The sequence below is a fragment of the Planococcus sp. YIM B11945 genome (assembly GCF_050864155.1).
Classification (GTDB): Bacteria; Bacillota; Bacilli; order Bacillales_A; family Planococcaceae; genus Planococcus.
On sequence record NZ_JBOZWR010000004.1, the window covers coordinates 1 to 461,373 of the forward strand.

The 461,373-nt window shown below is 45.6% G+C and carries 441 protein-coding genes, 1 tRNA gene, 2 pseudogenes, 6 riboswitches and 1 other annotated feature; of the genes and pseudogenes, 133 read left to right on the forward strand and 311 right to left on the reverse strand.

Annotation, left to right across the window (positions count from 1 at the left end):
- Positions 1–158: 158 nt before the first annotated feature.
- Entirely contained in the window at positions 159–1,400 is a 1,242-nt protein-coding gene (locus ACRRQV_RS07985) for a CNNM domain-containing protein (RefSeq protein ID WP_432529513.1), read from the reverse strand.
- A gap of 151 nt (positions 1,401–1,551) precedes the next feature.
- On the opposite strand from ACRRQV_RS07985, the gene ACRRQV_RS07990 reads away from it, so the two are divergent.
- From ACRRQV_RS07990 to ACRRQV_RS08005, 4 genes are all read left to right on the forward strand, one after another.
- Positions 1,552–2,922, forward strand: coding sequence for a dipeptidase (locus tag ACRRQV_RS07990; protein WP_432529515.1), 1,371 nt, complete (start codon positions 1,552–1,554; stop codon positions 2,920–2,922).
- 143 nt (positions 2,923–3,065) lie between these two features.
- Positions 3,066–3,632, forward strand: a complete 567-nt coding sequence (locus tag ACRRQV_RS07995; RefSeq protein ID WP_432529517.1) for a glycerol-3-phosphate acyltransferase — start codon at positions 3,066–3,068, stop codon at positions 3,630–3,632.
- A 133-nt stretch (positions 3,633–3,765) separates the two neighbouring features.
- Positions 3,766–4,620, forward strand: coding sequence for a DegV family protein (locus ACRRQV_RS08000; RefSeq protein ID WP_432529519.1), 855 nt, complete (start codon positions 3,766–3,768; stop codon positions 4,618–4,620).
- A 127-nt stretch (positions 4,621–4,747) separates the two neighbouring features.
- The gene (locus tag ACRRQV_RS08005) at positions 4,748–5,767 is read left to right on the forward strand and encodes a DUF2804 domain-containing protein (RefSeq protein WP_432530761.1); all 1,020 of its coding nucleotides are present in this window, start codon (positions 4,748–4,750) and stop codon (positions 5,765–5,767) included.
- 68 nt (positions 5,768–5,835) lie between these two features.
- Here ACRRQV_RS08005 and ACRRQV_RS08010 read toward each other — a convergent pair whose 3' ends face one another.
- Positions 5,836–6,552, reverse strand: coding sequence for a glycerophosphodiester phosphodiesterase family protein (locus ACRRQV_RS08010; RefSeq protein WP_432529521.1), 717 nt, complete (start codon positions 6,550–6,552; stop codon positions 5,836–5,838).
- Positions 6,553–6,562: 10 nt separating this feature from the next.
- A complete protein-coding gene (gene kynA, locus ACRRQV_RS08015) occupies positions 6,563–7,417 on the reverse strand; it encodes a tryptophan 2,3-dioxygenase (RefSeq protein WP_432529523.1) in 855 nt (284 codons plus the stop codon).
- Positions 7,418–7,561: 144 nt separating this feature from the next.
- Here kynA and ACRRQV_RS08020 point away from each other — a divergent pair, with 144 nt between their 5' ends.
- A complete protein-coding gene (locus ACRRQV_RS08020; RefSeq protein ID WP_432529525.1) occupies positions 7,562–8,071 on the forward strand; it encodes a YusW family protein in 510 nt (169 codons plus the stop codon).
- A gap of 38 nt (positions 8,072–8,109) precedes the next feature.
- Here ACRRQV_RS08020 and ACRRQV_RS08025 read toward each other — a convergent pair whose 3' ends face one another.
- From ACRRQV_RS08025 to ACRRQV_RS08050, 6 genes are all read right to left on the reverse strand, one after another.
- Complete coding sequence (locus tag ACRRQV_RS08025) at positions 8,110–8,961, reverse strand: GNAT family N-acetyltransferase (protein WP_432529527.1); 852 nt, start codon at positions 8,959–8,961, stop codon at positions 8,110–8,112.
- Positions 8,962–9,054: 93 nt separating this feature from the next.
- A complete protein-coding gene (locus tag ACRRQV_RS08030) occupies positions 9,055–10,878 on the reverse strand; it encodes an ABC transporter ATP-binding protein (RefSeq protein WP_432529529.1) in 1,824 nt (607 codons plus the stop codon).
- A complete protein-coding gene (locus tag ACRRQV_RS08035; RefSeq protein ID WP_432529531.1) occupies positions 10,871–12,598 on the reverse strand; it encodes an ABC transporter ATP-binding protein in 1,728 nt (575 codons plus the stop codon). Before ACRRQV_RS08035 ends, ACRRQV_RS08030 begins: the two co-directional genes overlap by 8 nt.
- 876 nt (positions 12,599–13,474) lie before the next feature.
- The gene (locus ACRRQV_RS08040; RefSeq protein WP_432529533.1) at positions 13,475–14,389 is read right to left on the reverse strand and encodes a DMT family transporter; all 915 of its coding nucleotides are present in this window, start codon (positions 14,387–14,389) and stop codon (positions 13,475–13,477) included.
- A 24-nt stretch (positions 14,390–14,413) separates the two neighbouring features.
- On the reverse strand, positions 14,414–15,475 hold the full coding sequence (locus ACRRQV_RS08045) for a copper resistance D family protein (RefSeq protein WP_432529535.1): 1,062 nt from the start codon (positions 15,473–15,475) through the stop codon (positions 14,414–14,416).
- Positions 15,472–16,023, reverse strand: coding sequence for a copper resistance CopC family protein (locus ACRRQV_RS08050; RefSeq protein WP_432529537.1), 552 nt, complete (start codon positions 16,021–16,023; stop codon positions 15,472–15,474). The genes ACRRQV_RS08045 and ACRRQV_RS08050 overlap by 4 nt, the downstream gene beginning before the upstream one ends.
- 167 nt (positions 16,024–16,190) lie before the next feature.
- Between ACRRQV_RS08050 and ACRRQV_RS08055 the strand changes: the two genes are divergently transcribed.
- Entirely contained in the window at positions 16,191–18,197 is a 2,007-nt protein-coding gene (locus tag ACRRQV_RS08055; protein WP_432529539.1) for an EAL domain-containing protein, read from the forward strand.
- Between the two features lie 442 nt (positions 18,198–18,639).
- Here the strand turns inward: ACRRQV_RS08055 and ACRRQV_RS08060 are convergent, their stop codons facing one another.
- From ACRRQV_RS08060 to ACRRQV_RS08080, 5 genes are all read right to left on the reverse strand, one after another.
- Entirely contained in the window at positions 18,640–19,107 is a 468-nt protein-coding gene (locus ACRRQV_RS08060) for a threonine/serine exporter family protein (RefSeq protein WP_432529541.1), read from the reverse strand.
- A gap of 12 nt (positions 19,108–19,119) precedes the next feature.
- The gene (locus ACRRQV_RS08065; protein ID WP_432529543.1) at positions 19,120–19,908 is read right to left on the reverse strand and encodes a threonine/serine exporter family protein; all 789 of its coding nucleotides are present in this window, start codon (positions 19,906–19,908) and stop codon (positions 19,120–19,122) included.
- Positions 19,909–19,973: 65 nt separating this feature from the next.
- Positions 19,974–21,113, reverse strand: coding sequence for a zinc-dependent alcohol dehydrogenase (locus ACRRQV_RS08070; RefSeq protein ID WP_432529545.1), 1,140 nt, complete (start codon positions 21,111–21,113; stop codon positions 19,974–19,976).
- Positions 21,114–21,212: 99 nt separating this feature from the next.
- Complete coding sequence (locus ACRRQV_RS08075; protein ID WP_432529547.1) at positions 21,213–23,363, reverse strand: beta-propeller domain-containing protein; 2,151 nt, start codon at positions 23,361–23,363, stop codon at positions 21,213–21,215.
- Between the two features lie 65 nt (positions 23,364–23,428).
- Positions 23,429–24,616 (reverse strand): alanyl-tRNA editing protein, encoded by a 1,188-nt coding sequence (locus tag ACRRQV_RS08080; protein WP_432529549.1) that lies wholly within the window; start codon positions 24,614–24,616, stop codon positions 23,429–23,431.
- Positions 24,617–24,722: 106 nt separating this feature from the next.
- Between ACRRQV_RS08080 and ACRRQV_RS08085 the strand changes: the two genes are divergently transcribed.
- Positions 24,723–25,637 (forward strand): diacylglycerol/lipid kinase family protein, encoded by a 915-nt coding sequence (locus ACRRQV_RS08085; RefSeq protein ID WP_432529551.1) that lies wholly within the window; start codon positions 24,723–24,725, stop codon positions 25,635–25,637.
- A 60-nt stretch (positions 25,638–25,697) separates the two neighbouring features.
- On the opposite strand, the gene ACRRQV_RS08090 is transcribed toward ACRRQV_RS08085, so the two are convergent.
- From ACRRQV_RS08090 to ACRRQV_RS08100, 3 genes are read right to left on the reverse strand one after another with little or no spacing between them, the layout of a single operon-like run.
- On the reverse strand, positions 25,698–26,888 hold the full coding sequence (locus tag ACRRQV_RS08090) for an acyl-CoA dehydrogenase family protein (protein WP_432529553.1): 1,191 nt from the start codon (positions 26,886–26,888) through the stop codon (positions 25,698–25,700).
- A gap of 24 nt (positions 26,889–26,912) precedes the next feature.
- Positions 26,913–28,079 carry a saccharopine dehydrogenase C-terminal domain-containing protein gene (locus tag ACRRQV_RS08095; RefSeq protein ID WP_432529555.1) on the reverse strand — a complete coding sequence of 389 codons (1,167 nt, stop codon included), beginning with the start codon at positions 28,077–28,079 and terminating at the stop codon, positions 26,913–26,915.
- 21 nt (positions 28,080–28,100) lie between these two features.
- Positions 28,101–29,582: an aldehyde dehydrogenase family protein gene (locus ACRRQV_RS08100; RefSeq protein ID WP_432529557.1), complete on the reverse strand. Its 1,482-nt coding sequence runs from the start codon at positions 29,580–29,582 to the stop codon at positions 28,101–28,103.
- A 241-nt stretch (positions 29,583–29,823) separates the two neighbouring features.
- Here ACRRQV_RS08100 and ACRRQV_RS08105 point away from each other — a divergent pair, with 241 nt between their 5' ends.
- The 3 genes from ACRRQV_RS08105 to ACRRQV_RS08115 all read left to right on the forward strand — a co-directional run bounded on the left by ACRRQV_RS08105 (position 29,824) and on the right by ACRRQV_RS08115 (position 31,560).
- Positions 29,824–30,786, forward strand: a complete 963-nt coding sequence (locus ACRRQV_RS08105; protein ID WP_432529559.1) for a MerR family transcriptional regulator — start codon at positions 29,824–29,826, stop codon at positions 30,784–30,786.
- Positions 30,779–30,913, forward strand: a complete 135-nt coding sequence (locus tag ACRRQV_RS08110) for a hypothetical protein (RefSeq protein ID WP_432529561.1) — start codon at positions 30,779–30,781, stop codon at positions 30,911–30,913. The genes ACRRQV_RS08105 and ACRRQV_RS08110 overlap by 8 nt, the downstream gene beginning before the upstream one ends.
- A gap of 170 nt (positions 30,914–31,083) precedes the next feature.
- Positions 31,084–31,560, forward strand: a complete 477-nt coding sequence (locus ACRRQV_RS08115; RefSeq protein ID WP_432529563.1) for a DUF948 domain-containing protein — start codon at positions 31,084–31,086, stop codon at positions 31,558–31,560.
- A 201-nt stretch (positions 31,561–31,761) separates the two neighbouring features.
- On the opposite strand, the gene ACRRQV_RS08120 is transcribed toward ACRRQV_RS08115, so the two are convergent.
- The 8 genes from ACRRQV_RS08120 to ACRRQV_RS08155 form a co-directional block, all read right to left on the reverse strand.
- Positions 31,762–32,199 (reverse strand): MarR family winged helix-turn-helix transcriptional regulator, encoded by a 438-nt coding sequence (locus tag ACRRQV_RS08120; RefSeq protein ID WP_432529565.1) that lies wholly within the window; start codon positions 32,197–32,199, stop codon positions 31,762–31,764.
- A gap of 18 nt (positions 32,200–32,217) precedes the next feature.
- Positions 32,218–32,970 carry an SDR family NAD(P)-dependent oxidoreductase gene (locus ACRRQV_RS08125; protein ID WP_432529567.1) on the reverse strand — a complete coding sequence of 251 codons (753 nt, stop codon included), beginning with the start codon at positions 32,968–32,970 and terminating at the stop codon, positions 32,218–32,220.
- 190 nt (positions 32,971–33,160) lie between these two features.
- A complete protein-coding gene (locus tag ACRRQV_RS08130) occupies positions 33,161–33,961 on the reverse strand; it encodes a class D sortase (protein ID WP_432529570.1) in 801 nt (266 codons plus the stop codon).
- Complete coding sequence (locus ACRRQV_RS08135) at positions 33,954–35,315, reverse strand: ice-binding family protein (RefSeq protein ID WP_432529572.1); 1,362 nt, start codon at positions 35,313–35,315, stop codon at positions 33,954–33,956. The genes ACRRQV_RS08130 and ACRRQV_RS08135 overlap by 8 nt, the downstream gene beginning before the upstream one ends.
- 558 nt (positions 35,316–35,873) lie before the next feature.
- Positions 35,874–36,836, reverse strand: coding sequence for a rhodanese-related sulfurtransferase (locus ACRRQV_RS08140; RefSeq protein WP_432529574.1), 963 nt, complete (start codon positions 36,834–36,836; stop codon positions 35,874–35,876).
- A gap of 458 nt (positions 36,837–37,294) precedes the next feature.
- Positions 37,295–38,245 (reverse strand): 2-hydroxyacid dehydrogenase, encoded by a 951-nt coding sequence (locus ACRRQV_RS08145; protein ID WP_432529576.1) that lies wholly within the window; start codon positions 38,243–38,245, stop codon positions 37,295–37,297.
- Between the two features lie 81 nt (positions 38,246–38,326).
- On the reverse strand, positions 38,327–38,941 hold the full coding sequence (locus ACRRQV_RS08150; RefSeq protein ID WP_432529578.1) for a DedA family protein: 615 nt from the start codon (positions 38,939–38,941) through the stop codon (positions 38,327–38,329).
- Positions 38,942–38,954: 13 nt separating this feature from the next.
- Entirely contained in the window at positions 38,955–40,037 is a 1,083-nt protein-coding gene (locus ACRRQV_RS08155; protein ID WP_432529580.1) for a metallophosphoesterase, read from the reverse strand.
- A gap of 170 nt (positions 40,038–40,207) precedes the next feature.
- On the opposite strand from ACRRQV_RS08155, the gene ACRRQV_RS08160 reads away from it, so the two are divergent.
- The 5 genes from ACRRQV_RS08160 to ACRRQV_RS08180 all read left to right on the forward strand — a co-directional run bounded on the left by ACRRQV_RS08160 (position 40,208) and on the right by ACRRQV_RS08180 (position 43,629).
- On the forward strand, positions 40,208–40,561 hold the full coding sequence (locus tag ACRRQV_RS08160) for an ABC transporter permease (RefSeq protein WP_432529582.1): 354 nt from the start codon (positions 40,208–40,210) through the stop codon (positions 40,559–40,561).
- Between the two features lie 11 nt (positions 40,562–40,572).
- Positions 40,573–41,211 carry a PspA/IM30 family protein gene (locus ACRRQV_RS08165; RefSeq protein ID WP_432529584.1) on the forward strand — a complete coding sequence of 213 codons (639 nt, stop codon included), beginning with the start codon at positions 40,573–40,575 and terminating at the stop codon, positions 41,209–41,211.
- 66 nt (positions 41,212–41,277) lie between these two features.
- Entirely contained in the window at positions 41,278–41,976 is a 699-nt protein-coding gene (gene liaF / locus ACRRQV_RS08170; RefSeq protein WP_432529586.1) for a cell wall-active antibiotics response protein LiaF, read from the forward strand.
- Complete coding sequence (locus ACRRQV_RS08175; protein ID WP_432529588.1) at positions 41,973–43,019, forward strand: sensor histidine kinase; 1,047 nt, start codon at positions 41,973–41,975, stop codon at positions 43,017–43,019. Before liaF ends, ACRRQV_RS08175 begins: the two co-directional genes overlap by 4 nt.
- On the forward strand, positions 42,994–43,629 hold the full coding sequence (locus tag ACRRQV_RS08180; RefSeq protein ID WP_432529590.1) for a response regulator transcription factor: 636 nt from the start codon (positions 42,994–42,996) through the stop codon (positions 43,627–43,629). The genes ACRRQV_RS08175 and ACRRQV_RS08180 overlap by 26 nt, the downstream gene beginning before the upstream one ends.
- A 789-nt stretch (positions 43,630–44,418) precedes the next feature.
- On the opposite strand, the gene ACRRQV_RS08185 is transcribed toward ACRRQV_RS08180, so the two are convergent.
- The 4 genes from ACRRQV_RS08185 to ACRRQV_RS08200 form a co-directional block, all read right to left on the reverse strand.
- A complete protein-coding gene (locus ACRRQV_RS08185) occupies positions 44,419–46,569 on the reverse strand; it encodes a histidine kinase dimerization/phospho-acceptor domain-containing protein (RefSeq protein ID WP_432529592.1) in 2,151 nt (716 codons plus the stop codon).
- Position 46,570: 1 nt separating this feature from the next.
- Positions 46,571–46,732, reverse strand: a complete 162-nt coding sequence (locus ACRRQV_RS08190; RefSeq protein WP_432529594.1) for a hypothetical protein — start codon at positions 46,730–46,732, stop codon at positions 46,571–46,573.
- A complete protein-coding gene (locus tag ACRRQV_RS08195) occupies positions 46,710–47,402 on the reverse strand; it encodes a response regulator transcription factor (RefSeq protein ID WP_432529596.1) in 693 nt (230 codons plus the stop codon). Before ACRRQV_RS08195 ends, ACRRQV_RS08190 begins: the two co-directional genes overlap by 23 nt.
- A gap of 79 nt (positions 47,403–47,481) precedes the next feature.
- Positions 47,482–48,348 carry an EamA family transporter gene (locus ACRRQV_RS08200; RefSeq protein WP_432529598.1) on the reverse strand — a complete coding sequence of 289 codons (867 nt, stop codon included), beginning with the start codon at positions 48,346–48,348 and terminating at the stop codon, positions 47,482–47,484.
- Between the two features lie 114 nt (positions 48,349–48,462).
- Here ACRRQV_RS08200 and ACRRQV_RS08205 point away from each other — a divergent pair, with 114 nt between their 5' ends.
- Positions 48,463–48,693 (forward strand): helix-turn-helix domain-containing protein, encoded by a 231-nt coding sequence (locus tag ACRRQV_RS08205; protein WP_432529600.1) that lies wholly within the window; start codon positions 48,463–48,465, stop codon positions 48,691–48,693.
- Positions 48,694–48,735: 42 nt separating this feature from the next.
- On the opposite strand, the gene ACRRQV_RS08210 is transcribed toward ACRRQV_RS08205, so the two are convergent.
- From ACRRQV_RS08210 to ACRRQV_RS08225, 4 genes are all read right to left on the reverse strand, one after another.
- Entirely contained in the window at positions 48,736–49,428 is a 693-nt protein-coding gene (locus ACRRQV_RS08210) for a DUF4309 domain-containing protein (protein ID WP_432529602.1), read from the reverse strand.
- Between the two features lie 138 nt (positions 49,429–49,566).
- Complete coding sequence (locus ACRRQV_RS08215; protein WP_432529604.1) at positions 49,567–49,794, reverse strand: hypothetical protein; 228 nt, start codon at positions 49,792–49,794, stop codon at positions 49,567–49,569.
- Between the two features lie 214 nt (positions 49,795–50,008).
- Positions 50,009–51,022 (reverse strand): homoserine O-acetyltransferase MetX, encoded by a 1,014-nt coding sequence (gene metX / locus ACRRQV_RS08220; RefSeq protein WP_432529606.1) that lies wholly within the window; start codon positions 51,020–51,022, stop codon positions 50,009–50,011.
- 11 nt (positions 51,023–51,033) lie between these two features.
- On the reverse strand, positions 51,034–52,323 hold the full coding sequence (locus tag ACRRQV_RS08225) for an O-acetylhomoserine aminocarboxypropyltransferase/cysteine synthase family protein (RefSeq protein WP_432529608.1): 1,290 nt from the start codon (positions 52,321–52,323) through the stop codon (positions 51,034–51,036).
- 102 nt (positions 52,324–52,425) lie between these two features.
- Positions 52,426–52,538, reverse strand: a riboswitch (SAM riboswitch).
- A gap of 138 nt (positions 52,539–52,676) precedes the next feature.
- Here ACRRQV_RS08225 and ACRRQV_RS08230 point away from each other — a divergent pair.
- The 6 genes from ACRRQV_RS08230 (at position 52,677) to pepT (ending at position 58,885) form a co-directional block, all read left to right on the forward strand.
- The gene (locus tag ACRRQV_RS08230) at positions 52,677–53,318 is read left to right on the forward strand and encodes a glycerol-3-phosphate acyltransferase (protein ID WP_432529610.1); all 642 of its coding nucleotides are present in this window, start codon (positions 52,677–52,679) and stop codon (positions 53,316–53,318) included.
- Between the two features lie 136 nt (positions 53,319–53,454).
- Positions 53,455–53,568: riboswitch (SAM riboswitch) on the forward strand.
- A 141-nt stretch (positions 53,569–53,709) separates the two neighbouring features.
- Positions 53,710–54,741 carry a methionine ABC transporter ATP-binding protein gene (locus ACRRQV_RS08235; protein ID WP_432529612.1) on the forward strand — a complete coding sequence of 344 codons (1,032 nt, stop codon included), beginning with the start codon at positions 53,710–53,712 and terminating at the stop codon, positions 54,739–54,741.
- Positions 54,731–55,381: a methionine ABC transporter permease gene (locus ACRRQV_RS08240; RefSeq protein ID WP_432529615.1), complete on the forward strand. Its 651-nt coding sequence runs from the start codon at positions 54,731–54,733 to the stop codon at positions 55,379–55,381. Before ACRRQV_RS08235 ends, ACRRQV_RS08240 begins: the two co-directional genes overlap by 11 nt.
- Positions 55,382–55,424: 43 nt before the next feature.
- Positions 55,425–56,264, forward strand: a complete 840-nt coding sequence (locus ACRRQV_RS08245) for a MetQ/NlpA family ABC transporter substrate-binding protein (protein ID WP_432529617.1) — start codon at positions 55,425–55,427, stop codon at positions 56,262–56,264.
- A 49-nt stretch (positions 56,265–56,313) separates the two neighbouring features.
- Positions 56,314–57,516 (forward strand): M20 family metallopeptidase, encoded by a 1,203-nt coding sequence (locus tag ACRRQV_RS08250; protein WP_432529619.1) that lies wholly within the window; start codon positions 56,314–56,316, stop codon positions 57,514–57,516.
- 145 nt (positions 57,517–57,661) lie between these two features.
- The gene (gene pepT, locus ACRRQV_RS08255) at positions 57,662–58,885 is read left to right on the forward strand and encodes a peptidase T (protein WP_432529621.1); all 1,224 of its coding nucleotides are present in this window, start codon (positions 57,662–57,664) and stop codon (positions 58,883–58,885) included.
- A 27-nt stretch (positions 58,886–58,912) separates the two neighbouring features.
- On the opposite strand, the gene ACRRQV_RS08260 is transcribed toward pepT, so the two are convergent.
- A complete protein-coding gene (locus ACRRQV_RS08260) occupies positions 58,913–59,932 on the reverse strand; it encodes an STAS domain-containing protein (protein WP_432529623.1) in 1,020 nt (339 codons plus the stop codon).
- A gap of 147 nt (positions 59,933–60,079) precedes the next feature.
- Here ACRRQV_RS08260 and ACRRQV_RS08265 point away from each other — a divergent pair, with 147 nt between their 5' ends.
- Complete coding sequence (locus ACRRQV_RS08265; RefSeq protein ID WP_432529625.1) at positions 60,080–60,313, forward strand: hypothetical protein; 234 nt, start codon at positions 60,080–60,082, stop codon at positions 60,311–60,313.
- A 100-nt stretch (positions 60,314–60,413) separates the two neighbouring features.
- Positions 60,414–60,836, forward strand: coding sequence for a pyridoxamine 5'-phosphate oxidase family protein (locus ACRRQV_RS08270; protein WP_432529627.1), 423 nt, complete (start codon positions 60,414–60,416; stop codon positions 60,834–60,836).
- 86 nt (positions 60,837–60,922) lie between these two features.
- On the opposite strand, the gene ACRRQV_RS08275 is transcribed toward ACRRQV_RS08270, so the two are convergent.
- Complete coding sequence (locus ACRRQV_RS08275; protein WP_432529629.1) at positions 60,923–61,357, reverse strand: RrF2 family transcriptional regulator; 435 nt, start codon at positions 61,355–61,357, stop codon at positions 60,923–60,925.
- Between the two features lie 241 nt (positions 61,358–61,598).
- Here ACRRQV_RS08275 and hmpA point away from each other — a divergent pair, with 241 nt between their 5' ends.
- A complete protein-coding gene (hmpA, locus tag ACRRQV_RS08280) occupies positions 61,599–62,780 on the forward strand; it encodes an NO-inducible flavohemoprotein (RefSeq protein ID WP_432529631.1) in 1,182 nt (393 codons plus the stop codon).
- 199 nt (positions 62,781–62,979) lie between these two features.
- Here the strand turns inward: hmpA and ACRRQV_RS08285 are convergent, their stop codons facing one another.
- Both ACRRQV_RS08285 and ACRRQV_RS08290 read right to left on the reverse strand, forming a co-directional pair.
- The gene (locus tag ACRRQV_RS08285) at positions 62,980–64,941 is read right to left on the reverse strand and encodes an iron ABC transporter permease (RefSeq protein ID WP_432529633.1); all 1,962 of its coding nucleotides are present in this window, start codon (positions 64,939–64,941) and stop codon (positions 62,980–62,982) included.
- On the reverse strand, positions 64,941–65,915 hold the full coding sequence (locus ACRRQV_RS08290; protein WP_432529635.1) for an ABC transporter substrate-binding protein: 975 nt from the start codon (positions 65,913–65,915) through the stop codon (positions 64,941–64,943). Before ACRRQV_RS08290 ends, ACRRQV_RS08285 begins: the two co-directional genes overlap by 1 nt.
- A 196-nt stretch (positions 65,916–66,111) precedes the next feature.
- On the opposite strand from ACRRQV_RS08290, the gene ACRRQV_RS08295 reads away from it, so the two are divergent.
- Together ACRRQV_RS08295 and ACRRQV_RS08300 are read left to right on the forward strand one after the other, a co-directional pair.
- Positions 66,112–66,939, forward strand: a complete 828-nt coding sequence (locus tag ACRRQV_RS08295) for an ABC transporter ATP-binding protein (protein WP_432529637.1) — start codon at positions 66,112–66,114, stop codon at positions 66,937–66,939.
- A gap of 2 nt (positions 66,940–66,941) precedes the next feature.
- The gene (locus ACRRQV_RS08300; protein WP_432529639.1) at positions 66,942–67,586 is read left to right on the forward strand and encodes a hypothetical protein; all 645 of its coding nucleotides are present in this window, start codon (positions 66,942–66,944) and stop codon (positions 67,584–67,586) included.
- 39 nt (positions 67,587–67,625) lie between these two features.
- Here the strand turns inward: ACRRQV_RS08300 and ACRRQV_RS08305 are convergent, their stop codons facing one another.
- Positions 67,626–67,997, reverse strand: coding sequence for a VOC family protein (locus ACRRQV_RS08305; RefSeq protein ID WP_432529641.1), 372 nt, complete (start codon positions 67,995–67,997; stop codon positions 67,626–67,628).
- 144 nt (positions 67,998–68,141) lie between these two features.
- On the opposite strand from ACRRQV_RS08305, the gene ACRRQV_RS08310 reads away from it, so the two are divergent.
- Positions 68,142–68,819, forward strand: a complete 678-nt coding sequence (locus tag ACRRQV_RS08310; RefSeq protein WP_432529643.1) for a hypothetical protein — start codon at positions 68,142–68,144, stop codon at positions 68,817–68,819.
- 47 nt (positions 68,820–68,866) lie between these two features.
- On the opposite strand, the gene ACRRQV_RS08315 is transcribed toward ACRRQV_RS08310, so the two are convergent.
- Positions 68,867–69,706 (reverse strand): VLRF1 family aeRF1-type release factor, encoded by an 840-nt coding sequence (locus tag ACRRQV_RS08315; RefSeq protein WP_432529645.1) that lies wholly within the window; start codon positions 69,704–69,706, stop codon positions 68,867–68,869.
- A 162-nt stretch (positions 69,707–69,868) separates the two neighbouring features.
- On the opposite strand from ACRRQV_RS08315, the gene ACRRQV_RS08320 reads away from it, so the two are divergent.
- A complete protein-coding gene (locus ACRRQV_RS08320; protein ID WP_432529647.1) occupies positions 69,869–70,177 on the forward strand; it encodes a DUF3243 domain-containing protein in 309 nt (102 codons plus the stop codon).
- An 18-nt stretch (positions 70,178–70,195) separates the two neighbouring features.
- Here the strand turns inward: ACRRQV_RS08320 and ACRRQV_RS08325 are convergent, their stop codons facing one another.
- The 18 genes from ACRRQV_RS08325 to ACRRQV_RS08410 form a co-directional block, all read right to left on the reverse strand.
- The gene (locus ACRRQV_RS08325; protein ID WP_432529649.1) at positions 70,196–71,464 is read right to left on the reverse strand and encodes an MDR family MFS transporter; all 1,269 of its coding nucleotides are present in this window, start codon (positions 71,462–71,464) and stop codon (positions 70,196–70,198) included.
- Positions 71,465–71,517: 53 nt separating this feature from the next.
- Positions 71,518–73,644, reverse strand: a complete 2,127-nt coding sequence (locus ACRRQV_RS08330) for an ATP-dependent helicase (RefSeq protein ID WP_432529651.1) — start codon at positions 73,642–73,644, stop codon at positions 71,518–71,520.
- A 220-nt stretch (positions 73,645–73,864) separates the two neighbouring features.
- Complete coding sequence (locus ACRRQV_RS08335) at positions 73,865–74,065, reverse strand: YwbE family protein (protein WP_432529653.1); 201 nt, start codon at positions 74,063–74,065, stop codon at positions 73,865–73,867.
- Positions 74,066–74,161: 96 nt separating this feature from the next.
- Positions 74,162–75,598 (reverse strand): DUF2382 domain-containing protein, encoded by a 1,437-nt coding sequence (locus tag ACRRQV_RS08340; protein ID WP_432529655.1) that lies wholly within the window; start codon positions 75,596–75,598, stop codon positions 74,162–74,164.
- Positions 75,599–75,678: 80 nt separating this feature from the next.
- Entirely contained in the window at positions 75,679–76,644 is a 966-nt protein-coding gene (locus ACRRQV_RS08345) for a glutaminase (RefSeq protein WP_432529657.1), read from the reverse strand.
- A gap of 62 nt (positions 76,645–76,706) precedes the next feature.
- On the reverse strand, positions 76,707–77,309 hold the full coding sequence (locus ACRRQV_RS08350; RefSeq protein WP_432529659.1) for an alpha/beta hydrolase: 603 nt from the start codon (positions 77,307–77,309) through the stop codon (positions 76,707–76,709).
- Positions 77,310–77,478: 169 nt separating this feature from the next.
- Positions 77,479–78,357 carry an Hsp33 family molecular chaperone HslO gene (gene hslO / locus ACRRQV_RS08355; RefSeq protein ID WP_432529661.1) on the reverse strand — a complete coding sequence of 293 codons (879 nt, stop codon included), beginning with the start codon at positions 78,355–78,357 and terminating at the stop codon, positions 77,479–77,481.
- A gap of 31 nt (positions 78,358–78,388) precedes the next feature.
- On the reverse strand, positions 78,389–78,871 hold the full coding sequence (locus ACRRQV_RS08360) for an RrF2 family transcriptional regulator (protein WP_432529663.1): 483 nt from the start codon (positions 78,869–78,871) through the stop codon (positions 78,389–78,391).
- A 149-nt stretch (positions 78,872–79,020) separates the two neighbouring features.
- Entirely contained in the window at positions 79,021–79,554 is a 534-nt protein-coding gene (locus ACRRQV_RS08365) for a chromate transporter (RefSeq protein WP_432529665.1), read from the reverse strand.
- Complete coding sequence (locus ACRRQV_RS08370) at positions 79,551–80,144, reverse strand: chromate transporter (RefSeq protein ID WP_432529667.1); 594 nt, start codon at positions 80,142–80,144, stop codon at positions 79,551–79,553. Before ACRRQV_RS08370 ends, ACRRQV_RS08365 begins: the two co-directional genes overlap by 4 nt.
- Positions 80,138–81,742, reverse strand: coding sequence for a gamma-glutamyltransferase family protein (locus ACRRQV_RS08375; protein ID WP_432529669.1), 1,605 nt, complete (start codon positions 81,740–81,742; stop codon positions 80,138–80,140). The genes ACRRQV_RS08370 and ACRRQV_RS08375 overlap by 7 nt, the downstream gene beginning before the upstream one ends.
- Before the next feature lie 61 nt (positions 81,743–81,803).
- Positions 81,804–82,808 (reverse strand): ABC transporter ATP-binding protein, encoded by a 1,005-nt coding sequence (locus ACRRQV_RS08380; RefSeq protein ID WP_432529671.1) that lies wholly within the window; start codon positions 82,806–82,808, stop codon positions 81,804–81,806.
- Positions 82,774–83,787, reverse strand: a complete 1,014-nt coding sequence (locus tag ACRRQV_RS08385; RefSeq protein ID WP_432529673.1) for an ABC transporter ATP-binding protein — start codon at positions 83,785–83,787, stop codon at positions 82,774–82,776. Before ACRRQV_RS08385 ends, ACRRQV_RS08380 begins: the two co-directional genes overlap by 35 nt.
- 8 nt (positions 83,788–83,795) lie before the next feature.
- Positions 83,796–85,358 carry an ABC transporter substrate-binding protein gene (locus tag ACRRQV_RS08390; RefSeq protein ID WP_432529675.1) on the reverse strand — a complete coding sequence of 521 codons (1,563 nt, stop codon included), beginning with the start codon at positions 85,356–85,358 and terminating at the stop codon, positions 83,796–83,798.
- A 19-nt stretch (positions 85,359–85,377) separates the two neighbouring features.
- Positions 85,378–86,265, reverse strand: a complete 888-nt coding sequence (locus tag ACRRQV_RS08395) for an ABC transporter permease (RefSeq protein WP_432529677.1) — start codon at positions 86,263–86,265, stop codon at positions 85,378–85,380.
- A gap of 15 nt (positions 86,266–86,280) precedes the next feature.
- Complete coding sequence (gene nikB / locus ACRRQV_RS08400; protein WP_432529679.1) at positions 86,281–87,222, reverse strand: nickel ABC transporter permease; 942 nt, start codon at positions 87,220–87,222, stop codon at positions 86,281–86,283.
- Positions 87,223–87,571: 349 nt separating this feature from the next.
- On the reverse strand, positions 87,572–88,021 hold the full coding sequence (locus ACRRQV_RS08405; RefSeq protein WP_432529681.1) for an Lrp/AsnC family transcriptional regulator: 450 nt from the start codon (positions 88,019–88,021) through the stop codon (positions 87,572–87,574).
- Positions 88,022–88,137: 116 nt separating this feature from the next.
- The gene (locus ACRRQV_RS08410; protein ID WP_432529683.1) at positions 88,138–88,584 is read right to left on the reverse strand and encodes a GNAT family N-acetyltransferase; all 447 of its coding nucleotides are present in this window, start codon (positions 88,582–88,584) and stop codon (positions 88,138–88,140) included.
- A 193-nt stretch (positions 88,585–88,777) separates the two neighbouring features.
- Between ACRRQV_RS08410 and ACRRQV_RS08415 the strand changes: the two genes are divergently transcribed.
- Positions 88,778–89,101 carry a PadR family transcriptional regulator gene (locus ACRRQV_RS08415; RefSeq protein WP_432529685.1) on the forward strand — a complete coding sequence of 108 codons (324 nt, stop codon included), beginning with the start codon at positions 88,778–88,780 and terminating at the stop codon, positions 89,099–89,101.
- A complete protein-coding gene (locus ACRRQV_RS08420; RefSeq protein ID WP_432529687.1) occupies positions 89,094–90,113 on the forward strand; it encodes a DUF4097 family beta strand repeat-containing protein in 1,020 nt (339 codons plus the stop codon). Before ACRRQV_RS08415 ends, ACRRQV_RS08420 begins: the two co-directional genes overlap by 8 nt.
- A 2-nt stretch (positions 90,114–90,115) precedes the next feature.
- Here ACRRQV_RS08420 and ACRRQV_RS08425 read toward each other — a convergent pair whose 3' ends face one another.
- From ACRRQV_RS08425 to ACRRQV_RS08435, 3 genes are all read right to left on the reverse strand, one after another.
- Positions 90,116–90,994: a patatin-like phospholipase family protein gene (locus ACRRQV_RS08425; RefSeq protein ID WP_432529689.1), complete on the reverse strand. Its 879-nt coding sequence runs from the start codon at positions 90,992–90,994 to the stop codon at positions 90,116–90,118.
- Between the two features lie 126 nt (positions 90,995–91,120).
- Positions 91,121–91,798, reverse strand: coding sequence for an SOS response-associated peptidase (locus ACRRQV_RS08430; RefSeq protein ID WP_432529691.1), 678 nt, complete (start codon positions 91,796–91,798; stop codon positions 91,121–91,123).
- Positions 91,799–91,831: 33 nt separating this feature from the next.
- On the reverse strand, positions 91,832–92,533 hold the full coding sequence (locus tag ACRRQV_RS08435) for an aspartate/glutamate racemase family protein (protein ID WP_432529693.1): 702 nt from the start codon (positions 92,531–92,533) through the stop codon (positions 91,832–91,834).
- A 308-nt stretch (positions 92,534–92,841) separates the two neighbouring features.
- Between ACRRQV_RS08435 and ACRRQV_RS08440 the strand changes: the two genes are divergently transcribed.
- On the forward strand, positions 92,842–93,273 hold the full coding sequence (locus ACRRQV_RS08440) for a hypothetical protein (RefSeq protein WP_432529695.1): 432 nt from the start codon (positions 92,842–92,844) through the stop codon (positions 93,271–93,273).
- Between the two features lie 148 nt (positions 93,274–93,421).
- Entirely contained in the window at positions 93,422–94,621 is a 1,200-nt protein-coding gene (locus ACRRQV_RS08445; RefSeq protein WP_432529697.1) for an MFS transporter, read from the forward strand.
- Positions 94,622–95,043: 422 nt separating this feature from the next.
- On the opposite strand, the gene ACRRQV_RS08450 is transcribed toward ACRRQV_RS08445, so the two are convergent.
- Positions 95,044–95,523, reverse strand: coding sequence for a metal-dependent hydrolase (locus ACRRQV_RS08450; protein ID WP_432529699.1), 480 nt, complete (start codon positions 95,521–95,523; stop codon positions 95,044–95,046).
- Positions 95,524–95,649: 126 nt separating this feature from the next.
- Here ACRRQV_RS08450 and ACRRQV_RS08455 point away from each other — a divergent pair, with 126 nt between their 5' ends.
- The 4 genes from ACRRQV_RS08455 to ACRRQV_RS08470 all read left to right on the forward strand — a co-directional run bounded on the left by ACRRQV_RS08455 (position 95,650) and on the right by ACRRQV_RS08470 (position 99,097).
- The gene (locus tag ACRRQV_RS08455) at positions 95,650–96,279 is read left to right on the forward strand and encodes a YfbR-like 5'-deoxynucleotidase (protein ID WP_432529701.1); all 630 of its coding nucleotides are present in this window, start codon (positions 95,650–95,652) and stop codon (positions 96,277–96,279) included.
- Positions 96,280–96,397: 118 nt separating this feature from the next.
- Positions 96,398–97,669 (forward strand): hemolysin family protein, encoded by a 1,272-nt coding sequence (locus ACRRQV_RS08460; RefSeq protein WP_432529703.1) that lies wholly within the window; start codon positions 96,398–96,400, stop codon positions 97,667–97,669.
- 110 nt (positions 97,670–97,779) lie between these two features.
- Positions 97,780–98,142, forward strand: a complete 363-nt coding sequence (locus ACRRQV_RS08465; protein ID WP_432529705.1) for a YolD-like family protein — start codon at positions 97,780–97,782, stop codon at positions 98,140–98,142.
- Between the two features lie 109 nt (positions 98,143–98,251).
- Positions 98,252–99,097 carry a YihY/virulence factor BrkB family protein gene (locus ACRRQV_RS08470; RefSeq protein WP_432529707.1) on the forward strand — a complete coding sequence of 282 codons (846 nt, stop codon included), beginning with the start codon at positions 98,252–98,254 and terminating at the stop codon, positions 99,095–99,097.
- 71 nt (positions 99,098–99,168) lie between these two features.
- Here the strand turns inward: ACRRQV_RS08470 and ACRRQV_RS08475 are convergent, their stop codons facing one another.
- The 22 genes from ACRRQV_RS08475 to ACRRQV_RS08580 all read right to left on the reverse strand — a co-directional run bounded on the left by ACRRQV_RS08475 (position 99,169) and on the right by ACRRQV_RS08580 (position 121,011).
- Positions 99,169–99,948, reverse strand: coding sequence for a class I SAM-dependent methyltransferase (locus tag ACRRQV_RS08475; RefSeq protein ID WP_432529709.1), 780 nt, complete (start codon positions 99,946–99,948; stop codon positions 99,169–99,171).
- A gap of 24 nt (positions 99,949–99,972) precedes the next feature.
- The gene (locus ACRRQV_RS08480; RefSeq protein WP_432529712.1) at positions 99,973–100,935 is read right to left on the reverse strand and encodes a dipeptidase; all 963 of its coding nucleotides are present in this window, start codon (positions 100,933–100,935) and stop codon (positions 99,973–99,975) included.
- A 258-nt stretch (positions 100,936–101,193) separates the two neighbouring features.
- A complete protein-coding gene (locus ACRRQV_RS08485; RefSeq protein ID WP_432529714.1) occupies positions 101,194–101,463 on the reverse strand; it encodes a hypothetical protein in 270 nt (89 codons plus the stop codon).
- Positions 101,464–101,640: 177 nt separating this feature from the next.
- Positions 101,641–102,564, reverse strand: coding sequence for a ribose ABC transporter substrate-binding protein RbsB (rbsB, locus tag ACRRQV_RS08490; protein ID WP_432529716.1), 924 nt, complete (start codon positions 102,562–102,564; stop codon positions 101,641–101,643).
- Between the two features lie 14 nt (positions 102,565–102,578).
- A complete protein-coding gene (gene rbsC, locus ACRRQV_RS08495; RefSeq protein ID WP_432529718.1) occupies positions 102,579–103,523 on the reverse strand; it encodes a ribose ABC transporter permease in 945 nt (314 codons plus the stop codon).
- Positions 103,504–105,006 carry a sugar ABC transporter ATP-binding protein gene (locus ACRRQV_RS08500; protein WP_432529720.1) on the reverse strand — a complete coding sequence of 501 codons (1,503 nt, stop codon included), beginning with the start codon at positions 105,004–105,006 and terminating at the stop codon, positions 103,504–103,506. Before ACRRQV_RS08500 ends, rbsC begins: the two co-directional genes overlap by 20 nt.
- A 17-nt stretch (positions 105,007–105,023) precedes the next feature.
- Positions 105,024–105,410 (reverse strand): D-ribose pyranase, encoded by a 387-nt coding sequence (gene rbsD / locus ACRRQV_RS08505; protein ID WP_432530763.1) that lies wholly within the window; start codon positions 105,408–105,410, stop codon positions 105,024–105,026.
- The gene (gene rbsK / locus ACRRQV_RS08510; RefSeq protein WP_432529722.1) at positions 105,410–106,288 is read right to left on the reverse strand and encodes a ribokinase; all 879 of its coding nucleotides are present in this window, start codon (positions 106,286–106,288) and stop codon (positions 105,410–105,412) included. Before rbsK ends, rbsD begins: the two co-directional genes overlap by 1 nt.
- The gene (locus ACRRQV_RS08515) at positions 106,285–107,268 is read right to left on the reverse strand and encodes a LacI family DNA-binding transcriptional regulator (RefSeq protein WP_432529724.1); all 984 of its coding nucleotides are present in this window, start codon (positions 107,266–107,268) and stop codon (positions 106,285–106,287) included. The genes rbsK and ACRRQV_RS08515 overlap by 4 nt, the downstream gene beginning before the upstream one ends.
- 136 nt (positions 107,269–107,404) lie before the next feature.
- On the reverse strand, positions 107,405–108,652 hold the full coding sequence (locus ACRRQV_RS08520; protein ID WP_432529727.1) for a dicarboxylate/amino acid:cation symporter: 1,248 nt from the start codon (positions 108,650–108,652) through the stop codon (positions 107,405–107,407).
- Between the two features lie 163 nt (positions 108,653–108,815).
- Positions 108,816–109,853: a TRAP transporter substrate-binding protein gene (locus ACRRQV_RS08525; protein ID WP_432529729.1), complete on the reverse strand. Its 1,038-nt coding sequence runs from the start codon at positions 109,851–109,853 to the stop codon at positions 108,816–108,818.
- A 124-nt stretch (positions 109,854–109,977) separates the two neighbouring features.
- Positions 109,978–110,142, reverse strand: coding sequence for a hypothetical protein (locus tag ACRRQV_RS08530; RefSeq protein ID WP_432529731.1), 165 nt, complete (start codon positions 110,140–110,142; stop codon positions 109,978–109,980).
- Positions 110,143–110,395: 253 nt separating this feature from the next.
- On the reverse strand, positions 110,396–111,601 hold the full coding sequence (locus tag ACRRQV_RS08535) for a hydroxyacid-oxoacid transhydrogenase (protein ID WP_432529733.1): 1,206 nt from the start codon (positions 111,599–111,601) through the stop codon (positions 110,396–110,398).
- A 17-nt stretch (positions 111,602–111,618) separates the two neighbouring features.
- Positions 111,619–113,061: an aldehyde dehydrogenase family protein gene (locus ACRRQV_RS08540; RefSeq protein WP_432529735.1), complete on the reverse strand. Its 1,443-nt coding sequence runs from the start codon at positions 113,059–113,061 to the stop codon at positions 111,619–111,621.
- Between the two features lie 64 nt (positions 113,062–113,125).
- A complete protein-coding gene (locus ACRRQV_RS08545; protein ID WP_432529737.1) occupies positions 113,126–113,809 on the reverse strand; it encodes a GntR family transcriptional regulator in 684 nt (227 codons plus the stop codon).
- Positions 113,810–113,876: 67 nt separating this feature from the next.
- On the reverse strand, positions 113,877–115,019 hold the full coding sequence (locus ACRRQV_RS08550) for a CaiB/BaiF CoA transferase family protein (RefSeq protein ID WP_432529739.1): 1,143 nt from the start codon (positions 115,017–115,019) through the stop codon (positions 113,877–113,879).
- Positions 115,020–115,117: 98 nt separating this feature from the next.
- Positions 115,118–116,395, reverse strand: a complete 1,278-nt coding sequence (locus ACRRQV_RS08555) for a TRAP transporter large permease (protein ID WP_432529741.1) — start codon at positions 116,393–116,395, stop codon at positions 115,118–115,120.
- Position 116,396: 1 nt separating this feature from the next.
- Complete coding sequence (locus tag ACRRQV_RS08560; protein ID WP_432529743.1) at positions 116,397–116,906, reverse strand: TRAP transporter small permease; 510 nt, start codon at positions 116,904–116,906, stop codon at positions 116,397–116,399.
- A gap of 88 nt (positions 116,907–116,994) precedes the next feature.
- Complete coding sequence (locus ACRRQV_RS08565) at positions 116,995–118,470, reverse strand: aldehyde dehydrogenase (protein WP_432529745.1); 1,476 nt, start codon at positions 118,468–118,470, stop codon at positions 116,995–116,997.
- Positions 118,471–118,829: 359 nt separating this feature from the next.
- On the reverse strand, positions 118,830–119,549 hold the full coding sequence (locus tag ACRRQV_RS08570) for a YebC/PmpR family DNA-binding transcriptional regulator (protein WP_432530765.1): 720 nt from the start codon (positions 119,547–119,549) through the stop codon (positions 118,830–118,832).
- 123 nt (positions 119,550–119,672) lie between these two features.
- Positions 119,673–119,903, reverse strand: coding sequence for a hypothetical protein (locus ACRRQV_RS08575; protein WP_432529747.1), 231 nt, complete (start codon positions 119,901–119,903; stop codon positions 119,673–119,675).
- 4 nt (positions 119,904–119,907) lie between these two features.
- The gene (locus ACRRQV_RS08580) at positions 119,908–121,011 is read right to left on the reverse strand and encodes a nitric oxide synthase oxygenase (RefSeq protein ID WP_432529749.1); all 1,104 of its coding nucleotides are present in this window, start codon (positions 121,009–121,011) and stop codon (positions 119,908–119,910) included.
- Positions 121,012–121,329: 318 nt separating this feature from the next.
- Here ACRRQV_RS08580 and ACRRQV_RS08585 point away from each other — a divergent pair, with 318 nt between their 5' ends.
- On the forward strand, positions 121,330–122,121 hold the full coding sequence (locus tag ACRRQV_RS08585) for an HAD family hydrolase (protein ID WP_432529752.1): 792 nt from the start codon (positions 121,330–121,332) through the stop codon (positions 122,119–122,121).
- Between the two features lie 178 nt (positions 122,122–122,299).
- Here the strand turns inward: ACRRQV_RS08585 and serA are convergent, their stop codons facing one another.
- Positions 122,300–123,886: a phosphoglycerate dehydrogenase gene (gene serA / locus ACRRQV_RS08590; RefSeq protein WP_432529754.1), complete on the reverse strand. Its 1,587-nt coding sequence runs from the start codon at positions 123,884–123,886 to the stop codon at positions 122,300–122,302.
- The gene (locus tag ACRRQV_RS08595) at positions 123,883–125,046 is read right to left on the reverse strand and encodes a pyridoxal-phosphate-dependent aminotransferase family protein (protein ID WP_432530767.1); all 1,164 of its coding nucleotides are present in this window, start codon (positions 125,044–125,046) and stop codon (positions 123,883–123,885) included. The genes serA and ACRRQV_RS08595 overlap by 4 nt, the downstream gene beginning before the upstream one ends.
- Before the next feature lie 57 nt (positions 125,047–125,103).
- Positions 125,104–125,328 (reverse strand) — a binding site (T-box leader).
- Positions 125,329–125,702: 374 nt separating this feature from the next.
- Here ACRRQV_RS08595 and ACRRQV_RS08600 point away from each other — a divergent pair.
- Positions 125,703–125,888, forward strand: coding sequence for a hypothetical protein (locus tag ACRRQV_RS08600; RefSeq protein WP_432529756.1), 186 nt, complete (start codon positions 125,703–125,705; stop codon positions 125,886–125,888).
- Positions 125,889–126,365: 477 nt separating this feature from the next.
- On the opposite strand, the gene ACRRQV_RS08605 is transcribed toward ACRRQV_RS08600, so the two are convergent.
- From ACRRQV_RS08605 to ACRRQV_RS08640, 8 genes are all read right to left on the reverse strand, one after another.
- Positions 126,366–127,448: a toxic anion resistance protein gene (locus tag ACRRQV_RS08605; protein WP_432529759.1), complete on the reverse strand. Its 1,083-nt coding sequence runs from the start codon at positions 127,446–127,448 to the stop codon at positions 126,366–126,368.
- A gap of 20 nt (positions 127,449–127,468) precedes the next feature.
- On the reverse strand, positions 127,469–129,082 hold the full coding sequence (locus tag ACRRQV_RS08610) for a YceG family protein (RefSeq protein WP_432529761.1): 1,614 nt from the start codon (positions 129,080–129,082) through the stop codon (positions 127,469–127,471).
- Positions 129,015–129,914, reverse strand: a complete 900-nt coding sequence (locus ACRRQV_RS08615; protein ID WP_432529762.1) for a hypothetical protein — start codon at positions 129,912–129,914, stop codon at positions 129,015–129,017. Before ACRRQV_RS08615 ends, ACRRQV_RS08610 begins: the two co-directional genes overlap by 68 nt.
- Positions 129,911–131,020: a cysteine protease StiP family protein gene (locus ACRRQV_RS08620; RefSeq protein WP_432529764.1), complete on the reverse strand. Its 1,110-nt coding sequence runs from the start codon at positions 131,018–131,020 to the stop codon at positions 129,911–129,913. Before ACRRQV_RS08620 ends, ACRRQV_RS08615 begins: the two co-directional genes overlap by 4 nt.
- The gene (locus ACRRQV_RS08625; RefSeq protein ID WP_432529766.1) at positions 131,017–132,243 is read right to left on the reverse strand and encodes a phosphoribosyltransferase domain-containing protein; all 1,227 of its coding nucleotides are present in this window, start codon (positions 132,241–132,243) and stop codon (positions 131,017–131,019) included. Before ACRRQV_RS08625 ends, ACRRQV_RS08620 begins: the two co-directional genes overlap by 4 nt.
- 76 nt (positions 132,244–132,319) lie before the next feature.
- A complete protein-coding gene (locus ACRRQV_RS08630) occupies positions 132,320–133,465 on the reverse strand; it encodes an HpcH/HpaI aldolase/citrate lyase family protein (RefSeq protein WP_432529768.1) in 1,146 nt (381 codons plus the stop codon).
- Between the two features lie 106 nt (positions 133,466–133,571).
- Positions 133,572–134,150 carry a TerD family protein gene (locus ACRRQV_RS08635; protein WP_432529770.1) on the reverse strand — a complete coding sequence of 193 codons (579 nt, stop codon included), beginning with the start codon at positions 134,148–134,150 and terminating at the stop codon, positions 133,572–133,574.
- 14 nt (positions 134,151–134,164) lie between these two features.
- Entirely contained in the window at positions 134,165–134,782 is a 618-nt protein-coding gene (locus tag ACRRQV_RS08640) for a TerD family protein (protein WP_432529772.1), read from the reverse strand.
- Between the two features lie 427 nt (positions 134,783–135,209).
- Here ACRRQV_RS08640 and ACRRQV_RS08645 point away from each other — a divergent pair, with 427 nt between their 5' ends.
- The 7 genes from ACRRQV_RS08645 to ACRRQV_RS08675 all read left to right on the forward strand — a co-directional run bounded on the left by ACRRQV_RS08645 (position 135,210) and on the right by ACRRQV_RS08675 (position 142,159).
- Positions 135,210–136,148 (forward strand): glycosyltransferase family 2 protein, encoded by a 939-nt coding sequence (locus ACRRQV_RS08645; protein ID WP_432529774.1) that lies wholly within the window; start codon positions 135,210–135,212, stop codon positions 136,146–136,148.
- Positions 136,138–136,548, forward strand: a complete 411-nt coding sequence (locus ACRRQV_RS08650; RefSeq protein ID WP_432530769.1) for a GtrA family protein — start codon at positions 136,138–136,140, stop codon at positions 136,546–136,548. Before ACRRQV_RS08645 ends, ACRRQV_RS08650 begins: the two co-directional genes overlap by 11 nt.
- A 4-nt stretch (positions 136,549–136,552) precedes the next feature.
- Positions 136,553–139,168, forward strand: a complete 2,616-nt coding sequence (locus ACRRQV_RS08655) for a YfhO family protein (protein ID WP_432529776.1) — start codon at positions 136,553–136,555, stop codon at positions 139,166–139,168.
- A 125-nt stretch (positions 139,169–139,293) separates the two neighbouring features.
- Entirely contained in the window at positions 139,294–139,884 is a 591-nt protein-coding gene (locus ACRRQV_RS08660) for a superoxide dismutase family protein (RefSeq protein WP_432529778.1), read from the forward strand.
- A 139-nt stretch (positions 139,885–140,023) separates the two neighbouring features.
- Positions 140,024–140,899 (forward strand): SDR family oxidoreductase, encoded by an 876-nt coding sequence (locus tag ACRRQV_RS08665; RefSeq protein WP_432529780.1) that lies wholly within the window; start codon positions 140,024–140,026, stop codon positions 140,897–140,899.
- 136 nt (positions 140,900–141,035) lie between these two features.
- Positions 141,036–141,428, forward strand: a complete 393-nt coding sequence (locus tag ACRRQV_RS08670; protein ID WP_432529782.1) for a YndM family protein — start codon at positions 141,036–141,038, stop codon at positions 141,426–141,428.
- A 176-nt stretch (positions 141,429–141,604) separates the two neighbouring features.
- Entirely contained in the window at positions 141,605–142,159 is a 555-nt protein-coding gene (locus tag ACRRQV_RS08675; protein WP_432529784.1) for a putative glycolipid-binding domain-containing protein, read from the forward strand.
- Between the two features lie 42 nt (positions 142,160–142,201).
- Here ACRRQV_RS08675 and ACRRQV_RS08680 read toward each other — a convergent pair whose 3' ends face one another.
- The 4 genes from ACRRQV_RS08680 to ACRRQV_RS08695 form a co-directional block, all read right to left on the reverse strand.
- Positions 142,202–142,894 (reverse strand): YqjF family protein, encoded by a 693-nt coding sequence (locus tag ACRRQV_RS08680; RefSeq protein ID WP_432529786.1) that lies wholly within the window; start codon positions 142,892–142,894, stop codon positions 142,202–142,204.
- Positions 142,895–142,954: 60 nt separating this feature from the next.
- On the reverse strand, positions 142,955–143,776 hold the full coding sequence (locus ACRRQV_RS08685; protein ID WP_432529788.1) for a manganese catalase family protein: 822 nt from the start codon (positions 143,774–143,776) through the stop codon (positions 142,955–142,957).
- Positions 143,777–143,809: 33 nt separating this feature from the next.
- The gene (locus ACRRQV_RS08690) at positions 143,810–144,136 is read right to left on the reverse strand and encodes a hypothetical protein (RefSeq protein ID WP_432529791.1); all 327 of its coding nucleotides are present in this window, start codon (positions 144,134–144,136) and stop codon (positions 143,810–143,812) included.
- A 192-nt stretch (positions 144,137–144,328) separates the two neighbouring features.
- Complete coding sequence (locus ACRRQV_RS08695) at positions 144,329–144,748, reverse strand: organic hydroperoxide resistance protein (RefSeq protein WP_432529793.1); 420 nt, start codon at positions 144,746–144,748, stop codon at positions 144,329–144,331.
- 208 nt (positions 144,749–144,956) lie between these two features.
- Between ACRRQV_RS08695 and ACRRQV_RS08700 the strand changes: the two genes are divergently transcribed.
- Together ACRRQV_RS08700 and ACRRQV_RS08705 are read left to right on the forward strand one after the other, a co-directional pair.
- On the forward strand, positions 144,957–145,661 hold the full coding sequence (locus tag ACRRQV_RS08700; RefSeq protein ID WP_432529795.1) for a type 1 glutamine amidotransferase domain-containing protein: 705 nt from the start codon (positions 144,957–144,959) through the stop codon (positions 145,659–145,661).
- A gap of 51 nt (positions 145,662–145,712) precedes the next feature.
- Positions 145,713–145,913 (forward strand): hypothetical protein, encoded by a 201-nt coding sequence (locus ACRRQV_RS08705; RefSeq protein ID WP_432529797.1) that lies wholly within the window; start codon positions 145,713–145,715, stop codon positions 145,911–145,913.
- Positions 145,914–146,038: 125 nt separating this feature from the next.
- Here ACRRQV_RS08705 and ACRRQV_RS08710 read toward each other — a convergent pair whose 3' ends face one another.
- The 11 genes from ACRRQV_RS08710 to ribE all read right to left on the reverse strand — a co-directional run bounded on the left by ACRRQV_RS08710 (position 146,039) and on the right by ribE (position 156,615).
- On the reverse strand, positions 146,039–147,232 hold the full coding sequence (locus ACRRQV_RS08710; RefSeq protein WP_432529799.1) for a S1C family serine protease: 1,194 nt from the start codon (positions 147,230–147,232) through the stop codon (positions 146,039–146,041).
- A gap of 12 nt (positions 147,233–147,244) precedes the next feature.
- Complete coding sequence (locus ACRRQV_RS08715) at positions 147,245–148,108, reverse strand: peptidylprolyl isomerase (RefSeq protein WP_432529801.1); 864 nt, start codon at positions 148,106–148,108, stop codon at positions 147,245–147,247.
- A gap of 114 nt (positions 148,109–148,222) precedes the next feature.
- Positions 148,223–149,638, reverse strand: coding sequence for an ATP-binding protein (locus ACRRQV_RS08720; protein ID WP_432529803.1), 1,416 nt, complete (start codon positions 149,636–149,638; stop codon positions 148,223–148,225).
- On the reverse strand, positions 149,619–150,299 hold the full coding sequence (locus tag ACRRQV_RS08725; protein WP_432529805.1) for a response regulator transcription factor: 681 nt from the start codon (positions 150,297–150,299) through the stop codon (positions 149,619–149,621). Before ACRRQV_RS08725 ends, ACRRQV_RS08720 begins: the two co-directional genes overlap by 20 nt.
- A gap of 98 nt (positions 150,300–150,397) precedes the next feature.
- Positions 150,398–151,411 carry a GTPase gene (locus ACRRQV_RS08730; RefSeq protein ID WP_432529807.1) on the reverse strand — a complete coding sequence of 338 codons (1,014 nt, stop codon included), beginning with the start codon at positions 151,409–151,411 and terminating at the stop codon, positions 150,398–150,400.
- A 68-nt stretch (positions 151,412–151,479) separates the two neighbouring features.
- Positions 151,480–153,300, reverse strand: a complete 1,821-nt coding sequence (locus ACRRQV_RS08735) for an LTA synthase family protein (protein ID WP_432529809.1) — start codon at positions 153,298–153,300, stop codon at positions 151,480–151,482.
- 81 nt (positions 153,301–153,381) lie between these two features.
- Complete coding sequence (locus tag ACRRQV_RS08740; RefSeq protein ID WP_432529811.1) at positions 153,382–153,912, reverse strand: histidine phosphatase family protein; 531 nt, start codon at positions 153,910–153,912, stop codon at positions 153,382–153,384.
- An 11-nt stretch (positions 153,913–153,923) separates the two neighbouring features.
- Positions 153,924–154,109: a hypothetical protein gene (locus tag ACRRQV_RS08745; RefSeq protein ID WP_432529813.1), complete on the reverse strand. Its 186-nt coding sequence runs from the start codon at positions 154,107–154,109 to the stop codon at positions 153,924–153,926.
- 190 nt (positions 154,110–154,299) lie between these two features.
- The gene (ribH, locus tag ACRRQV_RS08750; RefSeq protein WP_432529815.1) at positions 154,300–154,764 is read right to left on the reverse strand and encodes a 6,7-dimethyl-8-ribityllumazine synthase; all 465 of its coding nucleotides are present in this window, start codon (positions 154,762–154,764) and stop codon (positions 154,300–154,302) included.
- Between the two features lie 12 nt (positions 154,765–154,776).
- Positions 154,777–155,970, reverse strand: a complete 1,194-nt coding sequence (locus tag ACRRQV_RS08755) for a bifunctional 3,4-dihydroxy-2-butanone-4-phosphate synthase/GTP cyclohydrolase II (RefSeq protein ID WP_432529817.1) — start codon at positions 155,968–155,970, stop codon at positions 154,777–154,779.
- Between the two features lie 15 nt (positions 155,971–155,985).
- Positions 155,986–156,615 (reverse strand): riboflavin synthase, encoded by a 630-nt coding sequence (gene ribE / locus ACRRQV_RS08760; RefSeq protein ID WP_432529819.1) that lies wholly within the window; start codon positions 156,613–156,615, stop codon positions 155,986–155,988.
- Positions 156,616–157,580: 965 nt separating this feature from the next.
- On the opposite strand from ribE, the gene ACRRQV_RS08765 reads away from it, so the two are divergent.
- Positions 157,581–157,904 (forward strand): CHY zinc finger protein, encoded by a 324-nt coding sequence (locus ACRRQV_RS08765; RefSeq protein WP_432529821.1) that lies wholly within the window; start codon positions 157,581–157,583, stop codon positions 157,902–157,904.
- A 182-nt stretch (positions 157,905–158,086) separates the two neighbouring features.
- On the opposite strand, the gene ACRRQV_RS08770 is transcribed toward ACRRQV_RS08765, so the two are convergent.
- The 4 genes from ACRRQV_RS08770 to ACRRQV_RS08785 form a co-directional block, all read right to left on the reverse strand.
- Positions 158,087–158,992, reverse strand: a complete 906-nt coding sequence (locus ACRRQV_RS08770; protein WP_432529823.1) for an HD-GYP domain-containing protein — start codon at positions 158,990–158,992, stop codon at positions 158,087–158,089.
- A 92-nt stretch (positions 158,993–159,084) separates the two neighbouring features.
- Positions 159,085–159,780, reverse strand: coding sequence for a hypothetical protein (locus ACRRQV_RS08775; RefSeq protein WP_432529825.1), 696 nt, complete (start codon positions 159,778–159,780; stop codon positions 159,085–159,087).
- Positions 159,781–159,795: 15 nt separating this feature from the next.
- The gene (locus ACRRQV_RS08780; protein ID WP_432529827.1) at positions 159,796–161,025 is read right to left on the reverse strand and encodes a GGDEF domain-containing protein; all 1,230 of its coding nucleotides are present in this window, start codon (positions 161,023–161,025) and stop codon (positions 159,796–159,798) included.
- A 119-nt stretch (positions 161,026–161,144) separates the two neighbouring features.
- Complete coding sequence (locus tag ACRRQV_RS08785; protein ID WP_432529829.1) at positions 161,145–161,312, reverse strand: hypothetical protein; 168 nt, start codon at positions 161,310–161,312, stop codon at positions 161,145–161,147.
- Between the two features lie 135 nt (positions 161,313–161,447).
- Positions 161,448–161,538, reverse strand: a riboswitch (cyclic di-GMP riboswitch).
- Between the two features lie 621 nt (positions 161,539–162,159).
- Here ACRRQV_RS08785 and ACRRQV_RS08790 point away from each other — a divergent pair.
- Positions 162,160–162,621 (forward strand): YndM family protein, encoded by a 462-nt coding sequence (locus ACRRQV_RS08790; RefSeq protein WP_432529831.1) that lies wholly within the window; start codon positions 162,160–162,162, stop codon positions 162,619–162,621.
- 346 nt (positions 162,622–162,967) lie between these two features.
- On the opposite strand, the gene ACRRQV_RS08795 is transcribed toward ACRRQV_RS08790, so the two are convergent.
- The 3 genes from ACRRQV_RS08795 to ACRRQV_RS08805 all read right to left on the reverse strand — a co-directional run bounded on the left by ACRRQV_RS08795 (position 162,968) and on the right by ACRRQV_RS08805 (position 167,704).
- Entirely contained in the window at positions 162,968–165,049 is a 2,082-nt protein-coding gene (locus ACRRQV_RS08795) for a sensor domain-containing protein (protein ID WP_432529833.1), read from the reverse strand.
- A gap of 553 nt (positions 165,050–165,602) precedes the next feature.
- The gene (locus ACRRQV_RS08800; protein WP_432529835.1) at positions 165,603–166,931 is read right to left on the reverse strand and encodes a TrkH family potassium uptake protein; all 1,329 of its coding nucleotides are present in this window, start codon (positions 166,929–166,931) and stop codon (positions 165,603–165,605) included.
- Between the two features lie 116 nt (positions 166,932–167,047).
- On the reverse strand, positions 167,048–167,704 hold the full coding sequence (locus ACRRQV_RS08805) for a potassium channel family protein (protein ID WP_432529837.1): 657 nt from the start codon (positions 167,702–167,704) through the stop codon (positions 167,048–167,050).
- Positions 167,705–167,792: 88 nt separating this feature from the next.
- Positions 167,793–167,939, reverse strand: a riboswitch (cyclic di-AMP (ydaO/yuaA leader).
- Positions 167,940–168,011: 72 nt separating this feature from the next.
- Here ACRRQV_RS08805 and ACRRQV_RS08810 point away from each other — a divergent pair.
- Positions 168,012–168,355, forward strand: a pseudogene (locus ACRRQV_RS08810) (linear amide C-N hydrolase); the annotation flags it as partial.
- A gap of 266 nt (positions 168,356–168,621) precedes the next feature.
- Here ACRRQV_RS08810 and ACRRQV_RS08815 read toward each other — a convergent pair.
- The 10 genes from ACRRQV_RS08815 to msrA form a co-directional block, all read right to left on the reverse strand.
- Positions 168,622–169,119 carry a GNAT family N-acetyltransferase gene (locus tag ACRRQV_RS08815; RefSeq protein ID WP_432529839.1) on the reverse strand — a complete coding sequence of 166 codons (498 nt, stop codon included), beginning with the start codon at positions 169,117–169,119 and terminating at the stop codon, positions 168,622–168,624.
- Between the two features lie 29 nt (positions 169,120–169,148).
- Positions 169,149–169,616, reverse strand: coding sequence for an NUDIX hydrolase (locus tag ACRRQV_RS08820; RefSeq protein WP_432529841.1), 468 nt, complete (start codon positions 169,614–169,616; stop codon positions 169,149–169,151).
- 13 nt (positions 169,617–169,629) lie between these two features.
- Positions 169,630–170,454 (reverse strand): metallophosphoesterase, encoded by an 825-nt coding sequence (locus ACRRQV_RS08825; RefSeq protein WP_432529843.1) that lies wholly within the window; start codon positions 170,452–170,454, stop codon positions 169,630–169,632.
- 226 nt (positions 170,455–170,680) lie between these two features.
- The gene (locus tag ACRRQV_RS08830) at positions 170,681–171,466 is read right to left on the reverse strand and encodes an ABC transporter permease (RefSeq protein WP_432529845.1); all 786 of its coding nucleotides are present in this window, start codon (positions 171,464–171,466) and stop codon (positions 170,681–170,683) included.
- Positions 171,463–172,344: an ATP-binding cassette domain-containing protein gene (locus ACRRQV_RS08835; RefSeq protein ID WP_432529847.1), complete on the reverse strand. Its 882-nt coding sequence runs from the start codon at positions 172,342–172,344 to the stop codon at positions 171,463–171,465. The genes ACRRQV_RS08830 and ACRRQV_RS08835 overlap by 4 nt, the downstream gene beginning before the upstream one ends.
- The gene (locus ACRRQV_RS08840) at positions 172,341–172,535 is read right to left on the reverse strand and encodes a PLD nuclease N-terminal domain-containing protein (protein ID WP_432529849.1); all 195 of its coding nucleotides are present in this window, start codon (positions 172,533–172,535) and stop codon (positions 172,341–172,343) included. Before ACRRQV_RS08840 ends, ACRRQV_RS08835 begins: the two co-directional genes overlap by 4 nt.
- A gap of 13 nt (positions 172,536–172,548) precedes the next feature.
- Positions 172,549–173,649: a DUF1648 domain-containing protein gene (locus ACRRQV_RS08845; RefSeq protein WP_432529851.1), complete on the reverse strand. Its 1,101-nt coding sequence runs from the start codon at positions 173,647–173,649 to the stop codon at positions 172,549–172,551.
- Positions 173,646–174,035, reverse strand: a complete 390-nt coding sequence (locus ACRRQV_RS08850; RefSeq protein ID WP_432529853.1) for a GntR family transcriptional regulator — start codon at positions 174,033–174,035, stop codon at positions 173,646–173,648. Before ACRRQV_RS08850 ends, ACRRQV_RS08845 begins: the two co-directional genes overlap by 4 nt.
- Positions 174,036–174,198: 163 nt before the next feature.
- The gene (locus tag ACRRQV_RS08855) at positions 174,199–174,894 is read right to left on the reverse strand and encodes an MgtC/SapB family protein (RefSeq protein WP_432529855.1); all 696 of its coding nucleotides are present in this window, start codon (positions 174,892–174,894) and stop codon (positions 174,199–174,201) included.
- 97 nt (positions 174,895–174,991) lie between these two features.
- Entirely contained in the window at positions 174,992–175,672 is a 681-nt protein-coding gene (gene msrA, locus ACRRQV_RS08860; RefSeq protein ID WP_432529857.1) for a peptide-methionine (S)-S-oxide reductase MsrA, read from the reverse strand.
- A 216-nt stretch (positions 175,673–175,888) separates the two neighbouring features.
- Here msrA and ACRRQV_RS08865 point away from each other — a divergent pair, with 216 nt between their 5' ends.
- Positions 175,889–176,470 (forward strand): protein-L-isoaspartate(D-aspartate) O-methyltransferase, encoded by a 582-nt coding sequence (locus tag ACRRQV_RS08865; RefSeq protein ID WP_432529860.1) that lies wholly within the window; start codon positions 175,889–175,891, stop codon positions 176,468–176,470.
- 19 nt (positions 176,471–176,489) lie between these two features.
- Here the strand turns inward: ACRRQV_RS08865 and ACRRQV_RS08870 are convergent, their stop codons facing one another.
- Positions 176,490–177,293: a cytochrome c oxidase assembly protein gene (locus ACRRQV_RS08870; RefSeq protein ID WP_432529862.1), complete on the reverse strand. Its 804-nt coding sequence runs from the start codon at positions 177,291–177,293 to the stop codon at positions 176,490–176,492.
- 7 nt (positions 177,294–177,300) lie between these two features.
- Positions 177,301–177,813 (reverse strand): DUF2243 domain-containing protein, encoded by a 513-nt coding sequence (locus tag ACRRQV_RS08875; protein ID WP_432529864.1) that lies wholly within the window; start codon positions 177,811–177,813, stop codon positions 177,301–177,303.
- A gap of 209 nt (positions 177,814–178,022) precedes the next feature.
- On the opposite strand from ACRRQV_RS08875, the gene ACRRQV_RS08880 reads away from it, so the two are divergent.
- Complete coding sequence (locus ACRRQV_RS08880) at positions 178,023–178,619, forward strand: DUF2294 domain-containing protein (RefSeq protein ID WP_432529866.1); 597 nt, start codon at positions 178,023–178,025, stop codon at positions 178,617–178,619.
- Between the two features lie 255 nt (positions 178,620–178,874).
- Complete coding sequence (locus tag ACRRQV_RS08885; RefSeq protein ID WP_432529868.1) at positions 178,875–179,570, forward strand: Na-translocating system protein MpsC family protein; 696 nt, start codon at positions 178,875–178,877, stop codon at positions 179,568–179,570.
- Positions 179,571–179,601: 31 nt separating this feature from the next.
- Here ACRRQV_RS08885 and ACRRQV_RS08890 read toward each other — a convergent pair whose 3' ends face one another.
- The 5 genes from ACRRQV_RS08890 to ACRRQV_RS08910 all read right to left on the reverse strand — a co-directional run bounded on the left by ACRRQV_RS08890 (position 179,602) and on the right by ACRRQV_RS08910 (position 183,626).
- Entirely contained in the window at positions 179,602–179,976 is a 375-nt protein-coding gene (locus ACRRQV_RS08890; RefSeq protein WP_432529870.1) for a DUF1259 domain-containing protein, read from the reverse strand.
- Between the two features lie 40 nt (positions 179,977–180,016).
- Positions 180,017–180,223, reverse strand: a complete 207-nt coding sequence (locus ACRRQV_RS08895) for a hypothetical protein (protein WP_432529872.1) — start codon at positions 180,221–180,223, stop codon at positions 180,017–180,019.
- Between the two features lie 243 nt (positions 180,224–180,466).
- Positions 180,467–180,673 carry a heavy-metal-associated domain-containing protein gene (locus ACRRQV_RS08900; RefSeq protein WP_432529874.1) on the reverse strand — a complete coding sequence of 69 codons (207 nt, stop codon included), beginning with the start codon at positions 180,671–180,673 and terminating at the stop codon, positions 180,467–180,469.
- 90 nt (positions 180,674–180,763) lie between these two features.
- Positions 180,764–182,872 carry a DNA topoisomerase 3 gene (locus ACRRQV_RS08905; protein ID WP_432529876.1) on the reverse strand — a complete coding sequence of 703 codons (2,109 nt, stop codon included), beginning with the start codon at positions 182,870–182,872 and terminating at the stop codon, positions 180,764–180,766.
- A gap of 73 nt (positions 182,873–182,945) precedes the next feature.
- Positions 182,946–183,626, reverse strand: a complete 681-nt coding sequence (locus tag ACRRQV_RS08910; RefSeq protein WP_432529878.1) for a TrkA C-terminal domain-containing protein — start codon at positions 183,624–183,626, stop codon at positions 182,946–182,948.
- Between the two features lie 132 nt (positions 183,627–183,758).
- On the opposite strand from ACRRQV_RS08910, the gene ACRRQV_RS08915 reads away from it, so the two are divergent.
- Positions 183,759–184,436 (forward strand): oxidoreductase, encoded by a 678-nt coding sequence (locus tag ACRRQV_RS08915; RefSeq protein WP_432529880.1) that lies wholly within the window; start codon positions 183,759–183,761, stop codon positions 184,434–184,436.
- 91 nt (positions 184,437–184,527) lie between these two features.
- On the opposite strand, the gene ACRRQV_RS08920 is transcribed toward ACRRQV_RS08915, so the two are convergent.
- The 3 genes from ACRRQV_RS08920 to ACRRQV_RS08930 form a co-directional block, all read right to left on the reverse strand.
- Positions 184,528–184,989, reverse strand: a complete 462-nt coding sequence (locus tag ACRRQV_RS08920; RefSeq protein ID WP_432529882.1) for an OsmC family protein — start codon at positions 184,987–184,989, stop codon at positions 184,528–184,530.
- Between the two features lie 211 nt (positions 184,990–185,200).
- Positions 185,201–186,142: a carbohydrate kinase family protein gene (locus ACRRQV_RS08925; protein WP_432529884.1), complete on the reverse strand. Its 942-nt coding sequence runs from the start codon at positions 186,140–186,142 to the stop codon at positions 185,201–185,203.
- Between the two features lie 148 nt (positions 186,143–186,290).
- A complete protein-coding gene (locus ACRRQV_RS08930) occupies positions 186,291–187,085 on the reverse strand; it encodes a carbon-nitrogen family hydrolase (RefSeq protein WP_432529886.1) in 795 nt (264 codons plus the stop codon).
- A gap of 87 nt (positions 187,086–187,172) precedes the next feature.
- On the opposite strand from ACRRQV_RS08930, the gene ACRRQV_RS08935 reads away from it, so the two are divergent.
- Positions 187,173–188,336 carry a pyridoxal phosphate-dependent aminotransferase gene (locus ACRRQV_RS08935; RefSeq protein ID WP_432529888.1) on the forward strand — a complete coding sequence of 388 codons (1,164 nt, stop codon included), beginning with the start codon at positions 187,173–187,175 and terminating at the stop codon, positions 188,334–188,336.
- Positions 188,337–188,379: 43 nt separating this feature from the next.
- Here the strand turns inward: ACRRQV_RS08935 and hutH are convergent, their stop codons facing one another.
- The 7 genes from hutH to lepB all read right to left on the reverse strand — a co-directional run bounded on the left by hutH (position 188,380) and on the right by lepB (position 197,597).
- Positions 188,380–189,894 carry a histidine ammonia-lyase gene (gene hutH, locus ACRRQV_RS08940; RefSeq protein WP_432529890.1) on the reverse strand — a complete coding sequence of 505 codons (1,515 nt, stop codon included), beginning with the start codon at positions 189,892–189,894 and terminating at the stop codon, positions 188,380–188,382.
- A 140-nt stretch (positions 189,895–190,034) separates the two neighbouring features.
- Positions 190,035–191,366, reverse strand: coding sequence for a YjiH family protein (locus ACRRQV_RS08945; protein WP_432529892.1), 1,332 nt, complete (start codon positions 191,364–191,366; stop codon positions 190,035–190,037).
- A gap of 19 nt (positions 191,367–191,385) precedes the next feature.
- Complete coding sequence (locus ACRRQV_RS08950) at positions 191,386–192,321, reverse strand: agmatinase family protein (protein WP_432529894.1); 936 nt, start codon at positions 192,319–192,321, stop codon at positions 191,386–191,388.
- Positions 192,318–193,565 (reverse strand): imidazolonepropionase, encoded by a 1,248-nt coding sequence (gene hutI, locus ACRRQV_RS08955; protein ID WP_432529896.1) that lies wholly within the window; start codon positions 193,563–193,565, stop codon positions 192,318–192,320. The genes ACRRQV_RS08950 and hutI overlap by 4 nt, the downstream gene beginning before the upstream one ends.
- Positions 193,558–195,240, reverse strand: coding sequence for a urocanate hydratase (gene hutU / locus ACRRQV_RS08960; RefSeq protein WP_432529898.1), 1,683 nt, complete (start codon positions 195,238–195,240; stop codon positions 193,558–193,560). Before hutU ends, hutI begins: the two co-directional genes overlap by 8 nt.
- A gap of 373 nt (positions 195,241–195,613) precedes the next feature.
- Entirely contained in the window at positions 195,614–197,038 is a 1,425-nt protein-coding gene (locus ACRRQV_RS08965) for a helix-turn-helix transcriptional regulator (RefSeq protein ID WP_432529900.1), read from the reverse strand.
- 25 nt (positions 197,039–197,063) lie between these two features.
- A complete protein-coding gene (gene lepB / locus ACRRQV_RS08970) occupies positions 197,064–197,597 on the reverse strand; it encodes a signal peptidase I (protein WP_432529902.1) in 534 nt (177 codons plus the stop codon).
- A 140-nt stretch (positions 197,598–197,737) separates the two neighbouring features.
- On the opposite strand from lepB, the gene ACRRQV_RS08975 reads away from it, so the two are divergent.
- From ACRRQV_RS08975 to ACRRQV_RS08985, 3 genes are read left to right on the forward strand one after another with little or no spacing between them, the layout of a single operon-like run.
- Positions 197,738–198,640 carry an acetamidase/formamidase family protein gene (locus ACRRQV_RS08975; RefSeq protein WP_432530771.1) on the forward strand — a complete coding sequence of 301 codons (903 nt, stop codon included), beginning with the start codon at positions 197,738–197,740 and terminating at the stop codon, positions 198,638–198,640.
- Between the two features lie 11 nt (positions 198,641–198,651).
- A complete protein-coding gene (locus tag ACRRQV_RS08980) occupies positions 198,652–199,176 on the forward strand; it encodes a GNAT family N-acetyltransferase (RefSeq protein WP_432529904.1) in 525 nt (174 codons plus the stop codon).
- A 51-nt stretch (positions 199,177–199,227) separates the two neighbouring features.
- Positions 199,228–200,250 carry an SEC-C metal-binding domain-containing protein gene (locus tag ACRRQV_RS08985; RefSeq protein ID WP_432529906.1) on the forward strand — a complete coding sequence of 341 codons (1,023 nt, stop codon included), beginning with the start codon at positions 199,228–199,230 and terminating at the stop codon, positions 200,248–200,250.
- Between the two features lie 558 nt (positions 200,251–200,808).
- Here ACRRQV_RS08985 and ACRRQV_RS08990 read toward each other — a convergent pair.
- Together ACRRQV_RS08990 and ACRRQV_RS08995 are read right to left on the reverse strand one after the other, a co-directional pair.
- A complete protein-coding gene (locus ACRRQV_RS08990; protein WP_432529908.1) occupies positions 200,809–200,964 on the reverse strand; it encodes a hypothetical protein in 156 nt (51 codons plus the stop codon).
- Positions 200,965–201,037: 73 nt separating this feature from the next.
- Positions 201,038–201,517: an acyl-CoA thioesterase gene (locus ACRRQV_RS08995; RefSeq protein ID WP_432529910.1), complete on the reverse strand. Its 480-nt coding sequence runs from the start codon at positions 201,515–201,517 to the stop codon at positions 201,038–201,040.
- Positions 201,518–201,605: 88 nt separating this feature from the next.
- Here ACRRQV_RS08995 and ACRRQV_RS09000 point away from each other — a divergent pair, with 88 nt between their 5' ends.
- Positions 201,606–202,412: an aminoglycoside N(3)-acetyltransferase gene (locus ACRRQV_RS09000; RefSeq protein WP_432529913.1), complete on the forward strand. Its 807-nt coding sequence runs from the start codon at positions 201,606–201,608 to the stop codon at positions 202,410–202,412.
- A 15-nt stretch (positions 202,413–202,427) separates the two neighbouring features.
- Here ACRRQV_RS09000 and ACRRQV_RS09005 read toward each other — a convergent pair whose 3' ends face one another.
- The 4 genes from ACRRQV_RS09005 to adh form a co-directional block, all read right to left on the reverse strand.
- Positions 202,428–203,036, reverse strand: a complete 609-nt coding sequence (locus ACRRQV_RS09005; protein WP_432529915.1) for a Fic/DOC family protein — start codon at positions 203,034–203,036, stop codon at positions 202,428–202,430.
- On the reverse strand, positions 203,029–203,214 hold the full coding sequence (locus tag ACRRQV_RS09010) for a hypothetical protein (protein WP_432530773.1): 186 nt from the start codon (positions 203,212–203,214) through the stop codon (positions 203,029–203,031). Before ACRRQV_RS09010 ends, ACRRQV_RS09005 begins: the two co-directional genes overlap by 8 nt.
- Before the next feature lie 545 nt (positions 203,215–203,759).
- A complete protein-coding gene (locus tag ACRRQV_RS09015; RefSeq protein WP_432529917.1) occupies positions 203,760–204,122 on the reverse strand; it encodes a DUF779 domain-containing protein in 363 nt (120 codons plus the stop codon).
- Between the two features lie 21 nt (positions 204,123–204,143).
- The gene (gene adh / locus ACRRQV_RS09020; RefSeq protein WP_432530775.1) at positions 204,144–205,664 is read right to left on the reverse strand and encodes an aldehyde dehydrogenase; all 1,521 of its coding nucleotides are present in this window, start codon (positions 205,662–205,664) and stop codon (positions 204,144–204,146) included.
- A gap of 225 nt (positions 205,665–205,889) precedes the next feature.
- On the opposite strand from adh, the gene rluF reads away from it, so the two are divergent.
- Together rluF and ACRRQV_RS09030 are read left to right on the forward strand one after the other, a co-directional pair.
- Entirely contained in the window at positions 205,890–206,597 is a 708-nt protein-coding gene (rluF, locus tag ACRRQV_RS09025) for a 23S rRNA pseudouridine(2604) synthase RluF (RefSeq protein WP_432529919.1), read from the forward strand.
- A gap of 12 nt (positions 206,598–206,609) precedes the next feature.
- Positions 206,610–207,326, forward strand: coding sequence for a DUF6904 family protein (locus ACRRQV_RS09030; protein ID WP_432529921.1), 717 nt, complete (start codon positions 206,610–206,612; stop codon positions 207,324–207,326).
- 44 nt (positions 207,327–207,370) lie between these two features.
- Here the strand turns inward: ACRRQV_RS09030 and ACRRQV_RS09035 are convergent, their stop codons facing one another.
- Positions 207,371–207,670 carry an AraC family ligand binding domain-containing protein gene (locus ACRRQV_RS09035; protein WP_432529923.1) on the reverse strand — a complete coding sequence of 100 codons (300 nt, stop codon included), beginning with the start codon at positions 207,668–207,670 and terminating at the stop codon, positions 207,371–207,373.
- A 191-nt stretch (positions 207,671–207,861) separates the two neighbouring features.
- Between ACRRQV_RS09035 and ACRRQV_RS09040 the strand changes: the two genes are divergently transcribed.
- Positions 207,862–208,278, forward strand: coding sequence for a hypothetical protein (locus ACRRQV_RS09040; RefSeq protein ID WP_432529925.1), 417 nt, complete (start codon positions 207,862–207,864; stop codon positions 208,276–208,278).
- A 42-nt stretch (positions 208,279–208,320) separates the two neighbouring features.
- On the opposite strand, the gene ACRRQV_RS09045 is transcribed toward ACRRQV_RS09040, so the two are convergent.
- The 5 genes from ACRRQV_RS09045 to ACRRQV_RS09065 form a co-directional block, all read right to left on the reverse strand.
- Complete coding sequence (locus ACRRQV_RS09045; protein ID WP_432529927.1) at positions 208,321–208,749, reverse strand: CBS domain-containing protein; 429 nt, start codon at positions 208,747–208,749, stop codon at positions 208,321–208,323.
- A 219-nt stretch (positions 208,750–208,968) separates the two neighbouring features.
- The gene (locus ACRRQV_RS09050) at positions 208,969–209,691 is read right to left on the reverse strand and encodes an amino acid ABC transporter ATP-binding protein (protein ID WP_432529930.1); all 723 of its coding nucleotides are present in this window, start codon (positions 209,689–209,691) and stop codon (positions 208,969–208,971) included.
- Between the two features lie 11 nt (positions 209,692–209,702).
- Positions 209,703–210,371 (reverse strand): amino acid ABC transporter permease, encoded by a 669-nt coding sequence (locus tag ACRRQV_RS09055; protein ID WP_432529932.1) that lies wholly within the window; start codon positions 210,369–210,371, stop codon positions 209,703–209,705.
- 30 nt (positions 210,372–210,401) lie between these two features.
- Complete coding sequence (locus ACRRQV_RS09060) at positions 210,402–211,214, reverse strand: transporter substrate-binding domain-containing protein (RefSeq protein ID WP_432529934.1); 813 nt, start codon at positions 211,212–211,214, stop codon at positions 210,402–210,404.
- A gap of 73 nt (positions 211,215–211,287) precedes the next feature.
- On the reverse strand, positions 211,288–212,115 hold the full coding sequence (locus ACRRQV_RS09065) for a MurR/RpiR family transcriptional regulator (RefSeq protein ID WP_432530777.1): 828 nt from the start codon (positions 212,113–212,115) through the stop codon (positions 211,288–211,290).
- 560 nt (positions 212,116–212,675) lie between these two features.
- On the opposite strand from ACRRQV_RS09065, the gene ACRRQV_RS09070 reads away from it, so the two are divergent.
- Together ACRRQV_RS09070 and ACRRQV_RS09075 are read left to right on the forward strand one after the other, a co-directional pair.
- Complete coding sequence (locus tag ACRRQV_RS09070; protein WP_432529936.1) at positions 212,676–212,909, forward strand: DUF378 domain-containing protein; 234 nt, start codon at positions 212,676–212,678, stop codon at positions 212,907–212,909.
- Positions 212,910–213,139: 230 nt separating this feature from the next.
- Positions 213,140–215,482, forward strand: a complete 2,343-nt coding sequence (locus ACRRQV_RS09075; RefSeq protein ID WP_432530779.1) for an immune inhibitor A domain-containing protein — start codon at positions 213,140–213,142, stop codon at positions 215,480–215,482.
- Between the two features lie 84 nt (positions 215,483–215,566).
- Here ACRRQV_RS09075 and ACRRQV_RS09080 read toward each other — a convergent pair whose 3' ends face one another.
- The 13 genes from ACRRQV_RS09080 to ACRRQV_RS09140 all read right to left on the reverse strand — a co-directional run bounded on the left by ACRRQV_RS09080 (position 215,567) and on the right by ACRRQV_RS09140 (position 233,810).
- A complete protein-coding gene (locus ACRRQV_RS09080) occupies positions 215,567–216,121 on the reverse strand; it encodes a 3D domain-containing protein (RefSeq protein WP_432529939.1) in 555 nt (184 codons plus the stop codon).
- A 266-nt stretch (positions 216,122–216,387) separates the two neighbouring features.
- Entirely contained in the window at positions 216,388–217,833 is a 1,446-nt protein-coding gene (locus ACRRQV_RS09085; protein WP_432529941.1) for a DEAD/DEAH box helicase, read from the reverse strand.
- Between the two features lie 144 nt (positions 217,834–217,977).
- Entirely contained in the window at positions 217,978–219,861 is a 1,884-nt protein-coding gene (locus tag ACRRQV_RS09090; protein ID WP_432529943.1) for an alpha-E domain-containing protein, read from the reverse strand.
- Positions 219,861–221,312, reverse strand: coding sequence for a circularly permuted type 2 ATP-grasp protein (locus ACRRQV_RS09095; protein ID WP_432529945.1), 1,452 nt, complete (start codon positions 221,310–221,312; stop codon positions 219,861–219,863). Before ACRRQV_RS09095 ends, ACRRQV_RS09090 begins: the two co-directional genes overlap by 1 nt.
- A 111-nt stretch (positions 221,313–221,423) precedes the next feature.
- Positions 221,424–221,942, reverse strand: a complete 519-nt coding sequence (locus ACRRQV_RS09100) for a hypothetical protein (RefSeq protein WP_432529947.1) — start codon at positions 221,940–221,942, stop codon at positions 221,424–221,426.
- Between the two features lie 129 nt (positions 221,943–222,071).
- Positions 222,072–222,977 (reverse strand): HD domain-containing phosphohydrolase, encoded by a 906-nt coding sequence (locus tag ACRRQV_RS09105; RefSeq protein WP_432529949.1) that lies wholly within the window; start codon positions 222,975–222,977, stop codon positions 222,072–222,074.
- An 86-nt stretch (positions 222,978–223,063) separates the two neighbouring features.
- Entirely contained in the window at positions 223,064–223,495 is a 432-nt protein-coding gene (locus tag ACRRQV_RS09110; protein WP_432529951.1) for a hypothetical protein, read from the reverse strand.
- 253 nt (positions 223,496–223,748) lie between these two features.
- Complete coding sequence (locus ACRRQV_RS09115) at positions 223,749–225,236, reverse strand: glutamate synthase subunit beta (RefSeq protein ID WP_432529952.1); 1,488 nt, start codon at positions 225,234–225,236, stop codon at positions 223,749–223,751.
- A gap of 55 nt (positions 225,237–225,291) precedes the next feature.
- Positions 225,292–229,878: a glutamate synthase large subunit gene (gltB, locus tag ACRRQV_RS09120; RefSeq protein ID WP_432529954.1), complete on the reverse strand. Its 4,587-nt coding sequence runs from the start codon at positions 229,876–229,878 to the stop codon at positions 225,292–225,294.
- 205 nt (positions 229,879–230,083) lie between these two features.
- Positions 230,084–231,850, reverse strand: a complete 1,767-nt coding sequence (recQ, locus tag ACRRQV_RS09125) for a DNA helicase RecQ (RefSeq protein WP_432529956.1) — start codon at positions 231,848–231,850, stop codon at positions 230,084–230,086.
- A 278-nt stretch (positions 231,851–232,128) separates the two neighbouring features.
- The gene (locus ACRRQV_RS09130; protein ID WP_432529958.1) at positions 232,129–232,617 is read right to left on the reverse strand and encodes a DUF4334 domain-containing protein; all 489 of its coding nucleotides are present in this window, start codon (positions 232,615–232,617) and stop codon (positions 232,129–232,131) included.
- A 73-nt stretch (positions 232,618–232,690) separates the two neighbouring features.
- Positions 232,691–233,206: a hypothetical protein gene (locus ACRRQV_RS09135; RefSeq protein ID WP_432529960.1), complete on the reverse strand. Its 516-nt coding sequence runs from the start codon at positions 233,204–233,206 to the stop codon at positions 232,691–232,693.
- Positions 233,207–233,453: 247 nt separating this feature from the next.
- Complete coding sequence (locus tag ACRRQV_RS09140; RefSeq protein ID WP_432529962.1) at positions 233,454–233,810, reverse strand: helix-turn-helix domain-containing protein; 357 nt, start codon at positions 233,808–233,810, stop codon at positions 233,454–233,456.
- Between the two features lie 393 nt (positions 233,811–234,203).
- On the opposite strand from ACRRQV_RS09140, the gene ACRRQV_RS09145 reads away from it, so the two are divergent.
- Positions 234,204–235,700: a peptide MFS transporter gene (locus tag ACRRQV_RS09145; protein ID WP_432529964.1), complete on the forward strand. Its 1,497-nt coding sequence runs from the start codon at positions 234,204–234,206 to the stop codon at positions 235,698–235,700.
- A 530-nt stretch (positions 235,701–236,230) separates the two neighbouring features.
- On the opposite strand, the gene ACRRQV_RS09150 is transcribed toward ACRRQV_RS09145, so the two are convergent.
- On the reverse strand, positions 236,231–236,869 hold the full coding sequence (locus ACRRQV_RS09150) for a pentapeptide repeat-containing protein (RefSeq protein WP_432529967.1): 639 nt from the start codon (positions 236,867–236,869) through the stop codon (positions 236,231–236,233).
- A gap of 72 nt (positions 236,870–236,941) precedes the next feature.
- A complete protein-coding gene (locus ACRRQV_RS09155) occupies positions 236,942–237,631 on the reverse strand; it encodes a universal stress protein (RefSeq protein WP_432529969.1) in 690 nt (229 codons plus the stop codon).
- Between the two features lie 290 nt (positions 237,632–237,921).
- Between ACRRQV_RS09155 and ACRRQV_RS09160 the strand changes: the two genes are divergently transcribed.
- From ACRRQV_RS09160 to ACRRQV_RS09190, 7 genes are read left to right on the forward strand one after another with little or no spacing between them, the layout of a single operon-like run.
- Positions 237,922–240,324, forward strand: a complete 2,403-nt coding sequence (locus tag ACRRQV_RS09160) for a Na+/H+ antiporter subunit A (RefSeq protein WP_432529971.1) — start codon at positions 237,922–237,924, stop codon at positions 240,322–240,324.
- Complete coding sequence (locus ACRRQV_RS09165) at positions 240,311–240,733, forward strand: Na(+)/H(+) antiporter subunit B (RefSeq protein WP_432529973.1); 423 nt, start codon at positions 240,311–240,313, stop codon at positions 240,731–240,733. The genes ACRRQV_RS09160 and ACRRQV_RS09165 overlap by 14 nt, the downstream gene beginning before the upstream one ends.
- Before the next feature lie 3 nt (positions 240,734–240,736).
- Entirely contained in the window at positions 240,737–241,075 is a 339-nt protein-coding gene (locus ACRRQV_RS09170) for a Na(+)/H(+) antiporter subunit C (protein ID WP_432529975.1), read from the forward strand.
- On the forward strand, positions 241,068–242,555 hold the full coding sequence (locus tag ACRRQV_RS09175; protein ID WP_432529977.1) for a Na+/H+ antiporter subunit D: 1,488 nt from the start codon (positions 241,068–241,070) through the stop codon (positions 242,553–242,555). Before ACRRQV_RS09170 ends, ACRRQV_RS09175 begins: the two co-directional genes overlap by 8 nt.
- Before the next feature lie 28 nt (positions 242,556–242,583).
- A complete protein-coding gene (locus ACRRQV_RS09180; protein WP_432529979.1) occupies positions 242,584–243,069 on the forward strand; it encodes a Na+/H+ antiporter subunit E in 486 nt (161 codons plus the stop codon).
- Positions 243,066–243,350 carry a Na(+)/H(+) antiporter subunit F1 gene (locus ACRRQV_RS09185; protein WP_432529981.1) on the forward strand — a complete coding sequence of 95 codons (285 nt, stop codon included), beginning with the start codon at positions 243,066–243,068 and terminating at the stop codon, positions 243,348–243,350. The genes ACRRQV_RS09180 and ACRRQV_RS09185 overlap by 4 nt, the downstream gene beginning before the upstream one ends.
- Complete coding sequence (locus ACRRQV_RS09190; RefSeq protein ID WP_432529983.1) at positions 243,328–243,693, forward strand: Na+/H+ antiporter subunit G; 366 nt, start codon at positions 243,328–243,330, stop codon at positions 243,691–243,693. Before ACRRQV_RS09185 ends, ACRRQV_RS09190 begins: the two co-directional genes overlap by 23 nt.
- Positions 243,694–243,814: 121 nt before the next feature.
- Here the strand turns inward: ACRRQV_RS09190 and ACRRQV_RS09195 are convergent, their stop codons facing one another.
- From ACRRQV_RS09195 to ACRRQV_RS09215, 5 genes are all read right to left on the reverse strand, one after another.
- The gene (locus ACRRQV_RS09195) at positions 243,815–243,970 is read right to left on the reverse strand and encodes a hypothetical protein (protein ID WP_432529985.1); all 156 of its coding nucleotides are present in this window, start codon (positions 243,968–243,970) and stop codon (positions 243,815–243,817) included.
- A 17-nt stretch (positions 243,971–243,987) separates the two neighbouring features.
- A complete protein-coding gene (locus tag ACRRQV_RS09200) occupies positions 243,988–245,199 on the reverse strand; it encodes a hypothetical protein (RefSeq protein WP_432529987.1) in 1,212 nt (403 codons plus the stop codon).
- Positions 245,196–245,672 carry an RNA polymerase sigma factor gene (locus ACRRQV_RS09205; RefSeq protein ID WP_432529989.1) on the reverse strand — a complete coding sequence of 159 codons (477 nt, stop codon included), beginning with the start codon at positions 245,670–245,672 and terminating at the stop codon, positions 245,196–245,198. The genes ACRRQV_RS09200 and ACRRQV_RS09205 overlap by 4 nt, the downstream gene beginning before the upstream one ends.
- Positions 245,673–245,859: 187 nt before the next feature.
- Positions 245,860–247,473 (reverse strand): catalase, encoded by a 1,614-nt coding sequence (locus ACRRQV_RS09210; RefSeq protein ID WP_432529991.1) that lies wholly within the window; start codon positions 247,471–247,473, stop codon positions 245,860–245,862.
- Between the two features lie 107 nt (positions 247,474–247,580).
- Positions 247,581–248,336, reverse strand: coding sequence for an exodeoxyribonuclease III (locus ACRRQV_RS09215; RefSeq protein ID WP_432529993.1), 756 nt, complete (start codon positions 248,334–248,336; stop codon positions 247,581–247,583).
- Between the two features lie 366 nt (positions 248,337–248,702).
- On the opposite strand from ACRRQV_RS09215, the gene ACRRQV_RS09220 reads away from it, so the two are divergent.
- Positions 248,703–249,983: an MFS transporter gene (locus ACRRQV_RS09220; RefSeq protein WP_432529995.1), complete on the forward strand. Its 1,281-nt coding sequence runs from the start codon at positions 248,703–248,705 to the stop codon at positions 249,981–249,983.
- A gap of 71 nt (positions 249,984–250,054) precedes the next feature.
- On the opposite strand, the gene ACRRQV_RS09225 is transcribed toward ACRRQV_RS09220, so the two are convergent.
- Both ACRRQV_RS09225 and ACRRQV_RS09230 read right to left on the reverse strand, forming a co-directional pair.
- Positions 250,055–250,906: a YkuS family protein gene (locus ACRRQV_RS09225; RefSeq protein ID WP_432529998.1), complete on the reverse strand. Its 852-nt coding sequence runs from the start codon at positions 250,904–250,906 to the stop codon at positions 250,055–250,057.
- A 266-nt stretch (positions 250,907–251,172) separates the two neighbouring features.
- Positions 251,173–252,312, reverse strand: a complete 1,140-nt coding sequence (locus ACRRQV_RS09230) for an ABC transporter ATP-binding protein (protein ID WP_432530000.1) — start codon at positions 252,310–252,312, stop codon at positions 251,173–251,175.
- Positions 252,313–252,608: 296 nt separating this feature from the next.
- Between ACRRQV_RS09230 and ACRRQV_RS09235 the strand changes: the two genes are divergently transcribed.
- Genes ACRRQV_RS09235 through ACRRQV_RS09245 form a run of 3 tightly spaced genes read left to right on the forward strand, consistent with a single transcriptional unit; the run spans position 252,609 to position 255,778 of the window.
- Complete coding sequence (locus tag ACRRQV_RS09235) at positions 252,609–253,925, forward strand: ABC transporter substrate-binding protein (RefSeq protein WP_432530002.1); 1,317 nt, start codon at positions 252,609–252,611, stop codon at positions 253,923–253,925.
- 16 nt (positions 253,926–253,941) lie between these two features.
- Positions 253,942–254,853, forward strand: coding sequence for a carbohydrate ABC transporter permease (locus ACRRQV_RS09240; RefSeq protein ID WP_432530004.1), 912 nt, complete (start codon positions 253,942–253,944; stop codon positions 254,851–254,853).
- Between the two features lies 1 nt (position 254,854).
- Positions 254,855–255,778 carry a carbohydrate ABC transporter permease gene (locus tag ACRRQV_RS09245; RefSeq protein WP_432530006.1) on the forward strand — a complete coding sequence of 308 codons (924 nt, stop codon included), beginning with the start codon at positions 254,855–254,857 and terminating at the stop codon, positions 255,776–255,778.
- Positions 255,779–256,093: 315 nt separating this feature from the next.
- On the opposite strand, the gene rlmN is transcribed toward ACRRQV_RS09245, so the two are convergent.
- Positions 256,094–257,161 (reverse strand): 23S rRNA (adenine(2503)-C(2))-methyltransferase RlmN, encoded by a 1,068-nt coding sequence (gene rlmN, locus ACRRQV_RS09250; RefSeq protein ID WP_432530008.1) that lies wholly within the window; start codon positions 257,159–257,161, stop codon positions 256,094–256,096.
- A 159-nt stretch (positions 257,162–257,320) separates the two neighbouring features.
- On the opposite strand from rlmN, the gene ACRRQV_RS09255 reads away from it, so the two are divergent.
- Positions 257,321–257,791, forward strand: a complete 471-nt coding sequence (locus ACRRQV_RS09255) for a VOC family protein (protein ID WP_432530010.1) — start codon at positions 257,321–257,323, stop codon at positions 257,789–257,791.
- Between the two features lie 84 nt (positions 257,792–257,875).
- Here ACRRQV_RS09255 and ACRRQV_RS09260 read toward each other — a convergent pair whose 3' ends face one another.
- Both ACRRQV_RS09260 and ACRRQV_RS09265 read right to left on the reverse strand, forming a co-directional pair.
- A complete protein-coding gene (locus ACRRQV_RS09260) occupies positions 257,876–259,390 on the reverse strand; it encodes an acetyl-CoA hydrolase/transferase family protein (protein WP_432530012.1) in 1,515 nt (504 codons plus the stop codon).
- A gap of 232 nt (positions 259,391–259,622) precedes the next feature.
- On the reverse strand, positions 259,623–260,267 hold the full coding sequence (locus ACRRQV_RS09265) for a LytTR family DNA-binding domain-containing protein (protein WP_432530014.1): 645 nt from the start codon (positions 260,265–260,267) through the stop codon (positions 259,623–259,625).
- Between the two features lie 398 nt (positions 260,268–260,665).
- Here ACRRQV_RS09265 and ACRRQV_RS09270 point away from each other — a divergent pair, with 398 nt between their 5' ends.
- The 3 genes from ACRRQV_RS09270 (at position 260,666) to ACRRQV_RS09280 (ending at position 264,290) form a co-directional block, all read left to right on the forward strand.
- A complete protein-coding gene (locus ACRRQV_RS09270; protein WP_432530016.1) occupies positions 260,666–261,904 on the forward strand; it encodes an MFS transporter in 1,239 nt (412 codons plus the stop codon).
- A gap of 159 nt (positions 261,905–262,063) precedes the next feature.
- The gene (locus tag ACRRQV_RS09275; protein ID WP_432530019.1) at positions 262,064–263,269 is read left to right on the forward strand and encodes an MFS transporter; all 1,206 of its coding nucleotides are present in this window, start codon (positions 262,064–262,066) and stop codon (positions 263,267–263,269) included.
- Positions 263,270–263,408: 139 nt separating this feature from the next.
- Entirely contained in the window at positions 263,409–264,290 is an 882-nt protein-coding gene (locus tag ACRRQV_RS09280) for a MerR family transcriptional regulator (protein ID WP_432530021.1), read from the forward strand.
- A 69-nt stretch (positions 264,291–264,359) separates the two neighbouring features.
- Here ACRRQV_RS09280 and ACRRQV_RS09285 read toward each other — a convergent pair whose 3' ends face one another.
- Positions 264,360–264,545 carry a hypothetical protein gene (locus tag ACRRQV_RS09285; protein ID WP_432530023.1) on the reverse strand — a complete coding sequence of 62 codons (186 nt, stop codon included), beginning with the start codon at positions 264,543–264,545 and terminating at the stop codon, positions 264,360–264,362.
- A gap of 111 nt (positions 264,546–264,656) precedes the next feature.
- Positions 264,657–265,955 carry an NCS2 family permease gene (locus ACRRQV_RS09290; RefSeq protein ID WP_432530025.1) on the reverse strand — a complete coding sequence of 433 codons (1,299 nt, stop codon included), beginning with the start codon at positions 265,953–265,955 and terminating at the stop codon, positions 264,657–264,659.
- A 322-nt stretch (positions 265,956–266,277) separates the two neighbouring features.
- Between ACRRQV_RS09290 and ACRRQV_RS09295 the strand changes: the two genes are divergently transcribed.
- On the forward strand, positions 266,278–267,171 hold the full coding sequence (locus tag ACRRQV_RS09295; RefSeq protein WP_432530027.1) for a nuclease-related domain-containing protein: 894 nt from the start codon (positions 266,278–266,280) through the stop codon (positions 267,169–267,171).
- 270 nt (positions 267,172–267,441) lie between these two features.
- Here ACRRQV_RS09295 and ACRRQV_RS09300 read toward each other — a convergent pair whose 3' ends face one another.
- The 5 genes from ACRRQV_RS09300 to ACRRQV_RS09320 form a co-directional block, all read right to left on the reverse strand.
- On the reverse strand, positions 267,442–268,860 hold the full coding sequence (locus tag ACRRQV_RS09300) for an MDR family MFS transporter (protein WP_432530029.1): 1,419 nt from the start codon (positions 268,858–268,860) through the stop codon (positions 267,442–267,444).
- Positions 268,861–269,036: 176 nt separating this feature from the next.
- Positions 269,037–269,282 (reverse strand): hypothetical protein, encoded by a 246-nt coding sequence (locus tag ACRRQV_RS09305; protein WP_432530031.1) that lies wholly within the window; start codon positions 269,280–269,282, stop codon positions 269,037–269,039.
- A gap of 111 nt (positions 269,283–269,393) precedes the next feature.
- Entirely contained in the window at positions 269,394–270,560 is a 1,167-nt protein-coding gene (locus tag ACRRQV_RS09310) for a TraB/GumN family protein (RefSeq protein WP_432530034.1), read from the reverse strand.
- 234 nt (positions 270,561–270,794) lie between these two features.
- Positions 270,795–271,643, reverse strand: coding sequence for a KPN_02809 family neutral zinc metallopeptidase (gene ypfJ / locus ACRRQV_RS09315; RefSeq protein WP_432530036.1), 849 nt, complete (start codon positions 271,641–271,643; stop codon positions 270,795–270,797).
- A 71-nt stretch (positions 271,644–271,714) separates the two neighbouring features.
- Positions 271,715–272,317 (reverse strand): SAM-dependent methyltransferase, encoded by a 603-nt coding sequence (locus tag ACRRQV_RS09320; protein ID WP_432530038.1) that lies wholly within the window; start codon positions 272,315–272,317, stop codon positions 271,715–271,717.
- Between the two features lie 109 nt (positions 272,318–272,426).
- A riboswitch (Lysine riboswitch) is annotated at positions 272,427–272,606 on the forward strand.
- A 126-nt stretch (positions 272,607–272,732) separates the two neighbouring features.
- On the opposite strand from ACRRQV_RS09320, the gene dapA reads away from it, so the two are divergent.
- A complete protein-coding gene (gene dapA / locus ACRRQV_RS09325; protein WP_432530040.1) occupies positions 272,733–273,623 on the forward strand; it encodes a 4-hydroxy-tetrahydrodipicolinate synthase in 891 nt (296 codons plus the stop codon).
- Between the two features lie 51 nt (positions 273,624–273,674).
- Here dapA and ACRRQV_RS09330 read toward each other — a convergent pair whose 3' ends face one another.
- From ACRRQV_RS09330 to ACRRQV_RS09355, 6 genes are all read right to left on the reverse strand, one after another.
- The gene (locus ACRRQV_RS09330; RefSeq protein WP_432530042.1) at positions 273,675–274,517 is read right to left on the reverse strand and encodes an STAS domain-containing protein; all 843 of its coding nucleotides are present in this window, start codon (positions 274,515–274,517) and stop codon (positions 273,675–273,677) included.
- A 92-nt stretch (positions 274,518–274,609) separates the two neighbouring features.
- The gene (locus ACRRQV_RS09335; RefSeq protein ID WP_432530044.1) at positions 274,610–275,557 is read right to left on the reverse strand and encodes a GGDEF domain-containing protein; all 948 of its coding nucleotides are present in this window, start codon (positions 275,555–275,557) and stop codon (positions 274,610–274,612) included.
- 12 nt (positions 275,558–275,569) lie between these two features.
- Positions 275,570–276,370 (reverse strand): alpha/beta fold hydrolase, encoded by an 801-nt coding sequence (locus ACRRQV_RS09340; protein WP_432530046.1) that lies wholly within the window; start codon positions 276,368–276,370, stop codon positions 275,570–275,572.
- Positions 276,371–276,638: 268 nt separating this feature from the next.
- Positions 276,639–277,556 carry an SDR family NAD(P)-dependent oxidoreductase gene (locus ACRRQV_RS09345; protein WP_432530048.1) on the reverse strand — a complete coding sequence of 306 codons (918 nt, stop codon included), beginning with the start codon at positions 277,554–277,556 and terminating at the stop codon, positions 276,639–276,641.
- Positions 277,557–277,593: 37 nt separating this feature from the next.
- Entirely contained in the window at positions 277,594–278,505 is a 912-nt protein-coding gene (locus ACRRQV_RS09350; protein ID WP_432530050.1) for an SDR family NAD(P)-dependent oxidoreductase, read from the reverse strand.
- Positions 278,506–278,531: 26 nt separating this feature from the next.
- Entirely contained in the window at positions 278,532–279,437 is a 906-nt protein-coding gene (locus ACRRQV_RS09355; RefSeq protein ID WP_432530052.1) for an SDR family oxidoreductase, read from the reverse strand.
- A gap of 426 nt (positions 279,438–279,863) precedes the next feature.
- Here ACRRQV_RS09355 and ACRRQV_RS09360 point away from each other — a divergent pair, with 426 nt between their 5' ends.
- Together ACRRQV_RS09360 and ACRRQV_RS09365 are read left to right on the forward strand one after the other, a co-directional pair.
- Positions 279,864–280,832 (forward strand): YsnF/AvaK domain-containing protein, encoded by a 969-nt coding sequence (locus tag ACRRQV_RS09360; RefSeq protein ID WP_432530054.1) that lies wholly within the window; start codon positions 279,864–279,866, stop codon positions 280,830–280,832.
- A 162-nt stretch (positions 280,833–280,994) separates the two neighbouring features.
- Positions 280,995–281,822, forward strand: coding sequence for an alpha/beta fold hydrolase (locus ACRRQV_RS09365; protein WP_432530056.1), 828 nt, complete (start codon positions 280,995–280,997; stop codon positions 281,820–281,822).
- Positions 281,823–282,011: 189 nt separating this feature from the next.
- Here ACRRQV_RS09365 and ACRRQV_RS09370 read toward each other — a convergent pair whose 3' ends face one another.
- Entirely contained in the window at positions 282,012–283,379 is a 1,368-nt protein-coding gene (locus tag ACRRQV_RS09370) for a copper amine oxidase (RefSeq protein ID WP_432530058.1), read from the reverse strand.
- Between the two features lie 153 nt (positions 283,380–283,532).
- Between ACRRQV_RS09370 and ACRRQV_RS09375 the strand changes: the two genes are divergently transcribed.
- Together ACRRQV_RS09375 and ACRRQV_RS09380 are read left to right on the forward strand one after the other, a co-directional pair.
- Positions 283,533–284,396: an alpha/beta fold hydrolase gene (locus tag ACRRQV_RS09375; RefSeq protein ID WP_432530060.1), complete on the forward strand. Its 864-nt coding sequence runs from the start codon at positions 283,533–283,535 to the stop codon at positions 284,394–284,396.
- Positions 284,397–284,482: 86 nt separating this feature from the next.
- Positions 284,483–284,932, forward strand: coding sequence for a hypothetical protein (locus ACRRQV_RS09380; protein WP_432530062.1), 450 nt, complete (start codon positions 284,483–284,485; stop codon positions 284,930–284,932).
- A 77-nt stretch (positions 284,933–285,009) separates the two neighbouring features.
- On the opposite strand, the gene ACRRQV_RS09385 is transcribed toward ACRRQV_RS09380, so the two are convergent.
- Both ACRRQV_RS09385 and ACRRQV_RS09390 read right to left on the reverse strand, forming a co-directional pair.
- Complete coding sequence (locus tag ACRRQV_RS09385) at positions 285,010–285,741, reverse strand: class I SAM-dependent methyltransferase (protein ID WP_432530064.1); 732 nt, start codon at positions 285,739–285,741, stop codon at positions 285,010–285,012.
- 120 nt (positions 285,742–285,861) lie between these two features.
- On the reverse strand, positions 285,862–286,251 hold the full coding sequence (locus ACRRQV_RS09390; protein WP_432530066.1) for an RDD family protein: 390 nt from the start codon (positions 286,249–286,251) through the stop codon (positions 285,862–285,864).
- A 182-nt stretch (positions 286,252–286,433) separates the two neighbouring features.
- On the opposite strand from ACRRQV_RS09390, the gene ACRRQV_RS09395 reads away from it, so the two are divergent.
- Together ACRRQV_RS09395 and ACRRQV_RS09400 are read left to right on the forward strand one after the other, a co-directional pair.
- Positions 286,434–287,315 carry a PucR family transcriptional regulator gene (locus tag ACRRQV_RS09395; protein WP_432530068.1) on the forward strand — a complete coding sequence of 294 codons (882 nt, stop codon included), beginning with the start codon at positions 286,434–286,436 and terminating at the stop codon, positions 287,313–287,315.
- A gap of 136 nt (positions 287,316–287,451) precedes the next feature.
- Positions 287,452–288,549: an ABC transporter ATP-binding protein gene (locus ACRRQV_RS09400; protein WP_432530070.1), complete on the forward strand. Its 1,098-nt coding sequence runs from the start codon at positions 287,452–287,454 to the stop codon at positions 288,547–288,549.
- 46 nt (positions 288,550–288,595) lie between these two features.
- Here ACRRQV_RS09400 and ACRRQV_RS09405 read toward each other — a convergent pair whose 3' ends face one another.
- The 10 genes from ACRRQV_RS09405 to ACRRQV_RS09450 form a co-directional block, all read right to left on the reverse strand.
- Positions 288,596–289,741, reverse strand: a complete 1,146-nt coding sequence (locus ACRRQV_RS09405; protein WP_432530073.1) for a glycerate kinase — start codon at positions 289,739–289,741, stop codon at positions 288,596–288,598.
- Between the two features lie 125 nt (positions 289,742–289,866).
- On the reverse strand, positions 289,867–290,532 hold the full coding sequence (gene pgmB, locus ACRRQV_RS09410; protein WP_432530075.1) for a beta-phosphoglucomutase: 666 nt from the start codon (positions 290,530–290,532) through the stop codon (positions 289,867–289,869).
- 21 nt (positions 290,533–290,553) lie between these two features.
- A complete protein-coding gene (locus ACRRQV_RS09415) occupies positions 290,554–292,785 on the reverse strand; it encodes a glycoside hydrolase family 65 protein (protein ID WP_432530077.1) in 2,232 nt (743 codons plus the stop codon).
- On the reverse strand, positions 292,782–293,819 hold the full coding sequence (locus ACRRQV_RS09420; RefSeq protein ID WP_432530079.1) for a Gfo/Idh/MocA family protein: 1,038 nt from the start codon (positions 293,817–293,819) through the stop codon (positions 292,782–292,784). Before ACRRQV_RS09420 ends, ACRRQV_RS09415 begins: the two co-directional genes overlap by 4 nt.
- An 18-nt stretch (positions 293,820–293,837) precedes the next feature.
- Positions 293,838–294,632 (reverse strand): sugar phosphate isomerase/epimerase family protein, encoded by a 795-nt coding sequence (locus ACRRQV_RS09425; protein ID WP_432530081.1) that lies wholly within the window; start codon positions 294,630–294,632, stop codon positions 293,838–293,840.
- 97 nt (positions 294,633–294,729) lie between these two features.
- Positions 294,730–295,821 (reverse strand): zinc-dependent alcohol dehydrogenase, encoded by a 1,092-nt coding sequence (locus ACRRQV_RS09430; RefSeq protein WP_432530083.1) that lies wholly within the window; start codon positions 295,819–295,821, stop codon positions 294,730–294,732.
- A gap of 23 nt (positions 295,822–295,844) precedes the next feature.
- Positions 295,845–296,693 (reverse strand): carbohydrate ABC transporter permease, encoded by an 849-nt coding sequence (locus ACRRQV_RS09435; RefSeq protein ID WP_432530085.1) that lies wholly within the window; start codon positions 296,691–296,693, stop codon positions 295,845–295,847.
- Positions 296,686–297,567, reverse strand: coding sequence for a carbohydrate ABC transporter permease (locus ACRRQV_RS09440; RefSeq protein ID WP_432530087.1), 882 nt, complete (start codon positions 297,565–297,567; stop codon positions 296,686–296,688). Before ACRRQV_RS09440 ends, ACRRQV_RS09435 begins: the two co-directional genes overlap by 8 nt.
- A gap of 95 nt (positions 297,568–297,662) precedes the next feature.
- Positions 297,663–298,961, reverse strand: coding sequence for an ABC transporter substrate-binding protein (locus tag ACRRQV_RS09445; protein ID WP_432530089.1), 1,299 nt, complete (start codon positions 298,959–298,961; stop codon positions 297,663–297,665).
- Positions 298,958–300,658, reverse strand: coding sequence for an alpha-amylase family glycosyl hydrolase (locus tag ACRRQV_RS09450; protein ID WP_432530091.1), 1,701 nt, complete (start codon positions 300,656–300,658; stop codon positions 298,958–298,960). The genes ACRRQV_RS09445 and ACRRQV_RS09450 overlap by 4 nt, the downstream gene beginning before the upstream one ends.
- Positions 300,659–301,012: 354 nt before the next feature.
- Here ACRRQV_RS09450 and ACRRQV_RS09455 point away from each other — a divergent pair, with 354 nt between their 5' ends.
- A complete protein-coding gene (locus ACRRQV_RS09455; RefSeq protein ID WP_432530093.1) occupies positions 301,013–302,041 on the forward strand; it encodes a LacI family DNA-binding transcriptional regulator in 1,029 nt (342 codons plus the stop codon).
- A 78-nt stretch (positions 302,042–302,119) separates the two neighbouring features.
- On the opposite strand, the gene ACRRQV_RS09460 is transcribed toward ACRRQV_RS09455, so the two are convergent.
- The 10 genes from ACRRQV_RS09460 to ACRRQV_RS09505 all read right to left on the reverse strand — a co-directional run bounded on the left by ACRRQV_RS09460 (position 302,120) and on the right by ACRRQV_RS09505 (position 313,951).
- Positions 302,120–303,070, reverse strand: coding sequence for a ribose-phosphate diphosphokinase (locus ACRRQV_RS09460; protein ID WP_432530095.1), 951 nt, complete (start codon positions 303,068–303,070; stop codon positions 302,120–302,122).
- A gap of 150 nt (positions 303,071–303,220) precedes the next feature.
- Positions 303,221–304,099, reverse strand: coding sequence for a neutral zinc metallopeptidase (locus ACRRQV_RS09465; protein ID WP_432530097.1), 879 nt, complete (start codon positions 304,097–304,099; stop codon positions 303,221–303,223).
- A 348-nt stretch (positions 304,100–304,447) separates the two neighbouring features.
- Positions 304,448–305,356, reverse strand: coding sequence for an AEC family transporter (locus tag ACRRQV_RS09470; protein WP_432530099.1), 909 nt, complete (start codon positions 305,354–305,356; stop codon positions 304,448–304,450).
- Between the two features lie 127 nt (positions 305,357–305,483).
- Positions 305,484–306,863, reverse strand: a complete 1,380-nt coding sequence (locus ACRRQV_RS09475; protein ID WP_432530101.1) for a M20/M25/M40 family metallo-hydrolase — start codon at positions 306,861–306,863, stop codon at positions 305,484–305,486.
- Positions 306,853–308,247 carry a M20/M25/M40 family metallo-hydrolase gene (locus tag ACRRQV_RS09480; protein ID WP_432530103.1) on the reverse strand — a complete coding sequence of 465 codons (1,395 nt, stop codon included), beginning with the start codon at positions 308,245–308,247 and terminating at the stop codon, positions 306,853–306,855. The genes ACRRQV_RS09475 and ACRRQV_RS09480 overlap by 11 nt, the downstream gene beginning before the upstream one ends.
- Positions 308,244–309,317 (reverse strand): ABC transporter ATP-binding protein, encoded by a 1,074-nt coding sequence (locus tag ACRRQV_RS09485; RefSeq protein ID WP_432530105.1) that lies wholly within the window; start codon positions 309,315–309,317, stop codon positions 308,244–308,246. The genes ACRRQV_RS09480 and ACRRQV_RS09485 overlap by 4 nt, the downstream gene beginning before the upstream one ends.
- A complete protein-coding gene (locus ACRRQV_RS09490; RefSeq protein ID WP_432530107.1) occupies positions 309,318–310,343 on the reverse strand; it encodes an ABC transporter ATP-binding protein in 1,026 nt (341 codons plus the stop codon).
- Entirely contained in the window at positions 310,340–311,194 is an 855-nt protein-coding gene (locus ACRRQV_RS09495) for an ABC transporter permease (RefSeq protein ID WP_432530109.1), read from the reverse strand. Before ACRRQV_RS09495 ends, ACRRQV_RS09490 begins: the two co-directional genes overlap by 4 nt.
- A 20-nt stretch (positions 311,195–311,214) precedes the next feature.
- Entirely contained in the window at positions 311,215–312,195 is a 981-nt protein-coding gene (locus ACRRQV_RS09500) for an ABC transporter permease (RefSeq protein ID WP_432530111.1), read from the reverse strand.
- A 73-nt stretch (positions 312,196–312,268) separates the two neighbouring features.
- Positions 312,269–313,951: an ABC transporter substrate-binding protein gene (locus ACRRQV_RS09505; protein ID WP_432530113.1), complete on the reverse strand. Its 1,683-nt coding sequence runs from the start codon at positions 313,949–313,951 to the stop codon at positions 312,269–312,271.
- Between the two features lie 334 nt (positions 313,952–314,285).
- On the opposite strand from ACRRQV_RS09505, the gene ACRRQV_RS09510 reads away from it, so the two are divergent.
- Positions 314,286–314,927, forward strand: a complete 642-nt coding sequence (locus tag ACRRQV_RS09510) for a GntR family transcriptional regulator (RefSeq protein ID WP_432530115.1) — start codon at positions 314,286–314,288, stop codon at positions 314,925–314,927.
- An 88-nt stretch (positions 314,928–315,015) separates the two neighbouring features.
- On the opposite strand, the gene ACRRQV_RS09515 is transcribed toward ACRRQV_RS09510, so the two are convergent.
- The 12 genes from ACRRQV_RS09515 to ACRRQV_RS09570 all read right to left on the reverse strand — a co-directional run bounded on the left by ACRRQV_RS09515 (position 315,016) and on the right by ACRRQV_RS09570 (position 329,279).
- Complete coding sequence (locus ACRRQV_RS09515) at positions 315,016–315,453, reverse strand: DUF4357 domain-containing protein (protein ID WP_432530117.1); 438 nt, start codon at positions 315,451–315,453, stop codon at positions 315,016–315,018.
- Between the two features lie 132 nt (positions 315,454–315,585).
- Positions 315,586–318,003 (reverse strand): DEAD/DEAH box helicase family protein, encoded by a 2,418-nt coding sequence (locus ACRRQV_RS09520; RefSeq protein WP_432530119.1) that lies wholly within the window; start codon positions 318,001–318,003, stop codon positions 315,586–315,588.
- Complete coding sequence (locus ACRRQV_RS09525; protein WP_432530781.1) at positions 317,996–318,322, reverse strand: nucleoside triphosphate pyrophosphohydrolase; 327 nt, start codon at positions 318,320–318,322, stop codon at positions 317,996–317,998. The genes ACRRQV_RS09520 and ACRRQV_RS09525 overlap by 8 nt, the downstream gene beginning before the upstream one ends.
- A gap of 329 nt (positions 318,323–318,651) precedes the next feature.
- Positions 318,652–319,695: an ATP-grasp domain-containing protein gene (locus ACRRQV_RS09530; RefSeq protein ID WP_432530121.1), complete on the reverse strand. Its 1,044-nt coding sequence runs from the start codon at positions 319,693–319,695 to the stop codon at positions 318,652–318,654.
- A 183-nt stretch (positions 319,696–319,878) separates the two neighbouring features.
- Complete coding sequence (locus tag ACRRQV_RS09535; RefSeq protein WP_432530123.1) at positions 319,879–321,198, reverse strand: hypothetical protein; 1,320 nt, start codon at positions 321,196–321,198, stop codon at positions 319,879–319,881.
- Positions 321,199–321,213: 15 nt separating this feature from the next.
- The gene (locus ACRRQV_RS09540) at positions 321,214–322,239 is read right to left on the reverse strand and encodes an ABC transporter ATP-binding protein (RefSeq protein WP_432530125.1); all 1,026 of its coding nucleotides are present in this window, start codon (positions 322,237–322,239) and stop codon (positions 321,214–321,216) included.
- Complete coding sequence (locus tag ACRRQV_RS09545) at positions 322,226–323,218, reverse strand: ABC transporter ATP-binding protein (RefSeq protein ID WP_432530127.1); 993 nt, start codon at positions 323,216–323,218, stop codon at positions 322,226–322,228. Before ACRRQV_RS09545 ends, ACRRQV_RS09540 begins: the two co-directional genes overlap by 14 nt.
- Positions 323,219–323,235: 17 nt before the next feature.
- Positions 323,236–324,102 carry an ABC transporter permease gene (locus ACRRQV_RS09550; RefSeq protein WP_432530783.1) on the reverse strand — a complete coding sequence of 289 codons (867 nt, stop codon included), beginning with the start codon at positions 324,100–324,102 and terminating at the stop codon, positions 323,236–323,238.
- A 53-nt stretch (positions 324,103–324,155) separates the two neighbouring features.
- On the reverse strand, positions 324,156–325,070 hold the full coding sequence (locus tag ACRRQV_RS09555) for an ABC transporter permease (RefSeq protein ID WP_432530129.1): 915 nt from the start codon (positions 325,068–325,070) through the stop codon (positions 324,156–324,158).
- Positions 325,071–325,113: 43 nt separating this feature from the next.
- Positions 325,114–326,664 carry an ABC transporter substrate-binding protein gene (locus ACRRQV_RS09560; protein ID WP_432530131.1) on the reverse strand — a complete coding sequence of 517 codons (1,551 nt, stop codon included), beginning with the start codon at positions 326,662–326,664 and terminating at the stop codon, positions 325,114–325,116.
- Positions 326,661–327,902 (reverse strand): M20 metallopeptidase family protein, encoded by a 1,242-nt coding sequence (locus ACRRQV_RS09565; RefSeq protein ID WP_432530133.1) that lies wholly within the window; start codon positions 327,900–327,902, stop codon positions 326,661–326,663. The genes ACRRQV_RS09560 and ACRRQV_RS09565 overlap by 4 nt, the downstream gene beginning before the upstream one ends.
- Entirely contained in the window at positions 327,903–329,279 is a 1,377-nt protein-coding gene (locus tag ACRRQV_RS09570; protein ID WP_432530135.1) for a M20/M25/M40 family metallo-hydrolase, read from the reverse strand.
- A gap of 168 nt (positions 329,280–329,447) precedes the next feature.
- Here ACRRQV_RS09570 and ACRRQV_RS09575 point away from each other — a divergent pair, with 168 nt between their 5' ends.
- The 4 genes from ACRRQV_RS09575 (at position 329,448) to ACRRQV_RS09590 (ending at position 334,101) form a co-directional block, all read left to right on the forward strand.
- The gene (locus ACRRQV_RS09575; RefSeq protein ID WP_432530137.1) at positions 329,448–330,593 is read left to right on the forward strand and encodes a M20 family metallopeptidase; all 1,146 of its coding nucleotides are present in this window, start codon (positions 329,448–329,450) and stop codon (positions 330,591–330,593) included.
- Between the two features lie 29 nt (positions 330,594–330,622).
- Positions 330,623–332,059, forward strand: a complete 1,437-nt coding sequence (locus tag ACRRQV_RS09580) for a M20 family metallopeptidase (RefSeq protein ID WP_432530139.1) — start codon at positions 330,623–330,625, stop codon at positions 332,057–332,059.
- 93 nt (positions 332,060–332,152) lie between these two features.
- The gene (locus ACRRQV_RS09585) at positions 332,153–333,439 is read left to right on the forward strand and encodes an amidohydrolase (RefSeq protein ID WP_432530141.1); all 1,287 of its coding nucleotides are present in this window, start codon (positions 332,153–332,155) and stop codon (positions 333,437–333,439) included.
- A gap of 227 nt (positions 333,440–333,666) precedes the next feature.
- The gene (locus ACRRQV_RS09590) at positions 333,667–334,101 is read left to right on the forward strand and encodes a very short patch repair endonuclease (protein ID WP_432530143.1); all 435 of its coding nucleotides are present in this window, start codon (positions 333,667–333,669) and stop codon (positions 334,099–334,101) included.
- A 49-nt stretch (positions 334,102–334,150) separates the two neighbouring features.
- Here ACRRQV_RS09590 and ACRRQV_RS09595 read toward each other — a convergent pair whose 3' ends face one another.
- Positions 334,151–335,872, reverse strand: a complete 1,722-nt coding sequence (locus ACRRQV_RS09595; RefSeq protein WP_432530145.1) for a hypothetical protein — start codon at positions 335,870–335,872, stop codon at positions 334,151–334,153.
- A gap of 130 nt (positions 335,873–336,002) precedes the next feature.
- On the opposite strand from ACRRQV_RS09595, the gene ACRRQV_RS09600 reads away from it, so the two are divergent.
- Positions 336,003–337,253, forward strand: coding sequence for a DNA cytosine methyltransferase (locus ACRRQV_RS09600; RefSeq protein ID WP_432530147.1), 1,251 nt, complete (start codon positions 336,003–336,005; stop codon positions 337,251–337,253).
- An 82-nt stretch (positions 337,254–337,335) separates the two neighbouring features.
- On the opposite strand, the gene drmB is transcribed toward ACRRQV_RS09600, so the two are convergent.
- The 10 genes from drmB to ACRRQV_RS09650 all read right to left on the reverse strand — a co-directional run bounded on the left by drmB (position 337,336) and on the right by ACRRQV_RS09650 (position 352,003).
- Positions 337,336–339,207: a DrmB family protein gene (drmB, locus tag ACRRQV_RS09605; RefSeq protein WP_432530149.1), complete on the reverse strand. Its 1,872-nt coding sequence runs from the start codon at positions 339,205–339,207 to the stop codon at positions 337,336–337,338.
- A 27-nt stretch (positions 339,208–339,234) separates the two neighbouring features.
- On the reverse strand, positions 339,235–342,765 hold the full coding sequence (locus ACRRQV_RS09610) for a helicase-related protein (protein ID WP_432530151.1): 3,531 nt from the start codon (positions 342,763–342,765) through the stop codon (positions 339,235–339,237).
- Between the two features lie 9 nt (positions 342,766–342,774).
- On the reverse strand, positions 342,775–344,289 hold the full coding sequence (locus tag ACRRQV_RS09615; RefSeq protein WP_432530153.1) for a hypothetical protein: 1,515 nt from the start codon (positions 344,287–344,289) through the stop codon (positions 342,775–342,777).
- On the reverse strand, positions 344,267–345,223 hold the full coding sequence (locus ACRRQV_RS09620; protein ID WP_432530155.1) for a hypothetical protein: 957 nt from the start codon (positions 345,221–345,223) through the stop codon (positions 344,267–344,269). The genes ACRRQV_RS09615 and ACRRQV_RS09620 overlap by 23 nt, the downstream gene beginning before the upstream one ends.
- A gap of 161 nt (positions 345,224–345,384) precedes the next feature.
- The gene (locus tag ACRRQV_RS09625; protein WP_432530158.1) at positions 345,385–346,212 is read right to left on the reverse strand and encodes a hypothetical protein; all 828 of its coding nucleotides are present in this window, start codon (positions 346,210–346,212) and stop codon (positions 345,385–345,387) included.
- A 235-nt stretch (positions 346,213–346,447) separates the two neighbouring features.
- Positions 346,448–347,242, reverse strand: a complete 795-nt coding sequence (locus ACRRQV_RS09630; protein ID WP_432530160.1) for a hypothetical protein — start codon at positions 347,240–347,242, stop codon at positions 346,448–346,450.
- Positions 347,239–347,517, reverse strand: coding sequence for a hypothetical protein (locus ACRRQV_RS09635; RefSeq protein ID WP_432530162.1), 279 nt, complete (start codon positions 347,515–347,517; stop codon positions 347,239–347,241). The genes ACRRQV_RS09630 and ACRRQV_RS09635 overlap by 4 nt, the downstream gene beginning before the upstream one ends.
- Positions 347,518–347,590: 73 nt before the next feature.
- Positions 347,591–347,965 (reverse strand): MazG nucleotide pyrophosphohydrolase domain-containing protein, encoded by a 375-nt coding sequence (locus tag ACRRQV_RS09640; protein ID WP_432530164.1) that lies wholly within the window; start codon positions 347,963–347,965, stop codon positions 347,591–347,593.
- 23 nt (positions 347,966–347,988) lie between these two features.
- Entirely contained in the window at positions 347,989–349,035 is a 1,047-nt protein-coding gene (locus tag ACRRQV_RS09645; protein ID WP_432530166.1) for an McrC family protein, read from the reverse strand.
- A gap of 1 nt (position 349,036) precedes the next feature.
- Positions 349,037–352,003 carry an AAA family ATPase gene (locus tag ACRRQV_RS09650; protein ID WP_432530168.1) on the reverse strand — a complete coding sequence of 989 codons (2,967 nt, stop codon included), beginning with the start codon at positions 352,001–352,003 and terminating at the stop codon, positions 349,037–349,039.
- 366 nt (positions 352,004–352,369) lie between these two features.
- Between ACRRQV_RS09650 and ACRRQV_RS09655 the strand changes: the two genes are divergently transcribed.
- Entirely contained in the window at positions 352,370–353,269 is a 900-nt protein-coding gene (locus tag ACRRQV_RS09655) for an acetamidase/formamidase family protein (protein WP_432530170.1), read from the forward strand.
- Positions 353,270–353,599: 330 nt separating this feature from the next.
- On the opposite strand, the gene ACRRQV_RS09660 is transcribed toward ACRRQV_RS09655, so the two are convergent.
- Positions 353,600–355,339 carry a putative bifunctional diguanylate cyclase/phosphodiesterase gene (locus ACRRQV_RS09660; protein ID WP_432530172.1) on the reverse strand — a complete coding sequence of 580 codons (1,740 nt, stop codon included), beginning with the start codon at positions 355,337–355,339 and terminating at the stop codon, positions 353,600–353,602.
- A 575-nt stretch (positions 355,340–355,914) separates the two neighbouring features.
- Positions 355,915–357,198 (reverse strand): aminotransferase class I/II-fold pyridoxal phosphate-dependent enzyme, encoded by a 1,284-nt coding sequence (locus ACRRQV_RS09665; RefSeq protein WP_432530174.1) that lies wholly within the window; start codon positions 357,196–357,198, stop codon positions 355,915–355,917.
- A gap of 582 nt (positions 357,199–357,780) precedes the next feature.
- Between ACRRQV_RS09665 and ACRRQV_RS09670 the strand changes: the two genes are divergently transcribed.
- The 6 genes from ACRRQV_RS09670 (at position 357,781) to ACRRQV_RS09695 (ending at position 361,873) form a co-directional block, all read left to right on the forward strand.
- Complete coding sequence (locus ACRRQV_RS09670) at positions 357,781–358,290, forward strand: DUF4178 domain-containing protein (RefSeq protein ID WP_432530176.1); 510 nt, start codon at positions 357,781–357,783, stop codon at positions 358,288–358,290.
- 18 nt (positions 358,291–358,308) lie between these two features.
- Entirely contained in the window at positions 358,309–358,980 is a 672-nt protein-coding gene (locus ACRRQV_RS09675; RefSeq protein WP_432530178.1) for a PspA/IM30 family protein, read from the forward strand.
- 60 nt (positions 358,981–359,040) lie between these two features.
- A complete protein-coding gene (locus tag ACRRQV_RS09680) occupies positions 359,041–359,589 on the forward strand; it encodes a DUF4247 domain-containing protein (RefSeq protein ID WP_432530180.1) in 549 nt (182 codons plus the stop codon).
- Positions 359,590–359,612: 23 nt separating this feature from the next.
- The gene (locus tag ACRRQV_RS09685) at positions 359,613–360,008 is read left to right on the forward strand and encodes a DUF350 domain-containing protein (protein ID WP_432530182.1); all 396 of its coding nucleotides are present in this window, start codon (positions 359,613–359,615) and stop codon (positions 360,006–360,008) included.
- A 12-nt stretch (positions 360,009–360,020) separates the two neighbouring features.
- Positions 360,021–361,574, forward strand: a complete 1,554-nt coding sequence (locus tag ACRRQV_RS09690) for a polyamine aminopropyltransferase (RefSeq protein WP_432530184.1) — start codon at positions 360,021–360,023, stop codon at positions 361,572–361,574.
- A gap of 143 nt (positions 361,575–361,717) precedes the next feature.
- Entirely contained in the window at positions 361,718–361,873 is a 156-nt protein-coding gene (locus ACRRQV_RS09695; protein ID WP_432530186.1) for a hypothetical protein, read from the forward strand.
- Positions 361,874–361,955: 82 nt separating this feature from the next.
- Here ACRRQV_RS09695 and ACRRQV_RS09700 read toward each other — a convergent pair whose 3' ends face one another.
- Positions 361,956–362,510 carry an HU family DNA-binding protein gene (locus ACRRQV_RS09700; protein WP_432530188.1) on the reverse strand — a complete coding sequence of 185 codons (555 nt, stop codon included), beginning with the start codon at positions 362,508–362,510 and terminating at the stop codon, positions 361,956–361,958.
- Positions 362,511–362,615: 105 nt separating this feature from the next.
- Between ACRRQV_RS09700 and ACRRQV_RS09705 the strand changes: the two genes are divergently transcribed.
- On the forward strand, positions 362,616–363,077 hold the full coding sequence (locus tag ACRRQV_RS09705; protein ID WP_432530190.1) for a hypothetical protein: 462 nt from the start codon (positions 362,616–362,618) through the stop codon (positions 363,075–363,077).
- 62 nt (positions 363,078–363,139) lie between these two features.
- A complete protein-coding gene (locus ACRRQV_RS09710) occupies positions 363,140–363,565 on the forward strand; it encodes a hypothetical protein (RefSeq protein WP_432530192.1) in 426 nt (141 codons plus the stop codon).
- Between the two features lie 59 nt (positions 363,566–363,624).
- Here ACRRQV_RS09710 and ACRRQV_RS09715 read toward each other — a convergent pair whose 3' ends face one another.
- The 3 genes from ACRRQV_RS09715 to ACRRQV_RS09725 all read right to left on the reverse strand — a co-directional run bounded on the left by ACRRQV_RS09715 (position 363,625) and on the right by ACRRQV_RS09725 (position 367,647).
- Positions 363,625–364,971 carry a GntP family permease gene (locus tag ACRRQV_RS09715; RefSeq protein WP_432530194.1) on the reverse strand — a complete coding sequence of 449 codons (1,347 nt, stop codon included), beginning with the start codon at positions 364,969–364,971 and terminating at the stop codon, positions 363,625–363,627.
- A gap of 414 nt (positions 364,972–365,385) precedes the next feature.
- A complete protein-coding gene (gene gntK, locus ACRRQV_RS09720; RefSeq protein WP_432530785.1) occupies positions 365,386–366,915 on the reverse strand; it encodes a gluconokinase in 1,530 nt (509 codons plus the stop codon).
- 12 nt (positions 366,916–366,927) lie between these two features.
- Positions 366,928–367,647: a GntR family transcriptional regulator gene (locus tag ACRRQV_RS09725; protein WP_432530196.1), complete on the reverse strand. Its 720-nt coding sequence runs from the start codon at positions 367,645–367,647 to the stop codon at positions 366,928–366,930.
- Positions 367,648–367,937: 290 nt separating this feature from the next.
- Between ACRRQV_RS09725 and ACRRQV_RS09730 the strand changes: the two genes are divergently transcribed.
- On the forward strand, positions 367,938–368,438 hold the full coding sequence (locus ACRRQV_RS09730) for a hypothetical protein (protein WP_432530197.1): 501 nt from the start codon (positions 367,938–367,940) through the stop codon (positions 368,436–368,438).
- Positions 368,439–368,643: 205 nt separating this feature from the next.
- Here the strand turns inward: ACRRQV_RS09730 and ACRRQV_RS09735 are convergent, their stop codons facing one another.
- Both ACRRQV_RS09735 and ACRRQV_RS09740 read right to left on the reverse strand, forming a co-directional pair.
- A complete protein-coding gene (locus ACRRQV_RS09735; RefSeq protein WP_432530198.1) occupies positions 368,644–370,914 on the reverse strand; it encodes a putative bifunctional diguanylate cyclase/phosphodiesterase in 2,271 nt (756 codons plus the stop codon).
- Between the two features lie 334 nt (positions 370,915–371,248).
- Complete coding sequence (locus ACRRQV_RS09740) at positions 371,249–371,935, reverse strand: FusB/FusC family EF-G-binding protein (RefSeq protein ID WP_432530200.1); 687 nt, start codon at positions 371,933–371,935, stop codon at positions 371,249–371,251.
- Positions 371,936–372,489: 554 nt separating this feature from the next.
- On the opposite strand from ACRRQV_RS09740, the gene ACRRQV_RS09745 reads away from it, so the two are divergent.
- Positions 372,490–372,843: a hypothetical protein gene (locus tag ACRRQV_RS09745; RefSeq protein WP_432530202.1), complete on the forward strand. Its 354-nt coding sequence runs from the start codon at positions 372,490–372,492 to the stop codon at positions 372,841–372,843.
- Between the two features lie 72 nt (positions 372,844–372,915).
- On the opposite strand, the gene ACRRQV_RS09750 is transcribed toward ACRRQV_RS09745, so the two are convergent.
- Together ACRRQV_RS09750 and fdhD are read right to left on the reverse strand one after the other, a co-directional pair.
- Positions 372,916–373,455 (reverse strand): flavodoxin family protein, encoded by a 540-nt coding sequence (locus ACRRQV_RS09750; RefSeq protein ID WP_432530204.1) that lies wholly within the window; start codon positions 373,453–373,455, stop codon positions 372,916–372,918.
- 142 nt (positions 373,456–373,597) lie between these two features.
- Entirely contained in the window at positions 373,598–374,422 is an 825-nt protein-coding gene (fdhD, locus tag ACRRQV_RS09755) for a formate dehydrogenase accessory sulfurtransferase FdhD (RefSeq protein ID WP_432530787.1), read from the reverse strand.
- A 180-nt stretch (positions 374,423–374,602) separates the two neighbouring features.
- Here fdhD and fdhF point away from each other — a divergent pair, with 180 nt between their 5' ends.
- From fdhF to ACRRQV_RS09800, 9 genes are all read left to right on the forward strand, one after another.
- Positions 374,603–377,527: a formate dehydrogenase subunit alpha gene (gene fdhF / locus ACRRQV_RS09760; RefSeq protein WP_432530206.1), complete on the forward strand. Its 2,925-nt coding sequence runs from the start codon at positions 374,603–374,605 to the stop codon at positions 377,525–377,527.
- A gap of 20 nt (positions 377,528–377,547) precedes the next feature.
- Entirely contained in the window at positions 377,548–378,030 is a 483-nt protein-coding gene (locus ACRRQV_RS09765; RefSeq protein WP_432530208.1) for a DUF1641 domain-containing protein, read from the forward strand.
- Between the two features lie 167 nt (positions 378,031–378,197).
- Entirely contained in the window at positions 378,198–378,851 is a 654-nt protein-coding gene (locus ACRRQV_RS09770) for a Bax inhibitor-1/YccA family protein (protein WP_432530210.1), read from the forward strand.
- Positions 378,852–379,624: 773 nt separating this feature from the next.
- Positions 379,625–379,834, forward strand: a complete 210-nt coding sequence (locus tag ACRRQV_RS09775) for a hypothetical protein (protein ID WP_432530212.1) — start codon at positions 379,625–379,627, stop codon at positions 379,832–379,834.
- Between the two features lie 410 nt (positions 379,835–380,244).
- Positions 380,245–380,487: a hypothetical protein gene (locus tag ACRRQV_RS09780; RefSeq protein WP_432530214.1), complete on the forward strand. Its 243-nt coding sequence runs from the start codon at positions 380,245–380,247 to the stop codon at positions 380,485–380,487.
- Between the two features lie 130 nt (positions 380,488–380,617).
- The gene (locus ACRRQV_RS09785) at positions 380,618–380,884 is read left to right on the forward strand and encodes a hypothetical protein (RefSeq protein WP_432530216.1); all 267 of its coding nucleotides are present in this window, start codon (positions 380,618–380,620) and stop codon (positions 380,882–380,884) included.
- A 1,121-nt stretch (positions 380,885–382,005) separates the two neighbouring features.
- Positions 382,006–384,123 carry a sensor domain-containing protein gene (locus ACRRQV_RS09790; protein ID WP_432530218.1) on the forward strand — a complete coding sequence of 706 codons (2,118 nt, stop codon included), beginning with the start codon at positions 382,006–382,008 and terminating at the stop codon, positions 384,121–384,123.
- Between the two features lie 486 nt (positions 384,124–384,609).
- Positions 384,610–384,852 carry a hypothetical protein gene (locus ACRRQV_RS09795; protein ID WP_432530220.1) on the forward strand — a complete coding sequence of 81 codons (243 nt, stop codon included), beginning with the start codon at positions 384,610–384,612 and terminating at the stop codon, positions 384,850–384,852.
- Positions 384,853–384,971: 119 nt separating this feature from the next.
- Positions 384,972–385,205 (forward strand): hypothetical protein, encoded by a 234-nt coding sequence (locus ACRRQV_RS09800; protein ID WP_432530222.1) that lies wholly within the window; start codon positions 384,972–384,974, stop codon positions 385,203–385,205.
- Positions 385,206–385,443: 238 nt separating this feature from the next.
- Here the strand turns inward: ACRRQV_RS09800 and ACRRQV_RS09805 are convergent, their stop codons facing one another.
- Positions 385,444–385,638, reverse strand: a complete 195-nt coding sequence (locus tag ACRRQV_RS09805; RefSeq protein WP_432530224.1) for a hypothetical protein — start codon at positions 385,636–385,638, stop codon at positions 385,444–385,446.
- Between the two features lie 799 nt (positions 385,639–386,437).
- Here ACRRQV_RS09805 and ACRRQV_RS09810 point away from each other — a divergent pair.
- A complete protein-coding gene (locus ACRRQV_RS09810; protein WP_036810671.1) occupies positions 386,438–386,638 on the forward strand; it encodes a cold-shock protein in 201 nt (66 codons plus the stop codon).
- Positions 386,639–387,041: 403 nt separating this feature from the next.
- Here ACRRQV_RS09810 and ACRRQV_RS09815 read toward each other — a convergent pair whose 3' ends face one another.
- Positions 387,042–387,815 (reverse strand): SDR family NAD(P)-dependent oxidoreductase, encoded by a 774-nt coding sequence (locus ACRRQV_RS09815; protein WP_432530226.1) that lies wholly within the window; start codon positions 387,813–387,815, stop codon positions 387,042–387,044.
- Positions 387,816–387,975: 160 nt separating this feature from the next.
- On the opposite strand from ACRRQV_RS09815, the gene ACRRQV_RS09820 reads away from it, so the two are divergent.
- Positions 387,976–388,566: a TetR/AcrR family transcriptional regulator gene (locus tag ACRRQV_RS09820; RefSeq protein ID WP_432530228.1), complete on the forward strand. Its 591-nt coding sequence runs from the start codon at positions 387,976–387,978 to the stop codon at positions 388,564–388,566.
- A 952-nt stretch (positions 388,567–389,518) separates the two neighbouring features.
- Here ACRRQV_RS09820 and ACRRQV_RS09825 read toward each other — a convergent pair.
- The gene (locus tag ACRRQV_RS09825) at positions 389,519–389,965 is read right to left on the reverse strand and encodes a PaaI family thioesterase (protein WP_432530230.1); all 447 of its coding nucleotides are present in this window, start codon (positions 389,963–389,965) and stop codon (positions 389,519–389,521) included.
- Between the two features lie 209 nt (positions 389,966–390,174).
- The gene (locus tag ACRRQV_RS09830) at positions 390,175–390,627 is read right to left on the reverse strand and encodes a hypothetical protein (RefSeq protein ID WP_432530232.1); all 453 of its coding nucleotides are present in this window, start codon (positions 390,625–390,627) and stop codon (positions 390,175–390,177) included.
- 442 nt (positions 390,628–391,069) lie between these two features.
- On the opposite strand from ACRRQV_RS09830, the gene ACRRQV_RS09835 reads away from it, so the two are divergent.
- The gene (locus ACRRQV_RS09835; protein WP_432530234.1) at positions 391,070–391,354 is read left to right on the forward strand and encodes a hypothetical protein; all 285 of its coding nucleotides are present in this window, start codon (positions 391,070–391,072) and stop codon (positions 391,352–391,354) included.
- A gap of 69 nt (positions 391,355–391,423) precedes the next feature.
- On the opposite strand, the gene ACRRQV_RS09840 is transcribed toward ACRRQV_RS09835, so the two are convergent.
- The 6 genes and pseudogenes from ACRRQV_RS09840 to ACRRQV_RS09865 form a co-directional block, all read right to left on the reverse strand.
- The gene (locus tag ACRRQV_RS09840; protein WP_432530236.1) at positions 391,424–391,603 is read right to left on the reverse strand and encodes a hypothetical protein; all 180 of its coding nucleotides are present in this window, start codon (positions 391,601–391,603) and stop codon (positions 391,424–391,426) included.
- Positions 391,604–391,785: 182 nt separating this feature from the next.
- A complete protein-coding gene (locus ACRRQV_RS09845; protein WP_432530238.1) occupies positions 391,786–392,043 on the reverse strand; it encodes a VanZ family protein in 258 nt (85 codons plus the stop codon).
- Positions 392,044–392,529: 486 nt separating this feature from the next.
- Entirely contained in the window at positions 392,530–392,823 is a 294-nt protein-coding gene (locus ACRRQV_RS09850) for a hypothetical protein (RefSeq protein WP_432530240.1), read from the reverse strand.
- Between the two features lie 109 nt (positions 392,824–392,932).
- Positions 392,933–393,560: pseudogene (locus ACRRQV_RS09855) on the reverse strand (pyridoxamine 5'-phosphate oxidase family protein).
- Between the two features lie 129 nt (positions 393,561–393,689).
- Positions 393,690–394,358, reverse strand: a complete 669-nt coding sequence (locus ACRRQV_RS09860; protein WP_432530242.1) for a Type 1 glutamine amidotransferase-like domain-containing protein — start codon at positions 394,356–394,358, stop codon at positions 393,690–393,692.
- 282 nt (positions 394,359–394,640) lie between these two features.
- Complete coding sequence (locus ACRRQV_RS09865) at positions 394,641–395,087, reverse strand: SRPBCC family protein (RefSeq protein ID WP_432530245.1); 447 nt, start codon at positions 395,085–395,087, stop codon at positions 394,641–394,643.
- A gap of 752 nt (positions 395,088–395,839) precedes the next feature.
- On the opposite strand from ACRRQV_RS09865, the gene ACRRQV_RS09870 reads away from it, so the two are divergent.
- Positions 395,840–396,343, forward strand: a complete 504-nt coding sequence (locus ACRRQV_RS09870) for a spore germination protein GerW family protein (RefSeq protein ID WP_432530247.1) — start codon at positions 395,840–395,842, stop codon at positions 396,341–396,343.
- Between the two features lie 271 nt (positions 396,344–396,614).
- Here the strand turns inward: ACRRQV_RS09870 and ACRRQV_RS09875 are convergent, their stop codons facing one another.
- Both ACRRQV_RS09875 and ACRRQV_RS09880 read right to left on the reverse strand, forming a co-directional pair.
- On the reverse strand, positions 396,615–397,001 hold the full coding sequence (locus ACRRQV_RS09875) for a hypothetical protein (protein ID WP_432530249.1): 387 nt from the start codon (positions 396,999–397,001) through the stop codon (positions 396,615–396,617).
- 51 nt (positions 397,002–397,052) lie between these two features.
- Positions 397,053–397,811 (reverse strand): PAS domain-containing protein, encoded by a 759-nt coding sequence (locus ACRRQV_RS09880; RefSeq protein WP_432530251.1) that lies wholly within the window; start codon positions 397,809–397,811, stop codon positions 397,053–397,055.
- Between the two features lie 1,009 nt (positions 397,812–398,820).
- Here ACRRQV_RS09880 and ACRRQV_RS09885 point away from each other — a divergent pair.
- On the forward strand, positions 398,821–400,443 hold the full coding sequence (locus ACRRQV_RS09885) for a sensor domain-containing diguanylate cyclase (protein ID WP_432530253.1): 1,623 nt from the start codon (positions 398,821–398,823) through the stop codon (positions 400,441–400,443).
- 416 nt (positions 400,444–400,859) lie between these two features.
- The gene (locus ACRRQV_RS09890; protein WP_432530255.1) at positions 400,860–402,929 is read left to right on the forward strand and encodes a sensor domain-containing protein; all 2,070 of its coding nucleotides are present in this window, start codon (positions 400,860–400,862) and stop codon (positions 402,927–402,929) included.
- A 356-nt stretch (positions 402,930–403,285) separates the two neighbouring features.
- Here the strand turns inward: ACRRQV_RS09890 and moaA are convergent, their stop codons facing one another.
- From moaA to ACRRQV_RS09920, 6 genes are read right to left on the reverse strand one after another with little or no spacing between them, the layout of a single operon-like run.
- The gene (gene moaA / locus ACRRQV_RS09895; RefSeq protein WP_432530258.1) at positions 403,286–404,302 is read right to left on the reverse strand and encodes a GTP 3',8-cyclase MoaA; all 1,017 of its coding nucleotides are present in this window, start codon (positions 404,300–404,302) and stop codon (positions 403,286–403,288) included.
- Between the two features lie 20 nt (positions 404,303–404,322).
- Complete coding sequence (locus tag ACRRQV_RS09900) at positions 404,323–404,880, reverse strand: molybdenum cofactor guanylyltransferase (RefSeq protein ID WP_432530260.1); 558 nt, start codon at positions 404,878–404,880, stop codon at positions 404,323–404,325.
- Positions 404,877–405,110: a molybdopterin converting factor subunit 1 gene (gene moaD / locus ACRRQV_RS09905; RefSeq protein WP_432530262.1), complete on the reverse strand. Its 234-nt coding sequence runs from the start codon at positions 405,108–405,110 to the stop codon at positions 404,877–404,879. Before moaD ends, ACRRQV_RS09900 begins: the two co-directional genes overlap by 4 nt.
- Positions 405,107–405,547 carry a molybdenum cofactor biosynthesis protein MoaE gene (locus tag ACRRQV_RS09910; protein ID WP_432530264.1) on the reverse strand — a complete coding sequence of 147 codons (441 nt, stop codon included), beginning with the start codon at positions 405,545–405,547 and terminating at the stop codon, positions 405,107–405,109. The genes moaD and ACRRQV_RS09910 overlap by 4 nt, the downstream gene beginning before the upstream one ends.
- Positions 405,534–406,055, reverse strand: a complete 522-nt coding sequence (gene mobB, locus ACRRQV_RS09915) for a molybdopterin-guanine dinucleotide biosynthesis protein B (RefSeq protein ID WP_432530266.1) — start codon at positions 406,053–406,055, stop codon at positions 405,534–405,536. Before mobB ends, ACRRQV_RS09910 begins: the two co-directional genes overlap by 14 nt.
- Entirely contained in the window at positions 406,043–407,287 is a 1,245-nt protein-coding gene (locus ACRRQV_RS09920) for a molybdopterin molybdotransferase MoeA (RefSeq protein WP_432530268.1), read from the reverse strand. Before ACRRQV_RS09920 ends, mobB begins: the two co-directional genes overlap by 13 nt.
- A gap of 65 nt (positions 407,288–407,352) precedes the next feature.
- Between ACRRQV_RS09920 and moaC the strand changes: the two genes are divergently transcribed.
- Positions 407,353–407,841, forward strand: coding sequence for a cyclic pyranopterin monophosphate synthase MoaC (moaC, locus tag ACRRQV_RS09925; RefSeq protein ID WP_432530270.1), 489 nt, complete (start codon positions 407,353–407,355; stop codon positions 407,839–407,841).
- On the opposite strand, the gene ACRRQV_RS09930 is transcribed toward moaC, so the two are convergent.
- From ACRRQV_RS09930 to ACRRQV_RS09960, 7 genes are all read right to left on the reverse strand, one after another.
- Positions 407,826–408,341 carry a MogA/MoaB family molybdenum cofactor biosynthesis protein gene (locus ACRRQV_RS09930; RefSeq protein ID WP_432530272.1) on the reverse strand — a complete coding sequence of 172 codons (516 nt, stop codon included), beginning with the start codon at positions 408,339–408,341 and terminating at the stop codon, positions 407,826–407,828. The genes moaC and ACRRQV_RS09930 overlap by 16 nt on opposite strands.
- A 19-nt stretch (positions 408,342–408,360) precedes the next feature.
- Positions 408,361–409,380 carry a ThiF family adenylyltransferase gene (locus ACRRQV_RS09935; protein ID WP_432530274.1) on the reverse strand — a complete coding sequence of 340 codons (1,020 nt, stop codon included), beginning with the start codon at positions 409,378–409,380 and terminating at the stop codon, positions 408,361–408,363.
- Between the two features lie 119 nt (positions 409,381–409,499).
- On the reverse strand, positions 409,500–410,138 hold the full coding sequence (locus tag ACRRQV_RS09940) for an ATP-binding cassette domain-containing protein (RefSeq protein ID WP_432530276.1): 639 nt from the start codon (positions 410,136–410,138) through the stop codon (positions 409,500–409,502).
- A 5-nt stretch (positions 410,139–410,143) separates the two neighbouring features.
- The gene (modB, locus tag ACRRQV_RS09945; RefSeq protein WP_432530789.1) at positions 410,144–410,824 is read right to left on the reverse strand and encodes a molybdate ABC transporter permease subunit; all 681 of its coding nucleotides are present in this window, start codon (positions 410,822–410,824) and stop codon (positions 410,144–410,146) included.
- Entirely contained in the window at positions 410,824–411,597 is a 774-nt protein-coding gene (gene modA, locus ACRRQV_RS09950; protein WP_432530278.1) for a molybdate ABC transporter substrate-binding protein, read from the reverse strand. Before modA ends, modB begins: the two co-directional genes overlap by 1 nt.
- A gap of 120 nt (positions 411,598–411,717) precedes the next feature.
- Complete coding sequence (locus ACRRQV_RS09955) at positions 411,718–412,689, reverse strand: aldo/keto reductase (RefSeq protein WP_432530280.1); 972 nt, start codon at positions 412,687–412,689, stop codon at positions 411,718–411,720.
- Positions 412,690–412,843: 154 nt separating this feature from the next.
- A complete protein-coding gene (locus ACRRQV_RS09960) occupies positions 412,844–413,917 on the reverse strand; it encodes a M42 family metallopeptidase (RefSeq protein WP_432530282.1) in 1,074 nt (357 codons plus the stop codon).
- A 209-nt stretch (positions 413,918–414,126) separates the two neighbouring features.
- On the opposite strand from ACRRQV_RS09960, the gene ACRRQV_RS09965 reads away from it, so the two are divergent.
- Positions 414,127–414,522, forward strand: a complete 396-nt coding sequence (locus tag ACRRQV_RS09965) for an SRPBCC family protein (protein WP_432530284.1) — start codon at positions 414,127–414,129, stop codon at positions 414,520–414,522.
- Positions 414,523–414,597: 75 nt separating this feature from the next.
- Here the strand turns inward: ACRRQV_RS09965 and ACRRQV_RS09970 are convergent, their stop codons facing one another.
- From ACRRQV_RS09970 to ACRRQV_RS10015, 10 genes are all read right to left on the reverse strand, one after another.
- Positions 414,598–415,218: a helix-turn-helix domain-containing protein gene (locus tag ACRRQV_RS09970; RefSeq protein ID WP_432530286.1), complete on the reverse strand. Its 621-nt coding sequence runs from the start codon at positions 415,216–415,218 to the stop codon at positions 414,598–414,600.
- Positions 415,219–415,255: 37 nt separating this feature from the next.
- Positions 415,256–416,233, reverse strand: a complete 978-nt coding sequence (locus tag ACRRQV_RS09975) for an ABC transporter ATP-binding protein (protein ID WP_432530791.1) — start codon at positions 416,231–416,233, stop codon at positions 415,256–415,258.
- A gap of 69 nt (positions 416,234–416,302) precedes the next feature.
- Entirely contained in the window at positions 416,303–417,295 is a 993-nt protein-coding gene (locus ACRRQV_RS09980; protein WP_432530288.1) for an ABC transporter ATP-binding protein, read from the reverse strand.
- Positions 417,288–418,295, reverse strand: a complete 1,008-nt coding sequence (locus ACRRQV_RS09985) for a succinylglutamate desuccinylase/aspartoacylase family protein (RefSeq protein WP_432530290.1) — start codon at positions 418,293–418,295, stop codon at positions 417,288–417,290. Before ACRRQV_RS09985 ends, ACRRQV_RS09980 begins: the two co-directional genes overlap by 8 nt.
- A gap of 115 nt (positions 418,296–418,410) precedes the next feature.
- Positions 418,411–419,373: a succinylglutamate desuccinylase/aspartoacylase family protein gene (locus tag ACRRQV_RS09990; RefSeq protein ID WP_432530293.1), complete on the reverse strand. Its 963-nt coding sequence runs from the start codon at positions 419,371–419,373 to the stop codon at positions 418,411–418,413.
- Between the two features lie 20 nt (positions 419,374–419,393).
- The gene (locus tag ACRRQV_RS09995) at positions 419,394–420,941 is read right to left on the reverse strand and encodes an ABC transporter substrate-binding protein (RefSeq protein ID WP_432530295.1); all 1,548 of its coding nucleotides are present in this window, start codon (positions 420,939–420,941) and stop codon (positions 419,394–419,396) included.
- A gap of 67 nt (positions 420,942–421,008) precedes the next feature.
- Positions 421,009–421,989 (reverse strand): succinylglutamate desuccinylase/aspartoacylase family protein, encoded by a 981-nt coding sequence (locus ACRRQV_RS10000; protein WP_432530297.1) that lies wholly within the window; start codon positions 421,987–421,989, stop codon positions 421,009–421,011.
- Between the two features lie 46 nt (positions 421,990–422,035).
- Positions 422,036–422,875, reverse strand: a complete 840-nt coding sequence (locus ACRRQV_RS10005) for an ABC transporter permease (RefSeq protein WP_432530299.1) — start codon at positions 422,873–422,875, stop codon at positions 422,036–422,038.
- A gap of 14 nt (positions 422,876–422,889) precedes the next feature.
- The gene (locus ACRRQV_RS10010; RefSeq protein ID WP_432530301.1) at positions 422,890–423,813 is read right to left on the reverse strand and encodes an ABC transporter permease; all 924 of its coding nucleotides are present in this window, start codon (positions 423,811–423,813) and stop codon (positions 422,890–422,892) included.
- Positions 423,814–424,525: 712 nt separating this feature from the next.
- Complete coding sequence (locus tag ACRRQV_RS10015) at positions 424,526–425,149, reverse strand: helix-turn-helix domain-containing protein (protein ID WP_432530303.1); 624 nt, start codon at positions 425,147–425,149, stop codon at positions 424,526–424,528.
- A gap of 601 nt (positions 425,150–425,750) precedes the next feature.
- Between ACRRQV_RS10015 and ACRRQV_RS10020 the strand changes: the two genes are divergently transcribed.
- Positions 425,751–426,749 (forward strand): succinylglutamate desuccinylase/aspartoacylase family protein, encoded by a 999-nt coding sequence (locus ACRRQV_RS10020; protein WP_432530306.1) that lies wholly within the window; start codon positions 425,751–425,753, stop codon positions 426,747–426,749.
- 90 nt (positions 426,750–426,839) lie between these two features.
- Here ACRRQV_RS10020 and ACRRQV_RS10025 read toward each other — a convergent pair whose 3' ends face one another.
- Positions 426,840–427,856, reverse strand: a complete 1,017-nt coding sequence (locus ACRRQV_RS10025) for an aldose epimerase family protein (RefSeq protein ID WP_432530308.1) — start codon at positions 427,854–427,856, stop codon at positions 426,840–426,842.
- A gap of 134 nt (positions 427,857–427,990) precedes the next feature.
- Between ACRRQV_RS10025 and ACRRQV_RS10030 the strand changes: the two genes are divergently transcribed.
- A complete protein-coding gene (locus tag ACRRQV_RS10030; RefSeq protein ID WP_432530310.1) occupies positions 427,991–428,866 on the forward strand; it encodes a metallophosphoesterase family protein in 876 nt (291 codons plus the stop codon).
- Positions 428,867–428,918: 52 nt separating this feature from the next.
- On the opposite strand, the gene ACRRQV_RS10035 is transcribed toward ACRRQV_RS10030, so the two are convergent.
- From ACRRQV_RS10035 to selB, 14 genes are all read right to left on the reverse strand, one after another.
- Positions 428,919–429,896, reverse strand: a complete 978-nt coding sequence (locus ACRRQV_RS10035) for a 2-hydroxyacid dehydrogenase (protein WP_432530312.1) — start codon at positions 429,894–429,896, stop codon at positions 428,919–428,921.
- Between the two features lie 32 nt (positions 429,897–429,928).
- Complete coding sequence (locus ACRRQV_RS10040; protein ID WP_432530314.1) at positions 429,929–431,062, reverse strand: glycerate kinase; 1,134 nt, start codon at positions 431,060–431,062, stop codon at positions 429,929–429,931.
- Positions 431,063–431,083: 21 nt separating this feature from the next.
- Positions 431,084–432,136, reverse strand: coding sequence for a LacI family DNA-binding transcriptional regulator (locus tag ACRRQV_RS10045; protein ID WP_432530316.1), 1,053 nt, complete (start codon positions 432,134–432,136; stop codon positions 431,084–431,086).
- Positions 432,137–432,308: 172 nt separating this feature from the next.
- Positions 432,309–433,154: an HpcH/HpaI aldolase/citrate lyase family protein gene (locus tag ACRRQV_RS10050; RefSeq protein ID WP_432530318.1), complete on the reverse strand. Its 846-nt coding sequence runs from the start codon at positions 433,152–433,154 to the stop codon at positions 432,309–432,311.
- A gap of 57 nt (positions 433,155–433,211) precedes the next feature.
- A complete protein-coding gene (locus ACRRQV_RS10055) occupies positions 433,212–434,414 on the reverse strand; it encodes a CaiB/BaiF CoA transferase family protein (RefSeq protein ID WP_432530320.1) in 1,203 nt (400 codons plus the stop codon).
- A gap of 27 nt (positions 434,415–434,441) precedes the next feature.
- Positions 434,442–435,554 (reverse strand): zinc-binding dehydrogenase, encoded by a 1,113-nt coding sequence (locus ACRRQV_RS10060; protein ID WP_432530322.1) that lies wholly within the window; start codon positions 435,552–435,554, stop codon positions 434,442–434,444.
- 220 nt (positions 435,555–435,774) lie between these two features.
- The gene (locus ACRRQV_RS10065) at positions 435,775–436,431 is read right to left on the reverse strand and encodes a class II aldolase/adducin family protein (protein WP_432530324.1); all 657 of its coding nucleotides are present in this window, start codon (positions 436,429–436,431) and stop codon (positions 435,775–435,777) included.
- 21 nt (positions 436,432–436,452) lie between these two features.
- A complete protein-coding gene (locus ACRRQV_RS10070; RefSeq protein ID WP_432530326.1) occupies positions 436,453–437,478 on the reverse strand; it encodes a zinc-dependent alcohol dehydrogenase in 1,026 nt (341 codons plus the stop codon).
- Positions 437,479–437,493: 15 nt separating this feature from the next.
- Positions 437,494–438,147 carry a GntR family transcriptional regulator gene (locus ACRRQV_RS10075; protein ID WP_432530328.1) on the reverse strand — a complete coding sequence of 218 codons (654 nt, stop codon included), beginning with the start codon at positions 438,145–438,147 and terminating at the stop codon, positions 437,494–437,496.
- A 27-nt stretch (positions 438,148–438,174) separates the two neighbouring features.
- Entirely contained in the window at positions 438,175–439,539 is a 1,365-nt protein-coding gene (locus tag ACRRQV_RS10080; RefSeq protein WP_432530330.1) for a four-carbon acid sugar kinase family protein, read from the reverse strand.
- A gap of 20 nt (positions 439,540–439,559) precedes the next feature.
- Positions 439,560–440,822 carry a ribulose-bisphosphate carboxylase large subunit family protein gene (locus ACRRQV_RS10085; RefSeq protein ID WP_432530332.1) on the reverse strand — a complete coding sequence of 421 codons (1,263 nt, stop codon included), beginning with the start codon at positions 440,820–440,822 and terminating at the stop codon, positions 439,560–439,562.
- 197 nt (positions 440,823–441,019) lie between these two features.
- Complete coding sequence (locus ACRRQV_RS10090) at positions 441,020–442,003, reverse strand: 2-hydroxyacid dehydrogenase (protein ID WP_432530334.1); 984 nt, start codon at positions 442,001–442,003, stop codon at positions 441,020–441,022.
- Positions 442,004–442,042: 39 nt separating this feature from the next.
- A complete protein-coding gene (gene selA / locus ACRRQV_RS10095) occupies positions 442,043–443,449 on the reverse strand; it encodes an L-seryl-tRNA(Sec) selenium transferase (RefSeq protein WP_432530336.1) in 1,407 nt (468 codons plus the stop codon).
- 33 nt (positions 443,450–443,482) lie between these two features.
- On the reverse strand, positions 443,483–445,384 hold the full coding sequence (gene selB, locus ACRRQV_RS10100; protein ID WP_432530338.1) for a selenocysteine-specific translation elongation factor: 1,902 nt from the start codon (positions 445,382–445,384) through the stop codon (positions 443,483–443,485).
- Positions 445,385–445,529: 145 nt separating this feature from the next.
- Between selB and ACRRQV_RS10105 the strand changes: the two genes are divergently transcribed.
- The 7 genes from ACRRQV_RS10105 (at position 445,530) to ACRRQV_RS10135 (ending at position 451,199) form a co-directional block, all read left to right on the forward strand.
- Positions 445,530–445,626 (forward strand) — tRNA-Sec (locus ACRRQV_RS10105).
- A gap of 269 nt (positions 445,627–445,895) precedes the next feature.
- Positions 445,896–446,891 carry a glycosyltransferase gene (locus ACRRQV_RS10110; protein ID WP_432530340.1) on the forward strand — a complete coding sequence of 332 codons (996 nt, stop codon included), beginning with the start codon at positions 445,896–445,898 and terminating at the stop codon, positions 446,889–446,891.
- A 48-nt stretch (positions 446,892–446,939) separates the two neighbouring features.
- Positions 446,940–447,989 (forward strand): selenide, water dikinase SelD, encoded by a 1,050-nt coding sequence (gene selD / locus ACRRQV_RS10115; protein ID WP_432530342.1) that lies wholly within the window; start codon positions 446,940–446,942, stop codon positions 447,987–447,989.
- A gap of 82 nt (positions 447,990–448,071) precedes the next feature.
- The gene (phnD, locus tag ACRRQV_RS10120) at positions 448,072–448,977 is read left to right on the forward strand and encodes a phosphate/phosphite/phosphonate ABC transporter substrate-binding protein (RefSeq protein ID WP_432530345.1); all 906 of its coding nucleotides are present in this window, start codon (positions 448,072–448,074) and stop codon (positions 448,975–448,977) included.
- Positions 448,978–448,989: 12 nt separating this feature from the next.
- A complete protein-coding gene (gene phnE, locus ACRRQV_RS10125) occupies positions 448,990–449,745 on the forward strand; it encodes a phosphonate ABC transporter, permease protein PhnE (RefSeq protein ID WP_432530793.1) in 756 nt (251 codons plus the stop codon).
- Positions 449,746–449,759: 14 nt separating this feature from the next.
- Positions 449,760–450,548 carry a phosphonate ABC transporter ATP-binding protein gene (gene phnC, locus ACRRQV_RS10130; RefSeq protein ID WP_432530347.1) on the forward strand — a complete coding sequence of 263 codons (789 nt, stop codon included), beginning with the start codon at positions 449,760–449,762 and terminating at the stop codon, positions 450,546–450,548.
- 60 nt (positions 450,549–450,608) lie between these two features.
- Entirely contained in the window at positions 450,609–451,199 is a 591-nt protein-coding gene (locus tag ACRRQV_RS10135) for a polysaccharide deacetylase family protein (protein ID WP_432530349.1), read from the forward strand.
- A 106-nt stretch (positions 451,200–451,305) separates the two neighbouring features.
- Here the strand turns inward: ACRRQV_RS10135 and ACRRQV_RS10140 are convergent, their stop codons facing one another.
- The 13 genes from ACRRQV_RS10140 to ACRRQV_RS10200 form a co-directional block, all read right to left on the reverse strand.
- Positions 451,306–451,509: a thioredoxin family protein gene (locus ACRRQV_RS10140; protein ID WP_432530351.1), complete on the reverse strand. Its 204-nt coding sequence runs from the start codon at positions 451,507–451,509 to the stop codon at positions 451,306–451,308.
- Positions 451,510–451,714: 205 nt separating this feature from the next.
- Positions 451,715–451,957 (reverse strand): hypothetical protein, encoded by a 243-nt coding sequence (locus tag ACRRQV_RS10145; RefSeq protein ID WP_432530353.1) that lies wholly within the window; start codon positions 451,955–451,957, stop codon positions 451,715–451,717.
- Positions 451,958–452,158: 201 nt separating this feature from the next.
- Entirely contained in the window at positions 452,159–452,896 is a 738-nt protein-coding gene (locus ACRRQV_RS10150) for an SDR family NAD(P)-dependent oxidoreductase (protein ID WP_432530355.1), read from the reverse strand.
- 235 nt (positions 452,897–453,131) lie between these two features.
- Positions 453,132–453,491 carry a GNAT family N-acetyltransferase gene (locus tag ACRRQV_RS10155; RefSeq protein WP_432530357.1) on the reverse strand — a complete coding sequence of 120 codons (360 nt, stop codon included), beginning with the start codon at positions 453,489–453,491 and terminating at the stop codon, positions 453,132–453,134.
- 43 nt (positions 453,492–453,534) lie between these two features.
- Positions 453,535–453,960 (reverse strand): DUF1259 domain-containing protein, encoded by a 426-nt coding sequence (locus ACRRQV_RS10160; protein WP_432530359.1) that lies wholly within the window; start codon positions 453,958–453,960, stop codon positions 453,535–453,537.
- 13 nt (positions 453,961–453,973) lie between these two features.
- Positions 453,974–454,171 (reverse strand): hypothetical protein, encoded by a 198-nt coding sequence (locus ACRRQV_RS10165; protein WP_432530361.1) that lies wholly within the window; start codon positions 454,169–454,171, stop codon positions 453,974–453,976.
- A gap of 435 nt (positions 454,172–454,606) precedes the next feature.
- Positions 454,607–454,813, reverse strand: a complete 207-nt coding sequence (locus ACRRQV_RS10170) for a zinc ribbon domain-containing protein (protein WP_432530363.1) — start codon at positions 454,811–454,813, stop codon at positions 454,607–454,609.
- A gap of 125 nt (positions 454,814–454,938) precedes the next feature.
- On the reverse strand, positions 454,939–455,124 hold the full coding sequence (locus ACRRQV_RS10175; RefSeq protein ID WP_432530366.1) for a hypothetical protein: 186 nt from the start codon (positions 455,122–455,124) through the stop codon (positions 454,939–454,941).
- Positions 455,125–455,184: 60 nt separating this feature from the next.
- On the reverse strand, positions 455,185–455,640 hold the full coding sequence (locus ACRRQV_RS10180; RefSeq protein WP_432530368.1) for a flavodoxin domain-containing protein: 456 nt from the start codon (positions 455,638–455,640) through the stop codon (positions 455,185–455,187).
- The gene (locus ACRRQV_RS10185) at positions 455,621–456,667 is read right to left on the reverse strand and encodes a ribonucleotide-diphosphate reductase subunit beta (RefSeq protein ID WP_432530370.1); all 1,047 of its coding nucleotides are present in this window, start codon (positions 456,665–456,667) and stop codon (positions 455,621–455,623) included. The genes ACRRQV_RS10180 and ACRRQV_RS10185 overlap by 20 nt, the downstream gene beginning before the upstream one ends.
- Positions 456,668–456,679: 12 nt before the next feature.
- Complete coding sequence (locus ACRRQV_RS10190) at positions 456,680–458,956, reverse strand: ribonucleoside-diphosphate reductase subunit alpha (RefSeq protein WP_432530372.1); 2,277 nt, start codon at positions 458,954–458,956, stop codon at positions 456,680–456,682.
- 1 nt (position 458,957) lies between these two features.
- The gene (locus ACRRQV_RS10195) at positions 458,958–459,443 is read right to left on the reverse strand and encodes an acyl-CoA thioesterase (RefSeq protein ID WP_432530374.1); all 486 of its coding nucleotides are present in this window, start codon (positions 459,441–459,443) and stop codon (positions 458,958–458,960) included.
- Between the two features lie 157 nt (positions 459,444–459,600).
- Positions 459,601–459,780: riboswitch (cobalamin riboswitch) on the reverse strand.
- Positions 459,781–459,956: 176 nt separating this feature from the next.
- The gene (locus ACRRQV_RS10200; protein WP_432530376.1) at positions 459,957–461,228 is read right to left on the reverse strand and encodes an Nramp family divalent metal transporter; all 1,272 of its coding nucleotides are present in this window, start codon (positions 461,226–461,228) and stop codon (positions 459,957–459,959) included.
- Positions 461,229–461,373: the final 145 nt, after the last annotated feature.

A 461,373-nucleotide genomic window follows, 5' to 3' on the forward strand; every position in this document is an offset into this window, starting at 1 on the left:
TAGACAAATAGAAAAGCGCAAGCGCCCGTTAAGGTTCGACAAGCATAAGACAAACCGCCGAAGCGGCGCTTTTTGCCGCACAGCCGGACCGCATTATGACCTGAGAATTGATCACCAAAGCTAAGCCAAAGAAAAAAACCTTGTATTTCAACAAGGTTTTACGCAAATACTTCTTCATCTGTTTTGGTGATAGTCAAGCGGACAATTCGGTTGCGGTCCATTTCGTTGATTTCGACGTGGAGGTTTTCGTATGTGAATTGCTCACCTTCATTCGGCACATGACCTAGCTGCTGCATAACAAAGCCGGCAATGGTGTCGTGGTCATTCGGCACATTGACGTTGAACATGTCGTTAACATCTTCGATTTCCAATCGTCCGTGGCATGACAATTTGACATCGGTCATTTCAAACACCATTTCATCGTCTTCCACATCCGTTTCATCTTCAATATCCTGTCCGATCATTTCTTCAATAATGTCTTCGTGGGTAACGATACCGAGCGTGCCGCCGTATTCATCCAAAATGACGGCCATGTGTTTTTTCTTCGACATCATCATTTTAAAGACTGTTTCAACGCTCACGGATTGGACGACGAACAACGGGTTATCATCCATCAATTCTTCGAGCGTCAAATTCGGATTCATCGACCATTCAATTAGCTTCTTCGAATAAAACAAGCCGATTACGTTATCCAGACTTTCTTCATATACCGGGTAACGGGTATATGAGGAATCCAAGATCAAATCGCGCACTTCTTCATAATTCGAACCGATTTCAATGCCGACGGTGTCCGTCCGGTGAGTCGACATGACATCCGATACGTCTTTATTCGGGAAATCCAGAATCCCTTTGATCCGTTCGGATTCTTCTTCTTCAAACGTCCCTTCAGTCGATGCAATATCGACCATGGTCCGCAGTTCTTCTTTCGAAATCGTCGCTTCTTTTACCGCACCCTTTGAAATGATGCGAATAAAAATATTGGTGAACTGAGACAACAGCCACGTCAGCGGTTTTAAAATAACCACTAAAATTGAAATAACAGGAAACACCAAATACGCAACCCGCTCTGAGAAAGTCGCCGCAATCGTTTTTGGCAGCACTTCCCCGAAAATAATCAAAACCACCGTTAAGATCGCCGTAGCCAAGCCCACTTCCCAGCCTTCCGTTAAGGCGATGGTCGTCACGAGTGTTGGCAACATGATATTGGCGATATTGTTTCCGATTAAAAGAGTGGTAATCATTCGGTCCGGCTTCGCGATCAATTTCTGCAGCCGCTGTGATTTCACATCGCCCTGCTCTGCGCGAAGATGGACCTTCATCCTGTTAACCGCAGTCAATGCCGTTTCGCTTCCTGAGAAGAAAAACGACAAGAATAAAAAAAATCCTAACGCTATAAACAATTATGGTTCCCCCAGTGTTTTAACACACGTGATTTTACGAACTCTTTCCGTACTAAGCATTATATCACAGGAAATTTCCCAATGTCGAAAACCAAAACTCGGTGTGCTATAATTTTTTCATAATTAAAAATTATAGAAGCGAGGTATTTGAATGAATGCACAAGTAGACCAGTATTTTAAAGATCATCGTGAAGAACAGCTTGAAGAGCTGAAAGCATTTTTGCGAATCCCTTCCATCAGCTCATTATCTGAACATAAAGAGGATGTCCGAAGCGCAGCCGAATGGTTGAAAACCGCCATGGAAAAGGCGGGACTCGAGAATGTCAAAGTGGATGAAACCGCAGGGCACCCCGTCGTCTATGCAGATTGGCTGCATGCAGAAGGAAAACCGACAGTCCTTGTTTACGGCCATTACGACGTACAACCGGTCGACCCACTTCATTTATGGGAAACGGCTCCTTTTGATCCGCACGTCCGCGACAACAAACTTTTCGCGCGAGGCGCCAGCGACGACAAAGGCCAAACGTTTATGCACGTAAAAGCGGTCGAAGCTTTGCTTCAATTGAACGGCGAACTGCCAGTGAATATCAAATTCATCGTTGAAGGCGAAGAGGAAATCGGCAGCCCGAATCTTCCTGTATATGTAGAAGACAACAAAGACTTGCTGAAAGCTGACTTGATCGTCATTTCGGATACTGGCATGCAAGGTCCGGGACGCCCTGCCGTGTGCTACGGCCTGCGGGGCTTAGCGGGCATCCAAATTGACTTGAAAGGGCCAAAAGGCGATTTGCATTCCGGATTGTACGGCGGCGCGGTGCAAAACCCGTTGCATGCGATTTCTGAACTGCTTGCTTCTTTCCACGACAAAGACGGCGTCATCACGGTAGACGGCTTCTACGACGGCGTGATTGAAGTGTCGGATCAGGAACGCGCTGAATTTGCCGCTCTCGAATTTGACCTTGAAAATGAGAAAAAAGCTATCGGCATCACAGAAGATTTCGGCGAAAAAGGCTTTTCATTCGTGGAACGCACGTGGATTCGCCCGACGCTTGAAATCAATGGCATTACCGGCGGTTTTTCCGGCGAAGGCATCAAAACGGTTCTGCCGTCAGAAGCAAGTGCGAAAATCACGTGCCGCCTAGTCCCTGGACAAGATCCCGATGACATCGTCGAGAAGTTGAAAGCGCATGTGGAAAACCATAAACCGGTCGGTGTAACGGCTACGGTATCTGAATTTGATAAAGGGAAACCATTCCTTACTCCATTCGATCACCCAGCCATTCAAGCTGCCGGCCGTTCGTACGAAAAAGTCTACAACGTGCCTACCGCTTTCACACGTATGGGCGGATCCATTCCGATCGTTGCAGCATTTGACGAAATTCTTGGCCTGCCCGTTGTTTTGATGGGCTTCGGTTTGGCTTCGGAAAACTTCCATGCACCGAACGAACATTTTCATCTGGAAAACTTCGACAAAGGCCTTCGTGTCATCAGCGACTACCTATTCGAAGCATCGCAATTATAAAACCAAACGAAAGCCTTCCTGAAAAAATCAGAAAGGCTTTTTCTTTTGGGATTTTGTTTCTCTCCTACTTTTAAACTTAAGCCCTTTCATTCTCTCTGCCAAACTGGTTAAATTAAGGCAACAACCCCTTTAGGAGGCATGAAATGATCATTTATTGGCTAGCATCCTATCTTATCGGAAACTTCCTGACGGCTTGGTGGGTCGGCAAGTGGAAAGGCGTCGATTTGAGGAAAGAGTTGAGCGGAAATCTTGGAGCCCGAAACGCTGGAGCGGTTATTGGCAAATCAGCATTCTTGCTGACATTCCTTGGTGATGCCGGAAAATCGGCTGCAGTGGTGGGACTCGGATTTTATTTCCAATTTGATCTTTGGGTCATTGCGCTTGGCGGCTTTTTTGTGATAAGCGGCCACTTGTTCCCTCTCTGGTTGAAAGGTCGCGGCGGGAAAGGCATCGCTTCGTTTATCGGCGTCACGTTGTTTTTGACGCCTTCGCTATTTTTAGTCATGTTCGTTGTCTTCTTTTTGTTTCTTCCATTTGTGAAAAGCGCAACTTTAACGATGATTTTTAGTTACATCGCCTTTTTAACTGCTGCCGTTATTAGCCAAGAAATCTTAATCGTCTGGCCATTGGGGATTGCTATTGTTTTCATTATGGCAAAACACCAAAAAGACGTGAAAGAATCTTTTGAAAACCGCTTTTCTAAAATATAATTATTATTCATTTTTCTATTTAATTTAGAAGCCATGTTAGATAGTCTCTCCATTACTGGATTTCTCTATCGAGAAAATATTATTCATGATATAGTTTTATTATTCAAAATTCTGAACAGATAGGATGTTTTTTATGAAAAAGCCAATAGCTTGGATTTTAGATTCGACCGCTTATGTAACAGAAGCCTTTAAAGCTCATCCCGATGTTTACGTTGTTCCATTGAACTTGCATTTTGGCATGGAGGAATTTGTCGACGGCGTGGATTTGTCAAACGAGCAATTGTATCAGCGCATTAAAGCTGCTCCTGAGTTTCCAAAAACTTCTCAGCCTTCTGCAGGAAAATTTTCCGAACTGTACGACAAGCTGAAGGAAGAATACGAATGCGGGATTGCGGTCCATGCATCGGCAAAATTGAGCGGGACGATCGCTTCTTCCGTGTCCGGAGCGGAAATGAGCGAGTTCAAATTATATGCCATTGATTCAATGGCCTTGTCGTATGGGTTATCCGGTTTGATTGAAAGAGGCATGGAACTTCAGCAGCAAGGTTTGAATGCAGCTGACATTGCTTCCCGATTAGAAACGGAAACGAATAATTTCCGCAATTACATACTAATCGGCAACTTGACCCAGTTGTACAAAGGCGGACGCATGAGCGGCGCTCAGTATTACATTGGCAGCTTGCTGCAAGTCAAACCCATTGTTCAATTGACTCCTGCAGGTGAACTGGCTCCAATTGACAAGGTTCGTTCCCATAAAAAAGCCGTTCAATATTTGTTGAACCACGCAAAAAAAGACTACGAGGAGTTTGGCACTGATTATTTCCAAGTAATCCATGCAAACATTCCAAATGAAGCAGAAATCGTGAAACAAGAAGTGTTGAAATTTGCTCCTGGCGCCAACGTGCTAATTGGAAATATCAGTTCGTCTCTGGCTGTTCATGCAGGAGAAGGCACGCTTGCACTCATGTGGAGAAAGCCGCCTCAATAAAATCGTTTAGGATTGGAAAAAAACTTGAATTCTCCCGAAAAAACCCAATTGCAAATAACTTTTTTTCCTTATTCTGCTACAATAGAAAGTAGTTAAGGTGTGTAGAAAAAGGTGCGAGGTGGATTTAATGCAGCATGTGGAACGAGAACTTACAGATCCTGTTATGCTTTGCGATGCAAAAGGCCAATTAAATCCAAATGCCATTGGGTATGCACGGCAGCCTCTTATTGAATGCAATTTGCGAGGAAATTTTTTGCGGAAGAAAAAGTGGAATTATTGGTGCGTTTTTGGAGAAGAAATCATGTTTTCTGCTACCATCAGCCATCTGGATTACGCCGCTGTTTGTTTTGTTTATTTTTTAAATTACGAAACCCAGCGCTTTTATGAAAAAACAGTGGTCCTTCCTTTTACACGCCACATCAAGCTTTCTAATCACGTGCTGGATAACAGTTTCTTTTACCACGATGAAATGTCGATTCAATTTGATTACAGCGAAAACAAGACGCACATTAAAGTATTAGTAGATGATTTTGAAGGGGAATCGCTTCAGGCGGATTTGGGTATTGTTTATCCTTCCGCCCACGAGACATTGAATGTTGTCATCCCCCGAAATCGCCAAACCTTTCAATTCACTGCCAAATACCATTCGCTTCCTGTGTCCGGTTCAGTGAAAATTGGCAGTCAGCGCTATGAATTTGAGCAAGACGACAGCTACGCTATTTTGGATTACGGCCGAGGCATTTGGCCAAGGGAGTCTTCCTGGAATTGGGCGATGGCATCCCAACGCTGTTTAGGAAAAATTATCGGCCTCAATTTCGGCGGGAAATGGACGGATGGCACCGGGATGACTGAAAATGCCTTTTTCGTCAACGGCAAAATGACCAAAATTCATGAAGATGTACTTTTTCGTTATAATCGGGAAAATTTCAAAGAACCGTGGCTCATCCACACGAAATTTTCGGATGACGTGAAGCTGACCTTCACGCCGTTTTTTGAACGTGTTTCCAAAATGGACGCCAAACTAGTGAAATCGGAAGTTCACCAGTTGTTCGGCTACTACAACGGCTATGTCCGTGACCCGGATGGAAAAAAGGTGAAGATTTTGCAGCTGCTCGGCGCCATTGAAGAGCATGATGCGAAATGGTGAGCGATTTTCAAAATTAAATCAAAATCAAAAGGATGCAGCGGGATTTCCCCGCTGCATCCTTTTTAATTTTATTTCGAAAACTTTTCAACCATCAATTCGGGGTAGTTGGTAATAATGCCGTGGATGCCAATGTGCTGAAGTTCTTCGGCGTATTGCAGATCGTTTACCGTGTAGGCGTAAACGATGGCGCCTTTCCTGAGTGCATCGGTCGCCATTCTTCGAAAAGCGGATGGCAGAGACAAGTGAATGCGGTTGGTGCCGACAATGCGAGCGTAGTCGTAAACGTCCACCAAAACGTTCATTGTAATGATTGCCGATTCAACGGACGTGTTGTGCGCCGCTTTTTGGATATCTTCGTGGTTAAACGATGACAAAAGGAGGCGATCCGCCATTTCTTTTTTATCCGCCAGCGCAATCACTTTATCCAGTAAGCGGTCTTCAGGAAATACATCGGTTTTTAATTCGATGTTCAACCGGTGGGTTGTTTCTTTAAATACGTCCAACACTTCATCAAGTGTAGGAATCGTTTCTCCGGCCCATTCGGCGGAAAACCAAGACCCGCAGTCCAATTCCTTTAACTCGTCCAGCGTAAAATCTCTTACATAGCCTTGGCCATTCGTGGTGCGTTCAAGTTTCTCATCATTGATCACCACAATTTCGCCGTCTTTTGATAATTGGACGCTGATGACTACGCCATCAACCTGCAATTCGGCAGCGGCCTGAAAAGCAGGCAATGTATTTTCAGGATGTGTGCCTGAACTTCCTCTATTTGCATAAATTTTCATGAAGCTCCTCCTAAATTTCGGTCCGGATTTCCCAAAGTTCCGGGAAGAAATACTGATCCAATACTTTTTTTAAATAATTGACTCCAGAAGAGCCACCAGTTCCTTGTTTAAATCCAATAATCCGTTCAACCGTTTTCATGTGGCGGAACCGCCATTGCTGCATCCAATCTTCCACGTCCACCAATTTTTCCGCCAACTGGTACAGCTCCCAATAGGATTCAACGTCGCGGTAAACCACTTTCCATGCTTCTTTGACGCTTTCATTTGACTCGTAAACCGTCGTGACATCCCGGTTCAACACTTCCGAATCAATCGCAAAACCGTTTCGGTGAAGCTTTTGGATCGTGGCATCGTATAAACTGTTTTTTTCAAAAGCCGCAGAAAGTTCGCGAAGAAGCACCGGGTCTTTTTCGTAAATTGTTAGCACATGTTTTGTTTTATAGCCCAGCGCAAATTCAATCATGCGGTATTGGTAGGATTGAAAACCGCTTGCATTCCCCAGGTCGTCTCGAAATTCCATGTATTCAGCCGGCGTCATTGTTGCCAATACGTCCCAGCCTTGAATGATTTGGGATTGAATTTTTGACACACGCGCCAACTGCTTGAAGGCGGGCTGCAAATCATCTCTTTCAATGGAAGCAATGGCCGCATTCAATTCGTGCAAAATCAGTTTCATCCATAGCTCCGATACTTGGTGGATAATGATGAACAACGTCTCGTCATGATGGCCGCTGATTTCTTCCTGCGCTGCTAGCAATTTGTCCAAATGCAAGTAATCTCCGTAGGTCATGCTTTCCTTGAAGTCTGTTCGAATGTTTTTTTCAGAGGCAGCAGCTATGTTTTGGCCGTTGGTGTAGTTGTTCATGGGTAAAAGCTCCGTTCTTGCTCTTCTTCGTCTATTCTCAGCTTTGGTTCCTAGTCTATCTGCGGCGCGAACATCCGCGCGGCGATTAAAACAACGAAAAATCGGGAATACCTATTTCAAATACACCATGAAAGGATGGTCACGATGGCTTTTAAAAAATCTCCTATACTTTCCACTATACTTTTTTCTTCTATCTTGGTGCTTTCTGCATGCGGCAGCAGCGACGATGTGACTGAACCTGTTCAGAACGAGGAACAAACCGATCCAGGCGGCGGGCCTGCCGATGCATCTCCAGGCGGAGGCTTAGAAGAAGCAGATATTGGCGGCGGTGCTTTCGGATTTACGGATTTCGAATTGAATGTCGATTATCCGGACCAAAATGACGCCTTCGATGTAAGCTACGAAGAAGACCGTGAAAAAGTTGAAGCCGAGTACAAAAACACGCTCAAAAAACAAGATCTCACCGGCAATGACGCCATGGATGAACTAGAAATTGCCTTCGGCAACATGGAATTGCGCGAGGACATGTCAGAAGACGACGTCATTCCGCAAGTAGTGGAAGCCTTTGGCATTGAAGATGGCTATGACAACATTGAAATCGACGTCACGTACCAAGGCGGCTCAGAAAAAGAATATCGAGGATCCGGCAACTAAGGAAACTTTTTAACCCATATGCAGATGCATGTGGGTTTTTATTCGCCTTCCGCTTCTTGCCGCTTCCAATATTCCACTGTATTCACTGGCTGAAAGCCCGCTTTTTCATAAACGCGCAGTGCAGCGTTGTCTGTTTCAACATCGAGCAGAACTTGGTGCTTTCCTAAAACAAAAGCTTCAGTGCGGCACCACTTTAAAAACGCTTGGCCATATCCCTTTCCCTGCTCAGCCGGGTCAACGGCAAACGCCGTTACCCACAGCGCATCCTCTTCAGCAATCAGTGTTGCGGTTGCCACAAGTTTTCCCTCGCTGCGCATCAACCAAACTTCCCGTCCTGCTTCTTCAATATTGTGGGCAAGCACCGGCAGCACCTCTTCATTAAAAGCTGCCGAGAGCAGCGTTTCCAATTCCGCCCGTTCTCCTGCAAACGGTGCGGCCTTTAAATGCTCCGGAAGGGCTGCTGATTCGAGCGCTTCCGCTCCAAGCATGATTTCTTTAAAATCAGCCACGTAGCCTAAACTCTCCAGAAACGCCGCCGCTTCTTTGGATTCAATAAAAGCGGCCAGCTCGCCTTCTGCTTGGCGCTGCGCGAGCCCGTAAGCGATGCCTTCTGCGAGCGCCGTTCCGATTCCTTGTCTGCGGAAATCCGCATGGACCAACAAGGACCATTCGTATTGGTGAAGGCCGACGATGTCCAGACAAACCGCGAACCCGGCCAAGCCCCCATCTTCTGCATAGGCAAGAACCGCGAATCCTCTCGCGCTTGTCTGCCATGCCGGTTCTTGCAGCACCGTGCTGTATTCCAGCTGAAATTGGTTCATGAGTTTACGCATATCCGCCGCTGTTTGTTCATCGAGCGGAAACGAATCAATCGATAAGGAAACATTCATATGGCGCTCCCCCTTGCTTTTCTTTTTAATTTCATCCTATCACAATAACAGCCCATTAAAAAAGCTTGTCCCCAAGTTTTAGGGACAAGCGATTTATAATTTAGCATCCGCCAGCATGTTCGCGTACAATCCACCGCTTTTCAACAACTGTTCCTGTGTTCCTGCTTCGACCAGTTCCCCCATCTCCATTACCATGACGAGGTCCGCTTTTCGAACCGTATTCAATCGGTGGGCAATGACAAAACTGGTGCGCCCGGCCATAAGCCGCTCGAGCGCTTCCTGGATTTTCAGTTCCGTAACGGTGTCGATGCTGCTGGTCGCTTCATCAAGCAGGAGAATGACCGGATCCGCGATCAATGCCCGGGCAATCGACAGCAATTGCTTTTGCCCTTGGCTGATCATGGAACCGTCTCCCGACAACACCGTGTCGTAGCCGTTCGGCAGCTTTTCGATAAACTCGTGGGCATTGGCTTTTTTCGCCGCTTCCACCACTTCATAATCGGCCGCATCCAAGCGCCCGTATCGGATATTTTCCATCACCGTCGCTTCAAACAAAAACGGATCCTGCAAGACGAACGCAATTTGGCGCCTTAACGTTTCCCGCGGCATTGAAGCAATCGGCGTGCCGTCCAACCGGATTTCCCCTTCGTTGGCGTCATAAAACCGCGCGAGCAATTGCATGATCGTCGTTTTTCCTGCACCGGTTGCTCCGACCAAAGCTGCCGTTTGGCCGATGCCGACCGCAAAACTGACGTCTCGGATCGTCCACTCTTCTTCAGCGCCTTCGTATTTGAAAGATACATTGTCAAACACGACATTGCCGTGAAGTTCTTTTTCCGCGTTCGCTGCTTTATCGTCTTTTTCTTCGGTTTCGTCCATAATCGAAAATACGCGCTCCGCCCCCGCAATTGCAGAAAGCACCGTATTGAACTGGTTCGCCAAATCGTTCAACGGCCGCGTAAACTGACGGGCGTATTCCGTAAAAATCACGATGACACCGATCGATATGGAGCCATTGAGCGCGAGCACGCCGCCAACTCCGGCGACGATGGCAAAACTGGCATTGTTCAGAAAGTTCATCACTTTTGGAATAAAACCCGCATACGTCCACGCCCAAAAACCGGTATTCCGAAGGCGTTCGCTTTTCACTAAGAATTCTTCCATGACACGAGGCTCTTGGGAAAAAGCTTTGACGATTTTCTGGCCGGAAATCGTTTCTTCAATAAAGCCGTTCAAATCGCCGATCGCCCGCTGCTGCTCTTTATAAAGGCGCCCTGTCCGTGTCGTGATCCATTGCATTGCAATGTACATTAACGGAATAATGACCAGTGTCAGCACTGTCAAAAGCGGGCTGAGCCACAACATGACGACAGCTGTCCCGATTAGCGTCAATACGCTGGAAAACACTTGGATAAACGAACTGTTTAAGGTGGATGACACGTTTTCGATATCATTGGTCATCCGGCTCATCAATTCGCCGTGCTGCCGTTTGTCAAAAAACGTGACAGGCAAACGCTGCAAATGATTGAACAGCCCTGTGCGCATGCGGTAAATCACTTGCTGCGCGATGCCGACCATCCAATAGTTCTGCAAATACAGCGACACGGAATAGCCAATGTAGACCGCGATCAGCCATAAAATAACGGCTCCCATGCCGCCGAACTGCTGCGGCACGATATAGTGGTCAATAATATAGCCGATCAAGAAAGGACCAAGCAGCGCAAAGGCCGAAGAAACAAACACCAGCGCCAAGACGATGATCAATAAAACCCTGTGCTCATCGACGAGTTTCCAGATGCGCAAAAGCGTGGATTTCCAGTTCTCGGCGCGTTCGTTTTTTTTCTCTGTATCTTTTTTCAAATCTTCTTTTTTGATGATGGGTTCGTGGCCGAAAGGTCGGCGTATTGCCTCAAACATATTCGTCCACCTCCTCTTCTTGTTGGGAAAGTGCAATCTGCCGGTAAAGAGCCGAAGTCTCGACTAGCTGTTCATGCGTGCCGTAGGCCGAAATCTGCCCTTCTTCCAGCAGCAAAATGCGGTCTGTTTTTTTAGCCGTCCGAATTTTTTGGGTCACGACGAGCATTGTCGCTTTTTCTGTATCCAGCGCTTCCCACAGCTTCGCTTCTGTTTTAACGTCCAACGCGCTGGTGCTGTCATCCAATAGAAGAATTGACGGTTTTCGCACTAGCGCACGGGCGATGGACAGGCGTTGTTTCTGGCCGCCTGATAAGTTGACGCCTTTTTGGCCAACCCGTGTGTCGTAGCCTTTTGGAAAGCGCTCGACGGTTTTATGGATTTGTGCTTTTGCCGCAGCATCCGCCAATTCCGTTTGAACCGCCTGTTCTTTGCCCCACGACAAATTGTCTGAAATCGTGCCGGTAAACAATAAAGACTGCTGAGGCACTACGCCTACTGTTTTTCGCAGCGTCCGCAGCGACCAGTTTTTCGCATTCTGGCCGTGAACGTAAACATTTCCTTCGGTCGGGTCGTAAAAACGCGGAATGAGATTTAATAAGGAAGACTTTCCGGAGCCCGTGGCGCCCATGATCGCCAATTTTTCATTCGGCTTTAAACGGAACGACACATTGTTCAATACGCTCCGTTCGGTTCCCGGATACGTAAACGATACCTTGTCAAAAATGATTTCTCCGCGGCGGAGCGCCTTGACTTCGCCTTTCGTTTCTTTTTCGCGGGCACCTTCGGCAATTAGCACTTCTTCAATCCGCTCCGAAGAAGCCTTCGCCCGGGCGAACGCCATTATGATAAAGGAAAACATGGAAAAAGCGCCGGTCATGCGCATAGCGTAATTGACAATAGCCACCAATTCCCCGATTTGCGCACCGTTATTTTGAATGTAAGAAGCGCCGAACCACAGGACGGCTAGTAAGGATAAGTTCATGCCGAACAATAAAACCGGCAAAATCAATTCCATGATGCGCAGCGCCTTCACGGTATCCAGTTTTAACGAGCCGGCCACTTCTGAAAAGCGGTTCGCCTCGTACTTGCCGCGCAAATACGCTTTAATCAGCCGGACCGCTTGCAGATTTTCCTGGACAAGCCGGTTGACCCGGTCAAGCCGCTCTTGCACAAAACCAAAATACGTGACGCCTTTTAACACCATGACATACAAAAAGATGAGCAGCACCGGGAAGACGATCACCAAATAAACCGCCAGCTTCGCGTTGACGACAAATGCCATGATGATGCTTCCAAGAACCAACAGCGGCGCCCGCAGCATGATGCGCAAACCCATAAACAAAATTTGCTGGACAATGGTGACATCGCTCGTCAAACGGGTGATCAAACCCGATGCTGGGAATTTATTGAACGTCGCAAGCGAAAACGACTGGATCCGCCCGTATACTGCTTCCCGCAAATCATGCGAGAAGTTTTGGGAAACGTGCGCTGCGTAATACGAGTTGAGAATCCCCGACGCCAGCGCAATAATCGACAACACCATCAGCGCCACGCCGTATTGAATGATCCTCGTTTGGTCGCCAGCCACGATGCCGTCATCCACAATTTTTGCGATGACAAGCGGCTGCATCAACTCAACAGTCAGTTCGAGCAGCATTAAAAACAACGCAAAAATAATGAACCCTTTATATGGCTTTGCATAAACAAAAACCGTTTTCAAAAAACCACCCCTTGAACATTTCGTCACTCGAACTTTTATGTTGACTATTATGCCACATTTTTCTGATAACACATAGCGATTACATAGAAAAAAGCAGCATCTAGAAAGATGCTGCTCAGACTGTAGACAAAGTCTATGCATTAGGAACAAGATTGTATAAACCCCAACCGATCCGGCCACTTCGCTTTCCGTGGGCTCAGCCTCAGCCTCCTCGTCACTTCGTTCCTGCGGGGTCTTCCGCTTTCGCTGTCCCACAGGAGTCTCGTGACCAGATCGGTTGGAGGTGTCGCTTCACTTAACTATATAAGTTGAACTTAAGAATCGTCATTTCATACACCGCTTTGGGAAAGGCAAAGAATAGTGCTCCTGCCCAAGCTCGTCGCAAAAGAGGTCCCCAAATCCTTTGGGTCCCTCTTTGGCTCCCGCAATAAGCCGAGAAGACCACTCGTCTTATGCTTCGCCTAGCCCTTGGACGCGCCGAAACTAAGTGATTTCTTACTACTAGAAGGTATTACAGGAGAATCGTTCTAGTATTGCCAGCAGGCTAGAAGATATGGAGCAAAGCAGCGGAGACTCCCGCGGGAGCAGCGTAGCGATGAAGTGCCCGACACTCGGGCGAAAAGCCCGAGTTAGTTCGGCGCAAGCCCGCAGGAAAGCGGAGCTGTTTTGCGGAATATCAGCAAGTCAAATACTTAGTTCAACTTATATCGATTCTTGTTTAATTCAACTTCCCTTATAAAAAATAGCCAGCGGAACGCGTCCGCCTGGAACGCTGAATCTGATATATGTGCTAGAAAATGAATAATTATTCTTTAAACAACCTAACTATTCTTTTGTCTACACGTTCAATAGCATCTCGAAAGATGCTATTCCCCATTAAGTCGTTTCCAATTTTTCTTGTTTTTCTTTTCCTGCAAGCGATAGCCACGTGACGAAAACGAGCATAGCCAATGCACCGGTCAATTGAATCGGAGCAAGCAGCTTGCCGAACCAGAAAATCGAGATGATCATGGCCGTCAATGGCTCGAATGCAGATAAAATGCTCGTCTCCACAGCGGAAATAAACCGCATGCTGCTTAGAAATAGCACAAAAGCCACCGTTCCAATGACGATGATTCCAAAAATGGCCAAGATTGCTTGAACACTCATGATTTTATTCCATTCGGTCGACAGGAAGATGGGATTGATGAGACCAATAAAAATTCCGCCGATCAGCATGGACCAAGCGACGACAAGCAGCACGCCCCACTCCTGCATAAGGCGGGCCGGGTAAATGGTGTAAAACGCAAAAGCCAAACCGAGCAAAAGTCCCCATACTAAAGCCGAGCCGCCAATCGCCAATTCATCCAGCCGGCCGTTCGTCAACAGCAAAAACAGTCCGGCGAGTGTGCCGAGCATGCCGACCACTTGATAAGAAGGCGGCCATTCGCGCTGCCGCATCGAAACGAAAAAAATAATATAAACAGGCGCTAAAAATTGAAGCAGCGTTGCGACGACTGCGTTGCTGACATCAATTGCCGCCACAAAGGCATATTGGCAGCCGAGCATGCCGAGAATGGAAAAAATCACTAATTGGCGCAACCAAATGCCTTGCTTGAAAATCGCCGTGACTTGAACGTTCTTCCCTTTTAAAAAAGCAAGCAGCAGCAAACCGGCGATGGACATCCGAAGCGTCAGCAAAAACGGCACAGATAAATTGAAAAAAGCGAGCGTCCACTCAATGAGCGGACCGGTTGCTCCCCACAGCATCGCGCCGCTCAAAATCATAGCGATTCCTTTCATGCGATTCACACAACCGCCCCCTTCTCCCTTTTCCTAAAACGAAACGTTCATCATCAAGCCGATATAAACCACAACGATAAATGCGAGACCGAATAAAAACAATAGCCACGAAGAAACGCGGCGGTAGTTGCCAAGCAGCATCATGCCTAAAAAGACTAAGCCCATGGCAAGCAGCATCATGCCATTGCTTGACCATTCCAACACCGCTTCAATTGGGATGAACTGGTCGCCTTTCAGTAGTTTGACTAATGGTGCGGCTCCTTCTGTCAAAAACGTGTTGTTAATGTTGTGCGGAGGTGCTTGTTTGCTCATAAACGCGGTAAACAAAAACACGCAAAGCACGAGCAAGCTTTCCACTTTCAGCCACATTTTTTCAAATGCACGGCGTTTGTTTAAAAACCCGTTGATGAACGCTGCCATAAGCAGCGGCACAATGCTTAAATGCTTCAACAGCAGCATTTGTCCGTAAGGCAGCGCCCACGAACTCGCGTAATCGGACGGGTCGACAAAAACAACCATGATCAAGACGCCGCTTGCTATCAAACCAATAAAGCAAACAATCGCAAATGGTGTAAACCACGCTAAAAAACGCGGCCAATTGGTTCCGTCTTTCGAAAACCAGGCAACATGCAGCAAAACCCCTGACCACATAGCCATAAATAAGAAGTGAATGGAATGATAAACAAAGCCAGGCCATAAATCAATGGTCGATACGTGGCTGAAAAAGCCCACGACGAGAATCAGCAACAGCAAATAATACGCTTGGTTGAACTTGGAACTTTTAAAAAATACGGCAATGGCCAACACTAAACTTAAAAATACGGTAATCAGCCAACCGTGGCCAACTCTTGACTCAATCGCGACTGTAAAAAACGTAGTGATCCAGCCTTCTCCTTTTCCGAGAAAAACAACCAGCTCAATAAGCGGCGCCGCCGAAAAAAGCGCGATGCCTGCCACACAGGCCAAAAGCAGCTTTTTGGAATAGCGAATTTCCGGCTTGCGGTCTTCTGGAACAAAAGCCAAAACGACCGATCCCGCAAGATAAGCAAACGCCACATAAAGCAAAAAATCCGCTAACGACGTGAAAATTGTCATGATTTCTTCTTCAATAGCCCATACAACCCAACAATCAATAACACAGCTGCTGCTGCAATCAATACCGTCACAAACAGATTGCTGCCACTTTCGCTGCTAGTCGTTGTTTGGGCCGTTTCGTCCGCTGCTGGTTGATTTTCTTCAACAGGCGGCTCTTCTGCTACTGATTCTTCTTCGGCAGGAGGCACTTCCTCCGCGGTTTCAACGTTCACACCGAATGAATATTCCCCTTCGATCGGATGTCCATCTTCCCCAATGATGTTCCATTTGACCGTATAAGCGCCGTTTGGCAATTCTTCGCTTATCGTTCCTTTCATGGTATTATCGGTTATTTCAATCGATTCGAATTCATATGATGCGGATTCTCCTTGAAGTTCCATTTTGCTGCCTTGCTCAACAGCGGTTCCAAAAACGAGTTGGATTTCTTCAAGCGGTTCGGTGATCATTTCTCCTTCCGCTGGAGTTGAAGATGTAAGTGTCGTATGGGCTTCAACTGAAAACGGAAGTGCTAAAACAAGCATTGCTAATAAAACAACTAATTTTTTCATCTAATTCGCCTTACCTTTCTTGATGCTATAGCTTATTCTCTCACGATTTTTTGCTAATTCCTAGTAAACTAAATGCACAAAAACAGCACAGTTTTATAGCAAAAGGATGACGATAGCCATTTTCTTCTTTATAATGGAAATAGACTACATTTAAGGAGCGTCATGGAATGAGTGAAATGCAAGAACTGTTATCCGATAACCTCGTTTTCAACCATATTCCTTTCCCAATCATTATCATGGATAAAAACGGGCTCTCTGTATGGTGCAACCGCCATGCTGAACGTGTTTTTCAAATCGACTCGGACACGATCAAAGGCCGAGTTAATTCATATATGAATCCAGATAAAGCTGCCTTATATAAACAACCGTGGGATGCCATTCTTCACAGCAAAGAACCGATACGTTTTGAAGATGTGGAAATTGAGCTGAGTGACGGGATCCGAAGCTATACGACTGTTGTTGCAAAAGCTTTCACTTCTGAACATGACCAATTTGTCATGGCGATTTTTGAACTGGATGAATCCCAGACAGAAGATTCGGCAAGCCGTGAGTTGAACAGCCTGCGGGAAGGATTAGACGAATCCTTCATGCTTTTGTATTTTGATGAAGAATTTTTGATTACATATGCCAATCCGCTGTTTTTGAAGTTGAGCAAATGGACACCAAAACGGATTCTTGGCAAACCGATCTGGCAAATGTTTGATGTTGAAGAAGCTGACGTTCAATTGGTGGAGACCATTATGGCGACATTGAAAAGCGGCAACGTCTGGAACGGCGAAGTCAAAAAGCTGAAAAAAGACGGCGAAATCTACTGGGTCGACTTGACTGCGATTCCAATGCACCTTTTAGGGGAAGACACGTATTATATTTTCCTTGAAAAAGACATTACCGCAACCAAAAACTCTCAGCACCATTTAGAATCCATTGCCTTTATCGATCCGGTAACAGGTCTTGAAAACCGCCACCGCCTCGAGCAAGTGGTGAATGAATACATTGAAGAAAAAAGACATTTTTCGTTTGTCTTTTTAGATATTGACCACTTTTACACTTTGCGGGACGTCTCGGAAACCGATACGGAAAATCAGCTGCTGATTGAATTCACGAAGCGCTTGCGCACGTATTTCTCGGATTCGCTTATTATGCGGGCGGGGCTTCATGAGTTCGCACTGATTACACCGCTCAGCAATTGGTTTATCGAAGGATTTTTGCATTATTTGCAGCAGAATCCGGTATACCTTCACGGTGCAGCAATCCCGATGACGGTCAGCGGTGCTATTACACGCTATCCGGAAGACCAGCAATCGTTTGTCCATTTGATCAAAGCGTCTCATGCGACTGTCAAAAAAGTAAAAGACCGCGGAGGCAGCGCCATTTCCATGTTGACTGCCGAAGACCACGAACAATTGAACCGAAAAGCGCATATCGAAAGACGGCTTATCCATGCGCTAGACCGCCGCAATTTGCAATTGCTTTATCAGCCGCAAGTCAACTTGCAAACCGGCGAAGTCGAACGCGTTGAAGCGCTCGTGCGTTGGCAAGATGATGAAGTCGGCATCGTGCCGCCGGATGAATTGATTCCGATCGCGGAAGAAAGCGGCATGATCCATGAAATCGGATTGTTCGTCCTCGAAACCGTCTGCGCCCAAATGCAAGATTGGAAATCTCGCGGATTGGATTTGCACGTCAGCATCAACTCATCCATTCGTGAGTTCCGGGACAAAGACATGGCTGCTGCGTTAATGAAACAAGTCGAGCTTCATGGCTGCGACCCTTCTTCACTGACGATAGAAATCACCGAGAAATTTGCTTTGGAGGCGGAAGCAGAACGTTCGATCATCCGTCAAATGCAGCAAATGAATCAAAAAGGCATCAGCTTTACCTTGGATGATTTCGGAACCGGCTATGCTTCATTCCGTTACATGTTGTTGTTGCCAATTTCTTCGTTAAAAATTGACCGGAGCATTATTCAATCAATTACACGCCAAGAAAAAATGCAGAAAATGATCAACGGAATGATCCAGTTCGGAAAATCGTTGGATTTCCAAGTAACAGCTGAAGGCGTCGAAACAAATGAACAACTTGAATTGCTGCGCGCCATGGATTGTGACAGCATCCAAGGTTACATCACCGGCCACCCGATGGAAGCACAAGAACTTGAAAAGTGGTTAAAATAAAAAAAAGCGATTTGCAGACATGCAAATCGCTTTTTTCAGCTTGTTAAATAACTCTTTTCAAACGGTAGAAAATATTCTTTTGTAGTGGCTATTCCGCAAGCCAGCTGCGCTTGCCGCGGGCTCGCGCCGAACTAACTCGGACTCTCGTCCGAGTGGATTTCGGCACTTCGCTTTCCCGCAGGAAAGAATCGACCGAAGGGAGTTCGGTCGATTCTTTGCGACGAAGCAGCGAAGCGATGCAGGAGCAGATGCAGGAGCAGATGGTTTTCGCCGCTTCCATTCCCGTCAGCTAATTATAAAAAAGGCTCAGAAAAGCAACACTTTTCTTAGCCTTTTTTATATTTTGTAGTTATGGAACAGCCGCTTTTTTCTTTTTAAAAGCCTTCCTCTGGATTTATTTGTGCTGCTCAAATTTCTCCACAAAAAATCGGCCTGCACAAAATCAATTTCGTGTCATGCCGATTTTTCGTTGTGTGCGTTTTGCTTGGCGCCTGAAAAACAATTGCATCAACACTTCTGCAAAAACCAGGCCCATAGCGACGGCTCCGGAAATCATCAAGGCTTCTGAGGCAAACGCGATCGCTTCCAAGTATTGATTTTCGACGATATTGCGCATGGCGTTATACGCTTTGCTTCCCGGTACTAGGGGAATAATGCCCGCAATACTGAAAATGATCATGGGCATCTTAAATTTTCTTGCCAAAATATGGGCGGCTAATGCGACCGCAAAAGCTCCAGCAAAAGACGCTTGAACCGAATCGTCAAATGCCAAAAAATACGTCCGGTAAATGAGCCAACCGCACATTCCTACCAATCCACAGCTTACAAGTGTATTGCGAGGGGCATTGAAAATGATTCCGAAAGCTGCCGCTGCGGTAAAACTAAGTAATGCTTCCACGAGCCAGTTCATTCGATCCCCTCCTTAAAAAGATAAAACAAGTGCGACGCCGGCTCCAATGGCAAAAGCCGTCAAGAACGCTTCGGCACCATTTGATAGGCCGGAAACAAAATGCCCTGCCATCAAATCACGGACTGCGTTTGTTATCAACAGTCCAGGCACAAGCGGGATAACCGATCCGATGATGATTGTGTCAAGATTTATTCCCCATCCTGATTTGACGGCAAGAAGTGCCAGCACCGCGATGACAAAAGAACCAATAAATTCCGAGAAAATTTTAACACGCGTCTGCGCCAAAATCATTTCCACGATATAAAATCCAACTCCGCCAAACAGGGACGCAAAAGGAAAATCACGCCATTCTCCTCCAATTAAAATCATGAAACAGCCGCTTGCGACGGCCGCAGCCAACACTTGGAGGCCCATGCTGAATGAATAATCGGTTTTATCGATAATCTGCATTTTCTCATATGCTTCTTGCAGTGTGTATTCTCCGGATACCAGTTTTCGTGAAACTGCATTGACCAGTGCCACTTGTTTCAAATCAGTTCGGCGGCTGCTGATGCGGACAAATCGGGTAGCCAGTTCATCACTGGGTGAAAACATAATGCCGGTCGGTGTCACAAAACAATGGGAGTTGACCATTTTTTGCGAGACAGCCATGCGGATCATGGTATCTTCTACGCGGTACGTCTCTGCACCGCTTTCCATCATGATCTTGCCAGCCAGCAAACAACAGTCCAGGGCAAGTTCACGCCTTGTCTCTTTTAATTCAACCAACGTGCTTTCCCCCTCGCATTTTCTCTTTATCATAACGCATCTCACAAAAAAACTAAACGCTCCGAAAGTACGGAGCGTTTAGCATTGAATTGGCAACCTTATGGCTTCAATATCACTTTTGTACATTCATCTAAATGGTCGTTAAAGATTTGATAAGCCTCAGTGGCATTGCTCATCGGCACAATATGCGAAATAATTTCACGAGGGTCGAATTCGCCGTTTTGAATTTTTTCAAACAGCATCGGCATCAAATGAATAACAGGAGCTTGGCCCATTTTCATTGTTACGTTTCGCTCGAAAATATTCCCAAGCGGGAATTGATTGTATTTCAAACCGTAAACGCCTGTCAATTGGATCGTACCGAATTTGCTGACCGCATCTTTCGCGATATCAATTGCGCTAAGCGTTCCACCTTGCAGCATCAATTTTTGCTGAACGGCTTCTGCTGGAGATTTTTTGCCGTCCATCCCAACACAATCAATCACTACTTGAGCACCGCCTGCTGTGATCTCATGGATAAACGCGCCCAAGTTATCGTGCTTCGTGAAATCGAACACTTCTACATTATTCATTTTTTTAGCAAGTTCCATGCGGTAAGGCAGTTCATCTACGGCAATAACGCGTTTAGCGCCTTTCATCCAGGCAAACTTCTGCGTCATCAATCCGACTGGCCCGCATCCCAATACCACTACTGTGTCACCCGATTTTACGCCCGCGTTTTCGACGCTCCACCAAGCAGTCGGCAAGACGTCAGACAAGAACAGCACCTGCTCATCTTCCAATTCGGCCGACTCTGGAATGACAAACGGCATAAAGTTCCCGTACGGCACTCTTAAGTATTCAGCTTGGCCGCCTTGGTAATCGCCGTAGCGTTCTGTAAACCCGAAATAACCGCCTGTATCGAAATGTGGATTGCCGTTTGAATTGTCGCACTGGCTCTCCATTTCATGGTTGCAATAAAAACAATGTCCGCAGCTTACGTTAAACGGCAAGACGATGCGATCGCCTTTTTTTACTTTTGTTACTTCTGGCCCAACTTCTTCTACTATTCCCATTGGTTCATGGCCAATCACATAATCTTTTCGTGCCGGCAAAGCGCCTTGATAAATATGCAAATCTGAACCGCATATTGCTGTTGAAGTGATTTTGACGATAATGTCATCTTTTTTCTGGATTTTTGGATCTTCAACTTCTTTCACTTGAACATTCTTTACTCCTTGAAAAGTAACTGCCTTCATCCATATCCCTCCGTTTAATTCAGAATACTTTCCTCTTCCCTCTTTCCTTTAATAAAAAACGTTAAAAAGGAAGCAAAGTCATTCTTTGCTTCCTTGATGTCAGTTATATTTCAATGTATTTTTTAATTCGAACGTTTCCAAATCATAGCTTTTGAGTTCTTCAGAGGCAATGGTATAAAGCGTATCTTCAATATAGATGATGCGCTGTATACTGGTTTCCCAGTTTTCGAACTCTGCGTTTGCCTCGTTCAGCAAATTCCCTGCTTCTTCAATGCCTTCCGAGGTGATGGAATAAATCATGGCTCCTTCTGCTTCAAACTCGACATAATCGCCTCCTGTTTCTCTAAAAAGGGAAACAGGGAACCCGTACAAATTTTTCTCGGTATGGGTGAATAAGGCTTTATGGTCGTATTGAAGCGCCGAATACGTTCCCGGTCCGCCAATGATTTCAGTGTCTTTTTCTACCGGCTTGGCAAAGTCGCTGACATCAAACAACGAAATCTTCATGCCTCCCGTTACAACACGGGGCTCTTGCCCTTTGACCGGCTCTAGTTTGGTATCATAGCCAAATCCAATCAAATGATCTTCCCCAAGTGGGTGCAGGTAGTTTGAGAAACCGGGTATTTTTAATTCGCCGAGCACTTTTGGTGCAGATGGCGCAGAAACATCAATGACAAAAAGCGGGTCGGTTTCTTTAAACGTGACGAGATACGCTTTGTCTCCCATAAACCGGGCCGAATAGATCCGTTCTCCCGGCGCCAGGTCTTCAACAGATCCCACTTGCTTTAACCCGCCATCGAGCACGAACAAGTGGTTTTTGGATGGCGCCGCTTCGTCCCATGCAAAGCCTTCCGTGGTGACGACTCGGAAATAGCCATTGTGTTCATCCATCGAAAATTGGTTGAGCAGTGTTCCTGTCACTTCACTCGAAGCCGCGAATTCCACTGCAATGCCATCCAGCGCAAACTTGAAAATTTTTGTATTGGCTTGCTGCGGCAGCCAAACCGACATGTCCAGATCATCATCGGTTTCTTCTTCGCTAATTGGCATATAGGCAGATGCCGTTAAATACAAGTTTTCCTCTGTCATATACAATTGTTCGCTGCTTCCTAAAAACCCTTCCGTTACGATATCGTTCTTTTCAGCCTCGCTTAAATCGATGGCTGAAATGATGCTGTAGCTGGCAGACATCGTACCTGGCAGAATGGTGATGCTGTCATAAGCAAGAGGCTGCAAGGCGCCGGTTTTTTTCGAATCGAATGCATGCGGGCGAAGCTCTCCGCCAGTTCCTTGTTCCATCGCACGGAAGTCTGGAAAGGCATTGGTGACAAAGTACAAGATCCCGTTTGCCAATCTGGCGCCGTTCAACGTTCCTTCGGTGCCGAATTCACGGATTAATTCCGGCGATTCCGGATTGCTGACATTGTACAAATAAGCAGAAGTCAGGCCTGTCTGCGGATGGAATTCCATGATATCCTCGTACATCGGCCGGTCGGAATACTGGCTGCCAAGGACAGCCAATACGTCGCCCGATAAAAACAATTGCTGCGGATACATTTCCTGCGTGAATGTCAGTTCTTCCGCTACAGCCATCTCATCTGGGTTTCGCACATCGGAAATCACCACTCGCGGACCACTAATCGAATAAATAAAGGAACCGTCTGTTTTGACCATATCCGCTTCATCGACGCCTTCTACTTGATTGTTGGTCGTTGAAAAGTCCCCGCCGGATCCGCTTTCGGCAGAAGCACTGCTGTCAGCCGACTCTTCGCTGGCCGCAGATTCTTCTGAAAAAATCGCCCCGGGTTCGCCGTTTTTCTTTTGAAGATCGAGCAATTGAGCAAAATATGCTTTTAATTCATCTTCATTGGCCAGCTTATTGAGTTTTTCCTGGACCACAAATGCCACTTTCTTTGTATCGAGCGACTTGAGAAGCTTGCCTTTTACTGCGGCTTCTTTTATATGCAATTGGTAGGCGCCAGGAGTAATGCTTGGCACCTCAATGGTTTTGCCATTTTTGTGCAAGACCATCTCCACTTCTACCGGCTTGCCTTCGGAATCGGTAAGATACAAATCGCCCTTTTCAATTGCGTCCCGGTTGAGTGCTGAAGAAAAGTTTGCTCTCCAGCCTTGTTCTGCTAACGCCAAGGAAGATGCACTGACAGACACTTTATCGACCGCAAAAAATAGACCTAATCCGATTAATGCGATAGCCGATATGATAAACAACCAGATACCCCTTTTCTTCATTGCTCCTCACCCTTTCAGCTCTTCTTTCCCCATTAGACAGAAGAGAACAGAAAAAGTTACACCATTCACTTATTAATTTGTACAGAAGAGCGAAAAACCTGGAAGAAGGTTTCAGGCAGCTTGTCTGTTTTGCCGCCCCCTTGCCCCAACTGTTCGTTTCCACCGCCTTTTCCGGCAGTCAAAGCGAGCAATTCTTTTAACGCTTCTCGCATATCCCCCGGAGCGTCTGTTCCTTTTGCGCAAACAAAGCGCATGTCTTCTCCGTCCATCCCCAAAAACAAAAGATGAGCGGAAGGATGCCGGCTAATCGCCAGTCTGGCCAATTGCTGAATTTCTTTTATCGGCCGGTTGCGGAATAGTTTTTCCACCGTTCCGTGCGCTGGATCCGGCATAAAACTTGCTGCTTCCACTTCCAAGAGTTCTGCACGCAGGTCCTTAATGGTTTTTTCGTTGGCTGCTTTTTCCTGAAGCAAAGCATCTGCCGCAGCGACGAGTTCAGGCAATGGAGCATTTAGTTGGCGTACGAGTTCATCGGTTGTGCGGATTAACTGCTGGAAATAATGCATGGCGCGAGTGCCGCATAAGAAATACACCCGGGTTCCGCCTTTTGATTTTTCTGTGCTGATGATTTTAATTGTCTCGATATCTGCCGTGTTCAATGGATGGGTGCCTCCGCAAGCATTAGTGTCGACGCCGTCCATGATCACCAATCGAATCGGTCCGTCGACTGCCGGCGGTTTTCTCAAGTTCATTTCGGCTGCCTGTTCTTGCGTTACCCATTGCGTTTGAATCGGTAGATGTCGACGGATTACAGCGTTTGCCCGCTTTTCGACATCCTCCAGCTGGCTGCCAGTGATTTCCGGCGCATTCAAATCGATTGAAACACGTTCCTTCCCTAAATGAAAGCTGCTCGTTTTCATCTGGTAGACGTCATCAAATACAGCACTCAATACATGCTGACCCGCATGCTGCTGCATATGGTCCCAACGGCGAGCCCAATCAAGTTCCGTTTGATAAGTTCCAAGAGGCAGCGGAGTTTCTATGTAATGGCGAATTTCCCCCCTTACCGTTTGTACGTCGTACACGTTCACACCATTGATCGTTCCCAAATCATTCGGCTGGCCGCCGCCTTCGGGATAAAAAATGGTTTGATCTAAAACCACGTAATCTCCGTGGCTGTCTTTTTCATTTTGAAGAACGGCTACTGTGTGTGCGCGAAGCTCTGGATTTTCATAGTACAATTTATTGGTCATAATTAAGTTCCCTCTTTCAAATTAGAAATTCGTTGTGCTGTGTGTTTATGAAAATTTAATTAGTGGGAAACAAAGAATAAAGGATATTTTTTAAGGAGGTGCTAGTGTGCCACGATTTGACCGTACCGTTTTATTGTATAACGCTCAGGCAGGGCAGTCCATGAGCGACGCCATGATTTCCCTTTCGACCCCCGCATTAGCAGAAGAATCCCAAACACTGGAGCTGATTCAGACAAATTCACCTGAAGAATTTGCAGAAGCTTGCATAAAGGCGGCGAAGTCAGCAGATGTACTGTTTGTCGTTGGAGGAGACGGAACGATCCATTTGGCGGTTCAGGCACTGGCCACTATAGACAATCCTCCAATTCTCGGCATTTTGCCTGGAGGAACTTGCAATGATTTTGCCCGGACGTTGGAAATCCCTTTGGCACTGGATGAAGCAGCAGCAGCTTTGGTCCAAGGGGATGTTAAAGAGATAGATACCGCTACCATTAACGGCCATTCGTTTCTGAATTTCGCCGGCATTGGGTTGATTACGGATGCTTCGACAAATATCGATCCGCATTTAAAAGAACGCTATGGCAAGTTAAGTTATTTTATGAGCGGTCTGCAATCGATGAGGCAAGCCGTCCCTTTTACGATTTTAATTGAAGTGGATGATGAGGCATACGAGGAAGAAGGGGTTTTGGTGCTGGTGATGAACGGCAAATCGATCGGTACGCATACAGTTCCTCTGCCATCGATTGATCCTTCGGACGGGCTGCTTGATGTTTTTGTGGTCCAAACCACATCCATTGCCGCAGTACGTGAATGGTTCTCGCTGTCTCAGCCGGATCTTCGCGTTGATGACTTGGAGCACGTAACGCACTTCCAAGGGCGCCGCATCGTCATTCGTACTGAACATGAAATGGATGTTGACACCGATGGAGAAATCTATTTGAAAACGCCTTTAGAAATTGAAATCCAGCCAAAAAAACTGCAAATGCTGGTACCGAAAGTAGCGGCGGAAAGCTTGATTTGATATTTTATGTAAAAAAGAGCCTTGGATACAGTCCCAGGCTCTTTTATTATTTTTTATTAATTACTCAAACGGCCACGGAGGCAGCATGCGGTTCAGCGTTTTGTCTTCGCGTTTGCCGAGAACATATTCCGCTTGCATGATCGTATGGATTTCACGCGTGCCTTCGTAAATCACCGGCGCTTTCGAATTGCGGAGAAAGCGCGCTACCGGATATTCATCCGAGTATCCATAGGCACCATGAATCTGCACCGCATCGTCTGCGGCTTTATTGGCGAAATCACAAGCTTGCCATTTGGCGAGCGACGTTTCCCGCGTATTGCGGATGCCTTTGTTTTTCATTTCACCTGCCCGGTAGACGAGGAGCCGGCTCATTTGATAGCCCGCTTCCATATTGGCGATCATTTGCTGGACCAATTGGTGTTCGCCGATCGGCTTGCCGAACGTGGAGCGGCTATGGCAATACTTTACGCTTTCTTCCAGACAAGCCATCAGCAAACCGCAGGCGCCGGCAGCTACGGTAAAACGGCCGTTGTCGAGTGAGGCCATGGCGATTTTAAACCCTTCCCCTTCTTCCCCGAGGCGGTTTTCCGCTGGAATCCGCACGTCATCAAAAAACAGTTCGCCCGTGTTCCCGGAACGAATGCCGTATTTGCCTTTGATCGCTTTTGACGAAAACCCAACCCGCGTCCGCTCGATAATAAACGCACTGATGCCTTGATGCTTTTTCGATTTGTCGGTGTAAGCAAAAACGATAAAGTGATCCGCCACATCGCAAAGGGAAATCCACGTCTTTTGGCCGTTTAACACATACTCCTCGCCATCGCGCACAGCGGTGGTGGAAAGTGCCGCTACGTCCGACCCGGCGCCCGGCTCCGTTAAACCGAAAGCTCCGATTTTTTCACCTTTTGCCTGCGGAACCAGGAATTTCTCTTTTTGCGCTTCTGTTCCCCATTGCAAAAGCGTCATTGAATTCAAGCCCGTGTGGACCGAAACTGCCGTACGGAACGCAGTATCCCCGCGCTCCAATTCTTCACAGACGATAGCCAGCGAATTATAATCCATGCCGCTGCCTCCGTATTTTTCAGGAATGCAGACACCCATCAAACCGAGGTCCGCAAGCCGGTTCCAAATCACCGGATCAAAATGGCCATCTGCGTCCCATTTTGCGATGAATGGAATGATTTCATTGTCGGTAAATTGCCTGACTGTTTTTCTGAGAAGTTGCTGTTCTTGTGTAAACTCAAAATCCATTTCCCGCTCCCCCTTCAAGCCGCTTCAGCTTTGGTAAGCTGTGTACTGGACCGTTTCAACGATTTCAACGCCCCGGCGCGCCATTTCCTCAATATACTCTTCTCCGGGAACAATCAGTTCCGGCGGATAGGATCCGCGTTTGTCGATAAGACCGTTCCCGATCATTTGAGCCACAACGGAAATTGTATACGCAGTTGCCCGCGCCATCGCCGTAACCCCGGCAGCCATGTCTTTGACAGTGATCATATCGTAGACATAAGCCATTTCTTCGTCTGCTTTCTTTCCGGAAACGATCACGCGCAGCACCACCGCATCTTGCTTGTCGCCCAGCGCTGTAATGGGCTTTAACACTTCCCGCAAAACATCCCGCACCCGGATGTTGCGCCCGTCAACTGTGACCGTTTTGTCCCGGTCTGTAAAGCCGAGATCCACAAGCAAGCGAAATTTATCGGCATGCCCTTTGTAGCGTACGGTTTTGTATTCGAGCGCCTCGACATCGCTGAATGTTTCCGTCAATGTCGATGTCCCGCCTGAGGTATGGAACGCTTCCAATTCGCCGAAGCCTTCAAACTCGACAAACTCGATTTCTGACAAAGAAGGCACTTCCAATAATTCGCCGTCACGGATGACATGGGATGGATCGGTATAATGGTCGAAGACGCCTTCGAGTGAAAACACGTGATTGTATTCGAGCGGCGGTTCCGGATGTACTGGGATGCCGCCGACAAACAGCTTGATGTCGCTGACATAGTCGAGCTTGCTGGCGCCGTAGCCTGTTAAAATATTGATCATTCCTGGCGCCACTCCTAAATCCGGAATCAGGGTTACGCCTTTTTCTTCCGCTTGTTCGTGAAGCGCCAAAACAGCTGCCGTCGCTCCTCCAATATGTCCGCCTAGATCCACCAAGTGGACGCCGCAAGCAACGGCAGCTTTCGCCACTTTTTCATTGAACGTATAAAACAGCGCATTAATGGCAACATCCGCTTTTGTCAGCACATTCGCCAAACTGGCTTCATCATTTGCATCCAATGGCAGAACCACCAACTTATCGCTTTGCAGCAACTTTTTAAAAGCCGCAGTTTGCTCTTGGTCTAAATCCGCTAAATAAACCTTTTCCACTTCGCTGCTTACAATCAAATCTTTTGCCGCTTGCTTCCCCATCAATCCTGCTCCCAATACTGCCACTTTCATCTCAAGCATCCCCCTCTCGGATTAAAGCTCATTGTCGATCTGTGCCCGCTGAAGCTTGCCGCTAAAGTCAACGTACACGCTTTTCCATTCCGTAAATACATCGAGTGCTGCTATTCCTGAATCCCGGTGCCCGTTTCCGGTTCCTTTCGTCCCTCCGAACGGCAAGTGAATTTCCGCGCCGGTCGTTCCGGCATTAATGTAGACAATTCCGGTATCCAAATCGCGCTGCGCTTTGAATACCTGGTTGACATCCCGCGTGTAAATGGAACTTGATAACCCGTAAATGACGCCGTTATTCACTTCGATCGCTTCTTCAAAACTGCCGACTTCGATAATGGATACGACAGGGCCAAAAATTTCCTCTTGGGCAATGCGCATATCGGGCGCAACATCGGTAAACAGCGTCGGTGCGTAATAGTTTCCTTTGTCATAGGGTTCGCCAGTCAAAATCTCTCCGCCCACAAGCAGCGTCGCCCCTTCTTTTTGGCCGATGCCGATATACGAATGAATTTTTTCAATCGCTTTTCGGTTTATGACCGGTCCAACTTTCACCGATTCATCCAATCCATCTCCAATGGTCAGGGTTTTTATTTTTTCCAGCAAACGGTTTTGAAGTTCTTCTTTTACCGCCTGGTGCACGATAACACGGCTGCAGGCGGTGCAGCGCTGGCCAGCAGTGCCAAAAGCGCTCCAGAGAATGCCTTCAACAGCCAAGTCGAGGTCGGCATCGTCCATGACGATGACTGCGTTTTTCCCGCCCATTTCAAGCGAGACTTTCTTTAAATGATGGCCTCCTGTTTCTGCCACTTTCCGTCCCGTTTCCGTTGAACCTGTAAAGGATATGACGCGGATATCCGGATGCTCGATCATTGCGGTTCCTACTTCAGAGCCTGAACCGAATACGATATTCGCTACGCCAGCCGGCAAGCCCACTTCTTCAAAAATATGTGCCATTTCATAAGCCATCATCGGTGTTTCGGTAGCCGGCTTCCATAAAAACGTATTTCCGGCCACAATTGCGGGAAACGATTTCCACGTGGCGATGGCAACCGGAAAATTCCATGGCGTGATCAAGCCGACTACTCCAATTGGCGAACGGACGCTCATCGCAAATTTATCGGCAAGTTCTGAAGGCGTCGTTTCTCCGAACAAGCGGCGCCCTTCGCCCGCCATGTAATACGCCATATCGATGCCTTCTTGCACCTCACCGCGTGCTTCTTCAATCACTTTGCCCATTTCTTTAGTCAGCACTTGCGCCAATTGTTCTTTCTTTTGTTTCATGAGCCGGCCAATTTCATACAAATAATCCGCTCGCTTAGGAGCCGGAACTTTCGCCCATTTTTTCTGGGCCGCTTTTGCTGCCTGCGCTGCTGCGTCGACATCTGCTTGTGTCGACAAGGGCACTTGCGCCAACTCTTTTCCGTTTGCCGGATTGATGACCGCGGCATAGTTGGCTGCCGGGGCATCTTGCCAGGAGCCGTTGACATAATTCTGTAAGTACATCCCCATTTCCCCTTTCATGCATTCATAAGAAAGCGCTCTCATTCCTATTCTTTCATATCTAATCAAAAATTCCTACAAAATATTTGAATTTTCTTTTAATTACTGTTTATTGCTTGTATTGCCCTCATACAAAAGTCTTTAGCTTTGCTGTGCTGAATGAATCAATTCCATCTGTTTTGCGAAAAAGAATTGACAGTAACGGAGCGTAATAGTTTAAACTAAGCAGTAGAGGTGATCAATTATGTACAAAGTACAGGAAGTGGCAAAAATTGCTGGAGTTAGTGTGCGGACTCTCCACCATTACGATAGCGTTGGGCTGTTAAAGCCTTCCAATATAGGCTCTAACCGATACCGCTACTACAACGACGAAGATTTGAAATTGCTTCAGCATATTTTGTTTTTTAAAGAACTCGGGTTCTCATTGAAAAAAATCCAGGAAATTGTGGCGGAAGGATTTGACCCTGAGCTTGCTTTGGCTCAGCATGCTTCTTCACTGCGCCAGAAACAAGAACGCTTGGATAAGCTGATTGCCAATGCCGAAATGACGCTGTTTGAATTACGCGGTGAAGAAACATTGACGAATGAACAGCGTTTTGCGGCATTTGCGAATGAAAAAGCAACCGACGATTTGTCAAAATACCGAAATACAGCGCATAAGGAAGCGCTTGTCGCAGAAACCATTGAAGCGCCAGCTGCTCGCCATGCGGCTGATGATGAAGAACTTTCGCTTGCTGCTGGGGCGACTGCGGTTGAAGTGCTCTCCCCTGTTGATGATATGGCTTTTGATGAAGAGTCTGATGCAGAACATTCTGCCAGTACAGAGGGCGTTTCGCTTGCTGAAAATTCTACTGCGCTTGAAAAAGCAGAGGCGATCGAAGACAACGAATCGTATGAAGAAGATGCGTTTGAAAAAGAAGAAGAAGACTTGGAAGAAATTAACCGTGAAGGAAACCGCATTTATCGCACGGTTGCTTCCTTAATGCATCTTCCCGCCGCTTCTCTTGAAGTCCAACGAGAAATGGCCGCTTATTATCATTTGTTGAACCGTTTCTACGAATGCAATCCAAAAATGTTCCGAGGGTTGGGCGACTTATACGCAACAGACCGGCGCTTCTCCACAAATATCGACCAGCATGGCCAAGGTTTGTCCACGTATTTAAAGGATGCCATGTATATCTATGCCGATGGTTTAGCGAATGCGTGAACTGATTGGGCCGTGCAGCAATTGCGGCAAAGAAGTCTTTTGTCGGGATGGATTTTTGGAAGGCGTGTACATAGACGGGAACCTGTACTGCAATGCATGCGCAGAAGAAACCGATGAAGAACAATAGAGGATGCTAAACCCGCAAAAGAGAGTGGACCAAGTCCGATCTCCTTTTGCGGGTTTTTTTGGAGAAAGCGTTCGAGGGTTCTGTGAGTTTGTAGCTTGCAGCATGTTAATTAGAAAGGAATAACGGGTATAAGATATCCAACACATCAATAAAACAAAGGAGGAAACAGCATGGACTCGGCAATATGGCTCTACATAGCATTGGCAATCGTTGTCATTGCCCTGATCGTAGCAGGAATTGGAGTTGGTCTTTTCATAAAAGGAATGAAAGAACCAATGAAAAAAATCAAAGGTTCGGCAGACAATTTGAAGGGGCGCATGGATAGCCTGAAACTCGAAACAACAAGTTTACAGCATCATGCAAACGAATTGAAAGAAGATATGCAAGTAAAATCCGAAAAAGTCACCGTTTTGATCGATGCCGCAAAAGGCACAAAAAATTCGGTTCTCGACTTAAATTCGTCGGTCAAGCTGATTACGTCTGGCATTGCCAAGAACGCGAGCCAAGACAAAGAAAACGTCGAACAAGTCAACCAAGCGATTGGGACTACCTCCACTGTCCTTGAGTTATGGGGATTCTGGAAAAATCGCGGCAATGCTACTTCTGCCGATTCTCAACAACTATTGATTGAGAATAAACAACAGTAATCAAAAAGGCAGCCGCATCGGCTGCCTTTTTTGATTGGATGGCTGCGACTTTCGACAAGACGCCACATGTTGATTGATTGCGGATTTTATCTTTAGTTCAACGCATACAGTTTTTTATTCGGGCTCGAATTAAAAAATCCTTGATAGAAGAATGACCTGCAGCAAACTGGATTGCTAGAAATCTTCTATCAAGGATTTTGGTTATAGCAGCTTTTTCGTTAAGCTGGCTTCGAGCAATTTGTTTTGAAGACGCCAATATTCATTTAGTTCGTCTTCAGAAAACGAATCGAACAAGTCGAGGTAAATTGCATTGCCTGCTTTATGAGCTTCCTGCAAAGCCTCTAATCCTTTATCGGTAATCCTTAAGCGGATGATGCGACGATCTTCTTCATCATAAAGACGCTCAACAAGCGCTAACTTCACAAGTTTAGTTGAAATATTCGTCAAGGCCCCTTTAGTCAAGCCGACCATTTCGGCCAGCTCCATTTGTTTCCGAGGACCTTTATCTTTTAACTCAGCCAACACCAAGATGGGTGAAATTCCTAAAGGATAGGAAAACTTCTTGGTGAAGAGAACGATATTGGCGTTGTTCAATTGTTCGATTACGTTGATGAGTTGAAATATGTCTGTTTTTTCCATCTCAAAGCCTCCTGTAGATTAGCGAAGTTGAATAGATCCGCCATCGACCATAATCGTTTGGCCTGTAATGTATTTGGAATCTTCACTTGCGAGAAAGACAGCGACGCGGCCAATATCTTCTTCCACATGCCCAAAACGGCCCATTGGAATTTTGGAGACGACTTCCTGATAATATTCCGGCTGCGCTTCAGCCCAGGCGCGAACGCCCGGCGAGTCAGCTAGCGGACTGATGATGTTAACGTTGATGCCGTCTCTTCCCCATTCGTTTGCAGCTACCCGTGAAACGCCGCGGATTGCTTCTTTTGCAGCAGCATAAGAAGCTTGAGTTTCATGGCCGTTCAATCCGGCACCCGATGCAAAATTAATGACATTGCCCTTTGTTTCTTTTAGATACGGATAAGCCGCCTGCATCAAATACCATGTTGGAAAAAAGCCCGTGTTCATTGACAGCTCCAGTTCTTCTGTCGGCACATCCGCAAACATCGTCTGGCGGGAAACGTGCGCATTATTCACTAAAATATCCAGCTTGCCGTATTTCTTCACGACATTTTCCACGATAGTTTTTAAATTTGCGTGATTGGTCAAGTCCGCTTTGATGAAAAGAGACTCCGAAGAGTTGGCTTGTAGTTCCTGCTCCATCACATTTCCTAATTCTTCATTCACATCAATGATTACAACTTTCGCGCCTTCTTTAGCCATTGCCAAAGCCATGCCGCTGCCGATACCGCCAGCACCGCCTGTAATGATTGCTACTTTGTCTTGTAATTTCAATAGAATCTCCTCTTATCTTTTTAAGATTGTTTTTAGTTTAACACTAAATAGTATAACATTAAACTATATTGCTTGATTCATTTTAAGTTTCCAAGGAAATTTAGAGCATTATTCTCATTTCAAACAAAACACCGCCTCTTCGATATCCTATCGAAAAATGCGGTGTTTTCATTTTCTATATGAGTTTAGCTTATTCGCTGCTTACAAGATCTGCAATTAGGATATAGCGGTCTGGTGCACTGCCAACGAAACTGAATGGATAGCAGGTAGTGACGGTTAGAACGGCAGAAGCAGTAGGGGTAATGATGGACTTGTCTTCTTTTGGGACAATTTTGATTTCCCTGATTTCGTAAGTGAATGTGCCTGCTGAAGTCTCGACAATAAGTTGATCGGTAATTTTCAGCTGACCGAGTTCTCGGAATACCGTATCGCGATGGCCAGCTAAAACAGAATTATCCTTTTCTCCAGGCAATACGCTGCCAGCAAAGTGGCCAATTCCACTGCTTAATTCATCTTCATCTGTTCCATGTACGATGGGCAGTTTTTGATTGAGAGCAGGAATGGTTAAATTCCCTATATTTTCACCAACTACTGGTCTTATTGGATAGAGAATTTCATTGGCATTTTGATTTTCTGTTTCTTCTGCTAGAGCTGCTGATTCAGTCGGTCTTATTGGAACTGTAATTTCATCCTTATCCGAACTTTCTCTTTCCTCTGTTATAGCAACTGCTTCAGACGTTCTTAATAAATCTATAATTTCATCCTGATCTGCCGGTTCTTCCTTTGCCTTTTCTATATCTACTGCTTCAGATGATGCAACAACTTGTTCGAATTGTTCTTGCGGCTGTTCAATCACGACAGGTGCAGGAAAAGACTGAGAATAAATTTGATAGGATGCCCACCCAATTAAACATATCCCCAAGATTAAAAATCCTGGGGAAAGCTTATGTGCAACTTTTAGTATGCGAGTTGGAAAAGAAGGTTTATTCATACACTTTTCTTCTCTTTAAGAATACTAATCCAATCAATAAAAGAATAGTTCCGCCAAGCAGAAGGCTATACCAAGGAGTAGCTGTTTTGGGAAGTTGCCCTCCATCGACTGTTGGAATCGAAACTGTAACCGATCCAATATCGATTTTTTCGCTATTATCGTCTCCAACGAATTGCACTTTTACTTTATAAGTGCCTGCTGGGACGTTTTCTGCGGTATAAGTAATTTCTTCTGAACCTTTAACTTTGTAGATTTTTCCTCCTATATCAAAAATCCAAGTACCTTTGCCTTTTGTACCGTCAGGCAAGGCTGCATGAATCGTTATGCTGCCATCCGGGTTAACTTCTACATCAACTGATGACGTCTCTCCACTCTTGATGGGTGTAGTTGGTTGATCGACTGATGGTGTTGGTGTTTCACTTGGTCCTGGCGTTGGTTCTTCAACCGGTGCCGGCGTCGGTGTTTCACCCGGTCCTGGTGTCGGCGTCTCACCTGGTCCTGGTGTTGGTGTTGGTTCTTCAATCGGTGCAGGTGTCGGTGTTTCAATTGGCCCAGGTGTCGGTGTCTCATCAATCGGTCCTGGTGTTGGTTCCGGTGTTGGTTCTGGTGTTGGATCAGGCTCTGGCGTCGGCTCTGGTTCCGGTGTTGGATCAGGCTCTGGCGTCGGTTCTGGTGTTGGCTCCGGTGTCGTACATGCTGGCGGCACAAGAATTTGTGTATTGGCTGCATCCGCGGTAACAGCCGTCTGTGCTAACATTCTGCCGTTAATCGTTGAGTTTGCCCCAATTGTAATGGCAGATTTACTCATTAATGTTCCTGCAAAATTGCTATTTGCCCCAATATTAGCAACATCAGCTACCCAATAAACATTACAAGCTTGGGCTCCGTCTAATAATTGAATCTGTGTACTGGCAGCAGTTGTAAGTGCTCCACCAATCTGGAATATGTATATTCCATTTCCTTGAAGTTTTATGCTTGATCCGATGGTTACGGCATTATTAAAATTGTAAACTCCTGGAGTTAATGTGTCTCCTCCTAAGGTAGACCTTGTAAATTCAGCAAGTTGTGAGTCGGCATTGTTCATAGCGCCTTGAAAATCTTTAAAAGCTGCAGTATATGATGCATTGGCAACATCTATGGAACCCGTGACAGTGGGTGTTCCTGTTGAACCTCCGCTTCCTAAACTTCCGACAATTCGAGTAGATTCTGTAACTGTTGTGGTGGCGCCCAAAATTCCATATGGATTCGCTGATCCAAGTCCCGGATCAACGCCTGCGGCATGGACAGGTAATGTGAAGAGGGTAGATGAGAGGAGCATGGTGAGGATTATTGCTTTTGCCTTATAATTTTTCATTTTTATGATTCACCCTTTCAACGGTATATTTCTAATTCTATTATACTATTTTTATAAAGTTATTAGCAAAGTGAAAAAGTCCTATTTAATTCATTTTTTAACCAAAACTGTGTAGATTGTTTACTTTATTGTATAAATTTTGATATTTTTATTTTTTATGGAGAATAATTGAATATTCTATTTGTCATACCTTTTTCATGACTCACTGGTTTTATTCACCTTTAAGGCCTGTACAACTACTTACAACCCCCTGGTAGTTACTCTTTTGAAAATTAATTATAGTGTAGTTCATCATCAAGAAATGTCCTGATTTAACAAGTTTTCGTTATTAAGGGTGCGAGGGTAAGAATATACTCAGGATATTCAATTAAGAAGTTTATTTATCGAAAAAATGCTAAAACCAATAATTTTATAACCATCTTTATGGAAATGGATGCTCGCTTCCTTAAATTCCATTTATCTAGAAATATAGCACTCGGCAGTTCTTCAAATTACTATAACTCCCATAGAAAAAAGGCGTATCGGATATAAATCCCATACGCCTTTTAGCATTTCTTATTAAACTTCAGTTGTTTCTTTTAACGCGTCCAAGCGTGCTTGCACTTCTACACCAGTCAAGCCGTGTTCAAACGCATAGCGATTGCGTGGATGTTCGCGGCACTCGTCTGAGCATGAACGCATGTATTTGTGTTCGTTTTCTTCGGAAGCCAAAATTTTCTTATTGCATTCCGGGTTCGCACAGTTTACGTAGCGCTCACATGGTTCGCCTGTAAAATGGTCTTTTCCGACAACTACATGTTCCACTTGGTTTACTGGAACTGCAATGCGTTCATCGAAGACATATAGTTGGCCGTCCCAAAGTTTACCTTGCACTTCTGGGTCTTTGCCGTAAGTGACGATGCCTCCGTGCAATTGCGCAACATCTTCAAAGCCTTCTTTCTTCAACCAGCCAGAGAATTTTTCACAGCGGATGCCGCCTGTGCAATACGTTAAAATTTGCTTGCCTTCAAACATTTCTTTGTTTTCACGGACCCAATCCGGAAGATCGCGGAAGTTTTCAATATCCGGACGCACAGCGCCGCGGAAATGGCCCAAATCAAATTCATAGTCATTCCGTGCATCAAGCACGATTGTATCTTGATCTTGCATGCGTTTGTAGAATTCTTCAGGTTCTAAGTAAGTTCCAGTCAATTCGTTCGGATTTACGTCATCTTCTAAGCCAAGATGAACGATTTCTTTTTTAGCACGAACATGCATCTTTTTAAATGCATGGCCGTCTGCCGCATCAATTTTAAAAACGATGTCTGAGAAACGCTCGTCGTTTTTCATCATTTCCATGTACGCTTCCGTTTGTTCGACAGTACCTGAGCAAGTACCGTTAATGCCTTCATGAGAAACTAAGATGCGTCCTTTTAGTTCCAGCTCTTTGCACGCTTTTAAATGATCAGCTGCGAAAGTTTCTGGCTCTTCAATTTCTACGTATTTGTAATAAAGTAAGACATTGTGTGTATGATTTTGCATGAATCATACCCCCTATTCATTCATTTTGTTCTTTAGCCATTTCGACTTCAAAAACCTTTACAATTCTACAATAGTTTGAAACAAATTTCAACTTCTCTTCACTAAAAAAGCAACTGCCGAAGCAGCTGCTTAATAAATTCCAGTTCGAACAGACCACCCTCGAGGTCGCGGTCTGCCTTGCTGCCAATGGCAAAGAACGCCATTGCTTTCATGCCCTTCAGCGCTTGTCGGGGCTTTCTCGGAGGCATAAGTCATCTCGGCTGTGTGGCAAAGAACGCCACTTCGCCAGTCTGTCTTACGCCCGTCGAATCTATACCGGCGCTTTTGCTTTTCCTATTGTCCAGCTCCAGCGCCCAGATTCTCTGGGTCAAAACCCAACCCGGCTATGCGGCAAAGAACGCCACTTCGCCAGTCTGTCTTACGCCCGTCGAATCTATACGGGCGCTTTTGCTTTTCCATTAACACACCCGATTTTTTACAGAACGTCCTTCCAAGCAAGATGAAATCGCTTCTGCGTTCATGGCCATCATCGCTTGGCGCGTCTGGATTGTGGCGCTTCCGATATGCGGAAGGGCTGTGACATTCGGCAAAGTCAATAATGGATGGTCTGTCGGCAGTGGTTCCTGTTCATATACATCAAGGCCGGCCGCCCAAATTTTCTTGGATACTAATGCTTCGTATAAAGCTGCCTCATCTACGATACCGCCGCGTGCGACGTTGATGAGGCACGCCGATTCTTTCATGAGTGATAGTTCACGTTCGCCAATCATCCCTCTTGTTTCAGGAGTAAGCGGCGTTAAAATGACGACGAAATCCGATTGCTGCAAAAGCTCATCAAATTCCGCATATTTTACATCTTCCAAACTGCGCCGCGTGCGGTTGTGGTAAAGCACATTCATGTTAAATCCTTGTGCCCGTCTCGCTACAGCTTCTCCTATGCGGCCCATGCCGATAATACCAAGTGTGGCGCCAAAGACGTTTTGCCCGGTCATGCCCATCGGCGTCCACGATTTCCATTCGCCGCTTCGGACGGTCTGTTCTGCTTCATTTAAACGCCGTGCAGTAGCGAGCATCAATGCAAAGGTTAAATCTGCCGTCGCTTCGGTCAATACTTCCGGAGTATTCACCACGGTTATTTTCCGTTCGCGCGCTGCATCCAAATCGATGTTGTTGTATCCCACTGCCAAGTTCGCGATGATTTTTAAATTTGGCGCGGCTTCAATCACTTCGCGGTCTATTTTGTCCGACAGCGTCGCCCATAAAGCCGTCGCTTCTTTTATTTCTTCCACCAATTTGTCATGCGGCACGTTTGTGTCTTCTTCCGGCCACATCCGGACTTCATAGGAGGCTTGCAATTCTTTTACTGCCTCTTCCGGGAATTTTTGTGTTATGTAAATCATCGGTTTCATCAAACACCCTCCAGTCTTGTTGTCAAACAATTATATCAATTAAAAAAACTGCCGGCAATTGCCAGCAGTCTTCCATTGGTTTTATTCTGTCCGAGTCCGGATTTTCTTTACGTAATACCAAATTGCTGCGATGCCTGCTAAAGCAATCAAGGCATAGACAACATTTGAGTAGATATCTAATTGTTCCAAGATCTTCTCCCGGTTGTCGCCAACCGCTTCCCCGACGTACACAAGCACCGTGTTCCACAAAAGTGTCCCGATTGTCGTAAAGAGCAGAAATTGCCAAAACTTCATATTCGACATACCGGCCGGAATGGAAATCAAGCTGCGCACCAGCGGAATCAAACGTCCAAAGAAGACCGTCCAAACGCCAAACCGGTCAAACCAAGAATCGGCCCGCCGCACATCTGCCTTTTTCACTTTCAGCCAATGGCCGTGCTTGTCAATCCACTTTTCCAAGTTCTCCACATCTAGCAATAAACCGACGCCATACAAAATGACAGCCCCGATGAGCGACCCCGCAGTAGCTGCAGCAATAACCCCTGGAATTGTCATGGTTGACGTGGTCGTCATAAATCCGCCAACCGTTAAAATCAGCTCCGATGGAATCGGAGGAAAAATATTTTCTAGCATAATCAGAAAAAAGATACCTAAATAACCATAATCAGACATTACCGATGTAATCCAAGCTTCCATTAATACGCTCCCTTTAACTCTTCATTTTAAAATTGATTTTGACCGACCACAATTCAGAGCGGCTGCCGATACGGATCGGCGGCCCCCAAAAACCAAACCCCGAAGACACGAGAAAATGCGTCTTCTCAATTTGGCGGTAGCCATAATCCAAATCAAACACTTTTTTGGTGATCAACCCGTTTGGCCACATTTGGCCTCTGTGGGTATGGCCAGACATATGAAAATCCGCACCCAATTCAACCGGCGTTACTAAATCGGACGGCGTGTGGTCCATGACAATCCATGGCAAGTCGCTGTCCGGCTTTAATTTTTCAAGAAACGGCCGCTCTCGATTGGTCCGGTCTTCTCTTCCTGTAAGATAGAAACGATTTGCAACCAAAATAGTTTCATCTTTCAACACATGAACACCCGATTTCTCCATTAGTTGCGTAAGGAGCGGAATTTTCTTGCCGTAATAATCATGGTTCCCCAATACGCCGTAAATCCCGATTTTCGCAGTCAATTGGTCCATCACTTCAGACATTCCGTAACGGGCATACCAAATCGGATCATCGTCCACCAAGTCGCCTGCTAAAAAGACAACATCCGGATTCAAGCTATTGCTTTTTTTCACAAAGCGCTTCAAATGATTTTTGCCGGACAACACGCCTAAGTGGAAATCTGAAGCTACCACCGCGTGCAGCGGCTCCGCTTCCGGACCTTCCACAGTGATTTCAAGTTTTCTAACAACAGGATTATAAGCCAAGAACGAACCGGCTGCAAAAATAAGCAATAAAATGGCCGCTTCAACCGAGCCGACGATCAATGCAGGATTTTCCGCCGTCACAAACAAACTGGCAATATTGGCTAGCGGCGTCAAAAGCACCGAGTACTCAAAAAACGCAAACCAATACGAGCCCATAATTGTAAACGCCAGCCACTGGTGGCCAAGCCTTCCGACCAGAAAACTGAAAGCCCAAAGAAACCAAAGTCCGCCAAACAAATAAGCATTCAGCGGGATTAAACTGCCCAGCCAAAGGTAGACGTTCCAGCCGATGTAGGCAGTGAGGCTGCAATAAATAAGTAAAGTGCCAATGCTGGCCGTAATGATTCTCATCCTCTATCTCCTCTTTCTATATTGAACCCATTATAACATTTCAGTTCCCCAATCATTGATTCCTAATCTTTTCTACGCCTCAAGACTTAGTAAAAGATGCAGTCAGGGACCGTGTTGCGAAAACCGTGCCGTTGTTAAGATTAACTTATAAATCGAGAGGAGGAAATACCTTGAACAAATTTTGGTTGATCACATTCGGCATCATTGCCGGCATCGTCGCACTGTCCAACGTTGGGCCAATGATTGGACTCGCAGTTTCAGGTTTGATTATCTACATGGGTGTCCACTTTTACTTAAAAAGCTTTACTACAGCGAAGAAAGTATGGTGGGCTTTTGTCGGAATCGTCGGAGCCATCTCCGCTATTTCCAACGTCCCGGCACTTTTCGGAGTCGCAGCACTCGTTGTGCTTTGGATGATTTACCGCCAGTGGAACAATAAACCCACAAACATCTTTTCTGAAAAAGCAGCATCAAACGACCCATTCACGAACTTTGAAAACCAATGGAACAAACTGACCAAATAGGAGGAATTCACATGACAACATTATGGGACCGCTTTAAATTCGCAGTAGCAACCGACGTGGACAAAGTCCTCGTAAAACGGGAGGAAAAAAACCCGATTGCTTTATTGAACCAGTATATTACAGAAGCTGAAAAACAAACAGAAGCAACCGGCAAGTGGGTCGAACGCCAAGCCCAATTGACCACCAAGCTGGAAAAAGAATTGGCGGAAGCGACAAAAATGCTGGAAAAGCGCTCGAACCAGTTTGACCTTGCCAACACTGCCGGAGAATCAGATTTGACCGCATTTGCTGAAATGGAAGTCGCCGCTTACTCGAACCGAGTTGCTGAATTAAAAATGAGCATTAGCGAAAACCAAACCGAACTGATTGACTTGGAGCACCGCTACGAAGAAATGAAGCACAAAGTAAAAGACATGAAAGTGAAGCAGCTTCAATTAATGGGCAAAGAAAATGCGACGCGCGCCCATTACCAAATGGATAAAGTGCTCAGCCCGGAACTGGTTGCAGAACGCATCGGTTCATATGACGACATGGCGTCTTACATCAAATCGCTCGGGTCAAAAGTAGAAGAAGACTATGAACGTTCAGCCATGGAACGCCGCTTGGAAGCATTAGAAAAAAACAGCGCAAACAAATCCGAAATTGGTTAAACTGAAGTGAGGAGAAGAAATCTTCTTCTCTCTTTTTCTGCTACAAAGAAGGAGGCGAAAACAGCCATGCAGAAGTTTACAACAAACAAACAAGCGTTTTTTATTTTGAGCGCTTTATTATTGATATTTATCGAAGCGGCGTTTTTCCAAAATGGCAGCGTGTTTTTGGTTCTTCTTGGTATCGGACTGATTTATTACGGGCAACGAAACGCGAAAAAAACACGAAAATCGTATTTTTGGACCGGGTTTATTTTAATCGGCATCTCCGTTTTATCGATGTGGAGTTTGCGGATGCTCATTCTCGTGTTTGCGGTTTACTTATTGGTCCGCCTTTGGAAAGGCGAAGAGTGGCAGCAAGAAGTGCCGATCTACAAACCTGTTGATAAAGGATTGATCCAGAACAAGTTTTTGTCTGCCCAAAGCACACCGATCGAAGCATTTGAATGGAAAGACATTCACGTGCAAGGCTTTATCGGCGATTTGCTGGTGGATGTGACGCAGACGGTTTTGCCTCGAAAAACGTCGTTGGTTTCCATTCGCCAAGGGTTTGGAAAAGTGCGCATTGTCGTTCCTTATGAAGTGCCCGTCCGCATTTACTACTCGACCATTCTTGGAGACGCGCGGTTTTTCACCGGCGCCAAGCAGCGCCTCTGGTATGGCACCCTCCATACCGAAGATGGCTACACCGACACTGAAGACAATAAAACCGAAATGATCATATCCATTGCAACGTGGATGGGAGATGTCGAGGTGATTCGCCGATGAGACAGATCCTGCCGCGCAGTTTCTTTTTCATGGCTTTGTTTGCCGCTGTTATTTTCGGAATCTTGCTGGTGCTTCTCGGAATGCCTAACGTTCAGCGCTGGTCGATTCTTTGGGAAAACTTTGTCGCCGGCCTCCCTTTTGGCGTTTGGCTATTGGTTATTATGATCGTCTTATCCAGCGGCATCTCCTGGTGGACTGAATCGCTGTCCCGCTCCAAAGTGCAAGACATCGACCGTATCTTTCAAGCACTTTTGCGAAACGAAGATCAAACGGTCATTGAAGTGGCGCATATGAAAACCTTGCCGAATAATTTATCGGCTTCTATTTTGAAACTGCAAAAATTGCTTGAATTCCAGCGCAAAAGTTTGGCGCGCATCTCGAATGAACGCGCGGAGACGCAAGACAAAATCATTCAAGAACGGCTTGTTATGGAGCGGCAGCGTTTGGCTCGCGAGCTGCACGATTCGGTGTCTCAGCAATTGTTTGCCGCTTCGATGCTGCTTTCTTCCATGACCGAAGGCAAAGACGCGGCGCCAGGACTGTTGCAGACTGAAAAAATGGTGCAGCAAGCCCAGCTCGAAATGCGCGCTCTTCTTTTGCATTTGCGGCCAGCCGCTTTGCACAATAAAAGCTTGCGACAAGGCTTGTTTGAATTGGTGTCGGAACTGAAAGAAAAAGTCTATTTCACAATTGAACATAAGCTCGAAGAAGTCCCGCTTCAAAAAGGAGCGGAAGACCATCTATTCCGCATTGCCCAAGAAACCTTGTCGAATACATTGCGCCATTCAAAAGCGACCGAAGTCCATATTTTATTTGTTGAACGCGATGATTTTGCCATTTTACGCATCCAGGACAACGGCGTCGGCTTTGAAAGCGAGCAATCCAAATCGACTTCTTACGGCTTAAAGCACATCGAAGAACGAGCCATAGAAATCGGCGCAACGAGCAAAATTGTTTCCGTTCCATCTGAAGGCACCATTGTCGAAGTGAAAGTTCCAATTGAAAGGAAGGTTATCGATGATCCGAATATTATTAGTGGATGACCACGAGATGGTCCGTATCGGCGTTTCCGCTTATTTGCAGGCCCAAGCCGACATGGAGGTGGTCGGCGAGGCTTCTAACGGCAAGGAAGCCGTTGAAATGGCACTCGAGCTGCGGCCCGATGTCATTTTGATGGACATGGTCATGCCCGTCATGAACGGCGCTGAAGCGACCGAAGCCATCATTCAGCAATGGCCGGAAGCGAAAATCATGATCGTCACAAGTTTTTTGGATGACGATAAAGTTTACCCGGCGCTAAAAGCGGGAGCTGTCAGCTACATATTGAAAACTTCCAAAGCTTCCCGCATTGCCGACTCGATTCGTGAAACGATGAACGGCACGCCCGTCCTCGAACCCGAAGTGATGAGTAAAATGATGAAGCAAATGCGCCACAGCCATGTGCTGCACGAAGATTTGACGGAACGCGAAATGGAGATTTTGCTGCTGTTGGCAACAGGCTACACAAACCAGGAAATTGCCGATGAACTCGTCATCGCCTTGAAAACCGTCAAGACGCACGTCAGCAACCTGCTTTCTAAACTTGAAGTCCACGACCGGACGCAAGCGGTCATTTATGCCTTTCAACACAAACTGGTTTCTCCACCTAAATGATAAAAGGGCGACTCGTTGAGAGTCGCCCTTTTTCAGCTTGTTGAAAAACTCTTTTCAACTGGTAAAGAGTATTCTTTTAGAGTAGCTATTCCGCAAACCAGCTGCGAAGCTATTGGCCAAAGGAAGTTTGGTCAATAGCTTTGCGACGAGCTTGCGCAGGAGCACGAGGGTTTATTGCCGCAGGCGTCTCCGCTGGTTTGCTCCATAGCTTAAGTGAATCACTTCTCAATAAAAAATCCGCTACAAGTAAGGAAACTAAGGTGTGTGAACTCTTCTTTATTTTCTATTTCCGGAACTACTTCGAGTAACCCACTCTCTTCGAATGAAGCGGAAGGCGGCGAGCAAGTTGGGCGAAAGGAGTTCGACCAATTTGTTTGCGACGAAGCAGCGAAGCGATGCAACGCTCTTTCATGTCTCGAAGCTAGCGAAGCGGTGCAGAGACAGGAGCAACGGTTTTTCCAGCGGGAATGCGAGACAGACGAGACCCTGCAACGCTCTTTCATGTCTCGAAGCTAGCGTAGCGATGCAGAGACATGAGCGCAGCGACGAAGCGGCTGGGCGCTCGCCCGTGGAACGCGTCCGCCTGAAGCGGAATGAGAAGCTTCTCCACCTTTCTCGACAGCCTGAAAAAGGGCAGCTCATTGCGAGCCGTCCTTTTTTTCCAGTTAAATGGATTTACTTTCTGAAATGGACAAAATACTTTCCAAATAGCGAAAAATACTTTCCAAAATAACTTAAATACTTTCCAAATTCGTTAATTTACTTTCCAAACCAATCATATGGCTCTTTTCATCCAATTTTATTGATCGACACTGTCACCTTAAACAAATCCCCGTCGATTTCAAGCTTCATAGCGCCGCCGTGCAAGTCGACAATGGATTGTGCAATCGCAAGGCCAAGGCCGGAGCCTTCGGTTTGCCGTGATGCATCTCCGCGCTTAAAGCGCTCGAACAGTTCATCCGTGTTTTCCCCGAGCTCATAGCGCGTCACATTTTTAATGACAAATTCGGCTTGCCCGCCCACTTCTCTCAAGGTGATGTACACACGTGTCCCTGGAAGCGCGTATTTAATGGCATTCAAGATCAAATTATCCAATACGCGCCACCATTTTTGGCCGTCGGCTTGGATGTATAACGAATCCTCTGGTGCTGCCACACGGAAATCCAGACCCGATGCTTCAATGTCTTCGGCGTGTTCCGCCAGCGCCTGTGCCATTAATTGCGTGAAATCGAGGCGTGTGCGCTGAAGTTCCATATTGCCGCTTGCCATTTTCGACACTTCAAACAAATCTTCAATAAGCGTTTTCAAGCGCTGCGATTTGCGGTCAAGAATCGCTGCGTACGATAAGCGTTCTTCTTCTGATAAGTCCGGTGTTTTCATCAAATCCGTATAGGTGATGATCGATGTCAGCGGAGTGCGAAGATCGTGGCTGACGTTCGTAATCAATTCGGTTTTCAGCCGTTCGCTTTTCGCTTGTTCAGACATTGATTGGCGGACGCCTTCTTTTAATAAATTCAACTGGCGCGCATGATTGGCCAGCGGCGATCTGCCGCGTATCGGAAGCTCTTCATTTAACCGGCCGCTTGCGAGGTTTTCAGTAGCCTGCATTAGCACATTTAAATAGCCAAAACGATTCAACATGAAAAACAGCACGGGCAAACCGATAAACAATGTAGCAGGAATCCATAAAATCAGAACATGCGGGTAAACAATTATCCAGAACGTCCCGAATCCCCAGAAAAAGATGACGGCCAGCAGGATAAGGGTTTGCATGCCTATCGATTTATTGAAAAACACTTGGCGCGCCCCAAGAAAGCTTTTTAAGGCAAAACTTCCTCGAATATCTTCCATGATTCTCCGTTCCTTGCGATAATAAAGAACGAGCCAAATGATCTGCAAAACACTGATTGCCGTAAGGGCAAAAGCTTGGACAAAGGTAAATATAAGCTGGAATGGCATCTGCGAAATTTCAATGAAATTCATAAACTGAATGGTAATGAAAAAAGCGTTGCTGCCGGCCAAAGCGAAGATCGAACTCGCAAAAGCAAACACAAACTTGAATTCAATCGACCACCTTTGCCATTTCGAATAAAGCGGCAAGAATTCAAACCATTTCAAGTTCGGCTTTAAACTCGTAAACAATAAAACGAGTCCAGCAATCGTTGCTGCCCACAAAATGTATAAAATAGTTTTTGCGGTATGGAACTGATCGATGCTTTGGCCAAGAGGAGTGCCTGCAAAGCCAGCCTTATTCACTTGAATCGTACCCGCAAACCTGCCATCAGAAATTGAGTAATTCTCCAGAACCTCAGAATCAATATTTAAATAATAATTCTCTGAATACGTCAAGGGATTGCTGGAGCTGTACTTTTCTTCAAAATAGGGTTTTTTTTGGAGAGTTCCTTTTTTATACGTTTTCCCTGTTTCAAGATCAGTCAGTGCATAGGCAAAATATTGTTCGCTGTTCAAAAATACCGGTTTTTCATTATCCAATTGAACCAGCAAACGAGAAAGAGAGTCTTTTCGTTCGGCCTCAATCTTTTCGCGCACAACATCGTCATCTGAAAAATTGGTTCTAATCGCCGCTATTTTTTTATTGCGCTCTTCAATGAGCGCATTCTGCAGTTCTTCATTATCCGTACTTGCAGCTTCTTCAATGTCCCCATTGTACTGGTCTTGAATGCTTCTGATTTGTTCTGCTAATGAGCCAAAGCGATTGCGGTATTCTTCGATATTTGCTGACGTGATAGGAGCTGCCGCCTCTTCACCTGGCGGATCAAGTTCCAATATTAGTAAATAATTTTTAAATTGATGAAATTGTTCTTGAAACTCCTGTGTGTTCGCATAAGACTTTCCTAAATAAGCTGATCCCAGCTCCAACATGCTAAAAAATCCGATCAACACCAATGCAATTACTGAAAGGCTAAGCCATTTCCTCATCTCAACTATCCCCTTGCGTCATTGTCCGAAGTGAAGCCAGCAAATCCGTTGCAGGCGAATAAAGCATAAATTCCCAAATGAACGAACTGCAATAAAGCAAGCAGAACAGCGCAATGATCACCGCCGCTACTGACCAAATGTCATTTTTCAATTTTGTAGCCAATGCCCCACACCACCTTTACATACCGCGGATTTTTCGGATCTGCTTCGATTTTTTCCCGGATTTTCCGAATGTGGACAGCGACGATGTTTTCAGCGTTATACGCCGGTTCGTTCCAAACCCGCTCGTAAATATCTTGAATTGAGAAAACGCGTCCGGCGTTTACCATCAACAATTCGGTAATTTTAAATTCAATCGGCGTCAGCTTGATCGTTTCTCCGTGCAAAGACACTTCTTTTGAATCCGCATCGAGCACAAGGCCGTCGATTTCCAGCCGCTGCGCTTTTTCTTGATAGGTGCCGAGCGTCACGTAACGTCTAAGTTGGGATTTCACTCTCGCTATTAATTCCATCGGATGAAACGGTTTTGTAACGTAGTCGTCCGCGCCGACCGACAAGCCGTGGATTTTATCGGAATCCTCCGCTTTCGCGCTGAGCATGATAATCGGAATGTTGCGCTGTTCCCGGATTTTAAAGGTTGCCGAAATGCCATCCATTTTAGGCATCATGATATCCAGAATGATGACGTGGACTTCGTTCGCTTCCAGCATTTCGATGGCTTCTAGCCCGTTTGCCGCTTTCAGCACCCGGTAGCCTTCGTTTTTCAAGTAAATTTCGATGCCGTCGCGAATGTCTTGATCGTCATCAGTCACCAGAACCGTAAATTGGCTCATTTCTTTCACCTCTTTCGACTATGTATTGATTGTAAAAGATAATTCTTAAGCCAAGCTTAGGAAAAGTATGAAGAATTTCTTAAGAAACGGCTTTTCTTTTGCCGAGTGTCAACACAATGATTCCGCCGAGCAATAAGGCCACGCCCACCCAAGCAATGCCGCTCAACACTTCCCCGACGATAAATACACCAAGAAGCGAAGCGGTCAACGGCTCAGCTAACGACAATGTAACGGCTGATGAAGACGGAATTTGCTTGAGCCCCGTTGAAAATAAAATATACGAAAGCCCTGTAGCAGCTAATCCTAAATAGGCAATGACGGTGATATTTGCTGGGTCCACCAAGAAGGATACGTTCAAAAACAGCAAAGTCGGCAAGAGGAAAAGTGCGCTCAGCGAAAAAATCACTGCCACTGCCGGGACAGCTTCCATGGCTTCTAGCACCGTTTTGCTGACAGTTGCATACGCAGCAAACGATAAGCCGGCGCCAAGCGCCAAAAGAATGCCCAACGAGTCGACTGTTGCCGATTCTTTATTTGCAAACAGCAAAATGCAGCCAATGACAGCGCACAATGTGGCAATCGTCCAGACGCGGTTCGGCTTTCGCTTCATGACCGCCCATTCCAGCAGACCGGAAAAAACAGGCGCGCTGCCAATTGCAACTACTGTACCGACAGCAATTCCGGTCAATTGAACCGATGAGAAAAAGAGCGGCTGAAACAGCGCCATTGTAGCAGCTGAAGCCCAGGCGGCTTTCCACGGGATGGTCCGGACATCCAATGCTTTTGTCCATAATACAAACGCCAAAAGCGAAAATCCGCCGATGCTTAAGCGGAGCGCGCCTATCGCCAACGAATGCGCTGTTCCGTCAATAAATGTTTGGGCTGTACCTGTCGTTCCCCACAGCATCGCTGCAAGCAAAACCAATATGTAAGGCAAAAAATTCACACGAATGCACCTCTACGTTTTTTAATCTATGTATGACCACTCTACCATGAAATGAATTGTTTGAGGCAGGGCTTTCCATCTATTATAATAAAGGAAAAAGAGGAGGCGATCATCATGTATATGACAGTCCCGGAAACTGCCGCTTTTTTGTCGATGCCTGAAGAACAAGTGACCCGTTACGTGCTCGAAGGCCGGATTCGTGCAGTTCATGACGGTGAACAGTACTTGATCAACACCTCTCAATTTGAAACGCATTTTCTGCAAATGGAACAAGTGAAGCAAGAACTTGAAGAATGGCGCAACACGCCGATTCCGGACGATGTGGACATTAAAGACGAAGATTGAATGAAAAGCAGCAAGGCCATTGCGGCCTGGCTGCTTTTTTCGTCATTCTTTTTCCAGAAGATTAACATGATTGGTTGTTCCATCTTTCGCTAAAACAAACTGCACTTCGTAATCTCCGATAAAATAAATCATATTGGTTTCTCCGGTCTTAGATATTTCCCGCTCTTCCGCTGGCTTTCCAACATGTTCCACTATATCTTCCCGAGCAATGCCGCCTAAATTCGTTTGTCTTTCTACATTGGTTCCGAAGTAGCGTGCTTCTTTCATGATGTCTTGATCGTCATAAGCGATTTGATAAGATGCTTGACCCATCGAACCGTGGTAAAAATCATAATCTCCTAAGCGCTCTTCCGGTTCGGAAATGGCAGCATATACTTCTTTGCGGCTGCTTTCCCCTACTTTAAAGCCATCGGAAAAGCGGTAGACAATGCCGTTTTCTGCATCTTTTACAATGCCTTTCAGCGTTTCGATCGCCATTTCTTTTTGTTCAGCTGAAATTTCATCTCCGCTATCCGCTGCTTCAGTATTTTCATTGCTGTTTGTTTCGCTTTCTTGTGCCGGATCTGCTTCAGCTTCTTCTGTTGCAAATTCCTCTTCCTCTTCTTTAGGTTGTTCTTGTGTTGTTTCGACAGTTTTATGGGAAGGCTCAGCTTCTTTGCCGCGCGTATCATTGCATGCCGCCAGACCAAAAATCAACAAAGAAACCGTACTTATTGCAAAAATTTTATTAATCAAGAGAACCACTTCCTTTTGGTGTTATCTTGCTTTATGACCCCATTAGACGGTTTAACTGTATTTAAGTTACAAAAAAAACAATCAACATCCTTTATTTAGGAAGATGATTGTTCTTTTAATAACCCCAGCTTTTCTTAATTAGGCAGGATAGCGAAAATGATTTTTTTGGCTTTCCATCGAACGGCCAATCTCTTTCATCATACGTTCATAATTCAATTCAAACATTTTGTCCGGGTTTTCATGCTCAATAATATTGAGAGCATTCAACTCTTGTTTTGCTTCACCCATCCTGCTTAACATGCCTTTAATGAATGAAGTGTGTTTTTTCGCTTTTTCAAGAATGAACTCACCTGTTTGTTTATCCATAACGTGCTCCTCGCCTCAATCATTCAATAAGTCCACTTTGAGCAACAGTAACCATTTCCGCTTAATTATTCCCTCATCACTTTTTATATCCTACCCCTCCTTAAACAAAACCTTTTCTTTATTGCTTGTTTCTCTTTCTTATCCAGCTTATTACCATTTCTTTAATTTTTGCGTCTTACACCTTTTAAAGTTCCACCACTAAAAACAGCCTATGCTAATGCATAGGCTGCGTAATCGACAACTGATTGAGTTTCTCCACAATTAACCTTCCCCATTTTTCAAATTCCACTAAAAATCCGTCATGGCCGAACTCGGTTTCAACAATTTCCCAAGAAGCATTTGGCTGCTGCTGCAGCCAAGGAATCATCCCTTCGCTTGGGTAAAGCAGATCGTGCGTAAATGATAACGAATAGATGGGAACTTTTATTTTTTCGCTTCTGACATCGTGCGTATTCATCGCTTTCAGCAAAGTGACGTAACTGTTTGCATCAAAGCGTTTAGCCAACTTTTCCCCTTGATAAGTCAAATACGATTCGACATCAAACTGCGTCGAATCTCTTCTTCGCTTAAACCGCCCGTTGAACATGCCGCCGCTTCGATAAGTGACCATCCCGGTCATTCGTGCAAGCTGCAATCCCTTCAACTCTGCCGATTCGGCATAGTTCCCTTCGTTAAACCCATCGTCATACTCAATCGCTTTGATGCCGATATGGTTGAATGCGATGCCGAAATCGCTATAGGCCGGCGTCACTGCCAGCGGAAATATCCCATCAACGAAGTCCGGATACAAATGGCCCCATTCCAAGGTTTTCATGCCGCCGAGCGAACCGCCAAGCACCGCTGTCAAATGAGGAATGCCTAACTTTTGAAGAGCTTTAAATTCCGCCCTCACCATATCGCGGATCGTCAAATCGGGAAAAGCCGCCCGGTAAGGCGTTCCCGTTTCCGGATTCACAGATATCGGGCCGGTCGAGCCGTTGCATCCTCCCAGAATATTAAACGTGATTACCTGAAAAATGTCCGTATCTATTGCTTTCCCGGGACCGATCAATCCGCTCCACCATCCCGGATTTTCTATAGTCCCCACTGCATATTGATCTCCAGTCAACGCATGGCAAACGAGAATGGCCGGCGCATCCTTTTTGCCGACTCGTTCATAAGCGAGCGTGACGTCGTGCAAGGTTTTATTCGAATCGAGAATCAGTGATCCGATCGATACTTCGGCCATTCCAATCCCTCCTATGCGTTTTCCAATACAGCTGCTTTGATCGCCTGCTCAAGGTCCGCAATCAAATCATCCGGATTTTCCAAGCCGACCGATAAACGGATCAATTCTTCTGTCACGCCGGACAACTCCAATTCTTCTTTTTGCAATTGCTGGTGCGTCGTGGAGGCCGGATGGATAATTAACGATTTGGCGTCGCCGACATTTGCAACATGCGACCATAGCGCAACGCTGTCAATAACTTTCCGCCCTGCTTCCCGTCCGCCTTTCACGCCGAAATTGACGATTGAACCGAAGGTATCTTTCAAGTACTTTTGTGCCAACCCGTGAGACGGATGGTCTTCAAAGCCGATGTAGTTGACCCATTCCACTTGCGGATGTTCTTTTAAAAATCCGGCTACTTTTAGGGCGTTGCTGCTGTGCTTCGGCAAGCGGAGGTGCAGTGTTTCAAGTCCCTGCAAAAATGCATGGGCGCTTTCCGGGCTTAACGACGGTCCAAAATCCCGAAGCAATTGGACGCGCAGTTTGGTAGCGAACGCTGCTTCTGGCACATCAATTCCATACCGGATGCCGTGGTAGCTTTCGTCGGGCTCTGTGTAGTTCGGGAAACGCGAACTATTCCAATCAAATTTGCCTGCGTCTACCGCAATTCCACCGATTGTTGTGCCATGCCCCCCGATCCATTTTGTCGCCGAATGAATGATCACGTCTGCTCCAAACTCAATCGGATTGCTGCCGAATGGCGAGGCAAACGTATTGTCGATCAATAATGGAATGCCATTTTCATGGGCAATCACCGCCACTTTTTCCACATCAAACACATTCAAGCTCGGGTTGCCGATGATTTCTCCAAAGACCGCTTTTGTTTTATCGGTGATTGCCGCCCGGAAGTTCTCCGGGTCCGTCGCATCCACAAACTTCACGGTAATGCCGTAGCGCGGCAATGTATTAGCGAATAAATTATACGTTCCGCCGTATAAATTGCTGTCCGCGACTACTTCGTCACCCGCTTCGGCAATATTCAAAATCGAAAACGCGATCGCCGCCATCCCTGAAGCCAGTGCAACTGCAGCCGTTCCGCCTTCTAAAAGCGCCACCCGCTGTTCAAACACATCTACCGTCGGGTTCATGATGCGCGAGTAGATATTTCCCGTTTCTTTCAAGCCAAACAGGTTTTGTGCGTGCTCCGTGTTTTTGAAGACATAAGAAGTCGTTTTGTGAATCGGCACACCCCTTGCTCCTGTTACCGGATCCGGCTGCTGTCCCCCATGCAATAAAAGCGTTTCTGGCTGGAAATTCGTCATTGGCAATTCCTCCTAAAGTTTGTTTGATGGATGATAATGGCGAGGAGGAACAAAAAAAGCCCTCTTCGCAAAGAAGAGGGCCGTTATATACGGATTTGCCTCCTCTTATCTGCCAGACCTTTTGGGATCTGTAGGATTTAGCACCTTCTCAAGCTGATCGCTTGCCGGTTGCCGGGCATCGCAGGGCCTATTCCCTCCGCCGCTCTTGATAAGAGTATTCAGATTTAGTTTTCCATCATGTGAAGAAGTATAAAAACTATTTTTTAAAATGTCAAGTTAAATAATTAAAAATTCCGAAACTTTCTTTATTGTGGAACGTTTATACTTATGTAGAGAGAAAAGGGGGATGAAGCGTGGTTTTATGGATTGCAATTGCACTTATAGCAGGTTATTTTATTGGTTGTTTTCATGGCTCATTGGCTGCTCAGCTTTTCTCCGGCATCAACATCAAAAAAGAAGGCGTCAAAAATTCCGGCGCCTCCAATGCGGCGATCGTTCTCGGATGGAAATACGGCGCGCTTGTCGCGTTCATCGATATCCTCAAGGGCTTTGCCGCTGTAGCAGGATTGCGTCTCATCCTCGGCAGCACCGCCATGCCGGATGAAACACTTTGGACGTTATTGTTCATTGTCGGCGCTGGCGTGGTCTTTGGCCATAACTTCCCGTTCTACATGAACTTTGATGGCGGAAAAGGAACGGCGGCCGTCATCGGCGTGATGTTGGCCCTGGACTGGAAATTGGGCCTTGCCGGCGGGTTGCTGTTGGTGGCAGCCGCTTTGTCGACCGGCTATTTGGTCGTCGGCGTCCTGCTTCTTTACAGCGTCTTTATGGTCATCGCCTTTTGGCCCGCTGAAAGCATTTGGCCAATACTGACGTCTTTTGCCTTGTTTGCTATGGCCGTCTGGAAACACATTGAAAACATTATTCGGATCAAAAACGGCACTGAAACAAAAGTCTCTTCCGTCTTCAAGAAAAAACCGGCAGGCTCGAGTTGAGCACTGCCGGTTTTCTGTATCAAACACTTCTTTTTGGGCATCAATTTCCCTAAATAAAAAACTTTTTCAAAAACTCGCTTGACATATTCTCTATTTCACAATAAAGTAAAAGCACAAATCAAATACGTACATCACTTTCTTATCAAGAGAAACCGAGGGACAGGCCCTATGACGTTTCAGCAGCGGGTTCGCTTATTGCGAACACTGTGCTAACTCCTGCAAATGTGTTTTCACATTTGGAAGATGAGAATTGAGATGGTTTCATTGCGAAGCCTTCTTTTTTCTTGTGGATAAGAAAAAAGAAGGCTTTTTTTCGTTCTTTTTTTTGAAAAGAAGGATGTGCTGTAAAAAAGATTTGAAATGATTTGCATTGCTTTGAGGAGGCAGACAGATGATTCAATTTGAAGGAGTCACCAAAACCTATCAGTCAGGAAAACAGGAAATCCATGCACTTAACGGCATCGACCTGACAGTGGAAACGGGCGAAATTTTTGGTGTCATTGGTTTTAGCGGAGCTGGGAAAAGCTCGCTCATCCGTACCGTCAATTTATTGGAGCGGCCGACAAATGGCCGCGTTAAAATACACGGAAAAGATATTTCCACTTTGTCCAGCAAGGAAATCCGGAAAGTCCGAAAAGACATCGGCATGATTTTCCAGCATTTTAATTTGCTGAATTCGAAAACAGTATTCCATAATGTGGCGATGCCGCTCCTATTGGCAGGAACACCTAAAGCGGAAATCGAGAAGCAAGTAAAGAACTTGCTTGAATTTGTCGGCTTGGCCGATCAAGCTCAAAAATACCCGGACCAATTGTCAGGCGGGCAAAAGCAACGAATCGGCATTGCACGTGCTCTTGCCACCAACCCTTCTGTTCTCTTATGCGATGAAGCAACCTCGGCATTGGATCCCCAAACGACCCAATCGATTTTGGATCTTCTCCGAAAAATCAACCGAGAGTATAACATCACTATTTTGCTGATTACCCATGAAATGGGCGTGATTCGTGAAATTTGCGATAAAGTTGCTGTGCTTGAAGCTGGAAAAGTCATTGAGCAAGGCACGGTTTTTGATATTTTCACCAATCCGCAGCAGCCGACAACTCAGCGCTTTGTCCGCTCAGTGATGAACGATGAATTGCCGGAATCGCTATTAAATCAAATTCAAAGCGCAGGAAGCAACCACACCATTTACCGAATCCAGTTTAACGGCACATCGGTTGGCCGTCCGCTTATTTCTCAAGTGTCACGGGAATTTAACTTGGATCTTAATGTCTTGTTCGGGAACATTACCGAACTGCAAGGAACACCATACGGAAATTTGATTGTTGAGTTTATTGGAGAACGCACGGAAATTGATCGTGCATTGGCATCCATTCGGACAAGCGATGCCACCGTCGAGGAGGTCAAACATTATGCTAGTTGATAACGAACAAATTTTAGAAGCGTTATGGGAAACCATTTACATGACAGGCGTCTCTTTCGCTTTCTCACTCATCATCGGATTCCCGCTCGGCATTTTGCTGGTCGTGACGCGAAGAGGGCATTTGCTGCAAAACGAAGCGGTTTTCAAAGTATTGAACTTTCTCATTAATATCTTCCGTTCAATTCCATTTATCATTTTGATGGTCGCCATCATTCCCCTTACCCGGTTTATTGTCAGCACGTCAATCGGTACAACAGCCGCAATCGTCCCGCTCGTATTTTACGCCGGGCCGTATATTGCACGGCTGATCGAAAACTCGCTGCTCGAAGTGGATAAAGGCGTCATCGAAGCGGCGCAAGCAATGGGTGCTTCTCCCGGCCAAATCATTTTCCGCTTCCTCATCCCGGAAGCCCTCAGCTCGCTTGTGTTGGCGTTGACGATTGCCATCGTTGGACTTATTGGTGCCTCGGCAATGGCCGGCGCAATCGGCGGAGGCGGCCTTGGGGACTTGGCCATCACGTATGGCTATCAACGCTTCGATACGATGGTCATGGTTCTTACCGTTGCCATACTCGTTGTGCTGGTCCAAGGCGTTCAATCGCTCGGAAATATCTTATCGAAACGGGTACGACGCAGTTAAATTTTTACCTAGAACAAACTAACTTTATTGGAGGAAATAAATCATGAAAAAAATTACAGCATTTTTACTACTGGCACTAACAGCTTTGCTCTTGGCGGCATGCGGAGGCGGCGAAGAAACCGGCGCTGACGGCAATCGAAAAGTAACCCTTGGCATCAGCGGTTCAGATACAACAATATGGGATTATGTGGCGGATAAAGCCAAAAAAGAAGGCATTGACTTGGAAATTGTGACATTTTCTGATTACGTAGCACCGAACATGGCACTTGCAGAAGGCGAATTGGATTTAAACGCTTTCCAAACCATTTCTTATTTTGACGAGTTTGTTGGCGAACACAAATTGGATATCGTTCCCATCGGTTCGACGGTGATTGCACCAATGGGGCTTTATTCCGAAAAATACAAATCAATTGATGAATTGCCGAACGGCGCTCAAATCGCTTTGCCAAACGAAGCAACGAATATGGGCCGCGGCTTGCTTCTTCTCCAAGAAGCTGGATTGATCAAATTGTCTGATGACGCTGGACTTACTGGAACTGCTGATGACATCATTGAAAACCCGAAAAACATCGAACTTGTGCCAATGATTTCTGGCCAAACACCGCGTGCAATGGCTGACGTTGCCGCATCCATCATCAACAACGGCATCGCGGTTGATGCAGGATTAAACCCGACAAAAGATCCGATTGCCCGTGAAAACGCAACTGCGAAACCATACATCAACTTGATCGCAGCCAGCAAAGAAAATGCGGAGGATTCCGATTTCTTGAAAATCGTTGAACTTTACCAACAAGACGATACAAAAGATTTTATTATTGAACACACAAAAGGCGCACAAATTCCGACATTCGTTCCTGTAGAAGAACTGGTGGACTACCAATAAAAAGAGATACTGCCCGTTAAAACCGGATGAAACTTGAGGAGGAAAACCAATGACTCTAATCAAAGAAGCAACTTTAACTATTTCCCAATCAATCGAAGCTAAACGCGAAGAATACATTGCTACGAGCCAAGCCATTCATGCGAAACCGGAAATCGGCAACCAAGAAGTGTTTGCCAGCGCGACGTTAGTTGAATTATTGGAAGACGCAGGATTTACCGTAGAAACAGCAGTTGCCGGACACGAAACGTCCTTCTTCGCAAGCAAAGAAAGCAGCTTGCCGGGACCAACCATCGCTTATTTGGCGGAATACGATGCTTTGCCTGGCATTGGGCATGCATGCGGCCACAACATTATCGGGACGACGAGTGTAGCAGCTGCCATCGCTTTATCTGAAACGTTTGCCACAACCGGCGGACGCGTCATTGTTCTCGGCACGCCCGCTGAAGAAGGCGGCCCGAACGGCAGTGCCAAAGGAAGCTTTGCCAAACACGGCTTGCTTGAAGGAATCGATGCTGCATTGATGATTCATCCATCCGGAAAATCAGCCATTACCGGCCCATCGCTTGCCGTCGATCCACTCGATTTTCATTTTTACGGCAAGCCGGCGCACGCCGCTGCTTCTCCCGAAGAAGGCATCAATGCACTTGATGCAGTCATTCAATTGTTCAACGGTGTCAACGCGCTTCGCCAGCAGCTGCCATCAGACGCCCGCGTCCACGGCATCATCACGCACGGCGGCGATGCACCAAACATCATTCCGGAATATGCTTCTGCCCGCTTCTTTATTCGCGGGGATTCATGGAAGAAAACATCCGACACGTCCAAAAAAATCCAAGCCATCGCAGAAGGCGCAGCCCTTGCGACAGGAGCGACCGTTAAAATTGAACGCTTCCAAAACGAAGTAAAAGATTTGGTGCTGACTGACGCGTTGGACGCCATTGTCCGCGAAGAACTGCTAGCCGTTGGCGAAGAAGTTGCTTCTTCCCGCTCTACCGGGCTCGGCTCAACCGACGCTGGCAACATTAGCTACGAGGTGCCGACTGCCCATCCGTACATCAAAATCGGACCTGACGATCTTGTTGCCCACACCGTGGATTTCCGTGAAGCTGCAAAATCCCTTGCCGGCAATGAAGCCTTAATCAAAGGGGCCAAAGCACTCGCCAACACTGGCTACCGCCTTTTGACCGACGCTGCCTTATTAGAAGAAGTGAAAAGATCACATGCGAAAGCATTGGAAGCCAAAGCAAACTAAATAAATAGAAAGCAGTGTTCCTTTTTGGGAGCACTGCTTTTTTCAGTTTTAGCAGAGCCACTCCTTCTATGTACTGTACGAATTTCCTCTCCTTCTCCTTTTCGTGATAATATAGATTTATTACATATATGAGGAGGATTTGCCCTTGCTTGAACCATTAATTGAGCGCCTTGTTCGCTATGCAAAAATCGATACACAATCGGATTACGAAAGTGCAGAAACGCCTTCTACACCGGGACAATGGAATTTATTGCGTGAATTGGAGCAAGAAATGAAATCAATTGGCCTTGAAGACGTAGAAATGGACGCACACGGCTATTTGTTTGGCACCCTTCCTTCCAATACCGACAAAGAACTACCAGTTATCGGATTTCTCGCGCATGTTGACACAGCAACTGATTTTACGGGGAAAAACGTCAATCCACAGCGCATCGACCAATATGATGGTGCCGATATTTCGTTAAACGAAACGACCGTGATGTCTATTGCCGATTTTCCAGATCTTAAAAATTATGTTGGCCATACGCTAATTACAACCGACGGCACAACACTTTTGGGTGCTGACAATAAAGCCGGCGTAGCCGAAATCATGACAGCTATGGAATACCTGGTCCAGCACCCGGAAGTGAAACATGGAAAAATTCGCGTCGCGTTTACTCCCGATGAAGAAATCGGAAAAGGGCCGCATAAGTTCGACGTTGAACGATTCGGCGCCGAATTCGCCTATACGATGGACGGCGGCCCTCTTGGCGAATTGCAATATGAAAGTTTTAATGCTGCTGCCGCGAAACTGACGATCCAAGGGAAAAGCGTCCATCCCGGATCGGCTAAAAATAAACTGGTCAACGCTTCTACTGTGGCGATTCAATTCCAACAAGAACTGCCACAAAACGAAGTGCCCGAACTGACCGAAGGATATGAAGGGTTTATTCATTTAAACAGCTTTAAAGGCGATGTGGAACAAGCTGTTCTTTCCTATATTATCCGTTATTTTGATCGCGACGAATTTGAAGCGAAAAAAGCGCATATGCAGCAAGTCGCTGAAAAACTCCAGCAGGAATACGGAACCGACGCGATTTCTCTTGAATTGTCTGACCAGTACTACAACATGCGCGAAAAAATCGAACCGGTCATGGAAATCGTTGATACGGTTGAACAGGCGATGAACACACTTGGCATCAAACCGAATATCGTTCCGGTGCGCGGCGGAACAGATGGCTCCCAGCTTTCATATATGGGCATGCCAACGCCGAACATCTTTACCGGCGGCGAAAACTATCACGGCAAATACGAATTCATTTCAGCCGAAAACATGGAAAAAGCCACGCAGTTAATCGTAGAAATTGTCCGTTCGATGGAACAAAAATAAGCGCCCGCGGGCGCTTATTTTTTTGCCTTATACGATGCTTCGGCCGTTTTGCGCAAGGGCGTAATGAATTCCGTGCTGCAGCGTTTGGAAGCAATTAAATTTTGATAGGTTGATGCCGGACTCTCCAATAACCATGCTCATTTGCGGCGAAATGCCGACTAAAATGGTGGACGTGCCGATCAGTGAGGCGGTCGAACCCAATTTGTCGATCAGATTGGCAGCTTGTTCCGTGAAATTATTATTTAAGCCGGTCAAATCGAGCACCAAGTATTTTGCTTTATGGGTCGGCAAGTTTTGCAATGTTTTCACAAGCAATTCTTCTGCCCGCTCCTCATCGTATGTGCCAAGCAGCGGTACCACTACAATGTCTTGCAGCACCGGAATGATCGGCGATGAAATTTCTTTGATCAGTTCATTCAACTCGATCGTTTTTTCGGCTACTAAGTTTTCCAGCTGTTGAATTTGTTCCGCTTCTTTCAAGCGGGCAAGACGGTGGATGTTCTTATCCACCGTCTCTTCTGAAGGAAAATAATTAATAACAGTTTCGTTAAATCCTTCAATCTGGCTATGGACTACTTTATACCATATATTGCGGCCAAAAAGCTTGGTAAAAATCCCGGCATAATGAGCGGGCAAAAAGCGGCCGCCAAAAGTTTTTCCTTGCGCAACGTTGATCTTATGTTCCCAACTGTTTCTCAAATGCACTTCCAGTGTTTGTTCTTCCATATTTAAATTGTGAATTTCTGCGACTCCCCAGCCTGCCGAGGAATATGTATAGGTAATCAAATCTGCCGCTTTTGCGACATCTACATCATCCATTTCGGCAAAATAATCGCCTACTATAAGGCCTTGGCGGAAGCCTGTGGACTCCATCACAACTCCTGTTGCTTCTTCTCCTGAGATTTCTTCTATTGAATCGAAAAACATTTTCATCGCTGTCGATGTCCAAAACAGCACAGAATCTTGTCCCTCGAATAAAAATTTCCCTTCATCTAAATCCCATTCAAATTGTAAGCCGCCTACACTTATCGAAGGTTTTCTATCCATATGGCAACTCCTCTCTTACTCCGGTTCTATTTTATCATATACGTTCCCTTGGAATCTAATTCCAGTCCCGCTCCTCGTCTGTTCATGTTTTAATTCCTCCGAATAAAGGAATACAACACATAACACGAAAAGAAAGAGGTGCTTTAATTGACGAACAATCATTCAGGTTCAGGCGATGGCAAGCGTGAAAAAAAAGCAGTCCCTTCCATGGATAATCCGGAGCAATTCACAACCGACAACCAAAGCATTCAAGATATGTTTGAAGAAGAACAAAACGTAGATTCGATTTCGTTAGAAGATTTAAAACAGAATATGCAAGATGAAGAAAATCCAAGAGCTACGAAAAGCAATTCATCAAGCGAGGAAAAATATCCCGATTGATCCACAGAAATAGGGCTTTCACATAAAGGACCGCATGAATAGCTCCATTCGGTTCTTTTTTGTTTGTATTCTATATAAAAAATGTATAGGAGTGGTGAAAATGAATCAAGAAGATTTAAAGAAAACGGCATTAAAAATTTTGGAAGAAAGCTATGTCGGGACATTAGCGACGGTGAAAGACAACAAACCGCATTCCCGCTACATGACGTTTTTCAATGACGAATTCACGTTGTATACCGCAACCAGCAAAAAAACACAAAAAGTTGATGAACTGGAAGCCAATCCGAACGCGCATATTTTATTGGGCTACGAAGGCCAAGGTGTAGGTGATGCTTTTCTTGAAATCGAAGGAGAAATGGGTCTTCATGACGACCGGAGCATGATCGATAAAATCTGGAACGATGCATTAAAAGGATGGTTTACAGGTCCAGATGATCCCGATTTGATTATTTTGGCCATCAAGCCAAAACACCTGCGCTTAATCAACAAAAAAGGCGAAGCACCGCAAAACATTGAACTTTAATTAGGAAAACGCAAGCACTCGGCGAATTATACCGTTGGAGCTTGGACAACAAGAAAAGCGGCTCGCGTCAATCGCGCCGCTTTTTTTCATGTCTGCAAAATCGCACGCAGCCCTTCCCGGTTGATCAGCAAGTCTTCCAGGGTGTATTGCTCCAGCACCGCCAAATAAGCGTGCAGCGCTTTTCCTAATACGCCGCGAAGTCCGCATACGGGAGCAATCGGGCAGCGGTTGTGTTCCATATCAAAGCATTCGACTAAATGAAAATCGTCTTCCATTTGCCGGATGACTGTTCCGATATTGATGTTTTGTGGGAGGTCTGCCAAACGGATGCCGCCGCCTCTGCCACGGACCGTTTGAATAAATCCGGCTTTTCCCAATTCAAATGTTACTTTCGTCAAATGATTTTTGGAGATATTGTAGGCGTCTGAGATTTCTTGGATGGTTGTTAATTTGTCTGGATCTTTTGACCCCAAGTAAATGAGCACACGCAATGAAAAATCGGTATACATGGTTAATCTCATATTTTTCACCTTCCCTGCTGGTTTTATTATAGCCATTGCAGGATGTTCTCGAAAGCATTTGAACCTGGCCATCGTGAAGCGATACTAATAAAGACAAAGAGACCGTTTAAAGGCAAGCCTTTGGTTGTGTGTCGGTTATGTGAAGCAAAATGTGTCTAAAAATTAAACATGTATTTTAAATATATCTTTTAACGACCAACAGGACTATAGTCAATTTATAAACCAAAAGGAGCGATTGACTATGTTATCCCAACAAACAAAAGACATCATCAAATCTACTGTACCTGTTCTAGAAGTGCATGGAACAGCAATCACGACTGTATTTTACCGCAACCTTTTTGAAGCGCATCCGGAACTCTTGAATATTTTCAACCACGCCAACCAAGCAAAAGGCCGCCAGCAAGCAGCCCTTGCCAATACGGTTTACGCAGCGGCTTTGCATATTGATAATTTGGAAGCCATTCTTCCAGCAGTAGTTCAAATTGCCAACAAACACGTCAGCCTCGGCATCAAACCGGAACATTACCCAATCGTCGGCGAATATTTGCTTGGCGCCATCAAAGAAGTATTGGGCGATGCAGCAACGGACGAAATCATCAACGCATGGGCTGAAGCCTATGGAATGATAGCTGATGCCTTTATCGGCGTCGAAAAAGACATGTACGAGAAAATGGAAAGCCAGGAAAACGGCTGGACGTTCTTCAAAGATTTTGTCATAGCCCGCAAAGAACATGAAAGCGAAAATATCACTTCGTTTTACTTAAAACCGGCCGATGGATCGAACGTTCCGACTTACCAGCCTGGCCAATACATTTCCATCCGCTTGGCAATTCCAGGCGAACCCTACTTATTCAACCGCCAGTACAGCTTGTCGCAAGCCGCACGTCCGGATGAATTCCGCATTTCTGTGAAGCGCGACGCTGACAACGATCCAAACGGCCGCGTGTCCATTTACCTGCACGATCAGGTGAATGTGGGCGATGTCATTGAAGCGAGTGCACCTGCCGGCGAATTTGTCTTGGATGTGGCGAAAACAACGCCTGTTGCATTCGTCAGCGGCGGTGTCGGCATCACTCCAATGATGAGCATGTTCGAAACCGTCGCTACGATGACGCCTGAACGCCCGACCGCTTTCCTTCATGCAGCACGCAACGAAAGCTTGCATGCATTTGACAAAGATATTCAAAAATACACAGCCTCTATGCCAAACGCGGCGTATAAAACGCTTTACTCCGACCAGCCAGAAGGCTATATCACACGCAATGTGTTAAAAGAAATGGTTGATGTAACCGGCGAAGTATATGTCTGCGGACCGGTTCCTTTCATGGAAAGCATGATTCAAGAACTGCGCGGACTTGGCATGAACGACGAACAAATCCATTTCGAATTTTTCGGACCTGCTATTGCGCTGCAAACTGTATAATTTTGAGGAAAGGGCTGTCCGCGAATTGCGGGCAGCCTTTTGTATGCGGAATTTCGGAGTTTATTTGCGGAAAACGGCGATTTGTTTGCAGAATTCATGGGTTTATTTGCAGAATCCCTTACATTATTTGCAGAATCTGCACCTTTACTTGCAGAAAACGCCAAAACAAAAAAGGCCTGCCGAATTGGCAGGCCTTTCCTCATTTCATTTTCCGCAATAAATACAGCAAATACGGCGTTCCGATCAATGCGACGACGAGGCCGCTCGGGATGTCTTTCGGCGCGATTAAAATTCGGCCGATAAAGTCCGCCGTGACAAGCAGCAGCCCGCCAAGCAAGCCAGACGCCAGCATCAGCGGCAAGTGGCGGAACCCGACAAGGCGGCGCGCGATATGCGGTGCCACCAAACCGATAAATCCGATCGTCCCGACAATGGAAACGGCAGCCGTTGAAATGGCCACTCCGATGATCAATGCCCAGACGCGAGTTGATCGGATATTCAACCCTAGCCCTGCCGCTACATCATCGCCGAACGTCAATGTGTCGAGGCTTCGAGTGATGTAAACTGCTGGCCAGATGAACAACGCGAATAAGATAAGCGCAAACTGGACATCGTCCCAGCCTTTTCCGTACGTGCTGCCTGAGAGCCAAACGAGTGCGCTGGCAACTGCCAGTTTTGCTTTAACAACGAACACTTGCGTAGCAGCTGAACCGAAAGCGGAAATCGCAACGCCCATCAAGGCCACCAGCATCGGCTGGAAATTGTTTTTCCACGCCGTAATCAAGATGACGCCGAGTGCAATGGCTGCTCCAAATGTTGCGCCGAGCGGTAAATACTCTGATGGAATCGACGGGAAAACAACGAGCAGCAGCATCGCCCCTGCTCCCCCCATCGACGTGACGCCGAGCACACCGGCATCTGCCAATGGATTGCGGAGCACGCCTTGCAAGATGACACCGGTAATTGCGAGCATCACCCCGACAATGAACGACGTCAACACACGCGGCACCCGGAAGTTCCACACAACCGGTTTCAGCCATTCAAAGGACCAAGCCGTCCCGTTATAGCTTAGTGCGAGTGTTGTAATCAGCAAAATTAACCCTAATAAAATTGGCACGAGAAAAACCAAACGGACCGGCTTTGTGGTGCCGCCCATTTGGCGGTCGCCGCGTTTTAGCGATTTGGCTGTCTTCCACGCTAAATATAGCAGCCACGGCCCGCCGATCAATGCCGTCATGGCCCCAACCGGAACTTCTTGTCCTGGCTGGATGAGCCGGCCAAGAACATCCGCTCCGATCATCATGACACTGCCCCACACAAAAGAATTCAGGAAAATGTTTAGATGCCCTCGAATCCCCATCATGCGGACAATGTGCGGCGCCATCAAGCCAATAAATCCAATCGGCCCGACCACGCTGACTGTTGCAGCTGCTAACACGATGGCGACTCCCCAAGCTGCCAGCTTCACAAGCCGGACGTTTTGCCCGAGCGACGAAGCAATGTCTTCCCCAAGCGACAATACATCCATTGATTTTGCAATGATTAAAGAAGCAAGCAACATGATGATGATAACAGGGGCCGCAAACTGGACGCCTTCCCAATTCAATTGCACGAGCGTTCCAGATCCCCATAAAAAGAGGCCGTTTGTTTCATTTTCAAATAATAATTGCATAGCTCCGGTTATTGAGGAAAACAAGAGCGAAACGATCATCCCGGTAAGAGCGACGCGTACCGGATCCATCTGTTTCCCTGACAAGCCGACGACTAAAACAGAAGAAAGGATCGCTCCTAAAAGTGCGGTAACAAACGGAAATTCCCCTAAAAACGTCGGAAAAAATATCGTCGAGGCAATAACAAAGAAAAAAGCTCCGGCATTGATACCGAGTGTTCCGGGTGAAGCAAGCGGGTTGTTGGTTAAAGTTTGAAGCACGGCTCCCGATACAGCAAGAGCACCGCCCGCCACAATTCCGATTACGAGACGCGGCAGCCGCAGACTGGTGACGATATCCTGAATGCGCCCTTCTGTCCAAACGCCTCGGACGAGTTCAGAAATCGTGTAATCTGCCTGCCCTTGCGTCAAGTGGATCAAAGACAAGGCAATAAGCAGGAAAAAGCCCCCTGCCAAAGAGGCAAAGGACTTGCGGTTCAGTTTTCCGGACATTATTTATTCACCATAACTTCAGTAATTTGGTTCATCAAAGTTTCTGCAGACAACGGGCCTCCGTACAGCCATGTATCAGCGCCTAAATCAAACGTGCGGCCTTCTTTAACGAACGCCAAGTTTTCCCACACGGCGTTGCCTTTTAATTGGTTTTCGTAAATATTATCTTCATCCGGCACCGTGTACAAGTAGTTGGCGTTTTCGTATTTAACCAATCCTTCTACGTTAAATGTGCTGGAACCGAACACTTCAAATTGATCCGGTTTGTGGATATTATTCAAGCCAATGCGATCCAAAATGATCGAAGCCATGGAGTTCGGCGTAAACACGCGAATTTCCGGAGCTTGCGGTCCTGTATAAGCAAGCGTTAAAATAACGTCTTTTGTTTTCAAGTTTGCAGCTTCAATTTCGGCTGCTTTTTCTTCGTATTTGCCTTCAAGATCGGCAAGTACTTTGTCAGCTTCATCGGTTTTGCCGACTGCTTTTGCGATTTCTTTAAACGTTGTTTCCATTTCTTCATAAAGATCAATGCTTTCATCTTCTGGATAAGGATTAAAGATAACCGTTGGAGCAATAGTTTCCAATTCTTTGATCATTGCATCGTGGCGGAAACTTACGCCGATAATCAAATCGGGTTCGATAGCAGCAATGGCTTCCAAATTCGGTTCTTGGCGTCCACCAACATCAACAACGGTTTCATCCAACTGAGGTTCGATGTTTACGTAATCCCCATAATCAGCAATATCTGCCATTCCAGCTGGCTGCACGCCGACCGCTAATAAATCTTCTGCATAAGTCCATTCAAGAACGACCACTTTCTTAGCCGGTGCATCCAATTTTACTTCACCGTTCGTTCCGGTAATTGTCACCGGTTCTGCTGCTTCTTCCGTCTTTTTTGGTTCTTCGCTGCCTGATGAACAAGCTGCCAATACCAGCGTGACAATAGCCAGCAATAATAAAATCCGTTGCTTCATGATAGGAAACCTCCAAGGTTATTTGATAACGATTCTCAATACGTATTTATTTTAGGGGTATCTGTCACAATTGTAAAGGTTTTTTTCAAAATTAAATTGAAAATCGTTCTCACTTATCATAAAAATATGATATAGTATGCTTATTGAGAAATCGTATCATTTATACTAATGGCGAGAGATGTGGAGGAATTACACAATGACAATGGCTGTCCAAACAAAAGAGCTGTCTATTGGGTATAACGAAGATCTACTATTTAAAAACTTAAACTTATCCATTCCACGCGGCGAAATTTCTGTCTTTGTCGGCAGCAACGGCTGCGGCAAGTCGACGCTTCTTCGTTCAATTGCACGTTTACTGAAACCTCAAGAAGGTTCCATTCTTTTAGAAGGCAAAGAAGTGCACCGCATGTCTTCGCGCGAAGTTGCGAAGAAAATGGGCATCTTGCCGCAATCACCCGTTTCGCCCGAAGGCTTGACTGTCCATGATCTTGTTAAACAAGGCCGTTATCCGCACCAGTCTTGGTTAAAACGCTGGACAGAAGAAGACACAGAAAAAGTCGAAGCTGCGATGAAAGCTACGCGCGTCGATGAATTCCGCGACAAACCGGTTGATGAATTATCAGGCGGCCAGCGCCAACGTGCTTGGATTGCCATGACATTGGCACAAGATACCGACGTTATCCTGTTGGACGAACCGACAACTTACTTGGACATGACCCATCAAATTGAAATTCTTGACCTGTTATTCGAATTGAATGAAGTGCATGGCCGCACAATCATCATGGTGCTTCACGATTTGAACTTGGCTTCACGCTATGCCCACAACATCATTGCCATTAAAGACGGCGAAGTGTTCGGCCAAGGCACTCCGGAAAACGTCATCAATTGCGATTTAGTCCGTTCTGTATTCGGCATGGAATGCCAAGTTTCCAAAGATCCGCTGTTCGGCACTCCCCACTGCGTGCCATTCGGCAGAGGGCGCTGCATCGTTCCCGAACTGATGGAAGCGAAAAGCGGAGCGTAAGAATGAAAGAACTGGAATTGTTTCAAGTAGCAGTCCGGGAACAGGCTTCCGGCTTTATGACCATCCACGAAAGCCTGGAAAGCCGAACCGCTGAACTGTTCGCTGAACTAACACAGACAACCGATGCACCAAATGAAGCAGTAGCCTCGTCTATCTTCATGAGGCGTTTCGGTTTTTTTATTACTGCACAGCTTTATTTATTAGCCAAAGGGAAAATGTGGGACGGTTCCCTTGCAGCTATCCATTTGGTAAAAACCGCAGGCGGCATTTCGTTTGAAGTGGATAACCGCTTTATTCGCGAACGACGAGCGGGCGATTTGGAGAGCGTCTTGAAAAATTACGCGATGCCGGTCGTCGAAGCTTTCCAAAAATCCGGCCATGTGTCCAAAATCATTTTGTGGGAAAACATATGGGGCTATGTGATTTGGATGTACGGCATGCAGGAAACGGAACAAGCGGAACGCGATGTGGAAGCGCTGCTCGATGCTGAACTTTGGCAGCCGGAAATGCGCAAATCGTTTTTCCGGCAGGTTCTGGGCGGCCGTACATTTGCGGAATCCAAAAGCGACTACAAGCGCATCACGTGCTGCTTGCTAAAAGAAGTGCCTGGCACTGACAAATGCCCGTATTGCCCTTTAAACAAATAAAAAAACGCTCCGCAGTCGCGGAGCGTTTTTTCTTGTGCCTTATAAATTGATTTTCAAAAACTCCAATCGATTGCCGAATGGGTCGAAAACAAAAAAGCGTGCCACGCCAGGAATGCTGTCGTCGTTTTTTACGTCGATGCCGTTTGCTGCTAAATGCGCCTGCAACTGTTCGAAACCGTTCACTTGGAATGCCGGATGCGCTTTTTTAGCTGGCGAAAATGGCGCTTCCACCCCTACATGCAATTGATAAGAACCAAATTCAAACCACGCACCCCCTCTTCCTTTTAGCGATTCAGGTTTTTCCACTTGTTTCATACCAAGAATCCCCGCATAGAATTCAATAGCCGCTTGTTCGTTTCCTGCTGGCGCTGCCACTTGTACGTGATCAATTTTTTCAATTGTAAATTCCATATGTTCACCCCTCTTAGTTTTAGAATAGCTAAACCGGCATGAAAAGAAAATATGAACGTCTTTATCAAGCTTCATAAGAATCACTTATCACTTTGCAAATCTCCACTGTATCCCGTAGCATAAAAAATAAAGGGGTGAAGACGCATGGAGTTTCCTGCTAAATTGCATTATGCACTTGCCAGCCATTCGGTTTCCGTCGACCGCGTGCCTGCGAATCCGTTATCATCCAATACCGAAACACGGATTGAAGAAATTAAATCCTGGTGCAGCACTAACAACAACGGAGTTGCGGTTTCTTATTTTTTCCGCCAATACGCGCTTTTCGTCTCCGCCCAGTTTGATTTGATGACCCAGCACAACGGCTATTTCGCCTGTTCTTGGAAAGACCTGCAATTTGACCGGACTTTTAATTACGGCTACAAGTTGCTGCAAACGCATGCCGATTCCCGTTTTTTCAAAGCCGTTTCTCCTGAAAACCGTTTTGAAGCTATGCATGATGTATTAAAACAAACAGATGAGTTGATCACGGAATTCCGTAAATACGCAAAAATTTCACCGATTACATTATGGGAAAATGCACTTGGTTCAATGATTTGGTTTTATGCGAATTTAGAGCAGCGTGATATCCGCAGAGCCGCCGAAGACATGGAATGGCTGCTCGATTCCAGCAACTGGCAGCCCGTCAAAACGTCTTATCTGCTTAAACTGCTTGGCAGTACTTCATTGGAACGCGCCGTTTCAGGCCCGCTCCGAAAAACCTGCTGCCTGTATAAAGAATTGCCCGATTTTGATACTTGCACATATTGCCCGCAACCGAAATAAGAACGTAAAAAGCCCCAGCACCGAGCTGAGGCTTTTGCTTTTCGCTTTTATTTTTCAAAAACTTCATGAATGATTTGGCCAGGTGCACTATTGCTTAAATTTTTATACAAGCAGCTGGCCGGTTTTTTCTGCAAGACTTTTGAAAATGCTTTCGCCGGTTCGGCTTCACCGACTACATGGATTTCATCCCAATGGCGGTCTTTTTTCAATCGTTCAATTTCAGAAGCTTTTTCTTTAAAGAAACGCTCCAAATTTTCTTTTATTCGCCAGTTAAAGTCATCTGCCGGGCTTCCGGAGTTTCCGCCTACATGGCTTCCCGCTGTAAAGGCACCTGTACTGCTTCCCGCTGTATGGGTAGCAGAATGTACGCCTTGTTGTTCGTTCCAGAAATCAAGCCCGGAATCGAATTCATGGAAAATTTCTTCATTGACAATCCCCATGGACGTATCAATGATGCGCAGCCCTTTCATGCTTGGCAAAACAATTCCGGCATATGGATAGGCTTTATACATGTATCTTAATTCATCAAGGACCGGTGTCGTTTCCCAGTGGAAGCTCGTTTTTACCGGCACTTGGACATAGTGGACAAACCAAAGATCTTGGTGCGGCGACGCAAAAATGACGACTCCTTTGTGCAGGTCGTTTTGATGGTCCATAATTTCTCTTTCCACTTTTTTTCTTAATTCTTTGTATGCTTTTATTTCTTTTTCATCTTGTGAAGCAGTTAAGTACTCATCCAATCGCTTAAGGCCGTTTTTCAAGTGGATTCTCCAAGCGCCGCTTTGGGCATTCAAATCAGCAGGATTGGTGTTCAAGTAAACACTTAATACACATCGATCCTCGCAGTGAAAATTCTTTAGTTCTTGGATTTCGTCATATAATGTCATGCATCCATCATCCTCCTTGTATTCCATCCTTGTTATACTGAATACCCCAACACTCCCACTCTAAACGAAATTAACACTTCTTTTTAAACATTCTGACGTTTAAAAAAGTTTTTCCGTGGTAAACAAAGAATGCAATAAAACTTAAAGGAGTGTGTTAAAGAAATGGAAAACGTTGATAAAAAAGTAGACGAGAAACTGAAAAGTTTTGACGACGAAAAAAAAGAAGACATTTTAGCCAATTTTAATCACTTCAAAGATTACTTGAGCGGAAAAGTCGAAATGGGCGAAAAAATGGGGTTGAGTGAAGAACGCCTCGCACAAATTACTGAAAAAGTCGCCAACTATTTAGCGAAAAACGAAGAACCGAGAAATCGGGAAGAGTATCTTTTGCAGCAGCTTTGGAAAACCGGAGACAAAGAAGAACAGCATATGCTTGCTCACATGCTTTTAAAACTAGTTAAACAAGAATAACAAAACGGCCTTCCTTTTTTAAAAGGAAGGCCGTTTTTCAAATAGCTGAAACATCAAGAGATAGACGAATCCGCTTGCGATGGCAAGCAGCCCCAATACCGCAAAAGTCCAGCCAAAACCGAACCAGGCAGTCATCGGGATGGAAATAGGAGCGATCATCCTTCCGATCGTGTAGCGCATACTTGCTGCCGCAAAATACTGGCCCCGCATTTCTTCCGGTGCCAGTTTTGAAATAAAGCTTTGCTGCAGGCCGACTACCATTAGTTCAGCGAATGTGAAAATCCCCATAGCGGCTACCATGATCCAAAATACAGTCGTCAGCGGGAAGATAAACATCGCGACGCCGTAAAGAGCCGCTGACATAAAGAACACCCACTTTTCTCGGAACTTCACCATCCATCTAGTTATGATAACGGTGAAAAGTGCCACGAGCAAGCCGTTTTCAGCCAATAAAAAGCCAAAAGAAGTTTCTCCTGTTACGGTCCATTCCTTATTGAACAAAGAGGCAATTGTTTGAGTTCCGATCATTTCTTTTAAGTAAACCGGAATCAGCAAATCCAGCTGCATAAAGGTTTGGGCACCGAGAATCCCTGCAATAATAAACAATAAAAACAAGCGGTCATTAAAAATTAATCCGTATTCCCGGAACTGCTTGCCTACGGCCCCTACCCATCCAACTGAAGTTTCGGTTTTCCATTTATTCACCATAGCCTCTGATAGGGTTTCATGGGTGTACAACCGCAGTATCACGCCAAGCACTGCCGAAATAACCGCTACAACCAAGAGCAATTCAAAGCGGTATGAGAAGAATAAAACCGCTCCCGCTATCGGGCCAACCACGACTGCCATGTTCAATGTGGTGTAAAAAATAGCAAACACATCACTCCGGTATTTTTCAGGCACCACATCTGCTACCATGGCCTGGCTCGCTGGCCAATAAAGAGATCCGCACATTCCCGCAATGGTGAATGCGGCAAATCCAAGCATTGGCGACTCCAGCCAAGGCGAGTTCGCAAATGCAAAGAGAAGAAATGCTGCTCCTTGTGCAATTGATGCTATCACCAACATCTGCCTGCGCCCGAAACGGTCCGCACAGTACCCGCCAACTAAATTGGCTGCTACTGAAAATACTTGTGAGACAATGAGCAGTAGCCCTGCTGTGTTTCTCCCGAATTCTTCTGCAAAATAAATCGCTAAAAATGGAAACACCATCCAATAGCTTGTGTTCATAAAAAATTCGCCTACGAGGCGAACTTTTAAACTTCGATCCCAATCCCTAATTTTCATGTTTTTTCCCCACGTTCTTAAACTTCTCCAAGCCCCTCAGCTCGTTTTCGTTTTTACTCAATCACTTCTAACAGTTTATAGCTTAAACAAATATCAATCATCAAGTCTTTCCGTTCTTTTGCAAACTGAATGGAAATCCGTTCATGGTCGCGCTCGATTATTTTCCCGGCTCCAAATACACGATGGCGGACACGGACTCCTTTTTTTAGAATGTCCTCGCTTTTTACCGCATTCGGGTTATCTGGAACCTTCACTTTTACAGGCGTTTTTGGAGCCGCTTGTTGTTTTCTCACCGGCGGCATCACCGGAACGACAATATCCCGCACTTCATCCATAAAGCGTGATTCATTGCCATAGCTGATCAATTCCAAATGGTTTTTGGCACGCGTCATCCCTACGTAAAACAGGCGGCGTGCTTCTTCCAGCAAATCCGGCTGCTCGGCGTCTTCTTCTGTTGGAATGACTCCTTCGACCAAGTCGATCATGTAAACTCGGTCGAATTCCAGTCCTTTGGAGCTATGGAACGTCGACAAGGTCAGCATTTCATCGGTTTTTTCTGCTTTTGCCTGCTGAGTGACTTGTTCCAATTCTTTCAATCGTTTGGCGAACTCGGTCATGGAAGCAAGCGGCTCCGCAATTTGTTCGAGCGTCACTAAAATTTGCGCCAAGTAGTTCATACGCATGCCAAACTTTTCCGCGCGGCTCGAAAGCATTTGGTCATACCCCAAATCGCCTCGGATTGTCCGAATCACCTTCAGTGGTTTCATTCCCTTTAGTGCCTCGAACCATTTTTTCTGTTCGTTCAAAATTTTGATTTGGTAATCTTTCATCGTAACGTTCAAATTGATTTCATCAAATGCGTTTTTTGTTGTCGGCTTCATGCGGCTCAGCAATTTCAACTGGCTGCCTGACCAATACGCATTTGTCTTTGAAGCGATTTTCGCGTAAATATCGATGCGCTCCGGCTTTAAGCTGAACCGCATAAAGTTCAGCATGTCTTCAACAATCCAGTGGGAGAAAAAGCGGTTGTCCGCGTCTTTCATATAAAACGGGATGCCAAGCCGGTCGAGCTCGCTCATCAACAACGTTGACGACGAGTTGTTGCGGTATAAAATGGCCACATCGCCAAAGTTTGAAAGCTTCTGCAGTTCTTTTCTTATGTATTTGAGCTGGTCTTCTTCTGATGCCAGTTTTCTCAATACAATCGGGCTGCCTTCTTCTTGCTTCGTAAACATGTTTTTGTCATGCCGTTTTTTATTCGACTTGATAAAGACATTTGCCGCATCGACAATGTTTTTCGATGACCGGTAATTGCGTTCCATTTTCATGACATACGCAGTTGGATAAACTTCTTTGAATTTCAATAAATACGTCGGCTCTGCTGCACGCCATGTGTAAATCGACTGATCGTCATCCGCAACCACGCAAAGGTTTTGATGGCGCGCCACCAGCTTTTCCACAATGGCATGCTGAATCAGCGACGTGTCCTGGCTTTCGTCCGTCATCACATAATCCCAGCGGCTTTGGTATTTTTTCAACAAGTCCGAGTCTTTCTCCAGCGCTTCGTTGGCCAGCGTCAGCATATCATCAAAATCCACTAACCTAACGTCATAGTTTTCTTTGAACGCTTCGTACGTCTTGAGAATTTCCACAGCACCGGGAAAAGGCGCATCCAGCTTCGCCCATTTCTCTCTCGCCGTCATTTTGTTTTTGACATAGCTAATAAAAGACGTCAGTTCTTCAAGCTGGTCTTCCGTAATCGGTTCGTCGTTTTCGGTTTGATACATTTCTCGAAGCAAGCGTTTTTTATGAAGGCCGTTTGTTTCGCTGCCTTCGATCATCACGTAGCGTGAGCCGGCGAAATATTCACGAGTAATTTCAAAAGCCAAACTGTGGATCGTTGAAAAATCCACCGGCGCCTGCTTTGGGAAAAACCGCTTGTAGCGATCCAGCATGTCGACCGCGGACGCTTTGCTGAACGTAATCGCTTTGATCCGCTGCGGCGACACACGTTTTTCTTCGATCAAATAACCAATCCGCATGATCATCGTTGTCGTTTTTCCTGATCCGGGACATGCCAAAAGAAGCAATGGGCCGTCTGTCCGTTCCACCGCTTTTCGCTGAATCTTATTCAATTGGACTCCGAGTTCCTGCTGCTTGCGTTCAAAAAAAAGGCTCATACGGTAACTCCTTCGGTTTTTTCTTTCTTATATTTTAACACACGAAAAGCGCAAGCGCCCGGGTAGATTCGACGGGCATAAGACGAACCGGCGAAGCGGCGTTCCTTGCCGCACTGCCATTGTTGGCTTAGGACCCTAGAATCTGGCGCTGGAGTCTTGACACACAAAAAAGGACTCAATTAATGAGCCCCTTGCCTTAAAATTTCGATTTACTGAATTTTTATTTCACACTTAAAATTTCACACACTCTTCCCACTTGGCCATCTTCCAGCCGCACTTTGATGCCATGTGGATGCGTAGCCGAATTGGTCAATAAATCCTTCACAATGCCGCGGGTTTTCTTGCCCGACCGCTGATCCTGTTTCAATATCACATTGACTTCCAATCCAGGTTTTACGTCGATTCTTTTTTTGCCGTCCATTTTCATTCCTCCTGCCTTTCTTCTATCATACGCGAAACGCTCGCTTTTCCACAGAAAAAAGCGGGGAAATTCCCCCGCTTTGCCTGCCCTGTTCAATTAAAGCCGATCTTTTTTGCCGCGGTCAAGGTTATCCGTGTCGTCGTCAATATCCGCTTCTTCACGGCGTACTGTTTCACGAACTGTTTCGGTATCTTGGACTTTGCGTTTTCCGACAATAATTTCTTCGCTGACTACATCTTTTTTCGTCACTTCCACGCGTTCTTCCGTTAATGGAATGTGGATATTGTCGCCTTCTTGATAAGCGTCTTTGCTTATTCCAGATCCTGTTGAACCAGCTGAAGATGCATCAGAATTTACTGGACGCCGTTCGATGTAAATTTCTTCACGCTCGACTGGCACATCCACGGTCTTTGTTTCTTCGACAATGTGCTTGCCTACGTTGACTTCTCCCGTTTGCACACGTTCCTTGTCCACATTTAAACGTTCTTCATGTAGGCGAAGGGTTTCTTCATCTGTGTCGCCAGCCGATCCGGCACGGTCTACATTGCCATCTGTCGGCGGCACACTGCCGGATGCAAATGTTCCAGAACTGCGGTCGCCAGTCGAATCAGCGCCTAATCCAGCAGTTCTTGTAGAATCATCGCTTCTGTCTGTATCACTTGAACCAAAAATCCCTGATCCTCCGCGCGTTGCAGAAGTTCTCTCATTTTCGCCTTGTCCGCCTGACCCAAACATTCCCGTGCTGCTGTCAGAAGTCATGCTGCTGTCACGGTCCTGGTTCGTCGCTGAAAAATCGTTGACGTTGCGGTCCGGCTGCGGCGTATCGTTAACATTGCCGCCTGTCCCTAACCCAAAACCAGTACCTGTTTTGTCGCCAACTCCTGCGCTTTCTTCATAGCTCGTATCAGCGCTGGAACTCGGGCTCTTCGAACCGTCGGCATACAAGTTTCTGCGGTCTTCATTAAAATAAACGTCGTTTTGATCGTTTGTATCTACTGTTAACCCGTCGCGCGCAACTGTGCCGGTGTCCACATAATTGGTCCGGTCAGGCGATGGTGTTCCATAAGCTGCATTGACAGGAGCTCCTGAGCTCTGGCTGCTTTCTGCTGACTGGTCATTCCCTACATAATCACGGTCAACGAAAAGCAAAATTCTTCCGTTTTGCACTTCTCGGTGATAACGCTCTGCTTCTTGCTCGTCAACTCCCATGCCAGCAAATGCTTGGCGAACAGGTTCATTGCCAGATAAAAAGCCCATGAATTTGTCTTTCCAGCTTCCTTCAGCCGACTTGTAATCAACGTCTGTACGGCCGCGGACCATCGTTAATTGGTCTTCATCTTTTGCCATGACGTACATGTGATCTTCTGTAGCGCCCTCAGCTTTCAGTTCTTCGATTTTTCTTAAGACTTCCGTTTCGTTGTCGAACGTTCCCATAAACTTATTGTCGGCCATTTCAAATTCCTCCAATTCATTAATGTATATCAGTGAAAAATCTTGCTCACCTTCAAAATACCCGGGCATAAAATTTCTCAAACATAGGCCTTCTTTAGTATTTTGGATTTCATCACAAAAGAAATGCCCGGAGAGTTGATCCAACTCTCCGGGCATTTCTTTTAAAATATGCTCAAATCCCATTCTTTTGAAATTTGACGGAGCATCATCGTGCCAGCTGCACTGTTCCCTTGCACATCTATGGCTGGTCCGTAGACGCCAATGCCAGCGCCTGCCCGAAATTCATACGTCTGCGAATGCAGTTTCGGCGGAACCGCAGCTAAAATACCGCCAGATACGCCGCTTTTGGCTGGGATGCCGACATGGGCCGCAAAATTACCAGAGGAATTGTACATGCCGCACGTCACCATCAGCACTTTGGCGACTTGCGCAATTTCATCGGAAAAATGCTTTTCTTTTGTGATTGGATTAAAACCATCATAGCCGATAATCAAACCGATCAACGCCAAATCTTTCGTGCTGATCTTAATCGAACATTGTCGGATGTAAATATCGAGCGCTTCTTCCACTTCAATTTCCAAGAAATTTGCTTCTTTTAAATAGTAAGCAAGCGCTCGGTTACGGTGAGAAGATTTCCATTCGGAATCGTATACTTCCCGGTCCATTTCAAGCGGATGGCCCACCAGCTTTTCTAAAAATGACAGCAAATACTCATATTTTTTCTGGCTGTTTGTACCGGGGAGCAAGGCGGAAATGGTAATCGCTCCTGCATTGATAAATGGGTTAAACGGTTTGTTCGGCCGGTGGATTTCAAACGGTATAATCGAATTAAATGCTTCACCTGTCGGCTCTACATCTACGCGATCCAACACGAACTCTAAGCCGTAGTGGTCACAAAGTGCAATGAAAGTGAGCACTTTGGAAATGCTTTGCAGCGTGAATTCCGTATCCGTATCACCTGCACAATAATAGTTCCCATCATCGTCTACCATGCAAATGCCAAGCTTGCTTGGATCCACTTTTCCGAGCGCTGGAATATACTGCGCAGTTGTGCCTAAAATAGCATGGCCTTTATTTTCCTCGACCCACGCTTCCAGCTGCTGCTGGATTTTCGGATTGTTCTGCATACCAACCCCTCCTTCACTTCTTCCCGAAAAATCCCCTTGCATTTGACAAGAGGATTCTCATTTTAAAGCTTGTTATACCATTCTTTTGCAGCTTCAACTTCTGGCATCGTCAATTGATGGCCATGGTCTTCCCAATGCAGTTCGATGCTCGCTCCGGCATTCGCCAAAAAATCTTTTAAATCAGTGGACTCCTGTGCCGGGCAGATCGGATCGTTCGTGCCTGCTGCAATAAAGACCGGAATTCCTGTTAAGTCTGGCAGTACCGCTTCGCGGTTTGGAACCATTGGATGATGCAAAATTGCTCCTTTTAATGCATCTGCATAAGTGAAGAGCAAATTTGCCGCAATATTGGCGCCGTTTGAATAGCCGATTGCGATAACGTTGCTGCGGTCAAACTCATATTCGCTTGAAGCGGCATCAATAAACTCATTCAGCTCTTTTGTGCGGAACTTTAAATCCTCCATATCAAACACCCCTTCAGCTAAGCGCTTGAAAAAACGCGGCATTCCATTTTCGGAAACATTTCCCCGCACGCTTAATACGGATGCACTTGAATCGATATGCGCTGCTAATTGCAGCAAATCCCGCTCATTTCCTCCAGTGCCGTGAAGCAGCAATAATGTCGGGCGTTTCGGATCGTTGCCTTGTTTAAAAATATGTTCCATTTTATTCAGACCTCCAGTTGTATGTTACTTTCCCTATCTTTAACCAGCTAAACTTATCTCGAATTCAAGATAATTTTATCATAATTACTGCGAAGAACCAAGCCGAACCTCTTTCATGCAATAAAAAATCCACTTATCTGATTCACGATAAGGGGATTTTTTGGTCTTATTAAATAGTAGCTTCCATTAATTCTTCTAGGTTTTCTTTTGAGAAGTGGTAGTTTTCATTGCAAAAATGGCATTGCGCTTCGGCTTGGCCATCTGTTTCGATCATATCTTGTATTTCTGCGGTGCCAAGGCTTCTAATGGCGTTTGAAATGCGTTCTCGTGAACACTGGCATTGGAACTGCACCGGCATCGTATCAAGAAACTTAACCGATTCTTTGCCAAGTACGGCTTCCAGTATTTCTTCCGGCGTCATGCCCGCGCGCACCATATTTGAAATTGTCGGGATTTCCGCAAGCCGTTCTTCGATGCCAACAATCACTTCTTCGGGGGTTCCTGGCAGTAGCTGGATAATAAACCCGCCGGACGCTTGAATTGTATTATCGGGATTGACAATCACACCAACTCCTACAGACGAAGGAGTTTGTTCAGAACTGACAATGTAATGGGTAAAGTCTTCACCAAGCTCCCCTGATACGATGGGCACTTGCCCGACATAAGGGTGCAACAAGCCAATATCTTTCGAAACCGACAACGTGCCTTCGGTCCCGACTGCTCTTCTGACGTCCAATTTTCCGTGTTCATTCAAATCAAAATGCGTTTGAGGATTTGAAACATATCCTCTCACTTCTCCATTGGCATTGGCATCCACTAAAATGGTGCCAAGCGGTCCGCCGCCGTTGATTTTAATTGTTAATTTTTCTTTGCCTTTCATCATGGCGCCAAGCATAACGCTTGCAGTCATTGACCGGCCAAGTGCAGCTGAAGCAGTTGGCCACGTATAATGGCGGCGCTGCGCTTCTCCTACCGTTTCGGTTGTGCGGGCAGCATAGGCGCGCACTTGTCCGTCATATGCTAAGGCTTTCACTAAATAATCATTCATCTATTTTCACGTTCTTTCTATATAAAATAAATTAAGCAACCATTTTTTCTTGGATCCATCGCTGGAGATCTTGTGTTTTTGGCTGAAAACGCGGTTCCGTCATTTTCTGTGCCAGTGATGCAATCGTTTCTTTTTTCATGACAGCCTTCCAAGCTGCTTCTGCATCGCTCATTAAGCCGGTCAGCAAACAACAGCTTTCTTCTTTTTCCAAATCCAGCATGTCTTCTAAAATCCCGCTCGGCGAATACAGCGATTGGCGCCCTTCGATGGCCAAATACACATCATACACACAAATATCTTCAGGCTTTTTAATTAATTTAAAGCCGCCTTTAACTCCAGGGACTGATGCAATCAAATCAGCACTCACCAATTTTCGTAATAGCTTTTGAAAATAAGTTGGAGAAGCATTCAATTGTTGGCTGATGGCTTCACCTGGCAACACCGCTTTGTTTGGCAGCATATTTAACAGCAAGATGGCATAAACCGATTGTTCAACGCCTGTTTTCATATGCATTCTCATTACCCCCGATAATTACTAACACGGATAACAATTGTCCGCATTAGATCACTTTAACGGAATCTCAATAAAAAGTAAACGAATTCACCTTGAAGCAAAATCCATTCCATGCAAAAAACCATCCGAAGTGGATGGTTTTTGTTTTTTTAAATAAAAGTGGTAGCCCCGCCATATGCCAGTGCCAATAAAATGACAAATGCCGGATGAATTTTTCTAATTTCAAGCATCCAGTAGCTGACAGCGATCAGCACGACGGTTTGAATGCCGCCGAATGAGTCGGTAGAAGCCATAAAAAACTGAAGCGTCATCGCGCCAAGCAACACAGCAATAATCGGACGGATAAGCTTTGTGATGTTTTTTACTTGAGGCGAATCTTTGTATTTCATTAACGTAGCCATCAAGATGAGCATCAGAAATAGCGAAGGGGCAACGGAAGCGAACAAGCCAACAATAGAACCCAGTATGCCGCCTTCCATATAGCCGATATAGCCGGCCATTTTGGTCGCAATCGGACCCGGAAGCGCATTGCCGAAAGCCAATACTTCCCCGAATTCCTGCGTGCTCATCCAGCCGTACCGGTCAACCACTTCTTTTTCAACGAGCGGGATTGATGCAGGTCCCCCGCCGTATCCCAAAATGCCAGGAATAAAAAACGCCAGAAAAATGGACCAATAAATCACTTGGCTCCCCCTTCCTTCTTTCGGGGCATTAAGACAATCACCAGAATTCCAATAATAAGAAACGCTGGATGAATGTTTAGCACTTCCATCAACACGGCAAACATGATCGTCAAACCAACGGCACGCATCCAGCCGAGCGATTCTCCGGACTTTTTAAAGAAATCCCAAGTCATGACGCCCAACATGACGCCAACAACCGGCACTACGGCGGCTGACATGCCGTTCACCCATTCCACATCTTTAAACTGCTGCATGACCCCTAACAATAAAATCATTAGCAAAACCGTTGGCACGACCGATGCAATCAATGCCATTAAACAGCCGATGATGCCGTTGACCCGGTAGCCGATATAACCTGCCATTTTTGTGGCAATCGGACCGGGCATCGTATTCGCCAGCGCAAGAGTATCTCCGAATTCGTCTTCGGTCATCCACTTGTACTTTTTCACCGCTTCCCGGTGAAAAAGAGGAATTGCGGATGGCCCGCCTCCGAAACCTAACATACCGACACGGAAAAAGGCGGCTAGTATGTCGGCGTTTGTCTTTAGGCCAGAAACTCCTCTTCCGTGCGTTTTCCCTTGACTTACCAAGCAGCCACGGCTCCGTCCGTACGTGATTCAGTGCCGCCTGATAGTACGCCCGTTTCCGGGTTTCTCCAAATGATTTGGCCGCGTCCGAACGCTCCGCCGTCAGTGGTCACTTGGATGTCATGTCCTTTTCGTGCCAACGCTTGAGCCAAGTAATTCGGGAAGTGCGGCTCAACCAACACCGTTTTCCCTTCGATCCATTGCCATCTCGGAGCATCAAGCGCCGATTGCGGGTTAAGCAAAAAGTCGATCGTATTGGTGACCACTTGGAAATGCCCTTGCGGCTGCATGTAGCCTCCCATCACGCCAAACGGCCCAACCGCCTGCCCGTCTTTCGTCAAGAATCCCGGAATAATTGTATGGAACGTCCGTTTCCCGCCTTTTAGCACGTTCGGGTGTTCTGCTTCCAGCGAAAAGTCAGCGCCGCGGTTTTGCAGGCCGATTCCAGTTCCTGGAACAACGATTCCAGAACCAAAACCCATGTAGTTGCTTTGAATATATGAAATCATATTGCCTTCTTCGTCGGCAGCCGACAAGTAAACCGTCCCACCTTTTGGCAGCTCGTACGGAACAGGAAGAGACGCATGTTCACCAATGGTTTCAGCCCGCTGTTTTGCATAGTCATCGGACAACAAATGTTCCACATCAACCGGCATTTCTGAAGGTTCGGTAATAAATTCTTTGCCGTCGGTAAATGCCAGTTTCATGGCTTCGATTTGTTCATGATAAGTTTCTGCGGATTGCCATTTCGGTTCATTCAAATTTTTGTAAATGTTAAGAGCCATCAACGCAACCATCCCTTGTCCGTTTGGCGGGATTTCCCATACGTCATATCCTCGGTAATTGGCCGAAACCGGTTCAACCCATTCGGGCTGGTAAGCAGCCAAATCCTCTTTTGATAGGAAGCCGTTATGCTGCTGCACATAATCAGCAATTTTCTCAGCAAGCGGTCCTTCATAAAAAGAACGAGCATCAGTTTCGCCAATTTCCCTCAATGTGGAAGCGTGTCCTGGAGATGACCACATTTCCCCGATTTCCGGAGCTTTGCCGTTCGGCGCAAAGGTATCAAACCATGCTTGATACTCTTCTGTCGTAAATGAAGTTTTAAATTTCGCATAAGCCAGTCTCCAATATTTCCCTAAAATCGGCGTTAATGGATAACCTTCTTCCGCATAGCGAATTGCCGGTTTTAATGCCTCTGAAAGCGGCAATTTGCCGAATTTGCGAGATAATTCAGCCCAAGCAGCCGGAGCACCGGGAACCGTGATCGGCACTACGCCATGAACAGGCATTTTGGTGAACCCAAGCGCTTTTACCGCTTCCGGTGAAATGCTTTTGGGAGCTGGTCCTGAACTATTCAATCCGTGTAATTTCCCATTAACCCAGACGAGCGCAAATGCGTCGCCACCGATGCCGTTTGATGTCGGTTCTACAACGGTCAATGCTGCGGCCGTTGCAATGGCTGCATCAATTGCATTTCCGCCGTTTTGCATCACTTCAATTCCTGCTTGTGCTGCAAGCGGCTGAGATGTAGCCACCATTCCTTTTTTTGAAAATACCGTATGCCGTTTTGATTCAAAAGGGTGTTGTAAATAATCCATTCAACTTACCTCCAGTGTCATAATAAGAGCCAGCTGCAGGGAAATACTCCCCGCACCCGGCTCACAGTTCAGCGCCAGCAAAATGGCATGCCGCAAAATGGTCTTTTTCATGTTCGATAAAAGCTGGTTTGTCCACCTTGCAAATATCTTGCGCCATCGGGCAGCGTGTATGGAATACGCAGCCGCTTGGGGGATTCGCCGGGTTCGGCATATCGCCTACCAGGCGGATGCGTTCTCTTTTCGCGTTCATAGTCGGTCTTGGAATTGCCGATAACAGTGCTCTTGTATAGGGATGCAGCGGATTGTTAAAAATTTTCGATACATCGGCCATTTCTACCGTATTGCCCAAATACATGACAAGCACACGGTCACAGAAATACCGGACGACCCCTAAATCGTGGGAAATGAATAAATAAGACAAGTTGTATTTTTCCTGCAAGGTTTTCAGCAATTTCAATACTTGTGCCTGGACCGATACATCCAATGCCGAAACCGCTTCATCACAGATGATGAATTGAGGGTTTAAGGCTATGGCTCGCGCAATGCCGATCCGCTGCCGCTGCCCGCCGCTGAATTCGTGAGGGTAACGGTCATAATGCTCGGCTTTTAATCCGACTTCTTTTAACAAATTGATTACAGCATCTTTACGTTCCTGCGGCGGCATGTTCGTATGCATTTTAAACACTTCATCTAATGCATGACCAACGCGCTGGCGCGGGTTTAAGGAAGCATAAGGATCTTGGAAAATCATTTGCATTTCTTTAACAAATTTCTTTTTTTCTTTTTTCTTTAAGTCTTGAATTTCCTCTTGATTGAAACTGATTTTGCCATCCGTCAATTCTTCGAGGCCAAGAATAGTGCGGCCAAGAGTGGATTTTCCGCATCCGGATTCACCAACTACACCGAGGCTTTCACCTTTATACAATTTTAGGGAAACCGATTCAACAGCTTTTACATTACCTTGAACGCGTTTTAATATGCCGCCTTTAATCGGGAAATATTTTTTTACGCCTTCTAATTCTAGCAGAACTTTACGATCGGACGGCAAATTTGTTACTGTGTTCATTTTTTTCGGCCTCCTTTTCAGCAAGCCAGCAACTCGCAGAATGCCCTTCTGACACCTTAAATTCCGGCGGTACTTCGACTTTGCATTTATCCATGGCGAACTTGCAGCGAGGATGGAATCGGCATCCTGGAATTTGTTCATTCAATCCTGGCATATTGCCCGGAATCGGCTCAAGTTCAAAATTTGGATCGTCCACATTCGGCACGGAGTTCAGCAAGCCAATGGTATAAGGATGTTGCGGATTGTTAAAAATTTCTTCTACCGGCCCTTCTTCTATTTTCTTGCCGGCATACATTACCATTACCCGGTTTGCGACTTCCGCCACTACACCCATATCGTGGGTAATCATCAAAACACCCATATTGAGCTTTTCTTTTAAATCGTTAATTAAGTCGAGGATCTGCGCTTGGATTGTTACATCCAGCGCAGTCGTCGGCTCATCTGCAATAAGTAAGCTTGGGTGGCAAGCCAGGGCCATGGCAATCATGACCCGTTGGCGCATGCCTCCACTCAACTCATGCGGGTATTGGTTCAAGCGTTTTTCCGGATTTGGAATGCCCACTTGCCTCAATAATTCAATGCTTTGTTTTGATGCTTCTGTTTTTGATAGTTTATGGTGCAAGAGCAAAGGCTCTCTCAGTTGATAGCCGATCGTCAACACCGGATTCAATGCAGTCATCGGCTCTTGGAAAATCATCGACATTTTGTTGCCCCGCAGTTTGCGCATCTGCTCGTCCGAAAGCTTCTGGAGAGGTTCGTTATGCAACAGAATCTCTCCGCTTTCAATTACTCCGTTTGATGCCAGCAAGCGCATGATGGATAGCGACGTGATGCTTTTTCCGCATCCTGATTCACCTACAATACAAAGCGTTTCTCCTTTATCAACATGAAAAGAGACATCTTTGACTGCTTGCAATGAACCCTCAGATGTACGAAACGACGTCACTAAATTTCTCACTTCAAGTAATGTCTCTGCCATATTCTTACCTACTCTCTTGTTACTTTATACAAGCTCCATTGGCCGTTCGGATCCATTTCCAAGCCTTTGATCGCTTTATCCGTAGCGGAAGTTATAACACCGTGGTACATAACGACTCCAACGTCTTCTTTAAGCAATATTTCGTTTGCTTGGTTCAAATATTGTTCACGTTCTGCTTGGTCCACAGTCGTACGTGATTGTTCAACCAATTTATCGAATTTTGGGTTGCTGTACTGTGACATGTTAGAAACGCCGACATTGTCCGAATGGAAGTTCGGGTAAAGCATTTCAGAACCATCGCCAGTTACGTTTGACCAGCTCAAGAATGTAAGGTCATAATCGCCAGCGCGTGCTGTATCAAGGAATGTCGCCCACTCCATTGTTTCAATTTCTACGTTGAATCCAGCTTCTGTCAATTGAGACTGAACGATTTCAGCCATCTGAACGAACGTTCCGCGGTTTGCGGCAAGCAATTTGATCGGCTCATCGCCAAATCCGTTGTCTTCGACCAATTTTTTCGCTGCTTCAGGGTCATAAGCAGTTCCGCCAGTAGCAGCAGCTTCGTTGTATCCAAACACTTTCGGTCCAATAATGCTGTCGTTTCTTACAGCTAAACCGTTCATTTGCTCAACGATTGCATCGCGGTCTACTGCAGCAGCAATTGCTTTACGGAATTCAGGATTTTGTCCGCGTTCTGTTTTATGGTTTGGAGACAACCAATAAACCGGTGTTCCTTCTTGCTTCGTCACTTCTACATTTTCAATTGCTTCAATACGCGATAATTGTTCTCCTGGCAAAGCGTCAAGGAAATTAATTTCCCCTGTTTGCAACATGGAGATGGCTGTTGAAATTTCAGGGACTACTTTGAATGTTACTTTGCTCAAAGATGGTGCACCGCCCCAATAATCTTCGTTCTTTTCAAGGACGATTTGATCGCCTGTTGACCAGCTGACAAATTTGAATGGCCCTGTTCCTACTGGTTCTTTCATTAAGTCTTGCTTTTCATCCGCAGTTGGAGAAACGATAGATGCGTTTGAGTGAGACAAAGCAGCAATCATTGATCCATAAGGATATTTCGTTTTAATTTCTACAGTTGTTTCATCTACGGCTGTAATTTCTTCAACCGGTTCTAATAGTGAGGCACGCGGTGCTGCAGTAGCTGGATCGCGTAATTTATCAAATGTATATTTAACCGCTTCTGCATTGAAAGGCGTTCCATCTTGGAATGTGATGCCTTCTTTTAATTTAATTGTCCAAGTTAATTCATCTGGATTCTCAAAAGATTCTGCAAGCTTTGGCACCAGTTCCAAAGTTTTAGGATCGCGTTCAAATAATGTTTCATATACTTGTCCAATAACGCTAGAAGATGCGGAGTCATTTGTCATTATCGGAGAAAGTCCAACTGCATCTGTAGTTGATCCATAAATGACTTCTTGCCCTTCCGCCGGTGCTGCAGAGTCTGACGAGCCAGAACTAGAATTCTCTGCTCCTTCAGGAATCGTACTTTGTGAACATGCGCTTAATAAAATCATTCCAAGAACCGTTAAGAAAATTACCCAATACTTCTTCATCAATATTCCCCCATATGTTTTATTCTTGTAAATCCATGTTCGGATCAAGCGCATCCCGCAGGCCATCTCCAAGTACGTTAAATGCGAATACCGTCAGCATGATGGCAATCCCCGGAACAATCGTTAAATGCGGTGATGACCACATGAACGCTTGTCCTTGAGAAATCATTGCGCCCCATTCAGGTGTCGGCGGTTGAGCTCCGAGGCCCAAGTAGCTAAGTGAAGCGGTGGAAAGAATGGCTGTCGCCATCCGCATGGTTGCAAACACGATAATGGGAGCGGAAGCATTCGGCAAAATATGCCGAACCATGATCCGTAAGTCAGAAGCGCCCATCGAACGCATCGCCATGATGTATTCTTTCTCTTTAATAGAAAGAACAGACCCGCGCACAATTCGTGCACATGTCGGAATCGACCAGATGCTGATGGCAATTGCAACGTTTACCAGGCTAGTACCGAGAACTGCGATAATCAACATCGCAAGCAAAATCCCGGGAAAAGAAAACAAAAGATCAACAAATCGCATGATGATTGCATCTAATTTTCGGTAATACCCCGCCAACAGCCCGAGGACAATTCCGCCAACTAGGCCAAGCGTGACAGCGATACTGCCTACAACTAAAGAAATACGGGCGCCGAATACAATCCGGCTCCAAACATCACGCCCATAATTGTCGGTTCCTAACCAATGTGCCGGGCTGAACATCGGCAATTCACTATCGGCTAAGTTTTGCTTGATGGGGTCATGCGTTGTAATCAGCGGCGCGAACACTGCCATGGCTATTTGCAGCAACACGATGATCAAACCTGCAACGGCCAGCTTGTTTTTGAAAAGCCGTTTCATCGTAGTGACAATGTATTTTTCACGTTTTTTTTCTTTTAATTTCACTGTTTCAACTGTTGTCATAGCACTCCCCCCTTTTTACTCATATTTGATCCGCGGATCAATGTACGTATAAACGATATCAACGATTAAATTCACGAGAACAAACAGCGTTGCGACGAGCAAGACCGAACCTTGCACCATTGGGAAGTCTCGTGCGGCAATTGCATCAATCATCAAACGCCCAACTCCATTAATGGCAAATACCTTTTCGGTAATGATGGTGCCGCCAAGCAGAAACCCGAAATTCAATCCAATAACTGTAATAATCGGGATCATCGCATTTTTCAATGTATGGATCCAAATAACGCTGCTTTCTTTAACGCCTTTGGCACGGGCAGTCCGCACATAATCGGCTCGGATAACTTCAAGCATCGAACTCCTTGCCATTCGGGCAATCATGGCAGCGGAACCGGTACCGAGGGTGATCGCTGGCAAAATCAATTCGCGAATGCCGTCGATCGTATAAAACGGGTGCGACATTCCCCCTACCGGCAGCCACTGAAGATTGACTGCGAAGACGAGAATAAGCAATGCTCCCAACCAAAAGTTTGGAATGGAAATTCCTGCAAGTGCAAAAGTTGTAGCCGATACATCCAACAATGAGTTTTGCTTCAATGCTGAAACAAGACCGGTCAGAATGCCGATGATCACCGCTACGATCATACTGGCAATTGCCAGCTTTAAGGTGTTCGGGAAGCGAACAGTGATGGCATCTGCGACCGGTTGAGTCGTTTGGTAGGAGTAACCAAAATCCCCTTGGAGAGCATTGCCAATATAGCGTGCATATTGTACGAGAAACGGATCATCCAATCCCAAGTTCGTCCGTATAGCTGCGATATCTGATTGTGTTGCTGTCGCCCCGCCGATGATAGCAGCCGGATCTCCTGGCGCTATATACATGGAAGAAAATACTAAGAACGATATTCCTAAAAGCAAAAAGACTAGCTGCAGTGCTCGACGAATAATTAAAGAAACCAAAATCCCACCTCCAAAACATTTGTTAATCACTTATTTATTTTTGCTTAACAAAAGTAAATAGTTTGATAAATCCGATTATAAAGTAATCGAATATAAAAATCTATATGAATTTTCAAAAAAGTACATATTTCTTATTTTTAGTTTACATCTTGACAAGAAAGTTCCCAAATGTCTTACTTTTTGTAATTCAAAAATTAATTTTACCCATTTATTGTTAAATATGTATGCAACCGCTTCCAAAACATTTCGTTTGCGAAAACAAAAAACCTGAAGCAAATCGAAATCGCTTCAGGTTTTTCTGTTTATGAGCAATCTTTGCCACAGAATTTCATGGCTTGCAGACTGCTTTTTATAGTTTGAGGCCATTGCGGCTTTTGAATCGCCGCAGCAAAATATGGCTTTCGACACGGGTAATGCCTTCTAATGCGTAAAGTTCTTCGTTAATGAATTTTTCCAAGTCGATAAAATCATCCACCAGCACATGCATATGCAGCGTAGAAGGTCCGGTCATCTGGTAGCAGCTAGCAACGCTCGGATTATCCGCCAATGCCTGGGCTACTTGAACAAGCGAGGATGGTTCACAATCCACTTCGAAAAAGCCCGATACTTTCTTGCCTACTTTTTCGCTGTTGATCACTACCGTAAACTTCTCAATTATTCCTTCTTCCGATAAATTATGGACGCGTTCTCGGACAGCTACTCTCGAGAGATTAAGTTCCCTGCCGATGTCGACATAGGAGCAGCGTCCATTCACAGTCAGGAGTTCCAATATCTTTTTATCGATGTCATCTAGTTTCATAAAACACCTCTGCACTTATAGTCTTGATTTGATTATAAGAGTTTGTCTTCCGTTTTGAAAGAAAAACTTTATTTTATTATCCATTTCGGAATTAAATAATAAATTTTCTATTCTTTCTAACTATTTTTCCGAAACGCCGTACACCAAATGCGGGGAGCAACCTCAAAATCTTTTTCCTCTACAAAACCAAAGGATGCATACAGTTTTTTCGCTGGAACGTTTTCCTTTCCGGTGCTCACGATAAAATCATTCGCCGCATAGTGCTCTATTAAATAGGCCAGCAGCTTACGTCCGATTCCTTGGCGGAAATGTTCTGGGTTTACAACCAGCCGATAAATATCAATGACGCCGGCTTCTCGTTTAAAGGAAATAAAACCGCGAAGCCCTTCTTCAAAATAGCCAAAAAACTGCTCATCACTTTGTTGAATGTCTTCGACGGTTTCGTTGAGTTGAGGGATTCCTTTAAATCCGATCAGTTCAGCTTCCACTTCATAAGCTGGCACTTGAATTTCCCACATCGCTTTTGCTATTGCCTCTTGTGTATGTTCCAAACGCTGAATCACAAAATTCCTCCTTGAGTTTGTTCAAGTTAATCACTGAAAGTGCTTCTTCCGGTTCTTCTAAGTATAACTTTAATGACAAGCATCCATTAGAGGATTTAATTGACTCAGTACCTTGTAATGAACAATACTAAGTGCTATATTATACGGAACAGTACTATACATTAATCAATAGCTTTGAAAGGAGCTGAATCCGATGAATATCCAGTTTAAAAAGGGAGCTTTAAATTTATGCGTCCTTGTTCTATTGGACAAACAAGATCGCTATGGCTACGAGCTGGTCCAAAAAATTTCCAATCAAATTGCCATCTCAGAAGGCTCTGTTTATCCGTTGCTGCGAAGGCTGACGAAAGAAGGTTATTTTACCACGTATTTGCAGGAATCAACAGAAGGCCCGCCGCGCAAGTACTATAAATTGACTGAAGCCGGAAGAACCTATCTCCATGAACAATTAGCGGAGTGGAAAAGCTTTACTGCAGGAGTAAACCAACTAATCGAAGAGGGTGTGCAAAATGACTGAAAACCAATTTTTGATGGAACTGGATAGAGCATTGGAACGCTTGCCTGAAGAAGAACGCGAAGATATTCTGCAAGATATACGGGAATATTTCACTTACGGGCGACAAGATGGAAAAACGGACAGCGATATCGCCTCAGAACTTGGCTCGCCTTTATCGATTGCCGAAGAATTGATCGGGCAAGCTGACCTGAAGCTGCTAGCCGGGCTTGTTCCAAAAGACAGCTTGGCCAAAAGCGAATTTGACAACGTGGATATCCAAATTGAAACCGGGTCGCTGATCATTGGTCCATCAAACGACGGGGAACTGCACGTCGATGTGGAAAACAAAACGTACAAGCAGCAATTGTTTGTCGACATCCTCAACCGGACGCTTGTCGTAACGTTGAAGGATGAAAAAAAGTGGAATTTGTTTAACTTCAATACAAAATCTCCCACCATCACTGTCCAATTGCCAGCAAAAACATATGAAGACGTGAAGCTTTACGCAGACAACGGCCGCATTGCAGGAAGCAGCATGGAGAGCGGCAGCTTTAAAGCCACTTCAGACAACGGCCAGATTCAGTTATCCCATATTGCCGCACAGCAGCTTTTTATAACATCCGACAACGGGGCTATTGAACTGCAAGCGGCGACAAGCACAAAATTGACAGCAAAAACCGACAATGGAAAAATCAATTTCAAAGACGTTACCGCTGCCTCCATTAGCCTCGAAACGGACAACGGCAGCATTTCGCTATTGAATGTCGAAGGTGAGACAAAAGCAAAAACCGATAATGGCCGCATTCATTTGCTGACGAACAATCTTGAACGCAGCATCGATTTAAAAACCGATAACGGCGCAATCACCATCGAGACAATGAGTGATCCGGTCAATGTAACTATCCAAGCAGACCGTGATGCCGGAAGAGTTTCCATATTCAATAGCAAGGGCAGCCGTGCCGTTTTCGGCGATGGTCGCCACTTTGTCTACTTAAAGTCCGATAATGGCAGCCTGACCATTAAACGCATATAAACTTACTTTAACCGCTGCTCCAGCGGTTTTTCTTTTTGGCCAATAAATTCTTTTATTTTTTCCATCGCTGTATCTGCATTTTGATAGCCTTGGTTGTAAAGTACGGTCAGTTTGTTAGCGTCGCGTTCAAATCCGCCAATTTTAAATAAATTGTCCGGCCGGATGACCAACGCCTTCCCTTCCGCTTCCAGCTGTTCCACAAATTCCATCGTTTCGTTGTAGCGTATATAGCGGTTTTCCATGCTTTTTACAATGCCAGGAAATTGGCGGTATAATGCAGGTAAAACCCGGGTGAGCGTGGATTTCTTTTTGCGGTAGCCTTTTTCTCTCGTCAAGATGATAATCGGTTTTGTTACGCCATCTGCCAACGCTTTGCGAATTGGAATGGGATCCGCTACCCCTCCGTCCATCAGCAGGCGGCCTTCAAATTCAACAGGTTTTGCCATGAACGGCAGGGAACTAGAAGCCCGCACAATAGCCAAGACGTCTTTGGCGTGTTCTTTTTTCTCAAAATAAACAGCTTCGCCGGTCAAGCAATCCGTCGTGCCGATCACAAACTCTTCTGTTGCATCGCCAAATTGTTCGTAATCGAAAGGCACGAGCTTGTTTGGAATTTCATCAAAGATCAAGTTCATTCCAAACAATTCCCTGCGCAACAATAAATTTTTCATGGAAATATAATCCGGATGATGAACATAGCCGATGGTCACTTCCCGGTTGCGTCCGGTTTGGCGTGATATGTACGAAGCCGCGTTGCAGGCGCCAGCCGAAACACCGATTACGTAATCCATAAACAACTGCTCATCTAAAAACCGTTCCAATACACCGCCTGAATACACCCCGCGCATGCCGCCGCCTTCTAAAATAAGCCCTGTTTTCAATCCAATCCCTCCTATTCTATATAGAATTACCTTGTTGGACACTGCTTTGGCTGTTTTGGATAAGGCTCACTAATTAAGTTCAATTTATATAGTCAAAAAAAAGCCGGTTTTTAGGCCGGCTGTTGGTTATCCGATTTTTTCAATCAATTCCGGACCATTGTTTTTCGGCGAATTGACCGCTTCCGACACTTCGTACGCTTCCATTTCTTTTTCATCAAACGGTTTTAATAACGGGCCGAGCACTTCAAAATCCTGGACTTTCGGATCCAGCCAAATTTGCTCTTCTTCTTTCGAAAGAATTACCGGCATGCGGTCATGGATTGTAGCCATTAACCTATTGGGTTTCGTCGTCAATATGGAACAGCTATTGATGGTTTCCCCTTCCGGCGATTTCCAGGATTCCCATAATGCCGCAAAAGCAAAAGGCTCTCCGGATTTCATTTTGATGCGCATAGGAATTTTCCGATCCTCGGTTCGCCGCCATTCATAAAACGAATCTGCGACGACAAGGCAGCGCTTTTTTTTGAAAGCGTTGCGGAAACTAGGTTTTTCCGCCGCCGTTTCAGCACGTGCGTTAATCATTTTATAACCGATTTTTTCATCTTTTGCCCAAGGCGGAATCAGTCCCCACCGCAGCAGGCCAAGCCGGTTTTTCGTTCCATCATTCACCACAGCGACCACTTGTTGGGACGGTGCGACGTTAAAACTTTGCACATAATCATGTTCTGTCAAGCTCGCTTCTTCAATGTTAAAGCGTTTCAGCAAATCTGTGTAATCGGCGTACAACGAATATCTTCCGCACATACGGATCACCCCCTTGAATTATTTACCCTTATCTTATTCGCTTTTGTCGTTCAATGCCAATTCTACTGCTGCTTGCGCATGGATCAACGCTGTATCAAAAACCGGAACCGGCGAGTCTTCCGGCTTGATCAGTAACCCGATTTCCGTACAGCCGAGAATGACCGCTTCAGCCCCTTCTTGCACCATTTTATGGATGGCTGACTGGTAAAATTCTTTTGAAGATTGGCGGATGTCTCCAAGGCAAAGTTCCTCAAAGATAATTTCATTCACCCGTTCTCTGTCGCTCGCTTCTGGAATCAAAACCGTTAACTGATGGGCCGCTAAACGGGATTTGTAAAAATCCATTTCCATCGTATAATTCGTCCCCAACAAGCCGACTTTTGTGAATTTTTGTTCCCTTATCTTTTTGGCCGTGGCGTCTGCAATGTGCAGTACAGGAACCGCGACACTCGATTCAATAGCATCAACCACTTTGTGCATTGTATTGGTGCCAAGCAAAATAACATCTGCACCCGCTTTTTCAAGCGCTGTGGCCACACGGGCCATTTCGTCGCCGGCTTGCTCCCAGTCGCCCGCTTTTTGCAGCCGTTCGATTTCATGAAAATCTACACTAAACAAAATGCATTTCGCTGAATGCAGCCCACCCAATTTTTTCTGTACTTCCTCATTTAAGATCCGGTAGTATTCAGCGGATGATTCCCAACTCATGCCGCCGATCAAGCCGATGGTTTTCATGTGGCTTCCCCTTCTTTCTTTTTTCATCTTACCGCTTCAATCCAGCAGAAAAAATCGCAATACTGGCTATTTTCTTTAGCGATTCTTTATTTCACTTAGATACATGGTTGCTCAAACCCTTTTTTCTAACCGCTATTCCCCTTGCTTTTTTCTTCTTTATTTTCTCACAACACACTTAATAATTTACATTTTCAGAGAAATTTTCATATTAAAACAAAAGCCGTTGCCTCTGACTGCCTTCACAGCCCCATTCTGCTCAAAATAGTGGTATACTGGATATAACAACGATTTCCATTAGGAGGAATTACATGGCTACTGCACGAGAAATGGGTCTGGTGAACAAGGATTTTCTGGTAGAAGAACTTGGACTGAAACAACAAGGAAACTCTGCTATCTTTACGAATGAAGATTGCTTTGTGATATCGCCGTCAGTTCAGCAATACGAAAAAGGCTTTGATATCAGTGAAGTGAATTTGGCAAAATTCGATCCTGAGCGCCAGCAAGGATTCTTGATTGTACGTTATATGGACACCTTTTTAATGGCTAAACTCGAAAGCTTCAAAGAAAAAATGATGCCGCCTGAACTTTTGATTTCCAAGAAAAATACAAAACCTCATTGGAAGTTCACGGTTGCCGAAAATCCGGCGTACCATCTTGTAAACACACAAAACAAAGAACTGCGCTACCGTTTGCAAGAACCGTCGAAAAAACAAATCACTTCTTTTTTCAAAAAAATATAAGTCCGAATTTCGGGCGGCAGTATAAAAGCTAGTTGCTAATGCAACCGGCTTTTTTGTTGTTTGTAAGAAAAAGACAAGAAAAAGGCCGTTCCACAAAGTTAATGCTAAAATAATAGAAAGAAAATTTCATTAAGTGGATGTGAGCCGTATGGATACTCCCAAATATACAGCAAAAGACCGGGAATTTTGGAAAATCATCATTAGTTTATTATTTGCTTCTCTTTTTATCTTCGCTAATATGTATACCGTTCAACCGCTGTTGCCTTTATTGGCAGACAATTTTAATGTTTCCGTTCCGGTATCAAGCTTGGCGTTGTCGCTAACGATTATTGGATTGATCATCGGTTTGATTGTTCTTGGTTTTTTTTCTGACCGTATCGGAAGGCGAACGTTTATAACGTACTCGCTTCTTGGATCTGCCATTCCTTTTTTTATCATTCCGTTTACGGATTCTTTCGCTTTGTTTTTATTGCTTCGATTCGTCCAAGGATTTGCCCTCGCCGGTGTACCGGCAGCGGCGCTCGCTTACATTAGCGAAGAAATCGATCGGAAGAACATGGGCTTTGCGACTGCTTTATACATATCGAGCAACGGGCTTGGCGGCATGCTCGGCCGCGTGTTCACCGGGTACTTAACCGACCACTATTCCTGGCAGACAACTTTTTTCGTTTTTTCCGCCACCGGTGTTGTGTTGTTTGCAGCAGTTTTTCTGTTGCTTCCAAAATCCCGTCACTTTGTCCCAAGCGAATTGTCGTTTGCAAAAGATATTGAAGGATTTGGCTTTCATTTGAAAAATCCGGCATTGCTTGTAGTTTTCGGACTTGGGGCTGTCTTGCAAGTGTCGTTCACGGGAATTTGGACGTATTTGCCGTTCCACCTTGAAGCGCCTCCCTATTCTATGTCGCTGAAAGCCATTTCGTATTTGTTTTTTGCTTATGGCATTGGAGTTATCGGCTCCCCGATTGCCGGGAAAGCGGCAGAAGTTTTCGGGTTGCGCACAGTTCGCCGGACAGGCGTCTTTATTCTTTCTTTCGGCATCTTCTTAACGCTCAATTCGCATTTGACTGTCATTATCATCGGACTGTGCCTGACCTGCCTTGGTTTTTTCACCGCCCATTCGCTCACAGCAGCCTCTGTCGGCCAGCAAGCGGAGCATCATAAAGGCAGTGCTTCAAGTTTGTATTTGGTGTCTTATTATATCGGCGTCGCTTGCGGCAGCTCGCTGTTAAGTCCGCTTTGGACAAATGCCGGTTGGAGCGGGCTTGTCTTGTTTATCGCCATATTGCCATTGATTTACATCGGCGCTTTGGCCATTATACGGAAAAAACCCGGTTCAACTAATCGTTGAACCGGGTTTTCAAGCTGTCGAGAAAGTTGCATACCCTTCTCATTTCGCTTCAGGCGGACGCGTTCCGCGGGCGAGCGCCGAGCCGCTTCGTCGCTTCGCTCCTGCAGGGTCTCGTCTGTCTCGCTTTCCCGCTGGAGTCGCCGCCTTCCGCTTCATTCGAAGAGAGAGGTTACTCGAAGTATTTCCAGAAACAGAAAATAAATAAGAGCTAGTAGACCTGAGTTTCCTTACTTGTAGAGGGTCTTTTTGTTAAGAAGTTAGCCATTTAAGCTATGGAGCAAACCAACGGAGACGTCTGCGGGAAAGCGAAGTGCCGAAATCCACTCGGGCGAGAGTCAGAGTCAGTTCGGCGCAAGCGCAGCTGGTTTGCGGAATAGCAACTACAAAAGAATATTCTTTACCAGTTGAAAAGAGTTTTTCAATCAAAAATAAGACAAGAACACGCCGTAGCCAAAATACACGGCAAATAAAGACAGGGCGGCGAATACAACGGATTCAGCTGCTCCTCCTGTTGTCGCGGTAATGGGAAAACGGATCGTGATTTTAAGTGGAAACAATAGTTTTATGCCGTTCTTTGTGGCCATGTCGAGCACCAAATGGCTTGCCATGCCAACTAAAATGCCCGCTATAACAGCTTCATTGGGAACAAACGCGTTCATCAATGCGGCCATGATCACTAAAAATAGCAGGCTGTGGGTAAACGTACGGTGTCCGAATAATGTGTTGATGATTTTTGATAAAACGGGCATTGCCCGGCCAATTTTGCTGCCGCCGTGGCAAATGTCCGGCAGTATGGCACCGGCTACCCCGGTGACCATTAAAATAACCGGATCGTAATGGGTAATTTGTGCAAAAGCAAGACTAGCTGTCAATCCGCCAATGATGTGTGTTTTCCCTGTCATGCTGGTTCCTCTTTCTCTCTCTAGGCTCTTTACATATTTCTTGCTTTCTTTACATATTTCTTACTTTTATTATACCCAAATTCGGGTATGGTGGGGATAGAGATATACGAAAAAGGAGTCGTCTATATGGGAATTCATACATTTTTTACATCATTGAACGATTTGGAGCGCATTATCCGCGCTCCTGGCAGATTTAAATTTGAAGAACACAATGTCGCGGCGCATTCTTGGAAAGTGAGCCAATACGCGATGCTTTTTGCCACCATCGAGGAACGTGCCGGGCAGAAAATCGACTGGAAATCGCTTTATGAAAAAACGATCAACCACGATTTCGCCGAAGTATTTATCGGAGACATTAAAACGCCGGTCAAGCACTCTTCTCCCGAACTAAAAGAAATGATTGCGAAAGTGGAAGAAGGCATGATGGAAAAGTTCATTTTACGGGAAATCCCTGGAGAATTCCAAGCGGTCTTTTTCGACCGAATGAAAGAAGGGAAAGATGGATCGGTGGAAGGCCAGCTATTGGAATTGGCGGATAAGCTTGATCAATTCTATGAATCTTTCGCTGAGATGAAGCGAGGAAATTCCGATCCTGAATTCGCTAAAATGTACCGCATCGCCTTGACCAAACTATTGAACCTTCCCTTGAAAGCGAGTGTAGATTACTTTAAAAACGTCATGTTGCACGACGTAATCAGCGAAGAAACCGCGATCGATGTAAAAGAAATTACTCGCCAAGTACTCGAAGGCAAGTAGCTTACTTTCTACTTTTTGCCTTGAAAGTATGGTAATCTTAATGGTAACAAAATTTTTCGGAGGTGAATCCCTTAATTAAGGGAATTTATTGGACCCCATACTTTTAGTAAATTTAGCTATGCTCATTTTTTTAATCGCGTTAACCGCCTTTTTCGTCGGCGCAGAATTTGCCGTAGTCAAAGTCCGCATGTCCCGTATCGAACAACTGATTGAAGAAGGCAATAAAACAGCAGTGCTCGTGAAAAAAGTGGTTGGCGATCTCGATTATTATTTGTCGGCTTGCCAGCTCGGCATTACTGTAACGGCACTCGGCCTTGGTTGGCTTGGAGAACCGACTGTCGAACGCCTTTTGCACCCAGTATTTGAGTTGATTGGAGTGCCTGATTCTATTTCTGTAGTTGTTTCATTTGTGCTTGCCTTCTCACTTGTGACGTTTTTACATGTTGTTATCGGCGAAATGGCGCCGAAATCATTGGCGTTGCAATTTGCTGAGCGCATGACGCTGCTTTTAGCACCGCCGCTTTATTGGTTTGGCAAAATCATGGCGCCGTTTATCTTTTTATTGAACGGTTCGGCCCGTGTTTTTCTCCGCCTTTTCGGTGTTCAAAACACGAAAGAAGAACAAGCCCATTCGGAAGACGAACTGAAAATTATTATGGCACAAAGTTTCCAAAGCGGCGAAATCAATCAAACCGAACTGTCTTATATGCAGAACATTTTTGCGTTTGACGAACGAAGCGCAAAAGATGTCATGGTGCCGCGGACACAAATGATCGCGATTTCCGACAATTTGGATTCTGAAGAGTTGCTCGCTGAAATTCGTGAACATCAATTTACGCGCTACCCCATTGCAAAAGACGGCGATAAAGATGATTTGATTGGATTTATCAATGCAAAGGAAGTGTTGACGCATTATGCGTTGACCGGGCATGTGAAAACTTCCGATATGATCCACGAGCTTCCTTATTTCCATGAAACGACGCCGCTTCATACGGCACTGGTGAAAATGCAAAAAGACCGAACGCATATTGCACTTGTAATAGATGAATATGGCGGTACGTCAGGCATTATCACAATGGAAGACATCCTGGAAGAAATCGTCGGAGAAATTCGCGATGAATTTGATGAAGAAGAAGAAGCTGAAATTATAAAAGAAGCCGATAACCGCTATATTTTAAACGGCCGTGTGCTGTTAAAAGATTTAGAAGAGCGGTTTAATATGGAGTTTGAGGACAGCGAAGATATTGATACGATAGCAGGTTGGATCCAACATCAACTGATCGAAGCCGAATACGGCAGCAATTTTGTCAAAGGAAAATACCGCTGGTCCATTCTGGAAATGGAGAATCATCACATCTTGAAAGTCGCTGTTGATGTATTGCCAGATTAAAATTGAGGATTGCCCCTTAGTGGGCAGTCCTTTTTTCATTGACTGCTTTCTCTACCTTGCGATATGATAAGAACAAATGTTCTTATTCTAAACGAAAGGATGGCTGTCTTATGAAGAAAGTAAACAAATACTTAACCGTAAAAGGGCAAATCAAAGACCGGGGTTCGATTAAATGGACCGCAATGATGCTTACTGAACATGTTCAAATGCTAAAGGATTTGAAAAAAGAAGACCGCTACAACCGTAAACCCGATTTGGATGAATTTGACCTGGAAGCCATCCACGAAGAAATTCAATTGGCTTTCCTTCGGCAATGCGAAGTGGAGATCCACATTTGGAAAGAACAATTTCGGGCATTTCAAGGACGAATTGCATCTATCGATCTTCAGACAAAAATCCTTTCTCTGGAAACAAACAGCATTCAACAAAAAATACGATTTGATGAAATCATAGGCGCCCGATGCATCGAGTAGGCTGAAGCAATCAAAAAATTTTTCATAGCGGCTTTTTTTGTTGAAGGATTAAACACCCCTCCAATTGGGCATATAAAGAATAATCACATTCACCTATGGAGGTTAAATTATGACAAGTAAAGTAGGAATGGCAAAAGACCTCGCCGGCGAAATCAAAAAAGACCACGCCACAACGCTTGCTGCAGCACAGGCCTATTACTATTTATTAGCTATCGTACCTTTATTGATTTTGCTGCTTTCAATCTTGCCTTATCTGCAAATTGATCCGCAGCGGGCAGTCGATTTTATCGGCACCGTCCTTCCGGGAGAAGTTGCAAGCACGTTTCAGGATACGATTGTCAGCGTAGTCACTACGCCTCGCGGCGGTTTGCTGACTTTCGGTATTCTCGGTACGCTTTGGTCCGCTTCCAATGCCATGACGGCATTTATCGAAGCCATCAACCAAGCGTATGATGTAGAAGAAACCCGCTCATTCATCAAGCTGAAACTGACGGCTATTGTGTTGACTTTGTTCATGCTAGTAGCGGTAATTGTTGCACTCGTCCTGCCGATTTTTGGCGGAACCATCATCGATATGATCACTCAATTGTTGAGCTTGCCGCCAGAGACAGCGATTCTGTTCCAAGTTCTTCGCTGGGTCGTATCCATCGCAGTCATGAGTGTTGTTCTTGCGTTCCTTTACAAATTTGCGCCTGATAAACAATTCCCTTTCAAGGAAGTCCTCATTGGCGCTGTGATTGCAACGGTATTATGGCAAGTGGTGTCACTCGGCTTTTCGTTCTACGTTTCAAACTTTGGCAGCTATTCAGCCACCTATGGAAGCCTTGGCGGATTGATTGTCTTAATGCTTTGGTTCTTCTTAACAGGCCTGATTTTGGTGATCGGCGGCGAAATCAACGCCATGATCCACAGACGGAAAAATGTCAAAAATGCACCAGCTCAAGTGCATAAGTAACTAAAGAAAAAGTGTTCCCCTTTTGAAAAAATCCTTAGCCTGAGTTTCCGGCTAAGGATTTTTTAGTTGCGTCAGCGAATTTCCTTGACGCACATGACCATCCATTCATCAATGACCCATCGCTGAATTTCTCCGTCTTGGACCGCCAACTCAAAATAGCGGACGGTTTCTTCGTCTGCCTGCAGCAAGTGCTGTTTGACGCGATCGATCTGTTCGTCGTTTTCAGTCGTACGGGCCACCCAAACCGGATAGTGAAAGGTTTTCTTACGGTCCAATGATTTTATTTCCGCTAAGCTGTGTTTATCTAAAAGCGTACGCCATTCGTTCTTGGACAAACAGCGCACGTGGCTGTCATCTCTCAATTTTTCAGCGTTGTTCATGAAGGCTGCCAGCTTTTGATCGTCTGGCGCGACATTATCGATGAGGACAAACTGGCCGCCCGGCTTTAACACTCTAGCTGCTTCCGATATAAACTTTTCAGGATGCGGGAAATGATGCGGCGCAATCCGGCAAACGACGGCGTCAAACCGGCCGGCCAAAAAAGGCAAAGCCTCTGCATCGGCTATGACATATTCAATATTGCCGAAAAGTGTATCCAAATAAGTTGCAGTGTTTTGAAGCATCGCTTCGGTTAAATCCGTGGAAAAGACTGTCCCTACATGCGGGGCAAGTGCTTTTGCCACATGCCCTCCGCCTGTAGCAATATCCAACACGGCCCAGCCTTTTTCAGGCTTCAGCCACTCAGCCAATAAAGGCAGATCGGTGCCTTGGGCATGAAGTTCACTTTTCAAATATTTATCGGCATTTTTGCCAAAGACGTCCTTCACTTTTTCTTTCACTGACTTCTCCATTTTCCAGCCTCCTAATTTCCGCAATTATATATGTACTGCACCAGGCCGATGCGCCAAAAAATTCCGGTATGCAAAGCCTTCTACCTCTCGTTCGGTATACCGTTTTTGCAGTTCATTGATCAAGTTTTGGAATTTCGAAGCGTTTTCCAAATCAATGATATGTGCAGGAATGCCGTCAAAGTCAGAACCGATGCCAATATGCTGGACTCCGCCGAGCGCACAAAGATGATCGATGTGTTTGATCAAATCAGCAATCGTTACATGGGAGGAATCTTTTTTAATAAAATCCAAACAAAAAACCACATCCACCATTCCATTTTTTGCAAACATTGCCCGAATCTGCTCATCATCCAAATTGCGCGGATGATCGCATAGAGCCCGGGCATTCGAATGGCTGGCAATCGGATAATCCGCTGAATCCATCACATCCCAAAAGCTTTGAACCGACAAGTGTGAAACGTCTGTGAAAATCCGGTTTTCATTGTTCAGTTTTACAACTTCTTTGCCAAGCAGCGTCAAGCCGCCGCCGCGCGGTTCTCCTGCCCCGTCTGCGCAAAGATTGGCGTTGTTCCACGTTAACCCAATCGACATCACCCCTAAGCGATACAGGTGGCGCAGCTTTGTTAAGTCGTTGCCAAAAGCGTCTGCGCCTTCAAGTGTCAATACTGCTCCAATTTCCCCTTCTTTTAACGCATCAATGTCTTCCCATTTTTTTATGTGTTTCATCAACGGATTTTTCCCAAGGATTTCACTATAAAACAAATCCACTTGTTCAAGTGCATGCTGCCATTTTTCATCCGAAGGAATATCTGGGTACACGAAGACTGCAAAAAACTGGACATAGACTTGCCCTTGCTGCAAACGCTGAAAGTTCGTATCGAGTATTTCTGCATCCAGAAAATTTAGCCCAGGTTTATTGAACGAGGGCTTTCTTTTTTCAAGCTGCAGCTTGAGCAAGGCATCACAATGCGTATCAATAATTTTCATCGAACCTCTCCTTTTTTTGGCCAGTCTTACTAGTTGGATGCCCCGGCAAACAGCCAAAAGCGAGTTTTCTCAGAATAACTTTTCATGCAGTCTAGATGGGCGGTTAACAGATGGCTTCTTGCACATTCTTGCTTAATACACTGAACATATTAAACGGATAGAATTAACCAGTTAATTACTGGAGACAAAAGCGGTTTTAAAAAAACGGAATCGAAAAAATACCGAATGTTTGCAGCACTCGGCATTTTAACGTTCTTTTTACATATCCCATTGCAAATCGGTCGAATAGACGAGCCGTTCTCCAATAAAGATGCGGCAGTCCGTTTTTAAAAAGTTGCAGCTGATCGACACCTTAATGTCCTCAATTTCGCCTTCATCATTTTTCACTTTTCCATATAGCCGGGAACTCAAATGTATACCTACATGCTCATCCTGCAAAACACCATCCACGTACAACTTGCTTCCCTTCCAACTATTCTCGATTTGAATGTGATGCGCTCCGTGCTTCAGCTTCCAGATGTCATTCATATTGCCGCCTCCCGCACTGTTCTTTACAGCTAGTATAGCAGACAAAAGCCATTCCACTACTAGAGACAACTCTTATTTCTCTATATACATCTTAATAGTAAAACGAAATAAACAGGCTGCCGAGAGTTTCTCGACAGCCTGTTAAATTGCTGCAGCTACCTGAGCTTCAGCACTTTCTTATTGTTTCACCAATTCCAATTCTACCGGAATGGATGCTTCCACTTCTTCGCCTTTAAGCGATTGAACAGCTGTTTCAAGCGCTTTTTCACCAATCATTTGCGGTTTTTGGGCAATTGTTCCTCCCAGGCGGCCTTCTTCGACGGCTTTTACAGCATCATCAGTTGCGTCAAATCCAACAACAATGATATCTTTTCCAGAAGCTTCGATCGCTTCAAGAGCACCTAAAGCCATTTCATCATTGTGGGCAAATACTCCCTTGATATCCGGGTTTGCCTGCAAAATATTCTCCATGACCGACAAGCCTTCAGAACGGTTAAAGTTTGCTGTTTGTTTTGCAGCTACTTCCAACTTGCCTTCTGCAACCTTATTGAATCCTTCACCGCGTTCACGTGCCGCAGAAGATCCCGGTACGCCCTCAAGTTCTGCTACTAGAGCACCATCGCCAACCAGTGACAATAAGTGTTCTCCGGCCATTTCGCCGCCTGCTACGTTATCTGAAGCGATATGCGATACAACTTCGCCGCCTGCAGAGCTGCGGTCAACTGTAATAACTGGAATGTTTGCAGAGTTTGCCGATTCAACCGCTGCCGCTACTGCTTCAGAATCGACAGGATTGATCATGATCATATCTACGCCTTGCTGGATTAAGTCTTCTACATCACTTGCCTGTTTTGAAGCATTGTCCTGTGCATCGACAATTGACAATGTAGCGCCAAGCTCTTTAGCTTTTGCTTCTGCCCCTTCGCTCAATGTCACGAAGAATGGGTTGTTCAAAGTGGAAATCGAGAAGCCGATTTTAAAGTCTTCTTTATTCCCGCTGCCCCCGCCTGTTTCTTCAGAACTCGAACCCGGTGCCTCCATTGAACAAGCTGCCAAAACCATCATTGCCACTAAGATCATTACTAATTTCATTTTCTTCATTTTTCTTACACCCCTTATGCTGTTTTTTTCCGGTCCACAAGAACCGCTAACAATATGACTGCACCCTTCACCACTTGCTGGAAGAAGGAAGAAACCCCAATTAAATTCAATCCGTTATTCAGTACACCGATAATTAAAGCACCGATCAATGTTCCGACGATCCAGCCGCGGCCACCCGTCAAGCTAGTGCCCCCAAGAACAACAGCCGCGATGGCATCCAGTTCGAACATCTGCCCAGCAGTCGGCTGTGCGGAATTCAAGCGCGATGTTAAAATGATCGCAGCCAAAGCCGATAGTAAACCGACTAACGAATACACGTAAATTTTGATTCGGTCTGTATTAATACCAGAAAGAATCGATGCCTCTTCGTTCCCGCCTACTGCATAAACCCGGCGGCCGAATGTAGTTTTCTTCAAAATGAAGTACAGGATTCCAAAACTGATCAGCATCGTTACGACGGGAATTGGAATTCCAAGGAAATAGCCTTTTCCGAGCATTTGGAAAGGCACACTATCACCCAATCCAGAAACTGGACGGCCTTCTGTATAGACTAATGTAAGCCCTCTATAGATCGTCATTGTTGCAAGAGTAGCGATAAATGGCGCCACTTTCCCTTTTGCGATGATGATTCCGTTGATTGCGCCGAGAACTGCGCCGAGCAACAGCCCGACAAGCATTGCTAAAATTGGATCGACTCCGCTAGCCATCATGCCGGCTGTCAAAGCTCCAGTCAATGCAAGGATGGAACCGACCGATAAATCGATGCCTCCTGTTAAAATAACGAAAGTCATACCGAACGCGATTAATGCATTAATCGACACTTGGCGCAAAACATTCATCAAGTTGCTTATCGCCAAAAATCCTGGATTCAAAATAGTGATGATCACGATAATCGCAATCAAGCCTATAAATGGTGCGATTTTTTGAAACACTGATTGATTACTTTTCTTTAACTGCAAGATTTCCGCCTCCTGTGGCATAATGCATAATACGTTCTTGTGTCATTTCGTTTTTAGGTAAATCAGCCGTGACTTTTCCTTCGTGCATAACCAATACGCGGTCTGCCATACCAATCACTTCAGGCAATTCCGATGAAATCATCAAAATCGCTACACCGCGTTCAGCCAATTCATTGATAATCGAATAAATCTCTTTTTTCGCTCCGACATCGACGCCGCGTGTCGGCTCATCCAAAATCAACAGTTCCGGTTCGATGCCCAGCCATTTGGCAATAACCACTTTTTGCTGGTTTCCTCCGCTCAATGATTTGGCGCTTTGTTCAGGGCCTGAAGTGCGGATGCCCAGTCGCTTCACCATTTGATCGTAGAGGCTGCGCTCTTTCTTTTTGGAAATGAGCCCATTTTTAGAGATAGAAGAAAAATTAGTCATGCTGACATTTTCTTCGACCGTAAAATCAACAATCAGCCCTTCTGACTTTCGGTCTTCCGTCACGTAGCCGATGCCAATCTCTTTTGCTTTTTTGGGGTTATCAATTTTAATCGGGCGGCCATCAAATTCAATCGTTCCGGCATCCAATTTCTTGTATCCGAACAGAGACTGCACAACTTCAGTTCGTCCAGCGCCCATCAAGCCGGCAATCGATAAAATTTCGCCTTTGCGAAGCTCAAATGATACATCTTCAAAACAATCTTTGCGGCTAAGCCCTTTTACTGCGAGCTTAATTTCTCCAATCGTTGAATTCCGTTCCGGGAAACGTTCGCCCAATTCGCGCCCAACCATCATCTGCACGATTTCCTCAAAAGACGTTTCACTGATTTTCCGTTCTCCGACATATTCGCCGTCTCTTAAAATTGTAATCCGGTCGCATAGCGAGAAAATTTCTTCCATGCGGTGGGATATGTAAATGAAAGACACGCCTTGTTTTTGCAACTGGCGAATCGTCGCAAACAGCGTATCAATTTCACGATCGGTCAATGCGGCAGTCGGCTCATCCATGATAATCACTTCAGCATCTACTGATAGCGCTTTCGCGATCTCCACAATTTGCTGCTTGCCGACTGAAAGCGTGCTTGCTGGAGAAGCCGGATCAACGTCCAATCCAAGATCTGCTAGAATTTTGCGCGTTTTCTTTTCCATATCTTTTGTTTTCAAGATGCCGGTCCGGCCAAAAGTTTCTTCTTTGCCGAGAAACAAATTCTCTGCAATCGATAAATGAGGCAAAACATTCAATTCCTGGTGGATAACAGCAATGCCGGCAGCTTCTGCTTGCTTGGGAGAAGTGAATTCCACCGGTTGCCCTTTCACTTCGATCGTTCCAGAATCCCGCGAATAAATCCCAGCCATGATTTTCATCAAGGTGGATTTCCCTGCACCGTTTTCACCCATCAATGCGTGGATTTCGCCTTTTTTCAATGAAAACTGAACATTCTTCAATACTTTGTTGCCGCTAAAGGATTTCGAGATATCGGTCATTTTAATCATCGTTATTCACCTGCCTTTTAAAAGATGACGCCAGAGCGAAGGACAATATTTGCATATGGTGTCGCTTCTCCTGTACGTATGATAAGCTTCGCTTTTTTGCTGAGTTCTTTTAATTCTTCATGCGTGATGTAAACAGCTTCTTTATGTTGTAAAATCGCAGCTTCGATTGCTGGATTCTCTGTTTTTATTTCTTCGGCGATAAAGGCCGCTTCTGCTTGGAAGTCGTCCAATACAGCTTCTAGAACCGTCATAAAAGCAGGTTCTCCAATGCGAAACGATAAATCGACACACGGAACATTTGCCGGAATCGGCAATCCGCAGTCTGCAATAACCAGTAAATCCGTATGGCCGAATGAAGCAAGTGAAGCTGCGATATCGCGATTGATCATGCCGTGTTTTTTCATCATGCCCCACCTGCCATTCTTTCGAGTACAGCACCACGTGTCGGCATTCCGCCTTGAGCCCCGAACTTCTCTACCGATAAAGAGGCAGCAGCATTGGCAAAACGGACAGCTTCTTCAAACGGCATATTCTCTGCTATAGCTGCACCCAGAGCTCCATTGAATGTATCTCCTGCTCCTGTCGTATCCACTGCTTTTGTAGGGAATCCTTCCACAACGACGTGTTTTTCTCCATCGTAGAATTGCGCCCCTTTTTCACCCAGCGTCACAACCATCCGGTTCGGGTATTGTTCAAGCGCCTGCAGCCAATCTTTGCCGAAAATTTCTTCGGCTTCTGTCTCATTAGGCGTCAAGTATGTGCAATACTTTAACAACTCTTGGGTGAAATCGCTTGCAGGAGCGGGATTTAAAATGGTCGGAACTCCTTGCTCTTGACAAATTTCGAGGGTTCTTTGAATGACTGGAATTGGCAGTTCCAACTGCATGATGACTATAGAACTTTTAGCCAATTGGCTTGTATGTGCATCTATTTCCTCAATCGTCACTTTATGGTTAGCACCCGGAACGACAATGATCCGATTGTCGCCTTCTGACAACAGGATGTTTGCGATTCCGCTTGCTCCTTCTATGCGCTTGACCGATTGGAGCTGAATGTTTTCCGCTTCCAATCCAGCCAATAATTCATCACCGAAAGCGTCATTTCCAACTGCCCCAAGCATTTGAATTTCACTGCCCAGCCGAGCAGCAGCTACAGCCTGGTTGGCTCCTTTGCCTCCTGGCACAGTCGTATACAAATCACCCAGCACAGTCTCTCCTTGTTTCGGGAAAACATTTGTACTTACAACCAAGTCCATATTTATACTTCCGACCACTGTAATCATTCTGTTCCGCTCCTTGTCGTTCCGCGTATGACGAGTTTCACTGGAACTTGATAATAATACTGTTCAATTTCTTGGTTTTCTATTCGTTTAATGAGGACGCGCGCTGCGATTGCCCCCATTTTGTAGACGTCCTGAGCAACCGTAGTCAACCCTGGAGATAGCATCTCTCCTAAGGCAACGCCGTCAAATCCAACAACTTGAAGCGTATCAGGAACCGCTATGCCGAGCGAAGCGGCTGCTTTTAACGCTCCGGCTGCCGAGACATCACTGCTTGCGAATATTCCGTCGATTGTGGGATCATCTTGAAGCACTTGCTCGACAATCTTTTGTGAATCCGTAAAATGAAACGGACAAAAGATGACTTGGAACTTAATATCGGTTTGCTGCATTGCTTCCATGAAGCCCTCATAACGGTCGTTCGCTGGATTCAATTCCTCCGGTCCTCTTAGAAACAGAATGTTTTTACAGCCGCGATCCAATAAAGCGTTAGTCCCGAGCATTGCCCCTTCTTTGTTATTTGAAGAGATGGTTGGGATTTTGTCATTAATGGCACGATCTAAGGCCACAATCGGCAAGTTGGCATTGGCATAATGAGGTGCATCCAATTGATTTGACGCTACAATAAAACCGGCGATGTATTTTTTCTTTAACGTTTCAATATAATTTTTCTCTTTATCAGGATTTTCATCCGAATTGCATAAAATGACTGTATATCCGTAGGTCAAAGCTACATCTTCCACCGCTCTTGCAAGTTCTGGGAAGAAAGGGTTAGTAATATCCGGCAAAATTAAGCCGATTAAATTTGATTTTTTTGTATTGAGCGAGCGGGCTACTGGATTTAACTCGTACTTTAATTCCGCTACTGCTGCTGAAACAGCTGCTGCGGCATCTTGGCTTACATATCCTGTAGAGTTCAAGAAACGGGAAACCGTTGCCACAGAAACTCCAGCCTTTTTCGCTACATCTCTAATGGTAGTCATTTCAATTCTCCGTTCTCTCGCTATGTGTAACCGGTTACACAAAATATACAGAAAGGATAAAAAGTTGTCAATAGGCGAAAATAAAAAAAGAGCTGCCGGGTAAGGCAACTCTTTTTCAATCAATTTATTAACTTTCTTATCCTGCAGTGACTTCTTCTGTTTCTAAACCTCGATTTTTCTCAGTTTCTGCAACATACACGGCACATGCAGCATCCCCGGAAATATTGATCGCTGTTCTTGCCATATCCAGCAAACGGTCAATCCCAAGAACCAAGCCGATTCCTTCGACCGGCAAGCCCACGCTCGAAAGCACCATTGCAAGCATGATAAGCCCTACTCCAGGAACTCCCGCGGTTCCGATGCTAGCCAATACGGCTGTCAAAACGACCGTCGCCAGCTGCGTCATTGTCAAATCGACGCCAAATGCCTGGGCGATGAACATCGTCGCAACTCCTTGCATAATGGCCGTGCCGTCCATATTGATCGTTGCGCCTAAAGGTTGGACAAACGCACTGATGGATTTCGGAACGCCCAAATCTTTCTGCGCCACTTCCATTGATACCGGCAAGGTCGCGTTGCTGCTTGACGTACTGAACGCCACGCTCATTGCAGGGGCGAACTTTTTAAAGAACCAAATCGGGTTTTTCTTTGCCAAAAAGGCAATCGTTCCACCATAAGTAACGATCGTATGAATGGCAAGAGCGGCCAAAACGACGAACATATAAGACCCCATCGCCTTGATGGCTGAAAATCCTTGTGATCCAATTGCCGTAGCAATCAAGCCAAATGTTCCAATCGGTGCGAATTTCATGACAATGCCCACCAGATACATCATGATGTCATTGCCTTGCTCCACAAGGTTGACGACGCCTTTCGTCTTTTCGCCAAGAGCCGTCAGCGCGAGGCCAATAAAGACAGCAAATACAATGATTTGAAGCATATCCCCTTCAGCTAAAGCCGCAATCGGGTTTTTCGGGATGATGTTCATCAATGTTTCACTTACTGAAGGAGCTTTTTCGGAATCGAACTCGGCACTTTCCACATCAAAATTTCCTGCAAGCCCTGGCTGAATCAAAGCAGCCAATCCTAAACCAATTACAATCGCAATGGTCGTGGTCACTAAGAAATAAACAATCGTTTTCAATCCGATTCTGCCCAATTTAGCAGGATCGCCCAGTCCAGCAGTTCCTAAAATAATAGAAAAAAGAACAAGCGGCACAACGAGCATGCTGATTAAGCTCAAGAAAAGCTGGCCAAGCGGCACAAATAGGTATGTATTGATCAGATCAAAAGAACCAGGTGCAAATAGATTTATGAGCAAGCCAACTATTGCCCCAAGAATGAGGCCGGTGAGTACTTTTACTGTCATATTGGTTTTCTTCATTCATTTCGTCTCCTTTTGTAATTAAAAGATAGTTTTAAGTGTAATGGAAAAAAACAAATAATTACAGTGATATAGTAATCATGAAGAAATAGGAAAATTGTTTTCTTTTTAAATCAAAAAAAACCTGCAGAAGACGTTCTTCTGCAGGTTTGGTAATAATGTCTTATTGTTTTAGCTTTTCTACTTCTTCTTTCAACTTGTCAATGCGGTCCTGGCCGTAAATGCCAGCATGGTTGTCCCATTGAGCAAGGCCGAATTCTTGGAACTCGGTGATTTGCTCAGGTGTCAACTCTGTAAATTCTACGCCTTCTTTCTTCATCAAATCAATATATTTCTCAGTTTCTTCACGGTTTTTCTTCACTTGCCATTGTTCAATTTCTTTTCCGACTTTCTTAAAGATTTCTTGCTGCTCTTCAGTCATCCCTTTAAGTTTGTCTTCATTAATAACAATAGAGCCCGTCGCATACACATGGTTTAGTGCAGTGTAATGGGAGTTAACTTCGTGGAACTTGCTGTCATAAGTTAAAAGCAAACCATTGTCTTGTCCGTCTACTGTGCCTTGTTGAAGGCCAAGATACAGTTCGTTAAATGGCATAACAACTGTTTGGACGCCTGCTTCATCAAAGAATCCTTTGATTGCCTGAGATCCCGGAACACGCAATTTCAAACCTTTCAAATCTTCAACTGATGAAATATCTTTTTTCGAGTTTGATACACCGCGGAATTCGTTTTCCCAAATTCCCAGTGACACCATTTTGTGCTTCAACAATGTTTCTCTCATCGTTGTAGGGATGATGCCGTCTCCGTAGTAGATGGCATCTGCTTCTTCATAGTTTGTTACAACATATGGAAGGTAGTGGAAATCCAGTAATTTATCCAAACCAGACAATGAACCTTGGCTTAAAAACGACATGTCTAATGTTCCGCGTGAAATATCTTGAGCCAAAACTTCATCTCCGCCCAATTGGCTGGCAGGGAAGACGTTGATTTTAATTTCGCCGTTCGTTTCTTCTTCAATTCGGTCAGCAAATCGTTTAGCTGCTTGGTCCTTCACGCTATCGACAGGGAAAATATGGCCTAACCGCAATGTTTGCGATGCTGAACCTGATTTAGCATCGCCTCCGCCTGACGAACTTCCACAAGCGCTTAAGATAAATAATAAGCTTAACATGACTAAACCGAACAATTTAAATTTCTTCATTTTTTTCTCCCCTTTAATTTTACTTCTAGCTAGCGTGGACTTTCTCACATTTGTTATGCAATAACTTCTTGTTTTCAATTGGTAATAAAGCTTTTTTATAACCAATTAAGTTATGTTTTTAAATTTATGAAACTACTAAACCGGGTTTGCCAGGCAGATCAACGCTTTGCATAGCATTAGCAGTATAATTTGAAGCCAGTATCATTTTAGAACGAGCTCCAATAAACCATTTTCCGTGGCTGGTTTCTACGATAAAACCCAATGGTTGTTTTCTATCTAACGCACACAAGCCTTCCCCCCCTTTAGTTAAAGCGCTTTCATTCTTCTTTTTAAAAGGAGCATTTAGGATAATTGGATCCAAAATGCTATAAGAAAACTTTATAGGGAAAAAAGAAAGAAGTCAATATTTTTATAATATAATAAACTTTCAGATAAATAATGCAATGAAGAAGGTTCTAGAGCATAAGAGGCAACTATTTAAGCACCAGCAGTTCTTCATTCCCATGCAAAGAACTGCTTTTCTGATTCACGCGCAGTCAGGTTCAATAAGCTTTTTTCAACAATGTTAGTATACCGTCTTTAGTCGGCACTCTAGGATTGTTGCGGACCAAACGTTGGATCGGCAGCGTCTTCTCAGCAATTTCTTCCAAGTCTTCTTCTTTGATACCGATTTTTGAAAGTTTAACCGGAAGGCCAACTTCTTCAATAAGTTGATAAACGCCTTGTGAAGCAGCATAAGCCAATTCGGTTGTTGTTTTGCTGCCGTTATCCAAACCAAGGATTTGGGCGATTTTCACCATTTTATCTTTCGAAGTGGCTGCATTGTATTCCATTACGTACGGCATTAATAAACCGGTTACTTCACCGTGAGGCGACTTTACTTTCCCCCCGATTGGATAAGCAATGGCGTGCGCCAACGCGTTTCCTGCATTTGAAAAAGCCAGTCCTGCCAACAAACTGCCTAGGAGCATATTGCCGCGTGCTTCTAAGTTGCTGCCTTGTTGAACAGCTAGCGCCAAATTATTGACAATGAGTTCGATCGCTTTTTCCGCTAAAGCATCAGTGATCGGAAATGCTCCTTGGAAAAGAAGATTTCCTGTGGCATCGATATTAGTAAAGCCTTTTGCTGTATACGATTCGATGGCATGGCATAACGCATCAATTCCGGAACATGCTGTCACATATGGAGGCAATCCTACCGTCAGTTCAGGATCAAGCAAGGCTACCGAAGGGCGCAAGTAGTTATCGGAAATTCCGACCTTCAGATTATTCTCCGTATCGTTGACGACAGCTACCGACGTTACTTCTGAACCTGTTCCAGCTGTTGTTGGAATGGCAATTAAAGGTGCAATTGGCCCTGGTACTTTTCCTTCGTCAAAATAATCCCGTGGATGGCCGCCGTATTCCATCAATAGGGCCACCACTTTCGCCAAGTCGATGCTGCTTCCGCCGCCCAGCCCGATAATCACATCTGTCTTAATTTGTTTTTTGGCGAATTCATAAGCTTCCAGCACGCTTGACACCGGGGGTTCCGGAATGGCTTGATCGTAAATAACCACATTATAGTCATGCTGTTCGAGCAAAGCAGTAATTTTGGTCAAAATGCCCGCATTCACGATTCCTTGGTCGGTAATCAAAAAAATATTTTTTGCGTTAAATCGCTTTAGTACACTATCTAATTTGTTAATGGCACCATTACCAAAAACAATATTTTGCGTAGAAAAATATTCCCAGACGTTTCTAGCCATTCCGTCAAAACCTCCCATTAAATGTGAATCGTGATTACTTTTTCTTCGGTCATTTCCTCAATGGCACTGCGCGGCCCTTCTTTTCCTACTCCGCTGTCTTTTACTCCTCCGTATGGAAGAATATCCGCACGGAACGTGGAGACATCATTAATGTTAACACCGCCGAATTCCAATTCGTGCGCTGCTCTCATTGCTAAATGGAGATCCGAAGTAAAGAGGCCTACTTGCAAACCAAAACGCGAGTTATTTACAGTCGCAAGCACTTCTTCAATATTTTCAAAAGGCACAATATTGATAACAGGCGCAAACAATTCTTCACACATTACTTTCATCTCTTCCGTGACAGCCGTCAATACAGTCGGTTTAAATAGCGAACCTTCTCTTGTGCCGCCCGTAACCACTTCTGCACCGGCTTCGACTGCCTCTTGTATCCAGTTTTCTACTCGCTCGGCTTCCTTGATACTAATCATCGGACCAATATTGGTCGCGTCGTCTTCCGGATTTCCAAGAACAATCGATTCCGCGTAAAGCTTCGCTTCTTGTAGAACTTGTTCATAAATGTCTTGATGCACGTAAATTCGCTGAACAGAAATGCACGCTTGTCCAGAATTTGAATAGCCTCTGGACACACACAAGTCCACAGCCCGCTTTAAGTCTTTAACGTCCTTATGGATAATGTTCGGCGAATTGTTTCCCAATTCCAAAGTTACTTTTCGAATGCCGGTTTCACTTTTAATCATTCTTCCAACTTTTGGGCTTCCGGTAAATGTATACATGGCGATCCGTTCATCTTTTAAAAGAACCGGTCCCACTTCATGCCCATACCCGTTTACAATATTCAAAAAGCCATTTGGCAATCCTGCTTCTTGCAAAACTTCCGCCATTTTTATTGCAGATACAGGTGTTTTTTCCGCTGGTTTTAAGACAATGGTATTTCCTGCAGCAAGAGCCGGCCCGACTTTATGGGCAGTCAAATTGAACGGAAAGTTAAATGGCGTAATCGCACAAACCACACCGACTGGCACGCGAATTGAAAAAGCCATCTTTTGTTCATTTCCAGGCTGTCCGTGAATCGGCAGCCCTTGTCCAGCGATTCGCTTCGCTTCTTCAGCCGACGTGATAAACGTTTGAATGCCGCGATCCACTTCTGCGCGCGCATCCGTGATGGTTTTTCCCGCTTCCCGGCAAATCACAAGCGCTATTTCTTCTTTTCGCTTTCCAAAAAGTTCAGCAGCCTTCATTAAGATGCTATACCGTTCGGTAACGGTCAGTTTAACGGTTTTATAGGTTTCCACAGCATTGGCAATGGCTTTTTTCACCAAATCTTCATCCGCTTTTGAAACGTAAGCATAAGGTTGATGTGAAAACTTATTGTCCACCACAAACTGGTCGTCTCCCTTGATCCATTCGCCGCCTATTAAATTTCCGTAGGTTTCCACAAACTCTGTTTGTTTTTCCATGATGATCATCCTCATTTTAGATTTCACAAGAAAATCGATTTTAGTCTATTAGCGCTTCCTTTGCTTAATTGTCTACACTCACTATTTCATTATCTCGCAAATATTTCATCAAGGACTTTTCAGTCGAAAGAATGTGTGTTTCAATCAACGCATGAATTTCCTCGAAATTGTCTTCTTTCAAAGCTATTACAATCTTCGTATGATCATTATTTGAATTGCTCATTTGTTCATCAATGATATAAGGCGTATAGGGAGAAAATCCGGCCCACAACCCTTCAATAATCTTCATCATCTTTTGGTTCGAACAATGCTTCATCAAATTTTGGTGGAATTGTTTGTTCAGAAACGTGTAGTCTTCCGGATCGTCCGCCAGTTCCATTTTTTTTACCAAACTTTCAATTTCGATTTTGTCCATAGCCGTTAGTTTCGGAAGGCTTTCTTTGACAGCAACTTTTTCTAAAATTACCCTCAGCTGATACGTATCCGTAATATCGCTTAGCGAAATTTGTTTGACGACGGCGCCTCTGTTCGGCTTGATTTCAATCAAGCCCTCGGCATTTAATTTTTGCAGCGCTTCTCTTACCGGCATGCGGCTAATGGAAAGTGAATTTGCGATTTCATCTTGGACAATCCGGTCGCCCGGTTTTAAATCCCCTTTAAAGATCGCAACCCGAATTGCATTTGCTACTTGTTCCGGCAAACTATACGCATAGGAATGTTCAAACGTTAAAAAATTTTTTAGTTTCATAAAATTCATCCTCTGGATTCCTAATATTGGTCGTACTTATTATACTCACTAACAAGGCATACGCGCTTTAGTTAACTTTACCCTTAAGCTCTCTTAATATACGCTCATTGTGCTGGCCAACTTCAGGAATCGCATTCATTTGGTACCCAATATTGTTAAATGTCACCGGAGGAACAAGCATTTTCAGTTTCCCGGCAGATGAATCCACGTCCCGCCACCTGTCCCTAAATTTTAATTGTGGGTGGTCGATAAATTCGCCTATCGTATTCAGCCGGGCATTGGCAATTTTTTGCTTATCCAGTTCTTGCATCAACAGATCAGCGGTAAAACCCTTGAATTTTTGATTGATGATTTTTCGTAGTTCATCTTTGTTTTGCGATCGTTTTGTGTTGGTGTTGAATTTTTCATTTTGAAACAATTCTTTGGAATGCACGACATTCACACAAAAATTCTCCCATTCTCGCTCGTTTTGAATACCGATAAACACTTTCTTCCCCTCGGCCACTTCAAAGTCGCCGTACGGAAAAATAGTGGCATGGTCGGCTCCGGTCCGTTTCGGCTCTTCGCCCGAAAAAGCAAAGTTAACTGGAAAGCCCATCCATTCGCCTAAAGCTTCTAGCATCGACACTTCAATAATGGATCCTTCGCCTGTATGGTGCCGATTGATCAAAGCCGTTTGAATACCCGAGAATGCATACATTCCGGCAGCAATATCCGCAATCGATATTCCGGCTTTTGATGGAATTTCTTCCGTCCCGGTTATCGATACCAATCCGGCCTCGCATTGAATCAACAAATCATATGCTTTCTTGTCTTTATACGGCCCTTCAGAACCGTATCCCGAAATACTGCAGATGATGAGCTTTGGGTATTTTTGAAGAAGCTCTTTTGCGCCAAAACCCAACCTGTCTGTAGCACCCGGTGCCAGATTGCTGATAAACACATCAGCATCTTCCAGCAATCCCTCTAAAATCCCTTTCGCTTCTTGGTCTTTTAGGTCAAGTGCCAACGATTCTTTTGAACGGTTCAACCAGACAAAATGGCTCGACAATCCGTTAGCAGCTGTATCGTAATGCCTGGCAAAATCACCGACTCCCGGCCGCTCAATTTTGATGACCCGCGCGCCAAGATCTGCTAATTGCCTGGTAGCAAAGGGTGCTGCAACCGCTTGTTCCAATGCAACAACTTTAATTCCTTGTAATGGCAGCATTTAATCTCACTCCCTTTAAGTCTATCGATCAAATTCTTGTACCAAAAGCAAATCAAAGCATGGAATATTGTCTTTCCTCATTTTTGCTTCGGTATGTATTACAAGAACCATGTTGTTAAAGACGGTACGAATACAATGATGTACAGCAAGATGACAGCTCCACCCAAGAACCAAAATACAAAAGGCAGCATTTCAATGAGCGAGCTTTTATTCACTTTTGCAGATACGTAAATATTGGCAGCCATTGGCGGCGTCAAAAGCCCAATTTCAATGTTTGTTACCAAAATGATACCGAAGTGAATCGGATTAATGCCGAATTGGATAGCTGCCGGAGCCAGCAAGACACCCATTAAAAGTACAGCGGCATTGGTTTCCATAAACATACCCACGATGAATAAAATAATTGTCACTAGTATAATAAAGATGTATTTGTTGTCTGTAATCGAAATTGCATATTCTGCTATTGTTTGCGGAATTTGTTCCAGCGTAATCATGAAGTTGAACATATTGCTAAACGCGATAATGCTTAGTATGGCAGCAGATGAAACTGCAGAGATGAAAAATACACGTGAAAGATCAGGGAATTTCAACGAACGAGCGACAAGTGCAATAATCAATCCGTATAGACAAGCCACGGCCGCAGCTTCTGTAGGCGTAAACAATCCGCTGTAAATTCCGCCTAAAATGATGACTGGCATAAACAAAGCGGGGATAGATCCTAAGAATGTTTTACGTTTGCTACGTATTTTAGTTGCCGCTTCCGCTTCCGTTTCTCCATTTCCTAGCGGCTCGCCCAGCACCCGGTTAAGCATCAATCTATGGGTAATCAAGAAAATAAGCACCATAATAATTCCGGGAATCATGGAAGCTAGAAACAAATCGGAAACAGAAACGCCGACTGTTGCCCCGTATAAAATCAACGGAATAGAAGGAGGTATTAATACGCCCAGCAATCCAGCACCGGCGATTAAAGAAGCCACATAGCCTCTCTTATAGCCTTTTTCCACCATTTTTTCTCCAACCGTGCTTCCGATCGCCGATACCGTCGCTACAGACGACCCGGTAATCGCACCGAGAAACGCACTTGCCAATACCGTTACATAGCCCAAACTGCCTCGAACTTTTCCAAGCAGCATTTCTGAAAGATCGATCAATTGCTTAACAATTTTTCCTTGGCTCATAATTTGTCCAGCCAAGATAAACAATGGAATAGCCAGCAATGGGAACGAGTTAACCGCTTGGTTGGCTACTGAAGCAAATGTTTCTAAAGGTATTTGTGCAACATTTCCCCCTAATAATGCAGCGAGTCCAAAAGCAATGCCAATAGGAACCCCGACTATCAAGAAGAAAAGAAGAGCTATTCCGACCAAACCCATTTTATCTCTCCCCCTCTAAGTGACCCATAGCAGCCGGGTCTTTTTTTCGTTGAAACAGACGAATTAAATCGCATAACGCATGGAAAACCATCAATGCAACCCCTAACAGCATAGCTCCAACTGGAATGGCTACTGGAATGCCTAGTTCAATGGTTTTATCCCCTGAAGTGACCGCAAATTCGAAAAACGAATACGCTACACTTATAAACACTACTCCAAAAATAATCATGATGACATCCGTGATGATTTTCATCCAATGCACGACTTTGGTCGAATGAATGACTTGCTCCAATTCGATGGTAATATGGTCTTTCGAATACGTAATCGCCGAAGTTCCGATAAACGTCAGGATCGACATCCCAAGCATGCCGATTTCGGTCATGCCGACTGAAGACATGCCGAGCGTCCGGGTAATGACCTGTATAACGACTGCCAAAAACATTCCGATCAATGAAACTGTAATGATGAAAGACTCCACTTTAAATATTCCGCTTTCAATTTTACCCAGCATAGTATCCCCCGCCTTTAGTGATAGTAAAGCGCCTTCTAAAATATCGAAGGCGCCTGCAGCTTTTGCGTTTAACCCCTTTGTTTACTTGTTAAGCGTACGGGTCAACTCTGGAAGTATTGATGTCCATCATGACGGTTTTCGCTTCTGTATATAATTCCATTACTTCTAAACCGTTTTCTCTGCCGTAGCCGCTCATTTTAAAGCCGCCATAAGGCACCTGCCATAGAACTTTGCGGTACGTATTGATCCAGACGATGCCTGCCCGTATCGCATCTGCTACTCGGTGGGCTTTTCTGACATCGTTCGTCCAAAGACCGGCCGTTAATCCGTATTGCGAATTGTTGGCAATTCGGATAGCTTCTTCTTCCGTATCAAACGGGATGACGACCAAAACCGGCCCAAAAATTTCTTCCCGGCAAACATAGGAATCTTCGCTCAACCCACTAATGATTGTCGGCTCAAAGAAAAAGCCATTTTCAAAGCCTTCTACTGCAAGCCGGCGTCCACCGGTTAAAATGTTGCCGCCTTCTTGCTTGGCCACTTCAATAAACTCTTCAATTTTTTCAACTTGCGCCTCAAGCGATTGAGGCCCCATATGAGATTTCGGATCCATTGGGTCGCCTACACGAATCGTTTTGGCTTTTTCCACTAGTTTCCCGACAAAATCATCGTAAATTTTGCTGCTGACCAATAACCGCGATCCCGCTGCGCACGTTTGCCCGGCATTAATGAAGATTCCAGACGTAGCCGCAATCAGCGCTTGATCCAAATCTGCATCTTCGAAAATGATGTGTGGTGCTTTGCCGCCTAATTCAAATGACAGTCGCTTTAAATTGCCGACTGACCCTTTTGAAATTACTTGGGCTGTTCGGCTAGATCCGGTAAAGGCGATTTTATCGACTTTTGGATGTCCGACAATGGCTGCGCCTACTTCTGCTCCGCCCGTTACTACGTTTACAACGCCAGGCGGGAACCCTGCTTCTGCTACTAGCTTTCCGAATTCTAACGCCGTCACCGACGTTTGGTCGGCCGGTTTAATAACCATCGTATTTCCTGCGGCCAATGCAGGCGCCGCTTTCCACGCAATCATCAATAACGGAGAATTCCACGGAACCAATGCTCCGACAACGCCAACCGGCTCTTTTTTCACGACACTAAACAAGTTCGGATCGTGCGAAATATAACTGCCGTACATTTTGTCTGCAATTCCCGCATAAAAATAAAACCATTCGGCTACGTTCGGGATTTCCCCGTTCAGCAGTTCCGAGTAAAGTTTTCCGTTGTCTCTCGATTCTAATCTCGCCAGCTTTTCTGTATCTCTGCGGATCAAATCGCCCAGTTTTCGCAGCAAATGCGATCGCTGCGTGCCCGTATAGCTTCTCCATTCTCCTTCAAAAGCATTTGACGCCGCTTCTACAGCAAGATCAACATCCGCTTCCGAACTTTTCGCCACCAACGTCCACACTTCCCCCGTTGCAGGGTTGATCGTTTCATATGTTTCTCCGCTAAGAGGAGTTACAAATTCATTGTTCACAAAAATCTGTTCGTATTTATGGTCTTCCATCAACAATTCCTCCTTTAATATTAAAGCGCTTTCATTTATTTCACTTTGGCTTTTAGGATAATTGGATCCAAAAATGGTTCTAACAAAAATAATAGACACACTAGTTAAAATTGTCAATATATTTTTATTGGGATAACTATTCAGATAACTTTTTATTGATTTTCTTTTCTAAAGGGACCATGCCCATAGAATATGACGCTGAATTACATCGATTTTCTTTCCTCTTCTTGTAAGATCTAAATGATTTTTAGCTATAGTACTCTGCAACTTCTTCTTTGCTTATAAATGTCAAAAAAAAGCAGCTCTTTGCTAAGTCGCAAAGAGCTGCTTTTTTAATTGGTGTTGGCCTGAATTTATTTTTATTCGCCTAAATCGACGTTATGGTAGACTTGCTGAACGTCTTCCAAGTCTTCAATCGCATCGATCATTTTTTCAAATTGAACTTGCGCGTCTTCCGGCAATTCCAATTCGTTTTGAGCGAGCATCGTAAGTTCGGCAACGGTGAAATCTGTAATGCCAGCTGTTTTAAAAGCTTCCTGGACGGCATGGAACTGCTCTGGTTCTGCATAAACGATAACAGAATCTTCTTCTTCAAGAATATCCCGTACATCCACGTCTGCTTCCATCAGCAATTCCAATACTTCATCCGCCGTTTTGTTTTCAACGCCGATAACCGCGGTTGGGTCGAACATGTATGCGACTGATCCGCTGACGCCCATATTGCCTCCGTTTTTGCCGAATGCCGCACGGACATCCGAAGCTGTCCGGTTGACGTTGTTCGTCAAGGTATCGACAATGACCATCGATCCGTTTGGCCCAAAGCCCTCGTAGCGCAGCTCGTCATAGCTTTCTTCTGAGCCGCCTTTGGCTTTTTCGATGGCCCGGTCGATGATGACTCTTGGCACACTATATGTTTTCGCCCGTTCCAATACGACTTTCAGCGCTTGGTTCGATTCTGGATCCGGTTCGCCTTGCTTCGCCGCTACGTAAATTTCGCGTCCAAATTTTGCGTAAATGCGGCTTGTGTTGGCGTCTTTTGATGCTTTTTTCTCTTTAATATTATTCCACTTGCGGCCCATTGGATTTCCCACTTTCTTTTGGCTTTAACTGTGATCATTGTTCACTTCTTCTATTATATAATAACCACGGCATGTTTTTCGAGTAATGGAATTGAAAAGAGTGCAACCCATCTATGAATTGCACTACTTATTACTTTTATCAACACGATGATATTCGGAAATCTGAACAATCCGGACTTTTCCCGTATGCAATTCATGGTAGATTCCACGGCTATCAGTAAAGGAAACATATTGGTCCCGTTCACTACGAATCATTTGTTCAGCACTTTCCTGTGAATCCACGTGAATAAACCGGCGAATATAATGCTCCTCATCAAAAAAATACGTTACTTTGAATTCTTTCACGTTTTTCATCTCCTTATACAGGATATGGAGCAGGCTGGTAAAAGTAATTCGGCTTCACGACATCGTTTTGGTAGCGCTTATGAAAAATATGCGTAGTTGCCGGAGACATCGGCGGAATAAGCCAAGCCCAATTGCCGGTTAAATCGCGGCCCGCCGCTTCTTCTTTCCGTTCAAAACTCTTGAATTGCTTGGCAGCCGTATGGTGGTCGACAATCGTCACGCCTGCCTGGTTGAATGACTCCAATACCGCAATGTTCAATTCCACAAGCGCCTTGTCTTTCCACAACGACCGGGCCGAATCAGTATTCAATCCCATCAATTTAGCTACTTTCGGCAATAAATTATAGCGGTCCTCATCCGCTAAATTGCGGGCGCCGATTTCTGTGCCCATATACCAGCCATTAAAAGGTGCCATTGCGTACTCGATGCCGCCAATTTCCAGCTTCATCTCTGAAATAATCGGAATAGCATACCATTTTGCCTGCAAACTCTCAAACTGAGGGATTTCTGGATGCATTATATTCACTTCGACGACCGCTTCTTCCGGAAGTTCGAAAAATTGAGGCGCTTCGCCTCGAACTTGGATTACAATAGGCAAAACATCAAACGGCGTTCCTTTTCCTTGCCAGCCAAGCTTTTCGCATTGCTTCGTAAAAGCAATCGAAGTAGAGTCTCCAATTACGGTACCTTCTTTTTCATAGCCGGCATAGCGAATCAATTGATGGTTCCAGATGCGCATCGGAGCTTCATCGTTTTTATTTGCCGGAAAGACGGTAATCGCCGGACGGATTTTGCCTTTATTCGTCGCAAAATTGATATGGTGCAGCAATGCTTCAAATGTACTTTCGGCTGTATGCGGCCGGCGTTCATCAAAAACCGTCAGTGAATTCCAGAACAGCCGTCCAATGCAGCGGTTGTTATTGCGCCAAGCCATGCGGGCGCCGTGTTCAAGTTCTTCAAAAGTATGTATATAGGTGCCAGTATCGTTAATTTCTTTTATTATTTCTGTTGCCCTTCGAGAAATTTCCTCCTTGGTCTTGCTCAATTCTCCGTAACACAGATCAATAAATTCTATCGCTTCTTCAATAAATGCGGTTCTCGGTTCAACAATAGCCATATTTGTCCCTCCTCACGAACATCATAGCATCCCTCCCAATATTTTTTTATCAAATGCGCCTTTCACACTCTTTGTTTTTGCCATTTGTTACAGTAAACTGAACAAAAGCCGATAAAGAGAAACTTCATTTAGTACGGGAGCTTCATCCACTACTTAATATTAGTAGAGGAACATAGGATAAAGACGCCGCTTCTGGCGCCAACGCCTATGTGATAGACATCCTGTCGGCCTCAATCGGTTTTTTAGGCTCAGTGATTTCCCACTTGAAGAAGTAGGAATCTTACTGATCTTTAAAACGGGATAAAGGGAGTTTGCCTCATGTTAAAAGCGATATTTTTTGATTTGGACGATACGTTGATCTGGGATAAAAAAAGCATTGAAACCGCGTTTTTTAAAACATGTCAATGGGCTGAACAAGCGAGCGGCGCCGATTGCAGCCAATTAGAAGAAGCGGTGCGCAAGGAAGCAAGCCGGCTTTATGCGAGCTACGAGACCTTTGCGTTTACGAAAAAAATTGGCATCAATCCTTTTGAAGGGCTATGGGGCACATTTGATGACGAAGGCGAAGACTTTCAGAAAATGAAAGGGCTAATGCCCCTTTACCGAAAAGAAGCTTGGACACTGGGTTTGCGGCAAGTTGGCATCGACAATCCAGCACTTGGCGAACAACTGGCCGACTTTTTTATTGAGGCGCGAAAGAGCAGCCCAATCCTTTACGAAGAGACATTCCAAGTTCTTGAAAAGCTGAAAGCCCGCTACCGGCTCTTGCTTTTGACCAATGGTTCTCCTCAATTGCAGCAGACGAAACTCGACATCACACCTGAAATTTCCCCACATTTCGACCATATCGTCATTTCGGGCGCATTTGGCAAAGGAAAGCCTGATCCCGCCATTTTCCAGCATGCTTTATCCAAATCCGGTTTGTCGGCTGAAGAGGTCCTTATGGTCGGCGATAATTTGCTGACTGACATAATAGGCGCTCAACAAGCAGGAATCCGTTCGGTTTGGGTTAATCGGGAACATAAAGCGCCGCATGAAGCGATCACTCCCACTTTTGAAATCCAGCATTTGAATGAATTGTTCCCGATTTTGGAGCAGTTGAAGCAGTAAAAACAGTGCGGACAGTAAAAGGCGGCTGCCGGATAGTATTGGGGCAGTTTGGACAGTATTTGAGGCAAATTGGACAGTATTTGAGGCAAAACGGATAGTATTTCAGCATTTCCGGACAGTATTCCCAATAGATTGGTAAAAAGAAGAAGGCAACTCCAATTGAGCTGCCTTCTTCTTCCTATAAATCGATCGCTCGGACATATTCAATCTCTTCCAATAGCTTTAATTGTTCCAAGCTTTCAGGTTCAGCAGATTTGTCGATCGACAGCATCATAATAGCATCGCCCCCTACATTAGAACGGCCCACTTGCATAGCGGCAATGTTGACGTTTTCCTGGCCAAGCAAGGTGCCCACGCGGCCGATAACGCCCGGCCGGTCGTTATGCCGGATAAACAGCAAATGGCCATCCGGCACCACATCTACCAAGTAATCGTCGACTTTGACGATGCGTGCGCCTTGACCGTTCAACAACGTACCCGATGCTTTTCTCGTTCCATTAGCTGTTTTCACTTCTACTGTGATCAAGTTGGTGAACCCTCTCGTAACCGAAGACTTGTTTTCGTTCACGATAATGCCTTTCTGATTTGCCCAATATAGGGCGTTGACGACATTGACACGCTCGCCGAGATGGCGTTTCAGCAAACCTTTTAACGTATTGCGCGTCAGAGGCCCGACTTCCATCCCAGCAAGTTCACCTGAATAAACAACGGTCACTTCTTGTGCCGCGCCTTCTGCCAAGTCGGTCAAGAAGATTCCGAGGCGCTCTGCCAAATCGAAAAACGGTTCGATTTTCGCCATCAGTTCTTTCGGGACAGAAGGCAAGTTTACCGAATTCCGTACGGTGCCGGCAGTCAAAAAACTGACCACATCTGCACTGACATCGACTGCAACACTTTCCTGCGCTTCAATGGTGCTGGCGCCCAAATGCGGCGTCGCAACCACTTCAGGCAAATCGAGCAAGCGAAAATCGACCATTGGCTCTTGTTCAAATACATCTAATGCCGCTCCGGCAACTTTTTTAGACCGGATTGCGTCGTAAAGCGCCGCCTCGTCAATAATGCCCCCTCGTGCGCAATTCACAATCTGCACGCCATCTTTCATGGCCGCAAAAGCAGCCGAATTAATCAAGTGGCGCGTTTCTTTTAATAACGGCGTATGCACGGTCACAAAGTCTGCCACTTTCAACACTTCTTCGACAGTGCCAAAGTCGATTCCCATTTTCTGGGCTTTTTCAGCCGTTAAAAATGGATCATACGCCATCACGTTCATGCGCTGCCCTTTTGCCCGCGCCGCCACTTCCGCTCCAATACGCCCGAGCCCAATAACACCCAAGGTTTTATTTTTCAACTCGACGCCGACGAATGATTTCCGGTCCCATTGTTGATTACGCAATGCATGGTAAGCTTGAGGGATTTTCCGCGCCATCGCCATCAGCATTGCCATTGTATGTTCTGCAGCCGAGTTGGTATTGCCATCCGGCGCATTAACGACAATGATGCCGTGTTCCGTCGCTGCGTCCAAGTCAATGTTGTCGACGCCGACGCCTGCCCTCCCGATAATTTTCAGTTTATCCGCGTTTTCAATAAGTTCACGGGTCACTTGGGTTTGGCTTCGGACGAGCAATGCATCAAATTCGCCGATCCGTTCGATCAACTGTTCTGGGGTTAACCCGGTTTCCATGGCAATATCCAAGCCTTCAATTTGCCGAAGCGGATGGATGCCTTCTTCGCTTAATGGATCGCTAATCAATATACGGAACTTCATAATAGCCTCCCCCTTTCTTCTAAATAGATTTGCTGCGCGGCGGCAGTCCCTTTGCCCATCGGCACCGATTTTCCGGCTTTGATTAAGCAAATTTCTATCAACGCTATAGCTTGAAGCATATCGGCTGGCGAGCAATAGCCCATATGGCCGATACGGAAAATTTTGCCTTCCAAATGCTGTTGGCCGCCTGCGAGCGACATGCCGAATTCTTTTTTCAGCGTTTTCCGAAATACTTCTGCCTTAAAGTCAGCCGGCTTTACTGCCGTTACGGTCGGCGACGCATCTTCGTCAGCCGTCAACAATGGAATATCGAGTGCCTTAAACGCAGCCCGCACCATTCGCATCATGAGCATATGTCTTTCATGCACTTTTCCTAATCCTTCTTCTTCCAACATCTCCAACACCTGCTCCAAGCCGAATAAAATCGACAGCGCCGGTGTAAAAGGCGTCGTGTCTTTAAGCAGATTGTCCCGGTGTTTTTTCAAATCCAAATAAAAGCGCGGCTGGGGATTGGCTTCAATTTTTCTCCACGCCCGTTCACTTGCAGCGATAAACGCTAGCCCCGGTGGCAGCATAAACGCTTTTTGCGAACCGGTGACCAATACATCGATTCCCCACTCATCCATTTTGGTTTCGACAGCCCCAACACAAGATACTCCGTCGACGATAATGAGCGCTTCAGATACTTCTTTAATGGCCATGGCCAGCGTGTTTATCGGATTTAAAACGCCCGTCGATGTTTCGCAAAATGTGCAAAAGATGGCCTGCACGTTTGGACGTTCTTCCAAAAAGGCTTTGACCGCTTCCGGATCGGCCGCTTTCCCCCACTCCACTTCAAGTACATGGACCGTCAGCTGATAAGCCCGGCAAATCTTCACAAAACGGTCCCCAAAAGCGCCTGTCACAATGACCAGCACTTCGTCTCCGGAAGCGGACGTATTGACGACAGCTGTTTCAAGACCAGCAGTGCCGCTGCCGGTTAAAATCATCACTTCTTGCGCCGTACCGAAAATCCGCTTTAATCTCGGGCGAATCCGTTGCAGCAATTCAGTTGTGCTTTGCCCCCGGTGCCCAATCATCGGCTGCGCCATCGCTCGCTGAACACTCGGCGGAATTGGCGTCGGTCCCGGTATCCGTAAAATTTGTTGGTCTGCTAGCATATCCATTCCCCTTTCCGTTTAAACAGCAAAAAGACCCTTCGCGCCTTACATAAAAATGCAAGGGGCGAAGAGTCTTCTTTTCGCGGTACCACCCTAATTCACTGCTTGGACTCAAGCAGCCTCATTGGTTCTCATGCGTAACGGGCACGAAGCGGATGGGCCTACTCAGTTTCAGCCTACCTATTCCGGAGTGCTGCCCTTTGCCGAAAACCACTGATTTTCACCACCCATCAGCTCTCTAAAGATTCTCCTGCAATAGCTTGTCTCCATCAAAACAGTTGTTTATAAAATTGGATTTAATTAATAATAGCAAAATAATCAGAATTGTCAATAAAATATAAAGTATTCTAATCATTTTTAAGCGGGTACAATTTTAAGTACATAACCGCCTCACAAAGAAAAAAGCGTCCATCATTTTTCTGCTGGACGCTTCAGAATGTAGACAAATTCCCATATACATGAATCGGAATGAATAAACCCAACCGGACCGGCCACTCCGCTTTCCGTGGGCACGGCCTTAGCCAAGTCTTGACCGAAGCCTGCGAGGACAAGGCTTTGCGACGAAGCTAGCGCAGCGATGCAGGAGCACAGGTTTTAATTCACTCGCAAAGCTCACTCCAGGGTCTGCGGCTCGTGCTGGCCCCACAGGAGTCACCGTGGCCGAACCGGTTGGGGCGTCGCTTTTAAGCCAAGGCGATGCATTTATTGCCGGCGGGCTGGAGTTCGCTAAGAGCAAAAACAAGCTACTTTTCAAGATGGCCACGCTTGAAGATCCGGAGCGTAAGCCGGCGAAAACCCGACTGCTCCTGTCTCTGCATCGCTTCGCTAGCTTCGAGACATGAAAGCGCGATGCTCCTGCAGCGCTCTGCGCTTCGGCGCGAGTCCGCGGCAAGCGTCCGGCTGAAGCGCAGGATCTGGGATTTCACTGCTATGCCTGTATTAAAAGTTCCTACTCTCAATAAAAATTCTTTTGTCTAAAAACTAAAACGCCCATCATTTTTCTGATGGACGCTTCCTATTTACATATTTTTTATTGTCGGGGCTGGACAGCCGCCTTCGCTTTTCTTATTGTCTAGTCTCCGGCGATCAGGCTCTCGGGGTCATAAGCCATCCCGGCTGTGCGGCAAAAAGCGCCACTTCGCCGGTTTGTCTTATGCCCGTCGAGCCTTGCTCGATCGCCTTCGCTTTTCTTATTGTCTAGTCTCCGGCGATCAGGCTCTCGGGGTCATAAGCCATCCCGGCTGTGCGGCAAAAAGCGCCGCTTCGCCGGTTTGTCTTATGCCCGTCGAGCCTTGCTCGATCGCCTTCGCTTTTCTTTATTATTTTGCTCTGCGCTGTGTGTCTTCGTATTTTTTTTGCAGCTCTTCAATGCGAAGGCGGCCTTCTTGACGCATTTTGCGGTTTTCTTCTTCGATGGCAAGCGTATCGTTCATGCCTTGCATAATGGTTTCCCAAGTTTTTTCAATCGTTTCGATTTTAATGCTTGGCTGTCCGGACATGCGGGCGATGTCTACGCTTTGGCGGGAAATGTCGTTGGCGTTGTTCAACAGCATTTCGTTCGTCCGCCGGTCGAGTTCGTTCATCGACTGGGCCACCAAATTTTGGCGTTTTGCCGCAATGGCATTGATCAATCCGGTTTTAAAAATCGGAATTGTTGTTACAAATGCTGAGTTGATTTTGCCAATCAGTTTTGTGTTGCCGCGTTGAAGCATGCGGATTTGCGGAGCGGCCTGGTAAGATACTTGCTTCGCCATTTCCAGGTCATACACGCGCTGCTCCAACAGTTCGATGGCGTTTTGCAGCGTATTTAATTCCATCAATGCCATTTGGTCGCCAGATTCCGCTTTTGCACGAACGGCTGGCTCTGTCGCTCTTAGTTCTTGGACTTTCAAGTCACCTGCTGCAATGTACTTTTCCAGCTCCATGAAATAACGGAAGTTTTGGTCGTACAAATCTTCCAACGTTGTTGTCGAGTTTTTCATTTCTTTTTCGTATTTCGTGATTTCCACGTACACTTTATCGATTTCAGTGCCCATGGTCTGGTATTTGTTGAATAGCTGTTCGATCATTTTGTTGCCTTTATTGAACATTTTATTCAGAAAGCCTTTCTTTTCAACGAAATCTTTCTTATCAAATTTGTCCATGATTTTCCCAAGCTGTTTTAGCAATTCACTCGATTGCTCCATGCTGTTCGCTTGGACGGAACTTAACACTTTTCCGGTGAACGCTGAAATTTCATTTGCCGGTTCCCGGCCGAATTCCAGCAATTCGATTTGGTTTTTCGGATCTATGTTTGCTGCGAGCTGCTGCACTTGAGGATCTTGCTTCAGTTTCACTTTTAATTGAATGTCGTCTTTCATAACCAATTCTTGTTGTTCCATTTGGTCCGGCAAAGTATTCATGATTTATCCTCCTTTAATGGTCAAAGCCATTTTCTAAAGATTTTTTTCACCACCGATGGTTCGCGGTACGGTTCATTAAAGCTGCGTTCGTCCAGCCAGTGCATGTCGATGTCTTCGGTTTCAATCCATCGTTCAATATCTTGGTGGCCTTGAGGATTAATCACAATGACGTCGATTCCGAATGTATGGACCAAGGCGATGGCATTGGCATCCGCCCGGCTGAGCTCGCCGTCTTTTTCTTCGTTGTAAAAAAGGAGCGTCGGCACAAACTGCGGATAATCAAACAGCTGAATCAGTTGAATGACGGAATCTGGCAATGACATTGATTGGGAAAACGCATAAAGTTGCAAATCCTCGAACGATTCCCCAGGCTGTGGAATAAGCATTGGCTTTTCGACGTGCCGAGCAATCGCGTCGCAAATGGCGGTCTGCAACCCATTCGGCAGTTTGCTGTATTTCCACCAATGCGCCGTTTTCATTTTTTCAGGATCCAGTCTGCCGTCTTTTCCAAGAGCGGACCGGTAATGAAATTGCTGATTGCCTTTTCGTTCTTCTATAAATGGGAAGCTTCGAATTAATCTTGTATCTTCCCGTTCTGTTAAGTTATGAATATTGTCCCAAAAACGCTTGCGGTCTTTTTCAATGCCCATCACTTTGGCAAACACAACCGGAATGACAACGGTTCCACGTTCCACCGCAAACGAAGGCCGGACCATCGCCCGTTCTTTCGCGAGCATAAACGCTTCATCAAGCGTCGTCTTTAAACGGATTGACCGCGTCAAATAGGATTTGAATTGAAAAGGTTTATACAAACCAGAATCTTCATGATGCAAAAGCCGGTCCACTTCTTGAGTCGCCCGGTAAGCGACTGTTCCAATCCGCTGGGGTTTTTCCTCTGGAAACGGCAAAACCGTTTCTGCATTTATTTGAAAACTGTGCGTATGGACATCGTCTTTATTGACTATCTTCTCAAACCAGCGCTCTCCTTTCGGATCGAAAACCACAATGTGGAATCCGAAAGAAGCAGCATATTTGAGAAACCATTTTTGGCTTTCCGTTGCACTTCCATACCATAAAAAAGCGGGAAGGCCTTTTTCAAACGATAGCTTGTCGATTTCCGGCTCAATGTGGTTGAATGTCCACTTCACCAAATCCGTAGCGATCCGGCGGAAAGAGGAGTGGGTCGTATTGCCGGCGGATTGTTCCCGAAACTCTTTTAAAATGGCGATCATGTTAACTCGAAGGTGGCGGTTTAAACCAGCATCCTTCAGTTTCGGCAACAAGCCTTTGCCGTCCATAAAGGCCACAATCCGGTTTGGGGACAATCCCCGCTCTTTCGTGTTCATTTCAAACAAATCCTGCATCGCTTTAAGGCGGTCTGGCGCAATTTGTTTGTTTAAATTATCCGATAGCCGGATGGCTCGTCCTTGTGATGCTTCAATCAGTTCGTAGATCGAGGCGAAATAATCATCTGCATCCAATGGCATGCCGAGAAATTCGGCAAATAATTGCGGATATGTGATCGTTTCTTCTTCTATTTTTGTCTCGGAATGTTCAACTATCGGCTTATTCAGCCATTCCCCGACTTTTTCCGGATCCCACGTTCTCACGCGAACCGGCTGCAGTTGAACCATGGGTCTCCCTCCTTGCCTGTGTATGCTGCACCGCAATTTCCAAAGAGCGCGCTAAAATTTCTTCTCCTGCTTTTATGCCTTGCTGCTTGGTAACGTGAATATGAGCCGAAATGGCAGCTTGATTCCGGACCGCTTCACCGTGTAAAGCCAATAATCCGTAATCTGCGCTTTCCAGCAAGTCGAGATCCAGTAACGAATCGCCTGCAGCAATCACGTACTTCGCCTTCAATTGCGCTTTCACGTATTCCATCGCTTTGGCTTTCGTAATGCTTTCCGGCATAAAATACATTTTCCTGCCTTGAAGCGACAGCGCCCATCCGATTTCTCGGAACAGCTTCGTGTAAAACGGCAGTTTTTCTGCAGGAAAGCGATTCAAGTCGATGATTAAGTAAACAAACCAGCCATCTGCTTCTCGCAGCTTTAAAACCCACTCTTCCGAAAAATGAGCTTGAATCAACGGCAGTAATTGGTCGACCAGCGTTTTCTTGCTGATGCATTGCGCTCGTATTGTTTCTGACCATTCAGTGACCGGCTCACCGTCTTTTAAAATGACCGCACCGTTTGAAACGACTGCATAGCGCGGAGGAACAAAGTTGGGATGAATGCCTGTTACCCGTTCATATTGCGTGCGGGTCCGGGTGGTCACCGGCAAAAAGACAGCTGAAGAACCAAGGTTCCATAATGCGGCCTGTCCTTGTTTGGTCATAAAAGATTGCGGGCGGCCGTCCAATTCTTCCACTTCTACTAATGCTTCTTCGTCCGCCTGGTCCCCCATCGAATTTCTGGAGTAAATGAGTGTTTGGTCTAAATCGCTGGCAAATAAAATCGTCATATTTCTTGCCCTGATTTAATCAAGCCAATTGCCCGGTAAAACAAATCCGGCACCACTTCGACTGGCACGTTTTTTTCTTCAGCAAGCACAAGAAGATGCTGGACACTAGGATGCTCCAAATTGTTGATCAGGATCTTCCATGGGTCTCGCCGCAGCAAAACGCGGGTCGTTTCACCGACGCCTGGTTTGATTAATTGGTGATTAGTTCCACTATACATCTTACGCCCTATTTCTTCTACTTCCATTTTCCCTTGCCACGTGCGATTTTGGCGAACGGGCGTGGACAGCGCTTCTTTTTCGGCTCGTTCTGCAACCGACGAAAAACAGGCGCTTATTTTATTAATAAAGTCATTAGACAAATCCTCTTCCTGCAGCTCGCCGTAAAATTTAGCGCCATGGAAATCTTCTTCTCCAATATAGCGGCTATTTAAAATTGTCCGGCTGACCAGTCCTGATACCGTAGCATTCAAGCAGGCACTTGGAATCAACACATCTTCTCGTGTACCGAAAAGAACAGCGCAAGCTCCCGGATCTGCCAGTACGGCCAGATCATCCGTGAGCGCCAAGTTTTCTTCTTTGTTCAATCGCTGAACCGAAGCCGTCAACTCATGCTGAATAGCACCTTTCCCCGTCCAGCCATCGACGAATTGGATGCGGCTGTTTGGATGAATGCGGCGGATGGTCCGCATGGCGTTTTCGTCTATGCCTTTTCCCCGGAGGATCGACACGCTATAATGTGGCCACTCCATATTTAAAAACTGCTGCGCGTATCGTCGGACTAAAATGCCGATCGGGCTGCCGGCTCGGGCCAGAGAAACAAGAACGACATCGCCGGTTTTGGCGTGGAGATGGATGCGGTGCGTCAAAAGCCCAACCAAATAGCCCATTTGTTCTTTCGTTTTTTCTACTGATTTCCGGTACAATTTCGTGTATTCCTCTGACGGCCGGTATTCAACCGGCAATCGTTCAGCGTAATGGCCACCCGTTTGAACGGCTTTTTCACGTTCTTCTAATGTGCTTTCCGCAAAATCTTCCGTCACATCTTTTAATAGAAACAAAATGTCGTCATTCGAATAACTGGTTTTCACCAAACCTTCAGCAATCATTCTCTCTCTCCTTTTGCAGCCGTCATGGAAATCCATTCGACGGGTGCTTTTTTCTCGAGATACGCAATCAATGGCTGCCAGTCAGCAGGATCCACTACCGATTCTGAAAGCAAATAAATATGGTCAACGTCCTGATCGTTTAAGTTATAGAGAAATTGATCGACACCTATAGCATCCGGCAATTTGAACTTCACTTTTTCTGCAATCGGATAGCCTTCCGCTTTAGCAGCATATATCGGGCTTCTTGTCGTCGTTTGAACCAGCGCATTTTCATGCACCGATAACCCAAATCGCAGCGGCAAATACATATTTTCGCCAATGCCGATTACGAGCGGCCGCTTTATTTTGCCGCTGTCTTTAACGGAATTCGCAGCCTGCTGTGCCCAACGCCCGATTTCTTCGTGTTCTTCGCTGCTTAAACCGAATCTTCCCGTCAATGGGTGATAACGCTGGCCAGAGGCAGACTGATGCGGGATTACTTCTAGATCAGCCAATTGGCTCATTTTAACCCGTGACTCGCCTGTTAACTCGCTCAATTCCGCCTCTTCCGGAGCAGCACTCCGAATCAGTTCAAATTCGCCGGACATCAAAGACAAGACATCAATTTGGATGTTCCGCTGCTCTTCTAAATGGACGAGCTTCTTTTTTTGCTCTTCGCTGCGCCAATCCAATATCGATAACGACTTATAGTTTTTCCCTGGAAATTGATCATCCAATGCGCTCACCAGATTAAATAGTGTATTGCCTGTTGAAAGCTCGTCATCAATTAAGACGATCGTTTCTGCATTTTCAAGCATGCCTTCCGGCGCAAATACTTTATGGGAGGTGGCATGAGAATGCTCTTCTTCAAAAACGAAAGAAGGCACTATGCCTACAATTTCTTCACGCGTTGTATGGATATAGGCAGCTTTTTCAAAATGTTGGAAAACGGAATGACCTAGGCCTGTAGCCGTTTCCGCCATGCCAATAAAAACCGTCTTCTTCGGCAGCTCGGATTTATAGGCAAGAGAAGCCAATGTTGTCTCCTGGTCTGCCATGCCGGTTTCTATCAGGCGCACAATTTTTTTCACTTGGGGATGGGGAGGCAGCCCCGAATTTTCCATCAGCAAGGATGCAAGCAGCGTTCCGGTGCCTAGTGCGATAGAAGGATGCACAGCTAAGTGCTTAGCGATGAGCTTGCTGACAAAAAGAAACTGCCTTTTTTTATTGACCCTAAGAGCCATGGAGAAAAGGGAGTCAGAGGAAAGCCCTTCATACGTTCGGTGAACAGTAACGGCGAGCTCTAATTGTTCCCATAATTTATAGTTGGTTCGTGAATTGGTAGGCTCGCATATGGTTGAGCACGTCGATTGGTTTATAGTTTTCATTTAGCACCCCGTAGACTTCCGCTTGGGCAGCAAGTTTTTTGGCCCAGCTTAAATGCGGTTTTACTTCGTTCATTTTATTTCGTTTTGGGCTTTGCAGCACGCCATTGCGGTGCTGGCTTTCGGATAGAATCAGCATCGCATCATCATAGCTTTCCGAAGAAACGATCAACCCTGCATTGACGATGGAGATTTGCGATGGGTGAATGCATGTTTTTCCTTTAAAGCCATTTAATACATCCAATTGCACTTCTTCCCATAACACTTGTTCCGGCTTCGACGAGAGCCAATTGCCATTCAAAGCGGAAAAATGTTCATAGACTGGACCGGAAACGGTAAAGCCATCTTCCGCTCGGCTAAATTGGTTAAGAATTGAAGTTAAGCAGTCGCGAATGACCTGCACCTCATAAATTGTCCGCTCTACCGGACGCCTCAGACCGTAAAGACTGGAAAAATCTGTAGCCCCAACGCGCACAGTTAAAATGCGATCCACTTCTGGCTGCAGCAGATTGTGAATTTCTTTCAAAGCCGGTTCCCGTGTTTCCGAATAAAGAATGTCTTTCGTTTCCAGTAAAGGCAGTGCATAAAGATTTCGTCCCGCTGCTTCGCTTGCTGCATCAAGGGCAGCAAAAAAAGAAGGCAGGTTCTCCGCTTGGCTTTTCGGAAAAACGATGCCCGTCAACACACTCAAGGCAGAGCCAGCTTTTTTTACAAGTTTAAGCAGTTGTTCAGCATTTCGGACACGCAAAAACAAAATCGGACTATCTATAATCTGGAATATACTTCCTTTTTCTATTTGTTTTAATTGATTTAGTACGTTTTCTTCTGCCCACGGCAGTTCAGCATCCGCGACCGCATCTTCTAAACAAATAATTAACGACATCAAGCCGGAAAATACACCGTTTCGGTATGCTCCGCTAAGAATTTTAGAAGCGATGTCAATTCGTGTTCCAGGCGTGTAAAGTGCAGCACCAAGGGCAAGGCCTAGTGTTTCTCGATCCATATCTCGGGTAAACTGTGCCGGAGAATGTTTAAAATACATTTTTAAATCCTCATTGTTGATTGTGTTGAAATGTCTCAATAATAGTCCCTCCAGCAAGCTGCACCAGCGTATTTCTGTCCAGCTTTTTCAAAGTAAATGGAGAAAAAAGCAAGGAGGCATGCCCCTTGCTTTTTTTAAAAGCTGCTTAGCTGTCTAATCCGAAATCACGTACGAGCGATCCAAGTCCGCCTTGGTAGCCGCTGCCGATCGCATTAAACTTCCATTCATTGTTGTGGCGGTAAAGTTCGCCTACAACGATTGCTGTTTCAATAGAGAAATCTTCTCCCAAGTCATAACGGATCAATTCTTCATTTGTATCGCCATTGACAATGCGCACGTACGAATTGCTTACTTGGCCGAAGTTTTGGCCGCGTGTTTCTGCATCGTGGATCGTGATGGCAAATGTCACGCGTTCAATAGCCGCTGGCACAGTCGACAAGTTCACTTTTACTTGTTCGTCATCGCCTTCGCCTTCGCCTGTTTTGTTATCGCCTGTATGCTCGACCGCTCCAGCGGCACCTATTGTATTGTTATAGAAAATAAAATCTTGTTCAGATCCGCATTTGCCGGTCGCGTTCAATAAAAACACTGATGAGTCCAGGTCAAAGTCCTGGCCTCCGTCATATTTGTTTGTGTCCCAGCCCAATCCTACGATTACGTTCGTTAAACCCGGATTTGATTTTGTTAAATCCACTTTTTGCCCTTTTGATAAATTGATTCCCATTATTCCTTCACTCCTTAAGCGTATTTGTTTGCAATTGAACCGATATCTGGATCTATAGTGCCTTCGCCTACAGCCGAGAACTTCCATTCGCTTCCTTGGCGGTACATTTCACCAAGAATCAGCGACATTTTTCCGGAATAGTTCTCAGTTAAGTTGTAATGAACCAATTCTTCTTTCGATTGGTTATCCACCAACCGAATAAAAGCGTTTTGGATCATACCGAAATCTTGTCTTTTTTGTTTAGCGTTGTAAATATTAACGACAAAGATCAGACGGTGAACATTAGGAGAAATCCGTTTCAAATCGATTTGAATTGTTTCGTCGTCTCCTTCGCCCGCCCCAGTCAAATTATCGCCTGAGTGCACGACACTGCCGTCTTTGCTTTGCTTGTTGCCAAAATAAATCAAGTTTTCTTTGCTTTTTAGTTTGCCGCTTTCATCCAGCAAGATAACGGACGCGTCACAGTCAACATCTGCTCCGCCTCCGCCCCCTCCGCCAAGCAAGCCGCCTAAAAATCCGCCGCTTTTTTTAGCAGCAACAGGGTCCCAGCCGAGGCCGACCATGAGGCTTGAAAGTGATGAACGCCCTTTTGTCAAATCAATTTTTTGACCTTTAACGAGATTGACAGCCATTATTAACACTCTCCATTCATCAATATGTACATACTACTAATAGTATGGGTACAACCGGAAAATTTCAATTATTAAGGGTTTTTCTTACTCCGCTCTTTCTAATTGATCCACAGTGCAACTATTTGCTGTGCGATACGTTTATCTTTTAAAGCGAAATTTTCAGAAAGGTGCTATCTGAAAATAGCTTATGTATACTATACGTATCCAAGTGGCACAAAGTTTCATTTTTCATAAAAAGCTTCCGCAAATCGAATTTGTTTCACCTTTCTCTTTTCCAATCACAAAGAGGATGGCTTGCGATGAGGTCCCAATAAAAATTGGTTAAAGCGGCACTATTCCGCCTTTATAAAAACGCGACTACTTAGGGCAACTCATGGGTAAACATTTATACAAAGCAATTTTTTATGCATCGAAAGGAGAAATACAAATGAAGCTGATCTCTATTGTTGTTCCAGCTTACAATGAAGAAAAAAATATTTCTTCCATGTACGCCAAGTTGGTGCAAGAACTTGAATTGCTTCCATATCGATATGAGATCATGTTTATCAATGATGGCAGCAGCGACGGAACACTCCAAGAAATCCTGGCGCTTTCCGAAGCGCATGACGACGTCAAATACATCTCGCTTACGAGAAATTTCGGAAAAGAATCCGCCTTACTGGCCGGCCTGAAGCGGATTAGAGGAGACGCAGCCATCTTGATGGACAGCGATCTGCAGCATCCGCCGCAGCTTATCGGCGAGCTGATCCAAGGCTATGAAGAAGGCTTTCACCAAGTGGTCGCAAAACGTTCCCGGACAGGCGACTCCAAAATCCGTACGCTGTTCTCCACATTTTATTACCGTGTCATCAACTCGATCACAGATGTGGATTTTGTAGACGGCGAAGGAGATTTCCGTTTGCTCAGCAGAAAAGCGCTCAATTCCCTGTTGACACTAAGTGAAAGCAACCGCTTTTCAAAAGGGCTGTATTCATGGATCGGCTTGAGCAAAAAAATCATCAATTACGAAAACGTAGCAAGAGCAGCCGGAACGACTAAATGGTCATTCGGCAATCTTATCAATTACGGCATAGATGGCATCATTTCGTTCAATACGAAACCGCTGCGCATCTGTTTTTACACGGGCTTTTTTGTTTTGTTCATTTCGCTTCTTTACATTGGCTTCACGTTTTACCAAATCACGAAGAACGGAATCGGGGCTCCCGGCTATTTCACGACCATTACCGCGATTCTTTTTTTAGGAGGCATTCAATTGCTTAGTCTTGGCGTTATCGGCGAATACATTGGGCGCATTTACAACGAAACCAAACGCCGCCCGAATTTTTTAGTGGATATTAGCAATGCGGATGAATACGATGAACTTTAATCGATTCAATACGGAATTTACCCGCTTTGTTGTTGTCGGTGTTATTAATACATTAACGTATTATTCGATTTACCTCATCTTGCATAATGTCTTTTCCCTCCCTTATCTGGTGTCGCATATTGCCGGCTTCCTCATCAGTTTGAATGTTTCGTTTTTCTTAAACTGCTATGTCACTTACCGGATCAAACCGACGTTAAAAAAATATTTGTATTTTCCGCTTACCCAAGTGGTCAACATGTCGGTATCGACGGTGCTCATCTTTATCTTCGTTGAATTTTTTAAACTCAACAGCAATTTGGCTCCGTTTGCAGCGGTTTTATTCACAGTGCCGATTACGTTTATCGTCTCCAATAAAATCATGAAAGATCCGGTAAAACCAAATTACGCTAAAAGACGGTGAATCTATGCAAAAGAAATATCCTAATTCCATACTTTTTGCCGGCAGTTTCGTACTGGCGATTTTAAGCCACGCTGTCTTCTTATTTCAATGGTCTCAAAACCATTTTATGATTGGCATCAATGATGGCCTTGCTCAAATGATGCCCTTCAAACATTTACTGTACGAGCAATATACGAATGGAGAATTTTTCTATTCGTTTTCTTTTGGGTTGGGAGCAGGAACATACAGCGGTCTGTCTTATTACTTTTCGACTTCCCTTATTTTCTGGCTGACAGCCTTGATCGTTTTTATACTCGAAACGCTTGGGCTTATCGGAACGCCGGACGTGCTGTTTTGGGCGCACGCCGCGGTATTCATCAGCATCGTCCGGTTAACGTTTGTGTTGTATATCACATCGCGGGTCTTCATGTACATGAAGATTCCACGCGTGTATGCATTTATTGGCGCTTGCCTGTACGGCATTTCCGGCATGTTTTTCCGCCATACAGCTTATTGGGAATTTTTCGCGGATGCGTTTCTGTGGCTGCCGCTTCTCATTTTGGGCATCGAGAAAATTTTCCGGGAGGCCAAGCCCGGCTGGTTCATTGCTGCAGTCGCCATTTCGCTAATCAATAACTTCTATTTTTCTTACATCAACTTGCTGCTGGCAGGAATCTACATCCTTGTCCGGCTGTTCATTTCGCTGGCGCCAGAAGAAACCGGCAAAAAGAAAGCGATCGGGCTTTTCCTGCTTTCCGGCATTCTTGGATTCGGAATCAGCACCGTTTCCTTTATCCCTTCCGTCTATGCTTATTTAAACAATCACCGGCCGCCTTTTTCACAAGACATTCCTTGGGTGTTGGTAAATGACAATATTTTGTTCACGAGCCGATTCATCATTGTTCCAGCGCTGTTTATCGTGCTGCTGTTTTGTGCAGTTTTGTATCAAAATGTGCTGTTCCGCTTTTTTGCGGTATTGGGATTGATCGCGCTCGCGCTGCATCATAGTCCGCTCGCAGCCAGCGCCTTTAACGGCTTTTCAGCACCGCAGTACCGCTGGGAATACTTTTTGTCTTTTGCAGCAGGCGGCTTAATCGCTGTTGGCCTTGCTAACTTGCATAAAGTGAAGACCCGCTATTTTTCCGTTGCAGCCATCTTGACGGTTGGTTGCTATCTTTTCTGGGCAAGCCACGATGAAACATTGAAATTTGACGAATGGATTCCCATTTTGATGGCAGCCAGCTTGCCGGTAACGCTAGTCTTGGGCTTTTGCTTTGTTCAATTTAAAAAGAACGGCTTTAAGCTTGCTTTGATCGGCTTTCTATTTGTTTGGATGCTCACTTTCGTAAATTTATACCAAATAGAAAAATTGCTTGATGACGGCGGCCTTTCCCAAGTGAGCGAAGAATTGATCACCGGAACCGAATATGACGATCCGGAAGTCCGAAAATTGATAGAGTCGATCCAACAGCAGGACAAAGGGCCAACATACCGCATCGACTGGATGGAAGGCGTCCGAAACAACACGCCATTGGTTCAAAATTTCCGGGGGACCAGCGCTTACTCCAGCATTTTAAATAAAAACTTGCTGTTCTTTTATTTGTACGATTTGGAAATCGATATGGGGCGTGAAAGCGTCAGCCGCTATGCGACTCTCGGCAACCGAGCCAACCTTCACAGCATGATTCAAGGCAAGTACATCATTTTGCCAAAAGATGACCCAAATGTGCCTTTTGGCTTTTCCGAAGCCATGGCTTCAGAAAATTTCATAGTTTACGAAAACGAAAACCTCTTGCCTTTTGCCCGTTCTGCTTCCACCGTCTTTCTAGAAAAACAGTTGGAAGATGCACCGGCATTGGCACGGGAACATGCCATGCTGAAGGGCATTGTTTTGGACGAGGGCCAATCTTCAGAGCCGCTGCCTGAAGTCGAAGCCCAAACAGAAGAGTTTGCAATAAAAGAAGCCGGGGCCCGTTATGTGGACGGAACTTTGATGGTCGAAGAAAAAGTGGGCGGCATTGATTTGGTTCGAAATGGCGATTCCTTTACCGAAGGCGACTTATATGTTTCTTTCCATTTGGAAAACCATGCACCAACTAAAGGATTCGACTTGACCGTCAATAGCTACGAAACTTCCCGAAAATCAAATCGTTCCGTCTATAAAACTTATGTGGATGACATCACCATTCGGATTCCTGCAGACGACACCATCAGCATACGCATGCCAAAAGGGACCTATGATTTAACGGAACTTCAAGTTTACGAAGAACCCTACGACGTGCTTTTGAATGAAACCGGCAAACCATCCGGCTTATCAGATTTGGAAATCGGCGGCCACGAAGCTGCATTCACTTACTCAAACAGCGAAAACGATCCATATTTATCCGTCAGCATCCCATATGAACGAGGATGGAGCGCAACGGTAAACGGCAAGAAAACGGCAGTGTTGAAAGCCAATTATGCGTTTATCGGCGTGCCTTTGGAGAACGGCCAAAACACAGTCCACTTGACCTACCACCCGCCATTTTTCTATCCGACGTTATTGGTGAGCCTATTATCGCTGACGCTTGCTTGCTGGTATGTCTTTAAACGAAAAAAGCCGCACGAAATAGCTGGCAAACAAAAACCTGTAATTAGTTAGAGCTTTCAGAAATTAATCCTACAAAAGGTCCGCTTTGTGCAAAATGCGTTTATTTCCTGATTAATGTGTGTAATGAAGACTAGCAACTTAATCGCAAGATACATGAAAAGGAGATGATCGTCATAATGAAGCGTTGGCCCTTACTTTTTATTGCACTCGCCTTTCTGCTCATCCTTTCTGCTTGCGGCAGTAACACCACAAATTCCGACCCGCCGACAGAAACCGATGGCTCTACTGAAGTAGAAGACGAAAACGTGGATGAAGGTTCAGAAACTCCCCCTGTCGGTGAAGAAGCTGAAGACAATTCGGATGAAGGTTCAAGTGAAGATTTGTTGATGGCGACCGTCGAAATGATGGATACGGATGGAGACGCTATTGGCACCGCTGAATTAACGACAGAAACGGACGGCGTCGGAATTAAACTCAACTTGGAAAATCTGGAAGCTGGAGTGCACGGCATTCAATTTCACGAAGCAGGCAAATGCGAAACGCCTGATTTCGAATCAGCCGGAGGGCCATTCGCTGGCGATATGCCAGATATTGAAGTCGCCGATGACGGAACCACAAAAGATGAATTTGTGGCGGCAGACGTTACGATGAAAACCGATGAAGACAATTCCTTATTGCATCCAGGCGGAACTGCTCTGGTCATCTATGCGCAAGAAGATGACGGCGAACGCGTTGCTTGCGGAGTGGTCACCGGAGAAACACAATAAGAAGAACGAAAGAGCGGATCTTGCATTCGCTCTTTTTTCTTCCCTTTTTTCTCCTTATTCTGAATGCGCGCATCTACGTTTATAGAGGCATCTTTCGGGAATAACTACCATAAACCAAATTCTTGAGGAGGAACCGTCTATGACAAATGATAAATTTGAGAAAATTGATGAAGAAGTAGAACCGCAAGTCCAATCAAAGCAGCCAGGATTAGAAAGTGAAATGGATCCTGAACCTATATATGATGACAAAGATTATAAAGGATCGGGCAAACTTGAAGGCAAAGTGGCCTTGATTACTGGAGGCGACAGCGGTATTGGACGTGCTGTTGCTGTAGCTTTTGCAAAAGAAGGCGCCAATGTGGCGATTGCTTATTTGGATGAACATGAAGATGCAGACGAAACAGCACGTGTCATAGAGTCCTACGGAGCGAAATGCTTTAAAGTCGCGACTGATTTAAGCGATGTGGAAAATTGCAACCAGCTGATTGTAGACGTTGTCGGTGAATATGGCCAATTAAATATTCTTGTCAACAATGCCGCCAAGCAATTTCCGCAAGATGATTTTTTAGCGATCACACCTGATCAGTTAAGAGAGACGTTTGAAACGAATATTTTCTCTATGTTTTATTTAACGCAAGCAGCTCTTCCTCACCTGCAAAAAGGCGATTCCATTATCAACACATCGTCTGTCACAGCTTACAGAGGTTCTGCTGAACTGATTGATTACTCATCCACGAAAGGTGCGATTACCGCTTTCACCCGCTCCCTTTCTCAAAACCTTGCAGAGACCGGCATTCGTGTTAATTCAGTAGCGCCAGGCCCTATTTGGACGCCGCTTATTCCTGCCTCATTTGGTGAAGAGAAAGTCGGCAAGCACGGCGGCGATACGGCAATGGGACGCCGCGGACAGCCATCAGAAGTAGCGCCGGCTTACGTTTATCTTGCTTCTAAAGATTCTACGTATGTAACGGGGCAAGCCATTCATATCAATGGAGGCGACTTTACGTCTTCTTGATAAAAGGCCCCGCGAGATCGGAAAAGCTGTAAACAAAATACGTTCAATCACCACGAATATAACGCGCTGAACCTAGAGTTTTTTATGAAAATCCGGGTATAGAACAAGTAAGAAGTTCATTTGAGGAGGTGGCAACATGAAGCACGTAGAAGCATTTATCATGAAGTACGCTATGACATTCGTAGTCCTGTTTCTCGTTCTCGGCATCGCTTTCGGAGTCGAGATAGCGGATATTGCCCTTATCGCGCTTGCAGTAAGCGTTATTGGTTTTATCGGAGATTTGGTCATATACCCACGAACGTCCAACAAAATAGCAGTAGGCGGAGATTTTGTTTTATCTTTCGTTGTAATCTGGCTGCTGGGCATGGCTTTAATCGAGAACCCGGACTTTTCCATCCTAATGGCTGCTATTTATTCAGCTGTCTTGATCGCTGTTGGAGAATGGTTTTTCCATATTTACTTGTCGAAGCGGGTTTTTGGCAAGAAAGAAACGTCTCATACGCTGAAACACGAACCGAAAAGATATTGATAAAAAGCCAGGCATTGTTTTGGTTACCAAGCAATCAATTATAAAGAACTGCTATAAAGCCCGTTAAGAAAAATTTTCTTTGCGGGCTTTAAACATGGTGATTTTTAATATCGGCAGGTCAAAATCTCTTTTACTCGAATGCGGCAAAACAATCTATTCCGTTAAGGGGTGCTGTTATGGTTTCAAGCGAGATGGTTTGGGAGAATAAAGACACTTTCGGCTGCGAATATTTAAAGTTTACTGTTGCAGAACATTCCTTTTTTGCAGAAAGTACAGGGATTTACTTGGAACCAAATTATCCAATACAAATCAATTATCAGATTGCCTTGGACCGTGCATGGAGAACGAAAAGTGTGGCGATTCAAAACAGAAGTGGAAACAAACTGCAGCTCACTTCTACGGGAACTGGAAATTGGTTTGACGAGCATGGAAATCAACTCGATAAGTTAACTGGCTCGATTGATGTGGATCTATCAGCTACTCCCTTCTCCAATACATTTCCTATTAACCGGTCGGACTGGAAGACCGGTCAAACAAGAGAATTTGATATGGCTTATATTTTTGTTCCGTTGCTCGAAGTCCAGAAAATGAAGCAGACATATACCTTCATTGAAACGAAAGGCAAAAACAAAGTGTCTAAATTTCAATCTCCGGGCTTTGAATCGCTGATCTTAGTCGATGAAAACGGGTTTGTTGTTGAGTATCCCCAGTTGTTTAGCAGAAGATACTAAAGCGCAGCTTGCATTAAAAAATGGCTCTAAAAGTAATTCGTGTTATTTTTCAATCACAGGCGGATAAAATCTCACTTTTTGGCTTTTGGAGTAATGGACAATTGCTTGTTCTTGCGGTAATTTTACCAGGATGAAACTGGCCATGGAGTTATGGTGGATGCTTCCTTTCACATACTGCAGCGTCCAGGGCTCATGGGCAATATCCACGCGGAAAACCTGGTTTTTCGGCTTGGTCCATAAGCAATAGCGTTCCACGAGCCATCGGTCCAGCCGGTTTTTCTCAATAGGCGGCGAAGCGATTTGAAACGATAAGCGGAGTGATTCCGGAACAGTGCCGGGATGGATGACTTGGCTGCTGAATTTCCATGTTTCCTCTTTTTTCGCCAAGCACATCCGTGCATAGCGGTAAGGAAGAAAATCGCCGGTAGTTGCAGCTTTGACCGCTAACAGGCTGTCCGCATCCAAACTAAAAAAGAAAACGCCCGCTTTCCCTTTGCATTTCACATACGTCCTGACATTCAACTCCAAATAAGTTCGGACTCCCGGCACCGGCGGCATGAACCGCGGACGCGTATTTTTGGCTTTGAATAAAACCAGGCTGATCCATGCGCATCCATCGTATGCATCCAGTTCAAGTTCTGCTGGAATGTGTGGCACTAGCAGCTTTTGCGGGACCGGCCAGTGGAGAAATAAGACATCTTCCCATTGCTGAAACATAATCCAAGGCTTCTCCATCTTCCATCCTTCCTTTCACATAAAAAAAGCCTCTTCATGGAAGAGGCTTTTTTTCTTATATCAATCTTCTTCGCCAGGCAATGTAGCATGCGCTTCAGGCGGAGCTGGTTTCAATACCGGTCTTCCAGCGAGCGGTTTTGCCTGCTCAACTGTAAACGAATGGCCGTCTGGAGCCGGTTCGTTCAACCAAGACAATTGTGAAGCTTTGCTCGTTTCTGGATTTGTGTAAAGAATATGTGAAAATTCTTTTGCTTCCCATTCAGGCGGAAGAGTTCCAGGTACGATTGGGCCTTCTTTGGCTTCCAAATCTTTAATGGCAGCAAGCCATTGGTTTTGGTGCATCGTATCACGCGCTAAAAGGAATGAGAACAAATCTTTTACGCCACGGTCATCAGTCATGCTGTACAGGCGAGCCACTTGCAGGCGCCCTTGCGATTCCGCATTGACGTTTGCACGGAAATCGGCCAATAAGTTGCCGCTTGCTACGATATAGCCAGCATTCCAAGGAACACCGTTGCTGTCTCGAGGAGAAGCACCTAATCCGTGGACAATTGCGTGCTGCGGGTTCATGCCGCCCATGATAGCGCCAATAATTGGGTCGCTCGCTGCTTTTTCTTGTTCATAAACAGGCGCCCCTTCAAGCAAACGGGCTACCATCGTTGCAAGCAATTCGATATGTCCAATTTCTTGTGTACCGGTATCCATTAATAAATCTCGGTATTTTTCGTTTCCGCGAGTGCTCCACCCTTGGAATAAGTATTGCATTGCTACCGACATTTCACCAAATTGGCCGCCGATCAGTTCTTGGACGTGTCTGGCAAATACCGCATCTGGTGCTTGTGGTTTTGCTTCAAATTGAAGTTCGCTTCTGTGAAAGAACATTGACTATGACCTCCTGTTTTCCGGTTAGTTTTTTTATTGGTCTTCTTTGGAGTTAGTTTGTTTGGAGTTAATGCTCCCTTTGCTTTCAGGGAAAACGTCTTCCGGATGGCCACCATCATAATCAGAATCGTTGCCGCCAGCATTAAAACCTGGGTCTCGGCTTTCTTCTTCCTGATTTAAACGCTCTTCGCTGGAATTAATCCGGCCATCGCTTTGAGAAGAAACATCGTTCGGGTGGCCCCCATCGTAATCAGAGTCGTTTCCACCGGCATTGAATTCAGTTTTTCCTTTGTCTGAACTTGCATCTTTTGAATCAAACTTTTTAGGATCCGTGTTGCGGCCTGTATTCTCGTTCTCCATCCAACCTCCTCCTTAATATCACTGTTTTTGCATGCATTATTTGAATACCCTGCTTATTCTAAATAAAAACCAGATAGTTCCTAATTCAAAAAACTCCATCAATAGTCATGACAAACAGAACTAATAAATATAGAAGAAAGACCGGACCGAAAGCAAATTTGCTTTCGGTCCGGTCTTTCTCTAAAAATAGGGTTAAACGACGTTCAACTCAACGTCGATATTTCCACGTGTCGCTTTAGAATACGGGCATACTTGGTGAGCTGCCTCTACCAATTCTTGCGCTTTTTCTTTGTCTACGCCTTCTACGGTCACATTGAGCGTTACTCCAATTTTAAAGCCATTGTCCGCTTCATCTTTTAAGAAATGGACATCCGCTTTTACGGAAGTGCTTGTGACATCGGCTCTTTGTTTTTTAATTACTAAATTTAATGCTCCATCAAAACAAGCTGAATAACCTGCTGCGAAAAGCTGTTCCGGATTGGTTCCTTCTCCTCCTGGCCCGCCAAGTTCTTTCGGCGATACCAATTGAAAATCAATGATCTTGTCATCCGAAACCACATGTCCCGAACGCCCTCCAGTTGCTAATACAGAAGTAGTGAATAATGCTGCCATCTAATCAACCTCTTCCTTTTTTAGTTTTTCAACAGTTCCAACAATTAAAACGTACTTGTTTTATTTGCAAGAGTCAACGGATTTGATTTTTCATTTTTGCAAATTCAGTTGTCCTGTCTAATTCGCATTCGCTTTAGGTCCTACGTTTCAGGATTCCGGGATGGGGTAAAAGAAGACATAGGCACTCTATTCAGGGGAGGAAGATATTATGGCAAAAGTGATGGCTGTTTTATCAAGCGGCTATGCAGATGAAAAAAACAATTACGTAACAGGATGGTGGGCTGAGGAATTATTTGCGCCCATATTGGCTCTTCAAAAAGACGGACACATCGTCGGCCTCGCTTCACCAGATGGCGGCAAACCGGTGGTTGATCCCTTGAGCATCAGTGAAGAATACGACCCCGATGGAACGTATAAGAAGTTATATGAGTCAGGCATAGCAGACAAAACCACACCCATTGTGGATGTAAAAGCGAGCGATTACGACGCCATCTTTATTGTCGGCGGCCATGGAGCGATGTTCGATTTGGCCCACAATAAAGATTTGCATGCCATTATCAACATTGTATACGAACATGGCGGAATTGTCGGAGCCGTCTGCCATGGTCCAGCACCGCTCATTTACACAAAAACAAAAGAAGGCCGCGGCTTTTTGGAAGGCTTGCAAGTGACGGGGTATCCAAACGACAAAGAACCGGAAGAAGTTCGCGGCTTGCTGCCATTCAGCCTTGAAGATGAATTGCGCAGAACGGCGGATTATTCGGACGCTCCTGATGAAAAAGCGTATGTGGTATGGGCCAATGAGCGAATTGTGACCGGCAGAGATCCGCAATCTTCCGCTTTGTTTGGAAAAGAACTGGCGAAGAAATTGGCACAAATCGAAGAAGAAAAAGAAGAAGAGTTTTTTGCTTAACCCTTAAACAAGTAAAGTTAGGTTGATTAACTAGTGCAGGGAGGAATTAAAATGGCTAACGATGAAAAAAAGGATTATATGAAAGAAAACAAAAACACCATGCAGCCTTCGACAAACCGTAAGGAAGGCATCGAAGAACCAAGAGTGACCGGCATGAACAAAGTAAAAGTGGGTGTCATTATTTTTGTCATCCTGGTGATCATCGTCATTATCATCGGTGTTTCCAACGATATGTGGGGCCTCATGAACTGATTGCTTTCGGGCAGTCAGTTTTTTCTTATATAAGTTGAACTAAAGAAGGTGCTTAGCAATTAAAAACTTAGACTATTACGGCTCAGCATAAAAAGCTCCTCGCTTATTAGCGAGGAGCTTTTCCGTTAAAGAGATTCACTTAAATGAAGATCGACTGTGACAGTGTCGCCGCCACGGTAAACTTTGACTTTCAACGTGTCGCCTACTTCGGTTTTGTTGTAAAGATATTGGCGGAGGTCAAGTACGTTTCCAATAGCCTCACCGTCCATTTCGACGATGACGTCATATGCCTGAAGGCCAGCTTCTGCTGCTCCTGATCCCGGTGAAACCGATTGAACAACAACGCCGCCTTCAACATCCTCAGGCAAGTTCAATTGGCTTTGGCGATACTGGGCAGGCACTTCTGACAGATCCAGAATGGAAACACCCATTGACGGACGTTCAACTGCTCCTTTTGTTTCTAAATCTTGAATAATTGGAACCGCCGTATTAATCGGAATGGCAAGGCCGATTCCTTCAACAGCGTCTTGCGCAATTTTCATCGAGTTAATGCCGATGACTTGCCCTTGGCTATTGATCAATGCGCCGCCGCTGTTCCCCGGGTTGATGGCCGCATCGGTTTGAAGAACTTCCGATTCCCAGTCTTCCGTTCCGTCATTGTTGATATCAATTGGAATCGCCCGTTCTGTCCCTGAAATAACTCCGGTAGTTACCGAACCTGAAAATTGAAGGCCCAGCGGATTACCAATCGCAACAACCGGCTCACCGGATTTCAAAACCGAAGAATCACCAAATTCCGCGACAGTGGTAATGGCTTCAGACGCTACTTTCAGCACTGCCAAATCGGTCCAAACGTCGGTGCCAAGAACTTCCGCATCCAGTTCTGTGCCGTCTGACAACGTCACTTTCACTGCTTCCGCCCCTTCAACCACATGGTTATTGGTGACAATAAAAGCCGAATCCCCTTCTTTTTTATAAATGACGCCGGATCCTGCGCCCGCTTCCTGCGACTCCGTGTCAGCAGCTGGGGCAAATGGGTTTTGTGCCGCTTTTTGTAGATTTGTCACGCCTACGACTGCCGCTGAAGTTTTATCTACTATTTTGGTGACATCAGTTGTCACCACTGCAGAAACGTTTTGGAGATTGCTGTTTGTGACGGATTCAACCGATTCTGTCGTGTTTTGTGCCGTTATATCGGCATCCGTAAATTCCGGAAGCACCACACCGACAAGCAAGGCTCCTGCAATCAACCCGGTAAAGCTTGAAGCGAAATAGCCTTTTTGTTTTTTCTTTGGCTCACTTGAATTGTAATAGCCCATTTTTGTTCCTCCTTAGTTTAAGTTGTTCTCAATGTCATAGGATTCTTTTTTCTTTTCTATCCAAGAAGCAAACTCGGTGTTCAATGCTTCATCAAACAGCATTTCTTTGATTTGTGCTTTGCTGTCTTCCAATGTTGCGTCTTTTGCTTCTGTTTTGCCGGTTACTTTGATTATGTGGAAACCAAATTCAGTTTCAACCGGCTCACTAATTTCATTTACGTCCATTGAAAAAGCCGCTTCTTCAAATTCAGCTGCCATTTCACCTTTTCCAAATTCGCCAAGTTCACCGCCGCTTTCCGCATTGGCTGCGTCAGTCGAATATTCTTTGGCAAGTTCAGCAAAATCTCCGCCGTCTTTTAATTTTTTCGCCACTTCATCTGCTTCTTCTTTTGTCGCGACTAAAATGTGGCTCGCTTCCACTTTTTCAGGCTGGGCGAACGATTCTTTATTTTCTTCAAAATACGTTTTAATTTGTTCATCTGTAATTTTGACATCCTGGCCGATCAATTTTTCAATCAGCAAGTAATTGGTCATTTCATCTTTCAGCTGGTCCATTGTCATGCCGCTTGATTCAATTGCAGCTTGAAGCTGTTCAGTGCCGCCGTATTGTTTTTCGTAAACGCTCATTTCTTCATCCATTTCTTTTTGCGTCACTTTAATATTCGCCTTTTCGGCTTCCTGTTTGACGATTTCGTCGGAAATCATAGTATCCAGTGCTGCCTCTCCGCCGGAAACCACCATTTTGTCGTAAAGCGCGTCTTTGCTGATATCAGTTCCATTCACTGATGCCACCGCATCTTTTTGTATAAATCCTACTGTTAAAAATATAGCTGCCGCCAATACAGCGCCAATCGCGATATACATTGCTTGTTTCATCTTCAGCCCTCTTTCTCTTTCTTGTTAAATTCATCTTATCAAGCATTTATGAATAAATTATGACCAAACCATTACAAGATATGTAAACTTTTAATATAAACAAGATCTGGAAGGCTAAGCCTCCAGATCTTGTTTATGCGGCAAAAGGATGGTGAATTTCGTTCCTTGCCCTTTTTCGCTTTCCACCTGAATGTCCCCATCATGCAGCGATACCAATTGCTTGACGATAGATAAACCAAGCCCGAATTGGCCGCTTCCTCGCGAGAAATCCGATTTGTAGAAGCGGCGCCAAATCAAATCGATTTCGCCGACGTCAATTCCGGTGCCGGTATCCTCCACTTCAATAACCATCTGCTCCGCTTTTTTATAGGCGCGCAAGTAAATTTTACCGTTTTCGGTAAATTGAATGCTGTTTTTCACGATATTAGTCAGGATTTGGATAAGCCGGTCCATGTCTCCGTAAATGATGTCTTCCGGTTGTGTTTCTACAATGAGGCGGTCGCCTTTTTCGGCTGCCTGTATTTCTAGTTGTTCCTGAATAATTTCGAGCAGCTCTTCCGCTTCAATTTCTTCTTTTTGAAGCGTGACTTGGTTGGAACGGATTTTTTCATAGTCGAGGTTCTCATTGACCAGCCGGATGAGGCGCTTTGTTTCCTCACTGACAAGGCGAATGCCTTTTTCCCGCTGGTCTTCCTCGATCATGTGGTTGCGCAGCCCTTCAATCACGCCGGCAATGGTTGTCAACGGTGTGCGCATTTCGTGAGACACGTCTGCCATAAACTGCCGCCGCCTGTTTTCCAAGCGTTCGATTTCTTCATTGGACTGCTGAAGCTTTCCGGCCATTTTGTTAAAGTCCTTTGCCAAATCGCCGATTTCATCAAAATTCGATTCGGGCAAATTTACGTCATAATGGCCTTCGCTAATCATTGACGTTGCTTTTTGCATGCGCTGGATCCGGCTGACGTGAAGCTTCGACAGCAGCAAACTGATGATCAATGCTACAGCAAGCGCGATGAGTATGGTGGTTACCAATGTTTTATTAAGCTCCGAAATCATTTCCCTTGTTCCACTGACAGGAGATGCCAGCAGCACGCCGCCAATCAATTCTTCATCATCGACATAGGGCAGCGCCACGAACGTGACGGTGTTTTCAAAACGCTCTACGTCCCGGTTGACCACAAGCGTTTCTCCGCGTTCAATGACGTTCCATTCTTCCCGTGTCAGTTCGACCGGTGGAAAAGCCCCGGAAAATGGATAAAGAATGCGGCTTTCCTGGTTAAAAACGATAAAGTCGATGTTTTGGGAGCGCAAAAGCGATACATAAGTCTGAAGGTCAGTTCCCGGACGCGCGCGTTCCAGTTCCCGCAAAATTTGCTGGCCGTATCGTTCCAGCTCTTGCGCTTTTTCTTCATAAGCAAAATCGTCGATATAGCGCACAAAAACGATGCTTAAAATCAAAAAAGCGATGAGCAAAACACTCAAGTGGCTGGCAATCAATTGATAAAAATACTTAATCCGCGGCTTCTTCAAATTTATACCCTACTCCCCAAACCGTATGGAACAGTTGGTCGCCGCCGGTTATTTTCTTGCGCAGCCGCTTGATGTGAACATCGACGGTGCGTTCGTCTCCATAAAACTGATAGCCCCATACTTGTTCGAGCAGCTGCTCGCGGCTGAACACTTGCTTTGGATGGTTTAAGAAAAACACGAGAAGGTCGAATTCTTTCGGAGTCAAACTTTCAACTTTTTCGCCATCTTTTTGAATGTCGCGTGTTTCTTTATTGACCATGAAATGCCGGGTTTGAATCGTGTCCGACACAGGTTCATTTTTTTGCGCACGCCGTGCTACTGCTTTGATGCGGGCCATCAAGGCTAATGGGCTGAACGGTTTGGTGACATAATCATCGGCGCCAAATTCAAAACCGATGACCTGGTCCGATTCGCTGTCTTTTGCTGTCAGCATGATGATCGGAACCGAATCTCCTTGTTCCCGGATTTTTCGGCAGAGCGTCATGCCATCCATTCCTGGCAGCATCCAATCCAAAATCAGCAAATCGTAATTGCCTGTTTTATAGGCTTCGTATCCTTCAAGTCCATCCGCTTTAAAGTCGCCTTGAACCCCTTCTTTCGAAAAAAACATTTCCAGCATGGAACTCACACTTGGATTATCTTCAACCACTAAAATTCTCATAACGCACCTCCACTTACTACTAAAAATAATTCACAGACTGAAAAGAAGCAAGCCAATAGAAAAAACCGCCTTTTCAACGAAAGGCGGTTTTTGTTTCTTTATGCTTTTTTCTCACGCGTTTTGAAGCGGTTAAACAAGTCCGTAATCATATCGTAATCGATATCGTAATTGTTTTCATAAGCGTACTTCACACCATATCCCAGTGCCAGCGTTAAGGCAGAGGCTACAGTTCCTCCAATGACCGAACCCGCTCCCGGAATGAATTTCAGCGCTTGGCGGTAAATGGTGTGCCCGAGCGTTTGAGTGGTCGTAATGACGATCATGTCTCTCGCTGCTTTTTTTGTCAGCGGCTTGTCATACAATTTGGATAACCGGATGATCAATCCGACTTGCAGCGACGTCAGCGGAATAACATCTGACCCTGGAATTGGAGATGCTCCGATCACACCTGCCGAAACTCCCGATCCGATGATCCAGCGGTTTGCAGCTGCGGATTTTTCTTTCATGCTTTTAGCGAAGAGAAGATCTTTCCCCTTCTTTTCGAGCAAAAAAAGGATCTCTTTCTTCAAGTTTTCCAGATTCTCGCCTGTTTTTGACGAAATGGCTACCACTTTGTATTTGTTTTTTGTATGATTTTTAACAAATTGGACGAGCGACGGAATATCTTCTGCCGCATCGATTTTATTCAAGACAATTAAAATGTCTTTGTTGTTTTTTTCAATGTCGATAAACTTCTCTTTTTCGCTGTCCGAAAACACCGTACCGGCTGCATTCAAGAAAAACAGCACAACGTCTGATTTTTGAACAAACTCAAGCGTTTTTTTCGGGTTTTCATCGTTTGGGTCGTTAAGTCCCGGCGTATCCATGAATTTGATGTTTTCAAGCCCGCGGATGTTATAAGGATCGATGCTGATTGTTTCGCCCGGCATCGGATTCGTGCTTGCGATATTTTCTCCGATGATTTTGTTGATCGTCGAAGACTTGCCCGCATTGACTTCGCCTATCAAAGAAATCAACAATTCCTGCTCAAGCAGATCGTTTACTTTTTTCATTTCATTTTCGAACATATTATCCATCACACGCATAACTTCTTCTTCGAATTCTTTTACCATGTTCCGGTTGCCCCCTTATGAATGATCTTCTTTGATTATAAACAATATATGCTTTTCAGGACATTCATTTAGTCTTCCAAATACGGTTTCAGCAGCAAATCGCCGTAATTCAGCAAGGTGTCCGTGTCGCGGATATGCTTTTTCGTTTCGCTGTTTTTCCCGCGTTTCCCCATTGATTCCATGTCGTATAATGCAGCCGGAAGCCGGGCTCCTGGAGCTTTATACAGCTGTTCGGACTGGATAAATGAACCCCCCGGCATGTAATAGCGCATGCCCAGCAGGTTTTTTTCGTATTGGAATAAATTATGGCCGATCATCGGTTCCTCATGTTCAATTCCAAGCAAAGCCAAAATGGTCGGCATGATGTCCACTTGCCCGCCCAACCGGTCCATCTGGGTTCCGTGAAAAAGGTTGCCACCAGTAAAAATCAATGGAATCGTAAATTGGTCTTTTAGCGAATATGGATGGCCGATAAATTCGCCAAGCAATGCCTGGTCTTCTTCTGTTACAAGCGAGCCGTGCATGCCCGAGTGATCACCGAAAATGGCAATCAGCGATTGGTCATAGAGTCCTTGGTCTTTCAACTCTTGAACAAAGGCACCAATTTGCTCGTCTGCGTAGCGGATGGACTGCAAATAATTGCCGACGTACATATCTTCGTAAGCTTCCGGCAAGTCCAGTGCCTGCATGTCTTCCGGCAGGACAAACGGCGTATGGCTCGTCACGGTGACAATATTCGAATAAATTCTGTTATAAGCATCAAGCTGCTTCGGCAATTGTTTTGCCGCAAAGTCAAACACCACTTCATCTGCAGGGCCAAACCCGACTTCTTTCTCTTTCGGCATTTCTTCGCTTGTGTAAACTTCTTCATAGCTAAGGACCGGATACAGTACGTCCCGGTTCCAGAACGTCACTTCGTCGGCGTGGTACGTAGCCGAGCCATAGCCGTATTGTTTTAGCGTCCGCGCAAGCGATGGCACTTCTTTGCCGTTCAAACTGTTCACTGTCGGAATCATTCCCTGGGCGTGCAATCCGGTATTGACAATCCATTCCGCGTCGGAAGTGGTTCCGGCTCCGATTTGCTGGAAAACGTTTGAGAAATATGCGCTTTCACTCAATAACCGATTCAAGTTCGGCGTGATTTCCTGGCCATTTACGGATTTTCCGATGACAAAATTTTGCAGCGATTCAACTTGGATCACAAACAAATGCCGATCTTGCGCGAGCCCAAATGTATCCTGATTTTTTACTTCTACAAACTCATTGCCTTTCAACGCCTCTAATTGTTTGGCCGACAAGCGATCCGACGAGGCATGGGCTTTTTCATCGGCACGATCGTATAATTGGACCACTTGGGACTGCAAATAGCCGTGCTCTTTAGCAAAATAAGACACATCAATTATTGGGTGTTTGAGTGCGTACACTGTCGTCCCTATACAAACAACAGCCAAACTTGCTGCAATCCATTTGAAAGAACGCGGCTGAGACGGCTTGTCCCATTTGCGCATGAACACTGCCAGCAGCACCGCATCCAGGAAAAACAGAAAGTCGAACGGATTTGACAGCATCATAATGGTATTGCCGACCGATCCCGATTGCGTCGTTTGCTGCAGATCGTAGTAAGATGGGACCGTCGAATAATAACGAATATATAATGTAATGGTAAAGAAAATGACCGAAACTAAAAAATTATAAATCCCTATTGCCAGCCAGGTGCGTTTTTTTACGCTCATTAAAACAATCGCCAGCACCATCGCCCACATTGGAAATTCAATGAATACGATCGAAGCAAGTGATTTTGTATCGAAAATGAGCACCCGAAAAGCAACCACTTTGATCAATAGCAAAAGAAACAAATACACGTATGGAAAACCAGTCGATTTTTTCACGGGAAGCACCTCCTTCTATGTGACGAATTGACTAAGAAGATGTTTCATTTTCCTCAGCTTCGCTTTCATTTTTTCAGAATTTTATTTCCACAAACGCCTCGCTGAATAGTTAACTCCTTCTATTGCAACTTCATAAACATCGGGATTTGAAAGCTGTTTCCATTCTTCAAACCCGTAATTTCCAATAATCCGCTTTAATAATAGCCCCATCATATTTCCATGAGTAATGAGAATGGTCTGATTCGGCGCATTTTCCAACACCGCCATTCCGCGTTCTGTTGCTTGGCTGCCTGATTCGCCTCCGGGCAATTTCAACTCAAGATCCTCAAAAGATGCTTCCAGCCGCTTCATCCAATCCGGCAGATCAGCTAAACTCAAAACTCGTTCCGCTAATCGGCCATCGATTTCAATGTTCATCCCGAGACTGTTGGCGAGAGGATCGCCCGTCTGAATCGCACGCAAAAAAGGACTTGAAATGATATGTTCGACAGAACGATCTTTAAAAAAATCGATCAATTCTATTGCTTGTGCCCTTCCCTTATCCGTTAGCTCTGCTTCAGGCGGTTGGCCGGCCGCTTGGCAATGGCGCACCAAATAAATTGTTCTTTTCATCTTCTTCTCCCCTAATTCCTTTTGCGGATCGTTTCTTTGTTCGCTTCAAATGTCTCAATGCAAAAGCCTTCTTCATTGGTCCATTCCTTAAACAGCATGTCTTTATAACTAGTATACCTATTATTTATCAGTTCTTCACCTAACCAATCTTTTGTTTTGCCGCAAATGAAGAAAATCATTTTTTTGCTTGGCTCCATTAATCGATTCCAATTTTTGCAGTATGCGTCCAATTATCGTTAAAGAAGATCAGCGAGACAGCCTTGCAGAAATTTGAAAGAGTATGGTAAGCGGCCGTTCTTTTATGAACAGCCGTTTATAATTCTTTTTCCCCATTTTTTGCTTTGTAAGCAAAAAACTCCGAAACAGTTGCCTGTTCCGGAGTTCTCCTTATATTTTCGTTAACAAGTTAGCCATTTCTATCGCACTGACTGCCGATTCCCATCCTTTATTTCCTGCTTTTGTGCCAGCCCGTTCAATTGCTTGTTCAATCGATTCGGTCGTCAACACTCCGAAAATCACTGGAATGCCTGACTGCTCGCTTGCCCGCGAAACACCTTTTGCCGCTTCAGCGCACACATAATCGAAATGAGGCGTGGCACCTCTAATAACGGTTCCCAGTGTAATTACCGCATCGTAATTTCCGCTCATCGCCATTTTCTTTGCCACCAGGGGAATTTCAAACGCTCCCGGCACCCAGGCAATTGAGACGTTTTCATCTGCAACGCCGTGCCGCTTCAGTGCATCTTCCGCTCCCCCTAATAACTTGCTCGTAATAAATTCATTAAAACGGCCGACTACGATTCCGATACGCAAACCTTCACCAATTAAATAGCCTTCATATAAATTAGCCATGATCATTCTCCTTTAAAAGTTCAGCATATGGCCGAGCTTTGATTTTTTTGTTTTCATATACGCTTCGTTTTCTTCTTTTGCCGGCATTTCAATTGGCAGCCGTTCCATAATTTCCAGGCCATAGCCGCCGATGCCAGCAATTTTCCGCGGGTTGTTCGTTAGCAGCTTCATCTTCTTGACGCCCAGGTCGCGCAATATTTGCGCACCGATTCTATAGTCGCGCAAATCATCTGCGAACCCGAGCCGATGATTTGCTTCAACGGTGTCGCAGCCTTTCTCCTGCAGCTCGTAGGCTTTTAGCTTATTGATGAGCCCAATGCCCCGGCCTTCTTGGCGCATATACAGCAGAATGCCTGAACCGGCTTCGTTTATTTGCTGAAGTGCGGCTTTTAACTGCGGGCCGCAATCGCATTTATTGGAGCCAAAAACATCACCGGTCAAACATTCCGAATGAACACGGATCAACACTGCCTCCTCCGGGTCAATGCTTCCTTTTACAAAAGCAATATGTTCTTTTCCGTTTAATATTTCCGTATAGCCAAATGCACGGAAATCGCCGTATTCCGTCGGCAACCCCACTTCCGCTTCACGGGAAATCAGCTTCTCGTTTTTTTGTTGATAGGAAATCAATTCTTGGATCGTTAATATGCCAAGGCCAAGGCGCTCTGCCACTTTCTGCAAATCGTCTACGCGGGCCATCGTACCGTCTGGATTCATAATTTCGCAGATGACGCCAGCAGGCGAAGAGCCGGCAAGTTTTGCCAAATCGACGGCGGCTTCTGTGTGGCCTGCCCGGCGCAGTACCCCGCCCGTTTTAGCAATCAGTGGGAACACATGGCCGGGCCGTTTGAAATCGGCAGCTTGCGCATTCGGATCCAGCATGCTTTTAATGGTGTGTGACCGCTCGAACGCACTGATTCCCGTTGTCGTATCTTTATGGTCGATACTGATTGTAAAAGCCGTGCCGTATTCATCGGTGTTTTGATCGGTCATTAAACCGAAAGCGAGCCGCTTGGCCAGTTTTTCATCGACCGGAACGCAAATCAGCCCTCTGCCTTCTGTTGCCATTAAATTCACCATTTCAGGCGTGGCAAATTCTGCAAGCGCGATAAAATCGCCTTCATTTTCACGGTTTTCGTCATCTACGACAATGACAGCTTTGCCTTCCTTTAAATCGCGGACTGCTTCTTCTACGGTGTAGAACATACGTATCGCCTCCTGTTAAAATCCGTGCTCCGAAAGCCAGTTTCGGGTCATTTTCGGTTCTGTCTGTTGAATTCGTTCCGTATATTTGGCGAGCAAATCGCATTCAATATTGACTCGTGAGCCAATTCCTTTTTCGCCAATCAGCGAATCTTGGACCGTTGTCGGAATTAATGAAATCGTCGCAGTATTGCGGCCCACTCCAAATACCGTAAGCGAAGTCCCATCTACAGCAATCGATCCTTTAAGCATCATGTATTTCATAAGGGACGCTTCCAGTTCAATGGTTTTCGTCACCGCATTCGCTTCTTTTTTCACGGCTCGAATCACGCCAACGCCATCGATATGGCCGCTGACAAAATGGCCGCCAAAGCGCCCATTGGCCGGCATCGCCCTCTCCAGATTCACACGCGAACCTGTTTTCAATTCTGAGAGGGTTGTGGATTTGACTGTTTCCGGTATAGCGTCTACCGTAAATGCATTCGCTGAAAATGTAGAGACTGTTAAACAAACACCATTGACGGCAATGCTGTCGCCTCTTTTCACATCTCCTAAAACGAATGAGCAAGAAATGGTTAGTTCCATGGACTGCGGTTTTGTCTGAACGGAGATGACGCGTCCGACTTCTTCAACAATTCCCGTAAACATGCATCGTCCTCCTCTCGGTTCTGACATCAGCCGGCGTTCAATAAGCCAATTAATGCCCGTCACATAACGGATTAAAGGTGGGTGTCTGCTTCTAAAAAGGCATAGAAAGGCCTTTGGGCGAAATACAGCAAATTTTAAGTATACCGTTACGTACGGGTTTGCATTTGGCAGACTGGGCTGCCGGCAAAAAAATAGAATGGGTATCATCCACCGCGGGGCAATTGGGCAGTGAATAAAGGATGGAATTAAAAACTGATTCTCCCGCAAAAATAGCATCGCTTAAAAAGCACAAAACAGAACACGTTTACGAATTTCTTCGCAAGCGGCTTATTTTGAAAAAACGTCTATCCGCCATAAAGAGGGTTGGCGGCACGTGTGCGGCATTTATTTTATAGGCATCAGCAAACGCTTTTTTCAAACTCCCAGCCGGATAGCACCTTCTTAAAACAAGGCATTCAGCTTCAAAGTTTGAGGTCAACAAATAAACAATGGAACGAGTTCCCATTGAACACTTGTATACCTTATGTACGCAAAACTTAGTTTTGTTTTTTGGCAAACAAAAAAGTCGCACATGACGATGTTCTCTTCAAACTCTTCTCCCATCCAGACTTTAACTGTCGGTGCCGGATTTTCACCAGCTCCACCGATCTCGAAAAGCGCAGGCTCATGCTCAGCCCCGACAAGCGCTGGAGGACTTGCAGATTACGGCGTCTTTTGCCGTGATTAGCAAGGCCGAAGCGACCTCTAGGGGCTATGCGCCGGAGCTAGACATTACGAAAAGCACAGGCGCAAAAGCACATGCAAATTTCTGAGATCGGGTCACGGACTTGCAGGTTCCTGCTCACCGCCGGTAAGGAATTTCACCTTGCCCCGAAGAATTTGATTCGATTATTCGTCCGTTTCATAGTAGCATAAAAAGAAAAACCATTCGCCTATTTATGTGCTTTTAAAAAAGGAGGTTCCAAATGGCCCATCAATTATTGGTCAAAGGCGTCGATGTGGATCCCGAGACGCGCTGTGCCCATTACCATTCCGAAATCGACCGCATCGCCATCAAATTTTACTGCTGCGGCATTTATTACCCTTGCTTTGAATGCCATAAAGCAGCCGGCTGCGGAAAGCCAAAAGTCTGGCCAACAGAACGGTTTGATGAGAAAGCGGTGCTTTGCGGTTCCTGCGGCCATGAGCTGACGGTTAACGAATATTTGGCTTGTGCATCCGCATGCCCAGCTTGTTCAGCACCGTTTAATCCCGGCTGCAGTTTGCATAAGCATTTGTATTTCGGATAACACGAACGCGATCCTCCTCACTTTTAAGTGGGTAAATATAAATTTCCGGTATAAGAAAAGCGAAACCCTATAAAAGGATTTCGCTTTTTGCCTAATCTGTCTGAACTATTTCTCTGGATGCTGCAAGAAATTATTTTTCCTGCCGTTAGTGAAAACTGAGCAGTTTTCGTATTCTTTAACGGTTAAATTTTGCCTTCTTCTATGAGGACTTTTTCAAATGCATCTACGACTTCTTTATCGTAATGAGTATGGACCAATCGCTTTAGTTCATCTAAAGCATATTTGGCATCAAATGCCTTCCGATAAGCTCGATCTTCCGTCATAGCATCAAACGTGTCACTTACAGCGATAATCCGAGACTCTAAAAGGATTTCGTCTTTTTTCAAACCAAGTGGATACCCTGTCCCGTCCAACCGTTCATGATGCTGTGCAATGATTGGACAAAGTTCTTCATAGATAGTGCCTTTCAACATTTTAGCGCCATCAGCCGGATGTTTTTTAATCATAGCAAATTCTTCATCGGTAAGGCGAGATGGTTTATTAAGGATATTTTCAGGAATATGGATTTTTCCAATATCGTGTAATAAAGATGCCTCTGCAATCATACCTAATTGCCCAGCATTTAAATGCAGTTGTTTCGCTATTTTCGCCGCATATTCTGCAACCCGGTCACTATGCATATATGTGTAGCGATCTTTTTTCTCTACTTGCTTAACTATATCCATCAAGGAAGATACTTCTTTGCTTACATGTACAAAAACAGATTCAGTCACTACCCAAAGGAAGGTAAAATCAGATAAAGTCGTAAAATGGATAGGTTCCGTCAGGCCTTGAGCAGTAAAGTGATCTTGAGGCCCGAATATTAATTTTTCGCCATCAATTTCACAAGTAACTTCTCCTGATAAAATAAAGTAAAATTCCATCGCGTTCGGATTATCGGAAGGATAAATGTAAAAAAGCCTGTTTTTTTCTATTGAATGCACCAAAACTTCCGCTCCATTGCCGCGAGCCAATAAACTGATTTCACTGACGTCAAACTTTACTTTTTCAAGGGAGGTTCCCTTTTTGCTCGCTCTGAATCCTTTCACACTATTCCCTCCAATAGTTCATCAAAAAAAAAAGAGTTCTATAATAAGAACTCTTTTCATTATACAAAAAATAATCAGAAAATACTATATAATTAATTTCTTCCAATTAGTTTAATTGGATCAATCCATACCCATTTATGACCGAAACGAACAAGTTTCCAGCTGCATTCTGCACGGACGCCTTTTGTTTCAGCTTTTTCAATTGCATCGTTAGACATATCAAGCGTTTTATCATAGCACTTCTGAATGACTTCATTTAGTTTGTTGATATAACTCTTGGTTAATTTTACGTAATCAGATTTTTCCGTCAAATTTTCAGCTAACTCTTCAATTGCCGCAGTAATCTCTTCATCGGAAACGTTTCTTCCAGATGCTACAAGAGCCATAAACTCTTCAATATCTTCCTCTAGCAAATTGATTTTCTTTCTTGTTTTTTTAGTATCGGCTGCTATTTTCTCCTCTAACTCTTCAATTTTTTTATTCATTTTACTAACATCCTTCGAGTTATATGAACCTGATCGAACAGCTTGAACAAGTTTTTCTTTTTCTTGTTTTAATTGAAGAACTTTAGTTTCTTCTTTGCCGCGTATTTTACTCAAATAATCGTTTTGCAGTTTATCCGCTTCCTTAACAGCAGTAGCAATCTTTGAATCAATTGCCGTATTGGCGTCTTCAATTATTTTTAATCCTTGGGCATACTCTTTGTCTCCTGTGCCATGAGCAAACACATGGGTACTAAACCCAAAAAATAATGATACAGCAAGCAGAACTAAAAATATTTTTTTCATCGTAAAGCCTCCATTTTAATGTATTGGTATCAACTTTTCCTCTATAACTGTCTCGTACATATATACTTGGTCTTTACCTTTTCTTTTGGCTTCATAAAGAGCTGCATCAGCCATTTGGATCAGTGCTTGTATGTCTTCCCCATCTTTCGGAAAGCTGGCTACTCCCAAACTGATGCTTAAATGTACTTTTTCATTTTTTTCGCTGCAGATATTCAGTTCTTTAACTTTTTTCCTTATGGATTCGGCATGAAAACAGGCAGCTTCTTTTGTGATATCTGGAAGAAGCAGGACAAATTCTTCTCCACCAAATCGAGCAGCCGTAAATTTATCTTGCCGGCTTTGTTTAAATACTTGCCCTACGGCAGCAATTGCCTCATCCCCTACTGAGTGGCCAAAATTATTGTTTACGTGGCGAAGATTATCCATGTCTCCGAAAATCAAAGACAAAGAAGTTCCGTTTTTCTTGCAGGCTAAGTATGACTGATGTATTTTTTCATCGAAATACCGATAGTTATGAATTCCGGTTTTTTCATCAATGTAAATCAGCTCAGCTTTATTGGCCTTTTTTAACAAATTTTGTAATAGCAAGGCCGGTGCAATTAAGAACAGAATCAAATAGGGATTGTAAAGATAAGTGATGGCTAGGATTGCTCCAGTTATCAATAGAAGCCCTTCAGTAAAAACCGTATCCGCTTCAATTGCCGGACCCGTCTTCCACGCTATGCCTTCATCCAAACTAATAAGAGTATTGATCAAAAAAATACGCAAGATCCCAAAAAGCAAGGTATTTAGAAATAGCGCAATGGTAAATAAAAACTCGGAGTCTGGAGCCACATTGGAAATTTCCACAAAAACAAAATGGCTGATAAAACCTACAATAATAGTTGATGAAGCATTGAAGTCTGGACCCAGGAAAGGTTCGGAATGCTTTTTTCTTAGTCGATCAGCCATATTAATTAGGCAAGACACAACTACACTTAATGCAAAGAGAGGGAAGGGCAAAATAATAAGCGCCGCAAATTCAATGACACATCCGATTCCTGCAGAAAGCTTTGAATCGACGAAATCAAACAGTCCTCCATGGCGGGCTATACAGACAAGCAGCAGCCAAGTGAGAAATGTAGGCGAAGACAATTCACTGGTTGAGATGGGTTCAAAACTCCAACTGCATAAGAAAATAGCAATAGCAGTTACATTGCATGTTCTAATAAGATTTAATGCCTGTTTGGGATGTCCTTTGTTCATCACCCTTCACCTCTTCAAAAAGTGCATCCGTTCAGTACGGTATTGCTCCCCCCCATTTAATGTGAATAAGCCGACCTTGTAGTGAACAAATTCAAGCAAGGTCTTTTCAACAAAGTTTCTTAACTCAAAGCAAGGTTAATCTTGGACATATTCCGCCAGGCCAAAGTGGACCACCATATATTGCTTGGCTGTTGATCCAAATTTGCTGCTGCATCCACCATATGCGATAATTCAAAATCGCTTTTCACATAGGTGATTAGACAAGACAATAGCGCTTTCAATTTCATTAAGTATCCTCCTTTTCCTCAAAATAGTAAGTAGGTTCGAAAATCCCTTCTTGCCTTTGGCATAAACTTTCTATCTGCTCTTTCATGATGTACCCATAAAAAAGGACTATTCAATTGTGAATAGTCCTTAAACCATTCGGCAGCCCAGCCATCGTAGATTATTTTCATAATCCTTAGATCTGTGGTTTTGCGCCCCTGCTTTTCAGCAAGTTTGCCCTTTCGTTTAAATTTTTAAATCTTATTGAATAATAAGATTAGTTCGTTAATTAGTTTCATCATAAGGTTCTTATTACCCATTGTCAACAAAAAAAGTGGTTTAAACGAATCTTTTCATTCACCGAATCTCATGCTCAAAGAACTAGTTTTATCTTCTTGGAAATTTTGAAAAAGGGATAGTTGCGAACAAAAAGGAAGAGAAGAACCTTTAGGCCAACGGTGTTGCGCTCATCAGCAGACAGCTATAAAATCCAATTAAGGTTCACTCGGGAAAGGATTTCCATACGCAACGGCCGGTTGGCGAGAGAAGGTAGACCGAATAAAGTCCGGTTTTCATATTTTTTTCTAAGCCATCAAGCTATTGTCCCATCTGCATAGGCCTAAAACTCGCATTATTTTGCCTTCGCTGTTTTTACTAGCCATTCTCCTTTAGTCCTTCTTTCTGTTCTCTTTTTTAATAATAATTTCCACTTTCCTTAAAGAATTATCCTATTCTATATTTCAAAAGGTGCAAAAAGTTATACATTATAGAAGAATAATTAAATGTTATAAATTTCACAAAAGAGATTAAAGAGGTATATAAAGGGTATTCTACTTAATGTAAGAACAAAATTAGCAAGGAGGAAACAACATGAACCATGTCAAAGCACTTGTTATTAAATTCATTATGATTGCACTCGTACTTTTAATTATTTTGACAGGGATTTACGATGTGGAGTTCGACAAAACACTATTGATCAGCCTTGTGCTGACGGTGCTTGCTTATGCACTGGGAGATCTGATGATTTTCAGAAAGGCTGGCAACCGAGCTGCGAATGACCGAAACAGCAACAATCATTCTGACCGCCATGACCGCGAAGCGGACCATAAGAAACGGAATGTGATGGCAACGATTGCTGATATCGTCCTTTCTTTCCTGGTCATTTGGCTGTTAGGCGATGCCTTGGTCGAGAACGCTGAAGACATTATGCAAGCAGCACTTATCTCCGCCTTGGTTATTGGCGCTGGGGAATGGTTCTTCCATAAATACTTGGATAAAAACGTCTTTCCTGAAAAAGATGGACGCGCTGCAACTGGAAATGACCGTCATTAATGTGCCAGAATTTGAATAGTGAACTGCCCTCCCTCCTGATGGGACGGCAGTTTTTCTATTTTTACCTAGTGAAAATGCAGGAGTGGAACGACTTTTTATATATAGAACATAGCTTCTGCAACCTTAGTATTCGCTAACTTATTAACATCCTAAAACCTTCTTTATTTTTATATCAGGTGTAAAGTATACTTTTATAAACCAAAAGGAAGAGGGAATGCTTAAAACAAAGCATTTCCTCTTCCTTTTACTTCAAATAAGCTTTATTCCTTGCTGCTTCTGATATCTGCAATTTTGTATACCGGATAGAAAGCTATTTAAAGTAATTCGCCAGCAATTCGATTGAAAGTTAATCATGGACATCAATATAGTTTAAAAGTTCCTTATAAATTAAGGGTTTACTGAAGTAATACCCTTGCCCTTTATCACACCGGTAGCTGGATAGCAACTCCGCCTGTTTTTTTGTTTCTACGCCTTCTGCAACGACTTCCATATTCAAGTTGTGAGCCACTTCAATAATCGCTTTTATAATCGCTTTTTTTGAATCGTCTGTTTCTAATTGATTCACAAAGGAACGATCTACTTTTAAACAGTCGATTGGCAGTTTGGTCAAATAGCTCAGCGAAGAATAGCCGGTGCCGAAGTCGTCTAAGGAGATTTTGATTCCCAGCTTCTTGATTCGCTTTAATTTCTCAATTATCTTATCAATATCATATAAGGCAACGCTTTCCGTAATTTCCAAGTTCAAATATTCGGCGGGAAATCCGGTTCTTTTTAACAAGAGTTCTATCTTCTCTACAAATGAATCTTGCAGCAGCTGTCTTCCCGAGATGTTGACATTCAAGACCAAAGGCAGATTCACTTTTTTCATGTCATAAATAGCCGTTTCTAACACCCAATCCCCTATCTGATTGATATGGCCGCTTTTTTCTGCCAACGGAATGAAATCCAATGGAGAAATATTTCCATATTCGGGATGCTCCCATCGTATTAAGGCTTCAACCCCTTCAATTTCCGAAGAACCTAATCGAACTTTGGGTTGGTATACAAGATGGAATTGGTTTAAATTCATTGCCTTTTGCATATCGTTCGTAATTTTGTTGACTTTAAGAATTTCGGCGCTGATGGAATGATTGTAAAAACTATAATTCTGCCGTCTGTTTTCACTTTGTTTTGAATGATACATCGCGATATCGGCGTTACGCAGAAGTGACTCTACATCTTTTCCATGTTCTGGAAAAAGACTGATTCCTATCGTCGGAACCACTTTTATATCACTGGAAAGTGCGAGCGGAACTTTGGTTATAATTTCTTGGACCAATCTTTCAATTTCTTGTGTTTTTTCATACTCAACGATAGCTACAAACTCATCTCCACCATATCGGGCAACAAAACCGCTAGTGGACATTAATTCTTCCATTTCCATCGCAGTTTCTTTGATTAATTCGTCTCCTGCATGATGGCCAAAAGTGTCATTTACTATTTTAAATTGATCGAGATCAACAAATAGCAAAGCCAACTTTGTTTCTGTTTCTCGTGCTTCATTCAGCTTTTCGTTGATTTTTCTGTAAAATAAATTCCGATTAGGAAGGCCCGTTAGCGTATCGTAGTATGCCAGTTGATTTACCATTTCCAAGGCATTCTTTTTCTCGGTTACATCTAGCAAGGTGCCCATTAATGCAGGCTTATTCTTGTATGTTATCACAGAAGAACGCAATTCAACCGTTATTTTTGAACCGTCTTTTTTTAATAGAGTAATTTCCTGGCTGCCATTGTCTTTTCCGCTTAAGAAGGCTCCGACTCTTTTCAATACCAGTTTTATGCTCTCCTCGTCCAATAGCTGATCATAATTCATTCCCAGTAATTCCTCTTGCGTATAACCGGTCATCTCTGTCATTTGAGAATTTACATAGTGGTATTTGCCATCTTGGGAAATATAGACCCCTTGAGCGCTTTTTTCCACTAAAGTTCGATACTGAGCTGTAGCTTCCGCCAATTCGGCTTCCTGTAATACTTTCGCCGTAATATCCTGAGTCACGCCATTATAGCGCCTAATCTGACCTTCTTCGTCCAAAACGGGAGTCCCTTTTGTCATGACCCAAACGGCTGATCCATCTTTTTTATAAGCCGTATACTTCAACTCGAACGGGACCTTTTTTTCCTTAGAAAGATGAAAATTGCCTTCAATGTTTTTACTCTCCTGACGAAAAAGAATGGTTAATATATCGAAGTTCGACAGTTCATTGGGCTTGTAGCCATATAATTGCTCCAACCCCTCGGTCAGAGCCAGTTCCCTTGTTCTAAAATCATAGGACCAAAAAACAATATGGACATCTTCTCCCATAAAATCCAAGTTGTCTTGGTCCGTGTTTTGAAAAAAAGAGCGGAGACTTTTTATTTCGACCACACTATCCGTGGCAATAAATTTCATCTTCTTAACTCCCTTGGCTCGAAATATTTTAAACCAACCACTTTATGCAGTTTCTTTAAAGTGCTGCCTGTCGCACAAATGCCTGAACACCTGCTATCTTATTTTCTTTATCGGTCAATTTTTAAGATTTTTTAGAGTAGTTTCCAATCATGATTTATTAGAATACCGTTTTAAAGTTTTTGAGCTTTTCATTGTCCGAATTGCATCTTCCTATCGCAAGAGAAGATGTAAGTTTTAATACATATTGATAATGCTTTTCTGATCTTCATACATTTGGTGACATACTTCTGGCAAGCTCTACTCTCTTAATTCTGATGAACCGATTTGTAAAAGTGGTTTATAAAAGAACTTCTGCATAAAAAAGGAAGACCAAACGCCTGTTAGGATAAGCAGCTTGGTCTTCAAGTATAAATTTTAGCGTTTTATTGAGATTTGTATGAAATGTTTAAGTATCCAGATTGAATCAGCATTTCTTTCTTCTAACTAAAGTACAGCAATTCCTCAAAAACGATGGCTTAAAAAATCCATAACCACGCCAAAATCCTCTTTTTCTCTATCCCGTATAGACTTGGTCGTAAGGGAAGCGGTAATTCTCTTTCTTCGGCTTCAGCAGAATCAGGAAAAGGGTCAACGGTCCGATGCGGCCGATAAACATCAACATAGAAATCAAGACCTCGCCTATATTGCTCAAGTCCGCGGTGATACCCATCGACAACCCGACGGTGCCAAAAGCGGAAACCACTTCAAACGCGAGCGGAAGGAAAGGAAGCGGTTCAAAAATCATCAACAAAAACATAAACAACAAAACCACCAGCATGCTGATCGTCGTAACGGCCAACGAGCGGATGATGACTTCAGACCGAATGGAACGGCCAAAGATATCCGGTTCCTTGCGCGTCTGCAAAAAAGCAATCGAAGCGAGGACGACCACAATAAAGGTGCTGAGTTTAATGCCGGAAGCCGTAGAGGCAGTGCCTGCTCCAATGAACATCAGGACCATGGTGAACAACAACGTCGGATCTTCCATGACGCCATAATCCAACACGTTGAACCCGGCAGTTCGGGGAGTCACGCCGGTAAAATAGGAGGCAGTCAGCTTATCCCACAACGAGAAGTTCCCGATAGTCTTGGGGTTGCTGGACTCCAAAATGAAAACGGTCAAGGTCGCCAGGAAATTGAGTAAGATTGTCCCTGTCACCATCAGCTTGGTGTGCAGCGACCATTGGCGGAACGATTTTTTTTGGTAAATGTCCATTATGACTGTAAAGCCCAGTCCTCCAAGGATAAACAGGCTGGACAATAAAAGGGTCACAAAAGGATCCCCTGCAAAACTCATCAGGTTATCGGAAAACAAAGCAAATCCGGCATTATTAAAGGCGGAAATGACATGGAAGACACTTAAATGCAAGGCTTCTTTTATGCCGTAGGCAGGCAGCCAATACAAAGTCAGAATGATTATACCCAACGCTTCTACGATGAAGACAAAACTAAGAATGATTTTAACCAGACGGATAATGCCGCCCACTGAGTGTTGCGAAAAGGATTCCTGCAGATACATGCGGTTCTGGAGTCCGATTTTCTTTCGGAACAGCAAAAGCAAAGCGGTGCCAAAAGTCATCAATCCAATGCCCCCGAATTGAATCAGGACCAGCAGCACACCTTCTCCGAAAGCAGTAAGCATAGTGCCGGGGTCAAATACGCTCAAACCCGTCACGGTTGTGCCGGAAGTGGCGGTGAAAAGGGCATCCACCCACGAAATGGGGCTGGTAGTAGCCATTGGCAATTTCAACAACAGCGTGCCAACAAAGATAAGAAACAGAAAACTTCCCGCAATCAGAAAAGGAGGGGAGATTGAACCCCGCTTCTTTTTCATGGACTTCATAACATGCACCTCTAAATTCTAAGAATAAAAACCAATGGCTTTTCTCAACAAACAACTAAACTTACTTACATGACAGCTTGTTTGATAAAACAACTGAAATGCATATTGAAGTTCGATTAAAGCCCCTTATCTTCAAAGCGCTTCAAATCTTCTTTATGGCCAATGATTACCAAGACATCCTTTAGGCGGATCTCATCTTCCGGGAGTGGGACAATGTTTACGTCCTCCCCGCGCTTGATGGCCAGGATGGTGCAGTTGTAGCGCGTCCGGATGTCTAATTCCCTCAAGGTTTTCTCCGCTACTTTTTTCGATGCAACCAGTTCAACAATGCTGTACTCTGCAGACAGGTCAATGTAATCAATGATTTTTTCAGAATCCATATGATGGGCAATGCGGATCCCCATCTCATGTTCCGGTTGGATAACCCGATCGGCTCCTACTCGTTCCAGGATTTTTTGATGCTGTAAGTCTCGAGCCTTTACCCAGACGTTTGTCACGCCCATCTCCTTCAACATCAACGTACATAATACACTGGATTGAAGGTTATCGCCGATGGCCACGATGGCGTGGTCAAAATTCCGTACACCGAGCGACTTCAATACATTCTCATCCGTTCCGTTCGCCACGAGGGCTTGGGTTGAATGGTCCGATACACCCATGACTCTTTCTTCATCTGTATCAATAGCAAGTATCTCATGTCCCAACCGGTGCAGCTCTTTGCAGGCACTCGTTCCGAATCTGCCAAGACCGATGATTACAACTTGTTTTTCCACTACTTCCCCCTCTTTCCTGCTGTTTTTCTCCAACAAAAAAAACCATCACAAATAGAATGGTCTTAGGCTATGCCTTTGGCCCTTCTCTCGAATTACACAATAACGCTTACGGGGTTAGCTGCCGGATTAGGAATGGAGAGTATCCCTTCTTACATAAGTAAGATTCACCCCAGATAGGAATGGCTTCTATCAAATGTGGTTCCCCCGCTCAATTAAGATTCAGCGATTAAAAGGTAGGTTCATATATATTTTCAACAAAGTAAAAACTACGCTTCTTTTTTAAGCATGTCAATGTTTTTAAATAAGTAATGAATTTTCAAATTGCATGGAGTTGAAAGTGTATAGCCGCGGCATGGGGAACTGGTCTCCCTGAGGACTTGGTCTCCCTGAGGACTTGTCTTTCTCTTCTCGATTTGTCAAAGCGGCTTTTACAAAGCTAAATTCAAACTCAATGATTACGAGTCCGAAAGCGCCGGTCAATTTTTCCAAATCCTAAAATCAATAGAGCAACAAAAAGGCTTATCTGACGTAGATGGAGGAGAATGTGAATAAACCCTTTATTCTTCTTGCTGAAATATGGACAAAGGAATTTACAATTTCACCACATTTGACAATAGCCAAATTACTGCCGCAGATATGTACAAGAAAGACCACTTATTCATTAATTAATAGCCAGCAAAATAATAAGCAAATTAATGTGAGGCAAGAGAAAACCGATTCTGCTAATGATCACAGAATCGGTTCAAAACAGCTAAGAACCATAAAAGAACCTTCATAACGTGCCACAATACGTTACAAAGGTTCTTTTATTTTTGACTTCTATATAAATGAATTGATTTTTGTTCACCAACAGTATAAAAGTAACATCCTGTAAAAACGCTGACCACCATTAAACGACGGGAGCATTTGTTAACAGTTCATCCGCTTGTCGGAGAATTTCCCACCCGCATGCACATAACAATTTGCTCACCTGTTGAACGCATGATCCGTCTGCCTGTATCTTCGAACCCCGCTTTGACGTACAAGCGCTGGGCCGGAATATTCCGCGCATTAACGCCCAGCACCACTTCGTTGAAATTGGAAAACTCACTTAAGATAAATTCGGGCAGCGCATAGATCGATCCTGTCGCAATGCCTCGTCCCTGAAATTTCGGATTCACGGAATAACCCCGCAGCAAGAGCGCCTTTGGATTATTCGAATACTTTTTCCGGTCGTCTGATTCATCCAGTTCAAAAAAGCCAGCCACTTCTTCGCCCGCTTTGATGACGATCAAGTGTTTCAGCGGGTTTTCTGCGTCGCGCTTGATGATGTCTTGGGGCAATCCAGTGAACTCCAGCTGATCGGACGGCAAATCGTATTTGACCGCGACTTTTGAGGTGTAACGGTGAAGAGAAACGTCTTTTCGCTTGATCATAGTCTTGTCTCCAATCGGTTAACTCGAAATTAGTTTGACACAATCACGTGCTGTGTTTCACCAGGCAGCTCGCTTAACGCTTTGCGCAAAAACTCTGGCTGCAAAGCCATTTGCGGCACTTCGGAAAATGGAACCCACTGGTACAGTAAACGCTTGCCTTCTGGTCCATGGAATGAGCCGGTCTGAAAATACGGTTGGTCTTCTGTTCCGTGAATCAGGTAATAAAAGCCGATTTCATGGAATTTCCGACCGTCGTACGAAAAGAAATTTTCCACCACACACAGCAAGCGGTCCACTTCTACAGCCACGTCCAGTTCTTCTTTCATTTCCCGCTCCAAACAGGCTTTTGACTCTTCTTGCATTTGCGCACGTCCACCCGGCAATGCCCAGTGCAGATCACCCGCTTGTTTATGAAGCAGCACGTGGCCATTTTCAATCCACACACCCGCTACCCGAAAATTAAACACTTGGTTTTCCAGTTCGAAAGTCGTATCCACCAGCCAGCACTTCCTATTCTTTTTCTAACGTTACCACAACAATTTCCGGTAAATTAAAGACACGGAGGGGAAATCCGCTATTGCCAAGCCCGCGGCTGAGCACGAGCTGGGTGCTGTCTTTTCGAAAAACGCCTTCAGTCATCTGCGGAAACCAGCCCTGTCCCGGAGCAATCAACCCGCCAATTCCTGGAATGCGGATCTGGCCGCCATGGGCATGGCCCGCAAATACCACATCAACGCCTTCTTCGACATACACATTGAACATTTCAGGGCGGTGGGACAGCAGCAGCGTAAATGCATCGCCCATGTCCGCTTCTACAAGCGACTCACGGATAAACTCGTCTTCTAACGTCGAAGTGTCGAGCAGTGGATCGTTGATGCCTGCAATTTGAAGGGATTCCCCTTCTTGCTCCCACATGACGCTTTCATTCATCAGCACCTTAACGCCGCGGGCTTCCAGTGCTTCGGTAATTTCATCGATTTTATTTACCGCGACTTCGTGATTGCCGATGACGAAGTACACTTCGCTCATTTCCACCAAAGCATCCACTAACGTCAGGCTTGCCTGTAAATCATAGCGATTGCTGTCGATCAAATCGCCGGTCAAAAAAATCGCATCCGGCTTGGCCGCCTTTACCTTTTTGATCAATAACGACTGGCCTTTGCCAAAAGTCGCGTTATGTAGATCGGAGACTTGCACAATTTTCTTGCCTGCAAAAGCTTCCGGCAAATCCGGTGAAGCGATGGTGTATTCTGTCGTCTGCACCCATTTATTGTTCACCCAGACAAATCCCCATGCCATCAGCACAAGAATCAGCAGGACAATGATTTTTTTCATAAAATGGCCTCTATTCACATTAGATTGTTGCAGTCAAAACGGACGCGTTGTCCTTTTAGGGTGACGGTCTTCGAAAAGATGCCTAACTGCGGCCGCTTGCACTTAAAATGCGCGAGCCGCTTCCCTGCGTTTTTTCCGTTAATTCATCAACTTCCCTCTATTTTAACAGGAATTAACGAAAAAAGAAGCGGTTAGCCATGGCTGCCGCTTCCTTGAAAATCAGATATTAAACTTTTGCTTTTGATGCATTTTTCTCGGACATCCAAATGCCTGACAGAACCAGCATGATGATTAAACCGCCAGCAATCGCCATCGACCACCAAAAATGGCTAAGTTCAGGTCCGCCAGTCAGCCACCCTGTTGCATATACGGGGATTTTCAACGGCGAAATGGTCCAATAAGTGCCAACCAGTCCATCGAAGATCTGCAAGATAAAGATCAGGGCAAGCGATGCCGCCGCGGCAAGCCCGGTATTGGGCAAGGCTGCACTTGCGGCTAATACGACCGAGACAATCAAGACGATCCAGACGCTATACGAACTGACGAATTGAAGAAAATTAAAGAAATCTACCGGTGAATACAGCAGCATCGTGTAATAATACGCTGCTAAAAATCCGAGCCAGACGCTGGCAATGGCGATTAAACTAGCCATCATCCATTTGCTTATAAAATAAGAGGAAAACGACAAGGGCCGGATATACAATAACGTAGCTGTGCCGCTTCTGCGCTCCCCTGCAACCGACCCCACATATGCTAGTACCAGCACAAGCAATCCGATCAGCTGATATTGCCCCATGACGGCGGCCATCAGTTGTTCGGGAGTCGGCTCTGGAAACTCGATTACCGCACCTTCTGGCAGATTCCCTACGGAATCCAAAATTTGCGGCATAAAATAATTGCTCACCGGCTCTAATATGCCAAACAAAATAAAGACGATTGGCAGCCAGAGAATCTTGTAGTTTCTTATGTTTTCCCGCCACTCTTTTTTCAGCAATACGCCCATTTGGTTCATTTGCCGCTCGCCACCTTCAAAAAGATTTCTTCCAGTGTCGCCGTTTGGAGTTCTACGCCAAGAACGCCTTGATCCCACGTTCCGAGTGCTGCCAACACTTCTTGCATGGTGGGTCCATTTTCTGTTATGGCCAAAAAAACGGTTGCGCCGGAAACGGACCCTTGCCACGAAGTTTGATTCATAAATAACGTTGAAAGCTCGTTCGAATGGAACGCAATACGGATGCGCGGTTCTGCATGCCGTTCTTTGACATCCGATAAGGACCCTTGTTCGACCAGTTGGCCGTTTTGCATAAAGAGGACTTGGTCGGTCATTTCTTCAGCATCATTCAATATATGCGTGGAATAGAGAATCGTCGTATCTTGCTGGAGCGATTTCAGCAAATTCATGATTTCCCGCCGGCCAGTCGGATCCAGCGCGGAAACCGGCTCATCCAAAAGCAGCAGCTTTGGCTGGTGGACAATCGCTTGGGCAAGGCCGAGGCGCTGCTTCATGCCGCCTGAAAAAGCGGCTGTTTTTTTATTCAGCGCATTGCCCAATCCGACAAACTCTAACGTTCGGGTGGACTGCAGCCGTATATTTTTCGCGTCAACCCCGCTCAATTTCGCTGCCATTTCCGTAAATTCAAGAGCAGTTAGCCAAGGGAAGAACTGCGGGTATTGCGGGAGAAACCCCATTCCCATTTCTTTTGGCCAATTGATCGTGCCTTTTGTCGGCTTCAGCATACCGGCAAGCATCGACAAGGTCGTCGTTTTTCCCGCCCCGTTCGGACCGATCAAAGCCGTCGCCGTGTGCTCATTCAGCAAAAATGAAACATCATCCACTGCCGCCTCTTGTCCATAACGTTTCGTCAGGTTATACACTTCCAGCAAACTCAATAGTTTCGCCTCCCAATCACCAAGTATAAGATGGGCCCGATGATGTTAATCACGACGATGATGAGGCCCCACATCCATTTTGGCCCGTTCGGATTAGGGTTTTTAATCAAGTCAACGAGCGTGAAAATCATCAAGCCGACTTGAATCAGAAGGATTGGCAAAAGAAGCAGCAATAAGTTCATAGATTCCATACATTCTCCTCCTTCATGAGATTAAAAAGGCAATGGCCAAGATGACCACTAGCGGCAAAACGACGATCAGCCAGCTTCTTGGATTCCCTAAGTTGATGGTCCAGCCGATGCCAAAACGTTTTTCCACCATGACAGATGGATCGGCCGCGTTGATGTAAAAGATGCCCCATTTCCAATAGCGGTCATTGTCGGCATCGATAACGTCTGCTTCCACTTCTTCCGTCTCTTCTACTGAATTCGTAGCAGCCACTTTAAAGGTGTAGACGCCGGTTGCCCCCAGCACCACAATTAAAAAGCCGAATGTGATTGCCATATTCCAAAGCGTACTGCTGAATTCCGGCTGGATAATTGACAATTGAATGCTGCCAAGCAAAAGAGTTGCCGCCAAAGAAGTCAGAAACAGCAGCCAGCTGCCGTATTTGCGGGAAACCAATTGCCGGGTTTTTGACCGCTGCTTTTGGCTTGCTAAGATTTTCGACCCGCTCGTTTTCATAGCGTGGTTCAAGAAATAAAACATCAGCTGCATGACGCCCAACATGATGAGCATCGAAATGCTTGAGAAAATTGTTTTGCCGGTAAAAGCATCCGGCTCGCCGTTTGGCCCGAAATGAGTGGGAATTTGTGCAGGCAAGTTGGCATATTCCATAAGTGTATACGCAATCAGCCCCGCTGTAACAATGAGCGGTACAAGAAAAGCTGAACCCGACACCATCTCCACTTCGTTCCGGAACTGCAGATCCACAACGACTTTTTCTCGTTTTCCAGCCGTCCATCCTTGCTGCCTTTTTTCCTTTTTCACTTTCAAATGGTTAACAACATACAAGCCCATGCTCAGTACAATAAGGCCAAATTGAGCGGCAACGCCCCATAAAACCGCCGCTTCTTCAGTAAAGCTCTCGGCGCTGAATATGGAAACATAAAGTACCGCAAGCACTCCGCCGGTCAACAGAACGACTGCCCGGTACCGTTTTTTCAGCTGCACAAGCATTGGTTCTTTGATAAAAGCCTCAGGCACGTAAATGCCAAAGACTTCCGTTCTTTTCACCCAATACGGCACAAAGGCTTGAACCACAAACAGAACAATTAAAATGCTCGCCATTAACATTACCGTCATGTTCCTTCCCCCTTGATGTCTTTCAGTAATCTTTCTGTTAAACCCATAAGTTCTTCTTTGCTGAGCCTCAAGCAAAGCGCTTCCGCCAAAATCGGACGCAGTTCCTGCTCAATGCGCTTGCGTTCTTGTTCGGTCGCTTCCCTTAAGCCGTTCGGATGAATAAAAACGCCTTTTTTCTGGACAATTTCAATCATGTTTTTTTCCTGCAAATAATGGTACGCCTTATTGACCGTATGCATGTTCATGCCAAGATCGGCTGCGAAAGCCCGTACCGATGGCATAGGGGTACCCGGCTTCAACTTGCCGTTCGCAATTCCTTCCATAATCTGCTGGGCCAGCTGCAAATAAATAGGCACGGCGGAACCCGGTTCGATTTCAATAAACATCTGCTCACCCCTTTTGTTCTACTATCACTAGAACACTTGTTATACTCATAATAGAACAGAAATAATTTTCAGTCAAATCGAGAATTAAATAATTGGTTTTACACTATAAAAAAGCAGGCAAGCTCAATTTTTGAGCTTGCCTGCTTAGTATTTTATTTCTTGCCTACACAATCACTTTATAAATGATCGTTGATTTCTGCAGCTTCTTGATCAATTCAGATTCATTTTTAATGTTGCCGCCATTGATCGTAAACGTATACTTGGAGGCGTTTTTTTCACTATAAAGCTCTTCGTTTTCGATTTGGAAGCCGATAACTTCCACTTCGCTTTCTTCAAAAAAACCGCTGATCATATCATATGCATTTTCGCGGTCTTCCGCCACGATAACAATGGTTTTTTGTTTGTAGATCGACAAATACTTTCTCTCCACTTTTTCCAGAAAGTGCAGCGTGATTAGTACGATTGCCGTCGTCAAAATCCCGACAAAATACATATCGATGCCGATGACCAAGCCAAGGCCAGCCGCTACCCATATTGAAGCAGCGGTCGTCAATCCTTTTACCGATCCTTTTTGGACAATTATGGTTCCGGCTCCTAAAAAGCCGATGCCGCTAATTACATAAGAAGGAATTCTTCCCGGATCGAACCGGATTACATCACTGTCCTGGCTCAAAAACATATCAAATCCGGTAATCGATAAAATCATCATAAGGCATGAACCGGTTCCGACGAGGACATGCGTGCGGAGGCCGGCGGGCTGTTGTTTGGATTCTCTTTCGATCCCGATCAAACCGCTTAATATCGCAGCGAGCAGCAAGCGGATGATGATGTCTAGAAAATCTGCTGGAATAAAATCCATCACGGTTCCTCCTGACATTCTGCAGCGCTATTATGCATTTACCCTGAAAGTTTGCTTTTATGCCTGAAGCTTTTTTCGATAAAGGCGCATTCGTTCTTTACCATTTTATCGCCATGAGCGCCACAATCAGCTGTTGGCGGTATTCGTCTTTAATTGGCCAGCCGGTGATTTCCTGTTTTAATCCATCTCGCGTCCCATAGCCTTTGACAAAGCCGTTCAACCGCGCAGCAAATGTCGAATCGACCAGCATCGAAGGTTCCGGAAAAAACGCCTCCAACTGTTCCAGCGCTTTCGGGTAGCGCTTCAAGTAATATTTTTGGTGGCGTTCTTCTGCCGGCGTAAATGCGGTAAAGACAGCGATATCCGTTTCGATAGGTTCTCCTAAAGCCGCTTCCATGTCTTTTTTAACCTGTTCAATCGTTTCTTTTTGCTGTTCGCTATGAAAGCGCAGCAAGGAAATGTATTGCCGGCCTTTGTATTGGTCCCGGTTCGGATAATGGTTTTGCCAAAAAATCCGCAAAATGTCCGCATATGCAAGCCGCTCCGGGTCAAAATCCACTTCCACGGTTTCCGTATGGTCGCCCATTTGCCGGTACGTTGGATTTTCTGTCGTGCCGCCCGCAAAACCAACACGGGTGCGCATGATGCCGGGCAGGCTGCCAAAATGCGCTTCCGGCCCCCAAAAACAGCCCATGCCAAAAGTTGCCGTTTCCCATGAGTCAGCGGCCAATTCGTTTTCAAGTGCTTGAATCGTCCATTGTGTTTTGTCCACGCGCATCCTTCCTCTCAGTTTCGCTAAGCTTTCTTGAGTTCATTATACGAGGAACGGCTAAAAAGTGAAAAAGCTAGGCCTGTTATCCGGCGGCAAGTTCAAATTTTAACAATGCAATGTTTTCCTTTTTCCATTAAACTAAGAGCAACAAACTGGTCCCACTCTCAGCTGACTGGCTCAGTGATTTTCGCTTGATCCTTTAAAGAAAGTGAGATGCTTGCCATGAATCGCCGAAAAAAGGAAATCATCGCTTATTTCAACGACTTGGACCGAAGCTTTTTTATGGACTCCAATAAAGAATTGGCAGGACTTGACCAAGCGCTTCCCATTGGCCATGACCAAACGATTTCCCAGCCTTCGCTTGTCTTGGAAATGACGTTGGCGCTGGACTTGCTTCCCGATTCGAAAGTACTGGAAATTGGTACGGGTTCCGGTTTTCAAACGGCTTTATTGGCCGCTTTCTCGGAATCGGTTTACACGGTGGAACGGATTGAGCCGCTGCACACCCGCGCAAAGGAACGGCTCGCGAAAGCAGGATACGACAATATCCATTTTAAACTGGACGATGGCAGCCTTGGCTGGGAAGAATACGCGCCTTACGACCGGATCATGGTGACGGCAGCCGCCAGTGAAGTTCCAAAAGAACTGATCGACCAGCTGAATGCCGGCGGCAAAATAATCATTCCGGTCGGTGGGCCGATGATGCAGGAATTGCTGTTGATCGAAAAAAGTGAAACCGGCGTTTTTTCCACCACGGTTTTAAACCACGTCGTCTTTGTCCGGTTAAAAGGAAAATACGATTAACAAAAGGCGAAGCCCCATTTCAACCGATTGGGGCTTCGCCTTTTTTAGATGAGGATAGTGGTTGTGGCGGCCGGCGCGTTGCTTTGTACCATTGATAGCACAAAATGGCGATGAGCACTACATCGACCAAATCGCCGCCATAATACATCAGCATGCCGCCCAACTCCGCTTCGTTTTTGGCGATTCCTGCCGGAGGAAAAGCGTAAAGCGATTTTGAGAGAATGCCATGAGCTGCCAATGCTGCAATCAAAACGGCGGACCGGTACAAAAAACTCAACCGGTGCGCCACGGGATCGATGTAAATGATGGAAGCTGTAAACAAAAAACCGGCCAAAAATACGTGCAGGTGGACGAGAACATGCAGCCACATATGATGCTGCATGCTCATATACAAAGGCGTTCGATACAAAATATAAAGGCCGCCGATATTCAGCAAGGCCGCTGTTATCGGATGGCTGAGCAGCCTAACAGGTCCGCTTCTCAAAATACGCGTCAGCTGTCTTGCCTGATAGACCGGCAGCGTGCGCAGCAAGAGCGACACGGGAGCTGCAAGCACCAGCAAGAGCGGAGCAAGCATGCCCAACAGCAAATGCCCAATCGTATGGTAGACGAAATTTCCGTGAGCCGCGTTTGCCACCGGACCGACCAATGCAATGCCGGCACAAAAAACGCCAAGCACCCAAAGAACCGTCCGTTGCACCGGCCACGGGCTATGCCGCTTATTGGAGAAAAAGACAGCACCTATATACAGAAAAATTGCTAGGGCAAGAGCGAAACCAAATATTGGCTCCAGTGTCAGCTGTGCGTATCCATGATGGCCCATATCCGCCTCACCGCTCTGCCTTGGTTTTTTTCGTTGCGCGGCGGGTCTGCAAAAGAAGCCAGATGCCGATGAGCACTAAAATCACAGCAATCGCGTTCCAAACCAAATCGTATAGAAAAAGATCAACGCCGTAGCGGATTTGGTGCAAGCCCATCAGCTTATGCTGAATGGTGCCGTCATATAACTGAAAAGCCCCTGCACCAAATAAGGCGCCTCCTGCCCATCGTTTTGGCCAAAGCGCTTTTCTGCGCCGAAGGTTGGCATACATGAAAAGAGAAGCCACAGTGGCAAACCAGCTAAATGCATGAAAGATGCCATCAGAAACGAGGCCGACTGCCGTTGTGGATTTGTCATAAAAATGATGCCAATTCAACAGTTGATGAAATACCGCTTCATCAATAAATGCCGCAAATCCGATTCCGAACAAAAACCCTGACCACATATTAAAAGACAAATACACAAGCCGATTCTTGGCCGTAGCATGATCAATGGAATTGTTATTGAGAGTAGCCATAGGCATCTCCTTTCCCACCTTATTTTCCATTACTTTTTCCCTAATCCAACAGGGAATTCCTTCTTCTTTAAAATTCATAGTAAAAAATACCCTTTTTTCTTTCTACCGAAACCTGGACTTTGTGAGAGTGTTTGGTATCAATTACCTGCTACCGGCTGTATGCTTAAGCAACTCGGAGATTACGCTTTCTTCCTTGAACTAGGAGACACAAGCATATGCCTAAAGAAAAAACGGTTCAATCTGATATTGGCGGATATATTGCCAATTTAATGCGCGAAAATTTCGGCAAAGGTCCATCTTCAGTTTTCGTGAGCATCACACCCAATTTTATCTCCATCTACCTTCGCGGCTGCCTCACTCCAGCTGAAAAAATTCTCTTAAAACAAAATCAGTCGCAGCTAGTTTCTAAAATCCGAGATTTACTGATGGTAGAATTCGTCAGTGAAATCAAAATCGGCATTTGGAAACTAGCAGAACTTGACGTAAAAGAAATCTATGCTGATTGGAATTTCGACAAAGAATCCGGTGTCCTCATTGCTACCCTTGACGATAAGGCAAATATATCTCCTGTCGAATGGCCGGAAGAAGTGGACCAAGACGCATTTATAGCAGAAATCATCAAAAAAAGTATCGAAGTCCAAAAAGAACCGGTTCCTACAGACATCCATTGGCTAAATGACCGTTCTGTCCTAATAGAACGCACCGGCATATTGGTGCAAATTGAAAAAGAGCTCATCAAAATAGGATTTGTAGAAGAATTGAAATTGGCCAAACGGCCGCTGGAATACAAGTTCGTGCGGAACTCAGCTTGAACCGCGATATTAAAACGAGAAATCTTAGAAATTTTCGTCGACTGGAACTTTCAAGATGACAAAGCATATATGGTCCTGCAGCTTGAACCTCGGAAAAAGGAAAACAAGTAAAATAGCCTTTTGAAAAAGCTTGTCTTCTTGGCGGGCTTTTTGCAATTGGAATAATGAATTATTCTTTCTATCTCGTCGGCTCTCCCGTATAATAAATGCAACTATGATGCAAGAGTTTTTTGCGCAATAAAGGAGAGAGCGTATATGGCTAAAGAAAAAACGACTCAATCTGAAATCGGATCTTTTATTTCCACTTTAATGAGAGATACCTTTGGAAAAGGCCCGACATCAGTGTATGTGGCTATTTCTCGGCCATTTATCGCTATTCACCTTCGCGGTTTTTTAACCCCAACTGAAAATATTCTCCTCAAACAAAATGAGCCGAATCGTGTACTGAAAATCCGGGATTTATTGATGACGGGCGTTATGCCGGAAATCAAGCTTGCGCTTTGGAAAATTGGCGAATTTGATGTGAAAGAAATGTACGCCGACTGGCATTTGGAAGAAAAATCAGGCATAATTATTGCCCTATTAAATGAGGAGGCGGATGAAAGCAAATTCAAAGGGCCAAGCGAGGTCGATGAAGAGGCACTTCGGAAAGAGCTGATCTACGCCAGTGTAAAAGCACAAAAGGTACCTGGTGCGACAGAAATTTACTGGTTGAATGACCGCACGGTTCTGGTGCAGCGCGTCGAAATTTTAGTGGCGATTGAAAAAGAATTGATTAAAAACGGTTTTGCTGAAGAATTGAAAATCGCTAAACGGCCGCTGGAGCGCAAAGTATTGGCAGAAGTCCAGTTGGAAACCGTTTTAAAAAGAAACATAGTGGATACATTCGTCGAGTGGAATTTTGAAACCGATAAAGCTTTCACCGTCTTCATCTTGGAACCAAAGAAATAGCAAAAAGCTCACCTAGACGGGTGAGCTTTTTTCATTTTAATTGGTTGATGGCCCGGAATGCTTTTGCCAGCCGGCTGGCAAACAGCTCAGGCGGCTCGACTGCTTCCAAGTACAGGGTGATGATATTGGGATTTGCCACTTGCCGCTGCTTATAACTGCTCGGCAATGGAATGTCTTTTTGAATCAGCGCAAGCGTGAACACTGGGCATTCTTCAGGAAGCAAAAAAATTTCCGCTTTGTTTAATGCAAAGCCCGTATGTCGAAACCGTTCAAACGAAATATCCAAGTCCAATACAGAGCTTTTGATTGCCCGTTTCTTTTTCACGATGCACTTTTCGGCTAGCACTTCTATTTCTGAATCCAACAGCATGCCTACTTTTTCTGCCACAGTTTCCAAGTTTTCCATTTGGCCGATGCCTCCGTTTCTTCTTGCCTCAATACACACTTCAGTCGGTAAGAACCTGAAGTGAACGGCAATATGGGCAGACCAAATACTCACTGTGCATTTCCAGCCGTTCGATATACGCAACTGAATTGGTAAATTCTCTTCTGTCCACCGGTGTTTCGACAAAACCGCAGCGGTCCCCGGCGTATTGTCTTTGATGGATCTTTTTCTTCTTATGGTCGATGAAAAATTGCAACTTGCTTCGCACTTCCTTTTTCTGAAAATAAAAAAAAGCCGAAAAGATCTTCCTCGAAAGGAATGGTCTTTTCGGCTTTATTAGCGGCACTATCGTCCGCAACATTGAACCAAATTATAAAATTAGTTATTGCCTGACGCAATAATTCATGTGGTAAAGTTAACGTTTTTTCATATTAGAAACACTATTGTTTTCTAAGCAGTTTCAAGTATACTTCCTTCGTAAATCTAAGTAAAGTAATTTCACCCTAAAAAATTATAACACGTGATAGCCTTCCAGCTGAATTCTTTTGGTCAGCTGGTCTCCAGAAATTTGGTCCGCATCATACGTAATGGCCACTTCGCCTTCTCCAATATCTACAAGCGCCCGCTCCACTTCGTTCATTTCCAACAAAAAAGCCTCCAGCGACTGAATCGGCTTTTCTTCTGTCGCTTCTCTTACGTGAATGGTCATTGTTTCCATAGCTAATCACCCTTCCAAACTATCGGTTTCTCTATTCATACCCCGAAGCCGGAAGAATTAAAAGTTAAATTAACTCAAGGATACAGTCCTTTAAAATTCCATCTTCAAGCGGCCTTCTTCCAGAACCAGTTTGGCGTTGAATTTCTTGCCATTTTTTGAGACAAAGCCTTTGATGACCGGCGTTTTTCCTTTCGTGCATAAATACTCAATTTGTTTGGCCGTTAAGCGTTTCTTCAAAAAAACCGTTGGGAACGACTGCTTGCAGCCATTGGCGTATTCGGTGCAATTATAAGACGCTTTGCTTGAGATGATTTTGCCTTTTTTGCATCTTGGGCATAGCGCAATTTCGTCTTTCCCAACAGACATGTCCAGCTGTTCGGGCAAGCCGTTTTTCTGCATTTGGGCCGGCACATCGTCCAAGAGTTTCTGGATAAACTTGCCGATGGTTGTCAAGAACACTTCCGAGGAGCCTTCCCCGTTGCCGATTTTTTTCAAGTACGTCTCCCATTTTGCCGTCATCGACGGACTGGACAATAAATTCCCTTCGATTGCCTGACATAAAATCCTGCCTTTATCGGTGATCGAGACGATGTTTTTCGTGACCTTGATGTATTCATGGCGTTTGATTGTTTCGATGATGCCGCTCCGCGTCGCTTCTGTTCCGAGCCCTTCGATTTCCTTCAGGATTTCGGTATCTTCCACATCTTCGACAAACTTTCCGCACGTTTTCATCATGGCGATCAATTGACCTTCCGTATACGGCTTTGGCGGGGTCGTCATGCCTTCTTTAATGGCAATGCTGCCCATTACCGGTTCCTGTTCCCGAAGCTCTGGCAGCGGGGGCTCCTGCTTCGAATCGCGGGCCACCGGAAACAGTTCTTTCCAGCCTTGTTCAAGCTCCGTTTTGCCCGTTGTGAAAAAGTCCAAACCGTTTACGATGGTAGTCACTTTTGTTTCCGCGTAGCGGTAATCTTTATGGAACATAGCGAGCGTTGTCCGCAGCACTTCTTCGTATAAATTTCGTTCATCAGCCGCCAAGCCTTCCAGCTTTCTCGCCGTAGGCAGCGTTTTTGTCGGGATGATGGCGTAATGCTCCTGAACTTTGGCGTTATCGACAAAGCGTTTTTTCGGCGCTTTTGACGCGATTGGAAAAGTCGCTCCAATCAATTGCTGATATGCTTCGACTTGATTGGCCAAATAAGCGAATTCGCTTGTGGTAATGTGCTGGGCGTCCGTCCGCGGATAGCTGACGAGCTTTTTCTCGTACAAGCCCTGCATAACCGACAGCACTTTTGACGGGCTGTATTTCCATTTGCGGTTGGCGGTGGCCTGCAGTGTGGACAGCGAATGCAACTGCGGAGGCGGCGTCCGCTTTTCAGTCGTTTTCACGGAAGCGACGACCCCGTCCGCTTTGCCGGAAATGCTGTGTTTTGCGAGCAGTTCTTCCGTTTCTTTTCGTTCTTTTGCTTTTATTTTCGCTTTTCCTTTGTAGCGGCCTTTTTCCGCGTCGAAGACCCCTTCAATTTCATAAAAAGGCTCCGGCACAAACGCTTCAATTTCTTTTTCCCGCTGGTATATCAAAAAGACGGTCGGCGTCTGCACGCGGCCGATGGCGAACACTTCCCGAATGCCTTTCGCCTGAAGCAATAGCGAATACAAGCGCGAACCGTTCATCCCAACCAGCCAGTCGCTGATTTGGCGCGCTTTCGCTTCTTCGTATAATAAGAGATCTTGCCGGTTGTCGCGCAGCTCTTGGAATCCTTTGCGCACTTCGTCCACTTCAAGCGAGTTGATCCAAAGGCGCTGGATTTTTTTATTTTTTGCGCCGGTTTGGTAATAAATGCTGTAAAAAATATTCGATCCCTCACGGTCTACATCGCATGCATTAATGACGGTGTCGGTTTGCTGAATCAATTTCTTGATGACGCTAAACTGCTGGAATTTGCCTTTTGCCACTTGAAACTGGTAGGTTTCCGGCAAGATCGGCAAAGCCGCAAGCGACCATTTGCTCCATTTCGGGTCATAGGCTTTCGGCTCTTTTAACTCTACAAGGTGTCCGATTCCCCAGGTGATGTACGCACCTTCCGGAAAAATTGGGTTCGGCGCCACTTCTATATAACCATCACGCTTTGTCGTTTTAAACGCTTCAGCATATGCTTTTGCCTGGCTCGGTTTTTCTGCCACGATTACTGGTTTCATATGGTCCGTCCTTTCGCGCAATTCCTTTCCTATATTGTACTCTTTCAGGAAAAGAAAGATAAAACTTAATTAGTTATTTTTCATCATCAGACAACATATCGGCGAAATCTTTCTCAATATGAGATTTTTCACCGAAAATCATTACTTGGTCGCCTGCTTGCAGTTCCACTTCAAATAAGGATTTCCGTAAAATTACGCCTCCTCTTCGAATGAACAGCAAATGAAGATCCGAATCTTCCATAATCAGTTTTTGGGACGGCTGCCCTACATAAGTGGATTCTTCCTTAATATCGATAAGAGCCACCATATCATTTTCTTCCAAAGATAGAGCCGTTTTAAGCGGCCAATCTTCAAGATCGTATTCTTCATCCATTTCGCGCTCTAATTTATTCGTTAAAATTTTTTTGACCCATTTGTTTTTTAAAATGAGTATGACAACAAAAAGCACTCCCGCTACAGCGAATAGCCAATTGAGCCGCAAGTCGTTAGACAAAAGAGAAGCTATGGAAGAAATCATCACCGCCAATGAGAAATAGCCGAATAGGATCACAGCAGCACTGATCTTTCTGCGGATCGGATGATCAATGATCAATGTCGCTTCATCTGTTGTAAACCCTGTTGCAGTCAACATGGAAATCACTTGATAGCGCGCTATTTGTATTTTTAAACCGGTCGCAACAAAAAGCATTGCAGCAATTTCAATCACCAATGCCATAATAGCCAAATAAACGAGAATGAACTCGATTTCCGTCATATTCTTCCTCCGTTCTTGCTTCTTCAAGAAATATTCCCTTCATTAGAAGTTTGAAATCCTCTGTAAAAGAAATACTCCATAGTATAATGAAAAAATACAAACGGTTCCAGTGAAAAGAATGGAGAGAAACCTATGACAACAAGAAACAGGTCCGCCTTGCTTGCAGGAGCCAGCGGACTAGTTGGAAACGAATTATTGCAATTACTGCTCGATAGTTCTGTTTATGAACATGTAACGATTTTGGTTCGAAAACCATTGGATATTCAGCACCCGAAATTGGAGCAAGTAATCGTCGATTACGAAAAATTGGAAAACTACACGAGCCACTTTAAAGTTCAGGATATCTTTTGCTGCCTCGGTACGACCATCAAACAGGCGGGTTCCCAAAAAGCGTTCCGTAAAGTGGATTATGAATACCCTGTCCGAATGGCGAAATTGGCAAAAGCTCAAGGAGTTCGCCATTTCCTCATCATTACGGCACTTGGTGCAGACGCCAAATCGAAAGTGTTTTACAGCCGGACAAAAGGAGAAGTTGAAGTAGCGTTAAAACAGATGGACTTGCCGGCACTCGCTATTTTTCAGCCATCCTTGTTGCTCGGCAACCGCCAGGAATTCCGCTTCGGCGAAAAAGCGGCAACGGTGTTAAGCCCGCTCTTTAGCGCGCTGCTTGTTGGCCGCATGAAAAAATACGAGCCGGTAAGCGCCAAGAAAGTGGCATTCGCCATGCTTTACGCAGCGCAAACCAATCGCACCGGCACCACTTTTTACCCGTCTGCCGAAATCCAAAAAATCAGCCGCACCGTACAATAAGAAAAGAAGGCATCGAAAACCGATGCCTTCTTTTTGTGTAATTAAGTAATTGAGTTAAAAGCTACAGCCTGCAGCTATCGGGTGAAGGGCCTCAATGATTGGCTACTTCGGCCGCCACGATCTCCGCTTGCAGTTCGATTTCCACATTGCCTTTAATCGCCCGGCTGATCATGCAGGAAGACTCCGCTTTTTCAGCCAGTTTTTGTGCCAATGAAAAATCTTTTTCCGACGCATCTGCTTTTAAGACAACACGTGGTTTATGGATAATGCGCTCGTACGTGATGACGCCATTTGTGACATCCACAATGCCTTCTGATTCCATCGTCAATGATTCTTTAACAAGTTTGCTTCGCTCCATCATCGCCGCAAGCGTAATGATGTAGCAAGTCGCCGCTGCGCCGAGCAGCATTTCATCCGGATTTGTTCCGACTCCCGGCCCGTCCATTTCAAGAGGGATGGAGATTTGGGTTTTTAAATTTCCCGCTTCAATGTTGCCTATGTCATTGCGGAGGCCTGGCCAGTCCGCTGTTAAATGAAAACTATGTTTTGCCAATTTTATCGCTCCTTCGCCCGTTTTATTAGGCAATAATATTAGGTTGTATAAGTTGTACTTAATACATTAGATTGTGGATATTCTACAGGCAAGTATTGGCCGAACAGCACAGGAGTACTACTCGTTAACATAAATCGAGTAGAGCTCTGCCTAAAGCGACAGAAGCTGTTTTAAAGAGATGATTCTATAATTCCAAATTATAGGTAAAAATTCATGAAGACAAGCCGTCCAGTTCTTCCAAACGCGGCATCGCGGTCAGTGCTCCTGGTTTGGTTGCGCAAAGCGCTCCGAGCTTGTTTGAGAAAGATGCACATTCAATCACTTGCTGCTTCGTTTTTGGCATGCCATTCAAATGGATATAGCGAATGGTCCCTGCGACAAATGCATCTCCTGCTCCAGTCGTATCAACCGGCTTCACCGGTATGACCGGCACGTGGAACGCTTCGCCTTCAAACAAAGCATGCGTCCCGTTTTCGCCATCCGTCAAGAAAACAAGCGGAATGTTGAATTTGGAGAGCCGGTTGATGCCGTCTTCCATTGACTCCGTCTCCATTAAAAAGGATAGCTCGTCCGTTGTGACTTTCAAGACATCGGCCGTCCGCAAAAATTTGCAGGCCGTCTCTCTGCTCCGCTGCTCGCTGTCCCAGCGGAGCGGACGAATATTTGCGTCAAACGAGCAAATCACCCCGTGCGCTTTTGCTAGTTTAACTGCTTTTTCCGTTGTTTTCAACGCTTCCGGATGAAACATCGTGCCAGAACAAATGTGAAAAACGCTGGCTTTTCCAAAGATTCCAGGATCCAAATCGTCTTCAGTCACTTGCAGATCCGGTGTTTCATTGACATATTGAGCAAAAATCCGGTCAAATTCCGGCGTTAAATGAATGAACACCCCGCTCACTCGCTTTTCCGGCACAATGATGGCGGGATCCAAGATCACGCCTTCTTTTTCCAGTTCTCCACGGACAAAGGCCGACGTTTCGTCATCGCCTGTAACAGTGATAAAAGCGGATGGTATGCCGAGGCGGCTGACGCCTGCTGCCACATTTACCGTCGCGCCTCCAAGGTGGCGCGTAAACGCATCGTTGTTACGGTCGTTTGCTATATAATCGACAAAAGCATCCCCATATGTCAGGACATACTTTGAGTTCTTCATCATTCTTGCCTCCGCTCTTTTACAAACCTCAAACTCGCCTGTTTTGCGGTCAATGAACACATTCCCAAACCATTTTCCCCTTGGTTTGTTTCGATTTTATCACAAAAAGCCGCTCCAAGATGAATGGGGCGGCTTACAGATTGGTAGATTATTTGACTTTTTCAGCTTTTTTGTACAGCGCTTCGCGGCGGTCTGCAAATACCGGAATTCGCTTGCGCACTTCTTCCACTTCGTTCAACTCGATGTCGCAATAGCCGATTCCAGTTTCTTTTTTCATATCCAATCGAATTTCGCCCCATGGCGCAATGATCATCGAGCTTCCACCAAATTCATTTTTCGGATCGCTCCCTACCCGGTTTACCGCAACGACGAAGCATTGGTTTTCAATCGCCCTTGCCTGCAGCAAAATCCGCCAATGGTCGATGCGCGCTTCCGGCCATTCAGCAGGAACAAATATCACTTTTGCTCCGTTCAAGACTTGAGAACGAATCCATTCCGGGAAGCGGATATCATAGCAAATAACGCCTCCGCACAGTGTACCGTCCAATTCAAAAATGCCGAGCGACTGCCCTTCATTCAAATGAATGTGTTCATCCATCAAGCCGAAACGATGGGCTTTGTCGTATTCGGAGATGAGTTCGCCGGTTTTATTCACTACATACATCGTGTTGTAGAAGCCGTCATTTTTTTTCGTCGAAACCGAGCCCCCGACAATATGGACTCCATGAGTTTTTGCGAAATCCTGTAAAAAAGCCACTGTCCGCAAGTTCGAGTCTGCTAAGTTTTCAAGTTCTGTCAGCGCGTAGCCAGTGTTCCACATCTCCGGAAGCACAATCACATCTGCGCCGTTTGCGGCCGCTTCTTCTAAATAGGACAAAACCTGCTGGAAATTCGCTTCTGGGTTGCCAAACGCAATATCCATTTGTACACATGCAATTTTCACTTTTTCCGCCTCCAGTAGACAAGTTATACTAAACTGTATAAGATTTGGGATAGATGCGCAATAATTTAGAAAACGAGGGACTGCCCAATGGAATTTTCAAACCGTTTACAGCAATTGCCGACTCAGTTTTTTGCTTCATTAGTCGCTAAAACAAATAAAGCCGTAGCAGATGGCCGCGACATCATTAATTTAGGGCAAGGCAATCCGGACCAGCCAACTCCAACGCACATTGTAAAAGCGCTGCAGGAGGCTGCTGCTGATCCAAAAACCCATAAATATTCTCCTTTTCGGGGAATAAGCGAATTGCGCCATGCGGCTGTGCAGTTTTACAAGCGCGAATTTGGTGTCGACATCGATCCGGATTTGGAAGTCGCCATTTTAGCGGGCACCAAAATCGGCTTGGTGGAATTGCCGCTTGCTGTCTTGAATCCGGGCGATTCGCTTCTTTTGCCGGACCCGGGCTACCCCGATTATTGGTCGGGGGCGCCGCTTGCGGATATCGCCATCGATTTGATGCCGCTCACCGCAGAACGCGGTTTTTTGCCGGACTTTGATTCGTTGCCGGAACAGGTGAAAGAACGCGCAAAACTGCTGTATTTGAATTATCCGAACAACCCGACAGGCGCGGTGGCGTCCAAAGAATTTTTTGATGAAACAGTAGCCTTTGCAAAAGCCAAAAACATTGCCGTTGTTCATGATTTTGCGTACGGGGCAGTTGGGTTTGACGGCCAAAAACCGGTCAGCTTCCTGCAGTCAGAAGGCGCAAAAGACATCGGCATCGAAATGTATACCTTGTCGAAAACATACAATATGGCAGGCTGGCGCGTCGGGTTTGCCGTTGGGAATTCAAAAATGATCGAAGCACTCAATTTGATTCAGGACCATTTGTTTGTCAGCTTGTTTCCAGCGGTGCAATTGGCAGCAGCCGAAGCATTGACTGGCGACCAGCAATGCGTGGAGGAACTGACAAACCTTTACGAAACACGCCGAAACGTTTTAGTAAGCGAATGCGCCCGCATCGGCTGGAACGTTGAAGCGCCAAAGGGTTCGTTTTTCGCATGGCTCCCGGTTCCTGAAAGGTTCACAAGCATCGAATTCGCCGATTATTTGTTCGACCATGCCGACATCACCGTTGCCCCGGGCCGTGGATTTGGCGAACACGGCGAAGGGTATATCCGCGTCGGTTTGCTTGTTGATGAATCCCGCATCATTGAAGCCGTTGCACGCATTGAGAAGCTGAATTTATTTTAACTTAAAAAGCCCGTAAGCTGTTGCAGCTTACGGGCTTTTGTTTTTAGTAAACCGGCAGTTTTTTTATGCCATACTGAGCTTCTGCCAATAAAAACCGTCCAATCCGTTCAATATCTGGATTGAAGACCCGGTCTTCGTCGATCGGCGCCGCCACATTCCGGATGGCCGCCCAGCGTTCACGAGTCCGTGACGCCATTTTCTGAATGCCGCGGTACTCGACCGCCTGCGCCGCGCAAAACGCCTCGATGGCCAATACCCGCCGTGCATTCTCAATGATGTCCCGCGCATGCCTGGAGCCGATCGTCCCCATACTGACGTGGTCTTCCTGATTTGCCGAAGAGGGAATCGAATCAACTGATGCTGGATGGGCAAGGGTTTTGTTTTCCGAAACGAGGCTTGCTGCGGCATACTGCAAAATCATCGCTCCCGACTGCAACCCCGGCTCCGGGCTTAAAAACGGCGGCAGCCCTTCGTTGAGCGCTGGATTGACAAGCCGTTCGATGCGGCGCTCTGAAATGTTCGCGAGTTCCGCCATGCCGACTTTCATAAAATCCATTGCAAAAGCGACCGGCTGTCCGTGGAAGTTGCCGCCGGAGACAACCACTCGCCCGTCTTCAAAGACAAGCGGATTGTCTGTAGCTGCGTTCATTTCAATTTCCAGCTTATCTTTCACGTATTCAAGCACTTGCCAAGTCGCTCCATGGACTTGCGGAATGCAGCGGAGCGAATATGCGTCCTGCACGCGCACTTCCCCTTGTACAGTCGTCAACTCGCTTTTTTCCAGCCACCAGCGCATGCGTTCAGCTACTGCAATTTGTTCTTTGTATCCCCGCGCTTCGTGGACAGCTGGATGAAAGGCGTCGACAATGCCGAAGAGTGCTTCAAATGTCATCGCGGCGATCCACTCGCTTTGCAGCGCCAGCATTTCGGCTTCAATGTACGAAACTATCCCTTGCGCCGTCATGGCCTGGGTGCCGTTGATCAGCGCCAGGCCTTCTTTTGCCGCCAGTTCCAGCGGATCCAAATGGCGTTCTTGCCAAACCGAATGGTCCGAAACCGCTTCGCCGTCTCGCCACACTTCTCCTTCTCCGATCAATACGAGAGCTAAATGGGAAAGCGGCGCCAAATCGCCGGAAGCTCCAAGCGAACCTTGCTGCGGAATGACCGGGTGAATTCGCTCATTGACCATCATGGCCAGCCGTTCGGCAACGATCGGCCGAATGCCCGAGAAGCCTTTTAACAGCGCGTTCAGACGCAAAACGACCATGGCGCGCGACACAGTTTCTGAAAATGGAGCACCGATTCCGCATGCATGCGAACGGATCAAATGCAGCTGCAGCGGATTGACGTCATGTTCGGAAATGCCAACATCGCTGAACTTGCCAAAACCCGTGTTGATGCCATACACCGTCCTTTTTTCCGCGACAATCCTGTCCACTGCCTCCCGGCTCTTCCGAACGCGTACCATGGCTGCCGGATCCAGCACCACTTCTTCAAATTCAAATAAAATCCGCCGCATTTCCTCCATTGTCAAATCGTTGCCGTTTAAGCAAATCATGAATTCCCCATCCCTTCAAAAAAGATGCGACAGCTTCCGCCATCGCATCTCCAATTACCTTTAGTATGAATTTTCCGACAATAAAAATCAATGAAAAATTGTAAAATTTTAACAAGATGCAGTGGCAGTGTGCTAACGTGCTAAAGGATTAAATACGCAATTGGCGTAACAAAGATTAACGTTAAAATGACGCGTTGCACCCAGATGACCACCAATTTCGGAATTGAGATTGGAATATCTGTCGCCACAATGCAAGGAACTAGCGCCGAAAAGAAAATGATCGACGAAACCGAGACGACCGCAATGACGAATTTCACAATGAGTCCCGATTGCACCACTAGAAGAGCAGGCAAAAACATTTCGGCTATGCCAAGCGCGCTGGCTTTGGCCACGAGCATCGGTTCCGGCAATTGAAGCAGCCACGTGAAAGGAAAGAAAATATAGCCAATCCAATCGAAAACAGGCGTGAATTCAGCAATTACCAGACCCAACAAGCCAATTGAAAGAATCGTTGGCAAAATCGCCATGGTCATTAAAAAGCCGTCTTTTAAGTTTTGCACGATGTTGTCCACCAATTTCGGCGCAGCGCTCACCGTTTCTTTTGCTTCTTTCCAAGCTGCTGACAAGCGCTTTCCTTCAACCGGCTGTTCCGGCTGAGGCACAGCATCCGGATGGTAGTCATCTTTTATTTTAGACAGCGGCCAAATACGCACACTGACCATGGTCACCAGGAACGTGACAACCAATGTGACCCAGAAATACGTATTCCACATGTTCATTAAATCGAGCGTTGACGCCACGACGACCATAAACGTAGCTGATACGGTCGAAAAGCCCGTGGCGATAATGGCAGCTTCTTTAGCGGAATATTTTCCTTCTTTGTAGACGCGGTTGGTGATCAACAACCCCAACGAATAGCTGCCGACAAAAGAAGCGGCTGCATCAACGGCAGAGCGGCCAGGCGTTTTAAACAGCGGACGCATGATCGGCTGCACAAGCACCCCGACAAATTCCAGCAAACCATAGCCAACAAGCAAAGCCAAAAAGACTGCGCCGATCGGTACGAGCAGGCCGACCGGAATAACGAGCGAGTTGAATAAAAATGGCCCCATATCCGCATCAAACAGCCACGCAGGGCCGATCGAGAACATGATCATAATCCCTACGACCAATCCAATCACCTTGAAAACCGAAAAGACGATGTCGACCGTCGTCTTTTTCCATGTTCCCGCAATGAACGGATAAACCGCTCCGGCCGCGATAATCGCCAACGCGTAGTAAGGAACCGCTCCTCCCGCAAAATTCCGGATGGCCGTGACCATATGGTCCAGCATGATGGAATTTTTCCCGCCAATCGTAATCGGTATGAAAAACATGAAAATCCCGATGAAACTATAAACAAAAAACTTCCACATTCCCGCTGAATTTTTGCTTGGCGCAAATTCTGTCTCTTTCATTTGTTTTGACACCATTTTCCCCACCCCATTCTTGTTATTTTTGCCGCAAGGCCACGCCTGTCATGAACTGCAGCCACGCATACACTCCTGTTTTCACGGTCGCCGCTTCCTGATTGTCTTTTGCCGGATCAAGTTCAACAAAATCAATGTGTTTTACCTGTGGCATTTTTCCGATTTCAAGCAGCGCTTCGAAAAGTTCTTCTGCTTTCATGCCCCCTGGCGTCGAAGCCGGAATACCGGGTGCGACCGCAATATCCAACACATCCAAATCAATGGTCGCATATATCCGATCGACGCCTTTTAAAGTTTCCGCTGCTTGCCGGATGGTTTCCGTCATGCCGTTTCTTCTCGCTTCCCGCATCGTCACCATGCGGATGCCGTGAGCATCCGCATAGTCGATCAGTGGTTTCGCATTAAAATAGCCATGCAAGCCGATATTGACGACATTTTCGCCTTTCACGGTTTGCCCGTCGATCAATTGTCGGATTGGCGTCCCATTTGCCGGTCCAAGCTCAGCAGGATTGCGGACGTCAAGATGAGTATCCAGCTGCAAAATGCCAATTGTTTCGTCTGGAAATGCAGCTTTCACTCCCCTCACGGCGCAAGCGGTCGTCGAATGGTCACCGCCGATCATGCACGTGAACTCATGCGCCAGTTCTTTCACCGTTTCTTCAATGCGCCGATTCGATTCTGCAATATCGGTGGTATGCATGGCAATATCTCCCGCGTCACGCACGGAAATCGACCTTAAATCAACCCGTTCGTCCAGATTGTATGTCGTGAACCTTTTCCACGTTTTCCGGAACGCTTCCGGATAGTCAGACGCCGCAGATGCTGAAATCGACGTGCGAGACTGCGGCGCGCCAAACAACACCACATCCGCCTGCCCTTCCTGCTTCACCCATTGATGGACGTAGAACGCCTCGCCTTCCGCTTGCCAAGCCCAGTCAGGTTTTTTCAAATACATCATCCAACCACCCTCTCGCCATTTTTCCAAACGGACTTCACATGGTTGACGCCGAATAAATACTGCAGTTCCTGGTAGCTGTCCACGCTCCACAGAACTGCATCCGCTTGCTTCCCGGCTTCTAAAGAGCCAACACGGTCCTGGCGGTTGATGGCACAAGCGGCATTGTACGTAGCCGCTGCCAACGCTTCCGCCGGCGTCAGCCGCATTGAGATGCAGGCCAGGTTCATGACGAGCGGCATGGAAACGGTTGGCGACGATCCCGGATTGCAGTCGGTTGAAATGGCTACCGGGACGCCCGCATCGATCATTTTTCTGCCCGCTGCCGCTTCCTCGCGCAAATACAGCGCAGTGGCAGGCAGCAAGCAGGCAATTGTTCCGGCTTGCGCCATCGCTTTGATGCCCGCGTCTGAAGCTTTCAGCAAATGCTCAGCGGAAATGGCGCCGACTTTCGCTGCAAGCTCTGCCCCGCTGTAGGAGACAATTTCGTCCGCATGAATTTTCGGCATCAAGCCGTATTTTTTGCCGGCTTCCAAAATCCGTTCGGACTGCTCAGGCGTAAAGACGTTCTTCTCGCAAAAAACATCGTTGAATTCGGCTAGTTCTGCAGCTTCCGGCAGCATTTCCTCAATCAAGTAATCGACAAACGCGTCTTCCCGGCCCTTGTATTCTTTTGGAACTGCATGTGCGCCCATAAATGTCGGCACCAAATCAATCGGATGATCGGCGTTTAACCGCTTCATCGTCCGCAGCTGTTTCATTTCCGTTTCCACATTCATGCCGTAGCCGCTTTTTCCTTCGACCGTTGTCACTCCGTGCGCCAAAAAGGCATCAAGGCGCTTCCACGTTTGTTCGTATAGCTCGTCTTCCGTCGCTTCTCGCGTCATGCGCATCGTTGCATGGATGCCGCCGCCCGCGTTCATAATGTCCATATAAGAAACACCTTGAAGCCGTTTTTCAAATTCCCCTTCCCGGCTGCCGCCGTAAGCCACATGCGTATGCGGATCAACCAGGCCCGGCGTCACCAACCGCCCTTTCGCATCAATCACTTCCGCGTCGCTCGAACGCTCCCCATACGTCTGTTCCAATTCTCGAGTCGAACCGACTGCAGCCACTTTGCCGTCTTCAAACCAAACGCTGCCGTCAGGAATCAAGCCTAGCTCGCTCATCGCTGTTTTTGATCGCGGCCCGTCTAGCCCTTTTAACGTCGCCAAATTGGCGTGTTTAATCCATACCGGTTTAGCCATTGTCAGAAGCCACCCCTTTTTGCATCGGGATGTTGACGCCTTTCTCGCGGGCTGTCTGTTCCGCCAATTCATAGCCCGCATCCACATGGCGCGCGACACCCATTCCTGGATCCGTCGTCAGCACCCGTTCAATCCGTTCTTCCGCTTCTTTTGAGCCATCTGCAACTATGACCATACCGGAGTGTATGGAATAGCCCATGCCTACTCCGCCGCCGTGGTGAAGCGACACCCACGTAGCGCCGCCAACCGCGTTGACTAGCGCATTTAAAATCGGCCAGTCCGCGACCACATCCGAGCCGTCTTTCATCGATTCCGTTTCCCGGTTCGGCGAAGCGACCGAACCCGAATCCAAATGATCGCGCCCGATGACGATCGGTGCGCTCAATTCGCCGCTTGCGACCATATCGTTAATGATTTTCCCAAAACGTGCGCGCTCCCCGTAGCCGAGCCAGCAAATCCGGGCCGGCAGCCCTTGGAACTGAATTTTTTCCTGCGCCATTTTGATCCAGTTGCATAAGTGGGTGTTGGAGCTAAACTCGCGCAAAATAACTTCGTCCGTTTTCTGGATGTCTTCCGGATCGCCCGATAACGCCACCCAGCGGAACGGCCCTTTGCCTTCACAAAACTGCGGGCGGATATAAGCCGGAACAAATCCAGGAAAATCAAAAGCATTTTCGACTCCTTCGTCTTTCGCCACTTGCCGGATGTTGTTGCCGTAGTCGAACGTGATAGCGCCTTTTGCCATCATATTGAGCATCGCCTGCACATGCTTTGCCATCGACGCTTTCGAGCGTTTGACGTATGCTGCAGGATCCGATGTACGGAGTGCTTCCGCATCCGCCAGCGACATCTTCGACGGGATATACCCATTGAGCGGATCATGCGCAGACGTCTGATCGGTCAAGACGTCCGGAATAAATCCTCTTTCAAGCATTTCCGGCAGCACATCCGCTGCATTGCCGATCAAGCCGATCGATAACGCCTTGCCTTGTTTTTTTGCTTCTTCAGCTAACTGAATCGCTTCATCGAGCGAATCGGTTTTTATATCGGTGTAGCGGGTGGCAATGCGACGATCGATGCGCGTTTCGTCCACCTCGATGCCGATGCAGACGCCTCCAGCCATCGTCACGGCAAGCGGCTGCGCACCGCCCATCCCGCCAAGCCCCGCAGTCAGCGTAATGGTGCCTTTCAGCGATTCGCCAAAATGCTGTTTGGCAAGTTCTGCGAACGTTTCATAAGTACCTTGGACAATGCCTTGCGATCCGATATAAATCCAGCTTCCTGCCGTCATTTGCCCGTACATCATCAATCCTTTTTTATCGAGTTCATGGAACGTTTCCCAATTGGCATAAGCCGGAACAATATTAGAATTAGCAATCAACACGCGCGGTGCATTGGTGTGGGTTTTAAAAATCGCTACCGGTTTTCCGGACTGCACCATCAGGGTTTCATCATTTTCCAGCTCTTTTAGAGAACGGACAATGGCATCAAAGCTTTCCCAGTTGCGGGCCGCTTTGCCAATTCCTCCGTACACGACCAAATCTTCTGGGCGTTCCGCGACATCCGGATCCAAGTTGTTCATGAGCATGCGCAGTGCAGCTTCCTGCTGCCAGCCTTTCGTGTTCAGTGTGGTTCCTCTATATTGGATTACTTTTTCTTCTGCAAGCGTTTTCATTTTGATTCCCCCTTCATTTATATGTTCAGTTTATAATAAATATTCTGTCTTTTTTAAATAAGATATTTCATTTTTTATAATTTGTCCCACCATTGATTAGTTTGTTTATTTTTTATTAATATATTTCCAAAGAATTATAAAAAACCGCTCTCGTTTAGAGAGCGGTTTCAGTTTAAAGCTCAAATAATTTTCAGATATATTATACATTCATACTATATGCTATGGTGCACACTTTAGATCATGCACTAAAAATCCAGTGTGTGAAGGGAAAAGAAGGGTCCGGCTTCTGCTTTATATTGAATTTCGATTACTGCCATTAAATGCGTCGCTTTAAATCCTTCCCCCCACTGAAACCGGACTGGCCCAGCTAGTTTTAAACATGAAGCGGTTGAAATTTCCCCTTGCGAAATTCCGAAGGGGTATGGCGCTCGCATTTTTTGTAGACCGCACTAAAATACGAGGCATTTGAGAATCCACTGAGGCGGGCGATTTCGTCCAACGAAAGCGCGGTTTCCTTCAACAGCTTTTTTGCTTCCCGGAGCCGGATTTCGGTTAAGCTATGACCGAATTTCCGTCCAGCCTCCTGCTGAAATCGCCGGCTGAGGGTACTTTTATTCATCTGCAAAGCATCTGCGCAAGCTGCCAAATTCCAAGAAGGGTCCCAATAATTCGCTTCCATTAAATCACTTGCCCTATCAATATCCGATCCGCTGCTTGCTCTTCTTTCTTTTGCTTCCCACACGAGCTGCACGATAAAATTGGCTGTGGCCTGGACGATTCCGTATACGACCGGTCCTTTCACAATCACCTCAAATACCGCATGGTAGTACTCTTCCCATACTTCATCCGTCAGGCGAACCGACTTCATATAACGCCTCACTTGGGCAAGGACGCTTGTCAAACGCACCCGGATCAGCTCAGGGTCAGGATATGGCCGTTCATAAGTTAAAAATTCGTTTTCCATCCAAAGCTGAATGGCCGCTGTTTCTTTTTTCTCGAGCATTTCCACCCATACCCGCTGCTCGATCGGCGTTAAAAAAGGATCCAGCGCTTTCCATTCCAAAGCGTAGTTTTCAAGCGATACGATATCGTACCCTTCGTAAAAAATAAGTGAACTCATTTCACGCGTATCTTGGTAATACTGCTTCATTAATTCTCTTCTGTGGCCGTTGACAAAAATGGACAGCGGCTCTTCCCTCCGCCTTTTCCACTCGGCATAAAACACTCGAAATTCTTCCATACATGCACTTTCATCAGCAGAAGAATACGCCGCTAAAATAAAATCCGAAAAAGCGAATACATCTACAGGTTTTTGAAATGGATATTCTTTTAACGCATCGAAAAGCAGCGAAAAATTTTCAGATTCTGCAGTTACAAAAGCGGCAAGAGTCACGTTTTTCACTGACATCTCTCCGGTGAAAAAATGTTCGTACTGCAGCTTGCTGCCTTTGTTTGCTGTCGCTTCTGTTTTTTGATTGCGCAATAGAAACCGAATTTGCTGGAGCTGTTTAACAAATGCCATCGGATCAAACGGCCGAAACAATAAATCTTCCGCTTTTCCTTTCAGCGCCCGATAAGCCGTCAAAAAAGTTCGGTCAGAAGACAACCCGATCCAGGGCTTCCCCATCTGCATAAGCCGTTTTTCGAGTTCCAGGGTCCATAGCTCCATATCCACAATCAGGCAGTCGGTATTTTCCTCTTCCGCAAAAGATACCGCCACACCTTTCATATGGGATTCAATAACCCATTTCAGCCCTTGCGCTTCCAATGCATTCTGGGAAAGCACAGTAAGGTTCATCGTTTCACGTCCTTTTCTTTAGTGCTTACTCAATCATTCCAGCATGTTCCGCCGGCCCGATGCGGAACTTCACTTCTCCGACAATGTCTTCTTCCTGTATGAAGCCGAGCATCCGTGAATCGATGCTGTTTAACCGGTTGTCCCCCATCACGTAATAGCAGCCGCTCGGAATCGTAAATTCCACCATGTCTTCCGTCAGCCTTGAATAGCCTTTTTGAACCGCTTCGATCCGGTTTTGTTTTAAATACGGCTCTTCTTTAAGCTGGCCGTTGATATACAAATGGTCTTCTTTCATTTCAATCCGGTCTCCCGGTATGCCGATTACACGCTTGATTAAATTTTTATGGTCAGGCGCCACAAAGACGATCAAATCGAAATTATCAATGCGGCTAATTTTAGAGATGACAATTTTATCGTTTTCTTCAATCGTCGGCATCATGGATTTTCCATGGACCGCTACCGGTTCAAATAAAAACTGGCGCGCTGCAAGTGCAATGAGCACCGTCAAAAAAACCACTTTCATCCAAGCGACCAGTGTTTTTGCCGGTTCTTCGTACAAGAGGACCCCCTCCTTCGACTTTCTGCCTTCTCTTTCTCTCTATGTTACTACAGCTTCTTTCCCCTTGCACTTCAAGCTTTACTATCCCTCGTGCCAATTGTTAAAATAATTAAAATAGTAAAAAAAGGAGCTTGATCATGATGAAAACTTTATCGACCACTGACGTCATTTATGCCTTTTCCCGTTCCAACTCCCCGGTGCTCCATGTCCAACCGGGAGATACTGTCGCTATTGACACATACGATTGCTTTAAAAACCAAATCCAGTCTGCCGACCAGGAAGTCGCGGCCATCGATTGGAATGAAATCAACCCGGCTACCGGACCCATTTTTGTTGAAGGAGCCGCTTTCGGCGATTTGCTAAAAGTAACCATTGAAAACCTTGAAATCGGCAACCAAGGCGTCATGGTGACCGGTCCGGATCTCGGCGTCATGGGACACCGCATGGAAAAAATGGAATCAAAAATCATCCCCATCCAAGACGGCAAAGCCATATTCAATGACCAGCTGCAGCTTCCATTAAATCCAATGATCGGCGTGATCGGTGTCGCTCCGGAAGGAGAGCCCGTTTCTTGCGGCACGCCTGGCGCACACGGCGGCAATATGGATACGAAGCTCATTACAAAAGGCGCCACGCTGTATTTCCCGGTATTCGCAGAAGGTGCTTTGTTTGCGCTTGGCGATTTCCATGCCGCCATGGGAGACGGCGAAGTCAGCGTTTCAGGCATTGAAGTGCCAGGACGCGCTACAGTCACGCTTGATGTGATCAAAGGCATCCACTCTAAATACCCGGTTCTTCAAAATGCGGATGGCGTGGCGCTGCTCGTTTCAGCAATGACGCTCGACGAAGCGGTGAAGATTGCGGTTGAAGAAATGATTGACCTGTTGTTGCCGCATACGGATTTGAGCGTCAGCGAAATGACAATGCTGATGAGTGCCGCCGGGGAAACCCAAATCAGCCAAGTTGTCGATCCGCTCGTAACCGTCCGCTTTTTTGTGCCGCAGCATGTTTTGAGTTCTCTCAACATCCAATTATTTGCCTAGGAGGAATCTCTGTGTTTACTGGCAAAAAAATTTGCTTGACCGCGATGCGGGAAGAAGATCTTCCCATCTACCGGACTTGGAACAGCGAAATGGGATTTGGCCGCAATTACAATTCCAGCCCGATTCGCGAAATTTCAAAAAAACAAGCGGAAGAATGGCTCCATCAAGATTCAGACCGGGATTTCCGCTTTTCCATACGGCCCGTCAAGATTGATACCTTTCTAGGGGTGTGCGCCATCGAAGATATTCAGTGGACGCACCGGGTCGGCTGGATTTCCATTGCCCTCGGAACCGATTACCAAGGAAAAGGCTATGGCAGAGAAGCGATGGAACTACTCTTAAACTATGCCTGGAACGAGCTGAATCTTCACCGCGTCCAACTGACCGTTTTTGAATACAATACACCTGCAATCGCCTTGTACGAAAAATTAGGCTTCAAAAAAGAAGGGGTTTACCGTGAATTTTTGCAGCGCGACGGCAAGCGTTATGACATGTATTTATACGGCTTATTGTCGTCCGAATCTTCGGTCTTTTGAGCGAAGCTCAATTTTATGTTACACTCAAGAAAAAATTGTAGGTGATTAATAATGGTTGGAAGAAATGACCCTTGCCCATGCGGCAGCGGCAAAAAATATAAAAAATGCCACGGCGGCGTTCAAGCTGTCTCAATTAATGATTTAGTCAACGACGAACTTTTTAAAGTACGCCAGTTATTTTTCTCGGAAAATCCGAATCAGGAGCAGCTTGCAAGCTTCCGTGAACTTCAGCAAGAGTGGCAGCCACGGTTGATGCAAACGATGGCTGAAAACGATGCGCAAGCATTTGTTGTTGAAAACTTCTTGTTCATGAAAAAACCGGAGCTTTGGCAAGACTTTTTAGCGAAGCAAACAGAATCTGCCCAGCGTCCTGTAACAAAAGAAGTTCTAAGCAACTGGAAAGATGTACGCGTCTTTCTTGGCCAGTTGATCGAAGGCAACGAAGAAAAAGCGGAATTTAAAGATGCCTTTACAGGGGAAATGTATACTATGACCGATCAGCCGCCGCTTGATATGGAAAACGGCCAAGGTTTATTGGCCATTTTGCTGCCTGATTCCCGCGTTGGCGAAAACGGCATTTTGTTCTTGAACGGCTATTTGACGATTGTCGGCGAATTCACGCCATTCTTTGACCAGTTGAAAGCCGATATGGCAGCGGCTGGTGAAACAAACAGCGATCGCTACCTATCAGACAATTATTTGGCGGTTGTTGAACACATCGTCAAGTATTCGACAGGCACAGTTGAAAAAAGCATTCAGCTTTCTCCAGACCACAACAACGTCATGGTGGAACTGACAAAACATATCGAAGAAGCAAACTTTGACGAAGAAACAGTCGAAAACGTAACAAGCATTATGAACAGCTATCTTGTGAGCCAACAGCCATCTGTCCAAAAACCGGAAGCACTTGTTGCCGGCTACTGGAGATTTTTGCAGGATCACGAATTGATCAAAGGCCCAATGCTTTCTTCTAAAGACTTAAGCGAAAAATTTGGCGTCGCAACAAGCACTATCTTAAAACGCTCAAAAGAATTCAATGCTTATTTTGAAGAATTGCTAGTTAAAAACAACTAAAAAAAGAGGCGGTCCAAAAGTCAGGTTCCCTGACTTCTAGCGACAGCCTCTTTTTCTTTTACACTTATCCTGTATTTTGAATAAACTATGTGGAAATCTCTTATTTATCAACATTCTCAAAAAGTTGTCCAGCAATTGTGTGGACTATTCCGAAAAAACCGGCTTATAAACATGTGGATAAGCCGGTTACTGCATACTTATCCACAAAACGTGCTTTTATTCAAAAAGGTTCCGAATTTTGTTCGGAACCTTTTTTGTGAATAACTCCAAAGTGAAGCTTCCGCTTTTCTCTTTGTCCAGACTCCAGCGCCTAGCTCTTCGGGACGTAAGCCAACCCAGCTGCGTGGCAAAAAGCGCCACTCCACTGGTCTGTCTTACGCCTGTCAGAGCTGAACAGGCGCTTCCGCTTTTCTTTATTGTCCAGACTCCAGCGCCTAGCTCTTTGGGACGTAAGCCAACCCAGCTGCGTGGCAAAAAGCGCCACTCCGCTGGTCTGTCTTACGCCTGTCAGAGCTGAACAGGCGCTTCCGCTTTTCTTTGTTGTCCAGACTCCAGCGATCAGGCTCTCGGGGTCATAAGCCACCCCGGCTGTGCGGCAAAGAACGCCACTTCGCCGGTTTGTCTTATGCTCGTCGAGCCTAGCTCGATCGCTTCCGCTTTTCCTTCTGTCCAGACTCCAGCGCCCAGCCCCTCGAGTCGCTTCGGTCTTGTCATCAATGGCAAAAAGCGCCATTGCTTTCAAGACCTCCAGCGCTTGTCGGGGCTACATGGGCGCTTCCGCTTTTCTTTAAACCCTCGGTGTTTTTGCTCTTGTTTTTCGGTGTTCCCGGCGGGCCGGTGCGGATTCGAAAAACAGCTTCTCGCCTTCTGATTCCGGCAATACCGGTGGAACCGGCGTCGGTTTGCCGTCGTCTCCCATTGCTACCATGGTCAAAAACGATTCCGTCGTCAGTTTTTCTTCTCCGGTCTGAAGGTTTTTTGATTTTACCCGCACGTACACTTCCATTGAAGTCCGTCCGGTCGAAGTAACGTTTGCTTCAAGTTCAAGGACGTCGCCTACCCGTGCAGATGACAAAAAGTCGACCGAGTCGATCGATGCCGTAACAACGACCTGGCGGCGCGCGTGTTTCATTGCCGTAATTCCAGCAATTTCGTCAATATACGACAGCACTTTGCCCCCGAAAATTGAATTCATATGATTGGTGTCTGGCGGCAATACTAATTTTGATTGGATGGTTCGTGATTCTTTCATTGGGATGGCTTCCATATCCATCACTCCTTTTCTTTAGGTTAGGCGGTTTTAGCAAACCGGCAAATCTTCCTCTATGATATAGTAAAATCGAGGAGGGTTCTCTATGACAGAATTGTTTCATATTTTAAACACACCTGAGTTTCAATCAAAAGACTCATTAAAACAACAGCTCGAGCAGCTTGGAATAAAAACAGGCGACTCGTTGATCGTCCATTCTTCGCTTAAATCTATGGGTTGGATTGCTGGCGGCCCGCAAGCAGTTGTGGAAGCTTTAATGGATACGGTAACCCCTGCAGGCACGATTGTCATGCCTGCCCAGTCTGCGGACAATTCAGACCCCGTGTACTGGATGGCGCCGCCCATTCCTGAAAACTGGCATCAGCCATTCCGTGATGCCTCACCGGCATATGATCCGCACTTAACGCCGCTCCGGGGCATGGGGAAAATCGCAGAATGCTTCCACCGCCACCCGTTAACCATTCGCAGCCCGCATCCGGCCCATTCGTTTATGGCCTGGGGGGAAAATGCTGAGGAATGGATGAGCGAACATCCGCTTGAAGATTCTTTTGGCGAACGCTCGCCTCTTGGCAAAATGATGAAAGCAGATGTACAAATTTTGCTGATCGGTGTGGGCTTTGATTCGTGCACCGCGCTCCACTATGCCGAATTTATGCAGGAAAACAAGACCTATTCGCCTCAAGGCGCCGCGGTTTCCATCAACGGAGAACGTACTTGGCGAACATTTGACTGCGTAGACACGGATTCCGACCGATTCCCGGAACTCGTGAAAGAGTATAAAGGCCCTATCTCTACCGGAAAACTTGGACAAGCCGAAAGCCAACTGTCCGCTATGCGCCCATTAGTTGAATTTGGCATTGAATGGCTAAAAAAGAACCCTGCTTCCATATAAAAAAACCGGCTCGCTTTAGTTTGAGCGCCGGCTTGGGGTTGAAATAATTTCGTTCAGCAATTTTTCCAACCGATCGTTATTCAAATTAAAAGAATCCACAAACGCATTAATGATTTCAGCAGGTTCGGGGACGTTCTCCCAATGAAGCTCATATCCTGCATTTACTAGGAGCTGCCGCGCAAATTCCCGCAATGTGCGCCCATTCCCTTCCCGAAACGGATGCAGTGCATTCAGCTCCGCTAAAAAATAGGCAAGGCGTGGAATCAGCCGGTCTTTGGCCGAGTCCTTCAAATAATTTTCTTCTGCCAATTCATCAAAGATTTTAATTAAATGGGCCTCGATATGGTCAGGGTGGGCAAAAGAAGAAGAACCTTTGGAAATCATTTCTTTTCGCAGCTCCCCGGCAAACGGGTAAACGTCCTTTAAAATACACTGATGGATCGCCAGAAAAGCATCTTTATCGAGTGGGTCTACCGGTTTTTTCATTCGCATCTCCGACAGGCGGAAAAGCGTGTAGACTTTTTCCACTTCTTTTAGCTTTTCTTCATCTTTCAAATCAAATACATTGATCAACACTTCCGTGCCCGGATAACAATACATAGAGGTCGCACGATACTTAGACATTGAATTTCATTTTGATTGCTTGATGGAATTGAGACTCCGTCTTTTCACCAGTCAATACCGACAACACAAAATCTTGATCCTCATTAGTCACGTTAAAGCCTTCCGTAATCAAAGAATGTGACGCATACGAAATCGCATGATTTGCTTGTTCCCGGGATACTCGGTTTACTAACTTCATCACGTATATGACCACCTTTCATTCTTCTATTATAGCATTTTTCAGTCTGAAAATCCATTCAGGACGCCATTTCCAGGCTCTTTTTTGCCATTTCGGCCATAAGAAAAACCGGATGCCAGAGCATACGGTTTTTTCAGCTTGTTGAGATATCCTAGCAATAAAATTAAGCATCCTTTTATAAATGCTATTCCGCAAACCAGCTGCGCTTGCCGCCGGCTCGCTGGTTTGCTTCATAGCTTTAGTGAATGCAGTCAGTTATTATTTCATGTGAAAAGGGCGAGTACAAGTGATTTCCACACTTGTACTCGCCCTTTTAATTTTCTTTTTCCCGCTACTCTTCAAGTGCCATCTCTTCGAATTAAGCGAAAGGCGGCGACTACTGCGGGAGCAGTGAAGGAGCAAAGCGACAGAGCGATGAGAGCCTAAGACCCCGCAAGACGCGAAGCAGCTGAGGAGGCTTATGCCACGGCCGCCTGAAGCGCAATGAGAAGACTAACCAAACTTTCTCGACTGTCTGGAAAACCAAATGCCTGAGCACCCGTTTTTTACAATTGTTCTTGCAACTCTTTTGTTTCTTCCGCAGTGAACGCGCGCGATCTCGTCAGAAACCGCTTGCCTTCGACGCCTTCCAGAGAGAACATTCCGCCTCTTCCGGCTACCACGTCAATGATCAACTGCGTATGGCTCCAGTAGTCGAATTGGTTTCTGTGCATATAGAATTTGCTGCCACCGATTTCACCGAGCAGAACGTCCTGGTCGCCAATAAACAAATCCCCTTCTGGATAGCACATTGGCGAACTTCCGTCACAACAGCCGCCCGACTGATGGAACATGACAGGACCGTGCTTTTCTTTCAGCAGTTCAATCAGTTCAAGTGCCGCATCCGTTGCCGTTACGCGTTCGACCATAGCCTTTCCCTTCTTTCTAAATCAAAAGAATCCTTGTTTGTTTTCGCTGTAGCTCACAAGCATATTTTTCGTTTGCTGGTAATGATCAAGCATCATTTTGTGGTTTTCACGTCCAACACCAGACATTTTGTATCCGCCAAATGCTGCATGGGCAGGATATTGGTGATAGCAGTTCGTCCACACACGGCCCGCTTGAATGCCGCGGCCGAAACGGAAAGCAGTATTCGTATCGCGTGTCCAAATGCCCGCTCCTAAGCCGTACAGCGTATCGTTTGCAAGTTCAAGCGCTTCTTCTTTTGTTTTGAACGTCGTTACTGAAACAACCGGCCCAAAAATTTCTTCTTGGAAAATGCGCATTTTGTTATTGCCTTTAAATACAGTCGGTTTGATGTAATAGCCTTCCGCTAAATCGCCTTCCAGCATATTGCGGTCGCCGCCAATCAGCACTTCTGCGCCTTCTTGCTTGCCGATGTCCAAGTAAGACATGATTTTTTCCATTTGCTCTTGGGAAGCTTGCGCTCCCATCATTGTTTCCGGATCAAGCGGATTTCCGATTTTAATCGCTTCTACCCGTTTCAGCGCCCGTGCCATAAACTCTTCGTAAATGTCTTCCTGAATCAATACACGGGATGGGCACGTACATACTTCCCCTTGATTTAATGCAAACATGACAAAGCCTTCAATGGCTTTATCCAAGAACGCATCGTCTTGGTCCATAATGTCTTTAAAGAAGATGTTCGGCGATTTCCCGCCCAATTCCAATGTAACCGGAATTAAGTTTTGCGAAGCATATTGCATAATCATTCGTCCGGTTGTTGTTTCACCGGTGAATGCGACTTTGCTGATGCGCGGGCTTGAAGCTAGTGGTTTCCCGGCTTCTAAACCGAAACCGTTAACGATATTTAAAACGCCTGGAGGCAATAAATCGCCAACCAACTCTGCCCATACAAGAATGCTGGCAGGTGTCTGCTCAGCCGGTTTCAAGACGACGCAGTTTCCTGCTGCAAGTGCCGGCGCCAATTTCCACGTTGCCATTAATAAAGGGAAATTCCACGGAATGATTTGTGCGACTACGCCGAGTGGTTCATGGAAATGATAAGCAACCGTATCTTCGTCAATTTGGCTGATCGATCCTTCTTGTGCACGGATGACTCCAGCAAAATAGCGGAAATGGTCAATCGCTAAAGGCAAATCCGCATTCAATGTTTCACGGACAGCTTTACCGTTGTCCCACGTTTCAGCGACAGCCAACATTTCAAGGTTCTGCTCCATGCGGTCTGCGATTTTCAGCAAAATGTTTGAGCGCTCTGTCGTAGACGTTTTACCCCACGCCACTTTTGCTGCATGCGCAGCATCCAAAGCCGCTTCCACATCTTCCGCTGTTGAGCGGGCAATTTCAGTGAACTTTTTGCCGTTGACTGGAGAAACATTGTCAAAATACTGGCCTTTAATCGGCGCTTTCCATTCTCCATTTATAAAGTTCTCATACCGGCTCTTGAATGAACTCTTCGCCCCTTCAGTGTTCGGTGTAGCATAAACCATTACCATTCTGTTTCCTCCCTTAAATCATATTGCCGAAAAGTATGCGCTTACATTCATCTGTTTTCACGCATACAATAGACGGCTTCTCTTCCATATTGTCAAATTTATTAGAAAATTGCAACTGTTTTTTGAAATTTAATAACGTAACCCTTCCGTTTTGTTCATTGCGGTTAAAGGGTATAATAAGAAAACATTCATGAAATATAAAAGCGAAGGGAATTTCTTATGCGAATCAATAAATTTTTAAGTGAAACCGGAATAACATCACGCCGCGGAGCTGATAAATTCATCGAAGACAAGCGGGTCACCATCAATGGCGCTTTAGCTGAACTCGGAAGCAAAGTGGCGCCCGGCGATGAAGTGAAAGTGGACGGTAAACTCATCGAACAGCCAAAGCAACAATACGTATATATCGCGCTTAATAAACCCGTAGGCATCACCAGCACTACCGAGCGCCACATTAAAGGCAATATTGTTGATTTTGTCAATCATTCTTTGCGGATTTTTCATGTTGGCCGACTGGATAAAGACTCGGAAGGCTTAATTTTACTGACCAATGATGGAGATATTGTCAATGAAATTCTGCGGGCAGAAAACGAACACGAAAAAGAATATGTCGTGAAAGTCGACATGCCAATCACCGATTCCTTTATTCAAAAAATGGAGGAAGGCGTAGAAATTCTCGATACAAAAACTTTGCCGGCAAAAGCCGAAAAATTGTCGAAGTATACTTTCCGCCTTACGATCAAACAAGGGTTGAACCGACAAATCCGGCGCATGTGTACAGCGCTTGGCTATGAAGTCCGCAGTTTGAAGAGGATCCGCATCATGAATATCCAACTTGGCGACTTGCCAGTTGGAGAATGGCGGGATTTGACCGACCAAGAACGGCTAGAATTATTTAAGCAATTAAACTATTCACCAAAACGTTAAGGAGGCAAGCATGTGCTGACCATTACCAACACCCCACTTCATACCGGCGTCAAGATCAGCGGCGATTATTTTGATCTGGATGAACTAAATCAGGCAATTTACCATGTCGTCGGAGACGAAGAGAAATATTACGATTTCGCCGGCCCAAGAATGCGGATTCTCGGCGTTTCTTATGAAATCCGGCATGCGGCTCAAGGCGATCGCAACATCGAACAGGTATTTAACGGACTTCATGAACACGCCAAAAAGCAGCACCGTTTTATCGCGCCGGATAAAAACATCTATTTCTCAGTAGAAATTCTTTGGCCGGAAATCTTGTTTACAGCGATTGCGTTGAAAGACTTTGTCCGCTTGTACCGCAAAGACGCCAAAAATGCGGAATGGGATATTTATCTTCCTGTTATTTCCCGTTTTCAAGCTTTGATTCTCGACTGCCTTCACGGGCAAGTCGAAGAGCAAGTTTACCAAACAGTTGTTCAAGCATACACTCAAGCCGTTCTTGGCGAAGAATACGCGGTGCAGTATATCGACTTTTTGAATTTAAAATACTTGGGATTATCGAAATCGGAGCGGGAGAAAATGCTCCCAGCTTTTGCCGGAAAAATCGCCGTGCAAGATGCAGACTACCAAACATTCCGCCAGCAAGTGCTGGCTGCCGCAAATCCATCAAAAATGGCCCTTCACGAAATTCGGCTGCAAGCGGACTATCCGGAAAAAATTGAATGGTAAAGAACAAAAAAGACTTACGCTCTTTTGGCGTAAGCCTTTTTTGTTTAACGTTGAATTTGCATCACAATTAAATCACAGGCGCTTTCCGCTTTTAAACTGTGTTTTTCAAGCGGCTCCATATGCAGCAGATTTTCCGGCCTTACTTGTACCGCTTCTCCTTCTACCGTAAAAGAAACTTCGCCGCTCCTAACAATAATGACCACATCCGCATCAACAGCATGTTCCGCTATCATTTCTCCTTGCTGCATTTGAATGTTCAAAATCGTGGTTTTCTGAAAGGAAGCCGCTTTTTGGATATGTTTTTTCTTTTCATTCAACATAAAAGGCGTTTTCTTCAAGTCCATTTCATCACCACTCCTTCATCTTCGTTTGTATCCTATCCCCTGCCAGCTGCAATCAAAACATAAGCCCCTTTGCTAGTTCGTTTAATACCAAAGGCAAGGCGGGTATATTCTATACAAGAAGGTCTCAAGATTTTTTCTAGCAAGTCTTTATAAGTCAAGAAAACTCAGACGAAATTCAGGAGTGATAATCGATGAAAAAACTGTTCATATTGGTTTCACTGCCGCTTTTTTTAGCCGCGTGCGGAGGCGAAGAAAATCCGGAAACCAGCCAGGAAAGCCAAACGGAAGTATCTGCCCCCGAAGGCGAATTTGATCCTACTGCACCTGAAGAAGTTGACGAAGCAGAGCCGGCTACTTTCACGGCGTTGGCGAATGGCGATATTTCCGATGGCGAACCCGTTATACTGGCAGGCAAAGTTGCGGAGCTGACAGACGACAATGCATTTCCTGCGTTCATCTTGACCGATGGCGAACACAAAGTATATATCCGCAATATGGCTGAAACTTCAGTAGCTGTGGATGATTCTGTTACAGTCCATGGCATTTATGAAGGCGTAACCGAAGACAGCATGCCGCTCGTGTCGGTATCGATCATTGAAGCGCAATAAAAAGACGGTCTCATAGAGGCCGCCTTTTTTAATGCTGGGAATTCAGTGTCTGTCAGGTTCTGCAGGTTCTGAAACGTCATCTAAAGCAATTTCTGCGTTATCGTATGTTTTGTCTTTCACTGCAATATCCCCTAAAGACACAATGCCAACAATTTTATTGCCTTCCACAATGGGCAGGCGCCGGATTTGATGTTGGGACATTAAGTTTGCTGCATCTTCCGTTGACATATCGGTGGTGCCAGTCACAGTTTCAGAAGACAAGATTTCAGAAATTGGTCGATCTAACGATAGTTGTTCAGCAATGCCGCGCGTGACAATATCACGGTCCGTCACAATGCCTACCAGTTCATTCTTATTCGTAATTGGAATCGATCCTACATCCAAATCCCGCATTCTTGTTGCAACTTCCTGAATTGTCGCTTCTGATGAGCAAGTGTCCACATCGGTCGTCATAATTTCAGTGATTTTCATAATTGCAGCCTCCCTAAAATAGTCATTCCTGTCTTTTCAGAGCGCCAAGTACCCGCTGCATGATTTTCACGTCATCTATTATTCCACTCCCGGCCGCCATGCCCCCTTTCCTTTTCTCTATCTATCTTTATCCGTTTTCAAACGAAAAAAACATCTTTGGAAAAGAAAAATGGCTCCGGTGCAAAGCACCGAAGCATCTTCTCGTAACCTAATCGTTTATTATTCAACCAGTTGAATAAACTGGCGCGTCCGTTCATTTTTCGGATTTTCAAAAAATGTTTTTGGATCGGCGGATTCAATAATGGTGCCTTTATCAATCATAACAACGCGGTCAGCCACTTCTTTTGCGAATTTCATTTCATGGGTTACCACAACCATTGTCATGCCTTCTTCCGCCAGCTGCTTCATAACTTGCAGCACTTCCCCTACGAGTTCAGGGTCAAGAGCTGAAGTCGGTTCATCAAATAGCATTACTTTCGGCTGCATAGCCAACGAACGGGCGATGGCCACACGCTGCTTTTGGCCTCCGGAAAGCTTGCTTGGGTAGACGTCCGCTTTATCGCGAAGCCCTACTTTTTCAAGCAGCTCCAATCCCAGTTTTCGGGCATTGTCTTTTTTCATTTTCTTAACCGTAATTGGCGCTTCCATGACATTTTCCAAAACAGTTTTATGCGGAAACAGATTGAAATGCTGGAATACCATGCCAACTTCAGCGCGGATTTTCGTTAAATTGTCTTTTTTCGGATCAATCGTATGTCCGTCGATGGTTATTTTTCCTTCGTTGATCATTTCTAAAAAGTTGAAGCAGCGAAGCAGCGTGCTTTTGCCTGAACCGCTGACTCCCACCAAAACGACTACTTCTTGTGGATTCACATGCAAATCCACGCCTTTTAGCACTTCTAGATCTCCAAAGGATTTATGGATATTTTCTGCTGTAATCATAGTCATCCTCCTCAGGCTCTGTCGACATCGAGTTTGTTTTCATACAAACGCAACAGGAATGTAAATATCATGACGAGCACCAAGTAGTAAAGCGCAACGACCAAGAATGATTCAAATGGCTGATAAGACTGCGCAGCTTCCCGGTTTCCAAGCGAGAAGATTTCGGATACCCCGATAATATAAACGAGCGATGAATCTTTTAACGTAATAATAAACTGGTTGCCAAGCGGTGGAATCGAACGGCGCAACGCCTGCGGGAACACGATGCGGCTCATGGTCTGCTGCCGGTTCATGCCAAGCGACATACTCGCTTCACGCTGGCCTGGGTCTACACCTTGGATAGCGCCGCGGAAAATTTCTGCAATATAGGCACCGTTATGGACGCCGAGCGCAATCGCACCGGCCCAGAAGTTATCCATCGTGTAAATTTCAACAATTCCGAAATACAAAAACATAATTTGCACAATCAATGGCGTTCCGCGAATAATTGTAATATATATATTTGCGATTGCCCGCAAAATTTTCGATCCTGAAATTTTCATTAAAGCAAAAATCAGTCCGATAACGGTTCCGAGAATAACCCCTACAGCTGTCAGCTCCAAAGTGACGAGCGTAGCTTCTAGGAATCCTGGATAAGTTCGCATAAACACTTCATACACCGTTACAAATATCTCTGGCATTGGCTCTTCACTCCTCCTTATTTCACTTGCTTATTCTAATACTTTAATGCCTTCGATATCTGTATCGAGGAGGTTGCGGCCAAACCATTTATTGGATATTTCTTCATAAGTGCCATTTTCTACGATGGCAGCTAAAGCTTTATTTACTTCTTCAAGCAATGCTTTATCATCTTTGCGCACAGCCACAGCAGCTTTTTCAATCCACAGCGGCTCGCCGATCATTTTTACTGCAAGCCCTGTGTTTTGCGCTTCAAAACCGACAACGTCTGAAGTGATAACTGCATCTAAGCGGCCCTCGATTGCTAAGTCTTGCAAAGCAACAACATCGCTGTTGTAATACTGAATGTCTTCTGTATATTCTTGCGCGGCTGTGTCATACGTACTTTGTCCTACTACGCCAATCTTTTTGCCTTCTAGATCGGCTTCTGATTTAATTTCTTCATTGCCTTCATGGACGAAAATTGCACCGCCTGAATAATAATAAGGATCCGAAAAGCTTACTTGTTCCGCACGCTCTTTTGTAATAGCCAAAGAACCAAGAATAGCGTCATAACGGTTTGTCGTTAAGCCTTGGATAATCGTTTCAAAAGGAGTTGTAACCGGATTCGGTTCCAAGCCCATTTCTTCTGAAAGCGCATTTCCGATTTCAATATCAAATCCTGTCAAGTTGCCGCCTTCCTCAAAACTGAAAGGTTTGTATAGCCCACTAGAAGCCGTGGTGAACTTTCCTTCTTCCATCAATTTCAATTCGCCGCCCTCAGAAGTCTCCTCAGAGCCCCCACAAGCTGACGTGATCAAACCAGCAGATAAAATGATACTTAAAAACGATAATTTCTTTTTCATTATTTTCTCCCCTTTTTTCTATAATTTACCGAAACAAAAACACATTTCGGGACTTTCCAATAAGGAAAATGCATTAATAAAAGACGTCCTTGTCTCTGTAGACAGCTTCCAAATCCATCAAATTCCCTTTTACTTTCGCATGTTCTTTAACATAGACAAAGCGCATGATAGAAGTTAATAAGGCATGTACGGCAGTATAAGAATCGATGTTCAAGTTTGAGTTCACCGAAACGGCAATGGCGATATCCGAATAGGCAACCGCCGGCGATTCGAGGGAATCTGTCAGAACGACCACTTCTGCTCCAGCTTCTTTGGCCGTCTTCAACGTTTCCATCACTGCTTTTGTATACCGGGGAAAAGCAAAAGCAATCACAACATCCGTCGCCTCTAATTTTGACAGCACACTAAAATACCGGCTATCTGAAGGCATGAGCAATTCGCTAAAGCCCAACGCAAGATTTAGCCATGTTGAAAACCAATGAGCCAAGCCAAAATCAAAAAAATTGCTTGTAATGTAAATGCGTTCTGCCCGGCTGATGGCCTCTACTATTTGAAGCAGCTTTTCTTCATCGATGGATTTCTTCATTTTTACAAGGCTTGAGATATCAGCATCCAAAAGGTTTTCCAAAAACGACTTTTCGTCCGGCTCCAATTTTTCCTGTTCGATCTTCCCAAGGCGTTCTTCAGCTAATTTCCGCTGAAGCACCTGCTGAAATTCCGCATACCCTCTATAGCCTAACTTTTGCGCCCATCGAATCACCGTAGATTCACTGACATTCACCCGCCTGCCAACTTCTAAAGCAGAAGAAAATGCAAGATAAATGGGTTCTTGAAAAAAAAGATCGCATACCTTTTTTTGCCCAGAACTAAAACTCTTATACGAACTCTCTATATTCCGCATTAAATCCTGCAAAAATACTCCTCCACATCAAAAATAAGCTTAAACATCTAAAAAAATTATAATATAATGCAGGAATTCCTGCAATGTTTCTCTGAAAATTAATCTAATTTAATTTCCGCAAACAATTTTCGAATTTTTTCTTCAAGGCAAGAAGCGTTTATTGGCTTCTTTTTGCCCAGTTTGTCTTATGAGAAAAGGAAGGGTATAAATTCAATTAATTATTCGAATTAAGGAAGTTTGATGCAGAATATTTTAATGTGAACTTAGAAAAAAGATTCCCTAGAACTGGGACTATTAAACTCTTCATTCATTCTTTTGCTAAAAGACAAGCAAAAAACTATAAAAAATTACTGATTTTCACGATTAAAGGTGTATATGTCGGGCACAAAACCTCTATAATTATCATGCAAATTTTCCATAGGTGTACTTTTCACTCATATTTGATTCCATAATTTTTTATATGCATTAGCTCGTTCCAGAGTGCGCCAAGTTTTAAATAAAATAAATAGAGGTATAACGAACTAACTACTACACCACTTAATAAGGAAGGGAGTGAGCTCATGAAAGCATTAAATCAAGTTGTCCTCGTCTTGCTGATTATTGGAGGCGTGAATTGGCTATTGGTCGGATTGTTCTCGTTCGATCTAGTGGCAGCCATTTTTGGGGGCGAGGTTGGAGAGAAATCTACTTTTTCAAGAATCATTTACACAATTGTCGGCCTTTGTGCATTGTATGCTTTTAGATTCTTGCCATTAGTCAATCACGACCATCACCATGACTCCGTTCGCCGATAATCTTTCTTTCGAAGATCTGCTATCCCTAATTGGTTGGCAGATCTTTTTTGTCTACAAAAAATGTGTAAATCGCTTCCGCCATAAATGATTCTATTTATTTAGTTAAACGAATTTTTATTAGTATATTTTTCCTTTTTTGCTTTATCCCTCTAGTAAAACCAGTTTCTATAGAGTATGTTTTGAATGTTGAGAAAATTAGAACTCTAGGAGGAATTTGGTTGAAGACGAAGATGATTGCAAGCACGGCCATGGCAGCTATTCTTGGGTTTAGTGCTATGACGGTGGGTGGATTTTCCACTGCCCCAACGGCTCAGGCAGAAACAGCTTTATCCCAGTTTAAAGCATCGAAAGGCGGCACTCCTGCAGATATCGGGATTGCCAATGATGACCGTTTAGTTGAAATGCTCAAGAAAGAAGGCATCATTTCTCAAAAAGCGACTCCTGCCCAAATTGAAAAAGCCTTGGACAAGTACAAAGAAGCTAAAGAAGCGTCAATTACTTCGAGTGACAAAGGAAATTCTGTCTTCTCCAAGAAAAACGACCAGCATTTGAAAGAAAAAGCCAAAAATAAAAAGTTCAAAAACGGCAAAGCCAGCAAAGCTAAAAAAACAAAACTCGATTCAATCGATGAAGAATATTACGAAGGTGCAGTGCGCGAAGACAAAGTGCTCGTGCTTGCCATTGACTTCCCCGACTACGCAAAAAGCTCAATCACCCAAGAAGAAACCGATATGTTCTACGAAGACTATACACATGAACATTTCCAAAACATGATTTTTGGAGAAAAAGGCTATAAAGGGCCAAAAGGCCAAAAATTCGTCTCCATGAAACAATTTTATGAAGAGCAGTCCGGCGGCAGCTACACAATGGACGGCACGGTTGCTGGCTGGTACACCGCTGACCACCCTGCCGCTTACTACGGCGGCAACGTGCCGGCTCCAGACGGCAGCGATGCAAGAGCCAGAGAACTGGTCTTTGAAGCGTTGAAAAAAGCCGGCCAAGATCCTGAAGTCGACTTGTCGGAATATGATGCTTGGGACCGCGACGACTATGATGGAGACGGCACATACAATGAACCCGATGGCATCATCGACCACTTGATGGTTATCCATGCAGGAGTCGGCGAAGAAGCAGGCGGCGGCAAATTGGCTGGAGATGCAATCTGGTCCCATCGCTGGAACCTTGGCAGTTTAGTGGGCGTACCGGGAGGCACATCAAACAGTGATCGTTTTGGCGGCAAATTGGGAGCATATGATTACACCATTGAACCTGAAGATGGAGCGGCCGGCGTATTTGCACACGAATTCGGCCATGACCTCGGCCTTCCGGATGAATACGATACGCAATACTCGGGGACTGGCGAAGCAGTTGCGTACTGGTCGATCATGGCCAGCGGCAGTTGGTCAGGAGATGTTCCGGGGACAGAACCAACTGGATTCAGCCCGTACGCAAAAGAATTTTTACAAGCAGCCCATGGCGGCAACTGGTTGAGCGGAACAAGCGTCGATGCCAAATACGTAACTAAGACTGGCACGTCCGTATTGCTTGATGAAGCGGCAACGAAAGGCACCAATAACGATGCCGTGCGCGTCAATTTACCGAATAAAATTACGAAAGTCAACACTCCTGCAAGTGGAAGCAAAGAATACTTCAGCGGCAAAGGCAATAACTTAAACAATTCATTGTCCGTAAAAGTCGATTTGACAAAATCAAAAACGGCCGCACTTAAATTCAAAGCTTGGTACGACATCGAAAAAGACTGGGATTACGCGTCCGTTAAAGTGAATGGCAAGACCATCAAAGGCAATATCACGACCACTGAAAATCCAAATGCCCAAAATCCGGGAGACGGCATTACCGGCACTTCCAATGGCTGGGTGGATGCAAGCTTTGACTTGTCCCAATACGCCGGCCAATCCGTTACGGTCGAGCTGAACTATTGGACCGATCCTTATACCGCACAAGCCGGTTTTTATGCAGATGATTTGGTAATTACAGCAGATGGCAAAACAATCGTTTCGGATAACGCAGAAAAAACGCCAGTGTTCACACTTGCCGGCTTTACTCAAGACAATGGAACCGTTGCGACTGAGCATTATTACTTGCTCGAGTGGCGCTCTCATAACGGCGTCGATGAAGGACTTGCAAACATCCGCCGCGGCGCAAGCTTGATGACTTATGACAAAGGGCTTGTTGTCTGGTATGTCGATCCTTCTTACGATGACAACTGGACCGGTTTGCATCCAGGCGAAGGCTTCCTTGGCGTAGTTGATGCCGACCAGCACACGAACTATTGGAGCGACGGTTCTCCTGGCGCTACTCGCTATCAATTGAACGATGCGGCATTCAGTTTGAAGAAAACTTCTAAAATGTTCTTGGATTACCGTGATTTGCTCGGTCTTACGCTGAAGGATACGCACACAAAGAACACGCCTTTATTCGATGACCGTGTCAACTACAGCAATCCGGGAATGGTCGATGCCGGACGCAACGTACCGACATATGGATTGAAATTCAAGGTGACCGGAGAAAGCAAAGACGGCACTGTCAGCGAAGTGCTGATCTACAAATAACTAATATCCTGCATGGCCATCCGGCTGTGCAGGATTTTTTTGCATAGAAAAAGCCGGACCCTTTGAAGGACCGGCTTTTTACGATTATTTTAAAACTTTGACTTTTACGTTTTTGCGGCCCCATTTGAGCGCCTGGCTTTTCGAAGAAATAAACACATCAATCTTTTTCCCTTTAATTGCGCCGCCAGTATCGCCGGCAACTGCGTATCCATATCCCTGAACATGAACTTTTGTGCCAAGTTTGATGACTTTCGGATCTACAGCAATAACTTTCAAGTTAGGGTTTTTCTTTAAATTAAGTCCTGTTCTAGTAATGCCCGAGCATCCTTTGCATGATGCCGTGTAGGCTGTTGAGGATACGGTAATTTCTTTCGCTACAGTATCTCCGGTAGAGCGGGAAGGAGTTTTCTTTTTAGCAGCTGGTTTTGTTAATTTTAGTTTTTGTTTTGGGTGAATGGTGCTTGATTTTAAACCATTCCAAGATTTCAGGTTTGTCACGCTGACTTTTGTTGTTTTAGAAATTTTATATAGTGTGTCTCCACTTTTCACGGTATATGTACTTGATGCAGCTGAACTTTCTAGTGAGGTTCCAAAGAATAAAATCAGTGCAAAACTCATTACGATTAGTAGTTTTTTCAAGCTGTTCTCTCCTTTGTTTGTGTTTAGCAAGTACAAACAAAATAACACGTGAAGATTACAGTCTTGTAACAAAGCCACTCCGATTTGGTTACAGTTTGACTAATTTTCATGACATATTCACTAGCTCAGGCTCATTTAATTCCAAATAACGGGACTTATCTAAACCTATCAACAGGGAAAGAATCGCCGCTTCGTATCATTATTCCCCGGGAAATGTCAGTTTTCCAAGAAAAAAAACGCCGTTTTAACGGCGTTTTATCTTTTTATCATTTATTTGCTTTATGAACTTTCAAGGTTTTGCCTTTGACCGTTTTTTCTTTCATAGCCTTCAAAACCATTGGCCCTTTGCCATTTAAAATGTCAATATAGGTAACGGTATCCTGGATTTTGATGATGCCAATATCTTCAGCGGTAACGCCTGGAATGCTCGTCAACGTGCCAACAAAATCAACTGCGCGCAGTTTCTTTTTCTTGCCGCCGTTGAAGTATAATTTCAAAATGTCTTTGTTTACTTGTTCGTTTTTGTTTTTCTTCAGCTGCGGGCGGCTTTCCAGTTTTGCTTGGAAAGCGTCTCTTGCTTCCCGGACTTCTTCAGTTGAAGGAGCCAGCTTTTGAGGAATTTCGAAACCGATAAACGATTCAATTTCCCGCAAGAATTTTTCTTCATGCGGCGTCACAAATGTGATCGCTTTTCCTTTTTTTCCCGCCCGTCCAGTCCGCCCTGCCCGGTGGACATAGCTTTCTTTCTCTAACGGAATGTCGTAGTTGATAACATGTGTGATGCTGTCGATGTCTATGCCGCGCGCTGCCACGTCAGTAGCCACCAAATAACGGAATTCGCCTCGCTTGAATTCATTCATAACGGCAAACCGGTCTTCTTGCATCATGCCGCCATGCAGTTTGTCTACCGTATAATCATGCTTTTCAAGTTCGTCCACTACATAGTCGACGTTGTCTTTCGTCCGGCAGAAAATGATGCAGCTGTCCGGGTTTTCGACAACTGTGACGTTTTGAAGCAGGGAAAACTTTTGCTGCTCGGAAACTGTATAAAGAGAATGTTCAATTTGGTCTGTCAACGTTTCAGTTGATGCAATTTCCACATGCTGCGGATTGTTCATGTACTTGCGCTGCAAATTCGCGACATTTTCCGGAAGCGTCGCGGAAAACAGCATCGTCGTCCGCTGTTTCGGCAGCTTTTGAATAATCGCTTCAACTTGTTCAATAAATCCCATGTTGAGCATTTCATCCGCTTCATCGAGCACCAAGTATTCGATGCGGTCAATGTTTAACGTCCCGCGTTCCAAATGGTCCAGAACGCGCCCAGGAGTCCCAACGACGATATGGCATTTCTGTTTCAGTTCCGCCTGTTGATAAGCAAATGGCTGCTTGCCGTAGACAGCCGCTGCTTTAATGCGCTTGAACCGGCCAATATTAGTGATGTCTTCTTTTACTTGGTCCGCAAGTTCACGCGTAGGCGTCAATACGAGCGCCTGCGGCTTGTTCTCTTCCCACTCCACCAGTTCGCATAGCGGAATGCCGAATGCAGCCGTTTTTCCGCTTCCGGTTTGAGACTTTACTGTTACGTCAGTCTTGGCAAGTGCAAGCGGAATGACCTTTTCCTGAACCTCGGTTGGTTCGGTATACCCGAGTCCTTCGAGCGTGCGCAAAATAGGGGCGCTTATCCCGTAATCTGTAAAATGTTTGTTCGTCATATTATTAACTCCTTCTCCGTTCAAAAATAACTATATCCTTTTATTATGCCACGGAATTGTGCAATTGTTCATTAAACATTTATTAAGTTTTATGCTATCGAAAAAATCCAGCAAAGGCATTTACCTCTACTGGATCTCCTTATTTCATTGGTCGATCAAACTGACGGATACTTTGACATCCAACGACTGGCTGCCGCCCCGGTATACGCCTTGCACGGGACTCACATCGTTATAGTCCCGTCCGACTCCCACCCGGATGTGGTGTTCGAGCGCTTCCACATTGTTGGTAGGATCGAGGCCGACCCAGCCGATTCCGGGAACCATCACTTCGACCCAGGCATGGCTCGCCGCATCGCCGACCAAGGCCGAATTTTCGCCGACGTACAAATAGCCGCTGACATAACGGGCCGGGATGTTTTTATTGCGCAAAATGCCCAGCATCACGTGGGTGATGTCTTGGCAGACCCCTTTCATCAAACTGAACGATTCTTCGGCTTTCGTGGAAACGTTTGTCGATTCGCCGTCATACGTAAAGTGATTGTTTAAATACCCCATCACATCAATGGCATATTGGACGGGATTGGTCATTTCGCCCAGCCGCTCATCCACTTGGTTCATTTGATCAGGCGATATATACGTGTAAGCTGTATTGCTTAAGTAAGCCAGATAATGTTCGCTGAATAATTGGGAATGGAAAATTGCATTCATTTCAGGCGAATAATCAATCCGGTGTATGAACGGGCTTTTTTGGATGCTGACAATCGAAGAAGTCTTCACTTCCAATTGCCGGTGATGTTCCGCAATGAAAAACGTTTCCACGTGATTTCCCCAAATATCCACATGCTCTTTCGTTACAGAAGCAGGAGCAATTTCAGCACGATAAGAAAGCAGGCGCTGACATTCGTCTGTTCTTGGCTTTAAGCGGATTGAATTCATGCTTTGGTCGACAATCGTCTCGTATTCAAAAACATTCGTATGCTCAATTTTATATTTCATAGAAGTAATTCCTTTCGTACCCAACGTTTGCGTTTGCGATTGAGTTTGGGCTGTTTGTATTTCGGCTTCAGCAGGGTCAATTAAATAATAGGTTTTGGAAAAAATTTCACCAATTTCGTTGCAGCCGTTTTGGAACTGATTTAAAAAATCCATCATTTCATCTGACGATAATTCTTCTATACTGATCTGATCAAAATCGGTCCGCAGCTGATCCAATTTTGCGAACAGCTCCCATGAGTAATGCGAAACTTTTCCTCCTTCCAACTCATCTACTGCTTCCCGCACATGGTCAAGGCAGTAAATGATGGAACGAGGAAACGCCCGATTCGAAATCAGGAAACACAGCACCTTGTTTGCATCCATTCTCGGGGGATTGGCTTTCAAATACGCTTCATAGCCATTGGTCATCCGGAGTGCCGCGAGCCAATAATAATAATCTTCAGTCTGCTCTTCACGTTCCCGCTCCCGAGTGCGTTCGCAGACCACGTTTAAAATGCGGGCGGTTTTTTCTGCGCGCTCCAGCCACTTGCCAATTTTCAGCATCTGGTAGGAGACGCCGCGCGACATGGCTGATTCCACAATTCCCTGGGAAGTCAGTGAAGTCATTTTCACGCGGTTTAGAAATTTGCGGATATCGCGCGTGGAGACCGGGCCATTCAGCATTTCCTGCATAGCCAAATAACAGCTGTTCCAGGATTCCCAATAATCATCGGTAATGTGGTCGCGGCTGATTCTGGCATTCTCTCTCGCCATACGGATACAAGTGGCTACTGAACTTAAGTTTTCTTCTGATAAAGCCAAGTATTCGACCAGCTGTTCTTCACCATAAGCCGGACCCGACTTGATTTGCTGCATCATTTCAGTAGAGGCGCAAATCTCAAAAATCAGTTTCCAATCTCCTTCACGAGGCAGTTCTTCATCTGAAGCTTCAATCATCTGCAGCAGCTGTACGTCTAAAATACGGGCGTTGCTCTCAGCTCTCTCGGCATTCCTGGACATCCAATACAACGAATTTGCAACTCGGCTAAGCATTAAAGAACCCCCTTGTCATCTTTGAATACCCATGTATCTTTCCCGCCGCCGCCTTGGGAAGAATTTACGACAAGCGATCCTTCTTTCAGCGCCACGCGCGAAAGACCGCCTGGCAGGACGCGCGTTTCTTTGCCTCTCATGACAAACACGCGCAAATCCACGTGGCACGGGTAAAAACTCTTTCCTTGAAAAGCAGGTGCCCGCGATAATTTAATCGTCGGCTGGGCAATGTACTGATGGGGAGTTTCAATGATTTTCGCCCGAAATTCTTCTATCAGCTCGGGCGTTGCATGCGGACCGATCAGCATATCATAGCCGCCAGATGCGCCCACGTTTTTCACAACAAGCTCTTCTAAATGGTCGAGCACCCAGTCCCGTTCCTCCGGGTTGCCCAACAAATAAGTTTTAACGTTATCAATGATCGGTTCTTCTTTTAAATAATAGCGGATCATGTCCGGCACATAAGCGTAAATCGCTTTGTCGTCGGCAACGCCATTGCCGATGCCGTTCAAGATGGCAACATTTCCTTTGCGGTAGGCGCCAACCAACCCCGGGACGCCTAAAGCTGAATCTTCCCGGAAAGCTTCCGGATCCAGAAAATCATCGTCAATGCGGCGGTAAATGATATCCACACGCTTGAGCCCACGGATTGATTTCATATAGACGAGGTGGTCTTTGACAAGAAGATCGCGCCCTTCCACCAGGTCTATGCCCATTTGCTGCGCTAAGAACACATGGTCATAATACGCTGAATTGAACATGCCGGGCGTCAGCAAAACCGCAAAAGGCTTGTCTTTTCGAGATGCTGGCGCATGGTCCAAAATCGCTTCGTGCAAATGCGACAGCTGGTGTTCAAGCGTTTCAATCGCGTGTTTCGCAAAAAACTCCGGATATACTTGCCGCATCACATACCGGTTTTGATACACATACGACATGCCCGATGGATTCCGCAAATTATCTTCCAATACGTGATATTTTCCACTTTCATCCCGAATTAAATCAATTCCCGCTAAAAAAATATGGTTTTGCAGCGGAATATCGATCCCTTTGACTTGCTTGGCGTAATAATACGGGTTTTCTTCGATTAGGTTTCTTGGAATGACTCTGTCTTCGAGGATTCGCTGGTTGTGGTAAATGTCTTCTAGAAAAAGGTTGAGGGCTTCGGTGCGCTGAATCATGCCTTTTTCAATGGTCTTCCATTCGTCAGGAGAAATAATAATGGGAACAAAATCAAATGGCATGGTCCGCTCTGTGCCGACATTGTTGTTATAAACCGTAAACGTGATTCCTTGCCTTAAAAAGGAAAGTTGTGCAGTTTCGTGTTTTTCTTTTAGTTCATCTTCTGAAAAACGAGAAAGAATCTCATGAAATTTTTGGTAATGGGGTTTTGGCTTTCCTTCAGGAGTAAACATTTCATCAAAAAACGGACTGGCCGTATACGATTTAAACATAGAAGTTCCCCTCTCAATTTATGGAATTTTCAATTAAATGAAGATGAGAAAAAAAGCTACAGCTCATTAGCGCGAGCAATAGCTTCTTTTTGTTTCTTTATTATACTTGTTTTATTTGCCGAAAGTAGAGTCATTGGTTGAAGATGAACTGTTTTTTGTTTTATCTTCATCCTCTGCCAAATCTTTTTTCAAAGACTCTGTATAGGCTGTGCTTCCGCCATAAATGCCGCCGCTTGGCGTTGTCGTGCCGCTTGGCGCGGAAGTTGACGAAGTGCCTGTTGACGTTTCGCTTGATGTGTTGGCTCCGCCGGAAGATTCGCCTACATCTTTTTGCAGCGTATCATTCGCTTTATCAAGCATGTCTTTTTCTTGGTCCATCATTTTCTGTTGGCCTTCAATCGCACCTTTTACCGCTTCTACAGCTTTGTTGACTCCAGGTTTTACTTTGTCGACCATGCCGCCTGATTGTTCATTGAAACGATCCAGTCCTTTTTTCACATTTTCTTTTAAGTTGGTTGCTTGTGAAGTACCGCCTGACTCTGTTTTTTTCTGAGTCATCGCTGCACCAATTACCGCACCTACTCCCAGTAATATCAGCTTGCCGAAAACTCCTCCACCACTTCTAGCCATATCGCGTTCCTCCTCATTGTTAAATTTACTTTTGTCTTAGTATTGACTAAACCTAATTTTTTTAAACATGAAATAAGAAAAAATAAAGACACCTCGTTTAATAAAATGGGTGTCTAAGTAGAGGTCTATTCAGTTGATTTTACCTTCTTGCTGCAATACTTTCTCAAAAGCTGCGACGACTTCTTCATCGTAGTGAGTCCCAATAAGACTTTTAATCTCATTCAAGGCATATTCGGCTGAGAACGCTTTGCGGTAAGCCCGATCTTCTGTCATCGCATCAAACGTATCGCAAACGCCAATGATTTTCGCTTCAAGCAAAATTTCATCACCTTTCAAGCCGAACGGATATCCTCTTCCATTGATTCGCTCATGGTGCTGTTCGACAATGTCTGCAAGGTCTGCGTAAGCCGTTTTACGGATCATAGCTGCACCGTCGCCAGGGTGCTTTTTAATCATAGCAAACTCTTCGTCGGTTAATTTGTTTGGTTTCTTTAACACTTCTTCCGGTATATTAATCTTCCCAATATCATGAAGAATGGCTGCCAAAAGCAAATCTTCCATTTGATTTTTCGGCAAATTCATTTTTGCAGCAGTTTTTACGGATAAGTTAGCCACTCGGGTGCTGTGTTGAAATGTATATTTATCTTTTTTCTCCACTGCTTCGCCGACTTGGCGGAGTTCATTGATTTCGTTGCTGAGGTAATGAAAGGCTGGAGCTGTAGAAATGGAGAGGAGGATTACATCCGTTTTTGCTATAAATTGGACAATTCCCTCTAGATTTTTCGCTGAAAAAACATCGTCTTTGCCAAGAACCACTTTATCGCCATTTATTTCTGTTTCAATTTCGCCAGTTAAAATATAATAAAACTCCTGGACATCTGATTCCTCACCAGGAAAAAGAACAATCAAACTATCTTTTTGAAAAGCTTGCTTAATAAACTCAATTCCTTCGCCGCGGCCTAACAAACTTAAAGTAGTCGATCCGTTTTTCACTTTCTCCAAGTATCCGTTCTTTAAAATGTCCAAGCCTTTCACTATTACACGCCCTTATAAAAAATATGAGAGTATAGATTCTCTATACTCTCATATTACTTCAACTATTCTTTTTTAGCCAACTGATTTTACCAGCCCACTACACGCAATGGATCAATCAAAGCTACACGGTCCGCAAATTGCACGGGAACCCATTCGATTTCTACTTCAATGCCTGCTTTTGACGCTTTTTCAACGCCTTTTTGCGTCATGTCCTGAGTCTTATGATCCAAGTCAGAAATCAGTTTAACTGTTTCCTCTTCGAACTTTTGTGTCAAGCCTTCTACTTTTTTCTCGTCTTTTGCTTTCGCGGCATCTTCGACGTATTTGTCATACAGCTCATACGATTTTTCTTGAGCTTTTTCAATTTCGTCATAGATTTGAGCATTTGTTTTTTCGATTTCAACTAATGCCTTTTCTACGTCTGGGCTAGCCGGAGCTTCTGCAGCAAACGCTGAAGTGCTTGCCATGAAAGCTAAGACCAAAGAAAACAATACAGCCATCATACTTTTTTTCAACATGTTTTTTCCTCCTCATCCTTGTCAATGTAGCGATTCCCGCACTTTTTGAATGGTAAAATAATGCCGACTCTAAAGGTGCCTTCATTATGTATAATAAATTCAAACCGCGCAGTCTCACTCATAACTAGTATAGACGAACTAGGTACAAAGGACAATATATTTCTAAATATTCTCTTAATTTAATTAAAAATTTAATTAATTTCCAATTGCCTACATAAAAACCAACCAGAAGTGAATTCTGATTGGTTCTTATTCACGGAAGTACAGTCGCCCCCATCAAAAAGCGGTCGCATTCCCTGGCTGCTTCACGCCCTTCGTTGATGGCCCAAACGATTAAGCTTTGGCCGCGGCGCATATCGCCTGCCGCAAAAACACCTTCCTCATTGGTCGTGTATTTGCCGTATGCCGCTTTAACGGTAGAATCGGCGTTCGTTTCGATAGCGAGCTGGTCAATCAATTGCTGCTCCGGCCCATTAAATCCGATAGCCAACAGCACCAAGTCCGCTTTCCATACTTTTTCCGTGCCTGTAATTTCTTCACGGATGCGGTTGCCTTGAGCGTCAATTTTCAGTTTCACGTTGACTGTATGCACTTCTTTGACGTTGCCCTCGCCATCGCCGGTGAATTTCTTCGTCATGACCGCATACGCTCTCGGATCTTCTCCAAAAACAGCGGCCGCTTCTTTTTGGCCATATTCAATGCGATGAATTTTTGGATACTGCGGCCATGGATTGCCGACTTCGTCGCGAACGGCTCCTTTTTTGTCATAAACATCGAACTGAACGAGGCTTCTGCAGTTATGGCGCACAGCAGTCGCCAAGCAGTCAGTGCCCGTATCGCCGCCGCCGATGACAATGACATCTTTCCCCTCCGCAGAAATATACTGGCCGTCTTGCAAATTGGAATCCAGTAAGCTTTTTGTGCTGGAATGAAGAAAATCCATGGCAAACTCTATTCCTTTCAATTCCCGGCCTTCCACTTGGATGTCTCGATGCACGGTTGCTCCCGTGCACAGAATGACGGCATCAAAATCGCTGCGCAATGCTGCTGCAGGAACATCTTTGCCTACTTCTGCATTGGTGATAAAGCTTATGCCTTCTTGTTCAAGAATATCGACGCGGCGCTTTACGACGTCATAGGATAATTTCATTTCAGGTATGCCGTAAGTCAGAAGTCCGCCGACTCGGTCGCTTTTTTCAAAAACGGTAACCAGATGCCCCGCTTTGTTTAACTGGGCAGCTGCTGCAAGTCCGGCGGGACCGGAACCGATGACCGCCACTTTTTTACCGGTGCGGCTTTTTGGCGGTTCGGGCACGACCCACCCTTCTGCAAATCCCCTTTCGATAATTGAACGTTCGATCGTCCTGATGGCAACAGGCGGTTCGTTGATTCCCAGCACACAGGCGCTTTCGCACGGCGCCGGGCAAGCGAGGCCTGTAAATTCCGGAAAGTTATTCATGACGTGTTCGCGGCGCAGCGCTTCTTTCCATTGTCCCCGGTAGACTAAATCGTTCCACTCGGGAATTAAATGGTAAACCGGGCAGCCGGTCGTTGCTCCGCTTATCTCCATTCCGGATTGGCAAGTCGGCACGCCGCAGTCCATGCAGCGCGCGCCTTGTTTTCTCACTTCGTCTTCAGACAGCGGGACCGTATAATCCGTCCAATCGTTGACGCGTTCTGCCGGATTTCGCTCCTTGAATGTTTGGCGTTTATAATCCATGAATCCAGTCGCTTTCCCCATCGTATCCCTCCCATACCGCTAACGAACCGTTGCCAGCCCGTCAACCGGCTGCTAGTTATTTTCCGGCTCCCGCCATTTTGCTTTCTTCAAATGCCGCCATTTCTGCATCAAACTTGCTCATGCCCCCGCTTTGCAGCTGGCTGATGCGTTCGTTGATTTTCAAGTACGCTTTCGGAATAACCCGAATAAATTTGGATGCGAAAATGTCCCAATGCGCCAAAAGGCGTTTGGCGTTTGCGCTGCCTGTATATGCTTCATGCTTTTCAAGCATAAGGCGGAGGTCTTCAATTTCGGCAGGCTCCGCCAATTCCTGCAAATGCACCATCTCCGGATTGCATCTGCCTGCAAACAAGGTGTCTTCATCGAGCACATACGCAATGCCGCCCGACATGCCCGCCGCAAAGTTTTTTCCGGTTTTGCCGAGTATTGCAACTCGTCCTCCCGTCATGTATTCACAGCCGTGGTCGCCGACGCCTTCGACCACAATATCGGCCCCGCTGTTTCGAACAGCGAAGCGTTCTCCTGCAACTCCGTAAATATATGCTTCACCGGCAGATGCCCCGTAAAAGGCGACATTCCCGATAATGATATTTTTCTCTGGAATAAAGGTCGAATCGTTTGCTGGGTAGACGATGATTTTCCCGCCCGACAGCCCTTTTCCGACAAAATCATTGGCATCGCCAATTAACTTCAGCGTCATGCCTTTTGGGATAAAGGCGCCGAATGCCTGTCCCGCTGATCCTTGGAAATTAAAATTGATCGTATCTTCCGGCAGCCCTTCCGCTCCATAGCGCTTGGAAACGGCGCTGCCGATGATCGTCCCGGTTGCCCGGTGGATATTCCGAATCGCCGTCGTCACTTCCACGCGCTCCCCGTTCTCAATCGCTTTTCGGCTGCGAGGCAGCAATTCTTGGTAATCAAGCGTTTGTTCGAGCCCGTGGTCTTGTTTGACGGTTGCATAGCGGCCGACTTTTTCAGGCAGGTCCGGCTGGTAAAGAAGCGCCGACAAATCAAGTCCGCCAGCTTTCCAATGATCCACCGCCCGGTTAGCTTCAAGGACATCGGTGCGGCCAATCATTTCATTGATTGTGCGGAAGCCAAGCTCTGCCATTAGTTCGCGCGTTTGCCTTGCGATAAAGCGCATAAAATTGGCGACATGTTCCGGATCTCCCATGTATTTTTTGCGCAGCTCCGGATTTTGCGTCGCAATGCCGACCGGGCAAGTATCCATATGGCAGACGCGCATCATGATGCAGCCGAGCACCACAAGAGGGGCAGTGGAAAAACCGAATTCCTCTGCTCCAAGCAGCGCCGCCGTAACCACGTCGCGCCCCGTCATCATTTTGCCGTCTGTTTCCACAACAATCCTGTCGCGCAACCCGTTCAGCAGGAGCGTTTGGTGCGTTTCCGCAAGCCCGATTTCCCAAGGTAGCCCTGTGTGCTTCAAACTCGTCTTCGGCGCCGCACCGGTTCCGCCGTCATAACCGCTGATCAAAACAACGTCCGCACGCCCTTTCGCCACACCCGCCGCAATGGTCCCAACGCCGACTGCGGATACGAGCTTGACGCTGATGCGGGCAGACGGATTGGCATTTTTCAAATTGAAAATCAGTTCAGCAAGATCTTCAATGGAATAAATGTCGTGATGAGGCGGTGGGGAAATCAGTTCCACTCCCGGAGTCGAGCCCCGGACTTCGGCAATCCACGGGTATACTTTTTTGCCGGGCAAATGGCCGCCTTCTCCAGGTTTCGCCCCTTGGGCCACTTTGATTTGAATTTCATCGGCATTCACCAGATAATGGCTCGTGACGCCAAAGCGGCCGGAAGCCACTTGTTTGATGGCGCTACGGCGATTGTCGCCGTTATCGTCCGGCGTAAAACGTGCGATTTGTTCGCCGCCTTCTCCGGAATTGCTTCGTCCGCCGATGCGGTTCATCGCAATCGCCAGTGCTTCGTGTGCTTCGGCGCTGATCGAACCGTAGGACATAGCCCCTGTTTTAAAGCGGGCACAAATTTCTTCTATTGATTCTACTTCATCAATTGGGACTGGCGTCTGTTTTTTAAACGACAGCAAACCTCGGATGGATTGCAAATTGGCTTTTTCATCCGTCAGCAGCCGGGTGTATTTTTGGAACGCTTCATAATTGTTTGTCCGGCAAGCTTGCTGGAGCATATGAATAGTAACGGGATTGTATTGGTGGTCTTCGCCTTTTTCGCGGTATTGGAACTCGTCTCCCGCATACAGCGACCGGTTGCCGCCTTCTCTTTCCGGATAGGCTTGTGCATGGCGCATCAATACTTCTTTTGCAATGATAGCTATTCCGATGCCGCCCAGGCGGGACGACGTTCGCGTAAAGTATTTATCTATGACATCCATATGAATGCCAACCGCCTCGAAAATTTGGGCGCCCCGGTAACTTTGAATGGTGGAAATCCCCATTTTCGACAACACTTTCACAATGCCATCCGTGATTCCTTTAATGTAGGTTTGTTCTGCTTGTTCAAAAGTGACATCGACAATGTCATTCATGGCAATCAGCTCTTCAATTGACCGAAACGCCAAATAAGGATTGATCGCTTCTGCCCCGTAGCCCAGCAAAGCGGCGAAATGATGGACCTCCCGCGGTTCAGCGGATTCCAACAGGATGCTGACTTTTGTCCGGACGCCTGCACGGATCAAATGATGATGCAGACCAGAAACCGCAAGAAGCGACGGAATGGCCGCAAACTCCCGGTTTACTCCACGGTCGCTCAAGATCAGCAGCGTGGCACCACTTGCATGCGCCGCGTCCGCTTTTGCAAACAACGATTCCAGTTCCTGTTCCATGGCTTCGTACCCGCCTGCTGCAGGAAATAAAATCGGCAACGTGACCGCTTGAAATTCGTTGAGGCGCTGTTGGCGCAATGCCTCAAGCTGTACATTTGTTACGATGGGGGTTTCCAAACGAATATGGCAGCTGCTTTCCGGCCCCGGTTCAACAAGATTGCCTTCTGCCCCAATGGTCGTGCGTGCAGCGGTGATTACATGTTCCCGGATGGCATCAAGCGGCGGATTCGTGACTTGGGCAAAAAGCTGTTTGAAGTAGTTAAATAGGAGCTGCGGTTTTTTCGACAATACAGCAAGCGGTGAATCATAGCCCATGGAACCGACCGGATCTTTCCCTTCTGTCGCCAAGGGCTTGATGATTTTTTGCAGCTCTTCTGTCGTATAGCCAAAGGCTTGCTGTTGTTCAAGCAACCCTTCCGTTTCTGTGTAGCTGGGTTTGGAAGTTGGCTCAGGCAAGCTGTCTAAGCTCAGCATATGGCTCTCCAGCCAATCTTTATACGGGTATTCGGCCGCAATTTGCAGTTTGATTTCCTCATCCGGAATAATTTTTCCTACTTCCAAATCGATGACCAGCATTTTTCCCGGCTGCAGGCGGTCTTTGGAGACAATATCGTCGGCAAATATATCAAGCGCTCCAACTTCCGAGCCGAGCACGATCATGCCGCTTTTGGTGACGTAATAGCGTGCCGGACGCAAGCCGTTGCGGTCTAAACAAGCTGCAATTTGCTTGCCGTCTGTAAAGACGAGCGCTGCCGGACCATCCCAAGGCTCCATCAACGTACTGTGATATTCATAGAAGTCCTTTTTCTCTTGCTTGATTGTCGGATCATTTACCCAAGGTTCGGGCACCATCATCATGGCAGTATGGGCAAGGGAACGGCCGGATAAATGAAGAAATTCAAAACAATTGTCAAACATCGAGGAGTCGCTTCCTGTTTCATCAATGACAGGCAACACTTTTTGAAGCTCGAGTTCATTAAAATAAGGAGAGGTGCAAAGCGCTTGGCGCGCGCGCATCCAGTTGACGTTTCCTCTCAACGTGTTAAATTCGCCGTTGTGGATGGAATACCGATTTGGATGGGAACGCTGCCAGCTCGGAAATGTATTGGTGCTGAACCGGGAATGGACAAGCGCGAGCGCCGACTTGAATTCAGGGTGATTTAGATCGATATAAAACGAATCCAATTGTTCGGGAATGAGCATGCCTTTGTAGACAATTGTGCTTGAAGAAAGGCTGCTGAAGTAAACATCTTTATACTCCTCAGCGCTTTCCATTTCCCTCTCGATCCGTTTGCGGATTACATACAGCTTGCGCTCAATCGCTTTGTGGTCATTTAGCTCTTTTGCTGCTTCAATGAATAATTGGCGTATAACCGGTTTTGTTTTTTGCGCTACTTTTCCAACAAATGCATCGTTTACCGGAACAGCGCGCCATCCTAAACACGTCTGGCCTTCCTCAGTGACAATGCGCTCCATGATTTCTTTTGCTTGGATCCGGATATCGTAATCTTGCGGCATGAAAACCATGCCGACGCCATATCTTCCTTCTCCAGGCAATTGAATGCCTTCTTTTTCACATTGCTTGAGGAAAAAACGGTGCGGAATTTGTGTTAAAATTCCCGCTCCATCGCCTGTACTGGTATCCGAAGACTGCCCCCCACGATGTTCGAGGTTGCAAAGGATGTTAATAGCGTTTTGAACAATCGCATGCGAGCGTTCGCCGTTTATATTTGCAATCATCCCAATTCCGCATGCTTCATGCTCTTGGTCCGGATGATAAAGCCCTTGCTGGACGGGGTATTCTTTCTTTTTCATGAAATCGCCTCCTTTAGTCCACTAAAGTGTCACAATATTCGTATAGTATATCACAGCATTGCATAAATATAAAATTCAAACAGTTGCAAATTATCGATTTATTTGTAAACGCTTACATTTAATATTGTTGTGGCAGCTTTTTGGCGCTCAAAAATAAAAAAAAGCCCCTTTGGTTAGGGACTTTTTCGTTTGTATTTTATTATTTTTAAATAACTTTAAACGCTTGGATGGCTGTCAGGAAAGGCTCTCCGTACTTCTCAAGTTTGTTGGCTCCGACGCCGTTGACTTCCAAAAATTCATCTTCGTTCTGCGGCCGGCGTGCGCACATATCCTGCAAGGTCTTATCCGAAAAAATAACAAACGGCGGCACGCCTGCTTCATCCGCCAATTGCTTCCGCACTTTCCGCAATTCTTCAAAGAGCGGGTCGTTATCCGAAATTTGTTTCGTAATCACCGCTCCTTTGCGCAGCACTTTTCGTTTACCTAAAAGCACGTCCCGACCGCCATCGGGTACGTAAACGGTTGGGTAAGCGCCTTGTTCCACAGCGAGCAAATCTTGGGAAATCATAAATTCCATTAAATTCGCTACTTCCTTTGTGCTTTGATGCTTTAAAATGCCATACGTAGACAGTTTGTCAAAACCAAAATCCAGCACTTTTTTATTCCGTGAACCGGTCAGCACTTGCGCGGTCATCATCTTGCCGAATTTCTGCCCCATCCGGACAACGCACGACAGCACCATTTGAACGTCTTTCGTCACGTCCTGGCTTTCCCGTTCATCAAGGCAATTGCCGCAATGGCCGCACGGTTGTGCCGCCAAGTCGCCAAAATAATGAATGATGAATTGCTGCAGGCAGTTTTCCGTATGGCAATAGTCCACCATGCCTTGGAGTTTCACCAGTTCACTCGGAATCCGGCTCGGATCCTGCGCCTGATCGATTAAGAACCGCTGGGTTTGAACGTCTTGAGAAGCATATAAGACGATGCATTCGCTCGGCAAGCCGTCCCGCCCGGCGCGCCCGGCCTCCTGGTAGTAGCTTTCCATATTTTTCGGCAACTGGTAGTGAATCACATAGCGAATATTCGATTTGTCGATTCCCATACCGAATGCGTTGGTTGCGACCATAACGGTCACTTCATCGTTCAAAAATTGCTCTTGCCCATTCTTCCGCTCGATGTCCGGCATGCCTGCGTGGTATTTTGCGGCTTTAATGCCTTTTTTAAGCAGCATGTCGTAAACCGCATCGACCGTTTTTCGGGTAGCCGCATAAATAATGCCCGCTTCGCTAATATTTTTCTGTACGTATTCTTTCACAAAGCGTTCACGGTCCTGCCCGCGGATAACGGAAAACGTCAAATTGGCGCGTTCAAAACCGGTCATCACTGTATGCTGCTCTTCAATATCCAAAATGCGGCAAATGTCTTCACGCACTTGAGGAGTCGCTGTAGCGGTCAAAGCCAAGACCGTCGGATTGTTTGGAAACAAATCCACCATCCGGCTGATCAGCCGATAGCTCGGCCGGAAATCATGGCCCCATTGCGAAATACAATGCGCTTCATCCACGGCAATTAACGGTACATGAACACCCTGCAGTTCATCCAGAAACATTTGCGAATCCAGCCGCTCCGGCGCGATATATAATAATTTGATGGCGCCGCGCTGAACATCGTATAGGGTTTCCCGCACTTCCTCGAAATCGAGCGAACTGTTGATGTACGCAGCCCGAATGCCCGCTGCCGTCAGCGCATCCACTTGGTCCTTCATCAACGAAATCAGCGGAGAAACCACTATGGTCGTACCGTCCATGACCAAGGCTGGTATTTGGTAGCACATAGATTTTCCGCCGCCTGTTGGCATGACGCATATCGAATTATGCCCTTCAAAAACTTGTGAAATCGCCTGTTCCTGCCCCGTCCGGAATGTCTCATATCCAAAATACGACTGCAATAACTTTCTTGCTTCTTCCAACAAAATTAAACACTCCCATAGCTCATATCGTGAACTTAGCTTACCACAAATCCGCCTCATTTTTCTTTCTGCGGAATTATCAAAACGGGTTTTAATTCGGTCTATATAAGCTGAACTTTAGAATTTTCCTTCTATACACCGCTTCGAGACATTAAAGAGTGCTTCTTTTGCGCAAGCTCGCCGCAAAGGTGTTTTGCTGAATAGCAGCAACCCATTAATAATGATGTTCAACTTATAGAGAAAAACAAGCTAGCTGCCTAGAGGTCACGGCAGCCAGCTTGTTATTTCACTTTTTCCAATATAAAAAAATAAGGCTGTTTATCGCCTTTCCAATCCATCATGCAAAACAGCAGCCCGTCATGGACTTTCCGGAAGTGATCGTGAATCGGCAAGTTGTCATAAATCATTGCCGCGCTCACTTTTCCGCGGAAGCGCATCATGCGCATCCGTGCTTTGCCGCCCATCGCTTTAGCCAATTTCCGCTTATCCATTAACGGAACCGGATCCACCGCAATAATATCGTCGCCTTTTTCAAATAAGAGGGGATCCACATTTTCTGCATCATGAAACGCTTTTCCATACCAATTTAACGATTTCAGCACACCGTCCAGTGGATGGCCGGTGTGGAATTCTCTCCCTTTCCAAGTGCCGAGAAGTGTTTCCAAATCGACCGTTTCACACTGGTCAAACAATTGGCACGCAGTGTGCAAATCCGACCCGCCTTTTTCTAAAACCGCCCGAAGCACTGCTGTTGAATTCATTTGGTTCATCCGTATGTGGCCTCCCAGTCAAAAAATCTGTTCAATTGCCCATTCCGTTTGTGTACGAATTGCAGAATCTTCCTTACTTAAGCCACCAATCTTTGCTTTCGAAATCTGCCACGTACTTGGCATACTTAGTTAATGCTTCTTCTAGCGCCAGCTCGTTTTTGGCAAGCATTCGCTGCCTCGCTTTTTTCCTCTTGAACCTTAAACCGTAAGCTTTTTGTGCGTCGTCGTATGCTTTTTTCAATTCGCTGAACTCCGCTGCTACTTCTCCATCCCGATCGACCAATAAAGAAGCCAATAATCCCACCTTCTGATAAAGTTCTTCTATTGTATAGCGCTCACGATCTCTGTAAAGAAGGCCCACGACAATGCAGCTTGGCAATTCTTCATCCACGCCTGTTGCCAACTCTGTCAACAATTCGATCATCACACGCCGATTGCTGGCTAAGGACAGCACGTAAAAAACATGGGGAATTTCTTCAATAGGGTTTTCAGCAATAAACTCGTCAATTTTCTTTATTAGCTCGGCAGGCTCGATATGGCCAATGAGCATGGCTAAGCGATACGTTTCATATAAGATATAGCGTTCCATTGGCGTCCACCTGCTTTTAGCTAATTGAAATTCCGTTATTCGGTGTCTTCCCTTTTATTTTATCAGATTTTTCTGACCAGTCTGCATTAAATGCTCCTGCTAATGCCTATTTTAAGAAATGTTCTCAAAAAAGTGCCCCTGCCAGTAATTGCAGATATGGCAAATGAAAGCTTATGCAGAGCCTGATTTAAAGCAAAAATGCCTTGCCTCAATTAAGAGACAGGCATTTTTTCATAAAATAAACCTATTAAACAGTTGCAACGCCATAGCTTCCCATACGGCGTTTAACTTGAATGTATGAAGCGGCTTCAGCAATTTCTTTTTTATTCAACGGTTTATTGTCAAGCAGAAATGTATATTCATTTAAAACGGTTGTATTTTGAATGTCCACATTAATTGTTCGCTCGACACGCCCAAGCAACACATCAACCGACACATTAAAATAATCCGCTAATATAGCCAAATGGCTGACTGAAACTTGTTTTTTTCCGCTCTCATAAGCCCAAACGGTGCTTTTTGCAAAGCCAACTTCTTCTGCTAAAGCTTCTACAGTAGTTCCTTTTTGCTCTCTAAATTTTCTAAGTCGTTCCCCTAGTTCTTTCATCTCTCGTTCCAACTTTCTCTATTAAATTCTAACTATTTAAAATATACTGCATTATAAGACAAAATACAATATATTTGTATAATTCTTTTAAAAAATGTGAATATTTAGTGAAATATTACTTTATTCTGCTTTTGTTCATGTGATTTTTCTTGATATAATACTTTGATTCTCCTGATTGTCGTAAAACTAGTATTTTCCTATTAAAATCACTATAATTAAGGTTGCAAAATAAAAAGTAAATTATTCAGACAATAGAAATGATGCAATAAATGATTTGGGAATATTTTCTTGCAAAGTATGTGACAAAGCCTATTCTCCTAGTTTTAAAAATTATTTTGATTTTTTTAATTAAAAAAAGTATTATAGTAACATACAATAAAAGGAGGTTGTAAGATGTCTGACAAATACACGCGCCAAGATATTGTAAACAGCGTGCCCCAAAAAGGATTTTTTGGACACCCTAAAGGGTTGTTTACTTTATTCTTCACCGAATTCTGGGAGCGTTTTTCATATTATGGTATGAGAGCAATTCTTGTTTATTACATGTACTACGAACTTTCACAAGGCGGCCTGGGGCTCGATCAAACCCTTGCCCTTTCGATCATGTCGATTTACGGTTCCCTGGTTTACATGTCGGGAATTATTGGTGGATGGCTCGCCGACAGAGTATTCGGTACGTCAAAAGCAGTTTTTTACGGTGGGATTCTTATTATGCTTGGCCATATCGCTTTAGCGATTCCGGGCAGCATTACCACGTTCTTCATTTCAATGGTGCTGATTGTTCTTGGTACGGGATTATTGAAACCGAACGTATCAAGCATTGTTGGGGAAATTTATGCGGAGAAAGATGAACGCCGCGACGCTGGTTTCAGTATTTTCTATATGGGCATCAACTTGGGGGCTTTCATTTCTCCATTAATCGTCGGGAAAGTTGGAATGGACATTAACTTCCATCTTGGTTTTGCCATTGCAGCGGTCGGGATGTTTTTAGGTCTTATCCTTTTTGCAGCGACGAAAAAGAAAAACCTTGGTTTGGCCGGCACGCAAATTGCCAGCCCATTATCTCCAACTGAAAAGAAAAATTTCATCAAGATCTTTATCGGCAGTGTGGTTGTTTTAGCTGCTGTAGTCTACTTTGGTTTAGAATATGGTTTCTTGACGTTTGACAGCTTTATCGCCGCTGTCGGTATTCTCGGCATCTTGATTCCGACTATGTACTTTATCGTCATGTACCGCAGCAAAAAAACGTCGGAAGTTGAACGCTCTCGCGTTTTGGCCTATATTCCGTTGTTCATTGCCGCTGTTATGTTCTGGTCCATTCAAGAACAAGGCTCTACTATCCTTGCAGCTTACGCGGATACACGCACTGATTTGAATTTCATGGGCATGGATATTTCGCCTGCCTGGTTCCAGTCACTGAATCCATTGTTCATCATTACCTTGGCTCCAGCTTTTGCATGGCTCTGGGTAAAACTTGGAGCCCGCCAGCCATCCATTCCGCGGAAATTTTCACTCGGTTTGTTGTTTGCCGGTTTATCGTTCTTGGTCATCTTGCTTCCGGCGTACTTCGGCGGACCCGATGCTTTGGTAAGTCCGCTCTGGCTGGTGCTTAGTTACTTGATTATCGTGCTTGGCGAATTGTGTTTATCGCCTGTCGGTTTGTCCGCAACGACAAAACTGGCGCCGGTAGCATTCTCGGCACAGGCAATGAGCTTATGGTTCTTGTCTAACGCTGCAGCGCAGGCACTCAATGCGCAGCTTGTGAAATTTTACTCGCCTGAAAATGAAATGATGTATTTCGGAGTGATCGGCGGAGCTTCCATCGTTCTCAGCGTGATCTTGTATCTTGCTTCTCCGTTTATCCAGCGCTTCATGAAAGGCGTACGCTAAGAACTAAAAAATGCCCGCCGGCAGAATTGCCGGCGGGCATTGAATTTGTAGACAAAAGAATTTTCATCAAAATTAGGAAGTATTTATACATGAATAGAAGTGAAATCCCGAATCCTACGTTACAGCCGGACGCTTGCCGCGGGCTCGCGCCGAACTAACTCAGGCGGATGCCCGAGTGGATTTCGGCACTTCGCTATCCCGCAGGCGTCGCCGGCTTACGCTCCGGATTCTAAGTGTAGAAGGGATAAGAAGCGATAAACTTTTTTTGCATGTAATAGGTTACTTCCATTAAATGTCTTGCCACAAATTCGAAGCGACGCCCCAACCGAGTCGGCCACGGAGACTCCTGTGGGCCCAGCACGAGCCGCAGACCCTGGAGCGAGCTGCGCGAGTGAAGCGGCTAAGGCCGTGCCCACGGAAAGCGCAGTGGCCGACTCGGTTGGGATTATTCATTCCTATCCATTAATACTGGAATTCGCCTACATCCTGAATGCCCGACAGCATCTTTGCTGTCAGGCATTTTTTTATTATCAATCCACAATCTCGAGCCCAAGCTGGCGTGCAAAAGCTAAGGCTTGTTCCGGAGACACGCTGCATCCCGCCAACTTTTCAACGGTCACTTGGATGTTTTCAAAGCGGTTCGTGCTTAAATCCACGCCTTTTAAACCCGTTTCGATAAAATTGATGTTATTCATTTCACACGTATGGAACTCCGTACTTTTCAATTCTGCTTCGTAAAAATCGGCAAAGTTCATCATCGATGTCTCAAAACGGACGGTGTTGCATAAGGAAAAACCAAATGTGGCGTAGTTTAAGACACAGTCAATGAATAAGGTGTGCCGGATGCCGGCTTCGGCAAAATTGGTGCCCAGCAACTTGGAATTCCGGAATTCAGTCCGGTGAAAGACGCAGCGGCTGAAATCGGCATTCGACAAATCGCAATTCAGGAACACCACATCCACAAACTCACTGCGCGGCCATACCACTTCCAAAAAATTCACGTTTTCAAATACCACTTTGTCAATATGCATCGCTTCACCTGTTTCAAAGTCGATGGTTTCGTGAGTGATTTTGCAATTGCTTATGTAATGGTCGTCCAGTGCTGCCACAAATTCCATAGTCTCCAAACTTTCTGAAATAATCGGTGCAGATCTTTTTGTTTTTTTCATGCTGTTCTCTCCCTCAGCGATAATAAAAAGCGGATGCTTCTTGCTCAGCACCCGCTTTTTATTTGTCTTTATTTATTTTTTCACCAATTCTTTGCTGACGCATTCGCTGATGACTTGAGGTTCATCAATCCGGTCTGACGTCACTTCGACTTGATATAATTTGTTGTTGTGCATAAATTTGAAAATGCCGTTATCAAAATCGGTCCCGATTTCTTTAAAGAAAATGCCTTCTAACTGGCATTCTTTTGATTGGGTAAACCGAAGCTGATAGCCTTCGCTGTCTCTTACCACGTAACAGCGCACCCCTTTTTCAAATTCTTCGTGTTCCTCGCCTTTAAGCGTTCGGGCTACAGAAACCACATGGAAGTCGACAAAAGGAATTTCCCGCAGCAGCGTGTTCATGAACGATCCTTTGGTAATTTCTTCCCATCGGCTTTTTGCGGTCTGGCCGATGACGATTTGCGTGATGTTGTGTTTGTTTGCAACTTCCGCAATCACTTTTGCAGGAGGGCGTTTTTCATTGTCTCGGATGATAAACTCTTCTGCACCGTATTCTTCAGCCAGTTCTTTCCAGCGTTCCACATAGGCTGATTTGTCTGCATCAAATTCATCAAAAGGAAGAGAATCCACTGTAAGAATATACAACGGACAATCCAGCATGGCTGCCAGCTTATTGCCGCGATTTATGAGCCGTTCACCATTTGGCCCGTAAAATGCGCAAACGAGTATGCTTTCGTCCATCCGTCCTCTAATTTTTCTCATTTCATTTTCCCTCCAGGGATTGTATTCGCAAGCGTGTACTTCAAAACCATGAAATTATACTGCGGATTTGTTTTTAAATCAAGTAGCTGTTCCCTGCCCCTAAGGGATTTATACCGGAATCTATTCTTCTGCTGGCCGTGAGGCATGAAAGAAACCACAAATTCATGTATAATTTACACTATATGCACTAATTTCTATGATCCATTCAAATCAGTATACGCCATTTTTTAAAAAATGCCAGTTAATACACCATTCCCATTTATCTATATTCTGAATCAGGAGGCTTTATTATGCACGTATTAATTCTTGCTGTTTTATTGCCGTTTTTTGCGGCTGCTCTTATCCCCATTCTACATAGGCGCCTAAGGCGTTTCAACCTCGGTTGGCTGATACTCGCCATTCCATTGATTTTGGTTACTGTTTTTGCCCTGCAAATTCCCACCATTTCTTCCGGTGAAGCCGTTTTTGCCGGGCTAAACTGGATTCCTTCTCTCGGAATCAACTTCACCATTTATTTAGACGGCCTCAGCTTAATCTTAGCGTTGCTCATTACAGGAATGGGCAGCCTTGTCGTGCTCTATTCCATCTACTATTTATCCTCAACCGATTCACTGCCGCATTTTTATGCCTATCTGCTCTTGTTCATGGGTGCGATGCTTGGAGTTGTTTTATCCGACAACTTGCTTGTGCTGTATGTTTTCTGGGAACTGACCAGCATTTCCTCTTTTTTATTGATCGCTTTCTGGTACCACCGGAAAAATTCACGCTACGGTGCACAAAAGTCTTTGCTGATTACCGTATTCGGCGGCTTTGGGATGCTCGCCGGCTTTTTGATGCTTTATTCTATTTCCGGAACCTTCAGTGTACGGGATTTGGTTGCATCCGCCGGCCAGTATGCAGACCACGCGTTGTTTTACCCGGCGTTATTTCTTGTGCTGCTTGGGGCTTTTACAAAATCCGCCCAGTTTCCGTTCCATATTTGGCTGCCGGATGCGATGGAAGCGCCGACTCCCGTCAGCGCCTATCTGCATTCTGCCACCATGGTTAAAGCCGGCATCTACGTTGTTGCCCGTTTCACACCTGTTTTCGGCGGCACTTCGGCCTGGTTTTGGACGGTCACCATTGTCGGCCTTGTGACGCTTTTCTGGGGTGCGTTCTGCGCAGTACGCCAAACCGATTTAAAGGCATTGCTCGCCTACTCGACAATCAGCCAGCTCGGCTTGATCATGAGTTTGTTCGGGCTTGGGTCTGCTGCACTCTATTTTGGGGACGGCAAAGAAGGAGCTTTTTATGGCCTCGCCACATTTGCCGCACTTTTCCATCTGGTCAACCACTCTACTTTTAAAGGCGCTTTGTTCATGGTCATCGGCATCGTCGACCATCAAGTCGGTACCCGGGATATCCGCAGGCTAGGCGGCTTGATCGCTTTCTTGCCGATCACCTTTACGTTCGCCGTCATTGGCAGCTTTTCAATGGCCGGCATCCCTCTGTTCAATGGCTTTTTAAGCAAAGAGATGTTTTTCACCGCATCTCTTCATGCTGCCAACCTCTCTGCTTTTTCTGCGGAAACTTGGGGTTGGATTATTCCGGTCATTGCTTGGACCGCCAGCGTTTTAACGTTCGTCTACAGCATGATCATCGTTTTCCGGACGTTCCTTGGGTCAAAGCAATCCAAAAAGCCGGAAAAGAAAACGGTCGAACCGCCATTCGGCATGCTTGTTCCCCCAGCCATTTTATCAATCATGATCATTGGATTGTTTTTTGCCCCTAATTTACTGGGAGACCATTTGCTGCGCCCGGCCTTGTCCGGCATTTTGCCCGGCATTACCGGCGCGGCTCCGCACATTAGCGCTTGGCACGGCTTCAACGCGGAATTGTGGATGACGCTCGGCGTTATCGTCATTGGCGCCCTGCTTTATAAGTATTTGCGCTATTGGCGGAAGATTTACACCGTCTTTCCGGACGACTGGACGTTTAATCAGCTATACAATCAACTGCTGGCAAAAACCGAAAAAAATTCAACTTCCGTTACTTCCATCTATATGACCGGCCATCTTCCTCATTATTTCGCCTATATTTTCAGCTTCTTTATTTTAACTGCTGGAGGCGTTTTTCTTTTCACGGGTGGAATGGCGTTTACTACAGTTAACGATTCATCCATCCGCTCCTATGAGTTCATGCTAACGGTTGTCATGATGATTGCTGCAGTTGCCATCCTGTTTGCCAAATCGCGCTTGACCGCGACCCTGCTCAACGGTGTGCTCGGCTATTCCATCGCCATATTCTTTGTGCTGTTCCGCGCTCCTGATTTGGCATTGACCCAATTGGTCATTGAGACAGTGACAACCGTTTTGTTTCTTCTTTGTTTCTACCATTTGCCGGACTGGAAAGCGGAAACTTCTCCGCGCCATGTAAAAATCAGAAATGCAGTTATTGCCATTTCCGGCGGTTTGACGGTCACTTTAATCGGACTTTCTGTCAACAGCGGCGCCAAATTCGATTCGATTTCCGGCTTTTTCGAGAATTCGTATGAGCTTGCTGGAGGAAACAATATTGTCAATACCATTTTAGGGGATTTCCGCGGATTTGATACGATGCTCGAGTCGCTCGTTCTGTTCATTGCCGGAATCGGGGTTTACACGCTGATCCGCTTGAAAGCGAAAAAGGAGGTGCCGAAAGATGAAAATCAATGACGTTATTTTACGGACGGTCGCTAAAGCCGGAGTCTTGATCATTTTTACATTCGGCATTTACTTGTTTTTCTCTGGCCACCATAACCCAGGCGGCGGATTTATCGGCGGCTTGGTGCTCGCTTCTGCCTTTGTTTTGCTGTTTTTGTCGCATGAGTCGGAAACCGTCAGTGATGCCATCCCGATCGATTTTAAAAAACTGTCGGCGCTTGGTGTGCTGATCGCCTTATTGAGCGGCATCGCTCCGGTCTTTTTTGGCCAGCCGTTCCTCAGCCAGTCGTTCGGCTATTTCGACCTCCCTTTCTACGGAAAAACCGAACTTGCTACCGTAATGATTTTCGAAACCGGCATTGCGCTGACTGTGATCGGCGTAGTCGTGAATATTATTTTAAGCATAAGTGAGGATGAGTAGCACATGGAAACCTTGATTATCATCCTAGTGGGTGTGCTTACCGCCGCCGCTATTTATTTACTGCTTTCCCGGAATTTGATCCGCGTGATTTTAGGGACCGCCTTGTTATCGCACGCTGTCCATTTGTTGATTTTGACAATGGGCGGCTTGAAAAAAGGAACCGTTCCTTTGCTCGGCGAAGAAGCCGAAAGTTACGTCGATGCTTTGCCCCACGCCCTGATCTTAACTGCCATTGTCATCAGTTTTGCGGTTACCGCATTTATTTTGGTATTGGCTTATCGGGCTTACCAGGAACTTGGAACTGATGACTTAAAAGCAATGAGAGGTGGCGCTGATGACTAATATTATTGTCATGCCGATGCTTTTGCCGATTGTGGCAGGCGTACTGTTGATCTTCCTTCGTACATATGGCCGGACGCAGGCCTGGATTGGTATCGGAGTGATGGCAGGAACCGCCGGAATTGCCGGCTATTTACTGAATGAAATACAAAAAAACGGGATTTTACGCCTTGACTTCGGCGGCTGGGCTCCGCCGTTCGGCATTTCGTTTGTCGCCGATTCATTTTCCGTCCTTCTGGTGTTAACATCCAGCATCGTCGCTGCAATTTGTTTGCTGTATGCGTTGTTCGCCACCAGCAAGGCCCAATCAACGATGTACTTTTACCCCACTGCCCTTTTTCTTGTCGCGGGCGTCAATGGCTCGTTTTTGACTGGCGATTTATTCAATTTGTTTGTCTGTTTTGAAGTGATGTTATTGTCTTCCTACGTTCTTCTAACATTGGGCGGCTCCAAAACCCAGCTGCGGGAAGCCATCAAGTACGTCACCATCAATATTGTGTCTTCTTGGTTCTTTTTGGTTGCACTTGCCTATTTATACGGAGTCGCCGGCACGTTGAATATGGCGCATTTGTCCGTACGGGTAGCGGAAGTTGGGCAAGGCCCGCTCCTGACAACCATCAGCATTGTCTTCTTGGTGGTCTTCAGCTTAAAGGCCGGTTTGCTTCTTTATTATTGGCTACCAGGTTCTTATAGCGCTCCGCCGATTGTGACTTCCGCTTTGTTCGGTGCGCTGCTGACAAAAGTGGGCGTCTACGCGATGTTCCGGATCTTTTCACTGATCTTTTATCATCAGCCCGAAATTACCCATACGATTATCGGCATTATGGCCGCACTGACGTTGATCGGCGGCAGCCTCGGCGCTATTGCGTTTGACGATATCCGAAAAATCGCCGCGTATAACGTAGTAATTGCTGTCGGGTTCATGATGGTCGGCTTGGCGGTTTCCACTCCCAATTCTTTTGAGGGCGCCACTTATTATTTGATTCACGATATGGTCGTCAAAGCGCTCTTGTTCCTTCTTGTCGGTACCATGATTACGTTGACGGGCACAGCACAGATCGGCAAAATGAGCGGCATGATCAAGAACTATCCTGTGTTGGGCTGGTCATTCTTTATTGCGATGCTGTCGCTTGCCGGAGTCCCTCCGCTCAGCGGCTTTATCGGCAAAGTGCTTGTGTCGGAAGGTGCAATTGAAGCGGGGGCGTATGGACTGCTCGCTCTTGCGTTGTTGTCCAGCTTGTTCATTTTGTACTCGCTGCTCCGCATTTTCAAAAACAGCTTCTGGGGCGAGACCATTATTAGCCGCGACGAACAAGTTCCGGTGAAAAAAGGGTTTTTAGTGCCGATCGTCTTGCTGGTGCTTTTAACGGTCGGCATCGGGCTTGGTGTCGAAGGGCTTTCTATTTACGTCACCGATGCGGCAAATACGTTGGCCAACCCGACTATTTACATTGACGCGGTTTTGGAAAACGGCCAGCCATAAGCCACTTACCTGAAAGGAGGGAATGCGCATGCCCGCCCAATTTTTAATAAATATCATGATTGCGACGCTTTGGACATTGCTGATGGACGAAGACGCCTTGTACTTGAGCACGTTCTTGTCCGGCTATTTAGTCGGGATTATCATTTTGTTTTTGATGCACCGGTTTTTCGGTACGAAGTTTTACTTGATACGGGTTTTTTCCGCGATTAAATTGTTGTGGATTTTTATTAGGGAACTGTTTCAATCCAGCTGGCTGATCATGAAGCAAATTCTAAGCCCAAAGATAAACATTCAGCCGGGCATTTTCACGTACGAGCACAATATGCGGGGTGATTATGAACTGACGACGCTCGCTCTTTTGCTAACGTTGACTCCGGGGTCTGTAGTGATGGAAGTCTCCCCTGACGGCAAAGTATTTTATATCCATGCCATGGATATTGAAACGTCGCGCGGTGAGGTGCTAAGGTCAATAAAGGCGTTTGAAAAAGCCATTATGGAGGTGACGAGAAATTGATCAATACGGTATTAACCATCGCTTTATCGCTGTTTCTCTTGGCCATCTTGTTGTCGCTGTACCGGATCATCAGAGGACCGTCGATGTCCGACCGTGTTGTAGCACTGGATATGATCGGCGTAAACTTGATTTCCGGTGTCGCGGTTTTTTCTGTGGTGCTCAGCACCCATGCTTTTCTGGAAGTTATTTTAATCGTCGGGATCTTAGCATTTATCAGCACCATCGCCTTGTCCCGTTTCGTCGAAAGGAAGGATATCGTTGAACATAAGCGCCGTCATTGAATCCATTGGAGTGTTCCTTATCTTAATAGGAGGAATCATGGCAGTCATCAGCGCTATCGGAATCCTCCGCCTTCCGGACGTCTATACGCGTTCCCATGCAGCCACTAAAAGTTCCACCCTTGCTGTGCTGCTGTCTCTTTCGGGAACATTCATCTACTTTTGGGCAGCTGAAAATTTCATCAGTGTCCGCGTCTTGCTCGGTATTATTTTTGTATTCTTGACTGCTCCGGTAGCCGGCCATTTAATCACCCGCGCCGCTTACCGCTCGCACGTGAAACTTTCGGATTCTTCTACAGAAGATGCGTTGAAAGAAGTTTTGCATCCGGATAAAACCGATCAATAATGCATGATTTTTTCGCGGCTGCATTCCGTCCCTTCTCTAACTCAGCTTTCGTATGAATTGACGCTAATTTACGAAAGCAAGTAAAAGCCGTATGGAACCTGTGCAAGGTTCCATACGGCTTTTATTTCATTTTCCGCAAAGGAAAGATTGCGACCAAAGTAAGCCACAAGGTTTTAGGCCTCCGTTTTTTCTCAGGCTTCATGGCCTTGTTGCTTTCAACTTCCTTTAGAATTTCTTCATTTTTTTGCCGAATCAGCCTTTCATCAATCTGGAACATATTTACTTCCTCCTTTGTTACAGGGAGAGTTCGCCAATATTTTGAAGACCGGTTCCTTGGCTGTTCACCGTTTCCCCCTGGTTTTTGATTTGCCCTTCAATGGCTCGGATTTTGCTTTGCAATGCGCCTTTTAACTGAGGGTCAACTACTTGGATTTCCCCGAACAAATCGATTGCCGCCAATTTTTGTTGAATCGTCTCTACCGTTACGTCAGCGTTCAGCGAAAGCAGCCCTTCAACGATTAGATTTACCGGCTGGTTCCACCCTAGAAAATGTTCATTTGACCATTCTTGCTCACCTTCAACCACCACAAATTGATGGGGGTAAGACAAGACTTCCGTGTCCAAGCGATCCAAACGTTCATACACCAGGTCTTCTATTTCTTCACTGCAGACAATGAAGGATTTTGAATCGATTTTTTCAAATGCCGACTCAAATGCCTCCCGTGAAATATCCGCTTCCAGAAGGATAGGTTTTTTCGTCTGGACTTTTTTCCTCCGAAAGCTGCGGATGGACCGTGAGTTAAGCTTGATTTTATGTTTTATGACTTCATATCCGGCAGGTATGACATTGACGACTCCATTTACGGAAGAAGCCAATTTTTTGTAAAAGGCGGTTTCTTGTTCTTCGTGCAAATTGATGACTCCATTTATCTCGAGCTTGCTGATTTTTTCTTCAAATAAATTCATGTCCAGTTCCATCGGCAAGGCCAATACCCCGTTCACTACCAATTCGATCGGCTCTTCTGCTGCATATAGAAACGAGTTGCTTAACGTAAAATTTCCATTCTCCATGCGCGGCAGCTTTTTTTCATATGCCTTGATGACCGGGCTTCCTTCTGAAAAACGCTGGCTGACAATCCCTTTTAACGGAGAAGGCGCATAAATGTCTCCATGCACGATTAAATTTGGCATAGGCTGTTCAAGCTGTTCCCGTTCAACGTCCAAAGCGATAACGACTGTGCCCATAACAATTGTTTTCGGCTGCTGCTCAAGCGACTGCAAATAAGCGCGGTCAATTAGCAAATCTCCCTGGTAAAAGTTGTAGCCTTCAAGAACTTCCACGGTTTTTCCGATGTTTCCAATGCTTAAAGCTGCTAGTAAATGAGACTGTCCACTCCGATACAACACCATGCCGACATTGCCGATGCTTTCGTAGTGCCTTACGCTTTCTTCTGTTGCATTTAATAAATTCAAAATCCCTACATTGCCGATTCGCTGAGCCATCATCGATCATCCTCCATTATCCTTCTCAAAGTTTTCACTGCAAAATGCAATTTGTACCGGACTGTTGCCGCCGGAACATTCAACTGCTCCCCGATTTCCTTGCTGGTCATTCCGAGCCAATACCGTTTGAACACCAGATCGCTCATTTCAGGAGACAAATGAGATAAAAGATCCGCCATTTCCACCGGATTCATGGCCAAATGCTTTTCCGGAAAATCGGTATCGTCTTCCCACGCCGACAACCATGTGTCTTTTCTTCGGTCATCAATAAGCCGATTTTTCATAACCCGAAAAAACCAAGCTCGCTGTTTATAAATAGGCAGTTCGAGAAGCTCTTGTTCGTAAAGCGATTTTTCCAGAGCATCCTGTACCAAATCGTCCGCTTCCTGCTCATGCCGAGAAATGGAACGGGCGAAGCGGTGCAAATCTGCTTTTAAGTTTTCGTACATCTGTGCCGCTTCCATTCCATCCCCCACTTTTTGAAGCAGATTGCCTTTTCATTAAGATAACGAATGAAGAAGGCAAAGTGTTTGAAAAAAATAAAGAATTTAAAAATAAATGATGTGGCCGCAACAATTCAATGATAATTGCAGCTTTCGCATTTTCTCAAAAAAGGCAAAAAAAATCAGCAAACCGCTTTTGCGGCTTGCTGATTTTCTATTCTTAATACCGTTCAGCTTCATGGCCTTTGCTTGCGGCTGCTTGCGCTACTTTGTTTGCAGCAGGTTTGCCGTATACGCGAGGCTCTGAATCTTTCATTTCTTTCGACGCTTGGATTTTTTGTTCCATGTTTTCACGGACGCGGCGGCCGTAATCTTCATCCGCCTGTGTGAAATGGTAAATCATTTCTTCTTGGATGCGCGGGTCGCATACTGATAACGCGTCGCCCAAGTTGTTGATCAACTCATCTCGCTCCCAATCTTCAAAGCTGCGATATGTTTCGCCCGCTTGGCCATAGTTATTGGTGCGGTCGATCGGCTGGCTCACAACTTTGGCATTGTATGCCGGTTCATGAGTCGGTGCCACTTTTTCGGCTTCTTTCACGCCGCCAAGAACAGAAGGCTCGTAATTGATGTGCGGATTAGGCACATGTTCCGCTGGACGGTCCATTTGTCCGCCGTATTGGTTTGTCGCTACGCGCTTTTTCGGTGCGTTGACCGGCAATTGCAGGTAGTTGGCTCCAACACGGTAACGTTGTGTATCCGAATACGAGAATGTGCGCCCTTGCAACATCTTGTCATCTGAGAAATCAAGGCCGTCTACAAGGACCCCTGTACCAAATGCCGATTGTTCAATTTCTGCATGGTAGTTTTCCGGGTTGCGGTTCAATACCATTTTTCCGACAGGAAGGAATGGGAATTTATCCTGCGGCCATAATTTGGTATCGTCAAGCGGATCAAAATCAAGTTCGGCATGCTCATCGTCGCTCATAATCTGAACAAACAATTCCCACTCCGGATAGTCTCCGCGTTCAATCGCTTCGAATAGATCCTGTGTCGCGTGCCCAGTATTTTCCGCCTGGATTTCTGTAGCTTCTGCCTGCGTCAAGTTGCGGATGCCTTGTTTCGGCTCCCAGTGGTACTTAACGAGAACGGCTTCGCCTTTATCGTTTACCCATTTGTACGTATTAACGCCAGAACCTTGCATGTGGCGGTAAGTTGCCGGAATGCCCCATGGCGAGAACAGGAACGTGATCATATGCGTCGCTTCTGGCGTACGCGCTACAAAGTCGAACATGCGCTCAGGGTTCGGAACGTTTGATACTGGGTCGTTTTTAAATGCATGGATCATATCCGGGAATTTCATCGCATCGCGGATAAAAAAGATTTTTAAGTTATTCCCGACCAAATCCCAGTTGCCATCTTCTGTATACATTTTAACTGCAAATCCTCGTGGGTCGCGTGCAGTTTCAGAAGAATGCCGAGATCCTGCTACTGTAGAAAAACGCACCATTAACGGCGTTTGCTTGCCAGCGCCTGAAAAGACTTTTGCACGGGTATATTTTTCTACCGGCTCATCGCCGACTTTGCCGTAAGTTTCAAAATAGCCAAATGCTCCCGCACCGCGTGCGTGGACAATTCGCTCAGGAATTTCTTCACGGTCAAAATGCGAAATTTTTTCGATGAAATGATAGTTTTCAAGAGTTGCAGGTCCGCGATTTCCAACGGTCCGGATATTCTGGTTGTCTTTAACAGGATGCCCTTGACGGGTCGTTAGGGTTTCTTCACTCTCACCTGTTCCCATTTTCAGATTCTTGTCTTCGTTATTTTCTGTCATACGAATCCTCCTCTGTTTTTTTCTATCATTGTATTTTTCCCGCTTCTCTTGGTATTAAACATTTCACTTCCCAAAACCTTCCGGAAAGATGGAAATTCACATATTCTTCACAAAGCTATCTGCAGCTCTACCGGACAATGGTCGGAGCCAAAGACTTCAGCGTGTATTTTTGCCCCCAGCAGTTTTTCCGAAAGCCTGCTAGACGCAATAAAATAATCAATGCGCCACCCAATATTTTTGGCCCGGCAGTCCGACCGGTAAGACCACCACGAATATTTGCCGGGTGCATCCGGATAAAAATAGCGGAACGTATCAACAAATCCACTCGCCAAAAAATCCGATATTTTCCCGCGTTCTTCCGGTGTAAACCCCGAATTCTTCAAATTGGCTTTTGGGTTTTTCAAGTCGATTTCTTCGTGTGCCACATTCAAATCCCCGCACAGTACAACGGGTTTTTGCTGGTCCAACTTTTTCACGAACTCGAGAATTGCGTCTTCCCAAAGCAGCCGGTAATCGAGCCGCAGCAAACCGTGCTGGGAATTCGGCGTGTAGACGGTCGCCACAAAACAGTCCTCGAATTCAAGCGTGATGATGCGCCCTTCTGTATCATGCTCTTCAATGCCAAGCCCATAATGGACGGCAATCGGCTTTATTTTTGTAAAAATGGCGGTTCCGGAATAGCCTTTCTTTTGGGCATAATTCCAATATGTATAATAGCCAGGAAGCTCCATTTCGATCTGCCCTTCCTGCAATTTGATTTCCTGGAGGCAAAACACATCTGCGTCCACTTTCTGAAAAAACTCCATAAATCCCTTTTTTACAACAGCCCTCAAGCCGTTGACGTTCCACGATATTAATTTCAAGCTGGTACCTTCTTTCCCGTTATCTATTTCTATATATGTTGAACATGATAAGTTGGATGGTCGATATTCTGCAAACGAGCTACGAAGATATGGGCTAAAGGAAGTTTGGCCAATATCTTCACGACGAGCTTGCGCAGGAGAAATATTCTTTGCCCTTCCCAAAGCGTCCGAAGCGGCTTGTAAATAAACCGTTTTCTTTACTTCAACTTATATAGTGTAGCGAAAATCGGATATCCGCTCAAACAACTTTCCTTTTTCAATCATTTGCTAGAAAGCAGTAAATTTAAAGTAAATTTTTAGAATGTTCACCCAACATTCGGTTCTTCTTGTACAATAGACCTATCCGCTGTTAAGGAGAATGAATTCATGAAAAAATTTACGAAAGAAGAAAAAAGTTGGGCACTCTATGACTGGGGAAGTTCGGCATATTCCATTATCATTACCACCGCCATTTTTCCATTGTTTTATAAGAACGCGGCTACAGAAGCAGGAGTCAGCTTATCGGATTCCACCGCTTACCTCGGTTACACGATTGCCATTTTCACGTTTATTCTTGCCATGATTGGCCCCATTATGGGCACCATTGCCGATTACGAAGGCTTGAAAAAGAAGTTTTTTGCTTCCTTCTTCGTGGTCGGCGTAGGCGCCACCGCCATGCTTGCATTTATTCCGAGCGACAACTGGCTGCTGCTGTTGATCTGCTACACTTTTGCTGCACTGGGCGCTACAGGAGCCAACGTCTTTTATGACGCGTTCATCGTTGATGTCACTACTGAAAAACGTATGAACAATGTTTCTTCGTTTGGCTACAGTCTCGGGTATATCGGGTCAACTATCCCGTTTATTATTTCTATCGCAATTATTCTTTTATCCGGCGAAGACGGAGTGCTGCCGATTTCAACAATCACTGCAAGCCGCATTGCTTTTCTTATTACAGCGCTTTGGTGGGTGGCGTTTTCCATCCCGATGTTCAAAACGGTGCGCCAACGTTATTACATTGAACGTGAACCTAACCCGCTTGCCCAAAGCTTTAAAAGGCTTAGCAAGACCGTTCGTGAAATCCGCCAGTACCGCGCATTGTTTTTGTTCTTGATGGCGTATTTCTTCTACATTGATGGAGTCGGCACCATCATTAACATGTCCACTGCCTATGGCACCGACCTCGGGTTAAGTTCGACGAATTTGTTGATCGTGCTGTTTGCTACCCAAGTAGTGGCTGCACCGTTTGCCCTTTTATACGGCAGGCTGTCTGAACGGTTTACCGGCAAAAAAATGCTGTACGTCGGCATTTGCGTTTACATCATCGTCTGCATTTATGCGTATTTCATGGAAACCATTACGGATTTCTGGATTTTGGCGATGCTGGTGGCGACAAGCCAAGGCGGCATCCAGGCGCTCAGCCGCTCTTATTTCGGCAAACTGGTCCCGAAAGAAAATTCCAATGAGTTTTTCGGTTTTTATAATATTTTCGGCAAATTCGCCGCTATTTTAGGCCCGCTGCTAGTGGCCGTGACGTCTCAAGTAACCGGAAATTCCAGCATGGGCGTCTTCAGCCTCGTGATTTTGTTTGTCATCGGATTGGTCATTTTATCACGCGTCCCGGAACCGAAGCCGCATAAAGCCGTGGATGAAATTGCGGCAGAATGAACAAATTTAGTTTTTTGCATATAAATAAGCCGATCCCAGAAAAGGGATCGGCTTATTTATTTAAGAAAGGCTTATTTTTTATCTTTTGGCGTAATAACAGCGCCGCCTGTAGCATTGTTTTCAATTGAAGCATCGCCTAATTCAATTACTTCAATTCCGCCTTTTTCTTTCTCAGCTTCTTTTTCAGCTTTTTTGATTTCTTTATCAGCTTTTTTTTCAGCTTTTTCATGTTCTTTATTTGCTTTTTCTTCAGCTTTCGCTTCTTTCATAACTTCTTTGCTTTGTTTCATCAATTCTTTTTGCTCTTTTGCTTCCTGCTGCTTCGCTTTCAGACCATCTACTTTGCCTTTAGCTTTTTCAGTTACACCGCTGGTTTTTTCTTTTACCTGGCCAAAAGCATCTTTTACTTTATCTGCGACGCCGCCGGATTTTTCTTCGCCTTCTCCGCCAGAGCCTTTTACTTTATCGGTGATGCCGCTCGCTTTTTCTTTTACTTGGCCAACCGTATCTTTCACTTTGGTTGTTAAATCGCCGCTTTTTCCTTTAACGGTTTCCTGCATCTCTTTGCCGCTCTTAGGAGTCAATAAAAGGCCAGCTGCCGCGCCAATAACTGCGCCAGTTACGATGCCTTTGGCAAAGGCGCCAGAACCGCTTTTGGGAATCGTTGATAATGGCACTGCGATTTTGCCAGCACGCACTAAACGTTCTTCAACTTCTTCAACGATGTCAAACAACGTGCGCCCTTTTGCTTCCACTAAAGGAACATTCATGTGAAAGTCTGCTAAATCTTCTTTGTCTCTCACTACTACACAATCATAATCTACTGCATCGGATTTTTGATCAAGCATGTCAACTGTATAACCTCTCGTTTCCAATGCCTCTTTTACTGAAACAAACGGTTGTTCTACTGCGATTTTTACCATTCCACGTCATCTCCCTTTTCCAAAGTGTCTATTTCTATGTTTCCCCTCATTTCATACATAATAAACACTGTAAGAATAATGAAATAATTTTAATATAAAAACCGCCGCTTCCTTGTAAAAGAGAAGCGGCATTATGTGTCCAAACGAATTAGAAAATGGGCATTCGTCCGCCACTTCCCTCCGCTGGTAATCCAAATCAGATTCAAAGGTTCCGAGCTTATGCCTGTCTCAGCCGACATCCTGCTCCCCTAGTGGTATTTTGAGTTTTACACTGTCTCAGAAAGGCCGACAACCTCTTTCGATTTTTCAAACTCGATGCGGTCGCCGCTTTTCGCATCAAAGAAATGGGCATGCGACATATCAAACGCAAGCCGTGCACGCTGTCCCGGCGCAATTTTTGAATCCGCGTCGACGCGAGCGACAAATTCCTGATCCGCGAACAAAGCATACAAAATGGTTTCAGCTCCCGTTAATTCAGAAACTGTAACCACTGCATCAAATTCGCTTATCGGCAGGCCTGTGAGATCTTCTGTCGTAACGTGGATATGTTCCGGCCGGATGCCGAGCGTGACTGCAGAACCTTCATATCCCCGTTCTTTCAGCATGCTGGCTTGCTCTGCCGGAATCGCCAGCGAACGGTCGCCCATAACAAATGAGCCGTTCGAGAGCGTCCCTTCAAAAAAGTTCATGGCCGGCGAACCGATAAAGCTGCCGACAAACCGATTCTTCGGAAAATCGTATACTTCTTTCGGCGTGCCGACTTGTTGAATAAACCCGTCTTTCATAATGACAATCCGAGTCGCCATTGTCATCGCTTCTGTTTGGTCATGCGTCACATATATAGTGGTCGTCTTTAACCGATTGTGGAGCTTGGCAATTTCTGCGCGCATTTGAACCCGCAGCTTTGCATCCAAGTTCGAAAGCGGCTCATCCATCAAGAAAACTTGTGCATCGCGGACGATGGCACGCCCCAAAGCGACACGCTGCCGCTGCCCGCCGGACAACACTTTCGGCTTTTTGTCCAAATACGGCTCCAGGCCAAGAATGGCCGCGGCCTCTTCCACCTTTTGCTTAATGTCCTGCTTCTTGAATTTCCGGAGCTTCAGCCCGAATGCCATATTTTCAAAAACCGTCATGTGGGGATACAGCGCATAGTTCTGGAACACCATCGCAATATCGCGTTCTTTCGGAGGCACTTCGTTCATCAATTTTCCGTTTATGTAAAACTCGCCTTCCGTGATTTCTTCAAGTCCCGCAATCATCCGCAGCGTCGTCGATTTTCCGCAGCCCGACGGCCCGACAAAGACAATAAACTCTTCGTCTTGAATATGAAGATTAAAATCCGAAACAGCTATAGCTCCATTGTCATAGGTTTTACCCAAACGATCGATCTTAATCTCTGCCATTCTGAATCCCCTCGTTCCTTTTTAATTTCATTATAGATAGTTTTCTGCAAATTACAAATATGTCCATGGAAAAGTGAAAGCACTTCGGTTATACTTCTCCTTATAAGTAGAAGCTGGGAATATTTAACCACCTTCTCTACTTTTTTTCAAAGATTTTAAAAAGAAGGTTTAACGCATCATCCAAACAGGTAAATTACTTCGGTGGTCTAAAATAGGCCTCGATAAATTACTTCGACTATCAAAGTAATTTCCTGTCATGCATTACTATTTTTTATTAATCTGAAGGAGTGGGGAAAATGAAGAATTTACGCAGTTTTATGCTTGTGCTTGCAGGCTTGGCTTTGTTCCTTAGCGGATGCGCCGGTTTTCAAACAAGCAGCGACACGGAAAGCCAAGAAAACGAAGAAGGCAAAACCGTTATCGACTTTTGGACATTCTGGGGATCCGAAATCCGCCGTCCGATCATTGAAAAAATCATCACCGACTTTAACGAATCCCAAGACAAAATTGAAGTAAAACACACGTACTTGCCGTTTGGCGATATTTGGACAAAAGAACTTGCAGCTATTGCTGCCGGCGATCCGCCTGATGTCGTGATCAACGATATTAATGCCACCGCTCTCCGCGGCCAGAAAGAACAGGCCATGAACTTATCATCGTTCTTGGAAAAAGACGATATTTCAAGCCGCTTCTACCCTGAACTGTGGGATGCCACTCTTTACGAAGGCGATTCTTACGGCATTCCGTTCAACACGGATACACGCGTTCTTTTCTATAACAAAGACGCTTTCAAAGAAGTTGGCCTAGATCCTGAAAAGCCGCCGACAACGTGGGCTGAACTTGAGGAATACGCCAAAAAACTAGACAAGAAATCAGGCAATGATTTCGACCGCATCGGGTTTTACCCGCTATGGGGGATTGGCTATGACGTATGGCTGCTAAACGCCAACGGCCAAAACTATTTTGACGAACAAAACAATTTTGAAATCGATACTGCAAAAAATGAAGATGTATTAAATTGGCTGAAATCATGGAAAGACCGCTTAGGCGAAGATGTCGTCAATTCGTACCAAGCACAAATCGACAGCCAGCAAGGGCACCCGTTCTTCAGCGGAGACTTGGCTATGATTGCCCAACAGCCAACGTTCTACACACAAATTCGCGACTATGCACCGGACTTGAATTTCGGCGTAGTTGAACTTCCTGAATACGAAGCTGGAAGCGGCCACACGAGCTGGGGCGGCGGATTCGTCGCTGAAATTCCGCAAGGATCGAAAAACGCGGATGCGGCTTGGGAATTTATTAAATACTTAACAGATGTGGATGCTCAGGAATATTGGGCTGTCCAAAACTTTGACAACATTGCCAACATCGAAGCCGCTGAATCTGCAGCGCAATCGGATGAGTTTAACGAAGCCGGTTCAATGGTTTACCAAATGGCCGTTGAGAACATGGAGAACACATTATTGACGCCAGTTCCAGTTATTGCACCGGATTTCAGCAGTTTGATCAATCCAAATATGGATGAGTTTTTCCTCGGTTCTATGACGGCTAAAGAAGCGTTAGAAAAATCACAAACCGACGTAGAAAGTTTAATCCAGAAAAACCAGTAAGCAAGGAGGACCTATTGTGGGCAAAAAAAGACTGACCATGCGGCGAAAGGAAAGCATCTATGGCTATATTTTTGTTATGCCGTGGATTATCGGATTTCTCGCTTTCACTGCGGGGCCTTTGGTATTTTCCTTTATGGCGAGTTTCACAAATTACAACATTACATCACAGATGGACTTTGTCGGAGGAGAAAATTACCAAGGGCTCTTTACAGAGGACAGTCTTTTTTGGACCTCTCTATGGAACACCTTGTATTTTGTCGCATTTTCCGTGCCGTTGACAACGCTTGGAGCGATCTTCCTGTCTGCCCTCTTAAATCAGGATATTCCGGGCATCCGTTATTTCCGGACGCTTTACTATTTACCCGCTGTTCTGTCGGGCGTCGGCGTCTACATGCTGTGGATGCAGCTGCTCGATCCCGGCACTGGGATGGTCAATCTGGTATTGGGCTGGGTCGGCATCGATGGCCCGAACTGGCTGTTTGATCCCGACTGGACCAAGCCTTCGCTGATCTTCATGAAACTGTGGAGCGTCGGCGGTTCAATGCTGTTGTATTTAGCGAGCATGCAGGGCGTTTCCAAAAACCTTTACGAAGCAGCTGAAATTGACGGCGCCAACACATGGAGAAAGTTTTTCCATATTACCATTCCGATGATCACGCCCGTTATTTTCTTTGACGTGGTGACCAGCCTGATCGGCGGGTTCCAAATTTTCCAGGAAGCCTACGTCATGTCCAATAACGGCGAAGGCGGCCCGGCAAATTCATTGCTGTTCTACAATTTGTATATGTGGAAACAAGCCTTCACCAACTTTAACATGGGCTACGCGATGGCCATGTCGTGGATTTTATTCGTCATCGTGTTCATCCTGACTATCTTTAATTTAAAACTCGCTCCTCGCTGGGTTCATTACGAAGGGGAGGAGAAATAATATGGCTAAAACGAACGATCTTGATTATTTAGACCGCGCCGATGGGTTGAAAAGCATTGAAACGCCGAATGAAAACCCAAGTTTCTTCGAAAATCGCGGAAACCGGAAAACCTTTTTGGTTGTTATCAATTTTGTTTTGCTCGCAGCCGGCAGCTTGCTCATCCTTTCACCACTTTGGTGGATGGTGGCAACTTCTTTGAAAACAATGGCGGAAGTCATGTCCTTCCCGCCATCGTTTTTTCCGGAGTCCTGGGTATTCAGCAACTACATCCGTACGTGGGAAGCAGCACCTTTCACCCGCTATACCATTAATACCTTAACGATTACGATATTCGTTGTAATTGGAAACGTGCTGTCCAATTCGTTTATCGCCTACGGGTTTGCGAAAATTCCGTTCAAAGGAAAAAACATCCTGTTTGCGATTGTGCTGGCGACGATGATGATTCCGGGATTCGTTACATTGATTCCACAATACGTCTTATTCGCCAAACTGAACTGGATCAACACGTATTATCCGTTAATTGTGCCAGCTTTCTTTGGAAGTGCGTTCAATATATTCTTGCTGCGCCAGTTTTACATGACAATTCCGACCGAATTGATTGAAGCCGCGAAGATGGAAGGCGCCAACCATTTCTACATTTGGTGGAAAATCGGATTGCCGCTGACGAAGCCGGCAATTGCTACTGTTGCCATCTTCTCTTTCAACGGCGCATGGAACGACTTTTTAGGGCCGCTATTGTATCTGAACGACGAGAACCTGTACACGCTGCAAATCGGTTTGCAGGTATTCAAAGGCCAAATGAGCACCCAGTGGAACTACTTGATGGCCGGATCGCTGCTTGTACTGCTGCCCGTCATCATGCTGTTCTTCTTTTTCCAGAAATACTTCATCCAAGGCATCAATTTACAGTCCGGAGGGAAGTAAAAGAAAAAATCCGATCTGCGTTTGTTCGCAGCTCGGATTTTTTTGATTTTGAATTTTTGAATTGAAAAGATGTGTGCGGTTGATGAAATTATGGAAGTATGAGGAGAAAATATGCATGTTCCATGGAAAATACGCACACTCCGTGAATAATACGCACGCTCCATGAATAATACGCACGCTCCATAAATAATACGCACGCTCCATAAATAATACGCACGCTCCATGAATAATACGTACGCTCCATGAATAATACGTACGCTCCGCGAGAAATACGCACAAAAAAGCGCCCTGCTTTTGCAGGGCGCTTTTTTCCGTTTACACGGTTGCTTTTTCTTTTTTGATTTGTTTGCTTCGCAATTGGCCGCAGGCTGCATCGATGTCTGCCCCTTGTTCGTGGCGGACGCCGCAGTTGATGCCTTTTTTCTTTAAGGCGTCATAGAAAGCGCTAATCGCTTCCGGCGTGCTTTGTTTGTACTGGTCGTGTTCATCAACCGCGTTGTAAGGAATCAAGTTGACGTAAGACAAATGGCGTTTGTCTTCCAACAGCTTCGCCAATTGGTTGGCTTCTTCGACATGGTCGTTGACGTCGCGCAATAAAATATATTCAAACGTGATGCGGCGGTTTGATTTTTCCAAGTAATAATCGATTGCGGCCATCAATTTTTCAATTGGGTAGGCTTTGTTGATTTTCATGATGCGTGAACGCAGTTCGTTGTTTGGCGCGTGGATGGAAATCGCCAAGTTTACTTGCAAGCCTTCATCCGCGTAATCGTAAATCTTCGGCACGATGCCGCTTGTTGATACGGTAATGTGGCGAGCTCCGATAGCCAATCCTTTTGGTGAATTGACGACGTTCAAGAAGCCCATCAAGTTTTTGTAGTTGTCGAACGGTTCGCCGATGCCCATAACCACAATGTGGCTGACGCGCTCATCTTTTTGCTGTGCATCAAAGTGAGCCTGCACTTTCATGATCTGCTCGACGATTTCGCCTGCAGTCAAATCGCGGCTTTTCTTCAACAGTCCGCTTGCGCAGAAGCTGCAGCCGATGTTGCAGCCGACTTGTGTCGTAACACAAACCGAGTTGCCGTATTTAAAACGCATCAAGACAGTTTCGATCAAGTTGCCATCTTGCATTTGGAATAAGAATTTAATCGTTCCGTCCGCAGACTCCTGTTTGACTGTTTCTTTTAATGTTTGAATCGCAAAGTTGTCTTCAAGCAGCTGAATGCAGTCTTTTGAAAGGTTGTTCATCTCTGAGAATTCAGAGACGCGTTTAATATATAGCCAGTCCCAAACTTGTTCGGCACGGTATTTTTTCTGTCCATTTTCCAAAAACCAATCTTTTAGTTGATCTAACGTCAAGCCGTAGATGGAATTTTTCATTATTAGTACCCTCATTTCGAATTTCACAATTGCTTATTATAATACTAAAAATAGCGCTTGACAACAACTATTTTTGTTTAGACAGAAAACTCTGTTATCGCACAGGAGTGTAAGCGGTATTATTTCAGGGTAGTAATCTATAGACAAGGAGGTGTTGAAATGGGCGCAATCACCCATGTTGGCCTCGCAGTACCGGATTTAGAGCGGGCCATCGACTATTATAGCAAAGTGTTCGGCTTTTACGTGTTGGCTGGTCCTTTTAAATTTAATGAAGAACTGGACACGCAGCCGCATATGACAAAAGATTTGTTTGGCCCTGAAGTGAAAAAGATGCGCAATGTGCATTTGATGTCATCCGGCGGCGTCGGGATTGAATTGTTCGAGTTTCAAAAGCCGAGCATCGTAGAAGAAACGCCATCTGCACGCAGCGGATTTTTTCATATTTGTTTGATTGTCGAGGACTTGGTGGAAACGATCGAACGGATCGTCCTCCACGGTGGCAAACAAACGAGCCGAATTTGGAATCTTTCTGATGACAAACCTTATTATATGGTTTACACAACTGATCCCTTTGGCCATATCATCGAATTATACTCGCGCAGCACTTCCGAAATATTCGGCGGCCAATAAAACTTAGCGAGGGCTTTATCCCCTGCTCCCCGTTAATGTGAAATAAAATCAGCAAGCCCCTAAGTGAGGCTTGCTGATTTTTCATTATATAAGCTGTTCTTTTTTCTGAAGCATTGTTCCTGTTTGAGCAAAGTTTGTATGCCAAGAAAAAGCTTTTTCCAACACGTGCGGCGTCTGCCCGCCGCGCGTCAGCGCTTCTTCAAAATACGCGCGAAGCTGCTCGCGGTACAGCGGGTGTACGCAATTTTCAATAATCAAGCCGACGCGTTCACGCGGTGCCAGCCCGCGCAAATCTGCATAACCTTGTTCGGTCACGACCACATCCACATCGTGTTCCGTGTGGTCAAGATGCGACACAAACGGAACGATGCTAGAGATGTTGCCGCCTTTCGCAATCGATTTTGTAACAAAAATCGCCAAGCGCGCGTTACGGGCAAAGTCGCCTGAACCGCCGATGCCGTTCATCATTTTTGTCCCGCAAACGTGGGTGGAATTGACGTTTCCGTAAATGTCGAATTCCAGCGCCGTATTGATGGAAATCAACCCGAGGCGGCGAATCAATTCCGGATGATTGGAGATTTCCTGCGGACGCAGCACAATTTTGTCGCGGTATTTTTCGAAATCCCCAAATACCTGCTCCATTTTCGATTCCGACAAGGTAATTGAACAGCAGGAAGCAAAGTTTACTTTGCCTGCATCCATCAAATCGAAAACCGCATCCTGCAGAACTTCCGAATACACTTCCAAGTTTTCAAACTCCGAGTCGATCATGCCGTGCAACACCGCGTTCGCTACAGAACCGATTCCTGATTGCAACGGCGCCAAGGTTTCATCAAGGCGGCCTGCGCGGATTTCCGAACGGAAAAATTCAAGCAAATGGTTCGCCATGATTTCTGTGTCCGCATCCGGCTGCACAATTGTCGACGGTGAATCGAGCTGACTCGTAAAGACAATGCCGCGGATTTTGTCCATATCAACTGGAATACCGATCGTGCCGATGCGGTCATCCACTTTAGTCATCGGAATCGGATCCCGTTCGCCTTGTTTTCCGGTATCGTAAATGTCGTGCAGCCCTTCAAACAAATGGGGCTGTTCCAAATTGATTTCCACAATGATGTTGTTGGCGTGTTTGGCAAAGATCGAAGAGTTGCCGACCGAAGTTGACGGAATGATCATGCCGTCTTCCGTGATGGAAAGCGCTTCCACAATCGCAAAATCGATAGGGCCGACAACGCCTGAACGAATCCATTCTGCAGTATGGGATAAATGATGGTCGACGAACAGCATCTCGCCTTCGTTTATTTTCTTGCGCATCGCTGGGTCTGCTTGGAACGGCAGCCGTTTGCCGACAATTCCCGCTTCGGCGAACAATTTATCAATATCCGAGCCTAATGAAGCACCGGTGAAGACATTCACTTTAAATTTCTCTGTTTCTGCACGTTTTACCAACGCGTAAGGAACTGCTTTAACATCTCCCGCGCGTGTAAATCCGCTGAGTCCGAGCGTCATGCCATCTTGAATCCAAGAAGCCGCTTCTTCTGGCGACACAATACGATCTTGAAGCTCCAAAGCTTTGATGCGATCTAATTGTTGTTCCATAGTTTTACACTCACTTTCCTTATTTTCCAGGCTGCAGCATCCTATGAAAGCGATTGCTTTTTAGCGGCGCTGAAACCGTTGAATTTTTTAAGTTTAGCCGTTAGGTCTAGATTAATTATTAGATAATTTTAACTTATCGGTTCACAAAACAGACAAAATTCGGTTAGACGAGCAGAAAAACGGGCAGGAAAGAACTTCTGGCGGACAAAGCAGCAGATTTTCCGCCGGATCATTAAAATGCGAGCAATTTCCGGAAATAACTTGAATAAGATTGGCTGACGGGAATCCGGTCTCCGTTGTCCATTGCAAGAACAAACGTCGAATGCGTGTCCGGATAAATTTCTACTATATGATGCACATTCACAATAAAAGAACGATGGCATCGGATAAACGAGTCACGCGGCAGCAAGTATTCAAATTCCTGCAGCGTGTTTTTATTGGTGCCCGAAAAGCCATTCCCGTAGACATGGGTTTTCCGGTCTTTCACTTCGATGTATTTCACATCCGAAAACGGAATCGGTTTCCAGCCGTCAGGGCTTATCACAGTGACGACCGATTTCCCTTCTGTAAAAGCCGGATAAATCGCCATCACGCAGCCTGCCACTTCTCCGTCAGTCTCGAAAGGCACGGCCATGCCATGATACGGAACTCCGAACACACCCCGGTCAATAAATTCAGATGCTTTTTGCTTCGTGGTGAGCGCTTTGTGCGCAATGGTGCCTTCTTTTACCGGATCGCCAGGCCGAATCTTCAAATTGACCCGTTTGCTTGGCCGGTAATAACTGTATGCGTCCAGATTCGATACGGCGATCGAAACTTCATCGGAGAACAACTCTCCCATAACATCAAGCAATGAGTTAAGCGTAAACTTTTCCATCGTACGCCTCCTGTTTTCTTTCGCTGTCTTCATTATACTGCAGCATACCGCTTTCTCCTTTTCCAACCGCTTGCCTTTTCGCAGTTGTGCTTGGTTTTTCATCCTCTTTGTCACAAATCCGCCAATCCTTTTAAATCGAGAAGACGAATAAAATATAGGTTCCAAAAAATAATTCTTCTATAACATATTACTGCAAAGCAATTGAAAGCCTTTTCAAAAAATATTACATAATATTTCCTTATTATCGCTTTTACAGAAAACTATTTTTTAAACCTATTTTTTACTAAAAATCGGATTTTTTTATTGACTTACCCTATCTTCCGTCATACTATTGGAAAGTTGCCAAACGAAATATGCAATCATGAAATAATAATAGATGAAACGAGGAACCATTTTATATGTCCCCAGATCAACACAAAAAAATTACCATATTGATGATTACGATGTTTATTGCTATAACAAGTTTCGGAATTACAGGTCCCGTCATACCTGCGTACCTGGAATCGATCAATCAAGGCGGCATGGCTTCCGGATTGATCATCGCCATTTTCGCTGGCGCCCAGCTTTTATTTTCGCCTTTAGGAGGAAAATGGACGGACCAATACGGCCGCCGCAAAATGATTATTGCCGGACTTGTCCTTTTATGTGCCGGAATGTTTTTGTTTTTCTCCACCGATACGCTGTGGGTGCTATATACGGCACGAGTCATCGGCGGCATTGGCGATGCATTTCTCGTACCAGCTGTTTTTGCATATACCGCGGACATCACCAGTCCTGAACAGCGGGCAAAAGGAACTGGACTGGTTACAGCTTCGATGTCGCTCGGCCTTGTGTCCGGCCCCGCCATCAGCATTCTCATGTCCGATATGGACGTAAAGCTGCCGTTTTTGGCTTCAGCGATCATCACGCTGATCGCCATCGGCTTTTCACTCGCTTTCTTAAAAGAAAGTGATCCGGCACACCTTGGCCACGCCAACGTACGCGATTTGGAAGATGGCGAATCGATGTCCCAAAAAGTAGCTCGTTCGACGAAAATGCCGTATTTTATTCCATTGATCATCACGTTTGTCATGAGCTTCGGCTTGGTTGCATATGAATCGATTTTCGGTTTGGTGCTAAATGATGAATTCAGCGCTTCGGTCACGGACATTGCCTTGATGTGCATGGCTATCCAAGGGGTCAGCGTTTTGACGCAGATTTTCGCGGTTCACCGCTTGATCAACCGCTTCGGCGAAATCCCAGTTTTGCTGGCGTTCCTTGGCGTTGCGTCTTCTGGATTTATCTTGGCGCTAGTTGCCGGAAGCTATGTGATGTTCTTTGTCGTCACGCTGATCATATTCTTTGCGATGTCGATTCTCCGCCCAGTATTAAATATCCTTATTTCAAAAATGGCGAAAGGCGAAGTCGGCTTTGCGATGGGCATGAGCACGTCGTACATGAGCATCGGCAACGTCGTCGGCCCGGTATCGGCCGGCATGCTCTACGATATGAACATGATTTACCCGTTCATTCTTGGGCTTTCGGTGCTGATATTCACCATTTTGCTTACGGTTTTTTGGTACCGTTCAAGCGGCAAAAAAACCATTATAACTGCGACAGAAGAAACGCTTGCACTTGAAGCTGAATCCCTCGTTTAGGATTCAGCTTTTTTTACGAAACGCACACTTTGTTTTCTCTTTGTAAAAGTTGAAGCGAGTGCATTGACAAACGGGCGATATCCACATAATCTAGAAAGGTCGCCTTCAAGATTTTAGGGGCACGAAAAATTAATTATATAGAAATGAGGCTGCTTTTTAATGGCTGCAGACCAGCGAAAGAAAATCATAATATTAATGATCAATATGTTTATCGCGATAGCAAGTTTCGGAATTATCATTCCCATTCTTCCTTCTTATTTGGCTTCGATCAATCAAGGCGGCATGGCTGCCGGGTTGATGATTGCCATTTTCGCAGCTGCACAATTCCTGTTTTCTCCTATCGCAGGAAAATGGGCGGACCAGTATGGCCGCCGCAAAATGATCATCTACGGCCTTGCCGGATTGACCGCTTCCATGTTCGTCTTTTACGCATCGGATTCCATTTGGATTTTGTATTTTTCCCGCGTGATCGGCGGAGTCGGAGCAGCCATGCTCGTCCCCGCCATTTTCGCCTATATCGCGGACATCACCACGCATGACCAGCGGGCAAAAGGCAACAGCTTGGTGTCGGCTGCCATGTCGCTCGGCATCGTTGTCGGACCTGGCATCGGCGGATTTTTAGCCGACTACGACATGAAGCTGCCGTTTTTGGTATCGGCACTCGTCTCGCTTGTGGCCGTTCTTTTCTCAGTAGCGCTACTAAAAGAAAACGATGCACCGGTTACCGAACAAACCGAAGCCATGCTGCTAGCCGAACAAGAATCGATGTTCCGCAAAATAGCCCGTTCGGTCAGCATGCCGTATTTTATTCCGTTAGTCATTACGCTCGTTATGAGCTTCGGCTTGCTGGCGTATGAATCGGTGGTCGGCTTGTACTTGGATAATCAATTCGAGTCCACAGCCAAAGACATTGCGTTCATGATCACCGCAACCGGAGTTGTCAGCGTGATCGTCCAGTTGTTTGTCGTGGACCGCATCGTCCGCCGCTTCGGGGAAACGGCGATCTTGATCACGTTCCTTCTCGTAGCTGCTGCCGGTTTCCTGTTGTCGTTGTTTTCCGGAAACTATACGATGTTCTTCGCCGTTTCACTCATCATTTTCATGGCGTCGTCCATTTTGCGCCCTGTGCTGAACACGATGATTTCTAAAATGGCTGAAGGCGAAGTCGGTTTCGCAATGGGCATGAACAATGCGTACATGAGCATCGGCAACGTTTTAGGACCGCTTCTTGCCGGTATGCTTTATGACATCAACATTATCTATCCGTTCATTCTTGGCCTGTTCTTGCTATTGATTACGACAGCCATCACGGTTGTTTGGCAGCGGGCACGCGCAGCGAAAAAAACGTCTCCAGTTGTTTTATAAATCTTGAGCCGAGTCCTTATTGAGGACTCGGCTTTTTTTATACCAATACCAACAGGTGCTTAGCTTTACGCAGCCCCAAGTTAGCATGTATAATAATTATATAACTCGAAGACAAACTTATAGAAATGTGGTTATTGCCATGTACAATATCAAAGCAGCAGCTAAGATTTTAGATATGCCCAAAGTGACGATTCGTTCATGGGAAACTCGCTATGAGGCCATTACCCCGGCGCGCACGGAATCCGGGCACCGGCTTTATTCGGATCAGAACTTGGAAGATTTAAAATGGCTGAAAATACAGGTGCAGGACAAAGGCATGAAAATCAGCCAGGCTGTTCAACAACTTCACCTTTCCCGAAAAAAATACCATGCGCAGCCGGTTGAACAATCCGAAGCGCTGCCTTACGATAAACAAATACAGGAATTATATGCGGCCGCAGCCGAAATGGATACGGAACGCTTCAACTACTTGCTTGATTTGAACTTTTCTTTATTCCATTACCGGGTCGTGTTTTTCTCGATCATCACGCCTTTAATGGTGAGAATCGGCGACGAATGGGAAAAAGGCACCATTACAGTGGCGCATGAACATTTGATCAGCCATGTAGTGCACCAGCGCTTTAACCAATTTTTCCGGGTATTCCCGGTTTCGCCGAATTTGCCGAAAGCCATCGCCCTGTGCCCAAGCGGCGAACACCACCAGCTCGGGTTGCTGTTATTCACCTTGTTTCTTCGGGAAAACGGCTTTTCAGTCGCGTACATCGGCCCTGATACGCCGCTCGAAGGACTCAGTGAGTTAATCGCCAAACAAAATTTTACGATGGTTTGCCTGTCTATCCATGACTCAAAATTCCAGCCCGTGCTGACCTCGTATATCAAAGACCTTGCGAAAGGCCGCCCCGGTGTCCAATTTCTCATTGGCGGAAACGGGATAGCAGATTGGAAAGAAAATAAAAATATTTCCGTGATCGGTTCGACTCTTGAAAGCTGGGAAAACTGGCTTCATAACCAAGCGATGTAAACGCAAAACGCCCGCCAACACATGTGTTGGCGGGCGTTTTTTGCTGTATAAATTTTATATAAGTCACCCTTACTCCCAGTCCAAATCCTGATAAGCGGTTTGATACGGTCCGTTGTCCGTAACTTCGGAATGATAAAGGGCTTTCAACGCAAAGCTCTTTTCCAGCTCCATGTCTTTCATCAACACTTTCAAGCGCTTTTTCAATTCCGGGTTATCGCTGACGAGTCGTTCCATTTTGGTTTTCGTGTATTTCATCTGGATGCCAACTCCTTTCACTTCTCTGGTAGCTTCATTATACCATTTCCCGCTTCTTTTTCCTTTTACACAGAAAAAAACGCATCTGCTTTCGCAAATGCGCATTTTTTATTAACCGACCACTTGGAATATGAAATTCATCAAGAACAAAGCGGCGATCAAATACATCGCTACGGAAACTTCTTTGCCTTTGCCGATAGCGAGCTTTAAAATCGGGTACAAAATAAAGCCGATGCCGATGCCATCTGCAATGCTGTAAGTAAACGGAATCAACGCAATGATCAGCAATGCCGGGAAGCTTTCGCTCATGTCCTGCATGTCCAGATTGCGGATGTTTTGCAGCATGAGTCCGCCGATAATGATGAGAATCGGCGCAATGGCACTGTCCGGAATCAGTTTAATGACCGGGATGAAAAACGCCGACACCAAAAACAGCAAACCTGCCGTAATCGACGTCAAGCCTGTCCGTCCACCTGCCACCATGCTGGAAGCACTTTCGACGGAAGCCACGGTCGGGCTTGTGCCGAAAATGCCGGAAGTCATCGCTGACAAAGATGTCGCCTGGAACGCGCGGCCGAACTTTTCAGGGCGTTCGATAAAATTTACTTGCCCGTGAACGAGGCCGATGTTTTCAAACACCAGCACCATCGTCAGTGAAAAGACCGCAATCCAAAACGTCATCGACAAAAAGCCATCAAACGACAACGCACCAAATACCGAAAACGCTTCAGAAGCATCAATCGAAGCACCACTCATCTGGCTGAAATCAATCAACCCGAAAAACGATGCAATGACGGTTCCAGCCACAATCGTGATCAGGAAATTCCCCGGCACGTTGCGGATGAACAAAATGATGGCAACGATAAACGTTAAGACAGTCGCAAGCACATGCGCTTCGCCAAGTGAACCGAGCGCCAAAATTGAAGCCGTACCGCGTTCAACGATTCCGCCTTTTTCAAGGCCGATCAACATGAGGAATAAACCCAGCCCCACCGTAATCGCTTCTTTCAGCGAATGCGGAACAGCGGCGTTCAGCATTTTCGCAAAGCGCGTAAACGCCACGACTACGAAAATCGCACCTGAGACGAATACCACCGCCAGCGCTTCCTGCCACGACAAGCCCATCGACTGGACCATCGTGTACGAGAACAGCGCGTTGATGCCCATGCCGGGCACCAACAAAATCGGCGCATTGCCCCAAAAGCCCATCACCAAACAGCCAAAAACGGACGCTGCAATCGTCGCGACAATTGCCGCCTCAAGCGGCATGCCTGCTTCCGACAAAATCAGCGAGTTGACCGCGATGATGTAAACGACTGTAAAAAAGCCGATCAGCCCCGCCGTCATTTCACGCTTCACCGTTGTGTTGCTCGTTTGAAGACCAAAATACCAATCTAACCAATTGCCCATAAGTTTCTACCTTCTATTTAATTAGCCCTCTCCCTACCCGCTCTTCCTAATAAAATTAGGCGAGCCAAGATAGGAGTTTAAATCAAAAAGGGAGTGCTGTCAAGGGGATTATCTTTATAGCGAGGGTGGATGGGGTAGTTTTGTTGAGCGTGCGTAACGTCTTCAGTACTTTTTCTCTTTTTCAAGAAATTTGGAAAATAGCTAGTGAGGCATCAGGTAGAAGTGCTATAATTCAGATAACTTTTATAAAGGAGGAGTTCATATAGGAATAAAAATTGATTTACTGCCCGCTGCGGAAGCACTGGAACTGCTGCTCGCGCGCTTGGACAGCCACCATCCACAGAGGCCGTTTCTTGAACAAAAGCTTCATCGCACACTGGCTGGACAAAGAGGCGAGAGCCGAATGATGAAAAAGTTCAATGAATTTCAGCAGGAAGAAGAGTTCCGTATTCTATGGGACGTCAATTTAAAGATCGACAATTGGCCCGTCCAGATTGATGGCCTTTTGCTCACCGGCCGTTGCGCAGTCATCATTGATTCAAAAAACATCAATGGCCAACTCCATTTTGATGAAAAAACAGACGAATTTTTTCGCTTTAGCCCAGCAGGCGAAAAAAAGGTGATGGACGATCCGCGAAGCCAGCTTAACAAACACATCCGATTTTTGACGCAGTTTTTTGAACAGAAAAAAATCATCTTGCCGGTCACCGGTTTGATTGTCTTTACCGCCAAGGATTGCGAATTTATTTCTAAACCGCACCGGGCAGCTATTTGCAAAACTTATCAAATGACCGATTATCTCTTAAAGATTTTGCAGGCTTTCCCCCTCGAAGCCGCAGCTCCCGGACCGGCTAAAATACGAAAAATTATTTTAGCCAATCAAATCCCTTTTAGACCCCCCCCATTCTGCGCATCTTACTTTATCGACCCGAAAGATTTAAAACCCGGCGTGTTTTGCCTAAATTGCAAAACACTTACGATGCGGCGCGAAAAGCGCAGTTGGCTGTGTGCAGCTTGCGGAAATCGCGATGCCTCTGCCCATTTATTGGCAATTCGGGAATACATGACATTTGTCGAACCAAAGATCACCAATCAAAAATTGCGCAGCTTTTGCGGATTGGAATCCAGAGCTGTGGCTACTCGCTTATTGGCAAAAGTAGAGTTGACGCGAGTTGGTGAATCGAAAGCCTATTCCTACCATTTGCAAAACCCCTAATCGGAAGCCTCACGACTGTGAGGCTTTTTAAATGGACTGTCCTCGTTGAACGCGAGCATTTTCTCCTAAGCGTGCGTATTTTTCGCTGAGCGTGCGTATTTTCTCCTGAGCGTGCGTATTTTTCGCCGAACGTGCGTATTTTCTCCTGAGCGTGCGTATTTTTCGCTGAACGTGCGTATTTTCTCCTGAGCGTGCGTATTTTTCGCTGAGCGTGCGTATTTTTTCGCTGAGCGTGCATAACCCCCAAAAAACCAGCTTACTTCTTCGCGCTCACGATGTTTTTTCTTCCGTCAAAACAGGTTTTTTCAGGAAAAAGGCCATCACTACTCCTACAGCACTTAAAATGCCGGCTGCTATGAAGACGTTGTTGACGCCATGGACTAACCCTTCCACGCCGTATTGACGCGGGTCCAGCGCGGTCGTTGTCATGACCGTCACCAACAGCGCCGTGCCGATCGAGCCTGACACTTGACGGACGGTGTTGCTCATCGCCGTGCCGTGCGGAATGAGGTGCTCCGGCAGTTGGTTGAGCCCAGCCGTCATCACCGGCATCATGACCATGGCAACGCCAAGCATCCGCCCGGCATTGATAATGGCCAAATACGTAAACGAGGTGGCCGCCGTCAACACCGTAAACTGAAACGATGAGATTGTAACAATAATAAGACCGGCGATTGCCAGCCATTTGCCGCCGAACGAATCGAAGATTTTACCGCTGACCAGGTTCATGATGCCCATCAAAATAGCGCCTGGCAGCAGCATCAATCCCGACTCCAGCGCCGTGAAGCCATGCATGACTTGCATATAAATCGGCAAAATCGTCGCGCCGCCAATCATGGAAATAAAGACGACGACACTTAACGCCGTCGACAAAGCAAAAATTTTATACGAAAAGACCTTGAACTCCAACAGCGGCTGCTTCAGTTGGAATTGCCGGCGGATGAATAAAACCAGCGCCCCTATGCCAATAGCCAGTGATATCAAAACGGTGGCGCTTCCCCAGCCTTGATTTCCCGCACTCGAACAGCCGTATAATATGCCGCCGAAGCCGAATGTCGACAAAATGATAGACGGGATATCCAGCGTCGGAAATGTTTGCTTTGTAACATTTCTTAGCAAGAATGCAGCAAAAATAAAGTCCAAAATTGCGATTGGAATGACGATGTAAAATAATGCCCGCCATGGGTACTGCCCAACAATCCAGCCCGCAAGCGTCGGACCGATTGCCGGTGCAAATGCAATGACGAGCCCAAACATCCCCATTGCCTGCCCTCTTTTTTCCGGCGGGAAAATCACAAAGAAAATGGTTTGGGTCAGCGGCATCATAATGCCGGCGCCCGACGCTTGAATAATCCGGCCGACAATCAACACCGAAAACCCGGGGGCAAATGCGCAAATGACCGTACCCGCTGTAAAGAGCGCCATCGCTGTCAAAAACAAGCGGCGCGTCGAGAAGCGGCCGGTTAAAAACGCCGTAATCGGAATCATGACGCCATTGACGAGCATAAAAACCGTCGTCAGCCACTGCGCCGTGTTGGCGTTGATTTTCAAGTCATCCATAATATGCGGCAGCGCCGTCGCAAGCAAGGTTTGATTTAAAATGGCTACAAATACGCCAGCCATCAACACCGCCAAAAACGGGCCTTTCCGGAAATCTGTGTCCAATGCAGGCTGTACGCTTTGTTTCATTTGCAGCACCTCACTCCCACAAGATAAAAGCGGATCTTACTAAGAAAATTACCCCGTGTGAAAAGAAAAAAACGCCTAGCGGTTAAGCTATGCGTAATTTCTGTTTCTCTTTTATTCCAATCTATTTAATAAAACTTCCGCTAATGAAATTAGGATTTTGGTTAAATAAATTTTAATTAAATTGAATGATGGGTTCTATACCGCATGTAGTAGGCACCAGCAAACAATAAAATCGGCGGCAAAATAGCCATTTTAAACCATACGCCGTCGTCTCCCATGAAAATCAGCAAACAAGGCAGCAGCATCGCGGCTCCGCTCCAAGCTAGCAGTTGCCATGACTTTTTCCAGACCCCTGCGACCAGCAGCACAGCAGACAAAATGACCAGTGACCAAAGCACAATTCCCGCCAGGAAAAGACTCATTTCACGCGCCTCCCCAATTTGTTTTCTTACCTCTGCTATACCCTTTTTCTCACGATAAACTACACCAAAAATAAAAACCGGACAAGGGATTTTCTTGTCCGGCTCGAATCATTATAAGTTTTTCAGGAACAAGCGAATAACGTCTGCCCCGCCAATGATATTTCCTGCCGCTGTCCCAAGATTCGTCAAGACGACCACAAGCAGGACGCGCGTGACTTTGTTGTCCCAAAAGCCTTTTACAGTAAAGACGTCTTTTGACAAGGTTTCAAAATCGCCGACGTTCGGGCGGCGGACATAAGCTTGCGCAAGGCCAGAGAACCAGCCGGCTGCAAGCAGCGGATGCAATGCACCAATCGGGCCGCCAACAAACGCTGTCAAAATGGCAAACGGATGGCCGAATGCCACGGCTGCGCCGATCGCGCCAAGACACGCTGTCCACAACACCCAGCTGATTGTCTGGTCAATGCCCGCTGCGGGATTGAGGTAAAATGTGTACGCGATAATCGCCACCAACAAAATCGGCAATGCCCAGCCGATGATTTTCGGCCATTTTGATTTTGGCGGACGCGTCGAAAGCTTCTCCAAATCGTGTTCGTTATGGACTTCTTTCGTAATTCCAGGAACGTGCGCAGCACCTAATACAGCAACCACTTTGTTGCCAGGTGCGTGTTTGATTTTCTGCGCCAAGTACTGGTCGCGTTCATCAATCAAGGGCGTTTTCAGCTTTGGAAACGATTCGGTAAAATCATTCAGCACCGCGTTCAGCGTATCCTGCGATTTCATTTTTTCCAAGTCTTCTTCGGAAATCGTTTCTTTGCTGAAGATGCTGAAAAATACCGATGTCAACAGCTGGGCTTTCCCCATCATGCCAATATTGCCCCAAATCCGTGAAAACGTGATTTGGATGTTGCGGTCGGCGAGCACGAGTTCGGCTCCGGTGTCTTTCGCCGATTGGATGCCTTGAATCATTTCCTGGCCTGGCTTGATGCCGAACTGGTCGGCCAAGCGGTTTTGGAACGACGAAATGGCTAAGTTCATCAATAAGAAACTTGCCTTTTTTTCTTTGATGACTTTGAAGATATCGGTTTCTTTCCATTTGCTGTTTTCTGTCAGCGACTGATAGCGCTGCGCATCCAGTTCGATGCACACCGAGTCCGGGCGTTCCCGTTCAATGACTTGTTTGACCTGCTCGGCGCTTTGTTTTGAAACGTGTGCAGTGCCGATTAAGATTAGTTCTTTTCCGTTCAGTTGGATTCGCGTAATATTTTCTTCCGGCATAATGAACTTCCTTTATAGAACGAAATTTCTTTTCGTTTTCGCACGAAAAGACTGTCTATTCTTATAATGAATCACATTGGCCGAAATATCAATGGCGCGCGCTCGGTTTTGTCTTTTTGAGTGCGGTTAGATTGGTTCTCTCAAAAAATAAAGAACGAAAAAGGTGTCGCCCTTTTCGCTCTTTACTAATAAATGATGAAATTTAAAACTATTCAATCCGTCTTTAATCACCTATCACAAATCTTTCGCACTGAACGTGTTGCCTTTGTCCAGGTTGCCGTATTCGAATCCGCGGTAGAACCATTTTTTGCGCTGTTCGCTCGTGCCGTGGGTGAAGCTTTCCGGCACCACGTAGCCGCGGGAGCGCTGCTGGATGGTGTCGTCGCCGACTGCGCTTGCGGCGGTCAAAGCTTCTTCAAGATCGCCTTCTTCAAGCAAGTCCATTCCTTGTGCGTGGTGCGCCCAGACGCCGGCCAAGTAGTCGGCCTGCAGCTCGAGTTTCACTTGCAGCTTGTTGTAATCTTCTTCACTCAAGCGGCTTCGCTGCGGCTGGATTTTGTCCATGGTGCCCAAGAGGTTTTGAACGTGATGGCCGACTTCATGAGCGATGACATACGCCATGGCAAAATCGCCCGGTGCTTGGAATTGCTGCTTTAATTCATCGTAAAAGCTCAAGTCAATATACAGGTTCTGGTCGCCCGGGCAGTAAAACGGCCCGACTGCTGCGCTCGCGGTTCCGCAGGCAGAGTCCACACTTCCCGAAAACAGGACAAGCGTTGGATCCACGTATTCCTTCCCTTCTTCTGCAAATACATCCGCCCACACTTCTTCTGTATCCGCTAAAACGACCGATACGAATTCCGCCATTTCGCGTTCTTGTTCGGTCTCCATATAAGGTTCATTTGACTGGGTCTCCGCGCCTCCCAAGCTGTTCAGGATCGCCCCCGGGTCGCCGCCCATAAAAGCGATAATGAGGACGATGACAATCCCGCCAAGGCCTCCGCCAACGAGTGTCTTTCCGCCGCCGCCGCTTCCCCGGCGGTCTTCTACATTTCTGCTTCCCTTTCTTCCTTGCCACTTCATCTAAATCTCCCCGCTTTCATTCCATAACGCTTAGTTGCCTATACCCAAATTCGACCAAGGTTTAATCCGATTCACGAAAGCCGGTAAACCAAAAAGCGCTCGCGCAGATTCCGCCGCGCCCCCGGCAAACGGACTTCTTCCACTAATCGAAACTCAGTTTGCTGGTCCAAAAAATCGATGTAATCATCTCCAGGAAAAAACAGCAGCAAATCGACTTCCCGATCCGTTTCTTCGACGGAAAGTAAAATCCGATTCACAACGGTCATGAAAATCTGAACCGAAAACGGATTAAAGAAATAAAACCGGTTATCTCTCTCACTGATGGGGTAGTCCTGCGCCATGCAATGATGAAACGCGATTTTCCCTTTGGCTTTTTTCCGCTTTTTCTCGTAGCTGTCCCGATTTTTCAAGGCATCCTTGTAGAAGGTTTCATTCATCTCAATCCCGGCCGTCTCACAGCCGAACAAATAATGGACGTAAAAATTCAGACGCCCCTTCCCGCAGCCAAAATCGACCAGCCGATCGCCAGGTTGAAGTTTGTAGCGGCTAAACAGCTGGTCGAGCAATTGATAGGGAGTCGGTTCATATCGGTGAAAATGGGGGGAATCGTTGAATCCTTGCTGGATTTCTTCTGTTTCCACCCCGAGCAGCGCATCAAATTGGTGTTCGTTCATCGTTGTCCACTCCTCGTCTTGCCTATGTAAATACCCGGTTTTTCTTGCTTTTAAAAGAGATTTTTGTTAAAGTCTAGCTAATCGAATACTTCCTGCTTCATTCCATTGAAGTGAGGATAGAGGCGCAAAAACCATCAGTACGCAAACCGAGGAAGTTGGAATCCGTTGACGTTTGCCGAAAGGGGAATTTGCCGAAGCGAAGGGGAATCCACAGCCCCTGCCGCTGGTTCTGCCATTGAACAAATGCAGAACTGTCATATAGGAAACTATATGGAGGGCTATCTGACGCACAAAAACGCAAGATAAACCGCGTTTTTACTGCAGCAACGAGGCTCTCGTTGCTGCTTTTTTATTTGTTCCCGGCTGCCCCCGCCGCCTCTGATTCTACAAAAAACTAGTAAAAGGGCGTGTATGTATGAATTTTGGCCGAGTTATTACAGCAATGGCAACTCCATTTGACGCAAATGAAAACATTGATTTTTCAGCAACAAAAATTTTGATTGAACATTTGATCGCCAACGGAACGGACGGTTTCGTAGTCGCCGGCACCACCGGCGAATCACCGACTTTGTCGACCGAAGAAAAAGTGGAACTGTTTAAATTTGTCGTGGAAGCGGTGAATGGCCGCATTCCAGTCATCGCCGGAACCGGCTCCAACAACACCCGCGCTTCGATTGCACTAACAAAACAAGCCGAAGAAGCTGGCGTAGACGGCGTAATGCTTGTTGCCCCGTACTACAACAAGCCTTCCCAAGAAGGCTTGTACCAGCATTTCCAAGCCATCGCTGAAGCTACGAGCCTTCCTGTCATGCTGTACAACATTCCGGGGCGCAGCGTCGTCAATATGTCGGTCGACCTCATTGTCCGCTTGTCTTCCATTCCCAACATCGTTTCTGTAAAAGAAGCGAGCGGCGATTTGGGTGCCATGGCAGAAATCATTGAACGCACGCCGGAAACATTTTCTTTATACAGCGGCGACGATGGCTTGACGCTGCCGGTGCTTGCAATCGGCGGAATCGGAATCGTCTCGGTCGCTTCCCACATCATCGGCAACGAAATGCAGGCGATGATTGCGCGCTTTAACGAAGGCCAAACCGTTCAAGCGGCAGCTCTTCACCGTTCCCTATTGCCGGTCATGGATGCGTTGTTCGCTGCACCAAATCCCGTGCCTGTAAAAACGGCTCTGAATTTGACCGGCGTGAACGTCGGCGGCGTCCGCTTGCCGATGGTGCCGTTGACACCATCGCAAACCGAATTGCTGCGCCAAGTCCTGCCACCGCATAAAATTAATACTTCCGCTAATTAAAAATGCATTGAAAAAACCGATAGAGCTCAGGCTCCATCGGTTTTTATGTGCTTACAGGCTGAAATTCAGTTTTTGAACCACTTGCTTCAAGCTGCCGCCAATGGCCAGTCCGTTAATGTCTACGCCAAGCTGGATCAAGGTTTGGGCAATTTCCGGACGAATGCCCGTTAAAATGGCCGTCACTCCGACAAGCTTCAAAGACTGGACAATTTTTACGATTTGGTCGGCAACGACGGTGTCCACTTTGACGACGCCTGACAAATCAATAATCAGCGTCGTGATTTTCAGTTGATTGGCCGCCAACAAAGTTTTCTCTAGTACATGGCGGGCGCGGTCTAAATCCATTTCACCCACGAGAGGCAAAACGGCGATGCGGTCACTCAATGGCACGACCGGCGCCGACAGTTCCAAATATTCCTGGCGCGCCGACTGCATGTTTTGCTGGTACTCTCTTATGTACGCAGTGCTGTAAGAATTTGCCGCATGGTCGACCAGCGCATGGAAAAATTCCATTGCTTCAAAAGCCGTTTCAATCGTCATTTTTCGGTGCATGGCTTCGGTTTTGAGCACTTTGCTGATGTGCTTTCGGTAAATGGACGTTTCCACTAAAGCGCTTTCAAGCGAAATACCCTGATTCAAAAAGTACTTGCCGGTCACTTTTCCCCACTCGGCAATCCGGTCGTCAACTGCCTCTTTATCCAGGTAATTCTGAATCGAACTTCCCAGCAGCTGAATAAAACCTGCTCTTGTTTCGATTACCAACTGAATAAATTCATCGTGCTTCTCAAGCTCTTTTTTGCTGACGTCTTTCACTGTTTCTTCATGGATCAGCTGTGCAAGGAGATATCTATCTTCTACCACTCGTTCCCCTAACAATACAATATCGTTATTCATTTGGTCCTCCTGAGTAGTCATTCACATTTTTTCTTAATTATAACTGCCTCCCAGAGCTTTCGTATAGTTTTATTTTCGACAGAACCCGCAGTTTATGCCCAACTGGCCGAAACCAGATTGCGGCCGCCGATTTTGGACTTGTAAAGCGCTTTATCTGCCTTTTCCATCAAGGATGCTGCATCGTCACCCGCTTCGAATAACGCCGCTCCGATGCTGATGGTCACTTCCACGTGTTTCCACGGGCCGCGCGCAATATTTTGCCGCAGCTTTTCTGCCATCTGCCACGTTTCTTCCTTGCCGCTTCCGGGAAGCACAATTAAAAATTCCTCCCCGCCCAGGCGAACGACAAAATTCGGTTCGTTTATCTCAGTTTCCAGCTTCCAGGCCAGCTCCTGCAGTACGGTATCACCCGCTGCATGGCCGTAAGTGTCATTAATACGTTTGAAATGGTCGATGTCCACTCCCAAAATCGATAGCGGCAGGGCGGTTTTTCGAGCTGCTTCAATGCATTCGGACAATTTGCTGTCTAAATACCGCCGGTTTTTCAAGCCTGTCAGCGGATCGGTCACGGTCAGCACCTGCAGCAATTCGTTCAACTCTTCCACTTCCCGTTTCTTGCCTTCCACTTCTCTCATCAATGTTTGCAAATTGTTGAAAGCTTCGATAGATTCTTGATGAATTTTTTCGGCTTGCCGCTTGGCCAACAGAAGTTCGTTTTCGTACTGCTGCCGCACTGCCATGGGCAATAGCACACATTCATACTGCCCATTTCGTTCCGAAGCATTCATCAGCACCGGAATCCGGCCATCTGCACTTTTCAAAATTAAATGCATTTCGTCCACTCTTCCGTATGTTTTCATTGAAGGCATAAAGTAGGTTTGAAAATAAGCGCGCGAAGCGACCGTCAGCAGCTCATGCATATGGCCAGGAGGGATGGCTGCACCCAGCAATTCGCCAAGTGTGCGATTCATTTCCACAATCTGATAAGAAGGATCCATCACCAAATAGCCGCATGGCGCCAAATTCAACTGTTCCTCCATACTAATTCCCTCCTACTCCGCCAAATACCCTTTAATACGGTTAATCGTTTCCGCAGCATCACTCATATGCGGATTATGGCCCATCGCTTCCATCAGCACAAACTTGCTTTTCGGAATTTTGCTGTGGACGAATTGCCCGACTTCCAACGGCGCAATGACGTCCTGCGCCGGCTGCAAAATCAGCGTCGGCACCTGCACTTTCTCCAGTTCATCCCGCACATCCGAAGTGAACGTCACTTCCGCGAACTGGCGCGCAATAACCGGATCGTTCAAGCATAAAATTTCTTCAAATTCTTGGGAAAGCTGCGGCCGCGCTTCGTTTTGCATGACGACCGGCGCCAAGTATTTCGCCCATTCTTTATAGTTCAATTCCATCATTTCCAGCAATTCTTCAATATCTTCCCTGTCAAAACCGCCCTGATAGCCCGGTTCGTTCAAATACCTCGGCGACGGGCCGACCATGATCAACTGCTTCATCAGTTCCGGCTGCTCGATGGATGCCAGCATGCCGATCATGCTGCTGACCGAATGGCCCACAAAAATGATGTCTTTCAGTTCCAGTGCAGCACACACTTCCAACAAATCCTGTTTATAGCCGTGCAGCGAACTATAGCGTTCGGTTGAATAAACGGATTTGTCGCTTCGCCCAGAACCGACATAGTCAAACAGCACAACCCGGTAGCCGCTTTCAAACGCTTCGGCTACTTCCCGCCAAACAAGCTGATCGCAGCCGAATCCATGTGCAAAGACGATGGTCTTGTTTCCTTGGCCGGAAACTTTTACGTTATTTCGCTTTAAAACCCTATTGTTCATCGTGAATCCCTCTTCCATTTTCATTTCCCTAAACGTATAAATTTCCCAGTATTTTCTTATCTTTCTTTATAATAGCACCATTCTTAAAAAATTAAAGATGCTAGTACAAATTTCACAAAATATATCTATCCATTGAATAATATTGCCTACATGATCAAATTTTCTTTTATATCCTCTCTCTTCTCCGTAAAGCTATGGCATTGCCTCTTTACTAGCCCCATTTTCATTAAAAAGAAACCAGCCCCATGTCTTGGCCGGTTTCGCTTTTTCAGGTCCGCTTTTTCTCTTCTTCTTCACGTTTCATCCGCTCCCGGTTCCCACCAGAAACGCCGGTGCCGCTTTGCATCGGTTCATGCAGGCTGCCGGAAGTCGGCGGTGCAGGAGGCGCGTCTTGAATGATTTTTTGCACGTATTTGGCATTTATCGTTTCCGTCGCCACCGGCGCAAGCCGGCCAGACAGTGCAGCATTTTTGGCTTTTACGCCCGTGTCGACACTTTCTTTCGGGTTGTCGATCAAATCAATGATGGCATCAATGACGATTTCCGGATCGTCCATCGGCTTGAGTTCTGCTGCGTGCCCCGTGTAGTTGCCCGTGTGCTCGAACCACGGCGTATCGGTCGCCCATGGATGGACCGTGCAGACGTGGATGTTGTCGAAACCTTCCAATTCCATCTCTTCGTGCAGCGCCGCGCCAAGTCCCGTCACCGCGTATTTTGTCATGCTGTAGGGCGTGTAATACGGGTACGGAATTTTGCTCGAAACCGAACCAACGTTGATCAGCGTACCCGCTTTCCTTTCCTTAAAATGGCGCAAGGCGTAATGGCTGCCGTAAATGGTGCCGATGACGTTGATCTGCACCGCACGTGCAATGTCTTTTGTCGGCACTTCCGTAAACGGCCCGATAACGCCGACTGCAGCGTTATTGATCCACACGTCAATCCGGCCGAAACGCTTGATGGCTTCGTCAAAAATCCGCTTGATGTCCTGCTCTTGGCTGACGTCTGCCGTCACCGCAAGCGCATTCGGCCCAATTTCCCTTGCCGCTTCCTCAATCAATTGCGTCCGACGGGCTGCCAGAACGACATTCGCTCCTTGAGCACCGAGTTCTTGCACCACCCCTTTGCCAAAACCGCTGGATGCACCCGTCACTACCACCGTCAACCCTGTCCTTTTTTTATTGGCCATTGTGAACTCCTCCGTTCTGGTACTCGATTCGTTGCCGTTAGTCCTTTGCTTTTTTCCGTGCCAGCCGTTCGCGAAGGTTTCCTTCCACCGTGACGCCTTCGGGGCGAGGGTCGTGGAGACTTCCTGAAGTAACAGGAGCCGGCGGTGCTTCTTTTAGCATTTTGTACAGCGCTTTACCGGTCGCTTTATCGGTCGTTCCCGGAAGTAAATTGCCGATTGCGGCCGTGCCTTTCACTTTGGTTCCGATTTCGACTTGCTCTTGTGGTTTATCAATCAAGCCAATGATGACATCAATGACTTTTTGCGGATCATCGGCCGGCCCCACGAGAATCTCGTGGCCGCTGTAATTGCCGGCATGCGCCGTCCAAGGCGTATCGGTGACCCACGGGTCCACTTTGGAAATATGGATGCCGTCAAAATCGTCGACATTCATTTCCTGATACAAACCTTTCGTGAGCCCGGAAACCGCCATTTTTGTGCCGGTGTAAACCGCACCGAACGGAAGGGCGGTCTGGCTGGCGAATGATGCGATATTAATCAAAGTTCCCGATTTCCGTTCCTTAAAATGGCGCAGCGCATAATGGGTGCCATAGACGGTGCCGAGCAAATTGATTTCCACCGTCCGCACCAAGTCCTCAAGAGGCGTTTCCGTAAACGACCCGTACGTTCCGACGCCGGCGTTGTTGATCCAGACGTCGATTTTTCCGAACGCCTCAATGGCTGCATCAAATAAACGCGCCACGTCCTCTTCGTTGCTGACATCGGTTGCCACTGCGAGCACATTGGGCCCCAAAGTTTCCGCCATGTCTTCAATCAATCCTGCGCGCCGGGCAGCGAGCACCACATTGGCGCCTTGCCGCGCGAGCTGTTCGGCTGTTCCTTTGCCGATGCCGCTTGATGTTCCGGTAATAACCACCGTCAAACCTTCACGTTTGGTAGTAGTTGGCATAGTGAATTCCTCCTGTCGTTTTTCCGTCAATTGTCGGGGTCGCTCGGTTTCAGCCGCAAATCTCCTGTGACTTCCGTGCCTTCCGGTTTTGGTTTGTGGAGGCTGCCGGAAGTGGCGGGCGTTTCCGGAGCTGCTCGAAGCATCAGGGCAAGAGAGGCGCCCGTCATTTTGCCGACAAACGACGGCAGCACTTTACTGGAAATGAGCGACCCTTGCACTTTGAAGCCGATGTCGATGCTTTCCTGCGGTTGATCGATTAATTCGGTGACGACGTTGATCACCGTTCCCGGCTTATCGACCGGCCAAAAGCGCAGTTCGCGTCCGCTGTAATTGCCGCAATGCAGCGTCCACGGCGTATCGGTGACCCACGGGTGGACGACGCACACGTGGATGTTGTTCCAACCTTCCAGTTTCAATTCCTGATGCAAGCCCCGGCTGAGAGACGTGATGCCGGCCTTTGTCGCGGTATAAATGGCTCCGAAGGGCATCGGCACTTTGCTGACAAACGACGACATATTGATGAGCGTGCCGCGTCCTTGTTCTTTAAAATGGCGAAGCGCCAAATGGCTGCCGTACATCGTGCCGAGCATGTTGATTTCAACGAGGCGCACAAGATCCGCTATGGGCGTCTCCGTAAAAGAGCCAACGATGCCAAGCCCCGCATTGTTGATCCAGACGTCCACTTTTCCAAATTTCGCCACGGCCAATTCATATAAACGGACCATGTCTTCTTCCCGGCTGATATCGGTCGTCACTGCCAATGCGTTCGGCCCGCATTCTGCCGCCAGATTTTCGAGCAATGCAGTTCGCCTGGCAGCAAGCACCACATTTGCCCCTTCTTTCGCCAATTTCTGCGCAATCCCTTTGCCAAAACCGCTTGATGCCCCCGTCACGACGACCGTCAGCCCGCCGCGAGGCGCTTTGCTGGCCACATCCACCACTCCCGTTTTTGGAGAATTAGATTTCGATGGTGTATACGTACCCTTTCAGAAAACGGATTAACCCGGCTTTGCTTTATAAAGCAGTGTAAAAGATGGCCTTTTTGAATTGCTGTCCAATTCGATTAAATACTGTCCGGTATTGCGAAATACAGCCCTTCATTCATTGTTTAATTGCCAGAATAAATTTTGAGATAGCCGCTAAATATTTTCATATATTTTTTCTATACATTTCCTACGCATTTTATGCTTTTCGGTTTTATTTACATTAAAGTACTTTTTAAGAAAAGGCGCATTCTCCTTGGTCTATCAAGGGTTTTTCGTTTTTTTAAAATCCAGGATGTTTATACAACAGAGGTACGGGTACACTAGAAATACCTTAGTCAAAAGGGAATTACCAACCACAAGGAGGAATTCAACATGACAAAACGAGAAAACACATTTTTAGGAGTATTTGATACGCAAGCAGAGGTACTTAGCAAGGTGCAGGAACTAAAAGCACAAGGCTACCGGGAAGAAGACATGTACGTTGTAGGGCAAACTGATGACCACTTTTCAATGGTTGAAAACCAGACAGGCGTCCACACAGATGCTACCGGCACGAAAGAAGATGAAGGTTTCATGGGCAAATTCATGTCGGCTTTAGCGGGTGAATCGTCTTCTATGGAAGCATTCAACGGCATGGGGCTTGACCGTGATGAGTCTGACGAATACTATCGCCAAGTGCAAAACGGCAAACTGGTTCTTTATGTAGACAGCGAATACGGCGAGTCTTACCAGCGCTATTCGGACAGCTACAGCGGCTCTTCCGCTTATGCTCGCGATACAGATACGGATACGGGAAGCACATTCGGTTCTACATCCGGAGCTTCTGACAGCACGTTCGGTACGGCTTCCGGAACTTCCAACGACGGAACGTTCGGCTCCACGTCTGGAACAACGGATTCTACCGGCTCATTCGGCACGACATCCGGTTCTACAACGGACGAAGAAACGATTCGCCTTCACGAAGAGCGCTTGAACGTTGATAAAGAACGCGTTCAAACGGGTGAAGTCAACGTCGGCAAACACGTCGTCGAAGACCAGCAAACCATCGAAGTGCCGGTTGAACGCGAAGAAGTGTACATCGAACGCCGTCCGGTCAACGAAGAAGCAGCAACTAGCGGTTTGACAGGATCAGACACGTTCAACGAAAACGAAACAATTAACGTACCGGTTACAGAAGAACGCGTAAACGTTTCGAAAAGCGACGTGGTTTCAGAAGAAATTACCGTCGGCAAACGGAAAGTGCAAGATACAGAAACTGTATCTGAAACTGTACGCCGTGAAGAAGCGGATATCGACGAAGACACCGATACGAATTTGAATAAACGCAACGATAAATTCTAATTTAACCAGGTAAAGGCAGCTGAAAAGCTGCCTTTTTTTTGCCCCATTCGTTTTTTGAAAACCTTTAATTCATAAGTATGGATTCATACTATTAGACTAGCGGCAAGAAAGCGCATTCTATCTACAAGAACGGACGCATGAACATAAGAGGAGGAACAGCATTTGGGACATTACATTGAAGTAGAAGCAGGCATCAAAGTGTTTGTTGAAGATATCGGCAGCGGGAAACCGGTCGTTTTTATCCACGGCTGGCCCTTGAATGGACGATCTTTCGAAATGCAGGCGAACGAATTGGCGCTGAACGGTTATCGGTTTATCGGCATTGATCTTCGCGGGTTTGGAAAATCGGACAAGCCGTGGTCGGGCTACGATTACGATACACAGGCAAGCGACATCAAAGCCGTGGTCGACCATCTTGGCTTAACCGACTTTGCCCTTGCCGGCTTTTCCATGGGCGGACCAATCGCCATCCGTTACTTGAGCAAATACGGCGCCGATGAAGTCGATAAACTGTTGCTGCTGTCAGCAGCCGCTCCGCTGTTTACGCAACGCGATGATTTCAAGATCAACATGGAGGCGGAAGCAGTGGATGACATAATTGAACAAATCAAAAAAGACCGCCCTGCTTTTCTCGCCCAATTTGCGGACATGTTTTTCGAACAGAAAAAATCAAATGAATTTCTTCAATGGTTCCAGTCGCTTGGCCTTGAAGCTGCGGCCCACTCCACCATCAACGCAGCAATTGCCTTGCGGGATGAAGATTTGCGCAAAGAACTGGCGAACATTTCCGTTCCGACTGCCATATTTCACGGCAAGAAAGACCAAATTTGTGCTTATGAACTTGGTGAGGAGATGGAAAAACAAATTCCAAATTCCATTCTGGTTCCGTTTAAGGACAGCGGACACGGCATCAACGCCGACGAGCCGGAACGCTTTAATACAGAGCTGCTGAGCTTCCTTAACAGTACGGGGATTAAGAAAGAAAATTGACAGCCTGCTCTTTATAAAGAAAAATGATTTTCCAGCCGAACCGGGGACTTTTTCAAAGTCCCCGGTTCGTTCTTTACTTTCTGCATAAGAGAACTGTTCCGGCGAGGAGCCGACTCTTGGTGAAAGATTTCTTTTTAGCGCCACAAAAAAGCCAGCCGGAAAGGCTGGCTTTTTCAAGTTCCTTGCTTATTAAGATTGGTGACGTGTGCGCCATACCAGCGTCATAGACAATCCGGCAAGCATCAAGCCGCCAAGGATCCACATGAATGGCATTGATGATGAATCGGCTGTGCCGCCCATGCCGGTTTTCGGCATTTCAGAAGGCATTTCAGCAGCTATGAACTGTTCAGGGAATTGATCTGTAATGGCTGCAGATAGACCGGCTGCCGGCATCGTCATATGCGCATAAGCTTCACGAATGGCACTGTAGGCCGCATCAAAGTCGCCCGCTACATAGGAGTCAAAAGCCATCAGCAATTGGTCGACGTGTGCTGTCAATCCTTCTTCAAGTGCATCAGCCGGGACGCGGCCTTCTGTTGCAGCATCCAATAACGCTGCCTGTTCGGTGATGTATTTATCCAAGTCAGCTTTCGCCTGCTCTTGGCCATCGGCATCTTTTTCAGCTGTAGCCGTTACGTAATCCACAAAATAGCCGATATGCGATTTCCACGTTTCCTCAAACTGCATGCCTGCCTCTTCACCGTAAACCGAAGCAACAGCGGCCGAAAGGTCATCGGCGTTAGCGAGCAGCGCTGCTGATGCCTGATCAAAACTTTCCGCGCCATCCGCACCGTCCTGCATGGCCATTGCGGCCAATCCTGCATGTTCCGTAAAGGTCATGTTCAATTGAGCGCGAAGGTCGACAGCCGGCGTATCGGGATTGGTGTTCTCGAACTTGTCAGCGAATTGATCAGTGATTGCAACCGACAGCGTTTCCGCAAACATGCTCATGTGATGGATCGATTCGCGTTCAAGTGCGTAAGCTGTTTCAAAATCCCCTTCAACGTATGCATCAAACGACTTCACCAGCTGGTCGACGTGCATGTCCAGCCCTTCTTGGACAGCCGCTGCCGGCAAGCGCCCTTCTGTAGCGGTGTCGAAGAATTCAGATTGGGTCTTTTTGTATTCTTCCAAATCAGCAAGTGCTTTGTCTTTGCCTTCCTGGTTGTCTTCAGCGGTTGCCGTTACGTAATCCACAAAATAACCGATATGCGATTTCCAGATTTCATCAAATTGCGCTGCCCCTTCTTCGCCGTAGACCGATGCCACAGCTGCTTTCAAATCATCTGCGTTCGCAAGCAGCGCTCCGGAAGCCTGTTCAAAATCTTCTGCTCCGTCCACGCCTTTTCTCATCGCTTCAACCGCCAGGAATGCGTGCTCAGTTAATACAGTATCGAGTGCAATGCGAAGTTCAGCGGCCGGTGTTGCCGTTCCGGCTTCCATTGAAGAAGAAGTTTCACTTGCCGTATGCGATGAGTGGCCATCTGCCAATGCAGCGGTTGGAACCAATAGGGATAATGTTAATGGTAAGGCGACTAGCAATTTGTTCATTTTCATCAAAAACCTCTCCTTTTTCCGTTCAGTTTTTTGGATATGCCGACATAACGGAGAGAAGTAAGAAATAGATCACTTTTTATTAAATAAATTTTGCAGGAGTTTTCCGAAGCAAATCGAAATGGTTAAAGATCAAAGCCGAAAAGAGGAAACGCTATGCTGTTTGAGAATTTTCGCTTGGCCCACATGCAGTTGAACGAAATCCAAGTCCGTGTTCGCATAGGCGGAAATGGCCCGCCGCTTCTTCTGCTTCACGGCCATCCGCAGACGCATATGATGTGGAACCGGATTGCCCCGAAACTGGCTCAAAACTTTACCGTCGTCATGCCGGATCTTCGGGGCTATGGCGACAGTTCCAAACCAAAAACAGCGCCGGATCATTCGCCTTACTCAAAACGCACAATGGCGAAAGACCAAATTGAGCTGATGGAACAATTGGGATTTCACCAATTCGCCGTTGTCGGCCATGACCGCGGCGCCCGGTGCGCTTACCGTTTGGCGCTCGACTTTCCAGAAGCGGTGACGAAACTCGCCGTCCTCGACATCATTCCGACCGGAGAAGCATTCCGGCGCATCAGTGTCGATTTCGCGCTTGATACGTGGCACTGGTTTTTCCTGGCGCAGCCGTACGATTTGCCGGAGCGGATGATCGGCGAAAACCCGGATCATTTTTACTTCCGCAGCTCCCGGGATTTGTTTCATCCGGAAGCACTTGAAGATTATGTACGCTGCATCCAAAATCCCAAAACCATCCACGCCATGTGTGAAGACTACCGGGCCGGCGTTTTCTTCGACCGGCTGATTGATGATGCAGACCGCGGCATGAAAAAAATTTCCTGCCCGGTGCTTGCCCTTTGGAGCACGCAAGGTGAACTGCCGCGTTTGTACGATGTGCTGGCCGTGTGGCGGGACTGGGCAGATGATGTTCAAGGACGCGGCATCGACTGCGGCCACTTTTTGGCGGAGGAAGCGCCGGAAGAAACGTACGAAGAGATTTTTCGTTTTTTTCAATCAGTTTAATGAATGCGGAGAAGATGGCTTTTCAAGCCGGCCGTTCATGATTGGGTTCAGAAGCAGTGTTCAATCCATTTGAGGAGTGAGTTTGATTGACAACAACTAACGTGCATTGTGAAATTACAGCGTTCAGCGCTTCGGACGATGGGCATCACATGGCTGAAGATTATGCGTTTTGGCCGCCATTGATCGCTTATTTTATTGACAGATCCGATGCTTTTGAAATTCACTGCTGGGAAGAGGAACAAGAAACGGTCGAACAGATCCAGAGAGAGCTTGATCAAGTTCAGCTCCAAAAAGAAGGCCACACCGCCGTTTTCTCCGGCCCGCTTACTCCTGAAACAAAGGCGTTTTTTCCAACAAAAGCCCTCAATAATAAAAACCAGCTCAAGTGGTTTTCGGTATTTCTTCTAAAAGACGGGCAGTCCTTGTTTTCTTCCGAACATTACGGTACGGAATTGATTGGGTATGGCCTAACCGATGAGCAAACGAAATTTCTCCAAGAAGCCTTGCCGGAAAACGCCAGTTTCACGAAGTATTGAACAAGCGAACCCATACTTTCTACAGCAAAAAAACGCCTTCCCTTTATGGGACGGCGTTTTTCGTCGTGGTTTGTTTTTCACTCGGCCGGAAGCTGCTCCGCCAAAATCGCGTAATACTCGCCCGGCTCGCCCGTAAATTCCATCCGCTCGAAATTTGCCTTGAAGCCCGATTCCAATAAAAGCCGTTCCCAGTCGGCCATAGCAAACAGGCCGGACCTGGAATGGTCGGATTCAGACGTAACGTGCCCGTTTTCGTCGCGCATCAAATACGCGTATTCCGTTTCGGTGACGCCGTCGTCCGAATCAAGGTCATACGTCCACTCCACATACCGGAAGCCGCGCCCGTCTTTGTCGATGCCGCCGTGGCTCGTCACCGGCTCGAATGTTTCTTTAAACTGGTCGGTCATGATGAGGAGCACGCCGCCTTCGTTCAAATGCTTTTTGGCATTGTCCATGACCAGGCGCAAATCCGCCTCACTCGTGAAATAGGTGATGGCGTCGTGGATAAAGACGAGATCGAACGTTTCCCCGGCATCAAACGTACGCATGTCGCCTTGGATATGGCGCAAGTCCGGATTCAAGTTTTTGCTGACAGCGAGCATATCTTCCGACAGATCCGACAGCACGAGCGAAAAATGCCGTTTCATGTAGAATGCATTGCTGCCTCCACCCGAACCAAACTCGATCGCCCGCAACACACGCGGATGGTAGCGTTTGATGAGCGCCAAATAGAGCGTTGCTTCTTCTTCGTAGTCCGTATGCGGCGACATCAACGGCCACCACTCTGCCAGCTCTTTGTATAATTTCATTTTTTGCACCGCCTTTCATTTCCACCCATTATAAGTCAATGATTCCTGTCTCCATAGAGTCAAAAGCCGCTGATGCCACTAAAAAAAGCAACTCCAACTTTCGGAATCGCCCATGCATGCTTACACTTCTTTTATCTCCGTGCCTGCATACAAATCATGCGCAAATTGCCCACCCTCAAACGCGTCGTATTTTTTGCGGTTCGCCATATAAGCGAATGAACCGGCCGTGTCGCGGTGAACGATGCGCTTTAGGATTTGTCCGGACGTCAGCTCCCCGCCGTCCTCGCTCACCACTTGAATGCCCATCGCTTTTTGCCCGAGCGTCTGGCCGAATGCTTTCGTCTGTGCGTATTCGAGGCCCCACAACACCAAAGTCGGCGTCGCCACCACGTGGAAGGCTTCGCTTTTCACTTTTTTTCTCAAAATCGGTTCAACCGCTGCAGTCACCACCGTCGAAACGAGTATGTCGATTAAAATCGCCTTCGCCCGCTTTTTCGCTAATTCGTTCATTGGATCTCCTCCTTTTCTCCATACATAAAAGACTTCGCCGGCAAGAAGGATTGTTCCTGCTGTCAAACGAAAAAAACTATCCCCTAACGTAAGTTTTCATCCTTTTCATTGCACCGCCAGACGTATTATCCCTTATAATAAGAACAGACATTTAACGAATCAAACCGGAAAGAAGTGATCAGGTGATTGATCAATTGCGCCACATATATCCGTCCCTCCGCGTATACGCCGAAGGGCAGCAAAAACTCGACGACGGTTTTAAATGGTTTTTGACCGACAACAATGACGTAATGGGCATCCACGAACAAGAGCTGACCGCAAAAGACCTGTCGCTTTTGGCTGCCTTTTTAACGCCGTATCAGACCGACTTCCCGCTTCCGACTTCTGAAGAACTCCAATGGAAAAAAGCCATCCAGTCGTCGGGGCACGCTGAACTGCAGCTTGAGCACCCATACCGCTTTATTTATTTTTCCATCAACAAAAACCAGATCACGCCTGTTTTTTTCCACGAGGCGATTCAGGAGCTGTTCGCGAAGCCGGTGCCGATTTTGTGGGAAAACGAATTTGAAGGCATCATCATCGAAAACCAAGGCACAGATGAAGACAATCCGTCCTACGAGAAAATGATCGACATCCTGATGAGCGATTTGTACGTCAAGATCAATTTCTTTGTTGGCCCGTTTCAGGCAGACACGAACGCGCTTGTCCGCTATTACGAGTCGGTCATCCAAACGGCCCGAACCGTTTTTGCCTATTCCAACAAAACCGTCATGACCTATATCGACGCGGTGCCTTTTCTGCTCATCGACCAGGCCGAACCGGCATTCCGCCAAGAACTCAGCAAATCCGTGCTGCAGGAATCACTTGACGACGAAGAAACGCTGCACATGATCGAAACGTTCGTCCACTGCAATTTGAACATCTCGGAAACCGCCAAAGAACTGCACATGCACCGCAACAGCCTGCAATACCGGCTCGACCGTCTGTTAGATAAAACCGGCATCGACATCCGCCAGTTCCCGCAGGCGATGACCGTTTACTTGGCTATTTTGGCACGGCAATAAAACCGGAAACCCTGTTTTCGTAAATATGCACTAAGGAGCGGAAAATCCTTAGGCATGTTTGCCATTTCAAAAATATGTGAGAAACAGTATGCTTAAAACAAGTAATGAAAGCACTTACATAACTGGAGGGAATTACATGGCAGGCTTAAACTTGGTAAACATCCGAAAAGAATACGACAAAGGCGTCGTTTCTGTAAAAGACTTCAACTTGGAAATCCGCGATAAGGAATTTCTTGTGCTTGTCGGCCCGTCCGGCTGCGGGAAATCGACAACGCTCCGCATGATCGCGGGCCTTGAAGACATCACAGGCGGCGATTTGTTCATCGGCGACAAGCGCGTCAATGACGTGTCGCCAAAAGACCGCGACATTGCAATGGTGTTCCAGAACTACGCTTTGTACCCGCACATGAACGTCTACGACAACATGGCGTTCTCGTTGAAATTGCGCAAAATGAAAAAAGACGAAATCAAAGAGCGCGTCAACAACGCTGCGAAAATCTTGAACCTGGAAGACTACCTGTACCGCAAACCGAAAGCATTGTCGGGCGGTCAGCGCCAGCGTGTTGCATTGGGACGCGCGATCGTACGCGACGCGGAAGTGTTTTTGATGGATGAGCCGCTTTCCAACTTGGACGCGAAACTGCGCGTGCAAATGCGCGCCGAGATCCAAAAGCTGCACCAGCGCCTGCAGACGACTACCGTCTACGTGACGCATGACCAAACGGAAGCGATGACAATGGCGACGCGCCTGGTTGTCATGAAAGATGGCTTGATCCAGCAAGTGGGCACGCCAAAAGAAGTGTACGACCTGCCGGACAACATGTTCGTGGCAAGCTTTATCGGATCGCCTGCAATGAACTTTTTCCAAGGCAAGCTCATCGACAACTACTTCGTTATGGGCAACCAAAAAATCCGGGTGCCTGAAGGCAAGCTGAAAATGCTTCAAGCACACGGCGAAATCGGCAAAGACATCGTCCTTGGCGTCCGTCCGGAAGACATCCGCGATGAGCCGTTGTTCCTCGACACGTCACCGGAAACAAAATTCCGCGCAAAAGTCGAAGTGGCGGAACTAATGGGTGCCGAAATCATCCTGTACTCGCAAGTGGAAGGCCAGGAATTCGTAGCGCGCGTCGACGCCCGCTACAACATTGAAGCCGGCCAGTCGCTTGACTTGGCATTCGACATGAACAAAGCGCACTTTTTCGACAAAGAGTCGGAACTGCGCCTGCAATAAGCAAGACAAGCCGCTTCGGAAATTTCCGAGGCGGCTTTTTTGCATTTTATGAACGATGATCAGTAAAAATTTTGAAGACATTCATCACAGCAATCGTTTTTTCAGTTGCTAGGCGATCGGCATTTTCCATTGCCTGTTTAACGGTGCAAGGACCCGAAACAATACTGAAAGCTGACAACAAACCGATTTCAGAAACTTGTTCGGCGGATAAATTTTGCGAACCGCAAAGAGCAATCACTGGAACTCCTTCTTTAGCGGCCGCTTTCGTTATGCCCGTAATTAGTTTGCCGTCAAGCGTCTGTGAATCCAGCCGGCCTTCCCCGGTAATGATCAAGTCCGCCTCTTTTATTTGATCGGCAAAATTGATATTTTCCATAACAAGCTCAATTCCTGAATGCAGTTCCGCCTTTAAAAATGCAATAAGTGCCGCTCCCATACCGCCTGCTGCTCCACCGCCTTCAAAGATCCGCAGATCAACGTTTTGGTCCCTCAGCACAATGTCGGCAAAGTGATGAAGAGCAGCATCCAGTGTTCGAACCATTTCTGGCGTCGCCCCTTTTTGAGGGCCAAAAACTGCTGAAGCGCCTGCCGATCCGCATAAGCGATTCCGCACATCGCTCGCGACGACGAAGTGAGCCTCCTGGATACGCCGATCCATTCCTGAATCATCAATAGAAGCCAATCGGAAGAGCGCTTCTCCGCCTTCTTCCAATTCCACTCCGTCCTTATCGTAAAATTTCATGCCAAGTGCTTTCAACATCCCGGCACCCGCGTCGTTGGTGGCGCTGCCGCCGATGCCAATGATAAACTTCCGGCAGCCTGCGTCCAATGCCGCCCGGATAAGCTCTCCGGTTCCAAAACTTGAAGCAGCCAAAGGATTTTTTTCCTCTTCCTCCAGCAGCGTCAGCCCTGATGCTTGCGCCATTTCAATGATGGCGGTTTCCCCGTCTCCGAGGAGGCCGAAACCTGCTTCTATCTTTCTTTTCAACGGGTCGTGCACATCGGTTTTAATTATGTTCCCGTGAGAAGCGTAAACCATGCTTTCCATAATCCCTTCTCCGCCATCAGCCAGAGGAAGTTCCACTACTTCTGCGTCCGGAAAAACCGTGTGAATTCCTCGCTTTACTGACTTGCAAACAGCTTGTGCTGAAAGCGAACCTTTGAACGAATCCGGTGCCACAACAATTTTCATCCTTTATTCCCCCTATATTCTTTTGGAAGCCAACAAAAACAAACGATCAACTTTGCTTCAAAAAGATAAAAGGCAACTTTTTAGAGTTGCCTTTTATCTTTTTGCATTGCATATCTGCTATTCAATTATTGATGATTTTCATATTTTTGTTTAATTTTGCTCCATTGCAATTCATCGGTTGCATCAACCCGGTAATCCGCATTTTGAAGAATTTCCCCAACGCCTACAGCAAACATGTTGCTTGCTTTAATCGCTTTCACTCCAGCCAACGCATCTTCTATGCCAATTGACCGTTCAGGAAGCACACCCAGCTTTTCGCAAGCTGTCAGGAAAATTTCCGGATGCGGTTTTGAATTTTTGACGGTGGCCGCGTCTACTACATAGTCAAAAGCCGATTCCAAGTTCAATGCCGCTAGAACCGTTTGCGCATTTTTCGAAACGGAGGCCAGTCCGATAGGCAGTCCGTCGCTTTTGATGTCGGCAATCAACTCTTTGATGCCCGGCAAAATATCGTTTGGCGTCAATTCTTTTAAAAGTTCCTGGTAATGGCTGTTTTTCCGATCCGCCAGTTCTTCTTTTTCAGAAAGGCTGTACTCGCTTTTTTTATTGCCATTTTCAAGAATCAGGTTAAGAGAGTCCATCCGGCTGATGCCTTTCAGCGTTTCATTAAAAGCTTCATCAAAAGGAATTTCCAGTTCATCCGCCAGCCTTTTCCAAGCGAGAAAGTGAAAATAGGCGGTATCGGTAATCACGCCGTCCAAATCAAACACCACTGCATCTATTTTCTTCATCGTTCATTCGCTTCCCTTCAATTAAACCATCGTTACTTCAAGTTGATCATCCAACAAAAATTCATCTTTTAAGATTTTCACTGTCAAGCGCGGCCCTGAATGCTTGATAATCGAAATTTTCTCGTGTGTTACGTTAATTTCCAGTTGCCTTCCTTGATACATGAGAGGAAATGCAAGACCGCTCCATTCTTCAGGAAGCTTCGGATTTAATTTCATAGCATCCCGATCAAATGACACATTGGCAAATCCAAAAACAGCCACGAGCCAAAGTGCACCCAACGAAGCACTATGAAGGCCCTCATCCGATGAACTCGGGCTTGGGCCCAGATCGATTAAGCTGGCTTCTTGAAAGAAACGATAGGCCAGTTCCGCTTTGTCGGCTCTTGCCGCTACAATTGCATGAATCGCTTTGCTCAGTGAAGAATCATGAATGGTATGGCTTTCGTAATACTCCAAGTTGCGCAGTGCGATATCCGGAGATGCCAATTCAGGAAATAGATACAGCAGCATGACCACATCGGCTTGCTTCAAGATCTGCATGTCATTCACTTCTTTGCGTGAATAATCTAAGAGAATCCCTTGGCTTCCCTGTGCCTGTTTGTATTTTGACAAATCGATTTCCGGCAGCGTCAGGAACGTATCATCTTGTGGAATCAACCCTTGGGCATTAGGCTCCGGCAAATACAGCCTCTCCAGAAAGTCCTGCCCGCGCCGTTTGAAGTCTTCGTCATCCTGGCCGAACAGCTCTAAATAATGAAGGGCCTGTTTGACGTTGTAGTGGGCCATGTAATTGGTGAACGCATTATTGTCCACATGTTCGGTGTATTCGTCCGGGCCGATCACGTCTTTCAACGAAAGCTGCGTTCCGTCATCGACCGCACGGCTCATCCAGAACAAGGCGGTTTCCCGCAACAGCGCCACGCCTTCTGTTTTCATAAACGCTTCATCTTTTGTGTGCACGAAATACTGGACGGTGGCATAGGCGATATCCGCCACAATATGGTGTTCCGCGATTGGAGAAGCGACCTTCTGGCGGGTTCCGGTCCGAATATTGATCGCAGCGAATTCAGGTGTTTCTTCATGCCCAGAAAAAGCGCTTTCCCACGGGAACAAAGCTCCTTCATAGCCGTTCTGAGCCGCTTTTTCCTTCGCCTGTTCCAGTTTTAAAAAGCGATAGCGCAAAAGCTTGCGGGCTGTTTGCGGCTCTGTGAACAAATGAAACGGCAAAATGAAGATTTCCGAATCCCAAAACACATGCCCTTTATAGCCTTCTCCTGTCAGCCCTTTTGCCCCGATGCTGAAGCGTTCATCGTGTGCAGGCGTCATCACTTCCAAGTGGTAAAGAGCAAAATCCAAGGCGAATTGATCGAATGAATGAACAGAAGAGACCGTTACTTGCTTTCGCTGCCAAAATTGCTTCCATGCGTACGCAGATTTCCCCAGCAGCGCATCATACCCTTCGCTTTCGCATTGCTGCAGCTTAAGAAGACAGGCATCTTCGGGCTTTAACCCGTTTAAATCGTGATCCAAGGAAGTATAGACAGCCGCTATTTTTTCAAACTCGCAGGCTTGTCCGCTATCAATCGATAGTTTAAAGGTTTGAAGCAGCTGGCGGTTTTTCGCGCCAAAATTCACTTCGGCATCCTGGCTTCCGCCCACGGCCGCAGCTATGGCAATTGTATGCCCTGACTCGCTTGTGCGATAGACTCCCCGCATCCTCTTTTCATCAAACACTTGCACTTTTTCTTCGTCCACATGCTGCCTGCCGAAGTTCGTTTGCTGGGCATCGATGCCGGTTTCCACTTGCAGCTCTGCTGCTTTGTCCAAACTGGTGATGGTAACTTTGGAAGCAAGGATATGCAAATCATCTTTGGAGGCAAAACGCTGAAAAAGAAAATGGAATCGGGCACCCGACTTGTTTTTCCAAAGAATTTCCCGGCGAAGTTCCCCCGAAGATATATCCAATTCCCGGCTATAGCTAAGAATTTCGCCTTCAAGCAATGAAAAAAGGGTGCCATCGATTTTGATGCGCATGCCCAGTACATCCGGAAGGTTCACCAAATCGGTGGATTCGAGTGCGCCGGCTTTGTTGTAAATGCCGGCTATGTAAAAACCTCTTGTTTGTTCAGTATAGGCTTCTTCATGCGCTGCCCGAATGCCCAGATAGCCATTGCCCTGCGCCATCAAACTGCCGTATTTTTTCATGTAGGGCATATCAAATTCGGTTTCGGTAAGCTTTCTTTTTCTAGTCATAGTGATATGCTTTCACCCTTTTCAGCTGATTCGTACAAGGCTTCAACAATCCGTTGGATGAGGTATCCTTGCTCTCCGTCTGCAATCATTGTGTCTTTGCCCAAGCATTTATCGACAAACGCTTCCATGCTTTTTCGTTGGGGGTCAGGATCGGCTTGCTTTTTTTGATAAAGGGTCACCAATTCTCCATGTTCATCTGTATGGATATGAGCCGGGAACAGTGTCGCCCCTGCCTGGTCTCCGTAAAAGACGGCGTTCATGATGGAATCCTCTTTCATATTCAATGCGAACGATGTTTCAATTTGAAGCAAATTTCCTCCTTCAAGCTCGATAAAGCCAAAAAGCGAATCTTCCACTTCATATTTTTCCGGATCCCATTCACCGAAAGAACCGCTGGATTTTTTCGTGCCAATTTTCTGGAACTGCTTGGCTGTCACTTTTTTGACTGCCGGGAAATCCAGCACGTGCATAGCGGCATCCAGCATATGAATGCCGATATCGATCAGCGGCCCGCCGCCCTGCAGTTCTTTATTCGTAAATGAGCCCCAGCCCGGAACTCCGCTTCGGCGCAGCGCCTGGATCTTGGTGACATAAATGTCGCCAAGCATCCCGGAAAGCGCTTTTTCCCGGATGATTTTCACGTCCTCCGCAAAACGGTGATGAAAATTATACGCCAGCACCAAATTGTTTTTCACAGCGGTTTGGTGCATATGCAAGGCGTCGCTGGAAGAGATGGCCGGCGGCTTTTCGCACAGCACATGGCAGCCGTTTTCCAATGCTTTCATCACGTCGCCATAATGGAGGCTGTTCGGCGTGCAAACGCTGACGATATCGGGCTTTTCAGCAGCATACATCTCATCCGCATCGATATAGAACCGGGGGATGGCGTGCTTTTCAGCAAAAGCACGCACCCGTTCCGCATTTCTGCCGACAATTGCCACGACCTCCAGCTCGTGCCTCGCTTGGTAATACGGGATATGAACCGCTCCTGCAATGTTGCCGCCGCCAATAATCACTACCTTTTTCTTCTCCAAGCTGCATTCTCCTTTTGCTTACACTAGCGCTTGTTTTAAATAAGCAAGCGAGCTGCGGTATTCTTGTTCCGGGTTTTCTCCTCTGACTCTGCATTCCAGCGTCAAATAGCCAGCGTATCCGTCCTTCTTTAAGCCTGCAAACAACCGTTTAAAGTCAAGAGACCCGCTGCCCGGCTGAAAACGGTGATTATCAGCCAAATGGATGTGGCCGATGACATCCCGGTTATGGTGGAGGGTTTCAGCCATATTGTCTTCTTCAATATTCATATGATAGAAATCGGCAATGACTTGGACATTCTCAAAATTGTTTTCTTCAATATAGCGCCTTGCTTCCGCCACCGTATTGATCATATGGTCCTGGTAGCGGTTCAAAGGTTCCAAAAAAATGATTGTGCTGGTTTCTTTCGCGGCTTCATTCAAGAAAGCCAGCGATTTTGCAACAGCTTCCCGGTCGCCTTCTTGGCTGCGCGGCGAGACCATCGGCGGCAGCCGATAAGTGAACATGCCCCAAGCAGCAGGAACAACAATGCCTGTTCCTCCTACTTGCTGCAGCGCCTCTAAAATCCGTTTGATTTCCTGCAATCCGTTAAGCCGTTTTTCTTCATCAAAATCGCCAATCCAACCCTCGTATCCGCCGCAAGCGGTCGTTACGGGAAGGCCTGTTTCTGCAATGGCCTGTTTAATTTCATCGATATTGTCCACCAGCAGCTTGCCGTCGACTTCGAAGCCGTCAAACCCCATTTCTTTCACATAACGGAATTTCTCTATAATGGCATCAGGAAAAAACGCCTGATTTTGTGTACCGATTTTCATCTGCTCGTCCTCCTGTCTCAAAATTGAAAAAGCTGTAGTCCAGTTTAATTAACAATCCGCGGAGAAGTAAGAACTCTCCACGGATTGTCGTTTTGTTTTATGCTTCCGGCTCTGCCTTTGAATGGTGCGCTGCTCCGCGTTCAAACTCAACGCCCATTTTGATGCTCAATTCCGGATTTTGGTCGACGAATTTGCTGTACGCCTCCGCACTTTCCTGGAAATGAACAACAGGTTCGATGATGTCTTCACAATTCAGGTAGCCGTTCATCAACAGTTCCCAGCACGTGTCTTCAATGCGCTTGCGGTTCCATCTCGGGTAATCCGGATTCGGTTCGCTTGCCGCGCGGGAAAACACAATTTTCGCGTTGTTGAAATGCGCTTCACGGCCGAAATTTAACCCTTCCGGAAATGCTTTTCCGAACGCGACGTAGGAAATGGTGCCTCCGTATGCGATGCCTTTGAGCGCTCCTTGCAGAGCCGCCGCATTTCCGCTTGTTTCAATGATGGAATCGGCTCCCATTTTATTCGTCAGTTTTTTGATTTCAAATCCGACATCCGCAGAAATCGGATCCAATGCGAGATCCGCTCCGTTGCGAAGCGCCACTTCCCGGCGATGGGCAATCGGGTCAACGGCGATGACCAAATGTGCCCCGGCTTTCTTCGCCAATTGGACAGCGATCTGCCCAATCGCCCCCAACCCTACCACGACCGTATAATCTCCGGCCCGGACATTGGCATCCCGGACGCCGCTCAAGGCAAATTGAGCAGGATCGTAGCAGACCGCATTCTGCCATTTGGCCCCTTCCGGCATTTTGCGCAGGCGGTGGTTGTCCACTCCAGCAACAATGACCGTCTCCATAACGGGGCCATAGGTACAAACCAAATCACCGATTTCGTAATCAACCACTTCGTCGCCCAATTCAATGATTTTCCCGACAACCATGTTTCCGAGCGGCAATTCTCCAAAGACAATGCCTTTGGCGCCTTCCGCTCTTGGCATGAACATCCGCCATTCTTCTGAAAACTCTTCATCGATAAAAGGAGTCTGCCCTCTAAAATCGGCAACTTCGGTTCCATGTTTGGGAGAAGCCGCCTGCACAGCAATTTTCACTTCATCAGGTTGAACCAATCGGTCTTCGTAATCAATCAACGCGGCTACTCTCGGTTTTACTGCAACTAATTTTTTCATTTATCCTAAACTCTCCTTTTGTATTAGCCCTTTACTCCGCCCTCTGTTGCTCCGCCTTTGATAAAGCGCTCGGAAATTCCGTACATGATGATGACCGGCAAAGCGGTAACAATCGATGCGGCCATCATTCGGCCCCATACATAATCCGGTGTACTGAACAAAGCGTTCAATCCAATCGGCAAAGTGAAATTCTCTGAACTTGATAAGAAAACAGAAGCGAACAGGAAATCGTTCCAGGCAATCATGAACGCGTATACAAAAACGGAAATGATTCCTGAAATGGATAACGGCATAATGATATAGAAAATGATTTGCACACGGTTCAAGCCGTCGATCATCGCGGCTTCTTCGATATCATCCGGAATGGTGTCAAAATAACTTTTCAACATGAAGATCGCTGCCGGCAAAGTTTGGACGATCAAGGCAATCGTCAGCGCCGTTTTTGTGTTGTACAAGCCGAGGCTCGAAATGATTTTAAACAACGGGACGATCAAGAGCAGTCCCGAAAACATATAAACGACGTAAAAACTGGAATTGATGGTCGTGCGGCCGAAAAACTTCAATTTCGACATGGCGTACGCGCCGAAAATCGAAAACACAACCGAAATCACAGCCACAATTAACGAAACAACAATGCTGTTGATGAAATACGTCAAATACGGAAACAAATCCGGATTGAAGATATCCCGGTAATGCTCGAGCGTCCAAACTTTCGGAAGCAATGTCGGCGTTTGGGCGATAGCTTCTGTCGGGCTTTTGACAGATGTCATGAACATGATGAAAAATGGAAATAGTGATCCGACCAAAACAATCACAAGCCCAATGTAAAAGAAGATTTTCTTGGTCGTTCTGTCTTTTTTGCTGCTAGCCATTGCCATTTGCATTCACCCGCTTTCTCGTAATCAAAATCACTGCAAACAAAATGAGGAAGAGGATAACCGAAATGGATGCAGCCTTGCCTAGATCGTTAAAGGCAAACGCTGTCTGATACAGGTAGATCCCCAGCGTATTGACTTGGTTGGTCAATAAGTAAACGTCTTCGAATGTGTAAAACTGCCAGATGGCGCGAAGCGTCGCGACAATAATCAAAACAGGCATAATTGCCGGCAGCGTCACCACTTTGAATTTTTGCCAAGCAGAAGCCCCGTCAATTTCAGCCGCTTCGTACAAGGTATTATCAATTGTCTGCAAAATGGCCAGGAACGAAATAAATGCGTATGGGAAATAGCGCCAAATCGCAAAAATCACAACCAGAACAAAACTGCTGGCTGGACGGTCGAACCATAGCGGCGCCTGATCAAACAGATGCAGCACATCTACGGTCAAGTAATTGATGACGCCGTAGCTATTGTTGAACATGTATTTCCAGGCGAATACGAGTGAAATTGTCGGCGCCACGTAAGAGGCGATGATCAGTGCACGCGATAGTTTCCGGAACATGAACGGACGGTTGAAGAAGATGGCGACAGCCAGCCCCACAACTGTACTTCCCACTACTGTCAAGAACGTATAAAGGAATGTGATGCCGAGGCTTTTCAGGAACTCGACGTCCGTCAAAATGTCCGTGTAATTCTGGAACCCGATAAACGTCGGCTCCAAATTCGGATTGATGGATTGTTCATAAAAACTGATCTGGAAATTCGAAACCATCGGATAGGCAACGAGCAGCAAAATCAATGCAATGCTTGGAAAGAGCAAGACGGCTGCGAGTTTATTGTCGGTTTTCTTCTTAGCTTTTTTTTTCATGGTCTCCCCCTGGTTTCCGGTGCCGTTAGAGAAAATGGGTACCTGATTTTCTTGAAAGAACAGGGGATAACCAAATGGCATCCCCTGTTTTGTGCTTATTGAAGAACTTTTTGAATGTTTGTTTCTGCTGTTTTGATGGCATCGTCAACATTCTGTTCACCGACGGTCACGCCGTTGACCATTTTAGGAAGTTCGCCTGAACTTGAGATGTCGCCCATTTTCAGGAAGTTTTTGCCGTCAACCAAGCCAAAAACTTGGATGTCGTTGAAAGATGCAGCAATTTCAGTCGACAAGTCGCCGAATGCGCCGACTACTTCATTTGCTTGGTAATCTTCGTTTTCCGTCACCAACGTGCTGACCGGCTGCGCGCCACCTGGAGACATCAATACCCAAGCCGTCATGTTTTCAGGCTCAGCCATGAATTCGATGAACTTCTGTGCGGCTTCTTTTTGGGCATCTTCCAAGCCGGAAGAAACCGTCAAGGCCGAAGCTGTTCCAAATACCGCTTTTGTTTTGTTTTCCGGAATTGCAAAGCCGATTTTTTCAGCATCGCCTTTCTCGTGAACGCCCGGAAGAATATAAGTGGAATAAATGGCCATCGGAACCGATCCGTTCATAAAGGCATCGTTTACTTCCGTTACATCATTTGAACCCGGCATTGTGTATTGCGACAAGTCTTTGTAGAACTGCAGCGCTTCTTTCATTTCCGGTGTGTCGAGCGTCAATTCGCCGTTAGCGTCCAAAACATTGGCGTTGTTTGAAAGCGCGAATTGAGAGAACGCCTGCTCAGAAAAGCCGCCTTCAACTGTCGGCATTCCGATGCCGTATTTTTTGCTGCCTGCATCCGTAAAGGCTTCAGCCACTTTCATGACATCCTCCCACGATTCCGGCTCTGCAAATCCTTCAGCTTCCAGCATTTCTTTGTTGTACCAGATACCTTGGACCCAGCCGTGGATCGGCATTCCTGTGTAGCTCTTGCCGTCTTCGGTGCCAAGAAGTTTCAAGGCGCCTTCATAAAAGTTTTCCTCGCCTACGCCATCGATAATGGTCTTCACAGCTTCTTTGTCGATCAGCTGGTCTTTATCCATAACTCGTGCGTAATCCTGTCCTACTTCCATTACTTCCGGCAATTCGCCTGCGCTTGCCAAAGTAACGATTTTCGTGTTGTATGCATCTTCTTCAACCGGCACCGGCTCCACTTGGATGTCCGGGTTTGCCGCTTCGAATTTCTCGATGATGTCATTGATGACCGTCACCCGGTCCTGCTCTACTTGCGAGTGCATGAATTCGATCGATACCGAACCGTCTTCATTTGTTTCTTCCCCGCCGCTGCACGCTGCAAGACTTGCCGATAACCCTAAAATTGCGAATAAACCAAACGATTTTTTAATCATTTTTTCTCCTCCTTATGAATGGGTTTCAACCATAAAAATTGATATGGGCCGAGCTGTAATCCAGTTTCAAACTTCATTAGTTCCTGTGTCAGGATGTTGAGGAAAGTGCCGGACAGTTCACAGGCTACGTCTTCGCCGGTCAAATTGTTCAGGACCAGCACCGTTTGCCCTTGTCCGTCCCTTCTTGAAAAGGCAAAGACGGAATCCCCGAAATCCTCCACATTCATCGGCACATTCGGATGAAAGAGCGCTTCTTCTTTCCGCACTTTGATGATGTCCGTCAATTCCATAAAGACTCGGTTTCTTCTCGAGCCGCTTTCCAACAGCTCCTGCCCAATTTCATCAAAATCGTATTTCTGGCGGTTGATCGACCGGTTGGCGCCCGTTTCTTTGACGCCTTCGTAATCGTTCCGCGAACCCAAAATGCTTTGGATGTAAACTGCGGGAACTCCCGGCAGCGTCAGCAGCACCGAGTGTGCGGCCAAAAAACGTTTGATGCCCAGTTCATCGCTGTCGCCTTGTTTATTCAATGCGTCAAAATACGTAACGTTGATTTCATACGGGATGTTTTCGCCCGTTTCGGTTTTTTTGTAATTGACGAGTGCGCCTTCCTCTTTCAAGGCGTCGACCATGGCAACAATCTCCTCTTCCGGAATGATGCCCCGTATCGGATTGACGCCAATGCCGTCGTGCGACGCCAGGAAATTGTAGAACGTTGTATCCGGATTGCTGTTTGGAAGCCCCTTCGCCCATTCCGTCAATGCGCGCGTATTGCCATTATGGATGGAATAAAGCACAAGCGGCGGCAATGGGAATTGATAAACCATATGCGCTTCGTCATGGCCGTTTCCGAAATAGGAAACGTTGTCTTTGTGAGGCACGTTCGTTTCAGTTATGAGCACTGTCCCTTTCGCCACTTCATCGGTGACATCACGGAACAGCTTGACAATTTCATGCGTCTTTTCGTGATGGATGCACGTCGTGCCGATTTCTTTCCACATAAAGCCGATGGCGTCCAGCCGGATGTATTCCGCTCCCTGCTCGATGTAGAACAGCAGGACTTCGACCATTTCCACCAAAACGTCCGGATTGCTGAAATTCAAGTCGATCTGATCGGCACTGAATGTCGTCCAAATATGCTTTTCTTCCCCGTTAGCCAATCGAAACGGCGAAAGCAGCGGAAGCGCCCGCGGACGCGTCACCATGCTGAGATCCTCAGCCGGATCCGCTTCAACAAAGTAATTTTCGTATTTCGGATTGTTTTTCAAGTATTCCTGGAACCATTCGCTTCTTGCCGAAATGTGATTGCACACGTCGTCAAACATGATGCGCGTAGACTTAGACAGTTCCTGAATATCGTTCCAGTCGCCCATGATGGGATCTACTTGCCTGTAATCGATGACCGAAAAACCGTCATCCGAAGAATACGGATAAAACGGCAGGATGTGGACGATGCCGAATTTGTCTGCAAGAGAGCGGTCGTACATTTTCTTCAAAGACTGAAGCGTCGGTAAGCCTTCTTCTTTAAACTGATCGCCATACGTAATCAAGACGACATCTTTTTCGTCCCAAGTTTGTTTTCTCGTTCTCAAGGATTTCTTCTTTGTGCTGTCCATCGCTTCTTTTATGCGCGAATAGGCAGGTTCGATGTGCTGTTCCCCGTAGATAAAGGAAAGCCTCTCTTTTATGCGGTCCATATCCAGCCTCCTCGTGTTAGCGCTTCCAAATAATTTATATAAAATTGAAGCTTTATGTATTAAAACGTGATGAGATGGTATATATTTGATTGGTACCGGTCCCACGAATAAAATATATAATAGAAAGCGCTTTCTGTCAAACAGATTCAAAATGGAAATCTAGATTTTCCCCAGTCTTTCGCTTAAGATTGAATAGCTGAGAATGAATCCCTACATAATGGCTCTACTCTAAAAGATGGAGACAGTTTAAGAAACCCGAAAGCAAGCAGTGATGCAAAACAAACAGAAACTTTCCGCAACCACATAATTTTGCAAACGCTTTCTACATAAAAAACGTATAAAGGAAGAGATCCCATGGCTCCCACTATTTACGACATCGCCCGCGTCGCCAATGTTTCGAAGTCAACGGTATCCCGGGTGCTGAACAACCAGCAGAACATTTCAGCAGAAGCAAAGGAACGCGTGCTGAGCGCCATCAAGGAATTGAACTACCACCCAAACAAGCTCGCCCGCTCGCTGTCGACCGGCTTTGATGCCATTCTCGTCATTTCCCGGTCCAGTGCAACAATTGCCGATAACCCGTTCTTCTCGGAAATTCTCAACTCCATTTCACGCAAAGCGGAAGAAGAACATTTTGACGTCATCTTGCAGACATCGCAGAGCAACCAGGACGAAATCAAAAAATGCACCAAGAAAATCAAGGAAAAAATGGTCAAAGGCATCATTCTCCTATCGTCGCCGACGAACGAACAATTGTTGCAGCAGTTGGACATATTCGGCATCCCCGTCGTCGTCATCGGAAAAGTCACCGGGGATTACACGAACATCTTCAGCGTCGATACCGACAACTACCGGGATAGCTATTTGCAGACGCAATACTTAATCGACCAGGGGCACAGGAAAATCGCCTGCCTCCATTCCCCTTTCGACTACAACGTGGCGATTGACCGCTTCGGCGGGTACAAGGACTGCATGGAAGCGAACGGATTGCCGCTGAAAAAAGAATGGGTGCAAAACAGCGGCTATACGATCCATGAAGCCTATGAGGCAGCCAAAAGCCTGCTGCAGCTGAAGGATCGTCCGACTGCCGTCTTCGCAACGGATGACTTGAAAGTCATCAGCGTCTACAAGGCATTTATGGAAGAAAACGTGCGCATCCCGGCCGATGTCTCCGTCATCGGCTACAGCAATTCCAATTTGTCGCAGTTTCTCTTCCCGTCCCTGACCAGCATGGAGATTCCAATCCGGAAACTCGGTGAAACCGGAACCGAACTGCTGTTTTCGAAAATCAAAGGTACCGGAGACACGACGCCGTCGAAAATCCTTCTTCCTACTGAAAACATCAAAGGAGAATCGGTGGCTTCGGTCGGCGAAAAACAATAACCGCACTGTTTATCAAAACACAAAAAAGGCGTCAGTAAGAATTTCCTTACTGCGCCTTTTTCTGGTCGTCTTTTTTAGTTATTCAAACAACGGGCTTACCGGTTTTTCGTTATGGACGTGCTCAATCGCTTCCGCGAGCAGTTCGGCAACCGACAAGATGGTGATTTTTGGAATGCGCTTCTCGCTTGGCACTTGGATCGTGTTGGTCACGACCAGTTCCGTGATCGGCGCTTCCTCGATGCGCTTGATCGCTTGGCCTGACAACACCGCGTGCGTGCAGCATGCATAAACGGCTTTGGCGCCGCCTTCCATCAGCTTCTTGGCAGCCAGGGCAATGGTTACGGCCGTATCGACGATGTCGACGATGATGATGGCGTTTTTGCCTTCGATGTCACCGACTACGTTGATGACTTCATCGGTATCCGGCTCCGGCCGGCGTTTATCCAAAAACGCAATCGACGTATCGAGCCGTTTCGCCATTTTCCGCGCTCTTGCCAGCCCGCCGTTGTCGGGTGCGACAATGACCGTGTCTTCCAAGCCTTTTTCAATGAAATAATCCGCAATGATCGGAATGCCGAGCAATTGGTCGACCGGCATATCAAAGAACCCTTGGATTTGCGGCGCGTGAAGATCCATTGTGATGATGCGGGTCGCCCCCGCCGTTTCCAGCATGTTCGCCACCAGTTTCGCGGTAATCGGCTCGCGCGAACTCGCTTTCCGGTCCTGGCGCGCATAGCCGTAATAGGGAATCACGACGTTGATGGTCTCGGCGGATGCCCGTTTCAAGGCATCAATCATGATCAAAAGTTCCATGACGTGCTCGTATCCCGGCTGCGACGTCGACTGAACCAAATACACTTCATCCCCGCGTACGCTTTCTTCAATGTTGATTTGGATTTCGCCGTCGCTAAAACGCGTGACCGAACTTTTTCCTAGTTTACATCCAAGCAAACCGGCAATTTCCTCGGCCAGTTCCGGATTTGAATTTAATGTAAAAATCTTAAACTTCCGTCCTAATTGATAAGGCAATTCAGCGTCCCCCTATGGCAAAACAGATTTTAATGATTATATGAAAATAAAGCATCTTCACTTTCTACTATATCATCAAATTCTTACAGCGTCTTTGGAAAACAGGCGATGAAAATCAAATTGTCCATTTAAAAAAACAGATCGCCCTTATCACCGTGCCGCTTCGCCGCTTTGCAGAAACGGATCGCAGCTGTTGGCCGTGCCGCTTTCAAATCCGGCCATGAATGCATCGGTGCGTTCTTGCGGCGTGCCGTGTTCTTCGGCCATGATGTGATCAAATTCGCCCATATCCGCAAGCGTCTGCATCGCAGCTTCCACATTTTCCCGCTCCAATCCGCCGGAATAAGTGGAATAAGCCCAAACGCCGGTCAGACAGTCCGCGTTCAGTTCCGTACTTTTTATCGGCACCAGCCGGTCCCCTTCCGGCAGCCAGCCGATTTCCGCCTGCAGCGCATGCGCATATTCGTGCGCCAGCGCAACTGCTACAGCCAAATCACCCGCCGCAGCGCCTGCCTCCGGATCGTCGTTTGTTTCCGCTTCGCTTTTCCACATCTTCACCGCCAGCTCATTGGCAAAAACGATCAAGTCGTCCTCCGCACAGTAAAAGGCATCATCCGGTCCTGTCGAGCTCGATTCGGCGCATCTGGTTTCCACCGCATCGCCTTCATACGCCAAGTCGTAATCGACAAAAACCGGACTCAACCCCGCTTGCGTCATTAAACCGGCCCAAAAATTGTGGACATTGTTGAGCGTCACTTCAAGATAACTGGTCATGGCCGCGCTGCCTTTTTCCGTTGTAAAATCAGATGCGGCTATTGCGCCCACTTCAGCAGCCGGCGCTTCCGGCCAATCAATCAGCTCCAGCCCACCGCTTTTCGGAGCTTCTTCATTTCCCGCAGGCGTTGTTTCCTCTTCCGGCCCGCATGCCCCAAGCAGAATCATGGATGCAGCAAACAGTAAGTATCCAGGCAGTTTACTCACATCGTCTTCTCCTTTCGTTTGGTTGATTGTGCCAAATTTTCTGTTCACCTCCAGAGCATAGTGCCCTTTTTTAATAAATGCTCTGCTTCACGTTCATTCCGAGAGTACACTGCTTCTATGTATAGGGAAATGGTATTTTATTGACATTATAACATATTTATTTGATTATTTTGATAATCAATTAGATTGTTTTCCTCTTCTTTCATAGTACCCGCTTTAAAACTATAGAAAGATCTCTAATTGTGCCTACAGAAAACATGTAGCGAATGTTTCTATAAAAAAAGCACCTCCGCAGTAACATGGAGGCGCATTTTATTAAGGCATTTTTCCGCCGTTCTTTCTTTGCACTTCTTTCAAGTTATCGTCAGAAGAATTTAAAGAGTGGATCAAACAGCTTTAAATGATAAAGAAAAGCAGCAAAGGAATCGTTACGACACTTCCCATTGTGCTGACAAACATCGCACTGGAGACCATATCTGAATTCATTTTAAATTTGATGGCTAACAAAGTGGTTGTTGCCGCTGTTGGTGTCGCCGCACAGATCAGCAAAATACTGGCTTCAGGAGAACCCCATGGATAAAACAAGCCAAGCAATAAAAAGGCAATGGCCGGATAACCGATCAATTTCAAGAACGTTGCTATCCCTAAGAATTTCACAACATTTTTTAATTGAACAGAAGCGAGCGTAATGCCAAGCAACGTGAGTAATGTCGGCACAGCTGCCTGACCGAGCAAACCGGCGGAATGCTCAATAATGACAGGAAGCGGAACATTAAAAACTTTTAACATGATGCCTATAAAAACCGCAATAAATCCCGGCATTTTAAAAATGTTTAAAAACACTTCTTTTTTGGATACAGATCCATGATTAGAAGCGTAAAAAATTCCCGCAGAATTCATAAGCAAGGATTGCATCACTACGTAAATAACAGCCACTGATAATCCGGCATCCCCGAATGCAAAAAGAATAATCGGCAACCCATAATTACCCGAATTCGGAAATCCACTCGCAAGCATCAATGTATTTTTATAGGTTAGATTCCACTTAAAGATAAAACTCAATCCTTCTATCAACAATACATAAAGAAGGAATAAACTAAAGGAAAAAAGCAAGATCTTCCCCAAATCTCCGAGATTTAATGAAGAAGTCGTAACAGAATGAAAAAAAAGAGCAGGGCTGAATACATACAAACACAGATCAGACACGGATTTCGAATTGATTTTCAGTGATTTCCCAACCACATAGCCGACACCTAATAAAAGAAATACCGGAAGGACCACATTCATAATCTCTGTAATTACCACGGGCTTTCAACTCCTACTTGAAATGAAGAGCCTTTAACTTATTCCCTACCAATTTCTTTTCAAAAAAAGAGCAGCACAAACCGCATGTTGGTCTGCACTGCTGGCTTCTTTTTCTACTGATTCCTTTTTAGCGATGCTTGGCTATTTCCGCTATTACGTGGCACGTGCATTTCATGCCATTAACAAAATCATCCACACCCATTTTTTCATTTGGCGAGTGGTTGGCTTCATCAAAATTCGCATACGGGATGATGATAGAAGGCGTTTCTAACACGTCCGTCCATACATAATCGGGCAGGCTCCCACCCATCCCCGGCTGCAAAACAGGTTCTTGCCTGAAAGCGTTTCTTACTGCGTTGGTGACAACTCCTACAATTTCCAGATCCGCTGGCGTCCGTGAAGGTTTCATGCCTCCCAAATTTTTCACTTCAATATCAGGCGCATATTTTTTAGCATGTGCTGCGAATTTGTTAAACACATCTTCTGGATCTTGATCAACCACTAAACGAATATCCATCTTTAGAGTGGCAGTGGAAGGAATAATAGTTTTTGAGCCTTCTCCGCCATATCCGCTTGTAAAACCGGCGATATTAAAAGTCGGTTCCATCGTCAATTTCCGGTAATAATCTTCTTTTTCTAAATCAAATTGGTCATAGCCGATCTGTTCAGCAATATTCGCTTTATCAAAAGGCAGGTTTCGAATCAATTCCTCTTCCTTTTTAGTAATTGGCCGGATATGATCATAAAACCCGTCAATTAAAATGCGGCCATCCGGATCCCTCATAGTATTCAGTAAATCTATAATTTTCCAGGCCGGATTCGGTGAAATGTTACCTTTGTTTCCGGAATGGTTATCCCATTTCGCACCTTTGGCCTTCAGTTCAATATACGTAAGCCCTCGGACACCAAGCAATACCAACGGTGCGCCGCTGTCATGTTTTGGCCCATCTGATGTATAGACCAAATCTGCCTTCAAGAGTTCTTTGTTGTCAGCGACAAAAGAAGCCAAGTTGGGGCTGCTGATTTCTTCTTCCCCTTCAAAAATAAACTTAACGTTAATCGGAAGTTCTCCTGCGGTATCTATGTAACTCTTGATGGCAAGTATTTGCGCCATCAACTGCCCCTTATTATCCCCGACTCCCCGGCAATAAATCTTCCCGTCGCGAATCGTCGGTTCAAAAGGCGGAGATAGCCATTCATCGACTGGATCAGGGGGCTGAACATCATAATGCCCATAAATCAGTAAAGTGAAAGCTTCAGGGTCTTTTATGATTTCTCCATAGACAAAGGGATTTCCGGCATAAGGAATGATTGTTGTCGCTATTCCCGCAGCTTCCATTTCTTCTTTGATCATCTCGCAAGCTTCGTCTATGCCTTTGTTTTGGGCGCTGATGCTTTCGATGCGAAGCAATTTATACAACGTCTCTAAATAAGCCTCTTTCCGTTGGTCGATCATCTCTTCAATTTGTGCTAATTCTACGCTTGTTTCTGTTTTGTTAAGCGTCATATCCGTTCTCCTCTCCATATATGGAATACAAATAAGCCATCATTGCGATGCCGTTCAAATAATTATCAATTCCGATGTTCTCGTTTGGAGCATGTGTATTTGCATAAGCAAAAGGCGAACCTAAACCGATTATTATAGCCGGCGCTCCTAATATTTCTTCAAACAAGGACATCGGCCCCGAACCATCCAGCAAGGGCCAGACAACCGGCTCTTTGCCATAAACAGAAGCTGCCGCTTTAATCGACTTTAGCACGCCATGCTCCCTTGGATCGACTTTTGAAGGATTGCGCGTATCTCCAAACGACACTTCAATGGCTGCACCGGTTAATGTACTCAAATGGCTTTTTATCTGCTCTACGCATTTCTCGGGGTTTTGATTTTTCACGAACCGAAAATCCAGTTTAGCAGAGGCTTTCCGCGGAATGACCGTTTTATTCCCTTGCTCCTGATACCCGGAAGTCAGCCCGTTGATGGTCATTGTGGGCTCGTAAAGCAGCTGCGTGAGCGTTTTAACTTTGTCGAACGCCTCGCCCGTACCATTGATTTTTTGGATGCCGTAAGCTTCGAGGTATTCTTGTTCATCGAATGGAATGCTTTCAATCAATTCCAAATCCGCTTCGGACGGCCCCATGACATCGTCATAATAACTCGGAACCATAATTTCCAAGTCGGTTTCTTTTAACTTGTTTAAAAGCCAGACGAGTTCCCATGCTGCATTCGGAAGCAGCGGCGCCTGGCCGGAATGGGTATCGCGTTTCGCTGTCGTCAAAGAGATTTCCGCATTCGTGATTCCTTTATTCCCCAAATAAATTTGCGGCCTGCCGGATTCATGGATGCCGCGGTCGCACAAAATCGTGAAATCCGCTTTCAGCAATTCTTTATTGTTTTTCATATACGCTTCCAAATTAGGACTGCCGATTTCTTCCTCCCCTTCAAAAAAGAATTTCAGATTGACCGAACTCGTTTTCTGAAGTTCCAAAAGGACTTTTACCGCCACTATTGTGGCCCAGAGGTTCCCTTTATCGTCTGTGGCACCTCTGGCAAAGACTTTTCCATCTCTTATTTCAGGCTCAAAAGGAAGACTGTCCCAAAGTTCAATGGGGTCTTCCGGCTGAACATCGTAATGGCCATAAATGAGAAGCGTTTTAACAGCATCAGGATTGGCTACTTCGCCATAGACTGCCGGGAATGCCCCTTCTTCTTTCAGCATTTTTGTCGAAATACCGATTTCCTCCATGAAGTTTTTTAAAAAAAGCGCACAATCTTCCATGCCCATATTTTTTGTGGAAATGCTTTTTATCTTTAAGAATTCGGTCAAACTTGCCAAATAACTGCTTTGATTTTGTTCAATGTGGTCATGAAGCTCTTTTATAAAAAGATTCATGTCTTGGCCACCTGCAGTTCTTTGTCGTATAAATGGCACTCGACCCAGCGGCCGTCATGATGGATCGCTTTCGGTTCGACTTTTTTGCAATGTTCCATGGCAAAAGGGCAGCGTGTGTGAAATCGGCACCCCGACGGAATGTTGATGGCATTTGGCGCTTCTCCCTCAATCGCGATTGAAAGTCCCTCCGGCTTCGGCTCCGGGCTCGGCACAGCTGAAAGCAACGCCTGCGAATAGGGATGCAATGGCGTTTTAATCACATCTTCTGTATCGCCAAATTCCACAATCCGCCCCAAATACATAATCGCCGTCTTGTCACAGACATAACGAATTAACGACAAATCATGTGAAATGTACACACTCGCCAAGTTCAGTTCATCCACTAATTCTTTCAGCAAGTTTAAAATACTAGCGCGGATCGAAACATCCAGCATGGAAACCGGTTCATCCGCCACTAAAAATTTGGGTTTCATGACCAGCGCCCGTGCAATCGCTACACGCTGCCGCTGTCCACCGCTCATTTCATGGGGATAGCGGTCAATGTACTTATCCGCCGGCTTTAGGCCAACCCGATTAAGCGTGTCAAGAATTTGAGCCGTGCGTTCTTGCCGATTCCCCATTTTTTGAATGATCAGCGACTCTTCCAATGTCTGCCGGATGGAAAAACGTGGATTCAACGATTCATACGGATCCTGAAACACCATTTGCGCATCTTTTCTAAACTGCTTCATTTGTTTTGACTTGATCGAAGTGACGTCGGCTCCATGAAAATGCACTTCTCCTGAAGTCGGCTCTTCCAATTTCACTAATGTTCGGGCAAGTGTGGATTTCCCGCAGCCGGATTCTCCAGCGATTCCGATCGTTTCCCCCTCACGGACTGTCAAGGTAATGCCATCTACCGCTTTTACGAATTTCGCATCTTCATCTTTTAAGCGCTTTTTGAAAAAATTCGACTTTACCGGAAAATGCACCTTTAAATTGTCGATTTTATAGACTATGGGGCGGTCAGAAAATTTATCGATTTGGCCTTCTTTTGTTTTATAGATGTCCCCGACTGTAGTATGAACCATTTATACCAACTCCTTTTCCACAGCACTCCATGTTTCTCTCCGTTTCGACTTTTCCCGCATTTCTTCAACTCGGTCAATATGGTGGCAGGCTACCGTATGGCTAGCCCCCACCATTACATTTGGCGGATTCTCCTCCGTGCAAATCTCCGTGGCAAAAGGGCAACGTGATGCAAATCTGCAACCCGACGGAGGGTTTAATAAATCGGGTGGATAGCCTGGAATCGAAATCAGTTCAAATTTATCGCCCTTTATGTTGGGGAATGCATTCTTCAGTCCCATTGTGTACGGATGATAAGGCTCCGTGAAAATATCTGCCACTGCCCCCGACTCCACCACTTTGCCGGCGTACATGACGACCACTTTTTGGCAAGTTTCTGCAACGACCGAGATATCGTGGGTAACCATAATCATCGAACTGCCTGATTTAACTTGGATATCCCGCATTCGCTTCAATATTTGCGCCTGCACCACAACGTCAAGGGCAGTGGTCGGCTCATCGGCAACAATAACATCCGGACTCAACGCAAGAGCCATAGCAATAATTGCGCGTTGCCTCATTCCGCCGCTGTATTGATGAGGATAATCTTTTAACCGTGAAGTTTCTACACCGACCAGCCTAAATAGCTCCTCAGCTCTTGCCCACGCTTCTTTTTTTGATACGTTGTCATGATTCCGTATCGCTTCAACGATTTGATCGCCTACGCGGTAAACCGGATCCAAGGCGTTCATCGCACTTTGAGAAATAATAGAAATTTCGTTCCAGCGGATTTTTCTTATCTCTTCATTTGATAATTCCAGAAGATTGTCGTCTTTGAAATTAATTTCACCTGTGGAGTAAGCTCCTTTTGGCAGCAGACGCATAATCGATTTGATGATGGTCGTTTTTCCACAGCCCGATTCACCTACCAGCCCTAAATTCTCTCCGGCTTCCAAATCGAACGTGACATCATCAACTGCCCAGACTTCCCCTTCCATCGACTTGTAGCTTGTCCGTAAATTTTTCAGCTCCAGCATTTTTTTTGTCATCGGCTCAACCTCGGATTTAAGATTTCCTCTAAAGATCGGCTAACAAAAAAGCCGGACATAACAAGCAGGGTAATAGCCAGGCCAGGAGGGATAACCCACCACCAAGCTTCCGTAATGGCATGAGCGACATAAGCATCAAACAATATCTTGCCCCAGCTGATCAAAAGCGGATCTCCGTAGCCAAGAAAACTTACACTGGCTTCAGTGACAATTGCTGTACCCATAGCAAGTGAACCAAAAACAAGCGCAAGCGGAATAATATTCGGTGCAATGTGCCGGAAGATGATTCGGAAAGGCCCCGCTCCGTTCAGCTTGGCTGCTTGGATGAAGGTCCGATTTTTTATGGTCAGCACTTCCGAACGGATGACCCGCGTCGTTGTTCTCCAGGAGATTAAAACAATAGCGATAATGATATTCCAGATGCTTGGTCCTAATACCGCAACCATAATCATAGCGAATGGCAAAAACGGTATTCCGTAAACAATATCCGTAGCACGCATCAATAAATCATCAACCCAGCCGCCGAAATAACCCGCAATCAGCGCGATTACCGTTCCGATGATTGTAACCATCAGGGCTGAAGCAAAACCGACAAAAAGTGCCACCCTTGTTCCGGCAATAACTTGGCTGTAAACGTCCCTCCCCATCCTAGTTGTTCCCAGTAAATGTTCGCTGCTGGGAGGCTCCATTTTTTTCAGTTCACCTGATTCTGCATAATGCTGTTCCATCGGATCATAATGCAACAGCTGAGGGGAAAAGATGGCGACTGCAATGAAGAAAGCAAGAATGGCAATCCCGATAAGTCCCAGTTTATCCCGAAGCAACAGCTTAAAGATTCTTTTCGTTTTCATTTAATTTCCTCCCTTTCGCATTATTTATAAGACACTCGCGGATCAAGCAGGCCATAAAGAATATCTGCAAACAAGTTGAGCACGATGACAATGAAGCCCATTAAGAAGAATGTCGCTTGCGCTACCGGATAATCATTCTGTTGAATGGCCTCAACAATAAGGCGGCCAATGCCCGGCCAGTTGAACACCACTTCGAGCAGCACCTGGCCCCCGATGGCAAACCCAATCAGCAAAGCGATTTCGGTTACGACGGGCAGCATGGCATTGCGCATGGCATGCTTGAACATAATCGTACTTTCCTTCAAGCCTTTTGCCCGGTTCATCTCGATAAAGTCCTCTTGCATGACTTCAATCATAGAACTTCTCATTATAAGAAGCGGATTCGCAATATAATAAAGCGCCCCAACAGCCACTGGCAGTATGAGGTGGTGAAGAAATTCGATATTTATATACGTTTGGAAAAAACCTGTAGCTTCTTTTCCTGGCTCGTACATGCCGCCTGTCGGAAATAAATCCAAACTGTAGGAGAAAAAGGCGAGAGCCACCATGCCTATCCAAAAAATGGGTGCTGATTTGAAAAACAACGCACTCGAAACGATAGCCGCTTCAAACCTTGTTCCCCTATGCCATGCAGCAAGGGCCCCAAAAAGAATGCCAATCATTAAGGCTACTGCTATCGTAGCGCCCATCAGCATCAACGTCGGCAATATGTAATGGCTGATGACATTCAATACCGGTTCTCTGGATGAAAAAGAAATGCCGAAATCTCCTTGTACAAAGTTCGACAAGTATGTCCAGTACTGCTCGGATAAAGGTTTATCTAATCCAAACTGTTCCTTGACTGCTTCTTGCGCTTCGACCGGCAACGCCGCATCAACAAACATCGTAGTCGGATCACCCGGAAGAATCCGGAACATGAAAAATAATAGTGTCAATAATATGAAAAGCGTCAAAATGCTCTGTAAAATCCTTTTGCCGATGAACCAGACGATATCAGACATACCATTTCCCCTCCATTAAAGCAGTAAGAGAGGAATACACTCCTCTCTTACTGTTGCTTCTATTTTGTTCTGCTTATTCCGGATAATAAATCTTTCCGTTTTCATCCCATTGGTAGCCTTGCTCTTTTAATAAGTCAACCGCTTTCCCGGCATCATAGTTGAAGCCTTTTACATCTTTGTTATACCAGAACTCATTTGCAGGTCCAACAAAGGAATGGGCCAGCGTGCCGTAGCCTTCTAATATTTCATCAAGAATCCGTTGTTTCGGAATGACATAAGACAACGCTAAACGAACTGCCTTATCATCGAACGGTTTTCTTCTCATGTTGTAGTTAATATGGTAAAAACCATGATCCGGAACATTTACTATTTCAACATCTGGATTTTTTTCTAGATTTTCAATTTGAATCGGTTCAATCCACCAGCCGGCAAGATCGGCTTCTCCTTTATCGATTGCAGCCACCATACTTTGTGTATTGGCATACGGAATACTGAGGATGCCATCAACTTTAGCAGGCGAAAAATAATCTTTGACTGCTGTCATTTTCAGCTCTTGATCCGGAGTCCAGTAATCCAATTTAAAAGGCCCGCTTCCGATAATTTCTTCATTCGGATGCTCTAATACTGCGGTTGCTCCACCTTTATCAAAAATCGGCTGCCAGAAGTGTTCAGGCAAAATATACATTTGAGCCAAGGTATTGCTGATAAACGGTGCAAATGGTTCTTTCAAGTTAAAGCGAACGGTATAGTCATCGACTAGGTCAACTGATTCTATAGGCTCTACCATGCCGAAGAAATACGGAGATTGAATATCTTTAACAAAATCAAAAGAGAATTTTACATCTTCTGCAGTTACGGGTTCTCCATCATGGAACTTCATATCTTTTCTGATGGATACCTCATAGGTCTTGCCATCTTTGTTCACGTCAACAATTTCTTCTGCAGCCCAGTTTTTCGGCAGCCCGTCTTCGCCAATTTGCACCAGGCGATCATACATTAAACGAGTAACTTGGAAATCGTGGCTGTTTGTTGAATTTAACGGGTTAAGCGATGCAATATCACTTGGATATGCCCAACGGACTTCTTTTCTATCTCCTTTAGGTTCAATTTCCATGAACGTCCAGAAACTATTCAACCCTTCACCAAGCATGTATTTTACATTAGTGAAGTTCGTTTTGTTGTAAGGCATTACTTGATCCCTATGTACAATTGGCGCATAAGGCAAATCTTCCATGAAAAGTTCCTCAGCTTCATGAACCACTTTTTTGCGTTCTTCCGGATCGGATAATGTCCGTTGTTCTTCAGCAAGCTTGTCAAATTCAGGATTGTTGTAGCCCGGAATGTTATAGGCGCCTTCTACAGCTTGCGAAGAATGAAGTGTCGAGTACACAAAGTGATCTGGATCAATTCGTTCCGAACGGCCAGCCCACGAAAGCGTAAATGCATCAAAATCCTTTTGCTGCATTCCAAGCTCCGATAATCTGTTCCACTCCAGCGGGGTCACTTTTACATCAAAGCCTAGCTTCTTCCACTCTTCCGTCACCATCAAACCCAGTTCATAGCGAATTGGATCATATTCGGGAGTAGTTACGTATAATTCAATTTCCTCCACTTTTCTGTCTGCCGGCAAGCCTTCTGTTTTTTCGATCAATGACTCACCTTCATCTTCCCCAGCACTTTCTTTCGTGACCTGCATCGAACACGCCGACAAAAACATAGAAAAAATCAAAAACAAACTAACGGATACTTTTTTCAATAGCCTTTCCTCCTTTTAATCGAATCCTGTATACAGTATTCGATATTCATTTGTGTTGTTATTAAAATTAACTGTTCTCAGATTCAATGTCAATACAATTCTGAATATTTTATTTATTTTGTATTTATTCATTTTTACTAATTATAAAAAGATATTAAAGCTTGTCTAAAAGACTTTAAAAGAAAAACATGCAATTTACAGCCTTTTTATACAAACCTTTTTCCTTTGCAAAATAATGCATGAGATATGAAGTTGACGGACTGTTCAATAGAATATAAGATGACTTTATAAATACTGTATACAGCATCCAATAAAAAAGATGGAGGTGAATAAGATGGAAATTCAAATAGCGGAACCTCTCTACCACCAAGTATATAAAGAACTCCGGAAATTGATCCTTTCGGGAAAAATCTTGCCTGGCGAAAAAGTTAACGCTTCTCAGCTTGCGAAACAATACAATATAAGCCGGACACCTTTAAGAGAAGCAATTCAGCAGCTCATATCAGAAGGGCTGATCATCCAGTTTCAAGGATCGCTCAAAGTAGTCGAATTAAACAAACAAGATTTTGTTGAACTTTACCAATGCCGCAGAACGTTAGAGAAAGAAGTCATGAGAATAGTGGTCCAAATTATTTCGGAGGAAGAGTTAAACGAAATTCAATCAGTATTGACCCAATCGGAAGTTGCATTGGAAGAAAACAATACGTTCAAAGTTTTGGGGCTGTTCACCCAATTCCATGATTTGCTTATCCGCCCTTGCACCAACAAAAGGCTGCTGCAGCTTTTGGATCAAATTCATTCTTTTCTCTTGATTTACCGGGCCAATATCACAAAAAATCCAGTTTATAATTATGAAATCCATAAAGAACACTTGGAACTTTTTGAAGCACTCAAATCAAAAGACATAGCTAATGTGAATGAGGTAATCGAAAAACACATAAACAATGACCTTATAAGAGGGTTGGATCGTTTATAGGCTGTTTGGCTTTCACTTCCGTTCACCAAGCAAAAAATAAGCAAATAAAAAACGGGCTGTCTCAATCGACAGTCCGTTTTTTCGTTCGCTATTCTTTTTCCCACACTTTTTTCCAGCCATGCGGCCCCCTCACCCAGCCGCCGATCGCCGCACCCATCGCTTTCATCGGTGAATCGAATTCGATGTCCTGCATGACCAAAAGCTGGTTGTGGAGCGGCACAAGCAAACCGTTAAGCATGAGCTTTTCCCGCAGCAGCACATACTTTTTCGGGCATTTCGGCGAAGTCGAAGCGGCAAACTTTGACCCCTTCACCACCACAAACTTGTCCCCGCGGTAATAGCCTTTGGCATCCGCCCCGCGCTTTGAAGTGATCGACAGCAGTTCCGGGCTCTCTGCTTCTTCCAGAAACAATCCCGCAGCGAAAGGGTTTACCGTTTCTTCCCTTCCGGTATCGGGATTGAGGCGGAGGAATTCGTAGAAGTCGCCTTGGTCTGTTTGGGCTTTTCTGATGTAGATTTCGTTCATCTTTTTCACCTTCTTCTTTCTAGTAATAGGGACGTTCTCTGAAATAGAGAGTTGTCTGGTTATACTAGATAGATAGAGAAAAAACTGGTGAAAGGTGACAATAAAGCCAGCTTTTTATCAAAAATACTTAGCTTAGATGAACACCTTTGCTTTCCTTTCAAAATATGAATGCAGCCGATATTCAGCTATTTCTTTTGTCCAAGCATGCAAAATATCCCTTTCCTGCGGAGCCGGCTGAAGATTAAACCAAAAGTTCTTCCGGTCAAATACAACCAGTTCATCTTTCGCACTTCCGCTCCATTTCTCCATCGGCATCCGTGCAATCAAGTCAGCCACTTTCTTTTCGTCATACAGCCGCAGCTTTTTCCCTTGAGCATCGTTAAAGTCGATGTTCAACCGGTAGTCCTTTTCCGTTAAATATTGATGAAAGTATGGTGCTGCCTCTTTTGGAGCAATAGGATTCAGCCATCCTTCCACTCCTTTTGAAAGCATATAGCTTAAAACAATGATCTTGTAGCTTTTGGTCATTCCGGTCTTTTCGACTTCCACGAACCAATGCTTGAAATTCAGCCAAACCATTTCTTCTTCATCAGTTAACTCCCTAGCATACCCCAGCATGCCGAAATAGCTGTTGAACTCTTGCTTAACGGTTTTGGCATCAGCATTGGCATGGAGATGGAATTCCAAATAGGTCGGACGTCTTCCCATCTCCCTTTTCAGCTCCCGGTATGCAGTCACGAGCGCGTCTTTTCGAGGTGCCCGCTTCTTGTTGAGTTCTTCCAACAAATTGATGACCTGCAAATCCAAATTAAATTCGCACATGCCCGGCACTTGCAGTTCAATAGGATTGTTTTTCGCAACTTTTTCACCCATATCAAATACAGCCAGCTTCAAATCAGCATTCCGATAGTTTCCAATAAAATCGATAATGACGCAATGCAACTTCCCTTCAGCGGTCCGTAAGCCACGGCCGATCTGCTGGGTATAGACTGCCAAAGATTCGGTTGGCCGGATAAACAGCAGCGTATCCACTTTCGGGATGTCGACACCTTCATTAAACAAATCGACCGTGAAAATCACTTCCAGTTCCCCAGATTCCAGTAACCCTTTGGCGCCTCTTCTCATATCGGCCGGCGATTCCCCGTGAAGCGCAATCGATCGGACGCCGCTGCTCCGGAAAAACGCATCCATGAAAAGCGCCTGTTTCACAGAGGAACAGAACACAATGGTTCTTGTTTGCTTATGCGCTATCCAGGCATCAAGTATTTTCTCCGCAAAATCTTCCCTGAGCTGTACCTGCAGAAGTTCTTCCTCGTCGTACCGCGTGCCGCGCCAAGGAATCATCGAATAATCCGTATCGTCGTAGACGCCGTAATAATGGAACGGCGCCAGCCACTCGCGCTCAATGGCATCCAAAAAGTGAATGGAGACCGCAACATTGCCGTCGCATAATGCGTAAACGTCTTTATTGTCCATGCGGTCCGGAGTGGCAGTGATGCCAAGCAGGAATTTTGGGTTGAAATGACCAAGCAGCCGTTCGTATGTAGGAGCCGCCGCATGATGGAACTCATCGACGACGATTAAATCAAACGCATCCGGCGCAAAACGGTCCAGGTGATACTGGCTGCCGAGCGTGAAAACGGAAGCAAAAATAAAGTCGGCATCGGTTGCTTTTTCTGCCGCATTATAAAAAGCGCCCGAGCGGTTCGGATGGACATGCTTGAATGATTCCTTTGCCTGATAAAGAATTTCTTCTCGGTGCGCAACAAACAAAACCCGCTTGAACTTTTCAGCGAAAAAAGCAGCCAAATAGGTTTTGCCTAACCCCGTTGCCAGCACCACCATCGCCCGGCTGTAGTCTTCCGCCATGGCGTTTTCCAATGCTTCCAACGCTTCTTGTTGAGCAGGACGCGGTGAAATATCGGTCGTATAAGGAATTGAAGTTTCACCTACTGTTCCTGCACCTGATGGCCCAATCGTGATTTCCAATTCTTCCGCTTCTGACCATACTGGACTGATCGGCCGTTTGATGTTGGCCGCTTTATGTAAAGATTCATATTCCGCAAGTGTTTCGTTGTTTAACGGAACGGTATTATTCGAATAAAAATTTTCTAGAAACCGGGTAACCGCTTCATCAAACACTTCCGCATCCACCGAAGTCGGCGCAATCAAATTCCATTCGACGCCACTCGTAAGTGCGGAAGCCGACAAATTGGAAGAACCGACAATCAGATGGGACTGCTCGCTTCCCCGAAACAAATAAGATTTCGGATGGAAGGACGTTCCCCCGCTTTTCCAAATGCGGATTTCGGCAGAAGGCGCCTGCTCCAAAAGCATCCGGAGCGCTTCCGGCTGCGTGACAAAAAGATAATCGCCGATCAGCAGTTTGATCGGCACATTTCGGCTAGCCGCTTCCTGCAGAAAAGGAATAATCTTTTTTACCCCGGACTTCATAGCGAAAGCGGTGATCCAATGAATTTCTACTGCCTCTTTCGACAATCTTTCCAAATGGCTAACTAGCTGAGAAGTGACCAGTTCCAACTTAGTCATCCTCGACCTCAATCAAAAAGATGCGCTTCTCGAAGCCGCCGCGTTTCTCCGCTTTCTCTTTGCGGATTTCTTCCAGTTGTTCATAAGAAGAACCATGGATTTTAGCTGCTGCATGGATGATTTCAAGAATGTCAGCAAGTTCTTCAATGGCTTCTTCGTTTGTTTTTGCTTCATAATATTCTACAACTTCTTCGTTTAGTTTGTTTTTTAATTCAGTAATATATTCTTCTTCCGAAAGGATGCGTGCTGAAAATTCTTTCCCTGTTTTCTCAATTACTTGAGGTATGTAATCTCGAACGAGTTTATTATAAGTTGGCATTTCCACTCACCTTGTCCCCTCTATTTTACGTTTTCTAAACTTTCTATTAGTACAGTAGAACATCATATCTTAATATTAACATTAACTCCAAATATAACATTTTCTATCAAAATATCCTCTCCTGCCTAAGCAATTTTATATTTGCCCCTATTTTTCTCAGCATATAAAAGTTACGAATTTTTGAATTCCTTAAATTTGAATCGATTAAAAAAGCTGGGCACTAACTAAACCCAATATAATGGATAAAAAGAACTGAAATCAACAAGGCGGCAATGAGGTTCGTTATAGTAGCGGCTCTCCTCTCTTCAACCGTTTTATACGCCCGCTCGTTACAATTCCCTCGAAAGAACCACCGCTTGCTCTATATGCGTCGCTTTGATGCCGAAATTCGGATAAAGCGGTTCAATCGTTCCTTTTAACAGCAGCTTAACCGCATAATAAGGAACATTTACTCCCGATAAGCAGCTGATGTGCAGACCGCCACTCATGCGCGGGTTGATTTCCAGAAGTTTTGGCACCCCGTCTTTATATTTCACCTGAATATTGAAGACGTAAGGGATTTTGTAATGCTGGGCTATTTTGCGGGCAATTTCTAGTAACTCTTCGTTGTATTCAATTTCCCGGATGCGGCCATTCCCTTTCTTTCGCGGAATGGCTGTATATAAATTGCCTTCGCCATCTGCTAAACAGTCAATGCTGTATTCGAAGCCGTCCAGATATTCGAGGATCATTAAATCGGGAAATTCCCTTTGCTGCTGAAGCAGCTTATAGGCAGATGCATAGGAAATCTTTCGGGATGACGCGGTGTTAAAGAGGAACTGAATCGTATCGGCTATTTCATCAAGAACCCAGAAACCGTTTGCACCTTCTCCCACTACCGGCTTAAGGCATAGCTCCATTCCTTGTGCGGCCAGTTCTGCATAAGCTTGTTTAAACTCGTCTGCTGTACGGACAATCCGATATGCAGGCAAGGGAACGATTGCATGCCCCTCCAACATCTTTTCTTCAAGCGAGCGATACATGGACACCTTATTATCCAGCAGCGCCATCAAGTCGCCATCCGGACACACCAGTACCTTTACGCCAATTTCTTGAAATCTTTTTAACTGCCGTGAAATCATGACATTCTCTTTGCGCGGAATAAAAACATCAATCTGGTTCTGCCGGCAGTAGTCAAGACAAAATTCCAGGTATTCCTCACCGTTTACATCGGGTTCTATTCCGCTTACGTCACAGCTGTTCAAATAAACCGCATCTGGATTCGAATGGGTTCCATGGATGATGAATGATTGCCGATCCGGATTTTCCCGAATCATTTCTATATAGTGGGTGACGGTTGAAAACCAGCGATTGAACCACAGTTTAATGGCCATTGTCATTTCCCCCTTTTCTATTTACTTATTACCCTTTAATCAGTGGGAACCGTTTAGCATATTCTCAATTCTTTCTCTTTTTTATTTTCTTTCCGTAAACATCCGGAAAAGGATGCTTTGAAAAAGCAAAAAGGAACGCCGGATGGGCGCTCCTTTTTCACAAAAAACTTTTGCTCAAACGTTTCACTTTTCTTCCATAACCAGCTCGTAAATCTTCTTCGGCCTGCCCCGTTTTCCGGAATTGTTTTCTTCCGGCACTGCGCGGATCAGGTTCATCTTTTCAAGCTCGCTTAAGATTCTTCGGGAATTTCTGTCCGTGTTTTTCAGCAAAACGGTCATGATGTCGCTCGTGAAAAAGGTGATGTTTTTCAGTTTGACATACTGATAGACTTTCATCGGAATATGTTCCCGGTAGTTAAATTCTTTTAAGACGGCCGTCCAGTAAGAAGGGAGCTGGAGGCTCGGAGCATTCTCCTGCTGCTGGCCTTCGTTTAGATTATTATAGATTCCTTCTTCGTTGACATAGATGATTTCGTTGCTGTTTTTTTCTGCAGCGTGTTCAAAAGCCATTTGGACATGCTGTTCCGCGTCGTAAATCGTATAGCCGGAACCGACGCCAATGTGAAGGTTCAGCGATGTGCGCATTTTGATTTCATTGGCGATTTTATAAAAAGGCTGTTCGGAAACGAGCAGTTCATAGTCGCCTTGCGTCGTGTAGATAAAATGCGCGCCGCTGCCTTTGTTGATCAAGGAACCGTTTAATTTCTTGGTGATCTGAAGCAATTCCTGCTCCAACTCCAGCTCTTTTTGTTTTTCCACAAAGCTGTACGCTGATTTTTTCGCAGCTTTTCCTTCTTCGAACATTTGGAAGCCGATGATGGCCACTTTCTGCTTTTCGTAGACATGGCTTTGCGCCCGCGATACGAGAAGGGCCAGCACCGTATTGATGGCCATTTTTGAAGGCACCACGCGGTAGCACGGAATGCCGCGCTTTTGCAAAGCCAGGTAAACTTTCAACAAGCAGGTCAAAGCGACTTCCACTTTTCCGGAGTTGTAGTTTTGCACATGGAAGTCGATGATTTCCTCATACTCTTTATAGCCTTCATACGATAAAAGCTCAAATGAGATCTTATCAAGCCGGTATTCCGTAAACAACGACTTGACCGTGGACTCGTCAACCGTATCCAGACTCATCCTCGAAACGAACCTGCCATTCTCCTGCATCACCTGCAAGCACGTTCCGAGAAGGGCCATGCCATGCAGCGGAGGATAAGAAGCTTCTTTTTCAGTGATGAGCCCGTTATCCAAGCAATAATAATAAGGGGCTTGCCCTGAAAAAATCCACTGCTTCACTTCATAGCGGTGCTTTTCCATGATCTCCGGCAATTGCTCAGAACCAAAATATTCGAACTCCACGAGTTCAATCCGCCGGTCCAAGCTTGCCACTTCCCGTATATTCCGCAGCGAGTCCGGAGGGCCGATTGCGCCAATTCGCACTTTCATGTTGTCATCACCTTTTCAATCTACTTCAGAAGCATTTGGTAAAACCGCGGTGTCTTCGTTCACCATCGGATGGTGGCACGCCACAAAGTGAAGCGGGAGAATTTCCCGGAATTCCGGCATGTCCACTTTGCATGTTTCGGTCGCTTTCGGACAGCGCGGATGGAACGGGCAGCCCGAAGGCGGATTGGTCGGACTCGGGATCTCCCCTTTTACTAAAATATGTTCTTTCCTGAATTTCGGATCCGGAATCGGAATGGAATCGAGAAGGGCATGCGTGTAAGGATGCAGCGGGTTGACAAACAATTCATCCCGCCCGGCAAGCTCGACCATTTTGCCCAAATACATGACACCGATGCGGTCGCTGATATGGCGAACGGCCGGCAAGCCGTGGGCGATAAAAATATACGTCAAATTCAGCTCTTTCTGCAGCCTTTTCAGGAGATTCAAGATTTGCGCCTGGATGGATACGTCCAGTGCCGAGACCGCCTCATCGCAGACGATGACTTTCGGTTTCAGCGCCAATGCCCGGGCAATGCCGATCCGCTGGCGCTGCCCGCCGCTGAATTCATGCGGATACAGCTTCATTTGGTATTCCCGTAATCCGACAAGTTCAAGCAGCTCTGTTACTTGCCGCTTTAATTCCTTGCCGGAAGCCAAGCCGTGAACGACCAGCGGTTCCCCGACAAGCTGTTCGACGGTCATCCGGGGATTCAGCGAAGAATAGGGATCTTGGAAAATCACTTGAAGGTCGCGGCGGGCCTTCCGTAATTCTTCTTGCGTCATATTGGCCAAGTCTTCATCCTGGAAGAAAATATGGCCTTCTGTCGCATCCAGCAGCCCGAGCATCAACGATCCGGTGGTGGATTTCCCGCATCCCGATTCCCCTACAATACCAAGCGTTTCCCCTTCATACACTTGAAAGTTCAAGCCGTCCACCGCTCTCACTTTCGAATGGGTTTTTTTAATGAATCCCTTTGAAATGTCAAAGTGTTTTTTTAACCCTTTCACTTCCATGATGACTTTATTTTCAATCGCGTTCATAGGACTCCTCCTGTCTTAGAACTTTGATGCAGCGTTTCGCATGAGTGGCCGAAACATATTCAAGCGGCGGATGAACCTTGGTGCACTCTATGTCCCCCAGTGGACAGCGGGGATGAAACTTGCAGCCGGCAGGCATAGAAGAAGGATTCGGCACGGTGCCTTCAATGGAATACAGCTCATCGACCACATCATGAATTTTAGGAATAGAGGCCAGAAGCCCTTTCGTGTACGGATGCAGCGGGTTTTCAAAAAGTTCATGAATCGGGGCTTCTTCCACGACTTCCCCGGCGTACATGACAATTACCCGGTCGGCCAGTTCCGCAACCACGCCCAGGTCATGCGTGATGATGATGATGCTTGTATTGGATTTTTCCTTTAAATCTCTAAGCAAGGTCAAAATTTGAGCTTGAATGGTCACGTCAAGCGCGGTTGTCGGTTCGTCCGCGATCAACAGCTTCGGATTGCACGACAGCGCCATGGCAATCATGACCCGCTGGCGCATGCCTCCTGATAATTGATGCGGAAACCTGCCCATGACTTTTTCCGCATCGGGAATTCCGACCGTCTGAAGCATGTCAATGCCCTTTTTTTGCGCTTGTTCTTTCGATAGTTTGTTATGCAGGATCAGCGTTTCCCTCAACTGATTGCCGATAGTGAAGACCGGATTCAACGCGGTCATCGGCTCTTGGAAGATCATCGAGATTTCGTTGCCCCGAAGTGCCCGGTATTGTTTTTTGCTTAAATTCCTCAAGTCTTTGTCTTCAAATGACAGGTCGCCGTTATAAACTTCTCCGTTTGCAGGCAAGATGCCCATCAACGCAAGCGAAGTCACGCTTTTTCCGCTTCCGGACTCTCCCACAATCGCCAGCGTCTCTCCTGTATCCATCGAAAACGTAACGCCGTTTACAGTCGAAACATAGCCGTCTTCTGTTTTAAACCGGACTTTCAAATCATCGACTTTCAAAAGGCTCTTATTCATGATGCCACCCGCTTTCACTAATCTTTAATTTTCGGATCGAGAACGTCCCGCAGCCAGTCGCCCAGGAAAATCACTCCCAGTACAGTCACCGTAATGGCAATTCCGGGAAAAGTGGCAACCCACCAGCTTGTCGCTATATATTGTCTTCCGTCGCTTAACATCAACCCCCACGATACGTCAGGAGGCTGTATGCCAAGCCCTAAAAAGCTTAAACTGGCCTCCAAAATGATGGTCGTAGCCACGTTCAGTGTCGCGATGACAATAAACGAAGACATGACATTCGGCAAGATGTATTTCGTTATGATCCTGAAGTTTTTCGCGCCGATCGCTCTGGCAGAACGGACATAATCGCGCTCTTTTATGCTGAGCGTCTCACTTCTGACCATCCGGGCGTAGACGACCCAAGAAGTTCCGCCCAGAACCAAAATCAAGGTGATCAGGCTCGGCCCCATGACTGCAAGAATGATGAGCATGAACAAAATATTGGGGATTGCCAGCAGAGCATCAACGGTCCGCATGATCAGGAAATCCCAGAACTTTCCGTAATAGCCGGCGATCAATCCGAGTGCCATGCCGATTGCTCCCGCAAGAAGAACCGCACTGATGCCGACGAGCAAGGAAATTCGGGATCCGTAAATGATTCGGCTTAAAATATCTCTCCCTAAGTTGTCTGTCCCAAGCAGAAAGTCCGGATTTCCGCCTTCTGCCCAAGAAGGCGGCAGCAAGCGGTTGATGACATCCGTTTTTGCGGGGTCATGCTGAGCCAGCAAAGGAGCAAAAATCGCCATCAGCACTACCACCGTCACAATGACCAACCCGACCATTCCCGTTTTGCTTTTTACCAGCCGCTTCGCGAGTTTCTTAAAGGAGGTTTTGGATTTCACTTTTTCCTGATTTGTAACATTTTCCGTAATTTGAGCCAAATGGAGCGCCTCCTTTAATCGTATTTAATGCGTGGATCCAGCAGCCTGTAAACCAAATCCGCAATTAGATTGCTTAAGATAACAAAAATCGCAATGATAAACGTCGCCGCCTGAACGACTGCCATATCCCGCAAGTTGACGGACTGCACGAGCAGCTGGCCAAGCCCCGGCCAGGCAAAGACCGTTTCCGTTATCAGCGTGCCGCCGATCAGCGTAGAAGTCTGAAGAGCCATGATGGTAACCACCGGAATTAACGCGTTCCGAAACGCGTGTTTGTTCACGATGATTGCCTCGCCTAAGCCTTTGCTTCTCGCCGTCCGGATGAAATCCTGGCCGAGTATTTCAAGCATGCTCGACCGGATCAAGCGGGTCATTTCAGCCGCAATGCCGGTCCCTAATGTCAGAGCAGGCAAGATCAAATGCCAGAATGTCCCTCGTCCGGAAACCGGGAAAATTTGAAACGTTACCGATAACAGCAAAATCAGCATGATCCCAAGCCAGAAGCTCGGCATCGCTTTGCCCAGCACGGCTCCTCCGGTTATAAACAAATCGATGAAACTATTGCGCTTTACCGCAGACCAAATGCCCAGCGGAACCGAAATGAGGATCGCGATGATCATCGAAACAACCGCCAATTCAATCGTCGCCGGCAGCCTTTCCATAATCAGATTAAGCGCATTGGTGTTGTAGCGGAACGAATCCCCGAAATCCCCGGTCACCAAGTCACCGAGGTACGTGAAATACTGGACATACAACGGATCGTTGAATCCCATCGATTCTCTTAACGACTCCCGTTCTTCGTCGCTCGCTGTTTCGGGAAGCATTAACGACACCGGATCTCCCGTCACGCGAACCAGCAGGAAGACAATCAGTGTAATAAGAAGCAGCACCGGAATGGTTTTTACTAGATTTTGCAAAAAGTATTTCATGAGAACACTCCCTATTGAAAAAAAGGGGGCAGGCCCCCTTTTTTTACTTTAATGTAACGGAATCTGCGTAGAACATTTCGTTCAGAAGCGGCTGGTAGTCAAGCCGGTCGTTTATTCCCGTGATCGCATCCAGCTGGAACATGTAGATTTGCGGGCGATCTTCGGCAATGAGTTCCTGAGCTTTTTGGTACTGCTGTGCTCTTTCTTCCGAGTTCATGTTTTGCTCAGCAGCTGTCAGAAGTTCGTCCACTTCCGCGTTGTTGTAATCTGTTTCGCCTGCCGCCTGTTCGATCGTCAAACGCTCCAATGCAAGCGATGCATCAAACATCGAGTTTCCGTACCCGATATAGAACATTTCGTTAAAGCTCTTGCTTTGGTACTTCTCGTTGAATGCACTCCATTCAAGCAATTCCAAGTTCACGGTAATTCCCACTTCAGAAAGCATCGCCGAAACCAATTCGACTGTTTCTTTGTCTTTCAAATAACGGCCGTTTGGCGCGCTTAACGTAAGCTCGATTCCATCTGCATGCCCTGCTTCTTCAAGCAGCTGTTTCGCTTTTTCTGGATCGTATAACGTTTTTTCGTACAAATCTTCATTTGCTCCGAAGTTGCCTGGTGTAACGCGTGTGCGCGTCACTGTTCCTGCTCCTTCTAACAAGGAATCCACAATCGCCTGCTTGTCGATAGCCAAGTCGATTGCTTCACGGACTTTCGGATCTCCCGTCACGCTGTTTTCATCTGTGCGCAGACCAAGCATCATGACGCGCTGCGTAGGTGATTGAACGGTCGTGACTCCGTCCGTATTGTTGATGCGTTCCACGTCTGTCGGAGGAATGTTTACAGCTACGTCCACTCCGCCAGTCAGCAATTCAGATACGCGCGTTGAATCTTCCGGGATGCTGCGGAAAACCAATTCTTCCCACTTAGGGGCATCGCCAAAATACTCGCTATTTGCTTCAAGCGTTAAACGGTCATCTTTTTTCCATTCTTTGAATTTGTATGGGCCTGTGCCGACCGGCTGTTCAAGGAACACTTCCCAGCCTTCGGTTTCAATATAATCTTTCGGCAAGATGCTTGAACCTAATCTTGATAGGCGGTTCAATAAAGCCGGTTCTGGATTTACGGTAATAATTTCAAATTCGTAGTCGCTGATGACTTTTACTTCTTTGATTTGGTTGTAGTTGCCGTGTTCCAATAATGCATCGTCTTTAGCAACTCGCTCTAATGTGAATTTTACATCGTCAGCTGTTAAATCCTCGCCGTTGTGGAACTTGACGCCTTCTTTCAATTTGAAAGACCATGTGGTGTCATCGACATTTTCCCAGCTTTCAGCCAAGTCGGGCGTAAATCCTTTTTCCCCTTCATTCTTTAACAGGTAATTGAACATGTTGACGTGGATCGCTTCTGTCGACGTGGTATTGTGATCGTGAATATCAAACGTCACGATATCGGTCCCATAAGCGACCGTCAATGTTTTGCTGTCGCTTTTCTCTACCGGCGCTTCCCCTTCGGAACCGCTGCTTTCTCCGCCGCCTGAACAGCCGGCTAAAATCATTGCCAATACAAGCAGCAACATCCATATTTTTTTCTTCATCCTTTTTCCCCCTCATTCTTCTTTAAGTAGTTGTGCGTGAGTAAACTCAGCACCGAGATTCCGTACAGAAACGCTTGTTCATCTACATCAAAACGGGTGTTGTGATTGGGATACGCGGTTTCTTCTCCGCTTTTTGTCCCTAACCGGAAGAATACCGAGGGCACTTTCTCCGAGAAGTAAGCGAAATCTTCTCCACCCATGGAAGGAAGGGATGTTTTTAATGCGCCTTCCCCGAACAGTTCGCCGATTGTCTGCGCCAGCAAAGTGCGGGCTTCGTTATCGATTTGTATGGAAGGTGTGACAAATTGATAATCCAGTTTGCAGTCGCCGCCAAAGCTTTGAGCAATTCCCTTGGCAATCGCTTTCATGCGCTCTGGCATTTGGCTTCTCGTTGCCGGATTCAAGGTGCGGACCGTTCCTTTCAACAAAACCGAATTCGGAATGATCGTCGCTTTGCTTCCCGCTTCGATCTGCCCGAAACTCAGTACGACCGAATCGAGCGGATCGATTTGCCGGCTGACAATCTGCTGGAGCGCCACTAAAATTTGCGCCGAAATCATGATCGGATCGATCGTTTGATGCGGATGCGCCGCGTGGCCTCCTTTTCCTGTCACTTCGAGTTCAAAAATGTCAACAGCTGCGCAGCTAAATTCCGCTTCCGTAACCGAGAACTCGCCGGTATGAATGGTCGGGTGAACATGCAGCCCGGCCATAAAGTCCACTTTCGGATTTTCCAGCACGCCGTCAGCGATCATGGCTGCCGCCCCTTCACCGATTTCTTCAGCTGGCTGAAACACCAGCTTCAACGTTCCGCAGGGAAGTCCTTTTTCAGAAAAAAGTTTCGCCACGCCCAGCAGGATCGACGTGTGGGCGTCATGCCCGCACGTATGGGCCACGCCATTCTTTTTGCTGCGGTAAGGCTGTTCAATTTCGTCCATCATCGGAAGAGCGTCCATGTCAGCGCGCAGTGCGACTACCGGACCCGGAAGCCCGCTTTTCAATAAGCCGACCACTCCGGTTTTCCCAACCCCTTCTTGGACTTCATAGCCCCAATCCTTAAGCAAACCGGCTACGATGCCGGCTGTCCGGGTTTCCTGAAAGGCAAGTTCCGGATTGGCGTGAAGATCTCTGCGAATTTCCACGATTTCATCAAAGACCCCCGAAATCGCCTCATGCCATTCAAAATGCGTGTGTTCCAGTTGAGAGAATTTTTGTCTGCCGTCCACCGCCAATTCCATTTATCGAACACTTCCTTCGGTTTCAAATTTCTTGCTGAATTCGAAAATTAGGGCCGCCACCATTTTTATGCCTTCTATATAATCGTCGATGTTAATGTTTTCATTCGGCGCGTGGTTATTGGATTCAAAATTTCCGACTCCAAAAGAAGCGGAAGGAATCCCTAGGGCTTGGCACAGTTCATACATCGGGCCGGTTCCCGGAGTGTTCGGCACGATATTCGGCTCTTTGTCCGAATACTGTTTAGCGACTGAAATCATCGCATCTACAATCGCTTCGTCCGGTTTCGTGCGGGCAGCCATTTCCGAACTGGTTACTAAGATTGAAATATCTTCAAATCCGTTCGCATCAAGATGCTCCCGCAATTGCTGCAGGATTTTTTCCGGATCCTGTCCCGGCACCAAACGGAAATCAATTTTCGCCGTGGCTTCGGAAGGCAATACCGTCTTGGTTCCTTCACCTGTATAGCCCGAGACAATACCGCAAATATTGCAGGTCGGTTCAAAAATATGCTTGTGTTTTAATTCGTGGCCATTGAGCCCTAAGACGAAACCATCCAACTCGAGCTTGTTGAGCAGGGCAGCTTCGTCCAGCTGGTAATGGGAAAGCATTTGGTCGTCCAATTCCGTGATCGGTTCAATATCATCGTAAAAGCCCGGAATGAGAATTTTTTCGTCTTTGTCTTTCAGCGTATTAAGCGCCCAGACCAATTTCCAAACAGGGCTTTCGATAATTGCCGCTTGGGCCGAATGCAAATCCGTATTGGCGCCTGAAGATTTCAGTTCTACATACAGCATGCCTTTTACACCAAGGCTTACTTGCAAAGTTCCATCTGCATCCCGGTAGCCGAATTCCCAGACACATCCGTCAGAATGGATTTTTTCTGCATATTCTTTTGCGAATTTCGGCAAATTCAGACTGCCGATTTCTTCTTCCCCTTCGAATATGTACTTGATGTTAACCGGAAGTTCTTCCCCCACTTGCTGGATGGCATGGACTGCAGCCAAACGCGCAATCAAGTTGCCCTTGTTGTCGGCTACTCCCCGGGCATAAATTTTGCCGTCCCGAATATCCGGTTCGAAGGCTGGCGTCTGCCACAACTCAACAGGATCCTCCGGCTGAACATCGTAATGATTGTAAAAACTTAAGGTCTTGTCCGATTTCCCCTTCAACTCTGCAAAGACGACTGGAAATCCCTCGGTCTGGAGTTTTTCCGGTTCTAAAGAAAATGCGGTTTGAAACAAATCCTCCAAATAAGCGACAGCTTCTGTCATTCCCCGGTTCTGTGCTGCGACACTTGGAATCTCACAAAAATCCAACAACCACTTGATGTACAAGTCCCTGTTTTTTTCAATAAACTCATCTGTTTTATTGCCCAACTTCCCATCTCCTTTATTTAAGGAAAATTTCCCTAATATTTTCTTATTACTTTACCTGCCGGTTTTTCCAGTGTCAATAGAGTTTTTAGTTTTTTCTAAATTGTCTTGATTTTTATTTTTATATATGATTATGTATAAACATCACTAATTAGAAGGAGTTTTTGCTGAATGAATACATTTTTCAACTATTTGGAAGAAAACAAAGAGCTCATAAAAGAAGATTTATTGAAATTGATCCAATCGGAATCTCCTAGCCGAAATAAACAGAAAGTGGATGAATGCGGAAGAGTTTTAACGGAAGTTTTCCAAAAACGCTTATTCGGCAACTGGAAGCTGGAGTCGTTCGAGCAGGAAGCTGCCGGCGATCACCTTCTATTTCAGCTTGAAGAACCTTCAGAAAAACCGCGCATCTTATACTTGTCCCATTTTGATACGGTTTGGGATACAGGCGTTCTTCCAATTGTCGAGAAAGGCACAGACCTATACGGGCCAGGTGTATTTGATATGAAAGCCGGATTGCTGTCGTCCGTTTGGTCCGTCCGTGCGCTCCAGCAAGAAATCCAGGAGCTGCCGTTTTCCCCCGTATTTCTTTTTACTTCGGATGAAGAAGTCGGCAGCGAAACCTCGCGGCCATTGATAGAAAAAGTGGCAAGCACGTGCGATGCGGTTCTTGTGATGGAGCCTCCCGTTTCGGGTTCGTTTGCATTGAAAACAGAACGAAAAGGAGTTGGGCGCTATACACTTCAAGTTAAAGGGGTGAGTGCCCATGCCGGAAACCACCATGAGGACGGAGTGAACGCCATTCTTGAACTTTCCAAGCAAATCGTTGAACTGGAAAAACTGACGGACTACGAGAAAGGCACAACCGTCAATGTCGGAGTGGTTAAAGGCGGAACCAGCAGCAACGTAGTTGCGGCATTTGCTGAAGCGGACATTGACTTCCGGGTCACTACATATGAAGAAGCGGAGAAACTGATCAAAACAATTGAAAGCCTGCAGCCATTCAATCCGGCGGCGGAACTGACCCTTTCCGGAGAGTTGAATCGCCCGCCAATGGAAAAAAGCGCACAAAGCGAAGCCTTGTATCAAAAAGCCCTCATTGCCGGAAATCGCCTGGGAATCGACATCAAAGAAGCAAAAGCCGGCGGCGGAAGCGACGGAAATTTCACTGCTGCTTTAGGCATTCCTACGCTTGATGGCCTGGGAATTCCAGGGGATGGCCCCCACGCTCTTCATGAGCACATTCAATTTGCCCAGTTCACTCAGCGCTGCGCTTTCATTTCCGAACTTTGTTTGGAGATAGCAAAAAAATAAGAAATTCGGCAAGGAGGGTTCAGTTTTTCATGTCACTCATCGATTTTACCGAAAACTTTTTAGCCAGTAAAAAAGATTATTTCACGGAAGTCAGCGAGTATATATTCCGGCACCCGGAAATTCGCTTTGAGGAATACCAGTCTTCCGCCTATCTCGCGGATCAATGCGAGAAACAGGGGTTTGCAGTGGAACGCGGAGCTGGCGGCATTGAAACAGCCTTTGTCGCCACTTACGGAAAAGGCCAACCTTTTATCGGCTTTCTTGGTGAATTTGATGCGCTGTCAGGACTCGGACAGGAGCCGGACGAAGCTTCATACAAGCCGTCATCGCAAAACGCCGGTCATGGCTGCGGCCACAATCTGCTCGGCACCGGCGCTTTCGCGGCAGCGTGTGCGGCAAAAGCCTATTTGGAAGAAAAAGGGCTGCCGGGAACGGTCCGATTTTTTGGCTGTCCAGGCGAGGAAGGCGGTTCCGGCAAGACGTTCATGGAGCGTGAAGGAGTGTTCGAAGGATTGGATATCGCGCTCAGCTGGCATCCTTCTCCGTCGAACAGCATCATGAGCTTGAGCTCGCTCGCAAACTATCAAGTCTATTTCAAGTTCAAAGGGCTTGCCTCCCATGCGGCGAATTCGCCCCATCTTGGCCGCAGCGCGCTTGATGCGGTGGAATTGATGAATGTCGGTGTCCAGTATTTAAGGGAACACATCATTTCGGAAGCCCGCATCCATTATGCCGTCACCAATACGGGCGGCCTGTCGCCGAACGTCGTGCAGGCGGACGCCGAAGTGCTGTACTTGGTGCGCGCTCCGAAAATCGAACAAGTGGATGAGATTTACAAGCGGGTCGTTAAAATTGCAGAAGGCGCCGCCCTCATGACAGAAACTGAACTGACCATTCGTTTTGATAAAGCCTGCTCAAATTATGTCCCGAACCGTGCGCTTGAAAAAGTGCTTTACGAGAGCCTGACTGAAATCGGCGTTGAACCGCCGAGCAAAGAAGAAAAAGCATTCGCGAAAAGCATTTTCAACTCCCTTTCCGAAGGGGAAAAGAACGGCTATTTGGAGGGCATGCGGGGATTCGGCTATGCCGGAGACGGCAGTGAATTCGAGGGCAAGTATTTGTCGGAATCCATCTCGCCTTATGCCGCATCGGATGAAGTTCTATCGGGATCGACAGATGTGGCGGATGTCAGCTGGAACGTGCCGACTGCGCAGCTCAGCACCTCCACTTCCGCACTCGGCACACCGCTCCATACGTGGCAGATGACGAGCCAGGGAATTTCGACCAATGCCCATAAAGCCATGCTGCGTTCTGCAGGAGCCTTGGCACTCACCGCGATTAAATTATTTGAGCAGCCAGATGGCCTTCAGCCGGTTAAAGAGGAGTTTGAAGCATTCAGTGCAAAGAACCCCTACACCAATCCCATTCCAGCCGACGTGAAACCATCGAAGCTGGCCCGTTCCTGATCAAAAAAGTTTTTGATTGCAAAGACCAAAGCCGGCCGTTCAAAACCGGCCGGCTTTTTCATTTTCCATACTAATAAAAGGATGTGTAAACCGATGAATGACCAATTGAAACAACAGCTTGTAGAATGGCGCCGGGATTTTCACCAATACCCGGAACAGGGATTTCTGGAAATGCGGACAGCGTCCATCGTGGCCGCAGAACTCGACCGCCTGGGCTTCAAACTCCGCACCGGGCGCGAAGTGATGGTTTCAAAAGAGATGATGGGCCGTCCCAGCGTAAAGACTGTAGCCGCACACGCTGAATGGGCAGAGCAGAACGGAGCAAACCCCGATTATTTCGGCCTCTTCCTGGATGGCTTCACCGGAATCGTTGCGGATTGGGAAACCGGAAAAGAAGGGCCGGTCACGGCGTTCCGTTTTGATATGGATGCCTTGCCGATTTTTGAAAGCGACGATGCGGACCACCTTCCGGAGAAAGAAGGATTCCGTTCCGTCGCGCCAGGCTCCATGCACGCCTGCGGCCACGATGGCCACACGTCGATCGGCCTCGGACTCGCAAATTTAATGGCGGAAAACGCCGATCAGTTTACTGGAACCATCCGCATCATCTTCCAGCCGGCAGAAGAAGGGGTGCGCGGGGCAAAGTCAATGACGGCCGCAGGCGTGGTGGATGATGTCGACCGTTTCATCGCGGTCCATTTGGGAACCGGCGTGCCGCACCGCCACTTTGTCGCAGCGGCCAACGGGTTTCTTGCCACAACGAAAATGAACGTTTCCTTCCGCGGCATGGCTTCCCATGCCGGCGCACAGCCGCAGGATGGCCGCAATGCCCTGCTGGCTGCGGCCAGCGCAGCGCTCAATATCCATGCCATTTCCCGCCATTCAAACGGAGCGTCCCGCGTCAATGTCGGCGAACTCCATGCCGGGAGCGGCCGCAACATCATTGCCGACACGGCCGACATGAAAATCGAAACGCGCGGCGCCAACTCTTCCATCAACCACTACGTAAAAGAGCAGGCTATAGCCGTCATTAAAGGAGCGGCCCAAATGTACGGCGTGGACTACGAAATTGATGTTGCGGGCGAAGCCATCAACTGCGACTCCACCCTTGCCCTTGCTGAAAAACTGGCTGAAGCCGCTAAAGGCTCTCCTTTCATTGACGAAGTGGTTCTCGAAGACAACAGTTCGGCCGGTTCCGAAGATGCCACTTATTTCATGGAGCGCGTCAAAGCCCACGGCGGCGAAGCGACTTATTGCATCGTCGGCACCGATCTTGCGGCAGGCCACCACAACAAGCTCTTCGACATCAACGAAGAATCGCTGTTTGCCGGAGTTGATGTTTTGTACCGGGCAGCGGTTGAGTTGAATGGGGTAACTTGAATAGAAAAAAGCCGCTGTATTCTGCTACAGCGGCTTTTCCTATCAAGAAACGACAAAAGTAATTTCAAAGCGCTCCGTATTTTGGAGCCATACACGGCTAAATTTTTATCGCTATACCAGCTTAACTGCCTAAATGCATCATCTTTATACGTAAAATTTCAATTTTCGCCAGTATTGTTTTAAACCTTCACAAGAAGGTTAAATGTACACGAAAGGAGGAATTCATAATGGCTGACAAAATAACAAAAGAACAACGCAGCAAAGTTATGAAATCAATAAAATCCCAATCTCAATTAGAAAACTTAGTTTCTAAAGAATTATGGAAAAGAGGTTTTCGTTATAGAAAAAATGATCGCTCCCTATTTGGAAAACCTGATATTTCTATAAAAAAATATAAAGTAGTAATTTTTATTGATTCTTGTTTTTGGCACTTTTGCGAAATACATGGACATAGACCGAAAACAAATCAAGAATACTGGGACAAAAAATTAAACCGGAATATACAAAGAGAAGCAAAAGTTAAAGAATACTATACACAGCGCGGGTGGCATATAATACGGATTTGGGAACATTCCATAAAAGAAGACTTAGATGCAGTAATTGATGAACTCTCAGCATTTATATTAAAGGCGAAGGACATCTCTGTCCGTAAAAATATATAGGATTTTCCCGGTTTTTTGATGTTCTTATTTTCAAGAAAATCTTTTGGAGTTACTTTATTTGGTATTCAGAAGTTAGTTTTACGGAAGACCATCCATGTTCTTCCCCTTTACTAAATTTCATCCTGAGATTCAGCATTTCAAGATTCTCATTCCAAGATAGTGTATTTTGTATAGGCGATGGGCTCTTCACATAAACATTAATTTCACCATTTATTTCTGAAGGTTTTTTGCATATGCTAGCTTTTTCTTTATAGTAAGTAATAGCCATTAATGCCTTCCCTATAAGGCTTTCAATCCCTTTTTTCAGTTTTTCTTGAGAAGCTTCTTGTAATTTCGCCCCTAACTCTTCTGATAAATTCTCCAAAACTTCCCTTCGGCCAATTGCTCCGCTTTCGTAATGTGATTTTGTTTCGGAAACAATAGAATCCATGCTTCCTAAATTAAAGTATATCGGTCCCAAAATTGTGCCGACACCAGGATTTTTAGTTGTTATTTTTCCGCTCTTCTTAGCAATTGCTTTGAGTGAAATATCCTCAGTAAGATATTTGCCGTTAATCCTTAAAACTAATTGTATATCTCCCGTATTTAACCTATCTACGATATAACTTTCCGGAATTAATTCTATGCTTTCAATCTCATAATTTTTATATTTTGCACTGAGCCTCTCTCTAATTGCTGGCACTATTGTCGATGTTGATTGAAAAAGCATCCCCAAAAGTTCTGGGTCTATTAGAGAGCTATATTGGGAAAGCAAATCAATGCATTTATCTGTTTCGACTTGTAAGATGTTTGGGTATTCGCTCAAAAAATAATAATAAGTTATCGCCTCATGGCACTTCCCAATAGCATTGCTAGTATTTTTGGCTTTTTCAAAGTTATGATTATGCATTAGCTCTTCTACTTTTCTTAACGTAATTTCATTTTCATTTTTATTTTTAAAACTATTTTCTTCAGTAAAATACTCATAGCTTGTAGCCAATTTAATAGAAGAACTAGGTCTGCTTTCGAACTTAAACCGCAAAGTCAATCCTATTTCACCGCATCTTATCCCTACTGTGCTTTTCCCTGTTTTATAAATTTGAATATCATCAAAGCTTGGTTTTTTCGCTTCAAAAGTTTCTATCTGGGCAGAGCCACCTTTTCCATAAACCGTAATTACATTAAAATCGCCTACCATTAGCAAGGTATTATATGCATGCAAAAACTCTTGGTTTTTGCCATTGTAAAAATCCGTAAGCAACGCAAAACATTCTTCCCGAAGGCTATACAAAAATTCATCTCTCATCGGATTTATTTCAGGAGTGAAACTTTGGAACTTCTCCTTAATTATTTTTTTCAATTCTTTTTGGTCCCCCAAATAAGGGAAACCATATTTTTCTTCGTATAACCTCTTCAAAAATCTGTTGTAAGCTTCTTCAAATTTAGCATTAAAATGATCTTGTAATTTTTCTTGCAAAAAATATTTTTCTAAGAAACTTTTTGCCCCTAAATTTTTTGGTTGGATTCTCCCGCCTTTTTTAATTAAAAACAAATTAACGCGTATTTTCGATCCATCCTCTAAAACTAATAAAAGATCTTCTTTTTCTGTTTTGCTGAAATCAAATTTCGAAAAGACGCATTTGATATTTGGATAGCAATCTATAATATAAGTTGCTGTTTTATGTACAGCTTCCGTACAAAAGCCTAGATCTTCTTTATTTACGTATTTTTTTAATGCAAGGTAAACTTCTTTTACATGTTTGTCGCCGATTTGGCGTGGATTTTCCTTCATGATTTTCACTCCATTATATGTATATCTTGTATAGATTGTTCTATTAAACAATTAAATAAGATAAAAAACTGGCCTTCTTCTTCATAAAATGCTAAAATAATCTATACCATTTTTACGGGAGGTACTATAAGTGAAACTTGATGAAAGAGGACGAGCAAAATACCGCCCTTTAAAAGAATATAACCCTGAACTAGTAAAACAACTTTTGTTAGATAAAATAGCAGCTGAAGATGAAGCTATCAATGCTCTCCAAACAGAATTTGAACTGCCACCCCTTGATTACCGTAATGATAAAATAAATGTAATTAGTTTATTTTCTGGTTGCGGAGGCCTCGATTTAGGCGTTGAATTAGCTGGTTTAGCTGCAACAATTGGGGAAGAAAAAGCACTAAAAGCTTTTGAAGATAAAGAAGCCTTCAATGCCATTAGAAGCGAGAGCATTTTCCACACTGTGTACTCTAATGATCTTTTTAAAGAAGCTAATGAGTCTTACAAGCTTAACTTCCCTGAAGTATTTCAGCAGCCGCTAGATATAAGAAAAGTTAAAAAATTCCCTAAAGCTGATTTAGTCCTGGGCGGCTTTCCTTGCCCCGGTTTCAGCGAGGCCGGACCTCGATTGATCGATGATGAACGAAACTTTCTCTATACGCATTTTATACGCTGCCTTCTCCAAGCAAAGCCTTTTGCTTTTATTGCAGAAAATGTTAAAGGGATGATGACTTTAGGAAAAGGCGAGGTTTTAAACCAAATTGTCCAAGACTTCGCCTCTGCTGGATATACCGTAAAATTTGAGCTTGTTAATGCACGCGACTATGGCGTTCCCCAATTAAGAGAACGGGTATTTATCGTGGGAGTGAGAGAAGATATAGATTTTGAATACAACCATCCCGAAGCTACCCATGGCGAAAATAAGATTCCTTTTGTTACTTTAAAAGAAGCCATTGGAGATTTGGAGGCTGAACCTGGCGATTGGTTCACCGGCGGATTCTCTCCTATCTACTTATCACGAAATAGAAAAAAGGGTTGGAACGAACAAAGCTTTACTATACAAGCTTCTGGCCGGCAAGCGCCTATGCATCCAGGCGGACCCGCTATGATTAAGTTAGGCACTGACAAATGGGACCTTCCAGGCGAAGAATTTATGCATCGCCGTTTGTCGGTAAAAGAAATTGCACGCATTCAGACGTTTCCGGATTGGTTTGTTTTCTCTGACGGAGGAAATATGTCCGTGCAGAAAAATAATCGATTGGATAAGCAGTATAAGCAAATAGGAAATGCCGTCCCAGTGTTATTAGCTAAAGCTATGGCTATGCCTCTAGCAACATTTGCAAAAGAAAATATTGGCTTGATAAAAGAAAATAGAATAGAAGTAATGAATTAATTTCACTTTTAAACAAAATGATAGGCATTCCTTTCAATAGATGTACAAAGCATTTATTGAAATAGGAATGCCTTATTTATTATTAACTATTAAAAAACCCAATCTCTGGATCTATCAATAACTTCCTATCTAAATAAGTATTCCAAAGCTCGCAAGATGTTTCTGGAATATGGGAGCAATTATAACAAGCTGCCCCATTCAAGCCGTTTATGCCTTGCCCTTGGACTTCTCCTAATTCTGTGCATACCGGATCTGAACTGCACCACTGGGATTTTAATATAGACTTGTCTAATAGATCAAAAAATTTCCCTTCCGATCCAAGCCGGACCAGTCCTCCTAACGTTCCTTCTGAATCGCCAGCAGATATATATATTAATACTCCTGTCTGCTCTTCCCCCATATATAGCCTTTCTCTAATCGATGCCCTGTTATAGCCGCTTGTGTTAGCGAATTCATCAATTAAAAAATGAGATAAAGTATGCAGCATTACATTCCTTGGCCGCAAAACGTCAAGATTTCGGTGGTCTATATGTTCAACTCGCTTTAGATAGTTCAAGAAATAGATTTGGACTTTTTCATCTTCTTCCCATTTCTGTATTTGTTCCAAATTAAGCTGCAGGAATATCCCTTCGCCGTAAACTTCATTTACTGGCAGCCATTTTTCTTGGGATCCATAATAATCTTTATAAAGCCTTGGGTAGTAACTTTTAAAATCCGATTCAAGGTTGAAATCTTTCCGGTCAAATCCGTAGAGCGCTACAGTTTCCTTCAAGCGCAGAACTTTTGAAAGCCGCTGCAAATACTTTGAATAGTAGTTTTCCGTTCCTTGTCCAGATACCCATTCAGGCTCTATCTGCAACGTCTGCGCATCTACCCGTTCAATAAGTTTTTCAAATTCTTTTTCCCTTAACATTTTTTCAGGCTGCTCAATGCCATCTTCATCGAATTCCGTTTTTTCCGATGACTCTAAGTACAATATCGCTCTTTCTATGTCTCTGTCAGTAGTATCAACTTTTAGTTCAGACCTCAAATTATCTTTTATAAAACCAACTTTATCTTCCAACTTTGAATGGCGGGCTAAGTTTAAGCGGATCATGTATTTTGAAGGCGAGTTTAGTTTGCTGACAATCCAATCAACTTCTTGGCTATGGTCGCCAGGAATCGCAATTGCACTTATTTTTTTTGCCATATAGGCATTTATAGAATTTCTCAGGATAGCGACAGGCGGCGCTTGGCATTCATCTAAGTCATGTACATCTCCTGCCCAAGGTTTATGGCCAGGGCAATTAAACTTTTTGGAGCTGCCTTGGTTCAATTGGTCGCCTAAATTGCTTTTTTCAACATCGCCATTGTTTGAAACAGTAGTTACGCCCCGTAAATCTCTTCTCTTATTGCAGCTCTCGCATACAATTTGCCAAGAATCGAGCGTGGTGCCTCCGCTCATTTGCAATCTTAAATCTCTAGTGCATTTAGTTTCTTCGTTGCCATGCACCCATTCCCGCCATGGGAAATCAGTTAAATGTCCATTGCCGCAAATCACCACGAAGGGAACTTGTTTAAAATATTTCTTTCCCTCGCATTTATTGCAGTATTGGAATGAAGTTGTGCTGTCCAATTCAAATTTTCTTAACGTCTTGCAGCTGTTGCAGTAATGCCATTGCGGAAACTTGAGCAACGGCGTTACTAAGTTGCTGTTTACTATTTTTTCTTGGGCATTTAATTTTTGTTCACGGAATTCAGGCGGTGTATAGAATTTGTCTACTCCTAAGATTGCTTTCAACCTAGGCTCTGACACTTCAAATTCACTTTTAGCATCAGCAAGATCTCCGTAAGAATTGCGGAACCACATATCAAGGGCGCCAACAATAGCGGTTTCGCCCTCTGGATTGATCACGAGCGCACCAGGCCCTTCTGTTCCAACAAGTTTGCTTCTTCTTAAGGGCAAATATCTCATTCAGTTAGTCCCCCTATACAAATTCTTTTACCATACAAATTCTTCAATTTCTCTCTCTATTTGCACAATTACTCCTCGGCTTTCTACATCAACGCTGCGAAGAGAATTGATGACTGGGATGCTGCCGGGATTCTTTTCGCCCTCAATTATATTTCCTGACTGGTACATTAACCCGCGGGCATCATCAGCAACTCCCCAGGTTTCATAAGACCCTTTTAATAAGGCATTCATAAAAGTAGCCAAACTTTCTTTCCAATACGGCAATTGCCCCTCATCGATCAATGAAACCCTTGCATTTGCCCTTTCTAAAAAGCCTACAAACCTTCGGTCATTGCGGAATTTGTTCACTACATGGCGGTCTGGCGTTTGTGCTATCTCCCAAGACAGCCGTTGCCTTAAAAATGCAATTAAGACGGCAGTAAGACCACGGTCGATAGAGGCGCTTGAAAACGGCGTTAGGCTTGTTGTTTCAACTTGAGCATATAAACGTTGATGGTATTCATTAAAATGCTCATAATGGGATTTATCGCGCGAATTTTTATTTGAATAGACCATGACGATTAGCCCCGGCCTTTCTTTCGGCCTTCTCCCTACCCGCCCGCTTACTTGTATATATTGGGCCGTCATTTTCGGCTGCCCTACAATGCCCATTAAGGAAAGCCGGTCGATATCAACTCCCACTTCAATAATATTAGAAGCTAAGCAAGCTGAGAGCGCTTTATTTTTGCTTTTCTTGTCTTCGCTCTTGTATGGGTAATTCAAGTCATCTATTGTTTGTGTGATTTCGCTGCTTTGCTTTCGGGATGTCAGCTCAAGCGGAACACCAACGTATCTTCTGTTTTCAATATTCTCTCTTTTGACTAATGCATCAATATAAGTTGGAATGTCACTGTTGAACAAGTTCAATCCCGCCCCTAAGTCCCTTAAACTATTATAGAAAGAAAGCATTGTCCAAAATGGATCGCGTTCCTCAGGCGGCAGTTCTTCAACTTTTTGCATGATTGCAGAATATGCCATTACTTGGGCCATTAGGATTTTAATAACTGATGTATAGACGCCAACATATTTCCTTCCCGGCATTGGGCGCCCTTCTTCGTCTGTATCTACTTTAGCAAAAAAGGAATCATCTATATCAATTCCCGGGCTCGGGAAAAGCCTTGCATTTGTACGCCCAAAAAGGCATTTTGCCTGTTCTTCAAATTCTTTGATGGTAGCAGTTGCTGAGATGATTTTCGGGCGTATAATTTCTTCTCCGCGGTCGTCTATGCACAATTCTTCAATAAGCACCTCGTATAATCCGGTTAATGTGCCGAGAGGCCCTGATATCAAGTGCAATTCATCTTGGACAATGATTTGAGGGGGCGATACAACTCTTTCTCCTTCTTTATTTATTCCAAAAAGCGTCCTTGCTTCTGGTTTCCACGTCAATTGCACGAACTTATCAACAGTCCCTATCAAAAAAGTAGGCTGTTTCTTATATATTGCCTCATCCACAAAGTAAACAGGGATTTCATCGCTAAAGTCGCAATTACGGTCTGGGCAGCTAACAGCCAATGCCCCATCTTTTTCTGAGAAGCCCAATACTTGTGCTTCTTTTCCAGAACCAATTTTGCCTAATCCACAGCCGCACCAAGGGCATCTTGTTACTACAAAATTCCCTTGCCCTTTTGCTCTAGGCATTGCCCTTAATTGCTGGATTGCTATTTTATTTGAGTTTGGCGAAGTTGCCGCCCCTACCCAAATCCCTATCGAATATGGGGTTTGCCCTAGAAGACCTTTTTCTTTACGCCGGATATATTCCATTGAGCACATTAGCCTTGCAGCCCGCTGGAATTGGTCTGCAGTTAAAAGCCGCAAAGTATAGCGCATAATAATATCTACGCCAGCATCTTCAGGATTTAAAATTCTGCGGTAAAACATTTGAAAAGCTGCCACTCCAAGGTAAGCTTCTGTTTTGCCTCCCCCAGTTGGAAACCATATTAAATCAACCGTTTCACGGTCTATAGAATCTTTTTCTACTAAAGAAGGGATAGATAATAAGAAAAAGCTAATTTGGAATGCGCGCCAACTATTTTCAAGAGAATCTAACTGCCCCATTTTTTCCATAGCCTTTTTGAAAGGTATGTCAAAATCCAATTTAGTTTGGTTATTTTCTTTTTTTAATTTTGCCATTCTGATTGTTTTGCCATTTATTTGTTGCAGCAACATCGCTTTATTGGCTAGCTTGAATGCCGTTAATACTTCTTCTTTTTGAAGGAGGACCAAACCTTTTTCCATTCTTTTTAAGCTATCTTTGCATAAATTTAAATTCTTCGCAGCAGAATCTTTAAGTTCTTTAGGCAAATTATGGCTCTCTTCTTCCTGCTCTAAAATCCACTTGCCATAGCCCTCAATTAAAGGCAGCAAAACCTTTTCTATATCTTCATAGTTTTTCGCCTTGGCTAAATCTTGCATGCGGATAACAAGAGGGACTTCCTTGCCGCCTGCCATAACTTTTACGTCAGGCGTCATGCTTTCAGTTTCATATCTTGGCACAAATGTTGTCTGGATGCTTGAAATGCTTTGCGCATGCTGGTTCCAAGTAACAGAACAGCCATGTCCAAAAGCATAGTTGGCTTTTTTTCTAAATAAAAGCTCATTGTTCAAATCCTCTTCGTTTAGAGGCAAATTCCGCTCATAAGCTTTGGGATAATTAAGAAAACCATTATTTGGAGAAAAAATTTCTATTTTAGATTGGAAAGTAGTATGCTCGTCCAGCTTTGCTTTATAAGGCATTTTCGTTTTGTTTAACACAGTAGCCGTAATCAATAGATATTTGCCTTTTAGCCTCCATTGAATATGCAACTTCATATCAATTTTTGAGATTCTTTCGCCTGCTAAATTGGCTGCTTCCAAAGAGTACAGCTTTTGCCCATTAGCCTTTCCTGAAAAATCGCTTAACAAGATTACCTTAGTTGCTTTTATCGTTTCGCGCAGCCACCATGTCCGAGAAAACTTATAATCGTTTTCTTCTTTTTGCTGGCCTTTAACATCCACTTCCACCTTGTGTGCTTTATAAAGCCCTGCAGAAAACTCCACTTCAAAAGATGCGGATTTAGCATCTACACAAAATGTCAGCCCCATAGTTGAAGGGGCAAAATCATTTTGGTTAACTTTTATAGGTTCTTCATCTAGGCCTGAATCTTCGCTAACAGTTTGATTAGCGGCGGAACTGGATGATGAATTGCCATCTGAGTAAAAACCTTCTTTGCCTTCTTCTTGGGTTTGGCCAATTTCTTTAGCCTCTTCACTGACTTCTTCTTGTTTCACTTGGGCCGGATAAAGCATTCCTGCTGCATATCTTCTTGATGGACTGTCTTTTTGCAACACTTCCTCTTTGATTCCCGCATTCAACCAATAATAATTTGCACCAAGTTCATCGAAGTTATTTATTAGAGTATTTCCGCTACCATTGAAGGCTTTTTTGCAGTTTTCTATATTTCCAGGGCCAATAATTTCTTCTTCAATCGATTTTATTATTAATTCCCGGTTATGCAATGAGTTTTCTAGTTTAACCATATTTCCACCTCAGTTTTTGAATATTTTTAAAATTTCGTTTTCAGATACCATAACAGTCTGTTTTGATATTGCTTTGATCTCTTCTATGTTAAACGAAGCTCCTGCAAATACCTTTGATTCAAATTTATAATATCCTTTTTCCCCAAGTACCTCTTCCAGGTGGCCGTTAACTTCTTCCATTAAGCTTCTCGAGATTTTGCGTCCCGCTTTAATATGGGCTGCAAAGATTTCTCTCGTTGCCCTTATAATCTCTTTTCTCTCGTTTTCCTCAAATTTCATAGCTGCAAGTATTTTTTCGAGTGCATCCGGCTTTATGCATAAAGGGCTTACCCAATAACTTAAATTTAATTTATTTACATATAAAACCCCATGGTTATCTTGTAAATCCTTTACAACTGCATCTATTCCTTGAATTTCTATATCTGACTTCAGCCTTTTTTTCCATTTTTCTTGCTGTTCCCGCAATGCAAAAGCTTTTTTTCCTAGAATATCGTCTGCTACCTCACGGATTAAAGCAGATCCATTATGGGTCCGGAACACCAATAAATCTCCTGTTTCTAAGTTCTTTATTTGTGTTTGCTGAATTTTTAAAGCTTCTCCATCAATTGTTGTGATGGATTGGTCAAGCGGCAATAATGTGTAATTGTTATTTGAGATATGGACAATTTTCGCTTGGATATTGCCGCCTTTTATAGCTTGGCTGCTCTCAATCCTCTTTACGATCTCTTCTTCATCATATTGTTCTAAAGGCTGTTTAATGCTGATTTTATAATCAATGCCTTTATGGCCTGAGTGGAGGTCAACGCCTTTATAAACTGTATTTATTATTAACTTCTTTGAAATTAGATTTCTAAAGGAGGCACTTGGCGAAATATTATTCTCAAAACAAGAGTATCCTAAAAAAAATGTCTTTTTAGAAAAAAACATTTCAGAAAATTTTTTATCAAAAAAGGAGGGTGTACCTATAAAAAAAAGTTGATTAGCAAACAAACCTAGTTTTACAAACTCTTTATCTTTATAAATTTCTATATGCCTATCATTGATCAGCAGCTCTTTTTCTTCCATTTGGTGCCTAGTAATGATATAAACTTTTTCTTCTTTTTTGGCTTCTGATAATAATTCAGTTAACTTTGATATGTATGCATTGCCCTCATTATTCCTAAGCGACGCAAGCACCTTAATCAATGGCTCTACGTAGAGCTCATGCAAATTTTTATAGCTTGGCCGCTTTGTTAATGTGAAAAACTTAACTAGTGCTGAATTCATCTCTCTTAAGAAAGCGCTGTAACTTTTCAAAGTTCCCAGCATGCGTTGGACCGTTAAAACAAATTCGTCCGTCTCCTGCAACAGTATTTCATCGCCCTCATAATATCTTCCGACTTCTTCTTTCAAGTTTTTTATGTGGGCTACCAGTTCTTCAATTTCAGGAGCTTGAATTTGTACGAACCGCACTTCATTAGAAGTATGGTAGAAGTGGTTTACTAATTGTAAATTGGTTTTCTTATTTCCAAGCAAATATCTCAACCCCTTTCGGTATGCTGATGCCTGCATCTTCCATGGCAGACAACAAAAGCCCATTGATAGAAGCAGATCCATCTACTAAAAATCTTTGTTCGATTTTCATTTTCAAGTCTTCTAATTTCTCCGTAGATTCATATTGGTCCACTAAATAAATGCTCTTTATATTAGTGAATTCATCTATTCTCCGCAAACTCTTTCCGGCACCTATCACCAAGGCTATGCTCTGGTCTATGTGCCATTCATTTAACTTAACTTTTTCAGAAACCAACTCAATATTTCTAAATGTTGTTTTGGACTCGTCTAAAAAAATGAAATTGCTGAAATCCATAAAGCGTTCTTTTGCAAAAAACTTTATAGAAGATAAATTTTCTATCCATTCTTTTTTTATAGCTGAAACGATAATTTTTGGTTTATTTTTCATTTCTGCTGCGCTTAAGTTTTCCTTCTTATAAAAAAGGTTTAGGATATTGTCTTCAACTATGTTGCTCACATTCTTCACTATTTGCGCATTTTTGACTTCACTTGCTTCATTATTAAAAATCCTAACATTAGTAAGCCATCTGCGCTCAGATACATAAGTAACGGAATTTTTATTGTCTTTAATTTTTATTGCAACGCCGCCGGATGACCCTGGAAAATCTTCCACTCCTAGGACTGTACATTTCTTCCATTTAGCGCCTGCTAAATATAAGACTTGGCTTCCTTTTTGTAAGCTTAAAAACTTATTCTTTAAATTTTGATTATCAATATTTTGTTGAAATCCATAGTCAACCGAACCTAGCACTATAAAATATGAAAATAATAAACTGGATGGAACAGAAACGTAAATTTTCACTTTTTCTTTTTGCTCATGGACAAACCAACCAAGAAAATGTGCCATCTTCATCCAATTCTCCATTTCAACTAAAGAGCCACTGCTTACTGCTTTATATTTCAAAATATCTCTCAGCATACTGAACACTTCCATTTTCAAATTATTTACAATCATTATAATAAAATTTTACCATAAGATGCATAACTTTTTTGAATTTTACATTACTTTTTATTTTGTTTTCCGGGGTTATTTTGACTAAAAGTTTAATGTTTTTTACGTTTTATTTAAAACCCTTTATTTGCTCCTATTTTCATTTGTTTGGAATTATCGTTTAGACATGAAAGCATCCATTCTTTTAATGCTCTATAATCTTTTTTTGCTTCTAATAGCTTGGCGTGCCCAGCCATCTTTTTACTTCTGTAAAAAGAGTTCTTTTTCAAAATTCGAATAGCTTTGCTATAACGCTGTAGTTCTTCTGCCATTAGGACTGTGTCTTGATAAATTTTATTCATATCCCATTTTTCTTCGTCTGTTTTCCGTGCGATTATTGCAGCTCCTGATCTATTGCCATATTCAACTTTCCACTCGGAGTTCAGCTCAAGAGCACTTAAAAATTTCTCCTGTACTATTTCATACCATGCTCCTTGGTATGGACCTGAAAGCTGGACATTCGGGCTGTAGCGGTGATGCCCATTGCATCCAGCTAAAGAAGTAATTCCAGATAAATTAAGGGATTTTACAAACATTGCGATATTAGCATGTAAATCCAAAGCATTTACTTTTATGCCGAACCATCTTTGGGCAAAAGCCCGCCAATAAAAGTTGTATCCCTCCATATGGATAGGAAAAGATTTTCCTTTATGGTTCATAATTTTTTTCATAACAGAAATAGGCAGCTTGTTGAGCAATACTTGGAACCGTTTTTCGTCTAGCCAAAAAATTGGAAGGCTCAACTCATTAAGCAATGCTTTAACTTTAAAAATATCGTTTGCCGTATTTTCAACTCCCATAGCAATCAAATCATTTTCTAGGCTGCAAAAAATGCCTCTTGCTTTTAATGCTACTGCCAATCTTTCTGTTGCATCCATCATTTCTAATTTGAGTAAGTTCATAACTGACCACGCTCCTATCTATTTGATGTTTACAGTATAGAAAAAGGCCGGTTACTTTTTAGTAACCGGCCCAAGCCTCATCTGCATATATATGATTTGATAGGCGAGAGCCAAGTATAACCGCCTTCTGCCGTTGCAAGAAAATCTTTAGTATTTTCATTGTTTAATGCACGCCGCAATTTTCGCCTTATGCTTGAAATATATTTTCTTACAGCAGTTTCTCCTACCTGTTGGTCTACCATACTGCTTCTTCAATTTTTTGTTTTGAACAAGGAATTCCTTCATGGTCCATTAAAAAGCCTAATATTTCAGCTTCTGTTTTTTCCAAGGCAACAGCATCTGCAATAGCATAAAAGTGCTTCCTGTCCTGAGACAAATCTAATACTATACATTCGCCTTCCATTGCTTTTTCTTTTAAATCGTCATAGTCTTTTCTAGCAATATTTTCTCTACTATTTTCTGAAGAACTCAACAAAATAGGTTCAGTCCGTTTTACTTTCCTTTTATCTTCGTAAAGTTTAATAAACCAATCTTGGTTATTTATCTTATCGAGTTGTTTTGCTTCCAACAAACACTTTATGGATTGATAGGGATAACCTATCCTTTGATAAGCAAGGCTCATATTGCAAAGCAGTTTTATTTTTTGGTTTTCTTCTATCCCATTTTCAATTGCTTCTTTTCCATAAAACAATGCCGCTTCCCATCTTCTATTTTCATTTGCTAATAGGAAAGATAACCGATAAAAAGCTTCTGGTTTTTTTGGAGCATGAATAGTAGAAAGCCTTAAAATTTCATAAGCGCTATGCATGTTTCCTCTCTGGACTTTTTCGTCTACTCCCCATTTAAGATACAGATCTGCCAACATGATGGCATAACGTGGTTCCTTTGGGTCTAGCTTTGTAAATCTTTTATATAGCTCTATGCCTTCTTCAATCCAATGCCTATTAATTAGATCAACATCTATTGCTTCTCTATCCATCCAATTGTCTTCTAAATCCAGCAAGTGTTCAATTTTCTCTTTTTCTCTCATGTTTCTTTTACAAACTTCTTAAAATATTTTGCTGCATTGCTATACATTCTATTTCCTCTAATGTCTTTTTCATTGAATTCTCCAATTGAAAAGTATTTAGTGGATAGTGATTCAATAACAGCAGAATCTTGGATATTATATAAGTTTCCATCTAATAAGCCATATTTATTTAATCCTTTTGAAATGGTATTAATAGCTCCAGAATATTTTTGGGCCGTAGAAGAAGAGACTGGCGTATTGACCTTTAACCAAGAAATAAATTCATCTTTTCTCATGTAAAACATTCCCCGTTTCTTTAAATGAAGTTACTATTATTTAATATGGTTTAGTTAAATAGCTTATTATTTTTTACAGCTTAATATCCTTGTTTTGGCGATTCTTTACTTCTTCTAGTTTCGAATAGAAACTATCCTCTAAATCAATTTCAAAGAAATTCGTGAATTTTAAAATATATGCTAAACAATCAGCAAGTTCCTTGCCTAAGTTTTGCTTTATTTCTTTTGATGCCAGTTCGAAGGCTTCTTCATTACTCATTCCATTTTTAATATATTCATTTGTAATATTGAAAGACTTTCTTAACTCTTCCGCCACTTCAGCGACTTCTGTAGTTAATAACATGTAATTATTTAAAAGCGATGCCCTACTTTTTTCATAATTTCTCTTATCAATACTCCAGCCCATCTCTTCTTGGTACTGCTTTGTAAAAGTTTGCAATTCTTTCATCCTGCACCTCTTAGTTGTAGTTTTTAATTTATTTCTAATTTTTCTTTGTTGATGACTTTTATCAAGCTTTCATAAATTTCTTTCCAGGTTTGTTCTAAATCTATTGTAACTATTTCAACCTTAACTCTTTGATTCCATTTAAATTTTTCATTTACATGCACGCCATTAAACGGATAAATCAAGATACCTCTCAAATCTAATACTGGCGATTGATGCATCAGATAAGTAAACAATTGATACATATTGTGGCTATGGAAAGATGATTTCCCATGATGCACTTGAAAAATATTTTTATAGAATTTAGCGTCGATTATTATCTTCTCAGGTTTTTTTCTATGGATTAATGACACATCTGTCCGCATGCCCGGCAAATAGGTTTTATCGCCTTCTAGTTTCCACTGCATCCCTTCGGCTTTTACTTGATAGTCTTGCTGCTCCAGCCTGTAGAAATTGAACAGGAATTTTTCAAAGATGCTGTTTAATGCGCGCTCATCTATTTCTGCTGAAAAAAGGCTCCAATTTCCATTCTTATGCGAGAGCAGTGTCATTTCATGCAGGAGGCGGGCAATTTGCAGAATCCACTTATAATGCATGTTATGCCGCCCAAAATACGTTTTTGCAAAGGAAGCTTTTGTTAATGATGGCATGTCTACTTCAGGCATCAATTCCATATACTTAAAACTTCGGCTTTTGGTTTCTTGTTTGACATGGCGGTTTAATGTAATGGATCGCAATGTAGATTTGATCAATTGATTTAACCAGATATTGGAAGTGTACTCATCTTTTTCACAGACCACGACAGGCTTTTTTGCGATAATATATGGCATAGACTCCTCCATTATCACCCGACCTGCCAAACGATTTGTGGGTTCCGATTTTGCTACATAATCCTTAACTAAACCTCGGCGGTTAACAAGCTCTACTTCTTTTAAAAATTGTTTGCAGATAAAGTCATATGTGATGATATCTTCATCAACATCGTTCAAACTATTGGTCAGTTCTGGCATATTTTCTGCATAGCTCAAGAGAATAAAAAGGTTGCGGATCGGAACTTTGAATAGTTCGCTCATCTTATATTTCCTCTATCAATTTCTCAACAATTTCTGGACGGTCGAAATAATATTCTTCTAAGAGAGGTATAATTTCAAAATCCATTATGCCATCAAACCATAATTTTTCATTGATCTCTTCTGGTTTTGCCGAAAAGAATGAATGGCCAATTGCATAGCCGCTCCCCAACTGATAGTCATTGATGATGTCCTGATTCAAACGTTCAATTGTTCGTAGGATTCTGGCAGCCATTTCTCCTGAGACATTCGAATTAATCAGATGCTGGCGCCATTTTTCATTAAATGCAGGCTTTAACGCTACAAAAGCAAAACGCCGGCGCAGCGCGACTTCTAATTGAGCTAATGAGCGATCAGCGGTATTCATCGTGCCGATCAAATGCAAGTTAGCTGGCACAGTAAACTTCTCCTTTGAATACCCCATTGTGACAAACTCATCCCGTTTGTCGCGTTCAATAAGCATAAAGAGTTCTCCAAATATCTTCGAAAGGTTTCCACGATTAATTTCATCAATGATAAAGTAATAGTCTTCCTCCGGATTATTGAGTGCGCGTTGGCAAAAATCGTAGAAAATGCCAAACTGCAAAGAGAAGCCATTTTCTTTTGGCCGGAAGCCCATTACAAAATCTTCATAAGAATAGTTCTGGTGGAATTGAACCATTTCCACTCGGCTTTCATTTTTTGATCCCATAAGCGAATACGCCAATCTTTTAGAAACAAAGGTTTTCCCTACTCCAGGCGGCCCTTGCAAGATAATGTTCTTTTTGTATTTAAGAAGGCTGGAAATCTTACCATAAGTTTCTTCATCGATAAACACTTCAGAAAGAAAATCTTCTTTTGAATAGGCTTCATACTTAACAGTTGTCGGATCTGCATAGCTTTCCGCAAGCGCTTCTTTTAAATTTGGTTTTAAGCGCCAAAGAAAATGGTCGTTTCCTTCATATTCATCTTCAAATAACACACACCAATAACAAATACTTCCGTCATCGCGAAGTACATCTTCGATTCCCGTTTCCCGTTGAATTCTTTTAGCTAAATTAACGACTGGAGCGTTAAAAGAAGAGCGGCTCTTACCGAAGGCTTCGGCCAGTTGGGTTGCTGTAGCTTGTCCGCCCATTTCAAATATTTTGTATAGATAAACTAAATTTCTCTCTTGGAACACCTGCTTATCAGCAATCAATTCCAACCAGGTTTCTTTGCTAAGTTCCTTTATATAAGGAGTTGTTGATTCCGCAATCGAATTATCATCGTCAAACTCTCCAATTACTTCTACAATTTTCCGATGAAAATCTTCATAAGAAAATTCTGGTCCGTTGTTAACATGTGCTACGCTTCTTCGTCCACCTTGAGGATGCTGATCTCCAAAATGTAGACCATACTCAATCCCATGTGGATCAATTGCAACAAATAGTTGTGGAGCCGGTCGATGGTTCGGGTATTCCGTTTCGTAAACTGCTAACCAGCAACGAGAAGTTCCAAATTGATTATTCCAACTAAAGCCGTTTAAAACCTTGTCCTCTGCAAATGCTCGGTCTTTTAACTCTTCAAACTGGCGGATAGATCGGTGTATTTTAGTTAGTTCTTCTTGAACCTTCTTCTTTTTATTAAGGTAATAAAGCTGGAACATTATTGAAAAGTTGCTCCAAGAATTTAAAATATTTGTGTCGTACTTCACTCGTATCTCTTCTTTGATAGCTTCTAATTTCCCAATAGAAGCTGAACCATTTTCAAGAATTTCTTCAACTAGCTTGTGGCGAATAAGATTGATTTTTTCATTATTTCTATATTGATCGCTTAGCTTTTCCAATAGTTCAGGATCCATATCTGCAATTGCTTCCAGCATCAACTCCTGATTATTTTCGAACTCTCGGAGCACTCCAGCAAGTTCATATAAATAATCCACTGCGCTTTCAACCTGAATTTGATCGTAGGTCGTACTGCAATAGAAGAAATCTTGTATGTCTAATATTGTTAATGAAGAATCGTTTACTTTAAAATAGTCCAAGGCTGCATTACATATAAAGATATAAACTTCATAATTTTGCCCAACAGAGCCTAATTTCAATTCAATATCATAATCTTTTTTTACTTTAGTAAACACTTCTTGCTTGTAAATCGGGTATTTCGTGTAGTCCTTGGCTGCAAGCAGATAGCCGAACAATGGAGCTCCGAGCGAGATTTCTGGATTGAAAGATTTGGCTTGTTCCCTGAAACTTTCGATCCTTTCACTAATGGGAGCATCCGAGTTATATAATTGGTTTAAAAGTGCTGCTACCTCAGCTGGTCTAGCTTCCGCATATTTCACCAAATCCCCTGTATTACTCCAGTGGACGAAACTGCCGGCACTTGGATTTTCTTTCTGGATTTTCTTTGTGATATCCCCTACTGTTAACTCGTTTATTTCCTGTCCTCTTAAAAATTCGTTCAAACGAGATAATATTTCTAATTTATAGGACTCGTCATAGAGTTCATTCTCTTTAAACTTTATGTATCTGTTAAAAGAAAGATTTATATAAGAACCATTGAACAATTGTTTTCTGATTTTGAAGTATTCTTGTTCTGATGGCAGCTCTTTGGCTGCTTTTAATTCTTCAGCAAAATATATTTCAGCAGCTTCTTTTAATGCAGGGCGTAAAGTCCATATAAACCGATTTCGATCTGGCTGCCATTCTCCTAAGTAAGGAATATGCCAAGTCTGATCATGACCATTATCTTGTTTTGGATATACGACGTCAGGCAAATGCTTCATAATTCTTTTGCCTAATCGATCGACTTGCAGATTGATTGCCCCTCTTCCTTTTAGTCCAATAGCATGGGCAATCGGCGTTGCATGAGGAGCTCCCTCATATTGTAAAACCGCTAAAATCATGTTTCGATCTTGCTCTTTAAACACTTCATCATTTCGAAGCATTTCTAGCCATAGGTCAACTGTAATTTCTAATGAGGTATCATAGATGTATTCACTGGACATACTTAACTCCCTTTCGTAATTCCATTACTTTTTAAAAGTAATCAACAATGAACTTTTTGAAGCAACTTGCTTTTTAGACTAGACTTATAACCACAAGAGTTCGAAATTTCTAGAAAAAAATTTATAAAACATTAATAAGCCATAAGTAAAATTTAACTAAGCCTCTATGCTATTTCGAATAATTTGACTATACAAAATTAATTATACCAAAAAAAGGAACTTCAGTTTATTCCATAATCACTTAAAAATTCTAAGCCTAATTTCACTTCCGAATATTATTGTATAAGTTAAGATAACCATTAAGGGACACTTAATGGCTCAGCAGTAGTTGACCTGTTTAATACTCTTCCGAAAGGACGATAACCAATGACGCATTTCCCAAGCACCAACACCATAACAAGTTTCTCTAAAGAACATAAACCTGCTTATTTCGCAGAACTCGGAAAAGAAATTGCCATCGAAACGATGGACTGCTACGACGGTCAAGTAAAATCGGAAACGGATCTCCGATCAATGATTGACATGAGCCGGCTGAATCCTGCAACAGGACCCATCTACCTCAACGGAGTCCAAGCTGGAGACACGCTATGTATTGAGATATTGGATATCGAAACGAACGATTTCGGCGTGATGATGGCCGCTCCTGGGCTCGGCCCCTTAGGTGAGCATGTAACAACTTCCTCGACCAAAATCATTCCGATCAAAAACCGGCAGATTCAGTTTAGCGAAACCCTTACACTTCCCCTCCAGCCGATGATCGGCGTGGCGGGCGTCGCTCCTGAAAACGAAGCGGTTCCAACTGCAATTCCCGGCAGCCACGGCGGCAACCTGGATACAAAAGACATCAAGCCCGGAAATAAGCTCTACTTGCCGGTCTTCCATGACGGCGCACTGGCCGGGTTTGGCGATTTGCATGCTTCGATGGGCGACGGCGAACTGAGCGGGACCGGAATCGAAGTCAGCGGCAGGATCAAAGTACGATTCGACAAAGTATCCTTGCCATTGTCGAATCCGATGGTCGAAGACGAACAGTTTCTGTACTTTCTTGCTTCCGGCCCTACCTATGACGAAGCCATCCAAACGGTTTTATTTGAAACAGCCCACCATTTAAAGAACGGGTTGAATCTGTCGTTCGAAGACGCCTATCGCCTAATGAGCGCCGTATGCGATTTGAAGTTCAGCCAAATCGTCAACAAGCATGTGACGGTGCGTGTAGCCGTGCCGAAAGCGGTTCTTCCGCTGGCTCTGCTGTTGCGGCAAGAATAAACCTTTTGAATAAAAGCATTTCCGGAACCTTTGAAGGTTTTTGAAATGCTTTTTTTAATTAGACGGCTCTGTTATCTTCTTGCTACCTGGATAAAATTCTCGAGTAGTGCATGGCGCCTCGATACGACAGAAACAAAGCTCAATCGGCAGGTTTTATTAACAAATTCAGGCTGCCTTCCCCTTTCCTTTCTCCCCAGGTACGATCGAAATTCCCCACTATAGAATGCGCACGCCTAAGAACCCTGTTCACTAATCGTGTACAGGGTTCTGCTTAATGGCATTAGTTGATAAAGCAGAAAGCAAATTTCATTTCGTGTTTGTTTCAATTGTCTACGGCACTACAAGGAAATTATTAGCGACAACTTCAGCAGTCACTCCAGAACCTTCAAGCAGCGCTTCTATTTGATCTGCCGGCAATGGACGGCTAAAATAGTATCCTTGCGCTAAATCACAGCCCTCCGTCTTAAAGTAGTCGAATTGCTCTGGAGTTTCGATCCCTTCAGCAACAGACTTTAAATCCAATTTTTGGGCCAAACTGATGATGGCAGAAATAATGGAGATCGTTTTTTTATTGTCAGATGCATTTCTGATAAAGGATTGATCAATTTTTATCGAATCGATTGGGAAATCTTTTAAATATGACAAAGACGAATAGCCGGTTCCAAAATCATCGATTGAGATTCGAACTCCCAATTTCTTCAGCTCATTCATCGTGGCAATCACAGATTCTGTGTTTTCCAGGAAAATGCTTTCTGTCAATTCCAATTCCAAGATGTGCGGATTTAAACCCGTTTCTTGAAGAATCTTTTTGACGGTTCCCACAATGTCATTGTTGACAAACTGCTTGATTGAAAGATTTACAGCCATATGGAAAGGATGGTCATACTTGCGGTTCCATTCGACTGCCTGGAGACACGCTGTTCTCAATACCCATTCTCCTATCGGGATGATCAATCCTGTTTCTTCTGCAATGGGGATAAATTGATCTGGAGGAACCAGCCCACGCTCTGGATGCATCCAACGAATAAGTGCCTCTGCTCCATAGATAAATCCAGTTTTGGGATCAATTTGCGGCTGATAGTGCAGCACAAGTTCCTCATTATCGAGCGCGCTATGAAGATTTTGCTCAAGGCCCACTCGTTCTTCAAAAGAACTGTTCATGGAACTGTTAAAGAATTTGTAACTGTTCCCTCCCGATAACTTGCTGTTGTACATGGCAATGTCCGATTTTTTTATCAGTTCTTCTATGTTCTCTCCATCTGTCGGATAAAAGCTGACTCCAATACTCGACCGTAAATAAAGTACATGGTCCTCAATAAAAATCGGTTTTCGAATTTCTGCCAAAATCCTTTCCACAATCTCAGAGACTTCAGGTTTTGTCTTAGCTGACAAGATTACCGTAAATTCATCTCCGCCCATTCGGAAGACAATATCCTTTTCAGACATGCAGTTTCTTAACCGTTGTGCGATTTGCTGCAATAGTTTATCCCCCACTGTATGGCCGCGGGTATCATTGATCATCTTGAATTTGTCCAAATCAATGAACAATACCGCAATTTGTTGGGGAGATTCCACAAACTGTTTCAGTTTCTCAGTAAACTGCAGACGGTTAGGCAGTCCAGTCAACGTGTCGTGATAGGCTAAATAAGCACTTTTTTCTTCTGCCTTTTTACGATCGGAGATATCCTGGATGGCACAAATGGATATCTTCTGTCCTTCTCGTTCTACAAAGTTCACGTTGACCAAGGCAGAAATGCTATCACCTTTTTTATTGACCAGTTCAGCTTCAAAATTGTGTATGGGAGAACGTTTTAAAAAGCCCTTCATCAAGGTCATACGGCGGCGCTCAAAAGGTGCCAATAACTCTAGTAAATCCTGGTGATGTTCACCGAAAAGAGCATTGGATGCCGGATTGGTTTCTAAAATTTGATGATTTTCTTTCGCCACAATGATTGGCACAGATACAAGATTAAACATATTGTTCAGAAATTCGTCCTTGTCACGGTTTTCCTCTTCTGCAATTTTTCGCAATTTGTTCTGGAAAAAGGTTCTGCGGTTTGCCCGTTCCATAATGTTCCCGCCTATGACACAGGTAATGACAAACACCCAAAGAAGTAAAGAGAGCATTGCAACTTCACTGGTACCCAAAAGTGCAAGTTGGTAAATGACCACATAAAAAAGGGTAGTTGGCACAGCGAGCTTAAACCTTATTCTTAATATAAAAAAGGAAAACAAACTCACTACCGTTATCCCGCAAATTGCCAAGATATTATTTCCCAGTATAATATGGCCGATAAAAACAACACTCAACCCTGCAAATCCATTTGAAATCGTTGTTACCGCCTGATGGTATTCTGCGAACCTCTTTGAATGCAAAACGATTAAATTCAACGTAAAAACTGGATACAACACTAAAAGGATCACGCTGGCAATCTGGTAAAAATTTTGCGGCAGGCTTCCATATGCAAATATGCCCAAGGAAAGCCAGGCGAAATAAGAAAGGATAATCCCAATTTGGTTATACGCTCGAACTTCGCTATCGTTAGAAGATTTAAATTCATGCTCTAGTGGCCGGTCCAGGAAACTTAAAGTCAGTGGATGAAAGTGCAGTTCAAGCTGCTCTCTATTATTCGCCATAAGTTTAGTTAATCCTGATGTACAGCTGCTAGTATGAGTTCTTGATTTTCATTCACTTGATGCTTGCGGCAAACCTCGTCTAAAGCGTTGACTGTGTAATCAATTTGCTCTTTCGTATGATTGCAGTTGACGATCAACCTGATTCTGCCCTGATTCATTTTCACTGCTGGATAAACAATGGGCGTTGAATACACACCAAGATGGTAAAGATCATTTACAACCAGCCTTAGTTTATGGTGATCTTCAATGAATACTGGAATAATGGGGCTTTTGCTGTTTCCAAGATCAAATCCTTTAGACAACAATGAACTCCGCATGTAATTGCTTTTCGCATGAAGTTCCTCAATTAATGACGGATTGTTTTCTATTTCCTCAAGCGCTGCCAGAATTACCCCCGCATCAGCCGGTGTGAGGCAAGCTTGAAATAGATAGGGGTCGGAAAATCTGATCAATGAGCAGTACTTCTTGTCCGCCGCTAAGAAACCGCCAATAGATGCTGTTGCCTTAGATAAAGTGGACATAATAAAATCGACTTCATCGCTTACTCCTTGTTCATAACAATAACCTTGTCCCTTGTCTCCGTAGATGCCGAATGTATGAGCTTCATCTACATATAAATAAAATTTGTGCATCTTTTTTAAATTTATTATTTCTTTTAATGGAGCTAAATCACCGCTCATTGAATAAGCAGATTCTATGATGACAAAGATGTTTTCAAACGAATTTTCATATCTTGCCAATTTCTTTTCGAGGTCGGCCACATCATTATGTTTGAATGAAATCGATTTACTGGCATTGGATAACTTTATTCCGTTAATAATGGAGGAATGGCTTTCCCGATCAAAAAGAATTAAGTCCTTTTTGCCAACCAACATTGAAATACTGCCTACGTTTGCAGTAAATCCCGTCGGAAAAAGAACAGCATTTTCTTTTCCCGTCAATCCACTTATTTTCTGTTCTATTTCTTTATGCAACGATGTCATTCCACAAGAAGATGCGGAAGTACCGGAACCGGTGCCATACTGATTTAAAGCGCGGACAGCTTTCTCAATAACGTTCCTGTTTCTATTTAAACTGAGATAATGATTTACATTCCACAAAATACATTCTTGTATTTCACCGGAACCTTCGGTTATCACATTCATTAAAGTGGCGGCGCCACCTTCCAGGTATCGGTCATACTCGTTATCCACTTCAACAAAACGTTGAATAGTGGCAGCCCTTTCTTCTAGGTCATTGACACCTTTCAAATAGGCAAGGACTTCCCCAATCGAAGCAAATTTTTCACTCATTCAAATACCCCCAAGTATTATTTCCTATTTTTCATTTTTCTATCGTTAGTACTATTGGTTCATTCATTAGTACTATTGTAACACCAAATTAAAATTATACAATCTACAGTTTTTAGTTTTCAGAAATATAAGAAGTGTAGGTTAGAGCGATAGAAAAAGCAGTGTCATTAAGGCGGATTGAACAATACATATAGCATGCCATTAACAATGGTTCCAAAAAATTTAGGCAACGACTGCGCTTTTGCAGCAAGGCTGATTCGGTGCAAGCATTTCTGAAACCTTCGAAGGTACCGGGAATGTTTTTTTGATTCTTCCTCCGTTAGGCGTTTTAAAAGGCGCTTGCCCGGGCATACTAAACCGTTAAGCAGTCTTTTATTTCTTCGATTCTTCAATAAATTGAATAATCGAATATTAGTTGTTCTCGATTCATGCCTGGTCATGATACGATGTAGACAAAGATTGACGGATAGGTTTGTTCAACGATTTGCGTTGACTCCTTTCCCCTTCCAAGTCATTCTAAAATGGATTCACCTTTTTATCTTTCTTTATTGGCACACTTAAAAGAAAAAGCGAGGTGAGAAAATGAGCTTTTTGAACCGCTTGTTCGGCAGCGCTGAAAAACAACAGCCCAAAGTCGAAAAACGGACGCTGCGCAATTTGCGTGTCGGTGATTTCGTGTCCTACGATTTGGTGGATTATGAAGTGACCGGCAAAATCCATTACGACGACCACGGCTATACGTGGGACGCCTATCAGCTGGCTTCTGCCGGCAAAACGCTGTGGCTCAGCGTCGAAATGGACGATGAGCTCGAAGTGGGCATGTATGAGAAAACACGCCTGGCGGGAATTGAGCCCGGCGCCAAGAAAATTACCTATAAAGACCAGGCTTATTTTTTGGAAGAGCAAGGCCGGGCATATGTCCGGGGCGAAGGCCGCAGCCAAAACGTCAATGGCCAAGAAATGAGTTATTACGAATACGCGGACGAAGCCGGCGAATCCTTTTTGTCGGTGGAAGACTGGGGCGGCGAAGTGGAAGTCAGCCACGGCTTTGAAATCGAAGAATTTGAAGTAAGCATCCTAGCGGGAAGCTAACCAATTGGAGGAGATCGTATGTTTCAATTTTTCAAACGTGTCCAAACTTATGTGGAATCCGAGCTGAATGCAGCGCTCGACAAGGCGGAAGATCCGGTCAAAATGCTCGACCAGTTTATGCGCGACATGGCGGCGGATATCCGCGACGCCGAAACGGCGGTGGCGAAGCAGCTGGCCAACGAGAAAATGCTGAAGAAGAAGTTTGACGACGCCAACAGCATGGTGGAAAAACGCGAGCAGCAAGCGATACAAGCGGTTGAAGCGGACAACGAAGAACTGGCCCGCCGCGCGCTTGAAGACAAGCAGACGTATGTAACGCAAGCGGCCGACTTGAAAGGCTCCTACGAACGGGCGGCATCGGATTCAAGCATTCTCCGCGAGAAACTGGCGGAGATGAAGCGCGAATACGAACAAATGGAAATCAAAAAAGATTCCTTGAAAGCCCGCGCGGAATCGGCCAAGACGCGGACGATGATCAACCGCACAATGTCTTCGGTCGGAAGCGACGAATCCCGCAGCGGCTTCGAACGCATGGAAGAAAAAGTGATGCAATACGAAGCGGAAGCCGAAACGAGCGAAGACTTGCGCGCCGGTTCGCGCAGCCTCGACGATGAATTCGCTTCATTGAATAAAAACAGCAAAGTCGATGATGAATTGGCGGCGCTGAAGCAGCGGCTGAAAAAAGAATAAACGGACAAACGGCGGCCCGCTTGCGGCGGGCTGTTTTTGTCGATACGGGGTGTTTACTGGATGATAAAAAGAGGATGGCTTTGCGGCCTCGTTTCCGCCGTGCTGCTGCTGGCAGCCTGCGGAATGGCCCAAGCGGAAGATTACGTTGAAGAAAACTACACATTCGTTGATGCGGTGGCGGGCAGCAGTTCGAACGACCGCGCGATGATGTACCGCTCCGAACAAAGCTTGAGCGATACGGCAACAGAATTGAGCGGCGTGCAGGAACCGGAGCAGATCGGTGAAGTGGTCGAAGGACGGCAAGTGCTCGTGTACGACGATGAATTCATCATTTTAACCGAAGATCCCGACAATGCAGGAACCACGCTTGTCGAAGTGGCCGGCGATGAATTTGTCCGGAATACGTACCATCCCGGATTTTTCACCGGCATGTTTGTCGGTTCGTTCTTAAGCAACCGGTTCGGAAATACATGGGTGTCGACACAAGGCAACCGGTGCAGCCGCGGCGGCTGTTATTCCGGCGGCGGTTCATACGCCTCCTTCCCGTCCACCAGCACATACGGGCGCGGTTCGAATTTCCGCGGCGGCGGGCCTGGAGTAGGAAAATAAACGATAGCAAAGGAGCTTGACCAGTGAATGAATTTTTATTGACGTTTTTATACTACCTTGCGGCGATTGCCGTCGTCATTGCCGGTTTGATTGTTTTCGAACTGATGACGCGAAAATACAAAGATTGGGACGAAATCAAAAGCAACAACACCGCGGTCGCCTTGTCGATTGCCGGAAAAATCATCGGTATCTGCATCATTCTCGCTTTTTCCATTCTGCACAACGACACTATCTTGGACACAGTCATCTGGGGTCTCTTTGGCGCAGCGCTTCAACTGTTGGCGTACGTGCTGTTTGAAGTGCTGACTCCCCGCTTTTCAGTTCAAAGCGGGCTGAAAGACAACAACACAGCCGTCGGCATCATTTCATGCGCCGTTTCGATCGGATTGGCGTTCGTCATCGGCGCTTCTATCACTTAAGGCGGTGTTGGCATGACTGAAGAAGAATCACTCCGGCAAAGCCGGGCGATTTATTACGCATCCGGCATCGTGTCGATTTGCGGAATCATTTTTGAAGTGCTCTTTGGGGCGCTTGGTTCGTATATTTTAGGGGATGGCGTGAAGCAGTATACGCTCACGATTTCTCTATTTTTAACTGGCATGGGCATCGGCGCGTATTTAAGCGAAAAAATGACCAAGAATTTAATCGGTTCGTTTATTTGGATCGAATACGGCATCGGCATCGTTGGCGGCTTTTCCGCAATGCTGCTGTTTGGGGTGACGGCGTATTTGCCGCCGGGCTCAGGCTCCCTGTTTTTGTACAGCGTCATCTTGCTGGTCGGTACGCTGACCGGCGTCGAGCTTCCGATTTTAATCCGGAAAGCCAATGAAATCGGTGTTTCGCTGCAAAAAAGCGCCGCGAAAGTGCTGTTTTCCGACTACGCCGGCGGACTTGTCGGCGGGCTGCTGTTTTTGTTCTTGCTGCGCCCTTATTTCGGGCTCGTGAAAACAGCCTTTCTTGTTGCGCTCATCAACGTTGCAGTTGCGTTATGGATCGTTTTCCGCTTCCGCCATGAACTAAAGCAGTTCCGGCTGCATGCCAGCTTCGGCGTGTTCTTTTTGGTGCTGTTGATGGCGGGTGCTTTGTTCGGCGAAGAAGCGGCGTTTCAATTCGAGGAACGCCTGTATAAAGATCCGGTCGTCTTTTCCGAACAGACTTCCTACCAGAAAATTATTTTGACCAAAGCGCAAGGCGACACGCGGCTTTATTTGGACGGCCAGCTGCAGTTCAGTTCGTCCGATGAACACCGCTACCACGAAATTCTCGTCCATCCGGCAATGGCAGCGGCTAAACGGCACGAACGCGTACTCGTCCTTGGCGGCGGCGACGGCCTTGCTGTCCGGGAAATGTTGAAGTATGAGGATTTGGGAAGCGTCACACTCGTTGACCTGGATCCGAAAATGACGAAACTCGCCCAGGAAAACCATATGCTGACGGAGCTGAATGAAGGCTCGCTGAACAATCCCAACGTGGAAATCATTAATGACGACGCGTTTCGTTTTTTGGAAACAGCAGACGGCTTTTACGACGTCATTCTGATCGATTTGCCGGACCCGAACAACGAATCGTTGAATAAGCTGTATACGCAGGAATTCTATTCGCTTGCCCGCAATCATTTAGCGCCGGACGGGGCCATGATGGTGCAGGCGACCAGCCCGGTGTTTGCGCCGCAAGTCTACTGGACCATCGACAAAACCGTCCAAACAACCGGTTTAGAGACCGAAAACCTGCATGCCGACATTCCGAGTTTCGGCGGCTGGGGCTATGTGCTTGCCTCCCGCTCAGGAATAAACACCGAAAGCCTTCAGATTATCGATGACACCGAATACTTAACATCCGAACTGCTGCCGGCGCTGACTGCGTTCGGCAAAGACGAAGACGCGTCGATTGAAGACAGTAAAGGCAAAGAGGTCGTGCTCGAATCAAACACGCTGATCCGGCCGAACTTGATTGATATTTACGAAAAATCATGGACTAATTATTAACTGAAAAGACGTTCGCAAAGCTGAAAACTGCTCTGCGCACGTCTTTTTAATTCGTTTTGGGGAAATTTCAGAAGTGGATGTTTTTTTCTTAATATTCATGATACGATATGTTAAATTAAGGAAATCTAATCGGGGGTTATCTGGTGAAATATCTTTTCTGGGCAATATTCGGAGCGGCTGTAGCATGGTTAGCACTAGGTTTCTTGCTGGACGATTGGGATATGCGAGGTATGGTGACGCTTATTACAGGAATTGTTTCAGGGTTTTTCCTTCGCAAACAGACAGAAGACAAGCTTTAATGTAAACAGGCTTTTCTCAAACAATCCAACGGACCGAAATCAGAGCGATTCTCTGGTTTCGGTCCGTCTTGTGTTATTACGCTTATAAAAGCTTCCGGTAGTTGGCTCTTAAAAACACGCTGTCGATTTGGCTGGTGTACACTTCCGTGTTCAAAATCCGTTTGCCGATCAGCCGGTTCACGAGCTGTTCGGCTTCTTTAAATTCCAGTTCCGCAGCTTCTGCGATTTCCATAGTTTCGACCACTGCCAGCTCGTTGTCGTTTGTTTCGTTGAGTTTTCGGGTTTTTTCGACAATAAACGACAGAACTTTTGCTTCTGTTTCGGTTATTTTATCCGCTTCCAGAAAATCGCTGATAAAATCCCGGCCGTTTACCCGGTCTTTCAGTGTTTTTGCCGCTTTAAACTGCGCCGCTTTTGATGCGGAAATGGTGATTTCTTCTCCTGTTTGCGGGTTTCGGCCTTTGCGCTCGCTTTTTTCGGTGACTTGAAACGTGCCGAAATCGTTGATTTTCACTTCGTCGCCTTTGGCTAGTGCCGCTGAAATGCTGGATAGGATTTCATTGACGGCTTTGGCCGCCCGGTCTTTCGGCAGCATCGTTTTTGCTGAAACGGTTTGGATCCATTCGGTTTTGTTCATCGGTTTTTTTCCTCCTGATATCGAAAGGGGCTCTACTCTCCCGCGACTGTTTATTAAACGTGCAGCTGTGTTCTTGTCTTCTATTATACAGCGATTGCGGCCGGAATGATTTTCTTCTTTGCGTTTTCTGCATTGCTGTTCGAAATTAATGATAAAATGGGATTTGTTGCAACAAGCATTTACTTCAAAGACAAAGGACTTGAAACCATGATACAAATTTTCTGGTATATTTACGCCGCGTTTCTGGCTACTTCGACGATTGCTTATTTGATCCACGGCGGCTACAAGAACAGCATTTTCCTGATTGACTTGGTCGTTTCAATCATCACATGGACCGGTCTTTTCGGATTCGTCACCCACCGGCAGATTTTCACGCCGTTTGTCTGGCAGATCGTCTTTTTCGGGGCGCTTTTGTGGGACATCCTCTTTTATGTGTTCCTGAAGAATTCGATTCTTGAGGAGGAAGCGGAAGAAGCGGATATGCGGGTGATGAACATCATCACGACCGTGTTCATGCTCGCTTTGCTGGGGCCGCTGTATTATGCGCTGTTCCAGTATGCTTTTTAAGCACGGCCCCCTCGTTTTCTTCTATGATTATTGTTAGTTAGCTAGTATAGGAAGTAAAAAAATTGTATTATTTTATGCTCTTGTTTGGCGTTTTCTCAGTCATTGTGGCAGTTGGCCTTTGCCTTGTGATGTACTTTGAAAGAAACTTTACATTAGTCGGTTCCATCCAGACTATATTAAGTTTGCTCATCGGCGTTTTTCTATTAGTGATTACGCTGCCGACTTTTAAATACATGCTCTTTAAGGAGTACGATACGGTCAAAGGCAATTGCACCATCGAAATTTCTTCCGGCAAGTCTGCTGACGCAACACTTAGGATGCCTGATACAGATGATGTCTTTTCTTTTACCGACATTCCCGAACTGGACGCGTACGGCAAAGCCATTCCGTACTATTGCGAAGTGACCGTTTCGAAAGACCATATGTTTGAAGTCGATTATCAGATTTTTGATGTTAAGACGCGGGAGCTGCTTGAGACAAGCTACTGATTTCTTGACCGTAAAAACCACCGTTCACAATGAACGGTGGTTTTTGGTTCCATATTTTATTAAACAAACAAGCTAAGCAGCAAGACAAACACCAGACCCGATACGGAAATGATCGTTTCCAGCAGCGTCCACGTGGCAAACGTCTCTTTCAGACTCAAGCCGAAAAATTCCTTGAACATCCAAAATCCTGCGTCGTTGACGTGGGACGCGATCAGGCTTCCCGCTCCGGTTGCCAAAACGACGAGCGCCGGGTTGACCGCAGACTGGCCAAGCAACGGAATCACGAGCCCCGCTGTCGTTAAAGCGGCGACCGTTGCCGAACCGAGTGAAATCCGCAAAATGGCGGCAATCGTCCAGGCAAGAATGATCGGGGAAAGCGTCGTTCCTTCAAACAGCTGCGCAACATAATCGCCGACGCCGCCGTCGATCAGCACTTGTTTGAAAGCACCGCCGCCTCCGATGATCAAGAGCATCATCCCGATGTGGTTGATGGCTGTGACGCACGAATCCATGACCGTGCGCATCGGAATCTTCCGGGCAAGGCCCATCGTGTAGACCGCCACAAGCAGCGAAATCAGCATCGCTGTCGACGCGCCGCCGATAAAGCGGACGACCGACAATACGGCGTTGTCGTCAAATTCAAGCGTTTCTTGCAGCAGCGTGATGATCGTTGCCACTGACATCAAGATGACCGGCAGCATTGCCGTGAACACACTGATGCCGAATCCCGGCGTATCTTCTAGTTTGAATGTTTTCTGTTCGCCAAGCGATGCAATGTCGCCGGTTTTATTGAATGAGTTCGGCACGAGTTTCCGTGCGATTTTCGTGAAGACCGGACCGGCCAGGATCACTGTCGGAATTGCAATGATGAAACCGTACAACAGCACTTGGCCGATGTCTGCGCCGTATTCGCCGGCAATGACCGTCGGGCCGGGATGCGGCGGCAAAAATCCGTGGGTGACGGATAACGCGGCCACCATCGGAATGCCGAGGTACATGATGGAAATTTTCAGTTCCCGTGCAATCGCGAAGACGATCGGCACGAGAAGCACCAGGCCGACTTCAAAGAACAGCGCGATCCCGATGATGAATGAAGCGGCCACAACCGCCCATTGGATGTTCTTCTCCCCGAACTTGTTGATCAATGTCATGGCGATGCGCTGGGCGCCGCCCGCATCGGCGATCAGTTTGCCGAGCATGGCCCCGAGGCCGAATATGAGCGCCAAGTGGCCGAGCGTTCCGCCCAAGCCCGCTTCGATTGTTGCCACGATGTCTTCAAGCGGCATCCCGAGTGCGATGGCAACCCCGAAGGATACGATAATCAACGAAATGAACGTGTTCAATTTCAGCCCCATAATTAAAATCAATAAGGCAATAATTCCAAGTGCTACTATCACTAATGGCATGTCGCTCTCCCCTTGCATTCTGTTAGTTTTTTACTATATAAGTTGAACTTAAGAATCATCATTTCATATACCGCTTCGGCCGCTATGGGCCTGGCTCTCACGATAAGCCGAGAAGACCACTCGTCTTATCGCTTCGCCTAGCCCGTGGACGCGCCGAAGCTAAGAGATTTCTTACTACCAGAAGAAATGATCAGCAGGATCACTCTATTACTGCTAGCAGGCTAGAAGATATGGAGCAAAACAGCGGAGAAACCCTTACTGTTTCTGCATCGCTACGCTAGCTTCGAAACATGAAAGAACGTTGCTCCTGTCTCTGCATCGCTGCGCTAGCTTCGAGACATGAAAGAGCGTTGCAGTGCTGCGCACTTCGTCGCAAGCGCAGCGGTTTTGCGGAATATCAATAACTCCAAAAATTTAATTCAACTTATATAGTTTTCTTTGGTAAGCCGCAATTCGTTCGTAATCTTTTTCCAATACTCTGGACAGGTCGATGAAAATCGGCAGCAGCTGCCGGTAATTTTCCACCGCTGCGTCGTTCGGCAAATGCTTGTACGTGTTGCCGATCATGTCGGAGACGATTTCAAACGAATCGATTTCCCCTTTTGCGTACAGCCCGAGAATGCAGGCGCCGAGGCACGAACTTTCGTAGCTTTCCGGCACGGCCACTTCCGATTCGAAAATGTCCGCCATCATTTGCCGCCACACTTCCGAGCGGGCAAAGCCGCCGGTCGCCTGGATGCGGGTGACAGGCGTATCCATGCATTCCTGCAGCGCCAAAAAGACGGTATACAAATTGTAGATGACGCCTTCCAGCGCTGCGCGGATCATGTGCTCTTTTTTGTGGGACATCGTCAGCCCGAAGAACGAACCCCGGACGTCCGGATTCCACAGCGGCGCCCGCTCGCCCGCCAAGTACGGATGGAACAGCAAGCCGTCGGAACCGGGAGCGACCCGGTCGGCAATCCGCGTCAACACTTCGTACGGATCGATGCCGAGCCGTTTTGCCGTCTCGGTTTCGGATGACGCGAGCTCGTCGCGGACCCAGCGGAGGACCATGCCCCCGTTGTTGACCGGACCGCCGATGACCCAATGCTCTTCAGTCAGTGCGTAGCAGAAGATCCGCCCTTTGTCGTCGGTTTTCGGTTCGTCGATGATCGTTCGGATCGCTCCGCTCGTGCCGATCGTTACCGCAATCTCGCCTTTTCGGATGGCGTTGACGCCGAGGTTCGACAGCACGCCGTCACTTGCGCCGATTACAAATGCGGTTTCAGAATTAAGGCCCATTTTTTTGGCCAGTTCGTCGTTGCAGCCGGTAATTATTTTCGTCGTCGGGACCAGTTCGGATAATTGGTTCCGGCTTATGCCAGCCACATTCAACGCTTCTTCGTCCCAGTCGAGCGTCTTCAAATTCATCAGGCCGGTAGCCGACCCGATCGAATGGTCGATGACATAGCCGCCGAAAAACTTCTGGAAAATGAATTCCTTGATGCCGATGTATTTTTTTGCACGTTCTGCAATTTCCGGCCGTTCATTGGTGATCCAAGTAATTTTGGACAACGGCGACATCGGATGGATCGGCGTGCCGGTCCGTTTGTAGATTTCATGGCCGTTCAGTTTGTGTTTGATCTTTTTCGTCCACGCTTCGCTGCGGTTGTCCGCCCATGTGATGCATGGCGTCAGCGGCTGGTCCTGTTCGTCCATGGCAATGACGCTGTGCATTGCACTGCTGAACGACAGAAACGAAACCGACTCGGGATCGCGGCCTTTCATGATGGCAGAAACAGCGCTCACTACCGCCTGAAAAATCTCTTCCGGGTTTTGCTCGGCTGTTGAAATGTCCGGCGTGTACAGCGGATAGCCGATATTTTCCTGCTGCATGACGTTCCCTTGCCGATCGAATAAAACGGCTTTCGTGCTCGTCGTCCCGATGTCTACACCCAACATATACGCCATTTTTTACTCATCCTCTTTGTTAAAGATTTGCTGTGCCCGCCACGGGCTTTCCACTTGCCCTTGGACGTCGTCAAAATTCTGGTGCAGCGACTGGACCATCAACGCCCGGTTTTTCTCCCGGATCGCCTGTATATACAATTCATGGTTTTCGATGACACGTGCTAAATCGCTGTACTCTTCTTTAAACCGTGTCCGCATCGACAGCAAGATGAAACTTTCCATCACCGGCTTTAAATTATCCCAAATCATCGCGATGTAGGAATGGTTGGCGGACCGGATAATCGCTTCGTGGAACAAGACGTCCTGATAGGAAAATTCGTCGGCATCTTGATACTTGATAGCGATTTTCATCATTTCCAGTATTTTATTGAGTTCTTTGACGAGCTCTTCCACTTCCGAATCCACTAAGCGTTCAAAGACAAACGATTCGATCAGAAGCCGCACATCGTAAATTTCATCAATTTCCTTCTCTTTCAATCCAATGACGACCGCGCCCATCCGTTCCAGGCGGATCAGTCGTTCCGAAGCCAGTACTTTCAACGCATCCCGAATCGGCGAGCGGCTCACTTCAAATTCTGCTGCCAGTTTGTTCTCGGACAAAATGGTGCCGCTTTCAATTTCTCCGGCAATGATGCGCATCCGCAGCTCGGACGTGATCCGTTCACCGGTCGACGCTTTCGACAGCCACTTTTCCGGATATAAGGTTTTCTTCTCGTTGGACATATTAGCCACCTCTTCCGAATGAACAAGTATACTTGTATACAAGTTATTATAAATAAATGAAAAGATTATGCAAGCGTTTTCTTTAGTGTTTTTTAAAATCAGCATACAACACTGGAGATCAGGAGGAGGTTGTATTTAATTTAGCAGCTTAAAGAGCTATCCAATGCCGTAAACTCCTTCCTGCACCTATCAAGATTTCTCCGCTATCACTTTAACTTTATTTTTACCTTCTGTATTTATACTGAATAAAAAGAGGAATAAAAGCTAAATTCAGGAAGGATGGAAGTTAAGTGGAGCAAAGGAAAATCTACAGATTATCGTTGCCGATGATTGGAATATTTATGGTTTTCGGGATATTGATTTTGTTTATAAACATCTTGGCTTTGCGGGATGCGCTTAATGAAGGCTTATGGGATGTCCTAATGTTTGGTGGTCTCATTTTCATTTTCCCGCTTCCCTTTATAGGATATGCCATTTACCTGTGGCGAAAAAGAAAAGAAGGCAGAGGATTTTATTGGGACGACGAAGGTGTTGTCATCGACTTAGATGACAATAAAGTGTATTGGGAAGAAATTGAAAGCATACAGTTATACAGTGGCTATAAGTCCGGTTTATCAAAAGCCACTGTCATTCATCCTCATTACACAAATCACGAAAAAATAAGGGAACGACGCAAAAAATGGATGCCGACACCTGCACATTCGATTGATTGGTTTATGATCGAAAAGCCAGAGGAATATCATGAAAGTGTGATGAAAGCTTGGGGTGAAAGACGTCATTTGTTTAAATAGACGGATATAGTGCCTAGTTTTACAAAAGGAGAGAGGACATGTGGAAGAATATCTGCCAAAAGATCCCATAAATTGTTTTTTCTTTGTTGATACACATGCATTCACATTTTAAAATACAAATTAAAAAGGACTCTCAATTAGTCGGAGAGCCCTTCCCTATTTTCTTTCAGCCGTTCCACAAAACTCATTTAAGCTGTTTAATTTTTTAAACTGAACTTAAAATTCCTTCTCCTATCAATCCGTGAGCCGCTAGAATCGCCTCAAACTCTTTCGGACTGACCGGCTTTGAAAACAAATAGCCTTGCCCGATATGGCAGTTGATGCGTTTCAACACATTCCGTTGCTCTTCGGTTTCGATGCCTTCTGCGACAATCGACAAATCCAGCGTCTGGCCAAAATCGATGATCGTTTTCACCATCGCCTGCTGCTTCGGTTTGTCTACATTGTCGATAAAGGATTTATCGATTTTCAACGTGTCAATCGGCAAAGTTTGCAGGATATGAAGCGATGAATAGCCGGTTCCGAAATCATCAATCGACGTTTTCACGCCGATTTCTCTCAGGCCGCTTAAGATCTCCACGCTTTCCTTTGTGTTCTGCATGATGCTCTCAGTAATTTCGAGCTCCAAACATTGCGGGCTGAGGCCGGATTCTTCAAGTGCTTTCCGGACGGTTTTTAGAAATTCGCCGTGCTCGAACTGCAGAACAGAAACGTTGACCGAGACGCAGAGCGGTGAAAAGCCTTGATTCTGCCACGCCATGTTCTGCACACAGGCGGTTTCCAGCACCCATTGGCCAATCGGAACAATTTGCCCGGCTTCTTCAGCTACCGGGATGAATTCCAGCGGGGAAATCCAGCCGAGTTCCGGATGCTGCCAGCGCAGCAGCGCTTCCATGCCGATGAGTTCGTTTTTCTGCAAATCCACTTTCGGCTGATAAACAAGCGTGAACTCATTTTTCTCAATGGCTTTTTTCAAGCCGCTTTCAATTTTCATTTTACGCGCCATGGTTTTATTGAGCTCGGTGTCGTAGAATTTAAAGTTGTTTTTGGCGCTTTCCTTCGCCGTATACATCGCCGCATCGGCATGCTTGAACAAATCTTCACCGGTCGTTCCGTGCTCCGGGTAGATGCTGATGCCGATGCTCGGCGTAATGCTCACTTCGTAATCTTCCACAAGGAACGGCTTTTGGAATTTCGCCAAAATGCCTTCAGTTGCCGATGTGCAGTTTTGTTCCGTCGCTTCCGGCAGGATGACGACAAATTCATCTCCGCCCAACCGGAAGATGGACGCAGTTTCGGCTAGTGACTCTTTCAGCCGCTCCGCCGTTTTGATGAGAATGTGGTCGCCGACATAATGGCCCATCGTATCGTTGACCGCTTTGAACCGGTCCAGGTCCATCAGCAGCAGCGCCGTCTTGCCGCCATCCGGCTTCTCCAAAAAATCCTCCATCGCTTCCATAAAGCTCATCCGGTTCTTCAGGCCAGTCAGCGGATCGTGGTAAGCGAGATCCCTGTACTGCACCATCAGCTGATTGTTTTCCCGGAGAATAAAGAGCTGCCGGCCAAGAACGATCAGAATTGCAATCAGCAAACCGAAACTCAACGCATTAAAATCCCAGTGGTACGTGATAATCACTAAAACGATAAGGACCAATATACTCGCATAAGGAAGAATAAATTCTTTGCTTCTTGCAGCGTTTGCTCTTCCGAGTTCCGATTCTCCTTTATAGCCTTGTGCGTAATACCCGGAAAAGCCGATCAGCAGCATGGCGATCAGCCAGAACAGATCGAGGATGTTCCCTTCATAATAGCTGCCCGTCATGGATGTGTAGGCATACACCGAATCGGTCGCCGCCTGCAGCAAAAAACCGGACAGAAACAGCATCAGCACATCTCTCTCTTTATCGGGCTGGATAAAATAATACAAAATGAGCGCGATAAAAAACATGCCCAAATCCGCAATCGGGTAAGCTGCCGCCAGCAACGAATTCATCAGCGAATTATCGGCAAATTGGAGCATTGGCGTAATAAGGTAATGAAGGCTGATGGCCGTCGCTGTGATCATATAAACAGCCAAGTTAAAAAAGAACGAGTGACTGGAAAAACCGGCGCTCAATACTTTAGTTTTATAGACGAGCGAAGCAAAAAAGAACAGATAGGCGAGCAGCATAATTGCATAACTAATACCGTCCGCCAAGCTGTTACGGCTGACTTCCACATAAACCCAGATCGAATTGGAAACAAGGTACAGCAGCATTCCGATCGTCACCAGCCGCCAGAAATTCTTCCGCTTGCCCGTTGAGCTTTGATAGGCTTGAAGCAGCCAGTAAAAACTGATGGCAGTCCCCAGCATATTGACGATGCGGATTCCCAGCAGCCTCACCGGTTCGTTTTCGTTGAACAGCACATCCCAGCCGCAAAACACCATTGCTGTTATCCATATTGTGAAAACAGCCAGTCGTTTGCTTTTTAACATGGTGATTCCTCCCGGCAAAAATATAATGGTGAACTGTTCTTAGCCGGAGAAAACAAGGTTTTGTTCCTATCGCTAAAGTTCGATTGGTGTTTTATTGCATAAGAAAAGAAGGAAGCTCGGTTCAATGCTCGCCTTCTTCGCATTCCTTCATAGAATTATGTATGTAGTTAAACTAAAGAAGAACGCTACAATATACCCTGATTATATAACAATAAACTCCAAATAGGTTTTATTTTTTCGCCGGAACGGAACGCGGTTTTAGCCGCCCTGCTTTCTATCCGGATTCATGCAAAAAGGGCATTCCTTAAAGCCGGAATGCCCTTTCACGATTCTCTTATTTTTGCAGCCGTTCGACAAAGTCGTTCAAGCGGTCCAGCGAGTAGATATTGTTGTTGCAGACCTCGTTGTCCTGGCAAATGTAGTTGCCGCGCTTCACGAAATTGTCCTGGCCGGACGTTTTCGTTTTGGCAGTGAACAAGCCAACGTCGCTGTGGCGGTTGCAGATCGAGCAGATGCCTTTTTTGTGGCTGCGCGTCAACGTGCCGTGGACGCCGTGCAGCACGCCGTCTTTTTCGGTGACCAAATACATGAGCGTCGAACTTTCAATCCAGCCGATATACGACAGCTTCTTGAAATCGAGCGCATCAAGCTTCGGCCCTTTCAGCTTTTTCGCTTTCGGGAACAGTTTTTTCAGGCCTTGGTCTGTGACGGCCTTAAACGGGAGGATATAAGGCCGGAGCTGCTCCAAAAACGCTTCGGCGTCAGCCGTTTCTTTTACTTGCGTCAGCGGGCTGAGCACCGCTTGCTGTTCAATGGTAAGCGCCGGGAACTGCTTAAAGACTTTTTCCTGCGCCAAATGCCGCAGGACGCTTAACACTTCGGCATCGTTGCTGGTCGCTTGTCCGGTAACCAGTATTTTTGCCTGGTCTTTGATGAAGTTGAATTGGTCGTTCCGGATAAACGCCTCCGGACGCTCTGCTGCGTTTCCTGTTTTATCGGTCGTTTCTTTTACATGTATCATCGTGAGCCCACTCCTTACTGTTTTAGGTGTTTGCTTATAAGGAAGAAAGCCGGCCGCATCAAACGGCGGAAATAAGGGCGATCAGTTCTTGCTTGCCCCATACAAAGTGTCGCCATTCGAGTTACCGGGCTTTGCATGAGTTTTTCGTGACGCTGACAATTCGACTGAGATTGCCATCTGATAACAGCTCCTTTAAAGGCAGGGAGTTCCCCCCTTGTGGTTTAATCATACTCGAATCTCCATTCTATTTCCAATGTCGCCGCCTGCATTGAAATTCACTTTTTCGCGTTCATTCGAAAGCCCTCTGACGCTCCATCACGAGTACTTATAGACTAGTGGAATTTTTAGGAAGTAATAACTAGGCATTTCTGTTTTTCTTCAATGAAATGCCGCTTTTCCCCTGCAAATTATCGATTATTAGGCGTATATTGAAAAAAAGTTGCTTTGGAAATAATTAACGTATTTTAATAATTGCTTGCGCGTGTTAGTATAAGATTGTTCCAACATTCACGTTTCACCTTGCAGTTATTCTTACTAAAAAAGGACCTATTATAATGACTTACATTTTGTGGTTTCTCTACGCGGCACTGCTTGTCACATTCGCGGTTAAACTTCTAAATCGGGGCGGCTACAAGAACTACGTGTACCTTCTGGATTTGGCGGTAACGGTCATTGCGTTGATCGGATTGTTCGGGTACGTCACCGGCAACGAGCTTTTCACGCCATTTGTCTGGCAGTTGGTATTTGTCGGCGCTTTGCTGTGGGATGTTCTGTTTTTCTTCTTCTATAAAGGAATTGCGTTTGATGCAGAAGCTGCGGATGGCCCGTTTTTGGCCGTGTTCAGCGGGGTTTTCATGGTTGTCTTATTGAGCCCGTTGTATTTCGCACTGTTCCAATACGCGTTTTAATACACCATTAATAGCCGCTGTCCTTTTTGAGGACAGCGGCTTATTTTATTGAAATGCTAAAAATGCAAAAAGTTACTGCAGCTTTTTTCGAAGCTGTTCCGCTGCCGAAAGGGCTCTTGCGTCTTTTGCAATATCGCCCGGTTTGTTTCCTTCTCCGATGACATAGCCATCAAAAGCTGTTCCCATAAAATCAAAGATATGCTGAAACTGTTGAATCATTGGCAATGCTTTCATATAAGGCTGATCCCCGCCTACTGCAATGACAAATGCCCGTTTTTGGGACATGTGCTTTTTAAAATCCGGATAGTTGGAATCTCGTAATGTCTGGGACCATCGATCAATGAAATTTTTCATTGTGCCGGTCATGCTGTACCAATAAATCGGGGTGGAAAAAATCAGAGTGTCGTGTGGAAGGATCCGGTCAAGGATGAAATTGTAATCATCGTCTACTTCGCCGAATCCCTCTTCTGCATGCCGCTTGTCTTGTATCGCTTCAATCACGTAATCGTTTAAGTAGATTTCTTCCACTTCTAAGCCTTGAGTCGCTAACTTCGTTAAGGCCTCTGTGTTTCCATTTGGGCGGTTTCCGCCGTACAGAACTGCAATCGTCATCCTTAATTCCTCCAGTGTAGAGTTAATTCGTTATTCATTATTGCCTTATTCTATAATGAACACCACATAAAAAACCAACAAGGCGATTGGCCACTTTGTTGGTTTTTTGCGTCTTTTTGGTTAACTGGCCGGTGTTGTTGGATTAATTCGTTTCGGAATGTTCAACAGCCTTTTCGACAATCCGCTCGGGATGCGTATACAAGTTGAACGATTCGCCGCGGATAAAGCCGACGGCCGTGATGCCGAGTTCGTCGGCAAGCGACAAGGCGAGTTCCGTCGGCGCTGATTTGGACAAGATGACTTCGCAGCCGATTTTCGCGACTTTCAGCAAAATTTCCGAGGAGATGCGGCCGCTGAAGACGATGACTTTGTCGCGCACGCTAATGTTGTTTCGGAGGCAATGCCCGTAGATTTTATCGAGCGCGTTATGCCGGCCAATGTCGACGCGCGACAGGAAAAAGCCGTCGGCGCTGCAGAGTGCCGCGTTATGGACGCCTCCAGTCTGGCGGAACATGTCGGCGCTTTCGTCCATGCGACGCATCAGTGAAAAGCAGTCTTCCGGCGACAGTGTGACCCGTTTTTCCGCCATCGTTTTCGCCGTCAACGCGTCGTGCGCAAAGACGAAACCTTGCCGGCTCATGCCGCAGCACGAAGAAACAAAGCGTTTGTTCTGCAGCTGCTCATAAAACGGATACACCTTATCCGCCGTGATGTGGACGATGCCCTTCTTTTCATCGACTTCTACAGCTTTGATGTCTTTTGCGTTCGGGATGATGCCTTCAGAAGCCAAAAACCCGACGGCCATGTCCTCAATAAATTCAGGCGAACAGACAATGGTGATGAATTCCCGTCCGTTGATGTGGATTGTAATAGGCTGCTCCACGACCACCTGATCTTCTTTTTCAATGAAAGACCCTTTGGAATAGCGCAGGATGCGGCGTTCAGTGTGTTGTTCCATCGGTTTTATTCACTCTCCTCAGAGAAGATAGTAGTTTTCGGACAATTCAGTTAATAAGTTGTATAAATCTTTTAAATTGTCTATAATAATACCACATATTGGGGGTATACAAGAACTGCCAGCTCCAAATCCAGCCGGCAAACCGGATATACCCCATTCGATCTTTATCAATCCAAAGGAGGTAATGGCATGCCGATCAACATCAACGGTTCATCTTTTGAATTCGAACCTGGACAAACGATTCTGGAAGTGATCAACGCCAACAAAATTACGCATCCGCAGATCTGCTACATGCCTGAAGTCGATCCGATTGAAACGTGCGACACCTGCATTGTTGAAATGGACGGCAAGCTCGTCCGCGCCTGTTCGACCCCTGCCCAAGCCGGCATGGACATCCAGCTCGCTTCCACCCGCGCCAAAGAAGCCCGGACCGAGGCGATGGACCGGATTTTAGAAAACCATTTGCTGTATTGTACGGTGTGCGACAACAACAACGGGAATTGTAAAGTACATAATACCGTTGACATGATGGAAGTTGAACACCAGAAATACCCGTTCGAACCGAAATGTTCAACGGACGCTGTGGATTTCACCAATCCGTTTTACCGCTATGACCCGAACCAGTGCATCGCTTGCGGCCAGTGCGTCGAAGCCTGCCAGAACCTGCAGGTCAATGAAACCTTGACCATTGACTGGGAACGCGACCGCCCCATCGTTTTGTGGGACGGCGGCGCGAAGATCAACGAATCATCATGCGTCAGCTGCGGCCACTGCGTTACCGTCTGCCCGTGCAACGCGCTTATGGAAAACACGATGCTCGGCGAAGCCGGATTTATGACCGGCCTGAAACCGGAAATTTTAGAGCCGATGATCGACCTCGTGAAAGACGTCGAACCGGGGTACAGCGGCATCTTGGCCATTTCCGATGCGGAAGCTTCCATGCGCCATACGCGCATGGAAAAAACCAAGACCGTCTGCACATTCTGCGGCGTTGGCTGCACGTTTGAAGTATGGACGAAAGATCGGGAAATCTTGAAAATCCAGCCGGTGTCCGAAGCTCCGGCCAACCAGATTTCCACATGCGTCAAAGGAAAATTCGGCTGGGATTTCGTCAACAGTGAAAAGCGCCTTACCACTCCGCTTATCCGCCGCGGCGACGAATTCGTCGAAGCCACTTGGGAAGAAGCCCTGGACCTAGTCGCTTCCAAACTAGGCGGCTATAAACGGGATTACGGAAAAGATGCCATCGGCGTTATCTCTTCATCAAAAATCACCAATGAAGACAATTACGTGATACAAAAAATAACGCGCCAAGTATTCGAATCCAACAATATCGACAATTGTTCGCGCTATTGCCAAACCCCTGCAACAGATGGCTTGTTCCGCACAGTCGGCATGGGCGGCGATGCAGGAACGATCGAAGATCTCACTAAAGCCGGACTAATCATCATCGTCGGCGCCAACCCGGCGGAAAGCCATCCGGTGCTTGCGACACGCATCAAGAGAGAACACAAACTGCACGGCCAAAAACTGATTGTCGCAGATCTTCGTAAAAACGAAATGGCCGACCGGGCCGATTTATTCATCCGCCCGAAACAAGGAACGGACCAAGTGTGGCTGATGGCTGTCACCAAATACTTGTTTGACAACAACCTGCATGATGAAGCATTCGTCCGGGAAAACGTCAACTTCTTTGACGAATTCAAAATGGCGCTGGAGATGTATACGCTCGACTACGCGGAAAAAGAAACAGGCATCCCGCAAGAGACGCTTATCCAAATCGCGCACGCCATCCATGAAGCAGATGGAACTTGCATCCTATGGGGCATGGGCGTGACGCAGAACACCGGCGGTTCGGATACATCCGCCGCGATCTCCAATTTGCTGCTTGCGACCGGCAATTATCGCCGGCCGGGTGCCGGTGCCTATCCGCTCCGCGGGCACAACAATGTGCAAGGCGCCTGCGATATGGGTGCGATGCCGGGCTGGCTTCCGGGCTATCAGCATGTATCGGACGATGAAGCGCGCGAGAAGTTTGAGCGTGCGTACGGCGTAAAAATCGATTCTGAGCCTGGGTATGACAACGTTTCGATGCTCAACGCGGTCGAAGCGGGCAAAATGAAGGCAATGTACATTATCGGAGAAGAAATGGCGCTTGTTGACGCTAACGCCAATCATGTCGATGAAGTGCTGTCGAAACTGGACTTTCTCGTCGTACAGGATATCTTTTTCTCAAGAACAGCCCAGTACGCCGATGTGATTTTGCCGGCTGCTCCATCGCTTGAGAAAGACGGCACATTCACCAATACCGAACGGCGCGTCCAGCGTCTTTACAAAGTGCTTCCGGAACTTGGCGGCTCAAAGGCCGACTGGTGGATTGTCCAGGAAATCGCCAATCGGATGGGTGCCGGATGGAATTACAGCCATCCGAGCGACATCTTTGATGAGATGGCAAGCCTATCGCCGCTGTTCTCGCAAGCGAATTACGAAGTATTAGAAGGCTGGAACAGCTTCCTTTGGGGCAGCCACGAGGGGACTAGCACACCGCTTCTCTATATGAACGGCTTCAACTTCCCGGACAAGAAAGCCCGTTTCGCTTTGTCTGATTGGGTGCGGCCCGTTGTGTTCCCTGCGGAATACGACCTGCATATCGACAATGGCCGGCTTTTGGAACAGTTCCACGAAGGCAACCTGACGGATAAAACAAAAGGAATCCATGAGAAACTGCCGGAAAGTTTTGTTGAAGTTTCACCGGAACTGGCGAAAGCAAGAGGCGTTGAAGACGGATCGCTCGTGCGGCTTGTCTCTCCTTACGGTGCTTTGAAAGTGCCGGCTTTTGTCACTGACCGCATGCAAGGCAATGTGCTGTTCCTGCCGATGCACTCAACAGACAAGGAAACGGCCATCAATTTCCTGACTGGCCCTGCCACCGACCAGCGAACCAATACACCGGCCTATAAGCAGACGAAAGTCCGCATGGAACTGATCACTAAAAAAGGCAAATCGCCGATACCGGAATCAAATCCGCGCGGCAAGATCCGCACACCGCAAAAAGGTGTCGAAGTCGAACGCAAATGGCAGCGTCCGGGCTATGTCCCGCTGACCGATCAATGAGGAAGGAATGGTGATGTTTAGTGGCAACGCCGATTACACACATCCACCGAAAGCAGCTGTCGCCGGAAGAAGTGAAGCAGCAAAAGCTCAGCGAACTGGAAACCCTGCTTGTCCAACAGGACCAGGCGCTCAATAAAATCTTGGAAATCACCGGAGAATTGAACGATTCGGGCATTCTTGACGCGGTGCGCGCAATGGTCAAAGCACGGGAAAACTTGACCGAAATCGCCGTTACACAAGCGGGGCGCGAGCCGGTCGTCAATCTCATCAACAACGCCATGAAAGCGGCGGCCGTTTTGACGGCCATCGACCCGAACACCACGGCTCGCCTGATGAACAGCGTGAAAAGCGGGCTGGACGAAGCGGAGGCGCAGCGAAACAATCCGAAAAAAGTTGGCGTCGTCAAACTGGCGCGCGCGCTGTTTGATCCGGACATCAACCGCACGATTAAATTTGGCCTCAATTTCCTGAAAGGCATGGGAAAAGAACTCGGCCGGAAATAAAGTTGTTTCTACTTAAAAACAGCACCGATTCTGTTCCAACAGAATCGGTGCTGTTTTTTGCTTGTCCGGTTTCATTGTCCCAGTGCTTCCTAAAAAAATTTTTATTCCAGTGAATCCAAAAGGTCCCTATGCCCGTATACTAGTTATAACTAAAGGGGGAACTACACATGTATTCACACTATGAATTAGAAAAAGAGATGCCAAACAATGAAATGCTGAAAAGCGTTTTGAGTTTCTTCTCGGTGCTATGGGTTGCATCCGGAATCGGCGTCATTGCGGGACAATTCGTGCCGCCTGCTCTCATGCTTCCATTGATGGTCGTTGAGATCGTTCTTCTCATTTCCATGATTTTCATCCGCAAAGCAAGAAAAGCGGGCCGCACCTTTGCGATGGTATTCGCTTTAATCAGCGGCGTTACCCTCTATCCCGCGCTGACGTACTATGTAGGCAGCCTGGGCGGAGAAGTCGTCCTTGCCGTATTCGTGTCAACCGCCGTTGTTTTTGCGGCATACGGATTGGTCGGCTACCGGATGAACAAAAACCTGGTCGGCTGGTCGAGCTATTTGTTTGTCGCCTTGATCGCGTTCTTTGTGATTTCGCTCTTCGGGTTTTTCGTGCCGTTCTCAAGCGGCTTTGCGATGATCCTGTCGATGGCAGGCGTTTTGCTGTTCTCGCTCTACACGATTTATGACTTTAACCGCATCCGCCACCAGCCGATGTCGGAACAGGACGTACCGTTCGTGGCCATCGGCTTGTACTTGGATTTCTTGAACTTGTTCTTGAACATCCTGCGGCTTACGTCGTTTTTATCAAGAGACTGATCAAGTGCTTTATTTTAAACAGCCCCTTTTTAGGGGCTGTTTTTGTTATTCTGTATGCAAAGTCCAACTTCTGCACAGGCAACCCGGGCTTGTTGCTTTTTCCCTTCCGCTTGGACTAGTTTAAATTAGTTCGTTAAATAAGTATTTTGCGAATATATAGATGATGAAGTAAGAAAGATACCTTTTACTAACTAGATACTTCCCTTCCTCTTTCTTTATATTTTTTGCTTCTGATAATCCCTCATATGTCACCTAATAGCGTGTTGATTTTAACCGAAGTTCGACAATGGAGAATACATTTATAAACTTGTTTATTAGAATAACATGTGCAGTATATCATTGAGTTCCGGGATAGTAAGGTCAAAGTCTTTGTCTAAAAGGTTAACGTGAAGTTAGCCATCAACGGATTCGAGAAATGATTTGCTTTTTACAAGTCAATTTCTTTTAAAGGAAAGCAGTTTATAAAGTTCAAAAACTTCATATAAATTCGTTCGACTGCCCTTGCAGAGCATCCAGTTCATATTTAAATCAATGATACCCCACCTCTGCCCTCTTCTGCTTACCTTCACCTCTTCTGTAAATCAGCAGAATTAGTTTGCCCTGCTGTTCTTTCTCTATGTATAAAGCCTTCCTTTTGCTTATGTGCCATTCATTCAGCTTTTTTAGTATACCCATTTACCCGTTTTTATTATATCCTCTTTCATCTATCTGGAAATTGCAGTAGGATTAATGAGGAAAAAACACTTTTTCTTCTAAGGAGGAGATGAAGGACTGTGAAATATTTGATTGATCACCTGACAAAAACCATCCACCACAGGGGGTATGCAGGAGACCGCTGCGATTTTTTGGATACACCGATAGATAAACGAGAATTTAGTGGAGATGAAGCCTATATTGAACGGCTTAAAACAGATAGAGGGTATATAAACTGCCTCTTTTGTAAGACTTTTCAAAGCTTGTCCTCTAAACATGAATTCACATAACCCTAAAAGGTGCTTTAGAATATACTTATCTTTTGATCCAAAACCCTTTTTAAAATTGTTGATGCTTCTGCATGCTACAAGCAAAAAATCGTTATCCTGTTTTATTTGTATAATTGCTCCCTCTCACTGTTAGAGGGGAAAGACGGAGAAGCAAGGAATGTGGAAGTCCCGTCTTTTTGACCTGTTTATATAAGCAGCTAACAGATGATCACGGATTATTCCATGCAGTTAAAATTTGGGGTACGGGCGCGTTCATTCGGTTTCTGCCTAAATTTCTTTTTATTATAGTTAAGGGAAGGGTGCAACCTATCAATTAAGGCGTTTACGTGGTAAGCTGTACCTGTTACATCACATGGATTTTTCCAGACTTTTCTTAGTCGCTTTCCATAGTCGGAAAGGAAGCCCATCATTTGAAAATTGAAAGTGTCCGAATCTTTTTGGAAACAATCGCTCAATTTAATCATACCAAAATCACTCAGACGTTCACTTCTGAAGAAGGCCTTAATCTGTCTGTCCGCTGCTTGCTAGGCACCAGAAGTTTTGAAATTTCAAACCTTGCTACTCAAAAAGTTTGGCATAATGATTCGATCGAGAATACGGCTGCGTTTATCGTCAGCTTTTTGGAATCCAAAGATTTAACAACCCACTCCTGATGCTTCAGGAGTTTTTTTATGCCTTCTAAGTCCGGAGTTGCTTGGATTTTTACAGCTCAACCAATACATGTAATGGATTCTACTAGACTTTTCTTAGTCCTCTTCCACCTATAAAGAAGGAGAGGTTCAAATGAACCCAAAAGAAATAAGGGAGTTACTGTTTCCCTTGCGTAAATTTTTACCGACTGAAACTTCACAGTACTACACGGGTAAGGATGAAATTAAATGCTTAAAAGTCCATTTTCTAAAGACTACGGATACGTTTAATATTTCAGACGTTGCGACTGATTTTCTTTGGCAGTTTACATCTATTGATTGTGCTGCGTTTTTTATCAAGAATTACCTGGAATCAGACACCTCTCGTTACATTAGTTTTACCATTAAACCAAGAAGCTAGTGGTTTCTCTCTTAATTCAGGGAAGTAAGGTTATTCCCATTCCCTATATGGCTCATCTTACTAGGTGAAAAGAATGAAGTGAATGGCAACGATTGCCGATATCATCGTTTCTTTACTGGTCATCTGGCTACCAGGCGATGTCTTGGTTAATGACGGCGACTGGATCTTCCACAAGTACTTGGATTAAAACGTCTTTCCTGAAAAAGATGAACGCGCTGCAACTGGAAGTACCCTCTTAAATGTGCCGGAGTTCGAAGAGTGAACTGCCCTCCCTGCTATAAGGGGGGCAGTTTTTTTATTCTTAACGAGTGAAAATGCAGGATTGGAACAGCTTTCTGCAACACACACGGAACGCTTCTTTGCTTGCCATTTTGGTAGTTAACGTAAAAAAGCCTTCCGCCAGCTCTGGCGAAAGGCACTGTTATCGATTCAACATCCATAGCAGATTAACCGCTCCCTGGCACGTTATTTTACAAGGGCAACAGCAGGCTACAGACATTGATTTCTATGCTCTATGGACGAAGAGCGTAAGCAATGGAAATTAGCGCAAGTGTCTAACTTCCGTCATTCTATTCTATCACGTTTTTCCAAAAATCAGTAAACATACACTTGTAACAGTAACGTAGGGCTATTTGAGAAGGCCACCCGCTACAAAAAACGGTGGATGCAGCGATGATTTGACCAGCGTGATGAATACCTACTATATAATTATACGATTCCACCTTCTTATAAATTTGTAAAAGTACACTTTAATAAATCTGAAGGAAAGAAAGTGCTTTATTTTAAGCATTGGCTCTTCCTACTTATTTTCTTTTCAAAAAAATTTTAAATACATGCCCATATTTACTTGTTATAAAGTCGCAAAAATGATATTTTTTTGCCACCCTCCTTTTTTCAGCTAAAATAAAGAGACAATAAAGGGGCATACGATTATTTTATTCCGGTAGTTCAAAGGATAGAATTTCCTGAATAAGAATATCAAATTGGAATATTTTACTTTTATATTTTTAACTTTGATCATTCATTTGCTAATACTTTCCACAACTTTGGCCTAGACATTTCGAAGAAACGTATAAATAACGTCAAATTCATGGTTATACGATTACAGGGAGGCAATATTTATGGAAATTGAAAACAATAAAAGCAATGCATTTACTTCTGATTTTAAAAAGGGCGAAATTCAAAAGAAGGATCTATTTTATCGAGAAATGTTTGAAGTCATGATTCAAAATGCGCCTGTCAGTATGTACATCCTAGAAAACTGGAACTATTCGTATGTCAACGACCATTTTTGCAGCCTGGTCGGCTATTCAAAAGAGGAACTATTCATTAAAGGGATCACAACGGACAAATTAATCCATCCGGATGATGTGCCAATTGTACGGGAAAGTGTACGCAGAAGAAGCGAGAATCGGGAAACGGATGCACGCTATCGGGTAAGAGTCCTTAAAAAAGATGGCAGTCTAATATACGTTGAAATTCATTCAAAAAAAACCGTTATGGATGGACAACCGGTCACGTTTGGAACCGTGTTTGATGTAACAGAAGAAGTTAGGGCTAACTTGCTGCTTCAGGAAAATCAGGAGCGATTCAAATCCCTTTTTGATAACAATCCGGATGCTGTCTTCACCTTTGACATGGAAGGAGTATTTACAAATGCAAATCCAGGCTGCGGCGACTTAGCGGGCTACACGACGGATGAATTGCTTGAGATGTCTTTCTTGCCGCTGATTGTACCGGAAGATTTAGCGCTTACCCTTCATTGCTTTGGGGAGGCCATAAAGGGGAATGCCAAGCGATACGAGATTTCCATTACTCGGAAAGACGGCAAGCGAAGAGATTTGGAAGTTACTAATTTCCCCATGAACCTCGAAGGAGAAATAGTCGGTGCCTACGGCATCGCAAAAGATATCACCGATCGCAATGCGCACCGAAAGCTGATGGAAGACCTCGTATTCTATGATTCCTTGACGAAGCTGCCAAACCGAAAATTGTTCGAAGACCGGTTAAGTCAAGTTTTAAATATTTCTGATGCCGCTAAAAACCCAAGTGCTGTCCTGTTTCTGGATTTGGATCGCTTTAAGTTCATCAATGATTCCTTGGGCCATCACATCGGAGATGAATTTTTAAAACTTGTTTCCTCCAGGCTGCTGAAGCATACACGCACCACGGATACCGTGGGACGGTTTGCGGGAGACGAGTTTGCCGTTTTGCTGCCTCATTCGGCTAAGGAAGAAGCGATTACCCTGGCCAAACGGCTGAACCAGGCATTGGCAGAACCGTTTGAAGTACTGGGCCATTCCTTGTCAGTTTCGGCAAGCATCGGGATTGCTTTTAGTAGCGGTACTGATGAAAGTGTAGATGGATTAATCAGAAAGGCCGACACCGCCATGTATTACACGAAGAAGTACGGGAAAAACAACTATACGGTTTATACGGAAGCGCTGGACCAAAAAACAGTCTACAAATTGAAGTTGGAACAGGATTTGAAGTCTTCCATTAAAAATCAGGAACTTGTCCTGCATTACCAGCCGATTACCACTTTGAAAACAGGAAAACTCAACGCTATGGAAGCCTTGATCCGCTGGAATCACCCGGAACTGGGACTGGTACCGCCCGATACGTTCATCCCGATTTCGGAAGAAAGCGGACAGATTGTTTCAATCGGGAAGTGGGTGCTACAAACGGCGTGTGCCCAAAATAAAGCATGGCAGGACTCGGGCCACCTTCCGTTTAAAATATGTGTCAACATTTCCACTATCCAATTGCAGGACCCTAATTTTGTCCAGACGATAAAAACGGTCCTGAAAGAAACAGAGCTCGATGCAAAATGGCTGGAACTGGAAGTGACAGAAAGCATTTTAATGGAAGATACAGAGATGCTGAAAGAAAATTTAGTAAACCTGAAGGCATTAGGCCTCTCAGTGTCTATTGACGATTTCGGCACCGGGTATACCTCGCTCAGTTATTTACGCCAATTTTCGTTTGACCGGGTGAAAATTGACCGTAGCTTTGTTCAGGACATCAACAATGATTTGAGCGGAAAGGCGATTACCTCTACCATTATAGCTTTAGCCCATAAGTTGAATATGAATGTAGTTGCCGAAGGAATTGAAGATGACCTTCAGTTGACGTTTCTGATGGAGGAAAATTGCGATGAAGGGCAAGGGTATTATTTTAGCCGCCCTTTGCCTGCCGAACTGCATACCTTAGCTTTCTCGATTAAAGACCCCTTATAAAGACTGATAGTAGTCGTCATTTCGATTTCTAAACAAACATAAGCTTTTTCAATTTCAGCTTGCAACTTATCCGCAGGCTTTAGTCTTATTTAGCTGACCCCCTAAATGCCTAGGGAATAAGAATATTTTCTTTTTTTATCTAGTTTCTTCAAAATAGACAATCTCTACTCTTTTCTTAAAACCTAAAATTTATTATAATAAATGTACTTGGAAAACAATAGCGTTTCCAACTTGGAAGTAGACCGTTCGAAAAAGAATCACTTCAACTTAGAAACTTATATTGCCTAAACTATAATCTAATGTATGGTAATCTGTTGCAGACAGTAGCGCTGCCAACAAAGCCGAAAAGCATCCTTAAGGGTGTTTTTTCGGCTTTTTTTCGTTTTTATCTTAGTTGAAGAGAAGGATGCTTGTAGTGAATGCTCCACTGCCACTCCTTCCAGATTTTCCATAGTCACTTTCCAAAGTTAGAAAGGAGATTCCAATATGAAAGTTAATGACGTCAAGGTTTTTCTTAAAACGATGGGTGAATACAATACGTCGAAGATCAGTCAGGTCTTCACGACAGAAGACGGCCACAGCTTATCCATTCGCTGCCTGCCCGGCACGAGGACGTTTGAACTGACCAATTCACAGACGCAAGAAGTTGTTGAAAATGATTCGATTGATGAAACAGCCCAATACATTGTGGCGTTTGTAGGTTCCCACGATTTTTCAATTAACTCCTGATTGCTCAGGAGTTTTTTTGCGATTAAATCCCTGAGAAGTGGGTAAAAACCCTGTAAATCGACTTTGAATCACTTGGAGCTGAAAATACTACGTCACAGAAGGAAAGAGCGCGATCGCATATGAAATTGGAACACATCAAAAGTCTATTGCAGCTTTCGTGCACCTTTAATTTTTCTTCCATCAGTCATTCCTTTACAATTGGCGAAGAGGATACGCTAACTGTGAAGTGCCTAAAGGATACGTACATATTACAAGTGACCTCCAATGAAAAGCAGCAGGTCGAATATTATATATCGATTGATCAAGCGGCCGAAGCCCTTTATGAAAAAATTCACACCAATAAAACGAACTGACTTCTTTGGAATAGGAGGCAGTTCGTTTTTTACTATATTCGATCACTTCTTTCAGTAAGTGTAATTAATTTCAAACGTTCGTAAAAGTACACTTTTACGAACAAAAGGAAGGAAAGAAGCTCTTTCTATCACTTCTTTTCTTCCGATAAGCCGTCATAAGTAAACTAGAATTTGATTTATTCTCATAAGTATTCCAGTCTCTTCATCTAATTATGTCCTATTCATATTCTAAAGTTTTTTAATGGATAGAATTAGTTGTTTTTTCTAGGTCTTCCACATATTCTAAAAAGGAGTCTTGGAGTTCTCCTTCTGTATCTTTCGAATTAAGGTATAATTTTGGTTCAATCGTATCATCAGCTTGAGTAACATGTCCATCAATGATTCCCAATACATTAGATATGGTATCAACCATGGTTTGTTCTATTATTTTCATCAAAATGTCTTTGTGATTGTCTGTTAAACTGTTGTAAAAATCGAGAGCTTTTATCCAATATTCTTCAGTATAAGAATCTATTTCTGTGTCTTCAAAATCCTCTTTGTATAACTCTACATTTTCTTTAACAATTGACTAATAAAGCGATTTAGCAAACTTCTCGTTCATTTTAGGTCCTCATTTCTTTTTCTTCTTTTTCCTTACTTCTTTGTACATTATGTTATTTCTTTCTATGAGTTTTTTAATTGAGAATTAGGGATGTCTAGATAGACTCTTCTAAGTTCTCCGGCAATTACGTCTCATATGCTTTTAATTCCTTTAGTATTTCTTGAAACTATTCCTCTAGAACCCTTTCGTGTATGTCCCCTCTTAGGGACATTGATAGCAGGAGCCGTCCTAGAATGATAATTTCTAATGATACTGTCATATTCCACTGAAATCATGTTTTAGAATTCTTTCTTAAAATGTATCGAATTAAACTAATGTTAGCTAGATAATTTCGGAAACCCAGCAATTCGTAAAAGGGGGCTTTTATATTCTAAAAGGCAAGAAAGCTCTAGTAGAGCTCCTTCTCTTCCGATAAGTTGTGATATGTTAACCTGGTGTATAAACCTGATACAGACTATTTGAGTAATTAAATCGATATTCTTTGCTTTCCATTTTATCAACTATCTGTTATTCTAAAAAAGAATTATTTTTGTTCGTTTTCAGATTGAGAATAAAGTTTGTTTTTCGTCTAAGGTATTTGAGCAAGGGTAGTAACACATTGTGTGGATAGCCGCACTAGGAGGCAACAATTATGGAACAAGGTACAGTTAAATGGTTTAATGCAGAAAAAGGTTTTGGATTTATCGAGCGTGAAGCAGGAGATGACGTATTCGTACATTTCTCAGCAATCCAAAGCGAAGGTTTCAAATCTTTAGACGAAGGTCAAAATGTAACGTTTGAAATTGAACAAGGACAACGTGGCCTACAAGCTACTAACGTTCAAAAAGCTTAATAATAGCTAAAAAAAGACCCTACATGTGTAGGGTCTTTTTTTATGTGCTTAAATTTGGGGTTAACGACTTCCGTGAACTCACTTTATCATATGGAATGAAAGATACTTTATAACTAATACTTAATTAACCGTTCGTAAAAGTACAGTTAAACGAACAAAAGAAGAAAAGAAGCTGAGTCCATCACTTCTTTCCTTCCGATAAGCCCTCATATGTTAACTAAAATATAACAATAATAGCCGAGCAAAAGGTATACTGCCCTCTGCTCGGCTATTATTATAGATAAAGGAAAAAGACTACAAACGCCAGAATAGCCGAGCTCCCTGGGAAGCGAAATTTTAAAGTTTTGCAACACGTTTCCCGAAGAATAAAGTCAATCACCTATCAAATTATTGGCAAATGTTGTTACGAACGTGAAATCCATCCGCCGTCTACGACCATTTCCAGTCCTGTTACATATTTAGATTCGTCAGAGGCTAAATATAGATATGCGTTCGCAATGTCCATCGCTTCTCCGGCATAAGGCGGTAAAGCTGATCGTCCTTCGTAATGTGTGCCCATTTCTTCTTGGGATTTAATACCGGTACTTGCAACCATACCCGTATAGATCGCACCCGGATGCACTGAGTTCACACGGATATTATCTTTTCCAAACCACTGGGCTGCATGTTTAGTCAACGCGCGAACTGCTCCTTTAGAGGCGCTGTATGCTGCACCGTGCCCATCGCCCATACCGCCAAGGATTGCCGCAATAGAAGATGTATTGACAATCGAGCCCCCGCCATTTTTTTGCATATGAGGAATAACTGACTGCATCCCTAACCATACGCCAGTAGAGTTAATAGCCATTACTTTATTCCAATCATCCATTTCGGCTTCTAAAATACCCTTGGCAATATGAATTCCTGCATTGTTCACAAGGATATCGATTTTGCCATAAGTCTCAATGGTTTTTTCAATAACTTCTTTCCATGAATCAGGTTGTGACACGTCTAAACGAATGGCAATTGCTTCTCCGCCAGTAGAGTTGATTTCATTCACTTTCTCTTCTAAAGTATCAGTTACAACATCCGTAGCAACAACTTTTGCTCCTTCTTTCGCAAATAATTGAGCACCAGCTAATCCCATCCCGCTTGCAGCCCCTGTAATAATTGCTACTTTTCCTTCTAATCTTGGCATATTATTTCCTCCTCATTTATTGATTCGTCAGAATTATGAAAGCGCTTTGAATTCGCTCTTATACCTCAGTCTAATATAATGAAAGAAAGGCTCAACCAACAAATGAGTATGAATTTGTTGGACAGCGTCAAAATCTAAGAAAGTGCAGGTGGATGGATGAATGCAAAGACAACATAGCAGTGCAAAGTCGAAAATCCAAAAAGCGTTAGTTACTTTAATGCTTAAAAAGTCATTTGAAACAATCACCATTTCGGATATCACGCTTCAGGCGCGCATTAACCGCAGTACTTACTATTATCATTATTACAAAAAAGAAGAAATTCTTGAAGAAGTGGTTAAAAGGTCAATCCATGATTTGGCTGCCGCGATGAAAGCACCTTACCAGAGGGGCTCTGAATTTCTGATAAACGATTCAGTTTTACCGTCCACATTGACACTTTTCGAACATATCCATCACCACCGTTACTACTATCAAGCATTATTGACCAATGAAAAAAGTTTGTATTTCCAAAACGAATTTATTGAAGTTCTAAAAGGGTTTTTGGAAAATGGAACTACAAATACTTATAAAGAGACTGGTGATTCTTTAATCGATCAAGGCATTTTTACCAGCTATCAAGCCTATGCGGTGCTCGGGATGCTCAAGCAATGGAATGAAGATGAGTTCCAACAATCCCCACAATATATGGCGGAGCAACTGACAAATATTCTTTACTTGAAAGTTGATAAAGTTTGCTTTAATTTCACTTGAAAATCGCGCCCCTGTGTCAGACCCAATTCAGTATATTAGCTACAATTGCATTGAGAAAAAGCCGTATTCAGTAACCTCAGAGGTTAACGGAAGCGGCTTTGGTATTTTTATCAGGGGGAGTTAAATATTCATAATTGCTTGCGACACAGTGGTTAACCCCCGTAAAAGAAAGATATTGTGTAGACGGTGGTTGGATAACAAGATCCTATCAACTCAGCCTATTTTTCAATATAAAACAGCCTGAATTTTGCAAGTGAAGGGGTTAGGCTGTTTTATATTGATTACTCTGTAAATTAAATTCTCAACATCTCCTGAAAGGAATTATGCTTTTTTAGAAGAAAACGAGAAAAGTAGTTAGTTTTCATCTCTACAATCTTCGCAATTAAAAAATCATTAGGTAAAAAAGCGTTCGTAAAAGTACACTTTTTCGAACAGCAATGAAAACAACGCTCTAAATTTTAGAGATTTCATTAGTTAGAGAGACCAGATAGCCGGATTTTTAATAAATTACTAACGGCAGTTGGCTGAAAATGTCTCTACCTTCTCAGATGTGGAAGTTCGCGGAGCAATCGTAGCTGAACAACCTGTCATTGATGATGCAGACGGGTGGGAATAATCGTTGTACCAGCTGGTATGGAAGCCGGACAATCCCTTCATGGCAATGGTGAAATGCAACAAGTTTTAAAAAACGGACCTGCGGATCATTCTCAGAGAAGCCGAGGGAACCATCCAAGTCATTCAGATTGTGGGCATTGGGAAGCGAGATAAAGAAAAGATTTACAAGCTGGCTGAAGAGCGACTAAGCTAAATTTAATAAGGAAAAGTTTTCTTCCTGTTTTTAAAGAGCCCGGCATACCGGCACTTCTAAAGTGCTCGTTATGCTGGACTCTTTTTTATTAGACTATTTTATTCTATTGTTTATTGGCCATAGCTTCCGATAACCCCTTATATGTTAACTATTTCTTTCTCTTTTCTGATTGGAATTCCCTTTCAAAACCATACAGGTACTCGTTGAATGGGCGACCAAGCTCTCTTTTTCATCGTAGATGTGGCATTCCAGCAATCCGATCGTGCCGCCCTTTTTGATTATTTTCCCTTCAGCCCGCAGTTTCGATTTGAAAACCGGTTTAAGGAAATTCACTTTAAGTTCCACCGTCGTAAACAGTTCGTCATCAGCCAGCGTACTGACGAAGGTTAATCCCATCGCAACATCCGCTATATCACCCAAGATCCCGCCATGCAGCGTGCCCATCGGATTATGTAACCTTTCAGTAGCTTCTAGTTCGATGACCACCCTGCCTTCTTCTGCCTCCACGACTTCAAAGCCAAGCACTTGCGCAACCGGGGCACCGGGTAGTTCACCCGTCATCATTTTCTGTAATCTTTCTAAGTGACTCATGCTCCACAACTCCTAAATAACAAATTTTACTTTTAAGGTACGGCCAACCTGTCAGAAATCTAGTATGATAAGCGAGTTTCTATCTGAAAAGTCGAATTCCGCTACACGAATGAATCGACTTCTTGTGTTTGCCTGTTAAACTCTAGCCCTCGATTGTTGAATAAACTTTTAACCCTTTTCAAAAAAGGATCTTCATCAGTCCCTATTGGTTATTTAACGGTTTCTTGCGGGATAAGCCCCTTTACCTTTTCGATTTCCTCCTGCACTTCTCCAAGCCTGTCGAACTCCACTTCTTCATCCCCTGATTCGAAAGCGTCCTCAAACAAAGCCCCTGTTTCCGTCAGCCACTCTTCCAGTGGTTCGAATTCATTCACTTCTTTTACTTCTTCTAGATCTACGATGGCTGCTTTGGCAATACTGGCGCCCGTGCAGCCTTTCACATGATCCATCAATGGGAATTCCGGAATTTCCTCGATTCTTTTCATCACTTTTGGATTCGCATCTTCGCTTTCGAAATACGCTTTTATCTCTTTATAAGGGTATTTCAGGTCTTTTGCTTCGGCCTCCACTTTCTCCTTATTCACTCGGACTTGCTCGAGTTCCGTCATTTCTTGGCTGCATCCTGCCAATAACATAGCGGTTGCGAGGTCCGAGCTAGCCATATGGATTTTCATTGCGCCATTCCTTTTTATTCCATTATATTCCTTTTATAGTAATGAAGTATATACACTCGGCATGAATATAAAGTTATGATCGATTATTTTCTTTTTGTTGTAATCCCTATCTTCTTGTCTTTCCAACTTCCTTATTTTCATTGTCTCCTATTTTAAAAGAGCTAAATTAAAAGCGGAAATGTACATATTAGTACGAACAAAAAGGAAAGAAACTTCATTTGTGTTCGTCCCCTTCCAATAATTTGCTGATATGTAAACTTTTTTATTTAGTTATCACTTCGTACTGTTGATTTGTTATTGGGTGTTAGGCACTCTCCCATCATGGTATAATTAACCAAATCGATAGAAGGTATATAAATGACAAGCGATGATGATTTTTATGAATAACCTTGTTTCTGCTCTATCCGTTTTGCGAAAAGGAGGTCTCTTTATGAAATTAACGATTCTACTTCTGCGCTTTGTCTATCTTCCCTTAGCCGGTCTCTTCATTGTCCCGACGTCTCTCTGGTTTGCAGCTGGCTTTATAGCTGAATATGGACCTGAAGCGCCTACTTTTCCTACGCCGCTCTGGCTTATCCCTGGTGTCGTGTTCCTTCTGGGGGCAGTCATCCAATGTTGGAGGAAATATTTTTGGGTAGGAATAGGCATTACTATGCTTTCGTTTATCCTTTTGTTTGCTGATATCATTCCTTATGGAGCGATCGAACTTCATTGACACATTTCCAGGCGTTTTTTGGTATCGCTAAGAAGTTGCTCGTCAACAGTAAGCCATATCAACATTTACTCACTGCTTGGGTTGTCCTTTTTGAATTAACTGCCGCGTTGTCTGGATTCCCATGGAGCAAGCTCTAACAAACGTTTCCTGATCATTTGTTTTGCCGGGTTGCCTTTTTACAAGGCCCATTCGGCATTTTATTTTAGAGCTTACATTATTAGCAAAGGTTTTAACCGCTGTTTTAGCCACCTAACAATTTTTGTTGTTGGGCAGCTGATTTGCCTGTTAATTCTTGTGTTAAACGGGTGCGGTTAGCATAAAAACGTTGAAACCCGCTAATTCAGTTGCGAATTAGCGGGCTAATTGTATTGTTATTTCCTGTTTTGTATCAGACATCTGAACGGGTTAATCTTAATATGGTCTTGCCTTCTTCAATTGATTGCTTCTTTCCTTTTGGCCAATTGAAGAGTTCTCCATACTTTCCTGATGCTCTTATAAACGAAATAGCCAAGAAGAGCGCCAATCGTATTCAGGAATATGTCATCGATGTCAAATTGGCCCAGTTGCAGGAAGAACTGCAAAAGCTCAATGGAGACGGTAACCATAAAGCCGATCATCATTACTTTCGAAAAGGTTTTGAAACGGCTGAATAGGAACGAAAGAAAAATGCCTAAGGGAACGAAAATCAAAATATTTCCGAGCGTATTAAAAAGAATGATGTCTAGATTATAATGCTGGCTGCCCAGTAGATAGTTGTATGTTTTTTAAAAAGGAATGATGTTCGTATTTAATTTCCAGACTTCTGCACTGAAGAAAGTGGAAGTTCCTTCGGGATACCAAAAGTACCAATTGGACGAACCCCAATTTACCAGCCGGTAGAGCATTCTTTCAAACAACAAGAACCAAAGTCCGATTGCCGAATAGACACCAAATACAATCCAGCTGATGCTTTTAAGGGTTTTATTTGTTGGGTTGCATAACAGGACGTGCCGTTCGTGGCCATCGGCTTGTACTTGGATTTCTTGAACTTGTTCTTGAACATCCTGCGGCTTACGTCGTTTTTATCAAGAGATTGATCAAGTGCTTTATCTTAAACAGCCCCTTTTTAGGGGCTTTTTTTTGTTGCTATAACCCTTGTATCTATAACCTGAGAACGCTTCGACTCTCTTATTTTCTTAATAAACGATTCGGATACTGCCGTCCTCCATAATTCGAATCGGCTGGTAGCTATTCTTGAATTCTATTCCCACATATCCCGTAGAATTCAAATCCACTGTCCCTTTTATATAAGCCTCTTCGTCTGTAATTAATCGATAGAAGAAACAAATTCCATCACCGCTATTTAAAGACTCTTCGAATACGAATTTTTCTCCATACCTTTCTTCAAAATACTTGCTCGCTTCTTCATGATTATTAAATGTAGGCAATTCGGATTCTTCCTGCCTGCTAATCCCTTGAATTTTCATCATTTTTCACCTCTAAAATTTGAATTGATTTTATGTATTTATTCGGCAACATGGGGCATTAGCCCAACTTTCCATACGATGTGTTGGAAAGTTGGCCTTGTTCCCATCCTTTTTAATACAATTTTTCCCGGTAGCTCTTCTCCAGAAGTTCTCCCACTGCTTCTTCATCCACATTCGGCAATTTTGCATGAGCCGCTAAGATTTTTGCACCTTTTGGCAGTTCCTCTTTGCTTCCCCATGTCTCCGGATTCCACAGTCCCGAGCGCAGGAACGCCTTGGCGCAATGAATAAAGCATTCCTCGACGTCCACACCGATGCCAAGAAGCGGCCTTTTTCCGTTAACCGCCATTTTCTCTAATAGTTCTTCATCGCGCACTATGCTGGCTTTTCCGTTAATGCGCAAGGTTTCTCCGAGTCCCGGAATTAGAAACAGCAAACCGATATTGGGATTTGCTAAGATATTCCGCATGGAATCCATCCGTCTATTGCCGGGTCTTTCAGGAATGACCAACTGCTTATCATTTATCACGTACACAAAACCGGCATTGTCTCCCCGTGGAGATAGATTCATCCGCTGTGGATAGCATTAGGAATGGGGATTTTGCGATAAACTCCCTGCAATGGCCGTCCAAATATAAAATGACTTTATTTCTCACAAGTTCACTTGGCTTTCCGGTAATTCCCCAAAGTTCTTCAACTGTCTTTACTGTGTTTGGAAATGCCAGTTCGGTTTTCAACATCTTCAATCCCTCTCATTTTCCTCATGTACAATCATTTTGCAGTTAATGGAAAGCTCCAGTCAAATAAAATCATATTTTCATCAACAGAAGCTTGTTTTCGTTTTTTATCTGTTTAACAATACAGTGCGATCAGGGCGAAAACAGTTTCCAATGTCCTTCGGAGATCACTTCGACCGCTCCATCGACCACTTTGATGGCGGTTTGGTCGTCAATCGCATACGATGGCCCCTGCATTCCGGCAGCCCAGCGCTCTGCGTCGGCCATCGTGTTTTCCGGCAGCATCTCGTGATCCAAGTGAGGAAATATGGAAAAATCGACCAGGTTTAGCGTTTCATCACTGCCGTTGGGTGGAGTCCAGCCAACAAAATCTTCCCCAATGCGAGGCGCCATCACCATGCTCCCGGCACTCATTCCTACATAAACGGCATCCAGCGATGGCAAGAGGTTGGCCAGCCCGGATTGCTGCATCCAATGGTTCAAGTAAAGGGCATCGCCGCCAGACACCAGCAGAACATCCGCCTCCCGGATCAGCGGCAGCCAGCGGTCTTCGGCGATGCTTGGCAGCGCTGTAAGCTCCAGCACGCCGACGGACTTCCAACCCAGGCCAACCATGGGATGCTCGGAATTCCCACTGATGAACTTCCAGACATTATCGCCGGGGCCACCCCAAGGGCTTCCGTACATCGCGGTGGGAATGCATAGGGCGGTAGATTCAGCGATCGGCTTGCCCAGCATGTCAATCAGCGTTTCATGTATGCTTTTGTTGTTTACGCCTGCAGAAGTGAGCAGCAATTTCATAACTTCATCTCCTTGTCGTTGTTGGATCTCGTCATAATTTCTCCTATTCCTAAGACAGCACCCTTAACTTTATGCTTGAGTAGCACCATTTTAATTGAATCATCGTTGGATTTACACAATTCGGTTGCCCAACTGTCTAATAATCCAGTATCCATCTTTTTCACCTTCAAACTCTCTCTCTGTTCAACAAATTCAAATCTAATCATTCGACTAAATAGAGAGTCCAATTAAAGGGTAGATCCGGAAATCATTCGCATGATTTTCAGATTTGCCCTTCATTCATCAATCGCTTTCACTGATATCTTTCAGGTTCTGCAATGTCTGTTCCACTGAATTGTTCATCAGCTTTTCAATATAAAGCAAATTGGCCATTTTTCCGAGGATGCTGCCGGGCAGACTGTAGTTCATTTCCAAATGGATTTCGGTTCCTCCTTCTTTCGATATATATCTCCATGTTTGGGTCGCATTAAAAGCGCCAGTCATTAATCCTCGCCAAACATAACCTTCCTTCACCCGCGTATTTTCCTCTACAAGCACGTGCAATGATAAATACATTCCAAAAAAGGCATACTTTAAATCCAGTCTCGTGCCTTTGCCGCCTTTACCAATCAGGTTTTCAGCTTCGGATAAACCTGCGTACCATTGATACCAGTGCATCGGATTCGTTGCGAAACCATGCACTTCCCCTATTCTACGATCGATGAAAACAGTCTTTTTCACATTCCACATTATGGCATCCTCCCTTGCCTTAAAGTTTCTTTATCATTTCAAACGGTTCTTTAAAAAGGACAAAGACAATTTAGACGATGATTATAATTACCGTTCCTAAGATACCAGATGAAAGCACGGGAGCCCCTTCCAAGAAATCACTTCCTTTTCAATAATATACCATGCCAACTAAAAGAAAACTGACTATTCAGATATATTTCATTAATTTTGTAATTGGAATTGCTAGTATAAAAAAGTCAGCTCCATACTGTTTTATTGAAGAAAGGCGATCACGAATAGTGGATGCATCGATCTGTTTGTCAAATTCGCTCCTAATGACCCAATTCGCTTTCCCCACCTTAGAAAACACTAAGGGAATACCATTTGAATTTGCAGCTTCCATATTTAGAGCGAACCTAATTTCCGCTATTCCACTAGAAGGATCTGTTTTTGAATAAAAAGATCCAGTTGGTATTTGGTCACACGATTATATTCGTAATTACACCGATTCCTTTACTTCCTTTGTACCGTTAAGTTCTAAGTAGTTGGTTTTTCATATCAGCATACTGCAGCCTTCTTTGAAGAAGGTTGATTTTATGCATGAGGATAAATCCAACAATATTTAAATAAAATAGAGGTATAGCTCCGGATAAAGTGAATTTATATACTATCAGTTGGTGGTTGAAAGAACCTTCCCGCTTGCCGCTTTGGGCAAAATGCAGAATAAGCCGTACCTTGCCATTAATACCACCTATTTAAAAGGAGTGAAGAACATGGATGAAAAAGATTTCACACCATTCAAATCGTCTCCAGTACTTCCGATTTTTGAAAAATTTTCAACAGCACGCGATGTTTCGCTCGTTTATGGCGATCCGGTAGAGATGCAAGGCAGGACCATTATTCCAGTAGCCAAAGTCAAATACCGTGTCGGTGCAGGTGCCGGCGCGGGATTTGAACATGAGGACAAAGATCCAGCATCATCTAGCTTCAAGGAGGTTGAGGGCGGCCACGGTGAAGGGGCTGGGGGGACTTTCCAAGTGAAGCCAGTGGGCATTTACGATGTTACAGCTGAGAAAATCTTTTACCGGCCGATTGTTCCGATAGAACTCATCGTCCTTCTTCCGCTCATGGTGACCGGACTTGCATTTTTGATGGCCAGAAGCCAGGACAAGTCCAATGGCATGGATTACAAAAAAAGAGGCCGCATGCGCACTGGCTCCCGCTGCAAAAACAAAGAGCAAGGCACGAAAATGAAAGTCATGGAGCATAGCGATTAAGGTCAGTTTACCGTTTTTGAAAATGCAAACAGCCCTCTGGAAATCAATTGATTTCCAGAGGGCTGTTTGTCGGTCGAAAAGCTGCTCAGCGGCCATTCCGCTTGGATTTGAGTGACTTGTTTGTTCTGTTTCTGATTATGGTAATGGCCATTAAAAAGGGTAATCTTGGCCGTAATTAAGGAACACTTCGGACATGAAATAGAGCCCCCTTTGCTCTACTTAGTTGCTCAGCATCACGCCTATCTGAGGTTGTTCAAGAAATCCCCATCTATTAAAATTCAGCTTCAAAATTTCTGACGGATTCACATACATAGTAAAAGGCTTCTGTATTTTTAGCTGAAAAATGTTTAAGCTGCTTTTTATCAAAATATAGAAGGGCATCGTCTTTTTTATAGTAATACCTTCTTTCGGTAAAAATAGGTTCTTCAGTAAATATAATTTTCCCACTAAGCAGGACTCTTAGAGCAGATTTATGATAAATAGAGCTGTCGATGTATTCTTCTTCTCTATAAGAAATCAAAATTAAATCGTGGCGTTCGATGACACAGATTGTTTCATCTCCAGACTGTAAGGCTGCCAGAAAGGTTTTTCTCACCAAATTCTTCAACTGATTCTTTTCGTTGTCGGTTACAAGTGGTTTTCTTTTCAATAGAATCATAAGGTTCTCCTCTTTCCTGAACGAATATTTTCTATAATCTACACCTTGTTATTACACAACCTTTACAAGTTCTTCTGAAATTTTGCAGTGATGACTGGTTGATGCCGTTTCGAAAACATATAAAGCAACTTCTCCATTTTTTTTAGGCGAAACTTTTATGCTGAGCATTTTAAAGAGTGCCGGATGAAAACAAGTGAAATTCTGTTCATCCAAGTCAACGGATCCGCTATAAAAACGTTTATAAAGATCCTCTACTTTCTCCACATTCGGAATAAATTCATAGAGTGATTTGCCAATTATATTCTTTCTTTTCTGGCCAAAAATTGATTCCGTCACGCTATTCACATAAGTAATTTTAAAATGTACATTTACTAAAAAGAATCCTTGCGAAATGTCTTCTAATACGCTCTCCAAAGTTAAATTTTGGAGAGAGGGATTATAGGGCATCACTTTAAAAGTAAGTGTTGCCCCTTTAAACGAATTCAGCATTCCATTTAACGGGAGTAACGTGACAGAAAAGTGTTGGGTGGATCCAGTTCTTGTGAAAAATTGAGTTGGGCAGTCATTAATTACATGCCCTTTTTGTATGACAGAATGCAATAGAGCTAATTCTTCAAATTTTTTAGCGTTCCTTAAAAAAGAAAAGTAATCTTCTCCTAAGATCCATAATGTTTCCGGCAGTTGAAATTCGATACATAGGTCAATCCAGGATTGATTCACTCGTGCAACCAACCCATTTTCGTCCACAACCAGAGTAGGTGCTTCTGTAATCAAAATGTTTTTTTGAAGAGTCGGATTGATTGGTTTCACGTTCTTTCCTCCCTTTAAGATAATATTATAATTTGACGAAAAGGTCATATATACCCATTCGATTTATTTGAATATAAATAAATTATAGGTAAATTTACTGATGGATGTAATAGGTATTTTTAACTATTTAATTGAGATGACAGTATTTTTTAATCACTTTTAGCTTGATTTTAACTTTTTAAATTAAAGTAATATTAATAGAGGTAAAAGATTATATATTTGCTCCTTAGAATTGAAGCTATATAAACAAAACTTTTTATTTTATTACGGCAGAAAAAAAGAAGAACAGAAGGCTCTATAGCAACCACCCGTTCTTCTTTTTTACATAACTTTCCTAAAATACAAAAGGAGCAGCATCTTTAATGAACATGGAATAAAATCATTCTTGAAATCTGCAATTTTGCTCTTATATTTTCTATTAGCTTTTGGATCAGTGATGCTGTATACGCCCTCTGCACTTTTATTCAACGTCCTATACCATTGTTTAGCAAGTTCTTTATTTTTGTCACATAAATAATCGATTAACTCTTTATTATTTAATGATAGTTCTTCTTGATTGTTCAACAACTGTTATACTTTTCAGTTCTAAGAATCCCAAAAGTTAAATCCTCACCGCAGAAAAGCATGGAAGATTCCTTTTCTTTTATAAATTTCAACGATATTTTTCTTATATACAAGAAAACTGAACGGGTTACATGTCATTGTTGAGAGAATCTTTGCATATTATTTTAGCAACAAGTACTCTGTTTCGGAAAATAAACAGCGCATTTTTACTGATTTTGTAAAATAAACTATTATTGGTATTCAATACTAAATGCCTATATCACATCCTGTATTTCTAGATATATAATTCTCCTTGGCATAATTCTCAAATAAGCATTTGTATCTACTATTTTTTTTAGCTTTCATCACTATTTATAAGATTATAAAATCTAAATTTCATTTATTATTTCAGTCAAGAGTACAGTATTACAAAACATTTACTAGCAATTGTTTTGAAGGAGGAACAATGAATTTTTCTTTAAATCTTCAAGCACGATTATCTATAATTTTCGCAATTACTACTATCCTATTAATTATTATTTTTGGCGTTGTTTATGGATACCGTTCAATCAAGCAGGTCGAGAATGAAATTGGTAATTCACTTAGTGAAACAGCCTATATGATGGAAAACAACTTGGATCAATATATGTGGTCTAGATATGGTGAAACAACACTGCTCAGTGAACTGCCTGACATTAGGCAGCTGGAGGATGAAGAAAGAGTTGAGTCTTTGCTCGACCAACTGCAATCGGCTATCCCCTCCTTCTCGTGGATAGGGCTTACTGATCCGGATGGCCAAGTAATAGCTTCAACGGATTCGATTCTCAAAGGTGCTGATATTTCTGCTCGTCCAGTATATTCAGAAGCCTTGGAAAAACCTTTTATTGGCGATGTACACGAAGCAGTACTTCTTGCCGATCTATTGCCCAATCCAACGGGAGAAGTAATGAAATTTGTTGATATCAGTACGCCCATTTATGATTATAATGACAATTTTAGCGGGGTTCTGGCGACCCATTTAAGTTGGGATTGGGTTAAAGAAATTGAGGCCTCTATGCTTGATTCGGTCAAGAATCGCGACAGCATTGAATTTTTGATCATTAGTAAAAGAGATAATACGGTTATTTTAGGTCCTGATGAAATGATGGGACAAAAGCTAGATCTGGAAAGCATGGATTTGGCTCAAACCCAACAAAACGGGTGGACGATTGAAGAGTGGGCGAATGGAGAAGAATATGTAACCGGCTATATGTTAGAAGATGGGTATAAGGAGTACCCTGGCTTAGAATGGACGATTTTGGTCAGGCAGCCCGTGGCAGTGGCCTATACTCCCATAAAAGAACTTCTAGCTTTCTTCCTGGTATCCGGGCTCATCTTAGTTCTGCTTTTTGCCGTTCTTGGTTGGTTTCTTGCTGGAAGGATTGCCTTCCCATTGAAAACCCTAGCCTCTGTGGCTGACAGCCTTAGATTTGGAGAGTTTGTCCAAATTCCACACTATAAAGGAATTTCGGAGCTGGAAACCTTATCCGATTCTTTAAGAATGCTGATTGCAACTCTTACAAAGACAGAATCAGCTTTAGAAGAGATGGAGGAAGTGGCCAATCGGGATGATTTAACAGGATTAGCAAATCGGTATGCGTTAGATTTATATTTACAGGAATTTACTCAAAAATACAAAATGGCGGCAGTCCTTTATATTGATTTAGATGGGTTTAAAATGATTAATGATACTTTAGGCCATCAAGCAGGGGATGAACTTCTCATTCAAGTAGCGGCTCGGCTGAAACAAACCATAAGGGAAGAAGAAATGATTTCTCGAGTAGGCGGTGATGAATTTGTTGTCGTCTTGCCTTCCTCAACAGATAAAATGGCTAAAAGAGGAAAAAGAGTTGGAGAAAGGATTATTTCATCTATTAACGAACCTTACTGGCTTAATGGCCAAAAAGCCTTGGTTAGCTGCAGTATAGGTGGTGCCTTTTGGGAATCATCAAACTCTGCTAGTATAAGCGAAACAATAAAAGCAGCTGATGAAGCTTTATATGCCGCTAAGAAGGCAGGCAAAAACCAAATTCATTTAAATGGATACTAAAGTGCCTTTTAGGGTGGGCAACAACTATTTAGCAAATCGTTGTTCTCACTTTTTTCTGATTGCAGGGAAATCCGTAACTTCTAAAAACAGCCTATTACTAAATATTCTTACAATACATTGGGCTAATACAGATTGAAAGTCAGCTCAGCAGAAAACATAGCCGGAAATAACCAAAGCTTCTCGTCCTTCATTCGCTTTCCGATTAATATATTAGTTTTATATTTTTTTTAAGAAGCGACGCACTTCGTAGTTTTTCTCTTTAACACAATTTATAACAATAGTTATTCACCAGTCATTTAAAGGATAGATAAGAGACTTGAAATCGAGAATTATTCAATCTCATCAAGTCAGTAAAAATAAAAATTGGAAACACTAAAAAACGGATTATTTCGGAATTAGATGAAGGAGCAATTTAAATGAAGGACAGCTTTCACAAAGAAATGTTTGAAGTGATGATTCAAAACGCGCCTGTCAGCATGTTTATTTTAAAAGACTGGACGTATTCCTATATCAACAATCATTTTTGCAGCCTTGTCGGCTATACAAATGAAGAATTACTCCTAGAAAACATGACGACCGATAAGCTCGTTCATCCGGAAGACATATCTATCGTACAGGAAAGTGTCAGAAGAAGAATCGAAAATCAAGAAGCCGATGCGCGTTATCGCGTAAGAGTCATAAAAAAAGACGGAAGCTTGATCCATGTTGAAATACATGCACGAAAAGCCATATTGGATGGAGAAACAGTCACATTCGGAACCATCTTTGATGTAACTGACGAAGTTAAGGCTAATCTGATGCTCAAGGAGAATCAGGAACGGTTTAAATCCCTTTTCGACAACAATCCGGATGCGGTCTTTAATTTTGACATGGAAGGCAATTTTACTGATACAAATCCAGGATGCAGTGAATTGACAGGCTATACTGCTAATGAATTGCACGAGATGACTTTCGCCCCGCTTATCGTACCTGAAGATTTAGCCAGTGCCCTCCACTTTTTTGAAGAAGCTATTCGCGGAAATACTAATCGGTATGAAATTGCACTTACCCGAAAAGACGGTAAACGGAGAGACTTGGAAGTCACCTGCTTCCCGATGAATCTTGAAGGAGAAATCGTCGGCGCATATGGCATCGCAAAAGATATCACGGATCGAATTGCACATAGAAAATTGATGGAAGACCTAGTGTTCTACGATGCCTTGACGAAGCTGCCGAACCGAAAATTGTTTGAAGACCGGTTAAGCCAGGTTTTCAAACTTTCAGATGCCCGCAAAAACCAGCCGGCTGTTTTGTTTCTGGATCTGGACCGCTTTAAGTTTATCAATGATTCCCTGGGCCATCATATCGGAGATGAATTTTTAAAAATCGTAGCTGAACGATTATTGCAGAACGTTCGCCATACGGATACGGTAGGAAGGTTTGCCGGAGACGAGTTTGCTGTTTTTCTTCCAAATTCGAATAAACAAGAGACGATTGCTCTGGCTGAACGGTTGAATCAGACATTGGCAGAACCTTTTGAAGTCATGGGTCATTCCTTAACCGTTTCGGCAAGCATTGGCATTGCTTTTAGCAGCGGCAGTAATGAGAATGTGGATGGATTAATCAAAAAAGCGGACACCGCCATGTATTATACGAAAAAATATGGAAGAAATAACTATACAGTTTACACAGAAGAATTGGATCAGAAAGCGGCTTACAAATTGATATTAGAGCAGGATTTAAAGTCTGCTATTAAAAATCAGGAACTTGTCCTTCATTATCAGCCGATTACTGATCTGAAAACTGGTGAACTCAGTGCCATGGAAGCATTGATTCGATGGAATCATCCAGAACTTGGCTTGGTGCCGCCAGACAATTTCATTCCAATTTCAGAAGAAAGCGGACAAATTGTTTCAATCGGGAAGTGGGTTCTGCAGACTGCCTGTGCCCAAAATAAAACCTGGCAGGACAAGGGCTATCCCCCTTTTAAAATATGCGTGAACATCTCAACCATCCAGTTGCAGCATTCAAATTTTGTGCAGATGGTAAAAACAACACTAGAAGAGACAGGCCTCGATGCAAAATGGTTGGAACTTGAAGTGACCGAAAGCATTTTAATGGAAGATACGAAAATGCTGAAAGAAAGTTTACTGGCCTTGAAGGCATTAGGTTTATCGATGTCTATTGATGATTTTGGCACCGGGTATACCTCTCTCAATTATTTAAGGCAATTTTCGTTCGATCGAGTGAAAATTGACCGCAGCTTTGTACAGGACATCAACAACGATTTGAATGGTAAAGCAATAACTTCCACCATTATTTCATTAGCCCATAAATTAAATATGGGTGTTGTGGCAGAGGGAATTGAAGATGAAACGCAGCTCGCTTATTTAAAAGAAGAAAACTGCGATGAAGGGCAAGGTTATTATTTTAGCCGCCCCTTGTCTGCTGAATTTCATACTTTTCCCTTATCATCCAAAAACATTGCACACGGTAAAAAAGAATAAGGGATTACCCTTTTTCAAAAAATAGTCTTTTGAAATACAGATAATTCAACTGTCTGCGCAAACAAACTTTAGTAAAGAAAAGGAAGATTAGATTGCTGGCTTTTAAGCATCGAATCTTCCTTTTTCTATATTTAGCGCTGTCTTCTTCACTCTTTTCATTTCCAATAAAAGGATTTATTTTCTGAAATGAACAAAATACTTTCTATTTGGGATGGAATACTTTCTAGTTCACTTGATTTACTTTCTAAAATGGACTCTTCACTTAATTTTTCGGCTAAAAAAATGCAGCGATCAGGGTCGCTGCATTCCACTTATTAATAAAATCATTTTCAAATGGATTCTGAACAACTAAGGTTTCAGCCGCCGATATACGACATGCCGATTTTCTTGCGGTTTTTGGCGGTTTGCTCGGTCCGTTCATCGGAATAGCGATCCCGGCGTCCTTCCCAGACGCCGCTGATGGCCCGGAACAATTCGTCGTCGCTCAAGCCGCCCCGCAGCAGTTCCCGGATGTCGAAGCCGTTCGTCGCGAACAAGCACGTGTAGAATTTGCCGTCTGACGACAGCCGCGCACGGGTGCACGACGAGCAGAACGATTCCGATACCGACGTGATAAAGCCGACTTGCGCTTCGCTGTCCTTGAAGCGGTAGCGTTTGGCGACTTCCCCGAAATAATCCTCATCGACCGGTTCGAGTGTATAAACCGTCTGAAGCAGTTCGAGGATTTCTTTTTTCGTCACCACTTTTTTAAAGCTCCAGCCGTTGTCGTTGCCGACGTCCATAAATTCAATAAAGCGGAGCGTGATGCCCCGTTCCTTGAAATAGGCCGCCATCGGCAGAATTTCCTGTTCGTTGACGCCTTTTTGGACGACCATATTGACTTTAATGTCAAAGCCCACTTGTTTGGCGTGATCAATCTGCTCCAGAATGCGCGACGGTTCAATGCCGCGGCCGTTCAATTGGCCGAAAAGGCCCGGCTCCAGCGCATCCAGGCTAATGTTCAGCCGCCGAAGCCCAGCTTCGTATAGCGGCTGTGCCAGTTTCCCCAGCAGCAGGCCGTTTGTGGTCAGGCCGATATCTTCCACACCCTCAACAGACAAGATTTTTGCCACCAGTTCAGGAAGCCCGCGCCGCATGAGTGGTTCGCCGCCGGTTAGGCGGATCTTCTTGACGCCCATCGCCACAAATAGTTTGGTCAGCCGATGAATTTCCTCGAATGACAGCAATTCCTGTTTCGGCAGAAAGGCATAGTCGTCGCCGAATACTTCTTTTGGCATGCAGTAAGAGCAGCGGAAATTGCAGCGGTCCGTTACCGATATGCGCAAATCGCGGATCGGCCGGCCGAGTTTGTCTTTCAATGGTTCGGTATTCATACGGCTCACCTTCCTTTCGTCTAATCCGGTCTGTTGATGTTGCGGAAAACGCTTATGTCTTCATTGATTTGTGCAGCATCGAGCCAAGTCGTACCCGCTTTTTCCATGAATACCATGACGCGCCGCCCGCCGTCTGCCAGTTCCTGTTCAAGAGATTCAGCAAGCCCGGTTTTCCAGACGCTGAACAGTGGAATTTTTTCTTCCTTTGTCTGAATGGCCGTGATCGCGTTCTCGCGGTCCGCTTGTTCGAGAAGTTTGGCAGTTTCCGCCGGACCCACAAATGGCATGTCGCAAGGCAATACCACGTATTGGTCGGCCTGCCATTTTTTCATCGCCGAGAGAATGCCGGCAAGCGGTCCTTGACCGGCTACATCCGGCAAATCGGTGATAACATCCAAACTTCCAGGGAAACGCTCCAGCAGTTCTGGACGCGATACGATTACCACACGGCCGCTCACTGCCGAAAGTGCCTGATAAGCTCGTTCGTAAAAATAGCCGCCGTCTATTTTGGCAAAAGCTTTCGGTGAGCCAAAGCGCCGCGACTCGCCTCCGGCAAGCAAAATGCCGACCGTTTTCATCCGCCGCTCACAGGCGGAATGAACGCCGCCACATCCCCGGCTTCCAACACATCGCTTGGCAGCGCGTATTCTTCGTTAATGGCAATGCGGGCGGACCCTTTTTCAATCCCCGGGTATTTCTCCGCCGCCCACTGCCACAAGTCTTTGACTGTTTTTCCGGCAAGATCCGTTTGTTCCTGGGATCTTCCCGTCAGTTCACGGAGCCCCGCAAAATAATGCAGCGTGATCATGGCTGTTCCCCCTCCGGTTTTTTCTTTTGGTCGCCTATCCATTCTTCCCCGTCTTCCCAAATTTCCTTTTTCCAGATCGGCACAATTTCTTTGATGCGTTCGATAGCGTATTCGTTCGCTTCGTACGCCGCTTTCCGGTGAGGCGACGAAACGGCGATGACGACGGCGATGTCGCTGATCTGCAGTTCACCAATGCGGTGGGCAATTGCCACCCGCGACCCTTCCCACCGCTCTTCGATTTCATGCCCGATTTGCGCGAGCTTTTTCTCGGCCATCGGCACATAGGCTTCATAGGCAAGATACAACGTCCGGACCCCTTTTGTCCATTCCCGGACATGGCCGGTAAACAGCGTCACGGCTCCTGCTTCCGGACGCAGCACGTAATCGGCGTAGAGTTGCGGATTGATCGGTTCTGCCACCACTTCAAATGCTTTCATCTTCGTCACCTTCCATCCATTCCGAAAACCAGTTTTTCAGAAATTGTTGGCTATTGCGTTCAACAGTTCGAACTCCTACGATAGGTAATTCTTTTGGCGCAATCACTAGCCGGATGCGCTTTAAATGGTTTAATTGCTGCCATTCGTCATCAGAGCGGACAAGAACGACTTTTTCAAAATCTGCTTCTTTGAAACCTTCGACCAAGATCAGGTCCGGTTTTGCCTGCATCGATAAAGCAATCAATTGTTCCAGCGAAGCTTCTTTCTGCCGGCTGTGCAACCCAATCACGCCGCCGCCATAGACCAACGAACTGACAGCTCCTTCATGGAAGAAACGCATGCTGTCGGTTGATGCTGGCGGCATGTCCGGCTCGCCGCCGTGTCCGTGGTGCTTGATGGTGGAGACGGCCTTGCCGTTTTTGGCGGCTTCGTCTAGGAAGAAAGAAAGGAGCGAGGTTTTGCCGCTGTTTTTAAATCCGACAACTTGCAGCACTTTTACAGCTCCCATTGCGCCGCTCCTTCTTCCATGCCAAGAAGCAGCACATCGACCAAAGCCCCCGCCTCAAACCCTCTCGTACCGCCAGGCAAGACGATTAATGCATTGCCCCTAGCAATGGAAGACACCGCATTCGATTTATTAAAGCCGGCCGGAAAGACGAATTCACCGTTATAGGAGGCACGGATAAACCGGGTGAACGGATTGGCTTTGGTGAAATCCTCCGCCAATACCGCACGCGTTTTGGGCAAGTACAGTTTTCCGGCTCCCATCATCTTCAACAGCGCCGGACGCACAAACAATTCGAATCCCGTAAAGCAGGCGGACGGATTGCCGGACAATCCGAACAAATAGCGGGCATTTGCCATGGCGACCGTCGTGACGCTGCCGGGGCGCATGGCGACTTTATTGAATAAAACCTTTGCTCCAAGCCGTTCATAAATGGCGGGCAAAAAATCAAAATCGCCGACCGAGACGCCGCCTGTCGTAATGAGCACGTCGGTTTCTTCTGCCGCCTGTTTCACCACTTTAAAGCTTTCATCAAGCTCATCGGCCGACATGCCGTACATTTTGCAGCGAATGCCCATGCGCGCAAGCTGTGCCGCAATCATCGGCCCGTTGCTGTTGCGGATTTTTCCGGGCTCGAGCGGCGCATCGACTGCCAGCAGCTCGGTTCCCGTCGACAAAATGCCCACCACCGGCTGTTTGGCCACCAAGACATTGGCGTAGCCGAATGTCGCGAGAAGCGCCACGGTTCCAGGATGGATCAAGTTGCCGCTCTCAATAATAATGTCGCCTTCTGCCATGTCTTCGCCTTGCAGCGAAACATTTTCCATTGCTTTGAACGGTTTTCGTATCGTGAACGACGAACCGGAATCGACGGTTTGTTCAAACATGACGACCGCATCCGTGCCTGCCGGAAGCGGGGCACCAGTCATAATCCGCACAGCTTGGTTTTCAACTACCAATTTTTGCGACACGGCGCCCGCCCCGATATGGTCAATAACATCAAAGCGGATGCGGTTTTCTCCGGAAGCGCCCAAGGTATCGGACGAGCGGATGGCAAAGCCGTCATAAGGGGAACGGTTGAATGGCGGCACGTCGTGGGCCGCTTTTACCGGTTCGGCCAATATCCGGCCATAGCTTTGTTCAAGCGCCACTGTTTCCGTCCCAAGCGGACGCGCTTCGCTGACCACCCGTTCAACGGCTTCTTGCACCGAAATGGGTTTTCGCTGTTCTACCACTGTTCTCAACTCCTCCACGACTTCTGCTATACTGAATTTATTCTATAAATGAAAGGGTGATCGCGTTGTCTGAACTGACACATTTCAACGAACAAGGGCGCGCCAAAATGGTTGATGTCTCTGAAAAACAAGACACGATCCGCACCGCCCGCGCGAAGACATCGGTATTATTGAACCAAGCCATTTACCGCCAAATCAAGGATGGGACCAATAAAAAAGGAGATGTGTTTGCTGTTGCACAAGTTGCTGGCATCATGGCCGCGAAAAACACGGCGCAGATCGTTCCGATGTGCCATCCGCTTGCATTAAGCGGCGTTGACATCCACTTTGAGTGGAACGTCGACGAAGCGACTGCCCATTTTGAGGTAATTTTATATGCCACCGTCAAAACAAAAGGGCCGACCGGCGTTGAAATGGAAGCATTGACCGCCGCTTCTGCCGCTGCCCTTACCATTTACGATATGTGCAAAGCAGTCGGCAAGGAAATGGTCATTGGACCAACGATGCTGTTGGAAAAAACCGGCGGGAAATCAGGCGATTACACCCGCGGCTGATGATGTTTTGTCAGTTCGAAGACGATATGCCGGAGTTCCGGCAAGATGAGCCGCTTCATCGCCAGTTTCACTGCCCCGCGGGATCCCGGCAGGACAAAAATCGCTTTATCGTTTGCGGTTCCTGCTGCAGCGCGGCTTAACAGTGCTTTCGTTCCGACATCTTCCGAAAAACTGACGTAGCGGAAGAGTTCGCCGAAGCCATCCAATTGCTTGTCAAACAGCGGCGTTACTGCTTCCAGCGTGACATCGCGTTTGGCGATGCCTGTCCCGCCGGTCGTGATGACGGCATCAACCGCATCGTTCTGCAAAAAGCGTGTCACCGCATTGGTAATGCGCTCTTTGTCGTCCGGCACGATTAGGTAATCGGCAATTTCCAAACCGTTCTGCCTGGCAAGCTCCTGCACCAGTTGGCCGCCAAGGTCGGTTTCTTCTGAGCGGGTATCGCTGACGGTCAAAACTGCGATATGAATCGTTTTTTCCAGATTGAACAATTCTGACATGGTCCCTCTTCCTTTCCGATCAGCCAAACAATTGATGATACAGTTTCCGGCCTTCGGACACATTGCGGATTCCGTGGATCAGCAATCGGCCGTTGCCGAACAGCACCATTCGGCGGCCAAAAACGTCCAATTCCACGAAATAAGGCGTCCGTTTGACGATCCCTTCCAGCTGGCGCCCTGTTTTTTCGGCATCGTCCAATGTAATCGGCCGGTTCGGGTCCGGCAGCACTTGCACGGCGTCCCGTCCGCACAATACCGCAACCGTTTGCTGCGCCGATCGTTCCAGTGACGGAAAAACCGGCTGGGTCCCGCACGTTTCGCAGTTGTCGTTTTTGATGCGTGAAATGCCGATATCAATCTGCTCATTTTCCCACACATTAAAATAATGCACTTTTTTCCGCATTGCGGCTGTATTGCCGCTCAGCCATTTGAGCGCTTCCGCACATTGGATGGCTGCGGTCATTTGGACAGCCGGTGAAATGATGCCGACCGTGTCGCATGTTTCATTGACGGCGGGAAGCACCGGCAGCAAACAGCGGAAACAAGACGACTCCCCGGGAATAAACGGAAAAACGACGCCCGAACTTCCGACGCACGCTCCGTAAATCCATGGTACGCCGTGCTTAACAGATGCATCGTTGATGAGCAGGCGGGTCTCGAAATTGTCCGTTGCGTCCATGACGAGCGAGCTGTCTGCGATGAGCCGTTCCATTAAAGGCGCATCCAAATTATCGAGATAGGTGAACAAACGAAGGTCGCTGCGTATCGCCTTCAGCCGCTTTTCGGCAGCCGCTACTTTCGGCAGCATCTCGTCCGCGTCTTGTTCCGTGAACAGCTGCTGACGCTGCAGATTCGACAATTCGACGTAGTCGCGGTCCACCAGGTGAATCTCGCCAATGCCTGCCCGCGTCAACGTTTCGGCGATCGCTGAACCGAGCGCTCCGCAGCCGATAATGGTCACCGTTGCCGCTTCGAGCTGCTGCTGCCCGGTTTGCCCCAGCGGTTTGAACAATGTTTGCCTTGAATAACGCCCTTCCACTGGCGGCTCACCTTCTTTCTTTCTTTCTTTCTTTCTTTCTTTCTTTCTTGAATCGTTGTTCCTTATCTTTACCACGTGGCATTGGCCCACTAAACAAAGCCGCTTGCAAAAAAGCTTCCCTATACGGAAAGCTGTTCGGCCATTTGCCCTTTTTCAATGCGTACGACACGGTCTGCCAGCTTTTCGGCATCCGCTTTTCGGTGCGTCACAAAAATGATGGGAATCTTCCAGCTTTGATGAATCCGGAAAAGCTCTTCTTGGCAGCGGCTCCGGTTGTCGTCGTCCAAAGCCGAAAACGGTTCGTCGAGCAGCAAAATATCCGGCTTGGCGGCAAGCGCACGCGTCAGCGCCACCCGCTGCTTTTCCCCGCCCGATATTTGATGCGGGTATTTTGAAAGCAGGTTAGAGATGCCCAAAATAGTGGTCAATTCGCGAATAGGCGTCAAATCCGCTCCACGCGATGTGCTGTACAAAATGTTTTCTTCCACTGACAAATGCGGAAACAGCGCGTAGTCCTGGAACAAATAGCCGACTTTCCGTTTTTGGATTTTCAGCGGTTTGTTTCCTTCTTTATAAAACTCGGTGTCGTTCAGCGTAATTGCTCCTCGGTCTGGCTGGACAATGCCGGCGATGCAGTTGAGAAGTGTCGTCTTGCCGGAACCGGATGAGCCGACAAGCGCCATGATTTCGTTATCCATTTGAAAGCGGATAGCGAGTTCAAAATGCTCCAGTTGTTTTTGGAAATTCACTTTCAGCATCCCGTTCACTCCCTCCCGATCCGAACCGCATTTTTTTTGCGCCAGTAGTTGACCCACGTAATGGCCGCCACGCCGACAGCGGAAATGACGATGACCCAAAACGCCGCTTTTTCCATATTTCCAGTCTCGTAAGCAAAATAAATGGCAAGCGGCACCGTCTCGGTCACTTCGGGAATATAGCCGGCAATCATCAGCGTTGCCCCGAACTCCCCGATGCCGCGCGCAAACGCCAATATCAAACCGGCGAGAATGCCTGGCCAGGCAAGAGGAAACGTGATCGTCCTGAAAATCCGCCATTCGGAGACGCCCATCGTCCGGGCAACGTTTTCCCAGCGCGGATCGACTTTCTCAAAAGCCGCCATGACGCTTTGGTACATGAGCGGCAGCGAAACAACAAACGAAGCAATCGCTGCGCCGATCCATGTGAAGACGACGCGAACCCCGAACCACGCTTCGAGCAGCACGCCAAGCGGCCCGTTTGCTCCGAATAAAACGATCAGGGCAAAGCCGATTACCGTCGGCGGCAGCACGAGCGGCAACAGAATGAGCGCATCGATAACGCTTTTCCCGAAAAATTCGCGGCGGCTCATCAACCGTGCCAAGGCAATGCTTGCAAAAAACACACAAACTGTAGACAATATGGCAACTTTCAGCGACAAAAATAACGGTGACAAATCATACGGCATCACGGCTTGCCACCCTCTGCCCGAATAAACCCGGTCCGTTCGAGAATCTCCTGTCCCTCAGATCCCGTCAAAAACTCTAAAAACGCTTCTGCCGCTTCCGTGTTTTCGCTTTTCACCGCGATTCCTGCCGGATAAACAACCGGCGGCAGCTCTTCCGGGAACTCCAGAATGCCCTTCACTTTTTTGGAAACGAACGCATCCGACGCATACATAATACCCACTTCAGCGTTTCCGCTTTCCACATACGTCAACACTTGCCGGGCATCTTTGGCGTAAATCAAGTTTCCTTCGAGTGATTTCCATAATCCTAGCTGCTCCAGCGCCTCTTTTGTATACCGGCCGAGCGGCACGCTGTCCGGTTCCCCGACGGCAATCGCTTCACGCGTACTCGCCAGCTGCTCTTCAAAACCGGCATTTTTCGGAAAGGTTTTATTAGAGGCGAGAACCAATTGATTTTTCGCGAACGACACAACGCTTTCTTTTGCAACGAGCTGTTCAGCCGTTAACTCGTTCATGTCTTGTTCGCTTGCCGATAAAAACACGTCGACCGGAGCGCCTTGCTGCATTTGGCTTCGCAGCTTGCTCGAAGAACCATAATTGAATGCCAGCTCAATATCCGGGTATTCTTTATGAAATGCTTCTTCCGCTTCTTCCATCACTTCTGTGAGGCTGGAGGCAGCGGAAACGAGCAATTTGTTTTCATGTTCAGCGGAAGACGAGCCGCAGGCACCGAGAAAAAACGTCAGCAGGATCATTAAAGTTAATTTTTTCATTTATCTAACTCCTCTATCTTTTAAGCTAAAGGAGACCATTTTTATTGTCAACAATTTGGCGGATGAGTAAGCATAAATTTAGAGAGACTGGCTCATGGCGAGCCAGTCTCTCTTTTCCTTTTACTTCGCTTCTTCCGAACGGTCCGTCGCCGGAGGAGGCGCAACGGAAAATGCGGAAATCTCATCCCGCCATTCCGGTGTCATATCAACCTTCAACGCACCGAGCGATGGTTCCAGCTGCTCGAGGTTTCGGGCTCCGATAATGGGTGCCGTGATGCTTGGATGCGCCATGGTCCAGGCAACTGCAAGCGTTGCCGGGTGGATGCCGTGTTGCGCTGCGTGATCGGTGAAGCGCTCGGCTGTTTCAAAGTAACTTTCTTCCCCGTAGCGTTTTTTGTAACTTTCCTGTTCCACAAGCCGTCCCTCTTGTGGTTTTTGGCTAGCTTTATACTTGCCGGTAAGCAGTCCTCCGCCAAGCGGGCTGTACGAAATGACGCCCATCTGTTCCGCGGCCGCCAACGGCAAAATCTCCACTTCTGCTTGGCGCTTTACCAAATTGTACATCGGCTGGATGCATTCAAAGCGCACCAAGCTTTCCTTATATGAAATGCCGAGAGCCGTTGCAATCTGCCAGGCCGCCCAGTTGCTGACTGCCGGATGCAAAATTTTCCCTTGGCGCTGCAAGTCATCCAGCGCCCGCAGCGTTTCCTCGATCGGCGTCAACGGATCAAACGCATGGACAAAATAAAGATCAATCCGGTCAGTGTTCAATCTTCTCAAACTGTTTTCCACTTCCAGCATAATATGGCGCCGGGATAAGCCTTTATTGTTCACACCAGGTGCCGTCGGGAAATTGACTTTTGTCGTCAGCACGATATCGTTCCGGGAATCGTGAATGAGCCGCCCTAAAATTTCTTCAGAAGCCCCGTTATTGTATACATTGGCGCAATCAAAAAAGTTGATGCCCTCCTCACGGCAACGATTGAACATGGCGCGCGATGTTTCTTCGTCGGCAATTCCGCCAAACGACATCGTGCCAAAACATAATGACGATACTTCAATTCCTGTTTTTCCTAGAGTCCGGTATTCCACTGGTTGTTTCCCCCTATTCACGAAATAGTTCAGCCAATTTCTTAGGATGTAAGTTTATTATTATGGAGGTTTTCGTCCTAGTCAAATAATTGTTCAATAAATCAAAAAATACTGAAAAGTTTCCATTTCGGTAAAACCCTCAATCTTAATGTGCTTAACTTTCGATAAAACTCAACTCGCCCCAGCTGCCATTAGCACGGATCAGGGCTTCCAACAGCTGAAATCCGTTTTCAAAATCCGACAAGTTGGCCATTTCGACCGGAGAATGCGAATACCTGCGCGGGAATAAAATAGCGGCTCCCAAAATGCCTTCACGCACCAAATGGATTGACGAAAGGTCCGTCGTCCCTTTTGGCATGACCGATAATTGATACGGGATGTTCATTCGGTCGGCATAAGTTGTGATGAGGTTTTTCATTTGCAGCGGCATGATATTCCCCATAGCGCCGCCGCCTGACAACAACGGCAGTACCGGCCCTTTTCCGATAGCGATCGGATAATGATTGCCATCCGGCGTATCCGCGCAGGCGATCGTATCAAGCACCAGGACATAATCCGGATTGATTTTATAGCCCGCCACTTGGGCGCCGCGCAGGCCCACTTCTTCTTGAACCGCCACCAAGCCGACGAGTGTGCCGGCAAACTCTTTATCCCCCAGGCTTCTAAACAGTTGGGCCAATACCGCGCAGCTGCTCCGGTTATCAATCGCTTTTCCGCAGATCAAGTCTTTGTTTGTGAAACGGTCGAGGTCGCTGATGTACGTAATCGGATCTCCGATTTGAATGCCCATGTCGAGCACTTCCTGCCGGGATGCCGCCCCGACATCGACATACAAATGTTCAATCGGAAGTACTTTCGTTTTTTCGGCTTGTGTCTGTAAGTGTCCTGCTTTCACCCCAATGACGCCGAAATGACCGTTGACCTCCACTTTACGTCCAACGAGCAGCGCATCCATCATGCCGCCGTTTCGTTCCATCCGAAGAAACCCTTTGGCGTCAATGGCGCTGACCATGCAGCCGATTTCATCTGAATGAGCCGAAACCATGACGGTCGGACCCGGTTGATTGCCCTCGAGCACCGCAAATACATTTCCCATATGGTCCACTTCAACTTCCGCGTACGGCTCTAAAAGCTCCACCATATGTTTGACTACTTTATGCTCCCGCCCTGATCCTCCAGGCAAGGCAGCGAGTTTTTTTAACGTTTTATAAAATTCTTCTTTAAACATAGCGTCCTCCTTTTGTTCTTAATAGGTATTGTTAGTTTTTATTATACTATGTAATTCCTGTAATTTTCTGAATGCATTAGTTGGAGTTCTTTTCTTAGCTTTTTTATTTTACGTTCATCCTCTTCATTCCAGGAATGGAAACTGCTAAATTCCATCTTGTAAGTCCCAGTATTTTGGCATACAGTTAAAGAAAAACAGGAGCTGATCTAATGAAATCCAGCAACCGTTCTGTTTTCATTAATGCCTCCCCTGAAACTGTCTGGAATTCCATCACCAAAGATGGCCGTTTTTCGACTTGGTATGCGCCCGGTTCCAACTGGCTGATTCCGAAACTTGAAGTCGGCGAGAAGGCATTGTTCACGCTTATGCCGAGCGACCACAATTCCTTGGAGGAAGGCGAAAGTGTGCCGATGAGCTTTACCATTTCTGAAGTGCTGCCGCTTGAGCGATTTTCCTACACGTCTGATTTGGACGGGTTGGTTTTTACGTTTGACTTGTATCCCGAACAAGATGGAACCCGCGTTACGGTCAACCATGACGGATTTGACTTGAGCCTTGAAAATTTAAAAGCATTTGCGGAAGGAAAAGAACTTCCTCATATATAGAAGAAACCAAAACGGCCGCTTGATTTTCAAGCGGCCGTTTTACGTTGCCGGGAAAGTCCAGGCAACCTTATAATCTCAACTAATGATTTCAGAAAGCCCGCTATACTTGGTATCTCCAAAAACCAAACTATCTCCTTTTCGCAAAATCGAAGGAGTAACGGTCCAAAGTGTAATCGTTTCGGAATCGGTGGTGTTTTCCCAGCCATGCGGTATATCACCCGGGAAATAAATGCTGTCGCCTTCTTCCAATTCGCATTTTTCCTGCCCCAAGTAAATGGTGATTTTGCCTTTTAGCACATACCCCACTTCTTCGCCTGAGTTAACATAAAGCTTATCGCTTTTCCCGCCTGGTGCGATGATCATCAAATGCGTTTCCATTTCTTTGCTTTCTTTGTCTTGCGGCGTCAGCAAAATGACCTCGGTTTTTTCCATTTTGCTTTCGAACCGTTTTCCTTTGTTTTTTCGGGTAATGTATTTCTCCGGGTTCTTGACGCTGGCGTCTTCTTCTTCAAAAAAATCCACCAGCGGCACTTCCAGTATGCCGCTGATTTTTTTTAGCGTATTAATCGATGGATTGGCCATTCCCCGTTCAATCTGGCTGATGAAACTTGGTGTGCATTCCACCAGCTCTGCTAAATATTTCACCGTCATGTCTTTTGCTTCTCTAAGATGCCTGATTTTCATGCCAAATTGCAAATCGCTCCCTCCCTTCGCTTACCGGATTGGCGTTGCCTTAATTCAGCGGATAATGGCACGCAACCCATCGTCCCTCTTGCTTTTCTTCAAATTTCGGTTCTTCCGATTTGCATTTTTCAGTCGCTAACGGGCAGCGGGTGTGGAATCGGCAGCCCGATGGCGGATTGATCGGGCTTGGCACATCGCCCTGCAAGATGATTCGTTCCCGTTTCCGCTGTTCTACCGGTTCCGGAATCGGAATGGCCGAAAGCAGCGCCTGCGTATAAGGGTGGGCGGGATTGTGATAGACTTCGTCTGTTCGGCCAAGCTCGACAATTTTTCCGAGGTACATAACCGCTACCCGGTCGCTGATGTGGCGGACGACTGACAAGTCATGGGCAATAAAAAGGTACGTCAGCCCAAATTCATCTTGCAGGTCCTGCAACAGGTTAATCACTTGCGACTGGACGGATACATCAAGCGCCGAAATCGGTTCATCGCAGACCACCAGTTTCGGATTCAGGGCAAGCGCCCGGGCAATGCCGATGCGCTGGCGCTGGCCGCCGGAAAATTCATGGGCGTATCGCGACATATGCCGGCTCTCGAGGCCGACTTTTTCAAGTAGCCATTCCACGCGTTCCCGGCGCTCTTTGGCGTTTCCTTCCCCTTGTGCACGAAGCGATTCCCCGATGATTTCCCCGATTTTGTGTTTAGGGTTTAGCGAGGCATAGGGATCTTGAAAAATGATCTGCATGTCTCTCCGGACTTTGCGCAGCTTGGATTCGTTGTAGCGGGTAATGTCTTTTCCTTCGTACAAGACCTGCCCTTCGGTCGGATCTTGCAGGCGAATGATGTTCCGGGCCAATGTTGATTTTCCGCAGCCGGATTCGCCGACAATGCCAAGCGTTTCGCCTTCCATGACGGTGAAACTGACGTCATCTACCGCTTTCACCCAGCTGCTGGCCCGGCTGAAAAAACCATTTTTCACCGGGTAATATTTTTTCAGGTTTTTCACTTCCAGAATCGGTGTTTTGATTTGTTCGACGGTTTCTTCAAGAAGCGGAATAGATTCAGTCGTGCCACTAATCTCAGTTAGTCCATTCATCTATATCCCCTCTTTTCTCTTCAATTTATCATAGTGCCAGCAAGCCACTTTCCGCCCGGGATCCACTTCCGTCAAAGCCGGTTCTTCTTGGCGGCACTTGTCGGTTGCGAACGGGCAGCGCGGATTGAACCGGCATCCGGTTGGAAGCTGGAGGGGATTGGGAATGACGCCTTCAATTGTATGCAGCCGGTCGCCTCCTCCTTCTAAAGAAGGCATAGCTTTTAGCAGCCCCAACGTATAAGGATGGTAAGGAAGAGCAAAAAGGTCCCAGACGCTTGCTTCTTCCACGACGGTTCCGGCATACATCACCACAACCCGGTCGGCAATATCAGCGACTACGCCAAGATCATGCGTGATAAATAGGATTGCCATGCCCAATTCTTTTTTTAGGCCATTCAATAAATCCAGCACTTGCGCCTGGATGGTTACATCCAAAGCCGTTGTCGGTTCATCCGCGATGATCAGTTTCGGGGTGCAAGTCAACGCCATCGCAATCATGACACGCTGCCGCATTCCCCCGGACAATTGATGCGGGTATTCCGATACCCGCCGCTCCGGCAGCGGAATGCCCACCATGCGAAGGGCTTCTACGGCATGCTTCATTGATTCTTTTTTTCTCATTTTCCGGTGGAAGCGGAGGCTTTCGGCAATTTGGTCACCCACCGTGTAAACCGGGTTTAACGAGGTCATCGGCTCCTGAAAAATCATGGAAATGTCGTTTCCGCGCAATTTCCGCATTTCTTTTTTGTTTTTCTTTAACAGGTCTTCTCCTTCAAAGAGAATTTCGCCTTGCTCTGCTTTGCCGGTCAATTTTGGCAAAAGTCCCATGATGCCAAGCGAAGTCACGCTTTTGCCAGAACCGGATTCCCCGACGATGCAGACGGTTTCTCCTTTATGGACCGTAAAAGACGTATGGTTCACAGCCGGGACTACGCCTTGGTCCGTATGAAAATTAATGGCCAAATCGTGGACTTCGAGCAGTGGATTAACCATGCCCACCACCCCTTGATTCAACGGGAATCGCTTCTGCGATCAGTTGGCCGGGTTCGGTCGGCCAGTAGCGGTGCCCAACTGCAGCAATATACGAGTTGTCGAGGTTGCAGCGCAACTCTTCCGTAACGTCGCCGTAAAGGTTCATGATAGAGCCGATCAAATCGCCTTTGTTCAACACGTCGCCGACATCGCAGGCTGGGACGAACAAGCCGCCTTCGCCGGTGAAGAAGAATTCAGCATTGTTGATGACCGTGTATTCGTCCTGAACCGGCGGCTCACCGGGTATCATGTCGAGTGCCTGCATGGCGCCTGTGATGGAAAGCTTGAACTGTTCTTCATGCTCTTCGGTGACGTTTCCGCCTCCGCATTCAACCGTTACCGTCGGCAAATTCAATTTCATGACGTGCGCCGTGATGGTGCCATCGGTGCCGGCTTCCCCTTCGGAGCGCCAGATGACATTTGAACCCATGCGTTCAGCAAGCCACATCGATTTTTGGGCAGCTTCCGAATCGCCGCCTTGGATAATCATATAAAATGGCACTTTGGCGCCGATTCCGCCGGAATGCAAATCGATTACATAATCCGCTGTTGCTTTGATCGTTTCCAGCACCGTGTGGGCGAGACGCTGGCTGTATGTGCCTTTTGGGCTTCCCGGGAAGATCCGGTTCAAGTTGGCGCCGTCCAGCGGGGAAATGCGGTTCCGGTCTTTAAAGGAGGGAATGTTAATTACAGGCAGACCGACAAACGTGCCTTTTAGGGTTGCCGGATCCAGTTCCTGAAAAAAGCGGATGATGGAAGCGGCGCCGCCGTATTCCTCGCCGTGAATGCAGCCGTGCACCCAGATTGTCGGCCCCGTTTCTTTCCCGGCTGCCACCAGCACAGGCACTTGGAACGCAGATCCGTCCGTATCGCTGCCAATCCGCAAATGGCCGTGTGTTTTTTCTCCCGGCACAACAGGTGCCGTGCCGACTGTTCGTGTATCCGTATCAACTGTTTTCATTCTGGTTCCTCCTTGTTTTTAGGAATAGCGCCAATGGGTAATCCCGCCTTTATTTATTCCTTTTAAGCTGCTGCAAAAGTTCTCGCTTTCGCAGCAGCCATAAAAGGAAAAGCCGTTAATACGTATACACTTCAGCAATCAGCCTGCCGGGTTCAGTCGGCCAGTAAAGATGTCCTGTCGCCGCTACGTAGCCATTGTCAAACGGACTGAGCAGTTCTTCTGTTACCTTCCCGTACAGGTTCATGATGGAGCCGATCAAGTCGCCTTTTTTCAGCACCGAGCCGACTTCGCAAGCGGGAACAAACAAGCCGCCTGCACCCGAGAAAAAGAAATGCGCTTTTTTGTAAACCGTATATTTTTCCTGGACCGGCGCCTCGCCCGGAATCATCTCAAGAGCTTTCATCGCATTTTCAATCGCCATCTTATAAAGCCGTTCATGCTCTTCGCTTACCGTTCCGCCGCCAACCTCTACCGTTACGTTAGGGATTCCGTGTTTCAATATATGGGCCGTCCCAATTCCTTGGCCGACCTCATCTCCAACCGAATTCCAAATCACTTCGGTCCCCATCCGTTCTGCCAGCCACAACGATCTTTTTGCGGCTTCGGAATCATCATCTTTGCAAATGACGAAATACGGAACGTGAAGGGCGTTGCCGCCGGAATGAAGATCGATTACGTAATCCGCCGTTTCCGTGATGGTCTTAAGCAAGATATGGGCCAAGCGCTGGCTGTAGGTTCCTTCCGGATGCCCCGGGAAAATGCGGTTCAAGTTGGCGCCGTCTAGAGGCGAAATACGGCTATGCCCTTTAAATGAAGGCAAATTCGTTACCGGAACTCCGATAAACGTACCTTTCAATTGAGAAACGTCCAATTCCTGGAAAAAGCGGATAATTGATGCCGCTCCGCCGTATTCATCCCCATGGATGCACCCTTGCACCCAGAAGGTGGGCCCTTCCTCGTTCCCTGCTGCTACCAGCAAAGGAACTTGGAAAGAAGCACCGTCCGTATCGGTTAAAACCTGTAAATGACCTCGTGTTTTTTCTCCAGGAATCACTTCTGCTGTGCCAATTGTCTTCATCGAATTCCTCCTCAATTGTTTTATTGTTTAGTAAATGATGCATCCCGAACGATGACATATTCATCAAGCCGCGGCGTGAAGCCTTCCACACCTTTGCGTACCCCCACCATATGCGGCTCATAATATAACGGGAATGTGGCTTTGTCTTCATAAAGAATCGTTTGTATTTCTTTGTAAACTTCAGCTGCTTCTGCGTCGTCGATTGTTTGGATCGCTTTGTCCATCAGTTCATCAACTTTCGGATTTGAATAGCCGCCTTCAGCATTTTCAGAATAGTAATAGCCGTCATAATGCGTGTTTGGATTGATCGTTAAGTCGGCCACCCCAATATAGTAGAAATCATAGGCGCCTTCATCCATCTTCGGAACATACGAGCTGAACTCAAGCGTTTCCAATTCTACGTTTATGCCTACGTCTTTCAGCATCCCAGCTGTCGCTTCCCCGATTTGTCTATCCATCGCATAGCGTCCAATTGGCGCTCCCATTTTGATTGGCGAACCATCATATCCCACTTCTTTCAACAACTGCTTCGCTTTTTCAGGATCATAAGGGTAAACTGGAAGATCCTCGTTAAAGCCGATAGTTCCAGGAGGAGACACAGAAGAAGCCGCTATTGTATTGCCGCCTAAAATATTTTTCACCAATGATTCCCGGTCAATAGACAATGAAATAGCTTCACGAAATTTTTGTTCTGCCATCCATTTGTTTTTAAAGTTCGCGACGAACATGTTAACCCGGAGCGTTTCTGTAATGAAAACTTCCAAATTTGGATCGTTTTTCACTGTTTCGATTTTATCGGCAGAGATGTTTTCAGCGATTTGAACATCGCCTCGTTGAAGTGCAGCTAATCGAACCGCGTTTTCAGGCATAATCCGGAACTGGATCGATTCGGTTACACCGGGTTCACCCCAATAATCTTCAAAACGCTTTAATTTAACGTTGTTGTTGGCTGTGTATTCGACCACTTCATACGGGCCGGTTCCAACGGGTTTCGTATTAAACTCGTCTCCAAGTTCCTCAACAGCTTTCGGTTCTACGATCGGCACTTGAGTCAGCGAACTTAACAAGCCGCGCGTCGGAGTTTTGGTTTTAATGATAACCGTTAAATCGCCTTCGGTTGTCACTTCTTCAATATCGCTGAGCCATGTGACCATCGGCGTATTAAAATCAGGATCTTGAATGGATTCAAGTGTGAACTTAACCGCTTCTGCAGTAAGCGGTTCGCCGTTATGGAATTTTACTCCCTCACGCAGCGTGAACTTCCAAGTCAGTTCATCGACGTTCTCGTAGCTTTCTGCCAAAACGCCTTCAATGCTTACTTTTCCATCTTCGATTTTCCGGAAAACAAGCGGTTCAAAGATGTGGGAATTGATGCTGTACCCTGGTCCTGACCATGTTTTCCGTGGATCAAGAGTCGTCGGGTCAGCCCCAGTCGCGATAACTAATTCTTTCGCTTCGGCGCCCTCGCTTCCGGATTCGGTTGAACTTCCTCCTCCAACCGCTGAACATGCAACCAATGAAAAGGCAACGAGAAGTAAAAATATGGGCAGAAGAATCTTTTTCATCATTAGTCATAACCCCCTGTTTTCAAATGTGTGCTGATTAGCGGTTAGTAAAATTCCAATTTCAGTTGTCCTATCTTGAGAGTTCCGAGGCGAAATAAGCTACTTTGTCTCCTGTCGTGACGGCCTGATTGCCCGCCATTGGATAAGCGATGATCATTCCATCCACCGGGGCATTCATTTGCTCGATTACTTCTCCCCAAGGATTGAGGACTTCAGCGAAGACTTCATTTTTTTCGACGCCTTCGCCTATGTTTTTTCTGAAATAAACAAACCCTCCTTTGTTTGCCAGATAGGACGTATACAAAAGCTTACTATTATATGGAATTGCATCTGGAAGCGTTTCAGGTTCTCCTTCAAGCAGGCCAAGAAATTTCATCACGTTTTTTGTGCCGATGACTCCCGCTATTGCCGATGGATCGAATCGGCGGGAAAAAACGAGTTCTGGCGTAATTGCCGGTTTTCCAATCGAAGACAAATAGCCGCTGAATGTTCCCGGGATGTGAGCTGCGGACGTTACGGTAATGGCGCCGAACGCCTTTGCCATCGCCCATGATTTTTCTTGCACGTGCTCGTCTCCGCCGGCATCCACGATTGTGAACACTTCGGAGGGGGGATTGCAGGAATGATAATCAATGACGAAATCCGCTTTTGAAACCAGCCGCTCCACCACCAGGTTGGCAATTCGCTGGCTGATCGTGCCATTGGGATTCCCCGGAAAAACCCGGTTCAGGTCTGCTGAATCCTGCGGTGTAAACCGGTTGGATACGCCAAAAGCAAAGGGATTTACGATCGGAACTGCTACAACTCTTCCACGGACTTGCTTAAAATCCAGCTCTTCGTACATCAATTTTCTGATGACGTCGTAGCCGCCCACTTCAATGCCGTGAAGAAGCGCTGTCAATAAAAGCGTTGGCCCTGAACCGCTTCCTTCTCCGACAATAACGGGCATGTAAATTTCAGTGCCGTCTGAAAAACTTCCGATAGAAATGCGAGCGGCGTGAACCTCACCTTTTTGAAGCTGCAGCTCGTCCAGCGTTTTGATTGTCTGCATTGAAGCATCCCTTCTTTCATCTTGGAATTTATGGAGAAATCCTTGCTTATCGCGGATCCAGCACATCACGAAGGCCATCTCCGAAAAGGTTGGCGCTCATTGCGACGAGCATCAACATGACGCCTGGATAAATGGCAATCCACCACGCATCTGTCATATACTCTCTTCCGTCGGCGAGCATGGCGCCCCAAGTCGGTTCACTGGTCGGTACGCCCAACCCGAGAAAACTCAAGGAAGATTCAGCAATAATCAAAGTGGCTACTTGAAAACTGGCTACGACGATAAAAGGAGAGATGATATTCGGCAAAATCTGCCGGAATAATATGAAGAATTGTTTTGTCCCGGCCGCTTTGGAAGCTTCGATAAATTCTAAGTATTTGACCGAGAGCACTGAACTTCGCACCACTTTGGCGTAGGAGATCCAACTGGTGACGGACAACACCAATACAACGTTCATGATGCTTGGCCCAAGAATCGTAACCATCGTAAGCGCCAGCAGCAAAAACGGAAACGCCAATTGCATGTCGACCAATCGCATCAACACACTGTCCACCCATCCACCGGCATAACCGGAAACCAGCCCGACGATCAAGCCGATTGCTCCTCCAATAAAAACAGCGCCTACAGCAACCATGATGGAGATGCGGGACCCGTAGATAACCCGGCTTAATACGTCGCGGCCGAGCTGATCGGTGCCAAGCAAATGCTTGATCCCTTCATCGCTCACCCAGCCCGGCGGCATCAACCTTCCGGCAATGTTTTGAGTGGAAGGATCCATCGGCACCAGCAGCGGAGCCAATATGGCAACAATGAGCGTCAGGACTAGGAAAATAAGCCCTGCAAATGCGGTTTTCCTTTTGCTGAGTTTTCGGAAAAACGTTTTCATCTTCTCACCCCCTTTTAAGAATCTACGACAATGCGGCGGTCAACTAATGCGTATACGATATCAACAATCAAATTGATCAAAACGAACACGACTGCTGATACAATAACCAGAGATTGAATCATCGGGTAATCCCGGAACTGGATCGACTGGACGGTGAGGAATCCGAGCCCTGGCCACGAGAAGATAAATTCGGTAATGATGGCTCCTCCAAGCAGCTGGCCTGTCTGGAGGCCGATCATGGTGATTGTCGGAATGAGCGCATTTTTGAATACGTGCTTGAACAAAACGTAGCCTTCCGGCAATCCTTTGGCATGTGCGGTTCTAACGTAGTCGTTGTTCAACACATCGAGTGTACTCGACCTCATTAAGCGGGCAATCAATGCCAGCTGGTAAACCGCCAGCGTGAAGGCCGGCAGGACAATGTGGCTCCAGGTTCCATAGCCCGAGGTCGGGAATAAGTTGAACTTAACTGCTACGAATAAAATCAACATCATCCCCAGCCAATAGCTCGGAACCGATTGTCCCAGGATGGCAAGAACGCTTACAAAGGAATCCGCAAACGAATTTTTCTTGACCGCAGCAATCATGCCTAGAGGCACCCCGATCACAATGGCGATGAACATCGCCCAGAAAACGAGAAGAGCGGTTGCCGGCAAATGTTCGAGGATGAGCTGCATTGACGGCAACCCCCGGCTCAACGAATCACCAAAGTCCAAGAAAACCATTTGCTTCATGTAATCTACGTACTGCACCCATATCGGAAGATTCAATCCCATGTCTTCCCTCATCTGATTGATCTCTGCATCCGTGGCATTTTCCGACAACATCAGCATTGCCGGATCTCCTGGTATGACCCGGAGCAAAACAAAGGCGATGGCAGAGGCGCCAATAAGAACAATGATTGAAGTTAAAAAGCGCTGAAAGATAAATTTCCCCATTTACATTTCCTCCTTAACGACCTAGAATCTTTAAAATCATGAAGCTTTTCCGTTTTAAACATCTTGTCTGGAATTGGAGAAGGCAAAACTTTTTGCATTAATCGATTAACTTATATTTAACACTAAGGAAACTGTCAGTTTGTTTTCGAATTTCCAAAAAGTTACTATTAGTTAATTCCTTAAAGAAACCATGTAACTGGAGAGTTGAATCAAATTTTAAAATTCGTTCTTTTCAGCTGGAGTTGATTTGCAGAAACAACGGTTTGCAGTTCTAAGCAATGATTCTTTTATCGAAAAAAAGTTGATTCTATCTTGTTTTTTCCAGTAAATTAACAATCTTCAACGCACATGATCTCAACTTCCTTTCTTTTAGGAATGTTTTTCATGGCTATTTTTATTTTCGAAAAACTCCTCATGTTTAACAAAAACATTTAATTATATTTGTTTTTTAAATATTCTAAATATTTATTAAAAAGAATCATATAATAAGTATTATTTTTATGCAAGATGTTTTTTTAAATTATAATTACTTTTTCGATTTTTTTTTGACAAGTAAATTAGATAGAAATTAGAGGCCAACTAAAAAAACCATCGCACATGAAGCGCGATGGTTTTTTTAGTTTTTCAAGAGTGCGAGCACTAATAGTTAGACCGGGATTTTTAATTAGTCACTAGAACGCATTTTTTTAATTGAGAGTTTTCTCTCACTTCTTCAAGACTTCGAGTTTTCACGGAGCGCCATATAATTGGTTTCTCCCATAAACAAACTATCGCCTATCCGCAAAATTGATGGCGTAACGGCCCAGAGCGCAACAGCTTCTGACTCCGTTTTGTTTTCCCAGCCGTGCGGGATGTTCCCAGGAAAATAAATGCTGTCGCCTTCTTCAAGATCACAGCTGTCATTGCCCAAGTAAATTGTGAGGCTGCCTTTTAACACATAGCCCACTTCTTCTCCAGGGTTCGTATACAATTTATCGCTTTTCCCGCCAGGCTCTACCGACATCAGGTGCATTTCAATTCCTTTGCTTTCCATTTCCGTTGGGGTCAACAAAAAAATATCGGTGCTTTCCGCTTTGCTTTTAAATCGTTTTCGTTTATTTTTCCGGACGATGTACTTTTCAGTTCCTTCTGTCTCCGCTTCTTCTTCTTCAAAAAATTCCACTAACGAGACTCCCAGTACACTGCTTATTTTTTTCAAGGTATTGATTGATGGATTGGCCATTCCCCGTTCAATCTGGCTGATAAAACTTGACGTGCATTCGACCATTTCTGCCAATTGTTTGATTGTCATGTCTTTTTCTTCTCTTAATGCCCGTATTTTCATTCCAAATTCCACAACATTTCCTCCTTGTACACTTAAGTGATCCATTAGTTTAACGTTGTTTTTGGCTTTTATCGGGTAACTTTTCTCATTTAACCGCCAAAACGAGTGTCTTAAAACGACTCTACCATACTTATGGACACTGCTCCTACTTAGCATTAAATTGATTTACTTAGCTGGCATCATTCGGCTTGATTTAATTTCACTTAAGTATATCTTAACTTCGGTTAATAAAGCATATAATATTCGTGCTTATTCTGCTTTAACTTTTTGCTTCCGAATAATTTATTCGAAAAAGTTAAATATTATTTAACAAAATATGTTGATTCTTAAATATAATTGTTGTATCATCAAAAATATTAAATATTCAAAATATTTAATGCTAAATAATATTAACAAAGATTTAATCGGGTTATCAACCTTTTTCAAATCCGAGTTAATTTTATTTAAGAAAACCCATTCGTCAGGAGGTGAGGACGACCCGATTTATGTGGCCTTCCATTATGGCTGACTTCTTGTTAAAATACCCTTCAAATTTTCAAACGCATAAGCTGTCTTTTTCAATTTCCACTAGTTCAAAACTGGAGCATTTTAATCAAAGAGGAGGAATTGGATTATGAAAACAATTGATACGGATACACGTACAGTCGGCACGGCATCCATTGTGCCGGGAGAAAAAACGCAGGGCTACATAAGAATCGGCAGCGATACGGATGGGTCCGCCTTCCAAGTGCCGGTGCTGGTGGCAGCCGGGAAAGAAACGGGGCCGACAATCTGGGTGCATGGCTGTGTTCATGGCGAAGAATACGGCGGCGCCGCTTCCATCATCCGCTTTTTTCAGGAACTGGATCCTGCAGCTCTTAAAGGCACGTTTGTCGCTTTGCCTGTAATCAACATTCCTTCCTTCAAAGACCGGAACCGGATCTCTCCACTGGACGGCGCCAACTTAAACCGGATCTTCCCGGGAAGCCCAAAAGGCACATACAGCCAACGTTTGGCACATACTATTCTTGAAACCATTGAAGCGACAGCGGATTATGTAATCGATTTGCATTCCGGCGGAATTGGCGCCAAAGTGCCGTTCTACATGATCGTTAAAGACAATGAAACGGAAGCTGCCCAAAAATCGATGTGGCTCGCCGAACGCATGGGCTCGAACGTCATTTGGCGCTCCGAAGGGGAAGCCGGCACCGACGGCACAATTACGTCGCATGTGATGAAACTGGGCGTCCCTACGGTAACGGTTGAATGCGGAGGCGGAAACGTCACCGAAGAGCACGAAGCTCAGTTTAAGTTGGCAATTGAAGGCGCCATGCAGGCCCTTGACATGATTCCGGGTGAAGCGCCGGTGCATCCGGAATACACAGTCATCAGCAATGCTGAATTCTTCTTCACCGGCGAAGGCGGCTTGTTCGTCCCAGCCTGCGATGTCGGCGACGTGTTGAACAAAGGCGATTTGATCGGCTCCATCATGAACCTGTACGGCGACGTTACGGAAGAGTTGCGCTGCAACCTCGACAACTCGTACATTGCTGCAGTTGGGCATCGCTACTGGCCGACCGAACCCGGCCAACTGATCGCAGAAGCGATTCCCGTTGAACAAGTTAAAAAATGATCTGCCTCCACGGCAAAAGCACCGCATCCGCGGTGCTTTTTGCTCGTTTTAAAACTATACACTAACGCTAGTGTCCGTGCTTTCTCCTATTTAAAAAGCAAATACTGTTTTCGTTTCGTATACTTCCCCTGCTGGCAAAATCGCATCCACGCTGCCGGGCGGAAGCTGGGTTTCAAGGCACAGCCCCAAATGTTTCCGAAATTGGCGGCCACGGATCGTGCCGTCGTCGCTTAGATTGTTTCCGGAATAAAAGACCACCGCCGGCTGATCGGTCTTCACTTCCAACCGGCGGCCGCTTTCCGGGTCCGCTACAACGATTTGCGGTTTATCGCCAGCCCCTAGCAGGTACGGATGATCATAACCGCCCGCCGCCTGAATTTGCGGATGGTTTGATCCCATTCCTTCCCCTACCCTGCGGCTGTTTCGGAAATCGAACACGGTGTTTTCGACCGGCCCAAGCTGTCCAGTCGGAACAAGCGATTGATCCAATTCCAGGAACTGGTCGCTGTTTATCGTTAATTCATGATTCAGCACGTCGCGTTTCAAATCGCCGCTCAAGTTAAAGTACGTATGATTCGTCAAGTTGACAAGCGTTTTTTTGTCCGCCTGTGCGCGGTATGCAATTGTCAATTCGTTTTGTTCGTTCAGCGTATAGGTGACAACGGTTTCGAGTTTTCCCGGAAATCCCTCTTCTCCGTCAGGACTCGTATAAGAAAACGCAACGACCGCGCGATCTTCCTGCAACTCGGCAGATGATGCCCAAACTCTCCGGTGAAAGCCCTTCGGCCCGCCGTGAATATGGTTGTCCCCATCGTTTTGCGCCAATACAAAATTGTTGCCATCCAGGCTGAATTCCGCATTTTCAATCCGTCCACTGATCCGCCCGATAACCGCCCCGAAAAACGACTCATCTTTTATATATTCTTCCAACGAATCAAAGCCAAGGACTACATTTTCCCGGATGCCGTTTTGATCCGGCACAATCCATTCGGTAATGATGCATCCGAAATCGATGCACGTGATTTCCATCCCGCTTTTATTCCGTAGTGTATGGGCTTTAACTGCCTGTCCGTTATAGTCTCCGTAGTGTTTTTCTAAGATTTCCATTTCCCCATCTCCTCGCCTTCTTGGGCCAACTATCCCTAGTATAGCGAATTTCGCAAATCTTCACACAGGCTTAATAGTGGCTTAACAATAATTTGAGATACTGGTAGTGAACAAGAAGGAAGGGAGAATCACAGATGAAAATTGCAGTGATTGGCGATTTGCATTATCCGGCATTGAACGACGGAATCGAACATATTGCAGAGGCGCGGGAAGCTTTTTACGAGACGTTTATGGAACGGTTTTTTTCGGTACCAGCAGACTTGTATGTTTCCATTGGTGATTTGACGAATTATGGCAAAGCTGAGGAACTCGAAGGCATCTACTCCATCATTCGTAAACACGGGAAACGATTTGTCCACGTGCTCGGCAACCACGACGTTTATGGCCTTCCGCGCAAGGAAGTGTTGGAAATTACGCAGCAGCAGCGCTTTCACCTTTTGGAAACAGAGGAAGCTATGCTTGCATTTATTGATACGACACGGGATCAGGACCGCGAAAATTGCGGAGGCATTCTGGATCCGATCCAGCAGGAATGGCTGGAATCGGTAGTGGAGTATTCCGAAGAAACACCGCTTTTGGTCTTTGCCCACCATCCGGTATATGGAACGACGACGAAATCGGAAGAGCCGATGCATTATATCCACCCGCATGTTTCCATACAGGAAATTCTTGCAGAAAAACAAGGGCCGGGATTGTTTGTAAATGGCCACAACCATTTTAACTCGATTGCGCTTCGGAAACGCTGGACGTTCCTGCAGATTGCCGCTGTCTTGGATGAGCAGGCAGCTCGCATTATTGAAGTTTCTGAGGCGATGATTTCGATCAATTCAATCGATTTGTCGGATCCAGTCTTGCGCGTGCAGGGACAAACCATCGGTGAGGCAATCAGCCATTTCAGGCTTATGAATTGCCAACTTGGCACTGAAGCGGACCTGCAGCATGTCATTCCATTGCCATCCCGTTCGGTTGTACAAGCAGCCAAGCAAGCGGCTGCCGTCACTCTAAAGTAAGCACAAAAACCTGACCCCGAATTGTTCGGCGCCAGGCAGTATACATAGAAGTTTATTTTTCTTGTTTGAGTGTCACCAAATGCCGCGGCGTTCGGTCTTCCAGCACCGCTGTTAAGTTCTCAACGGCCAAATCGGCCATTTTTTTTCGCGTTTTGATGCTGGCGCTCCCAATATGGGGCAAGGTGACCACGTTGGGCAGCGTCAGCAGAGGATGGTCCAACTCAATAGGTTCCTTTTCAAAAACGTCCAAACCGGCTGCCCAAATTTCATGATTGGCAAGTGCCTGATACAAAGCTTTTTCGTCCACAATTCCACCACGGGCAGTGTTCAGCAAAATGCTTGTTTCTTTCATCAAGGCGAGTTCATCTTCCCCTATTAAATTCTTCGTTTGAGGCGTCAAAGGCGTCATGATGCAAACAAAATCCGATTCCGTTAATAAAGTCTGGAAATCGGTATATTCGATGCCCAGTTCTTTTTCGCTTTCCGGTTTTCGGCTTCTATTGTGGTAAAGGATTTTCATATCAAATCCTTTTGCCCGTTTGGCGACCGATTCGCCGATCCGGCCAAGCCCGATAATCCCAAGCGTTGCCCCAAAGACGTCTTGTCCCGTCAACTGCATCGGAGACCATGTTTTCCACTCGCCGTTTTTCAAGTAATTTTCCGCTTCCGGAATTCGGCGGGCCGTGGCCATCAGCAAAGCAAACGTCAAATCGGCTGTCGTTTCGGTTAAGACGCCTGGCGTATTGGTGACGGCTATGCCGTTTTTCGAGGCAGCCGCTATGTCGATATTGTTATAGCCTGCTGCCATATTGCTTATGACTTTTAAGTTTTTGGCACAAGAAATCATTTCCTCATCCATTTCTTCTGTCAACAAACACAAAAGGCCGGACGCTTCCGCTAGTTTTTCTTTCAGCACGTCTCGCGGAATCGGCGCGTCTTCATGCGGCCATTCATCCACTTCGTACATTTCTCTCAGCTTATCCGATGCTTCTTTAGGCAGTTTTCTGGTGATGACGACTTTTTGTTTCATTTCTTCACTCCTTTCAATCGCTCTATGTATTGTTAAAGGCTTAGCTGAATCAGTTTGATCATTTGCGCCGTTTGGTTTTCTGCCCATTCAGCCGTATGGCGGAAAGCTTCCTCTAACTCGCACGGTTTGGGAACAATCGAAAACGCCGCAGTCAATCCTAGTTTTGTGCATTGTCCGGGAGACAATTCGAGCCCTCCACACAGGGCGAGCACGGGAATATTCCGGCTCTTTGCTTTGTTGCATACACCGGAAATGACTTTTCCTGAAAACGTTTGTTTGTCCAAGCGGCCTTCCCCCGTAATAATGAGGCTGACCTGTTTCAGGTGCTTGTCAAAATCCACTGCATCCATCATGATATCGATCCCGGGTTTTATTTGCGCGCCGCAAAAAACCAAAAGCCCGGCGCCCATGCCGCCTGCCGCCCCTGCACCGGGAGCGTTGACAATATCAACGCCTTTTTGTGCTTTTATGATTTCGCCGTAATTTAAAAGGGCTTGGTCCAAGTGGGCAATCATTTCAGCGGTGGCGCCTTTTTGCGGACCAAAAATAGCGGATGCGCCGTCATCGCCGCATAACGGATTTGTCACATCGCTGGCAACTAAAAACGTCGATTCGGAAATCCGGGCATCTAGGGCTGAATCGTCGAAGTGGTGCAAGTCCAACAATGCCCCTCCTCCTTCTGCCAATTCCACGCCTGCTTTGTCATAAAAGCGCACGCCCAGCGCTTTCAACAACCCGGTTCCGCCATCATTTGTGGCGCTTCCTCCCAAGCCGATGATAAAGTTTCTGTAGCCCTGGTCCAGCGCATCTTTGATCAATTCGCCCGTGCCGTAGCTCGAGGCAAGCAGGGGATTTCGCTCCGTTTCCTCAAGCAGCGGCAACCCGGAAGCTTGCGCCATTTCGATGACCGCTGTTTGGGTATCGTTTAAAACGCCGTAAGCCGCTGTGACCGGACGGCCGAGCGGGTCTTTTACGTTCACTTTTTTCGATGTGCCGTTTGTGGCATACAGGATGTTTTCCAATGTGCCCTCGCCTCCGTCTGCCAACGGGATTTCGTGGACAATGGCGTCCGGCACGACTTGATGAATGCCCTTTTTAACCGCCGCGCAAAGTTCGCGGGCCGAAAGCGATCCTTTAAACGAATCTGGTGTGACCAATATTTCCATGCTGCCCCTCCTCTTTAAAAATTAGAAGCTTTCGCCGCAAGAGCGGCGGACGACCAAGGACGGTTCAAATTGAATCGTTTCGGGCTCCCATTGTTCTTCTTGGCGGTTGGTTTTGATGCTTTGGATCAGCCGTTCCGCTGCTCCCCGCCCCATTTCATAAGCCGGCTGCTTGATCGTTGTGAGCGGCGGGCTTAGATGCTTCGACCATTCCGTTTCGTCATAGCCCAGCAAACTGATGTCTTCCGGCACTTTAATGCCCAATTCGCCGAGCGCATCCAAAATGACCAGTGTCAGCATGTTGTTGGTTGAAAAAATCGCGTCCGGTTTTTCGTCTCCCGCAAACAATTGCTTGATGTGCTCCAAACAATCGTCTTTGTTTTCAACGATTTTAATGAGCGAATCGTCTACTTCGAGGCCATGCTCCGTCAACGCTTTTTTATAGCCTTCAATCCGTTCTAAGCGCGGACTGATGCCGCTTGTCGGGTAAAGAAAGATGGCGATCTTTTTTTTGTTTAAGCTGACCAAATGATTGATGGCAAGCGTGGTTCCGCGGACGTTATCGACCACTACCGTGTCGGCGTTAAGGCCCGCCACTTTCCGGTTTAAAAAGACAAGCGGAAACTGTTCATCCACCAGTACGTTGAACAAGGCGTTTTCGCCATCCGCCGGGTTGATAATCATGCCGTCCAGCTGCCTCATTAAAAATTCTTTTACGTTGTTGCCTTCTTTTTCAATATCATCCCGCGAGTTGAGGATCAATAAGCTGTAGCCGGCTTCTTGGCACGCGTCCTCAATTCCTTCAAGCACGAGCAGCCAAAACGGGTTTTGCAGGTTTGCCAATATAAGGCCAATCGAATTGGTTTTCATTTGCTTCAGGCCTTTGGCAAGTGCGTTTGGCCGGTAATCCAGCGCCGAAATGGCATCCAGCACTTTTTGTTTTGTTTCTTCAGCCATATGGTGATAATTGTTGTTCATCACCCGAGAAACGGTAGATATCGATACGCCCGCAGCTTTAGCTACATCTTCAATGGTAATTTTTCTTTTTTGAGGGGTAAGTTGATCTCTCGGTTTCATGTTAATGAATTCTCCTATCGTAAAACGTTAAGTTGATTTTAACATGCAGGACTGCCGGCATTATGCCTTCTTGTCCACTAGTTGCGAAATAGCTGGCAACCAGTTTTTATTCAACTTATACAACTGAAATAAAGACCCTATAGAAAAGTTTCTATAGAGTCTTAGCTTTTCTTTATTCCGCTACTAATTGATAGCGGCGGGCTGAGTTGTAGATTTGTTTCGCTTTTTCAATGACGGGCCGGTCAATCATTTTTCCGTCCAGCATAAAGACGCCCGCACCTTTTTCTTCATTTTCCGAACGGTGCAGCACTTTCACGGCCCAGTCAATCGAGGATTGGGAAGGGCTGTATACTTCGTGGATGGTGTCAATTTGAATCGGATGGATGGCCAATTGGCCATTAAAACCAGCCGCTCTTGTCAATGTAGCCCGTTTCTTTAAGCTTTCGGCATTGTGGACGTCCGGGAAGACGGTATCGTATATGCCGCTGATGCCAGCTGCTTTTGCGTACATCACAATCCGGGACCGCGCATACAGCGCCTCTAATCCGGTTTCCGTAAGCGTCAAGTCCAAATCTACTGCAAAGTCGATCGCACCGAACGCCACGCCTGTCACATGGGGACTTTCAAATATTTCTTCGAGATTTTTTAAGCCGACTGCGGTCTCAATAAGGACGATAATCTCACCGGATTCGCCCATCAGTTTCCACGTTTCCGCTACTTGCTCGGCTGTTTCCGCTTTTGGCAGCATGACGCCTGCTACGTTTTCATGCCGGGCCAGTTGGACATCGTCGCTGTACCATACCGTATCATACTGATTGACCCGCAAAAAGATGGGTTTTTTCGGTTTTTCCGCAAGTTCCTCAAGCGCTTCGTTGATAACAACTTGGGCATGGGGTTTTTCGTCCATGTGGACCGCGTCTTCCAAGTCCCAAATCAGCGCATCGGCTTTGCTGTTGACCGATTTCAACATTTTTTCTTTTTGTGTTCCCGGAGTAAACATCAAACTTCTATAAATCATCGCTTATCCACCCATCCTAACAAAATGAATCTCTCATTTCTTATTTTTTCATCTTTTTCAAATAATGCCCTTAGCTTTGAGTTCTGCTATTTCACTTGCACTCAATCCAAGATCACCGAACACGTCTTCATTAGCAGATCCGAGTTCCAAGCCCGCATGGCGAATTTCTCCAGGCGTCCGAGAAAATTTCGGCGCCACATTCAGCATTTTGACTTTTTCAAAATGCGGATCCGGCACTTCCGTAATATTGCCCCGGTGGTTGAAATGCGGATCTTTCACAATGTCTTCGATGGTGTAAACCGGAGCGATCGTCGCATCGAAGGCGATGAAGCGTTCAATGATTGCATCTTGCGGATGCAATTTCATCCACTCCGCGATTATTTCTTCGACTTCGTCCGCATGCTCCAGCCGCGTTTGGTTGTTGACGAATTTCGGATTGGTGATCAAGTCTTCCCGGTCGATTGCTTTGAAGATCCGTTCAACGATCGGCTGGGAACTGCCGGAAATGGCGACCCATTTATGGTCCTTCGTTTCGTATAAATTTCTTGGGACCGACCAGCCGGTGCGGTTTCCTCTCCGTCCGTGGATGATATCCAATTGGTCGTATTCCATCACCTGGTTGCCAAGCATCCCCATCAGGGCTTCGTAAATCGGCAAATCAATGTACTGGCCTTTTTTCTCTTCGGAATTGTCCCGCTCGTAAACAGCTACCATGGTGGCATAGGCACCGAGCAGCGCCGTCGCTTGGTCAGCCAATGCGAAGCTCGGAAGAACCGGACCTCGGTCCGGAAAACCGTTTACTTGCGCAAATCCAGACATGGCTTCTGCCAATGTGCCGAATCCCGGACGGTCTTTATAAGGTCCGTCCTCTCCAAATCCGGACACTTTCACCAAAATTAAACCGGGATTGTCCTTTGTTAGAGATTCGTAGGTGATGTTCCATTTTTCCAATGTTTTTGGACGGAAATTGGTCACCACGATATCCGCTGATTCCGCCAGCTTATGGAAAAGTTCCTGCCCCTTCGGCGTGCTGAAATTCAGCGTGATCGGCTTTTTGTTCCGCGACACCAGTTTCCACTCCAAAGACTCGCCGTCTTTATGGCACCCGGCATTTCGAAGCGGATCTCCTGCCGGATGTTCCACTTTGATCACATCGGCTCCAAAATCCGCTAAATAAGTTGCAAGCATAGGGCCGGCAAGAACCGTCGATGCATCAATAACCCGCAATCCGTCCAGCGGAAGTTTTTTCTTGTTTTCCATTTTACTCAGCTCCTATAATGACTAACCTTATTTCCATGGATATAAGACCGGTTTGATTTCTTCAAAGGCTTGCATGCGCTTAAGGGCAGTATTTACTTCACTTAAGCCGTATTCATTTGAGATTAACTTATGGAACGGGATGGTGTCTTGGTGCTTTTCAATAAATTGCAGTGCTTTCCAGTAGTGGCTGATGTCGCCCGAGAACGAGCCAAGCACCGTCAAATTCTTTTTCGTGATCATGGAAGGCTGGAAGCTGACTTGCCCTTCGCCTAATTGCCCAACCACCATGTAGCGTCCGGCTTTCGCGATAAACTCCAGTCCTTCTGCAAAGGCTTTTGGATGGCCGGAAAACTCAAAGACAATATTGGCTCCCTGGTTGTCGGTTTCTTTCATAATGAATTGGTTGCGCTCTTCGTAGCCCATTCTTTCGATTGAAAGCACTTCATCTGCCCCAAATTCTTTTGCCAGTTCCAAACGTGCATCCGGAGCACCGATCGCGATGATTTTTTTAGCCCCTGACACTTTCGCCACAGCAATCGCCAATAAGCCCAGCGGCCCTGTTCCTTGGATGACCACCGTATCCGTCGGACGGATAGTTCCCGTTTGCCCAAAAGCATTCAAGACGGAACGGAATGCGCAGCTGCTTAAGCTCGCAATTTTGTCCTCCACATTATCCGGTACACGGATTCGGCCTGATTCCGGCACAACATAGCCGTATTGCGAAAAACCGCCCATCAAGTATGGAGGTTTTTCCATGGATTCGTACATGTAAGCGCGGCGGTTGGTGCAAAGTGTCGGCTGTTTTTCCACCGTACAGTAATAGCAGGAGTTGCAGTTTGTATGCGACCAAATCACACGGTCACCGACTTTCAACGGCTGGCCCACTGAATCTGTTTCTGAGTTTTCGCCCATGGCAATGATGCGGCCGACCATTTCATGGCCTAAGATGACTGGCAAATCGACGTTCAGCGTCAAAGCACCTTCCCATAAATGGACATCCGTGCCGCAAATGGACGAACATTCAATTTTCACGAGCAAAGCGCCTGCTTCCACTTCTTGCGGTACCGGAACTTCTTCGATTTCAATCTCCTTGCCGAATTCACGAACTACAGCTGCCTTGCTTGTCAACGGATACTCCATGTTTATTCTCTCCTGTCATTTTCCGGAAATCGTTTTCTGAAAACGTTTTCTGAAATCGTTTTCTTGATAATATAATTTATTCAGAAAAATGTCAATACTATAATTATTTGTTCTTTTAGCTTCTTTTCTTTTCCTCTCCTCAATTGCTGCAACAAAAAAAGCTGAAAGCATCATCCCTTAAGGATTTTTGCTTTCAGCTTTTAAATTAATCTTTTGTTTTTTAGAAATTCCAGTTTCTCCTTGGTTTATACGCAGCGTTCTCAAGAAAACTCTTTTCTTGCTGCCGTTCGATCTCGTTAAGGTTTATACCGGACGATTGGGAAGTTATAAGCATTTTGCACGCCATTTCCAATGTTTGAAGGGCCATGCGCGCTTCTTTTAAATTTACGTCGTAAACCAGCACACCGTGATTTTCGAGCAGCAAAATATTGGCGTGCCTCGCTTTTTCGCGCACCCCTTCCCCAAGCTCCAGGCTGCCGGGCGGAAAATAGGGCACCCGCTCCACTTTTTCAAGGTAATACATTGTCTCGATAAATAAATTGGATGGGATTTCGGCTGTTGAACAAGCAATCAATGTGCTGTAGAACGGTGAACTGTGCAGCACTGCTCCGATGTCCGGCCGGCTTTCGTAAATGGCTCGGTGCATTGGCGTTTCCTTGGACGGCTTTTTCCCGCCTGCCGCACTGGCTCCGGAAATGCTGCACTCTACCAAGTCGTCGCTTTCCAGTTCCCCAAGAAACGTTCCGCTTGCCGTGATCATGTACCGATCCTCCGACGTCCGGGCGCTTATATTGCCGGCCGTTCCCCAAGCAAGTTCATAATTCATCATGTATTTTCCCGTTTGCTGCAATTCTTTTATTATCGGCTCGGTAGTCATTTTTTCACCCTTTGGATTTTTTTAAAACGTCACAAGCACTTTCAGTGAACCGTCTTCTTTTTTATCGACCATTCGGAACCCCTCGCCGGCTTGTTCGGTTTTTAGCCGGTGCGTGATGATGACATCGGTATTGACTGCTCCTGCTGCAATCAAATCAATCGCGGTCTTTGTATCAACCCGGTTATACGTCATGCAGCCGACAATTTCTTTTTCCTGGTTTTGCAGGTTGTGGATATTGAAGGTCTGGTCGCCGTGGAACATCGCAATTGTCACGATTCGCCCGCCTTTTCGCAAGAGCGACAAAGCGTCGTCAATAATGCCCGGAATGCCGGCGGCGACTAAAACAACGTCAAATTTTCCATCGATTAAATCTTTCGCGTCAGTCGTCCATTCCGGATTGTCTTTGATGTTCAATGTATGGGAAGCGCCCATTTTTTCAGCACCTTCTAATGCATAGTCCAAAATGTCGGTGACGAGCGTGGTCGTTGCACCGGCAGCTTTGGCGGCCGCCATTGCCAATAATCCAATCGGTCCTGCACCCAAGACAGCCACTTTGTCGCCAATTCCGATATTGCCTTTGCGGACCGCATGGACGCCGACAGCAAACGGCTCAACGAGAACTCCTTCTTCGAAGCTCATCGAGTCCGGCAATTTGAAGACGGTTTGTTCAGGCGTGGCAAAAAACTCGGCCATCGTCCCGTACCATCCGCCAAGTCCCGGTGCCGTACGGTTTTCGCATAAATTCACTTGTCCGTCCAAGCAAAATTCACATGTGCCGCAACCGACTTGCGGCTCTACCGTCACGCGGTCCCCCAACTTGAACTTCGTAACCGCTTCTCCAAGCTTGACGATTTCTCCGGAAATTTCATGGCCGATAATAACCGGCGGCTTGCGAAACGGATGCAGCCCTTTGTACGTGTGGATGTCTGATCCGCAAATCCCCGCTACTTTCACTTGAATAAGCACCTCGTTTGCCTGAAGTTCCGGAAGTTCTACCTCTTTTACCACTACGCTGTATGCATCATCTACATAAACTGCTTTCATCATTTGTTTTCCCCCTAATTAAAGAAATAGTTTTCTTTTCGAATCTTGCAAATGGTTTTCCATTACGTCAATGCACCTAGAGTCTCCGGCTTTCAAATAATCGTACAAGGCGACATGTTCTTGCCAAAAATCCTTCATTCGCTGAGGGTCTTTGTTTAAATGTTTGAATGTGATCCGCTGCAAATGGTCCTGGTAATTCAATAAGATGCGGTATATTTCCTGGTTCCCGACAAATTGGCAAATCATTAAGTGGAACGTATGGTCAAGTCGGGTAAACTCGTTGACATCGAGTATACCAATCGCCACTTCTGTCTCTTTCAAGTTTTGCTCCAGTTCCGCACACTGCGCATCCGACAACTGTCCCGTAAGCTTCCGGCAATTGAACGTTTCCAGCGCCGTGCGAAGGTCGTAAATGTCCAGAATTTGGTCAATCGTCAAATCGTTGATGATAATGCCTTGTTTGGATGAGACCGTCACAAATCCTTCGCTTTCAAGCCGTACCAATGCAGACTTGATCGGTGTTTTGCTCATATCCAGCATTTCAATCAATTCCCGTTCCGACAAAAAACTGCCCGGAGCGAACTGGCCCGCTAAAATCAATTCTTTGATTTTCGCATAAGCCAAATCTTTTAAAAGCGGCGTTGCCGTGTTTTTTACATTCACTTTCACCATTGTTCCATCACCCTTTTTGCGTTCTTTTTAGCTGGACTTTGCATCCCGGACGTCTGTAAAGTAGTCCACTCCGCCAAACTGCCCGCCTTTGAGCGCAAGCTCTACGCCTTCCATCTCCGGGTTTTCGGAATAGACCATGCAAAGCGGTGCTCCGGGCGATACCGAAAGAAGAACTTCCAATCCGTAAACGTCCATTTCACTCGTGACAAACCCTGACGTATCGCCGCCTGCGATAACGACTCGGCGAATTCCCGCTTCGTGCATAATGTGTTTGGTCCAGCGTCCCAGCTGTCTGCCAATAAAAGCCCCAGAATCCGTATCGGCCATCCCTTTTTCGTTAAAATGCTTTCGCGTTTCGCCAATGGCTTTGTCATCTGGGCCAAGCGCTGAATAAAGAACGACGCTTTGGCCACTTTTCAGCCGACGGATCGGTTCTTCAAGAAATCCATGCGGCAAAGTTTCACTGCCCACCAGCAGCTCTACTGGAATTTTAACGCCGTAAAACCCTTGTTCGATCGCCCGTTCAATTTGCTTTTGGCTGACAGATGAAGCGCTTCCTGAAACCGCTAGAAGGGTATCGACGGCTTGCACGTGTTTCGTTTTCCGGCCGGCTTCCCGCGGCAAGCCCGTTTGTTTCCAATGGGCGGTCAGCGCGTATTCCACGCCTGACGACCCGACGACAAATTGAGGTTCAGCGGCAGCAGATTCCCATAGAAGCCGGCCGCTTTTTTCAAGACGCTCTTCGTCTAAAACGTCAAACAGAATCACGCTGGACTGTTCTTCAAGTTTTTCTGCGTATCTTTTTTGAACTCCCGAATAATCGCCTTCCAATTCCAGTATGTTCATCAACCCAATCGGCTCATCCAGCTGTTTGCCTAAATGCAACCGCAAATCCGCTTCTGCCATAGGTGTAATTGGGTGCTTGGACATGATGGGATGGCGGTCCAGCCGGTAGACATCTGCCCCCATTCTGGCAAAGTGGTTGCCGAATAACGTGAAGCGCCCGAGAGCAGGTGCACCGACGAGCAGCGGAATGGTTTTTTGTCCGCCGTTGAAGCGCCTCGCCACTTGAATGGCTTTGCCGATGCTGCCGATATCCGGCGACGAATCAAAAGTCGAGCACGTTTTGTAATGCACGATAGGCGCACCTGAATTGAAAAGCTCCGCCATAATCGGCTGAAGTTCTTTTTCCATTTCCTCCGGGTTTTTTGCGCGGCTAGTTCCTGCTACACCGATGCAGCGAATTTCTTCAAAGCGGCCAAGCAGTTCGGGTGACGGCGGCTTCAAAAAAAGAATCGTACGGTAGCCATTCATGGCCAGCGCTTCCATTGCATCTGTCGACCCGGTAAAGTCATCGCCGTAAAAAGCCAACATCAATTGATTTTTTTGCACTATAGTTTCTCCTTTCCGGGTCATTTTCCACCAAACTTTTCGATTGCTTGTTTCAAAACCGTATGCTCTTCCGCGTATTTCTCGAGCGGAATTCCTTGGACAGCCGCTTCCCAGCCGAGCTGCATGCTTTTCACGCCAGCCGAAATGCCAGCAGGATGCGCCAAAATGCCGCCTCCTGCCAAATGCAGTACGTCAACCGACGGAACCGCTGCGTAGCTGGGAATGGCGCTGCCCGCCCATTGGGCAGAAGACAATACCGGCATGACTTCATAGCCCCCTAGCATCGGCGTCAAGCAATCCCGGATCGACCGGGCAACCGATTCGTTGCTTTCGGTAAACTTGCTGTTCAGCCCATTCGTGTGCAGATGGTCCACTCCTGCCAGGCGGCACAGTTTTTGGTAAACGCTAAAGCTCATGCCGAGCAGCGGACTCCGGGTCATCGCTCCCCATTGGTTGCGGTGGCCATGGATCGGCAGTTCCGTGTAATTGCGCAGATGCGCGATGCTTGGCATGCCGATGCTGTTGATGCTCACCATGACGCATGTCCCTCCGGCTTCGACCACGGTATCGTGGTTTCGTTTCATTTCCTCAATGTCGCCGGTTATGTTGAACGCGTACATCGTTTTTTTGCCGGTCCGGTCTGCCACACGTTCAATTTCTTCCATGATCGCTTTCACCCGCTGTTCAAAAGGAGCGAACGGCGGATTGGCGCAAAGTTCGTCGTCTTTAATAAAATCAAGGCCTGCTTCCGCCAGTTCCCTCACCATCGGACGGTACTCGTCGATTTTCAAGCCAATGCTCGGTTTGATGATGGTTCCAATCATCGGCCTGTCGTAAACGCCTGCAAAATCGCGCGTGCCTTGTATGCCGAATTTCGGCCCCGGGTACTTCTCGGCAAACCGATCGGGAAGTTCAATATCAACCAGCCTTAAACCTGAAAACTCCCTTAGTTCATATAAATTTCCTGCAAGCGCTGTCATTAAGTTCGGCAGCGACAAGCCGAAATTATGAAGCGGAAATGACAACGTCACTTTTGCCCGGTGGTAAACGGCAGTCTCTGCAGCTTTTGGAAGAATCGATCCCGGAAGCGAAGGCTTCGCTACTGATTCCAGCCGCTCCACGTTCACCACTCGGGCTCCGTGGTTCTCTTTCAGTTCAGCGGTTTCCCCCGGGACCGCCGTAAACGTACCCGTCGATTGCTCGCCTGCCATGATTTCAGCAGCTTGATTTGGATCAAACGGCGTTTCAATCAAATAAGTCGCCAGTACACGTTCTTCCCACATAGTGATCCCCCTCGAATTGGAAAATATTATCATAGATTTATGTTAGATATATTATGGCTTCAACTTTATGTCACAATCACCTAATTGTCAATTTATTTATTTTATTCAGAATTTTCTCAGCAAAAATAAAAACTGCCCGGTTTCCCAAGCAGCGAATGGTCATGTTGACGATGTGAACGCCATTGAATTTATTGTTCTTATTCGATTAAGCTTCTCAGTTCCTTTACAACATTTGGCGGCACTTTCCCGGTTACGCCGGCCACCAGATTTTCTGCCGCTTTCATTGCCATATCAAATCGGGTTTGGTGGGTGGCGGATCCGATATGCGGCATCGTCACTACATTTGGCATTTGAAGCAACGGATTGTCCGGTTCAACCGGTTCAGTTTCATACACATCCAAGCCAGCTCCCCTTATTTTCTTTTCTTGAAGCGCTTGGATCAATGCCTTTTCGTCGACCACTGGCCCTCTGGAGCAATTGATCAAAATAGAAGTCGGCTTCATCAAATCAAATTGCTTTTCGCCGATCATGTGCCGGGTCGCGCCGGTCAACGGAACAATCAGCAGCACAAAATCAGAAACAGCAAGCAGCGAATCGAGGTCGCTGTAGCGGATGCCGTATTTTTCTTCCAGCTCCGGTTTTTTGGAATTGCTGTGGTATAGAACATCCATTTCAAATCCAAATGCAGCGCGTCGGGCAATCTTCTCGCCAATCCGGCCCATTCCTACGATGCCAAGCGTCGAATGATGGACATCTACGCCGAACACTTTCTCCTTGTCCTGTTTTTTATGCCAGTTGCCTTCTTTGACCCAGCGGTCCAGTTCGGGCATTTTTCGAGCCGTTGACAATACCAAACCAAAAGCAAGGTCGGCTACTGTTTCATCAAGAACATACGGCGTATGGGTTCCAAGCACTTTCTTTTCTTTCATGGCTTCCAAATCAAAAGCGTCGTAGCCGACTGCCATATTGCTGACTATTTTCAAGCGAGGCGCTTGCGCTAAAAATTCTTTGGAAATGACGGCTTTAGAAGTCAGCAGCCCTTCGGCATATGCCATTTCTTCGGTTAAAATTTCCTGGGGGATCGTTTCTTGCTTATCCCAAATTTTATAATCGCAATGCTTGGCGATATACGCTTCTACTTCTTTTGGAATCGGCATGGTAATGTAGACTTTTGGTTTCATCGGTTTACCTCCAACGCTTTCTTATGGGATAGTGCGGTTTTACTTTTCCATTCGGTCAATTTCCAGCAATCTGTCCACAATCATCTTTCGTTCTTCTTGAGCAATCGTCCGGAAGTCGAGGCAAACCTGCTCGTCTTGTATTCGGACGATGACCGCCGGCCGGCAATTCCGAAGCCGGGCAGCCAATTCTTCTGCAGAAAAACACGGATGGGAAATCGCTGCAATGTATGTAGGAAGCTCAACGCCCGGCATGGTTCCCCCGCCAATTTGCGAAGTGCTTTCTTGAAGTTCGATGCGGTAGGCCTGAGACTGATTTTGCATTTCCGCAATGAACTCTTGTGCTTGCTCGCGGATGGTTTCTGGCGGCCGGACAATGTCTCCGACTGCCGGAATTTCCAGAATGGCCTCTTTTCCTGAAAGATAGGCTTTCAACGTGGCTTCAAGGGCGGCAAAAGTCAGCTTGTCCACTCGCAAAACGCGCGCCAATTGGTGTTTTTTCAGTTGGTCAATGAGCGCTTTTTTTCCGGCAATGATGCCCGCTTGCGGACCGCCCAACAGCTTGTCGCCGCTGAATGAAACAAGATCAACTCCAGACGCGATCACTTCTTTGACAAGCGGTTCTTCTCCGATTCCATATTGTTTAAAATCGTATAAAGCACCGCTTCCCAAATCCTCATAAAACACTACACCTTCATGATGGTTTTTCAATTCCACTAAGTCTTCTGTTGCCACATTTTCTGTAAATCCCACCATTAAAAAGTTGCTGGTGTGCACTTTTAAAATCATGGCGGTTTCTTCGTTTAACGCATTTTCATAATCGTACAAGTGGGTTTTATTTGTGGTGCCGACTTCCACCAACCTGGCGCCGCTTTCTTCCATGATGGAAGAAATACGGAAAGAGCCGCCAATTTCGACCAGTTGCCCGCGCGACACAATCACTTCTTTGTTTTTTGCCAGTGCACTCAACACTAAAAACACTGCCGCTGCGTTATTGTTAACAACCATTGCCGCTTCCGCGCCGGTTGCTTGCTTTAGCAAATCCTCGATGATGTCATGGCGCGACCCGCGTCTGCCTTCCGCCACGCGGTATTCCAAATTGGAATAATGGCGTGCCGCTTTTACGACATGTTCAACTGCTCGTTCACTTAAGCGCGATCGCCCCAAATTGGTATGCAAAACCGTGCCGGTGCCGTTGATGACCCGCATTAGACGGTCTTCGTTCCATTCTTCGGCTTTTTTTTCAGCGTTAGCCAAAATCGATGCCGCAAAGTCCAAGCTTAAAGGCGGCTTGTTTTCAAGCAGCTGCTGGCGCAGCTCGTCAAGTTCCCGTTGGATAAATTGCGTCGCTTGCGAATGCGTCAGTTTATAGGCGGTCAAGAGCCGGTCAAACCGTTCGTCTCTCTGCAATTCATGGACTGGCGGCAGCTGCCGCAAGTATTCTTTCATCCTTACTCCTCCATCCCTTGGCACGATCGGCTTCTATTCCTTCGCAGCCCATCGCCGTTTATCTTCCGCACGCTCAGTCACTTTCAGCGCATCAAGCAATTCCAGAAACGGAATCAAGTATTTCCGCGAAACGCCGAGCGCGTCTTTTGCTTCTTTCAGTCCGAATTCCATTTCGGTTTCCGCTTTTAGCTTCGCTATTGCCCGGTCTACTGAGTAGCGGTGGATCAAGGTGTCTTCCATCCAGCGGTAAGCCTGCCCTGTATGAAGAAGATAGGCAGTCAATTCAGAGAGCTCCGTTTTCGGAACCGGAGTTCCTTCTATATATTCTTCCCATTTCTTTACTTGCAGGCCATCTCTTTCTAAGTGAGCAAGAATCCCTTCCATCCGGGTTTTCCACTTTTTCGGCAAATGCGGCGAGAAATCCGCCAATGCTATAAATTGTTCAGCTTTTCTTAAGGCTTTTTCTTCTATTAGTTGGTCCAAGGTATACTCAATAAACGGTTTTGGATAAGTGCTGCTGAATGACTGGACAAGTTCCGCTTTGCCCATGCCGATGCGCATCGGCCAGTCTTCGTGGAAATCTTGCAAGCGGTCTTCCAGTTCATCTTTCAACTTAATAAAGGTTTTTAACAAGCTGTATTTCCCGGGTGATATTTCGAGTACGGAGCCGCTTGTTAATCCTGCAGCCAATGTTTTTTGAAGCGTGGCTTCGTCAAACGAAGTTTCTTGGATCAATTGTTTCGTGTCCAATAACAATTGTTTGCCCAAAGCATCCGCCAGCAAGTCTTCCGGCGTTCCTTCTTTCATGTCATGGAGCATGGCGATTGTTTCTTTACCGAAGCGGTATTTGCCGCCTTTTGGCTGAATCACCCAGCCGCCGCCGAGTGTTTCGACAGGCGTCGGCCGCCGCAAGATAAACCGGTCGCCGCGCCGGACGACCACTTGTTCATCCAAACGGATTTGGCACAAGACGTCCTCGTCGGTTTGCTCGAGTTCATTGCGGTCGAAAAAGACGATTTTGCCCATGACTTCGGAAGTTCCAACGTGTATTTTGACCGGTGTCCGCTGTTTGATCGGAGAAAACGTTTTGTTGATTAGTTTTAAGGACACATCAATCGTATCGGTCACCAAGAAATGGTCGGATGCCACCAGCACATCGCCCCGGCTGACTGCTTCTTTTTCAACGCCGCCAAGGTTGATGGCAGTGCGCTGGCCAGCTCTTGCTTGTTCCTGTTCTTCGTGATGCACTTGGATTTGGCGCGCTTTGACTTTATGGCCTTTCGGAAGAAGCGTCAGCTGGCTGCCTTTTTGGACCACGCCTTCGTAAATCGTTCCCCTCACGACGGTTCCTTGCCCTTGCACCGTAAATACTTGATCAATCGGCAGCCGGAAGGAGCCGTAAGCATCACGGAACTTCACTTTTTTCAGTTCGCCAAAAATGGCTTGCTTTAATTCGTCCAGGCCTTTGCCGGACAAGCTGTCGACCAACACGTACGGCGCACCGTCAAAAATAGTGCCTTCGAGCCGTTCTTTGATGTCTTCAGTGACCAGTTCAAGCATGATTTCATCGACGCGGTCGATTTTTGAAATGGCCACAATGCAATGTTCGATTCCAAGAAACTGCAAAATCTCCAAATGTTCTTCGGTTTGCGGCATGACGCCTTCATCCGCCGCTACGACCAACACAACCAAATCAATGCCCGCTACCCCGGCGATCATTTGCCGGATAAAACGTTCATGCCCCGGAACATCGACGATGGAAACGTGCGCCCCGTTTTCCGTCTGGAGCGGTGCGTAGCCAAGCTCGATTGAAATGCCGCGCTCTTTTTCTTCTTTTAACCGGTCGGTGTCCACATTCGTCAACGCCTTGGTCAGCGTCGTTTTTCCGTGGTCAATATGTCCCGCCATGCCAATTGTAAAATACGTGTTGCCCATTTTCTCACACGCCTTCTCTGAAATAGTAGTCTCTTTACTTTAATCTTAGAGACAGGGGGTTTCAAGCATGGCGCCTGCGGCCTTAAGCACGTTTCTTGCGGTTCTCTTTTTTTCGGTATAAACTTGATTAGGTTGATTTATTTATGGGGTTGGTTGGGTGACTGGTGTCCTCCTGGGTCTTCAAAACCCTGAGGGGCCTGCGTGCCAGGCTCGGTGGGTTCGATTCCCACACAATCCCGCCATACATAACGCCTAGGTTCGGCTGGTTCATCATCAACTAGATGATGAGCCAGCCTTTTTGTTTGGGGCGAAAAAGTGGAGCGGACAGTAAAATAGGTGTTTGGGACAGTATTCTCTAATTTCCGGACAGTAAATTGAGTAACCGGCGCATCTACTAGGCAAGATAAGTGACAAATTAGCCTAATTTCATGATAATTAAAGAGGAATCTACTTCTCCCGTTTTTTTCCGCGTTTACTGCCACTCGAGCTACTCAAAAGGAATGAACTCATAATGAAAATTGTTTTGGCTTCGCCGAACTATCCGCAGCCTCGAGGAAACACCGTCACTGTCCAGCGCATTGCGGCGAATTTGAGGAAATTGGGTGTGCAAATAGAAATTGTTTCGACCACAGGCGAAAACGGTTTGCGCGTATTGCCGGATGCCGATTTGATCCACGGCTTTCATGCCCACCGCTTTTATACATTTATGCAGCAACTGCCTTATCCCCCACTTCGATACGTCGTGACGATGACGGGAACCGATTTGAACGTCGACCTCTTTGAACCCGATAAACGGCAAGAGGTCTTGGCTTGTTTAACCGGTGCTGCGGCTATCCACGTGTTTGATGACAAGGCAAAAGCGGTATTAGTACAAGAAGCGCCGGAACTGAAAGAAAAGATTGTTGCCATTGCCCAAGGAAACAGCGAATTCTCAGAAGCCGATTCTCCGGTCGTAAAAGAGCCAGGAACCTTCTTGTTCGTCTTGCCTGCCGGCATACGTCAAGTGAAAAAAGTCCCTTCCGCTATTCACATGCTCAAGAAGCTGCATGGCAAACGTCCGGAAATTCGCCTTTGGCTGGCAGGTCCTGTTTTAGAAGAAGCCGAAGGCCAGCTTGTGCAGGAATTGGTCGATCGAAATGCCGACTGGGTCCGCTATCTTGGGGCATTGCCCCATGAAGTGATGGGTCCGCTTTACAGAGAAGCGGATGTGGTATTGAACACTTCCCTGTCAGAAGGCCAGCCTGCCGCTATTTTGGAAGCGATGGGTTACGGAAAAACGGTTCTTGTTTCTGACATACCTGGAAACAGCAGTATAGTAGAAAACGAAGAAAACGGATTTCTGTACAACAGCGAAACCGAGTTTCTTGATTATGCCAATCGGCTTATGGATAATAGCAAGTTGAACCAAGAAATTGGCCAGAAGGCAGCGCGCTATATTGCTGAGCACCATTCCAGCAAAAAGGAAGCCGAAGCATTATTGGCCATTTACACCAGTGTGTTGCGGTAAAATGCCGCATGTTGATTTATTCTTTGAATAAAAAAGGAGAGAATTATAATGACAGAAAAAGATATGGTACGTTTAACTTCTTTATCTTCTAAAGGCGGTTGAGGCTGCAAAATTGGTCCTGAGGACCTGGCGCAGGTTCTGCGCCATTTACCGAGAAATGTTGAAGACCCTAATTTGCTTGTCGGACTGGATACAGCCGATGATGCAGGTGTTTACAAAATCAGTGACGATGTCGCACTTGTGCAGACATTGGATTTCTTTACCCCGATTGTGGACGATCCGTATATGTTTGGCCAAATCGGCGCCGCTAACTCATTAAGCGATGTGTATGCGATGGGCGGAAAACCGTTGACGGTCATGAATATTGTGGCTTTCCCAATCAATACGTTAGACAAAGGCATCTTGGCTGACATCCTGGCTGGTGCGTCGGACAAAGTGAAAGAATCCGGTGCTACTTTGGTCGGCGGCCACTCGATCGACGACAAGGAGCCGAAATTCGGGCTTTCCGTTACAGGCACCATCCATCCGGACCGCATCCGTTCGAACGCAGGAGCAAAACCGGGCGACCGCTTGATTTTGACGAAACCGATCGGCGTAGGCATTTTAACGACTGCCATCAAACAAGGCATTCTGGAAAAAGATGATTTGGATGAAGTCATGAACGTCATGGCGACATTAAACAAAACCGCTGCTGAAGTAATGGCAAACTATACTGTCAATGCTTGTACTGATGTGACTGGTTTCGGCCTTCTTGGCCACACGATGGAAGTTGCAAAAGGCGGAAACGTCGGTGTGACGGTTTCCAGCAAAGACGTGCCGGTTCTGTCGAAAGCGAAAGAGCTTGCAGAACAAAACGTCATTCCTGGAGGCACATACAAAAACCTTCGCTGGCTTGCTGAAGACATCGATTACGCAGACAGCATCAGCGAAATCGACCGCCTCATCCTGTGCGATGCGGTGACATCAGGCGGACTTCTTATTTCCGTTCCTGCAGCCGAAGCCGACGCGCTTCATCAAGAATTGCTGTCGAAAAATGTGACATCCGCAATCATCGGTTCGGTAACAAGCGAAAATGCCGGCCGCATTCAAGTGATTTAACTGCAAGGGCTCTTTATGGGCCCTTGTTTTACCATTGTGCGGAAAACGCAATACAAGACTAAAAATAAATGAGGTAAAAGAAATGAAAAAATGGAGTATTTTATTCACATTAGTCCTTATCACAGCCATGTTCTTATCGGCGTGCGGCAGCGAGGACAGCACAAGTTCAGAGCAAGGCGCGGAAGGCGAAAAAGACGCCTTCACCATCGGCGTCATCCCTGTCCAAACTGAAGGCGCAATGGAAACCGCAATGACAAAACTGCAAGACGTGTTAAGCAAAGAATTGGACCGTGAAGTAAAGGTTCAAGTTTATCCCGACTATAACGGTGTTGTGGAAGCGATGAATTATGACAAGATCGATATGGCGTACCTTGGGCCATTAACTTACGTCATCGCAGAAGCCAACAGCAACGCAAAAGCCATTATTACGCAATTGATTGATGGAAAACCTTTCTATCATTCTTATATCATCACCCATAAAGACAATCCTTGGAACACGATTGAAGAAATGCTTGCAGATTCGAAAAATGTCAACTTCGCATTCGGCGACCCGAACTCCACTTCCGGTTCTTTGATTCCATCTATTGAACTTCAAGACCGCGGCGTGTATAAATCAGAAGATGACAATGAATTTGCCAGCGTGCGGTTTACAGGATCTCATGACGCTACGGCACTTGCCATCCAGAACAAACAAGTGGATGCCGGCGCCATTGATAGTGCCATCTACGACCAATTGGTCGAATCCGGTAAAATCGAAGGCGACCAGTTTAAAACCATCTGGAAATCAGAAGAATTGTTCCAATATCCATGGGCTGTTCTTGAAAGCACTGACGACGCAACTGTGAAAAAATTGCAGGAAACCTTCCTGGCCATTGAAGATCCCGAAATTCTGGATGCATTCGGCGCTTCAGGTTTCACGGAAGCCAGCAACAAAGATTACGAAAGCATCAAACAAGCAGCGATCAAGCAAGGAATCATTAAAGAATAGAGTTGATCAATGGTGTGGTTTAAAAAAAGCAACATATTGACGGTGGCTGTCCTGCTCGTCTTCATTTATTTGAGCATGCAGCTTACCGAATTTGACTTAACGAAATTTAAAGACTTCCGCAACATGATCGATTTCTTGTCGCAATGGTTCCCAATGGATTTCTCTTTATTGCCTGCGATGGTTCAGGATACGCTGGAAACGTTGGCGATGGCCTTTTTGGGAAGCGTTCTGGGGCTTGTTATTGCGTTGCCGATTAGTTTTTTGGCTGCGCGCAATACCTCCCCTTCCAAAGCGCTTTTCCATTTTACCCGGGTGGCGCTCAGCTTTGTCCGATCGATTCCTGAAATCGTCTTCGGGCTGATATTGCTGACAACGCTCGGCCTTGGGCCATTTCCGGCAGTCATCGCCATCATGTTCCATAATGTAGGGGTATTCGGGAAACTGATTTCTGAATTGATCGAAGCGGCGGATCCCGGCCCTCAAGAAGCGATGAAAGCCGTTGGAGCGAAAAAATGGATTGCATATCTGTTTAGCGTGATGCCGCAAATTTGGCCGAACGTTCTCTCTCAGTTTTTCTATCGCTTTGAAGTTGCCATCCGAACATCCCTCATTCTTGGGTTTATTGGAGGCGGCGGCATCGGACAGCGCTTATTCAACGATTTCAAAACGTTTCAATACTCGTCTGTTTCGCTCGATGTGTTAATCATCATGGTAATGGTCATCATCATTGACTTTTTGGCCAGCTATATCCGGAACCGGATTATATGAAGGAGGCAGGCTATATGATTGAAATAAAAAACCTCTCCGTCTTGTATGCGGGAAATACGGCTGAATCGCTTTCCAACGTCAATGTGACCTTTAATAAAGGCGACTTTGTCTGCGTGCTTGGGAAAAGCGGCGCCGGTAAATCGACGTTTATCCGCTGCATCAACGGCCTGCAAATACCGACCAGCGGCGAAGTCTGCATAGACGGCAAAGTGTGCTTGGATCCAGCTTATGTTTCCATGGCAAAAGAAGAACAATTGCGGAAAGTGCGGCGCGAGATGGGGATGATTTTCCAGCATTTCAACTTGATCCCCCGTTTAAGCGTCCTGCAAAATGTACTGACCGGCACATTCGGCTACCGCTCGTCTTTTAAAAACCTGGTCGGCTGGTTCACTAAAGAAGAACTCGAGCTGGCCAATCGAGTGATTGCCGAAGTCGGCCTCGCTGAAATGGCAGACCGACGCGTTGAAAACTTGAGCGGCGGACAAAAGCAGCGCGTCGGCATCGCCCGCGCACTGGTGCAGCAGCCGCGTGTCCTGTTAGGAGATGAACCGGTGGCCAGTTTGGATCCCGGAACGTCGAACCGCATTTTTTCTTTGCTGAAAGAAATGCACGAACGGCTTGGCTTGCTGACGATCATCAACGTCCACGACATCGACCTGGCAAAGCGCTATGCTACCCGCATTGTCGCATTGCGAGATGGCGAATTGATTTTTGACGGACCGCCGGAAGAGTTCACAGAAGAAGAGTATTACGCAACGTATGGGTCCAAATCCGAAAACTCGTTTTTCGGTGCGGGCATTTAATTTTGTAAGGGGATGAATCACATGATTAAAAGTCCTTGAGCAGTAGATAACACAAGAGTCGTGTACGACTCTCCAAATGAAAAAGTCATTACCAAAAGCAGCACCATCGGCAAAAAATCCATCGTCCTGACGTTTGACGATGGCCCGAGCCGCTTGCTGCCGCAATTTCTTGATGTGCTGGAAAAAGAAAATGTCCCGGCTGTCTTTTTCTGGCAGTCGCGCTTTTTAACTCCCAACTCCCCGTGGCAACGCGTCCTCGGCAATGGGCATAAGATTGGAGCACATACGGTCAATCATCCGAATTTAGCCGAAATGGCGTATGAGGAACAATTTGAAGAAATTAAGCAAAGTATACAGACCATTGAAGGCATTACCGAAAGCCCTGTCCGTTATTTCCGCCCTCCGTACGGCCGCTTCAATGATGACACGCTCCGTGCGGCCGCCGAATTAAACGTGGCGCCGGTCATGTGGAAAGTCGCTTCCATGGACTGGGAGCTGGAAAATGACCCGGACCAGCTGATTGCAACTGTTGTCGATCACTTGGAAGACGGCGCCGTCATCTTGCTGCACGAACTCCGGCAAACACTGGAAGCTCTGCCGCAGCTGATTGCTGCCATCAAAGAAAAAGGTTATGGATTTACACTGTTATAAGAAAAGCGAAGGCGATCGAGCATGGCTTGATCGCTGAGGACAATAAAAAGAGCCCTTGGGAAGGATACACGAAAACCGTGTGCCGCTTCCAAGGGCTTTTTTGTATTTAAGACTGCGCGAATTCTTTTACCGCTTCTTCCGGTATAAAACCGACCGAACGCTTCGCTTCTTGGCCGTTCTTAATCAAAATCAATGTTGGAATGCTTTGCACACCAAATCGCTGCGCCAAGTACGGTAATTGGTCAACATTCACATTGAAAAAATCTACTGAATCGAGTTGTTCAGCTACGCTTGAGACCACCGGCCCCAAAAAACGGCAGCTTGGTCACCAATCCGCTCCAAATTCGAGGATAAACGGTTTTTCATGGTTTTCAACCAATGCAAAAAAATCTTCAGGCTGAATTGTTTTTACCATATTCATACCTCCTTCTCACAAAATTTATCTTGCATGATCAGTATATACATTCTGCAAGAAACCTTTAATTTTTTTGCTTATAGCCCGTTGCTTTTCTCAGTCATTCCTCTTCTTCTTCAGGCACATTCATAAACTTGATCGTTTTGAATCCTGGAATTACTTTATAGGTAAGGCCCCAATTATTGCGGATGACTTCAAATTCCGATTCCTTCACGGTAAAGTGCATCACTACATCGCTGTCTTCATCAATGACCACATAAGCGTTGTCATTGGAAAAAAGCTTAAACGATTTATGCGCAATTAAGGTCCATCCGCATTTTAAACCATGGCTTTTATTGGCCATCTCCGCACCCCCTTACCGGATTATAGCTGATTTTTGACGTACCGGTCATCATTTTTTGCTGTTTTATTGCTTTGCTCAGCAAAAAGCATGAAGGGAAAAAAGGCGATAGCCTTAGATGATCTTCGGCGAAAAGACAAACTGTTGACTCAAAAAGGCTTCCCCGGGAAAAAGTCTTTTTGAACTTGATCAAAGTCAGTTGTATTATTGAGCCGTATACCCGCCGTCAACCATCACCGTCGATCCTGTCACAAAATCATTTTCACATAGAAACATAACGGCATGCGCCACTTCTTCCGGACGGCCAAGACGTCCGATTGGATGCTTCGCTACTGCTTGGGCATAAACTTCCGGATTGCTGCGGTTTGTCATGCCCGTTTCAATATAGCCAGGGCTTACTGCATTTACCCGAATGTTTTTATCCGCGTATTGAAGAGCCAACGATTTTGTCATCATATTGACCGCACCTTTAGAAGCGTTCACCGTAAAAGCTTTCGCTTCTCCTACACTCGCCAATATGGAAGTAGTGTTGACAATGACGCCTCCTCCGGTTTTCAGCATTTCGCGGATGGCGTGTTTTGACCCGAAGAAGACCCCGTCCTGGTTAACCGCCATTACGTCCCGGTAGTCTTCGAAAGAAAGTTCATGGGTTTCGCCAGTTTTACGGATTCCTGCATTATTGACCATAATGTCAATCCGGCCAAACTGTTTGACTGTCTCTAGTACAAGATGGGCAACTGAATCTTCCTTAGAAGCATCAAATTCTACAAATATGGCTTCTGCTCCATTTTCCTGAAGTTCCTTTACAGCCGCTTCTCCTCCTTCTTTATTGATGTCGCCGACCATAACTTTAGCGCCTTTTGATACAAAAGCTTTCGCAGTTGCCAGTCCAATTCCTGAAGCCCCGCCAGTAACTATTGCAATTTTCCCTGCTAGTTCCATCCGCTCCTCCTCCTTATTTTAAAACTATTTATACCGCCATTTTAACAATATTTTTATTTATTAAGTCATTTTTTTAATAAAAAATAATTTTATCAGGAAATACGTTTGCGCTGCTCCTGCTTTTGCAAAATATCCGGTAAAAATCTGCATACAAAAAGGGCTTTTCAACTGAAAAGCCCCGCTCTATATAAAAGGGAAGACCCCCTGTTTACTTGCTCACTGGTGCTCGTGCAATTTAAATTGCAGCCAACTCTTGTTTGCATTTATTCAGAAAAGCTCTAGTTTCTGTTGTGCCCTGCATTTCCCGTCCCTGCATTTGTTTTTGAATTTTTTCCACAATCACGTGCCCTAATCCTTCGCCGCGAAATGAAGGCAATACGGAAATGTGGTGAACGGTAAAGAATTGTTCTTCCACTTCTATGCCGATTAAACCCACATAATCCTCTTCCACTTTCAAAAGATACAGCTGCCAGCTGGGATTTTCTCCGTATAAAACGATTGTTTTCCGTAAAGCCTTTACATTTTTCTGCTGCGGCATTAACGACAATAAACCCATAGCGATTTTCTCACATGATTTCTTATATCTGACTAGCATAACCCTCATCCTCGATTCACTTTTTCTCGATTACAGCATTGCTTCAGTTCATGTATACTTGTCCGCTCAATTGATCCAATATGGCCAATGCAGTGGATAACCGTTTGGCAAAATTCTCCGGTGGCTCTTTTGTTTCCATACAAAAGCAAATTATGTTTGGATTGGCTGTTAAATGCTGATGGTAGTCAATCGGCAATGGAACTTCGCTTTCGATCAAGTTATACGTAAATGCCGGAAGTTCTTCCGGGAGAAGATAAATTTTCGCTTTGTTTACAGCCATGCCATCTTCTTTATATTTTGAAAAAGATATATCCAGATCCAATGTGCATGTAAAACGTGAAGTGCCTGCATGAATGATGAGAGACCGCTGCTTTTTGACGAAACATTCTCCGCCCAGCAATTCAATTTCTGATTTCATGTGCATGCCTACTTTTTCTGCACTGGCTTCCAACCCGTTCATCTTGTCCATGCCCCCTATTAATTTAACTAAGCAACGTTACTTGAACCGTCGCGCATTGCGAACACCGATTATACTCTTTTTCTTTTATCTGGCGCACAACGTAAATCGGGCAATTGGTAAATTCCCGCTTTTTAACTGGGGTTCCGATAAACCCACAACGATCTCCTGCAAACTTCTGAAGATGGATGCTTTTCTTGTTGTGATCGATAAAGTACATCATTTCTTTCGCTCCTTTATCCAGTTAAGGACCATAAAAAAACGCCGAAAAGAATTTAAAAAATTCTTTTCGGCGTTGTTTACAGCGCTATAGTCTGTCACATTCAGCCAAAATAACTGCTTATTTATTTTTTATAAAGACATTCTCTGAAAGTCAAATCCAATTCGAAAACACGATCGTTTTTCGATTAACCATAGCATACTCGCTTCATAAGTTCGAAGTAAAATCTTTTGTACCAGTTTCTTATGCAAATTTGTTGATTTGCATATACTTTTGCTGAATAAAGGAGTTATAGGTTTAATTCCCCTCTAACGTCTTTTTAAACTTTTGCCTGCAAAAAATGCCTTTGAAAAAAGCGGTATGCCAAAACAACTAAAATCCGGTTCAGTACGGAGTTTTTAATTTTTTATTGCAGTTAAAGATACGACGATTGCTGCTTCAGCCGCTAAAAAAGAAATCCATTACATTCGAAGCAGTGGACGTTTGTTTGTTGTAGAATTCCGAGTAGCCGCAGTTTTTGCAATACACCACTATGAATTTATTGTGCTGAATGTCGAGCATTTTCGACAAGCCCGTACCTGTAGTTGCAATTTCTTTCGTTCCTGCATCTCTTGTACCGCATTTCACGCATCCTTGTTTATTCATTGTCCTTCCTCCTCTAATCTTCCTTTCCTTTTATTACGCTCCACTTTTTGATTCGTTTCAACTTTCTTGAAGAAATCAAAAAACTGATGGGCGAAAAATCTGCCCATCAGCCTTCGGTTATTCTATTAATCATCCGAGTCGTCTTCGTTCTCGTCCGATTCGTTGGCATCTGATTCATTCTCATCCGTTTCATTTTCGTTCTGCTCGTTCTCGTTTTCATCGCTTTCGTTTTCATTTCCGCCGCATGCTGCCAGCACCCCTGCTGATAACAAAGCTGCCGCACCTAATTTCAGCCACTTGTTTGTCGCCATTTGAATTCCTCCTAACGAGTTGCTTGTTTCTCCTTTACCCCTAAAGGAGTCGAAAAAACGTCAAGTCAATCTTGCCGCGACACAGGCAGCCAATTTCTCACACCGTGGAACATCTTCTGCCTGGGGCGCCAACTCAATTTTTAATGTGGCCGCTAACCTTGTGTGGACAAACAGCATATCCCGAAACCGGTCGACCGCTCCACAAAATTCAGCAAAAAAACTGTCACCGGTGCCGAATGCGGCCGTCACCAGTTCTTTTCGGCCAAGCTGTTCAAAGGAACAAAACAATTCACGCATTTCTTTTGGAATTTCCCCGCTTCCCCATGTATACGTGCCAACCAAAACTGCATCGCAGCTTGAGAGTTCAGCCAGCGGAAACTCTTCCACACGCCACATGGCGACTTCAATCGGTTTCTCCTGCAGGGCGGATTTCAAAAGCATGGCGGCCGCTTCTGTGTTTCCGGTCACCGATGCATACACAATGGCCAGCTTCTTGTTACAATTCGTCAAAGCCATTCGACTGCGATACTTTGGAATAGGTTCTCGATTTCTGCTCGAAAAAGTCCGATTTGGTGTCGTTCATCATGTCGTCCCCAAACACTTGGATCCACGGCATCGGATTGCTGCGTTCTTCGTATAAATTGTCCAGCCCAAGCTGACGCAAGCGTTTGTTGGCCAAATATTCGACGTAACCTTCAAATTCTTCCAGATCAAGTCCTTGAATATCCGCCAAAATGTAATGCGCCCACTCTTTTTCTAGCTGGACCGCCTGATTGATCGAACCGTATACGTACTGGATGTTTTCTTCCGTGTTGAGTTCCGTGTTTTCTGTCAGCATGATGCGGATAAACTGTGCAATGAAATAGGCATGCTGCATTTCGTCGCGCTGGATATAGCTGATCATCGTGCTCGTCTTCAGCATTTTTTGCTGGCGCGCCAAATGATAGAAAAAAGCAAAACCGGCGTAGAAATAAATGCCTTCCAAGTTAATCGAATTGACGCTTAAGCGGAATAAGGTTTGCGGCGTCGGGTTTTGCCGGAACGATTCATACGCATCCAAAATCAAGTTGTTGCGTTTTTGGACGATCGGGTCGCTTTTCGCTTGATCGAAGCGTGCATTTTGCTCACTGACTGAAACAAGCGAACTTAAAATATACGAATACGATTCGTTATGAACTGCTTCCTGTTGGGAAATGACCGCAAAAATCGCTTTGAAGCTGGAATCGGTGACGTAATCCATCACTTGGCTCATCGTTGGCGTCTGCAAACTGTCAAGCGACGCAAGCTGTGTGTTTATGCGCAAAAACACGTCTTTCTCGTTAGCCGTTAACGAGTCCCATTGTTTGATGTCGTCCTGCATATTGATCTCCTGAGCTTTCCAGAAATTTGCCAGCAAAGTCTGGTACAAATCGTACATTTGCGGATAGGCAATATCGTTCCAGTTTAAGAGACCGGAAGACGCGCCGTTCAAAATTCCGGTGGATTTATTCGGCTGCTCGGGGTTGAGCAGTTTGATCTTTTTAAGTGGTGCATGTATCGACATTTTGCTTCCTCCTTAGCTTTGGCAAGCTGCGCATTCTTCAATTTCTGCCTGCGAGGTGCTCCGTACATAGTACGTTGTTTTCAACCCTTGCTGCCACGCTTCAAAATGCAGCGCCAGCAAGTCTTTAGCTTTGATAGTGTGCGGTACATAAAAATTAAAGCTTATCGATTGGTCGATATGGCGCTGGCGAGCGGCGTTTTGGCGGATGCTCCAGTTCTGATCCAGCACATGTCTTGAGCGGCGGTAAAAATCGTACGTGTTGTGGTCAAGGTCTGGCGCAGTCACTTTGAATTTGAAGTTTTTCTTTTCCTCCGCAAATTCAACTGCGTACAATGGATCGATGCCGTCTGTCGAGCCGCCGATTTTCGCTGTTGACGAGTTTGGTGCCACCGCCATCATCCAGCCGTTGCGCACGCCTTTTGCTGCCACTTCGTTTTTCAATGCGCTCCAGCGAGCGCTGTCATAGCCCTTGCGTTCAAAATATTCACCAGTCGCCCATTCGGAACCATTAAATTCTTGGTAAGCGCCTTTTTCTTGCGCTAGTTCCATGGAAGAACGAATGGTGTGGTAGGCAATTTCTTCATATAGTTGATCGGCAAACTCCACCGCTGTTTCTGTTTCCCAATGGATGCCTTCAAGCGCTAACAAGTGGTGCCATCCAAATGAACCGATCCCCACTCCGCGATATTTCTTATTTGTGGCGTCCGCTTGCCCAACAGAAATCGTATTCAAATCAATGACGTTATCGAGCATACGCATCTGAATCGGAATCAGCCGCTCCAGCACTTCCGCTTTCACCGCACGCGGCAAATTGATCGACGATAAGTTGCAGACGACAAAATCGCCCGGTTTGCGGATCATCACAAGATTGCCGTCTTCGTCGGTGTATTCTTTTGTGATGGTTGTCGCGGACATGTTTTGCGTGATTTCGCTGCACAAATTACTGCAGTAAATCGACGTGCGCCCTTTGCCGTTCACGTGCTTGTTTGGGTTCTGGCGATTGACTTCGTCGCGGTAGAACATATAAGGCGTGCCGGTTTCCAGCTGCGATACCATAACACGTGCCATGATATCCATTGCCCGGTAGGTTTTCCGCGGCAGCACAGGATTGTTTGCCGCTTCTTCGTATTTCTCAGTAAAATACTTCGCATCTTTTTCGTCGTAAAAATCCTCTAACCCTAACGCTACGCCAGAGTCGTCTTTCCAATCCATTAATTGCTTGACTTGATGCGGGCAGAACGTGTGCCATTCTCCTATACTGCGGCCGCTTTCGTCGGTTTCCTGCAGCTTCTCCATAAACAGATCTGGAATTGAAACACCCGTGAAAATGTCGTGCGCTTTTCGCCGCTCGTCCCCATTATTCGTTTTCAGGTCCAAAAACCCGTTCATAATGTCTTTGTGGAACACATCCAAGTAGATGGCAACCGCTCCTTGGCGCTGGCCAAGCTGATCGACGCTGACCGCCGTATCGTTGACCAGGCGGATCCACGGGATGACGCCGGATGAATTGCCTTTGAATTTTTTAATATCGGAACCGAGCGCCCGCACTTTGCCATAGTAAATGCCAATGCCTCCGCCGTCTTTGCTGAGGCGTGCGATGTCCCAGTTGTTCAAGTAAATGCCGTCTAGCGAGTCATCCACCGTATCGATAAAGCACGAAGACAACTGGCCGAAACTTTTGCCGGCATTTGACAATGTCGGTGTTGCCACGGTCATGTACAAGTGGCTCATTGCCCAGTAGGCTTCCTTCACCAACGCCAAACGCTGCTCTTTTGGTTCGTTTTGCATAAGCGCCATGGCAATCACCAAAAAACGCTCCTGCGGCAATTCAAACAACTTGCCTTCGTAATCTTTTGCCAAATAACGGTCTGCCAATAAAAATAGGCCAATGTAATTGAACAGCAAGTCCCGCTCTGGATCGATTTCAGAACCAAGCGCATCGATTTCCTCTTTTGTATACGCCGCCAGCAATTCATTCGAATAAATGCCGATGCGTGAGAGTTTTTCAATCAACTCGTAAAAGCTTCCGTATTTCAAAACCGCTTCGTAGTTCCGGCTATTTGCAGCACTTTGATACAATCCCTCTAAATACAGCTCTGCCGCTACAAAGGTCCAATTGGGTTCTGTCATGGAGATGCGGTTCAATGCGTAAATCAGCGACTGTTCATTTTGGGTTATGTAATCGGCGTCACTGATTTGATCCTGCAATTTCGTTGTATCAAGTTTATAAACTTCTTCTGCCCGTTTTAGCGCTTTCCGTACGGAATTCCATTCTGTTTGTGTGTTCATCTCACACCAGCTCCTTCGCAAATTCATTGATTTTCATACGGAGTTCTTTGCGCTGCTGCGCGCTTTTGAATAATTGCTGCTCGTATTCCGTTTCCGGAGCCACGCCGCACACAGGTGTCGGCTTGCCCTTTTCATCCACAGCGACCATGGTTAAAATAGCGGTTGTCGTCAAGGTTTTTTCACTCGTTTCAATGCTTTGGCATTCCGCTTTTACATACACTTCCATCGAGGTCCGCCCGGTTGAAATCACAACGCCTTCCAAACTCAAGACATTTCCCACGCGGGCAGACGACAAGAAATTAACGGTGTCGATCGATGCCGTGACGACCGCTTTTTTGCAGTGCTTCATGGCGGTGATGGCCGCAATTTCATCGATGTAGGCGAGCACTGTGCCGCCGAATATCGTCCCCATGTGATTGGTATCAGGCGGCAGCACGAGCCTCGTTTGAATGGTCCTCGAAACGCTAGCTGTCAACAGTTCTTTCATAGATGCTTCAGTCCTCCTGTTTTTGCACAATAAAAAGCCCTTATCCGCTCGCGAGAGGATAAGGGCATAAACGCAGAATAATCCATTTGAAACCAGCAGAAGACCACTGTTTTCCATAGACACCTTCGTTATACTTCCCAGCTCCCGGAGAAGAATATAAACATACATAACGATGGCAGGTCTCCTGGCTCGTGCGTCATCCTCTGCTATCTCCTTCCCGTTCGTTGAACAGTGGATTTGTGATAGCTTGTCAGCACTTACAGTTGCGGGAACAGCTCCGGATTTTCAACGGATTCCCTTTTAAGCCTTTTCAGGCGCCTTCGTTATCGGTTTAACTATATATTGTGTTTTGTTTTATACAATTCACTAAATACTGTATGTGTAAACTATAAATCAATTCTTTTTCTTTTACAAGTCCGCCAATAATTGAAAATCCGAAAAGCATCATCCAGATATCCTTTTGAAACCGTGCCACTAATGCGCGTGAACCATCCAATTGACTTTTTATTTTTATTAAAACAAATCGATTAATTCGATTGCACCGAGAATAACGAAGATAAGAACAGATGCCACCAACACACTATTGGCTACCCAGCCGTTTTTGAATCCCTGTCCTACTCGGTTTGAATTCAGCAAAAAAAGCAGGCTGATTGCAAGAAACGGCATGAACAATGCGCCAAGTGCCCCGTATAAAATGACCAGCAGCACCGGTTGGCCGAAAAACAGCAGCAACATTGGCGGAAAGGTCAGCCAAAGCAGGTAAAACCGGTAAGCTTTGTCCTCTTTAGACACTTGGTGACCCGGATCCGCCTTGTTTTTGCGCACCATCCGGACAAAATCCGCAAACAAATACGGCACGCCGTTCCAAACGCCCAGCAGAGATGAAAAAGCTGCAGACCAGGCGCCAATCAAAAACATCCAGCGGGCAAACGAACCAAATTCCTCGCTGTACAGATTGGCTAGCGTGACCAATCCTTCTTCCCCGTTAATTTCAATTCCGGTACCGAATAAAAATTCCGCACCAACGATCAACAGCGATAGCGTGAAAATTGCGGTGATGATATAGCCGACCGCGGAATCCATTCTCATCATTGGAATCCACGATTTGCCTTCCCAGTTTTTTTCGCGTACCCAGTAGCCGTATGACGCCATTGTAATGGTTCCCCCTACACCGCCGAGCAAACCTAAGACCAACAACAGTGAACTGCCTCCCGTGCGGGGAACAAAACCGCTGACAATGTTTCCGATGTCCGGAAGAAGAATGATAGCTGAACCCACAACCGTAACAAACATGATGCCCACCATGAGGGTCATCACTTTCTCAAAAAGTTTATAGTGGCCCAACAGCACCAAGCCAAGGCCCGCCAACCCATGAATAACGGCCCAAGCCCATAACGGCATAATTGGAAACATGGTGACCATCATAATAGCGCTTGTCGACATGGCAGCAGCGCCGTAGCTGAAACCCCAAATGATGGAATAGACGCCGAAATAACCGGTCGCCCAATTGCCAAGTGAATGCCAGCCTTCCAAAATGGTTTTTCCAGTAGCCAGATGCCAGCGCCCTATCCCTTCTGTGAAATAAAATTTGAACAAAGAACCAAGCAAAATTGCCCACCCGAGCGTGGTGCCAAAAGCCGCACCGGCAACAAGAGCCGCTATCAAATCACCCGTTCCAACACCTGTTGCGGCTGTTACAAACCCTGGACCGACCATTTTAGCTTTTCCCATAAATGTCTTTGGAGCGACAGGCGCTGATTTTTTGGTATTTTGGGCAATAGCCATTGCACAACCTCCCTGAATGCATTTTTTCTTCATTCGGCTTGGAATCGGTTAAGCCTCCTTCCATGTCCAACTCAAACCGATGCGAACTACAGAACTCCTAGTAATTGTTAAAAATATTATAATACACCTTTCACTTAAATTAAAA

Coding starts and splice junctions, on each gene's coding strand:
- ACRRQV_RS07990 (WP_432529515.1), top strand. CDS start 1,552: ATGAATGCACAAGTAGACCAGTATTTTAAAGATCATCGTGAAGAACAG.
- ACRRQV_RS07995 (WP_432529517.1), top strand. CDS start 3,066: ATGATCATTTATTGGCTAGCATCCTATCTTATCGGAAACTTCCTGACG.
- ACRRQV_RS08000 (WP_432529519.1), top strand. CDS start 3,766: ATGAAAAAGCCAATAGCTTGGATTTTAGATTCGACCGCTTATGTAACA.
- ACRRQV_RS08005 (WP_432530761.1), top strand. CDS start 4,748: ATGCAGCATGTGGAACGAGAACTTACAGATCCTGTTATGCTTTGCGAT.
- ACRRQV_RS08010 (WP_432529521.1), bottom strand. CDS start 6,552: ATGAAAATTTATGCAAATAGAGGAAGTTCAGGCACACATCCTGAAAAT.
- kynA (WP_432529523.1), bottom strand. CDS start 7,417: ATGAACAACTACACCAACGGCCAAAACATAGCTGCTGCCTCTGAAAAA.
- ACRRQV_RS08020 (WP_432529525.1), top strand. CDS start 7,562: ATGGCTTTTAAAAAATCTCCTATACTTTCCACTATACTTTTTTCTTCT.
- ACRRQV_RS08025 (WP_432529527.1), bottom strand. CDS start 8,961: ATGAATGTTTCCTTATCGATTGATTCGTTTCCGCTCGATGAACAAACA.
- ACRRQV_RS08030 (WP_432529529.1), bottom strand. CDS start 10,878: ATGTTTGAGGCAATACGCCGACCTTTCGGCCACGAACCCATCATCAAA.
- ACRRQV_RS08045 (WP_432529535.1), bottom strand. CDS start 15,475: ATGACAATTTTCACGTCGTTAGCGGATTTTTTGCTTTATGTGGCGTTT.
- ACRRQV_RS08050 (WP_432529537.1), bottom strand. CDS start 16,023: ATGAAAAAATTAGTTGTTTTATTAGCAATGCTTGTTTTAGCACTTCCG.
- ACRRQV_RS08055 (WP_432529539.1), top strand. CDS start 16,191: ATGAGTGAAATGCAAGAACTGTTATCCGATAACCTCGTTTTCAACCAT.
- ACRRQV_RS08060 (WP_432529541.1), bottom strand. CDS start 19,107: ATGAACTGGCTCGTGGAAGCATTACTTAGTTTTACCGCAGCGGCAGCT.
- ACRRQV_RS08065 (WP_432529543.1), bottom strand. CDS start 19,908: ATGATAAAGAGAAAATGCGAGGGGGAAAGCACGTTGGTTGAATTAAAA.
- ACRRQV_RS08070 (WP_432529545.1), bottom strand. CDS start 21,113: ATGAAGGCAGTTACTTTTCAAGGAGTAAAGAATGTTCAAGTGAAAGAA.
- ACRRQV_RS08075 (WP_432529547.1), bottom strand. CDS start 23,363: ATGAAGAAAAGGGGTATCTGGTTGTTTATCATATCGGCTATCGCATTA.
- ACRRQV_RS08080 (WP_432529549.1), bottom strand. CDS start 24,616: ATGACCAATAAATTGTACTATGAAAATCCAGAGCTTCGCGCACACACA.
- ACRRQV_RS08090 (WP_432529553.1), bottom strand. CDS start 26,888: ATGGATTTTGAGTTTACACAAGAACAGCAACTTCTCAGAAAAACAGTC.
- ACRRQV_RS08095 (WP_432529555.1), bottom strand. CDS start 28,079: ATGAAAGTGGCAGTATTGGGAGCAGGATTGATGGGGAAGCAAGCGGCA.
- ACRRQV_RS08100 (WP_432529557.1), bottom strand. CDS start 29,582: ATGTACTTACAGAATTATGTCAACGGCTCCTGGCAAGATGCCCCGGCA.
- ACRRQV_RS08105 (WP_432529559.1), top strand. CDS start 29,824: ATGTACAAAGTACAGGAAGTGGCAAAAATTGCTGGAGTTAGTGTGCGG.
- ACRRQV_RS08110 (WP_432529561.1), top strand. CDS start 30,779: ATGCGTGAACTGATTGGGCCGTGCAGCAATTGCGGCAAAGAAGTCTTT.
- ACRRQV_RS08115 (WP_432529563.1), top strand. CDS start 31,084: ATGGACTCGGCAATATGGCTCTACATAGCATTGGCAATCGTTGTCATT.
- ACRRQV_RS08120 (WP_432529565.1), bottom strand. CDS start 32,199: ATGGAAAAAACAGACATATTTCAACTCATCAACGTAATCGAACAATTG.
- ACRRQV_RS08130 (WP_432529570.1), bottom strand. CDS start 33,961: ATGAATAAACCTTCTTTTCCAACTCGCATACTAAAAGTTGCACATAAG.
- ACRRQV_RS08135 (WP_432529572.1), bottom strand. CDS start 35,315: ATGAAAAATTATAAGGCAAAAGCAATAATCCTCACCATGCTCCTCTCA.
- ACRRQV_RS08140 (WP_432529574.1), bottom strand. CDS start 36,836: ATGCAAAATCATACACACAATGTCTTACTTTATTACAAATACGTAGAA.
- ACRRQV_RS08145 (WP_432529576.1), bottom strand. CDS start 38,245: ATGAAACCGATGATTTACATAACACAAAAATTCCCGGAAGAGGCAGTA.
- ACRRQV_RS08150 (WP_432529578.1), bottom strand. CDS start 38,941: ATGGAAGCTTGGATTACATCGGTAATGTCTGATTATGGTTATTTAGGT.
- ACRRQV_RS08155 (WP_432529580.1), bottom strand. CDS start 40,037: ATGAGAATCATTACGGCCAGCATTGGCACTTTACTTATTTATTGCAGC.
- ACRRQV_RS08165 (WP_432529584.1), top strand. CDS start 40,573: ATGACAACATTATGGGACCGCTTTAAATTCGCAGTAGCAACCGACGTG.
- liaF (WP_432529586.1), top strand. CDS start 41,278: ATGCAGAAGTTTACAACAAACAAACAAGCGTTTTTTATTTTGAGCGCT.
- ACRRQV_RS08175 (WP_432529588.1), top strand. CDS start 41,973: ATGAGACAGATCCTGCCGCGCAGTTTCTTTTTCATGGCTTTGTTTGCC.
- ACRRQV_RS08180 (WP_432529590.1), top strand. CDS start 42,994: ATGATCCGAATATTATTAGTGGATGACCACGAGATGGTCCGTATCGGC.
- ACRRQV_RS08185 (WP_432529592.1), bottom strand. CDS start 46,569: ATGAGGAAATGGCTTAGCCTTTCAGTAATTGCATTGGTGTTGATCGGA.
- ACRRQV_RS08195 (WP_432529596.1), bottom strand. CDS start 47,402: ATGAGCCAATTTACGGTTCTGGTGACTGATGACGATCAAGACATTCGC.
- ACRRQV_RS08205 (WP_432529600.1), top strand. CDS start 48,463: ATGTATATGACAGTCCCGGAAACTGCCGCTTTTTTGTCGATGCCTGAA.
- ACRRQV_RS08215 (WP_432529604.1), bottom strand. CDS start 49,794: ATGGATAAACAAACAGGTGAGTTCATTCTTGAAAAAGCGAAAAAACAC.
- metX (WP_432529606.1), bottom strand. CDS start 51,022: ATGGCCGAAGTATCGATCGGATCACTGATTCTCGATTCGAATAAAACC.
- ACRRQV_RS08225 (WP_432529608.1), bottom strand. CDS start 52,323: ATGACGAATTTCCAGCCAGAAACGCTTTTATTGCATGGGGGACAGCAG.
- ACRRQV_RS08235 (WP_432529612.1), top strand. CDS start 53,710: ATGATTCAATTTGAAGGAGTCACCAAAACCTATCAGTCAGGAAAACAG.
- ACRRQV_RS08240 (WP_432529615.1), top strand. CDS start 54,731: ATGCTAGTTGATAACGAACAAATTTTAGAAGCGTTATGGGAAACCATT.
- ACRRQV_RS08245 (WP_432529617.1), top strand. CDS start 55,425: ATGAAAAAAATTACAGCATTTTTACTACTGGCACTAACAGCTTTGCTC.
- ACRRQV_RS08250 (WP_432529619.1), top strand. CDS start 56,314: ATGACTCTAATCAAAGAAGCAACTTTAACTATTTCCCAATCAATCGAA.
- ACRRQV_RS08260 (WP_432529623.1), bottom strand. CDS start 59,932: ATGGATAGAAAACCTTCGATAAGTGTAGGCGGCTTACAATTTGAATGG.
- ACRRQV_RS08270 (WP_432529627.1), top strand. CDS start 60,414: ATGAATCAAGAAGATTTAAAGAAAACGGCATTAAAAATTTTGGAAGAA.
- ACRRQV_RS08275 (WP_432529629.1), bottom strand. CDS start 61,357: ATGAGATTAACCATGTATACCGATTTTTCATTGCGTGTGCTCATTTAC.
- hmpA (WP_432529631.1), top strand. CDS start 61,599: ATGTTATCCCAACAAACAAAAGACATCATCAAATCTACTGTACCTGTT.
- ACRRQV_RS08285 (WP_432529633.1), bottom strand. CDS start 64,941: ATGTCCGGAAAACTGAACCGCAAGTCCTTTGCCTCTTTGGCAGGGGGC.
- ACRRQV_RS08290 (WP_432529635.1), bottom strand. CDS start 65,915: ATGAAGCAACGGATTTTATTATTGCTGGCTATTGTCACGCTGGTATTG.
- ACRRQV_RS08295 (WP_432529637.1), top strand. CDS start 66,112: ATGACAATGGCTGTCCAAACAAAAGAGCTGTCTATTGGGTATAACGAA.
- ACRRQV_RS08300 (WP_432529639.1), top strand. CDS start 66,942: ATGAAAGAACTGGAATTGTTTCAAGTAGCAGTCCGGGAACAGGCTTCC.
- ACRRQV_RS08305 (WP_432529641.1), bottom strand. CDS start 67,997: ATGGAATTTACAATTGAAAAAATTGATCACGTACAAGTGGCAGCGCCA.
- ACRRQV_RS08310 (WP_432529643.1), top strand. CDS start 68,142: ATGGAGTTTCCTGCTAAATTGCATTATGCACTTGCCAGCCATTCGGTT.
- ACRRQV_RS08315 (WP_432529645.1), bottom strand. CDS start 69,706: ATGACATTATATGACGAAATCCAAGAACTAAAGAATTTTCACTGCGAG.
- ACRRQV_RS08320 (WP_432529647.1), top strand. CDS start 69,869: ATGGAAAACGTTGATAAAAAAGTAGACGAGAAACTGAAAAGTTTTGAC.
- ACRRQV_RS08325 (WP_432529649.1), bottom strand. CDS start 71,464: ATGAAAATTAGGGATTGGGATCGAAGTTTAAAAGTTCGCCTCGTAGGC.
- ACRRQV_RS08330 (WP_432529651.1), bottom strand. CDS start 73,644: ATGAGCCTTTTTTTTGAACGCAAGCAGCAGGAACTCGGAGTCCAATTG.
- ACRRQV_RS08335 (WP_432529653.1), bottom strand. CDS start 74,065: ATGGACGGCAAAAAAAGAATCGACGTAAAACCTGGATTGGAAGTCAAT.
- ACRRQV_RS08345 (WP_432529657.1), bottom strand. CDS start 76,644: ATGCAGAACAATCCGAAAATCCAGCAGCAGCTGGAAGCGTGGGTCGAG.
- ACRRQV_RS08350 (WP_432529659.1), bottom strand. CDS start 77,309: ATGGAACATATTTTTAAACAAGGCAACGATCCGAAACGCCCGACATTA.
- hslO (WP_432529661.1), bottom strand. CDS start 78,357: ATGAATGATTATTTAGTGAAAGCCTTAGCATATGACGGACAAGTGCGC.
- ACRRQV_RS08360 (WP_432529663.1), bottom strand. CDS start 78,871: ATGCATATGAAAACAGGCGTTGAACAATCGGTTTATGCCATCTTGCTG.
- ACRRQV_RS08375 (WP_432529669.1), bottom strand. CDS start 81,742: ATGGATTATTTACAACACCCTTTTGAATCAAAACGGCATACGGTATTT.
- ACRRQV_RS08380 (WP_432529671.1), bottom strand. CDS start 82,808: ATGAACACAGTAACAAATTTGCCGTCCGATCGTAAAGTTCTGCTAGAA.
- ACRRQV_RS08385 (WP_432529673.1), bottom strand. CDS start 83,787: ATGGCAGAGACATTACTTGAAGTGAGAAATTTAGTGACGTCGTTTCGT.
- ACRRQV_RS08390 (WP_432529675.1), bottom strand. CDS start 85,358: ATGAAGAAGTATTGGGTAATTTTCTTAACGGTTCTTGGAATGATTTTA.
- ACRRQV_RS08395 (WP_432529677.1), bottom strand. CDS start 86,265: ATGACAACAGTTGAAACAGTGAAATTAAAAGAAAAAAAACGTGAAAAA.
- ACRRQV_RS08405 (WP_432529681.1), bottom strand. CDS start 88,021: ATGAAACTAGATGACATCGATAAAAAGATATTGGAACTCCTGACTGTG.
- ACRRQV_RS08415 (WP_432529685.1), top strand. CDS start 88,778: ATGAATATCCAGTTTAAAAAGGGAGCTTTAAATTTATGCGTCCTTGTT.
- ACRRQV_RS08420 (WP_432529687.1), top strand. CDS start 89,094: ATGACTGAAAACCAATTTTTGATGGAACTGGATAGAGCATTGGAACGC.
- ACRRQV_RS08430 (WP_432529691.1), bottom strand. CDS start 91,798: ATGTGCGGAAGATATTCGTTGTACGCCGATTACACAGATTTGCTGAAA.
- ACRRQV_RS08435 (WP_432529693.1), bottom strand. CDS start 92,533: ATGAAAACCATCGGCTTGATCGGCGGCATGAGTTGGGAATCATCCGCT.
- ACRRQV_RS08440 (WP_432529695.1), top strand. CDS start 92,842: ATGGCTACTGCACGAGAAATGGGTCTGGTGAACAAGGATTTTCTGGTA.
- ACRRQV_RS08445 (WP_432529697.1), top strand. CDS start 93,422: ATGGATACTCCCAAATATACAGCAAAAGACCGGGAATTTTGGAAAATC.
- ACRRQV_RS08450 (WP_432529699.1), bottom strand. CDS start 95,523: ATGACAGGGAAAACACACATCATTGGCGGATTGACAGCTAGTCTTGCT.
- ACRRQV_RS08455 (WP_432529701.1), top strand. CDS start 95,650: ATGGGAATTCATACATTTTTTACATCATTGAACGATTTGGAGCGCATT.
- ACRRQV_RS08460 (WP_432529703.1), top strand. CDS start 96,398: ATGCTCATTTTTTTAATCGCGTTAACCGCCTTTTTCGTCGGCGCAGAA.
- ACRRQV_RS08465 (WP_432529705.1), top strand. CDS start 97,780: ATGAAGAAAGTAAACAAATACTTAACCGTAAAAGGGCAAATCAAAGAC.
- ACRRQV_RS08470 (WP_432529707.1), top strand. CDS start 98,252: ATGACAAGTAAAGTAGGAATGGCAAAAGACCTCGCCGGCGAAATCAAA.
- ACRRQV_RS08475 (WP_432529709.1), bottom strand. CDS start 99,948: ATGGAGAAGTCAGTGAAAGAAAAAGTGAAGGACGTCTTTGGCAAAAAT.
- ACRRQV_RS08480 (WP_432529712.1), bottom strand. CDS start 100,935: ATGAAAATTATTGATACGCATTGTGATGCCTTGCTCAAGCTGCAGCTT.
- ACRRQV_RS08485 (WP_432529714.1), bottom strand. CDS start 101,463: ATGAATGACATCTGGAAGCTGAAGCACGGAGCGCATCACATTCAAATC.
- rbsB (WP_432529716.1), bottom strand. CDS start 102,564: ATGAAGAAAATGAAATTAGTAATGATCTTAGTGGCAATGATGGTTTTG.
- ACRRQV_RS08500 (WP_432529720.1), bottom strand. CDS start 105,006: ATGATTAAAATGACCGATATCTCGAAATCCTTTAGCGGCAACAAAGTA.
- rbsD (WP_432530763.1), bottom strand. CDS start 105,410: ATGAAAAAACACGGCATGATCAATCGCGATATCGCAGCTTCACTTGCT.
- rbsK (WP_432529722.1), bottom strand. CDS start 106,288: ATGATTACAGTGGTCGGAAGTATAAATATGGACTTGGTTGTAAGTACA.
- ACRRQV_RS08515 (WP_432529724.1), bottom strand. CDS start 107,268: ATGACTACCATTAGAGATGTAGCGAAAAAGGCTGGAGTTTCTGTGGCA.
- ACRRQV_RS08520 (WP_432529727.1), bottom strand. CDS start 108,652: ATGAAGAAAACCAATATGACAGTAAAAGTACTCACCGGCCTCATTCTT.
- ACRRQV_RS08525 (WP_432529729.1), bottom strand. CDS start 109,853: ATGAAGAAATTTAAATTGTTCGGTTTAGTCATGTTAAGCTTATTATTT.
- ACRRQV_RS08535 (WP_432529733.1), bottom strand. CDS start 111,601: ATGGCTAGAAACGTCTGGGAATATTTTTCTACGCAAAATATTGTTTTT.
- ACRRQV_RS08540 (WP_432529735.1), bottom strand. CDS start 113,061: ATGGAAAAACAAACAGAGTTTGTGGAAACCTACGGAAATTTAATAGGC.
- ACRRQV_RS08545 (WP_432529737.1), bottom strand. CDS start 113,809: ATGAAACTAAAAAATTTTTTAACGTTTGAACATTCCTATGCGTATAGT.
- ACRRQV_RS08550 (WP_432529739.1), bottom strand. CDS start 115,019: ATGCTGCCATTACAAGGAATTAAAGTTGTTGCATTGGAACAAGCGGTT.
- ACRRQV_RS08555 (WP_432529741.1), bottom strand. CDS start 116,395: ATGGGTTTGGTCGGAATAGCTCTTCTTTTCTTCTTGATAGTCGGGGTT.
- ACRRQV_RS08560 (WP_432529743.1), bottom strand. CDS start 116,906: ATGCTGGGTAAAATTGAAAGCGGAATATTTAAAGTGGAGTCTTTCATC.
- ACRRQV_RS08565 (WP_432529745.1), bottom strand. CDS start 118,470: ATGGAAGACCATAAATACGAACAGATTTTTGTGAACAATGAATTTGTA.
- ACRRQV_RS08570 (WP_432530765.1), bottom strand. CDS start 119,549: ATGGGCCGCAAGTGGAATAATATTAAAGAGAAAAAAGCATCAAAAGAC.
- ACRRQV_RS08575 (WP_432529747.1), bottom strand. CDS start 119,903: ATGAAAAACGTGAAAGAATTCAAAGTAACGTATTTTTTTGATGAGGAG.
- ACRRQV_RS08580 (WP_432529749.1), bottom strand. CDS start 121,011: ATGGCTATTGTTGAACCGAGAACCGCATTTATTGAAGAAGCGATAGAA.
- ACRRQV_RS08585 (WP_432529752.1), top strand. CDS start 121,330: ATGTTAAAAGCGATATTTTTTGATTTGGACGATACGTTGATCTGGGAT.
- serA (WP_432529754.1), bottom strand. CDS start 123,886: ATGAAGTTCCGTATATTGATTAGCGATCCATTAAGCGAAGAAGGCATC.
- ACRRQV_RS08595 (WP_432530767.1), bottom strand. CDS start 125,046: ATGCTAGCAGACCAACAAATTTTACGGATACCGGGACCGACGCCAATT.
- ACRRQV_RS08605 (WP_432529759.1), bottom strand. CDS start 127,448: ATGAATACTTTGCCGGACCAAATGGAACAACAAGAATTGGTTATGAAA.
- ACRRQV_RS08610 (WP_432529761.1), bottom strand. CDS start 129,082: ATGGTTCAACTGCAGCCGGTTCGCGTGAGAACGTGGGATCCGGAAAAA.
- ACRRQV_RS08615 (WP_432529762.1), bottom strand. CDS start 129,914: ATGACGATTTTATTTGCCAGCGATTTAGACCAAACACTCATTTACTCC.
- ACRRQV_RS08620 (WP_432529764.1), bottom strand. CDS start 131,020: ATGATTGCTGAAGGTTTGGTGAAAACCAGTTATTCGAATGACGACATT.
- ACRRQV_RS08625 (WP_432529766.1), bottom strand. CDS start 132,243: ATGGCTCTTAGGGTCAATAAAAAAAGGCAGTTTCTTTTTGTCAGCAAG.
- ACRRQV_RS08635 (WP_432529770.1), bottom strand. CDS start 134,150: ATGGGAATCAATTTATCAAAAGGGCAAAAAGTGGATTTAACAAAATCA.
- ACRRQV_RS08640 (WP_432529772.1), bottom strand. CDS start 134,782: ATGGCTGTCAATCTCGTTAAAGGTCAAAAAATTGATTTGACAAAAGGG.
- ACRRQV_RS08645 (WP_432529774.1), top strand. CDS start 135,210: ATGAAGCTGATCTCTATTGTTGTTCCAGCTTACAATGAAGAAAAAAAT.
- ACRRQV_RS08650 (WP_432530769.1), top strand. CDS start 136,138: ATGAACTTTAATCGATTCAATACGGAATTTACCCGCTTTGTTGTTGTC.
- ACRRQV_RS08655 (WP_432529776.1), top strand. CDS start 136,553: ATGCAAAAGAAATATCCTAATTCCATACTTTTTGCCGGCAGTTTCGTA.
- ACRRQV_RS08660 (WP_432529778.1), top strand. CDS start 139,294: ATGAAGCGTTGGCCCTTACTTTTTATTGCACTCGCCTTTCTGCTCATC.
- ACRRQV_RS08665 (WP_432529780.1), top strand. CDS start 140,024: ATGACAAATGATAAATTTGAGAAAATTGATGAAGAAGTAGAACCGCAA.
- ACRRQV_RS08670 (WP_432529782.1), top strand. CDS start 141,036: ATGAAGCACGTAGAAGCATTTATCATGAAGTACGCTATGACATTCGTA.
- ACRRQV_RS08675 (WP_432529784.1), top strand. CDS start 141,605: ATGGTTTCAAGCGAGATGGTTTGGGAGAATAAAGACACTTTCGGCTGC.
- ACRRQV_RS08680 (WP_432529786.1), bottom strand. CDS start 142,894: ATGGAGAAGCCTTGGATTATGTTTCAGCAATGGGAAGATGTCTTATTT.
- ACRRQV_RS08685 (WP_432529788.1), bottom strand. CDS start 143,776: ATGTTCTTTCACAGAAGCGAACTTCAATTTGAAGCAAAACCACAAGCA.
- ACRRQV_RS08690 (WP_432529791.1), bottom strand. CDS start 144,136: ATGGAGAACGAGAATACAGGCCGCAACACGGATCCTAAAAAGTTTGAT.
- ACRRQV_RS08695 (WP_432529793.1), bottom strand. CDS start 144,748: ATGGCAGCATTATTCACTACTTCTGTATTAGCAACTGGAGGGCGTTCG.
- ACRRQV_RS08700 (WP_432529795.1), top strand. CDS start 144,957: ATGGCAAAAGTGATGGCTGTTTTATCAAGCGGCTATGCAGATGAAAAA.
- ACRRQV_RS08705 (WP_432529797.1), top strand. CDS start 145,713: ATGGCTAACGATGAAAAAAAGGATTATATGAAAGAAAACAAAAACACC.
- ACRRQV_RS08710 (WP_432529799.1), bottom strand. CDS start 147,232: ATGGGCTATTACAATTCAAGTGAGCCAAAGAAAAAACAAAAAGGCTAT.
- ACRRQV_RS08715 (WP_432529801.1), bottom strand. CDS start 148,108: ATGAAACAAGCAATGTATATCGCGATTGGCGCTGTATTGGCGGCAGCT.
- ACRRQV_RS08725 (WP_432529805.1), bottom strand. CDS start 150,299: ATGAGAATTTTAGTGGTTGAAGATAATCCAAGTGTGAGTTCCATGCTG.
- ACRRQV_RS08730 (WP_432529807.1), bottom strand. CDS start 151,411: ATGGTAAAAGAATTCGAAGAAGAAGTTATGCGTGTGATGGATAATATG.
- ACRRQV_RS08740 (WP_432529811.1), bottom strand. CDS start 153,912: ATGAAAAGAACAATTTATTTGGTGCGCCATTGCCAAGCGGCCGGCCAA.
- ACRRQV_RS08745 (WP_432529813.1), bottom strand. CDS start 154,109: ATGGAGCCAAGCAAAAAAATGATTTTCTTCATTTGCGGCAAAACAAAA.
- ribH (WP_432529815.1), bottom strand. CDS start 154,764: ATGGCTAATTTATATGAAGGCTATTTAATTGGTGAAGGTTTGCGTATC.
- ACRRQV_RS08755 (WP_432529817.1), bottom strand. CDS start 155,970: ATGTTCTACACCGTAGAAGAAGCAGTCCGCGATTTAAAGGAAGGCAAA.
- ribE (WP_432529819.1), bottom strand. CDS start 156,615: ATGTTTACGGGAATTGTTGAAGAAGTCGGACGCGTCATCTCCGTTCAG.
- ACRRQV_RS08765 (WP_432529821.1), top strand. CDS start 157,581: ATGGCCCATCAATTATTGGTCAAAGGCGTCGATGTGGATCCCGAGACG.
- ACRRQV_RS08775 (WP_432529825.1), bottom strand. CDS start 159,780: ATGAAAAAAATATTTTTAGTTCTGCTTGCTGTATCATTATTTTTTGGG.
- ACRRQV_RS08780 (WP_432529827.1), bottom strand. CDS start 161,025: ATGAACAAAGGACATCCCAAACAGGCATTAAATCTTATTAGAACATGC.
- ACRRQV_RS08785 (WP_432529829.1), bottom strand. CDS start 161,312: ATGAAATTGAAAGCGCTATTGTCTTGTCTAATCACCTATGTGAAAAGC.
- ACRRQV_RS08790 (WP_432529831.1), top strand. CDS start 162,160: ATGAACCATGTCAAAGCACTTGTTATTAAATTCATTATGATTGCACTC.
- ACRRQV_RS08795 (WP_432529833.1), bottom strand. CDS start 165,049: ATGAAATTTATTGCCACGGATAGTGTGGTCGAAATAAAAAGTCTCCGC.
- ACRRQV_RS08800 (WP_432529835.1), bottom strand. CDS start 166,931: ATGAAGTCCATGAAAAAGAAGCGGGGTTCAATCTCCCCTCCTTTTCTG.
- ACRRQV_RS08815 (WP_432529839.1), bottom strand. CDS start 169,119: ATGATCAAGCGAAAAGACGTTTCTCTTCACCGTTACACCTCAAAAGTC.
- ACRRQV_RS08825 (WP_432529843.1), bottom strand. CDS start 170,454: ATGAAAAAAATCATTGTCCTGCTGATTCTTGTGCTGATGGCATGGGGA.
- ACRRQV_RS08830 (WP_432529845.1), bottom strand. CDS start 171,466: ATGAACCAAATGGGCGTATTGCTGAAAAAAGAGTGGCGGGAAAACATA.
- ACRRQV_RS08840 (WP_432529849.1), bottom strand. CDS start 172,535: ATGGAATCTATGAACTTATTGCTGCTTCTTTTGCCAATCCTTCTGATT.
- ACRRQV_RS08845 (WP_432529851.1), bottom strand. CDS start 173,649: ATGACGGTAATGTTAATGGCGAGCATTTTAATTGTTCTGTTTGTGGTT.
- ACRRQV_RS08850 (WP_432529853.1), bottom strand. CDS start 174,035: ATGTTTATTGAAATCGAACCGGGTTCCGCCGTGCCTATTTATTTGCAG.
- ACRRQV_RS08855 (WP_432529855.1), bottom strand. CDS start 174,894: ATGGATTTTATTCCAGCAGATTTTCTAGACATCATCATCCGCTTGCTG.
- msrA (WP_432529857.1), bottom strand. CDS start 175,672: ATGCGCGTGGACAAAACACAATGGACGATTCAAGCACTTGAAAACGAA.
- ACRRQV_RS08865 (WP_432529860.1), top strand. CDS start 175,889: ATGAATCGCCGAAAAAAGGAAATCATCGCTTATTTCAACGACTTGGAC.
- ACRRQV_RS08870 (WP_432529862.1), bottom strand. CDS start 177,293: ATGGGCCATCATGGATACGCACAGCTGACACTGGAGCCAATATTTGGT.
- ACRRQV_RS08875 (WP_432529864.1), bottom strand. CDS start 177,813: ATGCCTATGGCTACTCTCAATAACAATTCCATTGATCATGCTACGGCC.
- ACRRQV_RS08880 (WP_432529866.1), top strand. CDS start 178,023: ATGCCTAAAGAAAAAACGGTTCAATCTGATATTGGCGGATATATTGCC.
- ACRRQV_RS08885 (WP_432529868.1), top strand. CDS start 178,875: ATGGCTAAAGAAAAAACGACTCAATCTGAAATCGGATCTTTTATTTCC.
- ACRRQV_RS08890 (WP_432529870.1), bottom strand. CDS start 179,976: ATGGAAAACTTGGAAACTGTGGCAGAAAAAGTAGGCATGCTGTTGGAT.
- ACRRQV_RS08900 (WP_432529874.1), bottom strand. CDS start 180,673: ATGGAAACAATGACCATTCACGTAAGAGAAGCGACAGAAGAAAAGCCG.
- ACRRQV_RS08905 (WP_432529876.1), bottom strand. CDS start 182,872: ATGAAACCAGTAATCGTGGCAGAAAAACCGAGCCAGGCAAAAGCATAT.
- ACRRQV_RS08910 (WP_432529878.1), bottom strand. CDS start 183,626: ATGACGGAAATCGAGTTCATTCTCGTTTATTTGGCTATTATGGCATTG.
- ACRRQV_RS08915 (WP_432529880.1), top strand. CDS start 183,759: ATGACAACAAGAAACAGGTCCGCCTTGCTTGCAGGAGCCAGCGGACTA.
- ACRRQV_RS08925 (WP_432529884.1), bottom strand. CDS start 186,142: ATGAAGAACTCAAAGTATGTCCTGACATATGGGGATGCTTTTGTCGAT.
- ACRRQV_RS08935 (WP_432529888.1), top strand. CDS start 187,173: ATGGAATTTTCAAACCGTTTACAGCAATTGCCGACTCAGTTTTTTGCT.
- hutH (WP_432529890.1), bottom strand. CDS start 189,894: ATGATTTGCTTAAACGGCAACGATTTGACAATGGAGGAAATGCGGCGG.
- ACRRQV_RS08945 (WP_432529892.1), bottom strand. CDS start 191,366: ATGGTGTCAAAACAAATGAAAGAGACAGAATTTGCGCCAAGCAAAAAT.
- ACRRQV_RS08950 (WP_432529894.1), bottom strand. CDS start 192,321: ATGATGTATTTGAAAAAACCTGACTGGGCTTGGCAAGCGGAAGGCGAG.
- hutI (WP_432529896.1), bottom strand. CDS start 193,565: ATGGCTAAACCGGTATGGATTAAACACGCCAATTTGGCGACGTTAAAA.
- hutU (WP_432529898.1), bottom strand. CDS start 195,240: ATGAAAACGCTTGCAGAAGAAAAAGTAATCCAATATAGAGGAACCACA.
- ACRRQV_RS08965 (WP_432529900.1), bottom strand. CDS start 197,038: ATGAACCTTACTGTGCTTTCCCAGAATGCATTGGAAGCGCAAGGGCTG.
- ACRRQV_RS08975 (WP_432530771.1), top strand. CDS start 197,738: ATGAAAACTTTATCGACCACTGACGTCATTTATGCCTTTTCCCGTTCC.
- ACRRQV_RS08985 (WP_432529906.1), top strand. CDS start 199,228: ATGGTTGGAAGAAATGACCCTTGCCCATGCGGCAGCGGCAAAAAATAT.
- ACRRQV_RS08990 (WP_432529908.1), bottom strand. CDS start 200,964: ATGACAAGACCGAAGCGACTCGAGGGGCTGGGCGCTGGAGTCTGGACA.
- ACRRQV_RS08995 (WP_432529910.1), bottom strand. CDS start 201,517: ATGGAAGCCATCCCAATGAAAGAATCACGAACCATCCAATCAAAATTA.
- ACRRQV_RS09000 (WP_432529913.1), top strand. CDS start 201,606: ATGACAGAATTGTTTCATATTTTAAACACACCTGAGTTTCAATCAAAA.
- ACRRQV_RS09005 (WP_432529915.1), bottom strand. CDS start 203,036: ATGTCTAAGTATCGTGCGACCTCTATGTATTGTTATCCGGGCACGGAA.
- ACRRQV_RS09010 (WP_432530773.1), bottom strand. CDS start 203,214: ATGAAGTTAGTAAACCGAGTATCCCGGGAACAAGCAAATCATGCGATT.
- ACRRQV_RS09015 (WP_432529917.1), bottom strand. CDS start 204,122: ATGGTCGAACGCGTAACGGCAACGGATGCGGCACTTGAACTGATTGAA.
- adh (WP_432530775.1), bottom strand. CDS start 205,664: ATGGTTTATGCTACACCGAACACTGAAGGGGCGAAGAGTTCATTCAAG.
- rluF (WP_432529919.1), top strand. CDS start 205,890: ATGCGAATCAATAAATTTTTAAGTGAAACCGGAATAACATCACGCCGC.
- ACRRQV_RS09035 (WP_432529923.1), bottom strand. CDS start 207,670: ATGGACTTGAAGAAAACGCCTTTTATGTTGAATGAAAAGAAAAAACAT.
- ACRRQV_RS09040 (WP_432529925.1), top strand. CDS start 207,862: ATGAAAAAACTGTTCATATTGGTTTCACTGCCGCTTTTTTTAGCCGCG.
- ACRRQV_RS09045 (WP_432529927.1), bottom strand. CDS start 208,749: ATGAAAATCACTGAAATTATGACGACCGATGTGGACACTTGCTCATCA.
- ACRRQV_RS09050 (WP_432529930.1), bottom strand. CDS start 209,691: ATGATTACAGCAGAAAATATCCATAAATCCTTTGGAGATCTAGAAGTG.
- ACRRQV_RS09055 (WP_432529932.1), bottom strand. CDS start 210,371: ATGCCAGAGATATTTGTAACGGTGTATGAAGTGTTTATGCGAACTTAT.
- ACRRQV_RS09060 (WP_432529934.1), bottom strand. CDS start 211,214: ATGAAAAAGAAATTATCGTTTTTAAGTATCATTTTATCTGCTGGTTTG.
- ACRRQV_RS09065 (WP_432530777.1), bottom strand. CDS start 212,115: ATGCGGAATATAGAGAGTTCGTATAAGAGTTTTAGTTCTGGGCAAAAA.
- ACRRQV_RS09070 (WP_432529936.1), top strand. CDS start 212,676: ATGAAAGCATTAAATCAAGTTGTCCTCGTCTTGCTGATTATTGGAGGC.
- ACRRQV_RS09075 (WP_432530779.1), top strand. CDS start 213,140: ATGATTGCAAGCACGGCCATGGCAGCTATTCTTGGGTTTAGTGCTATG.
- ACRRQV_RS09085 (WP_432529941.1), bottom strand. CDS start 217,833: ATGACGAACAAACATTTTACAGATTACGGGATAAGCGCCCCTATTTTG.
- ACRRQV_RS09090 (WP_432529943.1), bottom strand. CDS start 219,861: ATGCTTAGCCGAGTTGCAAATTCGTTGTATTGGATGTCCAGGAATGCC.
- ACRRQV_RS09095 (WP_432529945.1), bottom strand. CDS start 221,312: ATGTTTAAATCGTATACGGCCAGTCCGTTTTTTGATGAAATGTTTACT.
- ACRRQV_RS09100 (WP_432529947.1), bottom strand. CDS start 221,942: ATGGCTAGAAGTGGTGGAGGAGTTTTCGGCAAGCTGATATTACTGGGA.
- ACRRQV_RS09110 (WP_432529951.1), bottom strand. CDS start 223,495: ATGTTGAAAAAAAGTATGATGGCTGTATTGTTTTCTTTGGTCTTAGCT.
- ACRRQV_RS09115 (WP_432529952.1), bottom strand. CDS start 225,236: ATGGGGAAAGCGACTGGATTCATGGATTATAAACGCCAAACATTCAAG.
- gltB (WP_432529954.1), bottom strand. CDS start 229,878: ATGAAAAAGAAAGAATACCCCGTCCAGCAAGGGCTTTATCATCCGGAC.
- ACRRQV_RS09130 (WP_432529958.1), bottom strand. CDS start 232,617: ATGAACCAAATGAATTCAACAGCAGTGCTTCGGGCGGTTTTAGAAAAA.
- ACRRQV_RS09135 (WP_432529960.1), bottom strand. CDS start 233,206: ATGGAACGCTATATCTTATATGAAACGTATCGCTTAGCCATGCTCATT.
- ACRRQV_RS09140 (WP_432529962.1), bottom strand. CDS start 233,810: ATGAAAGAACTAGGGGAACGACTTAGAAAATTTAGAGAGCAAAAAGGA.
- ACRRQV_RS09145 (WP_432529964.1), top strand. CDS start 234,204: ATGTCTGACAAATACACGCGCCAAGATATTGTAAACAGCGTGCCCCAA.
- ACRRQV_RS09150 (WP_432529967.1), bottom strand. CDS start 236,869: ATGAAAAAAACAAAAAGATCTGCACCGATTATTTCAGAAAGTTTGGAG.
- ACRRQV_RS09155 (WP_432529969.1), bottom strand. CDS start 237,631: ATGAGAAAAATTAGAGGACGGATGGACGAAAGCATACTCGTTTGCGCA.
- ACRRQV_RS09160 (WP_432529971.1), top strand. CDS start 237,922: ATGCACGTATTAATTCTTGCTGTTTTATTGCCGTTTTTTGCGGCTGCT.
- ACRRQV_RS09165 (WP_432529973.1), top strand. CDS start 240,311: ATGAAAATCAATGACGTTATTTTACGGACGGTCGCTAAAGCCGGAGTC.
- ACRRQV_RS09170 (WP_432529975.1), top strand. CDS start 240,737: ATGGAAACCTTGATTATCATCCTAGTGGGTGTGCTTACCGCCGCCGCT.
- ACRRQV_RS09175 (WP_432529977.1), top strand. CDS start 241,068: ATGACTAATATTATTGTCATGCCGATGCTTTTGCCGATTGTGGCAGGC.
- ACRRQV_RS09180 (WP_432529979.1), top strand. CDS start 242,584: ATGCCCGCCCAATTTTTAATAAATATCATGATTGCGACGCTTTGGACA.
- ACRRQV_RS09195 (WP_432529985.1), bottom strand. CDS start 243,970: ATGTTCCAGATTGATGAAAGGCTGATTCGGCAAAAAAATGAAGAAATT.
- ACRRQV_RS09200 (WP_432529987.1), bottom strand. CDS start 245,199: ATGATGGCTCAGCGAATCGGCAATGTAGGGATTTTGAATTTATTAAAT.
- ACRRQV_RS09210 (WP_432529991.1), bottom strand. CDS start 247,473: ATGACAGAAAATAACGAAGACAAGAATCTGAAAATGGGAACAGGTGAG.
- ACRRQV_RS09220 (WP_432529995.1), top strand. CDS start 248,703: ATGAAAAAATTTACGAAAGAAGAAAAAAGTTGGGCACTCTATGACTGG.
- ACRRQV_RS09225 (WP_432529998.1), bottom strand. CDS start 250,906: ATGGTAAAAATCGCAGTAGAACAACCGTTTGTTTCAGTAAAAGAGGCA.
- ACRRQV_RS09230 (WP_432530000.1), bottom strand. CDS start 252,312: ATGGCAGAGATTAAGATCGATCGTTTGGGTAAAACCTATGACAATGGA.
- ACRRQV_RS09235 (WP_432530002.1), top strand. CDS start 252,609: ATGAAGAATTTACGCAGTTTTATGCTTGTGCTTGCAGGCTTGGCTTTG.
- ACRRQV_RS09245 (WP_432530006.1), top strand. CDS start 254,855: ATGGCTAAAACGAACGATCTTGATTATTTAGACCGCGCCGATGGGTTG.
- rlmN (WP_432530008.1), bottom strand. CDS start 257,161: ATGAAAAATTCCATCTACGGCTTGACGTTAGATCAACTAAAAGATTGG.
- ACRRQV_RS09255 (WP_432530010.1), top strand. CDS start 257,321: ATGGGCGCAATCACCCATGTTGGCCTCGCAGTACCGGATTTAGAGCGG.
- ACRRQV_RS09260 (WP_432530012.1), bottom strand. CDS start 259,390: ATGGAACAACAATTAGATCGCATCAAAGCTTTGGAGCTTCAAGATCGT.
- ACRRQV_RS09265 (WP_432530014.1), bottom strand. CDS start 260,267: ATGGAAAAGTTTACGCTTAACTCATTGCTTGATGTTATGGGAGAGTTG.
- ACRRQV_RS09270 (WP_432530016.1), top strand. CDS start 260,666: ATGTCCCCAGATCAACACAAAAAAATTACCATATTGATGATTACGATG.
- ACRRQV_RS09275 (WP_432530019.1), top strand. CDS start 262,064: ATGGCTGCAGACCAGCGAAAGAAAATCATAATATTAATGATCAATATG.
- ACRRQV_RS09280 (WP_432530021.1), top strand. CDS start 263,409: ATGTACAATATCAAAGCAGCAGCTAAGATTTTAGATATGCCCAAAGTG.
- ACRRQV_RS09285 (WP_432530023.1), bottom strand. CDS start 264,545: ATGAAATACACGAAAACCAAAATGGAACGACTCGTCAGCGATAACCCG.
- ACRRQV_RS09290 (WP_432530025.1), bottom strand. CDS start 265,955: ATGGGCAATTGGTTAGATTGGTATTTTGGTCTTCAAACGAGCAACACA.
- ACRRQV_RS09300 (WP_432530029.1), bottom strand. CDS start 268,860: ATGAAACAAAGCGTACAGCCTGCATTGGACACAGATTTCCGGAAAGGC.
- ACRRQV_RS09305 (WP_432530031.1), bottom strand. CDS start 269,282: ATGAGTCTTTTCCTGGCGGGAATTGTGCTTTGGTCACTGGTCATTTTG.
- ACRRQV_RS09310 (WP_432530034.1), bottom strand. CDS start 270,560: ATGCCGGAAGAAAATATTACGCGAATCCAACTGAACGGAAAAGAACTA.
- ypfJ (WP_432530036.1), bottom strand. CDS start 271,643: ATGAAGTGGCAAGGAAGAAAGGGAAGCAGAAATGTAGAAGACCGCCGG.
- ACRRQV_RS09320 (WP_432530038.1), bottom strand. CDS start 272,317: ATGAACGAACACCAATTTGATGCGCTGCTCGGGGTGGAAACAGAAGAA.
- dapA (WP_432530040.1), top strand. CDS start 272,733: ATGAATTTTGGCCGAGTTATTACAGCAATGGCAACTCCATTTGACGCA.
- ACRRQV_RS09330 (WP_432530042.1), bottom strand. CDS start 274,517: ATGAATAACGATATTGTATTGTTAGGGGAACGAGTGGTAGAAGATAGA.
- ACRRQV_RS09335 (WP_432530044.1), bottom strand. CDS start 275,557: ATGGAGGAACAGTTGAATTTGGCGCCATGCGGCTATTTGGTGATGGAT.
- ACRRQV_RS09340 (WP_432530046.1), bottom strand. CDS start 276,370: ATGAACAATAGGGTTTTAAAGCGAAATAACGTAAAAGTTTCCGGCCAA.
- ACRRQV_RS09345 (WP_432530048.1), bottom strand. CDS start 277,556: ATGGCCAATAAAAAAAGGACAGGGTTGACGGTGGTAGTGACGGGTGCA.
- ACRRQV_RS09350 (WP_432530050.1), bottom strand. CDS start 278,505: ATGCCAACTACTACCAAACGTGAAGGTTTGACGGTGGTTATTACCGGA.
- ACRRQV_RS09360 (WP_432530054.1), top strand. CDS start 279,864: ATGACAAAACGAGAAAACACATTTTTAGGAGTATTTGATACGCAAGCA.
- ACRRQV_RS09370 (WP_432530058.1), bottom strand. CDS start 283,379: ATGAAAATGAACAAATTGCTAGTCGCCTTACCATTAACATTATCCCTA.
- ACRRQV_RS09375 (WP_432530060.1), top strand. CDS start 283,533: ATGCTGTTTGAGAATTTTCGCTTGGCCCACATGCAGTTGAACGAAATC.
- ACRRQV_RS09385 (WP_432530064.1), bottom strand. CDS start 285,741: ATGAAATTATACAAAGAGCTGGCAGAGTGGTGGCCGTTGATGTCGCCG.
- ACRRQV_RS09390 (WP_432530066.1), bottom strand. CDS start 286,251: ATGAACGAATTAGCGAAAAAGCGGGCGAAGGCGATTTTAATCGACATA.
- ACRRQV_RS09400 (WP_432530070.1), top strand. CDS start 287,452: ATGGCAGGCTTAAACTTGGTAAACATCCGAAAAGAATACGACAAAGGC.
- ACRRQV_RS09405 (WP_432530073.1), bottom strand. CDS start 289,741: ATGAAAATTGTTGTGGCACCGGATTCGTTCAAAGGTTCGCTTTCAGCA.
- pgmB (WP_432530075.1), bottom strand. CDS start 290,532: ATGAAGAAAATAGATGCAGTGGTGTTTGATTTGGACGGCGTGATTACC.
- ACRRQV_RS09415 (WP_432530077.1), bottom strand. CDS start 292,785: ATGACTAGAAAAAGAAAGCTTACCGAAACCGAATTTGATATGCCCTAC.
- ACRRQV_RS09425 (WP_432530081.1), bottom strand. CDS start 294,632: ATGAAAATCGGTACACAAAATCAGGCGTTTTTTCCTGATGCCATTATA.
- ACRRQV_RS09430 (WP_432530083.1), bottom strand. CDS start 295,821: ATGAAAAAATTAGTTGCAGTAAAACCGAGAGTAGCCGCGTTGATTGAT.
- ACRRQV_RS09435 (WP_432530085.1), bottom strand. CDS start 296,693: ATGGCTAGCAGCAAAAAAGACAGAACGACCAAGAAAATCTTCTTTTAC.
- ACRRQV_RS09440 (WP_432530087.1), bottom strand. CDS start 297,567: ATGAAAAAAAAAGCTAAGAAGAAAACCGACAATAAACTCGCAGCCGTC.
- ACRRQV_RS09445 (WP_432530089.1), bottom strand. CDS start 298,961: ATGATTAAAAAATCGTTTGGTTTATTCGCAATTTTAGGGTTATCGGCA.
- ACRRQV_RS09450 (WP_432530091.1), bottom strand. CDS start 300,658: ATGGACCGCATAAAAGAGAGGCTTTCCTTTATCTACGGGGAACAGCAC.
- ACRRQV_RS09455 (WP_432530093.1), top strand. CDS start 301,013: ATGGCTCCCACTATTTACGACATCGCCCGCGTCGCCAATGTTTCGAAG.
- ACRRQV_RS09475 (WP_432530101.1), bottom strand. CDS start 306,863: ATGACGCTTAACAAAACAGAAACAAGCGTAGAATTAGCACAAATTGAA.
- ACRRQV_RS09480 (WP_432530103.1), bottom strand. CDS start 308,247: ATGAATCTTTTTATAAAAGAGCTTCATGACCACATTGAACAAAATCAA.
- ACRRQV_RS09485 (WP_432530105.1), bottom strand. CDS start 309,317: ATGGTTCATACTACAGTCGGGGACATCTATAAAACAAAAGAAGGCCAA.
- ACRRQV_RS09490 (WP_432530107.1), bottom strand. CDS start 310,343: ATGACAAAAAAAATGCTGGAGCTGAAAAATTTACGGACAAGCTACAAG.
- ACRRQV_RS09495 (WP_432530109.1), bottom strand. CDS start 311,194: ATGAAAACGAAAAGAATCTTTAAGCTGTTGCTTCGGGATAAACTGGGA.
- ACRRQV_RS09500 (WP_432530111.1), bottom strand. CDS start 312,195: ATGTCTGATATCGTCTGGTTCATCGGCAAAAGGATTTTACAGAGCATT.
- ACRRQV_RS09510 (WP_432530115.1), top strand. CDS start 314,286: ATGGAAATTCAAATAGCGGAACCTCTCTACCACCAAGTATATAAAGAA.
- ACRRQV_RS09515 (WP_432530117.1), bottom strand. CDS start 315,453: ATGAACGAAATCTACATCAGAAAAGCCCAAACAGACCAAGGCGACTTC.
- ACRRQV_RS09520 (WP_432530119.1), bottom strand. CDS start 318,003: ATGACTAAGTTGGAACTGGTCACTTCTCAGCTAGTTAGCCATTTGGAA.
- ACRRQV_RS09525 (WP_432530781.1), bottom strand. CDS start 318,322: ATGCCAACTTATAATAAACTCGTTCGAGATTACATACCTCAAGTAATT.
- ACRRQV_RS09530 (WP_432530121.1), bottom strand. CDS start 319,695: ATGGCCATTAAACTGTGGTTCAATCGCTGGTTTTCAACCGTCACCCAC.
- ACRRQV_RS09535 (WP_432530123.1), bottom strand. CDS start 321,198: ATGAAAGTGCGAATTGGCGCAATCGGCCCTCCGGACTCGCTGCGGAAT.
- ACRRQV_RS09540 (WP_432530125.1), bottom strand. CDS start 322,239: ATGAACGCGATTGAAAATAAAGTCATCATGGAAGTGAAAGGGTTAAAA.
- ACRRQV_RS09545 (WP_432530127.1), bottom strand. CDS start 323,218: ATGAATAAGAGCCTTTTGAAAGTCGATGATTTGAAAGTCCGGTTTAAA.
- ACRRQV_RS09555 (WP_432530129.1), bottom strand. CDS start 325,070: ATGAAATACTTTTTGCAAAATCTAGTAAAAACCATTCCGGTGCTGCTT.
- ACRRQV_RS09560 (WP_432530131.1), bottom strand. CDS start 326,664: ATGAAGAAAAAAATATGGATGTTGCTGCTTGTATTGGCAATGATTTTA.
- ACRRQV_RS09565 (WP_432530133.1), bottom strand. CDS start 327,902: ATGGAATTGGCGGTGGACGGCAGACAAAAATTCTCTCAACTGGAACAC.
- ACRRQV_RS09575 (WP_432530137.1), top strand. CDS start 329,448: ATGAATACATTTTTCAACTATTTGGAAGAAAACAAAGAGCTCATAAAA.
- ACRRQV_RS09580 (WP_432530139.1), top strand. CDS start 330,623: ATGTCACTCATCGATTTTACCGAAAACTTTTTAGCCAGTAAAAAAGAT.
- ACRRQV_RS09585 (WP_432530141.1), top strand. CDS start 332,153: ATGAATGACCAATTGAAACAACAGCTTGTAGAATGGCGCCGGGATTTT.
- ACRRQV_RS09590 (WP_432530143.1), top strand. CDS start 333,667: ATGGCTGACAAAATAACAAAAGAACAACGCAGCAAAGTTATGAAATCA.
- ACRRQV_RS09595 (WP_432530145.1), bottom strand. CDS start 335,872: ATGAAGGAAAATCCACGCCAAATCGGCGACAAACATGTAAAAGAAGTT.
- drmB (WP_432530149.1), bottom strand. CDS start 339,207: ATGAGATATTTGCCCTTAAGAAGAAGCAAACTTGTTGGAACAGAAGGG.
- ACRRQV_RS09610 (WP_432530151.1), bottom strand. CDS start 342,765: ATGGTTAAACTAGAAAACTCATTGCATAACCGGGAATTAATAATAAAA.
- ACRRQV_RS09625 (WP_432530158.1), bottom strand. CDS start 346,212: ATGAACTTACTCAAATTAGAAATGATGGATGCAACAGAAAGATTGGCA.
- ACRRQV_RS09630 (WP_432530160.1), bottom strand. CDS start 347,242: ATGAGAGAAAAAGAGAAAATTGAACACTTGCTGGATTTAGAAGACAAT.
- ACRRQV_RS09635 (WP_432530162.1), bottom strand. CDS start 347,517: ATGAGAAAAGATGAATTTATTTCTTGGTTAAAGGTCAATACGCCAGTC.
- ACRRQV_RS09640 (WP_432530164.1), bottom strand. CDS start 347,965: ATGAAAGAATTGCAAACTTTTACAAAGCAGTACCAAGAAGAGATGGGC.
- ACRRQV_RS09645 (WP_432530166.1), bottom strand. CDS start 349,035: ATGAGCGAACTATTCAAAGTTCCGATCCGCAACCTTTTTATTCTCTTG.
- ACRRQV_RS09650 (WP_432530168.1), bottom strand. CDS start 352,003: ATGTCCAGTGAATACATCTATGATACCTCATTAGAAATTACAGTTGAC.
- ACRRQV_RS09655 (WP_432530170.1), top strand. CDS start 352,370: ATGACGCATTTCCCAAGCACCAACACCATAACAAGTTTCTCTAAAGAA.
- ACRRQV_RS09660 (WP_432530172.1), bottom strand. CDS start 355,339: ATGGAACGGGCAAACCGCAGAACCTTTTTCCAGAACAAATTGCGAAAA.
- ACRRQV_RS09665 (WP_432530174.1), bottom strand. CDS start 357,198: ATGAGTGAAAAATTTGCTTCGATTGGGGAAGTCCTTGCCTATTTGAAA.
- ACRRQV_RS09670 (WP_432530176.1), top strand. CDS start 357,781: ATGAGCTTTTTGAACCGCTTGTTCGGCAGCGCTGAAAAACAACAGCCC.
- ACRRQV_RS09675 (WP_432530178.1), top strand. CDS start 358,309: ATGTTTCAATTTTTCAAACGTGTCCAAACTTATGTGGAATCCGAGCTG.
- ACRRQV_RS09680 (WP_432530180.1), top strand. CDS start 359,041: ATGATAAAAAGAGGATGGCTTTGCGGCCTCGTTTCCGCCGTGCTGCTG.
- ACRRQV_RS09690 (WP_432530184.1), top strand. CDS start 360,021: ATGACTGAAGAAGAATCACTCCGGCAAAGCCGGGCGATTTATTACGCA.
- ACRRQV_RS09700 (WP_432530188.1), bottom strand. CDS start 362,510: ATGAACAAAACCGAATGGATCCAAACCGTTTCAGCAAAAACGATGCTG.
- ACRRQV_RS09705 (WP_432530190.1), top strand. CDS start 362,616: ATGATTTTCTTCTTTGCGTTTTCTGCATTGCTGTTCGAAATTAATGAT.
- ACRRQV_RS09715 (WP_432530194.1), bottom strand. CDS start 364,971: ATGCCATTAGTGATAGTAGCACTTGGAATTATTGCCTTATTGATTTTA.
- gntK (WP_432530785.1), bottom strand. CDS start 366,915: ATGTTGGGTGTAGACATCGGGACGACGAGCACGAAAGCCGTTTTATTC.
- ACRRQV_RS09725 (WP_432530196.1), bottom strand. CDS start 367,647: ATGTCCAACGAGAAGAAAACCTTATATCCGGAAAAGTGGCTGTCGAAA.
- ACRRQV_RS09735 (WP_432530198.1), bottom strand. CDS start 370,914: ATGTTAAAAAGCAAACGACTGGCTGTTTTCACAATATGGATAACAGCA.
- ACRRQV_RS09740 (WP_432530200.1), bottom strand. CDS start 371,935: ATGATACATGTAAAAGAAACGACCGATAAAACAGGAAACGCAGCAGAG.
- ACRRQV_RS09745 (WP_432530202.1), top strand. CDS start 372,490: ATGACTTACATTTTGTGGTTTCTCTACGCGGCACTGCTTGTCACATTC.
- ACRRQV_RS09750 (WP_432530204.1), bottom strand. CDS start 373,455: ATGACGATTGCAGTTCTGTACGGCGGAAACCGCCCAAATGGAAACACA.
- fdhF (WP_432530206.1), top strand. CDS start 374,603: ATGCCGATCAACATCAACGGTTCATCTTTTGAATTCGAACCTGGACAA.
- ACRRQV_RS09770 (WP_432530210.1), top strand. CDS start 378,198: ATGTATTCACACTATGAATTAGAAAAAGAGATGCCAAACAATGAAATG.
- ACRRQV_RS09785 (WP_432530216.1), top strand. CDS start 380,618: ATGAACCCAAAAGAAATAAGGGAGTTACTGTTTCCCTTGCGTAAATTT.
- ACRRQV_RS09790 (WP_432530218.1), top strand. CDS start 382,006: ATGGAAATTGAAAACAATAAAAGCAATGCATTTACTTCTGATTTTAAA.
- ACRRQV_RS09795 (WP_432530220.1), top strand. CDS start 384,610: ATGAAAGTTAATGACGTCAAGGTTTTTCTTAAAACGATGGGTGAATAC.
- ACRRQV_RS09800 (WP_432530222.1), top strand. CDS start 384,972: ATGAAATTGGAACACATCAAAAGTCTATTGCAGCTTTCGTGCACCTTT.
- ACRRQV_RS09805 (WP_432530224.1), bottom strand. CDS start 385,638: ATGAAAATAATAGAACAAACCATGGTTGATACCATATCTAATGTATTG.
- ACRRQV_RS09810 (WP_036810671.1), top strand. CDS start 386,438: ATGGAACAAGGTACAGTTAAATGGTTTAATGCAGAAAAAGGTTTTGGA.
- ACRRQV_RS09815 (WP_432530226.1), bottom strand. CDS start 387,815: ATGCCAAGATTAGAAGGAAAAGTAGCAATTATTACAGGGGCTGCAAGC.
- ACRRQV_RS09820 (WP_432530228.1), top strand. CDS start 387,976: ATGCAAAGACAACATAGCAGTGCAAAGTCGAAAATCCAAAAAGCGTTA.
- ACRRQV_RS09825 (WP_432530230.1), bottom strand. CDS start 389,965: ATGAGTCACTTAGAAAGATTACAGAAAATGATGACGGGTGAACTACCC.
- ACRRQV_RS09830 (WP_432530232.1), bottom strand. CDS start 390,627: ATGGCTAGCTCGGACCTCGCAACCGCTATGTTATTGGCAGGATGCAGC.
- ACRRQV_RS09835 (WP_432530234.1), top strand. CDS start 391,070: ATGAAATTAACGATTCTACTTCTGCGCTTTGTCTATCTTCCCTTAGCC.
- ACRRQV_RS09850 (WP_432530240.1), bottom strand. CDS start 392,823: ATGATGAAAATTCAAGGGATTAGCAGGCAGGAAGAATCCGAATTGCCT.
- ACRRQV_RS09860 (WP_432530242.1), bottom strand. CDS start 394,358: ATGAAATTGCTGCTCACTTCTGCAGGCGTAAACAACAAAAGCATACAT.
- ACRRQV_RS09865 (WP_432530245.1), bottom strand. CDS start 395,087: ATGTGGAATGTGAAAAAGACTGTTTTCATCGATCGTAGAATAGGGGAA.
- ACRRQV_RS09870 (WP_432530247.1), top strand. CDS start 395,840: ATGGATGAAAAAGATTTCACACCATTCAAATCGTCTCCAGTACTTCCG.
- ACRRQV_RS09875 (WP_432530249.1), bottom strand. CDS start 397,001: ATGATTCTATTGAAAAGAAAACCACTTGTAACCGACAACGAAAAGAAT.
- ACRRQV_RS09885 (WP_432530253.1), top strand. CDS start 398,821: ATGAATTTTTCTTTAAATCTTCAAGCACGATTATCTATAATTTTCGCA.
- ACRRQV_RS09890 (WP_432530255.1), top strand. CDS start 400,860: ATGAAGGACAGCTTTCACAAAGAAATGTTTGAAGTGATGATTCAAAAC.
- moaA (WP_432530258.1), bottom strand. CDS start 404,302: ATGAATACCGAACCATTGAAAGACAAACTCGGCCGGCCGATCCGCGAT.
- ACRRQV_RS09900 (WP_432530260.1), bottom strand. CDS start 404,880: ATGAAAACGGTCGGCATTTTGCTTGCCGGAGGCGAGTCGCGGCGCTTT.
- moaD (WP_432530262.1), bottom strand. CDS start 405,110: ATGATCACGCTGCATTATTTTGCGGGGCTCCGTGAACTGACGGGAAGA.
- ACRRQV_RS09910 (WP_432530264.1), bottom strand. CDS start 405,547: ATGAAAGCATTTGAAGTGGTGGCAGAACCGATCAATCCGCAACTCTAC.
- mobB (WP_432530266.1), bottom strand. CDS start 406,055: ATGGGAGCTGTAAAAGTGCTGCAAGTTGTCGGATTTAAAAACAGCGGC.
- ACRRQV_RS09930 (WP_432530272.1), bottom strand. CDS start 408,341: ATGTCAGAATTGTTCAATCTGGAAAAAACGATTCATATCGCAGTTTTG.
- ACRRQV_RS09940 (WP_432530276.1), bottom strand. CDS start 410,138: ATGCTGAAAGTGAATTTCCAAAAACAACTGGAGCATTTTGAACTCGCT.
- modB (WP_432530789.1), bottom strand. CDS start 410,824: ATGCCGTATGATTTGTCACCGTTATTTTTGTCGCTGAAAGTTGCCATA.
- modA (WP_432530278.1), bottom strand. CDS start 411,597: ATGAAAAAATTAACTTTAATGATCCTGCTGACGTTTTTTCTCGGTGCC.
- ACRRQV_RS09960 (WP_432530282.1), bottom strand. CDS start 413,917: ATGTTTAAAGAAGAATTTTATAAAACGTTAAAAAAACTCGCTGCCTTG.
- ACRRQV_RS09965 (WP_432530284.1), top strand. CDS start 414,127: ATGAAATCCAGCAACCGTTCTGTTTTCATTAATGCCTCCCCTGAAACT.
- ACRRQV_RS09980 (WP_432530288.1), bottom strand. CDS start 417,295: ATGGTTAATCCACTGCTCGAAGTCCACGATTTGGCCATTAATTTTCAT.
- ACRRQV_RS09985 (WP_432530290.1), bottom strand. CDS start 418,295: ATGAAAACAGTTGATACGGATACACGAACAGTCGGCACGGCACCTGTT.
- ACRRQV_RS09990 (WP_432530293.1), bottom strand. CDS start 419,373: ATGAAGACAATTGGCACAGCAGAAGTGATTCCTGGAGAAAAAACACGA.
- ACRRQV_RS09995 (WP_432530295.1), bottom strand. CDS start 420,941: ATGATGAAAAAGATTCTTCTGCCCATATTTTTACTTCTCGTTGCCTTT.
- ACRRQV_RS10000 (WP_432530297.1), bottom strand. CDS start 421,989: ATGCAGACAATCAAAACGCTGGACGAGCTGCAGCTTCAAAAAGGTGAG.
- ACRRQV_RS10005 (WP_432530299.1), bottom strand. CDS start 422,875: ATGAAAACGTTTTTCCGAAAACTCAGCAAAAGGAAAACCGCATTTGCA.
- ACRRQV_RS10010 (WP_432530301.1), bottom strand. CDS start 423,813: ATGGGGAAATTTATCTTTCAGCGCTTTTTAACTTCAATCATTGTTCTT.
- ACRRQV_RS10020 (WP_432530306.1), top strand. CDS start 425,751: ATGAAAACAATTGATACGGATACACGTACAGTCGGCACGGCATCCATT.
- ACRRQV_RS10025 (WP_432530308.1), bottom strand. CDS start 427,856: ATGGAAATCTTAGAAAAACACTACGGAGACTATAACGGACAGGCAGTT.
- ACRRQV_RS10030 (WP_432530310.1), top strand. CDS start 427,991: ATGAAAATTGCAGTGATTGGCGATTTGCATTATCCGGCATTGAACGAC.
- ACRRQV_RS10035 (WP_432530312.1), bottom strand. CDS start 429,896: ATGAAACAAAAAGTCGTCATCACCAGAAAACTGCCTAAAGAAGCATCG.
- ACRRQV_RS10040 (WP_432530314.1), bottom strand. CDS start 431,062: ATGGAAATATTGGTCACACCAGATTCGTTTAAAGGATCGCTTTCGGCC.
- ACRRQV_RS10045 (WP_432530316.1), bottom strand. CDS start 432,136: ATGAAACCGAGAGATCAACTTACCCCTCAAAAAAGAAAAATTACCATT.
- ACRRQV_RS10050 (WP_432530318.1), bottom strand. CDS start 433,154: ATGATTTATAGAAGTTTGATGTTTACTCCGGGAACACAAAAAGAAAAA.
- ACRRQV_RS10055 (WP_432530320.1), bottom strand. CDS start 434,414: ATGGAAAACAAGAAAAAACTTCCGCTGGACGGATTGCGGGTTATTGAT.
- ACRRQV_RS10060 (WP_432530322.1), bottom strand. CDS start 435,554: ATGGAGTATCCGTTGACAAGCAAGGCAGCTGTAGTTCGTGAATTCGGC.
- ACRRQV_RS10065 (WP_432530324.1), bottom strand. CDS start 436,431: ATGACTACCGAGCCGATAATAAAAGAATTGCAGCAAACGGGAAAATAC.
- ACRRQV_RS10070 (WP_432530326.1), bottom strand. CDS start 437,478: ATGATGAAAGCAGTTTATGTAGATGATGCATACAGCGTAGTGGTAAAA.
- ACRRQV_RS10075 (WP_432530328.1), bottom strand. CDS start 438,147: ATGGTGAAAGTGAATGTAAAAAACACGGCAACGCCGCTTTTAAAAGAT.
- ACRRQV_RS10085 (WP_432530332.1), bottom strand. CDS start 440,822: ATGTGGGAAGAACGTGTACTGGCGACTTATTTGATTGAAACGCCGTTT.
- ACRRQV_RS10090 (WP_432530334.1), bottom strand. CDS start 442,003: ATGAAACCAAAAGTCTACATTACCATGCCGATTCCAAAAGAAGTAGAA.
- selA (WP_432530336.1), bottom strand. CDS start 443,449: ATGAAAGAATACTTGCGGCAGCTGCCGCCAGTCCATGAATTGCAGAGA.
- selB (WP_432530338.1), bottom strand. CDS start 445,384: ATGGGCAACACGTATTTTACAATTGGCATGGCGGGACATATTGACCAC.
- ACRRQV_RS10110 (WP_432530340.1), top strand. CDS start 445,896: ATGAAAATTGTTTTGGCTTCGCCGAACTATCCGCAGCCTCGAGGAAAC.
- phnD (WP_432530345.1), top strand. CDS start 448,072: ATGAAAAAATGGAGTATTTTATTCACATTAGTCCTTATCACAGCCATG.
- phnC (WP_432530347.1), top strand. CDS start 449,760: ATGATTGAAATAAAAAACCTCTCCGTCTTGTATGCGGGAAATACGGCT.
- ACRRQV_RS10145 (WP_432530353.1), bottom strand. CDS start 451,957: ATGGCCAATAAAAGCCATGGTTTAAAATGCGGATGGACCTTAATTGCG.
- ACRRQV_RS10150 (WP_432530355.1), bottom strand. CDS start 452,896: ATGGAACTAGCAGGGAAAATTGCAATAGTTACTGGCGGGGCTTCAGGA.
- ACRRQV_RS10155 (WP_432530357.1), bottom strand. CDS start 453,491: ATGCTAGTCAGATATAAGAAATCATGTGAGAAAATCGCTATGGGTTTA.
- ACRRQV_RS10160 (WP_432530359.1), bottom strand. CDS start 453,960: ATGGACAAGATGAACGGGTTGGAAGCCAGTGCAGAAAAAGTAGGCATG.
- ACRRQV_RS10165 (WP_432530361.1), bottom strand. CDS start 454,171: ATGATGTACTTTATCGATCACAACAAGAAAAGCATCCATCTTCAGAAG.
- ACRRQV_RS10170 (WP_432530363.1), bottom strand. CDS start 454,813: ATGAATAAACAAGGATGCGTGAAATGCGGTACAAGAGATGCAGGAACG.
- ACRRQV_RS10175 (WP_432530366.1), bottom strand. CDS start 455,124: ATGGCGACAAACAAGTGGCTGAAATTAGGTGCGGCAGCTTTGTTATCA.
- ACRRQV_RS10180 (WP_432530368.1), bottom strand. CDS start 455,640: ATGGCTTTGACGAATTGTAACAAGAAGCTGGCCATTGTGTATGCATCG.
- ACRRQV_RS10185 (WP_432530370.1), bottom strand. CDS start 456,667: ATGTCGATACATGCACCACTTAAAAAGATCAAACTGCTCAACCCCGAG.
- ACRRQV_RS10190 (WP_432530372.1), bottom strand. CDS start 458,956: ATGAACACACAAACAGAATGGAATTCCGTACGGAAAGCGCTAAAACGG.
- ACRRQV_RS10195 (WP_432530374.1), bottom strand. CDS start 459,443: ATGAAAGAACTGTTGACAGCTAGCGTTTCGAGGACCATTCAAACGAGG.
- ACRRQV_RS10200 (WP_432530376.1), bottom strand. CDS start 461,228: ATGGCTATTGCCCAAAATACCAAAAAATCAGCGCCTGTCGCTCCAAAG.